Raw genomic sequence first — 397,349 nt, 5'->3', positions numbered from 1 at the left:
CGCCGCAGCTTTGGCGGCAAGCCCGGTGCAGACCGTCCGGCAAGCGGCGGCAAGCCGTGGGAGAAGTCTGATCGTGCTCGCGGTCCGCGCACCGATGGCGAACAATCGGACCGTCCACGCCGCAGCTTTGGTGGCAAGCCGGCAGGCGCGCAGGGCACGCGAGACGGAGGGCGGAAGCCGTTTGGGAAACCCGCTGGAAAGCCCGGTTTCAAGGGCGCGGATCGTGGCGGGTCCGGTTTTTCCTCGGGTAGGCCCGGCGGAAAGCCGGGCGGGCGCCCGGGTGGCAAGCCGTCTGGCCCGAAGCGGTAAATTCGAAAGGCGGCGCCGTGGGGCGCCGCTTTCTTATTTCGTCAGGATCAGCTTGCCCGCACGCGTGATTCGAAGCTGATAGATCTGATCATCAAGAACGATCAGCGCCTGGTTGCCGCCCCGCGTCAGCTGGGTCGCATCGTGCTGTGGAATGCGCGCCAGAACGCTGGTGGCGGCGGACGAGAAATCGGCAGGGCGGGCAGCGGTCATGGTCAGCCTCTTGCGGTATCAGTTGCGATGACTGAAAAGCTGACAAATTTAATCGGAAAAGTCAAAGTAAAAGAGTCGGAAATTAAGTGGGGCGGTCCACGGCATGTGTCCGCCCCGGCCTGTTACGGCGTTATTCCGTATTAATGCAGGTGCTTAGCGTATCAGTCATCTGCTGCAGGACATCGCGATACAGCGTCGGGCCGGGCGACAGCCCAGCTCCCGCGGGATCAAGTTCGTCACCCATGCCGACATCGGACCCCTCGATCACGGTATCGATCAGCTTGGGATCATGACCGTATTCGGGAAAAGCGCAGCTTGCGCCCGATTCCGCGATCTGTGACCGAACCTCTGAAAGACGCGCGGCAGAAGGTGCGGTCGCGTCCCCCAGCGACACAGCGATGGCTGGCCGCAGCCCGAAATGCTCGGTGAAATAGCCATAGGCGTCATGGAAGACGACAAAGCTCTGGTCCTTCAGCGGCGTCAGCTGCTGCGCCATCTTCTGATCCAGCGCAACATATTCATGTGTGGCGGCCTCGGCATTGGCGGCATAGGTTGCGGCGTTATCCGGGTCCAGCTCGGACAGTTCGTCCGCGATCGCCGACAGCCACGGCGCGGCATTCGCCGGGTTTAGCCACGCATGGGGATCTGTGCCGTCGTGGTGATGGTCGTCACCATGTTCATGTGCGTGGTCATGGTCTTCGTGATCGTGATCATGCCCTTCGTGGTCATGTTCCTCATGATCGTGACCTTCGCCATGTTCGTGATGGCCATCCTCGGCATAGCTGCGCAATGTCACGTCATCTGCGTCCAGAAGTTTCAGTTGTGGCGCATTCGTGCCGCTGCTGCCGGCCGCCCGATCCAGCCACGGGGTCAGTTCAGGACCGAACCAGACCAGAAGCCCTGCCGATTGCAGCGCCTGCGCATCGGACGGGCGCATCTGGTAATGGTGAACGCTGGCACCTGAAGGCAGCAGGATATGCGGTTCCCCAAGATCGCCAAGAACCTGCGCAACCAGCGCGCCGGTAATTGCCGTGTCGGTGACGATCCGAGGGGGTGCGGCATAAGCAGGTGCCGCCAGTGCGGCGAGGATTGCAGACGAGAGAAGCAAGCGCATGAGAACCTCGGGGTTTGTTGCGGGGGCAAACATGTCTATGTAATATGGTAACAAGTCAACCGAATTGTTATAAAGTTACATGAATTGACACAAGAACACCCCTCGGATGCCGGCGCGCCCTTTGCGCCCCATGATCACGCATCGTGCCAGTCCCACGCACTGACCGCCGCCGAAACGCGCGTGGCGGCTCAGGGCGCGAGGCTGACCCCGGTCAGGCGTCGAACGCTGGAAATCCTGCTTGAGGCGCATCGCGCCATGGGCGCCTATGAGGTGCTTGATCGGCTTGCGGAAGAAGGCTTCGGGCGACAACCCCCCGTTGCCTATCGCGCGCTGGATTTTCTGGTCGAACATGGACTTGCCCATCGGCTTCAGCGCTTGAATGCCTTTGCCGCATGCCTGCATCCAAGTCAGGATCACGCGCCGGCCTTCCTGATCTGTCGTGTCTGCGAAAAACTTGCCGAACTGCCCGCCGCCCCGGTACGCGATGCGCTGACGGATGTTGCGCGCAACAGCGGCTTCACGGTCGAACGTGCGACGATCGAAGCTGTCGGGCTGTGCCCCGCCTGCGCCGCCGGAGATGCCGCGTGACCGCGCTGATCGAAGCGCGCAACCTGACGATCCATCGTCCCGGCAGTGCCGAAACCGTGCTGCAATCCGTCGATTTCCGAATCGATCCGGGCGAGATCGTGACGGTCGTCGGGCCGAACGGTTCGGGGAAATCTTCGCTTGTACGCGCGCTTCTGGGGCACATGCCCCTTGCCGCCGGACAGGTTTCGCGGCGGCCGGAACTGCGAATCGGGTATGTCCCGCAGCGCGTTCAGCTGGACACTGCGATCCCGATGACCGTCAGGCGATTCCTGTCATTGCCGCGCCGCATCTCTGACCACGAGGCGGCGGCAGTCTTGCAGCGCACCGGCGTGCCGGGCCTGCAGCGGCGGCAGTTGACGCAGCTGTCGGGCGGCCAGTTCCAGCGTGTGCTGCTGGCACGCGCATTGCTTCATGTGCCGGACCTGCTAGTTCTGGACGAACCGACGCAGGGACTTGATCAGCCCGGCATCGTCGCCTTCTACAAGCTGATCGAGGATCTGCGCGGCCAGACAGGCGCGGCGGTGCTGATGGTCAGTCACGATCTTCTTGTGGTGATGGGGGCGTCCGATCGGGTTGTGTGTCTGAACGGACATGTCTGCTGCGAAGGCACGCCCGCGCATGTCAGCGTCGATCCCGCATACCGCGCCCTCTTCGGTGCCGGGGCCGAGGGGACCCTGGCGCTGTATCGTCATCACCACGACCACGACCATGATCACGCAACAGTCCCGGATCAGGGCTGCGATCATGACCACCATCATCACCACGGCTGACGTGGCGGGGCAGGGACAATGCTAGACGACTTCTTCATTCGCGCCCTGCTGGCAGGTCTGGGCCTTGCCGTGGTCACCGGGCCGCTTGGCAGCTTCGTGGTGTGGCGCCGCATGGCCTATTTCGGGGATTCGACGGCACATGCCGCGATTCTGGGCGTGGCGCTGAGCCTGGCATTCGGCATGTCGATCTATGTCGGAACCGTCGCTGTGGCGCTGGCCATGGCGCTGCTGGTCTCGTCGCTGTCTTCGCGCGGCCAGTCGATGGACACGATCCTGGGCGTGCTGGCCCATTCGGCCCTGGCCATCGGTCTTGTCGCGATCAGCTTCGTGCCGTCGGCGCGGGCTGATCTTTCCAGCTATCTGTTCGGTGACATCCTTGCTGTCGGCCGGGGCGATCTGGCCCTGATCTGGACCGGGGGCGCGCTTGTTCTGGGCACACTGATCTGGCGTTGGCAGAGGCTGGTGACATCGACCCTGAACGACGAACTTGCGATGGCCGCCGGAATTGATCCGCGCATCGAAAGGCTGGTGTTGTCGGTCGCGCTGGCCGTCGTTGTGGCGCTGGCGATTCGGGTGGTCGGATCGTTGCTGATCTCGGCTCTGCTGATCGTTCCCGCAGCGGCGGCGCGCGGATTGGCGCCGACACCCGAGCGGATGGCCGCCAGCGCGACGGCAATCGCTGCGGCATCTGTGGCGGGCGGGTTGTGGGCAAGCCTGCGCCTCGACACGCCGGCCGGACCTTCGATCGTTGCTGCGGCGGCGGTTTTCTTTGTCCTGGGGCAGGTTTTTCGTCGCTTTTAGGGCAATTTTGTTACAGCCTTGCTTGGGTAACCAGCAGATCGGAACCCTGCACCGCGCGATGTGTTGGCCAATATGCAACAGTGCACATGGACCCGCGGGGGATTTGATTTAATGCTGCTTTTCAACCGTTCGGGATTGTGTAACTGTCGCATCGATGTTGCCGGAGACGGCAGCTTTCAACGAAACGGAGCATGATCATGACCAAATTCGCTACTTTCGCTGCCGCTCTCGGCCTGACCGCTACTTCCGCCCTGGCCGGTGGCTATGTTGCACCCGTCGTCGACGTTGAGCCCGTCGTCGTCGAAGAAGAGCCCGCAAGCTCGAACGCCGGCCTGGTTGTTCCCGCCCTGCTGCTGCTGGGTGTGATCGCCGCCGTCGCTTCGGACGACGACGACAGCTGATTTCGGAACGGATCGGTTTATCCGGTTCGTTTTGAAGGGGGCTGGCCTTCGGGTCAGCCCCCTTTTCGTTGTTGCGAGCCTGACTCGAGTGCCGATGCGTCCTTGCATCGCGTCGGTATCTCCAGCCGCACACACGAAAAAAACCGGCCCCTAGGGGCCGGTTCGATCAAACGCCGAATTCGCGTCCTGCGTGTCAGGGACGAAGCGTCTGGATGGTCACGTAGCCAAGCGTCGGGCCGATCCATTGCCGGGACACCGCGATCTGGCCGCCTTGTCCCATATAGCTGTTCTGGAAGCTGAGGCCGTGGCCCGTGCAGTCTTCCACCATGACACCGGGATTCGGCCCCGCGCCGACGCTGCAATCGAACTGCAGGGGCCGTTCCAGACCGTCGCCGCTGAAATACCGCATGACGCGCTTACCATTGCCGGATCGACCCGACCGGATCAGCGTTTCGGTCTGCGGTTCGGCCACCGAAAGATCGTGACCCAGACCGCGCGTGCCGATCAGCATGCCGTTGCGCAGGATCAGGGCTTCTTCGGCCGGTGTCATATAGGTGCGCATCGCCCCGTTCTGGCCGGTCATCGCCATGACTTGCGTGCGGCCCAGGGATTCGAAGCCCGCCTGGATCAGCGGCGCGGGATTGACCCGCAGCGCCTCGACGGCGGCCTCGGCAGGGGATTTCGGCGGAGCGGCGGGTGTTTCGTCACCGCGGCTTCCTCGCGATGCGACGACATCGCCGGCGACCGAGGCAAGGGCACCAAGCGGGCCCAGATCGCCTTCGTCGGCAGTACCGTTGCTGCAGGCGCCAAGGGTGGCAAGCGCTGCGACGAGCAGCGCGATCTTGCGTGCAGGTTTCATCGCCAGAACCTCCCCCAGCCTTGATACAGTTTGACCGACTGGCTGTCGCGGACGCGGTCGTAAAGACGGCCATTGACGTTCAACTGCGCGCCACCATCGCGCGACAGGGACCGCAGCGTGGTCTGTACGCGTTCGCGGGAAGGCTGGCCGGTGGCCCAGGCCAGCGGGATCGACAGGCTGATGCCCTTGTCAAAGCTGCCTTCGCCGAATTCCTCATCCGACAGATCGGTCTTGGTGGCATAGGCCCCGATCTGCCAGCCATTCGCGAATTCGCGGGTCAGACTGACGGTCGCGCCCTTGTCGCCGGCAAGATACTTGCCGACATCGACCTGGGCGGTGAAGCCCTGCGCGAACTCGTAATAGGCCGAAACGTGGCCCATCGTGACCTCGTAATCGCGGAAGCTGAACAGCTGATCAAAATCGCGTTTCCGCACGCGGTTGATTTCGGCACCGAATCCGAAGGGCGAGGCAGCGGGCTTCCACAGAACCTCGGCCGACACGCCGCCATAGGCGCGTTCCAGCAGACCGGCGGTAACGCGGGTATAGACGTTTTCGGTGGGCTTCGTGTACCAGGCCAGCGTCAGTTCCGGGATCACCGGATCATGGTTGCCGGTGTACATCCGCGTGTCCGACCGCACCCGTGGCACCCCTTCGGGCGTCGTTTCCAGGCTGGGATCGGCCAGGTATTCTTCGGGGGTATAATATTCGCGGTTCTGTCCCGGGATACCCGGTCCACGCTGGAAGACGTCGCCGAACACCCGCTGGCGCAGCGCGCCGGTCAACTCCAGCCCCGGCGAGATTTCGTAGGTTGCGCGTGCTTCGGCGCCGACTTCGTGGGTCAGCCCGTCCGCAGCGCTGAACACGCCCAGATCCAGATATGGCTTAATGGCCCAACGAAAGCGCGGATAGATGTCCTCGCTGCGCACCAGCCCGACAGGGCGCAATTCCGGATCGCTGATCGTCGAGGCGGCGGCGATCCGTCCGGCCTCGGTATTTTCCAGTCGCTCGACATCGGAACGCGACAGCGTGACCGACGAAGTCGGGATGCCATCGGCGGTCGAGGTGATCACAAACGTTTCGACCGAAGGCGGCAGCGCGCGGGTCATCAGGCGCGCGGTCCGTCCGATCGCCTCGGATTGATTGACATATCGCTGGTTGCGGATGCGGACCTCGGCCCGGCGCGACGACAGGGCCATCGATTCCAGGATCTGACCCTCATCGGCAAGCGCGTCGCCCAGGGCTTTCTGGATGGCGGGCTGGGCGGTCGGATCCTGTGACCAGCTGCCAGACCAGCCTTCGGGATCGGCGGCCGGGGATGGGCGCGGACGCACCGGTGCCGGCGCCTTTTCAAGTCCCGAAGGATAGGGTGCCTCGCGCGGGTTCAGCGCGACCGAGAACTGGGCGCCGAAGGTTTCGCCGCCGATCGTATAGACCCCGACCTCGTAGGCGCGGCCCAGGCGGTAATACGCGGCAAGGTTGATGTTGCTGTCAGGCTCGGTATCGCCCTGCCGATAGGTGCGCCCGTCGCTGTAGCTGGCCAGATAGTTGTCGTTCGAATATTCGGCGACAAGGCTCAGCTTGTCGTTGACCTGCCAGCTGATCGAGCCGAAGGGCTTCGCGCCGCCGGAAAACCAGTCGTCGACATTCGGTTTGCCGCCGGTGTCCTGCGTGTCGATGACGCGGTTCTTGCCGGCCAGTGTCCCCCAGCCAAGACCGGCCGAGGCGCGGATCGTCGGCGTGATGTTCTTGGTCGCGACGATGTACTCGCCCGAATAGACCCCGGTGCCCAGGAAATCGCGCAGACCGACCGCGACGGCCGGACGCCAGCCCTGTTCGTCGACGATCTGGTATTGCAGGTCGAAGGATCGGTCCGAGATATAGTCGTCGTCGCCGTCGGGGATACCCTCGATGCGCGAGTAACGCAGCACGGTGGTCAGGCCGGGCATTGCCTGGAAGGTCACGTTGGCCCGGCGTGCGAAATCGGAATAGGACAGCGTGCCACCCAGCGTGCCGTCGGGCAGGGTCTCGGCGGTGGGGGTGTCGATGCCGCCGGGCATCCCGAAGCTGGACATGTTGCGTGCCAGCATCGGGTCGGCGACCGCGGTCGATGTGGCCGACCCGACGACCAGGGCGGCCGGCAGGGTGGTGGCCAGAAGGCGTCTGATAAGCTGGGATCGGCGCATCATTGGTCCTCGTTCGGCAATTGCCGCGATCATAGCCGCGACGGCGGGACTTTGCAGCCCGCCGTCGCGATTTGGCCATCGGGGTGCGACATCTGCGCCGCAGGCACCGGCGCGATCACTCGTCGCCGGTTTCGGTGGGGCTGTCCTCGGTCGCGCCGGTTCCCGTGTCCGCAGCGTCCTGCGTCACGGTCGGTGGGGTCTGGGGCAGACGCATCGGCAGGTCTGGCACCGGGTTGGCATCCGGTGCCGCATCACTGCTTGTTCCGGTCGCGGGTGTCGCCGGTTCCGGCTGCGCCGACGTGTCATTTGCTGGCGGTGTCACACTGCCGGGCCCATCCGAGGCGGGTTCCGTCGAAGCGGGTTCCGGATCGGTTGGCTGCGAGGTGGCAGGCGCCGGGGTCGCGGGCGTCGAAGCGGCCGGACGTGTCGCCGGGGCCGGTTCGGCGGCGGTCGGTTTCGGTGCTGCGACGCGCTTGGGCTTGGGCTGGGCCGGTGCCGGTGCCTTGACCGCCGCGACGGCGGCGGCCAGTTCGGCCGATGCGGGTGCTGCGCAGCCGCGATTGGTCCGTCCCGAAACCTTCAGTTCCGCCGACATCGGGAATTTCTCGCCCGACATGCTGTCCTGACACTCGCGACCGCGCACCGTCAGCACGAAGGGCCGACCGTTCAGAACGCCGATATATTCGACGCCCTCGGCGAAGTTCAGGCGGCTGACGCGGACTGCGCGACCCTTCTGATTGTCGGGCGTCTTGTAGATCGCGGTGCCGCCCGCCGCATCGACGGCCCAGAAGGGCTCGTTGCCGCGCGCGCTGAACGCCGTGGTGTTGTAGGTCTTCGCTTCGGCCGTCGAGACGGCGCGCGCCCCGGCGCCGGTTTCGATCGGGGCTTCCAGCGGCGAGACGCCGGGTGGGCCCTTGTGGCCTTCGACCTGAGGTTGTTCGTCGGTGCCAAGCCCTGGCAAGCCCGTGCCTTCACAGGCGGCAAGCGACAAGGTCAGCATGGCGATGAGTGCGAGACGCGAGGACATCGGCGGCCTTTTGTATTTGGATCACTGTCGCACAAGCGTTAGCAATCGCGGCCTTCGGGGGCAAGCGTCGCGCAGTCCGGCTGGCGACAGGCCGCCTGATTGCCGATCAACAGTTCGGCACGTTCACGGCCAGACCGCCCAACGATGTTTCCTTGTATTTCTCGGACATGTCCCTGCCGGTCTGGCGCATCGTCTCGATCGCGGCATCCAGCGGCACGAAATGGGTGCCGTCACCACGCAGGGCGAGGCTGGCCGCGCTGACGGCCTTGATCGCGCCAAGTCCGTTTCTTTCGATGCAGGGCACCTGCACCAAGCCCTTCACCGGATCGCAGGTCATTCCCAGGTGATGCTCCAGCGCGATTTCGGCCGCGTTCTCGACCTGTCGGGGCGTCCCGCCCAGCACGGCGGCAAGCCCGGCGGCGGCCATCGCGGATGCGCTGCCCACCTCGGCCTGGCATCCGCATTCGGCCCCCGAGATCGAGGCGTTGTGCTTGATCAGACCGCCGACCGCCGCGGCCGTCAGCAGGAAATCCGGCAGATCGCGTTCGGTCGCGCCCGGTACATGGTCCAGCCAGTACCGGATCACCGCCGGCACGGTGCCCGCCGCGCCGTTGGTGGGCGCGGTCACGACCTGCCCCCCGGCGGCGTTCTCTTCGTTCACGGCCATCGCATAGGTGGACATCCAGTCGTTGATGACGTGGGGCGCGGTCAGGTTCATGCCGCGCTCGGCCATCAGTTTTTCGTGGATGGCACGCGCACGGCGGCGGACATTCAGGCCGCCCGGCAGGGTGCCCGACGCCTCCAGCCCGCGGTCCATGCAGTCGCGCATCACTTGCCAGATTCGCTGCAGGCCGTCTCGGACCTCGGAATCGCTGCGGAAGACCAGCTCGTTCGCGCGTTTCATCTGGGCAATGGATTTGCCCGATTTTTCGGCCATCGCCAGCATCTCTTCGGCGCTGGCGAAGGGATAGGGAACCTTCGGGGTTGCGTCGCTGCGATCCTCGTCGCCCTTGCGCGCCAGTTCATCCTCGGTCAGCACGAAGCCGCCGCCGACAGAATAATAGACCTGATGGAAGATCACGTCGCCCTGTGCGTCCGTCGCCGAAAGCGTCATGCCGTTGGCGTGGCCGGGAAGGGCGTGATCATAGTCAAAGCGCAGATCGGCGTCCGGATCGAAGTGCAGCTGGCCCAGCCCGTCGGGCGTCAGGACGCAGCTTTCGCGGTTTGCGGCAAGCGCGGCCTCGGCCTTATCGGCGTCCATCGTGGCCGGCACGAACCCCGCCAGTCCAAGGATGGTGGCGCGGTCGGTCGCATGCCCCTTGCCGGTAAAGGCAAGGCTGCCATGCAGGCTGGCCTTCAGCCCGTGGGCGCGGAACGGTTGCTGGCGCAGCGCATCCAGAAACCGCGCCCCGGCGACCATCGGCCCCATGGTATGGGACGACGACGGACCGACACCCACCTTGAACAGATCGAAGACCGACAGGAACATGATACACCCTTGCAAGTTTACCGGTATCTAATCAGGTGGCGGCCTTGGACGCCATGACGGATGCGACGCCTGCACGGGATGGTTGCGACATTCGCCACGCCGGGCGCTGCCTGAAAAAATTGCAATATGCCTTATTATTGTGCATCTGCATTGGGGCGGCGCAGGCGAGTTCGCGACGCCGCGGCACGGTCCTTGCGGTGACAGCCCGGCAAGGTGAAGGAACAGGATATGAGATTGCCCGAACCGATCATGATAGGCGACACGAAGCTGGGGCCGCCGGTTTTCCTTGCGCCGATGGCCGGGATCACCGACCTGCCGTTTCGGCGCGCAGTGGCCCGGCACGGCGCCGGTCTGATGGTCAGCGAAATGGTCGCCTCTAGCGAAATGGTGACGCCACGGCCGTCGGGGCGCGCATCGGCGCGTGTTCGGGCACTGACGGAAGGCGGCCTGCCGGTCAGCGTGCAGATCGCTGGCCGAGAAGCCGCAGCGATGGCCGAAACCGCCCGGATTGTCGAGGCGATGGGTGCCTGCATTATCGACATCAACATGGGCTGCCCCGCCAAGAAGGTGACCGGGGGTCTGTCGGGGGCGGCGCTGATGCGGGATCTGGATCACGCGCTGGGGTTGATCGATGCGGTGGTGGCGGCGGTCAGCGTTCCGGTGACGCTGAAGATGCGGTTGGGATGGGACGACACCTGCCTGAATGCCACGGATCTGTCGCGGCGCGCGCGCGATTCCGGGGTCAGGATGCTGACCGTGCATGGACGCACGCGCGCGCAGTTCTACAAGGGGCGGGCCGATTGGGACCGGATCGCGGATGTGGCCAACATACCCGATCGCCCGCCGCTGGTTGCGAATGGTGATGTGGTTGATGCGGCGTCTGCGCGATCGGCCCTGGCACGGTCCGGCGCCGATGCCGTCATGGTCGGGCGCGGGGCACAGGGCGCGCCCTGGCAACTGGCGCGGATCGCGCATGATCTGTGGGGAACGCCGGCGCCGGTCGTCCCGCAGGGCGATGCGTTGGCCGATGCCGTGGAAGAACATTATCAGGACATGCTGGATTTCTATGGACCTGAACTGGGGCTGCGCGTCGCGCGGAAGCATCTTGGCTGGTATGCCGAAGCCAGCGCGGCCCCCTTGCGGGCCGAGATGTTGCGGGCCGACAGCCCCGCGGCGACGGTCGCGTTGATCCGCCGTGCATTTGCGGATGCCAGGGGTATCGCCGCATGACCTGTGCCCGTCCGGCAGATTTTCGCGAGGCTTGCCCTGGGCCGGGTTGGGATTGCCTGCCGCTTCCTGCGCTGGTTCTTGACGACAAGGGGCGGGTGGCGGCGATGAATGACGCCGCGGAGATCTGGCTGAACATCTCGCGCAATTCGACCATCGGCAAAACCCTTGAGGGCGAAGCGATGACCAAGCGGTTGCGCGTCCGTCCCTCGTTGCGTCCGCTGATCGGCCGGGTGACGCGGTCGGACGAGGCGCTGTATCAGGCGGATGTTCTTTTCGAGATCGGCGACCGCGCCGGCGGTCATCAGGCCCGAAGGGCGGCGGTCCATGCGGGACCATCCGGGGGAGGCGGAGGCGCCGTTTCGATCCTGCTGGTGCCGCTTGACGATGCCGGGCTGCAATATCAAAGCCGGGCGGTTCGAACCGCTGCGCGCAGCGCCATCGGCATGGCCGAAATGCTGGCCCACGAGATCAAGAACCCGCTGGCCGGGATTCGCGGCGCCGCCCAGATCATGGGCATGAACGCGTCGGCCGAGGATCGCGAGATGGCCGAGATGATCGTCAGCGAAACCCGGCGCATCGTGACCTTGCTGGAACAGGTCGAACGGTTCGGCGATACATCCTCGCCCAAGCTGTCGCCGGTGAACATCCATGACGTGCTGGAAAAGGTCCGTAGGTCCGCCACGGTCGGCTTCGCGCAGGGAATTTCGATGACTGCGGACTATGATCCCTCGATGCCGCCGGCGCTGGCGGATGCGGATCAGCTGACCCAGGTGTGCCTGAACCTGGTCAAGAACGCCGCCGAGGCGCTGACCGATTCGGCAGATCCGTCGATCCGGCTTCACAGCTACTATGACCACACGTTGCGCCTGCCGCCTGACGAGGATGATCCGACCGGACGCCCGCTGCCGCTGCAGATCGTGATCGAAGACAACGGCCCGGGCCTGCCCGCCGCCATCGCCGACCAGATCTTCGAACCTTTCGTGTCGGGCCGTGAGAATGGCACCGGGCTTGGTCTGGCGCTGGTCAGCAAGATCATCACCGATCACGGCGCCTTGATCCGGGTCGATTCTCGGCCCGGCCGAACCCGATTTCGCATTTCGCTGCCAAAGGCATAAGGATCCTCGCCATGGACGGAACCGTTCTGATCGCCGACGACGACCGCACCATCCGCACGGTCCTGACGCAGGCGCTGACCCGCGCGGGCTGTCGGGTCCATGCAACGGGTAGCCTCGCGCAACTGGCAAAATGGGTCGAGGAAGGGCGCGGTGATCTGGTCATCACCGACGTGATGATGCCTGACGGGAACGGTATCGACCGGATCCCGGCCATTCACGAGGCGCGTCCCGACCTGCCGGTGATCGTGATATCGGCCCAGAACACCATCGTCACCGCGATCCGCGCGACCGAGGCCGATGCCTTCGAATACCTGCCCAAGCCCTTCGATCTGCCGGATCTGATGTCCAAGGCCGGGCAAGCCTTGTCACGACGACCGCGCAGGTCCGACACGTCGCCGGAAATGACCGCCTCGGCGCCGCGCGAAAGCGCCGACCCCGCCATGCCCCTGATCGGTCACGCGCCCGCGATGCAGGCCCTGTTTCGCATGGTCGCGCGGGTCTTGAACGCGGATCTTCCGGTCCTGATCGCAGGCGAGGCGGGCGTCGGAAAGACGATCATCGCCCGATCCTTCCATGATTTGTCAGATCGGCGCGACCGCGGAATCGCGGTGCTGACCTCGGCCGACGTGGGAGAGGGGTCGATCGGTCGCGCGGCGGAAAAGGCCCGCGGCGGAACGATCGTGATCGAGAACCCGGCGGGCTTCGATCAGGCCGCGCAGGCGCGGCTGATCGGTTTGATCGAGGCGCTGGAATCCGGACCCGAACGGGCCGCCGCGCCGCGCATCGTCGCAACAACCGGACCTGATCCACAGGCCGATGTGGCCGCCGGTCGTCTGCGTTCGGATCTGTATTACCGGCTGGCGGGGGTGACCATCACGGTGCCGCCCTTGCGGGCCCGCGTCGATGACATCCTGCCGCTGGCCGATCATCTTCTGGCGCGCGCGGCAGCGCAGGGCCTGCCCGAACGCAGCCTGTCCGATGATGCCGCGGCGATGCTGCGATCGCATGCGTTTCCGGGTAACGTACGAGAGCTTGAAAACATGATGCGACGGCTGGCCCTGACCGCAAGCGGTCCTGCGGTGTCGGCGACCGAGATGTCAGAGGCGCTGAGCCAGCAGACCTCGCCGCGGATGCCCATGATGACGGGTGATTCAGGGCCGGTCGAACAGCCATCTGCGATGTCAGCCGCAACGCCGATGCCTGGTGGCAATTCCAGGTTGTCGGATTCGGTCGAGGCGCATCTGCAGCGATATTTCGACCTGCATGGCGATGCCTTGCCGCCGCCAGGCCTGTATGACCGTATCCTGCGCGAGGTCGAGAGGCCGTTGCTGCAGGTGGCGCTGGATGCGACCGGCGGAAATCAGCTTCGTTGCGCCGATCTGCTGGGAATAAACCGCAATACGCTGCGAAAGAAGCTGACCGAGCTGAATATCGAGGTGACACGGCGCCGCAAACTGATGTAAAACCGCCACAGGTGCAGTCGCCGGGCAACGGTGCTGTAACAGTGAAAGCCGCGACAGACGGCGAGTGGGGGTTATGGCAGAGTCCGGATCAGGGCTGAGCTGGGACAGGCTGGCAAGGATCAAATTGCCGCGCCGATGGCGTGGCATCCTGGCGTGGGGCGCTTTGCTGATCGGAGCGGCATTGGCTGCGGTCACGGTGACCGTGCTTGGGCCGTTCAGCCATGGCGTTGCAAGCCGTGTGCTGCGCCTGATCTTGCTTCTGGACCTTCTGTATCTGATCTGCCTGATCGGGTTGGTGGTCGCGCGGATGGCGCGTCTGATCGCGGCGCGACGTGTCTCGGCAGCAGGATCGCGATTGCATTCAAGGCTGGTCGCCGTGTTCGTCGGCCTTGCCTTGGTGCCGACGGTTCTGGTGGCGCTGTTCGCCGGACTTCTGGTCAATATCGGCCTTGAAGGCTGGTTCTCGGGTCGTGTGCAGCAGGTTGTGACCACATCACAGGCCGCAGCCGAGGCGTATCAGGACGAGCATCGCCAGGATCTGACCGAGGATGCGCGGGCATTGGCCGGGGTGCTGATCCAGGCGGGGCGCGCCAACCCGATGATCGACGATGGCGAAATGCGGCAGTTGCTGGCGCAGGGACAGTCGCTGATCCAGCGCGGCCTGCGCGAAGCCTATATCATCAACGGCTCTGGAGAGATCCGGGCGCGTGGCGAACGCAGCTATCTGTTCTGGTACGAGGCGCCGACCAGCGAACAGCTGGACACGGCACAAGCCGACGGTCTGGCCTTGGTCGAGGACTGGCAGAACAATGAATTCCGCGCGCTGGTCGCGCTGCCGCCACTGGCCGACCGATATTTGTACGTCACCAGAGATGTTGACGGTAACCTTTTGGGATTGCTCGATGATACCCGCGCGACCGTGGGCGATTACAGGCAACTGGAAGAGACGCGCGGACAGGTTCTGTTCGAATTCTCGTTGGTCTATTTGGGCTTCGCATTGCTGTTGGTGGCGGCGGCGGTCTGGCTGGGGCTGTGGTTTGCAAGCCGCCTGTCGCGACCGATCGGGGCGCTGGCCCTGGCCAGCGAACAGGTCGGCCGCGGCGATCTGGATGTGCAGGTGCCCGAACCCGATACCGGCGACGAGATCCAGACGCTTGGCGAAAGCTTCAACCGCATGACCCGCCAACTCAAGGCGCAGCGCGAGGAACTGATCGAAAGCTATCGCGCCAGCGACGAACAGCGCCGACTGTTCGACAACGTGCTGACGTCGGTCACATCTGGCGTGATCGGTCTGGATGCGGCGGGCGAGATCGATTTCGTCAACCGCTCGGCGACCCGTCTGCTGGGGCTGGACCCGCAGCGCGATATCGATGCGCTGTTGTCCGAAGCGGTTCCCGAATTCGCGCCGTTGTTCGGGAAACTGTCTGCCTCGGTCGTCGAGGCGATTCAGGACGAGGTTCGCCTGGCTCGAGAGGGGCGTGTCGAAAGCCTGCTTGTCAGGATGGCCGTGCGGCGCGGCACGGATGGCGGGCTTGAGGGGTATGTGGTGGCGTTCGACGATGTCACCGAACTGGTCAGCGCACAGCGCATGGCCGCGTGGGGCGACGTCGCCCGGCGCGTCGCCCACGAGATCAAGAACCCGCTGACCCCGATCCAGCTTTCGGCGGAACGGCTACGGCGCAAGTTTGGTCCACTGGCCAGCGCGGACGAGAAGGCGTCGCTGGATCAGTATGTCGATGTCATCATCCGTCAGACCGGCGATCTGCGACGAATCGTGGACGAATTCAGCCGGTTCGCGCGGATGCCCGAACCCGACCGGGCGGAAACCGATCTGGCCGCGCTGCTGCGCGAGACGGTATTGCTGCAACAGGATGCTCTTGGTGGCGCGCTGCACACGGAAATTCCCGATCAGCCCGTGGTCGTTGATTGCGACGCCGGCATGTTGCGCCAGGCCTTCACCAATCTTCTGAAGAACGCGGGCGAGGCAATCGAGGAACGTGCCGCCGCCGGCGCGTCCGATGGCTGGGTCCCGCGCATCGATGTGACGATGCAGACCGAACATGACGCCGTGGCCATCCGCATCGTCGATAACGGCCCCGGACTGCCTGCAGATCGTTCGCGGCTGTTCGAACCTTATGTGACACTGAAATCGCAGGGCACCGGCCTTGGCCTGCCGATCGTGAAGAAGATCGTCGAAGAGCATGGCGGCAGCCTTGCCCTGACGGACGCGCCCGGACGGGATGGCGCGATGGCCGAAATACGTCTGCCGCGGGAACGGCATCCCGTGCGCGGGGCGCAACGCAAGCCGAGGCAAGAAAAAGACGAGGCGGGACTGATATGAGTGACATTCTGATCGTCGACGACGAACGGGATATCCGCGAACTGATCGCCGATATTCTGAAGGACGAGGGTTTCGAGACGCGACTGGCCGCGAATTCGGACGAGGCGGTCGACGCGCTGAACAGCGCCGAACCGGCGCTGATGGTGCTGGACATCTGGCTGAAGGACAGCCGGATGGATGGGATCGACATCCTCAAGCAAGTCAAGCGAAACAATCCCGACGTGCCGGTCATCATCATCTCGGGACACGGAAACATCGAGATCGCGGTCGCTGCGATCAAGCAGGGCGCGTACGACTTTATCGAGAAGCCGTTCAATATCGACCAGCTGATGGTCGTGGTGAACCGGGCGATGGAAACCAGCCGCCTGCGTCGCGAGAACAGCACCCTGCGCCGCGGCGGCGAACGCCTGGCCGAGATGCTGGGACAGTCTGCTGCCTTCAAGCGGCTGCGCGACAATCTGGACAAGGTCGCCAAGTCGAACGGACGGGTTATGCTGACCGGCGAACCCGGCGCCGGCAAGGAACTGGCCGCGCGCTATGTCCATGCTCACAGCCCGCGGGCCAACGCTGCCTTTGTCACCGTGCCCTGCGCCAGCATCGAGCCCGAGCGAATGGAAGAGGTGCTGTTCGGCCGCGAGACGCCAGAGCGTGGCATCGAGCCCGGACTGCTGGAACAGGCGCATGGCGGCGTCATCTATTTCGACGAGGTCGGCGACATGCCGCTTGGCACCCAGCCGAAGATCCTTCGCGTCCTGACGGAACAGCAGTTCTCACGGGCGGGCGGTTCGGACAAGGTGCGCGTGGATCTTCGGGTGATTTCTTCGACCAATCGCGACCTGATGGCTGAAATCGCAGCCGGACGCTTTCGGCAGGAACTGTACGACCGGCTGAACGTGGTGCCCGTCGCCGTGCCGTCGCTGGCCGACCGGCGCGACGACATCGCGCTGCTGGCGCGGCATTTCATCGAACATTTCAACAGGATGCAGGGTCTTCCGGCGCGCGACTTGCCCGAGGATACGGTCGCGGCGCTGCAATCGATGCGCTGGCCGGGCAATATCCGGCAGTTGCGCAACGTGATCGAACGCGTGCTGATCCTGGCCGAGGAAAGCGGGCCGATCCAGCCGGCCGAGCTTGAACCGCAGGGTGCAACGCCCGACAACAGCGACGCACTGAGCCTTGGACCCCAGATCACCGCGATGGCGCTACGCGAGGCGCGCGAGATGTTCGAGCGTGAATACCTGCTGGCTCAGATCAATCGCTTCGGCGGCAATATCAGCCGAACCGCCCAGTTCGTCGGAATGGAACGCAGCGCACTGCACCGCAAGCTGAAATCGCTTGGAGTCGTGGGCGGGATGCGCGGCGAAGAGGAACTGATTGCCGGAAAGTGACATGCGGCGACGTCGCGCAGCCATCGGATGCCAACTAGACAACGAAAAGGTGGTCGGCGATGCACTGCCAATCAGCATCGCCGACCACGACCAGGTCAGGGTGACTGGCGACGGCGTTCGGGGGAACAAACTTCATGCTGCAAATGTCACGCCGCGCGAGCAGACGAAACCGCGGGCGGACGGTGCACGCATTCTCCATCTCCGTTCTTGTCATCTGGCCTGGTTGCTGTGACGGCGACTTCCGCATCGCCTGAGCGATACATGGCCAGGGCATTTGCGCAGCCGCGCCGCCGAACGAAGGGGCAGGAAATCAGCATTCCGCAAACCGCCTCACTGATTGCCGCCTTGGTAAGGTTTACCTTACGTTAATTATTAATGCGTCGGCCTCCATGTTGCAAGCATCAGCGTAAGACGTTGCAGTTTCGTGGCGCCTGGGTTGGGCGTCTCGCACTTCAGGAACGGGCGAAGGTGTTGCGCGTTCTGGGCAAGCGTCATAGGCAAAGCACAGGGCGGTGCGCCGCGTCGGGACGAGGACTGGGATGAAGATCATCATCTGCGGAGCAGGGCAGGTCGGCTGGCAGATCGCGCGGCATCTGTCGGGCGAACGCAACGACGTCACCGTGATCGACAACAACAGCGAACTGATCCGACGGGCCACCGACGCGCTGGACGTGCAGGGAGTCACCGGGTTCGCAAGTCATCCCGACATTCTGGATCAGGCGGGCGCGCGCGATGCCGACCTGATCATCGCCGCCACCCATTCGGACGAGGTGAACATGGTCACCTGCCAGGTGGCGCATTCGGTGTTCCAGGTGCCGCGAAAGATCGCCCGGCTGCGCAGCAGTGCCTATCTGGATGCGATCTATTCTGATCTTTACCGCACCGACCACTTGCCCATCGACGTGGTGATCAGCCCCGAGCGCGAGGTCGCCAAGGCCGCGTTGCAGCGCCTGTCCGCGCCCTCGACCTTTGACGTCGAGACGTTTCTTGGCGGCAAGATCCAGCTGCTGGGGATCGTGCTTGAACCGGATTGCCCGGCCCTGAACACCCCGTTGCGGCAGTTGAACGAGATATTTTCAAGCCTGCGCGCTATCGTCGCCGGTGTTCGCCGCGACCGGCGGCTGTTCGCGCCCGAGGCGGGCGACCAGCTGTTCGCGGGCGATCAGGTCTATATCTTCACCCATATCGAGGACGTGAACCGGACGCTGGAAATCTTTGGCAAGCCGCCGCAAAAGCAGGAACGGGTCGTCATCATCGGGGCCGGGAATGTCGGGCTTGCCGTTGCCCGCGCGCTTGAGGCGCGTCCCGACCGGATCCGCGCGAAACTGATCGAACATGGCCGCGCCCGTGCGGAATATGCAGCCGACCGGCTGGAACGAACCATCGTGCTGAACGGGGACGGGCTGTCGGCCGAACTGCTGGAAGAGGCAGCGGTGCCGACGGCCGATGCCGTGCTGGCTGTCACCGATGACGACAAGACCAATATTCTTGCCGCCGTGCGCGCCAAGCAGGCCGGGGCAAGGATGGTCATTTCGTTGATCAACGATCCGACGCTGGTTCCCCTGATGGGGGCGCTGGACATCGACGCCTATATCAACCCCCGTGCCACGACGGTATCGACCATTCTGCGCCATATCCGTCACGGCCGCGTGCGCGACATCTATTCCATCGGCGATGCCGAGGCCGAGGTCATGGAGGCGCAGGTTCTGTCGACATCACCGATGTCGGGACGCGCCATCCGCGACATCGAATTTCCCGAAGGCGTGCTGATCGGTGCGGTGCAGAAGGGCGACCGGATCGTGAAGCCGTCATCGGACACACGTATCGAAGAGGGCGACATCGTTCTGATCTTTGCGCTGACCGCAGACGTGCCGGAGGTCGAGCGCCTTCTGCAGGTCTCGATCGATTTTTTCTGAGCCGGGCCGGTGTCGCCGCTGCTGCGCCAACCGCTGCTGATCCAGCTGACCGTCGTTTCGGCCATGGCGATGCTTGTGCCGGCCGCCTATGCGTCGGTTGTGAACGAGGACGCGATCGCGCGGAATTTCTTCTACTCGGCGCTTCTGGCTTTGATCCTGTCGGGGCTGATCGGGCTTGCGACCATCGCCAATCCGCAGCCCGCGCGCGCCCGCAACACGCTGCTCAGCATGCTGGCGTCGATGGTGGTGCTGCCCCTGATCCTCGCAGTTCCCTTCGCCGAGAGCCTTCCCGACACAGGTTTCTTCAATGCGTGGTGGGAGATGGTGTCGTCGCTGACGACGACTGGCGCGTCGCTGTATTCGGCCGATCTGCTGCCGTTGCCGCTGCATCTGTGGCGGGCGATGGTAGGCTGGATGGGCGGATTCTTCATGCTGGTCGCGGCTGTCGCCGTCCTTGCGCCGTTGCGCGTCGGGGGCTTCGAGATCATGTCCTCGCCCTACGGTCGCAGCGAACATTTTGAAAGCCTGCCGGAATCCGCGGATCCGCGCGATACGCAGTCGCATCTGTCGTCGCCCGAGTTTCGCACCGCTTTGAATGATCCGGCCTATCGCCTGTGGCGCAGCGCGCAGACCGTGCTTCCTGTCTATGGCGGTCTGACCCTGCTGATGTGGCTGCTGCTGCTTTTGTTGGGGGATGGCTCCCTTGTGGCGCTGTGTCGGGCGATGGGCACGTTGGCGACCAGCGGTATCTCGCCCGTCATCGGTCCTGCGGGTGAAAGCTCGGGTATCGCCGGGGAGGTCGTCGTTTTCATCTTCCTGATCCCCGCGCTGTCGCGTCGTTTCTGGCCTGGCGGCAGCGAGTTGCGCGCGACCAGACGGCTGGCGGATGATCCCGAACTGAAAATGGCGGCCGGGCTGGTCGCTTTGGTGACACTGCTCCTGTTTCTGCGGCATTTTCTGGGCGCGATCGACACCGGCAATGCCGCGATTTCCGCGCCGCTGATGCCCGCTGACCTGCGCAACGCGCTTTCCGCCTTCTGGGGCGGGTTATTCAACGCGCTAAGCTATCTGACCACGACGGGCTGGAATTCGGTTGACTGGCAGGGCGCGCGGGCATGGTCGGGGCTGACATCGCCGGGTCTGATCCTTGCCGGGCTGGCCATGATGGGGGGCGGTGTGGCGACGACGGCGGGTGGCGTCAAGTTGCTGCGGGTCTATGCGCTGGCCCGTCATGGCGAGCGCGAGATGGAGCGGATCATCCATCCCAGCTCGGTCGCCGGCGGCGGACGGGTGGCTCGGCGGTTGCGACGCGAGGGCGCCTATCTGGCGTTCATCTTCTTCATGCTGTTCGCCAGTTCCATCGCCGTCACGGTCGCGCTGGTATCCATCCAGCAGATCGAGTTCGAAACCGCGACGATTCTTTCCATCGCTGCGCTGACCAATACCGGCCCGTTGGCCGGCGCGATTCCGTTGACCCCGGCCTTTGACGGATCAGCCGGTATTGCGTCGGCACCTTGGGAAGGCTGGTCGGGTCTGCCGTCCCTGACGAAGATCATTCTGGCCGGCGCGATGGTCGTCGGCCGACTAGAGACGTTGGCGATCCTGGCCCTGTTTTCGCCAGAGTTCTGGCGCCGCTGACCGGTCGGCGTGGCGGACCGCCCGAACCGGATCGTGCAGATTGACTTTTGCTAGTGTTCGCATCGTCTTGCATGACCCCGATGTGTCGCATAGATGTCTGAAAGATCAGGCCGCACAAAAACGGGAATATACAAATGGCTGGTGACAAGCAGAACCTGCAGGACGCGTTCCTGAACCATGTCCGCAAGGCCAAGGTTCCGGTGACGATCTTTCTGATAAATGGCGTCAAGTTGCAGGGTGTCATCACCTGGTTCGACAATTTCTGCGTGCTGTTGCGCCGCGACGGCCAATCGCAGCTGGTCTACAAGCACGCGATCAGCACGATTATGCCCGGCCAGCCCATTTCGCTTTACGAAGGCGAGGACTGATTGGCCGAACCCACCTCGACCGAGGCAAGGCCGACCCGCGCCTATGTGATCCATCCCGATCTTGGGCACGCGCGCACCCAGCGACGCGATCCCGAACACGCGCTTGCCGAAGCCGTGGCGCTGGCCCATGCGCTGCCGGGTATCGAGATCGTGGGCGAAGAAGTCGCAAGGCTGCGCGAACCCAATCCCGGTACTCTGTTCGGCAAGGGCAAGCTTGCCGAAATCAGTGACAGGCTGGCATCGGTCGAGGCCGAACTTGTGCTGGTCGACGGACCCGTGACGCCCGTTCAGCAGCGCAATCTGGAAAAGGACTGGGACGTCAAGCTGCTGGACCGGACCGGATTGATCCTCGAGATCTTCGCCGACCGTGCGCGAACGCGTGAAGGCGTGCTGCAGGTCGAAATGGCGGCGCTGTCCTATCAGCGCACGCGTCTTGTGCGCGCCTGGACCCACCTTGAACGGCAGCGCGGCGGACTGGGGTTTGTCGGCGGTCCGGGCGAGACGCAGATCGAGGCCGACCGCCGCGCGATCGACGAACAAATGACGCGCCTGCGCCGTCAACTGGAGCGCGTAGTCAAGACCCGCACGCTGCATCGCGCCGCGCGGGCCAAGGTGCCCTATCCGATCGTCGCTTTGGTCGGTTATACGAACGCCGGGAAATCGACGCTGTTCAACCGCATGACCGGGGCCGAGGTGATGGCCAAGGACATGCTGTTTGCGACGCTTGATCCGACGATGCGGGCGATTCGTCTGCCGGATGCCGGTGGCGGTGCGTCAGGGCGCAAGATCATCCTGTCCGATACCGTCGGCTTTATCAGCGATCTGCCGCCCGAACTGGTCGCGGCGTTTCGTGCCACGCTGGAAGAGGTTCTGGAAGCCGATCTGATCCTGCATGTGCGCGACATCAGCCACCCAGAGACCGAGGAGCAGGCCGAAGATGTGGCCGAAATTCTGGAAAGCCTTGGGGTTGATGAGGATGTCGAACTGATCGAGGTGTGGAACAAGATCGACGCGCTGTCAGACGACACGCGCGCCGCGCTGCGCCGCACCGATTCGCGGACCGAAGGTGTGCAATCGGTCAGCGCATTGACCGGCGAAGGGCTGGACGATCTGATCGTTGCGATCGACACGCATCTGTCTCGCGCGTTGGACGAGCCGCGCACCGAAGCGACGGTGCGGCTTGCCTTCAGCGACGGTCGCAGGCGCGCATGGCTGCACGAGGCTGGCGTGGTTGAACGCGAAGAAGCCGTCGAGGATGGGCTGGTTCTGCATTTGCGCTGGACCGCGCGCCAGCGGGCCGGCTTCGAGGCGCTGGACAGCCCCGAGGAATAGCTGCCAGTCTGTGACGGGCCGGTTGCGGGTCCTCGCAAAAACGGAAAACCAGGACAGGTGGATGTGCAATGGACTGGAATGCGCGGTTCGAAGGCAAGGCATTTCACTATGGGCGATCCCCGGCCGCGTTCGTCCGTGATCACATGGTCGGATTGGGGCAGGGGGCGTGCGTCCTGACCATCGCCGAGGGCGAGGGTCGCAACGCGGTTTGGCTGGCCCGGCAGGGATATCATGTCACCGCCATCGAGCCGACCGAGTCCGGGCGTGCAAAGGCCCTGGATCTGGCTGCCCGCCACGACGTCAAGCTGGACTGGCGGTCCGAATCGCTGGATGGGTTTGATTGGCCCGACGGCAGCTTCGACGCTGCGCTTGGCTGTTTCTTCCAATTCGCTGCACCGGGCTTCAGGTCCCGGATTCTGGCCGGGTTGGGCAGATCGGTTCGATCCGGCGGACAGGTGTTCCTGCACGGCTTCAGTATTCGGCAGATGGCAAATTCATCGGGCGGGCCGAAGATCGAGGAGCAGCTATGGACAGTTCCCCTGATCCTTGCCGCCTATCCAGGCTGGCAGGTGATCCGCGCGCAGGAGTATGACGCGGTCCTGGACGAAGGGCCGGGACATTCCGGCCCCGCCGCGCTGGTCGATGTGATTGTCAGAAAGCCGGATTAGACCGGCATTTCATGCGCCCATGGCGGGTTTGCACCCGGCCGCGATACGGTGACCGCGGCGGCTTGCGCGCCAAGCGTCAGGGCGGTGCGGATCTGGTCGGCCGTGATGGCGGCCAATCCGGCCTTCGACAACGTGCCCTGACGGCGCAGACTGGCAAGAACCCCGGCATTGAACGTGTCGCCCGCACCGATCGTGTCGGCGACCGTGGTGCGGATCGCCGGCGCGACGACGGTTTCGCCTGCCCAATGTGCGCGCGCACCCGCGGCACCGCCTGTTTGCAGCACCATACTTGGCCCCAGATCCAGAACCTTGCGGGCCGCATCCTCATGGGCAAGATCGGGATACAGCCATTCCAGATCGTCCGCGGACAGTTTGACGATGTCGGTCAGCGGCAAAAGCCGATCCAGCCGGGCCCGAAAACCGTCCGCGTCGGTAATGAAGAACGGCCGGATATTGGGGTCGATCATCACCGGCAGGTTTTCGTGGTGCCGCGCTGCAAGCGCCTCAATCGCGGCGCCGCAAGGGTCGGGAACAAGGCTGATCCCGCCGATGAATAGCGCCTCGATATCGGCGGGCAGCTGGGGCAGGTCTTCGGGCGACAGCATCCGACCGGCCGAACCTTCGTCATAAAACGAATAGCGCGCGTCACCATTGCTGAGTGTGACCACAGCCAAGGTCGTCAACCGGTTGGACCGGGGACACAGCGTCGTATCCACGCCGGCCTCGGTCAGCGGATCCAGCAGCATGTCACCGAACGCGTCACGACTGATGGGCCAAAGATAAGCGGTGGGTTCGCCAAGGCGCCCCAGCGCAACGGTGGTATTATAGACCGCGCCGCCTGCCAGCGGCCGGAAAGTGCCGTTCTCGGGCACCATGTCGATCAGCGATTCGCCCGCGCACAGGATCATCTTTCCCCCTCCGAAGCCCATTAGCTGTGGATCACATAGTCCCCTGACGGCGTGCCGACGTCCAGTGGCAGACCCGACCCAAGCTGGATGTAACCCCCTGCCTCGGCGAGATACAGGAAAACCGCTAGCGCTACCAGCGCCGCGATCATGGCGGCTGCGATTTTCCAGACCGACCATGGCCGTTCACCCTGTACCCGGCCCGATTGTCCGTTGACGAGGAAGCGAAAGCTTTTGCCGTTATAGCGATAGGCGGCGGTCCAGACCGGCAGCAACACATGCTTGAATGTCTCGTCGCCATATTCGGTGCGGATCTGTTCGACGCGCTGTTCGTCGCCGCCGATGTCGCGACGTGCGTCATTCCGGATCACGCCCGCCATTTCCTGCCGCGCCGTCGCATGTCCGTCGCTTAGCGGGATGGTGTATCCCTCGGCCTCGAACCCCGCCAGATAATCGGGGCGATAGGGCCGCAGATGCGACAGATCCCAGGGCGTCAGCCCATCCGTGAAGCGTCTTGGCAGTGACGCCGAGGCAAGGACCAGAACATCGTTGAAATCGCGTGCGACCCTGCCGCTGGCCCGGCGCCACCGAATGCGGCGGACCTGCTGCGCGACGCGCTGACTGCGACCGTTGATCTCGCGCGTGACATAGACGGTTTGATAATAGGCGTCGCCGCGCTGGCCCGAATATTCGGATCGGGTCCGCGCATCGAAGGTCCAGTAGGGTGAATAGATCCCACGCATCTTCCGCCCGCGCCGCGCATAGGAAGTCAGGCCGGATGGCGCAAACCACAGGCTGCCAAGCCAGTCTTCCATGGCGGAACGGGCCTGTTCCTCGGTCAGCAGGAAGGGCAAAACACCCTGCGGCTTGATCTGCCGCGTTATCCCGGTGTCGGTGACCACGGGCGTAGCGCAGAAAGGACAGGCGGTGGCATGGCTGTCGCCCGCGATCTCGATCCGTGCGCCGCAATTCGGACAGGACAGCGTCCGGATATCCTCGGTGATCTCTGATCCGGCATCCAGACGCAGCCCCCTGTCCAGCGGGATCTCGATCAGATCGGGCGACTTGTGTCCGGCATCCCATTGCAGCGCCCGCCCGGTTGACGGATCCCTTAGGATCGCGGCCTCACCGTCGGCCCCGCCCTGCGCCTGCCGGGCCGGGGCGCGTGCGGCCCCGTCGCCAATGCGCTGCTGATGACCGCAGTACTCGCAGACCAGCATCTGCTGGCCCGGTTTGAAACGCAGGCTGGCACCGCAATTCTCGCAAGGATAGCGGTATTCGGTCGGCGGGGTGGGCATTCCGGCGTCAGCCCGGCAGAGGCGGCGGCATCGTGGTGAACAGTTGCGCCAGTTCCGGCACCTCATCCGCCGGCAGCCAGCCATTCTGGCCGGGCGTCCAGACCAATGTCTCGCGCGTGAAGCGGTTTTCCTGGATCAGCCGTCCCAGATGCCCGCGCCCATAGGGTCCTTGCGCCTCGCCTTCCAGTGCGACGTGCCACACGGTCTCGACCTGCTTGCCGGGCAGGGGCGGCGGCGCAACCTGCGCGGTGGATTGCGGCTGCGGCCCCCACGGACCGGGACGCGCCATGCCCATGCCCATCGCGGCGCCCATGGCCGCACCCATGCCTGCGCCCGCGCCGCCGGCATTCTGACTGGCGTTCAGCATCGCCTCGCTGGCAGCATACTGGCCGAAGCGGTCCAGATCGCCGATGATGCCCATTGAGGTGCGCTTGTCCAACATCGCCTCGACCGCTTCGGGCAGGCTGATATTCTCGATATAGAATTCGGGAATGGTCAGGCCGTATGCGGCGATCACCGGTTCGATCGCCTTGGCGACCATCTTGCCCAACTGGTCGGTGTTGGCCGCCATGTCCAGGACAGGAATCCCCGAACCCGCGATCATGCGCGAGAATTCCTGTACGATCACGTTGCGGATCTGGAAGCTGATCTCGTCGCGGGTGAATTCGCCATCGGTGCCGACAATCTCGGACATGAACTTCGCCGGGTCGGTCACGCGCATCGAATATGTGCCGAAGGAACGCAGGCGTACGGGGCCGAATTCCGGATCGCGCGCGATCACGGGATTCTTGGTGCCCCATTTCAGATCGGTGAAGCGCGTCGTGTTGACGTAGTAGATTTCCGACTTGAAAGGGCTGCGAAAGCCGTGGTCCCAGTGCTGCAAACGGGTCAGGATCGGCAGGTTGTTGGTTTCCAGCAGATACAGGCCGGGCCCGAACACGTCGGCCAGTTGGCCCTCATGCACGAAGACCGCTGCCTGACCTTCGCGGACGGTCAGCTTGGCGCCATACTTGATCGCCTTGCCGACGGTCGGAAAGCGATAGACCATCGTGTCGCGACTGTCGTCGGTCCATTCGATGATCTCGATGAATTCGCCACCGAGGATGTCGAAGATACTCATGCGCCGCGCCTTTCCTGCAGATGCCGGTTGGCGGCATTCAGGGGCGCGACGGCCGGTTTGTCAATTGCGCAGGATTACGCGGCCCGGACCAGCAGTGCCAGCCAGCGGTTCAGTGCCGCGAGGCTTTCGGCCTCATCCAGCCATGGCACATGCGCGCGATCGGGCACCTCGGCGAAGATCATGTCCGGTCGAAGGCGCTGCATCCTGTCCGCAACTTCGGCTGACAGAAGGTCCGAGTTCGAGCCGCGGATCAGCGCCACCGGCAACCCGGCAGTCGCCTGCCACAGCGGCCAAAGGTCGGGCTGTTCGCCCTTGAAGGCATCAAGGAACGCGTCGCGCAGGGTCGGGTCGTATCTGATCTTCAAGCCGTCAGATGTTTCGTCATAATGCCTGCGGGCGTCCGACAGCCAGCGGCCCTCGGGGACATTGGCAAAGCCGGGCATAGCCGCCGGCAGCTTGTCGGCAAGTTCCTGATGGGTATGCGCGCGCGGATTTCGGCCGACATAGTCGAAGATCCGGTCCAGCCCCGCCTTTTCGATTTCAGGGCCAACATCGTTCAGGCACAGCCCCAGCAGCCTGTCGTGCGCCGCCGCCGCCAGCAGCAGGCCGATCAGTCCGCCACGCGATGTGCCCAGCACGGCGGCCTTGTCGATGCCCAGATGGTTCAGCAGCGCCAGCGCGTCCTTGCCCTCTTGCGGCACGGTGTAGGTGTTTGCCCCAGTGTAATCTGAACGCCCGCGCCCGCGATAGTCCATCCGGATCAGCCGCACCCCCGGCAGATGGGGCGCGACATAGTCGAAATCCGCCATGTTGCGCGTCAGTCCGGCCAGACACAGCACCGGAAGACCTAGGCCTTCGTCGCTGTATGCCAGCTTCGCGCCGTCTTCGGCGGTAAAAAACTGCGTCATGAAAGTCCTTTCAGGTCGGTCAGGATGCGGTCGGGTTTACAGGGCAGGCGATCGACCGGCAGGCCCGCGCGGTTGACCCAGACGGTTCGGAATCCGAACCGCGCAGCCCCATAGATATCCCATCCGTTCGACGACACGAAGGTGATCGCGCCGGGGTCGCAGGCAAAATGACGTGTCACGATACCGTAGGCAACGGCGGCGGGTTTGAACCGTTCCACCGTTTCGACTGACAGAAGCGCGTCCAGACGGCCGTATAGCCCGGCCGAGTGCACCGCGTCCGACAGCATCTGCGGCGAACCGTTTGAAAAGATCGCGGTGCCCGCGCCCGCGCCGCGCAGGCGGTCCAGAACCTCGGAAACTTCGGGATAGGCTGGCAGGGTGCGATACAGATCGAGAAGCTTGGCCGCCTGAGCGGTGGACGCGCCGTGGCGTTCGGCGGCCCAATCCAGCGCGTCCGAGGTGACCTGCCAGAAATCCACGTGATCGCCGGTGATTGCACGCAGCCACGAATATTCCAGCTGCTTGCGCCGCCAGTCCGCAGACAGCGCCACCCAGATGTCCTTCAGTGCGGGATCGCCTTGCGCCGCCTGTCGTGCAGCGCCGTCCACGTCGAACAGCGTGCCATAGGCGTCGAAGACATGGATCACAGATTGTCCGATTGCGGCATGCCCAGCACGTGATAGCCGCCATCGACGGTGACGATCTCGCCCGTGGTGCACGCGCCCCAATCCGACAGCAGCCAGCAGGCCGTGCCGCCGATCGCCTCCAGCGTGGCATTGGCACGCAGCGGTGCGTTGGCTTCGGTGTGACGGAAGGTCTTACGCGCCCCACCGATCGCGGCACCGGCCAGGGTCTTCATCGGACCGGGGCTGATCGCATTCACCCGAATGCCGTCGGGACCAAGATCGTTGGCCAGATAGCGCACCGAGGATTCCAATGCCGCCTTGGCCACACCCATGACGTTGTAGAATGGCGTGACCCTGTTCGATCCCCCATAGGTCAGCGTGATCAGCGACCCGCCATCCGACATCAGCGGGTGGGCGCGGCGGGCAACCTCGATCAGCGAATAGCACGAAATTTCAAGGCTGTGCTTGAAGTTCGCGCGGCTGGTATTCATGAACCGACCGGTCAGTTCGTTCTTGTTGGAAAATGCGATGGCATGGATCAGGAAATCCAGCTTTCCCCAGCGTTCGTTGATAGCCGCGAACGCCGCGTCCAGAGACGCGTCGTCGGCCACATCCACATCGACCAGAAAATCCGACCCGACCGATGCGGCCAGGGGCTGCACGCGTTTGCCGAAAGCCTCGCCCTGATAGCTGAAGGCAAGTTCCGCACCCTCGGCCGCGACCGCCCGTGCAATGCCCCAAGCGATGGAATGGTCGTTGGCGACCCCCATCACAAGCCCGCGCTTGCCTTTAAGAAGATCGCCCATATTCTGACCTCTGCGTCGTTTCTTGTTTTATTCCAAATATTTAGACATCAGCAGCGTGGCATTGGTACCACCGAAGCCGAAGCTGTTGGACAGGACTGAATCCAGTCCGGCGTCGTCAACCCGGGTTGTGGCAACTTCGCCCGGTTGGATCTCGGGGTCCAGTGTATCGACATTTGCAGATGCTGCAATGAAGTCATTTTGCAACATCAGAAGGGAATAGATCGCCTCGTGCACGCCGGTCGCGCCAAGGCTGTGACCGGTCAAGGACTTGGTAGAGCTGACCGGCGGGGTTGCGCCTTCGCCGAAGATGCGCCTGATCGCACGGATCTCGCCGATATCGCCGACCGGGGTCGAGGTGCCATGTGCATTGATATAGCTGACCTCCCGGCCCTCGGGCAGGGTGTCGATGGCCAGCCTCATCGAACGTTCGCCGCCTTCGCCTGAAGGGGCGACCATGTCATAGCCGTCGCTGGTCGCGCCGTAACCGGTGACCTCGGCATAGATCTTGGCGCCGCGCGCCTTGGCATGTTCCAGTTCCTCCAGCACGACGACGCCACCGCCGCCGGCGATCACGAAACCATCGCGCGTCGCGTCATACGGGCGCGAGGCGGTTTCAGGCGTGTCGTTATATTTCGACGACATCGCGCCCATCGCGTCGAAGAGGCACGACAGGGTCCAGTCCAGTTCCTCGCCGCCACCAGCGAAGACGATGTCCTGCTTGCCCATCTGGATCTGTTCGACGCCATTGCCGATGCAATGCGCGCTGGTCGAACAGGCCGAGGTGATGGAATAGTTCACGCCTTTGATCTTGAACGGCGTGGCCAGGCAGGCCGAGTTCGTGGAGGACATGCAGCGCGTGACCATGAAAGGTCCCATCCGCTTGGGTGCGCCCTTTTCGATGACGATCTGATGCGCTTCGAAGAAATTCGATGTCGACGGCCCGCCGGATCCCATGATCAGCCCGCTGCGCGGGTTCGACACGTCACTCTCCTCAAGCCCGCTATCGGCAATGGCCTGTTGCATGGCGATGAAGTTGTAGGCCGCGCCCGGACCCATGAAGCGCAGGTTACGCTTGTCTATATGGTCTTCCAGCACGATCTGGGGCATGCCGTGGATCTGGCTGCGGAAGCCGTGTTCGGCATATTCGGGTGCAAAGACAATGCCCGAACGGCCGGCGCGCAGGCTTTCGGTCACCTCGGCGGCGTTGTTGCCAATGGGTGATACGATGCCAAGGCCAGTGATGACGACGCGTCGCATTGGGGGCCTCCTCAAGATAAAAAATCAGCTTTCCGACAGCGCGACCTTCATGTCCTTGACCTGATAGATCACTTCGCCATCGGCCTCGACGCGGCCATCGGCCACGCCCATCGTCAGCCGGCGGGTCTGAACCGCCTTGGTAAAATCGACGAAATAACGCAGCATCTTGCGGTCGGGGCGGACCATGCCGGTCAACTTGACCTCGCCCACGCCCAGGGCATATCCGCGCCCCTTCCAGCCGCGCCAGCCCAGATTGAAGCCGGTCAGTTGCCAAAGCCCATCAAGCCCCAGGCAGCCGGGCATGATCGGGTTTCCGGGGAAATGGCAGTCGAAGAACCACAGATCGGGTTTGATGTCGAATTCGGCGACCACATGTCCCTTGCCATGCGGCCCGCCATCGCCCGAGATATCGGTGATCCGGTCCATCATCAGCATCGGCGGTTCAGGCAGTTGTGCGTTGCCTTCGCCAAACAGTTCGCCGCGCGCGCAGGCAAGCAACTCGTCACGGTCAAAGCTTGTTTGGGTCATCGCCATGCAATCCTGCCTTCCATCTGGGCGTGAACTCCGCCCGAGTTAAGATTGACGCATGGTCTATCATTCACGACAAAGCGCGTGCAAGTGCAAGCGGTTCTGGCTGCGGCATCGGCATCAGGGGCGTGATGGCGGGCCTGACCGTCAGAACCATTGGCCCGGTTCCATCAGTCCCAGATCCATCAGTTGTTGGGCATTCCATTCGAATTTGTGCGAATTTCGCCAGGTGAACCCGCTGATCGCGTCGCGTGAATCAGGGTTGCGCAGCAAGGCCTTCGCGACACGGAACGATACGATCGCCGCGGTCAGGTTGTGGTGCCATGGGCAGGCATAGGTGTTGTATTCGTTGTCGTTGAACCTGTGATCGTCGCCGATCTTCAGCCCCTCGCTGGCGCGAAACAGCGAAATACGGTCGATCCTGCGCCGATCCGCGGGCAGATATTCCTCGAATCTCCAACGAAGGCCGCCGTGAAATGCAAGTTGGCGTTCAAGGTGAACGCCATCCGGTCCGGCCACCCCCAGCGCGTAATAGCCGGTCCGGTCGAACATCGCCTGGTCAAGATCCACACCAGACGGGCACTGGCTCAGATCGGGGCCATAGAGGTCAATCACATAGCTCAGCATGGCGCTGCGGCGTTCTTCGGCATGAAAGGACAGCATTTCGCCGACATACCGATGTTCGCTGAACGGAAAGAACAGAAACTCTGCGTTGAAGCAGTAATACAGCCATGTGCCGTCAGGGACCGCCGGGATCAGGGCGTTCACAGCCTCTACATGGGCAGCGGGGCGACGCGTATCCCAGATCAGATTGGTCACGCGGGCGGCCATGTCGTCGGGCAGGGTGATCGGCTCGGGCGACAGCGCAAGCACGTGGCGGAAACCGACCCGCAGATGATGGGCGATGGTTTCGGTGACGGCGGCGTCATCCTCGATCAGGATCATGGCAAGGGGGCCACGCTGGATCTGCCGGGCTCCGCGCTTCAGAAAGTCCAGCAATCCAGTCTCGGCGCTCATGGCATGACGGCCTTTACCTGATCCAGCGCCGCCCGCAGCAGATCGGGGTTGGTTGCCGCGCTTTCCACAAGCCGCATCAGCGTGGCCTTCTGCGTCTGCGAGATCTGCGCGCTTTCGATGATTTCCGTCACGCGGCCCGCGTCGAATCCTTCGGGGGTCAGCAGCGTCTCGATCTCGGCGGCCGTCGCGGCCGCGTCGGCCGCCCTTGCGGTGGCGCTGGCCGCGTCCTCTGCCGCCTCTGCGGCGGTCTCGGTCGCGTCCTGATCCGCGCTTGTGTCCGTCGCCGATGTGGCGGCGGCGTCGGCGGCGCGGTCGGCAGCGGCAATCGCGTCCTCGGCCGCGGCCTCCGCCTCGGTTGCGGCCTCGTTGGCCGGGGCGATGCCGGCTTCCTGCGACGCCTCGACGGCTTCGGCAGCGGCATCTGCGGCGATCGCTGCGGCATCGGCTGCCGCGTCTGCGGCATCCGCCGCTTCGCTGGCTGGAACGGGCTGATCGCCGGGCGTTTCCGCGACCGTTTCGGACACTTCCTCGGCTGTGGCCTCGGTCTGCTTCGCGGTGGTATCGGCGATCTCGGCCGCTTCGCCAGCCTGCGTGTCAGGTGCGTCCAAAGGTGTCTCTTCCGCGGCAAGACTTGAGGGTGCTTTGGGCGCAGCGGTGTTCTGCCACCACCACCAGCCGCCAAGCGCCAGCACGAGAATCACGATCAGTGGCAACAGCTTCTGCATGGGGGTGTCTTCCTTCTTGCGTCCTGCCCGACAGGGCCGATTGGGGTTATCGCACAGGGTCGCAACGCCGAAAAGCCACCAGCGATCCGCAAAACCGCCCGGAATTCCGCCATTAGCGGCCCGGTTGCGTTCAAATCCGGTTGAAAGAGGGCGACGCGCGCCTTATTTTCGGTCCATTCCCGCCATGGCCATAAAAGGAGTAACGCCATAGCTCGTCGCCCGCATAACGCACCGCCCACCCGTGACACCGGACCCCGCGTGAATGAACGCATTCGCGTCGCCGAGATTCGCCTGATCGGCCCTGAAGGAGAGAATGTCGGTGTCGTGCCGCCCTCGGTCGGGCTGGAGATGGCAAGGGACAGCGGACTGGATCTGGTCGAGATTTCGCCCAACGCGACCCCGCCCGTCTGCAAGGTCATGGACCTTGGCAAGTTCAAGTACGAACAGCAGAAGCGAGAGGCCGAGGCGCGCAAGAAGCAGAAGGTCATCGACATCAAGGAGGTCAAGTTCCGTCCGGGAACCGACACCCACGACTATGATGTGAAGATGCGCAACGTGATGAAGTTTCTTGAAGGCGGCGACAAGGTGAAGGTCACCCTGCGCTTCCGCGGTCGCGAGATGGCCCATCAGGATCTGGGTGTCGATCTGCTGAACCGCGTCCGTGACGATGTCGGCGAGGCGGGCAAGGTCGAATCCATGCCAAAGCTGGAAGGCCGCCAGATGGTGATGATGATCGCGCCGCGCTGAACAGTCGCGCTGATCTGACCGACGCCGCAGAAATCGGGCCGCGCAGGCATTGCCGCGCGGCCTTTGTCTTGGATACGAGGGTGAGATGACGCAACCGACGCAGATCAGGATCAAGCGCAGCGAAGGATCCGACCATTCGATCCCTCTTCCGTCATATGCGACGCCAGGCGCGGCCGGGGCGGATCTGCGCGCGAATTTCACCGCCGAGCTGCGTCAGGGCATCGATCTGCAGCCCGGCGCGCGTGCATTGATCCCGACCGGGCTGATCCTAGAGATCCCGGCAGGTTGGGAAGTGCAGGTCCGGCCACGTTCGGGGTTGGCGCTGAAGCACGGAATCGGGCTGGTGAATGCACCTGGTACGATCGACAGCGATTATCGCGGCATGCTGGGGGTGATCCTGATCAATCTCGGGGACCAGACATTTCACGTGGCGCACGGCGACCGGATCGCCCAGATGGTCGCGGCACCCGCGCCACAGGTCACTTTTCTCGAGGTCGGACAGGTCGATGCGACGCCACGTGGCGCCGGTGGCTTCGGCTCGACCGGGGCCGGTTGATGCTGGGTGTGTGGCTGCTGGCCGGTCTGGCGGTGCTGGCGCTTTTCTTGCGTCTTCCGGGGCGGATCGTGCTGGCAATGCTGGGCTGCCTGTGGCTGGGGCTGGTGCTGTTGCTGGCATTGTTGCCCGGCAGCGCTGCGGCGCGGGCGACGGGCGGGACGGCACCACAATGGCTGGTCGCCGGTGCTGTGGTCGCGCTGATCCTGCTGTATCGTGCCGCATTGTCGCGGCTGCGCGCGAAAGCGCCCGAAACGCCGTCCCTGACGAAGCCGGTCGAAGACGGACCGATGTCGGACGAGGAACTGGATCGCTATGCCCGGCATCTGGTCCTGCGCGAGATCGGCGGCGCGGGCCAGATGCGGCTGCGGGACGCGCGCGTGCTGATCGTCGGTGCGGGCGGGCTGGGTGCGCCGGTCTGCCTGTATCTGGCGGCTGCGGGCGTCGGGCGGATCACCCTGGCAGACGACGACACAGTCAGCCTGTCCAACCTGCAACGGCAGGTGATCTTCCGCAGCGATCAGCGCGGTCAGCCAAAGGCGCGCGCCGCTGCACAGGCGATGTCCGCGTTGAACCGGCATGTCTCGGTCTCGCCGCTGCTGCGCCGCGTCACGGCCGAGGATGTGGATCTGGTCAGCCAGCACGATCTGATCATCGACGGCACCGACAGCTTTGCCGCGCGGCAGGCGATCAACCGGGCCTGCGTAGGCGCGGGCGTCCCACTGATCGCCGGCGCGATCGCCCAGTGGGAGGGGCAGGTGACGCTGTATGACCCTGCGCGCGGGGGCCCGTGCCTTGGTTGCCTGTTTCCGGTGGCACCAGCGCCGGGTCTGGCCCCTGCCTGCGCCGAGGCGGGCGTCGTGGGCGCGCTGCCCGGCGTCATCGGCAGCCTGATGGCGCTTGAGGCGATCAAGCATCTGACCGGCGCGGGCGAGGGCCTACGGGGCAGAATGCTGATCTTTGACGGGCTTTACGGCGAAACCCGGATGGTCCGCACCCAGGCTCGCGCCGATTGTGACGTCTGCGGGTCCAAGATTAGCCACTGATCGCGACCGGTCGCCGATGCCCGTTCGTCTTCGTTCATCCTGCCGCAGCAGTCCTTCAGCATGATCAAGACCGCAGCAGATGGTTTCGATCACGCGCAATCCTGATTAGGGTCACTGCAAAGACAGGAGCCACGCCCATGAATTCCGAACTGACCCGTTGGACCGGCCCCGAAGGCCTGCCGCGATTCGACCTGATCGGGGATGCCGATTTCGCGCCCGCCTTTGATCGCGAACTGGCCGCCGCCGAAGCCGCCATGGAGGCGATTGCCGCCAATCCCGAACCTGCCAGCTTTCAGAATACCGTCGCGGCGATGGAGACCGCGGATGAGGGCCTGAACCGGGTCTTGTCGGTGTTCTACACGTTGGCTTCCGTCGATTCGACCGCGGCGCGGCAGGCCCTTCAACGGGATTTCGCGCCACGGCTTGCCGAATATGGCAGCAAGATCAGCATGGATCCAAGGCTGTTCGCCCGGGTCCGTCTTGTCGCGGATCAGGCCGAGGCATTGCCTGCCGAGGATCGGCGCATTGTCGAATTGGCGTTGCGCGATCTGACGCGTGCAGGTGCTGGGCTGAGTGGTGCGGCACGCGACCGGATGGCCGAAATCCGCAGCCGCATGGCGGTCTTGACGACACAGTTCGCGCAGAATGTGCTGGCTGATGAACGCGATTACGTCCTGCCAGTCCCGCAAGACCGACTGGCTGGTCTGCCCGATTGGCTGGTCCGCGCAATGCGCGCCGCCGCGCGCGAGCGCGGTCTTGACGGTCAGGTGGTGACCCTGAATCGGTCGCTGATCGTGCCGTTTCTGGAACATGCAGAGGACCGGGCCTTGCGAGAAGTTGCGTTCCGTGCGTGGACAGCGCGGGGATCGGGTCAGGGGGCGGGCGGCGAGGCAACCAGCAATCTGCCACTGATCGCGGAAATCCTGTCGCTGCGCCACGAGCGGGCGCAGATTCTGGGCTACCCGGATTTCGCGACCTACAAGCTGGAACCGGAAATGGCGGGAACGCCGGCGCGGGTCCGGGATCTGCTGGACCGGGTCTGGAAACCGGCGACGCGACGCGCCGCCGAAGATCAGGCGAAGCTGGTCGCGCTGGCGCGCGAGGATGGTGTCAACGGCCCGTTCGAGGCATGGGACTGGCGTTTCTATTCCCAGCGGTTGCTGCGGCGCGAACATGATGTCGATCCCGACGAGGTAAAGCCCTATCTGACGCTGGATGCGATGCTGGGCGCGGTCTTCGACGTGGCGGGCCGGCTGTTCGGGCTGAAGTTTCATCCGATCGACGCGCCACTGTGGTCCAACGATGTCCGGGCATGGCGTGTCACGCGCGACGGGCGGCTGATGGCGGTGTTCGTGGGCGACTATTTCGCCCGGCCCGGCAAACGGTCCGGCGCGTGGTGTTCGTCGCTGCAATCCCAGCACCGGATCGGCGCGGGGCAGCGGGCGATCGTCGTCAATGTCTGCAACTTCACTCCGCCCGAGGAACCGGGTCGGCCCGCGTTCCTGTCCTGGGACGACGCCCATACGCTGTTCCACGAATTCGGGCATGCCACGCATCACATCCTGTCCGATGTTGCCTGGCCGTCGATTTCCGGCACATCCGTGGCCCAGGATTTCGTCGAACTGCCCAGCCAGCTATACGAACACTGGCTGGAACAGCCTCAGGTGCTGGACGCGCATGCGCGCCACAATGTGACCGGCGCGCCGATCCCGGCAGATCTGCGGGACCGGGTGATCGCGGCGGGCAAGGCCGATGCCGGCTTCTCGACCACGGAGTATCTGGAAAGCGCGCTGGTCGATCTGGCCTTGCATCGTGGCGATCCGCCGGCCGATCCGATGGCCCGCCAGGCCGAGTTCCTGGCGGAACTCGGCGCACCCGATGCAATCCCGATGCGTCACGCCTCGCCGCATTTTGCGCATGTCTTTGCGGGCGACAGCTATGCCAGCGGCTATTACAGCTATCTGTGGTCCGAGGTCATGGACGCGGATGCATTCGCCGCATTCGAGGAGACAGGGGACATCTTTGATGCCGAAACCGCCCGGCGACTGGAGGATACGATCCTGTCGCGCGGCGGTTCGGCCCCGGCAGACCAGCTCTGGATCGCGTTCCGGCAACGCATGCCGGGCATCGACCCGCTGCTGAAGGGGCGGGGGCTGGCCTGATCTGCCCGGCGAACGTGCCGAGGTGGAGTGACCAAAGGAAGGGGGCGTGCCGACATCGCGGTCGGCGTCCTGCCGGACGGGCGTTGGCGCGCCGCGGTCGCGGCGCGCGGCCGCGCGCAGATTGCGGCCTTGGCCGACCCTGTCAGTCGCGGATTTCCTGGGGATCGACACCCCAGATCGCCTGTTTGGGAACCCATCCCCGCTGACCGCCGCCCGAAATGCGGCACCAGCCGGGATTGCATTCGCCCAGTCTGACGATCGCGCCGGTTTCCGCCTTTGCGACGACATCCGCATCAGGATCGGGGCGGTTTCGCAACTGCACCATGTCCTGGGTCACAAGGGCGGTCCGGACCCCCGATAGCAGCGCGTAATGCACCCATCCACCGGCGCCGTCCTTGTCCTCGACCCTGCGCCAGTGGCCGAACTCGGCGACCACCCGCAAAGGCATCCCGGCATGGCGGAAGACCCAATCGATTCGATGGGACAGGCTGGGGCCGCGTCTTGCATTGCCCTCGTTGCCCTTCAGGCTGACATAGCGTGGCAGCGGCAGATTCGTGACCGGGCCTCGCATGCCCGGTTCGGCCTGGCTCTGGACGCGGATCACGCGCGCATTGGCTGACCGGGATCGAAGCTGAAGCTGCGCCTGATACCAGGACGCATCCTGCATCGCGGTGGGTCCATCCTGAGGCGCGGCCACGATCTGGCCTGCAAGGGCGGGTAACGCGACGATGCCTGTCGTTACCACCATCACCACAGCCGCCGCCATTGCCGCAAGGTGCCGTCCACACGCCCGTCTGTTCATCTGTCTTCCGTTCCTGTCGATCGGGATCCCGATCGGCCCCAAAATTTCCGCCCCATCACGGTCGGCGCCACCGCGCTGTGCACCGGCCCGGTGCTCGTTAGCGGCAAGCGTCGCGCTGGGGTCTTGTGCCTGCGTCGCAACGCGGGCAGTTTGCCAAAAGCCGCCCGGCATTGGAAGTGTGCCGCCCACACGACTTCGAGAAAGTGAGGTTCACATGCACAGCCCCCAGCCATTGCGCCAGAAGCTGCGCGTCGCCGTCACCCGTCGCCTGCCCGAAGCGGTCGAGACCCGCATGAAAGAGCTTTTCGACGTGGTGCTGCGCGATGACGACCGAAAGCTGAGCCGCGAGGAGCTGGCCTCGGCGATGCAGAACGCGGACGTAATTGTGCCGACGGTGACCGACCAGATCGATGCCAACCTGCTGGCCCAGGCCGGCGAGCGGTTGAAGCTGATCGCCAATTACGGTGCCGGGGTCGATCACATTGATGTCCAGACGGCACGACAGCGCGGCGTTCTGGTCAGCAACACGCCTGGGGTGGTCACCGAAGACACCGCCGACATGACGCTGGCGCTGATCCTTGCCGTGACCCGCAAGATCCCGGAAGGCCTGGCGGAAATGCAGGCCGGCCGCTGGAAGGGCTGGGCACCTACGGCGCATCTGGGCGGGCGTGTCGGGGGGCGGCGCCTTGGCATCCTGGGCATGGGCCGGATCGGTCAGGCCGTGGCACGTCGCGCGAACGCCTTCGGGATGCAGGTTCACTATCACAACCGCAAACGGTTGCGTGCCGAGATCGAAGAGGAATTGCAGGCGACCTATTGGGAAAGTCTGGACCAGATGCTGGCCCGGATGGATGTGATCAGCGTCAATGCTCCGCACACACCATCGACCTTCCATCTGCTGAATGCGCGGCGGCTGAAACTGCTGAAGCCGTCGGCGGTGATCGTCAACACATCGCGCGGCGAGGTCATCGACGAGAATGCGCTGACACGGATGCTGCGCGCGGGCGAGATCGCGGGCGCCGGTCTGGATGTGTTCGAACATGGCCACGAGATCAATCCGCGACTGCGCGAACTGCCGAACGTCGTGCTGTTGCCCCACATGGGCAGCGCCACCGCCGAGGGACGCGCAGAAATGGGCGAGAAGGTGATCATCAACATCAAGACCTTCGCCGACGGGCATCGCCCGCCCGATCTGGTCGTGCCCAGCATGTTGTGACGCGCGACACGCGCCGGAATGCGGACGCTGCGGCGTCCCGAGTATGGACGGTAACTGATTGAATTGGGGGCGCGCATGGTAATGTCCGCGAGGGCGGCCGTGTCGGGATTGTTCTTTCTCAACGGTTTGATGGTCGGAAGCTGGGCTCCGAAATTGCCTGTACTGATGCAGCGGCTGGATATATCCGAGGCTGTCGCTGGCGGGATCGTGCTGGTTCTGGGGTTGGGTTCGATCACCATCATGCCGGTCTTCGGCGCCCTGACGGCACGCCGTGGATCGGCCCGTGCGGTGCGTCTGGCGGCGCTGCTTGCGGTCCCGACATTGCTGCTGATTTCAGTCTCGCCGAACCTGATCGCCACGATGGCAACGGTCTTCCTGTTCGGTGGGATGATCGGGGCGATGGACGTCGCGATGAATGCCAATGCGGTCGCGGTCGAACGGGGCCGCAGACGGGCGATCATGTCGTCGTGCCACGGATTCTGGAGCCTTGGCGGCGTTGTCGGCGCGGGCTTTGGCGGCATGGCGATCACCCTGCTGGGTGAGGTCTGGCACGCGGTGGCCGTGACCTTGCTGCTGGCTGCCGGGCTTGCCGTCATCCTGCCGCGCGTGCTGCAAGACGCGCCCGTAGCGGGGGGCGCGGCCGCGGCGCCGCTGCGGTTGCCGCGCCAGCCCTTGCCCTATGTGATCGGCTTCATGGCGCTGTGCTGCATGGTGCCGGAAGGTGCGATCCTTGACTGGGCCGCGGTCTATCTGCAGCGCGAGATGGGCGCGTCCCTGTCGCTGGCGGGCTGGGGTTTCGCGGGATGCGCGGCGACGATGGCGGTGATGCGCTTTCTGGGCGATGCGCTGCGTCACCGCCTTGGCGCGGTCAGCATGTTGCGGCTGAGCGCGCTTGTCGCGATCGCCGGAATGGGAATCGCCGGGATGGCGGGCACACCGGCGCTGGCGATCACGGGGTTCGCGCTGGCGGGGATCGGCATCGCCAATCTGGTGCCGATCGCGTTTTCCGCGGCGGGCAACCTGCCGGGTCTGGCCAACGGGATCGGGCTTTCGGTGGTCACGACCATGGGCTATTCCGGTATCTTGCTGGCGCCCGGCACGATCGGCTGGCTGGCCGAACGGATGAGCTTTTCGTCGATCTATCTTGGGCTGGCGGCGTTGCTGATGGTGCCGCTGCTGCTGTCGCCGCTGGCACGGACGGCGGATTTCGCGGCCGCAGAGGAGGACGAACCTGCCGAACGTGCCGCCTGAGCCAGGCCGCGCAACACGGGCGCGCGTTGCATGGGCTGTGCGCGCAACGGATCTTCCGGCGTATCGCCCGACCCCCCAGCAAATGCAGGGATTTTCGCTGCACCAACCGTGCACAGCGCGTGCACCGGGCGTGCACAGCGCGTACACAGCTTGCGCGCGTTGCGCAGGCCCGACGCGGATTCCCGGACGCGTTCGCGGCGCTAGCACCGCAGGCTGACCCCGACAAGCGGGCCAGCCATGGTCATGTCGATCCGGGTGCCGCCCAGACATAGGGGGTGATCTGCCCTTGCCGGTCGCGATCCTGCGCATCCGCCGTCGCGGGCAGGGACAGCAGCGCGGCGGCCGAAAGCGTCAGTGCGGTGTTCCAGGGCATGCCGTAATCCCTCAGATGCTGTCCTTGTGGACGCGACCGTTCTTGACCATCAGCCGCAGGTTGTCGGTATCTTCAAGCCAGTCCAGATCGGCAGAGGGATCGCCGTCGATCACCAGCAGATCCGCAAGGGCGCCGGGTTCGATCACGCCGAGGCGCCCGTCATAGGGCGCGCGCGGTCCCGACAGCGCCAGCAATTGCCCGGCCGCGTCCGTGGGCCGGTGCAGCGCCTGGAGCGGGGACAAAGCGGAAAGGCGAAGCATGGCTGCCGAAGCAGGGTTCTCCGTGCCCGTCAGCGATAGGTCTGATCGGGGCCCGGAAAACTGCGATCGCGGACGGCGCGGGCATAATCGGCGATGGCCTGTTCCGCGCGCGGTCCGAGATCGCCGAATTTCTGCACGAAGCGGGGCACGCGGCCCGACAGGCCCAGCATGTCGTCAAGGACCAGGATCTGGCCGTCGCAGCGTGCCGAAGCGCCGATGCCGATGGTCGGGATCGCTATGGCCTGGGTGATCTGATCGGCCAGCGGTTCCATCACGCCCTCGACCACAAGCGAGAATGCCCCGGCCTGTTCGACCGCCTGCGCATCGGCGACATGGGCGGGCCATGTCGCCTGATCCCGGCCCTGCGTCCGGAATCCGCCCATCGTCAGGGTGGATTGCGGGGTCAGGCCGACATGGCCCATCACCGGGATGCCACGGCTGGTCAGGAACGCGATCGTGTCGGCCATTCTTGCCCCGCCCTCCAGCTTGACCGCGCCGGCGCCGGTTTCCGACATGATCCGGGACGCGTTGCGGAACGCCTGCTGCGGGCTTTCTTCATAGCTGCCGAAGGGCATGTCGATCACCACCATCGCGCGCGCGCTGCCGCGCATCACCGCCTGTCCGTGCAGGATCATCATGTCCAGCGTGACGCCGATGGTGGAGGGAAGGCCGTGGATCACCATGCCAAGGCTGTCGCCGACAAGGATCACCTCGGCATGGGCATCGACCATCGCGGCCATGGGCGCGGTATAGGCGGTCAGCGCGACGATCGGGGTGTCGCCCTTGCGGGCGGCGATTTGCGGAACGGTGATGCGTTTGACCGGGGCCTGAGCAGACATGGGCGATCCTTTACGGGGTGGCGGTGCGTTGATCGATCAGCAGCACCTCGCCGAAGCGGACGGCCAGCAGCATGACCACCGGACGGTCGATGCGGCTGACGCGCGACAGATCGGCGGCGTCGCGCAGATCGACGGATCGGACCTGCGCACGCGGTTCGCTGCGCAGGATGGCGCGGACCGCGCGGCGGATGGCGGCCGGGCTGGCGCCGTGTTCGACCATCTGCTGGCCGCGATCCAGCGCGCGGTTGAGGACGGTCGCGGCGGCGCGATCCTGGGGCGTCAGGCGGCGGTTGCGCGACGACATCGCCAGACCGTCGGGCTCGCGCACGGTGGGCACCGGGATGATCTCGACCGGCATGTCCAGATCGGCGACCATCTGCCGCACGATGGTCAGTTGCTGGTAATCCTTTTCCCCAAAGGTCGATGCGTCGGGACCGATGATGTTGAACAGCTTGGTCACGATCGTCGTCATGCCGCGGAAATGGCCGGGGCGGACGCGACCCATCAGCATCCGCGACAGGCCCGCAACCTCGACCACGGTCTGCGCGCCGGGGCGATAGATATCCTCGACCGAGGGCAGGAACACCGCGTCGCAGCCATGCTGACGCAGCATCGCCAGGTCGGTTTCCTCGTCGCGGGGGTATTTTTCCAGATCGGCCTGCTGGTCGAACTGCGTCGGATTGACGAAGATCGAGGCGACGATGCGACCGCCGCCCCGTGCGTCCAGCCAGTCGCGTGCCTTCGCGACAAGCTGCATATGCCCGTCATGCAGCGCGCCCATGGTGGCGACCAGAACGACCTTCTCGCCAGCCGCGCGCCATCCCGCGACACAGTCCCTGACCGACTGCCTGCTGCGGCAAATCTGCATGATTTCGTCCCCCCGTCGCCCGGTCTTGCCCCCCGACATGCCGGGCAACCTACCGTCCGAAGGCGGATTCGCACAAGTGCTGCGTTGCAGCATGTCGTTTTTGGCCGTCAATGGTCGGGCCGAGGGGACCGGTGTGCCATGGCTCTGGCAGATACGGGACAGGAACAGGCCAGAGGAGTCGCCCGGAAATGAAAACGCATGTGAAGGTTCTTGTCGTCGGGGGCGGCGCGGTCGGGTGCGGCATCGCCTATCATCTGGCGAAGGCCGGGTGGGAGCCGCTGCTGGTCGAGCGGGACGAGCTGACCGCCGGATCGACCTGGCACGCCGCCGGTCTGCTGCCGCTGTTCAACATGGGCTACGCGACCAGCCATATCCACGATTATTCGGTCAAACTGTATGCAGGGCTTGAGGCCGAGACCGGGCTGAATGCCGGTTTCACGCGCTGCGGCAACCTGCGGATGGCGCAGACAGATGCGCGGATGGATGAATACATGCTGTATTCCTCGACCGCCGAGACCATCGGCATCGAGCATCAGTTCCTGACCCCGCAGCAGATCAAGGATCGCTGGCCGCTGGTCAATACCGACGGGCTGAAGGGCGCGCTGTTCCATCCCACCGACGGTTACATCAATCCCGCCGACGTGACCCAGGCGATGGCCAAGGGCGCACGCATGGCCGGCGCCACGATCGAGCGCAAGCTGCAGGTCAACGGCTACGCCTGGACCGGTTCGGAGTGGATCGTCACCTGCGAGAAGATGATCGAGAAGGGCGGCAACCTGGTCCCCTCGGGCGAGACGTTCGAGATCCGGGCCGAACATGTCGTCACCGCCACCGGCAACCATGCGCAGCGCACAGCGCGGCTTCTGGGCATCCGCATTCCGGCGATTCCTGTCGAACACCAGTTCATCGTCACCGAGCCCGACCCCGCGCTGCTGAAATGGCGCGCCGACGGCAACCCGGAACACCCGGTCCTGCGCGACGCCGATGCGAAATGGTATGTCCGCGAGGAACGCGGCGGCTGGATCCTTGGCCCCTACGAGGAAGGCGCACCGGCGCGCTTCCCCTACGAGGTGCCCGACAGCTTCCGGGCCGATCTGTTCCCGCTGGATCTGGAACGGATCGAAGAGGAATACATGTCGATGATCCATCGGCTGCCATCGTCGGAAGAGGTCGGGCTGAAGGATGATTTCAACGGCCCGATCTGCTATACGCCCGACGGCAACCCGCTGGTCGGACCGGCGCCCGGACTGCGCAACATGTGGCTGGCCGAGGGATTCAGCTTCGGCATCACGGCGGCGGGCGGCGTTGGCCATTACCTGACCCAGATGATGACCCAGGGCGAGGCCGAGATCGACATGGCGTCGCTGGACCCGCGCCGCTTCGGGTCGTGGATGACCACCGAATATGCGGTGAAGAAGAACGAGGAAAGCTATTCCCACGTCTTCATCCTGCATCATCCCGACGAGGAACGCGACGCGGCGCGGCCGCTGCGCACCTCGCCGGCCTATGACCGCCAGAAGGCGCGCGGCGCGCAGTTCGGGCAGGTGAACGGATGGGAACGGCCGAACTATTACGGGCCGGTCGATGCCCCCGCCGATTTCGATCACAATGCCCGCAACTTCCGGCGCGGCGGCTGGTGGCAATACGCGAAGGCCGAAGCCGAGGCGGTCCGAGAAGCCGCCGGCCTGATCGACGCCACCGCCTTCGCCAAGCACATGGTCACCGGACCGGGCGCGACGGCGTTCCTGGACTGGCTGACCACGAACAAGCTGCCCAAGGTGGGCCGCATCAACCTGACCTATGCGCTGACCCAGACCGGCACGACCCGCACGGAATACACCATCGTGCGGCTGGACGAGGATCGGTACTACCTTGTCTCGGCGGGTGCGTGGGAAGATTACGACGGCGACAACCTGATGAAGTCGGCCGAGGATTTCATGGCTGCGGGTGGTGCCTTCGTGGCGATCCAGAACGTGACCACGCAATGGGGCGTCTTCGCCATCGCGGGTCCGAAATCGCGTGAGATCCTGTCGAAGCTGATCCGCGATCCGCAGCCCGAGACCGCCCTGTCGAACAAGCGGTTCCCATGGCTGTCGGCCCGCAGGATCGAGCTGGGGATGGTGCCTGTGAACGCGATTCGCGTCGCCTATACGGGTGAACTGGGCTGGGAGCTGCACCACCCGATCGAGATGCAGAACCACCTGTTCGACAACCTGATGCGGGAAGGCGAGCCGCTGGGACTGAAGCTGGTCGGCGCGCGGGCGCAGAACTGGCTGCGGCAGGAAAAATCCTATCGCGCCTTCGGCACCGAACTGGGCCGCGACGCGACCCCGCTGGAGGCCGGGCTGGATCGGTTCGTCGATCTGTCCAAGGACTTCAAGGGCAAGGCGGCAATGCAGGAGGTCGGTATCCGCAGCAAATGCGTAACCCTGCTGATCGACGGGCCTTCGGACGCCGATCCCTGGGGCCGCGAGGCGTTGTTCCTGGATGGTGAGAAGATCGGGCGACTGACCTCGGGCGGCTATTCCGCCGCCTTCGGCAAGCAGATCGGCATGGGCTATGTCCGCCCCGATCTGGCCGAGCCGGGCACCAAGCTGAAGGTGCGGATGTTCCGCGACCTGTATGACGCCGAGGTGACCGAGGACAGCCCTTACGATCCCACCAACGCCAAGATCCGCGTCGACGGCTGACCCTGCGCTCGGGCAACGCGCCCTGTGTTCGATTTGCCCGCCCGCCGAAATCCGGCGGGCGGGCATCTGCATTCGGCGTCAGCGAACCAGGAACACCGAGATCTTCGCGTAGCGTGCCACATGACCGCCATGCGACGCAAAGACATGGTCCATCAATCCGGGAATATGTGTCGCCATCACGATCAGGTCGGTGCCGCTTTCGTCTGCCGCGTGCAGCAGCTGCTGCGACATTTCCGATGTCGGATCGCTGCATATGATGGCCTGACTTTCGACCGCAAGACCACTGCGCGACGCCAGTTCCTTGGCTGCGGCGGACAGTTTCTGGCGAAATTCCTGCGGGTTGTGGGCGATGCTGCTGGGATGGTCGCTTTCGACGCTGACCAGGAGAATGTCGGCGTCATGGCTGCGGGCAAGTTCCATCGCAATTTCGATCGGGCGCGCCATCTTGTCCCAATGTGACAGGTCGACGGGAATCATGATCTTGGAAAACATCGGATCTGCCTTTCGGTTGCCTTCGCACCGGTGGCATCGATCGGGAACAACGTCGCGGTAACCGAATGGCCGACCGGCGCGATGACCTTATCCTGCAGGACGCCCGCAAGGTGGTCAAGCGTTGCCCGGACAGGGGCTTTCCCTGCGAATGCAAAAGGCCGGACCCGAAGGTCCGGCCTTTTTGAATTGGAGCGGGCGATGAGATTCGAACTCACGACCCTAACCTTGGCAAGGTTATGCTCTACCCCTGAGCTACGCCCGCATCCTGTCCGAAGCTGTCTTCGCCTTCGGTGAGCGGTGATTTATGGGACCGCGCCGGGGCGTGCAAGGGGAAATTTCCGGATCGACGCGGTTTTTTTCGCCGCATTGACAGATCATCCGCCCACAGCGCATTTTCGGCCATCAGGACAGGGGTGACCGCGTGAACACAACCGAGCAGCTGCGCGAGTTCGTGCGCCAATCGCTTGAGGACGGTCACGACCGGGCTGCGATCGCCGCTGCGATGGCTGATGCCGGATGGTCCGAGGTCGAGGTTCGGACCGCGCTGGCGGCGTGGGCAAAGCCGCAGGGGATGCCCCCGGTGCCGCTGCCGCAGCACCATGTGTCGGCCCGCGAGGCGGTGTTCCACGCGCTGATGTTCGCGGCGCTTGCAATGGTGACGTGGCATCTGCTGCAGCTGGGATTCGCGGTGATCGATGCGCTGATTCCCGATCTGACCGACCTGTCCGTCGGGCGCGGAACGATGCGCTGGTCGATTGCGGCGCTGTTGGGTTTCCTGCCGTTGTTTCTGTATCTGGACCGCCGCGCGGTCCGCGCGGTGCCGCGCGGCGAGGGGGGGCGCGGGTCTTCGCTGCGGCGGCTGTTCGCCTCGGTCACGCTGCTGATCGCACTGCTGACTCTGATGGGCGATCTGGTCGCTGCGATCTATGCACTGCTGTCCGGCGGGCTGACGCTGCGGTTCATCGCCAAGGCCGTGCTTGTCGCGGTGATCGCGGGGCTGGTGCTAGTCTATTACCGGAGCGATTTGGATGACTGACCGGCGGCAGGGCTGGGCGGTCTGGACGATCACGGCCGTCGCGGTCGCGCTGATCGGCACGGGTCTGGTGTTCAGCGGCGGGCCGATGCAGGGCAGGGCCGAGCGGCGCGATGCGGTGCGAATGCACGACCTGAACGCGGCGCAGACCCAGGCCATCTGCCGGGCGTTCGAGGCGGGCGCGGCGACGGCGGACCTGGCCCCCACCGCCGCCTGTCCTGAAACGCTGCGCCTGACCGATCCCTTTACCGACCGGCCCTATCGCATCGAGATGGTGGATGCCGACAATCTGCGGTTCTGCGCGGTCTTCGAACGTCCCGATCACGCGACCGCCTACCCGAACCTGACGGACGGGGCAGAGCCGGGGGAATCCTGCCTGATCCACCGCCTGCCGCAGGATCTGGATCGCGGCACGCGCGGCTGAAGGTTCAGTCGCGGCCGATACGGCCCAGATGCGTGTCCCGAAAGCCTGCGGCCGTCTTCAGCCCGTATCCCAATGCCCGGTCGATGCCGACATGCGCCATCCAGATGCCGCCCGCCGCGATCAGGTCGGGTGCCCCGATCATCAGACCCAGCAGCGCCAGGATCAGCCCGTTGGCGTAAAGATGCGCGGCGTTATAGACCGCCGCGCCGATCCGGGGGCCGGCCAGATAGCCCAGCATCGAGACGTCGGGCGCCAACAGCGCCAGGGGCCAGACCCACAGCGGCCAGCCGGACTGGGTGAACCCGGCCAGCGCAATGGACGCGGTGAAGATCCCCGCGCCCTCGACCCTCTGCCAGACGACCGGGGTCATTCCGCTGCGCGTATTCGGACGGGTTTCAGCATCTGCGCAAGATAGCGTCCGGTGTGGCTGGCCTCGACCCCGGCCACCTGCTCGGGCGTGCCGGTGGCAACGATCTCGCCACCGCCATCGCCGCCTTCGGGGCCGATGTCGATGATCCAGTCGGCGGTCTTGATGACGTCCAGATTATGTTCGATCACGATGACGGTGTTGCCCTCGTCCACCAGATGATGCAGCACCTCCAGCAGCTTGCGGACATCCTCGAAATGCAGGCCGGTGGTGGGTTCATCGAGGATATACAGCGTCCGGCCGGTGGACCGACGGCTGAGTTCCTTGGACAGCTTCACCCGCTGCGCCTCGCCGCCCGACAGGGTCGTTGCCTGCTGGCCGACCTTGATATAGCCAAGGCCCACCTGCATCAGCGCGTCCATCTTTTCACGGATCGACGGGACGGCGGCAAAGAAGGTCTGCGCATCCTCGACCGTCATATCAAGAACGTCGGCTATGCTTTTGCCCTTGAAGCGGATTTCCAGCGTCTCGCGGTTGTAGCGCTTGCCCTTGCAGGTCTCGCATTCGACATAGACGTCGGGCAGGAAATGCATCTCGATCTTGATGACGCCGTCGCCCTGACACGCCTCACAGCGACCGCCCTTGACGTTGAAGCTGAAGCGGCCGGGCTTGTAGCCGCGCGCCTTCGATTCGGGCAGGTTTGCGAACCAGTCGCGGATCGGGGTGAAGGCGCCGGTATAGGTGGCGGGGTTCGACCGGGGCGTGCGGCCGATGGGGCGCTGGTCGATGTCGATGACCTTGTCCAGATGTTCCAGCCCCTTGATCGTCTCGCAGGGCGCGGGCGTCTGGCGCGCGCCGTTCAGGCGCAGCGAGGCAGTCTTGAACAGAGTCTCGATGGTCAGAGTGGACTTGCCGCCGCCCGAAACCCCGGTGACGCATAGGAATTTCCCCAACGGGAAATCGGCGGTGACGTTCTTCAGGTTGTTGCCGGTCGCCTTGACGACGCTGACCTTCTTGCCATTGCCGTTGCGGCGGTCCGAGGGCACCGCGATTTCCCGCTGGCCCGACAGATACTGGCCGGTCAGGCTGGCCGGGTCGGCGGCGATCTGGTCCGGCGTGCCGTGACTGACCACCGTGCCGCCATGGACACCTGCGCCGGGGCCCATGTCGAAGACATAGTCTGCGTGGCGGATCGCGTCCTCGTCATGTTCCACGACCAGCACCGAATTGCCCTGATCGCGCAGGTTCATCAGCGTTCGCAGCAGCCGGTCATTGTCGCGCTGGTGCAGCCCGATCGACGGTTCGTCCAGCACATATAGCACGCCGGTCAGTCCGCTGCCGATCTGGCTGGCCAGCCTGATCCGCTGACTTTCGCCGCCCGACAGTGTGCCGGCGGCGCGCGACACGGTCAGGTAGTTCAGCCCGACATTGACCAGGAAGCCCAGACGTTCGCGAATTTCCTTGAGGATCGCGGCGGCGATCTCGTTTTTCTGTTTCGACAGATGTGCGGGCGCGTTCTCGACCCAATCCAGCGCATCCTGGATGGAAAGTTCGACGACCTGGCCGATATGGTTGCCCGCGATCTTCACGGCCAGCGCCTCGGGTTTCAGGCGATAGCCGGCGCAGGCGCCGCAGGGGCGGTTGTTCTGATACCGCTCGAATTCCTCGCGCACCCACTGGCTGTCCGATTCGCGCAGCCGGCGTTCCATGTTGGGGATCACGCCCTCGAAGACGCGGCTGATTTCATAGACGCGGCCCGCATCGTCGAAGCGGAACTTGATCTCGTCCTTGCCGGACCCGCGCAGGAACATCTGCTGCACCTTGTCGGGCAGATCCTTCCAGGGCGTCTTCTTTTCGAAACCGTAATGCTTGGCCAGCGCATTGATGGTCTGGGTCAGATAGGCGGATTTGGACTTGGCCCAAGGCAGGATCGCGCCCTTGTCCACCGACAGGCCTGCGTCCGGGACGACCAGGCGTTCGTCGAAGAACAGTTCGACCCCCAGCCCGTCGCAGACCGGGCAGGCCCCGAAGGGGGCGTTGAAGGAAAACAGGCGCGGTTCGATTTCGGGGATGGTGAAACCGCTGACCGGGCAGGCGAAATTTTCGGAAAACGTGATGCGCTCGGGCTGGGCATCGTCGCCGGTCGGCGCCGTTTCCAGCACCGCGATGCCGTCGGCCAGATCCAGTGCGGTGCGCAGACTGTCCGCCAGACGGGTTTCCAGACCCTCGCGCACGACGATCCGGTCCACGACCACGTCGATATTCTGGCGGAACTTCTTGTCCAGCGTCGGCGGTTCGTCCAGGTCGTAAAATTCGCCGTTCACCTTGACGCGCTGGAAGCCCTGCTTCCTGAGTTTAAGAAATTCCTTGCGATATTCGCCCTTTCGGTCGCGCACGATGGGCGCCAGAAGATAGGCGCGGGTGCCGTCTTCCATCGACATGATGCGGTCCACCATGTCCTGAACCTGCTGCGCCTCGATCGGCAGGCCCGTGGCGGGCGAAAAGGGGGTGCCGGCGCGGGCGAACAGCAGCCGCAGATAATCGTAGATTTCCGTGACGGTGCCCACGGTTGAGCGTGGGTTCTTCGAGGTCGTCTTCTGTTCGATGCTGATCGCCGGGGACAGACCGCTGATATGGTCCATGTCCGGCTTGCCCATCATGTCCAGGAACTGCCTTGCATAGGCCGACAGGCTTTCGACATAGCGGCGCTGGCCCTCGGCGTAGATCGTGTCGAAGGCAAGGCTGGATTTTCCGCTGCCCGACAGGCCGGTGATGACGACCAGCTTGTCGCGCGGAATGTCCATGTCCACGCTTTTCAGATTGTGCTCGCGCGCGCCGCGAACCTCGATGAACTTCTGTTCCATGAGCGAGCCTTTGACCGACCAAGCGCATCACATAATCAGACGCGGTGAAAAAGCAACCGATTGCTGTGAACATAAAGTGAACTTCCGGGGCACCGCAACCTTGTTTGTCCCGTCGCGGCGTCGCGGCAGGAGGGATCGCAAGGCTGCGTGTCAGCCTTTTGCCGGACTCGTCTTGCCGGGCATTTGCTGTATCTCTGCGCGCCGAACGCGATGGCTGCGTGCTAGCGCTTGCGCTGCGATGCAGCATGGTTAGGATACCGCAAGCGGAAAAAGGGGGATCAGCATGTTTCAGAAAATCCTTGTGGCGAACCGTGGCGAGATTGCCATTCGGGTCATGCGGGCGGCGAACGAACTGGGCAAACGCACGGTCGCGGTCTTTGCCGAGGAGGACAAGCTGGGCCTGCACCGGTTCAAGGCCGACGAAGCCTACCGGATCGGCGAAGGGCTGGGGCCGGTCGCGGCCTATCTGTCGATCCCCGAGATCATCCGCGTCGCCAAGGAATGCGGCGCCGACGCGATCCATCCGGGTTACGGTCTGCTGTCCGAAAACCCCGATTTCGTCGATGCCTGCACCGAGGCCGGGATCACATTCATCGGCCCCAAGGCGCAAACGATGCGGGCGCTTGGCGACAAGGCCAGCGCGCGGCGCGTGGCCATCAAGGCGGGCGTGCCGGTCATTCCCGCGACCGAAGTCCTGGGCGAGGATTTCGACGCCATCAAGAAGGAAGCGGCCCAGATCGGTTACCCCCTGATGCTGAAGGCCAGCTGGGGCGGCGGCGGTCGCGGCATGCGCCCGATCAACAACGAAGCCGAGCTGGTCGAGAAGGTCCGCGAAGGGCGGCGCGAGGCCGAGGCGGCATTCGGCAATGGCGAGGGCTATCTGGAAAAGATGATCCTGCGCGCGCGCCACGTCGAGGTGCAGTTGCTGGGCGACACGCATGGCGGCCTTTACCACCTTTATGAACGCGATTGCACGGTGCAGCGCCGCAACCAGAAAGTCGTCGAGCGCGCGCCCGCGCCCTATCTGACCGACGAGCAGCGCGAGGAAGTCTGCGCGCTGGCGCTGAAGATCGGCCAGGCGGTCGGCTATGAATGCGCGGGCACGGTCGAATTCCTGATGGATATGGACAGCCAGCAGTTCTACTTCATCGAGGTGAACCCGCGCGTGCAGGTCGAACATACCGTGACCGAGGAAGTCACCGGAATCGACATCGTCCAGGCCCAGATCAAGATCATGGAAGGCGCCACCCTGGCAGACGCGACGGGGGCGGCGTCGCAGGATGACATCACCCTGTCGGGCCATGCGCTGCAATGCCGGGTGACGACCGAGGATCCGCAGAACAACTTCATCCCCGATTACGGCCGCATCACCGCCTACCGGTCCGCGACCGGCATGGGCATCCGTCTGGATGGCGGCACCGCCTATGCGGGCGGCGTCATCACGCGCTATTACGATTCGCTGCTGGTCAAGGTCACGGCATGGGCGCAGACGCCGGATCAGGCGATCAAGCGGATGGACCGGGCGCTGCGCGAGTTTCGCGTGCGCGGGGTCTCGACGAACATCGATTTCGTCATCAACCTGCTGAAGCACCCCACCTTTCTGGATGACACCTACACGACCAAGTTCATCGACACGACCGATGATCTGTTCACCTTCAAGAAGCGCCGCGATCGGGCCACGAAGATCCTGACCTATCTGGCCGATATCAGCGTGAACGGGCATCCCGAAACCGCTGGCCGGGCGCTGCCTCCGGCGCAGGCTCGTCCGCCGCTGCCACCCGTGGCCAGGGCCGAGCCTGCCGCGGGCACCCGCCAGATGCTGGAGGAAAAGGGCGCCCAGGCGGTCGCCGACTGGATGGCCGCGCAAAAGCAGTTGCTGATCACCGACACGACGATGCGCGACGGGCACCAGTCGCTGTTGGCCACGCGGATGCGGTCGATCGACATGATCCGCGTCGCGCCCAGCTATGCCGCCAATCTGCCGCAGCTGTTCAGCGTCGAATGCTGGGGTGGCGCGACGTTCGACGTGGCCTACCGGTTCCTGCAGGAATGCCCCTGGCAGCGGTTGCGCGACATCCGCGCCAAGATGCCGAACCTGATGACGCAGATGCTGCTGCGCGCGTCGAACGGGGTCGGCTACACGAACTATCCCGACAATGTGGTGCAGTTCTTCGTGGGGCAGGCGGCCAGATCCGGCGTTGACGTGTTCCGCGTCTTCGACAGCCTTAACTGGGTCGAGAACATGCGCGTCGCGATGGATGCGGTGATCGAATCCGGCAAGATCTGCGAGGGCACAGTCTGCTATACCGGCAACATGCTGGATCCCGACCGGTCCAAATACGACCTGAAATACTATGTCGGGATGGCGCAGGACCTGAAGGAAGCCGGCGCGCATGTGCTGGGCCTGAAGGACATGGCGGGGCTGCTGAAACCTGCCGCGGCGACAATACTGATCAAGGCGCTGAAGGAAGAGGTCGGCCTGCCGGTTCATTTCCACACCCACGACACCAGCGGCATGGGCGGCGCGACGATCCTTGCCGCGGCTGCGGCGGGCGTTGATGCGGTCGATTGCGCGATGGATGCGCTGTCGGGCAATACCAGCCAGCCGACCATGGGATCGGTCGTCGAGGCGCTTGCCCAGACCGACCGCGACACCGGGTTGGACATCGGGGCGATCCGCGCGATCAGCAATTACTGGGAACGCGTGCGCGAGAACTATGCAGCCTTCGAATCGGGCCTGCAGTCGCCTGCATCCGAAGTCTATCTGCACGAGATGCCGGGCGGGCAGTTCACCAACCTGAAATCGCAGGCGCGGTCGATGGGCCTCGAGGATCGCTGGCACGAGGTGGCGCAGGCCTATGCCGATGTGAACCGGATGTTCGGCGACATCGTCAAGGTCACGCCGTCCTCGAAGGTGGTGGGCGACATGGCGTTGATGATGGTGTCCCAGAACCTGACGCCCGAGGACGTGATGAACCCGGACAAGGACATGTCCTTCCCGGATTCGGTCGTGGACATGATGCACGGCAATCTGGGGCAGCCGCCGGGCGGCTGGCCCGAGGCGATCCAGAAAAAGGTGCTGAAGGGCGAGGCCCCGATCACCGACCGGCCCGGCGCGCATCTGGCGCCGGTCGATATCGAGGAGACCCGTGCCGAACTGCGCAAGCAGCTGGAGGGCAAGGCGGTCGATGATGAGGATCTGAACGGCTATCTGATGTATCCCAAGGTGTTCCTGGATTACATGGGCCGGCACCGGACCTATGGCCCGGTCCGCACCCTGCCGACCCGGAATTTCTTTTACGGGATGGAGCCGGGGCAGGAGATCACCGCCGAGATCGACCCCGGCAAGATTCTGGAAATCCGCCTGCAGGCGATCGGCGAGACCGACGAGAAGGGCGAGGTGAAGGTCTTCTTCGAACTGAACGGCCAGCCGCGTTCGATCCGGGTGCCGAACCGCAAGGTGGCGGGCAGTGCAGCGGCGCGGCCCAAGGCCGATCCGGCGAACGAAAGCCATGTTGGTGCGCCGATGCCGGGCGTCGTGGCCTCGGTCGCGGTCAGCGCGGGGCAGGCGGTCAAGCAGGGCGACATGCTGCTGACCATCGAGGCGATGAAGATGGAAACCGGCATCCACGCCGACCGCGACGGCACCATCAAGGCCCTGCATGTCGCCGCGGGCCAGCAGATCGACGCAAAGGATCTGATGGTCGAGTTCGAATAGAATCGCGCCCTTGTGGGGCTGAACCATCGGCGCATCCCCAGGGCATGTGAATGGACCGCGCATCTGATCTTTTGACAGATGCGCGGTCCTTGTCTGTTCATCGCTGCGCGGCAGTCCGTCCGCTGTCAGGCCAAGCAGTCCCGGTGCGGCGTGAAGGGGCCACCCGATCTTGCGAAAATCAGGCAATCGCGCGCTGCGAAATCGCTTGTGCAACCCGCAAATCCCGGCTTTTCGCGGTCCTGCGTCGGGCCGCCGCCCGTTGACCCCGGTGGCCGTCAGGTCTAAACCGACCCTAGCCAACCCGTCGCGGGGCAGCCACTGATCCCCGCGACCGACAAGGGGATCTTGCCCGTGGAATCTATGCTGCAGGAATATCTGCCCATCCTCGTCTTCGCGGCAATGGCCGGTGCGCTGGCCCTGGTGCTGATGCTGGCCGCCGTGGTCGTCGCGATCCGCAATCCCGATCCTGAAAAGGTCAGCGCCTATGAATGCGGGTTCAACGCATTCGATGACGCCCGGATGAAGTTCGATGTGCGGTTCTACCTTGTGTCCATCCTGTTCATCATCTTCGATCTGGAAGTGGCCTTCCTATTCCCATGGGCGACCAGCTTCGCCTCGTTGTCGGATGCGGCCTTCTGGTCGATGATGGTCTTCCTGGGTGTGCTGACGGTGGGCTTTGCCTATGAATGGAAGAAGGGGGCGCTGGAATGGGCGTGATGACCGGGGCCAATACCGCCGGGGCGGACCGCGAATTCGCGACCAAGTCCCTGAACGCGGAACTGCAGGACAAGGGCTTTCTGCTGACCACGACCGAGGACATCATCAACTGGGCGCGCAACGGATCGCTGCACTGGATGACCTTCGGTCTGGCCTGCTGCGCGGTCGAGATGATGCAGACATCCATGCCGCGCTATGACGTCGAGCGTTTCGGCACCGCGCCGCGCGCCTCTCCGCGCCAGTCGGACCTGATGATCGTGGCGGGCACGCTGACCAACAAGATGGCGCCCGCGCTGCGCAAGGTCTATGACCAGATGCCCGAGCCGCGCTATGTGATCAGCATGGGCAGCTGCGCCAATGGCGGCGGGTATTACCACTACAGCTATTCGGTCGTGCGCGGCTGCGACCGGATCGTTCCGGTCGATATCTATGTGCCGGGCTGCCCCCCCACCGCCGAGGCGTTGCTGTACGGCATCCTGCAACTTCAGCGCCGCATCCGGCGCACCGGCACGCTGGTGAGGTGATCCATGGCCATCTATCCCGATCTCGATGCGCTGGAACAGCTGGCCGAACATGTAAAGATGCGGCGCGCGGACGCGGTGCTGGATGCCAGGGTCGAACTGGACGAACTGACCGTGACCTCGACGGTCAGCGGTCTGCTGGACCTGGTCGAATTCCTGCGCACTGACAGTTCCTGCCGCTTCTCGACGCTGGTCGATATCACCGCCATCGATTATCCGGCGCGGTCGCAGCGCTTCGAGGTGGTCTGGCATTTCCTGTCGATGTATCAGAATCACCGCATCCGCGTGAAGGTCAGCGTCCGCGAGGACGAGATCGTGCCCTCGCTGATCAAGATCCATCCGGCCGCCAACTGGTTCGAGCGCGAGATCTTCGACATGTTCGGGATCCTGTTCTCGGGCCACCCGGACCTGCGCCGCCTGCTGACCGATTACGGGTTCCGCGGCCACCCGCTGCGCAAGGATTTTCCGACCACCGGCTATGTCGAGGTGCGGTATGACGAATCCGAGAAACGCGTGGTGTACGAGCCGGTGAACCTGACCCAGGAATACCGCCAGTTCGATTTCCTCTCGCCATGGGAGGGCGCGAAATACGTGCTGCCGGGCGACGAGAAGCAGGGGGCGAAGTGATGGACGGCGATATCCGCAACAATGTCTATGACGATGGCAGCGCCGATCAGTTGACCGGCGAACAGCGAATCCGCAACTTCAACATCAACTTCGGCCCGCAACACCCCGCAGCGCACGGTGTTTTGCGGATGGTGCTGGAGCTTGACGGCGAGATCGTGGAACGCTGCGATCCGCATATCGGCCTGCTGCATCGCGGCACCGAAAAGCTGATGGAAAGCCGCACCTATCTGCAGAACCTGCCCTATTTCGACCGTCTCGATTATGTGGCGCCGATGAACCAGGAACATGCCTGGTGCCTGGCGATCGAGAAGCTGACGGGCACGCTGGTGCCGCGTCGCGCCAGCCTGATCCGGGTTCTGTATTCGGAAATCGGCCGCATCCTGAACCACCTGCTGAACGTCACCACACAGGCCATGGACGTGGGCGCGCTGACGCCGCCGCTGTGGGGGTTCGAGGAACGCGAAAAGCTGATGGTGTTCTATGAACGTGCCTGCGGGGCGCGACTGCACAGCGCCTATTTCCGGCCCGGCGGCGTGCATCAGGACCTGCCGCCCGAACTGATCGACGATATCGAGGCGTGGTGCGATCCGTTCCTGAAGGTGATGGACGATCTTGACGGCCTGCTGACCGAGAACCGGATCTTCAAGCAGCGCAACGTCGATATCGGCATCGTCAACCAGCAGGATGCGCTGGACTGGGGCTATTCGGGCGTGATGGTGCGCGGGTCGGGCATGGCGTGGGATTTGCGGCGCTCGCAGCCCTATGAATGCTATGACGAATTCGACTTTCAGGTGCCGGTCGGCAAGAACGGCGACTGCTATGATCGCTATCTGTGCCGAATGGAGGAAATGCGGCAGTCGGTGCGCATCATCCGTCAGGCGATCGACAAGCTGCGCGCCCCAGACGGGCAGGGCGACATCCTGTCGCGCGGCAAGGTGACGCCGCCAAAGCGTGCCGAGATGAAGCGCGACATGGAAAGCCTGATCCACCACTTCAAGCTGTACACCGAGGGCTTCCGCGTTCCGGCCGGCGAGGTTTATGCCGCCGTCGAGGCGCCGAAGGGCGAGTTCGGCGTCTATCTGGTCAGCGATGGCAGCAACAAGCCATACCGGGCCAAGCTGCGCGCGCCCGGTTTCCTGCATCTGCAATCCATCGACTGGATGGCCAAGGGTCACATGCTGGCAGATGTTTCCGCAATTATCGGCACGATGGATATCGTGTTCGGAGAGGTTGACCGCTGATGCTGCGCCGTCTTTCCCCCGTCCAGCCGGACAGTTTCGAATTCACCGCCGCGAACCTGGAATGGGCGCGGGCGCAGATGACCAAATACCCGGAAGGCCGCCAGCAATCGGCGATCATTCCGGTGCTGTGGCGGGCGCAGGAACAGGAAGGATGGCTGTCGCGTCCGGCCATCGAATACTGCGCCGAACTGCTGGGTATGCCCTATATCCGGGCGCTTGAAGTCGCCACATTTTACTTCATGTTTCAGCTTCAGCCCGTTGGTTCTGTTGCAAATATCCAGATTTGTGGCACCACCAGCTGCATGATCTGCGGGGCCGAGGATCTGATTGCCGTCTGCAAGCGCAAGATTGCGCCGACCCCGCACACGGTTTCGGCGGACGGCAAGTTCAGCTGGGAAGAGGTTGAATGCCTGGGCGCCTGCGCGAATGCGCCGATGGCCCAGATCGGCAAGGATTACTACGAGGATCTGACGCCCGAGAAACTGGAGGAGCTGATTGACGCGTTTTCGGACGGGCAGGTCCCGGTGCCGGGGTCGCAGACGGGGCGTTTTGCTTCCGAGCCCGCGTCGGGTCTGACCAGCCTGACCGACCGCGACGGCAGCTCTGCCAATGCCAGCGTGACGCTGGCCACCGAACTGGGCGAGACGATCAAGCGGATCGACGGGTCCGAGGTGCCGATCCTGACCAAATGGCTGCGCCGAGAGCGTCCGGCCGCCGCCCCTGATGACCAAAGCGGCGTCGATACCGCGCCCGAGATCGAACCACGCCCGTCCGACAACGAACCCGCCGACAAGACCGGCGTGACCGAACAAGAGGCGCAGGCTGCATCGCCCGCCCGCCCGCGTTCGGATATCGAACCCGAAGGCGTGCGGGCCCAAGAGAAGGATGCCCCCGCCGAGGCCCGCGGGGAAACGGCCTCAACGGGTTCGGCGGAAGAAGCGGGCCGCCGGCCCGAGGGGCTCGATGCCCCGAGGGACGGCACCCCTGATGATCTGAAGCGGATCAAGGGGATCGGGCCGAAGCTGGAAGAAGTGCTGAACGGCATGGGGTTCCACCATTACGATCAGATCGCCGCATGGGGTCCGGCCGAGCTTGCCTGGGTCGACGACAATCTTGAGGGCTTCAAGGGGCGGGCCAGCCGCGACGAATGGGTCGCGCAGGCCAGGACGCTTGCCGATGGCGGCGAGACCGATTTCTCGGCCCGCTCGGATCGGGGTGACGACGACAAGGAGTAATGGACGGAAACGCCCGACCGGGCGCCATACGGGAGATAGCCATCGATGCCGAACGCGACCTGCACCAGAAACTGTTGGATCACCGCCGCCGGGCTGGGCCTGCTGGTCTGGATCTTCACGGCGGGCTTCGGGCCGCTGCGCTGGTTCGAGGGGCTGTTTCTGGGCATCGTCGCCCTTGCCGTCTTCGGGGTTTTCCTTGTCTGGCTGCTGTGCCGCGGCGTTCCCGCCATGGACAGTGCCGATTGGCACCCCGAGACGCACAGCACCACCCCCGAGCAGGATCAGGAACTGCGCCCGCGCGGCGTCGCGTCGCTGGCGACCGAAGGTTTTCTTGGCTCGGCACAGGGCGATCAGGCCCATCCGGTCGCGCCTTCGGGTGATGCGCAGCCATCCTCGGAACCCGGTGAGCGCAATGGCGTCGAACGCAACGATATCTATGGTGCCGCGAGCCCGAAGGTTGCGAGGAATGATGGCGGCGACGAAACACCCGACGACCTGAAGGAGATCAAGGGGGTCGGTCCGAAGCTGGAAGAGACGTTGCACGAACACGGCGTGACCCGTTTCGACCAGATCGCCGCATGGGACGATGGCGACATCGACCATTACGCCGAACTGATCGGTAGGATGGGCGGACGCATTCGCAGCGATGACTGGGTCGGGCAGGCCAGGACGCTTGCCGATGGCGGCGAGACCGAGTTTTCGAAGCGTGTCGAAGAAGGTGGCGTCTATTGATGGCGGAATCGCGGGATCAGGATGCGGGGCAGATGCGGCTGGCGGCCGTGGTCATCGCCGTCGCGATGGTCGCGTGGATCGCGGTGCAGTGGCTTGGCGGCCACTATGGCTGGGCGGCGAAATGGGCCTTCCTGGCCGATCTGGCCGCCATTGGCGCTTTTGTCTGGTCGCTGATCGTGACCTGGCGTATCTGGCGGCGCAGAAACGATGCGTGACGCCCGGATGAAAAGGATCGGAAGTTAGATGCTGAAAGACCAGGATCGCATTTTCACCAACCTCTACGGCATGGGTGATCGCAGCCTGAACGGCGCCAAGTCGCGCGGCCATTGGGACGGCACCGCCGACATCATCGCGCGCGGTCGCGACAAGATCATCGAGCAGGTCAAGGCCTCGGGGCTGCGCGGTCGCGGCGGGGCGGGTTTCCCGACCGGTCTGAAGTGGTCGTTCATGCCCAAGGAATCGGACGGCAGGCCCGCCTATCTGGTCATCAATGCCGACGAATCTGAACCCGCGACCTGCAAGGACCGCGAGATCATGCGCCACGATCCGCATACGCTGATCGAGGGGGCACTGATCGCCAGCTTCGCAATGAACGCCCATGCCTGCTATATCTATATCCGCGGCGAATATATCCGCGAGAAAGAGGCGCTGCAGGCTGCCATCGACGAATGCTATGATGCGGGGCTGCTGGGTGGCAACGCTGCCGGGTCGGGTTGGGATTTCGACCTCTATCTGCATCACGGCGCCGGCGCCTATATCTGCGGCGAGGAAACCGCACTGCTGGAAAGCCTGGAGGGCAAGAAGGGCATGCCCCGCATGAAGCCGCCGTTTCCGGCCGGCGCGGGGCTGTATGGCTGCCCGACGACGGTGAACAACGTCGAATCCATCGCCGTCGTGCCGACCATCCTGCGCCGCGGGGCAGAGTGGTTCGCGGGGTTCGGGCGTCCGAACAACGCGGGCGTCAAGCTGTTCGGCCTGACCGGTCATCTGAACAATCCCTGCGTGGTCGAAGAGGCCATGTCGATCAGCATGAAGGAGCTGATCGAGAAACATGGCGGCGGCGTTCGCGGCGGCTGGAAGAACCTGAAGGCGGTGATCCCGGGCGGTGCGTCCTGTCCTGTCATCACCGCCGAGCAATGCGAAAACGCCATCATGGATTACGACGGCATGCGAGAGCTGAAATCCAGCTTCGGCACCGCCTGCATGATCGTGATGGATCAGCAGACCGACGTCATCAAGGCGGTCTGGCGGCTTGCCAAGTTCTTCAAGCATGAAAGCTGCGGACAGTGCACGCCCTGCCGCGAAGGCACCGGCTGGATGATGCGGGTGATGGAGCGTCTGGTCAGCGGACAGGCCGAGGTCGAGGAAATCGACATGCTGCTGGATGTCACCAAGCAGGTCGAGGGTCATACGATCTGCGCCCTTGGCGACGCGGCCGCATGGCCGATCCAGGGCCTGATCCGCAATTTCCGCGAAGAGATCGAGGATCGCATCAAGGCGAAACGCACCGGGCGCATGGGGGCGATGGCGGCGGAATGATCGAAGGCATGCATCTTGCCCAGTTGAATGTCGGGCGCCTTCTGGCGCCGACCGACGATCCGCGCGTGTCCGAGTTCATGGGCGCGCTGGATCGGGTCAATGGCATGGGCAAGCGGATGCCGGGTTTCGTTTGGATGATGGAAGGGTCCGGCGAGCCGGGGACCGGCAATACCCAGAACAGCATTGGGGACGATCCACAATTCGTGGCCAACCTGACCCTCTGGGAAGATGTCGAAAGCCTGGAACAATTTGTCTGGCAGACCGTCCACCGGCAGTTCTACGAACGCCGTGCCGAGTGGTTCGAACTGATGGGACAGACGCATTTCGTGATGTGGTGGGTGCCTGTTGGCCATCGACCGACACTTGACGAGGCGTTGTCGCGACTGGACCATCTGCGCAGCAATGGCGACAGCGATCATGCGTTCGGCTGGTCCTGGCTGGAACAGGCGCGGCTGTGGCGGACGCGCGGTTGCGACAGGGTGGCGGGTTGATGGCAGAACGTGCGGCATATGTTCACGTCCGGCGCACGGGGTCGTGTGGGGCAGGCCGGTCTTTCGGCTGCTATGGCAGGGGTCATCAAAGAGGAAAGGTGACAGCCATGAGCAAACCGAACCGCAACCGCATGGCGGCCGCGATGGTCGCGACCCTGGCACTGACCGGAACGCAGGCCGTCGCGCTGGAACCGTTGGCGCAGGAAAAATACATCAACGACCGCCTGATCGCGGCGCGCATCGCGGACCGGATCCGGCGCGAATGCCCGTCGATCGATGCGCGCATGATCTATGCTTTCATGCAGGCGCGTGAACTGAAAAAATACGCCCGCGGCAAGGGTTATTCCGAGGCGCAGATCGACGCGTTTCTGGACAGCCGCGCGGACAAGGACCGCATCTACGCCGTGGCCGAGGATTATATGGCCAGGAACGGCGTGACAGCGGGCGACGCGGAAAGTTTTTGCCGCCTCGGGCGGGAAGAAATCGCACGCGGAACGGTCACCGGATCGCTTCTGAGTGCCAAGTAAGGATAGCAATGATGGCCGAATTGCGGACAATCAAGATCGACGGCAATGAGATCGAGGTCGATCCCAATCTGACGCTGATCCAGGCCTGCGAGCAGGCCGGGGTCGAAATTCCGCGTTTCTGTTATCACGAACGGCTGTCGATCGCCGGCAACTGCCGGATGTGCCTGGTCGAGGTGGTGGGCGGCCCGCCCAAGCCAGCCGCCAGTTGCGCGATGCAGGTCAAGGATCTGCGGCCCGGCCCCGAGGGCGCCCCGCCCGAGGTCCGGACCAACAGCCCGATGGTCAAGAAGGCCCGCGAGGGCGTGATGGAATTCCTGCTGATCAACCATCCGCTGGACTGCCCGATCTGCGACCAGGGCGGCGAATGCGACCTGCAGGACCAGGCAATGGCTTACGGCGTCGATTTCAGCCGCTATCGCGAGCCCAAGCGCGCCTCTGAGGAGTTGAACCTCGGCCCGCTGGTGGAAACCCACATGACGCGCTGCATCAGTTGCACCCGCTGTGTGCGGTTCACGACCGAGGTCGCGGGCATCACCCAGATGGGTCAGACCGGCCGTGGCGAGGACAGCGAGATCACCAGCTACCTGAACGAAACGCTGGCCTCGAATCTGCAGGGAAACATCATCGACCTGTGCCCCGTCGGTGCGCTGGTCAGCAAACCCTATTCCTTCACCGCCCGGCCTTGGGAATTGACCAAGACCGAGACCATCGACGTGATGGACGCGCTGTGCAGCACTATCCGCGTGGACACCAAGGGCCGCGAGGTCATGCGCATCCTGCCGCGCAACCATGACGGCGTGAACGAGGAATGGATCAGCGACAAGACCCGGTTTGTCTGGGACGGGCTGCGCCGCCAGCGGCTGGACAAACCCTATATCCGCGAGAACGGAAAGCTGCGCCCGGCAACATGGCCCGAGGCGCTGACCGCCGCGGCCCGCGCCATGCACGGCAAGAAGATCGCAGGGCTGGTCGGTGATCTGGCCCCGGTCGAGGCCGCGTTCAGCCTGAAGAAGCTGATCGAGGGCATGGATGGTCATGTCGAATGCCGCACCGATGGTGCACGCCTGCCGGCGGGCAACCGCAGCGCCTATGTCGGCACGGCGCGGATCGAGGACATCGATACCGCCGCGATGATCCAGCTGATCGGGACTAACCCGCGCGAGGAAGCGCCGGTGCTGAATGCCCGGATCCGCAAGGCCTGGGCGCATGGCGCACAGATCGGGCTGGTCGGCGAGGCGGTCGATCTGACCTATGACTATTCCCATGTCGGCAATGATCGTGCGGCGTTGGAAAGCCTGTCGTCGCGCGAGATCAGCGACGAGACGCGCGAGAAATCCAGCATCGTGATCGTCGGACAGGGCGCCATACGCGAGGCCGACGGCGAGGCGGTCCTGGCCCACGCGATGAAGCTGGCCCAGAATTCCAACTCGAAACTGCTGATCCTGCATTCCGCCGCAAGCCGCGTCGGCGCGATGGATGTGGGCGCGGTGACCGAGGGCGGGCTGCCCGCCGCGATCGACGGCGCCGAAGTGATCTACAATCTTGGCGCGGATGAGGTCGAAATCGCCGACGGCGCCTTCGTCATCTATCAGGGCAGCCACGGCGATCGCGGCGCGCACCGAGCCGACATCATCCTGCCCGCGGCCTGCTATACCGAAGAAAACGGCCTGTTCGTGAACACCGAAGGCCGTCCGCAGCTTGCCATGCGCGCGAATTTCGCGCCCGGCGAGGCCAAGGAAAACTGGGCCATCCTGCGGGCGTTGTCGGCGGAACTGGGTCAGCAGCTGCCCTGGGACAGCCTGGCGCAGCTGCGCCGCGCCCTGATCGAGGCGGTGCCCCATCTGGCCCGGATCGACGTGGTGCCCGAGAACGAATGGCAGGCGCTGCAGATCGCGGATCTGGGCAAGGCCAGCTTTGCCTACCCGGTCAAGGATTTCTACCTGACCAACCCGATCGCGCGCAGTTCGCCCCTGATGGCGGAATTGTCGCGCATGGCAGCGGCGCGCCACGCGCCCGCGATTGCGGCGGAGTAACGGCATGCGGCCGGTCCTTCGCAAATATCTGGTCCTAGCCGGCGCCGCCCTTGCGGTGACCGGGCTGTCGGGATGTTTCAGCGGAACCAAAGATGACGGTCGGCCCAAGCCGAAGCCCGCACAGGTCACGGCCAACCTGTCCACGCCCAATCGCGGCAAGGGCGAAGCGCCGCTGACGCTGGCGCGGATCTCGACCAAGTCGGGCGAGATCCTGATCCTTGAACCCGATGGCAGCGTCACCACGATGGAACTGGACAGTGCCGAAGGCCGCGATGCCTTTGCCGTCACCGAGGCCGACCTTGCGGCGCTGAACGCGAATCTGGATCTTAATCTGGGCGGGCTGGTGGCCAGCAACCTGCCGCGCGAGAAAACCGCGCAGGAAAAGGCCATCGAGGAGTTCGCCAAGCGGACCCAGCCCGCGTTGCCCGAATGGAAGCAGGGCACCGTGATCGCGCCCGAGGATTTCATCGGCACGCGGGTGGTCGCACTTGGCGAAGGCAAGCAGTCTGATCTGGTCGAAGTGACGGCAAATCTGCGCGAAGGGGTGGACGCCGATATTGCCTTTTCGTATGCCACCTGCGCGTTGGCAGGCTGGGCCAGGGCCGAGGGCGCGAATTATGGGCGTCATATCCGGACCTTGCAGCAGACGCGGAACGGCAAGCTGCTGGTCGGAGCCGCCTTCACGATCTCGGACGACAAGCCGCTGGGTCTGCGGGTGATGGAAACGAATGAGACCTTGCGCGAATGCAAGGCACGCGGCATTCCCGCGGCGTAAGCGAAAAGGGGCAGGCGACATGTCTGAATTCTGGGGATCCACACTGGGCATCGCGATCATCCTGCTGGCGCAGGGTCTGGCGCTGATCGCCTTCGTGATGCTGTCGCTGGTCTACATGGTCTATGGCGACCGCAAGATCTGGGCGGCTGTCCAGATGCGCCGTGGCCCGAACGTCGTCGGGCCGTGGGGCCTGCTGCAGACCTTCGCCGACGCGTTGAAATACATCGTCAAGGAGATCGTCGTGCCGGCGGGCGCGGACAAGTTCGTGTTCTTCCTGGCGCCGTTCCTGTCGATGACGCTGGCATTGACCGCGTTCGTGGCGATTCCCTTTGCGCCCGGCTGGGTGATGGCCAACATCAATGTGGGGATCCTGTTCATCTTCGCGGTCTCTTCGCTGGAAGTGTATGGCGTGATCATGGGGGGCTGGGCGTCGAACTCGAAATACCCGTTCCTCGGTTCGCTGCGGTCCGCCGCGCAGATGATTTCCTACGAGGTCAGCCTGGGCCTCATTATCATCGGGGTGATCATCTCGGCCGGGTCGATGAACCTGACCGCCATCGTCGAGGCACAGCGCGGCGCCGGCCTGCTGTCGTGGTTCTGGTTGCCGCATCTGCCGATGGTCGTGCTGTTCTTCGTCAGCTGTCTGGCCGAAACGAACCGTCCCCCCTTCGACCTGCCCGAAGCCGAATCCGAACTGGTCGCGGGCTTCATGGTCGAATATTCCTCGACGCCCTACCTGCTGTTCATGGCGGGCGAATACATCGCCATGTGGCTGATGTGCGCGCTGATCTCGCTGCTGTTCTTCGGCGGCTGGCTGTCGCCCATCCCCGGCATCCCCGACGGGGCGCTGTGGATGTTCCTGAAAATGGTCTTCTGGTTCTTCATGTTCGCCATGGTGAAGGCCATCGTGCCGCGCTATCGCTATGACCAGCTGATGCGCATTGGCTGGAAAGTGTTCTTGCCGCTGTCGCTTGGCTGGGTGGTGATCGTGGCGTTCCTTGCAAAATTCGAAGTCTTCGGGACCTTCTGGGCCCGTTGGGCAGGAGTGTGAGACAATGGCTTTCGACATCGCCCGCGCCACCAAATATTTCCTGATGATGGATTTCATCAAGGGCTTCGGACTGGGCATGAAATACTTCTTCGCGCCCAAGGCGACGCTGAACTATCCCCACGAAAAAGGGCCGTTGTCGCCGCGCTTCCGGGGCGAACATGCGCTGCGCCGCTATCCGAATGGCGAGGAACGCTGCATCGCCTGCAAGCTTTGCGAGGCGATCTGCCCCGCGCAGGCCATCACCATTGATGCCGAACCGCGCGAGGACGGCTCGCGCCGCACGACGCGCTATGACATCGATATGACCAAGTGCATCTATTGCGGCTTCTGTCAGGAAGCCTGCCCGGTCGATGCCATCGTCGAGGGACCGAATTTCGAATTCGCCACCGAAACCCGCGAGGAACTGTTCTACGATAAGCAGAAGCTGCTGGACAACGGCGCCCGCTGGGAATCCGAGATCGCCCGCAACCTTGCAATCGACGCGCCCTACAGATGACCGATACCTTCCAGAAGATGTTCCAGCAGATGCTGCAATCCGGGCAGGAGATGGCGCGTGTCTTCAACCCCGCGCTTGAGCAGGTGGACAGCAAGGCGTTCGAGAAGCTGATCCCGACAATGCCGTCTGACATGCTGGAGATGTGGTTCGGCAAGACCTTCAACCGCGACGGTCTGGACGCACGGACGCGGCTTCTGGTGACCATCGCGGCGATGACCGTGCAGGGCGCCCATGCCGAACCGCAGCTGCGCCTGACCATTCGCCATGCCATCGCGGCCGGCGCGACGCCGCGCGAGATCGCCGAGGTGATTTATCAGATGGGAATGTTCGGCGGCATTCCCGCGATGCAGAAGGCGCTCGAGATCGCTCAGGGCGTCTTCACCGAATCCGAAGGGAACGAAACCGAATGATCACCATTGCATTCTATTTGTTCGCGATTTCTGTCTGCACCGCCGGCTTCATGGTCGTTCTGGCACGCAACCCGGTGCATTCGGTCCTGTGGCTGATCCTGGCCTTCCTGTCGGCGGCCGGCCTTTTCGTGCTGCAGGGGGCTGAATTCGTGGCGATGCTGCTGGTTATCGTCTATGTCGGCGCCGTCGCGGTGTTGTTCCTGTTCGTGGTGATGATGCTGGACGTGGATTTCGCCGAACTGAAGGGCGAATTCGCGCGATACCTGCCGCTTGGCGGTCTGATCGCGCTGGTTCTGCTGGCACAGCTGGCGATCGGGTTCGGCGCCTGGCAAAGCTCGGATCAGGCCGTGGCGTTGCGCGCCGCACCGATCACCGCCGAGGCGATGAACACCAACCTGATCGGCACCGTGCTTTACGACCGCTACATCCTGCCGTTCCAGTTGGCCGGGCTGATCCTGCTGGTCGCGATGATCGGGGCGATCACCCTGACCATGCGGCACCGCAAGAACGTCAAACGTCAGGATGTACTGGCACAGATGTATCGCGATCCTGCCAAGGCGATGGAGTTGCGGGACGTGAAGCCCGGGCAGGGCTTGTGACCACCGGAGGGTGGATCGCGGTGGCTGTCGGGATTGCAACGGCGGTTCTGGTGGCGAACGGATATTTCAACGGGTGAACGACCCGGAGGGACAGATACGATGATCGGATTGACACATTACCTTGTCGTGGGGGCGATATTGTTCGTCGCCGGCGTGTTCGGGATCTTCGTGAACAGAAAGAACGTCATCGTCATCCTGATGTCGATCGAACTGATGCTGCTGGCGGTGAACATCAATTTCGTCGCCTTCTCGGCCCATCTGGGCGATCTGGTGGGGCAGGTGTTCACCATGTTCATCCTGACCGTCGCCGCCGCCGAGGCCGCGATCGGTCTGGCGATCCTGGTGGTGTTCTTCCGTAACCGCGGCACCATCGCGGTCGAAGACGTCAACGTGATGAAGGGGTAAGGGATCATGGCGCAATTCATCCTGTTTGCCCCGCTTCTGGGCGCGATCATCGCCGGTTTCGGATGGCGCATGATCGGCGAGAAGGGCGCGCAGTATCTGACCACGGGCATCCTGTTCGCGGCCTGCTTCTTTTCCTGGATCATCTTCCTGGGTTTCGACGGCGAGACCCGGCACATCCCGGTGATGGACTGGATCGTCTCGGGCGATTTCGCATCCGAATGGGCGATCCGCGTGGACCGGCTGACCGCGATCATGCTGATCGTCGTGACCACCGTCTCGGCGCTGGTTCACCTGTATTCGATGGGCTACATGGCCCATGACGAGAACTTCACCCACGACGAGCATTACAAGGCACGGTTCTTCGCCTACCTGTCATTCTTCACCTTCGCGATGCTGATGCTGGTTACGGCCGACAACCTTCTGCAGATGTTCTTCGGCTGGGAGGGCGTCGGCGTTGCGTCGTATCTGCTGATCGGCTTCTACTACAAGAAACCGTCGGCCGGGGCCGCCGCGATGAAGGCGTTCATCGTCAACCGGGTCGGCGATTTCGGGTTCCTGCTGGGGATCTTCGGTCTGTTCTGGATGACCGGCTCGATCCAGTTCGATGCGATCTTCGGGCAGATCCCCGAACTGGCGCAGACCCAAATGCATTTCCTGTGGCGCGACTGGACCGCGACCGAGGTTCTGGCAGTGCTGCTGTTCATCGGCGCAATGGGCAAATCGGCGCAGCTGTTCCTGCACACCTGGCTTCCCGACGCGATGGAGGGTCCGACGCCGGTTTCGGCGCTGATCCACGCCGCGACCATGGTGACCGCGGGTGTGTTCCTGGTCTGCCGGATGTCGCCGCTGTTCGAATTCGCGCCTGATGCGAAGACCTTCGTGACGGTGATCGGTGCGACGACCGCGTTCTTTGCGGCGACCGTCGGCCTGGTGCAGAACGACATCAAGCGGGTGATCGCCTATTCGACCTGTTCGCAGCTTGGCTACATGTTCGTGGCGGCGGGCGTCGGCGTCTATTCGGTCGCCATGTTCCACCTGCTGACCCATGCCTTCTTCAAGGCAATGCTGTTCCTTGGCGCGGGTTCGGTCATCCACGCGATGCACCATGAACAGGACATGAGGAACTATGGCGGGTTGCGCAAGAAGATCCCGCTGACCTTCTGGGCGATGATGATCGGCACCTTGGCGATCACCGGCGTCGGCATCCCGCTGACCCATATCGGCTTCGCGGGCTTCCTGTCCAAGGATGCGGCCATCGAAAGCGCTTGGGCCGGCAACACCTATGCCTTCTGGATGCTGGTCATCGCCGCGGCCTTCACCAGCTTCTATTCCTGGCGGCTGATGTTCATGACCTTCTTCGGCAAGCCGCGCGGCGATCAGCATACGCACGACCATGCCCATGAAAGCCCGCGCGTCATGACCGTGCCGCTGGGGGTTCTGGCCATTGGTGCGATCTTTGCCGGGATGGTCTGGTACGGTCCGTTCTTCGGCAGCCACGAAAAGGTCGCGCAGTTCTTCCACATGGGCCATGGCGAGGTTCACGCCAGCACCGAGGCGGGGCACGGGGACGAGGCCGAGCCTGAGAACGGCTCCGCCGCCGCAGAGACCGAAGGTTCTGCCGAAGGCGAGGACGGACATGCGGTTGCCGCGGATGTCGCTGCGCCGGTCGGCGGTGCCATCTACATGCATCCCGACAATCATGTCCTGGACGAGGCACACCATTCCCCGGCCTGGGTCAAGGTTTCGCCTTTCATCGCGATGCTGGCGGGGCTGCTGCTTGCCTGGGTCTTTTACATCCGCAGCCCGGATGCGCCGCGCAAGCTGGCCGAACAGCAACCGGTGCTGTATCGCTTCCTGCTTAACAAGTGGTATTTCGACGAGATCTACGACTTCATTTTCGTTCGTCCGACGAGGTGGCTGGGCCGCAAGCTGTGGACGGGCGGCGACGGAGCGATTATCGACGGCGCCATCAACGGGGTCGCCATGGGAATCATCCCGCGGCTGACCCGGTTCGCCGGACGTGTTCAGTCCGGATATCTGTTCCATTATGCCTTCGCGATGGTTCTGGGCATCGTGGGCTTGCTGATCTGGGTGATGATGCGGGGCGCGCACTGACATGACGAACCTTCTTTCGATCATCACCTTTCTGCCGATTGTCGCGGCGGCAATCCTGGCGCTGTTCCTGCGCGGCGACGACGCAGCCTCGCAGAAGAACGCGAAATGGCTGGCGCTGATCGCGACATCCGCGACCTTTCTGATCTCGCTGTTCCTTCTGGCGGGCTTCGACCCCGCCGACACGAGCTTCCAGTTCGTCGAGGATCACCCCTGGATCATGGGCCTGCGCTACAAGATGGGCGTCGATGGCATCTCGATCCTGTTCGTTCTGCTGACCACGTTCCTGATGCCTCTGACGATCCTGTCCACCTGGGACGTCAAGATCCGGGTCAAGGAATACATGATCGCCTTTCTGGTGCTGGAAGGGCTGATGATCGGCGTCTTCACCGCGCTGGACCTGATCCTGTTCTACCTGTTCTTCGAGGCCGGGCTGATCCCGATGTTCCTGATCATCGGGATCTGGGGCGGCAAGAACCGCATCTATGCGGCGTTCAAGTTCTTCCTCTATACCTTCCTCGGTTCGGTCCTGATGCTGGTCGCGATGATCGCCATGGTCCGCACCGCCGGAACCACCGACATCGCGCAGCTGCTGCAGTTCGACTTTCCGTCCGAAACGATGCGGGTGCTTGGCTTGACCGTCGTGGGCGGCATGCAGACGCTGCTGTTCGTCGCATTCTTCGCCAGTTTCGCGGTGAAGATGCCGATGTGGCCGGTCCACACCTGGCTTCCAGACGCGCATGTTCAGGCGCCCACGGCAGGTTCGGTCGTGCTGGCCGCCGTCCTTCTGAAGATGGGCGGCTATGGGTTCCTGCGCTTTTCGCTGCCGATGTTCCCGGTCGCGTCTGATCTGTTGCAGCCGCTGGTCTTCTGGATGTCGGCCATCGCCATCGTCTATACCTCGCTGGTTGCGCTGGCGCAGTCCGACATGAAAAAGCTGATCGCCTATTCGTCGGTCGCCCATATGGGCTATGTGACGATGGGAACCTTTGCCGCCAATCAGCAGGGACTGGACGGCGCGATCTTCCAGATGCTGTCGCACGGCTTCATCTCGGGCGCGCTGTTCCTGTGCGTCGGCGTCATCTATGACCGCATGCACACGCGCGAGATCGACGCCTATGGCGGTCTGGTGAACCGGATGCCGGTCTATGCGCTGGTCTTCATGTTCTTCACGATGGCCAATGTCGGCCTGCCGGGCACCTCTGGCTTCGTCGGCGAATTTCTGACGCTGATGGGCACCTTCAAGGCCAATACATGGGTCGCCTTCGTGGCCGCCTCGGGTGTGATCCTGTCGGCTGCCTATGCGCTGTGGCTGTATCGCCGGGTCACCTTCGGCGCGCTGATCAAGGAAAGCCTGAAGACCATCACCGACATGACCCCGCGCGAACGCTGGATCTTCGCGCCGCTGATCGCGATGACGCTGCTGCTTGGCGTCTATCCGCGACTGGTCACCGACATCACCGGCCCCGCCGTCGAGGCGCTGCTGGTCAGCTATCACGACGCGCTGCCGCACGAGGCGACGGACGGTCTTGCCGTCACCGCCGACGCGACGCAGCCCGAAGCCAGCCATTGAGGAACGCAGAATGACCGCGATCGATTTTTCGACCATTTTGCCCGAGATGCTGCTGGCGATCTACGCCATGGCGGCGCTGCTGGCCGGGGCCTATCTGGGCAAGGACGCCATCGCCCGCCCGATCCTTTGGACGACGGTGGGTGTACTGCTGATCGTGGGGTTGTATGTCGGTTTTGCCGACCGGCCCGACGCAACGGCGTTCTTCGGCATGTTCCATGACGATTCCTTCGCGCGCTTCGCCAAGGTGACGATCCTGATTTCCGCAGCTGCGGTCCTTGCGATGAGCGCCGATTACATGGAGCGGCGTGGCCTTTTGCGGTTCGAATTCCCGATCCTGATCACGCTGGCCGCGGTCGGCATGATGATGATGGTTTCGGCCGGTGACCTTCTGACCCTGTATATGGGTTTGGAGCTGCAGTCGCTGTCGCTCTACGTCGTGGCCGCGATGCGCCGCGAAAGCGCCAAGTCGTCCGAGGCCGGGCTGAAATATTTCGTCCTTGGTGCGCTCAGCTCTGGGATGCTGCTCTATGGTGCGTCGTTGGTTTACGGCTTTGCCGGCACCACCAGCTTCGACGGCATCTTCTCGACCGTGACCGCGGGCCAGATGTCGCTGGGGCTGCTGTTCGGACTGGTGTTCCTGCTGGTCGGGCTTGCCTTCAAGGTGTCGGCGGTGCCGTTCCACATGTGGACACCCGATGTCTATGAAGGGGCGCCGACACCGGTCACGGCGTTCTTCGCCACCGCCCCCAAGGTGGCGGCGATGGCGCTGATCGCCCGCCTGATGTTCGAGGCGTTCGGCAACGTGCCCGGCGACTGGGGTCAGATCATCGCGGCGCTGGCCGTGCTGTCGATGTTTCTGGGGTCGATCGCGGGGATCGGTCAGACCAACATCAAGCGTCTGATGGCCTATTCGTCGATCGCGCATATGGGCTTTGCCCTTGTCGGGCTTGCGGCTGGCACAGCCTATGGCGTGCAGGCGATGCTGATGTACATGGCGATCTATGCGGTGATGAATGTCGGCAGCTTTGCCTTCATCCTGTCGCTGGAGCGCGATGGCCGGCCGGTGACCGACCTGGCCAGCCTGAACCGCTTTGCCTCGGCCGAACCGCTCAAGGCATTCGCCGTCCTGTTCCTGATGTTCAGCCTGGCCGGCGTGCCGCCCTTCCTTGGCTTCTTTGCCAAGTTCGGCGTGCTGTCCGCCGCCGTGCAGGCCGGGATGAGCTGGCTTGCGGTGCTGGGCGTGATCGCCTCGGTCATCGGTGCGTTCTATTATCTGCGCATCGTCTACTACATGTTCTTCGGGGCCGAGAACGAAGGCGTCGAAAGTCGCATGGGGCTGGTCCAGTATCTGGCGCTGGTCGTTCCCGCCGCCATGCTGCTGCTGGGGGCGATCACCATGCTGGGCGTCGATGACGCCGCCGCCACCGCCGCGCAATCGCTGGTCGGACCTGAGGCGACGGCCGCCGAGGCGGGAATGGACGGCGCTGGTCCCGATGTCTCTGGTGAGGCGCCGGCCGAGACCGCCGTTGACTGAACCGCACGTCGCGCCATGGCCGGATGGGGTCGCGCGCCACGTTCTTGATCGTGTCGACAGCACCAATGCCGAGGCGTTCCGTCTGGCACCATCCCTGGCCGGTCCGGCCTGGATCATGGCGCGTCGGCAGGAAGCCGGTCGGGGCCGCCGCGGTCGCGCATGGACCGATCCGCCCGGAAACTTCGCCGCGACGTTCCTGCTGCGCCCCGACGGCGGGCCTGCAGATGCGGCCCGGCTGTCCTTCGTTGCGGCGCTGGCGGTCCATGAGGCGCTGACGGCACTTTGCGGTCCTCAGCTGAACCTGTCGCTGAAATGGCCCAATGACGTGCTTCTGAACGGCGGCAAACTGTCCGGCATCCTGCTGGAAAGCTCTGGTTCGGGGTCGATGCTGACATGGCTGGCAATCGGCATCGGCATCAATCTTGAGACAGCGCCCGACCCCGGATCGGTCGAGCAGGGCGCGCTGCGACCCGTCAGCCTGAAGGGCGAGACGGGACTGTCGGTCACGCCGGACGAGGTTCTGGATGCACTGGCTCCGGCCTTTGAGCACTGGTGGTGGCAAATGCGCACCTATGGCTTCGCGCCGATCCGGACCGCGTGGCTGGCCCGGGCCGCAAGGCTGGGCCAGACGATCATCGCGCGGACCGGCCGGACCGAGATGACCGGACGCTTTGACGGCATCGACGAAACCGGCGCGCTGATCCTGACGACATCACGCGGCAGGCAGGCGATTCCCGCCGCCGAAATTCATTTCAGCGGAGCCTGATTCCATGCTGCTGTGCATCGATACCGGCAACACCAACACCGTGTTCTCGATCTGGGACGGCAGCAAGTTCCTGTCGCATTGGCGCATCTCGACCGATCACCGCAGGACGGCGGACGAATACTATGTCTGGCTGTCCACGCTGATCGCGGTGCGCAAGTTCGAACTTCAGATCGACGGCTGTATCATCAGCGCCACCGCGCCGCGCGTCGTCTTCAACCTGCGGGTGCTTTGCAACCGCTATTTCGACCTGCGTCCGCTGGTGGTGGGCAAGCCTGAATGCCTGATGCCGGTGGCGCCCCGCGTCGATCCGGGCACCAAGGTCGGTCCGGACCGGCTGGCCAACGCGGTCGCCGCCTTTGACCGGCACGGCGGCAATACCGTGGTGGTCGATTTCGGCACTGCGACGAATTTCGACGTGGTAGATGTCGACGGCGCCTATGTCGGCGGCGTTATCGCGCCCGGCGTCAACCTGTCGCTCGAGGCGCTGCACATGGCCGCCGCCGCCCTGCCGCATGTCGATGTCACGATGCCGGAACGGGTCATCGGCACCAATACGGTTGCCTGTATCCAGTCGGGCATCTACTGGGGGTATATCGGCCTGATTGAAGGCATTACACGGCGGATCCGGCAGGAACGCGATCACGGCATCAAGGTGATCGCAACCGGCGGGTTGGCACCACTATTCGATCAAGGGTTTGACCTGTTCGACGCGATAGAAGACGATCTGACAGTTCACGGATTAAGATTGATTCACGATTACAACAAGGAGATGGGCAATGGCTGACCGCCTGATCTATCTGCCGCTTGGCGGCGCGGGCGAAATCGGCATGAACGCCTATGTCTATGGATATGGCGCGCCGGGCAAGGAAAGGCTGATCCTGGTCGATCTGGGGGTGACCTTCGGCGACATGGACAGTGCGCCGGGCATCGACCTGATCATGCCCGACATCACCTGGCTGCAGGAGAACCGCGACCGGCTGGAGGCGATCTTCATCACCCACGGCCACGAGGATCACCTTGGCGCGGTGGGGCATCTGTATTCCAGGCTGGGTGTGCCGGTCTATGCGCGCCAGTTCACCGGCGCACTGTGCCGTCTGAAGCTGGAAGAGCAGGGACATCCCGCCGACGTGGTGCGGATCACCGGGCCGCGCCCCGAAGTGACGCAGCTTGGTCCCTTCAATGTCCAGTTCGTGCCGGTCAGCCACTCGATCCCGGAAAGCGCCGCGCTGATCATCGACACGCCGGCGGGCCGGATCGTGCATACCGGCGATTTCAAGCTGGACGGCACGCCTGTGGTGGGCGACGCCTTCGATCCCATCGTGTGGCACGACATCGCCGCCCAGGGGCGCGGCATCAAGGTGCTGACCTGCGATTCGACCAATGTCTTCTCGACCCATCCCGGCCGGTCCGAGGCGCTGTTGGCCAACCCGATCCTTGAATGGGTGATGGCCCAGAAGAACATGGTGGTCGCCACCACCTTCGCCAGCAACATCGCAAGGCTGAAGACCCTTGCCGACGCGGCCATCGCGTCAGGCCGCAAGGTCTGCCTGTTGGGGCGGGCGATGCGCCGGATGGTGTCGGTCGGGCTGGAAACCGGCATTCTGACGGATTTCCCCGATACGATCGGTCCCGACGAGGCGTCCAACATGCCGCGCGGCAAGGTCATGCTGATTGTCACCGGATCCCAGGGCGAACGCCGCGCGGCCAGCGCGCAGTTGTCGCGGGGACGTTATCTGGGGCTGTCGCTGAAGGAAGGCGACAGTTTCCTGTTCAGCTCGAAGACCATTCCGGGTAACGAACGCAGCGTCGGCCGGATCATGAACGCGCTCAGCGAAATGGGCGTCGACGTCTTCGATGCGGATGACGGTCTGTTCCATGTGTCGGGGCACGCGAACCGCCCGGACATCGAGGCGCTGCACGATCTGCTGAAGCCCGAGATCGTGATCCCGATGCATGGCGAGCATCTGCATCTGCGCGAACACATGATGCTGGCCCGCGACAAGGGTCTGACGTCCGAGATCGTGGTCAACGGCATGATGATGGATTTGACCGGCGACACGCTGAAGGTGGTCGATCAGGTCGAGACGGGCCGGTTGTATCTGGACGGCACCGTGCTGATCGGCGCGATGGATGGTGTCGTGCGTGATCGCATCCGGATGGCGTTGAACGGGCACGCGCTGGTCAGCGTGATCGTTGACGAGGACGATAACGTCCTGCCCGACGCCTGGGTGGAACTGATGGGGCTGCCCGGTCGGACGCGCGGCGGCGACGACCTGGCCCGACATATCGAGGGCGAGTTGGCCGAGTTCCTGGAATCTGCCGATAATCGCACCGTCTCCGACGATCGGAAGATGGAAGAGGCGGTGCGCAAGATCACCCGTCAGGTGGCCATGGAAGAGATCGGCAAGAAGCCCGAGGTGACCGTGATCATCAGCCGGCTGATGGCCGACTGATCCAAGCGGTCGGCGGCGCGCGATCCGCGTGCCGCCGAATGCTGCGGGCCTGCATCCGGCGGACGTGTCCGGGTCGTGGCAAGGCTTGACCGCGTGGCTTGGTTGCGGCAATGCCCGGGCCATGAACGAGACACCGAAATCCGAGTTTGATCCGAATCCGCCGCGCCGCAATTTCTATGGCAGGCGTCACGGCAAGACGCTGCGGCACAGCCAGAAGGGTTATCTGGCCGAGGATCTGGGGGAACTGCGTCCCCGCGGCATCACCGCGCAGGAAAACCCCGAACGCGAGACCATCTATCCGGCAAGGATCTTCGGGGACGACAGGGCCGTCTGGTTGGAAGTGGGCTTTGGCGGCGGCGAACATATGGTCCACATGGCCGCCACCTATCCTGACATCGGCATCATCGGATGCGAGCCGTTCATCAACGGCGTCGCCATGCTTCTGGGCAAGATCCGGGCCGCCGGGGTCCAGAATGTCAGCGTTCATCCCGGCGATGCCCGCGACCTGATGGATGTGCTGCCCGATGCCAGCCTTGACCGAGCCTTCCTGATGTATCCCGACCCGTGGCCAAAGGCGCGGCACCACCGGCGCCGCTTCGTCACGCCCGAACATCTGCTGCCTCTGGCCCGCATCATGCGTCCGGGCGCCGAATTCCGTGTCGCCACCGACATTCCCGACTATGTGCGCCAGACGCTGGAGCAGGTGCCGCTGGCGGGGTTCGATCTGGTTTCCGAAACGCCGCAGCCTTGGGCGGACTGGATCAGCACCCGCTATGAACAAAAGGCCCTGCGCGAAGGGCGCAGCCCGCATTATGTGACCTTTCGCCGGCAGGGTTGACTTGCGCTGCTAATGCTGGTCAGCCGGGCAAGGCAATGGCGCGGCAACAGCGCCGGAGGAAACCACGATGACCGCACCTGACTGGATCGCCGTCGATTGGGGCACCAGCAATCTGCGTCTCTGGGCCATGCAGGGCGCCGGGATCGTCGAACGCCGCGAAGCCGCCAAGGGCATGGGCGTCCTGACCTCAGGCGAATTTGCAGGCGTTCTGGAACAGGCCACGGAAGGCTGGCCAGACAGTCTGCCGGTTGTGGCCTGCGGCATGGTCGGCGCACGGCAAGGTTGGATCGAGGCACCCTATCAATCCGTTCCCGTGGCAGCCGCGCCGCATCTGGTCCAGGTGCCGGGGCGACGGGTCTGGATCGTCTGCGGTGTCAGTCAGAACGATCCGCCTGACGTGATGCGCGGCGAGGAAACCCAGATTGCCGGAATGCTGGCTGCTCGGCCTGACTTTGACGGTGTGGTCTGCCTGCCCGGCACACACACGAAATGGGCGCGTATCTCGGCCGGCGAGATCTGCCATTTCCAAAGCTTCATGACCGGCGAACTGTTCGGGCTGCTGGCCGGTCAGTCGGTGCTGCGTCACAGCCTGGGCGAACCGGGTGACGATGCGGCCTTCGATGCGGGGCTGGCCGAAGCCCTGGCGCAGCCGCACCGGGCCTATGGACGGCTGTTCCAGCTGCGCGCCGCCGGGTTGATCGGCACGCAGGATCCGTCAAGCGCGGCGTCAAGGCTTTCGGGACTGCTGATCGGTTGGGAACTGGCCGGGGCAAAGCCCTATTGGCTGGGCCAGGAGGTTGCATTGCTTGGCGCACCGCGCGTTGCCGCGCTGTATGCCCGTGCACTTGCCGCGCAGGGCGTCGCCACGACGCTTGCCGATACCGAGGCCGCGACGATTGCCGGGTTGTTCCGGGCGCGCCAGCTGATCGGAGACCAAAAATGACACGCAAGCTGATTGCCATTCTTCGCGGCCTGACACCGGCGGACGCCCAGGGCGTCGGGCAGGCACTGGTCGATGCCGGAATCACGATGATCGAGGTGCCCTTGAATTCGCCGCAGCCGCTGGCCAGCATCGCCACGCTGCAGGCGCGCTTCGGCAGGCTTGCGCGGATCGGCGCGGGCACGGTTCTGGATGTCGCGCAGGTGCACGAGGTCGCCGCGACGGGGGCCACTCTGATCGTGTCGCCGAACTGCGATCCTGCGGTGATCCGCGCCAGCAAGACCGCCGGGTTGACCAGCTATCCCGGTGTGATGACGCCGACCGAAGCCTTTGCGGCAGTCGCTGCCGGGGCGGATGCGCTGAAGCTGTTTCCCGGTGAATTGATCGGGCCCGTCGGGCTGCGAGCGATGCGGGCCGTTCTGCCGCCTGACCTGCCGCTTTACGCGGTGGGCGGCGTGACGGCCCAGAACATGGCCGAATGGAGACGCGCGGGTGCAGCCGGGTTCGGAATCGGCTCGGCGCTGTATCGGCCGGGCGACAGCGCTGCGACGGTGGCGGAAAAGGCCCGCCAGATCGTTGCCGCCTGGGAGGCATCGGCCTGAGGGCATATCGTCAGGGCAGGATCGCCAGCCAGACCCAGATGCTGATGACCGAAACGGCGGTGCCGATCAGCACCGTCGAGGCCGCGACGCGGCGCGCAGATCCGTAGATATTGGCGAAAAGATAGGCGTTGATCCCCGGCGGCATTGCCGCAGTGACGACCGCCGAACGCATGCCCGCGACATCCAGCCCCAGAACCGACCCAAGGCCGAACGTGACCAGCGGGTGCAAAAGCAATGCGCAGCCGCAGCACATCGCGATGGTCGCCATGTCGCCTTCGGGGCGATAGCGGTACAGGATGCCGCCAAGTCCGAACAACGCCGCCGGCAGCGCGGCGCGGGCCAGCATGTCAACGGCGGCCCAGAACCCCTCGGGCATGACCAGACCTGCCTGCATCAGAAGGTTCATCGCCAGACCGCACAAAATACCGATCACAAGCGGCGTCCTGATGACGCCCGACAGGGCACGCAGCGCGACACCCCCAACCGACAGGCCGGTGCCGCGCGCGCGGGTGAACTCCATCGCGGTGATGCCGAAAGTGTAAAGCGCGGGCGAATGCAGGGCGATGATCGCCCAGTTGCCGTCCAGGGCCTGCGCGCCGAAGGCACGTTCCGTGATCGGGATGCCCAGAAGCAGGGTGTTGGAGAACAGGCAGACGAACCCGATCGCCACGCAGTCCGGGGCAGGGCGGTTGAATAGGAATCGCGCCCCCGCCCAACCGGCGGCATAGCTGCAGAACGCCCCGGTATAGAAGGCGATCAGCAATGCGGGGCGAAACTCGGTGCCCAGATCCAGCCGCGCCATCGAGGCGAACAGCAGGGCCGGCACGGCGAAGTTCTGGGCAAAGCGCATCAGCCCGTCCACCGCCGATTCCGAGAACAGGCCCCGCCAGCTGACCAGATAGCCGAAGCCGATCACCAGAAAGACCGGCAGGATGGTGGTGAAAAGCGCGCTCACGTCGCGGTCGGGCCGGCCAAGGCCGGCGTGACGTTTCCGACCCTCAGCACCATCATGTCATGGGCGGGGATGATGTGATCGGGCGTCATCGTCATGACCTGATCGTAGTCCATGTCGATATGCATGTTGGTCAGCACGCCACGCGGGGTTCCGGCCCGCGCAAGCCATTCCAGCGCCTGCGCCAAATTTGCGTGGCTGGGATGCGGGCTGTGGCGCAGCGCATCGCACACGAAGATCTCGGCATTCTGGATCAGCGGCCATGCCTCGTCGGGAATCTCCGACACGTCGGGCAGATAGACCAGGCCGCCGATGCGGAACCCCAGCGCGGTGATCTCTCCGTGCTGGACGCGGAACGGCTGGAAGGTGATCGGCCCGCCCGGTCCCTCGATGGTCACCGGACCGTCAATCAGGTTCAGATCAGCGATGGGCGGGTAAAGGCTGCCAGCCGGCGTGTCAAAGATATAGGCAAAACGGTCCCGCAGCGCCTGTGTCGTGGGCGTATCGGCCCAGATCTGCACCTTGCGGCGCGCGTTGTGAACCAGTTGCCGGATATCGTCGATGCCGTGGATGTGGTCCGCGTGCGCGTGGGTGTAGAGAACAGCGTCCAGCGTGGCGATCCGTGCGTCCAGCAGCTGCGGCACCATGTCGGGGCCGGTGTCGATCAGAACCTGGGTCGTGCCCCCCGGTCCCTCGCGTTCGACCAGCAGCGAACAGCGGCGGCGGCGGTTCCGGGGATTACCGGGATCACATGCGCCCCACAGATTGCCAAGCCGGGGCACGCCGCCCGAAGATCCGCAGCCAAGGATCGTGGCCTTGATCACGCCGCGCCTCCGGCCGCCTTCCAGAACAGCCGGTCGAAATTGGCCGAGGTCCGGTGGGCGAACTCGGCGTAGTCAACGCCGAACAGATCGGCGCCCACGGCGGCGGTCCGTGTGACATAGCCAGGTTCGTTGCGCTTGCCCCGATGCGGCGGCGGGGCCAGGTAGGGGCTGTCGGTCTCGACAAGGATCCGGTCCAGCGGCGCTGCGGCGAAGATCGTGCGCAGATCGCCCGACCGCGGAAACGCGGCGATGCCGGACATCGACAGGTAAAAGCCCAGATCCAGCGCAGCGCGGGCAAGTTCCGCCCCGGAGCTGAAGCAATGCATCACGCAATCATAGGCGCCGGCGCGATATTCCTCGGTCAGGATCCTGGCCATATCGGCGTCGGCGTCGCGGGCGTGGATGATCAGCGGCAGGCGGGTCCGCCGGGCGGCCTCGATATGGATGCGAAGGCTTTCCTGCTGCCGTCCCGCGCTTTCGGCGGTATAGTGATAGTCCAGCCCGGTTTCGCCGATGCCCACGAATTTCGGATGCTCGGCCAGCCGGGTCAGATCATCGACGCTGGCCATCGGTTCGTCCGCGACGCTCATCGGATGGGTGCCGGCGGCGTAGAACACGCCGTCATGTGCTTCGGCCAGGGCGCGGACCTGTGGTTCAAGCCGCAGCCTCGTGCAGATCGTGACCATGCGCGTCACGCCTGCCTGGCGCGCGCGGGCGATCAGCGCGTCGTGTTCACCGTCGAAATCGGGGAAGTCCAGATGGCAATGGCTGTCAACAATCGGCGTGGGGGCCGCTTGGGTCATGGGTCAACCTTTGGCTGGCAGGGCGGATTGTGCCGGCGGCAGATGCGCCAGTTCCGTCAGCATATCCATCACCAGCGCGGCAGGGTCAAGGTTGACCGCCCGACCGCTGCGTGCTCGCGCCGACAGACGGGCCTGCGCCCCGGCCCAGTCGCGGGCGGCCTGGTCGTTGGGCGAGATGCGGGCCATCAATGCGCCTTCGTGCCGCGCGGCCTGTGGCAAAGGCGCGCCCATCAGACCGGCCCGTGCGGTCCGCGTCAGGAATCGGTCCAGCAGCGTCACCATCAGGTCGAACGGGTCGCCATCGGCATTGGCGCGCCCGGCGGCGGCATCGGCCAGTCTGGCGGCCGCCAATCGGTCCATGCGCGGCAGGGTGCCGAACAGATCCACGATCTGCTGATACCGCGTCAGCCCGTCCTGTCCCGACAGCCTCAACGCTTCGCCGACCGAGCCGCCGGACAACGCGGCCAGGGCCTCGGCATCTTCAGAGACACCCAGCCCTGACAGCGCCTCGGTCATCTGGTCCGGGGTCAGAGGGTTCAGGCGCAACGTCCTGCAACGCGACCGGATCGTTGGCAGCAGCCTGGCGGGCTGATGTGCGATCATCAGGATCAGCCCGTCTCTGGGCGGTTCTTCAAGCACCTTCAGCAATGCGTTCGCGGCGGCGGTGTTCATCTCGTCGGCGGCATCGACGATCGCGATGCGGCGGCCGCCATCGGTGGCCGACATGTGAAAGAACGACAGCAGTCGCCGGATCTCGTCCACGGTGATCTCGGCGCGCAGGCGACTGGCCTTGTCGTCCCATGGCCGCCGGATCAGTTGCAGAGCCGGTTCGGACAGCGCCGCAAGGCGCCGCGCCGCCGGATCCCCATCGGGGACGGACAGATCGTCGCTGGCCGCTCCCGACAGCAGCCAGCGGGCAATGGCCCAGGCCAGTGTCGCCTTGCCGACGCCGCGCGGACCGGTCAGCAGCCAGGCGTGATGAAAGCGCCCGCTGCGCTCGGCCTCGACGAACTCGGCGATGGCGTGGTCCTGGCCGATGATCCGGCCCGTCATGCGCGGATGCGGCGCCCCCGGCACGCGGTCGGGTTCGGGGATGTCCTCGGGGTCCGTCTTCACAGCGCGGCCCTGACACGGGCGGCGACGTCCTCGACGCTTCCGCTGCCGTCGATCACGCGGACCCGGTCGGGGTATTCTTGCGCCAACGCCCTGAAACCCGCCGCAAGCCGCAGCTGAAAGTCCAGGCCAAAGCTTTCAAACCGATCCTCGTTTCCGCCGCGCGCCTTGCCGCGCGCAAGGGCGATGGCGGGATCCACGTCGATGACGAATGTCCGGTCGGGTTCGACGCCGATCATCAGCGCATGCAGGCGATCGACGATCTGGCGCAGATCGCCGCGGGTCGTGCCCTGGTACACGCGGGTGGAATCCGCGAACCGATCGGTGATGACGGTCTGCCCTGCGTCAAGGGCGGGGCGGATGGTGCGTTCAAGATGATCGCGGCGGGCGGCCGTGAACAGAAGACATTCGGTTTCCACCGACCAGCGTTCGCCGGCCCCTTCGACCAGCAAGCGCCGGATTTCCTCGGCGCCGGGGCTGCCGCCCGGCTCGCGCGTGTGCAAGACCCGACGGCCTTCCGTCCTCAGCGCTTTGGCAAGCCACGCAGACTGCATGGACTTGCCGCAGCCGTCGATCCCTTCGAAGCTGATGAACATCAAAGCCCCGTGGCTTCGAGCGCCTTGTTTCCAAGCCGCATCGCGGCGCCCTTCAGACGGCCTGCGAAACCCGCCTCGGGAATGTCCTGTGCGGCGATAAGCGGGGTGACGGCGTCTTTCGCACCCGGCACGGTGACCACAAGGCGACCCAGCTGGTCGCCCTTGGCGATCGGCGCGGGCAGGGGCGAGTCGTAGACGGCCTCGACCTTGACCTGATCCCTGGCGCCGGCGGGGATCAGCACCCGCGCGCCCTCGGACGTGGTCAGACCGACGCGCGCCTGCGTGCCCAGCCAGACCGGCACCTCGACAACCGTCTCGCCCGCGGGGACAAGCGTTTCCATGGTGAACTGCCGAAACGCCCAGTTCACGATCCGCTCGGCTTCCTCGGCACGTGCGGTTTCGGTGGGCAGGCCGGTGATCACGAAGACGATGCGCCGCCCGTCCTGAACGGCCGATCCGACAAGACCATAACCCGCCTCCTGGGTGTGGCCGGTCTTCAGGCCGTCGGCGCCGATGCCAAGACCCAGCAACGGATTGCGGTTGAAGCGATTGGCGGGCGCGCGGTTGTCATAGGGAAACTCGGTCAGGGCGAAATTCTTGTACAGTTCCGGGAAGTCGCGGACCAGGTGCACGGCAACCAGCCCCAGATCATGCGCCGTCATCCGGTGGCGCGGGTCGGGCCAGCCCGAGGCATTCGCGAAGGTCGAGTTGGTCAGGCCAAGCTCTTTGCCCTTCTCGGTCATCTGGCGGGCAAAGGCGGCCTCGGTTCCCGACAGTCCCTCTGCCACGACCACGCAGGCATCGTTGCCGGACAGCACGATGATGCCCTTGATCAGTTCCTCGACCGTGGGACGATCCTGTTCGTTCAGGAACATGGTCGAACCCTTCATCTGCCGCGCCTTGGTCGAGACGGGCAAGCGCGTGTCCATCTGCACGCGGCCTTCGTGCAGCGCCTCGAACAGCATGTAGGTTGTCATCAGCTTCGACATCGAGGCAGGCGGGATCGACTGATCGGCGTTTTTTTCCATCAGCACGGTGCCGGTCGCCACATCATAGACCCACGCCGTGCCGGCATTGGTGTCGAAGGCGTTCGCGGGTGCGGTCAGACACAGCAGGGCGGCCAGCCTCAGCAGAAATGCGCGCATGGGAGATCCTTTGCCTGTTTGGGCAGGATGGTTACATGATGGTCTTGCGCCCCGCAACGCGCCTGCTTGGGAAGCCATGCGAAAGTGATCGGATTGCGCGATTTGTCGATGCTTGACGCCGGACTGCGCGCGGCCTAGCCATCGGGCTGGGCGTGCGTTCGCGCGCCGTTCCCCGCAGACCGGCAGATCGCAAATGTCCCTGACCTCTGAACGCCCGCTTCTGGGCATCGCGCTGAAATGCAGCAGTGTCGCGGTGTTCACGCTGATGGCGGCGCTGGTCAAGGCCACGTCGCAGGACGGGCTGGGGGTGCCGCCGGGACAGCAGGTATTCTTTCGGTCGTTCTTCGCGATCCCGGTGATTCTGGTCTGGTTGTGGTGGCGCGGAGAGCTTGCGACGGGGCTGACGACATTTCGTCCGATGGGGCATTTCTATCGCGGCATCATAGGCACGGCGGCAATGGGGCTGGGATTCTGGGCGCTCTCGCTGCTGTCGTTTCCCGAAGTCACCGCGATCGGTTATGCCGCGCCCTTGCTAGTGGTGGTCTTCGCGGCGATGTTTCTGGGCGAGGATGTGCGGCTGTTCCGGCTGGGGATGGTCGGACTGGGGCTGATCGGCGTGCTGATCGTCCTGTCGCCACAACTGCGGCTTGAGGCCGGGGCGCAGGATTATCGTCGCCAGCTTGGTGCCGTTGTCGCGCTTGGTGGTGCGACCTGCGCGGCTTTGGCGCAGATTTTCGTGCGCAGGCTGGTTCAGGACGAGCGCACATCGGCAATCGTCTTCTGGTTCTCGGTCACATCCGCAGTGCTCAGCCTTGCGACCATTCCGTTCGGCTGGGTGCTTCCCGATCCGACCACATTCGGCTTGCTGGTGCTGACCGGGCTTCTTGGCGGGCTTGGGCAGATCCTGCTGACATCGTCCTATCGTTTTGCGGACGCTTCGCTGATCGCGCCGTTCGAATATGCCTCGATGATCCTGGCACTGGCGATCGGGTTCTTCGTGTTTCACGAGGTGCCGACACTGACCGTGGTGATCGGCGCCGCCGTCGTGATCCTAGCGGGCATCCTGATCATCTGGCGCGAGCGGCGGCTGGGGCTGGAACGCAACCGGCAGCGCAAGGCGATGACGCCACAGGGGTGAAACCTGCCCGACAGGCGTGGTAGAAACGCGGGCGATGATTGTCGTTCGCGATCAACCCATTCCCAACGGATCCTGCCGCATCTTCGCGCGCTGCGCATCGGCGCGACCGCTGATCAGCGCGATGGCCCCCAGCGCCGCGCAATAGAGCGCGCCGACGCCCAGAACCATCCATCCCGGAAGCGGGCCGATCGACGCGCGTTCCAGAAACTGCCCGACACTTTCCAGCGGCACGGGATGCACCATCAGTTTGCCCAGATAGGCGATTGTCTGAATCAGCAGGATCCAGAAATAGTTTCGCCTGATCCGGCGCCCGACAGCGGTCCAGAAGCTGACATGATAGGTTGGATGGCGGTAATCCTCGGCCAGTCGGTTCTGCCAGCCTTCCTCCAGATGCAGATCGCCCTCGGTCAGCATCGGCGCCAGGAAATGCAGCTCCATCCAGCGGCAACGCGCCCGCCAGACGTTGAAATAGCGATAGCGCCGCGCCTCGAGCATCAGGAAAAAGAAGATCAGGATGCCGACAAGCACCAGTGGCAGGGGCGATGCCTGAGGAGAGGAATATGCGATGGACAGGGCGACCCCCAGCGTGACCACCGACCAGTTCGTGGTGGTGTCGAGGCGGGTGCGCCACAATGTCGAACGATAGATCTCCCCGCGATAAAGGTGCGCGATCACTCCCATTTCGGCCGAATCAAGCCGCGTGCGTGCCGTCGGATCGATGTCCATGTGCCCCTCTCCCTTCGTCTCAGATTGGCAGGGGGGATGAATTTCGGCAAGGGCCGCGCGCGCTTCAGCCGCCGGTGGCCTCGCGCCAGTGGCGGCGGCACAACGAGACATAGACTTCGTTGCCGCCGACCTGGACCTGGGCGCCCTCGGTGATCGGGTGGCCGGATTCGTCGCGGCGAATGACCATGGTAGCCTTTCTGCCGCAATGACAGATCGTGCGAACCTCGCGCAGGTCGTCGGCAAGCGCCAGCAGCGCGGCCGAGCCGGGAAACAGCTCGCCCCGGAAATCGACCCGCAGCCCATAGCACATGACGGGAATGTTCAGGTCGTCGGCGATCCGGGCCAGCTGCCAGACCTGGTCCCTGGACAGGAATTGCGCCTCGTCGATGAAGACGCAGTCGCAACCCGCGCGGTGCTGGCTGACCAGGGCGAACATGTCGCTTTCGGCGCTGAATGTCAGTGCCTCGTCCGCGATGCCGATGCGGCTGGCGATCCTGCCCTGGCCCGCGCGGCTGTCCAGCGCCGCGGTCAGCAGCAGCGTGCCCATGCCGCGTTCGCGATAGTTATAGGACGCTTGAAGAAGCAGGGTGCTTTTGCCTGCATTCATCGTCGAATAGTGGAAATACAGCTTCGCCATGGCGGCAGCAGATAGCCGCGCGCTCCTTCGGCGGCAAGATGCTGCCAGTTCGGTTTGCGGCCGCTGGCCGTTTCTGGCATATTCTTCGGCACGGCGGCGGCGATATTCCCCTTGGCGCGATTCTGCGCCGCCTTTTCCATGACTTCAAAACAGGTTTTTTACGATGCGTGACCCGTTGTTTCGCATGGCCCTGATCCTGGGGCTTCTTGCCGCCGTCGGTCCGTTCGCGGTCGACATGTATTTGCCCGCTTTGCCTCAGGTCGCGCGCGATCTGGATACGACCGAAACTGGCGCCGCGCTGACCCTGACAGCCTACTTCGTGACCTTCGGGATCGCCCAGATGATCTATGGCCCGATGGCCGATGCGGTCGGGCGCAAGCGGCCGCTGGTAATCGGTGTGGTTATCTTTCTGGTGGCGACGATCGCCGCAGCACTGGCGCCGTCGATCGGCTGGCTGATCGCCGCGCGTGCGGTGCAGGGGCTGGGCTCGGCGACGCTGATGGTGGTGCCGCGGGCGGTGATCCGCGATCTGGCGACTGGACCGGCGGCCGCGAAGATGATGGCGGCGATCATGATCGTCATCTCGATTTCACCGATGCTGGCCCCGCTGACCGGATCGCTGGTCATGGCATGGGGCGGCTGGCGCGAGATTTTCGGCGTTCTGGCCGCCGCCGCACTGCTGAGCCTGTGCCTGATCCTGTTCGTCCTGCCGGAAACCCTGCCCACCGAAAACCGTCGCCCGGTCCGTCTTGCGCCGATGCTGTCGGGGGCGAAAAGGCTTCTGGGCGACCGCCGCTTCATGGGTCTGACCATGATCGGCGGCTTTGGCATGGCCAGTTTCTTCGTGTTCCTGTCCACGGCCAGCTTCGTCTATACGCGTCAATACGGGCTAAGCCCGACCGGCTTCTCGATCGCGTTCGCGATCAACGCGATCGGCTTCTTCACCGCCTCGCAGTTCGCAGGGCCGATGGCCGCGCGCTTCGGGATGGAGCGGGTTATCGCCTTGGCGATCACCGGCTTTGCGGCGCTGACCCTGCTGCTGACCGGGTTGGTCTGGTCCGGCGCCGATGCGTTGCCGGTGGTGGTAGCGGGGCTGTTTGTCGCCAACGCCTGTCTGGGACTGGTGATACCGACCGCGATGGTCATGTCGCTGGATCCACATCCCGACATCGCAGGCATGGCGTCATCGCTTGGAGGCACGATCCAGATGCTGACCGGCGGCGCGATGATCGTCGTGACAGGGCCGTTCATGGACAATTCGGCCGCCACCATGGTCCCGGCGATCGCGCTGTGCGCGGGGCTTGCCTGGGTGTCGGCGGCCCTGTCGCTGCCGCGGCTGCGTCTTCGGGCGGCATAAAAAAGGGCCGCAGGATCAATATCCTACGGCCCTTTCCTTTGATAGAATCAGGCCTTGGCCTGACGGCTGCGCGGCTGGCGCGAGGTGCGGCGCGCTGGCCGTTTGTTGCCCCCGCCGTCTATCGGCTTGCCGCGACCGCGCGGTGCACCGCCGCGACCCGCAGGTGCCGTTGCGGCCGGAACTTCGCCGCCGATGACCGTGATCGACGATTTCATCGCCCTCTCGATGGCGCGCAGTTCGCCAAGTTCGGCCGGGGCGCAGAACGCGACCGCGCGTCCATCGCGTCCGGCACGTGCAGTGCGGCCGATACGGTGGACATAGTTTTCCGCGACATTCGGCAGGTCGTAGTTATAGACATGCGCGACCTCGGGAATATCCAGCCCGCGCGCCGCGACATCGGTTGCCACCAGCACCTGCGTGTCGCCCTTGCGGAAGGCCTGCAGCGCCCGTTCGCGCTGACCCTGGCTTTTGTTGCCGTGGATCGCGGCGACCGAAAAGCCCCATTTGTCCAGCAGTTTGGACAGTTTCTCGCAGCCATGCTTGGTGCGGCCGAAGACCATCGACAATTCGCCGGGATGCTTGGCTAGATATTCGGCCAGCAGCGTCGCCTTGTCGCCCTGCGACACGAAATGCACGCCCTGGTCGATCTTGTCGGCGGCCTTGCCCGGCGGGTTGACAGCAACCTTGACCGGATCGGTCAGATAGGTGTCCGACAATTCCGACATCAGCTTCGGCATGGTGGCCGAGAACATCAGCGTCTGACGTTCCTTGGGCAGCATCCGCGCGATCTTGCGCAGCGTGTGGATGAAGCCGATGTCCAGCATCTGGTCGGCCTCGTCCAGCACCAGATAGGTGGTGGCCGACAGGTCGATCGCGCGGCGTTCGATCAGGTCCATCAGTCGGCCCGGCGTCGCGATCAGCACGTCCACGCCGCGCGACATCCGCTCGGTCTGGACGTTGATCGAGGCGCCGCCGACGACGCGGAAGGACCGGATCGGCGTGCCTTCGGCATAGGCGTCGATATTGGTGGCGATCTGGGTCGCCAACTCGCGCGTGGGGGCCAGGATCAGCGCCCGGCATGTCTTCGGGTCGGGCTTCTTGCCGAACTTGATCAGCCGGGTCAGCATCGGCAGGCCGAACGCGGCGGTCTTGCCGGTGCCGGTCTGTGCAAGGCCCAGCACATCGCGTCCGCCGACCACGGCCGGAATCGCCTGATCCTGGATCGGCGTGGGCTTGTTCAGCCCCATCGCGGCGATATTGGCATTGATCCGCGGGTCGATGCCCATGTCGGCGAAGGGGCCGGTGGGAAGCGGGTCGCGGGCGGGGGCGCGGCGCCCCTCGTTCGGGGCGGCGTAGGCATGACCGGGGCGGGATTTGCCGCCACGCGAGGGGCGGCGACGATTATTCTGGTTTTCCATAAAGGACTTTCATCCCCGACACCCCTCGTATCGGGCGCAAGGGCAGGGGCCGCGCATCATCGCGCGGCGATCAGCAGGGGTGCAGGCGAAATACGAGAGTGCCTGCAAGCCTCCCCGCGTGAGTGGGAAACTGGATGATGTGCCGCGGCCCTGGCGATTCCTCGCGGCTGCTCACGCGGCAGCGGGTTGCGACGTGGGACAGATGGAGGTTCGGGCCGGACAAGTCAAGCGCGGTCTGCGCTGTCCAGCCAGATCGTGACCGGGCCGTCGTTCAGAAGCCGCACCTTCATGTCGGCACCGAAGATGCCGGTTTCGACCGGGATGCCCTGGCCACGCAGGCTGATGGTGAAATATTCATACAGCCGCCGCCCGTCCTCGGGCGCGGCGGCGGCGGAAAATCCGGGACGGTTGCCGGTACGCGTATCCGCCGCCAGGGTGAACTGGCTGACCACCAGCGCGCCGCCGCCGATATCCAGGACCGAACGGTTCATCTTTCCCGCCTCGTCCTGAAAGATCCTCAGCTTCGCGATCCGCGCGGCCAGCTTGTCGGCAGTTTCTTCCTGATCGCCCCGCATCGCGCAGACCAGCACCAGAAGCCCCGGTCCCGTCTGACCTACGATCCGCCCCTCGACCTCGACCGAAGCGTCAGTCACACGCTGGATCAGCGCCCTCATGCGCGGCGGTTCCAGACCGAGAACAGCAGCATTCCCGCCACCATCGCGGCGAAGAAGATCAGGAACGGCACGCCGCCGAAGCCAAGCGAGGCCATTGCGGGTCCGGGGCACAGGCCAGAAAGGCCCCAACCAAGGCCGAACAGCGCAGCCCCGGCGATCAGCCGCCCGTCGATCTTCTGCGGTGGGGGCGGCGGCAATTCCGTACCCGTCAGGGCGGTGCGGCGCCGGGCGGCAACACGCCAGGCGACCAGCATCGGCAGGATCGCACCGGTCAGCACGAATCCAAGCGTCGGATCCCAGTTTCCAAACACATCAAGCCAGCCTTGCACCTTTGCCGGGTCGGTCATGCCCGAGATCAGCAGGCCCGTCCCGAACAGCGCGCCCGCAAGCGCCGCGATGACAAGCCGCATCATGCCGTCCATCCCAGCGCCCGCGCGACGATCACGGCAATGCCGCCGGTGAACAGATAGACCAGTGTGGCCACGATGCCCCGGCGCGAAAATCGCGAAATGCCGCAGACGCCATGCCCCGACGTGCACCCGTTCCCAAGCCGCGTCCCGAAGCCAACCAGAAGTCCGGCAAGCACCAGGATGCCGCTGCCAGCGATGGGCGCCGAACGCTCGGCCGCGCCGATCAGCACCAGCAGCGCGGGGGCCACGATCAGCGCGGCGATGAAGACCGCGCGTTCAACCATGTTGCTGCGCCCCGTGCCGTCCACCAGTCCGCCCAGAAGCCCGCTGGCCCCCATGATCCGGCCGTTTCCCAGCAGATACACGGCAGCAGCGCAGCCGATCATCAATCCGCCGATCAGTCCGGCGATCCAGTCAGGGTTCATCGAAGGCTCCATCTGTTCCGGGGAAAGATATATTCCTGAAAGGGAATGCGTCAAGAACGGGTCGACGTTTCACTTCCCCAGAAAGATACCGACGACGACCAGCATCAGGCCGATTGTCGATGCCGCAAGGGCGCCCATGTTGACGGCGATGACGCCGCGCATCTTGATCCTCAGGGCCTGGTCGTCCAGCCCGGCGCGGCGTGCGCGCGCCACCGTCAGGATGCACCAGATCAGTGCCGCAAGCCCGGCCAGGGTCAGCGCCGCACCGGCCCAGATGACGATCTCGAATACATTCATCGCGCGCTCCTGTCTGCTGCGATCCGTGGATCCCGCGCCCGATGGCCTAGCGGCGATTGCGCCCCGGAACAAGAGCGCCTAACAGTCTTGCGCGATGGCCGGACCAACCGAGGCAGGGTCCGGCAAGGACAGGAAGGAAGAAAAGACCGATGCAGGACGATCAAGCCTATGGCGTCGCCGCCGACGAATTGCGCCAGTTCATCGAACAGTTCGAACAGCTGGAAGCCGAAAAGAAGGATATCGCCGAGCGCCAGAAGGAAATCATGGCCGAGGCGAAGGCGCGCGGCTATGACACCAAGGTGATGAAGAAGATTGTGGCCCTGCGCAAGCGCGACCGCGACGACGTGGCCGAGGAAGAGGCCATTCTGGAGATGTACAAGACCGCGCTGGGAATGGGATGATCCGATGCCGCCGGTCCCCGTACCGGCGGCGGGACCGCCGGGGCAGGGGCCTATGGCAGCACGAATTCGACGCCCGGCAAGACTGCGATCTCTGCGACATCGGCATGATAGTCGCGGGTGATCTGGTCCACCAGGTCCTGGGTCCAGCCGGGCAGGTTGATTTCTTCGTCCGCCGCGTCGGGCGGCAACTGGTCCTGCAGGATGGCGGTCTGGATCTCGCGGCGCTGCGCGATCGACAGTTGGTCCCGGCCGCCAAGTTCGGCGTTCAGCCGCGCCATCCCTGCCTCGCCAAGCAGTTCCTGCATGTACAGAAGCGCGCCCGATAGCGGCGCTTCGGGTGGGATGTCGCCGATCAGGCGCACAAGCTCGGGCCAGATCAGCGGCACGTCCTCGTGACACCAGATGACCACCCGTCGTCCCTGCGCGGATCTGACCAGCCGCTGGATCGTGTCGCGCCAGCGCAGGTTGCGCGGGTCGGCACCCTGCATCATGGCCGCGTAACCGCCGTTGTTCAGATGCGTCAGTTTCGACAGCAGAACGGCCGGGTTGCGGATCGCGACAAAGAACTCCGCATGCGCATCCGCGAACAGCCCGGCCAGTGCCGCTGAGCGGGATCCGATCTGCGGATACAGCCCTTCACGCGAAACGGCGCGGGCGGGCGTCCCCAGCAATGTCGGCGATGACATCACGACCCGCTGCGGTGCCTCGGTCTCCAGCATCGCATCCAGCATGATCTGCTGCATCTCGGGCGTGGCCGCAGCGCCGTTCAAGGCCATCATCGCCTCTTCCAGCAGGCCGCGGTGGCGGGCGGGCGACACGATCTCGGTCTCGTTCCGCAGCAGCCAGTCGCGATTGTTCAGCAGCGTCTTCAGCAGCCGGTCTCCGTCCGTGCCGTGCACGCCAAGGTGGAATACCATCTGCATGCGCGCCGTTCCGTCATTCGTCATGTTCTGTCCCGTTGCTGTCGCGCGCGCAGACTAGCCAGCATTCGTGGACAGTCAAACCGCTTTGCAGTATCGCCGAAGTTATGAGCGACCCTGCCCCTGCACCCGAGCGCCCAGACCGGCGACGCAACCACGATCATGCGCTTCGGCCGGGCGGCGGGCGCGGCTGGTCGATCGCCGCCGTCGTGATCGCGGCGCTGGTGCTGATGCCGGTCGCGGCGGTGGCGTGGATGGCGCTGGCCCCGGCCGACAACATCTGGCCGCATCTGCTGGCGACGGTGATGCCGCGCTACATGCTGAACACGGTGATCCTGACGGCGGGAACCGGCGCGCTCGCGGCGGCGATGGGGGCCGGATCGGCATGGCTGGTCGGCATGTATGAATTTCGGGGACGCCGCGCACTGGAATGGCTTTTGCTGCTGCCATTGGCGGTTCCAGCCTATATCGGTGCCTATGCGCTGGCCGATTTCCTGGACTACAGCGGACCGGTGCAGACCGCGCTGCGCGGCTGGTTCGGTTGGACCAGCGCACGCGATTACTGGTTTCCGCATATCCGATCGATCGAGGCGGCGATCCTGGTCCTTGCTGCCGCGCTGTATCCTTATGTCTATCTGCTGACACGGGCCGCGCTGCAGGAACAATCAGGCAGCGCCTACGAGGTCGCACGGGCGCTGGGAACCGGGCCGTGGGGGCTGTTCCGGCGAGTCGGTTTGCCGCTGGCACGCCCTGCCATCGTCGCCGGATCGGCCATCGCAATGATGGAGGCCGTCGCGGATTACGGGGTGGTCAGCTATTTCGGCGTGCAGACCCTGAACACCGGGATCTTCACAACCTGGCTCGAGCGGCGCAATGCGGGCGGTGCGGCCCAGATCGCCTGCGTCATCCTGATCGTTGTCATCGTGCTTGCATTGTGGGAACGGTTCGGGCGCAGAAACGCGCGCTATCATCAAAGCGCCCGCCAGCCCAGGCCGATCATCCGGCAGCGTCTGACGGGCTTCGCCGCAGTCGCCGCGGGGCTGGCCTGCGCATTCCCGTTCGCGCTGGGTTTCGTTCTGCCGGTCGGCGTGATCCTCAGCTATGCGCTGGCCTATCCTCAGGGGTGGGTGACGCCGGGCCTGGGGCTGGCGGCCTGGCACACGATCAGCCTTGGCGGAACGGCGTCGATCCTGACGGTGTTCCTGGCCTTGGTCATGGTTTATGGCGTGAGGTTGTCGGGCCGTGCCTTGCCGCGGCTGCTGCTGCCCGTCACGACGGTGGGATATGCTGCACCTGGCGCCGTGCTGGCGGTCGGCATCCTGATCCCGCTGGCGGCGCTGGATCATCGCGTCGCCGATGGCTGGCTGGCGCTGACCGGAACCGATCCCGGCCTGATCCTGACCGGCAGCGGCACCGCAATCGTCTTTGCCTATCTGGTGCGCTTCTTCGCGATCGCGCAGGGCGCGGTGGACGGTGCCTTTACCCGCGTGCCGCCGTCGCTGCCGATGGCCGCACGGTCGCTGGGGCGCGACAATGCCGCGGTGCTGCGCGACGTGTTCCTGCCGTTGATGAAGGGATCGGTCGGGTCGGCCTTGCTGCTGGTCTTTGTCGATTGCTGCAAGGAACTGCCCGCGACGCTGCTCTTGCGGCCATTCAATTACGAAACCCTGGCAACCCGCGTCCATGAAAAGGCCAGCCTTGAAGATCTTGGCAATGCGGCACCGGCCGGGCTGCTGGTGATGGGGGTCGGAATTCTTGCGGTCGTTCTGCTGGCTCGCGCCAAGCTTGGGTTGCGTAAGCCCGCACGTCGCGGTATCGCAATCGGGCAGGCGGTCTAGCCCTGTCATTGCCGGTTTAGCTCAGCAGGTAGAGCAGCTGATTTGTAATCAGAAGGTCGCGGGTTCGATTCCTGCAACCGGCACCAAATGCCCTTGGTAGAGTTAGGAAAAACGGAAATCCGTTATCCCAGCCCCCCAGCCAGCCCCCCCAAGCATTTAGCGGTGCTTTCGTCGGCTCTGATCACTTGGCTTGGTTGATTCGCAAGACTGACTGACCATGCCGACCCTTCCGCGTGTATTGCAGCTGTGGTCAGGATGGGATTGTGGCTCTCTCGGCGTGGGCGCCGCGGGATCGGATCCTGTCTCGATCGCGGTGCACGGTCTTGCGGAGCCTGAATCATGCCAATCGCCTGAAATCAATGGGTCTGGAGCCTAGCAGGTCAGGCCGGGCATAGCTGCGCTCGACCTTTTTCCCGGCTGTGTGGCCTAAGACAGTCTCTGAAACTTCCCGGCTGCAGGCGTCGGTGTCTTGGTGAGGCATTGGCCCTACGCGTGGGTGCCCGTGCTAGACTAGCGCCTTATTGTTTCGCGCATGCCGACTAGCCAGACCTCTCGCCTCCCGTCCTTTTGGAACCGGTCTCGCGAATGCAGCTAGCGCCAGACCATTCTCATCCTTGAGTTCAGGGAAAATCTGCATGATCTCTTCGACAGCCGCCTCCCCGACGGATTTCTTAGCTTCGGCGCCAAGGTACATGCTTTCCGTTTCCGCTGCGTTCGAAAAAATCACCTGGTGGCTATCCAGCAGCAGGTGGAAGTAGTCGACTTCGCGGATGTCATGAGCCCAATCGATGCCTTCGACAGCAATCAATTGCTTTGCAGCAACAAGTACTTCGTCGGTTGAAAACATGCGACGGGCGATGACCGAGCGCACGAGGACACGGTGCTGCGGGCTCAGCAGAAGATCTTGTGAGGGACTGTTTGCTCCAAGTGCTCCCGCGACGATCCGAATCGGACGCAGATTTGGCTTCCGTGCGAGCGATTGAGGCAGAATTTTGCTGCTTCCGATCCAACGAATTGGCATCAGTCCGTTGTCCTTGGTTTGAACCAAGTCGCCCACCTGAAGACATTCGATAGGACGGGCGCCTTTGTCGGTTTCAATCAGGACGCCCCGAGTGAAGCAGGCAATGCTCTCGAGCTCGTGATAGGTTTGCGCCATGTTATAGCCAGTGAACGCGGGGCCTGATCCTAAGCTATCCGTTCGAACTGCTAGCGTGGCCGATTCAACAGCTTTCGTCGCAAAGTCGGGATCGTTCCCATTCGCCAGCAAGAAGGTATGTCCGTCAGGGGTCTGAACCACCCAGAGTGCTTTTTCAGCTGTCGTGCCGTCATTCCATTCGATGCTGACGTCATACCGCGCCATGAAATCCAGCGGATAACTCTGCTCGCCACCGCCCAAATCAAAACGCAGACCGTCGCCTGAGCTGCCCGCGTTATGATCGGCGTTGGTAACTGTGTCAGCTTCGTCGTTGAAAGACGTGAGAGCGGTTACGTCTTGAAAAAGCGGGCTCGAACTGTCGCCATATGTGCCTGCGATCACCGATGCGTCCCTTGCTCCGGGTGTCTCGGTGCCGGGCGTTCCGGGGTCAATAAGATCCAGCTGTCCGAGATACCATGCGAATGTGTCGACGTCTGCCATTGGTAGCCTACCCCTCTAGACCAGCGTTTTGTTGATGATCTTAACGTATTTCTAAATTTGCATAGACTGTAAAAGACACAACTGGCGGCGCGCAACCCGTTAGTGTGCACACCCGCTGGGTTGTGTGCGCGATTTGCAGTCGAGGATCAGAGCCGATCGAAGCCCAAAAGATTCAATGGCTAGCAGCCATTGCGCCAAGTGCGAATTGAGTGGTTCATTTTGAGGCTTCTCGCCGCACTAATCGCCTCGCAAGTTCACCACGGTCGCAGAGTGCCGACCGGTGACGTGACGAGCCCACGCTTCCATGACTGTGCGCCGGCGCTCGAGTAGGTCCGACCGGGCATAGCTGCGCTCGACCTTGTTCCCGACCGTGTGGCCGAGGACCGTTTCTGAAACCTCCCAGCTGCAGGCGTCGGTGTCCTGGACCCATGTCCTGAAGCTGGTGCGGAAACCATGCGGCCGGCCGGGCTCCTTCATGTGGTCAAGACGGTAGGCGAGGGCGTTGCTGCTGATCGCCTTTCCGCTTGGTGCGAAGATCAGATCTTCGGTAAATGGCTTCAGTCGATCGACAACAGCTTGCGCCTCGGCTGAAAGGGGAACGCGGAAATCTCGGACCGTGCCTTCGGTTCCTTTGATCCTTTCGGCGGGCACCGTCCAGATGCCGTCGCTGATCTCGGAATGCCTCGCGCCGACACATCCGTCGAGGCGCACGAGGGTGAGCAACATGAACCGCAGGCATTCGTCGCTGAATGCGTCTCCGAACCGGGCATAAAACGCGGGCACTTCCTGGCACGGCGTTGCCCTGATCGGCGTCGAGACGTGGTGCGCCTCGCCGAGAATCCGGGTGGCGGCTTCAAGCTCGAAGGGGGCACAGTCGCATCCCATGAACCTGCCTTCGGTGAAAATCTGGCGCATGCGGTTGTAGGCTTTGATGGCGGTCGGATGTTTCTTCCGCCAGATCGGTCGGAGGGCTTCGGCGACAGGCGCGGTCAGGTTCTGTGGAATCATGTGTGAGCCGCGCTTCGGCAGCCCGCTCGGGTAGCGGGTTAAAGGAGCCAGGCAAGACACCTGATACTCTGTCATCACCCTTTTCATGCGAGAACCGCCTGATCTTCGTTGCCTGACGCCGGTCGGCCCACGCTGCCGGGCAGGGGCCGGCGTGAATTCGGGTCAAGAATCAAGAGTTTCACATTGCGTCCCTCGGCATCGCCGGCACCCGTCCCGATCGTGCTTGAGCGTCTGGCGGCTTTGCCATACTCAGGCGGCATGCGTATTCTGTTTCTTGGCGATGTCATGGGGCGGGCCGGCCGCCGAGCGATCAGCGAGGGTCTTGCCGTGCTGCGAAAGCAGCTCAGGGCGGATTTCGTCATCGTGAATGCCGAGAACGCCAGTGGCGGACGCGGCGTGACTGCGGGCCACGCGCAGCTACTTCTTGAAGCCGGGGCGGACTGCCTGACGCTGGGGGATCACGCCTTCGACCAAAAGGACATGCTGACCCATGTCGAGAAGGATCCCCGGATCCTTCGGCCGCTGAACTACGCGAAAGAGGCGCCCGGGCGCGGAGCGGGGGTATTCAGCGACGCGCGGGGGCGCAAGATCCTGGTTGCGCAGGCGTTGGGCCAGGTATTCATGTCGCGACCCTATGACGATCCGTTCTCGGCGCTGGATAGTGTCTTGCGGGCACACCCGCCGGGCGGCATGGTTCAGGCTGCCGTGGTCGATATCCATGCCGAGGCCACAAGCGAGAAGATGGCCATCGGCCATTTCTGCGACGGGCGCGCCAGCCTGGTCGTTGGCACGCATACCCATGTTCCGACAGCGGATGCGCAGGTTCTGCCGCGGGGCACGGGCTATCTGACCGATGCCGGGATGTGCGGCGACTATGACAGCGTCATCGGGATGGAAAAGACAGAACCCATGCGCCGCTTTGTCACCGGCATGGTTCGCGACCGTTTCAGCCCCGCCGAGGGCGAGGCGACGCTGTGCGGCGTGCTGGTCGAGACCGACGACCGGACAGGCTTGTCGCGGCGGATCGAGCCCGTGCGCGTGGGCGGTCGCCTGGCGCCCAGCCATTCGGTGAACCAGCCTGCCGAAGGCTGAGATGAATTGCGTTCTTGCCTGCTTGCAGCGTCCCTTAGAATCGGCGCAAGATGCTTTCGGCGGGTCAGGTTCTGACCGGAAATGCGAGATGTGAATGTTCGGAATTGAACTGACCGGAACCCTTTCTGCGGTCACCACGATCTTCATCATCGCCGGTATGTTGACCCTCTTCATCCGCGAGACCTATCCGCCCGAGGTGACGGCGATCCTTGGTGCGGTGGTGTTGCTTGCGTTCGGCATCCTTGATGTCGAACATGTTGCGGGGGTGCTGTCGAACCCGGCCCCATGGACCATTGCGTTCATGTTCATCATCGTCGGCGGACTGGTGCGGACCGGGGCGCTGGACTGGATCGGGCAGAACGCCGCGCGGCATGCGGGCACCCGGCCGTTGTTGACGCTGGGGCTGGTGTCCTGCGTGGTCTGTACGATGTCGGCCTTCGTCAACAACACTCCGCTGGTCGTGGTGATGATGCCGATCTTCATGCAGCTTGCCAAGGAAATGGGAAGTTCTCCGTCCAAACTGCTGATCCCATTGTCATATCTGTCAATTCTGGGCGGCACGATGACGATGATCGGCACCTCGACGAACCTGCTGGTGGACGGTGTCGCGCGCAGTTCCGGACTGGAGCCGTTCTCGATCTTCGAGATCACGCCGGTTGGCCTGCCCATGGCGATCGTGGGCGTCATCTATCTGCTGATCTTCGCCCCGCGTCTTCTGCCCGAGCGGGATTCGATGTCGCAGCTGATGTCTGGCCGTTCGAAGATGAAGTTCTTCACCGAAGTCGCGATTCCCGAGGATTCGGCGCTGATCGGCAAGGCCCTGGACGAGGTGGACATCTTTACCCGTGACACGGCGCGGGTGATCGACGTGTTGCGCGGTGACGCATCGCTGCGTCGCGATCTTGCGGCCGTGCAGCTGGAACCGGGCGACCGCGTGGTGCTGCGAACCCCCATGTCCGAGGTGCTGGGGCTGCAAAGCCACAAGGACCTGCGGATGGTGGACAAGCTGAGTTCGGTCCAGACCTCGACCGTCGAGGTGCTGATCACACCCGGTTGTCACATGATCGGACGCAGCCTTGGATCGATGCGTCTGCGCCGCCGCTATGGTGTCTATGTGCTGGCGGCGCACCGCAAGAACCAGAATATCGGCCGACAGCTGGACGATCTGGTGGTCAGGGTGGGTGATACGCTGCTGCTTGAAGGCGCGCCGGCCGATATCCAGCGTCTGGCCAGCGACATGGAGATGGTCGAGGTTACCGCGCCGTCCGACCGCGCCTTCAGGCGCAAGCACGCACCGATCGTGGTGGCGACGCTGGCAGGTGTGGTCATCCTGTCTGCCTTCAATGTGGCGCCGATCCTGCTGCTGGCCTTTATCGGCGTGGCCGTGGTGCTGGGCACCCGCTGCATCGACGCGGACGAGGCGCTGGGGTTTGTCGATGGCAGGCTGATGGCGCTGATTTTCGCGATGCTGGCGGTTGGGGCAGGGCTGGAGAATTCGGGCGCAGTGGAACTGGTCGTGACGAGGGTCGCGCCGTGGCTGGCCGAGGTTCCGCATTGGGGTCTGATCCTTGCTGTCTATCTTCTGGCGACGGCCCTGACCGAGACGGTGACGAACAACGCCGTGGCGGTGATCGTGACCCCGGTCGCGATTTCGCTGGCCGGTCAGCTGGGGGTCGATCCGCGCCCGCTGGTGATTGCGGTGATGATGGGGGCGTCCGCCAGTTTCGCAACTCCGATCGGGTATCAGACCAACACGTTGGTCTATGGTCCCGGTGGCTATCGTTTCGCCGATTTCATCAAGGTCGGCTTGCCGCTGAACCTGCTGATGGCGATCACGGCATCCATCGTCATTCCGATCGTCTGGCCACTTTAACGCCTTGATATTCAAGAATTGATGTGTCTGCATTGCTGCCATGCAGCATTGCTGCTTGCGCGTATGCTGCGACTGCACAATATTCAGGGGCAGGGAGGAAACGGCTTTGTACGATACAAGGAGTTTCCAAATGGCCAACACCGCAACCATCGAACGCAGGCCACTTGCCGGAATCGGCGGCGCATTGGCGGCACCCTTCGTCGCGACCGGGCGCTTTCTCGTGCAGCTGGCCGAGTCAGGTCCGCGCATGCGCGCCCTCGAACGTCTGCACCGCACCAGCGATGAGGATCTGAAGGCACACGGGCTGACCCGCGAAGGCGAGATCCGCCGTATTCTGGGGATCAGCGCGGCAATCTGACCGACGGGTTCGCCAAGGACAACGCTTCACCTGACAGCGTCGGCAACAATGCCGGCGCTTTTCAATCAGGGGCGGATCGTCGGTCGCTAGAGAGGCCAGACAATCAGCAGGATCGGGATCGAGACGGCCAGAACGATCACCTCCAGCGGCAGGCCCATCCGCCAGTAATCGCCGAAGCGATAATCCCCGGGTCCAAGGATAAGCGTGTTGTTCTGGTGCCCGATCGGGGTCAGGAACGCGCATGCGGCCGAGACCGCGACCCCCATCAGGAAGGCGTCGGGCTGCACCTCCAGTTGCTGCGCCAAGCGGATGCCGACGGGGGCTGCGATGATTGTCGTGGCGTTGTTGTTCAGCACGTCCGACAGGAACATCGTCGCCATCATCAAAAGCAGCAGCGCGATCCAGGCCGGATAGCCGTCGGTTGCCCGCGCCAGCAGCCCCGCGATCAAGGCCGTGCCGCCTGTTTGGTCCAGCGCCAGGCCCAACGGGATCATCGACCCCAGCAGAACCACCACCGGCCAATCGACATGATCGTAAAGCTCGTTGATCGACAGGACGCCGGTCAGCACATAGGCGATCACGACGCAGCCAAGCGCAATGGGCATGCTGACCCAGCCAAGGCTGGTGGCCAGAACCGCCAGCGCGAACAGCAGGATCGCGCTAAGCATGTGGCCTTCGCGTTGCACCGGCAGGCTGCCACCATCAAGCCGAAGGACGCCGGACGCGCGCAGCACATCCTCGGCCCGGCTTTCGGGGACCAGCAACAGCAACAGGTCGCCAGCTGCGATCTGCTGACGCGACAGCGCGTCGCGCAGCGCCACGCCGCGCCGTCGCATGCCGATCAGCACACTGTCATAGCGATTGACCAGGCCAAATGACTGGGCGTTGCGGCCGATTATCTCTGACCCGACCGGGACCAGGCATTCGATCAGACTTTGGCCTTCGGAATCCTTTCGCGCCCGCGGCTCCAGCCGCCCGTCGGGAAAGGCCAGTTTCTCGGCGGATCGGTATTCGTCCAGCGCGGCAGGGCCGGCGCGCACCAGCAGCACGTCGCCTTGCGCGAGCGTCAGTTCGTCAAGCTGGTCAACAACGGGATGGCCGTGACGCATGATCCCGACCAGTCTCACACCGGCTTTCTGCGCGATGTCGCGAAGATCGGGGATCCGTTGCCCCACGGCATTGCTAGACTCGATCACGACCAGACGCGCAAGATAGCGTCGCGGACGATCACCACCGCCGTCACCTTGGGGGCGACGGACCGGGATCAGCCGCCAGCCTATCAGGGCGATGAACGCGATGCCGGCGGTCGCGACAGCGGCACCGACAGGCAGGAAATCGAACATCCGGTAAGGCTCTCCCAGCACCTGATTGCGATAGCTGGACACGATCAGGTTCGGCGGCGTCCCGATCAGCGTCAGCATCCCGCCAAGGATGGTGGCGAAGGCAAGCGGCATCAGCGTAAGTCCGGCCGCGCGACCGGCCTTGCGTGCCGTCTGCAGATCGACGGGCATCAGCATGGCCAGCGCGGCGATATTGTTCATGAAACCCGAAAGCAGACCGCCGACACTGCCGAACAAAAGGATATGCCCGGTCGTCGAACGCCCGTCCCGCGCCAGCATCCGCGTCAGCCGCGAGACGGCACCGGATCTGGTCAGCCCCGCGGTCGCGATCAGCACCAGCGCGACGATCATGGTGGTCGGGTTGCCGAAGCCTGAAAACGCCTGTTCGGCGGGTACGACGCCGAACAGCACTGCCGCCATCAGGCCCGCGAATGCGACCAGGTCGTGTCGCCAGCGTCCCCAGAACATGATCGCGACCATCAGCGCGAAGATGGAGAAAAGCGTGATCTGAGAGGGTGTCATATGCATCTCTTGCTGATGTGCCGAAGGGCAACGCACGGCTTGCCCCTCGGGTTCGTCTTGCGATGGGGCCGGACACTGGACTAAAAGCGCCCGAATCCGGATTTCACAGTTATCGAGGGATCACGACCATGGCAGGTCATTCCAAATGGGCCAATATCCAGCATCGCAAGGGTCGTCAGGACGCCGCGCGGTCAAAGCTGTTTTCCAAGCTCTCGAAGGAAATCACCGTCGCCGCCAAGATGGGGGACCCCGATCCCGACAAGAATCCGCGTCTGCGTCTGGCGGTCAAAGAGGCCAAGTCGAATTCCGTCCCCAAGGACGTGATCGACCGCGCCATCAAGAAATCGCAGGGCGGTGATGCCGAGAACTATGAAGAGATCCGCTATGAGGGTTACGGCCCGAACGGGATCGCGCTGGTGGTCGAGGCCATGACCGACAACCGCAACCGCACCGCATCCAACGTGCGCAGCTATTTCACCAAGTCGGGCGGCGACCTGGGTCAGACGGGCTCGGTCAGCTTCATGTTCGACCGGGTCGGCGAGATCGTCTATCCCGCCTCGGCAGGCGACGCCGACACGGTGATGCTGGCCGCGATCGAGGCCGGGGCGACGGATGTCGAAAGCGATGAGGATGGTCACTGGATCTATTGCGCCGACACCGACCTGAACGATGTCGCGACCGCGCTGGAGGCCGCGCTTGGCGAATCAGAGACCACGAAGCTGATCTGGAAACCGCAGGCGCCGACGGAAATCTCTGACGTCGAGACGGCTCAGAAGCTGATGAAGCTGATTGACGCGCTGGAGGATGATGACGACGTGCAGAACGTCACCGGCAATTTCGATCTGTCTGAGACGGTGGCAGCACAGCTGTAAGCTGTGTGGTTAATTGCCTGGGGCGATGACCGGGGGCTCTGCCCCCGGCCATCGCGCCGCTTCTGCTTCAGGTCTTTTGCGTCGCTTCGCGCGGCGGGCTATCTGTAGCTGCCGTATGGTCCTGCGCCGGCAACAGGCTGACCCTGGCGGCGCGTCTGATCGCCGTGGTAAGCGGCGACAAGGCATCCGCGGCGATCCGGGCGACCTGCCAGACAAGACCGATGTCCAGCGGAAGATCCGGAGCAAGGTCGACAAGCCGCCCGCTGCCAAGATCGCCAGCGATCATCGCCTCGGGGTTCATCCCCCAACCGATCCCGAGGCGGGTGGCCTCGGCAAAGCCCTGCGACGACGGGATCCGGTGAAATGGCAGGGCAAGCTTGCGGCCAAGCCACGCTGCAACCCAGCGATCCTGCAGGCCGTCCTTTGAATTGAAGCGCAGCGCGGGTGCGCGCGACAGGGTGTCAGCATCGATGCCGCCGCGGAAATGGCGGGCGACGAAATCCGGACTGGCCGTCGCGCGATAGCGCATGCGTCCCAGCGGAAAAATGTCGCAACCGGCCACCGGCGTGGCCGCGGCCGTGATCGCGGCGGCGACGCGACCGCTGCGCAGCCAGTCCTGCGCGTGGTCCTGATCGTCGATGATCAGGTCGATCAGACCGGGCGCGGCGGCCAGCGGCACCATCGCCCAGCTTGCAAGGCTGTCCGCGTTGATGGCGATGTTCAGAACCGGCAATCCGGTGTCGCTGCCCCCCATCAGTGCCGATTCCATCAATCTGACCTGATCCAGATGCGACGCGAGCCGCAATCCCGCAGGCGTTCCGCGCAGCGGTGGTCCGCGATCGATCAGAACCGACCCGCAGCGTTCCTCCAGCAGGCGGATCCGCTGCGAGATCGCCGACGGAGTTACCGACAATGCATGGGCCGCCGCCTCGAAGGAACCGCGCCGCAAGATTTCGGCAAGGGCGTGCAGGGCGCGGTAATCCAGCATTAGCGATACTTCATCCGACTTAGGTCAATTCACTTCAATTAATTCGCAGGCCATGGCATCGGCAAGTCCGGAGGTGCTGATGTCGTCTTATCTTGCGGGTCTCGGGGCAGGTTTGTCACTGATCGTGGCGATCGGATCCCAGAATGCTTTCGTTCTCAGGCAGGGGCTACTTGGCCGCCATGTGCTTGCGGTCTGCCTGTTCTGTGCCGCCTCGGATGCGGCGCTGATCACGCTGGGTGTGACCGGCATGGCCCGGCTGGGGGGCTGGCTTCCCTGGCTAGTGCCTGCGATGCGCTGGGGCGGGGTGGTATTCCTGTTCTGCTACGGGTTGGTGTCGTTCCGTTCGGCGTGGCGCGGCGGCGCGGCGCTGCGGCCGCACGGGCAGGGCGCGGCGCTGTCGCCGACGCTGGCGACCGTCGCGGCGCTGACCTGGCTGAACCCGCATGTCTGGCTGGATACGGTGGTGCTTCTGGGGGCGATATCGGCGCAATGGCCGAATCGGGCGATGTTCGCCACCGGGGCGATCAGCGGATCGTTCCTGTTCTTCTTCGCGCTGGGATATGGTGCGCGGCTTTTGGCGCCGTTCTTCGCCCGGCCACGCGCGTGGCAGGTGCTTGATGTGATGGTCGGTGCGGTGATGTGGGTGATCGCCTGGCGTCTGGCGATGGGGTGACAGACTTGCGGCGGGCCGCGAAATCAGTCATTTGCAGATCATGCAAATCGATCCGGAAACCCGCCGCGATGTGATCGGCATAGGCTGGATGCTGCTGACGGGGCTGTGCTTCGTGGCGGTGAACGGTATCGTTCGTGGCCTTGATGGGGCGCTGCCGGCGCCTCAGGCAGCCTTTATCCGGTTCCTTTTCGGGCTGGCCTTCTTGACCCCAATCCTGCTGCCGGCGCTGCGGCGCGGCTTTTCCGGTCATGTCTGGGTCATGTTCGGGTTGCGCGGCGCGCTGCATGTCATCGCCGTCGTCGCGTGGTTCTATGCGATGTCGCGGATCACCGTGGCCGAGGTGACGGCGATCGGGTTTCTCAATCCGATCATGGTCACGGTGGGTGCGGCGCTGTTCCTGGGGGAAAAGCTGGCGGCGCGGCGCATCGCGGCAGTCTGCGTCGCACTGATCGGCGCGATGATCGTGCTGCGTCCGGGGATCCGGCCTCTGGACCCGGGCCATGTGTCCCAGGTTGCCGCGGCCATCGCTTTCGGTGCGTCCTATCTGGTGGCCAAGCGCCTTTCGGGCCGTGTGCCGGCCGCGGTCGTGGTCGCGATGATGTCGCTGACGGTATCCATCGGCCTGGCGCCTCTGGCATGGGCGGTTTGGGTGCCGCCCAGCCTGTCACAGGTCATCTGGCTGGCGTTTGTGGCCGTTTTTGCGACATTGGGTCACTATGCGATGACCCGCGCCTTTGCCGCCGCGCCCCTGACGGTGACCCAGCCGGTCACCTTCCTTCAGCTGATCTGGGCCAGCCTTCTTGGCGTGTTCGTGTTCCACGAACCGCTGGACATCTGGGTGATCGCGGGGGGCGGCCTGATGATCGGCGCGATCAGCTATATCACCTGGCGCGAGGCGCAGAAGCGCGTCACGACGATCACACCTCCTGTCAGCGCCACCAAGGCGTGACAGGGGGCGGGCTAGCTCATGGCGCGGGCTTCGCTGAAACGCCCACTGTCGCTGCCTAATTGGCTTCGTTGAATACCTGCCGGCGCGCCTCGGTCATCATCTCGGCCATCTTGGCGCGGATCGCGGCGGCGTCCACCTGACCTTCAAGATCGCCGGCAAGCTTGCGGAAGACGTCTTCGTCGCCGGCTTCCTCGAAGTCGGAGGTGACGACGGTCATGGCATAGCTGCGGGCCTCTTCGCCGGATTTGCCCAGTATTTCGGCAGCCCATTCGCCAAGAAGGCGGTTGCGCCGTGCCTCGGCCTTGAAGCGCAGGTCGGCGTCGTGGGCAAACTTGGCCTCGTAGGCGCGTTCGCGATCGTCGAAAAGGGACATGCATGGCCTCCTGTGTCGGTTGCGAATTGATATGCCCACTGAATGGCTTTGCCGCAACCCTGTATTGCCCATTGGTCCGGTTCTGCGCTAAGGCCCATGGCAGTCAGATGCGAAAGGATGGCCCGTCATGGCTCCGCGGCGCAAGAAAGTTTACGAAGGCAAGGCGAAGATCCTTTATGAAGGCACCGAGCCGGGCACGCTGGTGCAGTATTTCAAGGATGATGCCACCGCGTTCAATGCCCAGAAGAGGGCCACGATCGAAGGCAAGGGCGTCCTGAACAACCGCCTGTCCGAGTTTTTCATGAACGGGCTGACGAATATCGGCGTGCCCAACCACTTCATCCGCCGCATCAACATGCGCGAGCAGCTGATCCGTCAGGTCGAGATCATCCCGCTTGAAGTGATCGTGCGCAATTTCGCCGCCGGTTCCTTGTCCAAGCGGCTGGGGATCGAAGAAGGCACGATGCTGCCGCGCCCCATCGTCGAATACAGCTTCAAGAACGACGAGCTGGGCGACCCGATGGTGTCCGAGGAGTACATCGTCGCCTTCGGATGGGCGAGCCAGCAGGATCTGGACGATATGGTGTCGCTTGCGCTGCGCGTGAACGATTTCCTGTCGGGCGTCTTCTACGGTGTCGGCATCAAGCTGATCGACTTCAAGATCGAGATCGGCCGCGTCTGGGACAATGACTTCATGCGCTTGATCGTCGCCGATGAGATCAGCCCCGACAGCTGCCGACTGTGGGATGTCAAGACCGGCCAGAAACTGGACAAGGACGTGTTCCGCCGCGATCTGGGCAACCTGACCGATGCCTATACCGAGGTGGCACGACGTCTGGGCCTGATGCCCGCCAATACCACCAGTCTCAAGCCGACCGCGATCAACTGAAGGAAGCCCCGATGACAGCCCCTCTCAAGGCCCGTGTCACCATCATGCTGAAAGACGGCGTTCTGGACCCGCAGGGCGAGGCGATCCGCCACGCCTTGGGGGGGCTGGGTCATACGGGCGTATCCGGCGTGCGTCAGGGAAAGCTGATCGAGCTGGACCTCGAGGCCACCGACCCCGAGGCTGCACGGGCCGAAGTCGCGCGCATGTGCGAAGGGCTGCTGGCCAACACCGTGATTGAAAAATACTCGATCGAGATCGCCTGACGCAAGGTCAGCGCGGTTCGGCGGTGTGCAAGCTGCGCGGAACCCGTTGCAATCGTCACGCAATTGTCGCCCAATGCACGGATGCAAAGCCAGACGCAAACAGCCACTGACGAAACTGCCCCGGTCATCCAGATCACCGGCCTGCACAAGGCCTATGGCCAGCTAGAGGTTCTGAAGGGCGTGTCCCTGACCGCGCCGCGCGGCAACGTCATCAGCCTGATCGGGTCGTCCGGATCGGGCAAGTCCACCTTGTTACGCTGCTGCAACCTGCTGGAAAACAGCCAGCAGGGCCAGATCCTGTTCGATGGCGAGGCCGTGCGCTGGAAGGGTCAGGGGGCGAACCGGCATCCTGCTGACCGCGCACAGGTGACGCGGTTCCGCACGAACCTGTCGATGGTGTTCCAGCAGTTCAACCTGTGGTCCCACATGACGATCCTGCAAAACGTCATGGAGGCGCCGGTGACCGTGCTGGGCGAGGACCGGGCCGAGGTCGAACAGCGCGCCCGCGCGCTGCTGGCCAAGGTCGGTATCGGTGACAAATGCGAGGCGTGGCCCGCGCAGTTGTCGGGTGGGCAGCAGCAGCGCGCGGCGATCGCGCGCGCCCTGTGCATGCAGCCCCGCGCGCTGCTGTTCGATGAGCCGACCAGCGCCCTGGACCCCGAACTGCAGCAAGAGGTGGTCAAGGTCATCAAGGATCTGGCGGGCGAACACCGGACCATGCTGATCGTCACCCACGACATGCGGCTGGCCGCGGATGTCAGCGATCACGTCGTGTTTCTGCATCAGGGCGTAATCTGCGAGGAAGGTCCGCCAGACACCTTGTTCGGCAATCCCCAAAGCGAGCGGCTGCAACAGTTCCTCAGCGCCACGATGGCTGCCTGAGGATTCCGACATACGATCAAGACAAGCACCCCCAACAAAAAAAGACGACCAACAGGAGCATGAAAGATGAAAAGACTGATCCTTACCGCCGCCGTGCTGGGCCTGACCGCCGGAGCCGGCATTTCCCAGACCGTTCGCCTTGGGACCGAGGGCGCGTATCCTCCCTACAACTTCATCAACGATTCTGGTGAGGTGGACGGGTTCGAACGCGAGCTGGGCGATGAAATCTGTGCGCGCGCCGAACTGGATTGCACCTGGGTCACGAATGATTGGGATTCGATCATCCCGAACCTTGTGTCGGGCAACTACGACACAATCATGGCCGGGATGAGCATCACCCCCGAACGCGAAGAAGTGATCGCGTTCACCCAGAACTATATTCCGCCGGTCCCTTCGGCCTATGTCGGGCTGACGCCCGATGTGGACGTGGAAACTGGCGTCGTTGCGGCACAGACCGGGACGATCCAGGCGGGCCATGTGGCCGAAACCGGCGCGACCTTGCTGGAATACGCCACCCCTGACGAAACGCTGGCTGCGGTCCGCAATGGCGAGGCTGACGCGGTTCTGGCTGACAAGGACTTTCTTGCGCCCTTCGTCAATGAATCGGGCGGTGAACTGGTCTGGGTCGGCGAAGATGTCGTTCTGGGCAACGGGATCGGGGTCGGCCTGCGGCAGTCGGATGCCGAGCTTCGCGACAAGCTTGACGGCGTGATCTCCTCCATGAAGGAAGATGGCAGCCTGAACGACATGATCAAGAAGTGGTTCGGCGAAGACGCGCAGACCTACGAATGACAACCCGGCCGTCGCGCGCAGGTCGTCGCGCGACGGCCAAGGGTAGCCTGTGATGCTGTCGCAATGTTCTGATCCCGCCGCGCTGGAGGGCGTGCCCTGGCTGATGTGCTACCTGACATCGGGCAAGCACATGCTGTTCTACGCAAGTTTCGGCACCGTGCTGCTGCTGCTGGCGATCACGGCCCCCGTGGCGCTGCTGTTCGGCTTCGGCGGGGCGATGGCGTCGCGGTCCCGCATCTTGCCGCTGCGCTGGCTCGGGCGGCTGTACACCTCGATGGTGCGCGGGGTTCCGGACATCATCTTCTTCCTGTTCGTGCCCATCGCGCTGGATCAGGGGCTGGAATGGCTGCGCCACCAGTATCTGTGCGACGGTGATGCACCGGTCAGGCAGGGCAACGATTTCGTGGTCTGTGCCGCCGCCAAGCTGCCCCTGTCGACCAGCCCGCAATGGATCCACGAAGCCTATGGTTTCGCTCTTGCCGTGGTCGCCTTCGCCGTCGTCTTCGGTGCGTTCGCCGCGAATGTGCTGTACGGCGCGATGCAGGCCGTGCCGCGCGCCCAGCTTGAGACAGCAGAAGCCTATGGGATGAACGCGCGTCAGGTGTCTCGTCGGGTGCTGATTCCGCAGATGTGGACCTATGCGATCCCCGGCCTTTCCAATCTCTGGATGATCCTGATCAAGGCGACGCCGCTTCTGTTCCTGCTGGGGGTCGAGGACATCGTCTATTGGGCGCGGGAGCTGGGCGGCGCCAAGACCAGCGCCTTCACCTATCCGCATCCCGACTGGCGGATCTATTATTTTCTTGCGATTCTCGTCTTCTATCTGTTGATGACCTGGATCTCCGAGACGGTCATCGCGCGACTGACGCGGCGTCTTTCCGCGGGCCAAGCCACGATGGGTGGCGAGGCCATGCGCAAGGAGGCCGCATGACCTGCGCCGAGACAATCACCAACTATGCGCTGCGGTCGATCGGGATCGGCGAACGCCTGTTGCCGCGCACGGATTTCGACCTTTGCCAGCAGATCACGCTGATCGGGTCGGGGCTGATCTGGAACCTGTATTTCGCAAGCCTGGCGCTGTTCTTCGGCTTCTTCTTCGCGACCGGGATTGCGATGGCCAAGGCCAGCGGTAACGCTTTTCTGCGAAGGCCGGCCGACGCCTTCATCTTCCTGTTCCGCGGCAGCCCACTGTTCATCCAGTTCTTTCTGGCCTACGAGGCGCTGGTTCTGCTGCCTCGCGCGGGGATCGACGTGTTCGGGATGACCGTCGCGACAAGCTGGCTGACAAAGGCCTGGGCCGGGGCGTTGATCGTTCTGATCCTGAACACGACGGCATATTCCGCCCAGATCTTTCATGGCGCCTTGATGTCCGTGCCCAAGGGCGATCTCGAGGCTGCAGATGCTTATGGGCTGGCAGGCTGGACCAAGTTCCGCCGGGTAGTCTGGCCCACCATGCTGCGGCTTGCCTGGCCGTCCTATACCAACGAGGCGATCTTCCTGTTCCACGCCACGACGCTGGTGTTCTTTTCCGGTTTCCCGGCCTTCCAGCAGCGCGGCGACAGCCTGTATTACGCGACCTACTTTGCCGACAAGACCTTCAACCCGTTCGTGGCCTATCCGATCGTGGCAGGATATTTCGTCTTGTTCACATTGATCCTGATCGGGCTGTTCGGCATGGTGAACCGACGCTTGAACCAGCATCTTCCGGGCGCGGTCAAGCGGTTGAAATATCGCCCGCAACTGGTGAGATAAATGGACTGGCTGAGAGAGCATCCCGACGTCAAGACGATCCGCGTGGCCGCCGCCGACCTGAATGGGGTGGCCCGGGGCAAGCGGATGCCGGCGCGATTTGCGCAGAAGCTGTTCGAAGAGGGCACGAAATTTCCTTTCTCGGTGATGAATCTGGATATCTGGGGCGAAGATATCGAAGACAGCCCGCTGGTCTTCGAATCCGGCGATCCGGACGGCCTGCTGATGCCCACCGATCGCGGCTTCATGCCGATGCCCTGGCTGGAGGCACCGACCGGATTGCTGCCCTTGTGGATGTTCCATCCCGATGGACGCCCCTACGAGGGCGATCCACGCCAGGCTCTGGCCCGTGTCGTGGACCGCTATGACGCGGCCGGTCTGAAGGCCGTGGTCGCCACCGAGCTGGAATTTTTCCTTATCGACGATTCGGGGCGCACCTTGCGCGTTCCGCCCAGCCCACGTTCCGGCAAGCGTCGCACCGGGGGCGAGGTTCTGTCCCTGCGCGCCCTGGATGCGTTCGATCAGTTCTTCTCGACCCTCTATGAGGCGTGCGAAATGATGGACATTCCCGCCGACACCTCGATTTCCGAGGCCGGGCCGGGCCAGTTCGAGATCAACCTGATGCATCAGGCCGATCCGCTGAAGGCCGCCGACGACACCTGGCTGTTCAAGATGCTGGTGAAAGGCGTGGCGCGGTCCTACGGTTTCGCGGCCAGCTTCATGGCCAAGCCCTACGATGCGTGGCCGGGGAACGGGATGCACATGCATTTCTCGGTCCTGACCAAGAACGGCGAGAACATCTTCGACAATGGCGGTGAGGAAGGCACCGAGGCGCTGCGTCACGCCGTCGCCGGATGTCTGCGCGCGATGCCGGGATCGACGCTGCTGTTCGCTCCGCACGAAAATTCCTATGACAGGCTGGTGCCGAACGCCCACGCGCCGACCGGAATCGGGTGGGCCTATGAGAACCGTACCGCAGCGATCCGCATTCCTTCATCCGGTCCCAAGGCGCGGCGCATCGAACATCGGGTGGCTGGCGGAGACGTGAACCCGTACCTGACCGTCGCCGCGATCCTGGGGGCCGCGTTGGACGGGATCGAGGACAGGCTGGAAGCGCCGGCCCCGTTCAAGGGCAACGCCTATGACCAGCAACTGGCGCAGCTGCCCGGCGATTGGGGCGCGGCGATCGAGGCCTTCGACAAATGTCCCGAGATCCGGCGCATCTTTCCTGAACATCTGGTCGAAAACTATCTGATGACCAAACGGCAAGAGCTGCACTACATGGCCGAATTGTCGGATGAAGAAACGGTCGAACTGTATCTGGACACCGTCTAGCGCGGGTTCGGCGGTTTCCTGATCCACTGGCGCGACGACGCGCGCTGGACCCAACTTGTCCATATGATGGCGGGGTCGGCCAAGGATATGTCGCGGGCCGTGACATTGCCGGGCGGGGCGCACACGGCTTGGCTGCGCCCGGCTTCTCACAAGGGGGAAATGGTGGGTGATAACGGATTTGAACCGCTGAGTGTTCATTATAATTCAATGACTTACGAGGTGTTTTGTAACATTGGAGCAAGCCGAAAAATGACCGGGTGACGTTGCGTCAACGTCTGCCCGGCCGGGCAAGTCCAGACATGAAAAAGCCCCTCGGCGCGCTAAACACCGAAGGGCTTCTGTCAGATCGCGCTAGCCAGGATAAGCCAGCCATCCGTGACGGGGTTTTGTGCGATGTGAGAGCGGGGCACTTGCCGTCTGATCCCCAGCGCGTTGGCGGCTGTTGGTCCGCTCGGTGCGCCATCCCGATCTCGGTTAGGCCGCGTCGGCCTCGGGCAATTCATTCGCCTCGCGCCACAGGCCGATAAGATCCTCGAAGTTCTCGCGGACGAGCTTTTCGCGCTCGGCCATAGTCAGGTTCTCATTCGCGGACAGCAGGTCGAAGACTAGTCCCTCGGCGGTCTCGATTAGAATTTTGTCGGCCATGTCGTCTCTCAATTGGCGTTTCGATCACCAGAGATTCGCATGACCGCGAATCAGGCGCAAGCGCAAAAGTTATGCGAATTTCAGAAAGTCAATAGCTAAATGCCTAGCTAGGCATCCAGGCATTTGGAGGGCGCGGGCAAAGAGAAACCCCGGTCAGCGCAGGGCTGCCGGGGGTCTCGGTGCTGGTAATCAGCCAGCGGGGTCTTTCCCATAAACGAACGGATGACCGTAGGTCATGCGAACGTCCGATGGATACTTCATGCCGGATTCGCGCGCAATAGCGGTCTTATGAGAATGAATTCCAAATCGGATTGTCTTTGACCCCAAGTTGCACCTGCGCGTCCTCGACCTTGGGGTGCAGCGACACCACGTCGCCTTTCTTGCTGATCGCACCAGCGGCCCGCAGGCTGTTCACCGCGCGCCCGATCAGGTCGCGGGCACTGTGATCGTCGGGCTGGTCGCTACACCATTCCACCTTTGCGCAGAATGCGCGGACGCCCCGCACCAGATCGGCGTCGGCAATGTTGAATTCGCCATTAGCAATCAGTCGGTCGCAGAGATACTGCCGCGTGGCGGTGCCCATCATCTTTTCCCAACTGGACTTTTGCGCAGCGTGGAAATCTTCATAGGGCGCGATACTGAACGGGTTCCGACCGGACGCCAGATCGTCGCGAATGCCTGCGTTAACCTTGTCCGTGGCGCGCTTTCGCTCGGCCTTCCTCTCGGCTACGGTCAGCGTCCGACCATGAACATACGGGCGAACCTCGCGCCCCTCCTTAGCCTCGATCTCGGCGGCGTATGCCGCTTTCTTCGCGGCCAGGACTTGCTGGTATTCGGGCTGGTAGTTCGGATCGGCGGCGCGCTTGATCCTGTCGGCCTTTCGTTTGGCCTTGCGCTTGGCCTGAACTTTCGGGTCCGCTTCCTTCTGGCGGCTCGCGGTCTTAGCGATCTTCCTCTGGAACTCGGTTAGGCTACTCACCCATTCATGACCCTCGGGCGAATCTTCGTCGCGCGGCTTGGTATTCATGACCGCACCCCAGTAGATGCGCGCAGACATGGGTGTGATGCCGTCAGGAAATTTCCACTTCATCCACGCTGCAATTTCGGCGTCGGTCTGGCCGGAGCGCGGGGTCAGGTCGAAAGGCGGGGTTGCCCCTTGTGTGGGGCTGGCGTTCGTCGTCATGATTTTCCGTTCTCATTATGGGCGGCGCTGATTAGGCGCTTGTCGATGGTGATAGGCTGCCTCACCGACAAGAGCAAGAGAAATTGTTCTGACTTCGTGAGGGCGCCAATGAGCGGCCACTATGGCCTTTCGGATGCGCTGGTAGCCGGAATGTGGCTAGAGGACGTCAGTGGCGCTCTCAGTGGCTCTCAGGGCATACTGTGTCTTCCGGGTGACACTGTTGAGGCGGCACGGCAACGGAATGGCGGCGTCGGGGCTGGATATGGTCGCGGGGGCGCAGGAGCGGGCGCAGCCCGCGACCAGCCGGAGGCGATGCCGATCTATGTAGGCGCATGTGCACCGTGCGGTGCCGTCCGACCGGAGGCAGGTTCATGAACACTTCCCACGGACAGCCGGAGCGGCGCAGCCGCGACGGTTGGCCGGAGGCAGATGAAAGAAAAAGTCAGAACAATTTCTCTGTCTATGTAAGAGTCTTCTTCTATCTTCTTCTACATATACTGAGAAATTGTTCTGACTTTTCCGGCGCGACACCTCGAAAACATGCGTGAAGCAGCCTGATTGAATGCCGTTCCGGTCGGGCGCGCACCATCTAAGTATCTGATAAGGTTAGCAGAGAAATTGTTCTGACTAAAATCAGGCGTGTTTGGGATACCTGCGTTTCGAGCGAGCACAGCCATGGGTAGAATTTCGGCCAGAGAAATTGTTCTGACTTTCCGGCCAGACCGCTACGGCCAAAAAGACACGCTGTTTCTGGTTGATCTGTCCCGGTCTTTCGTGCCCGGCACGGCTCACCCGCCGGGGCTAAAATCTTCCTTGAACACGGCCCGGACCTGCGACGGGTGCCCGTCCGTGACCGACCATTCGGAGCAGGTCCAGCGCCTCGGCTCGGCCTCGCCGTTAAGCTGATAGCTGAACGCCTGATAGCCGCCGCGCGCGGTCAGGAACGTGTCGATGGCCTGCGCCTCGGTCAACGTCAGGTAGGACCATTCAAGGCGAACGATCCTGCGGACGTGGTTCAAGCCGCTAGGACTGGCCTGCGTGTAGCCATCGCCAAAACTGGCCCGGCGCAAGCTGACCTCGGGCGCGATGCCTGTTCCGGCGGATGGACGCATGGGCGGGTTGAAGGTCGGAAGCGGCATCTCTTACCTCTTTTGCAGCATGTTGCCGGTCCGGTGTTGCCGGACCAACTCGTCACGAACCAGCGCCCGCATGCTGCGCTCGGTCTCGGCGCTGATCTGGCGGGCAAGGTCAGCGTTCTGTTCGGGCGTTCCGCCGCCGTTCGTGTTCACCGTGATCTGCGGCGACAGGCTGATGTTCTGGACCGCCGTAGCGGCTCTGTGCGAGTCGCTGACAGCCGTTGCGGCCTTGCTGGTGGCACCGACTAGGCCGCCGCTGCTATAGCCGCGTAGCGCGCTCCTATGCAGCGCCTCAAGATTGTCCGCGCCGACACGCTTCACAACCTCTTGGGGCATGACATACTCGCCCGCATGGACGATCCCGGCAGGCTGGTATTTCGATCCCGGCCCGGTGAAACCGCCGTCGCTGAAACCCACGGCATTGCCAAGCCACGACAGGAACGTCCCGGCGGTGCCACCACCACCGGCCATGCCATTCAACGTGTTGCGCACCAGGTTATCAATGATCGACCGGCCAAGGTCCGCCAGTGCCCGCGACAGGCCGTCGCTGCCCTCGGTCGCGCTCATCAGCACATCGCCAAGGGCACCAGCGCCACGTTCGCCTGCCTCGGCGGCCTCGCGCATCTTTTCGGCTGCATCCTCGGCGGATCGACCGGCCATTGTGTAGGCGTCGGCCAGCCGGTCGATATCCGCCTCTAACCGTGGTGTGATCGTCTTGCCCGCTTTCTGGGCGGCGGTCAGCAGTTCGGCTTTTGCGCGTGCGAAGTCCATCGCGGTAGCAAGGTCGCGCTCGCCGGTCGCCGCCGCGATGATTTGGGCGGTCTCGATCTCCAAAGCCTGCGTCCGTTCGCGGATGCGTTCGACCTCGCGCTGATAATCGTCTGGCCGTGCCGATCGACCGCCGCCGCCACCTCCACCGCCGCGACGGCCAGTCCTGCCGCCGCCAGAACCACCGCCAGAACCTCCTGCCGGGAAATCCGCGATGCTGACCGGATCGGCGGGCCGGGGTGGGGCCTGATAGCCCGTGACGCCGATCCCGGTCTCGGTCATGTCATAGACCGGCGCCCCATCAGGACGCAGCCCGGCGACGTAGCGCGGAAGGCTCGCGGCCTCGGCCCTGACCGCTGCAAGTTCCGCCCGCACCTCGCGCAGCCGGGCGATGGCCTCGGAGTTGTCGAAGCCCAGTTCGGTGTTGTTCTCGATGGCGGCTTGAAGGGTGCCGACTTCCTTTTCCAGACCGGAAATCTTAGCCTCAGCCTCGCGCGCGTCCGGGTTCAACAGCTTGCCGTCCTCGGCGATACCAAGGGCTTCGTTCAGGTTCGCGAAGGTCTCTGCCTCGGCCATCCTGCGCAGCCAGGACGAAACTGCGTCCTCTGCGTCGCCGAAGGCGTCGGCGATGCGCTGCACCTCGGCGACAAGGCCGCTGGCGTCGAAGCTGTCCACCGCGTCGGCGACTTCACCTAGCATTCGGGCGAGGCTGGCCGATGCGCCGGACGCCTGATCAAAATCACCGGCGGCGGTGACAAGGCTGTTGCCGATCCGGGTCATGGCCTGCCCGACCGTGCTTTGTGAATTCGCGGCCTGTTCGCGAAGCTGGGCGCTGCCCGCCTCGAAGGCGCGGAAGAATGCCGTGCTGGAAACCTCGCCGCCGACCACCAGCTTGCGAAGTTCGGCCACGCTGCCGCCCGCCTCTTTCAGCCCCCGCGCCACGGCCTGGGCAATGGTCGGGGTGCCTTCCAGAATGCTGTTGAATTCCTCGGCCCTGACAACGCCGCCCCCAAGGGCTTGCGACAGTTGCAGCAGCGCCCCGCTGGCGGCTGTGGCGTCGGTCCCGGCCACCTTCAACGCGACCGCGATCCCGTCCGTGAACCGGATCAGATCGTCGCCGCTGACGCCCAGTTCGGCCTGGGTCAGCGCCAGCTTGGAATATAGATCGACCAATGAGGTAATGGGGGCCGCGTTGCGCTGCGCCGACTTGAAAAGCTGTTCATAGACGCGGGTCAGTTCCTCGCCTGCCAGCCCGGCGTTGGACAGCGCGTTGCGCATCGCCGTGGCCTCATCGGCCAACCGCGTATAGGCGCCGATCCCGCGCGACAGGGCGCTGCCCGCCAGCAGGCCGCCGCCGACGCGCAGCAGGCCGGGCATGGCACCGAGGGCGCGCTGCATCTTCGCGCCCACGCCGTCATAGGCCGCGCCGATCCGCCGGGCGTTGTCGCGGGCGGTGCGCTCCATTGTGGCAGCAGCTTTGCGCTGGGTCTGGTTCGCCCTGGCAAGCCCGCGTTCCAGCTTCGTGATGCGGGCTTCAACATCGACCACAAGCCCTTGAATTTCAGTCATAATATTCTCAATCGTTACAGGATCACAGGATTAGCAGGCCGCCGACGGACGGGTCGTCATAGCGGGATCGGTTGTCGTGGGCGGCAAGGGCGCGCGACACTGCCATACTGGCCGCGACGGCACCGTCGATATGGCCGCGCTTGGGGTCGGCCTTACTCATCCAGATCATGCCGGTATCGTTGACCTTGGCGGCGACACCAGCGAAGTGATTGCGCAGGACCGGGTTGCCATCGTGGCGGATCAATCGCCCGTTGACCGCGCGGATAAGCTCGCCGTTCGCCGGACCCATCGTGGCCGGACCCTGGCGCATTTCGATCATGGGCACGCCATCGGCCAGCAGTTCGGTTGCCATCCGCCGGAACTGCCACGGGTCATAAGCGGCTTCCTGCACCTGATGGCGGGCGCAGATTTCCCTGATCTGCTCGGCCACCGCCTCTTGCGTGACGACCGGCCCGTCGATCTCGGTCACAAGCCCGCGCTCGATCCATTCGCGATAGGGCAGGTCTTCCAGCCGGGCGCGTTCGTCCAGCCCCTCGGACGGCACGAAAAACCACGGCTTGATTGTGACCTGCCCGTCATCGTGCCGCCACGCCGCGACGATGGCGGCAAGGTCGCCGCTCTGGGCATAGTCGATCCCGAGATAGCAGGGCAGGTCTTCTAGGTCGGCTTCGTCATCCTCGAACACGCGGGTGTCGTAGCTGTCGAAATTGAACAGGGGCGCGGTCGAATTGCCCAACCACTTGCACAGGTGGAATTGCTGAAAATCATACATCGCCGACAGGTCATTCTCGGCCCGCTTGGCGTCGATCCGCAGCTTGCCAATATCCTGAAACCCGAGGGACAGGCCGGGGTTGCAGCGGTTCCATACGGCTTCGTCGGTCCAGTCCTCATCCTCGCCCATCTCGAACAGGATCGGCAGGAAAGACGGGTCCACGATCTCGCCCAACGCGACCTTGCGCGCATAGGCGTAGCGTTCCGCTGCCAACCCCTCGCGGCCCCGGCCTGCCGTGGTGGCTGTGACGGTCAGGCCGCCGGGACGCTTCGCCATGCCGGTTTGCAGCGCCTGCCACAGTTCGCGCCCGTTCGCGCGCCATGCGTGAATCTCATCGACCAGAACGAATGTCGGCGTCGTGCCGTGCTGGGCACGGCCATCGGACGCCACCGCTTTTAGTGTGCTGCCGTCCAGGTGTGACCGGATCATCTTGGCGGAATTGAAGGCGTCATAGACCCGCGTCGCGCGGGTCAGGCTCGGCCCGAGGCGCACAATATCCGCAGCCTCACGAAAGCCGATGCCGGCCTGTTCCCGGTCGGCGGCACCAAAGATGATCTGACCATTCGGGACGCGCTCGGGGCCAAGCAGGTGCAGCAACGCCATTGCCGCTGCCAGCGACGTTTTCCTGTTCCCGCGCCCGATCAGCAGGAACACGTCGCGCACGATCCGGTTGCCGTCCGCATCACGCGGCCCATAGATCGAGCGAATGATCCGCTCTTGCCACGGGTGAAGCTGAAACTTGCGGCCCGGTTCGGTGCTGGCCGGATGGCGCAGGGCGCGCAGGAAACGAACCGCACGATCCCCGTGCCCGAGAGGGTCAGGGATCGGGCTGCCGTCATAAATCCAGTCTGGAAAGGTGCTAGTCATCGGATCGCCAGCGGGTCGTCGTCGTCACTCTCGTCCGCGTCCGTATCCAGCAGCCGTGCCCGGCTGGATGGGTCCAGCCCCAGCGAGGCCGACAGGCGGGCGGCGGTCAGCATGGCGGCATTTTGGGTGCGCAGCCATTTCAGCATGTCCTCGCCTTGCTGCCTGCGCCGGAGCTCTGCCTCCACCACCAGCCCGCGGGCCGTGCAATAAGCCTCCACGAAACCCAGATCGGCCTGACAGATCAGACCGCGCTTGATCAGCATGGGCAACACGCGGTCCCATTCCTTTCTGGCGAAGGGCGTCAGGTGCGCCGGTGCGGGCGGTTTGCGCTTGATGGCGTCAGGGTCGCGGCCCGCTTGAGGCTTCACGCCGCGAAGATGGGTGGCAGACATTATCCGACCGCCTCGGCCCTGATCTCGAGCCCGCGCCTGCGCCCGATCTCGGACAGCCCGACGATGTTCCACGCCTTGCCCGCATAGGTGATCCGGTCGCTGGTCGTGATCGGCTGTGACGGCCAGCGGATCAGGAACGCGACGCGGTTCTTGTCGCCCGCGATCTGGTTCAACACGAATTCGTCGGCGCTTGCCTCTTTGACCTCGGCCCGCGTCATCAGCACCGGCAGCCAGACCGAACGCGACGTGCCGTTGTCCGCGACCGCCAATTGCAGCCGTTCGATCTGGATACGCGATTGCAGCTTACCCGCCCTCATTCGCGCCACCTGATCGTGGCCCGCAACGCGATTGCGCCGTGGCTGGCACCGCCCACGGACGCTGCCTGATCCACCCAGACAAGGCTCGGGCGTTCCCAGCGATCAATCTCGAAGCCCTCGGCCTCGGGCGCGTCCAGCAGGGCAGTGAAAGCGCTGGCCGCGATGTTCTCGCCGGTCTCGCTGCCGTCATTGATCACCCAGACATGCAGCATTGCCTGCACCTCGGCGACGATCTGACCAGCGGCGGCACGGCCCAGGATCTCGGTGCGGGTCGGACTCAAAACGATGGCCGGGAAATCTGTCGGGCGCATGTCACCGGCGCGGATGTTGCGCGGCGCTACCAGCAAGCTGATCACCGGATCGGACAAAAGGCGCTGGCGGACGGCACCCTGTAGGGCGAGGCTCGGGATCATTGGCTGGCCTCGCGGATGGCTTTGCGGATTGCCCGGTTGACCCGGCTTTCAACGCGCCGCTTGTTCAGCCGCCATGCGGGCAGCAGGAACGGCTGCGCCTCGGTGCCGGGGTGCTGGGTGCCTGCAAACTGCCCGCCGTTGACGTGCGGTCGTGTGCCAAGCTCGACCAGGTGGGCGTGACGCACATCTGGGGCGCCAGCCGTGACCGCACCTTGTAGGTCGTGCAGCTTGCGCTGGCCGTCGCTGCCATACGCGGGCGTCGTGCCGCCGGGCGCCGTGGCCTCGATAGACCCGATCAGGTCGCCATCGTCGCGGCTGGCCTCGGCGAGTGTGCGGGCGTCGGCTGCGACCTCATTCACACTCTTGGCGATGGCGGGCTTGATGCGTTCCGCGACCTCTGCCGGGATGGCAGCAAGGCGGCGGGCCAGCGCGTCGCTGGTCTGTTTCGTGATGCTCATGCCGCTGCCTCCGGCGCGTCATCCTCGGCAGGCTCCACGGCCGCGACATAGCCGGTCACGCGGTCCTTCAAGGGACTCAGCAGGTCATGGACGCCAAACGGCAACACATACTGATTACTGAATGTGATGGCCTCGCGGGCCTCATACTGGTGCGCCACCATCAGCAGCGCGGCCTGCACCATCAGCGCGTTGTCCGCGTCGAAGGGCTGGCCGGTATAGGCGGCGATCCACATCGCCGCGACGTTGCCGTAGTGGGTCAGCAACAGGTCGTCGTCGCTGTGGTCGATCACAAGATGCGCCCGGATCAAGGGCAGCGAAAGGGCAGGCATAACAGGTCACTCGCAACAGGGGTAAAACTAACTGTTGCAAAATTACCACACTACAGTGGAGGCCGCTAGGTGAAAAACTTATTTCGGTCCTGTCTTGCGCGCGCCTCACCCCGCCGGTCCTGTGAAATGGCGAAAAGTTGAGCGGCACCGGCCCCATGAATTACCTGCGTGCGTTTCGACTATGCTGTTACTTCAATTCGGAGGTTTCTTTTGACGGGGGGCTTGACGCCAGATTGCCGGTATCTCGATTTAAGTCGAGCAAGTGTTTTTTGATACTTCGTGCTCACTTTAGGTGATGATGCGCAAACAATATAGGAATGTATCTCCACTCCTAGTTCTGCAAGCTTCAATGCCTCAGCAGTCGAAACAATTTGTTCTGCGGCTGTGCAATGATCCGTTCCTTTCATTTCAACTAAAGCGATCTGTTTGGGGCTCTCCAAGTCAAGGATGAAAAGGTAGTCGCATTTCTTCTGTTCTGATCCAATCATGCAGCCATCGACTCTGCAAACCTGAATTTTTTTACTTTCCTTGTTTATAACGCAAAACTTTTTACCATTCTCTTGTCGCTGAACTATAGTATGCGCTTCTACCAAGCAGCACTTATCATCTTTCATCATGTGAAAATATCCATAAGCTCAGTAAACTCCGCTTCAATATTTTCAGAAACTTCATCGATATAATCTGCTGATACTAGGCCAGTTTCTTGATCAACAATACTCACAGTCTCGCCTAGGTTCAGAGAGTATGCATTGACCTTCTCTTGCTCGATGCCGCCACTTTTTCCAGCAAGATTTCTAAGTATGAAATTGTTCAGAGACGTCAGCATATATGGCGAGTGTGTGGTGAACAACATGTCGCATCGTTGCTCCAAAGTCTGGGAAACAATGAAGTCGAGAATGGTGGCCTGTGCGGTGGGGAATAGGTGGGCTTCGGGTTCTTCGATAATAAGTGTCCTATTTGGTTGAGGAAAATACGTTAGGGCAACTAAGAGTGGCAACGCTTCCTGTTGTCCTGAAGACGCCTTGCTTAGCTCAATCCTACCGCGTTCCATTTGTATGAAATCACGGTCATCGACCTTTGAGAATCGTCCTTTTATGATCGTGTCAAAGTATTTTCTAAAGACCTGCTCTCTACTGTCTATTGGTCTATTTCTATCCGCCTCAATCATCATGCGGTATTTCGCCGTCTCATAAAATTCGCCGAACTGCATGATTATCTGATCAATTTTTTCGTCAATCGAAAGAATTGAGAAAATCTCTTCCCTAATTGTCGAGTAAAATGAGCGCGACGCCGGCACAAATAGGGCGTGCTCGTGCCTTAGTTGAAACAATGTATCCGGTTGCTGTCTGCGAAACTCCCGAAGTATTCTGGATGGTGAGTGTATTGCGTTGTCTTCGAAGCTTTTAGAAAACTCCTGGAAAGACTTTTTTGCTGACCTGAACGCTTGTGCGACGCTGTCTGATGTCCTTATTTCAACTGTAGCACTCCCTTTCTTTGAAACAATCTCCAGAGAGTGCGACTCGTTTTCGTATAGTATTTCAAAGTGATCGGACGTCCATGAGTAGGGTGGGAAGATCTTATAAAAGTCTTCCTTCTTCCTTGAGTCGTATGTTTTTTTGTGCTCATTTTTCATTAGGGCGAGTTCGTCGAAATCTGCAAAATATTCATTGCAGAAATAAAACAAACGAGCGACAACACTTTTCCCTGATGCTTGCGGTCCGATCAACACAGTAAGACCGTCAAGTCTTACGTTCGCATGCTCTATGCCCAGAAAGTTCTTTAGTGTGAGATTCTGCATCGCTGACCAATTGCTTGATTGTGCGCGATGACGCTAACCTATTTGAAAGTGTGGCGCCAGCGCCCTCGCGACATAGGCGGCGTGCTGATCGCCTCGGCAAACGTCATCCCCTGCCGGGTGATCCTCGCATAGAGGGTCGTCTTGTTGATGCCTGTGCGATCTGCCCACTGGTCGAGGGTTAGGATCTCGCCGCCACATTCATAGAGCATAGGAGGGGTGCCCGGCTTGCGGTGCTTCTGCCGATCAGCCTGTTGCGGATTGGCGATGTTCGTCACGGCCTGATAGGCCGCCCGTGCTGCCTCGCTTCTTACTGCCCGCGCCTCTGCATCGGTCATTGTGAATGCGGGTTCCGCGCCCCAGCCTTTGCCGATCCGCCGACTTGCCGTGTTGATGGATATGCCCGTGCGTTCGCACCATTCGGTGGCGGTGCGGGTGGTGTCGCCGATGGTGAATTCCCGGTCGCGGAAAGGAACTTTCTTGGGCTTGGCCGGTGCTTTCGTGAAGCTCTGGCGGCTCACGTTGGGCTTGTCGGCCAGTTCTTCCGGGGTCGGGGCCTGGGCGATCTGCTTGCGCATCCGTTCCATGACGGCCTGCATGTCCATGCCAGCCAGCGCGCAGACCTCGGATAGGTCTTTGCTGGGTTTGGTCAGGTAGGCGCGGGCGTGCTTGCATTCGAGAATACGCCTGTCGCGGCTCGTTGCCTGCGCCACGCCGATTAGTGCATCCTCCACCGTGCGCAACAGGACCGATTGCCATAGCGCCCGGCTCATGCCTCGGCCCGTTCCTGCCGTTGCTTCACGCTGTTGTGGCAATGAGCGCAGAGGCTTTGCAGGTTCGACCATGACAGCCGTAGCGCCCTGTTCCCCTTGTGCGGAGTCTTGTGGTCAACCACCTCGGCAGGGACGCCACAGAACGCACAAAAGGGATGATGGCGCAGGAATTCGGCCCGCAGCTTGCGCCATTCGACGCCATAGCCGCGCTGTGATGCGGATGGCCTCTTGCGGTCGTGCTTGGCCTTGCGTGCCCTCTGGCGCCCTATCTGGCAGGCACAGAGGGTGTCAGCCGGGACAATGGCACCGCAGCCGCATAAACGTGGAGGCCGGGCCATCAGATCACCACAACAGGACGATCTGGTGAACGGTCGTGCCGGTGCGCAGGATACGGCGTGGACGGAATGGCAGGATCAGGAATTCGTTCCGGCGATCCGCTGCGGATGGCGCGTGGGCGGTGATGGCCTCGCCGTTCTGTAGGATCAAAGCGACCTCTGCCGGGCGCTGACCGCAGCCCCATGCCCATGGGAATTCGTTCACGAACATGGCCTGTTCACCCTCGGCGTCCTGGGTGATCTCACCCGCCTGATCCACGATCAGGTTGCCAGCGGTATAGGTCGGGCCGGTCAAGCTGGTGGACCAGCGGCCCGGAACAAAGGGCGGAATATAGAAGGCACTCGGGATCACCGGCAGGTCGGCGTCATCGTTCGGTGTGATGACCAGCGCATTGCGGTAGGGCGCGGCCTCGGCGGGGGCGTCGATGCGGCCCCCAAGCGGATCAATCGGCATTAGCTCATGGCTTTCAGCTTGCGCAGGCCGTGGCGGTCAAAGGCCGGGTCGAAGCCCTGTTCCTCGATCTCGCGCAGGCGTTTGGCGTTGTAGGAATTGGAGGCGCTTGCCTCGGGCGTGGCCTCGGTGCTGGACGCGCCGGGTGTCAACTTCACCAGCCGGTCGATATGGGCGGCGAAGGCGCTTTCGATCTCGATAGGTGACGCCGCCCAGGTATCGGCAGACGACCAGCCAAGCCAGCCGGTGCCGTAGCCGTAGAGGGTCTGGAAATACTTGCGCAGGGGCATTTCGCCCCCGCTCATCCCGTCGTTGCTGCCATGGCTAGATGCGTCGTTCGCATCATCGTCGCCAGTTGTGAGGGTGGCAGCCAGAACCGCCAAGCAAGCCGCCTGTGCGTCGGAGAGAAACGACGACAGGGGCTTGCTGGCGATGGCGGCGAGGACGGCTTGGCCGTCCCGCCGATCCGTTGCGGTGGCGAGGATCACCGCGCGGATTGTCGTGAAGGACTGCGACAGCAGCCCCTCATATGCCCCGGCGATCCCGCCGGGCATGTTCTCGATGGCCGTTGCAGCCCGCAAGTCGGCCCTGAGGGTGACGGTTCGTCCGTCATCGTCAAGGTCGATCTCTGGGGCGGGCTGCACCGACATCAGGTTAAGCGACCATTGCCAGCTTGCGGAACGCACCGGCGCGCACGACACCAGCGCCGACACGGCGGCGGGCATGGTAGCGCATCAGGCCGTTGATGCGGACGCTGTAGGGGTCCGCGAACACGTCCAGTGCCAGCCGGTCATAGATGCGGTAGCCGCGTTTGAAGTCACCGAAGATGATCGGTTCCGCGTCCGCTTCAATGTCCGGCATGTCCACGGCCTCGACCACCGGGCGGCCCAGAATGGTCTCGGGCTGGCCTGCCTGATAGCTAGGCTGCCACAGATAGTTGCCGTGGCCGTCTTTCAGCGTGCGGATGGTGGCGAGGGTCTGGCCGTTCATGACCCACGTCCCGGCGTTCCGGTAGGTGGCGGGCAAGGCATACATCAGCGCAATCAGCGCGTCCGGGTCCAGATCGGCGGCATGGCCGTTGCCATGGGCGGCAATATCGGCGTCCTGCATGAAGCCTGAGGGTTCCAGTGCAAGGCTGCCGTTCACGAACGCCAGCGCCTCTTTCTGGCCGAAGTCCTCGGCCAGCGCCAGATTGACCTCGGACAGCACGTTGGCCGAATCCTCGGCCAGTTGCAGCGACAGATCGACATAGGTCGCGATTTCCTTGGTCGCGATCTCTGCCTGATCGAAGGTCGGTTCGCTGGCCGTGCGTGCGCCGGTCTCGCCGACCCAAGCAGCGTTCGTGATGCCGGTGCGGTGGGGCAGGATGATGTTCGCCGTGGTCGTGCTGCGCACATCGGCAATGGCACGGACGGGCGAGAATTCCACCAGGTTGCGGATGAATTCGGCGCTGACCTCTTCGGGGGCCAGAACGTGGTTCGCGGTGTCGCTGGCCGTGGTCAGGGCCTTGGCCTCGGCGCTGCCGGTGCGCAGGTATTCCACGAAGTTCTTGCGCTCGGTCTCGCCCTGCACGATGGCGGGTGCGCCGGGCCGGTTGCTCTTGGCTTCCAGCTTGTCGAGGCGCGACAGAACCGCGTCCAGTTTCTTCTGATCGAAAACCGGCGCATCGTTGGCCGGGGTCTGGGCTTTGGTTTCCGTGGTGGCCGCTTGGGCCTGCTCGTCATGTTCCAAGGTAAACTCCTTACTCGATACGGGAACAGCAGATTTCAGGGTGCGGACAGTCGCGCCCGGATTACATGGCGTCTTGACGACGCTGATTTCGCGAAGCGACAGGGCCGTGATCTGACGACCTTTTGTGTGGCGTTGCGCGGTTTTCGTGATGAAGCCGATGGACAACCCGCCGATCTCGCCGGAGCGGATCAGGTCGGCGACCTCGCGGGCGCGGGGAACGTCATCCAGCAGCAAACGGCCTTTGACGCTCAGACCCTCGGCGGTTTCGGTGATCTCGGACCAAACGCCGATAGTGTGGCCGCTGTCATGTTCCGCCAGCATCGGCAGGGATGCGGGCCGGTCGAAAGCGCCGGGCGTGATGCTATCGCCGACCAGATCGACAGAACCGAACGGCCACGCGAGGCCGGAAATCTCGCCGGTTTCGGCGATCTGTAGGGCGGTCTTGACCTCGATGCGTTCCAGATCGTCAGTCATCTTTCTGCACCTCATCTGTGCCCATCCAGCGGGCCGTGATCACGTCCAGCGCCACCGGCAGCACCTCGGAAATGGGCCGGTTGCGGGCGTAGGTTTCGACCAGTCGGAAAGCCTCTTGCGGATCGGTGCCCGCGCCGATCAGGCCAAGCCGGATAATCTCGGTCAGATCGTTCAGCCGGAAATCCGAACGGGTGAGGCGGGCGAACAGCGTTCCGATCCCGGTGCCGATCTGGCGTTCCAGTTCGGCGATCATCGGATCGGACAGCAGAAACTCGCGCTCCCGATCCCCGAAGAAAGCGCGGTGCGTGATGGTCATTGCTCATTGTCCTGAGGCTTCGCCGGTGCCGTCGCGCCGGTGCTAATATAGGGGTTGTCGAGTTTGTCGCCCTCGGCCATTGGCGGCAGGTTCAGCCCGCCCCGGACCTCGTTCGCGGTCATCGCGCCCATGCTGCGATATTGGCCGTAGGCAGTCGCACGGCTGGCAAAGTCGGTAGTCAGCAGGTCGTCGGTGACGGCCTCGATATAGAACCGGGCGCGATCCTCGGGCGACAGCAGGCAGCGCGCATAGCCGGCCTGCCAGCGTTTCAGCCATGGCCGCAGGGTCATGGTCAGAAACTGCCGACCCATTTCCTCGGTATTGCTCCACGTCCCGCGCGACAATTCGAACAGCATCGTGGGCGGGATGCGGAAAGCGCGGGCGATCTCGCGCACCTGTTCCAGCCGGTTCTCCAGAAACTGCGCGTCGGTATGGGTGCCGCTGACTTGCTGGTAGTCCATGGCCTCGTCCAGAACGGCGGTGCCGCCGGCCTGCTTGCCGCCATGTGACGTGAACCAGCTTGCCGCGATCTTGGCGGCGGCGGCGGCGTCCAGCTTGGCCGGGTGCTTGATGATCCCCGAGGGACGCCCGCCATTGGAATAGAAGCCGGTAAGGTGCTGTTCGGCGGCGATGGCAAGGCCGATGGCCTCTTTCGCGAGGCTGATCGGGCTGACGCCGCCAAAGGCCGGGACATGCAGCATGTCGCTATAGGGCAGGATGGCCTCGCCGCCGCCTTGCAGCCGGACCTTGTAGCGCGGTTCGCCGCCATCCTCGGTGTCGAGGGTCACGGCGGCTGGCGCGATCCGGTGCAGCTCCATCGGCTTGCCTTCGCCATTGCGCACCACCTGGGCGAAGCCGTGGCCGTGCATCAGCGCGTCCAGCGTCAGCGCCTCGCGCAGTTCCTCGGCGCTGGTCCAATCGTTCGCGTCGTCATGGATCAGACCATAGGCCGGATGGTCCTTGGCGGTCTCGCGGCTGGCGCGGTCATAGAGCTTGACCGGCAGCGCCCCGCAGGTCTCGGAAATCAGCCCGACCGCACAGGCGACAGCAGGAACACGCATTGCCGTGCTGGCGCTGACGGTCACGCCGCTGGCGACAGGCTGAATATCGAAAATCCCCAGCAGCCGGTCATCGGGCTGGGCGAGGGATTTCTGTTCGACGGGTTCACCTTGGCCGAACGCTCGGCCAAGGCGTGACAGGATGGACAACGGAAGCACTCGCTACAAACTACGGTATCATATTACCGCAGTTTCTCGCATTGCGCAACCTGAATATGAAGGGCCGGTTAGGTCAGGTCATAGTCGGGCAGGGCGTCGATCACGCGGGCCTTTGCGATCAGGGTAACGTCGCCGTAGCCATCGGATGCGGTGCGCCCCGCATGGCCTTGAGTCGCATCCACGACCCGGATGTCTGCCCCCATGTCGCGCGCTTGAGTCTTGAAGCGATGCCGCCAAGCGTAGTTCGGCAAAACGCTAGGCGGAACTAGACCGGCGTCTTGCAGCCATGTCCCGACGGTGTTTGTCATGCGCACGGCCTTCGCCGAGAACTTTTCGGGATCTGTCCCCGTATGGAACAGCGGGCCGGGCTTCGCGGCTTTGACGAACTCAACAAAGCCTTCCGCGACAATCTGACGATGGACTGGAACGTCGCGATAGTCACCGACCTTTACGCTTCCGGCGTCAGGTGTGATACGGATCACCCACCGTTCACCCTCCTGGCGCACATCCTCTTTTCTTAGCTGGGTGATCTCCGACACGCGGGCACCTGAGAACGCGCAAATGATCGGAACCCATCGCTTTGCGGCAACAGTCTTCGCTGTCTCGCGGATGCGACCGAATTTGTCGGCCTTCGGCTTATATGACCGGGAGACCTTCAAGACCTCTACCGCCTCGGCATCAGTATAGCCCGACTCGCGCGCGCGCTGTTTCTTCGGCTTTGGCTGCTTCACCATAGAAGCCGGGTTTCCCGGTAGGCGATCATTCTCATACGCCCATTTGAACAGAGACCGGACGGCGGATAGATACATATCGCTGACGGTTTTTGCTGACAGGTTCACAAGCAGCAGGTCGCGCCATTCGAGAAGGTCTTTTTTCGTGACGCGGGCAGCGTCGTTGTGCCCGAGGTGCTTCCGCAGGCTCTCCTGAACCGGCTGCATCCTTTTGCCTCCATCACGCATGAACCCCGCCTGAACGCGGGCCTTGATGTAGTCATTCCATAGCTTGGACAGGCTGACCGGATCAGGCGCGGCCTCTGGCGGCTGTGCATTGGCAATCATGGGGTGGGCGGGCTGCCCGGTAAAGTCTCCTTCATCGCGTTCAGCGGCTCTAGTGAGTGCTTCAAGTTCACCGGCCGCAACGGCTCGGGCGATGGTGCGCCATTCGTCGCTGCCCGATTCTGCCGTGTGGTTTCCCACATACCTAAACCGTTCGACCTGATCGCCGACAAGGGCGGCGAGGCGCGCATCGTCCAGCGTTCCTGCAATGGCCGCGCGAAGGTCAGCAACGTGCTGATCGTCAATCACCATGCTCGGCCATCGTGGATCGTTCCGCAGGGTGTCGTCGAAGGCGAGACGCTGCGCGTAGTGCCGGGCCGCGATCTGCTCGGGTGCAAGTGGGTATCGGCCGGGCTGGATCGGTCGAGAACCTGAGGCGGCAAGTTGATGCTCCGCGCGGGCAAGCTGATCTTGCAGGACCGCTACCGCGCCGGGCAAGTTCTTCATTGCGGTGCGACGATCAGGCCCGAGTGGGCTGCGCAGTTCGGTCTTTCCGACGATTCGACGTAGGTCTTTGGGCACAACTAGGCGTGCGAAGAATCGTCCATTCCGATTGAGTAGGTGTCGGGTTGCGCCAGCCATGCCACAGGTCCGTTTTGTAACGAATTTTGTAACATCAGAACGAACCAAGCCTAGGAAAACAAGGCATTTCTAGTGTGTGTTGAGGGGGGAATGGTGGGTGATAACGGATTTGAACCGCTGACATCTTCGATGTGAACGAAGCGCTCTACCGCTGAGCTAATCACCCGGTGGACGGGCTTTTAGCGGCAGCATGACAGCGATGCAAGGGCCAATCCGTTATTTTGCTGTTGCCGGTCCGACGGCGCCGACAGGCGTCGCAATCGCGGATTTGCGTCGCAGGCGCAGGGTGATCACGTCGCCCCCCCGAAGGTCCTTTTCAAGATTGACGCGCGCCCGTCCCAACGGCGGCACCGCAAGGGTATGACCAGCCGAAAGCGCCTCGCCCAACTGTTCCAAGGTTGCTTCGATGATTGGTCTGGCTTCTGATTTCCGGACGCCGGTGGCTGCGACGACTCGGTCAACGAAATCCTTTTTCTGCACCACCATCGCGGGTTGCGGTTCGCTGCGATGATCGCCGGACCGCATCTTGCGGCGATCTTGCTCCGCAGGATTGTCTGCCATGATTTCTCCCCCCAAGGTCTGGTGCTCGAACCCTTCAAAACTGAGGCTCAATTGACGTTACGTCAACATCTAAAGCGGCGCAACCGGATGAAACAAAAGGCCGAACCGGAGGATTTCCGGTTCGGCCCTAAATGTCAGAAGGTCACGTGGTGCGACACTTGGGTCAGTGCGCGACGGTGCTGCCCGTCGCCCCGCCGCCGTCGCGGGCAGCGATCCGGGCGGCTTCGGCGGCCGCCTCTTCGGCCGCCTCATCCCATTCGACAGGTTCCGGCATGCGCACAAGCGCATGTTTCAGAACTTCGCGCACGTTGCCGACCGGAATGATCTTCAAACCCGTCTTCACGTTGTCCGGGATCTCGACAAGATCCTTTTCGTTGTCGGCGGGGATGAGAACCGTCTTGATGCCGCCGCGCAGGGCCGCCAGCAGTTTCTCCTTGAGGCCGCCGATGGCCAGGACATTGCCGCGCAGGGTCACTTCGCCGGTCATGGCGACATCCTTTCGGACCGGGATGCCGGTCATCACCGACACGACGCTGGTCACCATCGCGATACCTGCGGACGGGCCGTCCTTGGGGGTTGCCCCTTCGGGAACGTGCACATGGATGTCGCGCTTGTCGAACTCGGGCGGCTTCACACCGATTTCGGGGGAAACAGACCGCACGAAGCTGGATGCCGCGTCGATCGATTCCTTCATCACGTCGCCCAGCTTGCCGGTCGTCTTCATCCGGCCCTTGCCCGGCAGGCGCAGCGCCTCGATCTGCAACAGGTCGCCCCCGACCGAGGTCCAGGCCAGACCGGTTACGACGCCAACCTGATCATCCTTCTCGGCCAGACCGTAACGGTGCCGGCGAACGCCCAGATATTCCTCGGCCTTCTCTGGTGTCACCTCGACCGACTTGACCTTGCCCTTCAAGATCTCGGTCACGGCCTTCCGGGCCAGCTTGGCGATCTCGCGCTCCAGCGACCGCACGCCCGCCTCGCGGGTGTAGTAGCGGATCACATGGGTCAGCGCGTCGTCGCTGATGCTGAATTCACCCTTCCGCAGGCCGTTGGCCTTGATCTGTTTTTCGACCAGATGCTGCTTTGCGATCTCGCGCTTTTCGTCCTCGGTGTAGCCCGACAGCGGGATGATCTCCATCCGGTCCAGCAGCGGTCCGGGCATGTTGTAGCTGTTTGCCGTGGTCACGAACATCACGTTCGACAGGTCGTATTCCACTTCCAGATAGTGGTCCACGAAAGTCGAGTTCTGTTCGGGGTCCAGTACCTCCAGCATCGCGCTGGCCGGATCGCCGCGAAAGTCCTGACCCATCTTGTCGATCTCATCCAGCAGGATAAGCGGATTGGTGGTCTTGGCCTTCTTCAGCGCCTGGATGATCTTGCCCGGCATCGAGCCGATATAGGTGCGCCGATGTCCGCGGATCTCGGATTCGTCGCGCACGCCGCCCAGGCTGATGCGGATAAATTCCCGACCCGTGGCCTTCGCGACCGAACGCCCCAGCGAGGTCTTGCCCACGCCCGGAGGGCCGACAAGGCACAGGATCGGGCCCTTCAGCTTCTGGCTGCGCGACTGCACGGCCAGGTATTCCACGATGCGTTCCTTGACCTTCTCAAGGCCGTAGTGATCGGCGTCCAGCACCTGTTCAGCGCGGCCCAGATCCTTCTTGGTGCGCGACTTCACGCCCCATGGCAGCGCCAGAAGCCAGTCCAGATAGTTGCGGCTGACCGTCGCCTCGGCCGACATCGGCGACATCGACTTCAGCTTCTTCAACTCGGATTCGGCCTTTTCGCGGGCTTCCTTGCTGAACTTGGTCTGTTCGATCTTTTCTTCCAGTTCGGCGATCTCGTTCTGATCCTCGCCGTCACCCAGTTCCTTCTGAATGGCCTTCATCTGCTCATTCAGATAGTACTCGCGCTGGGTCTTCTCCATCTGCGTCTTGACGCGGGACTTGATCTTCTTCTCGACCTGCAGGACCGACATTTCGCCCTGCATGTGGGAATAGACCTTTTCCAGCCGTTCCGAGATGTCCAGCGTGTCCAGCAGATCCTGTTTGCGGTCCAGATCGATGCCCATGTGGCCCGCGACAAGATCTGCCAGCTTGCCGGGTTCCTTCGCCTCGGACACGGCGCTGACGACTTCCTCGGGGATGTTCTTGCGAACCTTCACATACCGCTCGAATTCCTCGGCGACGGTACGGACAAGGGCGGTCACGGTCGCCTCGTCTCCGGTGGTTTCGGGCAGCGCCACGGCGGCGGCCTCGAAATGTTCGTCGTTGTCCACGAACCCGGTGATCTCGACGCGCTCCTGACCTTCGACCAGGACCTTCACCGTGCCGTCCGGCAGCTTCAGCAGTTGCAGCACATTGGCAAGTACACCGGTGCGATAGATCCCGTCCTCGGTGGGTTCATCCACCGACGCATCCATCTGTGCAGCCAGCAGAATCGGGCTGTCCGATTCCATCACCGTTTCCAGCGCGCGAACCGATTTGTCGCGCCCCACGAACAGCGGCACGATCATGTGCGGAAAGACCACGATGTCGCGCAAAGGCAGCACCGGATAGGTCTGAGAAGCGAATTCGTTCATGCTTTGCATTCCTTTCCTGCCCGAAGCCGTGGCCCCGTCATGGCGACGCACGGCCCCTGCATCGCGTCAATCTAAGGGGCCGTGCGGCGGCATTCAATATGACCCCGAGAATACCATATATTTCGTTGCCGCGCGCCGGAAACACCAATTGCTGCGGCGGGGCGAGGTCGAAGGGCGCGCTACCTGGGGATCACGATCTCGGCACGCAACCCGCCAAGGCGCCCGCCGCGGCCAAGCCGCAACTGGCCTCCATGCGCGCGCGCGACGTCGGCGGCGATGGCAAGGCCCAGGCCCGCACCTTGACCCCTGTTACGGGTTCGTGCCGGGTCCAGGCGTGTGAAGGGTCGCATCGCGGCATCCAGGTTGTCATCGGGAATCCCGGGTCCGTCGTCCTCGACGCCGACGCGCAGGCTGCGCGGCCCAAGCGTGGCGTCCAACTCAGCGCGCGTGCCATAGCGCACCGCATTGCCGATCAGGTTCTCCAGCGCGCGGCGCAGCATGTCCGGCCGGAACGTGGCCTCGCCGGCATCATCGCCCTCAAGCGACAAGACGGATACGTTCTGGCCGGCCCGTTGTGCATCCGAGACGACGCCACGCAGAAAATCCAATGCCGCGACCGTCTCGGGCGGACTGTCCTGCGCCTCGTCGCGGGCATAGTCCAGAAATGCGTCCACCATGCGGTTCATTTCCGCGATATCAGCCTCCATCGCGGATATCTCTTCGGCGTCCGGCGGCATGTCGGACGACATCATCGAAAGTCCCAGCCGCAGGCGGGTCAACGGCGTGCGCAGGTCATGGCTGATGCCCGACATCATCATCTTGCGCTGTTCGTTCTGTCTTTCCAGACGGTTCCGCATGTCCAGAAACGCGGTTCCGGCGCTGCGCACCTCGACCGCACCGCCGGGACGATAGGGCAGGATTCGGCCTTTCCCATATTCCTCGGCTGCATGGGCCAGGCGACGGATCGGGCGCAGCTGGTTCCGCAGAAAGACCGTGGCGATGCCGCTCATCAGCAGCGAGGTGAAGACCATCAGGACCAGCAACTGATGCGGGTTCGAGGCGCTGACACGTTTCCGGTCAAACGCTACCGAATAGGGGCCGAAACGCCCTTCCATCACCACGTCCACCCGCTTGTCGTCGGTCGCCAGATCAATCGACATGATCTGGGGCAGGGTGGCACGCAGTTCCTCGATCACGACACGTCCCGAAAAATCATAGAACAGACGTTTGTCGTTTTGCCCGGGCTGCGCCGGCATCTGCAGCGACAACTCCAACGGGGTCGCGACCGAACGCCCCGCCAGCAGCGCCAGCGCGGCATTGTCGGATTGCGTCATGCGCTGCGCGACGAATCCCAGCTCTCGCGCCATGCTGGATGTCATCTGCCGCGTCACGCCCTCGAAGTGGCGTTGCAGGAACATGATGCTGACCACCAGCGTCACCACGACGACGGGAAGAAACAGGATCAGTGCCGCGCGGCCATACAGCCCGCGTGGCAACAGCCATCTTGGAATTTGCGCTTCGCCGTTATTGGACATGGAAACACCGCCTGACGCGGGCTAGGCTAGCCGCATGAGCCCCCGGACGAAAGAGCCCCGCCGAATTCTGGCCCCCAACCCGTCCGCCCTGACCGGGGCGGGGACCAACAGCTTCCTGATCGGTCGCGACGACGTCGCCGTGATCGATCCCGGCCCCGACGACGACGCCCATCTGGGCGCCATCGTCGCTGCGGCGAAGGAAGGCGGCGGGCGGATCACCCATATCCTGGTGACGCATGCCCATCGTGACCACAGCGCCGGTGCGGCCCGGTTGGCCGCCATGACCGGCGCCCCGGTCATGGCGTTCGGCGATGCGGTGTCCGGTCGCTCGGCCGTGATGGAGCGACTGGCCGCGACCGGGATGGTGGCTGGCGGGGAAGGTCTGGATCTGGGCTTCCGGCCGGACATCCTGCTGCGCGACGAGGAAACGGTCGAAACCGAGGAGTGGCAGATCCGGGCACTGCATCTGCCGGGTCATTGCGGTGGCCATCTGTGCTTTCTGCTAGATGACACACTGTTTTGCGGGGACATCGTCATGGCTTGGTCCAGCACGCTGATATCGCCCCCGGACGGTGATCTGATCGACTATTTCCGGTCGCTTGAACGGATATCGGCGCTTGCCCCGGCGCGGTTGCTGCCGGCGCATGGCGATCCTGTCACCGCGCCGATTGATCGGATCGCGGAACTTGTCGCGCATCGTCAGGCCCGGACCGCGCAGATCCTGGCGGCCCTGCGCGAGAGACCCGGCAACGCCCAGGCATTGGCGCGGCGGATCTATGACGTTTCGCCCGGCCTGCTTCCCGCCGCGACCCGCAATGTCTTGTCCCATCTGCTGGCCCTGACGACACTTGGCGCTGTGAAAACGCATGGGGAAATCGCCGCCGAGACGACTTTCGAAGCATTGTGAAAAAAACGTCGCAAAGCCTCTGGACGCCCCCCGAACGCATTGCTATATCGCCCCCGTGTTCCGGCGTAGCTCAGCGGTAGAGCAGTTGACTGTTAATCAATTGGTCGTAGGTTCGATCCCTACCGCCGGAGCCAAGAAAATCAGTCGCTCAAGATGATTGTGGTGCTGCCTTGGGGGGCGGGCGATTAACGCGTTTAGCGGTAAATCGAACTTCAGGCGTCGTCGAATTCGCCGGGACCGTATGTCATCGCATAGTTGATCGTATCCGCCTTTGCGGCTCTTCGCTTTGGTGGTGACTTGGTCGTTCGTCTGGGTCGGGCCGTTCGTGGATCTCATACGCACGCTCAGAAACTTGGTCAGTGTTCGCCGGCTCGCGACCTGGCCCGTCCGGTCCCACCGGCAGATCGTCTGCCGGGTGGCCGCCCGCCGCAGACCAGTCGCGGAGAAAACATGTTTGTTCCAGCTTTTCCAGCCGATCCCTGCCCAGTGCGCGAAAAGGTGGTTCCCGCGACGATCAGAGGGATTTCCCTGATCCGCCCGAATTCGTTCCTCTGACGCGTGCCATACAGCGAACCGATCAATTTCCATGCGTAGCGTGACACAGGGCAGGCATGATGGCGACCCCGCCAGGACTTGAACCCGGAACCTAGCGCTTAGAAGGCGCTTGCTCTATCCAGTTGAGCTACGGGGCCGGGCCGTGTGCTTCGTCGCGACATTTCCGACCAGCGCCCTGCGCAAAACGGCGATAGCCGGATCGTGATGCGGGGCACCGACTGTCTAGCGATTCCATAATGGCTGCGCAATCTCACATGACGCATGTCTCAGCGACAATATGGCGAATCCCGGTGATCCGGTGCGTTTGCGGACCATCTGTTGCTGCGTCACATGCTCGCAGTCCGGCGCCGGTCAGGAATGCATCTTTCGGGGACCGCTTGCACCCTAGATCGCGATGCGCAACTGTCCTGCCGCGAGGAGAGATGACATGAACCTTCAGTCCCAGAACCCAAGCCCGGCAGCCGTGTCTGACGGGGTCTTCATCGACAACGAATGGCGCGCGTCGGCCAGCGGCGCGACCCTGGATGTTGTCGCCCCCGCGACAGGCGAGGTGTTCACGCGCATCGCGGCCGGAAATGCCGATGATATCGCGGCGGCAGTCGCGGCCGCACGGCGTGCACGCGAAGCCGATTGGGGCCAGATGACCGCGACCCAGCGCGGCCGCATCCTGACGCGCGCCGCGGAGATTGTGAACCGGTGCCACGACCAGCTTGCCGCGCTGGAGGCCCGTGACACCGGCAAGCCGCTGTCCCAGGCACAGGCTGATATCGCGGCGACGGCGCGCTATCTGGAATTCTACGGAGGTGCCGCGGACAAGCTGCATGGCGACACCATTCCGTTTCTGCCGGGGCATTTCGTCACCACCGAATATGTGCCGTTCGGGGTCACCGGGCATATCATCCCTTGGAATTATCCCGCCCAGATGTTCGGCCGCACGATTGCCGCATCGCTGGCGATGGGCAATGCCTGCGTGCTGAAACCGGCCGAGGACGCCTGTCTGACACCGCTGCGGTTATGCGAGATCCTGCGCGAGGCGGGTCTGCCTGCCGGGGCGCTGAATTGCGTGCCGGGTCGGGGCGATCAGGCCGGCGCGGCGCTTGCGGCGCATCCCGGCGTCGATTTTCTCAGCTTCACGGGCAGTCCCGAAATCGGTGCCGCCGTCCAGGTCGCGGCCGCGCAGAACCATGTCGGCTGCACGCTGGAACTGGGCGGGAAATCCCCTCAGATCCTGTTCGAGGACGCCGATCTGGACCGCGCCTTGCCGGTGGTCATGAAGGCGATCACCCAGAATGCCGGGCAGACCTGTTCCGCTGGGGCGCGGCTGCTGGTGCAGGAAAGCCTGCTGGCGACCGTGACACAGCGGCTGCGCGCCGAATTTCCTGGGCTTACCGCGGCAGATCCCGAAAGCGACCGCGATCTTGGCCCGTTGATCAATCCACGGCAGCTGGACCGGGTGCGGCGGTTCTGTGCGCAGGCGGACGCCGATGGCATACCGCTGATCGCCGAGGGCCGCATCGATCCGGGCGTGGCCACGGGCGGCAACTGGATCGCGCCGCGTGCCTATGGTCCCGTGCCGCGCGACCATCCGCTGGCGCGACAAGAGGTGTTCGGCCCGGTGCTGTCGGTCATGAGCTTCGCGGACGAGGCCGACGCCATCGCCTTGGCCAACGACACCGAGTACGGTCTGGTGGCGGGGGTCTGGTCACGCGATGGGTCCCGCGCGATCCGAGTCGCGCGCCAGATCCTGGTCGGGCAGGTCTTCGTCAATGCTTATGGCGCGGGCGGCGGTATCGAGCTGCCCTTCGGCGGCATGAAGAAATCCGGCCATGGTCGCGAAAAGGGCTTCGACGCGCTGTATGAATTCGCGGCGACCCGCACCATGGTGATCCGACACGATTGACGCTTGTCACGCATCTTCTGTTTCCAAGTACCTTGGGTGTCCGGGGGGGCAGTGCCCCCGGCCATCGCCGCTTTTGGCGGCCAACATCCCCAATTGCCGCAGACCGGCACGCTAGCCGGCGATGATCTCGAACGCCTCGACATCCACCATGCCCCGGTCGGTGATCTTCAGTGCCGGGATCACCGGCAGCGCCAGGAATGCAAGCTGCAGGAAAGGCTCTTCCAACTCGACGCCCAGGGTCTTCGCGGCATCGCGCAATTGCGCGAGACTGTCGCGCACCGTCTCGAAGGGCTCAAGGCTCATCAGCCCTGCCACCGGCAGCGCCAGTTCGGCCAGGATCCGGCCGCCGTCGGTGACCACGAAGCCGCCCTCGATCTGGGACAGGCGGTTGGCCGCCAGCGCCATGTCGTCGTAATCTGCACCGACCACGGCGATATTGTGGTGGTCGTGACAGACCGTTCCGGCGATCGCGCCGCGTTTCATGCCAAAGCCGCGAACGAAGCCTGTAGCGATATTGCCGTTCCGCCCATGTCGTTCGATCACCGCGATGCGAAGCAGATCGCGGCCGGGGTCAGGGCGCTTGTCGCCATCCTGTGGCGCGATCTCCTCGTTCAGATGCTGCGTGATGATCTTGCCTTCCGTGATCCCGATGACCGGCGTTCGCGTGGTATTGCCGGTGTAGCGGAAATCGCCGGCCGCCACCCGCGGTGCCTTGACCGAGCCGCGCCCGACCGGAGAAATGGTTTCGCGTCCGGCGAAGGCGGTGTCATCGACCACGCGACCGCCGCACAAAACCAGCGAGGCATTGCAGGCTTCCAGACTGTCCAGCGCCACGATGTCGGCACGCATGCCCGGTGCGATCAGACCGCGATCCTTCAGTCCGAACGCTTCGGCCGCCGACAGCGAGGCCGCCCGATAAACGGCCAGCGGCGGCGTGCCCATCGCGATCAGCGTGCGGATCATGTAGTCCAGATGCCCGTGTTCGCCGATGTCCAACGGGTTCCGGTCATCCGTGCACAGGCACATATAGGGCGCGGTCCGTTCGGTCAGCACCGGCTGCAGTGCCTGCAGGTCCTTGCTGACCGACCCTTCGCGGATCAGGACCCGCATCCCCTTTCGCAGCTTTTCCAGCGCTTCTTCTGCGGTCGTCGCCTCGTGTTCGGTCCGGATGCCCGCAGCGACATAGGCGTTAAGATCGCGTCCGGACAATTGCGGGCAATGCCCGTCGATATGGCCACCGGCGAACAGCCGCAGCTTGGCCATCGCCGCAGGGTCGCGATGGATCACGCCGGGATAGTTCATGAACTCGGCCAGCCCGATTCCCGACGGATGGTTCATCATGGCCTGCAGGTCGTCCGCCTCGATGCGCGCGCCCGAAGTCTCCATTTCGGTCGATGGCACGCAGGATGACAGCTGCACGCGAAGATCCATCAGCAGATGTCGGGACGCGTCCTGAAAATAACGAATGCCGTCCAGACCGATCACATTCGCGATCTCGTGCGGATCGCAGATCGCCGTCGTGATCCCGCGCGGCGTCACGCATCGGTCGAATTCGAACGGGGTGACAAGGCTGCTTTCGACATGCAGATGCGTGTCGATGAAGCCGGGCACAAGCACCTGTCCGGTGACGTCGATCACGCTGTCACCGTCATAATCGCCGATGCCCGCGATCCGGTCGCCGCAGATCGCCACGTCGCCTTCCAGCATCTCGCCGGTGATCAGGTCGAAGACCCGGCCTCCGCGCAGGATCAGGTCGGCGGGTTCGTCGCCGCGTGCTTGCGCGATGCGTGTTTCCAGATCGTCCATCGTGGCCTCCGTCGTCGTGATGGCGACCACAGAACCCGATCGGGGCGGCGGCGTCCAGATGCGCCGCCGCTTGGATCAGTCGCGCAGGCCCGCGCCTTCGATCCTGGTGGCGTCAGTCATCTGCCCGCCCGTGACCAGCACTTCGCGAGGGGTCGGGTGGCTGATGAAGTTCACCGGGCTGGACGTCGGCCCATAGGCGCCGCTGGCATGGATCGCGATCAGGTCGCCTTCCTCGACGCGGGGCAGCACGACATTCGTGCCCAGTTTGTCGATCGAGGTGCAGAGCGGCCCGGAAATGTCGATCTTTTCCTCGCCCTCACCACCGCCGACGCGGTGGATCACATAATTGCGGCGCAGCACCATGCCGAAATGGCCCGAGGCTGCCAGATGGCCGTTCATGCCGCCGTCGCAGATGGCGATCCGCGCGCCGCGCGAATCCTTGGTCGAGGTGACGCGCGTGACGAAATACCCTGCCGGTCCGACCAGGTAGCGTCCCAGTTCCAGAACCAGTTCGGTGTCCGAAAAGCGTGGTTCCGCCTTCAGCGCATCCAGCTCCGGCGCGGCGGCGGCCGCGACTTCATCCAGGTTCAGCGCCTGATCGCCAGGGTGATAGGGGATGCCAAGGCCGGATCCGAATATCAGTCGGTCGGGCCGCAGATCATGCGCGGCGCACAGATCGCGGAAAATACCAATGAAGATGCCCCAATTTTCGACGATGGCTGCTGGTTTCAGGCATTGCGTGCCCGAGTAGATATGCAGTCCCGCGACGCGCAGGTTGGGCAGCGCGATGATCTCGGCCAGTGCCGCCTCGGCCTCCTCGATGTCGATGCCGAAGGGGCTGGGCCGGCCCGCCATCTGGTCACCGAAACCCTTCGGCACGCGGTCGGGCGCGATGCGGATTACGACATCCTGCCGGCGGCCCGCCTCGGCCGCGATGCGGTCGGCCAGACGCGCCTCGCGCAGCGATTCGACAACCAGTTCGCCCAGTCCGGCCTGGATCACCGTTCGCAGTTCGATCTCGCGCTTGGCGGGGCCGGTAAAGCTGGCGCGTTCCGCCTCCCAGCCGGCCGATTGCGCCAGCAGGAATTCCCCGCCCGATGACACGTCGATGAACGGCACGCGACTGCGCAGCCACGACAGCAGCGCCGGGTTCGGGTTGCATTTCATCGCGTAGGACAGCCGGAACCAGCGTCCGAACGCGGATTCCAGCGCGGAGATGCGGTCCTCGACAAGATCCGTCAGATAGACATAGGACGGCGTGCCGAAACGGTCGGCAGCGTCTGTCAGGATGCGGTCGATGTCGGGTTCAGGCCTGGTCACGCGCGTAGTCCACGATCCGTTTGCAGGTATCGAAATTCTCCAGCGTCACGTCGGCGGGCCGCACCTCGATTTCGGCCTTTTCCTCGACGAAGCCGATGATGTTCATCATAGCGACGGAATCGAGCACCCCGGTCGAGAACAGTTCCGTTTCGGCATCGATGTCGTCCTCGACATTCAGCTCATCGCGGATGAAGCGGATCAGGTCTTCGGCGGTCATGCTCATGTGGCGTCCTTCTTGTGGGCCGCTTTCGTCGCGGCAATGATATTGGGGCGGTCCAGCTTGCCGCTGGCGGTTCGCGGCATTGCACCCTGCCATGCGTGAATATGGCGCGGAACCATGTAATGCGCCATGGCCCGGCGGCAGTGCGTCAGCAACGCGGGCGTATCGGCATCGCCGATCAGGCAGGCGGCGACATGCACGACCTGTCCGGCATCATCATCGTCCACACCGAACGCCACGACATCGGTGACGATGCCGGATTGAGACAGGATATCCTCGACCTCGGTCGGCGACAGGCGAAAGCCCTGGGTCTTGATCATGTCGTCCATGCGGCTGACGAACCACAGATCGCCGTCATCGTCCACGCGCACCAGATCGCCTGAACAGACGACCGGCGCGTCGCCCAGGTGATCGCGCAGTTCAGGCAGCACGCGGATCTTTTCGGCGGTCAGTTCCGGGCGTTCCCAATAGCCAAGGCTGACCAGCGGGCCGCCATGGACCAGTTCGCCCTGTTCGCCGGGTCCGGCGATGCCTTCACCGTGCTTGACGACAAAGATCTGCGCATTGGGGATGCCTCGCCCGATCGAGCCCATCTTGGCCGCGAATTTCGCGGGGGGCAGGAAGGTGGACCGGAATGCCTCGGTCAGACCATACATCAGGTAGATGTCTACGCCGGGAAAGACCTGCGGCATCATCTGCAGGATGTTCGGGGGGATCTTGCCGCCGGTATTCGTGACGCGCCGCAGGTCGGGCAAGGCCGTGCCGCTGTCTGCCAGATAACGCACCACCTGATTCCACAAAGGCGGCACACCGGCGATGGTCGTCGCCTGGTGATCGGCCGCCATGCGCACCACCTCGGACGGCATCGAGACGGGCTGGTGGATGACCGTCGCGCCCATCAGGAACGCATCGGTCAGCTGGTTCAGCCCGGCATCGAAGCTGTAGGGCAGGACCGACAGCAACCGGTCGTCCTGCGCCAGTTCCAGATATTCGCTGACCGAGATGGCGCCCATTCGGATGTTGCGATGGCTCAGCATCACGCCCTTGGGTTTGCCGGTCGATCCAGAAGTATAAATGATCGCGGCAAGATCGCCGGCGTCGGGCACATGTTCGATGGCGGCACTGGGCGAGACGGCCTCCCACAGGGTCGCACTGTCGGGCAGGGCGGCCACGCGGCCCTGGACCAGAAGATGCTCCAGCGACAGGGGCAGCGGATCGGAGGCCAGGCCCTTCAGCACATTGGCGCCCAGAATCGCGGCACGCGCCCGGCAGTCATGGGCGACATAGGAAAGCTGCGCAGGCGTCCACTGATGATTGACGTTGACCACGACGGCGCCGATCTTCCACGCGCCGAACATCGCGGTCACCTCGTCGATGCCCTTGCGCAGATGGACGATCACCCGGTCGCCCGGCTGAATGCCCTTGGCCGCCAGCCAGCCCGCGACCAGATCGGCCTCGTCCATCACCTGCGCATAGGTCGCCTGCCGCTTGGCGTCGATCAGCGCCACCTTGTCCGCGTGCTGCGGCAGGTTGTCGGCCAGAAGCCGCCACATCGATGCATCGCCTGTCGCGTTCACGCCCCGCCTTCCTTTTTCTTGGCCGCGAAGATCGGCAGCTTCGGAAAGATGCGGGCGGGCGATCCGATCACGATGCTGTCGTCGGGGACATTGGTGCTGACCGCGGTGTTCGCGCCGATATTCACGCGGTTTCCGATCTTGATGCGTCCCAGAACTGTCGAATTGACGCCGATGAACACATCATCCCCGATCACCGGCGCGCCGCCGCGCATGTTGGTGCCTATGGTGACGTTGTGCATGACACCGAAGCGATCGCCGATGACGACGTCGGGATGGATGGACAGCGAGCCTTCGGCGTGGATGATATGAAATTCGTCACCGATCCTGACGGTGGGGGGAATCCAGACCTTGGTGATGTTCAGGATCAGGATGCACAGCAGACCGTACAGCTTGTTCGCGAACCATCGCCCGACGCGGGTTTCACGCTGCAATGCCCATCGGCCATAGCGATAGATTGCCAGCGACACGAAGGCAGGATCACTGATCCTGCGGCCATGTCTTTCATAATCCTTGCGAATTTCGCCCCACACTGATCGAACACTCCGAACCGAGAAAACAAGTGGAGGGTGAACATCCTCCTGACCGCACTGCCCCCGCGGGCGCCGCAAAAATGAACGGCAAGCCGTGTCATTTCAAGCGCATATTGGATCGATTGCAGCCAAATTGTCCAAAACTACAGGATGAGGTCCAGCGTCCGGCGCAGATCGTCCCATGCGATGTGGAATGAACCCGCGTGTCCGGCGCCCACGATCATCGCGAAACGCTGCTGCCAGCGGTCGCTCAGAAGCTTCATCGCGGTGGTCGCGCGGTCGGCGGGCTGCAGCGTCAGCAACGTGCCGCCCGGCGGCATGACCGCCATGCCGTGATTCAACTGGCTTCCCTCGACCCCGGCGACGATCCGGGTCGCGCCACAGGCGTCCAGCAGTTCGTCCACCGTGTGATCTTCGGGAAACATGATCCGGAAACCGTACTGCGCCTGAAGTTTCTCGGCCAGTTCATCCTCGTTTTCCAGCACCCGCGCATCTCCGCTGCGCCCGCGATACAGGAACACGCCCGGGTTCGGCGCAGGATCGCGCCCGGCCAGCAGCCTGTCGCGCATGTCCTGCGCCCGCGCAAGGCGGCCCGAGTTGTTGTGGTGGTCGTCGAACAGGATCAGTTCGTCGAAGTGAACGTCCTCGACCCGCGCTGGCGACATCGACAGCAATTCCTCGTAGCGTGGAACGTGACCGCCGCGCGGCGATGTCGAGGTGACGGGATCACCGGCGGTCTCGGCCAGCCTGTAGGACAAACAGTCATCCAGCAGCCAGTTGCCGAACCAGCGATTGCCCACCCACGTCTCGTAGATCGCGCCCGAGATGCTGTGGCGCGGCCTGCGATGCGCCAGCGGCGACCGACGGCGCCGGCGCAGATGCAGTTCCGCTTTGCCAGCGTAAAGCACGCCATCCACGAAATCCACGTCGCGCAGACGATAGGCCATCGTCGCGGGGACGTGTTCGCAAGGATCGCCATGCAGCGACATCAGGACGTCGCGCAGCGGGGCGAATTCCGTGCGGGTGATGCGTTCGGCCTGACCCGGCAGGCAGATCGCGGGCGGCACCTCGCGGATCTCGGCAGGGCTGATTTCCCAGCGCTCGATGGCAAGATCGGTCAGGTCGGCTGGACCAAATCCTGCGATCCGGCGCAGCTTGTTGGTCAGCGGGCGCAGGTCCTGAAGATGCATGGGGTGATCGCTCCGTCTGAAGGTTCATGAAGCGCGCCGACATTATAGGCGAAAATCGTCTTCCTGAAAACCCGGCGATCAGCGGCGCGCGGCGGCTGGCGAGGACCTTCAGCGACTTTCGTCGATCATGGAGCGTGCGGCATCGCCTTCAGCAGACGGATCAATTTCGACGCGATGACCTGATGATCGTTCAGCGACGGATGCCAGTGACAGGCGGTCCGTGCCAGTTCGGGAAGAACCAGCAGGTCGGCAGCATCGCCATCGGCGACGAATTCGTCGAGAGCCTGTCTGTGTGCGGCGATCAGATCGTCGCCGTATTCGCCGAATGCCAACAGCACGATGCGCGCCGAGGGTGAATCGGCGCGCCGGTCGCGCATGAATTGCAGCAGCGCGTCGGCAAATCGGTCGCGCTGTTGCTGCAGTTCCCTGCGGCTCTGATCCGGTTCCGGTCGTTCGGCGAAGTCGTTCGATCCCAGCCCGATCACCACGACATCGGCCGCGCGTTCCGGCGCGGATGGTGCGTCGGGCTGCGATGGCAGGGCGCGGTCGTACAACTGCGCCATCGCCGGATCGGAACCGCCGCCCAGATTGCGCACCAGCCCGATCCCCGACGCGGCGATGACGCGATAATCCGCACCCAGCGCCCGTGCCGTCATCGGCCCGTAGGCCTGCGAGGTATCGGTTGCCAGATATTGCTGTTCCGACGTGCAGTCGCGTCCCGGCGCCGTGTTGCCGTAGCCGACGGTGTCGGAATCGCCCACGAACTCGATCAGCGGAATGGCTGCCGGCGGGGGCAGGGCGGTACCTGCAGCGGGCAGGAAGAAGCCCTCGAAGCGGCCGATCTCGGACCGCTCGCTCAGTTTTTCGATGCGGATCTGGTGCGGGCCGTCGGAAAGCCCTTCGATCCGCAGCATTCCGGCACCCGGCCTGGTCAGCACGATCGGGGCGTCGTCCAGCGTGACGCGATACCTGTTGGCGGCATCGTCAAGCGCAACCGCGACGCTGTGGCCCGAAAACCGGGCAGAGGCGTGAAACGCCGGCCACTGGTGTTCATATCCACGCGCCTCGCCGCTGGCGCGGCCGGTGATGCGTGCATCCAGATATGTCATGTCGGGTGTCGGCTGCGCGTCGGGGATGAACTGCGCGGAGATGCCGGCCGGCGCGGCGACCACGGGAACCGGGCCGTCCGCCGGACGCGGCGGTTGCGCGGCCAACAGCCCAAAGGCCAGAAGACCGGCCGAGGCCAGCGCGGGCAGCATCGCCCAGACAGTTTTGACGGACATCCGTCCCCCGCGATTCCAGCCTGATTCGCCGCGATCATATCGCTGGAATGGCGCGGGGCAACGACCATCGCTGTGCCTTGCACAAATCGACAGGTCGTGATTGCTTTCGGCCAAGCAGGAACGCCGAGCCGCAGCAGGATGATGGCCGTTGGCGCGGCGATATCGGCGCAGTGCCGCAGGAGACATCAGATCATGACCGACGCCAGCCGCGACAGCGCACAAGCCTATGCCCCAGATCCCCGCAACGCCGAGGTGCAGGTCTATGTGAACGGCGCCTTCGTGCCGCGCGATCAGGCGGTCGTGTCGATCTTCGATGCGGGCTTCGGCCTGGGCGACGGCGTCTGGGAAGGGCTGCGCCTGGTGCGTGGGCGGATCCTGTCGCTGGAGGCGCATCTGGACCGGTTATACGAGGGCGCGAACGCGATCCGGCTGCAGATCGGCATGGATCGCCAGGCGCTTGCGGGCGAAATCCATCGGACGCTGTCGGTCAATGGGATGCAGGACGGTGCCCATCTGCGGCTGATGGTGACGCGCGGCATCAAGTCCACGATCAATCAGGATCCGCGCTTTGTCCAGGGCGGGCCGACCATCGTCATCCTTGCCGAATACAAGCGTCCCGACCCGGCGCGGAAGGCGCGCGGTCTGCGGCTGATGACATCGGCCATTCGCTGTTCGACCCCTGATGTATTCGATCTGCGGCTGAATTCGCATAGTCGGCTGAACTTCATCCAGGCGCTGAACCAGGCCATCGACATGGGCGCGGACGAGGCGCTGATGCTGGATGATCGTGGCTTCGTGGCAAGCTGCAATTCCACCAATTTCTTCATCGTGCGCGGCGACGATCTGTGGACCTCGGACGGGGGGTGCTGCTTCAACGGGATCACGCGGGCGACCGTCATCCGGCTGTGGCGCGAGGCGGGCGGCACGGTGCGCGAGGGGGATTTCACGCTGGCCCAGACCTATGGCGCGGACGAGGCGTTCGTGACCGGCACGCTGGGCGGCATCACGCCGGTGGCCAGCATCGATGGCAGGCCCCTGCGGGCCGGGCTGCCGGGGCGGGTGACGGGCCGTGTGGATCAGCTTTACACCGCCTATGCCGAAGGCTGATCGGTGTTGCGCAACGCAGCGTGCGTTGCGCGATGACAGCCGGGCGACGGAGATTGCGCTGCGGCCAGCAAATGCTGGGAAATCGGCGGCACAACCCGTACGCCGGGGCGACACAGATCGTGCACAGGCTGTACACAGCTAGCGCGCGCAGCTGTTGCGCGGTGCGGTGTCCGTCTGCACCGATCCGTCTTTACCCAAGCGCGGCCCGGACATAGCATCATGCATGTCCACAAGGTCGGGACGCGAGTCGCGGCCGAGATCCGGGGATCTGCGCCATGCGGCTGCCTCCGATTGCCGTTCTTGTCCTTTCGCTGACGGTCTGCGGATCGTCTGCCTTCGCCGAAGATCCCGGCACCCTGACATGGGCGGCCTGTCCGCCTGCCGAACAGGGGGCCGCCGGCACCGAAGGTCTGGTCTGCACGATGGTCTCTGTGCCGATGGATCATCGCGATCCCGGCGGTCCGGGGTTCGATCTGGCGGTCACCAAGTCCCCGGCGCGCCGCGCGGGCGACCGGATCGGCACGCTGTTCTGGAACCCCGGCGGCCCCAGCGATTCGGGCACCGCCTATCTGCCTGCCGCGATCGGCGGTTTCCCGGACGAGGTGCGCGACCGGTTCGACATCGTCAGCTGGGATCCGCGCGGGATGGGCGGGCGCTCGACACCGGTGGTGCAGTGCTTTGCCAGCGCCGAGGAAGAGGCCGAATTCCTGCAGGGCAACCTGCCCGACGGCTTGCCGCTGACCCCGTCCGAGATGGCGCGAAACCATGCGGGTCGCACCGCCTTCAGCAAGGCATGCGCGGCACGGGCGGGCGATCTGCTGGCCCATGTCTCGACCGCCGACAACGCCCGCGACCTGGACCTGCTGCGGCAGGCTGTGGGCGAGGAAACGATCAGCTATTACGGCACGTCCTATGGAACATTCCTGGGCGCGACCTATCTGAACATGTTTCCGGACCGTGTCAGGGCGGCGGTGCTGGACGGTGCCATCTCGCCCTCGGCCTGGGTGGCGGGGCCCGGTGAGGACAGCGGGCTAAGCACCTTTGTGCGCGTCGGGTCGGATTTTGCCGGGCAGTCCAGCATTGGCGCGTTCATGGATGCGTGCGGTGCGGTGCCCGCCTCGGCCTGTGCCTTCTCGGCGGGATCGCCAGAAGCCACGCGGGCCAAGTGGGATAGGCTGCTGACCCGCGCGGCGGCGGGGTTGTCGCTGGATGGCGACAGGATCGATGACCGCGATCTGATGACCTATCTGGGAAGCTCGATCTACACGGTCGAACCGTTGCCCGGCTTCGGCCGTTTTCCGGGATTCGTGGCCGTCGCGCTGTTTCTGGAACGGCTTTGGCAGGCCGATGCCGCGCCGGACGTGGCGACGGTCGCGCCCGATCCGGACGATGCCGCCAACGCGACACCCGCAGCGGCAGGGGCTGCGGGCGCCACGACCGTGGACCAGACCTATGTGACCAGCGCCGGGCGGCAGCTTTCGGTGATCTGCGGGGAAAGCCCCAACCCGGTGGACGCCGAAGCGATCGCGGCACAGATCAGGGCCAGCTATGCCCGCGCGGGATATTCCGGCTGGCCGCTGGCCGCATCGTGCGAGGGTTGGACCGCGCGCGCCGCCGATCCCTATCCGGGGCCGTGGGACAGGCCGACCGGCGCGCCGGTTCTGGTCATCGGCAACAGCTTCGACCCGGCCACGCCCCTTGCCGGATCGGTGCGCATGGCGCAGGAACTGGCCGATGCGCGGCTGCTGGTGGTGCATGGTTTCGGCCATACCGTGCTGATCAATCCCAGCCGCTGTGCGCAGGATTACATCGCGGCCTATCTGGTCGACCGGGTTCTGCCGCCCACCGGCGCGACCTGCCGACAGGACCGGGCGCCGTTTCCCGGCGGCTAGCAGGGCATTGCATCTTGGCGCGCGCGGCGCGCGGGAGGACCGGAAGCCGTCTAAAATGCGGCGTTGACGCGCGCCCCGGCCTCAGGGTGTCCAGTGAAGGAAATTGGCGATCAGGCGCAGGCCGATGGCCTGCGATTTCTCGGGGTGGAACTGAGTGCCGACGATATTGTCGCGGCCCACGACCGCCGTCACGGCGCCGCCGTAATCGACATGCGCAAGGCGATGCGCGGGGTCGGCCACGCGGAACTGCCAGCCATGGACGAAATAGGCGTGATCGCCGGTCGCGATTCCGTCCAGAACCGGGTGCGGGTGGTCGATCACCAGATCGTTCCAGCCCATATGCGGGACCTTCAATCCGGGTGCGTCGATCTGCACGACCGCGCCGCCGATCCAGTCCAGACCGGCGGTTTCGCGATACTCATGGCCGGTCGTCGCCAGCATCTGCATGCCGACGCAGATGCCAAGGAACGGCACGCCGCGCGTCAGAACCGCCTCGCGCAGGGCCTCGGCCATGCCGTCCACCTCGCCCAGGGCGGTGCGGCAGGCGGGGAAGGCGCCGTCGCCGGGCAACACGATGCGGTCGGCGCGGGCGGCCACGTCGGGGTCCGAGGTCACCACCACGTCGGCGCCCACCTCGCGGCCCATCAGCTGGAACGCCTTTTCCGCCGAATGCAGGTTGCCGCTGTCATAGTCGATCAGCGCAACCTTCATAGCGCGCCCTTGGTCGAGGGCAGGGCGCCCGACATGCGCGGATCGGGCTCGACCGCCTCGCGCAGGGCGCGGGCGACGGCCTTGAAGGCGGCCTCGGCGATATGGTGCGAATTGATCCCGTCCAGACGCGCGACATTCAGGCTGATCCCGCCATGGGTGGACAGCGCCTGGAAGAATTCGCGCACAAGCTGGGTGTCGAAGCTGCCGATCTGCGGGGTCGGGAAGTCGACGTTCCAGACCAGATAGGGCCGTCCCGACAGGTCCAGCGCCGCGCGTACCAGCGAATCGTCCATCGCCAGCAGAAAGCTGCCGTAGCGGCGGATGCCGGTCTTGTCGCCCAGGGCCTGCGTCAGGGCCTGACCGATGGCGATGCCGGTATCCTCGACCGTGTGGTGGTCATCGACATGCAGATCGCCCGTCGCGCGGATGGTCATGTCGATCAGCGAATGCCGGGACAGCTGGTCCAGCATGTGATCGAAGAACCCGACGCCGGTCCGGTTGTCATAGGTTCCGGTGCCGTCGAGGTCGATCGTCACCTCGATCTGCGTCTCGGCGGTGTTGCGGGTGATGGTGGCCTTGCGCATTCGGTATCCTTTCACGACGCGGGCCTTATAGGCCGGGCCGGGCGATCAGCCAAGATGCACCTGACCCTCGGGGTAGCGCACGCGCGGGGTGATCCGCGTGGCCAGGAAGAATCCCAGCGTCAGCGGTCCGACCCGGCCCAGGAACATCACCACCATGATGACGAAGCGCCCGAAATCGGAAAGCTCGGCCGTGTAGCCGCGCGACAGGCCGGTGGTGCCGAAGGCCGAGGCGACCTCGAAGCTGATGTCCAGAAAGTGCCCCTCGTGGCTGGCGATCAGGACGAAGGTCGCCGAGAAGATCAGCACCGAGGCGATGGCGATCAGCGCCATGACCTTCAGAACCTCGTCCAGCCCGATGGATCTTCCGAAGGCCCAGATTTCGGTCCGGCGGCGAAAGAACGCCAGCGTGGCCAGCAGCATCACCACGACGGTCGTCACCTTCAGCCCGCCGCCGGTTGAGGTCGGTCCCGCGCCGATCACCATCAGCGCCATGTAAAGCAGCGAGGTCGAATCGTGCAGTCCGCCGATATCGGTGGTGTTGAACCCCGCCGTGCGGGTGGTCACGCCCTGGAACCAGGCCACCGTCAGCCTTGCGCCGGCGCTGTCGAACTGCGCCAGCGTGCGCGGGTTGTTCCATTCGAGGATCGCCGTCAGCCCGACGCCGATCACGATCAGCGCCGCCGTGCCGACCAGCATCAGCCGGGTGTGCAGCGTCCAGCCGTGCCAGAAGCGCCGGTTGTGGATGTCGGCGACCACGACATAGCCGATGCCGCCAAGAATGAAGAGGGCGGGAATGACGAGGTTCACCACCGGATCGGTGGCATAGCCGGTCAGCCCAGCTGAAAAGGTCGAAAAACCCGCATTGTTGAAGGCCGACACGGAATGGAAGATCGCGTGCCAAAGCCCCGGCCCCAGCCCGGTCGCCGGCATGAAGCTGAGACACAGCAGCATCGCCCCGGCGATCTCGGCCATCAGCACGACGCGGAAGATCGTCCAGACCAGCCGGGTTAGCCGGCTGTAGGATGTCTGGTTCAGATCCTCGCGCAGATAGGTGTGGTGGGTGATGCCCATCTGCAGCCCCAGCGCCGACCAGACAAGGACCGCGAAGGTCATCAGCCCCAACCCGCCAAGCTGGATCAGGGTCGCCAGCACCAGTTGGCCCCAGAAGGTCAGCGCATATTGGGTGTCGATGACCGCAAGACCCGTCACCGTCACCGCCGAGGTCGAGGTGAACAGCGCGTCCGACAGGCTGATCGTCTGCCGCGTCATGAAGGGCAGTTTCAGCGCCAGCCCGCCCAGAATGATCAGCGCCAGATACAGGACCGCCAGCACCGCCGGGGGCGGAGTGCGCCCCAGCCAGCGGCGCAGGGCGACGATCGGCTGCGGACGGCGTCTCACAACTGGTCGCCGAACCGTGTCAGATCGACCCGCTTGCCCAGAAGCAGCAACCGGTCGTTGGTCTGCATCGCCGGATCATTGTCGCGCAGTTCGATATATTCGGTGCCGCGCATCAGTCCCAAGGGCGTGATCCCCGGTCCGGTGTTCAGATCCGACAGTTTCCTGCCCTTCAGCCTTTCGGGGATCAGCAGGTTGACGACCGAGAAGCCGTTGCCCAGGGCGACATAGTCCTGAACCGCCGGGTTGTTCAGCATCTGCGCAGCATGTCGCCCCATTTCCAGACCCGGCAGGATCACCCGGTCCGCGCCGATCTTCGACAGGATGCGGTGATGGGTGCGGCTTTCCGCTTTCGCCCAGATCGTCTCGACCCCGATCAGGCGCATGTTCATCGCGGCGATGACATTGCTTTCCAGGTCGTTGCCGATCGACACCAGTCCCACGTCATAGCGGTCAACGCCCGCCTCGCGCAGCGCGCCCTCGTCCGTGGCATCCAGGATGACGACGTTCGACAGCTGTTCGGCCAGCGCGGCGACGCGCCTGTGATCCTTGTCGATGCCCAGCACCCGGTTGCCGAAGCGCGCAAGTTCGGTCGCCACGACGCTGCCGAACGCGCCAAGTCCGATCACCACGAAGCTGCGGTTCTGTTTGCCCATGACACCCCGGCAAGTTAGCGGTCCAAGAGCCCGCGATACTGCACGGGCCAAAGAAGGCGTCAAGATGACGCAGTCGGCGCGCCGGTATGTCGTTTCCCGTCACGAACCCGTCGCTTGCGTGCGCAAATTTCCGCGCCGGTAGCCATTCTGAGCGAATTGTGAGAGGTATGTGACCGAACCGGCAGCTTCTTGCCGGTGCCCGTGCACGAACGACCCGATCCAATAGGGAAAGAGAAAGGGACGCATGTCAAACCAGAAAACACCAGAGGGCGGTCGCAAAAACCTCAAGGGCCGACCCGGCGACGAACGCCGCGAACAAGAGGCGCTGAAGGGACGATACGAGCCCGAACCCGAACCCGAAGTAGAAGCCATTCCCCAGCCCGAGGGCGTCACCGAAATCATCGAGACCGACTACGAGATCGGCCAGAACAATATCGAGGGCGTGAAGCCGTTCCCATTCGATATCCACAACCCGGTCTTCGCGATTTCGGCCATCTCGGTCGTGCTGTTCACGGTCGTGACGATGCTGTTCCCGACCCAGCTTGAACCGCTGTTCGTGCATATGCGCGATGGTGTGACCGGCAATCTGGACTGGTTCTTCCTGCTTGCAGGCAACGTCTTCGTGCTGCTGTGCCTGTATCTGATCGTCACGCCGCTGGGGTCCGTGCGACTTGGCGGGCCGGATGCGACACCTGATTTCAGCCTGACGGGCTGGTTTGCGATGCTGTTCGCGGCCGGCATGGGAATCGGGCTGATGTTCTATGGCGTCAGCGAACCGATCAGCCATTACCAGACCGCGTTCGGCGGCGTTACGCTGGAAGATGGCGTGCGCACCGACTGGGCGCCGCTGGGCGGTGCCGAGGGCAACGAGTTGGAGGCCCGCCGTCTGGGCATGGCGGCGACGATCTTCCACTGGGGTCTGCACCCCTGGGGCATCTATGCGGTGGTTGCGCTGGCGCTGGCGCTGTTTGCCTATAACAAGGGTCTGCCGCTGACCATGCGCTCGATCTTCTATCCGCTGCTGGGCGAGCGTGTGTGGGGCTGGCCGGGCCATATCATCGACATCCTGTCGGTGTTCGCGACGATCTTCGGTCTGGCCACGTCTTTGGGCTTTGGTGCCGAACAGGCGACCGCCGGTCTGAACTACCTGTTCGGGATCCCGAACTCGAACATGACCAAGGTCATCCTGATTCTGGCAATCAGCGGCGTTGCGACGCTGTCTGTGGTGCTGGGCGTCGAGAAAGGCGTCAAGCGCCTGTCCGAGATCAACATGGTGCTGGCCTTCCTGCTGCTGCTGTTCGTGATCCTGGTGGGTCCGACGGCGGAGATCTTCCGCGGATTCTTCGGCAATCTTGGAACCTACGCCAAGGAATTGCTGCCGCTGTCGAACCCGTTCGGGCGCGATGACGACAACTTCCGCCAGGGCTGGACCGCGTTCTACTGGGCGTGGTGGATCAGCTGGTCACCGTTCGTCGGCATGTTCATCGCCCGCGTCAGCCGCGGCCGCACCGTGCGGCAGTTCCTGATCGCGGTTCTGATCGTGCCGTCGTTGATCTCGGTCCTGTGGATGACCGCGCTGGGGGGCACCGCGATCAGCATGACCATCGGCGGCTTCTCGGGCATCACCGACGCCGCGCTGGAACTGAAGCTGTTCCAGATGCTGGGCCAGCTGCCGCTGACCGCCATCACCAGCTTCATCGGGATCGTCCTGGTGATCGTGTTCTTCGTCACCTCGTCGGATTCCGGCAGCCTGGTGATCGACACGATCGCGGCGGGCGGCAAGGTCAACGCACCGGTTCCCCAGCGCATCTTCTGGTGCAGCTTCGAGGGGCTGGTGGCGATCGCGCTGTTGCTGGGAGGCGGTCTGACCGCGCTGCAGGCGATGGCGGTTTCGACCGGGTTGCCGTTCACCATCGTCCTTCTGGGGGCGTGCTGGGCGATCGTGAAAGGTCTGCAGGGTGAACGGCGAGAACTTGCCTGAAGCCTGACCGGCAGAGATATGAACGGGCGGGGTTTTCCCGCCCGTTCTTGTTTTATGACGCGGGCGGTGTCAAAACCGTGACTGAGCCAACAAAGGACCGACGCGATGAGCGATATTTCCGTCAGCGAACGCCGCCTCAGCGCCGCGCTGGACCGCATCGACCAGTTGCTGGAGGCCGGGACCGGGCATCGCCGGGATGCACAGCCGTCTGCGGACACGCCCGATCGGGCCGCGTTCGAGACCCGGATCGAGGACCTGCAGTCCGAGAATGCGCGTCTGGCGGGCGAATTGGCGGCGCTGCGCGCGGATCGGGGCGGCCCGCTGGAGGCCGCGCTGGCCGAGGCGCGGACCCGGCTGACCGGGGCCAGCGAACAGGCCGCGCGACTTTCAGCCGCGAACGAGGAACTGGCCGAGGCGAATCGTGTCCTGATCGAGGCGGCCTCGTCCGAAAGCGGTTCGGAGGATGCCTCGATCGCCGCGCTGGAGGCCGAGATCGAGGCGCTGCGCGCCGCCCGCGCCGCCGAAATTGCGCAGATGGGCGATATCATGCAGGAACTTGAACGGCTGCTGTCCGAGGACGATCAGCGGCACGCGACCTCGGCTTCGCGCGCCGGGGATGACGCGGTGCTGCCCGAGGTCACCGGCGACAGTGCCGGCGTGCCCGAGGGTGAGACGGCGAAACAGGCCGATGACACGCGGGGCATGTCCGGCGGCGAACATGACGACGCATCCAGAGGTGGGGACAGGTAAATGGCCGAAGTCGATTTCACCATCGGGCACAAGGAATATCGTCTTGGCGCACAGGATGGCGAGGAAAAGCTGCTGAAACGCGCCGCCGCGCTTCTGGACGGCGAGGCGCAGCAGATCCTGGAACAGGCCGGACGGATGCCGGAGCCACGCCTGCTGCTGCTGGCCGGGCTGATGCTGGCGGACCGCTATGCGACCATGGAAGACCGTGCCGAGAAGGCCGAGCGGCATCTGAACCGCCTGCAGTCGAACCCCGCGCGGGTCGAGGTGCCGGTGATTCCCGCCGACCTCAAGGAGGCGATGGCCGAACTTGCCGCGCGGGCCGAGGCACTGGCCGAGCGGCTGGAGGATCAGCAGGCCGACTGATGCCGGGCCATCGTCCGCGAAAGCCGGGACCGCGTTAACCCGGCGTTAACGGTTGACGTGTCATGAACGTCGCATGCGCCATTATCTGTCTGCCCTTGTCCTGCTGATCTCTGCCTGCGCCAGCGGTTCACCCGACATGCTGGGCGCGCGCCGCCACGAACTGCGCCAGGACGGCATCGATTTCGTGATCCTTCAGAAGGACGCCGAGGCTGAGATCATCCGGATGGGTTATCTTGGCCGGGCACAGCGCGCCGCCGTTCCCGTGGCGATGGCGCGCGCGGTGGCCACGGCCACCGGCTGTGCGGTCATTCCGGGCAGCATGACGACGCGCATTCCCGGCGATACCGGCGTCGCGCGGTTCGATCTGGATTGCCGCGCCAGTCGCGGCTAGCCGTCGCCCAGAAATGCGGCCAGCGTGTCGGCCACCGCCTCGGGCGCATCCGCATGCATCCAGTGACCGGCGTTCTTCAGGGTCACCAGCCGCGCCTGCGGGAAATAGCCGCGCATCGCGTCCTCGCCCTGCGCATCGATATAGTCCGAACGTTCCCCGGCCATGAACAGGCACGGCCCGTCGAAGGTGGCGCGCGGCAGGTCATCGGGCCATCCCGTCACCTCGTCCATCGACGCGCGCAGCACCGGCAGGTTCAGCCGCCAGCGCGCCGGCTGCGCCTTCAGGTCAAGCTGTTGCAGCAGAAATGCGCGCAGCCCGTCCGAATCGATCCCCGCCGCAAGCCGGCTGTCTGCATCGCTGCGGCGATCGAGATCGTTCAGATCCATCGCCTGCATCGCGTCGATCAGATCGTTCTGGCTGTGCCCATAGGCCAGCGGCGCGATGTCCATCACCACCAGTTTGCGCAGCAGGTCCGGCTGCGTCAGGGCCAGCGCCATGGCCGCCTTGCCGCCCATCGAATGCCCGACCAGATCGGCGCGACCGCCGAATTCTGCGATCGTTTCGGCCAGATCCCCGGCCATCGCCAGATAGCTGTGATCGGCATCATGCGGGCTGTCGCCGTGATTGCGCAGATCGACGGTGACGACCTGCCGCCCATCGGCCAGCCGGCGTGCGATTGCGCCAAGATTTCGGCCCTGACCGAACAGGCCGTGAACCAGGATGACGGGCAGGCCGGATTGCGGCCCCATGACGGTGCGATTCAGTTTCATGCCGCCGATCCTAGGGCGTCTGGCGCCCGCCCGCCATCCCGTCTATTCTGCGCGCCATGAGCCGCGACGTGCAGAGTTTCGAGGATATCCAGGTGATGGCCGACGAGGTGTCGCGGCTGATGGTCGCGCGTTTCGGCGGTGCCCGTCGCGGAGAGCGCCCGTCCCTGCAGGTGATGCTGCGGCGTCGCGGCGGCGCGTTGCCGGCCAAGCTGCGCAAGCCCGCGCGCAGGCTGGCCGAGGCCGATCGGATCAGTGCCCAGCCCAAGGTCGCCCGCCAGCTTGACCTTGCCGCGCTAGGCCGGGCCCACGCGACGCTGACCGAATATCTGCGCCCGCTTGGCGAATTTAGCCGGTGGCGCGGCAGGGCGATCAGCTTTGCCGCATCGGTGACATTCGGGCTGCTGATCCTGGCCGCCGCGGTCATCTGGATCATGGTCCGGCGCGGCCATCTGTAAGGGCTGGCTTGCACGACACGCAAACCGGCATCCTGCCCGGCGCCCCTTGTCAAGGCAGCGTTCGGGCGCGATGTTGGGGCTAACATCCTAACAGGACCGCGCCATGACCCAATCACGTGATCTTCGTCACGCTATCCTTGCGCTTGCGCTGGGGGCGTTCGCCATCGGCACATCCGAATTCGCGGCAATGGGGCTGCTGCCCTATTTCGCCGCCGATCTTGGCATCACCGAACCGCAGGCAGGTCATGTCATCAGTGCCTATGCGCTGGGGGTTGTGGTGGGCGCGCCCGTGACCTCGATCCTGGGCGCGCGGCTGCCCCGTCGACGTTACCTTGCCGCGCTGATCGCGTTCTATGGCGTGATCAACCTGCTGGCGGCCGCGCTGCCGGGATATGCCACGCTGACCGGGATGCGGTTCCTGGCCGGTCTGCCGCATGGCGGCTTTCTTGGCGTGGCGATGCTGTATGCCGCCGACGCGCTGCCGCGCGAACATCGGGCACGGGGCGCGGCGCAGATCGTGATGGGGCTGACGGTGGCCAATATCGCGGGTGTGCCGCTGGCGGGCGCGCTGGGACAGGGCATCGGCTGGCGCTGGGGATTTGCGCTGCCGGGCGTGCTGGCGCTGGTTTCGGCCTGGCTGATCCTGAAGGTCGCGCCGCGTGTCGGAGGCGACCCCGACGCGCGCCCCTGGGACGAGGTGCAGGCGCTGCGCAACCCCCGCGTTCTGTGGATCCTTGCGGTGGGCGCGATCGGTTTTGGCGGGTTGTTCGCGGTCTATGCCTTCCTGACGGCCGCGATGCTGGCAACGACCAGTGCGCCAGGCTGGGCGATTCCGCTGGCGCTGGCGCTGTTCGGCGTCGGTGGCACGCTGGGAATCTGGGCCGCCGGCCGCCTGACCGAACGTCTGGGCCAGATCCGTGCCGCCTTTCTGCTGCTGGGAACAATGGCCGCCACGCAGGGCTTTGCCGCGCTGGTGGTGGGCGACTGGACGCTGATGGTGCTGTCGTCCTTCCTTTTGGGGGCCGGGTCCGGGCTGGTCATTCCTTTGCAGACCCGGCTGATGGATGTCGCGGGCCGGGCGCAGAACATGGCCGCCGCGATGAACCACGCCGCCTTCAACGCGGCCAACGCGCTGGGGCCGTTCCTGGCGGGTCTGGCGCTGGCCGCCGGTTGGGGATGGGCGGCGCCGGGGCTGGTGGGCATCGTCCTTACTGCGGCGGGTGCGGTGGTTCTGACGCTGGCGGTGTGGCAGGATCGTGCCGCCGCGGCGGCGGCAGGCAGCGCATGATCGCCCGCCGCGAGGCCGAGGCGAACTCGCGCCGCCAGGTGACGAACAGCACCACCGTGACCCCTGCGATCAGCGCCCAGGGCCCCGCCAGCCAGCCAAGCGATCCCATCGCGAAATAGACGCTGCGCAGGCCCGAATTGAAGCTGCGCGCGGCGGTGATGTTCAGGTCGGCGGCCTGCTGCGCGCGCTGCGGCGCGACCGGGTCGTTCGGATCGTTCGGCACCGCCGCCATCATGATCGCGCAATAGCCGAACAAGCGGTGCGACCAGACGAATTTCAGGAAGGCGTTGACCACGAAGAACATCGTGACAAGCAGCTTCGCCTCCCACAGCACGGCGGCGCCGCGCGAGAAGTCGAATTCCTGCGCCAGTCCCTGCAATTGTTCGGCATTGCCGATCAGCGCAAGAATGCCGCCCGTCGCGATCATGCAGGCCGAGGCGAAGAAGGCCGTGCCCTCGCGCAGGCTGGCCAGGATGTTGCTGTCGAAGATGCGCGGATCGCGGGTGATGAACTGCAGCATCCATTCGCGGCGAAACCGCATCATCAGGATCGACACCGACGGCCTGCCTGCGGGCGGATGTTCGGTGACCCAGCCGATGGTGAACCAGCTGACGAACAGCAGCACGAGCGCGGCCAGATCGGCTGTCTGAAACATCGTCGGCAGGCTGAGATCGATCCGCATGACCTAAGTTCTACGCCGCGCCGCGCCGCCTTGAAAGCCCCGGACGCGCGCTCTATCGTCGATCATGGGACACGCGCCCGATCCGGAGGATTTTCGGGAGATCCCGCGTGCCGTTGGCGAAGAATTCGCGGCGGCGGGGTCTGTTGCGCGGCATGACGTCGCGCAGATCCCGCGCGCCAGCCGGACATCGAGGCCAGGGGAGGGGCCACCGCGATGATGCAGATGCCTGAACCCGATGCGTCGGTTCTGTCGCGCCGCGAGGCGATCGTCGCGGCGCTGCGGGATGCCGTGCCCAGCGCGGTGATCGACGACCCCGCCGAGACGCGGGTCTATGAATGCGACGCGCTGTCGGCCTATCGATGCGCGCCGCTGGCGGTCGTGCTGCCGCGCACCACCGACGAAGTGTCGCGGCTGATGTCCCTGTGTCACCAGCATGGCGTGCCGGTGGTGCCGCGCGGCGCCGGAACCAGCCTTGCGGGCGGGTCGATGCCCACGGCGGACGCGGTGGTGATCGGGCTGGCCCGGATGACCGAGGTGCTGGAGATCGCGCCGGGCGATCGGCTGATCCGCGTGCAGGCGGGGCGCACCAACCTGTCGGTCTCGGGCGCAGTGGACGGGCAGGGCTTCTTCTACGCACCCGATCCCTCAAGTCAGCTGGCCTGCGCGATCGGCGGCAATATCGGCATGAATTCTGGCGGCGCGCATTGCCTGAAATACGGGGTCACGACCAACAACCTTCTGGCGGTCACCATGGTGCTGATGGACGGCACGGTGGTCGAACTGGGCGGCCCGATGGGCGAGGCAGGCGGGCTGGACCTTCTGGGCGTGGTTTGCGGGTCCGAGGGTCAGCTTGGCATCGTGACCGAGGCGACGCTGCGGATCCTGCCCAAGCCACCCGGCGCGCGGCCGGTGCTGGTCGCCTTCGACAGCAGCGAAACGGCGGGCGCCTGTGTCGCCGCGATCATCCGCGCCGGTGTGCTGCCGGTGGCCATCGAATTCATGGACCGGCCCTGCATCCGCGCGACCGAAGCCCATGCCCATGCCGGCTATCCCGATTGCGCCGCCCTGCTGATCGTCGAGGTCGAGGGAACCGCGCCCGAGATCGACGAACAGCTGGCCCTGATCCGCGATATCGCGCAGGGCTTCGATCCGGTCGAGTTCCGCGAAAGCCGGTCCGAGGACGAATCCCGCCGCATCTGGCTGGGCCGCAAATCGGCCTTCGGCGCGATGGGCCAACTGGGAGACTATATCTGCCTGGACGGCACGATCCCGGTCTCGGCCCTGCCACGGGTGCTGGCCCGGATCGAGGAGCTGTCCCAGGATTACGGCCTGCCCGTCGCCAATGTGTTCCACGCCGGCGACGGCAACATGCACCCGCTGATCATCCATGACGCGAATACCCCCGGCGACCTGGACCGGGCCGAAGCGCTGGGGGCCGATATCCTGCGCCTTTGCGTCGAGGTGGGCGGGTGCCTGACCGGCGAACACGGCGTGGGCATCGAAAAGCGCGACCTGATGACCGCACAATACACGCCCGCCGATCTTGAGGCGCAGATGCGGGTCAAGGACGTCTTCGATCCCCGCTGGCTTCTGAACGCCGCCAAGGTGTTTCCGCTGGACGCGTCTGCCAGCCGCCGCAACGCGCGACCGAACCGGGGCCGGGATGCGGCCTGACAGCGAAGCGGCGCTGGCCGCCTGCATCCGCGACACGCGAGAGCCGCTGTCGATCACCGGCGGGGCCACGCGGCTTTGTCCGGGCGAGGGGCTTGGGATGCGGCTGGACGTGTCGGGCCTGTCGGGCATCATCCGTTACGAACCAGAGGCGCTGACCCTGGTGGTGCGCGCCGGCACGCCGCTGGAAACCGTGCGGCAGACGCTTGCCGCCGAAGGCCAGATGCTGGGATTCGAGCCCTCGGGATTGCCGGGATCGACGATCGGCGGAGTGATCGCCGCGAACGCATCGGGGCCGCGCCGCGTCCAGGCGGGGGCTGCGCGCGACGCGCTGATCGGGGTTCGCTTCCTCGACGGCAACGGCGATGCGGTCAGCAATGGCGGGCGGGTGATGAAGAACGTCACCGGCTATGATCTGGTCAAGCTGATGGCCGGCAGCCGGGGCCGTCTGGGCGTGCTGACCGAACTCAGCCTGAAGACCGCGCCGGCCCCGCCGCTGCGCCGCACGTTGTGCCTGCCGGGTCTGGATGCCACTGCGGCGATCCCGGCCCTGACCGACGCGCTGTCCGGCCCGTTCGAGGTCAGCGGCGCCGCATGGTTGCCCGGTCGCGGTGCGCTAATCCGGCTTGAGGGGCTGGACGGCTCGGTCGCGATCCGCATCGCGGCCCTGCGGGACCGGCTTGCCGTGCATGGCGATGTCACCGAGACGGGCGATGACGCCTGGCATCTTCTTTGCCCAAATACTGATGAAACCGACGGCGATCTGTGGCGCATCGTCTGCCGACCGTCCGAGGCGCCCGCGATCATCGCCGCGCTTCCCGCGCCGCTGTCGGTGGATTGGGGCGGCGCACTGATCCATGTGCAGCTGGAACGCGACCAGATTCCGCGATTGCCACGCTTTTGGGGTCATGCGCGGCGGATTGGTGGCAGTGCGGCGATGATCCTGCCCGCCCTTGATCCGGTGACGCACCGGCTGCAGACGGGGCTGCGGCAGAAATTCGATCCGCGCGGGATCTTTTCGGGGGGCGACTGATGCAGACCAATTTCACACCCGAACAGCTGAAAGACCCGGCCACCGCCAGATCGAACCAGATCCTGCGAACCTGCGTCCATTGCGGGTTCTGCACCGCGACCTGCCCGACCTATCAGGTTCTGGGCGATGAGCTGGACAGCCCGCGCGGCCGGATCTACCTGATCAAGGACATGCTCGAGGCGGGACGGCCCGCCGACGAAAAGACCGTGAAACATATCGACCGCTGCCTGTCCTGCCTGGCCTGCATGACGACATGCCCGTCGGGTGTTCATTACATGCATCTGGTCGATCACGCGCGCGCGCATATCGAGGCGACCTATCGCCGCCCGTGGCGCGACCGGGCGCTGCGCTGGGTGTTGAAGCAGGTGATTCCGCATCCGGGGCGGTTCCGGCTGGCGCTGGCGGGGGCGAAACTGGCCAGGCCCTTTGCGCGACTGATGCCCGATGCGCGGTTGCGGGCGATGCTGGCAATGGCGCCGAAATCCATTCCCCCGGTCAGCCGCAACGATGACGGCCAGACCTTTCCGGCGATCGGCGAACGCCGCGCGCGGGTCGCGCTGATGATCGGCTGCGCGCAGCGTGCGCTGAACACCGAGATCAACGACGCCACGATCCGCCTGCTGCGCCGCGCGGGTTGCGAAGTCGTGATTCCCGAAAAATTCGGCTGCTGCGGTGCGCTGACCCTGCATATGGGCCAGCAGGACGATGCCAAGACCCGTGCCCGCGACAGCATCGCCCGGCTGTTGGCGGCAGAACGTGACGGCGCGCTGGATGCGATCATCATCAACACCTCGGGCTGTGGCACGACCGTCAAGGATTACGGCCATCTGTTCGAAAACGATGACATCGCGGCCGAGGCCGCGCGGGTGTCGGCGTTGACCCGCGACGTGACCGAGTTCCTTGAGGGGCTGGGCCTGCCCGACCGCGCCCGCACCGAAGGGCAGGGCGCGCGTGTCGCCTATCACTCGGCCTGCTCGCTGCAGCACGGCCAGCAGATCAAGTCCGCGCCAGGGACCTTGTTGACCCGGGCCGGTTTCCGGATCGTGGAGCCTGCGGACCCGCATCTGTGCTGCGGCTCGGCCGGGACATATAACCTGTTGCAGCCGGAACTGTCGTCCGAGCTGAAGCGCCGCAAGGTGGCCACGCTGGAGGCGACCTCGCCGCAGATCATCGCGGCGGGCAATATCGGTTGCATGATGCAGATCGGCGGCGCGACCGATGTGCCGGTGGTCCATACGGTGCAATTGCTGGACTGGGCGACCGGCGGACCGCGGCCCGACGGGCTGGGCGCGATTGCCTGAGATTTGCGCGTCGCGCGGGTCTTGAACCGCGATACGCGCTGCCTACATTTTTCCTGCCGGCGGCCATAAAGGCGTCGGAATGCGCCCGCCCGATGACCGGGGGGCATGACATATGCATCGCTTATGAGAGGATGTGACACATGCGTAACTTTGACCTGACCCCGCTTTATCGTGCCTCGGTCGGCTTTGACCGTCTGGCGGATGTCGTGGACCGCGCCATGGCGGCCGACGTGTCGGTGCCGACCTATCCCCCCTACAATATCGAGAAGACCGGCGAGGATGCCTATCGCATCTCGATCGCGGTGGCCGGATTTGCCGCCGATGATCTGAGCGTCGAGGTGCGCGACGGTGCCGTGATCGTCGCTGCCCGCAAGGCGGACGAAGACGACAGCCGCAGCTATCTGCATCGCGGCATTGCCACCCGCGCCTTCGAACGCAAGTTCACCTTGGCCGATCACGTCCGCGTGGACGGCGCCAGCCATGTCGATGGCATGCTGCATATCGACCTGGTCCGCGAGATCCCCGAGGCGCTTAAACCGCGCCGGATCGAGATCGCCAAGGCCTCGCCCAAGGTGGAAAAGCTGGACGCCTGAGAATTGCGTCCCGCGACGGCCGGGGGGCCAGCCCCCCGGACCCCCCGGGCATATTTCGACAAGGAAGAAAGGGCTGCACCGCGCAGCCCTTTTTCACAGCTTGCGGCGTGCGCGCAGCGCGGCGCTGATCGTGCCGTCGTCGAGATAGTCGAGTTCGCCGCCGATCGGCACGCCCTGGGCCAGGCCGGTGACGGCGACGCCGCTGCCCTCAAGCGCCTCGGCGATGTAATGGGCGGTGGTCTGGCCATCGACGGTGGCGTTCAGGGCCAGGATCACCTCGGTGATGCGTTGATCCCGGATCCGGTCGATCAGCGCGGGGATGCCCAGATCGTCGGGGCCGATTTCGTCCAGTGCCGACAAGGTGCCGCCCAGCACGTGATAGCGGCCGCGAAACGCACGGCCACGTTCCAGCGCCCACAGATCGGCCACGTCCTCGACCACACAGATCTCGCCATTGGCGCGGGCGGGATCGATGCAGATCGCGCATTCGTCGCGGTCGGTGATGTTGCCGCAGATCAGGCATTCGCGGGAACTGGTCGCGACACTGCCCAGAAGCTGGGCAAGCTGTGTCATCTGCCCGCCGCGTTTCCGGATCAGGGCCAGCACGATGCGGCGGGCCGAGCGCGGGCCCAGGCCGGGCAGGCGGGCCATCAGGGCGATCAGGGCCTGAATATCGTCGCTGCCTTCGGCCATGCGTGGCGGTCGTCAGAACGGGAATTTCATGTCGGCGGGCAGGCCCAGATCCTGGGTGATCCGGCCCATTTCCGACTGCATCTTGTCCTGCGCGCGGCGCTGCGCGTCCTTGATCGCGGCAAGGATCAGGTCTTCGACCACCTCTTTTTCCGAGGGCTGGAAGATCGAGGGATCGATGTCCAGCGCGGTCAGTTCGCCCTTGGCGGTGCAGGTCGCCTTGACCAGCCCCGCGCCGGATTCGCCGGTCACGGTCAGTTTTTCCAGATCGGCCTGCATCTGGCCCATCTTGTCCTGCATTTCCTTGGCGGCCTTCATCATCTTGGCCATGTCGCCAAAGCCGCCCAGACCTTTCATCATCGTCTCAATCCTCATCCTCGAACGGATCCCATTCCTCGACTTCGGCAACGGGACCCTGGGTGTCATGGGGGTTCGCGGCACCATCGGCCGCGATGTCTTGCGCAATCTCGGGATCCGGAGCTATCCGGGTCACGCCCTTCAGCCTTGCCTGCGGAAACGTGGCCATCACCTGCTGCACGATGGGCAGGTCCAGAGCGCGCCGATGAGCCTCGGCCAGTTCGGCCTCGCGCCGTTCTGCGACGGTCGGGGCGCCGCCCGAACTGGTGACGCTGACCGCCCAACGCTGGCCCCCGCACCAGCCGCGCAACCGTTCGCCCAGCTTCTGCGCCAGATCGGCCGGGGCGTTGCCGCGCGGTTCGAATTCGATCCGGCCGGGGCTGTAGCGGACCAGCGCCACGTGGTTTTCGACCTGCACCAGCAGCAGCATGTCACCCATCCTGCGGATCAGTTCCAGCACGGATGCGAAATCGGGAAACGCCGCGAAGGCATCGGGCGAGACGGCCAGCGCGGCCGCGCTGCCGTTATGCCGGACGCTGACCGTGGGGGCGCTGCGGGCGGCGCGCGGGGCCGGTTGCTGGTCGTTCGATGCCGCCGGCGTGGCGGCGCGGGTAAAGTCACCTGCGGCCTGCGCCTGCTGGACCTTTCGGATCAGCGCCTCGGGATCGGGCAGGTCGGCCACATGGGTCAGCCGGATGATCGCCATTTCCGCCGCCATCATGGCGTTGGGTGCGGCCGAAACTTCGTCCAGCGCCTTCAGCAGCATCTGCCACAGTCGGGTCAGGACGCGCATCGGCAGGCGGTCGGCCAGATCCTGCCCGCGGGTTCGTTCATCCGGGGAAATCGTAGGGTCTTCAATGGCTTCCGGCGTGATCTTTACTACCGAAACCCAGTGCGTGATCTCGGCCAGGTCGCGCAGCACGGCGACAGGATCGGCGCCGTCGGCATATTGCGATTGCAGTTCGGTCAGCGCCGCCGCCGCATCGCCGCGCAGGATCATCTCGAACAGATCTATGACCCGACCGCGATCCGCAAGGCCCAGCATCGCGCGCACCTGATCGGCGGTGGTCTGTCCCGCGCCATGGCTGATCGCCTGATCCAGAAGGCTGGTGGCATCGCGGGCAGATCCTTCGGCGGCCCGGGTGATCAGCGCCAGCGCATCCTCGGTGATCTGCGCGTTCTCCGAGCCGGCGATCCGGTTCAGAAGTCCGATCATCACCTCGGGCTCGATCCGCCGGAGGTCGAATCGCTGGCAGCGCGACAGGACGGTGACGGGCACCTTGCGGATCTCGGTGGTGGCGAAAATGAACTTCACATGCGGGGGCGGTTCCTCCAGCGTCTTGAGCAGCGCGTTGAACGCGCTGGTCGACAGCATGTGAACCTCGTCGATGATATAGATCTTGTAGCGCGCGGACGCTGCCCGGTAATGCACGCTTTCGATGATTTCACGGATGTCGCCGACGCCCGTGCGCGATGCAGCGTCCATTTCCAGCACGTCGACATGACGGCCCTCGCTGATTGCGACACAATGTTCGCAGGTTCCGCACGGTTCGGTCGTGGGCCCACCCTGTCCATCAGGGCCGATGCAGTTCATGCCCTTGGCGATGATTCGGGCTGTGGTCGTTTTTCCGGTTCCCCGGATCCCGGTCATGATGAAGGCTTGCGCGATCCGGTCGGCGGCGAAGGCGTTCTTCAGGGTGCGCACCATCGCGTCCTGACCGACAAGATCCGCGAAGGTTTCGGGCCGGTATTTACGGGCCAGAACCTGATATGTCTGCTGCTCGTCGCTCATGCGCCACCCGGGTCTTTGCGCGTCACTCTAGCCATGCTTGGCTGGGGCTACAACCGCATCAGGCGGGGCGTGGTCCCGCGCCGGCATGCATTGCGCGAAACTTCTCCCACGCCTCGTTCAGGCGGCGGGTGCGGGCTTCGGCAAGGCGCACGGCCTCGGGCGGCAGCCCTCGTGCGATGGCGCGGTCGGGATGTGCGTCACGGACAAGATTGCGCCAGCGTTTGCGGGCCTCGGGCAAAGGTGTGTCGATCGGGATGCCCAGCACCTCGCAGGGGGGGCAGCCTGCCTTGGGATCGTGGCTGGCGCGGATCGCGGCGATCCTGGCGGGGCTGAGCCCGAAGATGCGGCCGACCTCGTCCAGGAAGGCGATCTCAGACTGGTGCATGTCGCCGTCGGCCACCGCGATGATGCACAGCCCCTCTAGCACATCGGCCAGCACCGGGTCGCCGGCAGGAAACATCGCGGCAATGCGGCGTGCCCATGCGTCGAATCCCGCCACGTCCTGCCGGGCAAGGTCGAAGACGCGGGCCGCGTTTTTTTCCTCGGCGCGCGGGATGATGAAGACGCGGCGGAAGGCCGCGACCTCGGCCCGTGCCACGGTGCCGTCGGCCTTGGCCATCTTGGCCCCAAGCGCGATCACCGCAATGGTGAAGGCGACCGAGCGTTCGGGCGGCGTTGCCGTCCGCTGACGTCCCAGCATCGCGGCCATGCGATCGGCGATGCGCTGCCAGAAGCTGCGGGGCTTCGGCAGGTTCGGGCAGTCGTATTGTCGCGCGCTTGTGTCCATCGGGTCACGATCCTAACCGGCTTCGCGGCAGGACGATAGGGCGAACTGGCGCGTGGCCAACCCGATCATGTTCAGTTGAACAGCAAATACTGTACCTTTTCCCGCATCGCTGGTCTGACCTCATTTCAGGGCGCGTCGTGTTGGCGTCACGTCCCGCAAACCAAACTGGCCCGCAGCGTCTGCTGAAGGCCAGTTCGTCTGCCGGGTTACGGTTCCGCCAGGTCGGCGATGTGCCGTCCTGACGGTCGAATGCCTCTATTCCGCAGTCAGAAGTGGTGGCCTGGACTTGCCGATTCGCAAGGCGTCGGGGCCGGTGATGTCGAAGACCGGTTTGTCGTCCTCGATCTTCACGCGCACCACGCCGCCTTTTGTCAGCCGCCCGAACAACAACTCCTCGGCCAGAGGCTTCTTGATGTTCTCCTGGATCACGCGACCCAGCGGGCGGGCGCCCATCTTGTCGTCATAACCCTTTTCGGCCAGCCAGTCGGCGGCTTCGGGGGTCAGCTCGATATGCACGTTGCGATCCATCAGCTGAGCCTCCAGCTGCAGGACGAACTTTTCGACAACATGAACCACGACATCGCGGGACAATGGCGCGAAGCTGATGACCGCATCCAGCCGGTTGCGGAATTCGGGCGTAAAGGTCCGCTCGATCGCGGCGGTATCCTCGCCTTCGCGGCGCTCGCGGCCAAAGCCGATCGCGGCCTTCGCCTGATCGGCGGCGCCGGCATTCGACGTCATGATCAGGATCACGTTGCGGAAATCCACGGCCCGGCCATTATGGTCGGTCAGCTTGCCGTGGTCCATCACCTGCAAGAGGATGTTGAACACATCCGGATGCGCCTTCTCGATCTCGTCCAGCAACAGGACGCAGTGCGGGTGCTGGTCGACGCCGTCGGTCAGCAGTCCGCCCTGGTCGAACCCGACATAGCCCGGCGGGGCGCCGATCAGCCTGCTGACGGCATGTTTCTCCATGTATTCGGACATGTCGAAGCGTAGCAGTTCCACACCCAGCGTCGAGGCAAGCTGCTTGGCGACCTCGGTCTTGCCGACACCCGTCGGTCCCGCAAAGAGATAGTTCCCGATGGGCTTTTCGGGTTCGCGCAACCCTGCACGCGCCAGCTTGATCGCAGAAGACAGCGCCGCGATCGCCCCGTCCTGGCCAAAGACCACACGCTTCAGGCTGGTTTCCAGATCGCGCAAGACCTCGGCGTCGTCCTTGCTGACATTCTTCGGCGGAATGCGGGCAATCTTGGCGACAACGGCCTCGATCTCCTTGGGGCTGATGGTCTTGCGCCGCTTGCTTTCCGCCACCAGGTGCTGCGCCGCGCCGGCCTCGTCGATCACGTCGATCGCGCTGTCGGGCAGTTTTCGGTCGTTGATATAGCGGTTCGCCAGTTCGACCGCGGACTTGATCGCGTCATTGGTGTAGCGCAGCTCGTGGTGCTTTTCGAAATGCGGCTTAAGCCCCATCAGGATCTTCACCGCGTCCGGCACCGACGGTTCGTTCACGTCGATCTTCTGGAACCGGCGGCTGAGGGCGCGATCCTTCTCGAAATGCTGGCGATATTCCTTGTAGGTGGTCGAACCCATGCAGCGCAGCTTGCCGCCCGCCAATGCTGGTTTCAGCAGGTTGCTGGCATCCATGGCCCCGCCGGAGGTCGCGCCCGCGCCGATCACGGTGTGGATCTCGTCGATGAACAGGATCGCATCGTCGTGGTTTTCCAGCTCTTTCACGACGGCTTTCAGGCGTTCCTCGAAATCGCCGCGATAGCGCGTGCCGGCCAACAGCGCGCCCATGTCGAGTGAATAGATGGTCGCCCCGGACAGGACTTCCGGCGTCTGACCCTCGACGATCTTCTTGGCCAGCCCCTCGGCGATGGCGGTCTTGCCGACACCCGGATCCCCGACCAGCAGCGGGTTGTTCTTCCGCCGCCGGCACAGCACCTGAATGCAGCGTTCGACCTCGTTCTCGCGGCCGATCAGGGGATCGACATCGCCCTTTTTCGACTTGGCGTTCAGATCGACGCAGAATTTCGCAAGCGCGGTTTCATCCTTGGCCTCCTGGGCGGCCTCGGCCTGCTTGGCTTCGGCAGGCTCGTCCGAACCGACCACCTTGCGGCTTTCGCTGAAGGACGGATTCTTGGCCACGCCATGGGCGATGAAATTCACCGCATCATAGCGGGTCATGTCCATCTCCTGCAGGAAGAACGCGGCGTTCGATTCCCGTTCCGCGAAGATCGCGACCAAGACGTTGGCGCCGGTGACCTCTTGCCGGCCCGAACTTTGCACGTGAATTGCCGCGCGTTGGATGACGCGCTGGAATGCCGCGGTCGGCACCGCCTCGGAGCCTTCCACGTCGGTGATCAGGGTGGAAAGGTCATCCTCGATGAAATCGACCAGCAGCTTGCGCAGTTCGTCCAGATCAACATTGCAGGCGCGCATGACCTTGACCGCATCCGGTTCCTCGGTCAGCGCCAGCAACAGATGTTCCAGGGTCGCCAGCTCGTGTCGATGTTCGTTCGCCAGTGCAAGCGCCTGGTGAATGGCCTGTTCCAGAGAGGTCGAGAAACTTGGCACGGTCGTCTCCTGTCAGTCGGCTGGCGGTATGGGCACATCTAGCGGCCCACCTGCCCAGACTGTCACGATACAGTTAAGATTTGGTGGATTGCGCCCGGCATCAAGTGCTTTTTCGCCAAACCGGCACGTTTTTCCCATGATTGAGGCAGATGTGATCGCGCGGAAGGCGGATTTCAAGCGCCGACATGAAAACTCGGAAAAACGCTTGCCGGTTCGCGCGACCATCTCAGAACTCGTCCTTCAGCTTGCGCAGCCGTGCGAACACCTCGGCGTCGGTGGCGCCCTGCATGCCCAGAGGATCGCGCAATTCGTTGACGCGAAGGAAGGGATTGGTGGCGCGTTCCTCGGCCAATGTTGCGGGCGAACAGGGTTGTTGCGACTGGGCGACGGCGTCCAGACGTTCCTGCAGCGCCGTGTTGCCGGCGTCGACGGACAAGGCGAAGGCGCCGTTTGCCGCACAATAATCGTGACCCGAGCAGATCAGCGTCTCGGCGGGCAGGGCGTTCAGGCGTGACAGACTTTCCCACATCATCGCGGCATCGCCCTCGAACAGGCGGCCGCATCCCATCGCCATCAGGCTGTCGGCGGTGAACGCCATGCCGGACTGCGGAAAGTGGAACGCGACATGGCCGATCGTGTGGCCCGAAACATCCAGCACGGTGACGGATTCGCCCAGCACTTCCAGCGGCTCACCCGGCATCGCCGCGATATCCAGGGGTGGCAGGCGGCGCGCGTCGCCGGCATTGCCGATGACGCGAGCGCCGGTTGCCGCGACGATCTCTGCGACGGCGCCGATGTGGTCATCGTGGTGATGGGTCAGCAGGATCGCATCCAGCCCCCAGCCCTGCGCCTCGATCTCGGTCAGGATCGGCATGGCTTCGGGCGCGTCGATCAGAACGGTGCCTGCCGGTCCGTGCAGCAGATAGGCATAGTTGTCGCGCAGGCATCGCAACGTGACCAGTTCCAGCGGCATTGGCAAATCCTTCCCTCTGTGCTGTGGTCAAGGGTGACAAAAGCGCGGCTTGGGTGCAATGCATCACGACATCGAGGAACTTCGGCGGTTCTATTACCAGCGTTCCCTTGGGCGCGTTGTGCAGCGCATTCTGCGCGACCGGCTGACCCGTCGCTGGCCCGCCGAAGGAACGACGGGGATGACCGTTGCGGGCTTCGGTTTCGCGGCGCCGCTGTTGCGTCCGTATCTTGGTCCGGCGCGCCGGGTCACGGCCCTGATGCCCGGTCCGCAGGGCGTGATGGCTTGGCCGGCGGGTCTGCCCAATCACAGCGTCCTGTGCGACGAGACCGCGTGGCCGGTCGAGACAGGCAGCATCGACCGTCTGGTGCTGCTCCACGGGCTTGAGACTAGCGATCATCCGGGCGCGCTGCTGGCCGAGGCATGGCGCGTTCTGGGACCCGGCGGACGGCTGATCGCCATGGCTCCGAACCGGGCGGGATTGTGGGCGGCGTCGGACCGGACCCCGTTCGGGCTGGGGCGCAGCTACACGGCGGGTCAGTTGGAAGCACAGATGCGGAACGCGGGATTCGTGGCGGAATGGCATGGGTCCGCGGTCTATATTCCGCCCTCGGACCGGCGGTTCTGGCTGGGCAGCGCGCAGATGTGGGAACGGACCGGGGCGCGGATCAGCCGGGTGCTGATCGCCGGTGTCGTTCTGATCGAACTCAGCAAGCAGACCCGCGCGCCTGCCGGGCCCGGCGTCAAGGTGCATGTTCCCAGCCCGCTTGATATCCTGGACGGTGTCAGGCTGCCCCGACCCGGACGGGCGCCCAGTGCCCGGAATTTCTGACCGCCTGGTTCGAAACCTGTCCAAATGGTGAGGTGTCAAATAGGCGAAAAATCGCCTATGCTGACCAAGTAGTAAGTTTTTAGGCGGTATGGTGTCATGTGTGCTGTTTGCGTTTCGCCGGCATTGGAAGGCTGGCCGATCTTCATTCTATGTGGTGCGGGTGTGCAGCGTCGCGAGGGTCAGTTGACCGAGACGCTTCGTTCCTGCCGGGTGCCGTTTCAGGTTGTGGAAACGGTGCGCGGCGGTTCTTTGGTCGGATGGAGATCCGGGCTTCACCGGCGCGCCTGGCGCCAGATCCTTGATCAGGATTTGCCGGGTGCCATCATCATCGAGGACGGGGCGCGGCTGAAGCCGGGCTTCGTCGAATTCCTGGCCTCTGGCGGGTATCTGCACGCCGATCTGACGCAGTTCTGCTATGGCCGCGCGCGTGTCTGGCGCTGGGGCGGCGCCGAGGCCGCGCCGGGGGTCAAGCTTCAGCCATTGGCAGCAAGCAGCGGTCTGGCGGCGGGGTATTCACTGTCGCGTCGCGGTGCGGGCTATCTTCTTGAGGCGCCCGTTGCGACCCGCTCGAATTCACCGTCCTCGCAGGCCGACTGGCCCCGCGACGTGGCGCGGCTGGACGCGCTTGTGACGCGGCCGGGGCTGGTCGATCCACCGGACTGGTTGCTCGATTCTGCACCGGCACCCTTGCCGACCCCACAGGACGAACGCGCCGCCTGGCTGGATTTACCGGCAGCGACATTGCCCCAAAGCACGACCGACCGGCTTCGCGATTTCGCGCGCAACAGCTTCAGCCGAGAATTGTCCCACGGGTTCTGAGGTTTCTGCAGGGCTGCATCGTTTGACGGGCCGTCGCCGCATTTGCCGGTGGCGGCCCCGATTTATGCGGGAATGCGACATGCTGCCGCACCCCCTGCGCGGCGCGGACGATCTGCGGACCGGACAAGGCGGATCCGTGCATCCCTGATGCTCTCCTTTCCGTGTGCTTGCCTGTTGCCGCCCGCGAAATCACCTGCTAGAGACGCCGCAGATTTCCGCACGACCCTCCAACAGCCGTGCGACCGCGACCCGCACCCCGCGACAGACCGGACGGACGTCCGGCCCGCCAGCGGGGTTTGCGCAAACCGTAAAGGATGACCGTGGCCAACTCTGTCTCCATGTCCCAGAGCATCGCCGGGCGCTATGCGCAGGCTGTCTTCGACATCGTGAAAGAAGAAGGAGGGCTGGACGATCTGGCCCGCCAGACGCAAGATCTGGGCGCTGCGCTGGCCGAAAGCCGCGAATTGCGCGACATGATCTCGTCACCGATCTACACACGGGACCAGCAGTCCCGTGCCATTTCAGCGCTGGCCGAGAAGATGCAGCTGTCCACGACGCTGTCGAACACGGTCCGGCTGATGGCGCAGAATCGCCGTCTGTTCGTGCTGCCGCAACTGGTCGACAAGCTGCAGGCCCTGATCGCCGAGGCCCGCGGCGAGATTACCGCCGATGTCACCAGCGCGATTGCGCTGTCGGACGAGCAGCAGCAGCGTTTGACCCAAGCGTTGACCGAGAAATCGGGCAAGACGGTCAAACTGAATACCCGTGTCGATGAAGGTCTCATCGGCGGAATGATTGTCAAGCTGGGCTCGCAGATGATCGACTCGTCGGTCCGCTCGAAGCTCGCCTCCCTCCAGAACGTTATGAAAGAGGTCGGATAATGGGAATCCAGGCAGCCGAGATTTCGGCGATCCTCAAGGATCAGATCAAGAATTTCGGTCAGGAGGCCGAGGTGGCCGAGGTTGGCCAGGTGCTGTCCGTCGGTGACGGGATTGCGCGCATCTACGGTCTCGACAAGGTGCAGGCCGGCGAGATGGTGGAATTCCCGGGCGGCGTCCGGGGCATGGTGCTGAACCTTGAAACCGACAACGTCGGCGTCGTGATCTTCGGTGACGACCGTGACATCAAGGAAGGCGATACCGTCAAGCGCACCCGTTCCATCGTGGACGTTCCGGTGGGCAAGGCGCTTCTGGGTCGCGTCGTGGACGGTCTGGGCAACCCGATCGACGGCAAGGGCCCGATCGAGTCGACCGAGCGTCGCGTTGCCGACGTGAAGGCACCGGGCATCATGCCGCGCAAATCGGTTCACGAGCCGATGGCGACCGGGCTGAAGGCCATTGACGCAATGATTCCCGTCGGCCGCGGCCAGCGCGAACTGATCATCGGTGACCGTCAGACCGGCAAGACCGCCATCGCACTGGACACGATCCTGAACCAGCTGAACTACAATGGTCGCGAAGACGACGGCATGAAGACGCTGCACTGCGTCTATGTGGCTGTCGGGCAAAAGCGTTCGACCGTCGCGCAGCTGGTGAAGAAGCTGGAAGAAACCGGCGCCATGGCCTACACGACCGTCGTCGCCGCGACCGCTTCGGACCCCGCGCCGATGCAGTTCCTGGCGCCCTATTCGGCGACCGCCATCGGGGAATATTTCCGCGACAACGGCATGGACGCGCTGATCATCTATGACGACCTTTCCAAGCAGGCCGTGGCCTATCGCCAGATGTCGCTGCTGCTTCGCCGTCCGCCCGGTCGCGAAGCCTATCCGGGCGACGTCTTCTACCTGCACTCGCGCCTGCTGGAGCGTTCGGCAAAGCTGAACGAGGCCAACGGTTCGGGCTCGCTGACCGCGCTGCCGATCATTGAAACTCAGGCGGGCGACGTGTCGGCCTATATCCCGACCAACGTGATCTCGATCACCGACGGCCAGATCTTCCTGGAAACCGACCTGTTCTTCCAGGGTGTCCGTCCCGCCGTGAACACAGGTCTGTCGGTCAGCCGCGTCGGCTCGTCGGCGCAGACCAAGGCGATGAAATCGGTCGCCGGTCCGGTCAAGCTGGAACTGGCGCAGTATCGCGAGATGGCTGCCTTCGCCCAGTTCGGTTCCGATCTGGACGCCGCGACCCAGCGCCTGCTGAACCGCGGTGCGCGCCTGACCGAACTGATGAAGCAGCCGCAGTATTCGCCGCTGACCAACGCCGAAATCGTGATCGTCATCTATGCAGGCACCAAGGGCTATATCGACAACGTGCCGGTGCGCGAGGTCGTGTCCTGGGAACAGGGTCTGCTGCAGTTCCTGCGCAACCAGAAATCGGATCTCTTGGACGACATGACCAAGAACGACCGCAAGGTTGCGGGCGAACTGGAAGAGGCGATCAAGGCTGCGCTGGACGAATACAACAAGACCCGCGCCTGAGGGGGAATAGATGCCCAGTCTCAAGGATCTCAAGAACCGGATCGGAAGCGTCAAGAACACGCGGAAGATCACCAAGGCGATGCAGATGGTCGCCGCCGCGAAACTGCGCCGTGCGCAGGACGCGGCGGAGGCTGCACGTCCCTATGCGGACCGGATGGCCGCCGTGATGGCCGGGCTGACGGCGAATTCTGCGGGGTCTGACACGGCACCGCGGCTGCTGGCCGGAACCGGCTCGGATCAGAAGCATCTTCTGGTGGTGCTGACCTCTGAACGCGGCCTTGCCGGTGGTTTCAACAGCGCGATCGTCAAGCTGGCCCGCCAGCATGCCGAGGATCTGCGTGGTCACGGCAAGGATGTCACCATCCTGACCGTCGGCAAGAAGGGACGCGAACAGCTGAAGCGCGACTATGGCCAGTTGTTCGTGAACCATGTCGATCTGTCCGAGGTGAAGCGCGTAGGCTATGAAAACGCCCGCAGCATCGCCGACGACGTGCTGGACCGTTTCGAAGCCGGCGATTTCGACGTCGCGACGCTGTTCTACAACCGCTTCGAATCCGTCATCAGCCAGGTTCCGACCGCGCGTCAGATCATCCCGGCCGAAGTTCCCGAAGGCGAGGATGCAGCCGCGGCATCGTCCTCGTATGACTACGAACCGGGCGAAGAGGCGATTCTGACCGAATTGCTGCCCCGCTCGGTCGCGACGCAGATCTTCGCGGCGCTTCTGGAAAATGCGGCCTCCGAACAAGGGGCGCGGATGACAGCCATGGACAACGCCACGCGCAACGCCGGCGACATGATCGACAAGCTGACGACCGAGTATAACCGTTCTCGTCAGGCGGCGATCACCAAGGAACTCATCGAAATCATCTCGGGCGCCGAAGCGCTCTGACCGTAACGCAGAGGTAACATCATGGCAGAGGCCACTGGCAAAATTACCCAGGTGATCGGCGCCGTCGTTGACGTGCAGTTCGAAGACCACCTGCCGGCGATTCTGAACGCGCTGGAAACCGAAAACAACGGCAAGAAGCTGGTGCTGGAAGTGGCGCAGCATCTGGGCGAGAACACCGTCCGCACGATCGCCATGGATTCGTCCGAAGGCCTGGTGCGCGGCGAACCCGTACGCGACACCGGCGGCCCGATCACCGTTCCGGTCGGCGACGCGACCCTGGGCCGGATCATCAACGTCGTGGGCGAGCCCGTCGACGAGGGCGCCGAGATCACGTCGTCGGAAAGCCGTTCGATCCATCAGCCCGCCCCCGACTTCGCGGCGCAGGCGACCAGTTCGGAAATCCTGGTCACCGGCATCAAGGTCATCGACCTGCTGGCACCCTATTCCAAAGGCGGCAAGATCGGCCTGTTCGGCGGCGCCGGCGTGGGCAAGACGGTTCTGATCATGGAACTGATCAACAACATCGCCAAGGTGCATTCGGGCTATTCCGTGTTCGCGGGCGTTGGTGAACGCACCCGCGAAGGCAACGACCTGTATCACGAGATGGTGGAATCGGGCGTCATCGTTCCCGACAACCTGTCGGAATCGAAAGTTGCGCTGGTCTATGGCCAGATGAACGAGCCGCCGGGAGCGCGCATGCGCGTCGCGCTGACCGGTCTGACGCTGGCCGAACAGTTCCGCGACGCTTCGGGCACCGACGTTCTGTTCTTCGTGGACAACATCTTCCGCTTTACCCAGGCAGGTTCCGAGGTGTCGGCGCTTCTGGGCCGCATCCCATCCGCCGTGGGCTATCAGCCGACGCTGGCGACCGACATGGGCGCGATGCAGGAACGCATCACCTCGACCAAGAACGGCTCGATCACCTCGATCCAGGCCGTTTACGTTCCGGCCGACGACCTGACCGACCCGGCGCCCGCCACGACCTTCGCCCACCTCGACGCCACGACCGTTCTGTCGCGCGCGATCTCGGAACTGGGCATCTACCCGGCCGTGGACCCGCTTGACTCGAACTCGCGCATCCTGGACCCCGCCGTTGTCGGCGAGGAGCACTATCAGGTTGCCCGCGACGTTCAGGGCATTCTGCAGAAATACAAGTCGCTGCAGGACATCATCGCCATTCTCGGGATGGACGAACTGAGCGAAGAGGACAAGCTGACCGTTGCGCGGGCGCGCAAGATCCAGCGTTTCCTGTCGCAGCCCTTCGACGTCGCCAAGGTGTTCACCGGTTCGGACGGCGTTCAGGTGGCGCTGGAAAAGACCATTGCCTCGTTCAAGGCCGTGGTTGCGGGCGAATACGATCACCTGCCCGAAGCCGCGTTCTACATGGTCGGCGACATCGACGAAGTGAAGGCGAAAGCCGAACGTCTCGCGGCCGAAGCCGCGTAAAGGGGGCAAGATGGCCGATACCATGCAGTTTGACCTCGTGTCGCCGGAACGGAGGCTTGTCTCTGTCCCGGTGCGCGAGGTGCGCCTGCCGGGCACGGATGGCGACCTGACCGCCATGCCCGGCCATGTGCCGACGATCGTCACGCTTCGGCCCGGCATCGTTTCGGTCTTGGCCGAAGGTGGCGCGCAAAGCGATTTCGCCGTCACCGGAGGCTTTGCCGAGATCAATGCAGACTCGGTGAGCCTGCTGGCCGAGCGCGGTCATCCGCGTGAGGACATCACGCAGGAGATCTTCAACGAGATGATGCAGGATGCGCATCGCAAGAAGAAGGCTGCCCAAGACAAGGCCGAGCAGCATTCCGCGGGCGAGGACATCGTGACCGGCGCGGTCAAGCTGCTTGCCGACATGGAGGCCCTGGGAACCCATATCGGTCTGGACCCGAGACAGGCGACGATCCCGGACTGAGTTCGTATCGTTAACCACGGCAGCAAATAGCGGGCCCCGGCAGCGTTGCCGGGGCTTTTCTTTGTTCGCTGGCAAACGGTATTCTTCGATGAACGGGAGGGCTTGATGCAGCGTATCAGTAACGGTGCCGTCGGCGTCGCGCGCGGCGCGGCGATGTTGTTTTCGGCGTTCGAGGATAATGGTCCGATGTGGACACAAGAGGGGCCACGGGTGGAACGGAAACAGGTGCGTTTTTCCGCGCCCTTCCTTGCGCCGCCGGTGGTGCATGTATCGATCTCGATGTGGGATATCGACGGCGCCTCGAACCAGCGTGCCGATATTTCATCCGACAAGGTCTCCGAAGTCGGGTTCGAGATCGTTTTCCGGACATGGGGCGACACGCGAGTCGCGCGTATCCGTGCCGAATGGCTTGCCATAGGTCCCTTGCGCCACGAGGACGATTTCGATCTTTAGGTTTTGCGGCCGCTGTCCGTGGCGTCCTCAGGCGCGGGAAAGGTTTACCCCGATCAGTCCGGCGACCTGGTCGGGATGGGTGATGGGCAGCATATGTCCCGCCTCGGGAACGTTGGCGCGTCCGACATCAGGCAGCCTTGCGGCCAGCGCATCCGCGATGTGATGGATCACGGCGGGCGAGCGTTCACCCGAGATCAGCAGAACCGGCGCCGCGATGGATTCGAGGCCACCGGGACGCAGAATCCGCGCGCGGTCTTCGGTCAGGGTCGGTCCGGTCGCCTGAACCAGATCGATCCGGTCAAGCATCTGTTCCTGAAGCTCGGGCGTCAGATCATCATAGGGCTGCGCACCCCAGGCATCAACAAAGCGACGCGTGGCGTCTGCGCGATGCCCCAGCGCCATCAGTTCCGACATTTCCTGGTCGCGTGCCTGCTGCGCGGCCTCCGGCGCGGCGGCGAAAAGCACCGGTTCGATCAGCGTTAGACTGCGGACCGCGTCGGGCGCGGCCACCGCAAGTCTCAATGCGACGGTTGCGCCGAGGCTGTGGCCGATCAGGTCCAGAGGACGGGTGATGAAGCTGGCGGCGATCCGGGTCACCGCGGTGTGGAAGTCGGGATCATCGGCACCCGGTTGCCACTCGCCGCTGCGGCCATGTCCCGGCATGTCGAACCCTTTCAGGTCGATCTGCCCCCCAAGGCGTTTCGCGATCGGCCCCCAATAGCTTGCGCTGGCCAGCATGCAATGCAGCGCAAGGGCAGGGCGGTCTTCGTCGCCCGGCCAGTGCCGCTTGTAGATGCCGCTCATGCGGATGCCAGATGCCGGTCCAGAAAGTCCAGCCGGTCCTGGCCCCAGAAGCGCTGGCCGGTCTCGCGGACGACATAGAAGGGTGCGCCGAAGGCGCCTGCCTCGACCGCCTGTTCCAGATTTCGGCCATAGGTTTCCGCGCCGATGAACAGCCCCTTGTCGGCCAGCGCGGGATCGAAGCCGTGGGCTGCCAGAATCTCGCGGATCACAGAATCGTCGCTGATGTCGCGGTCCTCGGCCCAGACGGCGCGGGTGAAGCCATGGACCAGCCCGCCCAGATCGCCGCCGCCCGCGTCCTGCGCGGCGATCAGCGCATAGGATGACGGCGCCATGTTCACGGGCCAATGCGCCGGTTTCAGGTTGAAGGGCATATCCAGATGCGCGGCCCAACGCGGCAGTTCCTGCGCGCGATATTCCATCCGGCTGGGATGGCGGTCGGCGGGGCGAATTCCACCAGTCCTGTCGAAAAGCTGCAACAGGTCAAGCGGCTTGTAGGTGATGCTCGCACCATGCCGTTCGGCGATGTCTTCGAGCCGCGTCCCGGCAAGATAGCAATAGGGGCTGATCGTTCCGAGATAATAGTCGATATTGGCCATAAAGAGAGGTCCTTCTAGGTTTGCCCGCAGGCTAGCGCGGTGCTAAGGCGTCTGCAATCTGACGCAACCGCCAAAGGCCCCCGAACCCATGCCCGTCATGACCGAACCCAAGCTGATCGCAGGCAACGCCAACCAGCCGCTTGCCGCCTCTATCGCCCGCAGGATGTCGATGCATCGCGGCATGAATGTCGGTCTTTGCGACGCAAGGGTTGAACGCTTCAACGATCAGGAGATCTTCGTCGAGGTGTTCGAGAATGTCCGCGGCGAGGACATGTATATCATCCAGCCGACCTCGAACCCGGCCAACGACAACCTGATGGAACTGCTGATCATGGTCGATGCGCTGAAACGCTCATCGGCCGCGCGCATCACCGCGGTGATCCCGTATTTCGGATATGCGCGTCAGGATCGCCGCGCGAAGGCGCGCACCCCGATCAGCGCCAAGCTGGTGGCGAATCTACTTACCGAGGCCGGGGTGGATCGGGTCCTGACGATGGATCTGCATGCCGCACAGATCCAGGGCTTTTTCGATATTCCGGTTGATAACCTATATGCGGCACCGGTCTTCGCGCTGGATGTGCAGCATCATTTCCGTGGCCGCATGGACGATCTGATGGTCGTCTCGCCCGATGTCGGGGGCGTGGCGCGGGCGCGCGAACTGGCGGCCCGGATAGGTGCGCCCCTGTCCATCGTCGACAAGCGCCGCGAAAAGGCCGGCGAGATCGCCGAGATGAAGGTGATCGGTGATGTCGCGGGCAAGGCCTGCATCATCGTCGATGACATCTGCGACACCGCTGGAACGCTGGTCAAGGCGGCGCAGGTGCTGACGGATCAGGGCGCGACCGAGGTGCATGCCTATATCACCCACGGCGTGCTGTCCGGTCCGGCGGTCGAACGGATCAGCACATCGGTCATGAAATCACTGGTCATCACCGATTCCATTCAGCCGACCGGGGCGGTGAAGGCCGCGCCGAATATCCGCATCGTGCCGACCGCGCCGATGTTCACGCAGGCGATCCTGAACATCTGGAATGGCACATCGGTGTCCAGCCTGTTCGAGACGGACACCCTGCTGCCGATCTACGAAGGTCTCTATTCGACCTGATACGCGCGCGCCTGTGCGGCGCGCAAAGATCGGTTGGCGCGCCTTACAGCGCGCGCCAGCCGATGTCACGGCGGCAGAAGCCTTCGGGCCAATCGATGGAATCGACCAGCGCGTAGGCCCGGCGATGTGCCTCGGCCAATGACTCTCCGCGGCCGGTGCAGCCAAGGACGCGGCCGCCGCTGGCCGTAACCACCCCGTCACGATCGGCCGTGCCGGCATGAAAGACCATCTCGAAACTGCTTTCACTTATGGTATTCAGGCCATTGATAACAGTGCCTTTCTGGTATGATCCCGGATAGCCTTCAGCTGCCATGACCACGGTCAGCGCGTGATCATCGGCCCAAGTGACAACGGCATCCGAAAGGCGACCTTCGGCGCAGGCCAGAAGCAGGTCCAGCACCTGCGCGCCAAGCCGCATCATCAGCGCCTGACATTCGGGGTCGCCGAAGCGCACGTTGTATTCGACCAGCCGTGCCTGTCCCTCATGGATCATCAGGCCTGCATACAGGACGCCCTGAAAGGGCGTGCCGCGCCGTGCCATCTCGGCCACGGTGGGGCGGATGATCCGGGCCATCACCTGTTCCTGCAACTGCGGTGTAAGGATCGGCGCGGGGCTGTAGGCGCCCATGCCGCCGGTATTCGGGCCCGTGTCGCCCGCACCAACGCGCTTGTGATCCTGCGCGGTGCCCACGGACAGGCAATCACTGCCGTCACACAAGACGAAGAAGCTGGCCTCTTCGCCCGCCATGAATTCCTCGATGACGACCGACATTTCGCCGAATTCGCCGTCGAAGATCGCATCGATGGCGGCGTTGGCCTGCTCGACCGTCTCGGCGACCGTCACGCCCTTCCCGGCCGCCAGCCCGTCGGCCTTCACGACGATCGGCGCGCCCTGTTCGCGGATATGGGCGCGGGCAGACGCGGCATCGCTGAAACGCGCCCATCCTGCGGTCGGTGCGCCGCAGGCATCGCAGATTTCCTTGGTGAAGGTCTTCGATGCCTCCAGCTGTGCGGCCTGCTGTGACGGGCCGAAGACCAGAAAGCCGGCAGCGCGCAATGCGTCCGAGACGCCGGCGGCCAGTGGCGCCTCGGGTCCGATCACGACGAAATCGATCGCATTTTCCTCTGCGAACAGAAGCACTTCGCTACGAGAATTTATGTCAAGACTTGCACAGCGCGCGATCTCGGCGATGCCGGCATTTCCGGGCGCGACGATCAGCCGGTCGCATTTCGGGTTCTGCCGGATCGCCCATGCCAACGCATGTTCGCGACCGCCGCCGCCCAGGATCAGGATGTTCATCTGCCGCCCTTTCGCTTGACTTCCGCGCGTTCTAGTCTGGCCGGCGAAGGGGAACAAGACGCATGGATCTGCTGGAAGACGCGCCGGGCAGCAATGCCCATGAATTCACTGTCTCGGAACTGTCTGGGGCGGTGAAACGCAGCATTGAGGACGGCTTCGGGCGTGTCCGGGTGCGCGGAGAGATCGGGCGCGTGTCGCGGCCCGGCTCGGGGCATCTGTATTTCGATCTCAAGGATGATCGCGCCGTGCTGGCGGCGGTGACTTGGAAAGGTCAGGCGGCGCGTCTGACCCAGCGACCCGAGGAAGGGATGGAGGTCATCGCGACCGGGCGCATGACGACATTTCCCGGCCAGTCCAAGTATCAGCTGATCGTCGACCAGATCGAACCCGCCGGTGTGGGCGCGCTGATGGCCATGCTGGAAAAACGCCGCAAGGCGCTGGCCGCCGAAGGTCTGTTCGACCAGGATCGCAAACGCGTCTTGCCATACCTGCCGAAGGTGATCGGGGTGGTGACCTCGCCATCGGGGGCGGTGATCCGCGACATCCTGCATCGGCTGCGCGACCGGTTTCCGACCCGCGTGCTGATCTGGCCCGTCGCGGTTCAGGGCGAGGCATGCGCGGGCCAAGTTGCGGCGGCGATCCGGGGCTTCAACGACCTGCCGGAATCTGGCCCGCTGCCGCGCCCGGACCTGCTGATCGTGGCGCGTGGCGGCGGTAGCCTAGAGGATCTGTGGGGTTTCAACGAGGAGATCGTCGTTCGCGCCGCCGCCGACAGCCGCATTCCGCTGATCTCGGCGGTCGGTCACGAAACCGACACGACGCTGATCGATTTCGCCTCGGATCGCCGCGCGCCCACGCCCACCGCCGCAGCCGAGATCGCCGTGCCGGTGCGGTCCGATCTGGCCGCACGACTGGTCGAGGCAGGTGCCCGAATGACACGTGCCAGCGCCGCGCGGATCGACCGGCCGCGTCAGCGGATCCGGGATCTGGCCCGCGCGATGGGGCGCCCTACGGCGTTGACCGAGGGCGCACGGCAACGGCTGGACCTGTGGGGCACAAGGTTGGAACCGGCGTTGCGCGGTTTGGTCCGGGCGCGGCGGCAACATCTTCTGTCCCGGCCCATGCCCGCCGCGACGCTGCGCCAGTTCACCGCGGCGCGCCGCCACGACCTGGATCGCGCTGCCATGCGGCTGGACGTGGTGGGCGCGCGCCGACTGGACCGCGGCCGCGATCGGCTTTTGGGGCTGACCGAACGGCTTGAGGCGTCCTTGGCGCGTGCTGCCGGGACCTCGCGCAGGGCGTTGACCCAGCAGACGGAACAGCTGGATCTGATCCTTCGCCGTTTGGACTATGCTGGAACGCGGATGGTTGCCGTCCGCCGCGATGCGTTGCACAGGCTGGATCGGACCCGCCAGACCCTTGGCTATCACGAGACGCTGAAACGCGGCTTTGCCGTCGTTCACGGTGCCGATGGGTTGCTGACCGAGGCCGAGCAGGCGCGGGCCGCCGCCCGCTTCGAGATCGAATTTGCCGATGGCCGTGTCGCGGCGATTCCCGAAACCGCCCCGCCAAAGCCCGCGCGCAAGCGTAAGCCGCCCGAGCAGAAAACGCTGTTCTAGGCGCGCATCAGGCCTGTTTCGGGCGCATGGTCAGCCAGATCAGCGCCGCCCCGGCCAGGACCAGGAAGGGCAGCATCGCCAGGTTGACCGCGCTCCACCCGGCCTGGGCCGAACCGCCAAGGCAATTCATCAGCCCGCCCGACGACAGCGACGCCAGGAACACGCCGCCGAACACGAACAGGTCGTTGACACCCTGCACGCGGCCGCGCTCCTCGGGGCGATGGGCGCGGGTCAGCATGGCCGTTGCGCCGATATAACCGAAATTCCAGCCGATCCCCAGCAGCACCAGCGCCCCGAAGAAATGGCCAAGCTGGACCCCGGACAGTGCCACGGCACCGGCGCAGGCCAGAATGACAAGGCCCAGCCCGACGATCCGTTCGGCCCCGAACCGCGCGATCAGCGCGCCGGTGAAAAAGCTGGGCGCGAACATCGCCAGGACATGCGCGCTGACGATATCGGCGGCATTGTCGGGGGCGAAACCGCAACCGACCACCGCCAGCGGGGTCGAGGTCATCACCAGGTTCATCAGCGCGTAAGACACCATCCCGCAGATCATCGCGACGCCGATCTGGGGCGTGCGCAACAGTTCCAGCATCGGACGCCCCGGCGATTGGCCCGGTTCCGGCGCTGGCGGCTTCGGGATGTCGAGGAACGCGAACAGGAATGGTCCCAGAAGGTTCAGGCCAATGATCGCCAGATAGCTGGCCATGAAGGGAACCGCGGTCAGGTCGTCGGTGGTGCGCACGATCATCGGCCCGATGATCGCAGAGGCAAGTCCGCCCGCCATCACCCACGATATGGCGCGGGGGGCAAAGTCCTGGTCCGCCGTGTCGGTCGCGGCAAAGCGAAAGAACCCCTGCGCGGACATGTAGATTCCGCTTAGTAGTGATCCCAGCAGGAACAGGGCAAAGGAACCGTGCCACAGCCCGGCGGCCGCGATGGCGGCGCCAAGTCCGCTGGCTGTCACGGCCAGCAGAAACCCCGCGCGGCGTCCATGATGCTGCATGAACCGCGCCAGCGGTCGGGCGGCGACCGCCGAACCCAGCACAATCATCGAAATCGGCAGCGTGGCCAGGCACGCGTTCGGTGCCAGGATCTGCCCGGCAAGGCCACCGATGATGAAATTGACGGGCATCTGCGCGCCCAGAATGGCTTGCGCCGCGACCAGAACCGCGACGTTGCGATGTGCCCTGTCCATGATTCTGCGCCCGTTCAGTCCCTGCGCAGCGCCGCCGCGGTGCGGGCCCGGCCTTCGATCGCGGACCAGTTGCCATCGGCCACGTCCTGATCGGTCACGATCCAGCTGCCACCGACGCAGACCACGTTGGGCAGCGAAAGATAGCTGTGGGCATTGTCGGGCGATACACCGCCGGTCGGGCAAAAGCTGATCTTCGGCAGCGGACCTGCAAGGGATTTCAGTGCAGGCGCGCCGCCGACGGCCTCGGCGGGAAAGAATTTCAGCATGTCGAACCCGGCATCTGCCGCCCGCATCACCTCGGACGCGGTGACGGCGCCGGGCAGAAGCGGCAGTTCCAGATCGGCGCAGGCATCGATCAGCCGGTCGGTCAGCCCGGGCGAAACCGCGAACTTGGCGCCAGCGTCCTTGGCGCGCTTGGCGTCGTCGGGGGTCAGCACGGTGCCGGCCCCGACCTGACCACCCTCGACCCCTGCCATCTGGCGGATCGCATCCAGCGCGGCATCGGATCGCAGCGTCACCTCGAGAACCGGCAAGCCGCCCGAGACCAGCGCGCGGGCAAGATCCGCGGCTTTCGTGGCATCCTTGATCACGATGACCGGAATCACCGGGGCCATCTGGCACAAGGCGCGGGATTTCTGCGATTGCTGCTGCGGGGTCATGGCGGTGCCTCTGTCTTGCGTGTCAGCCGCAACCTGACCCCAGTCGACCTTGGATGCAAGAAGATTGCCAGTCTACCGCTGCCCTGAGGCGAAATTATGTTAACGCTATCGGCGTTGCGTCCGCTGGTTTTGTCAGAGCGGCATCTGGCGAAACACGGTCAGGACCGCACCGTAATGCGCGGCCGCCGCGGCAACCACGAAGCCGTGCCAGATCGCGTTCTGAAATCGCAGCCGTTCCCAGACATGAAAGATCACCCCGGCGGAATAGATGACGCCGCCGACAACGATCAGAATCACGGACAGCGGCGGCAGATGCGCCGCGATCGGGCCGATGGCGATCAGCCCGCTCCAGCCCATGAGCAGATACAGAATGACCGCCAGCCGGTCATAGCGGCCGGGCAGGGCGCATTTCAGCGTGACGCCCAGCCCCGCCATGGTCCAGATCGCCACCAGCATCGCAAAGACCACCGGATCGCCGAATCCGGGTTGCAGGAACGGGGTGTAGGTCGCGGCAATCAGGATGAAGATCGCCGAATGATCCAGCCGACGCATGATCCATTTGGCGCGTGAGGGCGGCAGCATGTTATAGATGAATGATACCGCCAGCGCGCCCACCAGCCCCAGCCCATAGACCCAGGCGGCAAGCTGTGCGCCGGTGCTGCCCCATGCGCTGGCCTGAAAGATCAGGACCGCTGTGCCGACCAGCGCCAGCAGGACGCCGATCGCATGAACGATGCCGTCGGCCAGAAGCTCTTGAAAGTCGTAATGCCTGCCGAACTTGAACTGGCTGCTCATATGGGTCTGGGCCTGCAAGGCTGGAACTGTGTCATGAGGTGATGATGAAGGTGAGGTTGCCGGGGTTCAATTGGTTCTTTTGGTCAAGGCGCGTGCGGGCGCGCAAACGCCGCTTATCGCGCGCCCTGCACCAGAATTCGCGGCGTTGCCCCTTGCATTGCGCGGCCGCAGGGTCTATCTGCGCGCTCACTTCACAGGCAGGGGAGGGCTTTGCGGACAGACATCCCGCAAGGTCCACCGGTTGAGGCATATGCCTTCAGAACCCCTGCCAAGGCGCAAACCGGAAAGGACATGGATATGGCGCTTCCCGAATTTTCCCTGCGTCAGCTTTTGGAAGCTGGCGTTCACTATGGTCACCAGACGCAACGCTGGAATCCGCGCATGGCGGAGTTCATCTATGGCGACCGCAACGGCATCCACATCGTCGATCTGACGCAGACCGTCCAGATGCTGGACGCGGCGCTGCAGGTCGTGCGCGACACCGTCGCCAAGGGTGGCCGCGTGCTGTTCGTCGGCACGAAGCGTCAGGCCCAGAAGCCGATCGCGGACGCAGCCGAGCGTTCGGCCCAGTTCTACATGAACCACCGCTGGCTGGGTGGCACGCTGACAAACTGGAAAACCGTGAGCCAGTCGATCAATCGCCTGAAGGCGATCGACGAGACGATGGCCGCCGGTGCCGAAGGCATGACCAAGAAAGAGCGCCTGGGTCTGGAACGCGAGCAGGCCAAGCTGCAGGCCTCGCTGGGTGGTATCCGCGACATGGGTGGCCTGCCGGACCTGCTGTTCGTGATCGACGTGAACAAGGAAGATCTGGCGATCCTGGAAGCCAAGAAACTGGGTATTCCGGTCGTCGCCGTCGTCGACACCAACTGCTCGCCCGATGGCGTTGACTACATCATCCCGGGCAACGATGACGCCGCTCGTGCCATCTCGCTGTATTGCGATCTGGCCAGCCGCGCCGCCCTGGACGGCATGACCGCGCAGATGGGCGCGGCAGGCGTTGATGTCGGTGCTCTGGCGGAGACGACCGAAGAAACGCTGGACGACGGCGAGGCCGAGGCGAAAGCCGACGAACAGGCCACCGCCGACGCCTGATCCGGTTCACGGATCGAATTTTACCGTATGTTTACGGAATTGTCGTCAGGCGGGGATATTCCCCCGCCTGACGTGTCGAACAAAGGAGACGGATCATGGCTATCACCGCCGCGATGGTGAAAGAGCTGCGCGAAAGCACCGGCGCAGGGATGATGGATGCCAAGAAGGCGCTGACCGAAACGGACGGCGACATGCAGGCCGCGCAGGACTGGCTGCGCACCAAGGGTCTGGCGAAAGCCGCCAAGAAATCCGGACGCGTCGCCGCCGAGGGGCTGGTCGCCGTCGCCGTGCGTGATGGCAAGGGTGTCGCGGTCGAAGTGAACTCGGAAACCGACTTCGTTGCCAAGAACGAAGAATTCCAGAACATGGTCCGCAAGATTGCCGGAGCCGCGCTGGACGCCGGTGACGTCGATGCGCTGAAGGCCGCACCGCTCGACGGAAAGACCGTCGCCGATGTCGTGACCGACGCCATCGCGAAGATCGGCGAGAACATGACCCTGCGCCGGATGTCCACGGTCGAGGCTCCGCTGGTGGTGTCCTATGTCCACAACTCCGCTGCGGATGGCATGGGCAAGATCGGCGTGCTGGTTGGCCTGGAAGGCGGGAACGAGGATATCGGTCGCCAGATCGCGATGCATGTCGCCGCGACCGCCCCCGCCTCGCTTGGTCAGGACGACCTCGACCCGGCATTGGTCGAGCGTGAGAAGCAGGTTCTGACCGAACAGGCCCGCGAGTCCGGCAAGCCCGAGGCCGTGATCGAGAAAATGATCGAAGGCCGGATGAAGAAATTCTTCGAAGAGGTCACGCTGACCGGACAGAAATTCGTCATCAATCCCGATATCACCGTCGAGGAGGCCGCGAAGGAAGCCGGCGCCAAGATCGTGGGCTTCGCTCGTGTCGAAGTCGGCGAAGGCATCGAGAAGCGCGAAGAAGATTTCGCGGCAGAGGTCGCCAAGACGCTTGGCGGTTCCTGATCCCGACAAGCTTTCGGGAACATCGTGAAACGAACAGGACGCCGGCCGACAAGGCCGGCGTCTTTTCGTTTCAGGCGACCATGCGTTTAGCTGATGCCGGATCACACCCATCGATGACTCCGCTCCGCCGCGCGGCGCGAAACCTGCGGGGGAGCGGCCGGGACAAGCCCATCGTGCCGATCCGCGCAACAATCGGATCCTGCGGCACCGCGTTTCTGGCGCCCGAAAGCACCATCACTCATGGAACGGCACAGGTTAACGCCTTTCGCGCGGACGAATGAAAGCCGGGAGATCCATAAGTGTGCTGGGGTTTCGGCCTTCCTTATGCGAAAAGCTGTTGCGTCAGATGCGCCGTCAGAATGGCTTGTCCGGTGGTTCTTGCGCCAAGCGCGTCGCGGGCGAGGCGAAGATGCTTCTCGACCGTCGCGGCCGAGATACCCAGGATGATTGCGGTCTCGGCCACGGTCTTGCCGGCAGAGCTCCATTCCAGAACCTGGATCTGACGCTCGGTCAGACGTGGTAAAAAAGTCGGGCGCCGGATCGAAGCCATCCGCATGTGCATCACGCTGCTCAGCACCATGGCTTCGCGTTGATGCCGGGTCCAGACGCGGTCTTCATCGTCGTGACTTGCACCAGCATGCGGGTTCAGCACGACAGCGCCATGGCTGCGCAACACGCAATCCTTCAGGCTGACCAGCCGTGCGGCCAGAAGTCCGTAGTCGCGCGCCAGCGAAACGGACTGGGCGGCGGTGTCTTTGCCTGCCCGGTCTGACCGGCATGCAAGCAATTCGCGGGTCGATATGCTGCCGGTATTTTTCCGCGACCAGCTGGCCCAGGGAGACGGGATGATCAGGTCCCGCCCCGTCAGCGTCTTGACGAAATCCGGCGGCATGGTGCTGAAAATCTCGACCTTTTCCTGAAGCACGGTTGGCGGCACTACCATCATGAAGCGTGCCGCGTAGAAGATGTTCCGGAACCCGAGCCGCGCCATCGCGCGGCGATAGGATGCCTGAATCTCGGCGGTGGTAGTGGCGTTAACGACGGCTTCAAAACTGGATATCGGCATGGAAATGAACGGAAGTTTCTGAAATACCTGCAGATAAAACGGCACTTTGGCTGGTTTTCCAAGGGCAGAATTCCGGGGCGGGCGGTGATGCGACTGGCCCATCTGCGCTGGACCTTTCCCCGCCCGACATGCGATGAGGGTCGCACATCGCATCAGACAGCCCTTGACGACAGACATGCCTTTCATCATCGCCATCGACGGCCCGGCGGCATCGGGCAAGGGCACGATCGCCCGCGCGCTCGCATCGCATTTCGGGTTCCATCATCTGGATACAGGTCTGCTGTATCGCGCGACCGGCGCGAAAGGCGGAGATCCGATCGTCTCGGCACGAGACCTGACGCCCGATGATCTTCAGCGCCCCGATCTGCGCAGCGCGGCGGCCGGTCAGGCGGCCAGCCGGGTCGCGGCGATCCCCGAGGTTCGTGAAGCCCTGCGTGAGTTCCAGCTACGTTTTGCAAGTCAGGAACCCGGCGCGGTCCTGGATGGACGCGACATCGGCACGGTCATCTGCCCCGATGCGCAGGTCAAACTATATGTCATCGCCTCGGACGAGGTGCGCGCCGCCCGCCGCGCCGCCGAACTGGGGTCGGATGTCGCGGACATGCTGAACGAACTGCAGCAACGCGACCGTCGCGACAGCCAACGTGCCGCGGCACCACTGCGTCCGGCGACGGATGCCATCGTCATCGACACCACCGATCTTGCAATCGAACAGGCCATCGCGACGGCGATCGCCGCCGTGCAAAGCGCCCGCGAACTGCGACCTCGCTGACGCCTCGGCGCACGATCCTGTGCAAGCGCCCTTGATCGCGCCGGTGCGGGACGTTACCTTTTGTTCAACTTGTCATCGGAGGGCGTGTGTCATGGCGCCCAAGCGTCCAGCGGGTGCGGACGCGTTCCCGAAACTACCGGTCGAGCCGTCGGACACCCGCCAATCCGAGGAGGGGGCGCTGTATGCTGCCCTCGATCTCGGCACGAATTCTTGCCGGATGCTGATTGCCCGTCCGCGCGGCAATCAGTTTCAGGTCATCGACAGCTTCTCCAAGCCCGTGCAGCTTGGACTGGGGCTGGAGGCTTCGGGGCGACTGTCCCGCAGTTCGATGGCGCGTACCGTTCATGCATTGCAGGTCTGCCGGCGCAAGCTGGAACAGCACCGCGTGCGGAACATGCGCCTGGTGGCGACCGAGGCCTGCCGCCGCGCGCGCAACAGCCGTGATTTCCTGCGCACGATTCGCCGCGAGACCGGCCTGCCGGTCGAGATCATCGATGCCGAGGAGGAAGCGCGGCTTGCCGTGATCTCGTGCGCGCCGCTGGTCAGCCAGATGACCGAGACCCTGATGGTCGTCGATATCGGCGGAGGGTCGACCGAGCTGGTCTGGATCGACCTCGAGGATGTCGCGCCCAAGGAACGGCCGCGCGCGATCATGCGCCTGTCGGACGGGTTCGCCAATCCGCTTCCGGGTGGTGCGCGGGTGGTCGACTGGATCAGTGTTCCCTTGGGGGTCGCCACGCTGCGGGATCAGTTCGCCGATGTCGAGGACGATCAGGGGCGCTTTGCGCTGATGAGTTGGTATTTCGAGGAAATGCTGGCCGATTTCGCACCCTATGCCGACGGTTCGCCCGATGAGGGATTCCAGATCATCGGCACTTCGGGAACCGTCACCACGGTCGCGGCAAGCCATCTGGGGCTGCGGCGCTATGATCGGACCAAGGTGGACGGGCTGGAGATGACCACCGAACAGATCGATCGGGTGATCCATTCCTATCTTGCGCTTGGTCCCGACGGGCGTCGCAGCGATCCCCGGATCGGGCGCGAACGCCATGCCCTGATCATGTCGGGCGCCGCGATCCTGCAGACGCTGATGCGGGTCTGGCCCACCAGTCGCCTCTCGGTCGCTGATCGTGGCCTGCGCGAGGGGTTGCTTTATGCCCAGATGGTGCGCGATGGGGTGCTGACACCCGATGGTGTGAACGGAGTGGCATGAGATGACGAAGAAACCGGCCAGCCGGGCGGGCAAGACCAGTGGACGCGGGCAGCGCGACCTGAAGGTGCGGGTCAAAACCGCCAAGGGGCGCAAGCTGTCCAGCAAGTTGTGGCTGGAACGGCAACTGAACGACCCCTACGTGGCGCGCGCGCGTCGCGAGGGCTATCGCGGCCGTGCGGCGTTCAAGATCCTTGAACTGGACGACAAATACGGCTTTCTGGTCCCCGGTGCGCGTGTCGTCGATCTAGGATGCGCGCCGGGGGGGTGGTGCCAGGTGGCCGTTTCGCGCGTGAACGCACTGGGGGAAAAATCGGGAAAGCCGGTCGGTCGCGTGGTGGGCGTGGATCTGCAAGTCGTCGATCCGATCCCGGGCGCCGAGATTCATCAGCTTGATTTCCTTGACGATGGTGCCGACGACAAGGTCAAGGCATGGCTTGGCGGGCCGGCGGATGTGGTGATGTCGGACATGGCGGCCTCGTCATCGGGGCACAAGGGGACCGACCATCTGCGGATCGTGGCGCTGGTCGAGGCGGCGGCGCAACTGGCCTTCGACGTCCTCGAACCCGGCGGAACCTTTGTCGCCAAGGTGCTGGCCGGTGGGGCCGAGGCCGAGATGCAGGCGATGCTGAAGCGGAATTTCGACAAGGTTGCGAATGTGAAGCCGCCGGCAAGTCGCAGCGATTCATCCGAGAAATTCGTGGTCGCAACCGGGTTTCGCGGACGCGGCCCCGAAACAGGTCAGGATCAGCAGGGCTGAGCGCGGAACATTTCCGGTGTGCGGCCCGTGGCGGCCACGAAGGCGCGGGTGAAGTGGGCGTGGCTGGAATAGCCCAGGTCCGACGCGATGCGCGACGGGCTGCGCTGGCTGTGCCGCAACAGATCGACGGCCCGTTCCAGTCGCAATTCGTGCAGCACCTCGATCGCGCGCCGTCCGCGCGCCGCAAGACATGCGCGATCCAGCGCGGCGACGGTGGTGCCCAACTCGTCCGCAAGATCGGCCAGTGAACCGTTCTGCCCCAGCCGCCTTCCAGCCAGGTCCAGGAAACCGTCCAGCAGCACATGGCCGGTCTGCGACTGCGGATCGCCCGCCTCGACCGGCCGCAGGCGGTCAAGCTGACGCAGGCGCAGTGACAGCAGGTTCAGCAGGCAGCCGGTCGTCGCGCTGTTTGGATCTGCCGATTCTGCAGCCAGATCCGACAGCACGGCAAGGATCTGGGGGCCGTGTTCCCCGACGCTGGCCGTCAGACCGGGATCGGGCAGGCGAGGAATGGCAGCGGCAGCCATCTGCGGCGCGATCAGCGCGACATGCCCTGCGGCATCCGGCATCGGCAGGATCGAGAAGGCGGTGCCAGCGACGATCAGGCGCAATTCGCCCGCCCTCAGATCATGGTGCTGGCGCGGGAAGGACAGTCGAACGCCGCCCGCGGTCACCCAGATCAGCATATGATCAGTGCGGGTCCGAGGTGAGGCGGAACGTCCATTGCCACCCTGAAGCACATCTCGCAACTGAAACAGGCGCAGGCCGGCTGGCTGTGACGTTGCCTGGCGAAGGCGTGCCGGGCTGCGAAACGGCGCGGTGACCTTGGGTTCGGCGCTGCTATCTTGCGCACGATATCCCGCGCCTGACAGCGCGGGACCAGCGGATTGCCGCGCATGCCCCTGCGGAATGGCGGCGCTTGTGACATTCGCGTGTCGCAGCCGGGCATCCTGTGCAGGCGTTGCGCCCGGCAGGGTGACGTGTTGCAACAGGCTGGTTCCGAATGGAAAGCCGTTGCCGCTTTGGCCCTGCTGATACGCCGACATGATCCGTCACCTGCCCGCAGAAGGAATAAGCGAATTATCGCCTATCTCAGTGGGGGACTCAACTGAGATAACGTCCATTTGTGCAGGGCAATCTTAAAATGGCGTTAATCCGGCCCGACCCGCCATGTCTGCCAATCGCGCATCCTGCCACGAAACCAGATGCGTTGCGCCTTTGCATATTGGCGCGTCGCCACGACGCCGCGCTGTGTCGCGGTCGGCAGGTCGGTCTGTCTCTGCAGATAGGCGGCCAGGTCAGGGGCGCCGATGGCGCGGGCCCATTGGCGGGCGGGATCCCATTGCGGCAGCATCGCCCGCACCTCTTGGATAGCGCCGTCCTCAAGCATCTGATGAAACCGGTGCGCGATACGGTCGGCCAGCCAGTCGCGATCAGCCTGGATCAGCAGCCGCTGGCCTTCATCCGGCCCGATCAGCGGTGGCGGCGTGTCGGCCTGCCAGTCGCGCAACCCGCGCCCGGTGGCGCGCAGCACCTCCCACGCGCGCTGGACGCGGGCCGGGTTGCGCGTGTCGATATTGTCGCGGGTGGCTTCGTCCAGTTCGGCAGTCATCCGTGCCAGGCCGTCCGGCTCGGCGATCCTCAGATCGGCCTCGGCCCGGATCTGCGTCGGGGTCGGTGGCACATAGGCCAGTCCCTGGGTCACTGCGGTCAGATAAAGCCCCGTCCCCCCGACGATGATCAGGCGCCGGTCCATCAATTCACGCACCTCGCGCAGCCAGTCGCCGACCGAATAGCTGCGATCCGGTCCGACATGGCCATACAGCGCATGTGGCGCCGCCGCTTCGTCCGCAGCCGAGGGACGGGCGGTCAACACTTGCCAGCAAGACCAGATCTGCAGCGCATCGGCGTTCACGATCAGCCCGCCCTGCGCCTGCGCGACGGCAAGCGCCAGCGCCGATTTGCCGCTGGCGGTCGGGCCTGCGATCAGCAGGTGGCGCGAGGCGTCGATCCGTGTCAGATCGGGGGTATGCATGGGCAGTTCCGGCAGGTTGAATCTGACCGCCTTTTGCGACATTTTGCGCCGCGATGAAAGCTGCGGGCCGCCCGCCCAGGAAAGGACAGGACATGACCGATCAGAAGGGCGTCACGCCCGCGCAGTACAGCCGCGTGATGCTGAAGATCTCGGGCGAGGCGCTGATGGGGGATCAGGGTTACGGCCTGCATCCACCGACCGTCGGTCGGATCGCCAACGAGGTCGAATCGGTCGCCACGATGGGCGTCGAGGTCTGCATGGTGATCGGCGGCGGGAACATCTTCCGTGGTCTGCAAGGCAGCGCCCAGGGGATGGAGCGGACAACCGCCGACTATATGGGTATGCTGGCCACGGTGATGAACGCGCTTGCGATGCAATCCGCGCTGGAGGCCAAGGGCCTGCATTGCCGCGTGATCAGCGCCATCCGCATGGACGAGGTCTGCGAACCCTATATCCGCCGCCGCGCCATTCGCCATCTGGAAAAGAAGCGGATCGTGATCTTCGCGGCCGGCACCGGCAACCCGTATTTCACCACCGACACCGCCGCCACCCTGCGCGCCAACGAGATGAACTGCGAGGCGATCTTCAAGGGCACCAAGGTCGATGGTGTCTATGACAAGGATCCCAAGAAACACGATGATGCCAAGCGCTATGGCAATGTCAGCTATGACGAGGTGCTGCAGAAACATCTTGGGGTGATGGACGCGTCGGCCATCGCACTTGCGCGCGACAACCGCCTGCCGATCATCGTCTTCTCGCTGGATGAGCCGGGCGGCTTCCGCACGATCCTGGAAGGCAACGGCACCTACACCCGCGTTCACGACTGAGGCGGCAGGCACATGAACGGTCTGCGCGAACGCATCGACCGGCTGGTTCACGGCCGTATCATGCAGGGGCTGATCACCGCGGTGATCCTGTTCAACGCGCTCATCCTTGGGCTTGAGACATCGACTTCGGTGATGGCGCGGCTGGGGCCGCTAATCCTGTTTCTGGATGCCCTGTGCCTTGCGGTCTTCGTGATCGAGATCGCGGCCAAGCTTTTCGCACGCGGATGGCGTTTCTTTCGCGACGGCTGGAACATCTTCGACTTCGTGGTGGTCGGGATCGCGCTTGTGCCTGCGGCGCAGGGGCTGTCCGTGCTGCGCGCGCTGCGAATCCTACGGCTGCTGCGAATCGTCTCGGTCACGCCGCGCCTGCGCCGCGTGGTCGAGGGGTTTCTGTCGGCACTGCCGGGCATGGCCAGCGTATTCCTGCTGATGGGCATCATCTTCTACATCGCTGCGGTCATCGCCACCAAGCTGTTCGGGCAGGCATTCCCGCAATGGTTCGGCACGCTGGGGGATTCGGCCTATTCGCTGTTTCAGATCATGACACTGGAAAGCTGGTCCATGGGGATCGTCCGGCCGGTGATGGAGGTCTATCCCAACGCCTGGGCTTTCTTTGTGCCGTTCATCCTGGTGACGACCTTCGCGGTGATGAACCTTGTGGTCGGTCTGATCGTGAATTCGATGCAGGATGCGCATCAGTCCGAGGAAAACGAGATCACCGGCGCCTATCGCGATCAGGTTCTGGCGCGGCTGGAAGCGATCGAACGTCGTCTGTCCGAAAGGGCGGAGGGCCGCTCTGACTGATCCTTGCGGGCTGGCGATGCCGTTCGCTTGCGGCATGAAGATGCTTGTCGCCACGCGGTGTCCGGGCGTTGCGTGCCTTTGCAGACCGGGCACAAGGTGGGCGGCGCAACCTCGCCCATTTTAGGGGCAAAGGCTTTGCCAAGCCTCGCCATTGCGGTTACAAGCGGTGAAAATTCAATTCAGAGGCAGTCCGACATGGCAGAGGACATCGAAATAGACATCGACGATCTTGAGCGCCGCATGAAAGGCGCGATGGAAAGCCTGCGCCACGAATTCGCTTCGCTGCGCACGGGCCGCGCCTCGGCCTCGATGGTCGAGCCGGTTCAGGTCGAAGCCTATGGCCAGATGACCCCGATCAACCAGCTTGGCACCGTCAACGTGCCCGAGCCGCGGATGGTGACCGTCAACATCTGGGACAAGTCGATGGTCGGCAAGGTAGAGAAGGCGATCCGGGAAAGCGGTCTGGGCATCAACCCGCAGACCAATGGCACCATCATCATGCTGCCGATCCCGGAACTGAACGAGGAACGGCGCCGGGAACTGACCAAGGTCGCGGCTCAATATGCCGAAAGCGCGCGGGTCGCGATCCGCAACGTCCGCCGCGACGGCATGGACCAGGTCAAGAAGGGCAAGACCAACGGCATGCCTGAGGATGACCAGAAATTCTGGGAGACCGCCGTTCAGGAACTGACCGACAAGATGATCGGCAATGTCGATGAGGCGCTAGAGGCCAAGCAGGCCGAAATCATGCAGGTCTGAGAGGGATCATGCCCGCCGATACCGCACAGGCCCTGACGACGGGCGGCGCCGATGGTCGGCCGCGCCACGTCGCGATCATCATGGACGGCAATGGCCGGTGGGCGACCGAGCGTGGCTGGCCGCGTCTGGTCGGTCATCGGCGCGGCGCCGAACGCGTCAAGCAGATCGTCCGCGCTTGCCCCGATCTTGGCGTCAACTGGCTGACCGTCTATGCCTTCTCGACCGAGAACTGGAAGCGTTCGACCGAGGAAGTCCTGGGTCTGATGAAGATCTTCCGCCGCTATATCGAACGCGAGGCCGAAGAATTGTCGGCCGAGGGGGTGCGGCTGCGTTTCATCGGCGGACGCCACCGGCTTGATCCCAAGCTGCAGGCGCTGATGGCCGCGATCGAGGCCCGCACGGCGGGCAATACCCGGCTGAACCTGACTGTCGCGATCAATTACGGCGGGCGCGACGAACTGGCGCGTGCCGCCGCGCGGCTGGCGGAAAAGGTCGCCCGTGGCGAGGTCAGCGATCCTGGCGAGCAGGATCTGGAGCGCTGTCTGGATACCGCCGGTCATCCTGACCCCGATCTGGTGATCCGCACATCGGGCGAGACGCGGACATCGAACTTCCTGCCGTGGCAGGCCGCCTATGCGGAATACGAATTCACACCGACGCTGTGGCCGGACTTTACCCCCGATCACATGGCCTCGATTCTTGACCGCTTCGGCCTGCGCGAGCGTCGCTACGGGGGCGTATGAGGGCCAGCCCGCCCATAAGCCCAAGACCGCCCGCACCGTCCGGCAAATGGGCCGATCTGTCGCGTCGGCTTGCATCGACCGCCGTGCTTCTTGGCATCGGCGTACTGCTGGCTTTCGCCTCGGGCGTATGGCTGCGGCTGGGAATGTCGCTGATCGCCGCGATCACGTTCTGGGAACTGGCTGCAATGACCGGCTGGCGGCACCCCGAGATGCACCTGACCCCGTTTGGACGCTGGCGGCCGATTGCTTTGGCGGCTGTGGCGGCGCTGGGTCAGTTCGCGGCCTTGGTCAGTTTTGGCCAATGGGGCTTCCTGTTCCTGCTGCTGCCGATCATGGTCGGCCTGCCCGGCGCCGCGTCGCGGGATCGGGTTTCATATACGGTCTTCGGGCTTGCGATCCAGCTTGCCGTTTTCGGGCTGGTCGGCTTTCGCGAGGAACTTGGGCTGGCCTTCGTGCTGTGGCTGATGGGGATCGTGATCGTCTCGGATACGGCGGGCTATTTCTTTGGCCGAATTCTGGGCGGTCCGAAATTCTGGCCCGCGCTGAGCCCAAAGAAGACCTGGTCGGGCACAGTCGCGGGGTGGGTCGGTGCGGCGATACTGGGCGCGCTTCTGTGGCTGTCCGGGCATGGCGACGCGACCTTGATCTGGGTGTCGCCGCTTGTCTGCCTGGCGGGGCAGTTGGGCGACATTGCCGAAAGCTGGTTGAAGCGTCGGGCCGGGGTCAAGGACAGCTCGAACCTCATCCCCGGTCATGGCGGATTCATGGACCGGTTTGACGCGGTTACGGGCGCCGTGCTGGCAACATTGCTGATCGGCCTGCTGACCAGCCTTCCGGTGGTGAGCTGAGCCATGCGGCGCATATCGATCTTCGGCGCGACCGGCTCGGTCGGCGCGAATGGCGTTGACCTGATCCGCCGTGCGGGCGGGGCCGATGCTTATGATGTCGTCGCGCTGACAGGCGGGCGCAATATTGCCCGGCTGGCGACGATGGCGCGGGAATTGCGGGCGGATATTGCCGTGACCGCACATGACGATCTGCTGGACGATCTGCGCGACGCGCTGTCCGGCAGCGGGGTCGAGGCCGCGTCGGGCGCCGTTGCGCTGCGGGACGCGGCGGCGCGGCCGGCAGACTGGATCCTGTCCGCCATCGTCGGTGCTGCGGGGTTGGTGCCGGGCCTGACAGCGCTGGCGCAAGGCGGCGTCCTGGCCTTGGCGAACAAGGAATCGCTTGTCTGCGCCGGCCCCCTGATCCATGCGGCCGCCGCCAGGGGCGGTGCGACGGTCCTGCCGGTCGATTCCGAGCATTCCGCGATTTTTCAGGCTCTTGGCGGTGATAACCTGGCCAGTGTGCGCGACGTGACGATCACCGCCTCGGGCGGTGCGTTCCGCGACTGGCCGCTGGAACGTCTGGCGGCGGCGACCGTCGCCGAGGCCTCGACCCATCCGAACTGGGCGATGGGGCAGCGGATCACGATCGACAGCGCCTCGATGTTCAACAAGGCGATGGAAGTCATCGAGGCGAAAGAGTTCTTTGGTCTTCGTCCCGACCAGATCAAAGTGCTGGTCCACCCGGAATCGATCATCCATGCGATGGTCGGCCATCTGGATGGCGGCACGATCGCGCATCTTGGCGCACCCGATATGCGCCATGCCATCGGATACGCGCTGAACTGGCCTGACCGCGCCCCGCTGCCGGTCGCGCCACTGGATCTGGCGCGGATCGGCAGCCTGACCTTTCGCGAACCCGATGAAGCGCGCTGGCCCGCCTTGCGACTGGCCCGCGAGGTGATGGCGGCGGGCGGCATGGCCGGTGCCGTCTTCAACGCCGCCAAGGAACAGGCATTGGATGATTTCATCGCAGGCCGCATCCGCTTCACGCAGATGGCCCCGCAGGTCGAAACCACACTGACTCGGCTGTCCGGCCAGCCAGGCTTTGCCAACGAACCCGCCGATCTCGAGACCGTCCTTGCATGGGACGCAGCAGCACGACAGGAGACTGCCGCATGAGCGAACTGATCCCGCAATTCGGCGGTACGCTGTGGACACTGGCCGCATTCGTCGTCGCACTGGCGGTGATCGTGACTGTGCACGAATACGGGCATTACATCGTCGGGCGATGGTCGGGGATCCGGGCCGAGGTCTTCTCGGTCGGGTTCGGCCCGCGTCTGGCCTCGCGACGTGACCGGCGTGGCACGCTGTGGCAGGTCGCGGCGATCCCGTTGGGCGGCTATGTCCGCTTCATGGGTGACGCGAACGCGGCCAGCGCCGGTGTCGGCCGTCCGGTGGACCCGGCCCTGCGGCGCCAGACGCTGACCGGCGCACCGCTATGGGCGCGGTTCGCCACATTGCTGGCCGGTCCGGTCTTCAACTTCGTGCTGTCGATCCTGATCTTTGGTGGCTTTGCGGTTGTGCAGGGCTTGCCCACGCAGGATGTCCGGATCGGGGCGATCGCACCCAGCCCGCCGGGCGTTGTGAACCAGTTGCAGCCCGGCGACAGGATTCTTGCGATCGGCGATCAGCCGGTCGAGACATGGGCCGATATCGGTCAGGCGGCGCAGACCCTGCCGGTTGCGCCACAGCAGGACTGGCGGGTTCTGCGCGACGGGGCCGAGACCACGGTTCAGGGCCCCGACCCGATGCCTGCGCGGATCACCGGCGTTGCGCCGCGCAGCGCTGCGGCCGAGGCCGGGTTGATGGCGGATGACGTGGTCACGGCGATCGACGATCAGCCCGTCACGCGCTTTACCCAGATGCGCGATCATGTCGAGGCCGCGCAGGGTCAGCCGCTGCTGCTGCAGGTCTGGCGGCCGGGGCTGGGTGTGGCAAGCTATACTTTGGTCCCCAAAGAGCAGGATCTGCCGGTCGCCGGCGGCGGTTTCGAGAAACGCTGGCTGATTGGCGTAACGGGCGGCGAAAGCTTCTTCTCGCCGGAAACGCGCCGGGCCGGGCCGATCGAAGCGTTGTGGCTGGGTGTCGGTCAGACCTGGGGCATCATCGTGTCGTCGTTGACGGGCATGTGGGCGATGATCACGGGGCAGATCGGCAGTTGCAACCTGGGCGGCGCGATCAGCATCGCCGAAAGCACCGGGCAGGCGGCCAGCGCGGGCGGCGCAAGCTTCCTGTGGTGGATCGCCGTGTTGTCCGCGGCCATCGGTTTCCTGAACCTATTGCCGATCCCGGTTCTGGATGGCGGGCACCTGATGTTCTATGCGTGGGAGGCGGTGACCGGGCGTCCGCCTTCGGACCGGGCGCTGAACCTGTTGACCGCGATCGGCATGGCCGCCGTGCTGACGCTGATGATTTTCGGACTCACCAACGATCTTTTCTGCCCCTGATGCGCGATGCGCTTTTGACAGGGAAGGACGTTTGAGGCACAAGCTTAACGCAAAAGAAAGCGCCCCAAGGGCGCCGCAGGCTGGAACATGAAGGGGCGGCAATGACACGGAAACTGGGCAAGGGCGCGGTCGCTTTGATGGCGGCGCTGACGATTTCGGTGCCGGCGGGTCTGCTGACGGGGCAACCCGCGGCGGCCTATGTGTTCAACGATGTACGGATCCAGGGGGCGCAGCGGATCGAACCCGCCACGATCCTGTCCTACGCCAATATCGCGCGCGGCCAGAATGTTTCGGCGGGCGAACTGAACGACGCCTTGCAGCGGCTGCAGGGGTCGGGCCTGTTCGAGACGGTCGAAATCACGCCTCAGGGCGGGGTGCTGGTGATCAATGTCACAGAGTACCCGACGATCAACCAGATCAGCTTCGAGGGTAATCGCCGGATCAAGGACGAGGAACTGGCCCAGATCGCGCAAAGCCAGCCGCGCCGGGTCTATCAGCCGAGCCGGGCAATTTCCGACGCACGCAACATCGCCGAGGCCTATGCCACGCAGGGCCGTCTGGCCGCGCGCGTCGATCCCAAGATCATCCGGCGCAGCGACAATCGCGTCGATCTGGTCTTCGAGATCCGCGAAGGCGACGTGACCGAGATCGAGCGCATCAGCTTTACCGGCAACCGCGCGTTTTCCGACCGCCGTCTGCGGCAGGTGCTGGAAACGAAACAGGCGGGTATCCTGCGGACCTTCATCCGGGCCGACACCTTCGCCCCCGAACGGATCCCGCTGGACGAACAGCTGCTGACCGATTTCTATCGTTCCCGCGGCTATGCGGATTTCAGGGTGCAGGCCGTCGCCCCCGAGATCGCGCGCGAACGCGACGCGTTCTATATCACCTTCAATATCCAGGAAGGTCCGCGCTATCGTTTTGGCAGCGTCAACACCGTGTCCGAGATCGCAAGCGTCGATGCCGGGCCGTTTGCGGCGCAGAACCGTGTCGATCGCGGCGATATCTACAATCCGGCTGCAATCGACAACACCATCCGGCGGATGGAGACGGTGGCGATCCAGCAGGGGCTGGACTTTGTCAGCATCGAGCCGCGCGTCACCCGCAACCCGTCGAACCAGACGCTGGACCTGACCTTCGCCCTGACCCGCGGACCGCGGATATTTGTCGAACGCATTGACATCGAGGGCAATACCACCACACTTGACCAGGTGATCCGCCGTCAGTTCAACACGGTCGAGGGCGACCCGTTCAACCCCCGAGAGATCCGCAACGCGGCAGAACGCATCCGCGCGCTGGGATATTTCGCTGATGCCCAGGTCGAAAGCCGTCAGGGCAGCAATCAGGAACAGGTTATCGTCGATGTGAACGTCGAAGAACAGCCGACCGGGTCGCTGTCCTTCGGTGCGTCCTATGGTGTGAATGCCGGTGTCGGTCTGAATGCCTCGCTGAACGAAAGCAACTTCCTTGGGCGCGGGCAGACGCTTGGACTGACCATTTCGACCGCCGACGGTGATCGCGCCGGCGTGGTGAATTTCGTCGAGCCCTACTTCCTGGGCCGCGATCTGAAATTCGGGTTCAGCGCGCGGTACAACGAAACCGAGAACCTGAACTCGGACTATGATACCCGCACGATCAGCATCCGCCCGTCGATCGAGTTTCCGATTTCGGCCAATGGCCGTCTGGAGTTGCGCTACAACATTTCCAAGGACAGGCTGTCGAATGTCGAGGATGACAGCTCGATCATTCTTCAGGACGAGGAAGGCGAACGGACGACCTCGGCCTTGGGGTACAGCTATAACTGGGATACCCGCCTGACGGGGCTGGACCCGCTGACCAGCTACAAGCTGCGCTTTTCGCAAGACTTCGCCGGGCTTGGCGGAGATGTGAAGACCGTAACCACCACCGCGCTTGCCGGTATCGAAAGCAATGCCTGGCGCGAGGAAGTGACGCTGCGGGCCGAGGTCGAGGCCGGGGCGCTGCATGCCTATGGCGACTATTCGACCTGGATCCTCGACCGTTTCCGGGGCGGCAACAGGATACGCGGTTTCGAACCCAACGGCATCGGGCCGCGCGACCTGTCTGCCCCCAACCAGGACGGGCTGGGCGGCAACTATTTCTGGGCCGCTCGCGCCGAGGCGCAGTTCCCGGTCGGTCTGCCCGAGGAATACGGGATCACCGGCGGCCTGTTCGCCGATGTCGGGTCGGTCTGGGGGCTGGACAACACCGTGGGCAGCGACGGCACAGAAGTCGATGACGACATGTATGTGCGTGCGGCAGTCGGCGCGTCGATCTTCTGGACCACACCGATCGGTCCCTTGCGCTTCAATTTTTCCAAAGCGATCCGCAAGGAAGACTATGACGAGGATCAGAACTTCGACCTGACGATCTCGACCCGGTTCTGATGACGGATGCGACGGCCCGCATTGCGTCGCTTGGCCTGCTGCTGTTTCTGGCGGCGGTCTCGGGTGCGTCGGGTCAGCAATCTGACCCGGGCACCGCGGCGCCGGGCCTGACGCAACCGGCATTGCCGGATCGGCCAGACGCGGCGCCTCCGTTTCGTGACGGGACGGCAGGCACCGACGCGATGCCCAATCGGACCATCACCTCGTCCGAGGACACGCCTCGCTATGTGATCGCGCCGGTCCTGACGGTCGATCAGGACAGGTTGTTCACGGATTCCGCCTGGGGGCAGCGCACCCAGACGCAACTGGAAGACGCCGGGCAGCGTATCGCCGAGGAAAACGAGCGTCTTGCAGATCAGCTTGCCGATGAAGAGGCCGACCTGACGCGCCGTCGCGCGACCCTTGACCCGACCGAGTTCCGGCGTCTGGCCGAGGCTTTCGATGCCCGCGCGACACGCGTGCGAAAGGAACGCGCGCAGGCGGTACAGGATCTAAACGCCCGCGCCGAAGCGGACAGGACCGCGTTCTACAGGGCCGCCCTGCCGATCATGGGCGAGATGATGCAACAGCGTGGCGCCGTGGCCGTTCTGGATCGCCGCACAGTCTTCGTCTCGCTGGATTCCATCGACATCACCGGGGATCTGATCGCCCGGCTTGATGAGACGCTTGGCGATGGCGCCGATACGGAAGATGCGCTTGTGGCGCCGTCCGACGACGCCCCGGAGGCGGCGCCCGATACCGACGGCGACGACAACTAGGGCAGGCGCGCCAGCCGCGTGGTCAGCAGATCGAACAGCGCGTCGCGGTTGACATGGCGCAGGAACAGCGCGTTTGCGGGCCTGCCACTGACGCGCCACCAGTCGGCAACCGTCATGCCGGTGGTAAAGCGTCCTTCGGTTTCGATTTCCACGTTGATGTCACGGCCCTCGAAAAGATCGGGCTGCAACAGCCACGCGATCGTGCAGGGATCGTGCAGCGGGGCACCCTGATTTCCGTATTTTTCCTTGTCGAACCGTTCGAAGAAATCGGTCCAGCTGGCGATGGCCGGGCCACAGCCTCCGGGCAGGGCGCGCATGGTCTGGACCCAGTCCCGGCTGGTCAGCGCCTCGTGGGTCGCGTCCAGTGGCAGGACCACCAGTGGCGCCCCCGACGCAAAGACCTCGGCCGCCGCTTCTGGATCGACGTAGATGTTGAATTCGGCGGCTGGGGTGATGTTGCCGACCTCGAAATAGGCGCCGCCCATCAGCACGATCCTGGCGACGCGGCCGATGATGTCGGGCGCGCGGCGAAACGCGGTGGCGATATTCGTCAGCGGCCCGATGGGCACCAGTGTGACGCTGCCGGAGGGCTGTTCGCGCAGCGTGTCGATGATGAAATCGACCGCATGGATCGGCTGCAATGGCACCGATGGCTGTGGCAGTTCGACACCGTCCAGGCCGGTCTTGCCGTGAACATGTTCGGCCGTCACCAGTTTGCGTGCCAAGGGCGCGTCGCAGCCGGCGAAGACCGGAACATCCGTCCGTCCCGCCAGTTCGACGATCTTGCGCGCATTCAGTTCGGTCAGCGACAAGGGCACGTTTCCGGCCACCGCCGTGATCCCCATCACCTCGAATTCGGGACTGGCCAGGGCCAAGAGGATCGCTACGGCGTCGTCCTGTCCGGGATCTGTGTCGATGATGATCTTCTGGGTCACGCTGTTCTCCTGAAATCCGGAGGTCAGTTCTGAAACCTGTCGCGGAAACACGCAACCCAGTAGTTGTGCCCGGTGGCGAAGCCGCTGGCTTGGTGGATTCCCGATCAGGCGCTGACCGAGGCCTCGCGCAGCATGTTGTGGACCATCTCGTCTGCGACGTCGGTGGTGCTGCGGTCCTCGGTGTCGGCACGGTTCAGCATCTCGGCCACACGACCGGCGATTCCGTCCAGACGTGCGCGCCGCCATGCATCGTCCCTGCCGTGGATCTCGCTGGCGACGCTGATGATGCCGCCGGCATTGACCACATAATCGGGCAGATAGGTGATGTTGCGCGCACGCAACCTGTCCGCGATGTTATCGCTGGCCAGCTGGTTGTTGGCCGCCCCGCAGACCAGCCGTGCCGACAGCCTGGCGACGCTGGCGCTGTTCAGGACGCCGCCAAGCGCACAGGGGGCGAAGATGTCGAACTGCTGATCGAAGATCTCGTCGGGCTGGCAGATCCGTGCGTCCAGTTCCCGGCTTGCCGCGTCAAGCGCAGCCTCGTGAATGTCGGTCACGATCAGATCGGCGCCTGCCTCGTGCAGCTTTTCGGCCAAAGACATTCCGACATGCCCAAGCCCCTGAATCAGCACGCGACGGCCGATCAGCACGTCATCGCCAAAGACATGGGCCGCGCCGACACGCAGACAGCGGAACACGCCTTCCGCGGTCCAGGGCGACGGGTCGCCCGACGCGCCGGACAGTCCGACGGCATAGGCCGTGTGTTCGGCCGCGTAGGCCATGTCCTGCGGCGAGATGCCGACATCCTCGGCGGTGTAGTAGCTGCCCTTCAATGTATCGACCGCCTCACCGAAGGCGCGCATCAGCGCAGGTGTCTTGTCCGTCCGGGCGTTGCCGATAATGACCGACTTGCCGCCGCCCAGGCCAAGGCCCGCCATCGCGTTCTTGAAGGTCATGCCGCGGGCAAGGCGGGTGACATCGGCGATCGCCTCGGCGTCCGAGCCGTAATCCCACATTCGACAGCCGCCCGCCGCGGGCCCCAGCACGGTCGAGTGCACGCAGATCAGTGCGTCCAGCCCCGCTGCCGTGTCACGCGCGCGCACTAGGCGTTCGAACCCGTCGGGCGCGTCAAGATCCGTCAGTTCCAGTCCCATCTCGTGCTTCCTCCCTGCAGGACGGTCTGCCCATGTCGCCATGAAGCACGGTCAGAAAGCCGGTCGCCGCAGGGTTTGCAAGCACAGGATCATTTGCGAAATCATCCGGGCCGGCGCGCAATTTGCGAAATCCTCAGGTCCATAGCCGCGCAATTAATCGTCGCGCACAAGACTGGACCTACGCCACATTCCCCCGTTGATTCGATTCGCGGCGCTTGTGCGGCGAAGCATAGGCAATCTTGCCCCGGTGACGCGGCAGGCACGCCGCGATAGGGATGCGTCATTCGTTTTCGAGTGTTTCTCTCTGACGAAAACGGTCCCTGCCTTCTCCCCAGTTCTAAGGGCAGGGACCTATCCTATTTCATCAGTTTCGGCCCGCCGTTCAGGCGGGCTTTTTTCTTGCCTACGACGACTGACGCATAGGCAATGATGCGGATGGCGCCGGGACCGGGCGCGTGGCAAAACCTTGCCCAAGGCAGTGTTCCCGCTGCCGATAATCAGACTTGAACTGACCTCGCAAGGCATTGTCTTGCGAGGTTCTTTTGTCTGTGTTGGGGACTGGCACGCGGCTTGACCCGGGACCCGGATCGGGGTTTACAGATCGCCTGCCGGGGGAAGAAGATGATCCAACAGACAGGTGACATCCGCATCGCGACCGAAAGCCCGCTCGGCACCGATCTGGCGCTGCTGTTTCAGCGACATGTCGAAGCGATGCACGCCGACACGCCGCCGGAATCGATCCACATGATGCCGCGCGAGGCATTGTTGTCGCCTGCGATCGACTTCTTCGTGCTGCGCCGCGCGGGTGGTCCGATCGCCATGGGGGCATTGAAGCGTTTCGGCGACGCGGACGGCGAACTGAAGTCCATGCATGTCCTTGCGGAACATCGCGGCCAAGGTCTGTCGCGGCGCATGCTGGACCATATGATCGAACATGCGCTTGCCGCAGGGCTGCGGCGTCTGTTCCTCGAGACCGGAGCTCAGCCAAGCTTTCGCGCGGCACGCGGGTTGTATGAACGGGCCGGGTTCACCGACTGCCCGCCCTTCGGTTCCTATCGCCCCGATCCGAACAGCATCTTCATGCGACTGGATCTGATCGCGTAACCAAGCGGTGCCTGACCGCCGGGAAATCCCCGGCGGTCAGGCGCTCTGTTCAGGTCATCGCGGCTTTCAGCGCCTCGGCCTTGTCGGTCTTTTCCCAACTGAAGGCGGTTGCGCCAGCCAGCGCATAAGGCTCGCGACCGAAATGGCCATAGCTGGCAGTCGGGCGATAGATCGGGTGCAGCAGGTCCAGATCGCGGATGATCGCAAAGGGGCGCAGGTCGAACACCTCGCGCACCGCCGCGACGATCTTCTCGTGCGGGACGGTTTCGGTCCCGAAGGTGTTGAGGCTGATCGAGGTGGGTTGCGCCTCGCCGATGGCATAGCTGACCTGAATCTCGCACCGGCTTGCCAGACCTGCCGCCACGATGTTCTTGGCGACCCACCGCCCGGCATAGGCGGCCGAGCGATCCACCTTGCTGGGATCCTTGCCCGAAAACGCACCGCCGCCATGACGGGCCATGCCGCCATAGCTGTCCACGATGATCTTGCGCCCGGTCAGACCGCAATCGCCAACCGGCCCGCCGATCACGAACTTGCCGGTCGGATTGATGAAATACTTGGTCTCGGCCGACAGCCATTCGGCAGGCAGGACAGGCTTGATGATTTCCTCGATCACGGCTTCGCGCAGATCGGCCAGCGAAATTTCGGGGTTGTGCTGCGTGGACAGAACCACCGCGTCGATCGCCTCGGGGCGACCATCGGCGCCGTAGCGCAGGGTGACCTGCGACTTGGCGTCGGGACGCAGCCAATCCAGCGTGCCATCACGGCGGACTTTCGATTGCCGTTCCACAAGCCGGTGCGCGTAGGTGATGGGCGCAGGCATCAGCACGTCGGTCTCGTCACTGGCATAGCCGAACATCAGGCCCTGATCGCCCGCGCCCTGTTCCTCCAGGTTCTCGCGGTCGACGCCCTGATTGATCTCTGGCGACTGCTTGCCGATGATGTTGATGACCGAACAGGTCGCGCCGTCGAATCCGACATCGGACGAGGTGTATCCGATGTCGTTGATGACGCCGCGCACGATCGATTCCAGATCAACCCAGGCATTGGTCGAGATCTCGCCCGAGATGATCGCGACACCGGTCTTGACCATGGTTTCGCAGGCAACGCGGGCGCGCGGATCCTCGGCAAGGATCGAATCCAGAATCGCATCGCTGATCTGGTCAGCGATCTTGTCGGGATGGCCCTCGGACACGGATTCCGAGGTGAACAGTGAATATTCGGTCATGGATCAGTACCGGTAATGGTCGGACTTGAAGGGGCCTTCGGGCGTCACGCCGATATAGTCGGCCTGTTCGCGCGACAGTTGTGTCAGCCTGACCCCGATCTTGTCCAGATGCAGGCGAGCGACCTTTTCATCCAGCGCCTTCGGCAGAATATAGACGCCTGGCTGATATTCATCGCCTTTGGTCCACAATTCGATCTGGGCCAGGACCTGATTGGTGAAGCTGGCCGACATCACGAAGGACGGGTGACCCGTCGCATTCCCCAGGTTCAGCAGGCGACCCTGCGACAGCAGGATGATCCGATTGCCCGAGGGCATCTGGATCATGTCCACCTGATCCTTGACGTTGGTCCATTTGTGGTTCTTCAGCGCGGCGACCTGAATTTCATTGTCGAAATGGCCGATATTGCCGACGATCGCCATATCCTTCATGGCGCGCATGTGTTCCAGTCGGATCACGTCCTTGTTGCCGGTGGTGGTGATGAAGATATCTGCGCTGTCTGCCACGTCTTCCAGCGTCACCACCTCGAAGCCGTCCATCGCGGCCTGCAGGGCGCAGATCGGATCGACCTCGGTGACCTTGACGCGGGCACCGGCGCCGCGCAGCGACGCAGCGCTGCCCTTGCCGACGTCGCCATAACCGCAGACAACCGCCACCTTGCCGGCCATCATCACATCGGTGGCGCGGCGGATGCCATCGACCAGCGATTCCTTGCAGCCATACTTGTTGTCGAATTTCGACTTGGTGACGCTGTCGTTCACGTTGATCGCGGGGAAGGGCAGCAGCCCCTTGCGGTGCAGATCATAAAGACGGTGGACGCCGGTGGTGGTTTCCTCGCTGACGCCCTTGATCGCGTCGCGCTGCGCGGTGAACCAGCCGGGGCTTGCGGCAAGCCGCTTGCGGATCTGTGCAAACAGCGCCTCTTCCTCTTCGCTGATGGGGGTCGCGATCAGGTCGGTTTCACCCGCCTCGACCCGCGCACCCAGCAGGATATACAGCGTCGCGTCGCCGCCATCGTCGAGGATCATGTTCGCGTCGCCATCCGCAAACTGGAAGATCTGGTCGGTATAGGACCAGTATTCCTCAAGCGTTTCGCCCTTGATGGCGAAGACGGGCACCCCGCTTGCCGCGATTGCGGCGGCGGCATGATCCTGGGTCGAATAGATATTGCACGATGCCCAACGCACCTCGGCACCCAGCGCGGTCAACGTCTCGATCAGCACGGCGGTCTGCACGGTCATGTGCAGGCTGCCCGCGATACGCGCCCCGGCAAGGGGTTTCGCCGCGCCGTATTCGGCGCGCAACGCCATCAGGCCGGGCATCTCGGTTTCTGCGATGTCCAGTTCCTTGCGTCCATACTGGGCAAGTTCGATGTCTCGGATGATGTAGTCGGTCACGGGATTCCGGCCTTTCGTCGGTCTGCGGTCAGGCCCGGTCATAGCGGAAGGCGCTGCTGACGAAAAGTCGGATCAGGCGGACGGCCGGGGTTCAAGGAACGTTAAGGCTGCGGCAGAACCCCAGATCTGCCGCAGCCCGGAAAGAGGCAATGCGCTGCCCCTTTCCAACCAGATCGGTCTTCACGGTCGCGTGTCGGCCCAGACAAAAGCCGGCAAGCGGCGGCAAATGGCTGGTCTTGTCGCGAACAGATCAGGGCGCCGTGCTGCGGCGCAGAGAGCCGCGGGCGAATCTGCGTACAAAATCCCGCATGGCAAGCTTTGCGGATTCAAGCGGCGGCATGTCCACATACCATTCGCCCATCCGCTGATCGACCACCATCCGGGCCAGACCATAGGCAAAGCTGCGCGACGACAGCACCATCAGCGCAATATTCTCGTCCTGAGGCAGGTTTCCGGCTTCCTGCGCGCGTTCCAGCATCCGCGTCATCAATTCGGAAAGTGAGTTCAGGTAGCGGCGCAGTTGCGGCGTGCCCAGAGTGTCAAGAAGCTGCTGATCAGACATCAGCCGGAAATGGACCGGATAGGTCTGGGCCCATTCCAGATACGCCTCGCCAAGCGCACAAAATTGCGCGACGGCATCGTCAGGATCGACACGAACGACGGCCTTGGTGCAACTGTCCATCAGCCGGACAAGCGCCTGTTCGGCGGCGGCGATCAGCACGGCCTGCGGGTCGGGAAATATCTCGCTGATTTCAGATACCGGCCTGCCCAGCTCGGCTGCGATCTCATCCAGTTGCGGCCGCACCGACTGATATTCCTGCAGCAGGTCCAGCGCCACCGCAATGGATCGACCGTGCAGGCCGCCGGTTTCTGTCGCGGGGCGTCGCCTTACCATCGCCGCAACCGGTTCTGCGATGTGGTGAATGTCGGACTTGGATGGAATGCCCATAGACATGAGATGTCCTTTCCTGCTGGTCCGGGGTGCCACGGCACGGATCTGGCGATTGCCGGACCTGACGTGCGCACCAGCGGTCGGACGAAGTTTGGTTCGGAGAAATGTCTGGCGCCAATACGCTGGAAAAATACCGCCATGTCCGCGACGACATTGGCAAATGTCGTTGCAGGCAAACCGTGGCGGGATCTGCCAGTCTGTCGGGCCATTGCGATGCGTCTCCGACCTCTAAGACGATCAGTCTAGCACAACATTGTGAAGAAGCGAACCAAGACAAATCGTCAGGTTCGCCTCCAGCTCAGCTGAGTTGCATCGAATTGTCTTTGTCTCTCGCAGGCGATTCGGCTTGGCCGATCGTCAGGCTTCTGCGCGCGACTGCCGTTTGCGTTCATGCGGATCCAGATACCGCTTGCGCAGCCGGATGTTCTTCGGCGTGACCTCGACCAACTCATCGTCGTTGATGTAGGCGATCGCCTCTTCCAGCGACAGCCGGACCGGCGGCGTCAGGCGGACGGCCTCGTCCGTGCCCGAGGCGCGGACGTTGGTCAGCTGCTTGCCTTTCAATGGGTTCACTTCCAGGTCGTTGTCGCGGCTGTGTTCACCGATGATCATGCCCTGGTACAGTTCCTCCTGCGCGCCGATGAAGAACTTGCCGCGATCTTCCAGCTTCCACAGCGCATAAGACACCGAAACGCCGTTTTCCATGCTGATCAGCACGCCCTGACGGCGTCCCTGGATCGAGCCCTTGTGCGGGGCCCAGCTGTGGAAGATGCGGTTCAGCACGCCATTGCCGCGCGTGTCGGTCATGAATTCGCCCTGATAGCCGATCAGCCCACGCGAGGGCACGTGGGCCACGATTCGGGTCTTGCCGACACCTGCTGGACGCATTTCGACCAGGTCGCCGCGGCGTTCGCCGGTCAGCTTTTCGATGACGACGCCGGTATATTCGTCATCGACATCGATGATGGCTTCCTCGATCGGCTCCAGCCGGACGCCGTCCTCTTCGCGGAAGATGACGCGCGGGCGGCTGATCGACAGCTCGAACCCTTCGCGGCGCATGTTCTCGATCAGGACACCCATCTGCAGTTCGCCGCGACCCGAAACGACGAAGGCATCGCCACCGGGCGTGTCTTCGACCTTGATCGCGACATTGACCTCGGCTTCCTTCATCAGCCGTTCACGAATGACGCGCGACTGGACCTTTTTGCCTTCCCTGCCGGCAAGGGGGCTGTCGTTGATGCCGAACGTGACGCTGATGGTCGGGGGATCGATGGGCTGCGAGGGCAGGGCGGTTTCCACCTCGGGGGCGCACAGAGTGTCGGCGACGGTGGCCTTGGCCATGCCCGCGATGGTCACGATGTCGCCGGCCTCGGCCAGGTCGATGGGGGTTTGTGTCAGGCCGCGGAAAGCCAGGATCTTGTTGATGCGGAACTGCTCGATTCGCTCGCCGTCGCGCGACAGCGCCTTCAGCGTGTCACCGGCGCGGGCAGTGCCGGCCTCGACGCGGCCGGTCAGCAGGCGGCCCAGGAAGTTGTCGGCGCCAAGCGTGGTCGCCAGCATCTGGAAGGGCTCGTCGGCGCGGCTGATCTGCTTGGGGGGATCGACATGCTTCAGGATCAGGTCGAACAGCGCCGACATGTCCTTGCGCTCGCCGTCCAGGGACTCGTCGGCCCAGCCACCGATGCCCGAGGCATAGACATGCGGAAAATCCAGCTGATCGTCAGTCGCACCAAGATTGGCGAACAGGTCGAAAACGTCGTTCAGCGCGTGGTCTGGTTCGGCGGCGGGCTTGTCCACCTTGTTCAGCACAACGATGGGACGCAGCCCCAGCGCCAGCGCCTTCGAGGTCACGAACTTGGTCTGCGGCATCGGACCTTCGGCGGCATCAACCAGCAGGCAGACGCCATCGACCATCGAAAGAATGCGTTCGACCTCGCCGCCGAAATCGGCGTGGCCGGGCGTGTCGACGATATTGATGCGCGTGCCCTTCCATTCGACCGAGGTCGCCTTGGCAAGAATGGTGATGCCGCGTTCCCGTTCGATGTCGTTGCTGTCCATCGCACGTTCGGCCACGGCCTGGTTTTCGCGGAAGGAACCGGACTGCTTCAGCAGCTGGTCCACAAGCGTCGTCTTGCCGTGGTCGACATGGGCGATGATGGCGATGTTGCGGATATCCATGGAAGCCTTCCGTTCAAGTCGCGGCTGCCCTAGCGAAACGCGGGCCAAAAGGCCAGACGCAATCGCGTAGGTCACTGCGTCATCGCGTGATGCCGGCGCGCGATCCGGGGCTCAGCGTCCGCCGAAAACCGACCAGCCCATATGTTGGGCAAGCTTTTCCGCCGCCAGGGTCGCCATCTTCGAGTTGCCATAGGCATTCAGGCCAGGCGACCAGATCGCGACCGAGGCCCGGCCTGGCGCGATCAGCAGGATGCCCCCGCCAACGCCCGACTTGCCAGGCAGGCCGACGCGGAACGCGAAATCGCCGGAGCCGTCGTAATGGCCGCACAGCATCATCAGCGCGTTCAACCGTCGCGCCTTCGCGGGCGAGATGATTGACGTTGCGCCGGGCAGTCCGGCGATGGCGCGTCCTGCGCGGGCCAGTTGCACACAGGTCATCTCGATGGCGCATTGGTGGATATAGGTCCCAAGCGCCAATTCGGGCGGATTCTTGAGATTGCCGAACGACTTGAGGTAGTTGGCCAAGGCTGCGTTGCGCCATCCGGTTTCCGTCTCGGATCGCGCTACTGTCTTGTCGATATGGATGTCGTCGTCGTCGGCTGCGGCGCGAACGAAGTTCACGATCTCGGACAAGGTTTCCTTGGGGCTGCGCCCGGTCAGAAGCTCGTCGGTGGTGACGATCGCGCCCGCATTGATGAAGGGATTGCGGGGACGGCCCTGTTCACGTTCCAGCAGCAGAATGGAATCGAATCGCGCGCCGGACGATTCTCGTCCGACGCGCGTCCAGATCTGTTCGCCGATGCGTCCCAGAACGCAGGCCAGCGAAAATACCTTTGAAATCGACTGGATCGAGAAGCGCCGTTCCGCGTCGCCCGCGGTGACGATCGTGCCGTCCGCAAGTGCCACGGCGATGCCGAATTGCGCCGGATCGATTCGGGCAAGTTCGGGAATATAGTCCGCGGGCTTGCCCCAATCGCCCTCTGCACGGATCTCGCCATCGAGGCGTGTCAGAAATTCTTCAAGGTCTGTGTTCATCCGCCCGAGCCCGCCACCGTTTCGCGGGCATCTGGCTAGACTGATTTCATCGTCAAGTCACGCGGCAACGCACGGCCGACACAATCGGTCAGCGCAGTCCGAGGAACGAAAGGATGAACAGCACGATGACGATCAGGCCGACGATATAGATTATGGAATTCATGTGGTATTCTCCTTGTTGGTAACATCCGGCCGCAAGGACCAAATCTGCTGACTTCCTAACGATTGGCCCCGCCTTGGGTTCCCGCTGTATGCCAAGGTCGGGGCTTCAATCCCGCGGCAGCCATGCCAGACCGTGTTCGGTATGGCGGGATGGTTCGTATTCCGCGCTGACCCAGCCGCGATAGCCCGACTGGTCCAGCGCCGCGAAGAACGCCGGATAGTCGATCTGTCCATCCTGCGGCTCGTGCCGGCCAGGATAGCCTGCAATCTGCACATGCCGGACATGTGAAGCGACCCGTTGCCAGGTGCCGATCACGTCGCCGGTGATGATGTGCGCATGATAGGCATCGAACTGCAGGCCCAGATTGGCGGCACCGACCTCGGTGATGATCCGGGCGGCCAGGTCAAAATCCGACAGGTAATAGCCGGGCATGTCGGTTCTGTTGATCGGTTCGATTGTCAGGCTGGCATGGGGCGCGCGCTTGGTGGCCCAACGCAGGTTCCCAAGGAATGTCTCATGTGCCTTCTGCCCCTCGGCGACGCCCGCCATGACATGGATGTGCCGCGCCCTGAGAGCCTGGGCAAAGCGCAGCGCCCGGTCGAAATCGTGACGGAACCGGTCCTCGCGTCCGGGTTCGGCGGCAAATCCGCGCGGGCCGCCCGCCCAGTTCGGTGGCGGCGTGTTGATCAGCACGATCTCAAGCCCGGCCGAAATCGCGGCGCGGGACAACTCGCGGGCCGGGATATCATATGGAAACAGAATCTCGACGCCCTGGAACCCGGCATCGGCGGCCGCCGCAAAGCGATCCTGCATCGGCAGTTCCGTGAACAGCATCGTCAGGTTGGCGGCAAAGCGCGGCATCGTGGCTGTCAGACCTCCAGCGGAAAGAACTGGCCTTCGGACCGCACGCCCGCGCGTCCCCCGGCGTCGTCCTCGGCGGCCGCGGCCAGCCGATAGAAAGTCTTGCGGTCGATCAGCGCCTCGAGGCCCGCGCGCACATGCACATAGGGGCGCGGCTCTGCGCTGTCGCCGCGAATGATGATCGGATGTTCCGCGTCGGCCAGAACCTCATCGCCGACATTGGTCGTGAAGGTGATCCGGTCTGGACCGATCTCGGCGTCGACGGCGACAAAGGGCGCGTCCTCGACCTGAATACCCACCTTCTCGACCGGGGTGACAAGGAAATATTTCCCGTCCTCGCGCTTGAGGATGGTCGAGAACAGCCGAACCATTGCCGGCCGTCCGATCGGCGTGCCCTGATAGAACCATGTCCCGTCGGCACGGATCTGCATGTCCAGATCGCCGCAGAAGGGCGGGTTCCACAGATGCACCGGCGGAAGCCCGCCATCCTTCGCAGCCTTGCTGGCGGCTTCGGCGATACCTTCGGCACTCACGCTATTGTCACTGTGATCGGCCATTCGATATGGTCGCTCCGTCCTGACTTCCCTATGCTCGGGTCTAAAGCAGCGGAAGGGCATTGTCATGGCTTCGGATGAAATTCTGGTGCAGCAGGTCGAGGCGCTGGCCGAACGGCTGACCGACGCACGCGTCAGCGTCGAGAGGCGCTTTGTCGGGCAGCATGCGGTCGTCGAACAGGTGCTGGCGTCGATCCTGTCCGGGGGGCACGCATTGCTGGTCGGCCAGCCCGGTCTTGGCAAGACGCTGCTGGTCGATGTGCTGGCCACCGTGATGGGGCTTCACAGCCAGCGCATCCAGTTCACGCCTGACCTGATGCCCGCCGATATCCTTGGCTCGGAGGTGCTGGACGTGATGCCTGACGGCAGTCGCGCCTTTCGCTTCATCGAGGGGCCGGTCTTCACCCAGCTTCTGATGGCGGACGAGATCAACCGCGCCTCGCCCCGAACCCAGTCCGCGCTGCTGCAGGCGATGCAGGAACGCGAGGTCACGGTCAGCGGTCAGCATCGCCCCCTGGGACGCCCGTTCCATGTTCTGGCAACGCAGAACCCGATCGAGCAGGAAGGCACCTATCCGCTGCCCGAAGCGCAGCTGGACCGGTTCCTGCTGCAGATCGACGTGGACTATCCCGACCGGGATACCGAACGCGACATCCTGCTGGCCACGACCGGGATCGAGGAAGGCGCCGCCCACGCGGCCTTCGACCCCGAGGGCCTGATCGCGGCGCAACGCCTGATCCGGCAGATGCCGGTCGGGGATGCGGTGGTTGAATCCATTCTTGATCTGGTGCGCGCCTTCCGGCCCGGCGCCGATGAGGCAGCGTCCTTCGTTGCCGATACGCTGGTCTGGGGGCCGGGCCCGCGCGCGGCGCAGGCGCTGATGCTGGTCACCCGTGCGCGTGCGGTGCTGAACGGCCGCTTTGCGCCGACCCTTGAGGATGTCGAGGCGATGGCCGCGCCGGTGCTGCGGCATCGCATGGCCTTGTCCTTTGCCGCCCGGGCGCGGGGCGAGACGGTCGATGACGTGATCGGCCGGGTCGCGGCCGACCGCTTTGGCAGCCAGCAGGCGGCATGAGGCGATCTTGACGCCCAATCCCGCCGCACTCAGTCCCGCCGAACTTCGCGCCCGCGCGGACGCGGCCAGCGCCCATCTGCCCGGTCTGATCCTGTCGGCCGAACGGCTGGCCGCGATGGTCGCACCCGGCGCGCACGGGCTGCGCCGGGCCGGACCGGGCGAGGATTTCTGGCAATATCGTCCCGCGCATCCAGGCGATACCGCGCGCAGCATTGACTGGCGCCGCTCGGCCCGGTCCGACGCGCAGTACGTGCGCGACCGCGAGGCACAGACCGCGCAATCGATCGGACTGTGGGTCTCGGCCGGGCAGGGCATGGGATATGGCGGCGGCGCGGACAGGCCGACCAAGGGGCACCGGGCGCAGGTGCTGGCGCTGGCGCTGGCGATGGTCTTGCTGCGGGGCGGTGAAAAGGTCGGCTTGCTGGGTCAGCCGGCACGGGCGGGCCGCGTGCAGGCCGATCGCATCGCCGAGGCCTTCGCGATGGCGGCCACGGCGGCCGATGACAGCGATGCGCCCACCCCCGATCTGCTGCGCCCGAACCGGCGGCTGGTGATCCTGTCGGATTTCCTGACCGATCCCGCATGGGTTCAGGCGCTGCTGGCGCGGGCGGGGGCGTTGGGTGTGCGCGGCGTCCTGATGCAGGTGCTGGACCCGGACGAAGAGAATTTTCCCTATTCCGGCGCGGTCGTGTTTCGGTCGCTGTCGGGCCGGGTGCGGCATGACAGCCGCGATGCCGCCGGGCTGCGTCAGGCCTATCTGACGCGGCTTGCCGAACGCCGCGACTGGCTGCGTGCACAGGCCGACGGCGCGGGCTGGCATTTCGGCCATCACAGCACCGATCACGCCCCGGCGGTCGCGCTTGGCTGGCTGTACCGGGTTCTGGGGGGCTGATGCTGGTTCTGGGTCCCCTTGGTTTCGCGGCCCCCTGGGTGCTGACCGCTTTGATCGCCCTGCCGATCCTGTGGCTGATCCTGCGGGCGATGCCGCCGTCGCCGCGTCGTGTGGCGTTTCCCGGGGTCGCCCTGTTGCTGGGTCTGACCGACAAGCGACCCGAGGCGCGGCGCACGCCTTGGTGGTTGCTGCTGCTGCGTCTGTTGGCAATCGCGGCGCTGATCCTGGCCTTCGCGGGGCCGGTCTGGAAGCCGGTCGTGCAGGGGCCGGCCAGCGGCCCGCTGTTGGTCGTCATGGATGCGGGCTGGTCGGCCGCGCCCGACTGGGCCGCCCGTCAGACCCGCGCGGAACGCGCCCTGACCGAGGCTGCGGCGCAGGGTCGTCCAGCCGCGCTGCTGCTGGCCGACGGTCAGGCCGATCCCGGCCCGCTGCGCTTTGCCCCGGCAGATACGCTGCTGGCCGGGCTTCGTGCCGCGCAGCCGGTGTCGTGGCCTACCACGTTGCCCGAAGACCCGCAGGCCGCGCTGGCCGAGATCCCCGAAGGCCGCCTGTCGGCCCTTTGGCTGGCGGACGGGCTGGATCATCCGAACCGCACGGGCTGGCTGTCGGCGTTGTCCGCACGCGGACCGGTCACGGTCGTGCCACCGCAGCGTGCGCTTCGGGTGCTGAGCCTGCATGACGGTGACACGCCGTCATTGACGCTGACGGCGACCGACGATGGGGCGCCGGGCATTCTGGCCATCGGACCCGATCCGCAGGGGATCGAACGCGAACTGGCGCGGCTGGTGCCCGGCGAGGGCGTTTCCGACAGCGGCATCCTGACCCGTCCGGTCGCCATCGACCTGCCGCCCGAACTGCGCAACCGCGTCACCCGCTTCCAGATCGAGGGCGAAACCCATGCGGGCGCGGTCGTGCTGGCCGATGATCGGGTCAAGCGTCGCAAGGTCGGGCTGGTCGGCGACGCCGACCGGCAGGCCGAAGGGCAACAGCTTCTGTCGCAGCTGTATTATCTGCGCCGGGCGCTGGCACCGACGACCGACCTGGTCGAAGGGGGCTTGGGCGATGTCCTGAGCACCGCCCCCGATGTCATCATCGTCGCCGATCAGGTCGAGATGGCCGAGGTCGGCGAGTTGGCCGAATGGGTGAATGAGGGCGGTCTGCTGATCCGCTTCGCGGGGCCGCGCATGGCCGCGTTCGACCGGCTGATCGACGAGCCGCTGCTGCCGGTGATGCTGCGCCAGGGCGGGCGCGACATCGGCGGCGCGCTGAGTTGGGGCGATCCGCGCGGGCTGGCGCCCTTTGCCGGCGATGGCGTCTTCGCGGGGCTGCGCGCGCCCGACGATGTCGCGGTCCGCGCGCAATTGATGGCACAACCCGCGCCCGACCTGACCGACAGGACGATCGCCGCCTTGTCCGACAATACGCCTCTGGTCACGCGCGACCGGCTGGGGCAGGGGCAGGTGGTGCTGTTCCACGTCACCGCCAATGCCGAATGGTCCAGCCTGCCGCTGTCCGGCCTGTTCGTCGAGATGCTGGACAGGCTGATCGCGACGGCGCGCGTCTCGCCCGCCGACGAAGCTGCCGACGACCGCGACCAACCCTTCTGGACGCCTGAAATGGTGCTGGACGGTTTTGGGCGCGCGGCGCCCGCGGAAGGGTTGGCCCCGGTTCCGGCGACCGACCTTGCGCAGGGGCCGGGCGTCGGTCGGCCTGCTGGCATCTATGCCGCCGGCGACCGGCGCGTCGCGTTGAACGCGGCCGGACCGCTTGCCTTGGCCACATGGCCCGGCGCCACCGTGGAAAGCGCGGCGCAGACGGCGGGCCGCGATCTGAAGGGTCTGCTGATCGCCGCCGCCGCGCTGATCCTTGCGCTGGATGCGCTGGGATCGGCGGCCCTGGCGCGGGGCGGGCGCGTCGCCGCGATGTTGCTGGTGGCGACCTTCGGCATGACCGGCACGCGGGCGGATGCCCAGGATCTGAAACCCGAACTGATGCGCGCCGCCGACGAGGTCGCGCTGGCCTATGTCGAGACGGGCGACGACGAGGTGGACCAGACCTCTTACGAGGGGTTGCGCGGCCTGTCCCTGTCGCTGCGCCAGCGCACATCGGTCGAACCCGGCGAACCGGTGGCGATCGATCTGGACCGCGACGAACTGTCTGTGCTGACCTTTCTCTACTGGCCGGTTACTGCCGACCAGTCGCCGCCTTCGCCCCAGGCCTATCTGCGTCTGAACCATTTCCTGCGTTCCGGCGGCATGATCCTGTTCGACACGCGCGACGGCGATGTGGCGGGCGTCGGCGGACCCGACATGTCCGAGGCGCTGCGCAGCCTTGCCGCGCCGCTGGAGATCCCGCCCCTGGCGCCGGTGCCTGAAGATCACGTCCTGACACGCAGCTTCTATCTGCTGGGGGATTTCCCCGGCCGCTGGAAGGGCAACCCTGTCTGGGTCGAGGCCCCGCCCGCCGGTGCCGAGGCCGCCGAGGGTGTGCCGTTCCGGCAGCTGAACGATGGGGTCAGCCCGGTCGTGATCGGCGCGAACAGTTGGGCCGAGGCCTGGGCCGTCGATGACAACGGTTTTCCGACATTTCCGATCGGCCGGGGATGGGAGGGCGAACAGCAGCGCGAGATGGCCTATCGCTTTGGCATCAACCTGATGATGTATGTGCTGACGGGCAACTACAAATCCGATCAGGTCCATGTGCCGGCATTGCTGGATCGCCTGCGCGTGGAAGAGGAGCTTGGCCCATGATCGGCGATGCGACCGCGCTGCGTTTCGATCCGATCCTGCCATGGTGGGTGGTCGCCGTCCTGGCCGGCCTAGCGCTGCTGGTCGCGGGGTTCGCGTTGTGGCGCGGCTTGCGGGGATGGGCGTGGCGCGGGTTGGCGGGGCTGGCCGCGGGGCTGGCGCTGGCCGGACCCGCGCTGGAAATCGGCAGCCGTACGGGCCTGAGCGACATCGTGATCCTTGTGGACGACCGCTCGGCCAGCCAGGATCTGCCGGAACGCGGCGATCAGACGGATGCCGCCATCGACGGGCTGTCCCGCCAAATCGCCGCGCTGCCCGATACGGAATTGCGGCGCGTGACCGTCGGCGACGATCCCGACGGCACGCTGCTGGGGACCGCCATCACCCGCGCCGTCGCGGCGGAACCCGACGCGCGGCTGGCCGGAGTGATCGCTGTCACCGACGGCCAGATCCATGATCCGGCCATTCTGCCCCAGGACATGCCCGCGCCGTTCCATGTCCTGCTGACCGGACGCGAACAGGACTGGGATCGCCGTCTGGTGATCGAGGAAGCCCCGGCCTTCGGTCTGATCGATCAGGAAGTGTCCGTCCGCCTGCGGATCGAGGATCAGGGCGATGTCCCGGCAGGCTTGCAAGGCCGTTCGGCCAATCTTCGCGTCAGCGTCGATGGCGAGGAGGAACTGTCTTTCGCAGTGCCCGTCGGCCAGTCCCTGACCCTGCCGCTGACGCTGACCCATGCCGGGCAGAATGTCGTGCAGATCGGCTTCGAGGCGCCCGACCCGGCGCAAGGCGATGCCGAGTTGACCGACCGCAACAACAGCGCCGCCATCAGCATCAACGGTGTGCGCGACCGGCTGCGCGTGCTGCTGGTGTCCGGAGAACCGCATGCCGGCGAGCGCACTTGGCGCAACCTGCTGAAATCCGATGCGGCGGTCGATCTGATCCACTTCACCATCCTGCGCCCGCCCGACAAGTCCGACGGCGTGCCGGTGAACGAATTGTCGTTGATCGCCTTTCCGACGCGAGAGTTGTTCCTGCAGCGGATCGATGATTTCGATCTGATCATCTTCGACCGTTACCGCGTCCGCGGCATCCTGCCGCCGGATTATTTCCAGAACATCACCCGCTATGTTCGCGACGGCGGCGCGATCCTGGTCGCCGCCGGTCCCGAAATGGCCAGCGTCGAAAGCCTGAACCTGTCGCCGCTGGGTTCGGTCCTGCCGGCGCGTCCCACGGGACGGATCATCGACCAGCCCTTCACGCCAGAGCTGACCGAGGACGGTCGCCGTCATCCCGTCACCGCCGGTCTGCCGGGGGCGCCCGATGGCGATGACGGCAGCGCGAGCGACGGGGGCGATGGGTGGGGACGCTGGCTGCGCATGGCCGAGGTCGAACCTGACCCGCAGGCACAGGTCGCCATGACAGGGGCCGAGGACAAGCCGCTTCTGATCCTCAGGCGCGAGGGCGAAGGGCGCGTGGCGATGCTGACCTCGGATCAGGTCTGGCTGTGGGGCCGGGGCTTCGAGGGCGGCGGGCCGCAACTGGAGATGCTGCGCCGCATCGCGCACTGGTCGATGAAGGAACCCGAGCTTGAGGAAGAGGCCCTGCTGGCCGATGTCTCGGGCGGGATGGATGTCCGCTTTACCCGGCGCACCATGCAGGACAGCGCCGGGCCGCTGACCATCACCCGCCCCGACGGAGAGACCGAGGAACTGCCTCTGACCGAAGCCGGTCCCGGCCGTTTTGTCGCCGATTGGACCGCGCCCCAGCCGGGGCTGTATCACCTGCAGGACGGCGATTTGCGCCGGGTGCTTGCCTTGGGTCCGGCGGCGCCGCGCGAATTCGAACAGACGGTCGCCAGCGCCGATACGCTGTCGCCGCTGGTCCAGAAGACCGATGGCGGCGTGGTTCGTTTGTCCGACGGCGTCCCAGACCTGCGCACCGTCGCGCCTGGCCGCAGCGCGCATGGCCGTGGCGTGGCGCGCGACTGGATCGCGATCACCCCGCGCGAGGCGGCGACGGTCACCGGGCTGCAACGGCGGCCCATCCTGCCGGGCTGGGCCTGGCTGCTGTTGATCGCGGGGCTGATCGTTGCGGGATGGCTGTCCGAGGGGCGCGCGGGGCGCGGCAGCCCGGGCGGCGGCGGCCTGCCGAACGATGCCGCGGGCGCGGGCGGGCGCGGCTGAGAAGCTTGCCAAGCCGTGGCCGCGTTGCTAACCCGACAGAAATCGCCGAAGGATCGCAAATGGCTGACGCACCGCGCACCCCCGCCCCCCATACCGAGGCCGATCTGTCGCTGATCAAGCGGATCATTCCTCATCGCTATCCGTTCCTGTTCATCGACAGGGTCCGCGACATCGTCCCGCATGAAGGCGGCGTCGGCATCAAGAACGTTACCTGCAACGAGCCGCATTTCCAGGGTCATTTCCCGGACGAGCCGGTGATGCCCGGAGTCACCATCATCGAAGCCATGGCGCAGACGTCCGCGGTGGTGGTGGGCATCAGCATGAACATCATCGACCAGCCGCTTGCGACCTATTTCATGGGCATCGACAAGTGCAAGTTCCGCCGCATGGTGGTGCCCGGCGATGTCCTGGAACTGCACTGCAAGGCGCTGCGCGGCGGCGGCAGGATCTGGAAATTCGAGGGGCGTGCGCTGGTTGACGGCCAGCTTTGCGCGTCGGCCGAATTCACCGCGATGATGGCCCTGAAGGCCGATGGCTGATGGCTGAGACCCATATTCATCCGACTGCCGTGATCGAGGACGGGGCGCAACTGGGCGCCGGGGTCCGGATCGGACCGTTCTGCGTGGTCGGCCCGCAGGTGCGGCTGGATGACGGGGTAGAGCTGAAATCGCATGTCGTCGTCACCGGCGACACCTCGATCGGTGGCGAAACGACGATCTTCCCATTTGCCTCGATCGGCGAGGTTCCCCAGGATCTGAAGTTTCGCGGCGAACATGTGCGGCTGCAGATCGGCGCGCGCAACCGGATCCGCGAATACGTCACCATCAATCCTGGCACCGAGGGCGGCGGCGGAGTGACCGTGATCGGCGATGACGGTCTGTTCATGGCGGGCAGCCATGTCGCGCATGACTGCCGGATCGGCAACGGCGTGATCCTGGTCAACAATGCCTCGGTCGCAGGACACTGCCATCTTGAAGATGACGTGATCATCGGCGGGCTCTCGGGTGTTCACCAGTGGGTCCGCATCGGGCGCGGCGCGATGATCGGCGCGGTGACGATGGTGACGGCAGATGTAATCCCTTACGGGCTTGTGCAGGGACCGCGCGGTCATCTGGACGGGCTGAATCTGGTCGGACTGAAACGCAGGGGTGCCAGCCGTGCCGAGATCATTGCGCTGCGCGATCTGCTTGCCGCGCTTGGGCAGGGATCGTTCCGTGACACCGCGCGCGCACGCTCAGGGACCGAGGTGACCGGGATGGAGCGCGATGTGCTGGATTTCATCCTTGGACCCTCGGACAGATCCTTCCTTGCCCCGAGGCCCGCATGAGCCGCGTCGCCGTCATCGCCGGTCAAGGCCGGCTGGCCCCGGCCGTGATCGCGGCGCTGGATGATCCGCTGGTCTATGCGCTGGACGGTTTCGCCCCGGATGTCGCGGCGACACCATTCCGACTGGAACGGCTGGTCCCGTTTCTGGACAGCCTGATCGAGGCCGGTGTCGAACGGGTGGTCTTTGCGGGCGCGATCCGCCGCCCCCGGCTGGACCCCGAGGCATTCGATCCGCGCACCGCGCAGCTTGTCCCGCGCATCCTCGGCGCGATGCAGTCGGGCGATGATGCCGCGCTGCGCGAAGTCCTGAAGGTCTTCGAGGAAAACGACCTGACGATTTGCGGCGTCGACGAGGTGATCCCCGACCTGATCCCATCCGAAGGCGTGCTGGCGGGAACTGTGTCCGATGCCGACCGGCGCGACGCCGACCGCGCCGCCGCGATCCTGACGGGCCTTGGCCCGTTCGATATCGGGCAGGGCGCGGTGGTGGCACAAGGCCTGTGCCTTGCCATCGAGACGCTTCCGGGCACTGCCGCGATGCTGGAATTCGCCGCTGCCCATGCCGGGCTGCGTCCCAATCCGAACGGCGCAAGAGGGGTCTTCTACAAGGCGCCCAAGCCCGAGCAGGATCGCCGGGTCGATCTGCCCACGATCGGGCCGGACACGGTCACCCAGGCGGCCGCGGCCGGCCTTGCGGGCATCGTCTGGCAGGCCGGCGGCGTCATCCTTCTGGATCGCGACGAGGCCCTGCGACGCGCCGATGCGGCCGGGCTGTTTCTTTGGGCACGCGCCTGAGCGGATATCCTTGCAGCGAAGAAAAGCTGGCGTCTTCTTCTTTGCTCAAATACCCAGAACGCAACGCAGCAACCGGAAAGCACGCATGAAGTTCTTCCTGATCGCGGGCGAGGTTTCGGGCGACCAACTGGGCGCGGCCCTGATGGCCGGGCTGAAGATCTTGCTGCCCGAGGCACGGTTCTGTGGCGTCGGCGGACCGTTGATGCAGGCTCAGGGCATGGAAAGCCTGTTCCCGATGGACGAGCTGAGCCTGATGGGGATCTGGGAGGTTCTGCCGAAATACCGGCATCTGAAACGTCGCATCGCCCAGACCGCGCAGGCTGTCACTGACGCGGCGCCGGACGCGCTGATCACCATCGACAGCCCGGATTTCTGTCTGCGGGTGGCCCGCGCCGCGCGCGCAATAAATCCCGATCTTTGCACCATCCACTATGTCGCGCCGTCGGTCTGGGCGTGGCGGCCGGGCCGCGCGCTGAAGATGGCGCAGGTGATCGACCATGTGCTGGCGATCCTGCCGTTCGAGCCACCCTACATGCAGGCAGCGGGAATGAGCTGCGATTTCGTCGGCCACCCGGTCGCCACGGCCGAGATCGGCGGCCCGGATCAAGCGGGGCTTTTCCGCGCCGCGCATGGCATCGCGCCCGATGCACCGGTGGTTCTGTGCCTGCCCGGATCGCGCAATTCCGAGGTCCAGCGGCTGGCCGGGCGGTTCGACGAGGCGCTGATGCGCCTACGCGACCGCGTGCCCGAGATCCGGGTCGTGCTGCCGACCGTGCCGGGCGTCGCCGCGATGGTGCGCGACATGGCCCGCCGCTGGCCGACATCGCCCATCGTGGTCGAAGAACCCGACGAAAAGATCGCGGCCTTCGCGGCGGCCGACCTGGCGCTTGCCGCGTCGGGCACGGTCAGTCTTGAACTGGCGGCGAACCGGATTCCGATGGTGATCGGCTATGACATGGCACCGCTGAGCCGCCTGGTCCTGAAAATGCTGCTGCGAACCGACACGGTCACGCTGGTCAATCTGGTCAGCGACACACGGGCTGTGCCTGAATTCCTGGGCAGCGCCTGCCAGCCCGGCCCGCTTTCGCACGCACTTCAGGATGTGCTGGAGGACATGGCGACGCGCAAGGCGCAGCTGGACGCGATGGATCTGACGATGGACCGCCTTGGCAAGGGAGGTGAGGCGCCGGGTCTGCGCGCGGCGCGCTCGGTCCTGGGGGCGGTTACAGCACCGCGGTCACGATGATCTCGACCTTGTAATCGGGCGTCGCCAGCTTTGCCTCGCCGGTGGCGCGGGCGGGCGCGTGACCCGGCGCGACCCAGGCGTCCCAGACCTTGTTCATCGCTGCGAAATCGGCGGCCATGTCGGCCACCCAGATCTGCGCCGAGACGATCCTGGTCTTGTCGGTCCCGGCTTTCTTCAGCAGCGTGTCGATCTGCGACAGGATCGCGCGGGTCTGGTCCTCGGCCGATTTGCCGGGTTCGCCCACCTGGCCTGCCAGCCAGACCATGCCACCCGCGATAACCGCCTGGCTCATGCGCTGGCCACTTTCGATGCGTTTGATGTCGGTCATGTCGTCATACTCCTTTGAAAAGACGCCAGAAGAAAATCGCAGTCATGCCGAAACCGACCGCTGCGATCAACAATCTCAGGGCAGGTCGCGGGATGCGCCGTGCCACCGGTGCGCCGGCATATCCGCCGATGATCGTGCCCGCCGACATGATGGCCGCGGGGCCCCAGGCGATCTTGCCACCGATCGCGAAGACCACAAATGCAATGACGGACAGCGCAAAGGACAGCCAACTTTTCAGCCCGTTCATCTGATGCAGGTCGGTCATGCCCCACATCGCGAACACCGCCAGCATGACGATCCCCAGCCCGCCGTTGAAATAGCCGCCATAGATCGACATCGGCAGCAGGACGCCCAGCCCGAACGGCGTGACCACCGATCGCCAGCGTGCGGCAATGCGGCGCACGGTATCGGCCCAGTAGAAGACGATCGTGGCCAGCAGCAGCAGGAACGGCACCAGCGCCGAGAATGCCTCATTGGAACTGATCAGCAGCAAGCCGCAGCCAGCGGCGCCCCCGATCATCGTCCACGCCGTCAGCTTCAGCATCGGCGCGCCGGACATCCGGGCGATGTCGCGGCGAAACCCGACCGTCGCCGCCAGATATCCCGGCAATGCCGCGACCGTCGCCGTTGCGTTCGCGGCGACCGGCGGAATTCCGGTGAAGACCAGCGCCGGAAACGTGATGAACGTCCCGCCGCCCGCGACGGCGTTCAGCACGCCCCCTATGATACCGGCCAGAAACAGCAAGGCCAACTCAGCCATCTTGGCCTCTCGGAACAGCGGGGGTCGGATGCCCGTGTCGTATCGTCATTCCGCAACGGGTCTGGAATGGCCCTGGCCGCGATTCGGTGAAGTTCATGTCGATACGGGTCCGCGCCAGAAAGGTCTGTGGCGCTGATCGCCAATTCACGATCATCTAGCGCAATTCGACCGGCGACGTCCAGAACGCGCCGCGCCTGTCTGGTCAACCTTCTGAGGGAAAATGGTGCGGGTGGAGGGACTTGAACCCCCACGCCTTGCGGCGCCAGAACCTAAATCTGGTGCGTCTGCCAATTTCGCCACACCCGCATATGTCGTCAACTGCCTGAAGGCGATTGAACTACGGCGCAATACCAGAACTGAAATCGGCACGCGAGGGGAAAAATTCACAATCAAACGCGCCCAAAAGAGGGATGATCGGACCAGACCGGACATCAATGAGGGCGCAGAAATCAAACAACCGGGCGGCAATACTCGTAAAACGCAACACACGCCGCCCGGTCGTTAGGTGCGTTATGTCTTAGTCCGGCGCGGCTGTCAGCCTGTACATTTAGACAAAGATTCGGCCGCTTCTTGCCGGGCGTCTCACTGAAAGATGGCAACGGTACGATCTCGCTACACCCAGTCGCTTGAAACCGAGCGCATTTCTAAACCTGAAGGCGAAGTGCCCGCGAGCTTGCTTCTGCAGTTTTGGGTGTCGCAACGGCCTCGTCGGCGCGCCACGCTGCAAAATCGGTCACCAGAATTCCCTTCAGCCGCTTGCGGCAAGGATCTGTCCGCGGTCCTTTGCAAATTTCGCACTCAATTACCGCGCGATATCCCGAGATTGATGGGGTGTGGCACGGGGCGCGATCGGGGTTGGCATGGACCTGGTTGCTGAACGATCGCCGCCCGAATTAACGCATTTCGCCGCTGGCAAAGGATGCAGACTTGCACAAACTGCATCCTGCTGGTTAGATTATGTATGCGCAATTGCGCCAAGCTGGTGCACTGCCAAGCAGCAGCATGGGAACCCGGGCGTGCCTACAAGCAGACGACGCCCGGGTTCTGCTCAGCGCATGGGTACCCGCGCAAAAAATGTGAAACGCTTCTGCCGATGGAGGTTCCCCAGGATGTCTCACCGGGCAGGTCGGCTTCTGTCACCTGAACTGGGCGGCATGTGAATTGCGCGGCCCGCTGTCGGCAGGATCGCGATCCGGTGCCAGGGGGTTGCTAAGGCACCAGATCCAGAAACGCGCCCGGTATCCGGTCAGGCAGATCGTCCGCGATCAGGCCGGGCCCGATACCACGCGCCGTTGCACCGTGCAGAAAAGAACCAAGGCTGGCCGCCGTTAGCGGCGTCAGGCCGCGTGCCAGCAGCCCGGCAATGATCCCTGCCAGAACGTCACCTGCCCCCGCTGTTGCAAGCCAGGGAATGTCGAAGGCCGAATGGATGACGGCATGGCCAGTTGCGTTCGGTTTGTCGCGGCGCGGTGGTGCGGCGATCACCGTATCCGGTCCTTTCAGCAGAACGACAGCGCCGCTGCGCCTGGCCGCTTCGCGGGTCGCGTCCAGTTTTGACAAGGCCGGGCCGTGGTCCGGGCGCGCTGCAAGTCGTTCGGCAAGATCCGGGAACAGGCGCGAGAACTCGCCCCCATGGGGCGTCAGCACGCAGCGATCATGCAGCCCGTTCCAACCCATCGCGGCGAGGGCGGTCAGGGCGTCGGCGTCCAGCACGCAGGCCCGGCCCGAATCCAGCAGCGGTGGCAGCAGTTCCCTGGCACGTTCGACGCCGCATCCCGGACCAATGCACAGCGCGCCGATCCGCTGATCCTGCAACAGGTCACTCAGCGCCGTGGCGTCGTCCACGGCGCGCCGCATCAGCGCATCGGGCGGACCGGCATGTTCGATCATCGCTGCACCGGGCGGGCAGATCGTCACCAGACCTGCACCCACCCGCAGAGCCGCCCGAGCCGCCAACCGGGCCGCGCCGCCATGTCCGGGCGGACCTGCAAGGACCATCGCGTGGCCATGGCTGAACTTGTGCCCGCCGCTGCCTTCGCGCTTCTCCAACCACTCGGCCCATATGCCCTGCGCCGCTGCAGGGCGCCGGGCATCCGGAACGCGGAACCTGGGCCAGATCGCCGTCAGATGTGCTGTCCGATGATCCTGTTCTGGCCCGGACGCCCGGACGCGCCAGTCATGCAGGCCGATATCGGCCACGACCAGTTCGCCGCAGCAGGCCGGGCCGCGTTCCAGAAGGTGGCCCGGTTTGGGGCTGTCGAAGGTGATCGTCAGTCTTGCGTGAAGATCGTCTGCGCTTGGCTGCCGCGGCTTGCCAAGGAAAGCGCCGCTGTCCATGCATAGCCCGCTTGGACAGTCCACGGTCACCAGGCGTTGACGGACATGGCCGTCGTCCCCGTCCGATCCGCCCAGGTAGTCCAGAACTTCCGCGATCTCGCCTACGGGCGGCCGGGTCAGCCCGGTGCCGAAGATCGCATCGACATAGATGTCGGCTTCGTTGCGCCGCAGTTCGGCGCGGGTCAGCGGCAGGATCGGACCCGCCTTTTGCCAGCACCGCTTCATCTCCGCCGCATCGGGGCCGGGTTCATTGTCCATCCCCAGCACGCGGACCTGCCAGTCCGTGCGTGCCAGCAGCCGTGCGATCACATAGCCGTCGCCACCGTTGTTGCCCGGTCCGCACAGCACGGTGACGCGTCCGGGTTTGGGCCAGCGCAGCCGAATCTGGCCCGCCACGGCAGCGCCGGCGCGCTGCATCAACTGAACGCCGCTGACCCCACCGCTGGCCATGGCGTCGGATTCGATGGCGCGCATTTGGGCGGTCGTCAGAATTTCCGTGCCGAACAGCATGACAAATGCCTATTAATTGGGCGACAAGCGCAAAATTTGTGCATAACCTTCCGGCAGAACGGCTTGGCTGCACGAACCTCGCCGTGCTTCATTTACCCCGCCCATGAAACCCGCCAATCAGTCTTCAGGCAAGCCGCGAGGAAGGATCAATTGCGATGAAAAAGATCGAGGCGATCATCAAGCCGTTCAAGCTGGACGATGTGAAGGAAGCACTGCAGGAAGTGGGCGTGCAGGGGTTGTCCGTCACCGAGGTCAAGGGTTTCGGTCGTCAGAAGGGACATACAGAACTGTATCGCGGCGCCGAATATGTCGTCGATTTCCTGCCCAAGGTGAAGATCGAGATGGTTCTGCCAGATGATCAGGTCGAGGCGGCCATTGACGCGATCGTGGGCGCCGCCCGAACCGAGAAGATCGGCGACGGCAAGATCTTCGTGTCGCCCGTCGAGCAGTCGATCCGCATTCGCACCGGCGAAACCGGCGACGACGCGCTGTAACGGGCGCTTGCCCGGAAATTACGAACTTCCGCGCCCGGCAGCCATGGCAGCCGGGCAGCATTTACGGAGAAAGGGAAGAGATGGAAATCAAGGACGTCTTGAAGCTGATGCAGGAAGAGGAGGTCGCCTATGTCGATGTCCGCTTCACCGATCCCAAGGGCAAGCTTCAGCATGTGACACTGGACGTGGATCTGGTCGACGAGGACTTCTTCGAGGAAGGGTTCATGTTCGACGGCAGCTCGATCGCGGGCTGGAAGTCGATCGATCAGTCCGACATGAAGCTGATCCCCGACCCGTCGTCGGCCTATATTGATCCGTTCTACGCCGAGAAGACGATCTGCGTGCATTGCAACGTGGTCGAACCTGACACCGGAGAAGCCTATAGCCGCGATCCTCGTGGCACCGCCGTCAAGGCCGAGGCTTATCTGAAATCCTCGGGTGTCGGCGACGCGGCCTATTTCGGTCCCGAAGCCGAGTTCTTCATTTTCGACGACGTGCGCTATTCGGTCACGCCGCAGAAGGTCGCCTTCCAGATCGACGCGGTCGATGCCGCCTGGAACACCGACACCGAATACGAGATGGGCAACCAGGCCCACCGCGCCGGTCACAAGGGCGGGTATTTCCCGGTCAACCCGATCGACGCCGGTCAGGACATCCGTGGCGAAATGCTGTCCACGATGAAGCGGATGGGCATGAAGGTCGACAAGCACCACCACGAGGTTGCCAGCGCGCAGCACGAGCTGGGGCTGATCTTCGGGTCGCTGACCGAACAGGCCGACAACCTGCAGAAATACAAATACGTCATCCACAACGTTGCCGCTGCCTATGGCAAGTCGGTCACGTTCATGCCCAAGCCCATGAAGGGCGACAACGGGTCGGGGATGCACGTCAACATGTCGATCTGGAAGGACGGCAAGCCGCTGTTCGCAGGCGACAAATATGCCGACCTGTCGCAGGAGGCGCTGTACTTCATCGGCGGCATCCTCAAGCATGCCAAGGCGCTGAACGCCCTGACGAACCCCTCGACCAACAGCTACAAGCGGCTGATCCCGGGCTTCGAGGCGCCGGTGCTGCGTGCCTATTCGGCCCGCAACCGGTCGGGCTGCGTCCGCATTCCGTGGACCGAAAGCCCCAAGGCCAAGCGTGTGGAAGCCCGCTTCCCCGATCCCTCGGCGAACCCCTATCTGTGCTTTGCCGCCCTGCTGATGGCCGGCCTTGATGGCATCAAGAACAAGATCGATCCGGGTTCGGCTTCGGACAAGGATCTTTACGATCTGCCGCCCGAGGAACTGGCCGAGATCCCGACCGTCTGCGGCAGCCTGCGCGAAGCGCTGGAAGAGCTGGAAAAGGACATGGACTTCCTGCTGGCCGGTGACGTGTTCACCCGCGACCAGCTGGAAGGATACATGGCTCTGAAATGGGAAGAAGTGTACGCGTACGAACACACCCCCCATCCGGTCGAATACCAGATGTATTACAGCTGCTGATCCTTCTAGGGACAGGATCCACAAAGTGGAAAGGGCGCCGCGAGGCGCCCTTTTCACGTCGATGCGACTGCTGACACGAAAACCTCGCAGCTTATCACGACGCCGCGATTTCTGTAACGAACGCTGTGTCCGATCCGTATCCGCAATCAGGACCGCTTGAAGGTCTGATTATGAAACAAGAGGATACGACCATGATCTCGAAGTTTTCGACACTGACCGCGCTTGCGCTGACGCTGGCCGCCGCCTTGCCCGCCGCCGCCTATGCCCCACAGAACGAGCGTCCCGATACCTATAAATCCGTGATGCATGACAACGAGAAGAAATCCGTGACTGCGGGCACTATCCACACCCGCGCGGAACTTGCGCGGCTGGGACTGAAGGCCGATGACGTGATCTCGATCACCGTCTTCCCCTCCAGCGACCGGATCGACCCGCCGAGCCGTGGTGATCGGTAGGATCCGGCCAATGCATGTTCCCGGAGGCGCGCGCAGCACTGCCTGCGCGCGCCCAATTATCTGAAACCGGGCTGCACTATTCGGCGGCGACAGCGTCGGCCGTCGGATAATCGACATAGCCCTCGGGCCCGCCGGCATAGAAACTCGAAGGGTCCTGCTCGTTCAACGCCAGTCCCTTGCGGAATCTCGAGGGAAGGTCTGGGGTGGCGATGAAATCCTTGCCGAAGCCCGCGGCATCGGCGCGTCCCTGTTCGATCAGCTTCTGGGCGCTGTCGCGGGTCAATCCCTCGTTGGCGATCACCACACCACCGAACGCGGTCTTGATGTCGTCCAGCAGGCTGTCTTCGGCCAGGTGTTCGCGCAGCATCAGAAAGGCCACGCCGCGTTGCTTCATCTGGTCCGCCACGCGGGTGAACAGCATCTTTGGATCGCTGTCGCCCATGTCGTGGCCGTCCATGCGCGGGGCCAAGTGAACGCCGACGCGATCCGCGCCCCAGACGCCGATCACCGCATCCGCGATCTCTTCAAGAAGGCGCGTCCGGTTTTCCAGCGAACCGCCATAGCGGTCGGTGCGCAGATTGGTGCTGTCCTGCAGGAACTGGTCGATAAGATAGCCGTTTGCCGCATGAATCTCGACGCCGTCAAAGCCCGCGCGAAGGGCGTTTTCGGCGCCCTTGCGGAACGCGTCGATCACACCCGGGATCTCGTCGCTGTCCAGCGCGCGGGGGGTGACATATTCCTGCTTGGGGCGCACAAGGCTGACATGGCCTTTCGGCTTGATCGCGCTGGGGGCGACCGGCAGTTCGCCGTTCAGGAACAGGGGCGCCGAGATCCGCCCGACATGCCACAATTGCAGGAAGATCAGACCGCCCCGTTCGTGCACGGCGCTGGTGATCCGTTGCCAGCCTTCGACCTGCGCATTGTTCCAGATCCCCGGCGTATCGGCGTAGCCGACGCCCATCGGCGTGACACTGGTCGCCTCGGTCAGGATAAGCCCGGCCTCGGCGCGTTGGCTGTAATAGGTTTCCATCAACTGGTTCGGGACACGGTCGGCGGTGGCACGACTGCGGGTCAGCGGCGCCATGACGATGCGATTTTTCAGGGTATGCGGTCCCAGCGGAAGCGGGTCGAACAATGAGGGCATGAAGATTCCTTTCGCCTTCGATGCAGTGTGGTGATCGAATTGTAACTTCGTGCGCCGTCTTTCAATGCCGCGCGCCGCAATCCGGCGTTCCGCGCGGCGCAAGCCTGCCCGACACGCGGCTTGACAAGCCCCGCCGCCTCTGTGAGCCTTTGCGGCGTCAGGGGAGTCCCGCCCGAGGGACTGAGAGGCCGATTGGTGGGGCAACCCACGGTGCGGCGACCCTTTGAACCTGACCCAGTTGATACTGGCGTAGGAAGACCGAAGGGCGCAGCGTCGTTCTTTGGGCCGTCGCGGCCTTTTTCGGGTCGCAAGGCCCGCTTTCTGCCTCAATCATCATCCGGGTCTTTTTGAGTCGTGCTTGAGGAGACGCGCATGAAAGACCAAACGACCCCCCGGATCACAACCGGCCCGCTGCCCGCATCCCGCAAGATCTGGCATCAGGGCGACATCCACCCCGGCATTCGCGTGCCGATGCGCGAGATTGCGTTGCACCCCTCGGCGATGGAGCCGCCGTTGACCGTCTATGATCCGTCGGGCGCCTATACGGACCCGGAGGCAACGATCGACATCTCCGCTGGCCTGCCGCGGTTGCGCGAAGGCTGGATCGACGGTCGCGGCGATGTGGAACGCCATGATGGACGTGTGGTCAGGCCCGAGGACAACGGATTTGTCACCGGAGACCGGCTTACACCGGAATTTCCGATCCGGCACAGACCTTTGCGGGCCAAGCCCGGCAACGTCGTCACGCAGATGGCCTATGCCCGCGCAGGCATCATCACGCCGGAAATGGAGTTCGTGGCCATCCGCGAGAATCTTGGTCGCCGTGCCGCGAAGGAAAGACTGGCCCGCGACGGTCAGGACTGGGGCGCGGCGATCCCCGATCACGTCACTGCGGACTTCGTCCGGCAGGAGGTCGCCAGCGGTCGCGCCATCATTCCGGCCAATATCAATCACCCCGAGATCGAGCCGATGGCGATCGGCCGCAACTTTCTGGTCAAGATCAACGCCAATATCGGAAATTCGGCCGTCACATCCTCGATGGAAGAAGAGGTCGAGAAGATGGTCTGGGCGACTCGTTGGGGCGCGGACACCGTGATGGACCTGTCGACCGGGCGCAACATCCACAACATCCGCGAATGGATCATCCGCAACAGCCCGGTGCCGATCGGGACCGTGCCGCTGTATCAGGCGCTGGAAAAGGTGAACGGGGTCGCCGAAGACCTGTCATGGGAGGTCTATCGCGACACGTTGATCGAACAGGCCGAACAGGGCGTCGACTACTTTACCATCCATGCCGGGGTGCGCCTGCCGTTCATCCATCTGACGGCCGAGCGGGTGACCGGGATCGTCAGCCGAGGAGGCTCGATCATGGCAAAATGGTGCCTGCATCATCACCGTGAAAGCTTCCTGTATGAGCATTTCGAGGAGATCTGCGACATCATGGCGGCTTACGATGTCAGCTTCTCACTTGGCGATGGGCTGCGTCCTGGGGCGATCGCAGATGCCAACGACGCGGCGCAGTTCGCCGAGTTGGAGACACTGGGCGAATTGACCCAGATCGCCTGGGAGAAGGGCTGCCAGGTCATGATCGAGGGGCCCGGCCATGTGCCGATGCACAAGATCAAGGAAAACATGGACAAGCAGCTTGCCCATTGCGGCGAGGCGCCGTTCTACACGTTGGGGCCGCTGACGACGGATATCGCGCCGGGTTACGATCATATCACCAGCGCCATCGGCGCGGCGATGATCGGTTGGTTCGGCACGGCGATGCTGTGCTATGTCACGCCAAAGGAACATCTGGGCCTGCCCGACCGCGATGATGTGAAGACCGGCGTCATCACCTACAAGATCGCGGCCCACGCTGCCGATCTGGCCAAGGGGCATCCGGCGGCGCGGCTGCGCGACGACGCCTTGTCGCGGGCGCGGTTCGAGTTCAGGTGGGAAGACCAGTTCAACCTGTCCCTAGATCCCGAGACGGCCCGCGATTTCCACGATCAGACCCTGCCCAAGGACGCTCACAAGGTGGCGCATTTCTGTTCCATGTGCGGGCCGAAATTCTGTTCGATGAAGATCAGCCACGACATCCGCGCGGAATCCCGTGCGCGCGGCATGGAGGAGATGGCGGCCAGGTATCGTGCGGGCGGCGATCTGTACATGCCGGTCGAGGACTGATCCCACCCTCGAGGGCAGGCGCCGCGGGAAACCCGCGCCGCCATTGCGTCCCGCGATGGCCGGGGGAGTTCGCTCCCCCCGGTCCCCCTGCGCCGGGGCCGGACTGCGGGCGCGGGCCGCATCGCATATGGATCGCACCGGCCGCGACCTTCACGAAAATGCGTCGGGATCTGCCATGGACGATATTCCCTGAGGCGCTTTTTCCAGCTATCCCAAGGTCATGGACATCGTTCTTCTGACCACCATCGTTGCCTGTCTGTTCGTGGTAATCGGCATGGCCGAGCCGTTGGCGGCACGGTTGTCGCTGCCCTACAGCGTAATCCTTGCCGTGCTGGGCATGATGATCGGGGCCGGGGCGATCTTCTTTCTGCGCACCGATCTGACCGATGCGCTGAATCCGGTAGCCGAGTCGATTCTTGCCCTGCCGATCCGGTCGAACGTCTTCCTGTATGTCTTCCTGCCGACGCTGATCTTTCAGGCCACGCTGGGGATGAATGTCCGCCGGATGGTCGATGACTGGGTGCCGATCCTGGTTCTGGCGGTGGTGGCCGTTTTCGTCGCGACGCTGACCATCGGCTATGCGCTTTCTTGGGTCAGCGGGCTGCCGCTTGTCGTGTGCCTGCTGATCGGGGCCATCGTATCGACGACCGATCCCTCGGCCGTGGTCGGCATTTTCCGGTCTCTGTCAGCGCCGCGTCGGCTGGCCCGGATCATCGAGGGCGAAAGCCTGCTGAACGACGCCGCGGCGATCGCCCTGTTCGGGCTGTTCATGGGCTTCGTGATGCTGGGCGTGCCCGATCCCAGCTATGGCGAGGCGATCGGGCAGTTCCCATGGCTGCTGGCCGGGGGCGCGTTGGGCGGCTGGCTGACGGCGCGGGCGGCGCTGATGCTGATGCACTGGTTCGCACGATATGAGCTGGCCCAGATCTCGGTCTCGGTCGCGGTGCCGTATCTGGCCTATGTCGGCGCGGAACATGCAATGGGCGCGTCGGGGGTGATCGGGGTGGTCGCGGCGGGGCTGACGCTGAACCTGATCGGCCCGTCGCGCCTGTCGCCGGCCTTCTGGACCAATCTGCGCGAGGTCTGGGATCTGCTGGCCCACTGGGCGGGGGCGCTGATCTTTATTCTTGCGGCATTGCTGATCCCGCGGCTGATGGACGACATGCGGCCCGGCGACTATGCGCTGATCCTGGTGGTGATTCTGGCGGCCATCGTCGCCCGCGCCATCATCCTGTTCGGGCTGATGCCGCTGTTGTCGCTGCTGAAGCTGTCGCCTGTGGTCGAGCGTCCGTATCGCGTCGCCATCCTGTGGGGCGGATTGCGCGGGGCGGTCACGCTGGCGCTGGCGCTGGCGGTGACCGAGAACCTGAACGTGCCGGTCGAGACGAAGCGGCTGGTCGGTATCCTGGCGACCGGATTTACGCTGTTCACGCTGATGGTGCAGGGGACGACGCTGCGCTGGGTGATCGGACGACTTGGATTGGATCGGCTGTCACCGCTGGACGAGGCGCTGTCCAACCAGGTGATCGCCGTGGCGTTGCAGACCGTCCGCGAGGAAGTGGCCAGCACCACCGAAAGCTATGAGCTGACCCGCGAAACCGTAAGGTCCGAGGCCAAGCGGTTCGCCGAACGTCTGGACGGTGCGGTCGAACGCGCCGAGGCCGAAGACAACACGCAGATCCTGGACCGCGACCGGATCACGCTGGGACTGATCGCGCTGGCCGCGCATGAGCGGGAAACCATCCTCGAAAGGTTCCGCGAGCGGGTCATCAGCGCGCGGCTGTCGGAAACCATGCTGACCGACGCCGACCGTCTGATCGAGGCCGCCCGCAGCGGCGGGCGCACCGGATATCAGCGCGCAGCGCGGCGTGGGCTGCGCTATGGCACGCCGTTCCGCGTCGCGTCTTTCCTGCGCAACCGGCTGTGGATCGCGGGCCCGCTGGCACGCCTGACCGCGGATCGGTTCGAGGCGCTGCTTGCGCGGCGGCTGATCCTGCGCGATCTTCACGGATTTCTGGACACGCGCATCCGCCGCATCCACGGACGGCGCGTCGCCGAACTGCTGCACGAATTGCTGACCCGCCGGCAGGAAGCCGTCGAAACCGCGCTTGAGGGCTTGCGTCTTCAATATCCCGGCTATGCCGAGGAACTTGAACGTCGTTTCATCCGCCGGACGGCCCTGCGGCTTGAGGAACGCGAATACAGTGCCATGCGCGAGGACGGGCTGGTTGGGGCAGAACTGCACACCGCGCTGATGGCCGACATCACGCGACGGCGTCAGCAGGCCGAGGGGCGGCCGCATCTGGATCTGGCCCTGCGCAAATACGAACTGGTCCGCCAGTTCCCGCTGTTCGCGGATCTCGAAGAGCCCGAACTGCGCCGCCTGTCACGGGCGCTGCGCACGCGTTATGTCAATGCCGGCAAGGTTATCGCCCGCAAGGATTCCCCTTCGCGCAGCGTGTTCTTTGTGTCGTCCGGCGCGGTCGAGCAGGAAATTGCCGGTCAGACGACGCGGCTGGGACGGGGCGACATGTTCGGGCAGATGGGCGTCCTGATGAACAAGCCGCGTCGTGCCGAGGTGACGGCGATCACGCCCACCAGCCTGCTGGTGCTGGACGAGACCGGCTTTCGCCGGGTGCTGAAACGATCCAGGGCGCTGCGGCGGGCGGTGCGCGACAGCGTGTCGGCCAAGGCCATGCGCGAAGAGGCCGCGCGTTTGCCCGAACTTGCGCTGGACTGACCGCTTGGCGCAGGCCGCGGTGACGGCTAAGACAGCGGTTCCGAAGTGAGAGAGGACAGCATGGACGCCGCCCAACGCATCGCCCGCATCATCGCGACCGAGATCAATGCAAGTGCCGCACAGGTCGTGGCCGCGACGCAGTTGCTGGACGGTGGCGCGACCGTGCCTTTCGTCGCGCGATACCGAAAGGAAGTGACGGGCGGGCTGGACGACACCCAGCTGCGCATGTTGTCCGACAGGCTGTCCTATCTGCGCGAGATGGAGACGCGGCGCGAGTCGATCCTTGGCTCGATTCGCGAGCAGGGCAAGCTGACCGACGATCTGGCCCGTGCCATCGCCGGGGCCGACACCAAGGCCGCGCTGGAAGATATCTATCTGCCCTTCAAGCCCAAGCGCCGAACCAAGGCGATGATCGCGCGCGAGAATGGACTGGAGCCTTTGCTGCGGGCCATTCAGCACGATCGTGCGGCCGATCCCAAGGCACTGGCGTCAAGCTATGTGACCGAGGCCGTTCCCGATCAGAAGGCTGCCCTGGACGGGGCGCGCGACATCCTTGTGGAAGAGCTGTCGGAAAACGCGACGCTGCTGGGTCGGCTGCGCGATTTCATGCGGGCCGAGGCGTTTATTGCGGCCAAGCTGGTCGCCGGCAAGGAAGATACGGGCGCCAAGTTCAGCGATTATTTCGATCACCGCGAGGCGTGGGCCGGCATTCCCGCCCATCGCGCGCTGGCGATCCTGCGCGCGGCCAAGGAAGAGGTGGTGACCATCGACATCTCGCCCGATCCCGAAACCGGGGCCGCGCGGGCCGAGGGGATGGTCGCGCAGGCCATCGGGCCTCTGGGCGATCTTCCCGGCGATCAGTGGCTGCGGCAGGTCGCGGGATGGACATGGCGGGTGCGGCTGTCCAACACCATGTATATCGACTTGCTGACCGAATTGCGCAAACGCGCCCATGACGAGGCGATCCGGGTTTTCGGACGCAATCTCAAGGATCTGCTGCTGGCGGCGCCGGCCGGGGCGAAGGCGACGATCGGTCTGGACCCCGGCATCCGAACCGGCGTCAAGGTTGCTGTCATCGATGCGACCGGCAAGCTGGTCGATACCGCGACGATCTATCCGTTCCAGCCCAGGAACGATCTGCGCGGGGCCGAGGCGACCTTGCTGGCGCTGATCGCAAAACACGATGCGGAACTGATCGCCATCGGAAACGGCACCGCCAGCCGGGAAACCGAACGACTGGTCGGCGACGTGCTGAAGCACCTGCCAAAGGGTGTGAAGACCCCGACCAGGGTGGTCGTCTCGGAAGCGGGGGCGTCAGTCTATTCCGCGTCCGAACAGGCGGCGAAGGAATTTCCCGATCTGGACGTGTCGCTGCGCGGGGCCGTGTCCATCGCCCGCCGGTTGCAGGACCCCTTGGCCGAGTTGGTGAAGGTGCCACCCGAATCCATTGGCGTCGGCCAGTATCAGCATGACGTGGACCAGCGGCAACTGACCAAGGCGCTGGAGGTCGTGGTCGAGGATGCGGTCAACGCGGTCGGCGTCGATCTGAATACCGCCTCGGCGCCGCTTCTGGCGCATGTGGCTGGGCTTGGCCCCTCGCTTGCCAGCGCGATCGTGGCCCATCGCGACGCGCAGGGCGCCTTTGCCTCGCGCGCGGCGCTGAAGAAGGTCAGCGGGCTGGGACCGCGCGCATTCGAACAATGCGCGGGATTTCTGCGGATCCGCGACGGGTCCGAGCCGCTGGACGCATCCTCGGTCCACCCCGAGGCCTACGGCGTCGCGCGCAAGATCGTCGCGGCTTGCGGACGCGATATACGCAGCATCATGGGCGACGGCTCGGCGCTGAAGTCGGTACGGGCCGAACAGTTCGTCGATGAGCATTTTGGCTTGCCGACCGTGCGCGACATCCTGTCCGAACTGGAAAAACCCGGCCGCGATCCGCGCCCCGATTTCGTCACCGCCAGCTTCACCGACGGGGTCGAGGACATCAAGGATCTGAAACCCGGCATGTCGCTGGAAGGGACCGTCACGAATGTCGCGGCATTCGGGGCCTTTGTCGATATCGGCGTGCATCAGGACGGGCTGGTCCATATTAGCCAGCTTGCCGACCGCTTCGTGAAGGACCCCAACGAGGTCGTGAAGGTCGGCGATGTGGTCCGGGTTCGCGTGACCGAAGTCGATATCCCGCGCAAGCGGATCGGGCTGACGATGCGCAAGGATGGCGGTACACAACCGGACCGTTCGCCGCGTGCGGGGACCGCGTCGGGCAGACCGCCTGTCGGTCAGGTGTCGCGTGGCCCGAAGGGCGGCAAGCCCGCGCCGCGTGGAAACGACGGCGGACAGGGCGCGCTTGGCGCGGCCCTGATGGATGCGATGCGCAAACGCTGAGAGGGGTCGGAATGACTGACACAGCCGAAAACATGGACGCTGCGGGACATTGGCTGGACGACCCCGCCCATCGCGGCTTTCTGATCCGCGACGCCCATCGCGCGCTGGATTTCTTTGATGCCAGCCCGCGCGCAGCGGGCGGTTTTCACACGCTGGACTATGCCGGCGCGCCGCTGCAATCGACGGTGCAGGAGCTGCACACGACGACGCGGCTGGTGCATTCCTACGCGCTGGCGCGGTTGGCCGGGCGTCAGGACCGGGCCGGCATCATCGACCGGGGCATGGATTATCTGTGGCGACGGCATCGCGACCCGCGCCACGGCGGCTTCGTCTGGTCGCTTGACGGTGACGCGGTCGCGGACGGAACCAAGCTGGCCTATGGGCATGTCTTCGTTCTTCTGGCGGCGTCCAGCGCGAAACTGGCGGGGCATCCCGATGCCGATCGGCTGCTGGCTGATATCTCCGAAATTTTGGACCGGCATTTCTGGGACGAGACCGCCGGTCTGCTCCGCGACGAATTCACCCGCGACTGGCAGCCCTTTTCGACCTATCGCGGCATGAACGCCAACATGCACGGGGTCGAGGCGCTTCTGGCCGCGCACGAGGCCACGGATCAGGCGGAATACCTGTCCCGCGCCCGGCGCATCCTGGATTTCTTCATTGCTGGTCGGGCTGCGGCGCATGGCTGGCGGATTCCTGAACATTACGACGCGGACTGGCACCCCGACCACGATTACGCCGGAAATCCCATGTTCCGTCCCGCGGGCACCACGCCCGGCCATTCCTTCGAGATGGCGCGGCTGCATCTGCAATGCTGGGACCAGTCTGGCCGGCCGGCGACGGATGCCCCGGCGCAGGCGCGTCTGCTGGTCGCCACGGCGCTGGCGGACGCCTGGGACAGCCGGCGCGGCGGGCTGGCATATACGCTGCGCTTCGATGGATCGGTGGACAATCCTGCGCGATACTGGTGGCCTGTGACCGAGGCCATCGGCGCGCTGGCCGCGCTGATCAAGCTGGACGGGCGCCCCGAGGACGAGGCGTGGTATCGCAGGCTGTGGACATTTGCCGACCGGCACCTGATCGACCATGCGTCGGGCGGCTGGTTCCCGGAAATCGGCCCCGACGACCAACCCGCCATGACGCAGTTTGCGGGCAAGCCCGACATCTATCACGCACTGCAGGCCGATCTGCTGCCGCTGGCATCCGGCCTTTCGCAGGCGGGTCGGGCATTGGCGGGGCAGGCGCCTTTGGGTGCGGCCGTATAGGCAGTCTCAGCAGCCTGCGCGACTGCACGCAATCCCACGTCACGGGTTGTGTCTGCGGCCATCCTCTGCGATCAGGCATGGGTTCCCTTACCCATGGAGGCCAGCGATGCGCATGAGCGTTGATGTCGAACTTGACTACGCGCTGTCCGAAGAGGGGCCGGTGCTGCTGATGCTGGAAGCGGCAGGGGCCGACGGCCAGGATCTGCAGCGCGTCTCCATCGATTTCGGCATGGTTGAACGCATCGCCCGCGTGCCGGGCGAAGAGGGGATCGGCGAACGGATCATCCTGCGCGCCAAGGACCGGGTTCAATGCCGTTACTCTGCCGAAATTCAGGTGACGCGGAGTTGTCCCGATCTGAATGCGCTTGCCGGATGCGAGGTGGACCAGATGCCCGGCGACGCGCTGCGCTATCTGCTGCCGTCGCGCTATTGCCAGGCTGAACGCTTTGCCGCTTTCGCAAGCCGGCGTTTCGGCGATCTGACAGGCGGCCTGAAGGTCGCGGCGATCCGCGACTGGGTCGAGGATCGGCTGGACTATGTCGCGGGCGCCAGCAATGCCGATACCACCGCCGCGGATACGTTCCTGCAACGTCAGGGCGTGTGCCGCGATTACGCGCATCTGATGATCGCGCTGTGCCGGGCCGCGCAAATCCCCGCGCGGATCGCCAGCGCCTATGCGCCGTCTGTTCAGCCCCCCGACTTTCATGCCGTGGTCGAGGTATTCCTGGAAGGGGGCTGGCATCTGGTCGATCCGACCGGGATGGCACGCGCCGACGAGATGGCCCTGATCGCGGTTGGCCGCGATGCGACCGATGTCGCGTTCATGACCACCATGAGCTTTGCGGACATGCGCCGTCAGGTGGTGCGCGTGACGCGCGTGGATCAGGTCTGAAATTGCGTCTTTACAATATCTTACGCTCGGATTGTCGAAATGATCCGCTGCTTGCTTGACCTTGCCCGGTTGCGGGTCAAGACTGCCGCCCGAACAGCATGATGGAGGATAACATGGCCGCAATCGACCGCCGCAACCTGCTGGTTGCATCGGCGCTGGCAGGGGTCGGCGCGCTACTTCCGGCCTTGGCTGTCGCGCAGCAGGCTGAATGGCCCACGCAGCCGGTGCACGTCTATGTCGGTTTTCCCGCAGGATCGTCGCCCGACGTTTTGGCGCGGCTGGTCACCGAGCCGCTGGCCGAAAGGCTGGGCCAGCCGGTGGTGGTCGAGAACAAGCCCGGCGCGGGCGGGGTGATCGGAGTCCAGCAGATGCTTGCGGGCGAACCCGGCTATTCCTTCGGCACGACGATCAACGGGCCGTTGACCACCTCGCCGCGACTGGTGCCCGATATCTCTTACGATGTTCAGAACGACATCGCGCCGGTCGCGCTGATGGCGACGGCGCCGCTGGTTCTGGCGATGGCCGCTGACGCCGGACCCGCCGATCTGGCCGGGTTCATCGAGGCGGCGAAGGCCGATCCGGGCGGCATTGCCTATGGTTCGGTCGGGCAGGGATCGGGCGCGCATCTGACGGCGGAACTGTTCGCGGATGCTGCCGGAATAGAGATGCTGCATATCCCCTTCACCAGCTATGCCGAGGTCACGACCTCGATCATCGGAGGAGAGATCGACGCGGGCTTCATGGCGCCGTCTGCCGCGCTGCCGCAGGTCGAGGCGGACAAGATGAAGATGCTGGGCGTCACATCGCAGCAGCCCTTCGCGCAGGTCCCCGATGTGCCGGTCATCGCGGGTAACGCCGGAATGCCCGAGGATTTCCGGGCAGAGCTGTGGAACGCCTTCATCGCGCCCGCGGGAACCGATCCCGCGATCATCGACCGGCTGAACACCGCCATCAACGAGATCCTGCAAGATCCGGACGTGCAGGAAAAGATGCTGGCGATGGGCTGGAAGGCCGAGGGGGGCGCGCCCGCGGATCTGGCGCAGCGGATCACCGACGATACCCAGGTCTGGGGCGCGGTCATCGACCGGATCGAGGCGGCGCAGTAATCGGCGATGCGGCGCGACTGGCATGACATCTGGGGCGGTGCCGCAATGGCCGCGATCGGTGCGGCGGTCGCGTTCTACGCGATGGGTCAGTATGAATTCGGGACGCTGCGCCGGATGGGACCGGGCTTCTTCCCGACCGTTCTTGGGGCGTTGCTGGCCGGGCTTGGGCTGATGATTGCGCTGCCCGCGTGGCGCCGGTCCGGCGAGGCGCGCCCCTTTGCCGCGCATGAGGCGCTGGCCGTTCTGGCAGCCATCGCCCTGTTCGGTCTGGGCTTGCAGCGTCTCGGGCTGATGCCGACAACCGCCGTCGCCGTTCTGGTCGCCAGCCTGCCGGCACCGCGTCGCGGTTGGCGGTGGCGGGTGATGCTGGCCGTGGCGATCGCCGCGCTGACATGGCTTGTGTTCAAAGAGGGCCTGCAGATGACCATGCCGGTTTGGCCGCGTCTTGGCACATGACGACGCTTGAAGGACTTCTGTACGGGCTGACGGTTGCATTGCAGCCGGACATCCTGATCTATTGCGTGCTTGGCGTCGTGATGGGCACCTTTATCGGCGTGCTGCCGGGGATCGGCGCGATGGCCGCGATTTCGCTGTTGTTGCCGATCACATACTACATCACCCCGGAAGCCGCGCTGATCATGCTGGGCGGGGTCTATTACGGGGCGCAGTATGGCGGGGCCGTCGCCTCGATCCTCTTGCGTCTGCCGGGCACCCCGCAATCGGCGGTCACCTCGCTGGACGGATATCCGATGGCCCGTCAGGGACGCGCGGGCGTCGCGCTGTTCGCGTCGATGGTGGCGTCCTTCTGCGGTTCGATCATCGGGATCGTGGTCCTGGTTCTGCTGGCCGGGTTCCTGTCGCGCGCGGCGACCAGCTTTGGCGCGGCCGATTACGCGGCGATGATGGTGCTGGGGCTTGTCGCGGCTTCGACCATCGGCGCCAAGCGACCATCCAAGGCCTTCGCGATGGTGGTGCTGGGCCTGATCCTTGGCTGCGTTGGAACCGACGTGAACAGCGGTGTCGCGCGCCTGACCTTCGGCCGGACCGAGCTTTTGGATGGCATCAACCTTGTCGCGCTGGCCATGGGCCTGTTCGGCGTGGCCGAGCTCATCGGCAATATCACCAGCGCCGAACGCAAGGGCAGCCCGCCCCATGTCAGCCTGCGCCAGTTGCTGCCGACGCGCGACGATCTGCGGCGGATGCCCGGACCCATCGCCCGCGGCGGTGCGCTTGGCAGTTTCTTCGGTGCGCTGCCCGGCACAGGTTCGACGATCTCGTCATTCCTGTCCTACGCGATGGAGCGACGCATCTCGCGCCGTCCCGAAAGGTTCGGCGAGGGCGCCGTCGAAGGTGTCGCAGGTCCGGAGGCCGCAAATAATTCCGCTGCCATCTCGGCCTTCGTGCCGACGCTGACTCTGGGGATTCCGGGCGATCCGATCATGGCGCTGATGCTGGGCGCGCTGGTGATCCACGGTGTCCAGCCCGGCCCGCTGATGCTGGAGGCGCGGCCCGAGATGTTCTGGGGCCTGGTCGTCAGTTTCGGGATCGGCAACCTGTTGCTGCTGATCCTGAACCTGCCGCTGATCGGCATCTGGGTGTCGATGCTGCGCATTCCCTTTCGCTGGCTGTACCCGGCGATCATCGTGTTCGTCTGCCTTGGCGTCTATTCGGTGCGCGGATCAGGCTTCGACATCGCCGCCGTCGCGGTGATCGGGGCCTTGGGCTATCTGTTGGCGCTGGCGCAGTTCAACCCGGCGCTGCTGCTGCTGGGTTTCGTGCTGGGTCCGCTGATCGAGACCAATCTGCGCCGCGCCATGCTGATCTCTCGTGGCGATCCGGTGGTGTTTCTGGAACGGCCGATCTCGGCGGTGTTCGTGGTCGCGACGCTGGCGCTGATCGGGTCGTCGCTGTGGGGTGCGTGGCGGCGGTTCAGATCAGGACCAGCAGCGTAAGCCCCCCCGCCAGCAGCCATATGGTGCGGCGATAGATCGCCAGAGCCCGGTCGATATCGGCGGCGACGGGATCCGGCGCGCCGCCGTTCAGCCAAGGCTCGTCCGCGATCCGGTCGCCATAGATGCGCGGGCCAGACAGGCGCACGCCCAAGGCACCGGCCATCGCGCCCTCGGGCCAGCCGGCATTCGGCGACCGGTGCGCGCCTGCGTCACGCCGCGCGACCGCCCATGCCGCGCCGCCGCAGCACAGCGCGATCAGCACCGCCGTCAGCCGCGCCGGCAGCCAGTTTGCGACATCGTCCAGCCGCGCGGCAAAGCGGCCGAATTCGGCATGGCGTGGGGTCAGGTGACCGATCATCGAATCCAGCGTGTTGATCGCCTTGTAGGCAGCGATCCCCGGCAGACCCGCGATTGCCGCCCATAACAGTGGTGCCACCACTCCGTCCGAGGCGTTTTCGGCCAGGCTTTCGATGCTGGCGCGGGCCAGCGCGGCCTGATCGGTCTTGCTCACGTCACGACCGACGATCATCGCGGTAGCCTGCCGGGCCGCGGCAAGATCACCCTTCAGCAATGGTCGCGCCACGGCACGGAGATGATCGTGCAGTGACCGCGCGGCGACCAGCGGCCAGGCAAGAATGCCCGGCAGCCACGCCCCCAGCATATCCTGCAGAATGATCGCCGGAAAGGTCGCGGCGGCGATCACCAGCAGGCTTGCAGCCATCCCGCGCCAGAACCGTGCCTTACCGTGGTTCATCCGCTGATCCAGCGCCGCGATCAATCGTCCCAGCCACGTCACGGGATGCCCGATCCGGCGATAGATCCTGTCCGGCCAGCCGATGGCCGCATCCAGCGCCAGCGCGATCAGGGCGACAAGCGGCATCATGGCGCGGTGACGTTAACGAATTCGACCGCCCAGTCGTCGCCGGCGCGGCGCAGCACCGTCAGCGACAACGGTGCTACGGCAAATGACAGCGCCGCCGGTCCGACGACCATCGACAGGGCCGCACGGACCGTGCCCGCGTGCCCGACGATCAGCGTATCGCGGTCGATCCCGCGCAACTCGGTCAGTACCCGCGCGGCCATGTCGTCAAAGCTTTCGCCGCCTTCGGGACGGTGCCGCGCCAGCCGGGCCGGGGGCAGGGGGCCCAGATCGGGCAGATCGCCATAGGCCAGTCCCTCCCATGCGCCGTAGTCCTGTTCCCACAGCGCCTGGCTTGTGGCGTGGGGCGGCATCGACAACGCCTCGGCGGTCTGGAGGCAGCGCCGCGCCGGGCTGCTGAGAACACGCCCGATCTGCCCGATCCGGGCGCGGATCCAGTCGAAGGCAGCCGCGTCGCTGCAATCTGCATCGACATCCGTCCGTCCGGCCAGGCGTCCGCCCGTCAGTGGCGCGGCATGCCGCAGGATCAGCAATCGGGTCATGATACGGCTTTTCCGTGCATCGTTCCGGCCGCGCGACCATGTCGCGCCATGAGGGCGGGGGCAAGCCGTCCCTTGTTGACGCATCCGCCGTTCCGGCGCAGGCTTTGCTTGACGGGCGTGATGCGGATGCCGTAAATAGGCATTAAATGAACGTTCGTTCAATAAACCGGGAGGAGGCTTCTCGATGTTCACGCAGGGTATGGAGTTCGATCTGGGCGAAGACGTGAATGCGCTTCGCGAGATGGTGCATCGGTGGGCGCAAGAGCGGGTCAAGCCGCTGGCGGCCGAGGTGGACCGCCGGAACGAGTTTCCGAACGAATTGTGGACCGAGATGGGCGAACTTGGCCTTCTGGGGATCACCGTGCCCGAAGCCTGGGGCGGCAGTGGCATGGGCTATCTGGCGCATGTCATCGCGACCGAGGAAATCGCGCGGGCCAGCGCCAGCGTCAGCCTGTCCTACGGTGCACATTCCAACCTGTGCGTGAACCAGATCAAGCTGAACGGAACGGATGAGCAGCGGGCGAAGTACCTGCCCGACCTGTGCAGCGGCAGGGCCGTCGGTGCGCTGGCCATGTCCGAGGAAGGGGCAGGCAGCGACGTCGTCGGCATGAAGCTGCGGGCCGACAAGAAGAATGACCGCTATGTGCTGAACGGCAACAAGTACTGGATCACCAACGCCCCCGACGCGCAGACGCTGATCGTCTATGCCAAGACCGACCCGGATGCGGGCAGCAAGGGCATCACCGCCTTCATCGTGGAACGCGGCATGAAGGGTTTTTCGACCAGTCCGCATTTCGACAAGCTGGGGATGCGCGGGTCCAACACGGGCGAGCTGATCTTCGAGGATTGCGAGATCCCGTTCGAGAACGTGTTGGGCGATGAAGGCCGCGGCGTGCGCGTGCTGATGTCGGGGTTGGACTACGAACGTGTCGTCCTGTCCGGGATCGGCACCGGCATCATGGCCGCCTGTCTGGATGAGGTCATGCCCTATATGCGCGACCGCAAGCAGTTCGGACAGCCGATCGGATCGTTCCAGCTGATGCAGGCCAAGATCGCCGATATGTATGTCGCGCTGAACACCTCGCGGGCCTATCTCTATGACGTGGCGCGGGCCTGCGATGCGGGCAAGGTCACGCGGCAGGATGCGGCAGGCGCGGTGCTGTACTGCAGCGAACAGGCGATGGTGCAGTCGCATCAGGCGGTTCAGGCGCTTGGCGGGGCCGGTTTCCTGAACGATAGCGTGGTCAGCCGGTTGTTCCGCGATGCCAAGCTGATGGAGATCGGCGCAGGCACCAGCGAGATCCGCCGCATGCTGATCGGCCGGGAACTGATGAACCTGATCTGAGGCCGGAAGGTCGCGCCGCGGGGCGTGGCCATGGGGGGAAGCGATGAGGATGCCGGACGGTCCCGACTATCAGGCGATGCGCGACGGGTTCCGCTGGAACCTGCCGCCTCGGCTGAACATGGCCGATCAATGCCTGTCGCATCCCGAAGGGCAGGTGGCGCTGATCGAATATGACGGGGCGCCGCGCCCGTTCAGGTTCGGTGAACTGGCCACGATGACCGCGCGCCTCGCCGTCGCGCTGGATGCCGAACGGGGCGAGCGCGTGGCGGTGCTGCGCACCCAATCGGCATGGACCGCGGCCGCGCATCTGGCAATCTGGAAATCGGCGGCGATTTCGGTCCCGCTGTTCAAGCTGTTCGGGCCGGATGCGCTGGAACTGCGGTTGCGCGATGCAGATGTCAGGACGGTCATCGCCGATGCCGAAGGCCGCGACATGCTGCGCGATTTTCCCGATCTGCGGGTAATCGTGCCCGAGGACGGTCTGACCGAGGCCCCGGGTTTCGCGACCCGCGACACCGGCCCCGATGATCCTGCTGTCATCATCTATACGTCTGGCACCACCGGTGCGCCGAAGGGGGCGTTGCATGGACATCGCGTCCTGACCGGCCATCTGCCCGGGGTGGGGATGAGTCATGACCTTCTGGGCCAGCCGGGCGATTGCCTGTGGACCCCGGCGGACTGGGCCTGGATCGGCGGCCTGTTCGATGTGCTGATGCCGGGGCTGGCGCTTGGCGTTCCGGTTGTCGCCGCGCGCATGCCCAAATTCGACGCCGATACGGCGCGCCGCCTGATCGCTGATTGCGGGGTACGAAACGTGTTCTTCCCGCCCACTGCGCTGAAGATGCTGAAGGCGGGCGGGGTGACAATTTCCGGCCTTCGCAGCGTCGCCAGCGGTGGAGAGACCCTTGGCGCCGAAATGCTGGACTGGGGCCGGCATGCATTCGGCCTGACGATCAACGAATTCTACGGCCAGACCGAATGCAACATGGTCGCCAGTTCGGCCGGTTCGCTGTTCCCGCCGCGCCCCGGCGCCATCGGCAAGGCCGTGCCGGGCTTCGACGTTCAGGTTATCGACGCCGACGGGGTGCCCGGCGACGCCGAAGGGGACATCGCGATCCGCAAGGGTGCGGCAAGCATGATGCTGGGATACTGGAACCGCCCCGACGCCACCGCCGAGAAGTTTCGCGGCGACTGGCTGGTGACCGGAGATCGGGGCGTGATCGAGGACGGCTACATTCGTTTCGTCGGACGCGACGACGATGTGATCACCTCATCGGGGTATCGCATCGGCCCGTCGGAGATCGAGGACTGTCTGCTGAAACATCCCGCCGTCGCGCAGGCCGGTGTGATCGGCAAGCCGGATCCGCTGCGCACCGAGATCGTCAAGGCCTATGTTGTCCTGCGCGATGGCTATGCGCCGTCCGAAGATCTTGCCGCCCGCCTGCGGGATCATGCAAAGCGCCTGTCGGCGGCGCATTCCTATCCACGAGAGATCGGCTTTCTGGACAGCCTGCCGCTGACGGTGACGGGCAAGGTGATGCGGCGCGAACTGCGCCGGTTGGCGGAGGATGAGAAATGATGCGGGCTTTTCTGATGGCCGTGATGATGTTGTTGCCGTCCGGTGCAATGGCGCAGGACGACATGATCGACGCATCGGCAGTCGAGGCGTGCTTTGCGCAATCCGACCCGTCCTCTGCCGCCTGCATCGGCGATGCCGCAGACACCTGTCAGACCACGCAGCCCCAAGGCCAGACGACGGTCGGCATCAGCGAATGCGCGATGGCCGAACACGCGGTGTGGGACGATATCCTGAACCGCGAATACGGAAACCTGCGGGACGCATTTTCCGACCGTCCGGCGCTGGCCAAACAGTTGCTGTCCGCGCAGCGTGCCTGGATCTTGTTTCGCGACGCCGATTGCGGTCTGGCCTATGATCGCTACGACGGTGGATCGATGCGCGTCATCGCCGCGGCCTATTGCAAGTTGCAGCATACCGCGCGGCGGGCGCTGGACCTGCGCGACATGCAGGGAGGGTGATGATGCTGGGGCAGCCGAAACCGCCTTGTGTGACACGGCGCACCCCTTGCGGAATGCGCCGTCAACATTCCCCCGAATGCCGTCTTTCGCTAGAATTTCATGACATAGGCCGCCCCGATCACGACCGGGTCGATCCGGACCTGACCGATCCGCGCGCCGTTCAGTTCGACATCGGGGTTAATGTCGATCCAACGCGCGTCCAGTCGCAGGGCCGAACGGTCGGTCAGCCAGTAATCGGCGCCCAGATGCGCGGCAAGGCCCCAGCTGTTCTTGACGCGCAGATCGCTGCCTGCCAGCGGCCCCTTTGCCTCGGCGTCCCAGAAGCCGGTGAAATTGACGCCGACGCCGACGAACGGCTTCAGCTGCGGCGTGGCGTCGAAGTGATACTGCAGCGAGATCACCGGCGGCAGATGCTTGACGGTGCCGATTTCCACGCCGCCCGAGCGGATCGAATGCTTGAAGGGCAGCGCCCCAAGAAGCTCGACCCCCAGATTGTCGCGCAGGAAATATTCGATCGTGACCGTTGGCCGGGTATTGTCGCCGATGCTGGTCGGGACGGTCCCGCCCGCCAGGGTTCCGGTGTCGGATCGCGGATCGACATTGTGGATTCCCAGACCGATCGTCCAGTCGCCGGCCTGTTGCGCGGCAACCGGCGCGGCGGCAGCCAGACAAAGCGCGGCTGCGGCTGCGATGCAAGACATGCTCATCGCTTGGCTCCTTTGATGTTCACGCATGACGCTGTGACCCGCCGGGCCTGCGGGGGACATGATCCAGATCAACCGACCGCCCCTGAAGACCGGGCTGCGACAACCTGCCACGCAGCCGGAATGCGAAAGAGCCGCCAATGAAGCTGACCAGTAATGCCCTGACGAATTCCGACACCTTCCGCGCCAATCGCAAGGCGCATCTGGATCTGCTGCAGATCGCGCAAGAGGCGGCGCTGGCTGCCGCGTCCGGTGGCGGGGCCAAGGCGATGGAACGCCATGTCGGTCGTGGCAAGATGCCGCCGCGCGAACGGGTCGCCAATCTGCTGGACCCCGGCTCGCCGTTTCTGGAAATCGGCGCGACGGCGGCGCATGGCCTCTACGATGATGCGGCGCCCGGCGCAGGCGTGATCGCCGGGGTCGGGCGCGTTCATGGTCAGGATGTGATGGTTGTGGCAAACGATGCCACGGTCAAGGGCGGCACCTATTACCCGATGACCGTCAAGAAGCATCTGCGCGCACAGGAAATCGCCGAACAGTGCAATCTGCCTTGCGTATATCTGGTGGACAGCGGCGGGGCCAACCTGCCCAATCAGGACGAGGTGTTCCCCGACCGCGACCATTTCGGGCGTATCTTCTACAATCAGGCGCAGATGTCGGCAAAGGGCATCCCGCAGATCGCGGTCGTCATGGGATCCTGCACGGCGGGTGGTGCCTATGTGCCCGCGATGTCCGATGTGACGATCATCGTGCGCAATCAGGGCACGATCTTTCTGGCCGGACCGCCGCTGGTCAAGGCCGCCACGGGCGAGGTCGTGACCGCCGAGGATCTGGGCGGCGGCGATGTCCACACACGCCTGTCGGGCGTCGCGGATTACCTGGCCGAGGATGACGCGCATGCGCTGGCCCAGGCGCGCCGCGCCATCGGCAACCTGAACCGCCGCTTGCCCGACAGCGTGGTCTGGCAGTCGCCCGAACTTCCGGCCTATGATCCCGACGAGATACTGGGCGTCGTGCCCGCCGATCTGCGCACACCCTACGATATCCGCGAGGTGATCGCCCGCACCGTGGACGGCAGCCGCTTCGACGAATTCAAGGCGCGTTTCGGCGAGACGCTGGTCACAGGCTTCGCCCATGTCGAGGGCTGCCCGGTCGGAATCGTCGCCAATAACGGCGTTCTGTTCTCTGAAGCGGCCCAGAAAGGCGCCCATTTCATCGAACTGTGCAGCCAGCGCAGCATTCCGCTGGTGTTCCTGCAGAACATCACCGGTTTCATGGTCGGCCGCAAATACGAGAACGAGGGCATCGCGCGCAACGGCGCGAAGATGGTCACGGCGGTCGCCACGACCAGCGTGCCCAAGATCACCATGCTGGTCGGCGGCAGCTTCGGCGCGGGCAATTACGGCATGGCCGGTCGCGCCTATTCGCCGCGGTTCCTGTGGACCTGGCCCAACAGCCGGATCAGCGTGATGGGCGGCGAACAGGCTGCGGGCGTGCTGGCGACGGTCAAGCGCGACGGGATCGAACGCACGGGCGGAAGCTGGTCGGCCGAGGACGAGGCCGAGTTCAAGCGCCCGACGATCGAGATGTTCGACCGCCAGTCGCACCCGCTTTATGCCTCGGCACGGCTGTGGGACGACGGCATCATCGACCCGCGCAAGACCCGCGATGTGCTGGCGCTGTCGTTGCGCGCATCGTTGAACGCGCCCATCGAACCGACGCGCTTCGGCGTGTTCCGGATGTGATGGCCGCCATGTGCCGATCCGGGCCCGACCGTAATATGACGATCCGCATGCGCGACGCGCATCGTGAGGGCGACCGGTTCCGCCGCGTCTGCGCTTGGTCGCAACAAGGCGCTGCCTTGACATCTTCTTTGCACAAATACCCCTCGGCGGTCCGGGGATGTGAAACCCCGACCTTCGTCCTTCCCAGCAGGAGCTGACATGTTCCAGAAGATCCTGATCGCCAATCGCGGCGAAATCGCCTGCCGCGTCATCGACACCTGCCGGCGAATGGGCGTCGCGACGGTCGCCGTATTTTCGGATGCCGACCGCGCCGCACGCCATGTCGCGATGGCCGACGAGGCTGTGCATCTGGGGGGACCTGCGCCCTCGGACAGCTATCTCAGGGGCGACGCGATCATCGAGGCAGCCCGGACAACCGGTGCACAGGCGATCCATCCCGGCTATGGCTTCCTGTCCGAAAATCCCGATTTCGTGCAGGCGGTCGAAGCCGCGGGGCTGGTTTTCATCGGGCCGTCGACGCGAGCGATCCGTGCGATGGGCCTGAAGGACGCCGCCAAGGCATTGATGGAAAAGGCCGGCGTGCCAGTCGTGCCGGGCTATCACGGCGAAAACCAGGATCCCGCGGACCTTGAGGCCGAAGCCGGTCGGATCGGCTATCCCGTGCTGATCAAGGCCGTCGCGGGCGGCGGTGGCAAGGGCATGCGACGGGTCGACGATGCTCGGGATTTTGCCGATGCGCTGGCGTCGGCACAGTCCGAAGCCCGCAACGCCTTTGGCAACCCCTCGGTTCTTATCGAGAAATACATCCTGCAACCCCGCCATATCGAGGTTCAGGTCTTCGGCGACGGACACCGCGCCGTGCATCTGTTCGAACGCGATTGCTCGTTGCAGCGCCGCCACCAGAAGGTCATCGAGGAAGCGCCGGCCCCCGGCATGCCCCCCGAAATCCGCAAGGTCATGGGCGCTGCGGCCGTCCGTGCCGCCGAGGCCATCGGCTACAAGGGGGCGGGCACCATCGAGTTCATCGTCGATGGCAGCGATGGGCTGCGCGAAGACGGTTTCTGGTTCATGGAGATGAACACCCGCCTTCAGGTGGAACATCCTGTGACCGAGGCGATCACCGGCATCGACCTTGTCGAATGGCAGTTGCGCGTCGCCTCGGGCGAGCCGCTGCCTGCCAGGCAGGAGGATCTGCAGATAACCGGCCATGCCTTCGAGGCGCGGCTGTATGCCGAGGACGTGCCTGCCGGGTTCCTGCCCGCGACCGGACGGCTGGCGCATCTGGCGTTTCCCGACTGGGCCCGAATCGAAACCGGGGTCCGTCAGGACGATACGATCAGCCCGTGGTACGATCCGATGATCGCCAAGATCGTGACCCACGGTCCGACCCGCGCCGTGGCACTGCGGGCGTTGGAAACCGCGCTGGTCGATACCGAAGTGGCAGGGGCCGTCACCAATCTGGATTTCCTGATCGCGCTGACCCGGCACGACGGGTTCCGCAACGGCCAGGTGGATACGGGCCTGATCGCACGCGATCTGGATGATCTGATCGCCGCCGCCGAGCCGGACCCCCGGGCGCGGGCGCTGGCGGTGATCGGGCTGGCCGGGCTGGCCGATCCGGCGGTCAAGGGCGGCGCGACGCTGTGGCAGCCGCTGCGCCGCACGATTTCCTGGGATGGCGGTGACGCGCTGATTGAGGTGCTGGGACCGGGGGCGGCGCGTGTGACGCTGGACGGGACGCCGCATGAGGTGCGTTGGCAGGGCGAACGCTGGTGGGTGGACGACACGCTGCGCCGCAACCGCATCGTTCGCCACAGTGCCGGTGTCAGCGTGTTCGGCGGCCGGACGGTAACTCTGGTGCCGCTGGACCCGCTGGCGCGTGATGCCGTCGCGGGCGGCGAGGCGCTGACGCTGTCGCCGATGCCGGGCCTTGTGAAATCGGTCCATGTCGAGGCAGGCCAGCAGGTCAAGGCCGGCGACCGTCTGGCGATGCTGGAGGCGATGAAGATGGAACACAGCCTGACCGCCGCGCGCGACGGCGTTGTGGCCGAAGTGCTGGCGGCGGCAGGCGATCAGGTCGAAGCCGGTGCGCCGCTGATCCGGCTGGAGGAAGAGGAAACGGCATGATCCGGCTGCATCATGTGCCCGGCTCTCGGTCCATGCGGGTGCTTTGGCTGCTGGAAGAGCTTGGTCTGCCCTGCGAATTGCAGGTCTGGTCGCTGACCGATGGCGGACTTCGCAGCCCGGAATTTCAGGCCATGTCGCCGGCGGGCCGGGTTCCCGCGCTGCAGATCGACGGTCGCGCGATTTTCGAATCTGGCGCGATCGTCCAATACCTGACCGAACGCGAAGATCGGCTGGCCCCGGCACCCGGCACGACCGAGCGCGCCGCGTTTCTTGAATGGGTCGGTTTCGCCGAGACTCAGGCGAACATCCTTCAGGCGCTGAACATCCAACATATTTTCCTGCGTCCAGCAGCCGCACGGTCGATCCCGTTGATGAAGCTGGATACCAAAAGGCTGGCGGTGACCGCGCGCGCCCTGGAACGGCATCTGACCGATCAGGACAGGTTGCTGCCGTCCGGATTTTCCGCCGCCGACTGCATGATGGGTTTCAATATCGACGCGGTCTTCCGCTTCCTGCCCGCAACCGAATTTCCTGCGCTGGCCGCCTATCGCGACCACATGACTGCCAGGCCCGCATATCAGCGGGCCAAGGCGCGGGCTGGCGGCGACAGCATTTACGAACGCGACTTTTACGAGGTGCCCGATGTCTGAGACCGTCGAGATCTTCGAGATGGGGCCGCGCGACGGGCTGCAGAACGAAAAGCGGCTGATCCCGGCGTCGGACAAGATCGCGCTGGTTGACCTGCTGTCTCAGGCAGGTTTCCGGCGGATCGAGGTGACCAGCTTCGTGTCGCCCAGATGGGTGCCGCAGATGGCCGACGCGGCGCAGGTGATGGCGGGCATCGCCCGTGTGCCCGGTGTCAGCTATGCCGTGCTGACGCCGAATATGAAGGGATATCAGGGCGCAAAGGCGGCGCGGGCCAGCGAGATCGCGATCTTTGCCAGTGCGTCCGAAGGTTTCAGCAAGGCCAATCTGAACGCGACCATCGCCGAAAGCCTGGAACGGTTTGTTCCCGTCGCGCAGGCCGCACGCGACGATGGGATGCCTGTGCGAGGTTATGTCAGTGTCGTGACCGATTGTCCCTTCGATGGGCCGACCCCGCCCGCGAATGTCGCCCGCGTGGCCGCGGCGCTGCGCGACATGGGATGTTATGAGATCAGCCTTGGCGACACGATCGGGCAGGGACGCCCCGAAACCATCGACGCCATGCTGTCGGCGGTACTGGACGAAATACCCGCGACCCGGCTTGCCGGTCACTATCATGACACCTCAGGGCGTGCGCTGCAGAACATCGACGCCAGCCTGGCGCGCGGCGTGAGGGTCTTCGACGCGGCGGTAGGCGGGCTGGGCGGATGCCCCTATGCCCCCGGTGCGAAAGGCAATGTGGCAACGGAAAAGGTCGCCGGACATCTTGCCGCACGCGGTTTTGCGCACGGGCTGGACATGCAGGTGATCGACAAGGCGGCAGCGATGGCGCGCGCCATGCGGGAGGGTGAAGATGACTGAGACGATACGGATCGAGACCGATGCGAGGGGCGTGGCCACGCTGAGCCTGGCGCGACCCGACAAGCACAACGCCCTGTCGCAGACCATGATGGAAGAACTGACCGAGGCTGCAGGCCGGCTTGGCGCCGACCCGGCGGTGCGGGTCGTGGTTCTGGCGGCCGACGGGGCAAGCTTCTGCGCCGGCGGGGATCTGGGCTGGATGAAGGCTCAGATGGGCGCTGACGCCGAGACCCGTCGGAACGGCGCGCGCTTGCTGGCCGGGATGCTGTCGGCACTGAACACCCTGCCCAAGCCATTGATCGGCCGGGTGCATGGCAATGCCTTCGGCGGCGGCGTTGGGATGATGTCGGTCTGCGACATCGCCATCGCGGCCACCGACGCCAAGTTCGGTCTGACCGAGGTTCGGCTGGGTTTGATCCCGGCGACGATCGGACCCTATGTCGTCGCGCGGATGGGCGAGGACAAGGCCCGGCGGGTCTTCTTTTCCGCCCGAATATTCGGTGCCGACGAGGCGGTGACGCTGAACCTGGCGGCCCGCGCTGTATCGCCGGGCGATCTTGACGCCGCGATCGAGGCTGAGGTCGCGCCGTTCCTGCAAGCCGCACCCGGCGCTGTCGCCGCCGCCAAGGCCCAGTGCCGCGCGCTTGGGCCGCGCATCGACATGGCCGCCATCGAGGACAGTATCGAACGTCTGGTCGCGGTCTGGGAAGGAGACGAGGCGCCCGAGGGGATCGCCGCGTTCTTCGACAAGCGCAAGCCGAACTGGCAAGGCTGAGCGGTCAGGACTTCTTCGCCTCGGACCTGATGTTCAGCCAGTTGCCGCCCAGGATCAGGGCGGCGCCCGCGATCACGGCGATGCCGACGGGTTCTCCATAGAACAGCAGCCCGATCAGCGCAGCCACCGGCAGGCGCAGAAAGTCGAACGGCATCACCACCGTCGCGGGGGCAACCCGAAGCGCGTTGGCGATGCAGAAATGCGCGCACAGCCCGGCGGCGCCGATCAGCGCCACCCAAGGCAGTGCGGCAGCGGACGGAACGGCGATACTGCCGTCGATCCCGGCGCAGACAAAGCCGAAGACGGTCTGCATCACGGTCATCCAGAACAGGATGCACAGGATATGGGTCAGCCCGGTCAGGCGCTTGGTGAAGATATAGGTGGCGGCGAACCCGACCGCCGCCGCCGCTGCCGCGATCAATCCCGGCGTGATCGGCGCGGCGCCGGGCTGTGCAACCAACAGGATGCCCGTAAAGCCAAGGCAGGCCGACAGGATGCGCGCGCGCGTCAGCCTTTCGCCCAGAAACAGGGGCGACAGCAGCAACGCCCAAAGTGGCGAACTGAACTCCAGCGCAAAGACCTGGGCCAGCGGAATCGTCGCGATGGCGAAGAACCACAGGTTCTGCGCGGTGAAATGGGCGATGTTGCGGCCCAGATGCATCATCGGATGGCGCAGCTCGATGACATTCCAGCGGCCACGCAGCGTGATCGCGATCGTCACGATCAACACGCCCACGACCGATCGATAGGCCATGATCTCGAACGTATCCAGTTCCAGCGACACGGCACGCCCCGCGACCGCCATCGAGGTGAACGAGGCGACCGCCCCCAGCATCCAGATCGCCGCAACCAGCGGCTTGCTGTCGGGCCGGGTGATGTCGGGGGCAGAGGTCATGGGCAGGCTCGGAGATCGGATGCGTTCCTGTCGCATCTACAGACTGCACGGATTGCACTCAATGCAGATTTGAGCGGCTGCCGCGTTCACCGGACCGCACCGGGATAGCAGGTCGCTTTTCTGTGCGACCGTTCATTCAGAAGAAAGCCCGCCGCGTTGCTGCGCGGCGGGCCGGAACGATGGGTCTGGTCCGAAAGGGACCGGCGATCACATCCCCGCGTAAAGCGGGAAGCGGGCGCACAGTTCGGCGACTTCGGCGCGGACCTTGTCCTCGACCGCGGAATTGCCGTCCTCGCCATTCCCGGCAAGGCCGTCCACGACCTCGACGATCCAGCGGGCGACCTGACGGAATTCGTCTTCCTTGAAGCCGCGCGTCGTGCCAGCAGGCGCACCAAGGCGGATGCCCGAGGTCACGAAGGGCTTTTCCGGATCGAACGGCACGCCGTTCTTGTTGCAGGTGATATGCGCCCGCCCCAGCGCGGCCTCGGTCGCCTTGCCGGTGACGCCCTTGGGACGCAGGTCGGCCAGGCACAGATGGTTGTCGGTGCCGCCCGACACGATGTCGATGCCGCCCTTCATCAGTTCATCCGCCATGGCCTGCGCATTCTTGACCACCTGTGCGGCATAGTCCTTGAACGACGGCTCCAGCGCCTCGGCGAAGGCGACGGCCTTGGCGGCGATCACATGCATCAAGGGGCCGCCCTGAAGGCCGGGGAACACAGCCGAGTTGATCTTCTTCGCGATGTCGGCGTCGTTCGTCAGGACCATCCCGCCGCGCGGACCGCGCAGCGACTTGTGGGTGGTGGTGGTCACGACATGCGCATGCGGCAGCGGCGAGGGATGCTGACCGCCCGCGACCAGCCCTGCGATATGGGCCATATCGACCATCAGATAGGCGCCGACCTCGTCCGCGATCTTGCGGAACGCGGCCCAGTCCCAGACCCGGCTGTAGGCGGTGCCGCCGGCGACGATCAGCTTTGGCTTGTGCTGGCGCGCGCTTTCGGCGATCGCGTCCATGTCCAGCAACTGGTCCTGCTGACGCACGCCATAGCTGATGACATTGAACCATTTGCCCGACATGTTCACCGGGCTGCCATGGGTCAGGTGGCCACCCGAATTCAGGTCCAGACCCATGAATGTGTCACCCGGCTGCAGCAGCGCCAGGAACACGGCCTGGTTCATCTGGCTGCCGCTGTTGGGCTGGACATTGGCGAACTCGCAGTCGAACAACTGCTTGGCACGCTCGATCGCCAGGTTCTCGACGATATCGACATACTGGCAGCCACCGTAATAGCGCTTGCCCGGATACCCTTCGGCATATTTGTTGGTCAGAACCGAACCCTGCGCTTCCAGCACCGCCCGGCTGACGATGTTTTCGGATGCGATCAGTTCGATCTCGTCGCGTTGCCGGCCCAGCTCTTTCTGGATGGCGTCGGCGATGTCGGGGTCGCGGCTGGCCAGCGTTTCGGTGAAGAATCCGGTCTCGCGGGTGGGAGCGTTCATGTCCTTCGCATCCTCTCAGGCTGTGGTCGGCTGAAACTGCGTTCTCATACCGCAACGCCGGTCTGGCGAAAAGCGGCAAAAAGGCTGATCCCGTGCCGGGTCCCTTGCGTGGGCGGGCTTGTCATCGGCGCGGGGGCGTCCGATGCTGCGCCCGGACAAACGAAGGGGCGCGCGCCGCGATGACGCCAGAAGTGCATTTCACCGCCAGCCATGCCGAACCCGCGCAAGAGGCGCTGACGCGGCTGATCGCGCGCTATGGCGACACTCCGCTGGATCGTGCGCAGATGGTCGTTGCGCTGGGCGGCGACGGCTTCATGCTGCAGACGCTGCACGCGATGCAGGGGCGCGATCTGCCGGTCTATGGCATGAACCGCGGAACCGTCGGCTTCCTGATGAACCGCTATTCGGAAGATGATCTGCCGCGTCGCCTGCTGGCCGCAGAAGAGGCCGTCATCAACCCGCTGCGGATGCATGCGCTATGTGCCGACGGCACCACCCATGACGCGCTGGCCATCAACGAGGTCAGCCTGCTGCGCGAGGGGCCGCAGGCGGCCAAGCTGCGCATTCATGTCGACGGCAAGATGCGGATGGCGGAACTGGTCTGCGACGGCGCGCTGGTGTCCACGCCGGCGGGATCGACGGCCTACAACTATTCCGCACATGGCCCGATCCTGCCGATCGGGTCCGAGGTGCTGGCGCTGACGGCCATCGCGCCGTTCCGTCCGCGCAGATGGCGCGGTGCCCTGCTGCCGAAATCCGCGCATGTCGATATCGAGGTGCTGACGCCCGACCGTCGTCCGGTGATGGCGGACGCGGATTCGCGGTCGGTCCGCCATGTCACGCGGGTCTCGATCCGCAGTGCCGCGGATATCCGGCATCGGCTGTTGTTCGACCGCGGTCACGGGCTGGAGGAACGGCTGCTGCGCGAACAATTCGTCTGACGGCGCCTGACCCCTTGACCGCCCTACCGCCAGGCGTAAATGGCGCTGGTGGGCGAACCGTCCCATGCTTTCCCCGAGTTGTCATGATTCCCATTTCCCTGTCGTCCGGCGATCTGCTTGCCGATCGTCGCGCCGAGTATGCCGAGGCGCTGCTGCCCGGCGATCCCGCCGCCGCCGCCGACCTGTATCTTCAGGCGCTGGACCTTGTGCCCGGATGGGCCGCCGGGTGGTTCCGCCTGGGTGAGATCCGTGCCGATGCCGCGCTGCCTGGTGCCGAAACCGCCTTCGAGGCGGCGATTGCCGCCGATCCCGCCGATCGGCTGGGGGCGGGGTTGCGGCGCGACCTGCTGCGCGACCGGTCGCTGGCGGATGCGATGCCGTCGGCCTTTGTCGAAACACTGTTCGATCAATATGCGCCGGGATTCGATGCCGCATTGCTGGATCGGTTGGACTATCGGGCACCGCACCTGATGGCACAGATGCTGAGTTCGCCCTTCGGGCGCGTTCTCGATCTGGGATGCGGCACGGGCTTGATGGGTGCGGAATTGCGCGCGGGGTCCGAATGGCTGGAGGGCTGGGACATTTCGACGGAAATGCTTCGGGCGGCGCGGCAGAAGGGCATCTATGACCGGCTGGAAAAGCACGACCTGTCCCGGCTGGCGCCGCCGCAGGCGGTCTGGGACGTGATCACGGCCGCCGATGTCTTTGCCTATCTCGGCGCGCTTGAACGGATCGTCGGATGGGTGTCCCAGGCACTGCGCCCGGGTGGACGGTTCGCCTTCACGGTCGAGACGCATACCGGGCCCGAAGCCTACGTCCTGCGCCCGACGCGCCGTTATGCCCACGCACAGGCACATCTTGCCGAGCTGCTGGATCAGGCGGGATTCGAGGTCCGTTTCATGCCGGGCGTGCTGCGGCAGGATGGTGGGGCGCCGATCCACGGGCATGTGGTTCACGCGGTCAAACGGCCTTTGGCCCTGCAAGACCCGCACGGGGCGGGCGGGTCTGCGCAGCATCTGCCAGTCTGAACCCTGCGTTTCAGGCCGCCGGCCGCAGGTATCAGCCGGCGCAGATCTGCTGCAGTGCCAGCCATTGTTCGTCGGTCAGCAGCGGCCGTTCCGGCAACTGGTCACGAAACGCATCGCCCTCGATCAGCGGCAGCACGGATGCACCGGTCGGATCGATACTGTTCGCATAGGGTTCAGCCGGAACACCGGCCGATTCCAGCGCTGCCAGCAGGTCGGGTGTGTCCGGGCGCGGCACAGCACGCGACAACAGCTGTTCACCATAGCCGGTCATCGCGCGCTGCGGCAGATCGCCAAGCGTCATCAGTTGCAACGCGGCGCGCAGGCCCGCATGGTCCAGCGCCTCGTGAGTGATCTCGTCGGGATCGGCGGCAAGGCTTGCCGCGACCAGATGTCCGGCCGCGGCTTCGGGACCGGCGGCGCCGTCCAGAAGGTCGTCGCCCAGCACATAGACATCGCCGGGCAGACGCAGCGCGCCGTTCAGCGGTCCGGGCACCACGCGCAGCAGCGCGTCGTCTTCGACAAGTTGGGGCGCCAGCCAGTCCAGAACCGCCTGGCCCGATTTGCGTGCGCAGACGGCGCCGGTGCTGCGTTCCAGATCGGCCAATGTCGCCAGACCGATCTGTCGTGCCTGCGCGGGCGGGGCGATTCGGGAGGCATGGCCGATGATCGCGCCGGGAAGCCACATCACTGCGGCGCCCAGCATCGTCATCGCGGCGACGATGGTCAGACCGCCGCGCAGCCGACCCGGATGCGCGCGGTGCGACGCGATGGCGCGGTGCACGCGTTCGATCGCCTCGATCATCAGCCGGTCGTCGATTTCGACCGTCTCGCCCTCGCCTTCGGGATCTGGCGAATAGATCGCCGGGATCTGGCCGGGGTTCAGGCGGGCAATGGCGGGCAGCGACCAGTGCGACAACGGTGCATCGGATTTAGGATCGGTCAGGATCAGCGTGGCGTCCCCAACCGACACGACCACCTCGCGCAGCCTGGCACGGGGCGTCTCGCGCCACGAGCCCTGAGCCTCGAGCCGTTGAAATTCGCTCAGCGCGGTCATGTCTATCCGGTCTGCCTGTCGTTCAGGCGACCATAGCGCAGGCGCGCATCAGGTCAATCTGATCGCCGGAAGACCGGTCGCGGTCGCGGGTCGCCGTCACTCGGTCGTTCCGGGCACCCGCATGCCTTTTTCACGGGCCAGGACGCGCATCCGGTCCTGCAACTTCTCGAAGGCGCGCACTTCGATCTGGCGAATCCGCTCGCGGCTGACATCATAGCGGCTGGACAGATCCTCAAGCGTCATCGGATCATCGCGCAGCCGCCGTTCCATCAGGATGTCCTTCTCGCGATCGTTCAGAACGTCCATCGCGGCCATCAGCATCTGGCGCCTGGTGTCCAGTTCCTCGGTTTCGGCATAGCTGTCGGCCTGATTGGCGTCTTCGTCTTCCAGCCAGTCCTGCCATTGTGCGGTCGAATCCCCGTCCGCCGAGCCGACCGTGGCGTTCAACGACGCATCGCCGCCCGACATCCGGCGGTTCATGTCGATGACTTCCTGTTCGGTCACGTTCAGGTCGGTGGCGATCTGGGCGACGTTCTCGGGCCGCAGATCGCCATCCTCCAGCGCACCGATCTTGGACTTGGCCTTGCGCAGATTGAAGAACAGCTTCTTCTGCGCGCTGGTGGTGCCCATCTTCACCAAGGACCACGACCGCAGGATGTATTCCTGGATCGAGGCGCGGATCCACCACATCGCATAGGTCGCCAGACGGAAGCCGCGTTCGGGATCGAAACGCTTGACGGCCTGCATCAGGCCGACATTCGCCTCGCTGATAACCTCGGCCTGGGGAAGACCGTAACCGCGATAACCCATCGCAATCTTGGCAGCCAGCCGCAGATGGCTGGTCACCAGGCGGTGGGCTGCCTCGCTGTCCTCATGGTCGGCCCATGCCTTGGCAAGCATGTATTCTTCTTCCGGTTCCAGCAGGGGGAACTTGCGGATCTCCTGAAGATAGCGGTTAAGACCCTGTTCGGGACTGGGGGCCGGAAGATTTCCATAATTTGCCATGACGCGGGGCCTTGTTCAGTGTGAGGGGAAACGCGCGCAGCGCAGACGGGGTTCCGCCGATGCGGCCTTCGCGGTCGCCCGACAAGTGGGACGGCTTGAACCATATTCTGGCGGGATATCGGGATCAGACAATCTGGGAACGCATCACGATCCTGTCAAGGCATCGCGCCCCCGCAGGCCGTCCAGAAGCGCGGCCATGTCCGCCGGCAGCGCGCTGTCGAAGGTCAGGTCTGCGCCGGTGACAGGGTGGCGAAAACCCAGATGGGCCGCATGCAGCGCCTGGCGTGGAAAGGCTGCGACCTCCGCTGCCGCCGTCCCCAGCGCCCGTGCCGAGGCGCGGCGCGCACCGCCATAGACGGGATCACCGATCAGGCCCAGCCCGGCATGGGCCATGTGAACACGGATCTGGTGGGTCCGTCCCGTTTCCAGCCTGCATTCGACCAGCATCGCGCAAGGCGGATGGCCAAACCGTTCCAGCATGCGCGCACGGGTCACGGCGTGGCGCCCCTTGTCGAAATAGACGGCCTGTTTCTGACGGTCGGTGCCGTGGCGCGCCAGCCGAGAGGTGATCTTCAGCACGCCGCCGTCCTCGAAACTGATACCGGGCGTTCCGCGAAGACGTGCATCCGCACCGTCGATCACGCCATGCGCCAGCGCCAGATAGCGCCGCTGAGCGCTGTGTGCCTCGAACTGGGCGGCCAGACCGTGATGGGCGCGATCGGATTTCGCGGCCACCAGCAACCCCGACGTGTCCTTGTCGATCCGGTGCACGATACCGGGCCGCTTTTCGCCGCCGATCCCCGACAGGCTGTCGCCGCAATGGGCCAGAAGGGCGTTGACCAGCGTGCCCGACGGACTGCCGGGCGCAGGATGAACGACCATGCCCGCCACTTTGTCGATGACGATAAGATCGTCATCCTCGTAGGCGATGTTCAGAGGGATCGGTTCGGGCAGGGTGGCGACGGGCTCGGGGTCTGGCAGGGCGATCCGGTATTCCTGCCCCGGCATGACGCGCGCCTTGCCGTCGCGGGCGATGCCGTCCGGCCCGCTGACCGCGCCATCCGCGATCAGTCGCGACAGGCGCGACCGCGACAGCGCCGCTTCCTCTGGCACCGCCAGCGCAAGCGCCTTATCAAGCCGGTCAGGCGGATCGGCCGGGATGGTGACGACAAGGTTCGACATGGATGATGATGATAACGACTGGAACAAGGCTGCGAAAGCGGTTCCCGAACTGCGCTTCTTGAAGTCGCTGGTCACCGGGCTGGCGCTGGTCATGGGGTTGGGGATGATCGCGCTGGTGGCGCTGCTGTGGTTTCGGTTGCAGGATGCGCCACTGCCCGACCTGCCGCCCGAAATTGCCCTTCCGGATGGCGCGCAGGCCGAGGCGGTCACCTTCGCGCGCAACTATATCGTCGTCGTCACGGGGTCGGGCGACGTGCTGATCTATGATCGCGCCGGCGCGCTGCGCGACCGGATCGTACTGCCGCCGGCAGGGGCCGCGTCGCCCTGAACCGGACGCCGACGATCATTCCTGCCGCTGTGCGGCTTCCAGCGCATCCAGCCGTGCCTTCAGGTCGGCATTCTCGGTCCGGGCCTTGATGGCCATGTCGCGAACCGCTTCGAATTCCTCGCGGGTCACGAAGTCCCGGTCCGCCAGAAAGCGGTCGACCCAGCCCTTCATCGCGGTCTCGGCCTCGGATCTGGCGCCTTGGGCGACACCCATGGCGTTGGTCATCAATTGCGAAATATCGTCGAAAAACTTGTTCTGGGTGGTCATCTTGCGGGCCCTTCATCTGGTTCTTGCCCCTTATATGGGCCGCGACCGGATCGGGTTCAATCATCTGCGTTGTGACATCGGGATACGGGCGCCGACGGCGGTTGCGACTTCCCAGAGATCACGCTAGCGTCAGCGCGGCGTGACGCGGAATTCTGCCGTGTGCCGCCTTGCGCGAACCAGATCCATTTCCACGAAGCGGAACCGACAGCATGAACACGCTGACCCGAACCCTTGTGATTGCCGCATTGCTGTCGGCCCGGATGGCTGGCGGTCCGGCCCAGGCGCAACAGCAGGGGGGCGAGGCGCCGCCGCCCGCGGTGACCGTCGTCACGTTGAAAAGTGCCGATGTGACGCTGACCTCCAGCCTGCCTGGACGTGTCGCAGCCTCGGCCGAGGCAGAACTGCGACCCCAGGTCAGCGGGCTGATCACCGAACGGCTGTTCAACGAAGGCAGTGTCGTGGCCGAGGGGGATCCGCTGTATCGCATTGATCCGCGCAGCTACGAGGCGGGCGTTGCGCAGGCCGACGCGGCGTTGGCGCAGGCACAGGCGCAGGCCGAATCCGCGCGGCGCGAAGCCGACCGTGTGGCGGCGTTGCGCGACCGGCGCGTGGCCAGCGAACAGACCCAAGACAGTGCCATCGCCGCGCGCGATGCGGCCGAAGCGGCGGTGAAGGCAGCCGAGGCACAGCTTCAGTCAGCGCGCATCGATCTGGACCGCACCACGATCACCTCGCCCATCGATGGGGTGATCGGGCTTGCACAGGCCAGCCAGGGTGCCTTGGTGACGGCCAGTCAGGCCGCGCCGCTGGTCGTGATCCGACGCATCGATCCGGTGCATGTCGATGTCACCCAGTCTGCCGCCGATATCGTGCGCTGGCAGCGTCAGGGCGCGGCGGCGGCGCTGCCGGAAGGCACCGACCGCACCGTCACGCTGAGGCTGGCCGATGGATCGACCTACGAACATACCGGCTCTCTGACCGCGGCCGAACCGCATGTCGATGAAACCACCGGAGTCATCACGCTGCGGATGGAAGTGCCAAATCCCGACGGTTTCCTGTTGCCTGGCATGTATGTCCTGGCCGACCTGCCGCAGGCGCAACTGAAGGATGTGGTGCTGGCGCCGCAAGAGGGGGTTACGCGCGATCGTCGCGGCCGCCCGGTGGCGATGGTGGTGAACGATCAGAACGTCGTCGAGGAACGCCTGCTCGACATCGTGCAGGATCGCGGCACCGACTGGGTGGTGCGCGAGGGACTTGCGGCGGGGGACCGGATCGTGGTCGCCGGGCTGCAGAAGATCGGCGCGGGCATGACCGTGACCCCCGAGGAATGGACCGAGACAGAGGCCGACGCAGCCACCGCTGCAGACGGGTCCGCACCGGCAGATGCTGGCGCAGACGCGGGCTCGGCCGAACCCGCGACGCCTGATGGGGATGGCGCGGATCCGGCCGCCGCCGGCGCCGAAGACCCCGCAGGCGGCGGCAACGCCGAAGCCGCCGGCAACTGAGACAACACCGACCGTCGCGACGCAGACCAGCGAAAGATCAGCAGCCATGGCCCGTTTCTTCATCGACCGTCCGGTATTCGCGTGGGTGATCTCGATCATCATCATGGGGATCGGCGTCCTGTCGATCCTGTCGCTGCCGGTGGCCCAGTATCCGCAGATCGCGCCACCCTCGGTGACGGTCCGTGCGAACTATCCCGGCGCCTCGGCCGAGACCGTCGCGAACACGGTCACGCAGGTGATCGAACAGCAGATGACCGGACTGGACGGGTTGCGCTACATATCGTCGTCCTCAAGCTCGGCGGGTTCGTCCAGCACGACCCTGACCTTCGAGACCGGCACCGATGTCGATATCGCGCAGGTTCAGGTGCAGAACAAGCTGTCACAGGCCACGCCGCTGCTGCCCGAGCCGGTGCAGCGTCAGGGCCTGGAGGTCGAGAAATCCGCGGCAGGCTTCCTGATGGTCATCGGCCTGATCGGAGACGAAAATTACGATCAGACCGACCTTTCCGACTATCTGGTCACCAATCTTGTCGATGATCTCAGCCGGATCGAGGGCGTCGGCGGCGTTCAGGTCTTCGGCGCGAAATACGCGATGCGGATCTGGCTGGACCCGTCCAAGCTGGCCGCCTATGAGATCGCGCCGTCTGACGTCGTGCAGGCGGTGTCCGCGCAGAACACGCAGATCTCGGCCGGCTCGTTCGGCGCCCAGCCCGCGCCCGAGGGTCAGCAGCTGAACGCGACCGTGACTGCCCAGTCGCTACTGTCCACGCCCGAGGATTTCCGCCAGATCGTGCTGCGGGCCGAGGAAAACGGCGGGCTGGTCCTGCTGCAGGATGTGGCACGTGTCGAGGTCGGGGCCGAAAGCTATACGACCGAGGCGACCTATAACGGCCGACCATCCTCGGGGATGGCGATCAACCTTGCACCGGGGGCGAACGCGCTGGACACGGCCGACCGCGTCAAGGAACGGATGGCAGAATTCGCCGAATTCTTCCCCGAGGGCGTCGATTACGTCATTCCGTTCGACACCTCGCCGTTTGTCGAGATTTCAATCGAAGAGGTTGTGAAGACACTGGTCGAGGCGGTCATCCTGGTGACCGTCGTGATGTACGTGTTCCTGCAAAGCTGGCGGGCGACGCTGATCCCGACGCTGGCAGTGCCGATCGTCCTGCTCGGGACATTCGGCATCATGGCCGCGTTCGGATTCACGATCAACACGCTGACCATGCTGGCCATGGTGCTGGCCATCGGCCTGCTGGTCGATGACGCGATCGTGGTGGTCGAGAACGTCGAAAGGATCATGGAGGAAGAGGGGCTGTCCCCGCGCGAGGCAACGCGAAAATCCATGGGACAGATCACCGGCGCGCTGATCGGCATCGCGCTGGTCCTGTCGGCGGTCTTCGTGCCGATGGCCTTCTTCGGCGGCTCGACCGGGGTGATCTACCAGCAGTTCGCGATCACCATCGTATCGGCGATGGGCCTTTCGGTCGTGGTCGCGCTGACCCTGACGCCCGCGCTGTGTGCATCACTGCTTAAACCGACACATGCCAAGCGCGGCGGGCTGTTCGGCCTGTTCAACCGCGGATTCGACGGTACGACGCGCGGCTATACCGGTGCAGTTGGCTGGCTGGTGCGGCGACCGCTGCGGATGCTGCTGGTTTATGCCGGTCTGGGCGCCGTAATGGTGATGCTGTTCCTGCGCACGCCCGAAGGTTTCCTGCCTGACGAGGATCAGGGCATCATGTTCGTGCTGGTCAACGCCCCGACAGGTGCCACGACGGAACGCACCGTCGCGGTGCTGGATCAGGTCGAGAACTATTTCCTGACGGAGGAGTCCGAGTCCGTCGAATCGATGTTCGCCGTTGCCGGGTTCAGCTTCGCGGGTCAGGGTCAGAACGTCGGCATCGCCTTCGTAAGGCTGAAGGACTGGAAGGAACGTCCCAGCCCGGCACAATCGGTGCAGGCGGTCGCGGGCAGGGCCTTCGGCGCGCTGAGCCAGATCCGCGACGCCATGGTCTTCCCGATCGTTCCGCCGTCGGTGATCGAACTGGGCAACGTGTCGGGGTTCGATTTCTATCTTCAGGCGCGCGGTGGGCAGTCGCATGAACAACTGCTGGAAGCCCGCAACCAGTTGCTGGGCATGGCCGCGCAAAGCCCGTTGATCGCGCAGGCCCGCCCATCGGGTCTGGAGGACGCGGCGCAGTTCAGGCTGAATGTCGATTGGCGCAAGGCTGGCGCGATGGGCGTGACCGCGACCGACGTCGCGAACCTGCTGCAGGTTGCCTGGACGGGAACCTATGTGAACGATTTCGTCGATCGCGGCCGGATCAAGCGCGTCTATGTTCAGGGCGAGCCTGACTCGCGTGCCGGCCCGTCCGATTTCGAGAAATGGCGGGTGCGCAATGTCTCGGGCGGGTTGGTCCCGTTCTCGAATTTCGCGCAGGGCGAGTGGACCTTCGGGGCGCAGGGGCTGAACCGCTATAACGGGATTCCGTCGATGCAGATTCAGGGCAGCCCGGCGCCGGGCGTCAGTTCGGGCGAGGCGATGGCCGAGATCGAACGACTGGTTGCGCAAATGCCGGGCGGGTTCGACGTCGCGTGGACCGGTCTGTCACTGGAAGAACAGGAATCGGGGGATCAGACGACGTTGCTTTACGCCCTGTCGCTGGCGGCAGTGTTCCTGTGCCTTGCGGCGCTGTACGAAAGCTGGTCGATTCCGCTGGCGGTGATCCTTGTCATGCCGATCGGTATTCTGGGCGCGCTGCTTGGCGCGTTCCTTGGCGGGTTCGACAATGGCGTGTTCTTCCAGGTCGGGCTGCTGACGGTCATCGGTCTGACCGGCAAGAACGCCATCCTGATCGTCGAATTCGCACGCGAGCAATCGGAATCCGGCGTGCCGCTGTATCGCGCGGTGGTCGAGGCCGCGCGTCAGCGTTTCCGCCCGATCATCATGACGTCGATCGCGTTCTCGCTGGGGGTGTTGCCGCTGGTGCTGTCCAGCGGTGCGGGGGCAAACGGTCGCAACGCCATCGGTTCCACCGTGCTGGGCGGAACGCTGGCCGCAACCGCGTTCGGCATCCTGTTCGCGCCGTTGTTCTATGTGCTGATGCGCAGGCTTCTGGGGCGCAAGGACAAGTATGAGGACGAACCGGCACAGCAATCCGCGCCGACCTGACGGAAAGGCCGGAGCCAATGGGCGCCGGCCTTCGATCTACATGATCGTCACGGACAGGGTGTAGCTGGTCGTCGCGCCCGCATCCTCGTCATTGCCCATGTGATAGACGCGGATCGTATAGTCGCCGATATCCGGCAGCGTCACCTCGCCGTAATTGTTGTCGCTGGTCGAGCTGTTGAAGATGGCCACGCCGTCGCTGCCGGGTGGCAGGATGTTGAAATAGACCGTGCCGTTGCCCGTGCTGCTGTCGGCGGTCAGTGCGACGGCCATGCTTTGTCCCTGCCGCGCGCCCACAATGTGGTCATGATAGCCTTGGCCGGTGATCGACCCGGAGGCCGCGCCGTTGTCGTTTCCGGCCGCGAACCGGATTTCCGATCGTTCCTGTGCCATCACGGCAGGTGCGAAGGGCAACGGCGTCACCGCCAGAAATGCCGCGATCGCGAAGGTCTTGGTGATGCTGCTGACAATGCTCGTCTTCATGTTGCAGATTCCCGATATGATCTGGACCCGGGCTTCACCGCGCTACGGCAATCATCTCCGGAAGCGTTGCCCGAAATGAACGTTCCCGTTTATCTCTGCCCGCGCAACTGTCTTCTGGTTGACCTGTACCGCCCGACGCGGCTTGATGCCGGTGCAGGCGCGGAGGATTGCGGTGATCGACAAGCTCGAGATGTTTCTGGCGGTGGCCAAGGAAGGGCATTTCGGCCGAGCCGCGCAGACGCTTGGGGTGACGCAACCGACCCTGTCGGCAGGCATCAAGCAGCTTGAGGAACAGCTTGGCGTACTGCTGATCTTTCGCGGGTCGCGCTTTGGCGGGCTGACACCCGAAGGTCAGGCGGCGCTGATCTGGGCGCGCAAGATCGTCGGCGACACGCGGCAGCTGCGCGAGGAGATGCGCGCGACGCGGCACGGCCTGTCGGGACGTCTGCGCATCGCGGTCATTCCCACCGCGCTGACCTGGGTGGCCAAGATCAGCGCGCGCTTCGGGGCCGCGCACCCCAATGTCGGTTTTACGATCCTGTCGCGGACCTCGTCCGAGATCCTGCAGATGATCGACGATCTCGAGATCGACGCGGGCATATCCTATCTGGACAACGAACCCTTGGGAAAGGTCAGCACCGTTCCGCTTTACGACGAACGCTACATGCTGGTCTGCGAGGCGGGGTCGCCGCTGGCTGCCCGGTCGCGGGTCGCCTGGGCGGATCTGGACGGGGAACGCCTGTGTCTTCTGACTTCGGACATGCAGAACCGGCGGATCATCAACCGCAACCTTGCCGCGGCGGGTGTCACCCCGCAGGCTACGGTCGAGTCCAGTTCCACCGTGGTGCTGGTTTCGCATGTGATGGAGGGCGGCTGGGTCACCGTCCTGCCCGAGGATATCGCGACGTTCCTCAGCATGGGAAAGCCACTGCGCCTGGTGCCGCTGGAACGACCCGAGACCATCCACGCCGTCGGTCTGGTCGCGCCCTGGCGCGAGCCGCATACCCCTGTCCTCGAGGCGCTGCTGGCCGAGGCGCGGCGGATGGTGTATGATAGATGAATTCTATCGACTGACGGAACTGCATTATTGATTTCCGATCATCGACCCTGTTTGCTTGGGGTCCGAATTTGTCGAAAGGCCAGCCATGACGTTTTCATCGCCAGCCCCGACCGACGAGGATATTCGGGCGATCGTCGCGCCGATGACCTCACTGGAAGGGCCGCTTCTGCCAATGCTGCACGCGTTGCAGGATGAGTATGGGGTCATCCCCGACATCGCGGTGCCGGTTCTGGCGGATGTCTTGAACCTCAGCCGCGCCGAGGTGCATGGCGTCATCAGCTTCTATCACGATTTCCGCAAGTCGCCGGCTGGAAAGCATATTCTGAAGATCTGCCGGGCCGAGGCATGTCAGTCGATGGGTGGCGAGGCGTTGGCGGAATCGACGCTTGCCCGGCTGGGAATCGACTGGCACGACACCACCCAGAACGGCGCCGTCACGGTCGAGCCGGTCTATTGTCTGGGCATGTGTGCCTGTGCGCCCGCCGCGATGCTGGATGATCGCGTGATCGCCCGGCTGGACCGGGCGCGGATGGACAAGCTGCTGGACGAGGCCGGGGCATGAAGATCTGGGTTCCCATGGACAGCGCCGCCAAGGCCCTTGGTGCGGACGAAGTCGCCGAGGCCATCACCCGCGAGGCCGCATCACGCGGAATTGACGCGCAGATCATTCGCAACGGCACGCGCGGGATGATCTGGCTGGAGCCGCTGGTCGAGATTGACCGCGGCGACGGACGGCTGGCCTATGGCCCGGTTGGCGTCGATGATGTTCCCGCGCTGCTGGACGGGGCCATGGACAGTCTTGGCCCGGTCGAGAACATCCCGTTCTTTGCCCGTCAGACCAGGCTGACCTTTGCACGCTGCGGCATCATCGATCCGCTGGATCTGGACGATTATCAGGCCCATGGCGGTCTGGCCGGGCTGCGCCGCGCCATCGCCATGACCCGCGAGGATATCGTGCAGCAGGTCACCGACAGCGGTCTGCGCGGTCGCGGTGGCGCAGGCTTTCCGACCGGGATCAAGTGGAAGACGGTGATGCAGGCCGAGGCCGCACAGAAATACATCGTCTGCAACGCCGATGAGGGCGACAGCGGCACATTCGCCGACCGCATGATCATGGAAGGCGATCCCTTTACCCTGATCGAGGGCATGGCGATCGCCGGGATCGGCGTCGGCGCGACGCGCGGCTATGTCTATCTGCGCAGCGAATACCCGGACGCGATCAAGGTGATGAACGCGGCGGTCAGGATCGCGCGGGATCGCGGGATGCTGGGGCAATCGGTCCTTGGCTCGGATCATGAATTCGACATGCAGATCCGCGTCGGGGCAGGCGCTTATGTCTGCGGCGAGGAAACCAGCCTGCTGAACAGCCTGGAAGGCAAGCGCGGCGTCGTGCGCGCCAAGCCACCGCTGCCGGCGCTGGAAGGGTTTCTGGGCAAGCCGACTGTGGTGAACAACGTCATCAGCCTGGCCACCGTGCCGGTCATCTTCGAACGCGGCGCGGAACATTATGCCGGGCTTGGCCATAACAAGTCGCGCGGCACGGCGACCCTGCAGATCGCCGGGAATGTCAGGCATGGCGGGCTGTTCGAGGCGGGCTTCGGCATCACGCTTGGCGAGGTCGTGAACGATATCGCCGGCGGCACCGCCAGCGGCCGGCCCGTCAAGGCGGTGCAGGTCGGCGGTCCGCTTGGCGCCTACATGCCGGTCGAGAAGTTCGACACGAAGATGGGATACGAGGAATTCGACGCCGAAGGCGGGCTGATCGGCCATGCCGGGCTGGTCGTCTTTGACGACAGTGCCGACATGCTGCGGATGGCACGGTTCGCGATGGAATTCTGCGCTGTCGAAAGCTGCGGCAAATGCACGCCCTGCCGGATCGGCGCCGTGCGCGGTGTCGAGACCATCGACCGCATCGCGGCGGGCGATGCTGCCGCCGCCGACCTGCTGACCGATCTGTGCGAGACGATGAAGGATGGATCGCTGTGCGCGCTTGGCGGCTTCACGCCCTATCCGGTCATGTCCGCACTGCGGAACTTTCCAGACGATTTCGCGACCCAGAAGGAGGCCGCAGAATGAAAGACTTCATCATTCCGCAATTTCCGCCCGGTGACGACCGCGACCTGGGGACCCCGGCGCGGTCCGGCGCCCCCGTTTCGCTGCGCGTGGACGGGTTTGATGTGACGGTTCCCGAGGGAACGTCGGTGATGCGCGCGGCCGCACTGGCCGGGATCATGGTCCCCAAGCTGTGCGCCAGCGACAATCTGGAGGCGTTCGGGTCCTGCCGTCTTTGCGTGGTCGAGATCGAGGGGCGGCGCGGCACGCCCGCAAGCTGCACCACCCCGGTCGCCGAGGGCATGATCGTCCATACCCAGTCCAGCAAGGTCAAGCGGATCCGCAGGGGCGTGATGGAGCTGTATATCAGCGATCACCCGCTGGACTGCCTGACCTGCGCGGCCAATGGCGACTGCGAATTGCAGGACGCGGCGGGGCAGGTGGGACTGCGGGATGTGCGCTATACGCCCGGAGACAACCATTTCGACCCGTCGGGCACCGGCGCGCGCAGCCAGTCCGAGGCGCGGCTGCGGATGCCCGTCGATCAGGCCAATCCGCGCTATACGCCCAAGGACGAAAGCAATCCGTATTTCACCTTCGATCCGTCGAAATGCATCGTCTGTTCGCGCTGCGTGCGCGCCTGCGAGGAAGTGCAGGGCACATTCGCGCTGACGATCGAGGGGCGCGGCTTTGACAGCAAGGTCAGCGCCGGCACGCCGCTGGACGATTTCCTCAGCTCGGAATGCGTCAGCTGCGGGGCCTGCGTGCAGGCCTGTCCGACCGCGACCCTGCAGGAAAAATCCGTGATCGAGATGGGCACGCCCGAACGGTCGGTCATCACCACCTGCGCCTATTGCGGCGTCGGCTGTTCCTTCAAGGCGGAACTGAACGGCGATCAACTGGTCCGCATGGTCCCCTACAAGCACGGCAAGGCCAATCGCGGGCACAGCTGCGTCAAGGGCCGTTTCGCCTATGGCTATGCCCAGCACAAGGACCGGATCCTGAAGCCGATGATCCGCGACACGATCGAGGAACCCTGGCGCGAGGTCGAATGGGACGAGGCGCTGGCCTTTGCCGCCGGCCGCATGAAAGGCCTGCAGCAGAAATACGGCCGCCGGTCCACTGGGGTCATCACCTCAAGCCGCTGCACCAACGAGGAAACCTATCTGGTCCAGAAACTGGCCCGGGCGGTGTTCGGCAACAACAACACCGACACCTGCGCGCGGGTCTGCCATTCGCCGACCGGCTACGGGTTGGGCAAGACCTTCGGCACATCGGCCGGAACGCAGGATTTCGACAGTGTCGAGAAATCCGACGTGGTCGTGATTATCGGGGCCAACCCCACCGACGGCCACCCGGTCTTTGCCAGCCGGCTGAAGAAACGCCTGCGTCAGGGCGCCAAACTGATCGTCCTCGATCCGCGCCGCACCGACATCGTGCGCAGCGCCCATGTCGAGGCGGCCTACCACCTGCCGCTGCGTCCGGGCACCAATGTCGCGGTCGTGACTGCGATGGCGCATGTGATCGTGACCGAGGGTCTGGTGAACGAAGCCTTCATCCGCGAACGCTGCGACTGGGACGAATTTCAGTATTATGTCGATTTCGTCAGACAGGACCGCCACAGCCCCGAAAACATGCAGGCTCTGACCGGTGTGCCGGCCGAGGATCTGCGCGGGGCGGCGCGGCTGTATGCGACCGGCGGCAACGGCGCGATCTATTACGGGCTGGGTGTGACCGAACACAGCCAGGGATCGACCACCGTCATGGGCATCGCCAATCTTGCCATGCTGACCGGCAATGTCGGTCGTGAGGGCGTGGGCGTGAACCCGCTGCGGGGCCAGAACAACGTGCAGGGCAGTTGCGACATGGGATCGTTCCCGCACGAACTGCCGGGCTATCGCCACGTGAAACTGCCCGATGTGCGCGAGATCTTCGAAAAGGCCTGGGGCGTGGAGATTGATCCCGAGCCCGGCCTGCGCATTCCCAACATGCTGGATGCCGCCGTCGAGGGGACGTTCAAGGGACTTTACTGCCAGGGCGAGGACATCCTGCAATCCGACCCCGACACCCATCACGTCGCTGCCGGGCTGAAGGCGATGGAATGCGTGATCGTGCACGACCTGTTCCTGAACGAAACCGCGAACTATGCCCATGTCTTCCTGCCGGGCAGCAGTTTCCTGGAAAAGGAGGGCACCTTCACCAATGCCGAACGCCGCATCAACCGCGTTCGCAAGGTCATGGCGCCGCTGAACGGGTATGAGGACTGGGAGGTGACACAGCTTCTGGCCAATGCGATGGGCGCGAACTGGCACTATACCCATGCCAGCCAGATCATGGACGAAATCGCGGCGACAACCCCCAGCTTTGCCAATGTCAGCTTTGATCTTCTGGACGAGAAGGGCAGCGTGCAGTGGCCCTGCAACGAGGATGCGCCCGAAGGCACGCCGACCATGCATGTCGATCATTTCGTGTCGGGCAAAGGCCATTTTATCGTCACCGAATATCTGGCGACCGATGAAAAGTCGGGACCGCGCTTCCCGCTGCTGCTGACCACGGGGAGGATCCTGTCGCATTACAACGTCGGCGCGCAGACCCGCCGCACCGCGAATGTCGTCTGGCATCCCGAGGATGTGCTGGAAATCCACCCGCATGATGCCGAGGTGCGTGGCGTCAACGAAGGCGACTGGGTGCGGCTTGCCTCGCGTTCGGGCGAGACGACGTTGAAGGCGACGTTGACCGACCGGGTCGCGCCGGGCGTGGTCTATACGACCTTCCACCACCCGGCGACGCAGGCCAACGTGGTCACCACCGACTTTTCGGACTGGGCGACGAACTGTCCGGAATACAAGGTGACCGCCGTGCAGGTCAGCCCGTCGAATGGACCGTCAGACTGGCAGGAAAGTTATAACGAGCAGGCCGAAAGGTCGCGGCGCATCCTGCCTGCGGCGGAATAGCATGACAATGCCGGATCCTCTGGCGGCGGCCAAGGCCACCCATGTTCGTCCGGGCAGCACGCAGGCTGTCCGCCGGACCCTGCCCGAGGAAACGCCGGTGGCGATGGTCTATGACGGAACGACGCTGGCGGTGATGATGGCAACGCCCGCCCATATCGACGATTTCGCCGTGGGGTTTTCGCTGACCGAGGGTGTCGTGACGGATCAGGGCCAGATTGCCTCCTGTGACATCGTCAGCCACGATCAGGGCATCGAGGCGCGAATGTGGCTGACCGAGGATCGCGCCGAGGCGCTTTCGGCCCGACGGCGTACGCTGGCAGGGCCGGTCGGGTGCGGGCTGTGCGGCATCGACAGCTTGGCCGAGGCCGCGCGCAGCCTGCCGGATTTGCACGGTCGAGGCCCGGTCCTTGGCGTCGACGAAATTACCGGCGCGACGGAAAGCCTGCGCGACTGGCAGCCGTTGCACGACCAAAGCCACGCGGTCCATGCCGCCGGTTTCCTGCTGCCGGGCCACGGTGTCGTTCTGGCGCGCGAGGATGTCGGCCGTCACAACGCGCTGGACAAGCTGATCGGCGCGATGGCGCGGCAGGGGTTGGATGCGGGACAGGGGGCGTTCGTCCTGACCAGCCGAGTCTCTGTCGAGATGGTGCAGAAATGCGCCATGGCCGGTGGCGCGATCCTGATCGCCGTATCGGCGCCGACCGCCCATGCGCTGCGTCTGGCCCAAGGCGCGGGCATCACCGTTGCCGCCTTCGCGCGCGGCGAGGGTTTCGATCTTTTCTGTCATCCCGAAAGGCTGAAGGCCGAGGTTTCCGATGTCGCCTGAAAAAATGGTCATGATGGCCAACCAGATCGCCAGTTTCTTCGACAGCCAGCCCGGCGACGCGGCCGACAAGGTCGCTGACCACCTGCGCGACTTCTGGGAACCGCGCATGCGGACGCAGTTGCTTCAGTATATCGAGGCGGGCGGCGGCGGTCTGAAACCCTCGGTCGAAGAAGCTGCGCGACGTCTGTGAAACCAGTTGGGCTCGGCGGGTGTTGAGTGGTCGAACCTAACCCCACGGGAACCCCATGCCGGACAGTGATCCAGCGCCGTCGCAAGGCAGACTTTGCGTCATCATGAATCTCGGCTCGGGCCACAGGGACCGGGCACATATCGAAGCTGAAATCGTGGCCAGGCTGAAGCCGCGGTTTGCGGCATTCGAGATCCGAAAGACCGCGCGCGGCGGTGATCTGATCCAGATGGCCCGCAAGGCGGCCGAGGACGGTTTCGACATCGTCGTGGCGGCCGGGGGCGACGGCACCCAGTCGGCCGTTGCCGGGGCGCTTGCCGGGACCGATGTCACGATGGGCGTCTTGCCGGGTGGCACCTTCAATTATTTCGCCCGCGATCTTGGGGTCGGCGAAGAAATTGACGACGCGCTGGACACGATTTTGGACGCCCGGATCGCAACGATAGATGTGGGCCGGGTCGAGAATTTGGTATTTCTGAACAATGTCAGCCTTGGGGCCTATCCTCACATCCTGAAGACCCGCGAGACCATTTACCGCCGCTGGGGCCGATCCCGGATCGCGGCCTACTGGTCGGTGCTGGTGGCGCTGCGCCGGCTGCGTCGGCCGATGAAGCTGACCGCGCGCGTGAACGGCGGATCGCGGCAGTTCACCACCGCGCTGGTGTTCGTGGCGCGCAGCGCCTATCAGCTTGACGCTTTCGGGCTTGAGGGTGCGGAGGCGATCCGCGCGGGCAAGTTCGCGGTGCTGGTGGCGCGGGCCAGGCAGCCTGTGCCGCTGATGCGGTCGGCCTTGCGGCTGGCTTTTGGCATGTCCGCGAAGAACAGCGATTTCGACCTTCTCATCACCGATGAACTGACCATCGAAACACCGAAGCAGCGGCAGCTGATTGCCCATGACGGCGAAAAGACGGTGATGGCGGCGCCGCTGAACCTGAAGGTCTGGCACGATGCGCTGCGGGTCTTGTTGCCTGCGGACGGACGAAACAAGACGAAAGACGGCCGGACGTGACCAGAATCGTCCATCTTTCGGATCTGCATTTCGGCTTTCACCGCGACGAGCTGGTCGCGCCGCTGCTTGACCGCGTCAATCGCGCCGATGCGGGTCTGGTGGTGGTGACCGGCGATCTGACGCATCGCGGGCGGCCCGGCCAGTTCCAGCAGGCGGCCGAATTTCTGGACCGTATCCGACCGCCCGTGCTGGCAGTGCCGGGAAACCACGACGTGCCATTGTACAATATGCCGATCCGCTTCCTGTTGCCGTGGGGCGGATACCGGCAGGCCATCGGCCCCGAACTGGCGCCGGTCGCGGCCACAGGTTCGGCGCGCGTTCTGGGACTGAACAGCGTCGATCAGTTTTCGTGGCAGCGCGGCGTGGTGCGGCCCGACCAGTTGGCGCGCCTGCTTGGCGGACTTGATCCGCTGGCCACGAACATCGTCGCGCTGCACCATCCGCTTCAACAACTGCCCGGCGTGGACAAGCAGCTTGCGCGTCGCGCGCCCGAAACCTTGCAGTGCCTGGAGCAGCGCGGCGTCAGCATCGTTCTCAGCGGTCATCTGCATGTCTGGGCCGCCGCCGCGCTTTTGAACCGGGGTCATCCGCATCTGCTGCAGATCCAGGCCGGCACCTCATTGTGCGCCCGGCTTGGCGATCTGCAGAATGAGTTCGCCGTTCTGGACATCGACGGTGAAAACCTGACCATCGAACGTCACATCGCCCCCATGGACACGCAGGATTTCCGGCCACCGGCGCGATCACGCCTTCGGCTTTGCGCGGATGGGTGGAGGCCCGCCGATCCGGACGACTTGGTGGCATTTTAGCCGTATTGGCATGGTCGGGCACACGGATGGCGGGTAATCTGGGATGGTCGCCGCAACCGAAAGTCGTCCGCAAATGTCCTTTGCAACCCCTGATGAGCTTTACTTCGCGCGTCTGGTGAACCGCACCCGCGCCGATCTTGGCCTTGTCCCGTTGCAGGTCGAACTTTCGCTGAACGGCGCGGCTGACGGTCACAGCCAGTGGATGCTTGCAACCGACAGGTTCGGACATGACGGGCGGGGCGGTTCATCGCCTACCGATCGCATGCGCGATGCGGGTTTCGATCTGTCGGGCGGCTGGATGACCGCCGAGAACGTGGCCTATGTCAGCCTGGACAACCGGGCGGGCCTTGGTGACGAGATCCGGCAACTACATGACATGTTGCTGAACAGCCCCGGTCACTACGCCAATATCGTCAATTCCGACGCGACGATGATCGGGATCGGCCTGCAGGTCGGCACCTTCACCTCGGGCGGGCGAGATTATCGCGTGCTGATGGCGACACAGAATTTCGCGGACACGGGCGGCGAGACACGGTTGCAAAGCGATGGGTTCGACGCTGCCAGCCGCCCCCAGTTCGATGCCGACTGGACAAGTCTTGGTTCATGGCGCGCGAATTTCGACGGGCGCAGTCTGAATGGCGGGGGCGGCGCGGACCGGCTGACGGGAACCGGGGCAAACGACCAGATCAGGGCGGGTGGCGGCCCGGACCGGATTGCGGGCGGTGGCGGTGACGACTGGCTGGTGGGCGGTAATGGCGGCGACCGGGTCGAGGGCGGCTGGGGCAGCGACCGGATCTTCGGGCAGGGCGGGCATGACACGATCTACGGCGGCGGGGGCCATGACAGCATCAGCGGCGAATTCGGCCACGACCGGGTCGATGCGGGGTCCGGCAACGATCTGGTCTCGGGACAGGCGGGCAATGACCGGATCTCGGGCGGGACCGGCCATGACAGCCTCGCCGGCGGGATCGGCAGCGACCGACTGGCCGGCAACGACGGCAACGATTATCTGCTGGGTGGTGCGAATGACGACACGCTGATCGGTGCAAACGGTGCCGACACGCTGGAAGGCGGCAACGGCCGGGACGTGCTGTTGGGCGGTGCGGGCGCGGATCATTTCGTCTTCGCGCGAGGGTTCGGGCGGGACGTGATCCGAGACTATCAGCCGGGCGTGGATCAGGTCTGTTTCGACGATCTGCTGCCAAACGGCGATGTGGCGTCTTTCCTGACGGACCATTCAAACCAGACCGCCGAGGGCGTGCTGCTGGATCTGGGGCAGGGCGACAGCATCCTGTTCGCCGGTCGCGGTTTGGACATCTTCGAGATCGCCGAGGATTTCGTGCAGGTCTGATCCGGCGTCGATGCGCCGCTGACCCGGTTCGATACCTGATGCCGCGGGCGCAGGTTTTTGTTGAACATGGCGTCTGACGCGCTTATATCGCCACGAAGTCAATCGGGCGACATGGTCATAACAGGCCACAGGAACATGGGTCGGGCGCTGCGCCGCGACCCTTTGTCGTTGCCGCGAGGGGCATCATACAGACCGGCGGAGCCAACCGTCAGGCCAGTCAAACAGACGTAAAGGAAACTGGATTTATATGTGCGCTAAAGCGACCATGGAGGAATTCGAGGCCCTCCTGAATGAAAGCCTCGACATCGACACGCCCAACGAGGGCAGCGTCGTCAAGGGCCGCGTCATCGCCATCGAGGCGGGTCAGGCCATCATCGATGTCGGCTACAAGATGGAAGGCCGCGTCGATCTGAAGGAATTCGCGAATCCCGGCGAAGACTCCAAGCTGGCCGTCGGCGACGAGGTCGAGGTTTATCTGGACCGCGTCGAGAATGCCCGTGGCGAAGCATCGATCAGCCGCGAAAAGGCCCGCCGCGAGGAAGCCTGGGATCGTCTTGAAAAAGCATATGCCGATGAAGAGCGCGTCGAAGGCGCCATCTTCGGTCGCGTCAAGGGCGGCTTCACCGTCGATCTGGGCGGTGCCGTGGCCTTCCTGCCCGGTTCGCAGGTCGATGTGCGCCCCGTGCGCGACGCCGGCCCGCTGATGGGTCTGAAGCAGCCGTTCCAGATCCTGAAAATGGATCGTCGCCGTGGCAATATCGTCGTGTCGCGCCGCGCGATTCTGGAAGAGAGCCGCGCCGAACAGCGCGCCGAGGTCATCGCCAACCTGACCGAAGGCCAGACCGTCGATGGTGTCGTCAAGAACATCACCGAATACGGTGCCTTCGTGGATCTGGGCGGTGTTGACGGCCTGCTTCACGTCACCGACATGGCGTGGCGCCGCGTGAACCACCCGTCCGAGATCCTGTCGATCGGCGAGACCGTCAAGGTCCAGGTCATCAAGATCAACAAGGACAGTCACCGCATCAGCCTTGGCATGAAACAGCTGCAGGACGATCCGTGGGATACCGTCACGCAGAAATTCCCGCTTGGCAGCGTCCATAACGGCCGCGTGACCAACATCACCGATTACGGCGCGTTCGTCGAACTGGAAGCCGGTGTCGAGGGTCTGGTCCACGTCTCGGAAATGAGCTGGACCAAGAAGAACGTCCATCCTGGCAAGATCGTGTCGACCTCGCAGGAAGTCGATGTGATGGTTCTGGAAATCGACGAAGCCAAGCGCCGCGTGTCGCTGGGTCTGAAACAGACCATGCGCAACCCGTGGGAGGTCTTTGCCGAAACCCACCCGTCGGGCACCGTCATCGAGGGCGAAGTCAAGAACATCACCGAATTCGGTCTGTTCGTCGGCCTGGAAGGCGATATCGACGGCATGGTTCACCTGTCCGACATTTCGTGGGACACGCGCGGCGAGGATGCGATCCAGGATTTCCGCAAGGGCGACATGGTCAAGGCCGTCGTTCAGGACGTGGATGTCGAGAAAGAGCGTATCTCGCTGTCGATCAAGGCGCTGGAAAACGAGCACATGGCCGAAGCCGTTGACGGCGTGAAGCGTGGCTCGATCGTGACCGTCGAGGTTTCGGCGATCGAGGATGGCGGGATCGAGGTGGAATACAACGGCGTCAAGTCGTTCATCCGTCGTTCGGACCTTGCCCGCGACCGTCAGGATCAGCGCCCCGAGCGTTTCCAGGTCGGTGACAAGGTCGATGCGCGCGTGACCAATATCGACACCAAGACCCGCCGTCTGGGCCTGTCGATCAAGGCGCGCGAGATCGCAGAAGAGAAAGAGGCGATCGACCAGTATGGCAGCTCGGATTCGGGTGCGTCGCTGGGTGATATCCTTGGTGCGGCGCTGAACCGCAACAACTGATCGCGACCCCGTCGCAGCGATTCGGCCCGCCCCCACAGCATCGGGGGCGGGCCTTTTTTCGTGTGAAAGGCGAGGGATGCGCCCTGCAAGTGTCTTGCGCGATCCGCATAAAGCTGGCATCGCTATGAAACTGAAGAATTGTTTGATGCGTTGCTGGTTCAGAGGCCCGCAACCTCAGTCGGGCTCGGGCGTCACGAATCCAATCGCCGTGTCCAGGGGAGGACCAGAATGATCCGTTCCGAACTGATCCAGAAAATCGCCGACGACAATCCGCATCTGTTCCGACGCGACGTCGAACGCATCGTGAACACCGTATTCGACGAGATTATCGATGCGATGGCCCGCGGCAACCGGGTCGAGTTGCGGGGTTTTGGGGCGTTTTCGGTCAAGCGCCGCGATGCCCGCACCGGGCGCAACCCGCGCACCGGCGACGCTGTCGATGTCGAGGAAAAGCACGTTCCCTTCTTCAAGACCGGCAAATTGCTGCGTGATCGGTTGAACGGCGACGCCTGACCGGCGTAGAAGGAAGCAGTCGCCCTAAGGTTTCGGCCGGAGTGGGCCCGCCAGTTCAAGGAATTCCGATGCGCTTCATCCGTCTTCTGTTTCTCGCCCTTCTGGCTGTCGTGCTTGTCGCGGTGGCATTGGCTAATCGCGACATCGTGACGCTTTCTGCCTTTCCGGCCAATTTCGGGCAGTATCTGGGCGGGCGCTGGTCCGTCGACATGCCGCTGTTCATGGTGATCTTCCTGGCCTTTGCGGTCGGCATGCTGGCCGGTCTGGTCTGGGAGTATCTGCGCGAGGCGCATATCCGGCGCCAGGCCCGCCAGCGCAGCGCCGAGATCGCGCGACTCGAATCCGAGGTTGGTCACCTGCGCCGCAATCATGCCGCGCCGCGCGACGAGATCCTGGCGATCGTCGACAGACCCAAATCCGCGCCCGCTGCGCGTCCGGTCGCCTCGGCCGAACCCGCACCCGGCACGACCCTGCCCAGCCCGCGCTGAGGGCGGGGATGGCGCAGGTCAAGATCTGCGGACTTCGCGACCCCGCGCATGTGGCGACGGCGGTGAAGGGCGGTGCGCGCTATATCGGCTTCGTGTTCTTCCCCCGCTCGCCCCGCGCCGTGACGCCCGATACGGCAAGGACACTTGGCGCGGATCTGCCGCCCGGGGTCGCCAGGGTGGGACTGTTCGTGAACCCTGATGACGCGCTCTTGGACACCACGCTGGCTCGTGTGCCGCTGGACCTGATCCAGCTGCACGGACAAGAGACACCCGATCGCGTCGACGCGGTGAAGCGTCTGACCGGCCTGCCGGTGATGAAGGCGGTGGGCGTTTCCGGACCTGACGACCTTCCTGCGCTGACCGAATACGGTCTTGCGGCGGACATGCTGCTGGTCGATGCCAAACCGCCCGCCGATGCGGTGCTGCCGGGGGGCAACGGGCTTTCCTTCGACTGGCGGCTTCTTGTCGGTCGCCGCTGGCTGAGGCCATGGATGCTGGCCGGCGGACTGACCCCCGACAATGTCGCCGAGGCGATCCGGCTGACCGGGGCGCCGGTCGTCGATGTCAGTTCCGGTGTCGAGACGGCGCCCGGCATCAAGGATGACGGGCTGATCCGCGACTTCATCGCCGCCGCATCTGCGCCCCCTTCCGACCAATGACGGCAGAATTGCCTGTTTTCCGGGGCGCGACGCGCGCCGACGTGCCAGCGGTCTGCGACCTGCTGGCGGATGATGTGCTGGGCCGCACCCGCGAAGGTGCGGTGTCCGCGCATTATCTTTCTGCGTTCGATGCCATGCAGGCCGAAGGGCAGAACCATCTGATCGTCGCAGAGGCGCAGGGCCGGATCGTCGCCTGCTACCAGATCACCTTCATCTCGGGATTGTCGCTGTCGGCCGCGCGCCGCGCCCAGATCGAAGGCGTCCGCGTCGCATCGGACCAACGTGGACATGGCCTGGGCGAGGCGCTGATCCGCGACGCCGAAGCCCGCGCCCGCGCGGCGGGTTGCGGCCTGATCCAATTCACCACCAACCGATCGCGGGAAGACGCGCATCGCTTCTATGACCGCATGGGCTTCACCCCAAGCCATATCGGCTATAAGAAACCTCTCTAGGCTTCTTCTTTGCCTGAAATACCCATTCCAACCGCGAAGGCAGACCCATGGCCGATGATCTGGTGAACAGCTTCAAGCATGGCCCCGACGAACAGGGCCGTTTCGGCATCTATGGCGGCCGCTTTGTGAGCGAAACGCTGATGCCGCTGATCCTGGAACTTGAAGCCGAATACGAACGCGCCAAGACCGATGCGGATTTCTGGGCCGAGATGGACGATCTGTGGACCCATTATGTCGGTCGTCCCAGCCCGCTCTATCACGCCGAGCGCCTGTCCGAACGTCTGGGTGGCGCCAGGATCTACATGAAGCGGGACGAGCTGAACCATACCGGCGCCCACAAGATCAACAACGTCTTGGGCCAGATCCTGCTGGCCCGCCGCATGGGCAAGACGCGGATCATCGCGGAAACCGGCGCGGGGCAGCATGGCGTCGCGACGGCCACGGTCTGTGCGCGCTTCGGGCTGAAATGCGTCGTCTATATGGGCGCGCATGACGTTGAACGTCAGGCACCGAACGTGTTCCGCATGCGCCTGCTGGGGGCCGATGTGGTGCCCGTGACCAGCGGTCGCGGTACGCTGAAGGATGCGATGAACGATGCGCTGCGCGACTGGGTCACCAATGTGCGCGACACGTTCTACTGCATCGGCACGGTCGCGGGGCCGCATCCCTATCCGGCGATGGTCCGCGATTTCCAGTCGATCATCGGCAAGGAGGTCAAGGAACAGATCATGCCGCGCGAGGGCCGGCTGCCCGATACGATCGTCGCGGCGATTGGTGGCGGATCGAACGCGATGGGACTGTTCTACCCGTTCCTTGACGACAAGGAGGTGCGCATCATCGGTGTCGAGGCCGGTGGCAAGGGCGTCGATGACCGTATGGAACACTGCGCCAGCCTGTCGGGTGGACGCGCCGGGGTCCTGCACGGCAACCGGACCTATCTGCTGCAGGACAAGGACGGCCAGATCCTGGAAGGGCATTCGATCAGCGCCGGTCTGGACTATCCGGGCATCGGACCCGAGCATGCATGGCTGAAGGATATGGGCCGGGCGGAATATGTCAGCATCACCGATGACGAGGCGCTGAAGGCGTTCCAGCTGTGCTGCGAGACCGAAGGCATCATTCCGGCGCTAGAGCCCAGCCACGCGCTGGCCCATGTGATGAAGATCGCGCCCGACCTGCCTGCCGACCACATCATCGTGATGAATATGTGCGGTCGTGGCGACAAGGATATCTTCACCGTCGCCAAGCATCTGGGCGTCGATATCCAGACCTGAGATGCGCCTCTGGTGGCCTGCGGATCGCGGGCCGCCTTGTTACCCCTGCGGGTCGGCCACCGCGTGGGCGCGCAGCAGTTCAAGCGGCAGGATGTCAAGCGCCGCCGCATGGGTCGCCTCTAGCACGACTTTCGGTGCCGCCAGTTCCTGCGCGGCCTGCATGAAGCGCGCGGCGCACAGGCACCAGCGGTCTCCGGGTTTCAGGCCGGGAAAGCGGAATTCCGGCCGCGGCGTGCTGAGGTCGTTGCCCAGATACGCAGACATCGCCAGAAACTCTGCGGTGACAATGACGCAGACCGTGTGGCTTCCGGCGTCTTCGGGACCGGTATCGCAGCAACCGTTGCGATAGAACCCTGTCACAGGGTCCTTCGAACAGGGTTGCAGCACCCCGCCCATGACGTTCAGCGATGGCTCCATCGGTGCCTCCTCGTGTTGATCACAAGGCTAGCGGTCCGCGCGCCCCTCGCCAAGCCCCTGGGTCGCAATGGGGTTCCAGCGGACCCATCTTCCATGGAAATCGGCGCGGCCCAGATGCCAGCCGCGCGCGTGCCCATCCCAAAGCCGCAGCGTCAAAGCCGCGCCCTCGCCGCCATCGGCCTCCATAGCGAAATGCGCGACGGGCGCGGTGGCATCGGCCGCGGCTGCGGCCGCTTGCAGCGCGGCTTCGCAGGCGACCTGCGTCGATTGCGGGAAATACTGTGCGGCGACCGTATGATAGACCAGCGTCAGCCGTCCCGGCGCGGGGCGGGACAGACGATCCTGCAACCAGCCTGCCGCGTCGCCTGCCGCGACACGCGGAGGGTGGGTGCGCGCAAGCGCCAATGCCGCCCGCAGCCGTGCCAGGCGCACATCCTGATCGGCCCAGCAATAGGCCATCAGCCGCAGCCCGTCGGTGATCGGGTCGATCGGCCGAAGATCGACGCCCTCGGCATCGATCACGGCGACATCGCCGGTTGGCGCGTCGCCGTGCCAGTCAGGGCGCAGGTACACCTCATCGGGGGGATCTTCGTGTCCGGATACGGCGACCGGGTCGCCGTCAGGTAATGCCGGCACCCCTGAGGACAGGTCGGCGGGAACCGGTGACAGATGATAACGCCCGAAATTGAGGTTCAACCCGGCCGAGGCCCCCAATTCCAGCGCCCGGATCGGCAATTTGCAACAGGTGCCCAGAAACCGCGCGGCCGTGATGATCGCTGCCGACCGCGCGACCTCATTCGTCTGTGGTGGGCTGTCCAGCAAATCCAGAACCGTGTCTTCATGCGTCAGCAGCGCGGCAAGAATTGCAGTCTCATCAACGACGCGCGCGCGATATGTCGCGGCCAGCGCCGGGTCTGCACCAGTCAGAACCAGCGCATGCAGCGCACCGCACAGCCGCAGTGGCACCGAATCCGCCCGGCTTGTCGGGTCGCCGGGCCAGCCCAGCACGCGGGCCGCGACCCGGCCGTGATCGGCATCCAGGATCCGTGCCAGCGACGCACACAGCGCGGCGGTGAACGGGGATCCAAGCGCGGCGCAGGATCGCGCCTGATCGCGAAACGCGTCGCGAACCGGCTGATCACTCACTTGAATCGCTCGGTCAGGGCGCGCAGCCGGTCGGCGAAGCTGGCTGGCGGCTCGGCGGCAGGTGCGGCGGCAGGTGCGGCGGCGGGCTTGGGGGGCGGAGCCTTGCGTGGCGCGTCCGGGCCGCTGCCAGTTCTGTCGCCGTTGCCGGCGGCGTCTCCGGTGCCGCTGCGGGGCCGCGCGGTGCGTTGGGCGACCGCGTTCTGAAAGCGGCCGGCATCGCCTGCCGCCAATGCGGCCGCGCCGTCGGAGATACCGCGCAGCAGATTGTCCAGCCAGTCCTGATCGGCCTTGGCAAAATCCGACAGCACATAGCCCGCGACCCGGTCCTTGTGTCCGGGATGCCCGATCCCCAGTCGAACCCGCATGTAATCGGCGCCGAGATGCTGATGGATCGACCGCAGCCCATTATGCCCGGCATGTCCGCCGCCTTGCTTCACGCGGCACTTGCCGGGCATCAGGTCCAGTTCGTCATGCAGAACGATCACGTCGCCGGGCGTCAGCTTCAGATAGCGCATCGCCTCGCCCACAGCTTGTCCGGACAGGTTCATGAACGTCTGCGGCTTCAGCAAGGTGACGCGCGTCTCGCCCAGACGACCCTCGGCGGCAAGCCCCTGGAAGCGGGACTTCCATGGTCCCAGCCCGTGGTCCTCGGCCACGCGATCCAGCGCCATGAAGCCGATATTGTGCCGGTTCGCGGCGTATTTCGCGCCCGGATTGCCCAGGCCCACGATCAGTTTCATGCCCGTCTCCTGCCGTCATGCCAGATATATGGCTTTCGTCGAATTTCGTTCCATCCCTTGCGGCGGACCTTGCCGGTTACTAAGACTCTGTCAACCTTTCGCGGCTAAGAGATGGGATCAAGCCCGGTCGAATCGCGGCACCAAGGGACAACAGGCAAGGACAGAACATGAGCGATCCGGCAGAATTCTACATGAACACCCTCGTGCCCATGGTGGTGGAACAGACCTCGCGGGGCGAGCGTGCCTATGACATCTTCTCGCGACTGCTGAAGGAACGGATCATCTTCGTTTCGGGGCCGGTCCATGACGGCATGTCCACGCTGATCTGTGCTCAGCTTCTTTTCCTCGAGGCGGAAAACCCCTCGAAGGACATCAGCATGTACATCAACAGCCCCGGCGGTGTGGTGACCTCGGGCCTGTCGATCTATGACACGATGCAGTATATCCGTCCGCGCGTCTCGACGCTGGTGGTCGGGCAGGCGGCCTCGATGGGATCGCTGCTGCTGGCCGCGGGGGAACCGGGTCTGCGCCATTCGCTGCCCAACAGCCGTGTCATGGTCCATCAGCCCTCGGGGGGGTATCAGGGCCAAGCGACCGATATTCTGATCCACGCCCGCGAGACCGAGAAGCTGAAGCGCCGCCTGAACGAAATCTATGTGAAACATACCGGCAAATCGCTGGAAGAGGTCGAAGAGGCGTTGGAGCGGGATCGTTTCATGTCGCCCGACGAGGCGAAGGAATGGGGTCTGATCGACGAGGTTCTGGAGCCGCGCGGCAAGGCCGAACCCGAGAAGAAATAGCCTTTATGGGGATTGTGACGCGGCGACGTCACCCCTAACATGGCGCGAATTCACCGTGGCGGTCCTGATGGACGCCCGGAAGATCACCGAAGCGATGCGCGGAAGGGAAACCGGCATCGCCCGCGGGTCGGCAGACCGGCGGCAATCAAGGAAGTGGACGATGGCGAACCAGTCCGGCGGCGACAGCAAGAACACGCTTTACTGCAGTTTCTGCGGCAAGAGCCAGCACGAGGTACGCAAGCTGATTGCGGGCCCGACCGTGTTCATCTGCGATGAATGCGTCGAGCTGTGCATGGACATCATCCGCGAGGAAACCAAGTCCACCGGTCTGAAATCCGGTGAAGGCGTGCCGACACCGCGCGAGATCTGTCAGGTTCTTGACGACTATGTGATCGGGCAGGAACACGCCAAGCGCGTTCTGTCGGTCGCCGTGCATAACCACTACAAGCGTCTGAACCACGCATCGAAGGCCGATATCGAGCTGGCCAAGTCGAACATCCTGCTGATCGGCCCGACCGGCTGCGGCAAGACGCTGCTGGCACAGACCCTGGCGCGCATCCTGGATGTGCCCTTCACGATGGCCGACGCCACGACGCTGACCGAGGCCGGGTATGTCGGCGAGGATGTCGAGAACATCATCCTGAAGCTGTTGCAGGCCAGCGAATACAACGTCGAACGCGCGCAGCGCGGCATCGTGTATATCGACGAGGTCGACAAGATCACCCGCAAGTCCGACAACCCGTCGATCACCCGCGACGTGTCGGGCGAGGGGGTGCAGCAGGCCCTGCTGAAGATCATGGAAGGAACCGTCGCCAGCGTTCCGCCGCAGGGCGGCCGCAAGCACCCGCAGCAGGAATTTCTGCAGGTGGACACGACCAACATCCTGTTCATCTGTGGCGGTGCCTTCGCGGGGCTGGACCGGATCATCTCGCAACGCAACAAGGGCACGGCGATCGGCTTTGGTGCGACCGTCAAGGACAATGACGAACGCGGCGTCGGCGAGGTATTCAAGGAGCTGGAGCCCGAGGATCTGCTGAAATTCGGCCTGATCCCGGAATTCGTGGGCCGTCTGCCGGTGATCGCGACGCTGACCGATCTGGACGAAGAAGCGCTGATCATCATCCTGACCAAGCCGAAGAACGCCCTGGTCAAGCAGTATCAGCGTCTGTTCGATCTGGAAGGCGTGCAGCTGACCTTCACCGACGACGCACTGAACGCGATTGCCAAGCGGGCCATCTCGCGCAAGACCGGTGCGCGCGGTCTGCGCTCGATCATGGAGGACATCCTTCTGGACACGATGTTCGATCTGCCGGGCATGGACAGCGTCGAGGAAGTCGTGGTGAACGAGGATGCTGTCGACAACGCCTCGGTCAAGCCGCTGCTGATTCACGCGGATCAGAAAAAGGAAAGCGCGTCAGCCGGATGACGGACCGGCCGCGCGGCGCATGTGGGCGACGCGCGATGCGTGACCTGAAACGGTTGTCGCATTCCCAAGGATGGTTGGTTTGCGATGCCGCCAAGGCTGGACCTTCCATGGAAGTTGCGCCATATCTCGGGCAGTGCTTGAAGGAAGAGGTTCACAGCCATGTCGTTTCTGCTTCGCGCCCTGACCTGGTGGAACAGCCAGACCATCAACACGCAGGTCTGGACCTGGCGGAACGGCACCAAGGTCGGCGAGGATGATCAGGGCAACATCTTCTACCAGAACAAGGACGGTTCGCGCCGCTGGGTGATCTTCAAGGGCGAATCCGAGGCAAGCCGGGTCAGCCCCGACTGGCACGGCTGGCTTCACCACACCTGGGATGAGCCGCCGACCAGCGCGCCTCTGGCCCGCAAGCCGTGGGAACAGCCGCATGTGCCGAACATGACCGGCACGCCCGCAGCCTATCATCCCGAAGGGTCGCTTTACCGTGCCGATCCGGTTGCGCGCAAAGACTATGATGCGTGGCAACCCGAATAGATGACGACTGCGGCCGAGCATCGCGCCGAACAGCGGGCAGAACTGCTTGCCGGGTTCGCCGTTCTTGTCGTTGCGGCAGGGTTCATCGCCTGGGCGCTTGGCGGCGATCTGTTGCCGGGAAAGGCCGGCTATGATGTGACCGCCTCGTTTCCCGATGTCGATGGCGTCGCGGCCGGAACCGAAGTGCGGCTGGCCGGGGTCAAGATCGGCCGCGTTGCGTCCGTGTCGCTGAATCCGCAGACTTACATGGCCGACGCCACGCTGCGTATCCCTAATGAGATCGTGCTGCCCGCCGACAGCGCCGCGATCATTCAGTCCGACGGGCTGCTTGGCGGTGCCTATATCCAGATCCAGCCGGGCGGCAGTCTGGACAATCTCGCACCCGGTGACGAGATCGAGGATGTGCAGGGGGCGGTCAGCCTGATCCAGTTGATGATGAAGTTCGTCGACAGCCAATCCCAGGACGAAGGGCCCGCGCCGTGATGATCCGGGCGCTGATGATCGCGTTGCTGATCGGGACACCCGCGGGCGCACAGGACGTGGCGCGCGCCGGCGGCGCATTGCTGCGCGTTCTGGACAAGGTTTCTGGCCGGACCGCCGATCTTGAACTGCAGGTCGGCGATGCGGTGCGTCACGGCCGGCTTGAGGTCAGGTTGGGCGAATGCCGCTATCCGGCAGGCGATCCAAGCTCGGACGCCTTTGCGCAGCTGACCATCGCCGACCTGTCCCAGAACGTGACCCTGTTCAGCGGCTGGATGATCGCCAGCTCGCCCGCGTTGTCCGCGCTGGACGATGCGCGCTATGACGTCTGGGTGATTTCCTGCAAAAGCTGACGGTCGCTCTGGATCGCTACGGCATTGAATTCCGCACGCTGTCTCAGCGCCTCTGACAGCCTTCGATGATAGACGGCGCGGGGTATTTCGATCCCGCCCATGCGTGCCAGATGCGGCGTCAGGAACTGGGTGTCGAACAGGCTGAAACCGCAACGCGACAGATGTGATGACATCCACAGCAGAGCCATCTTCGATCCGTTGGTCCGTGCCGAAACCATCGATTCCCCGAAAAACGCGCCGCCCAGTGTGATGCCGAAGATGCCGCCTGCGAATTGATCGTCATGGCGGATTTCAAGTGCATGGGCGTGGCCGCCCCGGTGTATGTCGCGATACAGCCGGACAAGCGGCGCATTGATCCAGGTCACGTCGCGTGCCGCGCAGGCGGCCACGATCGCGTCGAAATCGCCGTCCGGATGCGCGGACCAGCCACCGCGACGCAAGTCGCGTCGCAGCGATCGCGAAGCATGAACGCCGCCCACCGGCAACACGCCCCGCATCGGCGGATCGAACCAGTAGAGACGAGGATCATCCGCGCTTTCGGCCATCGGAAAGACCCCGCGCGCATAGCCCGACAGCAGTTGCGAGGCGGTCAGCATCCGGCCCGCGTCAGCCGAATTGCTTTTCCAGCCAGCGTTCAAGCCAGTGGATCGAATAGGCGCCGGACTGGATGTCGGGTTCCTGCAGCAGGGCGCGGAACAGCGGCATCGTCGTATCGACGCCGTCCACGATCATTTCGCCCAGGGCACGGTCAAGGCGGGCAAGAGCCTCGGTCCGGTCCCGGCCATGAACGATCAGCTTGCCGATCAGGCTGTCGTAATAGGGCGGGATGGAATAGCCCTGATAGAGGGCGGAATCCACGCGAACGCCCAGCCCGCCCGGTGCGTGATACTGCGTGATCTTGCCCGGACAGGGGCTGAAGGCGGGCAGTTTCTCGGCATTGATGCGGACTTCGATCGCGTGCCCGCGGATCGACAGGTTTTCCTGTTCGAACTCCATTTCCTCGCCCGCCGCGACACGGATCTGCTGGCGGACAAGATCGACACCGAAAATCGCCTCGGTGACGGGATGTTCGACCTGCAGGCGGGTGTTCATCTCGATGAAATAGAACTCGCCGTCCTCGAACAGGAATTCGATCGTGCCGGCGCCGGCATAGCCGATCTTGGCGACCGCGTCGGCGCAGACCTTGCCGATCCGGGCGCGTTGTTCGTCGGTGATCGCGGGGCCGGGGGCCTCTTCCAGAACCTTCTGGTGGCGGCGCTGCAGCGAACAGTCCCGTTCGCCCAGATGCACCGCGCGGCCCTTGCCGTCGCCGAACACCTGGATTTCGATATGGCGCGGCCTTTGAAGATATTTCTCGATATAGACATCGGGGTTGCCGAATGCGGCCTTGGCCTCGGCGCGCGCGGTGCGGAACGCGGACTCGAGGCCCTTTTCGTCCTGCGCGACCTTCATGCCACGCCCGCCGCCGCCGGCGGTGGCCTTGATGATCACCGGATAGCCGATCTGCGCCGCGACCGTCTTGGCGGTGTCCATGTCATCAACGCCGCCATCGCTGCCCGGAACGCAGGGCACGCCTAGCGCCTTCATGGTGTCCTTGGCGGTGATCTTGTCGCCCATGATGCGGATATGTTCGGCACGCGGACCGATGAAGGTCAGGTCATGATCCTCGACCATCTGCACAAAGGCGGCGTTCTCGGACAGGAAGCCATAGCCGGGATGGATGGCCTGCGCGCCGGTGATCTCGCAGGCCGAGATGATCGCGGGCATCGAAAGATAGCTGGCCGAAGATGGGGCGGGGCCGATGCACACGGATTCGTCGGCCATGCGCACATGCATCGCGTCAGCGTCTGCCGTGGAATGGACTGCGACCGAGGCGATGCCCATTTCGCGGCAGGCGCGGATCACGCGCAGGGCGATCTCGCCCCGGTTGGCGATCAGGATCTTGTCGAACATCAGGCCCTCACTCGACGACCATCAGGGGGGCACCGAACTCGACCGGGCTGCCGTCATCGACCAGAATCCGCTTGACGGTGCCCGCGCGCGGAGAGGGGATGTGGTTCATAGTCTTCATCGCCTCGACGATCATCAACGTCTCGCCCTCGGCCACGCTCTGACCGATCTGGACAAAGGCTGCCGCGCCGGGTTCGGGCGACAGATAGGCCGTGCCGACCATCGGTGATGTGACCGCGCCGGGCAGGCTGGCCGGATCTTCGCTGCCGCCGGCGGGTGCCGTGTTGGATAAGGCTGTGGAAGCGGGGTGCGGTGCTGCGGCGGGTGCGGGCGCCGCAGCGGGTGCGCTTGCATAGGTGACCTGCTTGCCGTGCTTCGACAGGCTGACGGTCAGCCGGTCGTGTTCGCCGTACTCGCGCTTGACCGAGATCTCGCTCAACTCGCTGGCGTTCAGCAATTCGGCCAGCGACTGGATGAAGGCCACGTCGCCTTCGTGATGCGTGCCGTTGTCGGAATCGTTGCTCATGCCGTCCTCTGCCGTGTTCTGGTGCCGCCATTTGTCGCATTCGCGGCGGTTCGGTCGCTTATAGCCCCGGAAAGTGGTCAAGGGGAAGGGATTCGCGTCAGAGAGGATTCGCCCCGGCTACTTTCTTGCAGCCTTCTCGGCGATCCCCGATACGCCTTCGCGCCGCAGCAGCTCTGCCTCGACATCCGCAAGCGTCAGGTCGCGGGCGGCCAGCATGACCAGCAGGTGATACAGCACGTCGGCGGCTTCCGAGGTCAGGCGCTGACGATCGCCCCTGACGGCTTCGATGATTGCCTCGATCGATTCCTCGCCGAATTTCTCGGCGCATTTTTCGGGGCCGGTTGCCAGCAGCTTCGCGGTCCAGCTGCTGTCCGGATCGGCGGTCCTGCGGGCCGCAATCGTGTCCGAGAGGCGTTGCAGGGCGGTCATGTCAGCCTCATCGGGATGCCGGCGGCGGCCATGTGGGCCTTGGCCTCGGCGATGGTGAAGGTGCCGAAATGGAAGATCGAGGCGGCTAGCACTGCGCTGGCATGGCCTTCGGACACGCCCTCGACTAGGTGATCCAGCGTGCCCACCCCACCCGATGCGATGACTGGCACGTTCACGGCATCCGCGATCGCGCGCGTCAGCGGCAGGTTGAACCCCGCGCGTGTGCCGTCGCGGTCCATGCTGGTCAGCAGGATTTCGCCCGCCCCCTTCGCCGCCACCGTTCGGGCGAATTCGACGGCGTCGATGCCGGTCGGCTTGCGACCGCCATGGGTGAAAATCTCCCACCGGCCGTCGGCGACGGTCTTGGCGTCGATCGCGCAGACGATGCACTGGCTGCCGAAGCGGTCGGCGGCGGCGGCCACGACATCCGGATCGGCGACGGCGGCCGAATTGAAGCTGACCTTGTCGGCGCCTGCCAGCAGCAGGGCGCGGACATCGTGGTGGGTGCGTACGCCGCCGCCGACCGTCAGCGGCACGAAACACTGTTCGGCGGTGCGGGTGACCAGATCGAACATCGTGCCACGGTTTTCATGGGTGGCGTGAATGTCGAGAAAGCAGATCTCGTCCGCGCCGGCGGCGTCATAGGCTCTGGCCGCCTCGACGGGGTCGCCGGCGTCGATCAGATCGACGAAATTCACGCCCTTCACGACGCGGCCGTCCGCCACGTCCAGGCACGGGATGATCCGGGTTTTCAGCATGCGTCTGGTTGCCCTTGCTGCGGTCGCGCCGGTTGTAGTTCGAAAATTCCCCGTCGACCAGAGCCGTGATGAGGCGCCGGGCGGCACAGCGATGCGTGCCGGGCATAGCGACCTTGCACGATCCGGGGCTGGTCCGCCCATCCAGCCCGGCCATATAGGGCACATAAGAGACAGACCAGCCGGGTCTTGATGTAAAGGATGATGAACATGCGCGACGCATCGACGAACGCCACCGCCGCGGGGATCGAATATCTTGCCGACGGTGTGGGGGCATTGACCTCAGCGCCTGCACGCGCGATCCGGGCTGATGCCATCAGCGCAGGCGCGGATGCGCTGGCCAGCGGCCTTGACAGCTTCGCCGCGATAAAGTCCGCTCCCAAGTCCGCGCCGCGTCGGTCGCGCGGGCCGAATGTCCGCGGCTGGCTGAACGCGCCGGTCGGGCTGGGTGTGCCGGGCTAGGCCGATCCGGCGCCGTCGTGTCGCAGCGCGGTCAGCGCCTGCGAAAGATCCAGCGCGCCATCATACAGTGCCCGGCCCGAAATCGCCCCCGCGATGACCCGGGTCCGCGCCAGCGCCCGAAGATCATCCATCGACGACACCCCGCCCGAGGCGATCACCGGAATGCTGACCGCGCGCGCCAGCGCCTCGGTCGCCGGGATGTTCGGCCCCTGCATGGCACCGTCACGGTCGATATCGGTGTAGATGATCGCGGCGACGCCCGCGTCCTCGAACCGGCGGGCCAGATCGGTTGCGGTGATCGTCGTCTCGGTCGCCCATCCACGCGTCGCCACCTTGCCGTTGCGGGCGTCGATCCCGACCGCGATCCGACCGGGAAACGCATCCGCCGCCTCGCGAACCAGATCGGGGTCTTCGACCGCCACGGTGCCCAGAATGACCCGGCGCAGTCCGCGCGACAGCCAGGCCTCGATGGTTGCGATGTCGCGGATCCCGCCGCCAAGCTGCGCGGGGATGTCGATGGCATCCAGAATCGCCTCGACCGCAGAGGCATTGACCGGCTTTCCCTCGAACGCGCCGTTCAGATCAACCAGATGCAGCCATTCCGCGCCTGCATCCTGGAACGCGCGGGCCTGGGCGGCCGGATCGCTGCCGAAGACGGTCGCCGCTTCCATGTCACCGCGAAGCAGGCGCACGCAGTTGCCGTCTTTCAGGTCGATGGCGGGATAGAGGATCATGTTTTTGCTTTCGGTCGTCTGAACGCGCCTTCTTTGGCATGTCCCACAGCCAAGGGGAAGGGCGCGACCTCACGTCAGGCTTGCCGGAACGCGGCGCTGCGGTCAGGATTCGGACGAGGTATCCCGAGGAGGACTGATATGAAGTTGCTTGCCGCCGCCACCGCCTTTCTGCTTGCCGCCACCGCTGCGGGCGCCGACCCTATCGAAGGCGTCTGGCAGACCCAGCCAGATGAGGGGGCGTTCGCCTATGTCACAATCGCGCCCTGCGGATCTGCGTTCTGCGGCACGATCAGCCGGACCTTCAAGGACAAGAGCGAATACAAATCCCCCAACATCGGCCGTCAGATCGTGATCGACATGGCCGCGCAGGGGGGCGGAAACTATGAAGGCAAGGTCTGGCGACCCGCCAACAACAAGGTCTATCAGGGCAAGGCCAGCGTCGCCGGCGACCGGATGAGCCTGTCGGGCTGCGTCGCGGGCGGGCTTCTGTGCAAGAGCCAGAACTGGGTTCGAATCCAGTAGATCGGCCGCCAAAATGCGTCGCGTGTGAAGGGCGCGTGACGGCATGGCTTGAACGTGGATCGGTCCGGGCTAAGCTGGTCTGATCCGCTGTTCCGAGGACACGATGCCGAAAAAGGTCGTTTCGCCCCGCGATGCCGCCGCCCTGATCCATTCGGGCGATACGGTGACGACGTCGGGCTTTGTCGGTGCCGGGGTGCCGGACGGGTTGCTGAAGGCGGTTGCCGATCGATTCGAGGCCACAGGCGAGCCGCGCGATCTGACGCTGATCTTCGCGGCGGGGCAGGGCGACGGCAAGGGGCGCGGGCTGGACCGTCTTTGCGCGCCTGGCCTGGTCGCCCGCGTCATCGGCGGTCACTGGGGGCTGATCCCCGCCCTTGGCGCGCGGGCGGTGAGGGGCGAGATCGCCGGCTGGAACTTTCCGCAAGGCGTCATCAGCCATCTGTATCGCGATATCGCCGCGGGAAAGCCGGGAACGCTGACCCATGTCGGGCTGGAGACGTTCGTGGACCCTCGGCTTGGCGGGGGCAGGATCAGCGACGCCGCGACCGATGAACTGGTCCAGTTGACGACGATCGACGGTACCGAGCGTCTGTTCTATCGCGCGATGCCGATTCACGTCGCGCTGCTGCGCGGCTCGACCGCGGATGAGCGCGGCAATGTCACGATGGAACGCGAGGCGCTGATTCTGGACAATCTGGCGCAGGCGATGGCGGCGCGGAATTCGGGCGGCGTGGTGATCGTTCAGGTTGACCAGATCGTTGCTGGTGGCAGTCTGTGCGCGCGCGATGTCGTCATTCCCGGCGCGCTGGTCGATGCCGTGGTCGTGGCGCCGCCCGAACTGCACCCGCAGACCTATGCCACGCAGTATAACCGTTACTTCACCGGCAGGTTTCGTGCGCCGCAGGACGGGACCACGCCCTTGCCGCTGGACATCCGCAAGGTGATCGCGCGGCGCTGTGCGTTCGAACTGCCCATTGGCGGTGTCGTCAACCTGGGCATCGGCATGCCCGAGGGCGTCGCCTCGATCGCGGCCGAGGAAGGCTTGCTGGACCACGTGACGCTGACCGCCGAACCCGGTGTGATCGGCGGCCAGCCCGCGTCGGGGCTGGACTTCGGCGCGGCGATCAACACCGAGGCGATCATCGCCCAGAACCAGCAATTCGACTTCTATGACGGCGGCGGGCTGGACATGGCCTGCCTGGGCATGGCCGAGGCCGACCGTCACGGCAACGTCAATGTCAGCCGGTTCGGAACGCGGCTGGCCGGGGCTGGCGGCTTCATCAATATCAGCCAGAACGCGCGACGGCTGGTCTTCGCGGGCACCTTTACCGCAGGCGGGCTGGATATCGCGATCGGTGACGGGCGCCTTAAGATCCGAACCGAGGGGCGGGCGCAGAAATTCATCCAGACGGTCCAGCAGATCACCTTTTCGGGCAGCCGGGCGCGCAAGTTGCAACGGCCGGTGATGTTCGTCACTGAACGCTGCGTGTTCGAATTGCATCACGACGGACTTCGCCTGACCGAGATCGCGCCCGGCATCGACCCTGATCGCGATGTGTTGCCGCTGATGGGTTTTGCACCGCTGATGGACCGGCCCGCCCGGATGGACCCGCGCATCTTCCGTGATCAGCCGATGGGGTTGCGCGATCAGATGCTGGATATCCCGCTTGGCCGGCGGGTCCATTTCGACGCCGGCCGGGACATGCTGTTCATCAACCTGTCGCGCATGACGATCAGGGACGCAGACGACGTGGCATCCGTGCGCCGCGCCGTCGAGGCCGAGATCGGCGGGCTGGGCCGCCGCGTCGATGTCGTCGTCAATTATGACCTGACCCGCATCGACGACCGCGTGTCCCATGACTGGTCCGAGATGGTCGGCGATCTGGAAACACGCCTGTATGGCCGGGTGACGCGCTATTCCTCAAGCGCGTTCCTGCGCCGTCGCCTGGGCGAAACGCTGCAGGCGTGCCGCCGCCCGACGATCTATGACAGCGAGGCGGCGGCACGCGCGGCACTGCGCGACAATTAGGCAGGCACCGTTCATGTCACGCGAAAGTGACGCGGCAGGCTTTGGGTGAAGGCTGCTGGCGAAGCTATGCTGTTCTTCATGGGCCAGCGTTTCGCGATGACATTCAGGACCGTTCTTTCCGCCGTCGTCCTGATGGGCCTGGCGCTGGTGGCCGCAGAACCCGCCGACGCGCAGCAGTCGCGCCGGTTCAGCCACTGCATCGCGATCGCCGATGCCGCGCCGGGGATCGAATATCTGCACCGGGCGGCATGGACAGATCCCGCGCCGGAAGGCGCCGTCCGCATCCATTATGTCGGGCATTCGATGTTCCTGATCCGCACCGAGGACGGAGTGTCGATTATCACCGACTATAACGGCAATCCGGGGCCGACCGGGTTCCGCCCGGACGTGGTGACGATGAACCGTGCGCATTCCTCGCACTGGACCGACCGCATCGAGGGAATCCCGCATGTGTTGCGCGGCTGGTCCGAGGACAGCTTCGGCGTTGCCGCCGATCATCACCTGGAACTGGGCGAGGTACTGATCCGCAACGTGACCTCTGATATCCGCAGCTGGGGCACTGTCGAGGAAGACGCGAACTCGATCTTCGTGTTCGAGACCGCAAATCTGTGCATCGCGCATCTGGGCCATCTGCATCAGGAACTCAGCGACGCGCAATATGCGGCGCTGGGGCGGGTCGATGTGCTGATGGTCCCGGTCGATGGCAGTTATACGATGGACTTGAACGCGATGATGCGCGTCGTCTCACGGCTGCGCAGTTCGGTCGTCATCCCGATGCACTGGTTCGGCCCCTCGCGGCTTGAAGCATTTCTGACCGGAATGTCGGATCAGTTCCTGATCCAGCGGGTGGGCGGCAGCGAATTGACGGTGTCGCTGTCCAGCCTGCCCCGACAACCCACGGTGATGGTGCTGGAGCCGCGGTCGCTGTCGCTGTCGGACTGAAGATCGCGCTCACGCGCGACGATCCGTGCCCCCGCCGGGGCTGTCCCGCCGTTCCCCTGCCTCAGACAACGGTTGTCCGGCTGCTGTCAGGCACCCATCGCCGGACAGCATTCCGAGTACTGAGCCTTTTCCATAGGATGGTCCGAATTCTGTCGTTTCCGGTTTGGAAAGCGCGTCAGCCGGTGCGCCATTGCGAAACGCAGGGGATCTTGTCGCGGTCGCAGCGGTCGGCGTATTTGCGCGCGATCTCCTGCACCTCGGCAAGCAGGCCGTCCTGCAGCTTGATGGGGTCAAGCCCCAGCCCTAGGAAGCGGTCGTTGGCGACGTGCAGATCGTTCTCGTCAGCCTCGTTGCGCGGGTTCTTCAGGAACGCGACCTCGACGCCGGTCTGGTCGGCGATCATCTTGGCAAGATCGCGGACCCGGTGTGTCTCGGTCATCTGGTTCAGGATATTCACCCGGTCGCCCCGCGCGGGCGGGTTGGTCAGCGCAAGTTCGATGCAGCGACAGGTGTCCTGGATGTGGATGAAGGCGCGGGTCTGTCCGCCGGTGCCGTGCACGGTCAGCGGATAGCCGATCGCCGCCTGCATCAGGAAACGGTTCAGGACCGTTCCGTAATCGCCGTCATAGTCGAAGCGGTTGATCAGCCGAGGGTCCATCCGGGTTTCCTCGGTCTGCGTGCCCCAGACGATGCCCTGATGAAGGTCGGTGATCCGCACCCCGTCATTCTTGTTGTAATAGAAGAAGAACAGCTGATCCTGGGTCTTGGTCATGTGGTAGATGCTGCCCGGATTGGCGGGATACAGGATCTCTTGCCGATGGGGGCCGTTCTCGGTCTCGACCAGGACATCCAGATAGCCTTCGGGGATCTTCATGCCCGCAGTGCCGTAGCCATAGACGCCCATCGTGCCCAGATGGACCAGGTGAATATCCTGGCCGCTTTCGACGATCGCCGCCAGCACGTCGTTGGTGGCGTTGAGGTTGTTGCTGACGGTATAGCGCTTGTGCCAGCTGGACTTCATCGAATAGGGCGCGGCGCGCTGTTCGGCGAAATGGATCACCGCATCGGGCTGTTCCTCGCGCAGCAGGGTCAGAAGCCGGTGATAGTGTTCACCAACGGTGAAATTCTCGACCCGGATCGCGTGGTTGGTCAGCTCGTTCCACGCGCGCACACGCTCGCCCAGGGGGCGGATCGGGGTCAGGCTGCTGACCTCCAGCTCGACGTCGATCTTGCGCCTTGAAAGATTGTCCACGACGATCACATCGTGGCCTCTGGCGGACAGATGCAGGGCGGTGGGCCAACCGCAGAAACCGTCTCCGCCCAGAACGATGATCTTCATGAGGATGCCTTCGTAGCCTGTCGTTTCGCCCGCTTCTTAGAACGCCCGCGTTTCGGACGCCAGCCGTGCAACATCACTGACACGAAGCTGTCGCAATCCTTGCCGATCAGCCGGCCGCCGCGCGTGCCATGTTCGCCAGATGCACCTCGATCGCATCCTCGATATCGTGGAAATAGCTAAGCTTTCCATTCTCCAGCACTGCGCCCGCATCGCAGGTCTGGCGCAGCATCCGCATCGAATGCGACACGACCAGAGCGCCGGCATTCGCCATGCGTGCGTTGAACAGGCGGTTCGACTTGGCCTTGAACGCCGCGTCCCCGACCGCCGAAACCTCGTCGACCAGATAGGTGTCGAACGGCACCGCCATCGACACGCCGAAGGCCAGCCTTGCGCGCATCCCCGACGAATAGGTCCGGAACGGCAGATAGAAATGATCGCCAAGTTCCGCGAAATCCTCGACGAAGTCGCGCATTTCCTCGGTGTCGACGCCATAGGCGCGGGCGACGAAACGGGTGTTCTGTTCGCCGGTCAACTCGCCATTGAACGACCCCGAGAAGCCGACCGGCCAGCTGATCGTGCCGGTGGACAGGATCCGTCCCGACGTTGGCAGCATCGACCCCGAGATCATCCTCAGCAGCGACGATTTTCCCGCCCCGTTACGACCCAGCAGGGCGACCGAAACGCCGGTGGGAAACGTCGCGGTGATATTGTTGGCCACCGGCTTCCGGCGGCCATTCAGCTTGTAGATCTTGGTCAGGTTTTCAAGATGGATCATCGCCGGTCGCGGAGGCTGTAGAAGATCAGCACGCCGATCACCCAGGTCACCATCAGGAAGCCACCGATGATCAGCATCAGCTTGGCGCGTTCGGGGTATTCAGCCTCTTGTGCGAGGGTCGGCTTGATATAGGCCGCCAGATAGCGCGACTGACGCGCGGCCTCGCCACGCGCCGTGTCATAGGCGGCCAGCGCAGCGGTATAGGTCCGTTCGGCGAATTCGCGATCGACCGACAGGGATTCGTAGCGGCCGACCACTTCGGACAGCACCTCGCCGGTTGCGGTCTCGGACCCGAATTTCTGGCGCTCGGCAAGGATCTGGTCGCGGATCACGTTGATGCGCAGCTGGGTCTGTTCGATGCGCGGGTCGTTTGGCTGGGCATTCGCCTGCAGCATCCCCAGCGAGACAAGCTGTTCGGCAAGCTGTTGTTGCAGCGAGGTGACGACGCCCACCTGACCCTGAACATCGGCGGTCGGATCGACAAGCTGGTGGCGGTTTCGGAACTCGGTTACGGCTTGCCGCGCGTCCTTCAGACGCTCCAGCGATTCAGCCAGTTCGGTGCGCGAATAGCGCAGCGCATCCTCGCGGGCGATGTCGTTCAGCTGGTTGATCAGCAAGGTGCTTTCGTCGAAGATCGCCTGCGCGATGTCCCGGGCGTCTTCGGGCGCGAATGCCTTGACCCGCAGATCGATCATGCCGTCATCGTAGTAGACGCTGACTTTCCGTTCCCATTCGCCAAGCAGTTCTTCCAGCGAGGAATTGCCCGAGAAGGAAAAGATCGGATCGTTCGGCGCCTTGGACCAGATCTCGGCCAGGTCCAGCCGCGCGTTCACCCGTTCGACCAGATCACGGCTTTGGATGAATTTGTACAGGATGTCGGTGTCGCTGCTGGAACTGCTGGTCATGCCGACCAGTGAGGTCAGCCCGCCAAGAAGATCGGACGAGGTCGGGCCGGATTCGCTGCGCACAGAAAAGCCCAGAAACGATGCGTATTGGTCGGCGGCGCGTGTGTACAGATACCAACCGCTGACCGCCACAGGCGCGATCACCATCAGCAGGAAGGTCAGCACGATGCCGATATGGCGACGCGCAAGGTGGGCCTTTCGGGCCGGAGGCCGCACCGGTTCCTCGCGCGCGGCCTTGCGCTTTGGCGGCTTTGACGCCGCAGCCGCCTTCCTCAGCTTGACCGGCGCGCGCGGCACAGCCGTTGCCGTGCTGTCATCAGGCGGAGGCGCCGCGTCCGAACCTCGTATGGCCGCCCGTTTGCCGCCGCGCATCTTGCGGGCCCTTGGATTGGCGGCAGGGGTTTTGCCGGTCGACTCTGACTTTTCCGGTTCGGGGGACTCTTTGCCTAGCGGGGAGACGATATTCTTACGGTCCAGAAAGCCGGGCCGCTGGTCGGCCTGGGGATCGGAGCGGTCCGCGTCGTTTTGGTCTTCGGGCTTGCGAGTAGGCGTCTGGGCGGACATGCGCGGATCTCCCGCCTGTGTGTTGATCTGTCGTGGCGTGTCATACATAAACGCCCGGCACAGTTCCAGCACCGATCCCTGACGGGTTCGTGACGGACAAGGGACCAGAAGCGGGCGCGAATGTCGCAGATATCCTTTCCAACCTCGACGCGGCGCAGGGACGATCGCCCCGACACCCCGCGCCTGCGCGAAATCCACAAGCAGCGCAGCTTTGCCAGTCTGCGTTCCATCGGCGCATTGATCCTGCGCGAGATGTCAACGACCTATGGCCGCTCGGCCGCCGGGTATTTCTGGGCCGTGGCCGAGCCGGTGGGCGGGATTATCCTGTTGACGGCCATCTTCTCGCTTGGCTTCCGGTCGCCCCCGATCGGAACGAACTTCGCGATCTTCTATGCCACCGGTGTTGTTCCGTTCCTGGCCTATAACTCCATCTCGAACAAACTCGCCGCTTCGATCCGTTATTCGAAACAGTTGCTGGCCTATCCGGCGGTGACCTTCGTCGATGCGCTTATCGGGCGGGTCGCCGTCAACGGTGTCACCCAGATCCTGGTGGCCTATCTGGTTTTCACGGGCATCGTGCTGACCCAGGAGACACGCACCGATCCGCAGATCCTGGGCATCGCGCTGAGCTTTGTCATGATGCTGGTCCTGGCGATCGGTGTGGGGACGATGAACTGTTTCCTGTTCACCGCCTTCCCAAGCTGGCAGGTGGTTTGGTCGATTATTTCACGTCCGCTGTTTCTTGCCTCGTGCATCTTCTTCGTGTTCGATGACGTGCCCGAACCTTATCGCAGCTATCTGTGGTTCAACCCGCTGATCCATATCATCGGACAGATGCGAAGGTCCTTCTTTCCATCATATGTCGGCGACTATGTGTCCGCGATCTATGTCTTCGCGGTGGGGTTGGGCCTGTTCGTCGTCGCGCTGGCGCTGCTGCAGCGCTATCACCGTGACCTGTTGAACAGCTGAGGCGCGATCGCCTCAGCCTGCCTCTTGTCCGCCCCGCGGATCAATCAGCCGTGCAAGGACCCCGTCGCGGGTGATCCGTCCGCCGCCTTCGACGGGAAGCGCTGCGGATTGCGCCAGAAGCCCCATCACATCGCGCACGGCCATGTCGCGTGGCACCGGAGCGCCTTCGGCGTCGCCGGGCTCGGCCACGTCTTCGGCGGTCAGCACCCCAAGCGGATTCATGTGGGCGACGAAATCGGCGACATAGTCGTTGACCGGGTTGGCGATGATTTCGCGCGCGGTGCCGATCTGCACGATCCGACCGCCCTCCATCAGCGCGATCCGATTGCCCAGCTTGAACGCCTCGTCCAGATCGTGGCTGACAAAGATGATCGTCCGCTGGGTCTTTTCCTGCAGTTCCAGCAACTCGTCCTGCAGCCGTGCCCGGATCAGCGGGTCCAACGCGCTGAAGGGTTCGTCCATCAGCAGGATCGGCGCCTCGGTCGCGAAGGCGCGGGCAAGCCCGACACGCTGCTGCATCCCCCCTGACAATTCGCCCACCTTCCGTTCGGCCCATTCCGAAAGGCCCACGGTCTCAAGCTGACGATCCACCTTGTCGCGCCGGTCCTTGACCGACATTCCAGCCAGTTCCAGCCCCAGCCCGACATTCTCGCGCACGGTCCGCCAAGGCAGTAGGCCGAACTGCTGGAACACCATCGCGACCTTGCTGAGCCGCAGATCGCGCAGCGCCTTGCGGCCCGCGCCGGTGACAGAGATCATCTTCTGGCCATCCCAGACGCGCACCTCGCCGCGACAGACGTCGTTCAGCGCGTTCACCGCCCGCAGAAGGGTGGACTTGCCCGAACCCGACAATCCCATCAGGACCAGGATCTCGCCCTGCCGGACATTCACGCTGCAATCGTGGACGCCCAGCACCTGGCCGGTTTCCTGCTTGATCGGTCCGCGTTCCAGCCCCTCGTCCATCAGGGGCAGCGCCTTGTCGGGCTCGTCGCCGAAGACGATGCAGACCTTGTCGAATTCCACGGCGTTGGGTGAGGTGTCGCTCATTTCCGGCCCTCCATGCGCAGCATCCTGTCCAGCATGATCGCGACGATGACGATCACGAAGCCCGATTCGAACCCCAGCGAGGTGTTGACGCTGTTCAGCGCGCGCACCACCGGCACGCCCAGACCCGATGCGCCGACCAGCGCGGCGATGACCACCATCGACAGCGACAGCATGATCGTCTGGTTCAGCCCGGCCATGATCTGGGGCAGGGCGCTTGGCAGTTCGACCTTCCACAGGAGCTGGCGATTGGTGGCGCCGAAGGCGCGTGCGGCCTCGACCAGCGAATCCGGGGTCGAGCTGATGCCAAGCTGGGTCAGCCGGATCGGCGCGGGCAGCACGAAGATCACCGTCGCCAGAAGTCCGGGCACCATACCGATGCCGAAGAAGACGATGGCCGGGATCAGATAGACGAAGGTCGGCAGGGTCTGCATCAGGTCCAGCACCGGCCGCATCCACGCGTAAAGCCGTGGCCGATGCGCCGCCGCGATCCCGATGGGAACGCCGATCGCCATGCAAACGATACAGGCGGCCAGTACCAGGGTCAGCGATTGCAAGGTTTCATCCCAGTAGCCCTGGTTGAGAATGAACAGCAAGCCCAGCGCCACCAGCAGACAGGGCCGCCAGTTGCGCTGCAAGGCCCATGTCAGGGCCACCGCGATTGCGATGAACAGGAAGGGGTGGGGAAATTCCAGCCCGGCCAGGATCCGGCCGATCAGCCAGTCCATCGCGGTCGAAATGGCGTTGAAAAGCCACGCGGCATTCGCGTTCAGCCAGTCGAAGATGGCCTTGGCGGTTCTGCCCACCGGGATCTTGTTGTCGGTTACCAGCGAAGTCAGCTGCTCCATGCGCATTCCCTTGTCGCGAAGTCGCGTCCGGTTCCGCTGCGCGGCGGCGCGACGTGGCAGTTGCGGAGAAAATCGCCCCGCCGGTACGGCGGGGCGCGAGGTCAGCCGTTCAGCGCCTCGGACAGAGCGGCCTGCGCGTCGTTGCCGTCGAAGGTCGTCACGCCGTCAAGCCAGCCGGTCGCGGCGTCGGGATTGGCGGCCAGCCATTCTTTCGCGGCGGCCATCGGATCCTGTCCGTCATTCAGGATCTTGCCCATCACCTCGTTTTCCATCGCCAGGGTGAATTCCAGATTCTGCAGGAACTTGCCCACGTTCGGGCATTCCCCGACATAGCCGGCGCGGGTGTTGGTGCGCACTTCGGCGCCGCCCAGATCCGGCCCGAAGATGTCATCGCCGCCGGTCAGATAGGTCATTTCGAACTGGGCGTTCATCGGGTGCGGCTCCCAGCCAAGGAAGACGATCGGGTTGTCAGAATTCGATGCGCGGCTGACCTGGGCCAGCATCCCCTGTTCGCTGGATTCGACGATCTCGAAGGTGCCCAGCCCGAACTTGTCCTCGGCCACCATTTCCAGCAGCAGGCGGTTGCCGTCATTGCCCGGCTCGATACCGTAGATCTGGCCGTCCAGCGCGTCCTTGTGCTCGGCGATCTTGCCGAAATCGTCGATGCCCAGATCGGCACCGGCCTTGTTGGTGGCCAAGGTGTATTTCGCCCCGGTCAGGTTGGTGCGAACCGTATCGACCGTGCCGGCCTCGCTATAGGGGGCGATGTCGGCCTGCATGGTCGGCATCCAGTTGCCAAGGAACACGTCCACATCATCGGTCGAAAGCGCGGTATAGGTGACCGGCACCGACAGGATCTTGGTCTCGGTCTCGTATCCCAGCGCCTGCAGAACGGTCGAGGCCAGCGCTGTGGTGGCCGTGATGTCGGACCAGCCGACATCCGAGAAGGTGACGTCCTGGCATTGCTCGGGTTCGGCGGCCAAGGCAGGGCCGGTCAGCGCGGTGCCCAAGACCAGCGCGGCGGCGATGCGGGGAAAGGTCATGATTGGCTCCCTATTGTTGATTGACCAGTCAATTAAAGATCGGTTACAGTCAAAAAGCAACCGAAAACTCCGACTGCAGGTGCATGATGCCGAAACTTGGGGCCGAGCCTATCCGAAAAGCCGCGCTGATCAACGCGGTCATCCACGAGGTGGGGCAGGCCGGATCGCTGGACGTGACGGTGGCACAGATCGCGCGTCGCGCCGGCATGTCGCCCGCTTTGGCGCATCACTATTTCGGATCCAAGGATCAGATGTTCCTTCAGGCGATGCGCTATATCCTGCGTGTCTATGGCACTTCGGTGCTGACGGCGCTGCAAAGCCGGGGCCGCAACCGGCGGCTCGAGGCGATTGTCGAAGCCAATTTTGCGCCGCAAAACTTTCGCCGTGAAACGATCAGCGCATGGTTGAATTTCTATGTGTTGGCGCTGACCGAACCCGAGGCGGCCCGGCTGCTGCGCGTCTATCATCGGCGCCTCGAATCGAATCTGATCGTGGCGCTGCGTCCGTTGACGGATCACCCCCGGCGCACCGCGCGCACGATTGGGGCGCTGATCGACGGCGTCTATCTGCGCGCCGTGCTGCGGCCCGGACCGACCGACGCCGAAGCGGCCATGAAAACCATGATGGATTATATCGAGGAGGCCCTAGCATGAGCCTGAACGCACAACCTGCCGCCAGCCTGTTCGTCGGCGGCCGCTTCGTCGAGGGTGAGGGGGCGGCGCTGCCGGTTCTGTACCCCTATTCGGGCGAGGAGATCGCGTCGCTGCGCGAGGCCAGCACCGATCAGGTGTCGGCCACCTGCCGGATCGCGGTCGAAGCGCAGCCGGCATGGGCCGCGCTGGCCCCGGTGGAACGCGGTCGCGTCTTGCTGCGCGCCGCTGCCATCATTCGCGAACGCAATGCGGAACTGTCGCGGCTAGAAACGCTGGATACCGGCAAGCCGATTCAGGAAACGCTGGTCGCCGACTGGGAATCGGGGGCGCAGGCGCTGGAATATTTCGGCGGGCTGGCCGCCACGCTGACGGGCCAGATGATCCCGCTGGGGCAGGACTGGGCCTATACACGGCGCGAGCCGCTGGGTGTTTGCGCGGGGATCGGGGCCTGGAACTATCCCAGCCAGATCGCCTGCTGGAAGGCGGCGCCCGCGCTGGTGATGGGCAATGCAATGGTCTTCAAGCCGTCCGAGGAAACCCCGCTTGGCGCGCTGAAGCTGGCCGAGATCCTGCTTGAGGCCGGTTTGCCCGCAGGCGTCTTCAACGTGGTCCAGGGCCGGGGTCAGGTCGGCGCCGCACTGACCACGGATCCCAACATCGCCAAGGTATCGCTGACCGGATCGGTGCCGACCGGCCGCCGTGTCTATGCCGCAGCCGCCGAAGGCATGCGGCATGTCACGATGGAACTGGGCGGCAAGTCGCCGCTGATCGTCTTTGACGACGCCAATCTGGAACATGCGGTCAGCGCGGCGGTTCTGGCGAATTTCTATTCCTCGGGGCAGATATGTTCCAATGGCACCCGTGTGTTCCTGCAGGAAGGTATCCGAGAGCCGTTCCTGGACCGGCTGGCCGAACGGTTGCGGCATGTGAAGATCGGCGACCCTCTGGACCCCGACACCCAGCACGGCCCGATCGTCAGTGCCGCGCAGGCCGGCAAGATCCGCGCGATGATCGCGGACGGTCAGGCGGCGGGGGCGCAGATCCTGTGCGGTGGGCCGGGCGAGGGCGCGTTCATCCCGCCCACCGTCTTCGTTGACGCAACCGACGACATGACCATCACCCGCGACGAAATATTCGGCCCGGTGATGACCACGCTGGCTTTTTATGACGAGGAAGAGGTGGTTCGCCGCGCCAATGCGACCGGCTTCGGTCTTGCAGCGGGTGTCTTCACACAGGATCTGACCCGCGCGCACCGCGTCGCCGCGGGGCTTGAGGCCGGTACCTGCTGGATCAATACCTATAACCTGACGCCGGTCGAGATGCCCTTTGGCGGCGTCAAGATGTCGGGGATCGGGCGCGAGAATTCGGCCGCCGCGATCGAACACTATTCGCAGGTGAAATCTGTCTATGTCGGCATGGGCGGCGTCGAGGCGCCCTACTGAGAAACCACTCAATACCGGAGATTGCGGCATCATGGCCCCATCGGATTACGTTATCGTCGGCGCAGGTTCCGCCGGCTGCGCGCTGGCCTATCGCCTGACCGAGGCGGGAAAGACCGTGACCCTGATCGAGTTTGGCGGCAGCGATATCGGCATCTTCATCCAGATGCCCGGCGCGCTGTCCTATCCGATGAACATGCCGCGCTATGACTGGGGGTTCTCGACCGTGCCGGAAGAACATCTGGGCGGCCGGAAACTGGCGACCCCGCGCGGCAAGGTGCTGGGCGGGTCGTCCTCGATCAACGGCATGGTCTTCGTGCGCGGCAACCGCAAGGACTTCGATTTCTGGGAAGAATCCGGTGCCATCGGCTGGGGCTATGCCGATGTGTTGCCCTATTTCAAGCGAATGGAAAGCTGGCATGGCGGGCGGTCGGCGTGGCGCGGCACCGACGGTCCGCTGCATATCACCCGCGGCAAGCGCAAGAACCCCCTGTTCAACGCTTTCATCGAGGCCGGTCATCAGGCGGGCTGGCCCAGAAACGACGACTATAACGGCCAGCATCAGGAAGGCTTCGGCCCGATGGAGGCGACGATCTGGAAGGGACGGCGCTGGTCTGCCGCCAACGCCTATCTGCGGCCCGCCAAGAAAACCGGCAAGCTGACCGTGATCCGCGCACTGGCCCGCCGCGTCCTGTTTCAGGACAACCGCGCGGTGGGCGTGGAAATCGACCGGAAGGGCCGGATCGAACAGGTCATGGCCGGGGAAGAGGTGATCCTGTCGGCCAGTTCGATCAACACACCGAAACTGCTGATGCTGTCCGGTATCGGCCCCGCCGACCATCTGCGCGAACACGGTATCCAGGTTCGCGCCGACCGTCCGGGCGTCGGCGCGAATCTTCAGGATCACCTGGAAATCTACATGCAGTACAAGTCGCTGAAGCCGGTCAGCCTGTACACCTATTACAATCTGCTGGGAAAAAGTCGGGTCGGTGTCGAGTGGATCCTGCAAAAGACCGGGCTGGGGGCGTCGAACCAGTTCGAAAGCTGCGGCTTCATCAGGTCGGGCGAGAACGTTGATTATCCCGACATCCAGTATCATTTCCTGCCGCTGGCCGTCCGCTATGATGGCAAGGCGGCGGCCAAGGGGCATGGGTTCCAGGCGCATGTGGGGCCGATGCGGTCAAAGTCGCGCGGCACGGTCAGGCTGGACAGCGCAGATCCTGCAGGCGCACCCAGAATTCACTTCAACTATATGTCGCATGCTGATGATTGGAAAGAATTTCGTGCCTGCGTCAGGATGACGCGACAGATCTTCGATCAGCCCGCTTTTGCCGAATATCGCGGCGAGGAAATTCAGCCCGGTGCGACGGTGCAAAGCGATGGCCAGATCGACGCTTTCATCCGCGAACATGCCGAATCCGCCTATCACCCCTGTGGCACCGCTCGTGTCGGTGCCGCAGAGGATGGCATGGCGGTGGTCGATCCGCAGTTGCGGGTGATCGGCGTGCAGGGTCTGCGCGTGGCAGACAGTTCGATCTTTCCGCGCATCACCAACGGCAACCTGAACGGCCCCTCGATCATGACCGGCGAAAAGGCTGCCGATCATATCCTGGGGCGTCAGATGATGCGGGCCGATCCGGACCTGACGGAAACTGCCAGCTAGGCCCGAACCAGGCGGCGGGGTCAGCCTTCGCTGGACCCGCCCGCGTTGCGAATCTGGGAAACGGTCTCGGTCAGCCCCGCGGCGGGCACGCCGCGCAGCAGTTCCGATCCGATGACGAAGGTCGGCGTGCCCTGGATTGCCATGCGCTCGGCCAGTTGATGGTTTTCGCGCAGGACGGCGGTGACCGGCTCGGTGTTCATCGTGTTGACGATCTCGTCGGGATCGACGCCGATATCCTCGGCGACCTTCTTCAGCGCCTCGATCGTGGCTGGGCTGCGCAGTTCGATGAGTGCGTCATGGGCCTTGCGGTAAGCCTCGTCCCCGGCGATCTGCTTGACCGCGACCGCAAAGCGGGACGACGCCTCGCTGTCCTGCCCAAGAATGGGAAATTCCTTCAGGACCAAGCGGATATTTCCATCATCCTCGACGATGTCGTGGACTTCTTGATTGAAGCGTCGGCAGACTCCGCAGCGATAATCGATGAACTCGACGATGGTCAGGTCGCCATCCGGATTACCACCGATCCAGCTGTGCCCATCCTCGAACAGGTCCTGCTGATTGGCAGCGACCAGTTCCTTGTCGTTTTCCGCGGCATCCGCCGCGCGCCTTGTTTCCAACTCGTTGATCGATTCGATCAGCACCTCGGGATTGGCCATCAGATATTCGCGCACCGCGTCCCCGAAGGCAGATTTTTCCTGATCCGACATGGCCGAAATGTCGAAGGCGAAGGTCGGCGTGGCGGTCAGAAGCAGCGCGGCGATCAGGCGTTTCATCAAAATCCTCTTGAACAGATTGCGCGCAGCTTGGCCCGCCGCCGCCCGCTTGGCAAGAAACCCGGCAACACGGCTGCGTGAAAGCCGCAAAAGGCTAGAGTCCGTGCCGCGTGCAGGATAAGACGGGGCAAAACAAGATCGGGGCAAGGGCAATGCGGGAATCCGTTCGCGGGCAGGTCGATCCGTTCATCGTCATGGATGTCATGGATGCGGCGGCGCGCGCCGAGGCCGAGGGGCGTCACATCATCCACATGGAGGTCGGCCAGCCGGGCACGCCCGCACCGCAGGGTGCGCGGGATGCGCTGGCCCGCGCGCTGACGCAGCCCTTGGGTTACACCGTCGCGCTGGGGCTGCCCAGGCTGCGGCAGGGCATCGCGGGGCTTTATCGTCACTGGTACGGGATCGATCTGGACCCTGCGCGGATCGTCGTGACGCCGGGCAGCAGCGGTGCATTTATCCTGGCGTTCTCGGCGCTGTTCGATGCCGGCGACCGCGTCGCGATGGGCTATCCGGGTTATCCCAGCTATCGCCAGATCCTGCGCGCCATGTCGTTGCAGCCGGTCGGCATCCCGACGCGGGCCGAGGATCGATACCAGCCGCGGCCCCGGGATCTGCCCGACGCGCAGGGGCTGATCCTCGCGTCGCCGGGAAATCCCTCGGGGACGCTGCTGCGCAAGCAGGAACTGGCCGCGCTGACGCGGGCGGCCGCGGACAAGGGCATGGCGGTGATCTCGGACGAGATCTATCACGGCCTGTCCTACGGTCAGCACTGCCATACCGCGCTTGAGGTGACGGATGAGGTTTTCGTCATAAACTCTTTCAGCAAATACTTTTCCATGACCGGGTGGCGCGTCGGCTGGATGGTTGTCCCCGAAACGCAGATCCGCACCGTCGAACGGTTGGCGCAGAACATGTTCATCTGCCCGCCCCATGCCAGCCAGGTCGCGGCGTTGGCCGCGCTGGAGTGCATCGACGAGGCCGAGGCCAATCTGTCCGTCTATGCCCGGAACCGCGAACTGATGCTGGAAGGGCTGCCAAAGGCCGGTTTCACCCGGATCGCACCGCCCGAAGGGGCCTTCTACATCTATGCCGATGTCTCTGATCTGACAGACAATTCTTTGGAATTCTGTGAGGAGATCCTTGCAAAGGCTGGCGTCGCGGTCACGCCGGGGCTGGATTTCGACCCTGATCGGGGTGCCCGAACCCTGCGCTTCAGCTATGCCCGCGCGACCGAGGACATCGTCGAGGGGCTGGCGCGCCTGCAGGAGTTCATGTCGCGAAGATGAGGGGGCTGGCGCTGATAATTGCATTGCTGACGCTGATGCTGTCGCCGCCGCCTGCCGTCGCGCAGGAAGCGGCGCGGCTGGTGCCGGGGGCGTCCGCGCTGACATCTTCGGGTGGCGGCTGGTTGCGCGGCCCGCCGGACATGCAGTTGCGCCTGACCCTGACTCGGGCCGTGCCCTATCGGGTCTTTCTGGTCGGCGATCCGATCCGGCTGATCGTCGATCTGAAGGACGTGGATTTCGCGAATGCCAAGGCCCAGGATCTGTTCGGGGCCGATCTGGTGCCGGCGATCCGTTGGGGACATTATCGGCGCGGCTGGTCGCGGATGGTGGTGGAACTGCCCGGCCCCTATCGCGTCGCCAGTGCCGGACTGCGCACCGGCGCCCCCCAGCCCCAGATCACCGTGGCGCTTGAACCGGTCAGCGAGGCCGAATTCGCACCGCGCCCCAGCGCCGCCACCGCGTTGCGGGACCTGCCCGCGCCTGCCGATCTGCCCGAGGCCCCGATCACCGAAGGGCTGGTCGTGGCGCTGGATCCGGGGCATGGCGGTTTCGATCCCGGCGCGCAGGCGGGTGGCGAGACCGAGGCGGATCTGGTGCTGGAATTCGCGCTTGATCTGCGCAAGGCGCTTGAAGCGCGCGGGGTGAACGTCGCGATGACGCGCGAAGATGACAGCTTCGTGGCGCTGGAGGACCGGATGACGCTGGCCCGAGAGGCGGGCGCCCGCCTGTTCCTGTCGCTGCATGCGGACGCGCTTCCAAAGGGGCAGGCGGCGGGTGCGACTGTCTATCTGTGGAATCCGGCCTCGGATAATCGCGCGGCACGGCAGCTTGCGATGCGGCATGGGCGCGACGATCTGCTGGCCGGGGTCGATCTGGCCGGGCAGGACGACGCGTTGGCCGGTGCGCTGATGGATTTCGCCCGTACCGACACGCAGCCGCGATCCGAGAATTTTGCCCGCTGGCTGACTTCGCGCATGGCGCTGATGGGGATCGGCATGCACGGCAGGCCGGTGCAGGGCGCGGCCTTCGCGGTGCTGAAATCGCCCGACATGCCCTCGGCGCTGCTGGAACTGGGGTTTATCTCGGACGATGCGGACCGGGCCAATCTGACCAATCCGCTTTGGCGGGCGCGTATGGTCGAGGTGGTCGCGGATGCGATCACGGGATGGGCGCGCGACGATGCGGCGCGCGCCTCGATGCTGAGGCATTGAAAGACGGGCGCACGGTCGCGTGATCGCCCAGTGTTGTTTTGACCCGTTCATGGCCCAAGGCTATAGACGGGAGAGTTGATCGAAAGGCGTTCTCACGTGCTGCGCGGCATCCTGTCATTCTTTGGTGCGATCTTTTCATGGGTGGTGACCGCCGCCTTCTTTGCTGCGCTGACCGTCGGCGGCATCTTCTGGGTTTATTCGCGCGACCTGCCCAGCCACGAGGCACTGGCGCAATACACGCCAAAGACGATCAGCCGGATCTATTCGGGCGAGGGCCGCCTGATCGACGAGTTCGCCGAGGAACGCCGGCTGTTCGTGCCGATCGAAGAGGTGCCCGATCTGGTCAAGCAGGCCTTCATCAGCGCCGAGGACAAGAATTTCTATATCCATCCCGGCTACGACCTGCGCGGTATCCTGGGCGCAGCCTACGAGGCGGCGGCCTCGGGCGGCAGCACGGTGCGCGGCGCCTCGACCATCACGCAGCAGGTGATGAAGAACTTTCTGCTGTCCTCGGACCGCAGTGTCGAGCGGAAGGTCAAGGAACTGATCCTGGCCTCTCGCCTGGAACGGTCGCTGACCAAGGACCAGATTCTGGAACTTTATCTGAACGAGATTTTCCTCGGTCAGAACAGCTTCGGCGTCGCTGCCGCGGCGCAGACCTATTTCAACAAGTCCCTGGCCGAGCTTGCCCCCCACGAGGCCGCGATGCTGGCCGCCATGCCGCAGGCGCCGGGGCGCTATCACCCGGTGCGGGCCAAGGATCGCGTGACCGAACGGCGCAACTATGTGCTGCGGGAAATGTGGCAGAACGGTTATATCGATCAGGCGACCTACGAATCCGAGGCGAAACTGCCGCTGAAATCGGTTCAGAACGGCGACTACCCGTCGCCGTCCAGCCAGATGCCGCCGCGTGACTATTTCACCGACGAGATCCGCCGCCAGCTGAGCCGAGAGTTCGGCCGCGACGAATTCTTCGGCGGCGGCCTGACGATCCGCGCCACCGTCGAGCCTGACTTGCAGGATGCTGCCGCCAATGCCCTGCGCGAGGCGTTGGAGAACTATGATCGCGGCACCGGTGTCTGGCGCGGAACCGGCGAGACGATCCCGGCCGAAAGCCTGGGCAGCGAGGCAGGCTGGCGTGGCGCATTGTATGAAACCCGCGTGCCGCGAGACATTCCGGGCTGGTATCCGGCGGTCGTGCTTGAGGTCGGCGATCAGGATGCGCGGATCGGCATTGAAGGCATCGAAGAGGACGGCGATGGCCACTGGATCCCGGCCAGCGACGTGCGGTGGGCGCGCAAGCTGGATCGCGAAACCGGTCGGCTGGCCGCGCGGGCGCGGGTCGCGGGCGATCTGGTATCGGTCGGTGATGTCGTACTGGTACGCGCCATGACCAGCGACGCGGATGGCAGTTTTATCCGCTGGACATTGCGGCAGGTTCCGCAGGTTCAGGGCGGTTTCATGGCGATGGACGTCAACACGGGCCGCGTGATGGCGATGCAGGGCGGGTTTTCCTATCAGTCCTCGGTCTTCAACAGGGCCACGCAGGCGCTGCGGCAACCCGGTTCCAGCTTCAAGCCATTTGTCTATGCCGCGGCGCTGGACAACAACTATACCCCCGCGACCATCGTCGTGGACGAACCGATCCGGCTGAATACGCCCTATGGATTGTGGGAACCCAAGAACGCCGGCGGGCGCCACTATGGCCCCACGCCGCTGCGCACCGGGATCGAGCAGTCCCGGAACCTGATGACGATCCGCATCGCGCAGGATATCGGCATGGAGACCGTCGCCCAGTATGCCGAGAAATTCGGCGCCTACGACGCGCTGAAGCCGTTTCTGGCCAACGCGCTGGGGGCGCAGGAGACGACCTTGTTCAAGATGGTCGCCGCTTACGCAATGTTCGCCAATGGTGGCGAGCGGGTCGAACCGACACTGGTCGACCGGGTGCAGGACCGGCGCGGGCGGACCATCTATCGCCACGACAAGCGGGTGTGCGAGACATGCGGCATGCAGGCATTGCCCGCCGGCCAGGGTCCGGTGATCGACAGCAACCGTGAACGCGTCATGGATGCGGTGACCGCCTATCAGCTGACCTCGATGATGGAGGGCGTGGTCAAGCGCGGTTCGGGCAAGGGGGTCAACCTGCCGGTGCCGATCGCAGGCAAGACCGGCACGACGAACGACGCCAAGGATGTCTGGTTCATCGGGTTTTCGTCGAACATCGTGGCCGGATGCTATCTGGGGTATGATCAGCCGCGCACGTTGGGATCGAATGCCTATGGCGGCACGCTGTGCGTGCCTGTCTTCAACGAATTCATGCGCAAGGCCGTGGCGGAATATGGCGGGACCGAATTCAAGGTTCCGCCCGGCGGGCACTGGGTCAAGATCGACCGGATCACTGGTCAGCGGCTTGACGACGACGCGACCGGTGCGAACGTGATCGCCGAATATTTCCGCGACGGCACCGACCCGGACTGGCTGTCGCCCTATGTCGTGTCGGGCTTCGGCGATGCCGAGGTCGTGCTGCCGTGGGAGGCGGGTGCGGCGTCTGGCGCGGCAACGTCGATCACCACATCGACCGGGCAGCGCAAGGTCATTCCGAAGCGGACGGATTTCGGCACGATGTCGTCGGGCGGGCTGTACTGACCGCGACCTGATCCGCGCGATCAGGTCGCTTGCGCGTCTTGCCTGCGGCGAACATGCCCGGGTGCGGGGCATGTCCCTGAGGTGATCGTGCCGGTCAGGGACAGGGCTGGTTGGTCCATGCCTCGGGGTCGGCGGCGCGATAGCACTGCTGGCGCGTGCCATAGCCCTCGGCCACGGCCAGCACCCGGCCCTCGACCTGTGGATCGGGCCGCAGCGTGAACTCGATCACATGCTGCTCCGCCTTCACTGAATCGTCGGGCAGTCCCGACATGGTCAGCACGATGGCGCCGTGCCCGTCGCCGCGATCATAGGCGTTCAGGGTCTCGGCATAATTTCCCTCGACTGGCTCGCTGCTGCCCAGTTGCTGCTGAATTGCGGCTGCGGCCTCGGGCAGCATCTCGGCGCCTGTCAGGTTCAGCGCCGACAGATCGCGCAAGGCATATTGGTCGGGGCCAAGCGCCGGTGCAGTCGGCCAGCCGTTCGCCGCGCCGCTAGCGGGCATCGGCGGCTGATCCATGGACGCGCAGCCTGCCACGACAAAGCAGACTGCCGTAAGGGTCGGGATGGCAAGTTTCATCATCGCCTCCTGTGTCTGGTTGGACATTTCCAGCCTAGCGCGAATCGCATTGCATTGCGCGCCTCACGCGCGAATCCAGCCGGGACATGCCCAAAGTCTCAGTCCCGGTCGTGATGCGCCATCGGCTTCAGGGTCTGCCGGATCACCCACAGGATCACCAGTGCCAGGCCTGTTCCCAGCGTTGCCAGCAATCCGCTGCCGGTGCCGCAAGCCAGTCCGATGGCGCCGCACAGCCACATCGATGCGCCCGTCGTCACCCCGCGCACATTGCCGCCACTGGTGATGATCGAGCCTGCCGCCAGAAACGCCACGCCTGCCGTGACCGCCTCGATCAGGCGCAACGGATCTATGCGCAGCGTGTCTGCACGTTCGGCCGGGAAATGCGTCAACTCCATCGCGACGATCGTGAACATCGCCGCCGCCAGCGTGATCAGCATGTGGGTGCGCAGCCCTGCGGCCCGCGATTTCACCTCGCGTTCCCAGCCGATCAGCGCGCCTAGAAGCAAAGCCAGCCCCAGACGGGCCATTGCGGACAGCATGGTCATGGATTGCAGCGGCGCGAAGATGTCCGAGAAAATGGGTTCTATGCTGGGCATGTGGCGCGACCGGATTCAGGGGGCAGAGAGCCAACGCCGCCGGGCAAGCGCGGGTTTCGCGCCCCTGCAGCATTCGGGCGCGTCGCGGTGGCTGCTGCGATGTCGTGCCGACCTCTCTTGTTCGTACGACCCGTGCAAGTTATCAGTCACCCCTGAATTTCGCGAGGAAAAGACCCATGCGCGCCGAGACGCAGTCCACGATCGAGTCCATCCGCAAGTCGCTGACCCTGCTGGGGCAGCGGATGGATTGGCAGACCGCGCCGCATCGCCTGGAAGAGATGAACGCGATGATCGAGGACGGCGATCTGTGGTCTGACCCCGCGCGGGCGCAGAAGCTGATGCGCGACAGGCAGGCGTTGTCGGATGCCATTGAGACCCATCGCCGGATTCAGGCCGATCTGGACGCCAATGCCGAGATGGTCGAACTGGCCGAAGCCGAAGGCGACGCCGATCTGGTCGCCGAGGCCGAAGCGAACCTGAAATCGCTGGCCGAGATGGCGCGCCAGAAAGAGCTTGAGGCGCTGCTGAACGGCGAGGCGGACGGCAACGATACCTTCCTGGAAATCAACGCCGGGGCCGGCGGCACGGAAAGCTGCGACTGGGCGGCGATGCTGGCGCGCATGTATGTGCGGTGGGCCGAGAAGAAGGGCTATGATGTCGAACTGATCTCGGAATCGGCGGGCGACGAGGCCGGCATCCGCAGTGCCGCCTACAAGATCAGCGGGCATAACGCCTATGGCTGGCTGAAATCGGAAAGCGGCGTGCACCGGCTGGTGCGGATCAGCCCCTATGACAGCGCGGCACGGCGGCACACATCGTTCAGTTCCGTGTGGGTCTATCCGGTCGTGGACGAGAATATCGAGATCACGGTCCCCGACAACGAGATCCGGATCGACACCTATCGGTCCTCGGGCGCGGGCGGTCAGCACGTCAACACCACCGACTCGGCCGTGCGGATCACCCATATTCCGACCGGCATCGTCGTGACCAGTTCGGAAAAGTCGCAGCACCAGAACCGGGCGAACGCGATGGCCGCGCTGAAATCGCGGCTTTACCAGATGGAGCTGGACCGCCGCAACGCCGAGATCAACGCCCAGCACGCCGCCAAGGGCGACGCCGGCTGGGGCAACCAGATCCGGTCCTATGTGCTGCATCCCTATCAGATGGTGAAGGATCTGCGCACCTCCGAGGAAACCAGCGATACGCAAGGGGTGCTGGACGGCGCGCTGGACGCGTTCATGGCCGCCACCCTGGCGCTGGATGTCGCTGGCAAGTCCCGCGCCGAAGCGCAGTCCGACGACTGAGCCGGCAGGAAAGCCTAACCTGAGGTCAGACGGGGTCGCTGCGCCGGTTGCAGGCGACGTCTTCCCCGCGGTGCATATCGGCAAAAGACGGTGTCCGCCTTGCGAAGGGGTGGTTGCGCCCCGAGCGTTGCGCCGGTTTGATGACGCCGGATCAACGGGATGGATTGCGATGCAGAAACGGCGGTTGGGGCAGGGCGGCCCGATGGTGGGGGCGGTTGCGCTGGGGACGATGAATTTCGTCGGGACCTATGGCGAGACCACGCCAGACGATGCGCTGCGCTGCATGGAGGCCTGTCTGGAGATGGGCGTCGATCACCTTGACACCTCGAATGTCTATGGGATGGGGCGGGCCGAGGAATTGTTGTCCCGCTTCCTGAAGATCCGGCGCGATCGCGTGGTCCTTGCCAGCAAATGCGGGATCACCCGCAACCCCGAACATCCGTTCGACAACTCTCCCGATCATATGCGGCAGGCGTTGGAAGGGTCGCTGCGTCGGTTGGGTGTCGAACATATCGATCTGTACTATCTGCACCGGCACGAACCCGGCCGCCCCATCGAAGAGGTGATGCAGACCTTGCTGCGGTTTCGCGACGAGGGAAAAATCGGCGCGATCGGCCTGTCCGAGATCGCGCCCGGCACGCTGGAGCGTGCGCTGTCCGCAGGCCCGGTCGCGGCGGTCCAGTCCGAATATTCACTTTGGACGCGTCAGCCTGAACTGGGCATCCTTCAGGGCTGTGCGCGGGCTGGCGCCGCGCTTGTCGCGTTCTCGCCGGTCGGTCGCGGCGTGTTCGGCGATACGCCCCCGGACCCCAACGCCTTCGGAGATCGCGACCTGCGTCAGGGGATGCCGCGCTTTGCGCCGGAAAACTGGCCGCGCAACCTGGCCCGACTGACGAAGTTTGCCGACTACGCGCGCGATCACGGCCACAGCCCGGCCGCCCTGGCGATCGCCTGGGTCCTGTCGCGTGGCGATCATGTGATCGCGTTGCCCGGATCGCGCAGCATCGCGCATATGCGTCAGAACGCTGACGGGGCCGCGATCAGCCTGACCCACGCGCAGCTGGCCGAGATCGAAACGATCCTGCCGGTGGGCTGGGCCCACGGCGCCCGCTATGGCGAGGCCATGTCGCGGGGACCGCAGACCTATTGCTAGACCTCTGCAACACGTCGCTTGTGCCGGTATGCGGACTTGATAGACTGTCCTCGTGTCAGGGGTCTTGAGCCGGATCAATACAGGGGTTCAGCACGATGCGGAAACGTATTTCATGTGCCGTGTTCCTTTTGGGCCTGGCCGCAGGCCCGGTTCTTGCCGACACCACGGACGCCAGCTGCGAGATCTATCCGGCCGGTTCCGACAAACTGGACCGGATGGTTGATTGCACATTCTCTCAGCGGCAGGGGAATGTCGTCATCCGCCTTGAGGACGGCACGGAATACGATCTTCATCCGGTCGGCGACACGCCGGGAAATTTCCGCGACGGCAACGGCGATGCCGTCTATCGCCAAAGCGGACTGGGAGAGATGGGTCAGATCTTCCGTTTTCCCAAGATCAGCATCTTCGTCTATTGGGAACGGAGGGATCAGGACGCCGGCGATGCGCAGAACGCGACGGCGCCCTTCTCGACCGATGATTATGACGCGACCGCTCTGCTGCGTTGCGGGGAAGGCGTTTCAGACGCGCGCGCCATTTGTCCCGCCGGAGTCGCGCGGATGGAGGTTGGGCAGGCGTCGGTCACGGTCCAGTCGCCGGACGGACAGCAGGTCACGCTGAATTTCATGAAGGACACCGCAACCGGCCGGCCCGATGTGAACGCATCCGGTCACGAGGTCGCGGCGCGGATGGAGGCGGATACCTGGATCGTCGTCGTCGATGGCACTCAGGTCTATGAGGTGCCCGAGATATTCCTGATCGGCGATTGAGGCCGCGGCGATATCAAACTTGACAGACGCGACCCCAAGCGCGCATCACTGATCGCGTTTTTGTGGAGAGTAGCCGTGGTCCGTTCGGGGTATCTGCCGTCGCTTGACGGCTTGCGTGCAGCGTCGATCCTTCTGGTTCTGGTGGGACATGCCGAGATCAGCAGCCGAAGTCCCGGCGGCTTCGGGGTGACGGTCTTCTTCTTTCTTTCGGGATATCTGATCACCACGCTGCTGTTGCGGGAACAGCACCGCTACGGGACCATCTCGATGCGGCAGTTCTATTTGCGCAGGGTTCTGCGCCTGATGCCGCCACTGGTGCTGACGCTGGCCGCAGCGATGCTGCTCTCCGCAGTTGGCTTGGCGCGCGGCCAGTTGGATCTGGGCACGCTGACCAGTCAGTTGCTGTTCTATTTCAATTATTACGCCCAGGTCGCGGCACCGCAGCTTGTCGAGGGGCTGGGTATCCTGTGGTCGCTGTCGGTCGAGGAACATTTCTACCTGATCTGGCCCGCGATCTTTGTCGCGCTGATGCGGAACACGATCCGGATTCGCCATCTGGTCCTGCTGCTGGCGATCATTCTGGCGTGGCGGTGTTATCGGGTGATCGGCTGGGGCGATCCCGAATGGAAGATCTATTTCTCGACCGATACGCGTTTCGACAGCCTGCTTTACGGCTGCATTCTGGCGATCGTCCAGCAGCGCTATCCCGATTTCGACCGCCGGTTTCGGTCCGGTCCGGCGATGTATGCGATTCTGGCGCTGTCGCTGGGGGTGTTGCTGTTCACGCTGGCCTATCGGGACGAGATGTTCCGTTCCACGCTGCGCTACAGCCTGCAGGGCATTGCGCTGATGCCGATTTTCCATTTCGCGGTGAATTGTCCGGATGCGCTCGTGTTCCGGCCGTTGAACTGGGCGATCATACGGCGCATCGGCGTCTGGTCGTACACGATGTACCTGTCGCATTATGTCATCATGTATGCGCTGGCGGCCAATGATGTTGCGGCCTTCGGAAGCCTGTCGATCCTGCTGTGGTCCTTGCTGCTGTCATGCCTGTGGTCGGCGCTGGTCTTCGAACTGGCCGAGAAACCCTTGATGCCCTGGCGGCGACGGCTTTCGGTGCATCCGGGCAGCATGCCGCAAGGCGCGGCGGCGGACTGAACCCCGCTGCCACGTGTGCCGCTTGCAGCAGGCTTGGCCATGCGTAGTATGCCGCAGGTGCGAAATAACCGCGGGGCTTCGAGATGCAGGAAAAATCGATCAACCTGGCCCTGCAGGGCGGCGGCGCGCACGGGGCCTTTGCGTGGGGCGTGCTGGATCGGCTTTTACAGGAAGACTGGCTGACCATCGCGGCGATCAGCGGCACCTCGGCCGGGGCATTGAACGGGGCTGCGGTCAAGGCCGGGCTGTCGCGCCATTCGGGCCCCGAGGGTCGGCGGGCGGCCCGCCGGAACCTTGATTGCCTGTGGAGCGAGGTCGGCCAGCTTTCGGACAACCGGCTGGTGCGCTGGATGCATTCGCTGATGCCGCTGCCGCGCAGCATGCATCGCCTTACAGAGATGTTTTCGCCCGCCGCCTGGCTGGACGGGCTCAGCCGCATCTTCAGCCCTTATGATTACGGACCGTTCTACGTCAATCCGCTGGGACCGGTGCTGCGCGAGCTGCCCTATCCGAATTTTGCCAATGATCGCGGCCCCGAACTGTTCGTGACGGCGACCAATGTCCGCAGCGGTCGGATCAGGGTATTCACTCGCCACGCCGTCACGATCGAGGCGGTTCTGGCATCGGCCTGCCTGCCCACATTGTTCCGCGCGGTCGAAATTCACGACCCCGAGACGGGACAGCTTGAGGCGTTCTGGGATGGCGGCTTCACCGGCAATCCGGCCCTTTTCCCGCTGTATCGCAAGGATCTGCCCCGCGACATCGTGATCGTGAACATCAATCCTCTGATGCGCGACGGCGTGCCGCGGTCGCCGGTCGAGATATCGGACCGTGTCAATGAGGTCAGCTTCAACAGCGCGCTGATGTCTGAACTGCGCGCGATCAATTTCGTCAAGCGGCTGCACGCGGAGGAACGGCTGCATAACCGGGCGATGAAGAACCCGCTGATCCACATGATCCTTGACGATACGTTGATGAATGATCTGAACGCGCGGTCCAAGATGATGCCGGCGCCCGGTCTGCTGGCCCGGATGAAAGAGGCAGGGCAGGCGTCTGCCGACCTGTTCCTGACCGATCACGCCGATGCGCTGAATGCTCAGGATACGGTCGATCTGTCCGAATTGCTACGCGGCTCGGGCATCGTCGGATAGACCAGTCCGGCCGAGATCACCAGCTTGGCTGCGTCCTCGACCGACATGGACAGGATCTTCACCTCTCGCGCCGGGGCGTAGATCAGGAATCCGGATGTGGGATTGGGCGTGGTCGGCACGAAAACGGCCAACATGTCCTCGCCGGTGACACGGGGCAGTTCGCCCTTGGCCGATCCTGCGACAAAACCGATCGCCCATAGCCCCTTGCGCGGATACTCGATCAGGCAGGCGCGGTCGAAGCGCGCCTCGGACTGCGACAGGATCGTTTCGGCGATCTGCTTCAGCGCGCCATAGATGGACCGGATGATCGGCATCCGGTTCACCAGCTGTTCGCCGGTGCGCAGCAGCGACCGGCCGACCCAGCCCTTGGCCATCCAGCCGATCAGCACAGTGAAGAACAGGAAAAACACCACGCCGACGCCGCGCAGATTGATGCCGATATACTGTTCGGGCAGCCAGCGCGCAGGGATCAGCGGCAGCACCCAGCTGTCCATCCAGCCGGTCAGCGTCCAGATCAGCCAGACCGTGATGCCGATCGGCGCCACGACGACCAGCCCGGCCAGAAAATTCGCGCGCAGACGCGCCAGCAGACCGGGTCGGCGCGGCGGCAAGGAAAGAGGGGTGGGGTCGGGCACACGCATGGCGTGATTGGAACAGTCAGTGCCCGTCCGCGGTCAAGCCGGTTTCGTCATCTCGACGGCGATTTCTGCCGCAAGTCGCGCATTGTTCATGACCAGCCCGATATTCGAGGCAAGCGACTTGCCCTCGGTCAGTTCGAACACCCGTTGCAGCAGGAAGGGCGTGACCGATTTCGTGGCAATGCCCTGCGTCTCGGCCTCGTCCAGCGCCTTCAGGATCACGGGCAGGATTTCGCTTTGGGTGATCTCGTGGTTGGGCGGGATCGGGTTGGCGACAAGCTGTCCGCCCGCAAGGCCAAGCCGGGCGCGCATCCGGGCGGCGGTGGCAATCTGGCCTGGGCTGTCCATCCGCAGTGGTGCCGGAATGCCGCTGTTTCGCGACCAGAAGGCCGGCAGTTCGTCCTGCCCATAGGCGATCACGGGCACGCCAAGCGTCTCAAGAACTTCCCATGTCTTGGGCAGGTCAAGGATCGCCTTGGCGCCTGCCGCGACGACCGTGACCGGCGTTTGCGCCAGCTCATGCAGATCGGCCGAGATATCAAAGCTGTGTTCGGCGCCGCGATGAACGCCGCCGATGCCACCGGTCGCGAAGACGCGAATTCCGGCCAGATGCGCACAGATCATCGTGGCGGCGACCGTCGTCGCGCCGGTGCGGCCATTGGCAAGGCAGACGGCCAGATCGGCGCGGCTCAGCTTCATCACTTCGCCCGCTGGGGTCTGAGCCAATTGTTCCAGGCTGTCATCGGTCAGTCCGACATGGATCTGATGCCCCATCACGGCGATGGTCGCGGGGACCGCGCCTGCCGTGCGGATCACCTGTTCGACCTCGCGCGCCATATCCAGATTCTGCGGATAGGGCATGCCGTGGGTAATGATCGTCGATTCCAGCGCCACGACAGGCCGTCCCGCGCCAAGCGCATCGGCGACCTCGGGGGAAAACAGAAGCGGGGCATCATTCATGGAACGTCCTTTCCCGAAACATGCGCGGCCGAGGCTTCGACGGCCTGCCGCAAAGCCGCCTCGCGCGGCTGGTTGGAAAGCCCCGCTGCCAGATGCGCGGCCAGAAAGCAATCGCCCGCGCCGGTCACACGGGCGACGGAAACCGGCGGGGGGGGCAGGGTCAGGGTCGGCCCGTTTGCGATCGCCTCGGCGGCAGGGTGCGGACCGTCGGTGACCAGAACCCGCGCCGCACCGCGGGCGACGACGGCTTCGGCGGCGGTCGCGGCGTCGGGGCAGGCACGTCCGGCAAGGATCTCGGCCTCGAGCCTGTTCAGATAGAAACAGCCGCGCCGTGCGGCGATCAGCGGCTCGAGCCGCTCGGCCTTGCCGGGGCTGGCGGGGACAACGCGCAGATCGGCCAGAGCAAGGCGCGGATCGCGGGCGATGGCCGACAGCAGATCCTCGGTCAGGTTGCCATCCAGCACCACGGCGCCGGTCCAGCCCGCCAGATCGGCCGAGAGCGGCGCAAGGATGGCGTCGCCCGCCTGTTCAAGGCTGTGCGCGTCGGCGATCGCGGCGATCAGGCCCTGGCTGTCTTCGATCCCCATATAGCAATCGGTTGGCAACCCCGTGTCGCGCGAAAGCCAGCCGGTGATGACCCCAAGCCGTTCCGCCTCGGCTACCAGCGCCGCGCCCTCGGGGTCGCGGCCCACCGCCGACAATACGGCCGGTGCCAGGCCCCACCGTAACAGCGCGACCGCGACGTTCAGTGCCACACCACCCGGAATGTGGCGGATCCGTCCCGGCACGTCTGCCCCCGGCGCCATCCGGCGCGGTGCGCGACCGATCACGTCCCACAGCATTGCGCCGATGCACAGGATGTCGGGGCGGCTGGTCATTCCTTGGTCCATTCCTGCATCTCGGTTTCCAGAAATCGTTCGAACGCGTCCAGATCGACGGGGTCGAACTGCCCGAAGCCCTGCATCCAGATCGACGCGGCGCGCATGCCGTCCGGGTCCAGCATGCACCACGTGATCCGGCCACGGCGTTCCTGCCGGATCAGGCCCGCCGCCGCAAGCACGGAGAGGTGCTTGGAAATTGCCGCAAGGCTCATGTCGAAGGGATGGGCCACATCGCTGACCGCCATGTCGTCCTCCAGCAGCATGGACAGCACGCGCCGCCGCGTGGGATCGGCCAGCGCTGCGAAAATCAGGTCCAGCCGGTCGGGCGAAAAGGAGGGCATCGATGATCCTTGCTGTCCCAAGCTGGTCGAAGGTCAACCTGGCGGTTGAATAATGTCGGCGCGCGGCCGGGAATGCAAGCGGTGCGGGCAAAAGCTCTCGTCAGGATTGTGATTTATTTTCAATTCATTATGAGGTTCCTGCACTTGCTTGACTTGGGCCGCGATCCCCCCTAGACACCCGGTCGAGCGATAACGGGGGCGTGAGAGATGGCCGAAGGGCCCCGGCATGGCGGCGACAGGGACGACGATGCGGCCCGTCTGCGCCAGCTGGAGGAACGGCTGTCGCGATTGACCCTTAAGCCAGAGGCGAAGACGCCGATGGCGGGCTATGACAAGGCGCATATCGCCTGGCGCATGGTTCTCGAGATCGTAGCGGGCATCTTGCTGGGCTGCGGTATCGGATACGGCCTGGATCATCTGTTCGGCACGCAGCCGTTCCTGATGATCCTGTTCATTTTTCTCGGCTTCGCGGCCGGCATCAAGACGATGATGCGCACCGCGGCCGAACTGGGTAGCAGCCCCGGCGACGCGCCGGAGACCGACAAGAGGGATTGACCGTGGCGACCGAGATGGAAGAAGCAACCGGCCTGACCTTCCACCCGATGGACCAGTTCATCGTCAAACCGCTGTTCGGCGGTGGCGAGGTGCATTGGTACACGCCGACGAACGTCACGCTGTGGATGGCCGTGGTCGCGCTGGCCATCATCGCGCTGCTGGTCATGGGCACTCGTGGCCGGGCAATCGTGCCGAACCGTGCGCAGTCGGTCGCCGAGCTGTCCTACGGCATGGTCCACAAGATGATCGAGGATATCGCCGGCAAGGACGGGCTGAAATACTTTCCATATATCATGACGCTGTTCATGTTCATCACCGTCTCGAACTTTGCCGGGCTGCTGCCGAAGGCGTTCACGGTGACGTCGCATATCGCGGTGACCGGCGTTCTGGCGCTGGCGGTGTTCGTCAGCGTGACGGCGATCGGCTTCATCAAGAACGGCGCGCATTTCCTTGACCTGTTCTGGGTCCGCTCGGCGCCGCTGGCGATCCGCCCGGTTCTGGCCGTTATCGAGGTGATCTCGTATTTCGTGCGCCCGGTCAGCCATTCCATTCGTCTTGCAGGCAACATGATCGCAGGCCACGCCGTGATCAAAGTCTTCGCAGGCTTTGCCGCGATCGCCGCCGTTGCACCCGTCTCGATCCTGGCTGTCGTCGGCATGTATGCCTTCGAGATCCTCGTGGCCTTCATCCAGGCCTATGTGTTCACCATCCTGACCTGCGTCTACCTGAAGGACGCGCTGCATCCGTCGCACTAGGCGGGCTCCGCATCAGGATCATCTTTACCCGAATTTCAAACTTCCAACCGCAAGGAGTATCATCATGGAAGGCAATATCGGAGAACTGGGCCAGTACATCGGCGTCGGCCTGACCGCCATCGGCATGGGCGGGGCTGCCATCGGTGTGGGCAACGTTGCCGGGAACTTCCTGTCGGGCGCCCTGCGCAATCCGTCGGCCGCCGCCGGTCAGACCGCTACGCTGTTCATCGGCATGGCCTTCGCCGAAGCTCTGGGGATCTTCTCGTTCCTCGTCGCGCTTCTGCTGATGTTCGCGGTCTGATCCCACGCCATCCTTGCGGCGGGGTGAGGTTTTCGGCCTCGCCCCTTCGTGACCTGAGAGGCCAATGGGGTAGGACATGATCAGCCTGTTGCAAGAGGCCGCCCAAAGCGTGGCCGAACATACCGAAGCGGCCGCCGCACACGGCGCGGATCAGGCCGGTCACGCGGCCGAATCCACGGGCCTGCCGCAGCTTGACATCGCCACCTTCCCGAACCAGATCTTCTGGCTCGTCGTCACCTTGCTGGCGTTGTACTGGGTGCTGTCGAACGTGGCATTGCCGCGCATCGCCGCGGTCATTTCCGACCGTCAGGGTGCCATTACCGGCGATCTGATGGCCGCCGAAGAATTCAAGCAGAAGGCCCGCGAGGCGGAAGCCGCCTATGACCAGGCCTTGGCCGATGCCCGCAGCGAGGCGGCCAAGATCGTGGCCGCCAATCGCGCCGAGATCCAGAAGGAACTGGATGCGGCGATTGCCAAGGCGGATGCCGAGATCGCAGCGCGCACCGCTGAATCGGAAAAGCGGATCGCCGAGATCCGCGAGTCGGCCGTGACCGACGCCCGCGAAGTCGCCCGCGAAGTGACGGCAGAGCTGGTCAGCAGCTTTGGCGGAAACGCCGATCAGGCTGCCGTCGATCAGGCTGTGGACAACCGCATCAAGGGGGCCGTGCAATGAAACGACTTTCTGCCATCGCCTTGCTTGCGGCCAGCGCTGGACCTGCCGCTGCAGCCACGGGGCCGTTCTTCTCGCTTGGCAACACCGACTTCATCGTCCTGATCGCGTTCCTGATCTTCGTGGGCGTGGTGATTTACTTCAAGGTTCCCTCGATCGTTGGCGGCATGCTGGACAAGCGCGCCGAGGGAATCCGTGCGGATCTGGACGAGGCGCGTCGCCTGCGCGAAGAGGCGCAGGAGATCTATGCCAGCTACGAGCGCCGTCAGCGCGAGGTGAAGGGTCAGGCACAGGAAATCGTCGCCAACGCCAAGCGCGAGGCCGAGGCGCAGGCCGCCAAGGCCCAGGCGGACCTGAAGACGTCGATCGAGCGTCGTCTGAAGGGTGCCGAGGATCAGATCGCCAGCGCCGAGAACGACGCAGTCCGTGCCGTGCGTGATCGCGCCGTCCGGACCGCCATCGCCGCAGCGTCCGAACTGCTTGCGGCGCAGGTCCAGTCCGGCCAGCGTTCGGCAGGGATCGACGATGCCATCAGCGAAGTGTCTCAGCGCCTGAACTGATGCCCGCTACGGGCGCAGATCGGCTACATCATACAAACCCCCGGTCTTCTGGCCGGGGGTTTTCATTTGGCGAACGCCGATATCCCTTAAAGTGGAACGAAAAGAGGCCGGCGGAAGCCGGCCTCGAACAGTCGTTGCGCGGGTTCGGCGTGCGCCGAGCCGTCAGTTCGTCGGGCGGATCAGGATTTCGACCCGGCGGTTCTGGGCGCGGCCCTGCGCGGTCGCGTTGGACGCCACCGGCTGGCTGGATGCGCGGCCGACCGCGACCACGCGTCCGGGATTGACGCCCGCTGCGGTCAGGATACCCGCGACCGAACCCGCCCGGCGCTGTGACAGATCCTGGTTATAGGCGGCCGAGCCGGTGCTGTCGGTGTGGCCCACGACCTCGATCCGGCTGTTCGGATACTGGTTCAGGTTGCGCGCGACTGCGTAAAGATCGCTTTGCGCCGGGCCTGACACGGCTGCGGAATCGGTGGCGAACAGGATGCCTTCGGGCAGCACGACCTGCAGATACGAGCCGTGGTTCACGACCTGGACGTTCGAGGACACCGACTGCTTCAGCGCGGCGGCCTGACGGTCGAGGATGTTCCCGGCCACGGCCCCGGCGGCGGCGCCCAGGATCGCGCCTCGTGCGGCGTCCCGGCCCTGATTGTTCTTGTCGCTGTCGCGCGTGCCGGCCAGCACCGCGCCGATTGCGGCGCCCGCGAGTGCGCCCTGCTGCGTGCGGGACATGCCCGTTGCGGTGCCGTTCGGGTTCATCGACGGATCGGTGCAGGCACCGAGCGCGATCAGCCCCGACGCGGCAATAATCGTCGTCATGCGGAGGTTCATCTGTATCCCCTTTCCTTGTCATGTGCCGGACGGGATGGCCGCCGGATCTGGCGCGCCCGATTCCGGGCCGGTTCTGGAACGTCTTGCAAGCTGGCGCAGTTCCACAACGAAGGAAAGCACAGATATGAGCGAATGCGCTGACAATGCGTCACAATTCGATCATTGGCGGCTTTCCTCCGGCAATGCCCGGCCTGCTGCATCGCGGCACTTGCAATGCGCGGCATTGATCGTCAGAAGCCTCGTGTCATGGCTAGATCTTCGCGTCTTTCACCTCCGCTGCCCTTTCAGGAACAGGTCGCGATCTTCGCGCGGCTTGAGGAGGCCAATCCGCATCCCGAAACGGAGCTGAACTTCGTTAATCCCTATACGCTGGTCGTGGCGGTGGCGTTGTCCGCGCAGGCGACCGATATCGGGGTGAACAAGGCCACCAAGGGGCTGTTCGCGGTGGCCGACACGCCGCAGAAAATGCTGGATCTGGGGCTTGAGGGCGTGACCGAACATATCCGCACCATCGGGCTTTACCGGCAGAAGGCGAAGAATGTCATCGCGTTGTCGCGGATCCTTGTTCAGGATTACGGCGGCGCGGTGCCCGACAGCCGTGCCGCGCTGATGAGCCTGCCGGGCGTCGGTCGCAAGACCGCCAATGTCGTGCTGAACTGCGCCTTCGGTCAGCCCGCGCAGGCGGTCGACACGCATATCTTCCGGGTCGGCAACCGCACGCGCCTTGCGCCGGGCCGGGACGTGGACGAGGTCGAACGCGCCATCGAGGACAACGTGCCGGCCCGGTTTCAGCAGCATGCCCATCACTGGCTGATCCTGCATGGGCGCTATATCTGTCAGGCGCGGCGCCCGCGCTGTGCCGTCTGCATCATCAACGATCTCTGCCCGTATGAGGAGAAAACCGCATGACCACGCCCTACGTGATCGGAATCGGAAACGCGGTGATGGACGTGATCTCGCCCACGGATGATGCGCGGCTTGAGGCGCTGGGGGTCCAGAAGGGGATCATGCAGCTGATCGAGCGCGAGCGGTCCGAATACCTGATGGCCGCGCAGGCCGACGATCACGGGCCGGGCCGGGCGCAGGCGCGCCTGGTGCCTGGCGGATCGGTTGCCAACACGCTGGCCGGGATCGGTGCACTGGGTCTGAAGACTGCGTTCATCGGCCGCGTGGCCGAGGACGCGCTGGGGCTGTCCTATGCCGAACAGACCGAGGCTGCGGGCACCGTGTTTGTCAATCCGCCGGTCGCGGGCGACCAGCTGCCGACCTCGCGAAGCATCATCTTGGTGACGCCGGATGGCGAGCGGTCGATGAACACCTATCTGGGCATCTCGGCCGAACTTGGGCCCGATGACGTGACCCCGTCGGTCTTTCAGGGGGCAGGGTGGCTGTTCCTGGAAGGATACCTGTTCGACAAGCCCAAGGGGAAAGAGGCGTTCCTGAAGGCGGCGCGCTGCTGTCACGAGGCGGGCGGACAGGCCGGGATCGCCTTGTCGGACCCGTTCTGCGTGGACCGGCACCGCGAGGATTTCCGCAAGCTGGTCGCGGGACCGATGGATTACGTGATCGGCAATATCCACGAATGGTCGTCGCTGTATCAGACCGAGGATCTGGAAACCGCGCTGGCCCAGGCAAGCGCCGATTGCGGCACGGTGATCTGCACCCGGTCAGGCGAGGACGCGATCCTGATCCGCGACGGCGTGCGTGTGTCCGCGCCGGTGCACAGGGTGGTTCCGGTGGATGCCACCGGCGCGGGCGATCAGTTCGCCGCCGGCCTGATCTACGGGCTGGCGCGGGGCGCCCCGCTGGAGGCCGCCGGTCGGATGGGCTGCATCGCCGCCGCCGAGGTGATCGGACATGTCGGCCCGCGCCCCGAACGCGACCTGCGCGCGGATTTTCGCGCTGAAGGGCTGATCTGACGTCGCGCTTTTGCGCTGCGTGCAAAAAACCTGACCAAATGTACAGATGTTTGGTGGCATCATCGCTGGACAAACGATGTGGTGCGGATGATATGCTGCCGCGACAATGTATTGTGAGTGGGCTTTCTGCGCGGCCCAGTTGGATGAGTTTACAGGAGTAAGGCGATGCCGACGACCTTCAATGCGTTTTATCTGGGCAATGGTGGGGCATTCACGATCGATCCCACAGAAGGAAACGCGGTCAGCGAGAACGCGATCGACCTTGTAGGTCTGACAAACGGCACCCCGGCAGATCCGCTGTTCGATCGGATCGTCAGCGTGACGGCGATTGATCAGCGTGGTGTATTGGGTGTGCTGGATACGTCGCGCAGTGCCTTTGGTCCGCAGGATCTTGTGTCCTACACACTGCCAGGGGCGTCATCACCCACCACGGCCGTTTTCGAGGGCCTGGCCAGCTATGATGCGACCGTGACATTTTTCGACGGATCTACCGGGTCGGTGTCGGCGGTCGTCTTTCAGGACGAAGCTGGAAACCTGTTCGTTGCGCCGGAAACGACGGCAAACGCAGACTCGGCCGTCTTCCAAAGTGGACCCATCGTGTCGATGCGGCTGAACGGCTTGATCTCGAACAACAGCAATCTGACCGCCAACCGCAACGCCGCAGATTTCATTACATGCTTTGTTGCCGGAACGATGATCGAGACGCCCGATGGGCCGCGCCCGGTCGAGGATCTGCGGGAAGGCGATGCGGTTGTCACCGTAGATGCAGGCGCGCAGAAGTTGCGCTGGGTCGGATCGCGTGACCTGAATGTCCGTGACACGGACAACCTGAAACCGATCCGGATCCGGACCGGTGCGCTGGGGCAAGGACTGCCGGCTACCGATCTTCTTGTCTCGCCCCAGCACCGGGTGCTGGTGCGGTCGGCGGTGGCGCAGCGGATGTTCGGCACCGACGAGGTTCTGGTCGCAGCCAAGCAATTGACCGCACTGCCGGGCATTGAAGTGGTCGATGACGCCGCGCAAGTCACCTATGTTCATCTGCTGTTCGACGATCACCAGCTGGTGACATCGAACGGTGCGGTGTCCGAATCGCTGTTCACCGGGCCGCAGGCACTGAAGGGTGTGTCCGAGGAGGCGCGCGCCGAAATTCTGGCCCTGTTCCCGGATCTGGCCGAGATCGGCGCGGATATGGAATTGCGGCAGCCTGCGCGTCCCGTGGTCCCCGGGCGGCAGGCGCGGAAACTGGCCGAGCGTCACTTGGCCAATCAGAAACCCGTCGTCGGCTGACGTAGATCTTCCTCATCTGCTGGCAGCGCCCGCCCTTGGCAAGAGGGCGGGCTTCACATTGTCATGCGTTGCGCGGCGTGTTTCGGGCGTGTATCACCGCCCGAAATTGATGAGGCGAGGACATGGATATGCGCAGGGTTGTTGTCACCGGGTTGGGGATGGTCACACCGCTTGCCTCGGGCGTCGACGCCAGTTGGCAGCGCCTGCTGGCCGGAAAATCGGGCGCCGGTCCGATCACCCGGTTCGATCCCAAGGACGTGGTGACGAAATACGCCTGCGAGATCCCGTTCGGCGATGGCAGCGACGGCAGCTTCAACCCTGATGACTGGATGGAGCCGAAGGACCGGCGCAAGGTCGATGATTTCATCCTGTATGGCATGGCCGCCGCCACGCAAGCGGTGAAGGACGCCGGCTGGGAACCCGAGGACGAGGAATCCCGCCTGCGCACCGGCGTCATGATCGGGTCCGGCATCGGCGGTCTTACCTCGATCGCGGAAACGGCTGTTCTGATCAAGGAACGCGGCCCCAAGCGTGTCAGTCCGTTCTTCATTCCAGGCGCGCTGATCAACCTGATCTCGGGTCAGGTCAGCATCCGGTTCGGGTTCAAGGGCCCCAACCATGCAGTCGTGACGGCCTGTTCGACCGGGGCGCACGCGATTGGCGACGCCGCGCGGCTGATCATGCTGGGCGATGCGGATGTCATGGTCGCGGGCGGTGCCGAGGCGCCGATCAGCGAAATCGGAATCGCGGGCTTCAACGCCTGCAAGGCATTGTCGACCAAGCGGGCCGACGATCCCCAGGCCGCCAGCCGCCCGTATGACCAGGATCGGGACGGGTTTGTGATGGGCGAAGGCGCGGGGTGTGTGGTTCTGGAAGAATACGAACACGCCAAGGCGCGCGGCGCGACAATCTATGCCGAGGTGCTGGGATACGGGCTGTCGGGGGACGCCTATCACATCACCGCACCCAGCGAGGATGGCGACGGCGGATTCCGGGCCATGCAGAACGCGCTGCGCAGTGCGAAGATCGGTCCCGAGAAGATCGACTATATCAACGCGCATGGCACCAGCACGATGGCTGACACGATCGAACTGGGCGCCGTTGAACGGCTGATGGGCGAACATGCGGCCAATGCCGTGATGTCGTCCACCAAATCCAGCATCGGGCATCTTCTGGGTGCGGCGGGCGCTGTCGAGGCGATCTTCTGCATCCTCGCAATCCGTGACCAGATCTGTCCGCCGACCATCAATCTGGACAATCCGGCGGTGCAGCCGAAGCTGGATCTGGCCGCGAATGCCGCGGTTCGGCGCAAGGTCGATGTGGTTCTGTCCAACAGTTTCGGATTCGGCGGCACCAATGCCAGTCTGATCCTTGGGAAGGTCGCAGGATGATCTGGCGCAACATCGCCTCGAATTTCCTGACCCTGCTGATCGTTCTGCTGATCGCGGTGGCAGCCGCGGTGGCTTGGGCCAAGCACGAGTTCAGCGGCCCCGGTCCCAGTGAGGTCGCCCAATGCGTCGAGATCGCGCCGGGCGCCAGCCTGAACGCAGTCAGCCAGCAGCTTGCCGCGCAGGGCGCGGTCAGCAGCGCCTATCTGTTTCGCGCGGGCGCCGACTATATGGACAAGTCGCGCGATCTGAAATTCGGCAGCTATCTTGTGCCGCCGCGTGCCAGCATGCAGGACATCGTCGGCGTGGTGACGGCGGGCGGCCCTTCGACCTGCGGGACAGAAGTGATCCTGCGGGTCGGCGTGCGCGAAAACACCGTCCTGTTGCGCGACATGAACCAGCAGACCGGCGCATTCGAGGAAATGGCACGCTATAACCCCGCCAACGAGGAACAGCCCGAAGCGATCACCGTCGCGACGGACAGCCCCGATGCCCGGATGCGGATCACCGTCGCCGAGGGCGTTACCAGCTGGCAGATCGTCGAAGGACTGAAGGCGGCCGGCTTCCTGAGCGGTGAGATCGATGAGGTTCCAGCCGAGGGAAGCCTGGCACCCGACACCTATGAGGTCGAGAAGGGATCGTCGCGAACCGCGCTGCTGGCCGACATGGCGCGCCGTCAAACCGCGATCCTTGCCGCCGAGTGGGAGGCGCGGCCCTTTGGTCTGCCTTATGAAACGCCGGAAGAGGCGTTGATCATGGCCTCGATCGTCGAGAAGGAAACGGGCGTCGCGGCCGAACGTCCGCAGGTCGCCAGCGTGTTCGTCAACCGGCTGGAACAGGGCATGCGGCTGGAAACCGACCCGACCGTGATCTATGGTATCACCAACGGCCAGGGTGTCCTTGATCGGGGTCTGAGGCGGTCGGAACTGAACACGACGACGCCTTACAACACCTATCGCATCGACGGGATGCCGCCGACGCCGATCGCCAATCCCGGACGTGCGGCGATCAACGCGGCGCTGAATCCCGCGCAGACGGATTTCATCTTCTTCGTTGCGGATGGAACGGGCGGACATGCGTTTGCACGCACGCTGGACGAGCATAACCGGAATGTTGCGCGCTGGCGCGAGATCGAGGCGCAGCGAGGAGAGGCCACGGACAGCCCCGTGCAGGGAGGCGGCTGAGCGCCGCTGCATAGGGTTTGACAAAGCCCGCCCCACGCCGCAGGCTGCGTTGTGATGGGGCGGGCTTTTTTCATGGCGTCGGCTGCGCCGGCCCGCACCCTCTGATATAAGGAGGATGCGTGATGAAACTGTCCGACATGTTTTCGACCCTCGCCGAGAACGCCCGAACGTTCGAACAGCGGGCCGCCGAATGGCAGGACGACATGAGCGCTCGTAATGACGAGATGATGGCTGGTGCCCGGAAGTGGCAAGAGACCGCCTTGCAACGGCAGGACGAGTTGAACGCACAGATGCGCGGCTATTTCGAGGAAGCGAACGAGAATGTGCGCACCCAGTGGCAGACCATGCAATCCGCTTGGGAAGAGCAGTTTCAGAAGATGCGTGAAAAGGGCGAGGAGATGCGAGAGCAGGCCCTGAAGAGCGGCCATTTCCCGGATTGGGCCGAGGCCTATGCCGCGCAGATGGTGGCTTTCGCGCAGAAGATGCAGGATGAAGCCAGCACCGCCATCGCGGCAGCGACCGAAGCGCGCGCGAAGGGAAATCCCAAAAAGAAGGGCTGATGTCCGGCTTGGCGATCTCGCGCCCGCCACGTCGGTGTGGCGGGCGTTTTCGTGCGCGATTCTTGCAGAACGGGACTGGTGTTGCGCAGCGTACGCAAAGGATGTTGCGCGAACTAAGTATCTATTATTGTTATGTAAATTTTGACGCGTAGATCGTCCGATGGTTTATAGATTGACTAACCGAACGCCCTAGGGTAGAAATTATACATGCTGGGAGAAATGGGCAAGCGGCCGGGGGGTGACCCCTTGGGCCGCTTTTCCATTTCTTGGCTCGTGCGGACAGGACACGAGGCGGGACAGTTTGCATGAACGATATGGAATGGGGCGGGGTCGGTGATCCCGAAGGGCCGTTTGTGGCCACGTCGCACGTCACCGACAAGCCTGCGGACCAGGTCGGGGAAGCGCGGCGAAGATATGATCCGGAAGAGGCGATCACCGTCGCGGATGGGCTATTCTTCTCTTACGTCAAGGACCTGGAAGCGTATCAGGATGCCCTGGCGGCGGGAAGTTCGGCTTCTGTCGATCCGGCAGAGTTGAAGAAGGCCACGCAGGTGGCGCGGGGTGTCCGCGAAGCCATCCACATGATGATGACGGAAAGGGACAGGGTTGACAAACTTCGCAAGGATATCGCCGGCGGGGTCGGAGGAGGCAGCCTCGATCTTGACGCGGCAAGAGATGAGATCGGGCGCCGCCTGGCTTGCCTCCGCCGCGCCGGAGGAAGTTGACGCGTTTCTGGGTGGCCTGTCCGAGAACGCGCTGATGGCGTTGCCTTGGCTGTTCGAGTTCTGGGCCCTGCCGCACCAGTTGCCGCCGGAAGGCGATTGGAAAAGCTGGGTCATCATGGGCGGGCGTGGTGCGGGCAAGACCCGCGCAGGCTCGGAGTGGGTGCGGCGGATGGTCGAGGGGCCGACCGCCGCCGCACCCGGCAAGTGCCATCGCGTCGCGTTGGTCGGAGAGACCTTCGATCAGGCGCGTGAGGTGATGGTGATGGGCGAGAGCGGCATTCTTGCCTGCTCTCCTCCGGATCGCCGGCCGGTCTGGGAGGCCGGGCGACGCCGGCTGGTCTGGGCCAACGGTGCGACTGCGACGGTCTACTCTGCGCATGAACCCGAAGCGCTGCGCGGGCCGCAATTCGACGCTGCCTGGGTCGATGAGTTGGCCAAGTGGAAGAAGGCGGAGGACAGCTGGGACATGCTTCAGTTCGCGCTGCGGCTGGGGCGGCATCCGCAGCAGGTCGTCACGACGACTCCGCGCAATGTCGGCGTGCTGAAGCGCATACTTGGCAATGCCAGCACCGTGACGACCCACGCGCCGACCGACGCCAACCGGGCCTATCTGGCCGAAAGTTTCCTGGCCGAGGTCGAGGCGCGTTACGGCGGAACGAGACTGGGACGGCAGGAACTGGACGGGGTTCTGCTGGACGATGTGGAAGGCGCGCTGTGGACGACCCAGATGCTGGAGGGCGCGCGGGTGGATCACGCGCCGAAACTGAGCCGCGTTGTGGTCGCGGTCGATCCGGCGGTCACGGCAAGCAAGGCCAGCGACGAATGCGGGATCGTGGTCGCTGGCGTTCTGGCCGATGGCGAGCCGCGCGACTGGCGCGCCTTTGTGCTGGAAGATGCGACGATCAGGGGCGGGCCGACGGACTGGGCGCGTGCGGCGATTGCCGCCATGGACCGGCATGGGGCCGAGAAACTGGTGGCCGAGGTCAATCAGGGCGGTGATCTGGTTGAGAGCGTGATCCGGCAGATCGACCCTCTGGTGCCCTTCAAGGCGCTGCGGGCCGGTCGCGGCAAGGGGCTGCGCGCCGAGCCTGTCGCGGCGTTGTACGAGCAGGGTCGCGTCCGGCATGTGCGGAGCGGCAGTCTTGGGGCGCTGGAGGACCAGATGTGCCAGATGACGGTTCGGGGGTTCGAAGGACGAGGGTCGCCTGATCGGTTGGATGCGATGGTTTGGGCCATCCATGAGCTGATGATCGAACCGGCCGCGGGATGGCGGCGGCCTCAGATGCGGCGCTTGTGACGACGGTGCCGGGGGTTCCACCCCCGGACCCCCAGGAAATTTCAGCAAAGAAGAAGGGGCTGGCCTGCGGGTCGGCCCTTTTTCATGGCCGGGACATGGAGGCGAGCATGGCGTTTCGTTTATTTTCGCGGGAGGAAAAGATCGCTCCCGTGCAGGAGAGGAAGGCCAGCGCGACGGGCCGGGTTGTGGCGTTCGCGACCGGTTCGGGGCGGCCAGTCTGGTCGGCGCGCGACACCGGGTCGCTGACGCGGGGCGGGTTCGTGGGAAATCCCGTGGGTTTTCGCTGCGTCAAGCTGATTGCCGAGGCCGCGGCTGCGGTGCCCCTGGTGTGCCAGGATCGCGAGCGGCGCTATGACACCCATCCGGTCATCGACCTGCTGCGCAGACCCAATCCGGGGCAGGGACGCGCCGAGCTGTTCGAGGCGTTATTCGGGCAGATGCTGCTGTCGGGAAACGGTTATGTCGAGGCGGTCGGACTGTCCGTGGCAGGGCTGCCCGAAGAGTTGCATGTCCTGCGTTCAGACCGGATGAGCATCGTGCCGGGCGAGGATGGCTGGCCGGTCGCCTTCGAGTATGCGGTCGGCGGCCGCAAGCACCGTTTTGACATGACGGGCAGCCCCGATCCGATCTGTCATGTGAAAAGCTTTCATCCGCAGGACGACCATTACGGTCTGTCCCCGATGCAGGCGGCAGCGGTGGCGTTGGACGTCCACAACAGCGCCTCGGCCTGGTCCAAGGCGTTGCTGGACAACGCGGCGCGACCCAGCGGTGCGATCGTCTACAAGGGTGCGGATGGGCAGGGCGTGCTGAGCCCCGAACAGTATGACCGGCTGGTGGGCGAGATCGAGATGAACCACCAGGGCGCGCGGAATGCGGGCAGGCCGATGCTGCTGGAGGGCGGACTGGACTGGAAGCCCATGGGGTTCAGCCCCAGCGACATGGAATTCCATCAGACGAAGATGGCAGCATCGCGCGAGATCGCCTTGGCGTTCGGCGTGCCGCCGATGCTGCTGGGGATCCCCGGCGATGCGACCTATGCCAATTATGCCGAGGCGCACCGGGCCTTCTATCGGTTGACCGTGCTGCCGTTGGCGACGCGGGTGGCTGCCTCGGTCGCCTGGTGGCTGTCCGAGCATCTTGGCACCGAGATCGATCTGCGCCCCGATCCCGACCGGATCCCGGCCTTGTCGGATGAACGCGATCAGCAGTGGAAGCGCATCAGCGAGGCCGGTTTCCTGACCGATGCCGAGAAACGGGCGCTGCTGGGGCTGCCGCCGCTGGCCGATGGGTGAGGCGATGGAGGGATCTCGTTTCGTCAAGGATGCCTTCGGCTGGCACGATCAGCGGTTCGAGGCGCAGGAGCGGATCATGGCGCTGCAGTTCGGCACCGTCGAGAAGCGGCTGGAGCGGATCGAGGCGCTGATCGAAGGGCTGGAGAGGCGATTGTGGATGACCGTCTACGGCGTCGTCGCGGTGATCCTGACACAGGCGGTGCAGGGCATTCTGGAATATGCGCCGAAAGGAGGCTGAGGGAATGGTTCCGGGACTTGAGGTGAAATTCGCGGGCGGGGCACCGATCCTGTCCGAAGGTCATGTGATCGAGGGCTATGCCAGCCTTTTCGGGATGACCGATCAGGGCGGCGATGCGGTGCTGCCGGGCGCCTTCGCGGCCAGTCTGAAGCGACTGACGGGCAAGGGCGACAAGGTCCGGATGCTGTGGCAGCACGATCCGACCCGGCCCATCGGTGTCTGGGACGAGGTTCGCGAGGACGAACGGGGTCTATGGGTCAAGGGGCGATTGCTGCCCGATGTGGCGCAGGCCCGCGAGGCGGCTGCGCTGATCCAGGCGGGCGCGATCGACGGGCTGTCGATCGGCTATCGCACGATCAGGGCCGAACGCGACCAGAAGGGCCGGCGCGCGCTGACCGAAGTTGAATTGTGGGAAGTGTCGCTGGTGACCTTCCCCATGCTTCCCGAGGCCAAGGTCGGTCGCAAGGAGGCGGATGAACTGCGCGAGATCGCCGCGCTGTTCATTGCGGCATCCGAGGTGCTGCGGACCGAGTGAAATAGATGCCGCGCGCAAGCGCGCATCCCATGGGTTCGGACCTTGCCCTGCAAGCTGGTCCGGCAACAGGGGCGGGTGGGCCCCGCACATCGCGATGAGGAGAAGACCATGACCGAGGCAAAGGCCGCGGACGGCGGAGATCCGTCCGCCGATCTGAAAGGGGCCATGATGGGGTTCGTCGGTGAACTCAGGGGTTTCCGGGAAGATATCCAGACAAAACTGCAAGCACAGGAAGAGCGCATGAACATGCTTGATCGCAAGACCGCCATCCGGGGCCGTGCGCCCCTTTCGACCACCGCCGAAACTGAGATCCCACACCAGAAGGCGTTCAATGCCTATCTGCGCAGCGGTGACGATGACGGGCTGCGCGGTCTGGTCATCGAAGAGAAAGGCCTGACGGTCGCCAGCGATGGGGGCTTCCTGGCAGCGCCTCGGGTCGCGGAAGCGGTGCAGAGCGTACTGCGTTCGGGCGCGTCGCTGCGCAAGCTGGCAAATGTCGTGGCCGTGGAATCCTCGGCCTACGAGGTTCTGGTGGACAAGGGCGACATGGGTGCCGGATGGTCCACCGAGGCGGATTCGACAGAAACCGCGACCGGTGGGATCGAGCGTATCTCGATTCCGGTGCATGAACTGTCAGCGATGCCCAAGGCCAGTCAGCGCCTGCTGGATGATGCCGCGTTCGACGTCGAGGCCTGGCTGGCCGAGCGGATCGCCGACAAGTTCGCTCGTTCCGAGGCTGCCGCCTTCGTGATCGGCGACGGCGTCGCCAAGCCGCGCGGCATCCTGTCCTATCCGGTCGCCGCGAACGATGCAGCCGCCGACGGTCAGATCGGAATCGTCACCAGCGGTGCGTTGGGCGACTTCAACCCTGAGGCGCCAGCGGATGCGCTGATCGACCTGATCTATGCTCTGGGTGCAGAGTATCGTTCGAACGCCAGCTTCGTGATGAACTCCAAGACCGCCGCGCGCATCCGCAAGATGAAGGATGCCGATGGCCGCTTCCTATGGACGGATGCGCTGTCGGCGGGCCAGGCGCCGCAGCTGTTGGGATATCCGGTGATGATCAGCGAGGACATGCCCGACATCGAGATGGAATCTCTGTCGATCGCCTTTGGTGACTTCCGCGCGGCCTATACGATCGTCGAACGTCCTGACCTGCGCGTGCTGCGCGACCCGTTCAGCGCCAAGCCGCATGTTCTGTTCTATGCGACCAAGCGCGTCGGAGGGGGCGTCACCGACTTCCGTGCCGTCAAGCTGCTGCAGTTCGCCTGATCCCTTCCGGATCGGGCGAGGGAGGGGGCTGCGCACGGGTCACGGGTCATTCCGGCTTTGCATCTGTCCGCGCGCGCTGATGGCCTGCGCGCGGGCGCGGCCCCTTCCCACATACGAAAACCAGGCGGGGCCGCTGGGGGCCCGCCGACGTAGAACGACCAGGCGGACGGCAGGACGGGAGGTTCGCGACATGATGCTGATTGAGGAAACGGCGCCGGCGGCGGAGGCGCTGCCGGTCGCCGCGCTGCGCGAGCATTTGCGGCTTGGCTCGGGCTTCCAGATCGCCGAAGACAGCGCCGAGACTGCGGCGCTGACGGGGTATCTGCGCGCCGCGATTGCCACCATCGAGGCCCGCACCGGGAAGGTGCTGCTGACCCGGCGCTTTCGGATGCAGCTGGATGACTGGCGTGACCGGCTGGGGCAACCCCTGCCTTTGGCGCCGGTGATCTCGGTTCAGGGGATCTCGATAGAAGACGGTGCGGGCACCGTCACAGAGATGGCTCCGGAAAGTTGGCGTTTGCTGCCCGACAGCCAACGTCCGATGATCTTGCCGACCGGGGTGATCCTGCCGCATGTGCCGCGTCGCGGCAGTGTGACGGCGACGTTCACGGCGGGGTTCGGCGCGGACTGGGCGGCGGTGCCTGCCGATCTGGCCCAGGCGGTGCTGATGCTGGCAGCCAGATACTATGAGGATCGCAGCTTCGAGGGCAGCAAGGGCGCAATGCCGTTTGGGGTCAGCGCGTTGATCGAGCGCTGGCGCCAGGTGCGGACCCTGGCCGGCCGCGGCAGCCGGGAGATGCGCTGATGAGTGTGCCGAGGTTGAACACCCGCCTCGCGTTGGAGGCCCCGGAACGGCAGGCCGACGGCATGGGCGGGCATCGCGTCGTCTGGCAGCGTCTTGGCACGCTGTGGGCCGAGATGAACGCGGGTTCGGGACGGGAAAGGTTCGCCGAGGTCGGCCCCGAAAGCGTCGTCTCGTGGCGGATCACGGTGCGTGGCGCGCCTTCGGGCGACCCACGCAGACCCCTGCCGGGACAGCGCTTGCGATTGCAGGACCGCCTGTTCCGGATCGAGGCGGTGGCTGAGCGTGACGCGGCTGGTCTTTGGCTGACCTGCTTCGCGAAAGAGGAGGAACCCGCATGAGCTATGCGGCCGGGGTGGCGCTGCAGGGCGCGGTCTATCAGCATCTGCGCGCCGACACGGCATTGGCCGCGCTGGTGGGCGATGCGATTTTCGATGCGATGCCGGTCGATGCGCCAAGCGGCGTGTTCGTGTCGCTGGGGCCGGAGGAGACACGGGATGCGGGCGACATGACCGCTTCCGGGTCGCAGCACGATTTCATCGTATCGGTGTTGTCGGGGGCCGATGACAGCGCAGGTTTCGCCGCCGTCAAGACAACGGCGGTGGCTGTCAGCGAGGCGCTGGAAAACGGCGCGATGTCGCTGGAACGCGGGCATCTGGCGGGATTGTGGTTCCTGCGCGCCAAGGCGCGGCGGGTGGAAAACGGGGCTGCGCGGCGGGTCGATCTGACGTTCCGCGCGCGCATTGATCTGGGCTGAGGAGACGGACCCATGGCGGTACAGAACGGACGCGATCTGCTGATCAAGATGGACATGACGGGCGATGGCGCCTTTGAGACGGTGGCCGGGCTGCGCGCAAGCCGCCTGTCCTTCAACGCCGAGACGGTGGACGTCACTTCGCTGGAAAGCGAGGGGGGCTGGCGCGAATTGCTGGGCGGAGCCGGGATGCGCAGCGCTTCGGTCTCGGGATCGGGCGTGTTTCGCGACGCCGATACCGATGCAAGGGCACGGCAGGCATTCTTCGACGGTGAAGTCCCGCTTTTCCAGGTGGTGATCCCGGATTTCGGCACAGTCGAAGGGCCGTTTCAGATCACGGCGCTGGAATATTCGGGAAGCTACAATGGCGAGGCGACCTATGAGCTGACCATGGCTTCGGCCGGGGTGCTTGGCTTTACGGCGCTGTGATGGTGAACCCGTTGCGTGGCGAGGTCGAGGTGGTGCTGGACGGTCAGCCGTATGTCGCCCGGCTGACATTGGGCGCGCTGGCGGAACTTGAACATGATCTGGGCGCCGACAGCCTGCTGGCGGTCGCCGAACGGTTCGAGGCCGGTCGCTTCTCAAGCCGCGACGTGTTGTCGGTGCTGGTGGCCGGGCTACGGGGCGGCGGATGGCAGGGCCGGGCAGCTGACTTGCTGACCACCGAGATCGGCGGCGGACCGGTCGCGGCGGGGCGCGCCGCTGCCGAGCTGCTGGCACGCGCATTTCGGATCGACGCATGACGCGCAGTGACGGGGCGAAGGCCGGGCTGGACTGGTCCGGCCTGATGCAGGCCGGATTGCGGGGGCTGGGTCTGCGACCGGATCAGTTCTGGTCTCTGACACCGGCAGAATTGGCCCTGATGCTGGGCATCGAGGCCGGACCCCCGGCAATGACACGTGATCGGCTGGCCGAATTGGCCGCCCGATATCCGGACAGGCCGATGACCGCGCCATCCGGCAACAAGGACAACTGACAAGCGGGGGCCATCATCATGGCGAACAAGGACGGTTTCGGAACCACGCTGGACCAGGTGGATGAGGGGTTTGGCCAGACCAGCCGGATGGCGGCGGAATTCGAGGCCGAGCTGGCGCGGCTTCGGCAGTCGATGATGTTTACCACGCGCGAGGTTGGCAGCTTGAGCTCGGGCATCGAAACTGGCCTGCGTCGGGCCTTTGATGGATTGATCTTCGATGGGCAAAAGCTCTCGGACGCGCTGAAAGGCATCGGACGGCAGATCGCGGATACCGTTTTTTCGATCGCGATGAAGCCGGTGGAAAGTGCCTTGGCAGGATCCTTGGCGGGGGGCGTGACAGGGATGCTGTCGGGCGCGCTGCCCTTTGCGCAAGGGGGGGCCTTCGTTCAGGGGCGTGTGATGCCATTCGCTAAGGGGGGGGTCGTCGCCGAGCCCACGCATTTTCCGATGCGCGGCGCCACGGGATTGATGGGCGAGGCTGGCCCCGAGGCGATCATGCCCCTGCGGCGTGGCGCGGATGGCCGTCTTGGCGTAGCGGCGGCGGGTGGGGCAGCCAGACCCGTCAATGTCACGGTCAATGTCAGCACGCCTGATGTCGCAGGTTTCCAGCGCAGCCAGTCGCAGATCGCGGCGCAATTGGGCCGCGCGCTGGCGCGCGGTGATCGCAACGCCTGAGTGCGAGGAGGCAGAAATGGCATTTCATGAGGTCAGATTCCCCGCGAACCTGTCGTTCGGATCGATCGGGGGGCCGGAACGGAGAACCGAGATCGTCGCGCTGGCCAGCGGTTTCGAGGAACGCAATACGCCATGGGCACATGCGCGCCGCCGCTTTGACGCCGGAATGGGATTGCGTTCGCTGGACGATCTTGCGGCGCTTGTGGCGTTTTTCGAGGCACGGGCTGGACAGTTGCACGGGTTCCGGTGGAAGGATTGGTCGGACTTCAAGAGCTGCGTTCCGTCGAAGGAACCAGCCTTCGACGATCAGGAGATCGCACGGGGCGACGGCAACACCCTCAGCTTCCAGCTGATCAAGTCCTATGCTTCGGGACCGGCGAAATACCATCGGCCCGTCACAAAGCCGGTGCGAGACACGGTCCGCGCGGGTGTGGGCGGCGTCGAACGGTATCCGGACATTGACTATGATGTCGATTTCGGCACCGGTGTCGTCACGTTTCGCGTGCCCCCCGAACCCGGCGCACGCGTCTCTGCAGGCTATGAATACGACGTTCCCGTCAGGTTCGACACCGATCGGATCGCGGTTTCCGTCGCCTCGTTCCATGCCGGCGAGATCCCGCAGATCCCTGTGGTCGAGGTGCGGATATGACCACAACGACGATTTGTCGGGCCTGGGCCATTCAGAGGCGTGATGGCGTTGTTCTGGGGTTCACCGATCACGATGCACGGATTGAATTCGACGGTATCCTGTTTCGGCCGGATCACGGCATGAGTGCGCGGGCACTGGTGCAGGGGTCAGGCTTGTCGGTGGACAATTCTGAGGCTGCAGGCGCGTTGTCGGATGATGCAATCACCGAACGTGACCTGCTGGCCGGGCTTTGGGACGGCGCGACGCTGCGGATGTGGGAAATCGATTGGAACGACCCTCGTGCACGGACGCTGATCTTTGCCGGATCGTTGGGCGAGGTTTCGCGAGGAAACGGTTCTTTCCGTGCCGAATTGCGGGGGTTGTCCGAACCGCTGAATGCAGCGCAGGGCCGGGTTTACCATCCACGCTGCTCGGCCCGGCTTGGGGATGGGTGCTGCAAGCTTGACCTTGCCGACGACAGATGGCGCGGAACTGTCGCTGTCGAAGGCCTGGAAGAGGGTCGGATCCTGCGCTTTGCGTCGTTCGGAAATTTCATGAGGGGATGGTTCGAACGCGGATCCTTGCTGGTTCTTGACGGTCCCGCGAAGGGTTTGGGCGGGGTCGTCAAGAATGACATTTCGTTGCCGGGCGGTGCGCGAGAGATCGAACTGTGGCAGGCGATGGCGATACTGCCCCGGGTGGGCGACCGTCTTCGACTGACCACAGGTTGCGACAAGCGCGCCGACACATGCCAGAAGAAGTTCGCCAACTTCCTGAACTTCCGCGGCTTTCCACATTTGCCAAGCGAAGACTGGTTGATGGCACCGGGTGCCGAGGGCCGAAATGGGTGATGGCGACAGGGTGGTGGCGATCGCGCGCGGCTGGATCGGAACGCCGTATGTGCATCAGGCCAGCGTGCAGGGTGCGGGTGCAGACTGTCTGGGTCTGATCCGTGGAATATGGCGATCACTCTATGGATGCGAGCCCGAGGCGACGCCCGAATACACACCCGACTGGGGAGAATTCCGCGCGGACGAACCGCTTCTGGCCGGGGCGGCGCGGCATCTAGTGCCCATCGTGCGGACAGATCCTTTCTGTGAAGGGCAGGTCCTGCTGTTCCGAATGCGCCAGGGTGCGGTTGCCAAGCATCTGGGCATCGTCTCGGTGGCGCAGGATCCGGCGCGGTTCCTTGACGCCTATACGCATCACGGCGTGATAGAAAGCCAACTGACCAGTCCCTGGCGGCAACGGATTGCCGCCAGGTTCCGCTTTCCATGATGAACAACTTGAGGAGACCGCAATGGCGACGATCGTGCTGTCGGCAGTGGGTGCATCCATCGGAGGCGGCTTCGGCGGTGCCTTTCTGGGCTTGTCGGGTGCGGTCATCGGACGCGCCATTGGCGCGAGTGTGGGCCGTGCCATTGACCAGCGTCTTCTGGGCGGCGGCTCGAAAGCTGTCGAGACGGGCCGGATCGACCGGCTGAGGTTGCAGACAGCGGGCGAGGGCGCGCCGATCCCGCGTATCTGGGGGCAGATGCGGGTGCCGGGCCATGTTATCTGGTCCTCGCCCCTGGCCGAGATCCGCAGTAGCGAAGGCGGTGGCGGCAAGGGCGCTCCGCAACCCAAGGTGACGCAGATAAGCTATCGGCTGTCGGTGGCGCTGGCGCTTTGCGAAGGGCATATTCTTGGGGTCGGGCGTGTTTGGGCTGATGGCGAGGAGGTCTCGGCTTCTGAATTGAACATGCGGGCCTATCGGGGCACCGAAGCGCAGATGCCCGATCCGGCCATCTCGGCCCATGAGGGCGAAAACGCCCCTGCCTATCGCGGCGTGGCTTATGTGGTCCTTGAGGATCTGAGCCTTGAGCGCTGGGGCAACCGTATGCCGCAGTTGAGCTTCGAAGTGACCTGCCCGGCCCAGGACGGCAGCGGCCTGTGCAGCGAGGTGCGCGCGGTGGCGCTGATTCCGGGAACCGGAGAATATTCGCTGGCGACCACGGCGGTCACTGAAGATCTTGGTCTAGGCGAGACGCGTTCGGTCAATGTCAATACGCCGATGGGCGGGACCGATTTCAGTGCTTCCATGGATGTGATGGGGCGCGAACTTCCGAATGTCGGGTCAGTGTCTCTAGTCGTGTCGTGGTTCGGCGACGATCTTCGCATTGATCGCTGCAGCCTGTGCCCCAAGGTTGAACAGGTCGATGCCGAAGGCAGCGAGATGCCGTGGCGCGCGGGGGGAATCGCGCGCGGTCAAGCGCAAGAGGTGTCGCGGGTCGATGGACGACCGATCTATGGCGGCACGCCGTGCGATAGTTCGGTGATCGAGGCCTTGCGCGCGATCGAGGAAAGCGGACGACGAGCGGTCTTCTATCCTTTCATCCTTATGGAGCAGTTGGCCGGGAACGGTCTTTCCGATCCGTATGGTGGTGCAGAGCAGCCGGTCATGCCATGGCGAGGGCGGATCACGACGCCGTTGGCACCCGGAAGGTCCGGTTCTTCCGATCTCACACAGGCTGCGGTCGATCAGGTCGCGTCATTTTTTGGAGAGGCCGAGGCGGATGATTTTTCCCGTTCCGGTGAAATCATCGCCTATCACGGACCTGACGAATGGTCCTATCGCAGGTTTATCCTGCACTATGCACATCTCTGCGCAGCAGCGGGCGGCATAGACGCGTTCCTGATCGGTTCCGAGATGGTCGGCATGACGCAGATTCGCGGACCGCAAAACAGCTATCCCGCCGTCGCACAACTCAGGCGGCTGGCATCGGATGTGCGCGCGATTCTGGGTCCGGATGTGAAGATCGGATATGCGGCGGACTGGTCCGAATATTTCGGCCATCATCCAGGAAACGGTGAACTGTTCTTCCATCTGGATCCGCTGTGGTCGGATGAGAATATCGACTTCATCGGCATCGACAACTACATGCCGTTGTCGGACTGGCGGGATGGCGAGGATCATCTGGACGCGCATTGGGGTCGCATCGACAACCCCGACTATCTTCAAGCCAATGTCTGCGGTGGCGAGGGGTATGACTGGTACTATGCCAGTGAGGCTGACCGCGATGCCCAGATCCGCACGCCGATCACCGATGGTCAGTATGACGAAGCATGGGTATGGCGCTACAAGGACGTGGCAAGCTGGTGGCAAAACCTGCACTTCGACCGCCCGGAAGGCGTGCGATCGCGCGAGGCGACCGGATGGGTTCCAGGTTCCAAGCCGATATGGTTCACAGAATACGGCTGCGCGGCATTGGACAAGGCCACGAACCAGCCAAACAAGTTTCTGGATGCAATGAGTTCGGAAAGCGTGCTGCCGTATTACTCAACCGGTCAGCGTGACGACGCTATCCAGGCGGCTTATGTTCATGCGGTCGCCGCCTACTGGTCCGTCCCGGGGAACAATCCGGTCAACGACGACGGCGGGGCCATGCTGGATCTTGCACGCGCGCACGTCTGGTGTTGGGATGCGCGTCCATATCCTGCATTTCCGGCACGCGCAGACTTGTGGTCGGACGGCCCTGCCTGGGAACGTGGGCATTGGTTGAACGGCAGGGCCGGGGCCGTCATGCTGAGCGCTGTCGTCGCTGACATCTGCAGGTTCTCAGGGGTTCAATCCTTCGACGTTTCGGGTTTGTCGGGTGTCGTTCGCGGTTTTGCGCTGCAGGGCGGCCAAAGCGGTCGCGCCGCGTTGCAACCCTTGATGCTTGCCCTTGGGTTCGATGCGATCGAGCGTGACGCTGTGTTGCGCTTTATCAAGCGCGACGGGATGGCCAAGGCCGATATCGGGGCCGACCATTTGGCAATTTCTGACGACGTCAGTGGGCTGGAAACGGTACGCGCAGCCGAACCGGAGATTGCCGGACGCCTGCGTTTGATGCATGTCGAGGCTGGTGCCGACTACTCTGTTGCAACGGCAGAGACCAGTCTTCCGGATGCTGACCAAGAGTCCGTGACCGACAGCGAATTTCCGTTGGTGCTGACGCGTGCCGAGGGAAGGGCGATAGCCGAGAGATGGCTGGTCGAAGCGACGGTGTCGCGTGACACAGCGCGTTTCGCGTTGCCACCTTCGCAAGGTCGCCTGGGACCGGGCGACGTCGTTCGGCTGCACTGCGACGGCATCGAGACCAGCCGATGGCGGATCGATCGCGTCGAACGCGCCGGCGCTACTACGGTGGACGCCGTGCGGGTGGATCCCGGTGTCTATCGACCAGCGCTGACCAATGAGGGCGAGCCGTCGATCCGCCGCTATGTTCCGCCGATGCCGGTGATGCCGCTGTTTCTGGACCTGCCGCTGCTGCGCGGCGATGAGGTGCCGCATGCACCCTATCTGGCGGCCACAGCGAAACCGTGGCCGGGCACTGTCGCAGCCTATGTCTCGGCCGAACCCGAAGGGGGGTATAATCTGAACCTTACGTTGAATCGCCGCGCTGTGATCGGACTGACCAAAAATGCGTTGCCATGGGCAAAGCCGGGATTGTTCGACCGAGGAAACGCGCTGCGAATTCAGCTGAAGTCTGACGATTTACGATCAGTCACGCAGCGCGCCCTGCTGGCTGGTGCGAACGTCATGGCGATCGGGGACGGGACGTCAGGCAACTGGGAAATCATTCAGTTCGCAAGCGCCCAACCCCTCGGCAACGGGGTTTGGGAAATCAGCTCGCGGTTGCGTGGGCAGGCGGGCACGGATTCCATGATGCCTGAGGCATGGCCGGCAGGTAGCATGATCGTGTTGCTGGATGGCGCGCCGAAGCAGGTGGTACTGCCACCCAGCGCCCGCGGACAAGAGCGATTCTGGAGAATTGGTCCGGCATCGCGTTCGCCCGACGATTCCAGCTATCGTACGTTGACGACTGAGATCCGCGGCGCCGGGCTGAGACCGTATGCGCCGTGCCATCTTCGATCAGTTGGGCGTCGGGTCAGCTGGATTCGCCGCACCCGTTTCGATGGCGATAGTTGGGATGGACCCGATGTCCCGCTGAATGAAACGCGCGAATCCTATTTGCTGCGCGTGATCCAGTTCGGCGCGACTCTGCATGAGGTGCAACTGGGCGCACCGGAATATGTCATCCCAATCGATATCTGGCAGGCGATCAACGGCGGAGGCGCCTATTTGGTCGAGGTTGCACAGTTGTCAGACCAATACGGGATCGGACCGTTTGTCAGGAGGATATTCAATGCCGACGAATGAAACCCAGCGGCTGGAGATGCCGTTGCTTCAACCTGCACAGGCCCAGAAACATGTCACGGTCAACGAGGCCCTGATGCGGCTTGACGGGCTGGTGAATCTGACTCTGCAAAGCGTCGCAACCGCGATCCCCCCTTCGCAGGTGATCGATGGTCAGTGCTGGGGCGTCCCTGCTAATCCAAGTGGTGCTTGGGCTGGCCAGTCGGGTCGCATCGCGATCGGGTCCAATGGAGGATGGGTGTTCGTTCCGGCCGGTCCTGGCATGCGCGCGTTTATTGTGGATCATGGCATCTGTGCGATCCATGACGGGACACGATGGGTCAATGGAGCTGTGACCTTGGGCCAGTCCGGCGCAGGATTGCTGACCGGCATTGCAGAGGCCAATGTTTCGGTCTCTTCCGGTGCGGTATTCGACACCGGCCTAACGATTCCCGCAGGCGTAATGGTGATTGGTGCAACCGCGCGGGTGACACAGGCCTTGACCGGCAGCTTGTCCAGTTGGCGGCTTGGTAACTTGGGTGCCGATGACCGCTTCGGGCAAGGGCTGGGCAAATCGATGGATTCCTGGGCTCGCGGCTTGCTTGGCTCGCCCATGGCTTACTACGACGATGCGAACCTGCTGATGACCGCAGAGGGCGGTCAGTTTTCCGGCGGACGCATCAAGCTTGCAGTCCACTGGCTGGAATTGCGCCTTCCAGATTGAAGCATGCCGCCCATCCGCGGCTTTTCCCGCCTGACAAACTGCGTTAGGAAAGTATGGGAAAGTCGCGGATGGTTCTGATGAACATGCAAGATAGCAGCAACGCCAACGCACTGAGCCTGGATCGCGATGCGATTTGGGCGCAGATTCGTGATGAGGCGACCGAGGCGGTGCGCGGAGAGCCTTTGCTGGGGTCGCTGATCCATGCTGGGTTGCTGCATCACCACAGCCTAGAGGCCGCGTTGGCCTATCGCTTTTCTCTGAAACTGGCATCTGGAGAGATGAGCGAGCAGATCCTGCGCGAACTTGCTGATCATGCCTACGCGGCTTCGCCCGAATTGGCCGAGGCGGCGCGCGCGGATCTGATGGCTGTTTATGACCGCGACCCCGCGACGCACCGATTGATCCAGCCCATCCTGTTCTTCAAGGGATATCAGGCGCTTCAGGCTTATCGCATGGGGCATTGGCTGTGGCAGCAGGATCGCCGCGACATGGCTTATTTCGTACAGATGCGATGCTCGGAGTGTTTCGGCGTGGATATTCATCCGGCGGCGAAGATTGGCACGGGCGTGATGATCGACCATGCGCATTCCATCGTTATTGGCGAAACAGCTACAGTAGGGAACGACGTGTCGATGCTGCATTCCGTCACCCTTGGCGGAACCGGCAAGGAAGACGGTGACCGGCATCCGAAGATCGGCGATGGCGTGATGATCGGGGCAGGCGCTAAAGTGCTTGGGAACATCCGGATCGGGCACCATTCGCGGATCGCCGCCGGTTCGGTCGTGCTGCACGATGTGCCTTGCTGCAAGACGGTGGCCGGCGTTCCGGCGCGGGTTATTGGAGACGCCGGATGCCCTGAACCCTCGCACAGCATGAATCAGCTGCTGGGTATCGAAGAGTATTTCTAGACCCAGTCGCTGACGCCGCTGCCCGTAACTTCGGCCAGTGTCATGTTCTCCTGCGCAAGCCGGGCGTCCAGTCCTTTGGCGATCTCCGGGACAAGCGAAAAACCCTGATAGATCAGGGCCGAATACAGCTGGATCGCGGTGGCGCCTGCGCGCAGCTTTTCCCATGCCTGATCGATCGAGCCGATCCCACCGACGCCGATCAGAGGGATCTCTCCTTTCGTCTCGCGGTGGAGCTTTGCAATAACATGTGTCGCACGCTGGAACAGGGGGGCGCCTGACAGCCCGCCGGTCTCGGACTTCTGTCCGTTTTGCACGCCGTCACGAGACAATGTCGTGTTCGTCGCAATGATTCCGTCTACCTGCGCCTGACGGGCGACTGCCGCGATATCCGCCAGTGCCTTGTCGTCCAGATCCGGCGCAATCTTGACAAAGACCGGTCGCCGGTTTGGCAGCGCGTCGCGTGCCAAGATCACCCGGTCCAGAAGCGCCGCCAAAGCGTCGGCGCCCTGCAAGTCACGCAGCCTTTCGGTATTTGGTGATGACACATTCACCGTCAGAAAATCCGACGCAGTCCCGGCCACACGAACGACTTCTTCGAAATCGGCGCTGCGGTCGGCGCTGTCCTTGTTCGCGCCGATATTCAGTCCCACGGGAATGATGTGATCGCGTACGCCAAGGCGGGCGGTAATCGCTTCGGCACCGTCGTTGTTGAAGCCGAAGCGGTTGATGATCGCGCGCTCCTGGCGAAGGCGGAACAGTCGTGGCTTCGGATTTCCCGGCTGTGGACGCGGAGTCGCCGCCCCCAACTCAATGAAGCCGAAACCTGCACGCATCAGCGATGACAAGGCCCGCGCGTTCTTGTCATAGCCCGCGGCCAGACCCACGGGGTTGGCAAGATGCAAACCTGCCAGATCAAGTCGCAGCCGGTCGGATGTCACCGGCCCGCCTGGCAATGGGACGAGGCCGGCCGCCAGCGCGCGTATCGACATGTCATGCGCGACTTCGGGATTGACCCGATGCAATGCGGCAAGACCCAGCTTTTCAATCATATTCATGCCAGCGGTCCGGTCTGGTGGCCGTTGCCGGTCAACTGGATCCTGCGCGTCCAGCGGATATCGGCCATCCGCAAAGGGCGATATAGGTGGGGGAACATTGCGCCGCCGCGCGATGGCTCCCATCGAAGCGCGTCTTCCATCGTTTCTGTATCGCAGGCCAACAGCGTCAGGTCTTCTTCGCCCGCAAAGTGCTTTGCAAGTGTGCCCTGCAATTGCAATGCGGTTGAGAGATGCACGAACCCGTCGGCTAGATCGACAGGCGCGCCATCGCTGTGCCCCTTCGCCTGCATCTCGCTCCATTCCTGCGCACGAAAAATCTTGTAGATCAGCATGGCGGCATTTGCCGTGCTGGCGGCATCACGGTCAAGGGCACAATCGATCCAGAACAGAAGGTTTGACCAAGTCAATCGACTAGGCGAAGCTGCCGAGAAGATTGACCGTGCCTGAAAGGATCAGCGGATGCATGTTCGATATTTGATTGCAGCTTCCACCGTGGCGCTGTCAGCCGTGGCTGCTCAGGCCGAGATGACGCTGCACATCCTGCATACCAACGATTTGCACAGCAGGATCGAACCGATCAACAAATACGACAGCACGTGCGACCAGGAGACGCGCGATGCGGGCGAGTGCTTCGGCGGCGTTGCGCGGTTGGCCAGCAAGGTCGCCGAATTACGAGATCAGATAGCGGCGCAGGGCGGCAATGTCATCGTCCTGGACGCGGGCGACCAGTATCAAGGCAGCCTGTTCTATACCACCTACAAGGGCAAGGATGTTGCCGAATTCATGACCGCGATCGGCTATGACGCCATGGCGGTAGGCAATCACGAATTCGATGATGGTCCCGAAGGTCTGGCGGTCCTGTCCGATGGGGTCGCATTTCCTGTAATATCCGGCAATCTGGACTTGTCGCGCTCGAACGTGCTGAAAGGCAAGGTGGATGACATCGTCACGCTGGACATCGGCGGCGAAAAGGTCGGCATCGTGTCCGCACTGGCGACGGATACGGCCGAGACGTCATCGCCCGGTCCCAATGTGATCTTCATGGACGAAATCGACAGTCTTGCTGCCGACGTGCAGACATTGACCGATCAGGGCGTCGACAAGATCATTGCGCTGACGCATGTCGGATATCTGCGCGATCAGCAGATCGCCCGTGAAGTGCCGGGTCTGGATGCGGTGATCGGCGGGCATTCACACACCCTGCTCGGCAGCATGGATTCCGCGGCTGGTCCGTATCCGACTCTTGTCGAAGGTCCGGACGGGACAGAGGTGCCGGTGGCAACTGCCTATGCCTACTCAAAATATCTTGGCCATCTTGTTCTGACCTTCGACGACGACGGCATTCTGACAAAGGCCGAAGGACAGCCGATCCTGCTGGATAATTCGGTTCCCGAGGACAAGGCCATCGCCGCCCGCGTCGCCGAGATGGCCGCGCCAATCGAGGAGTTGCGACAGAAGGTCGTCGCCCGGACCGCGGCGCCGATAGATGGTGGACGCGACAACTGTCGTGCCAGGGAATGCGAGATGGGCAATCTTGTGGCGGATGCGATGCTGGAACGCGTTAAGGATCAGGGCATCGACATCGCGATCGCGAATGGCGGCGGGTTGCGGGCCTCGATCGACGAAGGTCCGGTCACGATGGGCGAAGTCTATACTGTGCTGCCCTTCCAGAATACCTTGGCGACATTCCGGCTTTCGGGGAAGGATGTCCTCGCCGCGCTGGAGAATGGTGCAAGCCAATACGAAGAAGCGGCAGGTCGCTTTGCTCAGGTTGCCGGACTGAAATATACTGTTGATCCTGATGCCGAACCCGGCAGCAGGATCAGCGATGTGATGGTTCGTCGGGATCAGGACTGGGCGCCGCTCGACCCGTCCGCGACATATGGGGTCGTCTCGAACAACTACATGCGCGGCGGTGGAGACGGCTATCAGGTCTTTGCTGCAAACGCATCGGACGCATATGATTTCGGACCGGACCTGGCCGAGGTTCTTGCCGATTATCTGGCGTCTCGGGGGGCGGACTTCGCCCCGGCTCTGGATGGACGCATCACAGTCAAATAGGGCGGTGGTGCCGCGGCGTGATGCGGCGCCATCCAATCTTCATGCAAGTCACTCGATGGTTTCGCGCTGCAAGGCGCGCGCTTGGGCGCGATCAAGCAACTCCAGCGCCTGTTGGGTCGAGGCGCCCGCAGCGCGTGCGTTTTGCCACAATCGGCGACATGATGCCGGTGACCACGGCAGTGCCGCATACGCCAGCCATCGCCGCAGCGGCGCGGGCAGGGCATCGAATGCGGCCATCGGATCACGGGTTCGCCGTCGCAGCCGTTGCGCTGTTCGGCCCAGATTGCCGTTCCGCGCCATGATCAGCATGTCCCGATCGGATCGACCGGATCGACTACCACCAGAAAACGGCATTGACCGTTTTCGGTAGGTGGAGACCGGTGCAGAATTCCCGAGACTTCTTCACCCGGCCAATCACGACCACGGAACATTGCGGGGCAGCCCAGAGGCACCCGATGGGTGGCGGTGACGTCGCCATCGGAACCTGCTGGTCCGAACTCGGTTCCCGCGCCACGCAGCGTGCACAGAAAGCGTGCCCGAACAGCATCCAGATGCCATTTCGGGCAGGGCTGTCCAAAAACGGAATCCAGACGCAGGTCGACCAACACGGCACCGGTCTGGGCTGCCGCAACTTGCACGAGGTCGGAAACCTCGACCACAAATGCATCGCGTTCAGGCGAGGCGGGCGTTCTGGCGGTGAGGCACGCGGCCTTCACGGCAGCGGCGGCATCCTTGGGCCGCAGTCTTTCGCGCAATCGAGGCAGGTGGTCGGTCGGCAATTCCTCCAACCATTTCAGTAATCTGGGTGCGACATCCCGTTGCCAGATCGCCGCGCCTACCCCGGACATGGCGATGGTGCCCAGGACGCGCGGATCAAAGGACTGATTGATCGCGGTGGCGGCGCGTGGGCGGGCTGCGATCCTCATGCCGCCACCTCGTCGGCCCGTCGCCAAGCTGGAAACGGGTCGGGAAGGTCGGTCCAGGCCCGGGGTTCCTCGCCCCACTCTTCGCCCAGAATACAAGCGTCCAGCCTGCACCGTATCGCATCCTCGTCCATGCCGCAGCCGATGAAGACCAGCTCCTGCCGCCGATCCCCCCACGGGTCGGCCCAATGCTGGGCGATATAGGTGCGCGCCTGACCATGATCCGGCCAGCGTTCAGGTGGCACGGATGCCCACCATGTGCCCAGAGGCCGCACCGTCGACTGCGCCCCCGCCAGAGAGAATTCGGCAACCCAGTCCGGGCGTGAGGCAATCCAGAAATGCCCTTTTGCGCGGATCACACCCGGTAGGGGGCTGTTCAGCAATTCATGGACCTTGCGTGGCTCGAACGGCCGTCTTGCCCGATAGACGAACGAGGTGACGCCGTATTCCTCGGTTTCCGGCACATGGTCGCCGAAACCGTAGAGCTCTTTCATCCACATCGGATGCTCATGGGTTCGGTCGAAATCGAACAGACCTGTATTCAGGATGTCGCGCGCGTTGATCCGGGCATGGTCGGTGCGGATAACTTTGGCATCCGCGTTCAGGCTGCGGATGATCGCAAGCGCAGCATCGACACGGTCGGGACCGGCGTCGCTGACCTTGTTCAGCACCACCACATCGGCGAACTCGATCTGCTCTGTCAGCAAGGTGACCAGTGTGCGATCGTCGCCCGGTCCTGCGGTCTCGCCACGATCGTCAAGGAAATCATGGCTTGAATAGTCCTTCAGCAGGCTCAGCGCATCCACGACCGTTACCATCGTATCCAGCCGCGCAACGTCGGACAGGCTGTCGCCGTTCTCGTCACGGAACTCGAAGGTGGTCGCGACCGGTAATGGCTCGGAAATGCCTGATGATTCGATCAGCAGATAGTCGAACCGTCCGGCACAAGCCAGGCGCCGAACCTCGGTCAACAGATCCTCGCGCAGCGTGCAGCAGATGCAGCCATTCGACATTTCGACCAGGGTCTCGTCAGTGCGGGCCATCCCGCCTTCGGCACGCACAAGATCCGCGTCGATATTCACTTCGGACATATCATTCACGATCACCGCGACGCGCAACCCGTCCCGATTATTCAGAATGTTGTTCAGCAGCGTCGTTTTTCCGGCCCCCAAAAAGCCGGACAGGACGGTGACGGGAAGGCGGGTATCTAGGTTCATGAATGGCGTCCCTGCGAGCAATGTCGTTAAGTCGATTAACGTTATAGTATTACATATCAGCTTGCAACACGATGCCGGAGAGACTGGAACGAAGGTCTTGCCATTGACGACCTGCTCGCCTTCGGTCATGCCCCGCCCATGCTGCGTATCGACGATATCTCCTTCGCCATTCAGGGCCGCCCGCTTTTCGAGCATGCCTCGGCCACCATCCCCGAGGGCCACAAGGTTGGCCTTGTCGGCCCGAACGGGGCTGGCAAGACGACATTGTTCCGGATGTTGCGGGGTGAGCTTGCCGTCGATGGCGGCGAGATCACCTTGCCCTCGCGCGCCCGCATCGGCGGGGTGGCACAAGAGGCGCCGGGCACCGCGACGTCGGTTCTTGCCACGGTTCTGGCCGAAGACAAGGAACGCGCAGCCCTGATGGCCGAAAGCGAGACTGCGAAGGATCCGCACCGCATCGCCGAGATCCAGACCCGACTGGCCGATATCGACGCATGGTCGGCCGAGGCGCGCGCGTCCTCGATTCTGGTGGGCCTTGGCTTTTCGCAGGTGGATCAGGCGCGGCCGACCAGCGATTTCTCGGGTGGGTGGCGGATGCGGGTCGCGCTGGCGGGCGTGCTGTTCTCGCAGCCGGATCTGTTGTTGCTGGACGAACCGACCAACTATCTGGACCTTGAAGGGGCGCTGTGGCTGGAAACCTATTTGGCGCGCTATCCGCATACGGTCATCATCATCAGCCATGACCGCGACCTGCTGAATCGCGCCGTGGGCCACATCCTGCATGTCGAGAACCGCAAGCTGACGCTCTATACAGGCGGCTATGACGGCTTTACCCGCATTCGCGCCGAGAAACGTGCATTGCAGGCTGCCGAGGCCAGGAAACAGGCCGACCGGCGGGCGCATCTGCAAAGCTTCGTGGACCGTTTCCGCGCCAAGGCCAGCAAGGCGCGTCAGGCGCAGGCGCGGGTCAAGATGCTGGAGAAGATGCAGCCGATCACCGCGCCCGAAGAGGCAAAGTTTCACCGCTTCAGTTTCCCGCAGCCCGAGGAACTGTCGCCGCCAATCATCGCCATGGAAAACGTCGCGGTGGGATATGGCGATCGCGCGGTCCTCCAGCGGCTGAACCTGCGCATCGATCAGGACGACCGGATCGCGCTGCTGGGTCGGAACGGGCAGGGCAAGTCAACCCTGTCCAAGCTGCTTGCGGAACGGCTTGCTGCGATGGATGGTCGGATCACCCGGTCAAGCAAGCTGCGCGTCGGCTATTTTGCCCAGCATCAGGTCGATGAACTGTCCCTGGACGAAACCCCGATCGAGCATGTCCGCCGCCTGCGCCCGAACGAGGCGCCAGCCCGTCTGCGGGCCCGGCTTGCCGGTTTCGGGTTGATGGAGGCACAGGCCGAAACCAAGGTCGGACAACTGTCCGGTGGGCAGAAGGCGCGGCTGTCACTGCTGATCGCGACCATCGACGCCCCGCATCTGCTGGTGCTGGACGAGCCGACCAACCACCTGGACATCGAAAGCCGCGAGGCGTTGTCCGAGGCCCTGAACGACTATACCGGCGCGGTGGTGCTGGTCAGTCACGATATGCACCTGCTGAGTCTGGTCGCGGACCGGCTGTGGCTGGTCAATGACGCGGCGGTCAGCACATATGACGGTGATCTGGACGACTACCGTCGCTTTCTGCTGAACGGAGACGAGGCCGCGAAACCCAAACCCGCCGAGCCGGTCGCGAAGCCTGCACCCAAACGTCCCGCGCGTGACGAGTTGCTGGCCCTTCGATCCGAGGTGCGCCGGTCCGAAGAACGGGTCGAAAAACTGACCGAGATGCTGGAAAAACTGGACGTGAAACTGGCCGATCCGGCGCTTTACAATGACCCGCACGAGGCGAAAAAATGGTCGAAGAAACGCGCCGAGGCGGTCCAGGCGATGGCACGTGCAGAATCTTTGTGGATGGCGGCGCTTGAAAAGCTGGAAGGCGCCGAGAAGGTCTGATCTGTTGCGCAAATGCGTCGTCGCGATCCACCTTCGGTCACGTTGCCGCGAATGGCTTGTGCCGTCCGGCGATTCGGACCTAGGAAGGTGATATCCCTGAATTCCGACCGGATCTATGCCATGAAATTTCTCGCTGTTGTCGCCCTTGTCGCCGCCGCCGGTTCGGCCTCGGCCCAAGACTTCGGTCTTGCAGGGCGCGATGTGTCAGTCGAGCTTGGTCTGGGTGCGCAGGGTCGCCCGGTCTATCCGGGTTCCGACGATACCGATGCCGCCCCGTGGTTGATCTGGCAGAATTTCCAGATTGGCACTGGCGGTAACCCGCAAGGATTTTCGTTCTCTCCGTCGTTCAGCTCGATCGGCGAACGGGATCCGTCGGACGATGACGCGCTGGCCGGAATGGACCAGATCGACCGGGCCTACGAGCTGGGCGGCAAGGTCAGCTATGGCCAAGGTCCGGTGACGGCCTACGGGACGATCCGTCGTGGATTCGGCGGGCACGAGGGCGTGGTCGGCGAACTTGGCACCACCTACCGCACCGATCTCAGCGACCGTGTCACATTGTGGTCCGGTGTCGAATTCGGCTGGGGAAGCTCGGAATATTCGGAAACGTATTTCGGTGTCACGCCGGCCGAGTCGGTGACCAGCGGATATCCTGAATACGCCCCCGGCGGCGGCTTCAACAGCGCCGCGATCAAGTTCCGCGCGCGCTATGCGCTGAACGACCGGACGGCGATCATGGGTGAGGTTGAATATGGCCGCCTGATCGGTGACGCAGCCGATTCCCCGATCGTGGAAGACAAATACCAGCCTGCGCTGCGTCTGGGCATCGTGCGGAAGTTCTCGTTCGGTTTCTGAGGTCCTGATGGATTGCCGCAGACTTGGCACAGTTCGCGGCATCAGAATATTTTAAGCCTGAAATAATTTCTTGACTCAGGGCCCGCTGTTGGTGCGTTCTAGGTGGAACGGACAGCCATGCCGCGATCAACGCGGCGGATCGCAACAGGAAGGTGCCCATGACCAAGTCCCGGAACATTCTTGCGCTGCTTGCAGCGACCACATGCCTTGCTGGCCCCGCTGCCGCACAGGACGACGACACGCTGAAGATAGGTCTGATCTTCACCCTTTCGGGGCCTGCCGCGGTGCTGGGCGAGATGGGGCGCGACGGTTTCCTGCTGGCTGCGGAACAGATCGGCGAGATCGGCGGCATGAAGACCGAAATCGTCGTGATGGACGATGAGCAGAAGCCCGACATCGCCGCAAACAAGGCGCGCGAGCTGGTCGAGCGCGACCAGGTCGATATCGTCGTAGGTCCGATCTTTTCGAACATCCTTGGTGCGATCGTCAAACCCGTGACCGATTCCGGCACCATCCTGATCAGTCCGAATGCCGGGCCCTCCAATCTGGCCGGTGCGGACTGTTCTCGGCATCTGTTCGTGACCTCGTATCAGAACGACCAGATGCACGAGGTCATGGGCGCTTATGCCCAGAAGCAGGGTTTCGACAATGTCTTCCTGCTGGCCCCGAACTATCAGGCGGGCAAGGACAGTCTGGCGGGATTCCGGCACAGCTATCAGGGCGATGTCGCGGGCGAGATCTTCACCCAGCTTGGCCAGTTGGATTATTCGGCGGAACTGGCGCAGATCGCGGCGATGCAGCCCGACGCCGTGTTCGCCTTCATGCCCGGCGGCATGGGCGTCAACCTGGTCAAGCAGTATCGTCAGGCAGGGCTGGAGACCATCCCGTTCCTGTCGGCTTTCACCGTGGACGAATCGACGCTGCCGGCCCAACAGGACGCCGCGCTGGGGTTCTTTGGCGGGTCGAACTGGGCGCCCGATCTTGATGCCCCGGGCAATGCCGAGTTCGTCGCGGCCTACGAGGAAAAATTCGGAAAGGTGCCCGCCGTCTATGCGATGCAGGCCTATGACGCCGCCTACCTGATCGACGGCGCCCTGCGCGAGGCGGGTGGCACCGCGGATAAGGACGCGCTGATCGCGGCACTGGAATCCGCGCCGTTCAATTCGGTCCGCGGCGACTTCAGCTTCGGCCCAAATCACTATCCGGTTCAGGATTTCTATCTGACCAAGGTCGTTCAACGCGAGGATGGCAAGTTCGCCACCTCGGTCGTCGAGAAGATCTTCGACGATTACGCGGATAATTATGTCGGCGAATGCCAGATGAACTGATCGGGCAGGGGCGCGGCTGACGCGCCCCACGCCGACCGGGGCCTTGTCACATGACCAACCTGTTTCTGCTTCAGCTTCTGAACGGGATGCAGTTCGGCATCCTGTTGTTCCTGATCGCCGCTGGCCTGACACTGGTCTTCGGGATCATGGATTTCGTCAATCTTGCGCATGGCGTGATCTACATGATCGGCGCCTATCTTGCGGTGACCTTCGCACAGATGACTGGCAGCTATGGTCTGGGCCTGCTGCTGACGCTGCCGGCGACGCTGCTGATCGGGCTGTTGCTGGAACTGCTGGTGTTTCGCAAGCTGTATGACCGGCCGCATCTGGATCAGGTTCTGGCCACCTTCGGTCTGGTGATGGTCCTGACCGAGGCGGTCGAGATCATCTGGGGGGCCGCGCCGCTGTCGGTGCGGATGCCGGACCTGCTGTCGGGGTCGGTGCCGCTGGTCGGTCCGATGCGCTATCCGGTGTTTCGCCTTGTCGTGATCGGGGCCGGGCTGGTGACCGCTGCGGGACTGTGGCTGGTCATCACCCGGACACGGATCGGGATGCGGCTGCGCGCCGGGGCCACGAACCGGGCGATGGTCTCGGCGCTGGGGGTCGATATCAGGAAGCTGTTCACGATCATCTTCGCCTTCGGTGCCATGCTGGCAGGGTTCGCCGGCGCAATGGTGGCGCCGATCCTGACGGTCGATCCGGGGATGGGCGAAAGCGTCCTGATCCTGGCTTTCGTGGTCATCGTCATCGGCGGCATCGGGTCGGTCAAGGGGGCGTTTGCGGGTGCCTTGCTGGTCGGGCTGGTCGATACGCTGGGGCGCAGTTTCGGGCCGATCATCCTGCGCGCGGTGATGGAACCTTCGGCGGCCGCTCAGGCGGGAAGGGTGCTGGCGCCGATGCTGGTCTATATCCTGATGGCGGCGATTCTGGCGGCCCGTCCCGCGGGCCTTTTCGGGGCCAGGACATGAGGCTGATCCCTAACCGCGCCTGGGCGGCGACCATCCTGTTCACGGCCTTTGCCGTTCTGCCGTTTCTGGCGGTCGCACTGGATGACAGCTATCTTGTCGTCATTGCAAGCCGCATCCTGTGCTATGCCATCGCTGCGCTGGCGCTGGATCTGATCCTTGGCTATGGCGGCATGGTCAGCTTTGGCCACGCGGCATATCTGGGCATCGGCGCCTATGCGGTCGCCATCCTTTCGCGTGCCGGCATCACTGATCTGGGCCTGCACATGCTGGCCGCCATCGCTGCTGCGGCAGTCTTCGCGCTTGTGACGGGCGCAATCTCTCTGCGCACGCGCGGCATCTATTTCATCATGATCACGCTGGCCTTCGCGCAGATGGCCTATTTCTTCTTCGTGTCGTTGTCGGCCTATGGCGGCGATGACGGGGTCACGCTGAACGCCCGCTCGACCCTGTTCGGCCAAACCATTCTCGAGGACGATACGGCGCTTTACTATACGGTGCTGGTCCTGCTGATCGGGCTTTACCTACTGGCCGTCGCGATCACACGGTCGCGTTTTGGCAGGGTGCTGACCGGCGCCCGCGAGAACCCGGTAAGGATGCAGGCGATCGGGTTTTCTCCGTTCCGCTACCAGCTGACCGCCTTCATCATCTCGGGCTGCATGACCGCCATTGCGGGGGTGATGCTTGCCAACCAGACCAGCTATGTCTCGCCCGCCTTCATGAACTGGCACCGGTCGGGCGAGCTGGTGGTGATGGTGGTCTTCGGCGGGATCGGCAACTTGTTGGGCGCGGTCGCGGGGGCCACCATCGCGCTGCTGCTGGAGGAATGGCTGGCCGTGCTGACGGAACACTGGCCGCTGCTGTTCGGCCTGATTCTGGTGCTGGTCGTCCTGTATTCACGCGACGGTCTGTCGGGTCTGTTCCGGGGGCGTCGATGAGCCTGCTGGAGGTCCGCAACCTGCGCAAATCCTACGGCGCACTGAAGGTCACCGACGATCTGGATTTGTCGGTCGAAGAGGGCGAACTGCACGCCATCATCGGCCCAAACGGAGCGGGCAAATCAACGCTGATCGCACAACTTTCGGGACAATCCGGGTCCGATGGCGGGTCCGTCCGGTTCGACGGAACCGAGATGATGGGACGCGCGATGCATCGCCGGGTTCGTGCCGGCATGTCTCGCAGCTTTCAGATCACGTCGATCCTGCCCGGCTTCACTGCATTGGAAAACGTTGCGTCCGCGGTTCAAGCGCGATCAGGCAGCAGCTTTCGCTTCTTCTCTCCGGTCGCGGAAGAAAGCGCATTGAACGATCAGGCGCTGGCGGCGCTTGACCGCGTGGGCATCGCGGATCGTGCCTTCTTCAACGCCGGAAGCCTGTCGCATGGCGAGAAACGGCAGCTTGAACTGGCGATCGCTCTGGCGACCCGGCCGCGTCTGCTGCTGCTGGACGAACCGCTGGCCGGCACCAGCGGCGCCGAGGCCGATCGCCTGGTCGAAGTCATGCGCGGCCTGAAGGGGGCCGTGACCCTTGTGCTGATCGAACATGACATGGATGCGGTCTTCGCGCTTGCCGATCGGATCAGCGTGCTGGTCTATGGCCGGATCATCGCCACCGGAACCCCGGACCAGATCCGCGACGACCCGCAGGTGCGCGCCGCCTATCTGGGCGAAGAGGAGGGCACCTGATGCTGAAGGTTCAGGGGCTGCAGGCGGCTTACGGGGAAAGTCAGGTGCTGCACGACATCAATCTCGAGGTTGCCGAGGGCGAGGTGGTCACGCTGCTGGGGCGCAATGGCATGGGCAAGACCACCACTATCAGCACGATCTTCGGCCTGCTTCCCGCCAGGCACGGCCGGGTGATCGTCGCGGGCACCGACATGACGAATACCGCGCCGCATCGGATCGCGCGCGCCGGTCTGGGGCTGGTGCCAGAGGGCCGTCAGGTCTTTCCGACGCTGAACGTCCGCGAGAACCTGATCGCGATGGCAAGACCCGGTCAGTGGACGCTGGATCGCGTGCTGGCGCTGTTTCCGCGACTGGGCGAACGGATGTCCAATCGCGGCGATCAGCTGTCAGGGGGCGAACAGCAGATGCTGGCCATCGGACGCGCCCTGATGACCAATCCGCGCCTTGTCGTCCTGGACGAGGCGACCGAGGGGCTTGCCCCGCTGATCCGGGACGAGATCTGGGCCTGCCTGACGCAGTTGAAGGCGGCGGGCGAATCGATCCTGATCGTGGACAAGAACGTGGACGCGCTGACCCGATTTGCCGACCGGCACGTAGTCATCGAGAAAGGTCGCACCGTCTGGTCGGGCGACAACGCCGCCCTGCGCGCGACACCGGAGATCAAGGAACGCTTCCTGCATGTCTGATTGCCTGGTGGCAACGATCACCGGCAAACCCGGCCAATTCGGCATTGCACAGCCGCGCCGGCGCGGATATTGAAGCCTCAGGCACCCGTAGCTCAGCTGGATAGAGCGCTGCCCTCCGAAGGCAGAGGCCAGAGGTTCGAATCCTCTCGGGTGCGCCAAGATCATCGATCTCTGAACCGACACTTGCCTCGGCCTGGCTTTGCCGTGGTGCGGTCCTGAAGGCGCGGCCCGAAGGTTCTTGCAAAGGCCGCCGATTGGATGTCCTGATCGCAAAGCGGCGGCCTGCTTTCGGAACTATCGCGGCTTTGACGGCTTTGGATCGCGCATCAGTTGGGCGCCAGAAAGAACGCGTATGCACGATGCGGACAGATCGCGCGACGGACGCCGAGAGTTGTCAGACGATCGCCGGGTAAAGGTCGTAATCCGCATCGGGCTCAAGCGCGCTTTCAAAAAACACCTTGTTCGCCCTGATCTTGTCGTCGTCCCAGTCCCACCAGCGAATTTCCAGCATCTGTTCAATGACGTGATCGCTGAAACGCTTGCGCAACAGCTTGGCTGGCACACCGCCGACGATCCCGAATGGCGGCACGTCCGACACGACCGTCGCCCCCGCCGCCAGGACCGCGCCATGTCCGATGGTCACTCCGGCCAGAATATTCACCTTGTCGCCGATCCAGACATTATGGCCAATTTCGACGCGCCGCCTCTCGAACGCGAGCGAGAAACCGAAACGCCTGCTGAAAAGAACCTGCTGGTTAGGCATGTCGGTGCGATGATTTCCGGCATGAACTGAGATGAACCGCCCGAGCGCGCAATACTTGCCGATCCGGATGCTGCCACGGGCGTTCAGATAGCCGTTGATCGTCGTGTGTTTTCCACAAAGGACGTTGCCCGCGATCATGCAACTGTCCAGGTCTCCGCGAATCTCGCCCGACTCGATCTGTGCGGCGTCGGTCAGCAGGTGGAATTCCGCGATTTCCTCTTCGGTGAAGATGCTCATGCCGTTCTCTCGATACGATGGCGGGGCGCAGGGGCCGTGGCCCTTGAGTGATGCTGGTCCGCTTGTGCGGGCCTGTCTGCGTGATGACGCGGGAATAGGCAAGCCTTTCAACGCGCGGCGACCGCACGCGATGTGGCTGTGCCGTGCGCCAATCCCTGTTCGGCACAGCGATGCAAACCGGCCGGAACAGCGGATAGGGTCGAAGCGTTGGCAGGTCATCAACTTGATTGCGCTTGGCTTGTGCCGGACAGCAGCGGAGGACCACGCGTCGCCCATGTCGATGATCGCTGGCCCGAAGGCCAGTGCCAACTTGCGTTTTTTCCTGTTCACGATCCGGAGGGTGCATGATTTCGTTCGATCACAAGGCCATCTTCATCCATCTGAAGCGCACCGGCGGAAATTCCATCGAAGCCGCCATGGATGGGCTTGTCCTTCTGGATCAGGAGGGGCGCGAGGCGTCTGAATGGAACAATCGCATCCATCGGGATGCCACAAGGAACAAAGTCGATCGGCGCGGAACCGGCATCCACGATACCGCGCTGGAGGTCCGCAAATGTTACCCGAAGGAATTTGATGAATTCTTCAAGTTCTCGGTCGTTCGCAATCCGTATGCTCAGATCTTTTCGCTGTATCGCCGCATGCGCCACAAGGAGCGGGCGACGCCGGAAAGGTTCGAGAGATACCTGAACACCATCGTTCAGAAAAAGCGATTGGTCCCGAAGCTGGCCCTTTGTGACAGGAAGGGAAGAAATCTGATGGATGATGTCATGCGGTTCGAGGATCTGGAGGGCGAGTTCAGGCGGATCGCTCGGCGGATCGGGCTTGCGGACACAAGCCTGCCGGTCTTCAACCGCTCTCACCTTGGCAAGGTTTCGATGTGGTCAAGAATCTTCGGGCGGAACAAGACGAGCTATCACCATTTCTACACACCTAAGGCGCGAAGATGGGTCGAGGATACCTATGGCGACGACATCGAGCGGTATGGCTATTGCTTCGAGGGTATCACAAAGGAAGCTGCGTTCCCGTCGTGACGCAGCCCCGATCCCTTTGCGTAGCGTCCTTGGCGGCAGCGGAGGTATGTCGCCAGACCGTATCGTGGTGACTTGATATGCGGTCGAACCGGTTTCAGCCCGCCTCGCGCACCCGTTCCTCGACGATCTCGAAAGGAACCGCGGGCTCGTCCTTTCCGGCGCGGATCACCAGCGAGGTCTTGACGCTGGCGACGTTGGGCGCGGCGGTCAGATTGTCGGTCAGGAACCGCTGGAAGGTGGACAGATCGGGCGAGACGCATTTCAGGATGAAGTCGATCTCGCCGTTCAGCATGTGGCATTCGCGGACCAGGGGCCAGCCGCGCACCAGATCCTCGAACGCGGACAGGTCGCGTTCGGACTGGCTGGCCAGGCGCACCATCGCGAAGACCTGCACCTCGAAGCACAGCGCGCGGGCGTCGATATCGGCGTGGTAGCCGCGGATATAGCCCAGTTCCTCCAAGGCACGGACACGGCGCAGGCAGGGCGGCGCCGAGATGCCGACGCGGCGTGCAAGTTCGACATTCGTCATCCGGCCGTCGGCCTGAAGTTCGGCCAGGATCTTGCGGTCGATGTCGTCCAGTTTCGCGCCAGCCATGCTGCTCTTTCTTGGATTGGGTTGCGGCGTTGCCGGAAACTACAATGCGGACCGGATATGCGCAACATTCTTTCCGGTATCGCGATGCGTTGCACAAGCCGCGCCGAGGGATTACCTGATGCACCAAATGGCCGATGGGGTGCAAGATGACTGACCGCACGCATGTGAAACTTCTGATCGTCGGGTCGGGACCGGCGGGCTATACCGCCGCCGTCTATGGCGCGCGCGCGATGCTGGAGCCGATGCTGATCCAGGGGATGCAGCCAGGTGGGCAGTTGACGATCACCACCGAGGTCGAAAACTGGCCCGGCGAGACCGAGATCCAGGGCCCCGATCTGATGGTCAAGATGGAGGCCCACGCCAAGGCGATGGGAACCGAGATCGTCACAGACATCGTGACCCGTCTGGATCTGGGTCAGCGTCCCTTCGTGGCGGAATGCGACAGCGGGCGGCGGATCACGGCCGATGCGGTGATCCTGGCCACCGGCGCGCAGGCGCGCTGGCTTGGCCTGCCAAGCGAAGAGAAGTTCAAGGGGTTCGGGGTCAGTGCCTGCGCGACCTGCGACGGGTTCTTCTATCGCAACCGCGAGGTTCTGGTCATCGGCGGCGGCAATACCGCGGTCGAAGAGGCGCTGTTCCTGACCAAGTTCGCGTCCAAGGTGACGCTGGTGCATCGCCGCGACAGCCTGCGGGCCGAAAAGATCCTGCAGAACCGTCTGTTCCGCAATCCGAAGGTCGAGATCGTCTGGGATCACGAACTGGCCGAGGTGAAAGGTGCCGATGACCCGATGGGCGTGACCGGCGCCGTCCTGAAATCCACCAAGGACGGCACCACGCGCGAGGTTTCTGCCGATGGTGTCTTCGTTGCGATCGGTCACGCGCCGGCCAGCGAACTGGTCAGCGATCAACTGGAACTGCATGACGGCGGCTATGTGAAGGTCGAGGCGGGTTCGACGCGCACCTCGATCCCCGGCGTGTTCGCGGCGGGCGATCTGACCGACCATATCTATCGGCAGGCAGTGACCAGCGCGGGCATGGGCTGCATGGCGGCGCTGGACGCCGAAGCATGGCTGGCCGAGCAGGACGAGGCTGGCGAACCCGATCCGGGCTCTGCCGAATTGCCCGAAGACGCCACCGCCGGATAATCAGGTCGGCCAGTCGCGTGCGGTGTCGGCAAGCTCTGCGCGCAGCCAGTCTCGAAATCGGGCGATGGCGGGTTTCCGCGTGCCCTCTGCGGTGACGAACCAGTAGGCATTGGTTGTGGGTGCGCGGCCGGGCAGGGGCGTGACCAACTGCCCCGAAGACAACGAATCCGAGGCCAGCGTTTCCCACGCCATGAAGACGCCCTGTCCGGTCTTGGCGGCGTCTAGACACAGTCCACCATCGGCATAGACCGGACCGGACGGAACGTCCTTCGACGACAATCCGTGCGGAGCAAGCCAGTCCTGCCAGCCGGCAAGATCGTCGTTTTCGCGGATCACGGGCAAGCGCAGCAGATCCGCGGTTGTCCGGATGTCGTTCGCCAGAGACGGCGCACAGACCGGCATCACGCGCTGATCCAGCAATTTTTCGACCCGCAGTCCCGACCAGGCGCCGCGTCCCACGCGGATGCCGATATCGACTCCGCCCAGCCCCGGTGTGATCATCTGTACGACCGGTTCGATCCGAACGCGGATGGTGGGATGGGCGGCGGAAAAGCGCGGCAGTCGCCAGATCAGCCAACGGCTGGCGAAAAGAGGTGCGACGGAGACGTTCAACAGATCGTCATGGCCCGGATCGGTCAGCGCCACTGCGGCCGAAAGTTGCGCCATGCCGTGCGACAGATGTGCAGCCATCTGACGGCCAAGGTCGTTAGGCGTCAGGCCTGTGCCCATGCGGTCGAAGACGCGGCGGCCCAACTGTGCCTCGGTCCGCGAGATCCGCTGGCTGAGCGCGCCGGGCGTCACGCCCAGTTCCTCGGCGGCGGAAGACAAGCTGCCAAGCCGCGCCACGGCTTCGATGGCGCGCAGGCCGCTCAGGGGGATCCGGTTCAGGGGCTGCATTCAGAAAATCTAAAACGGCTCGCGAATGTTCTCAATCCTGTTTGAGGCGCATGACCCCTATATTTCGATCATGAAACATAATCTACGCCGAATTCTGCGTCGCATCGGCGACGCGATGGCCCCGCTGCCGCCACTCCTTGATCCGCTGGACCACCCCGACCTTGCCAACATGGGGCCACGCGATCTGGACGATCTTCCGCTGCCTCGTCCCGACGGGCGGGCAATTTGGCCTTGTCCTGACCACACGCAAACGGAGGCAGCCGATTTACATCCTTGCCGATGAAAAAAGCTAATCTGTCATGATTAGCGCCGCAATCGAGAGACGTTGACCGGCGTATCGCCGACAGGGCAAACCGATATCCCGGGATTGCCCCCGTCATGAAGATATTGTTCCTGACCTCCTCGCGTCATTCTTGCCGCATTGCTTGGATTAGCCGCTGTGGACGCTGCGCGCCGGTTGAATGTTCGCGATGCCGGGGCTATGGGCGGCACCAAGTCACGACCCGCCGACCGGCCGGACGTGTCCTCATCCTGTCCGTTCAATGTCCGAGCATTCCAAATGACCCATCCCAATCAGGCGCCAATCCCCGAACTCTATGTCTCTGAAGAGGCTGCATCGTCGCTGAAGCACGAAGCGGGCAAGATGCCCAGCTGGGATCTGACGCCGCGCCAGATCTGCGATTTGGAGCTTTTGATGAATGGCGGTTTCAGTCCGCTGAAGGGCTTTCTGACCGAGGCGGATTACGATGGCGTCGTCAACGACATGCGCCTGACCTCGGGTGCGCTTTGGCCGATTCCGGTCAATCTTGATGTCAGCGAGAAATTCGCCGACGGGATCGAGCCCGGCACCGACATCGCGCTGCGTGATCAGGAAGGTGTTATCCTTGCGATCATGTCGGTGACCGACAAATGGGTGCCGAACAAGGCGCATGAAGCCGAGAAGGTGTTCGGCGCCGATGATCTGGCCCATCCGGCCGTGAATTATCTGCACAACAGCGCCGGTCCGGTCTATCTGGGCGGGCCGATCAAGGGCCTTCAGGCCCCGACGCATTACGATTTCCGGGGCCGCCGCAACACGCCCAATGAACTGCGCGCGCAGTTCAAGAAGCTGGGCTGGCGTCGCGTCGTGGTGTTCCAGACCCGCAACCCGCTTCACCGCGCGCATCAGGAACTGACCTTCCGCGCTGCGAAGGAAGCGCAGGCCAACCTGATGATCCATCCGGTCGTCGGCATGACCAAGCCGGGCGATGTCGATCATTTCACCCGCGTGCGCTGCTACGAGGCGGTGCTGGACAAATATCCGTCGGCGACCACCACGCTGTCGCTGCTGAATCTTGCGATGCGTATGGCCGGCCCGCGCGAGGCGGTCTGGCACGGGCTGATCCGCCGCAATCATGGTGCGACGCATTTCATCGTCGGTCGGGATCACGCCGGACCGGGCAAGAACAGCGCGGGCGAGGATTTCTATGGTCCCTATGACGCGCAGGACCTGTTCCGCAAGCATCAGGACGAAATCGGCGTCGAGATGGTCGACTTCAAGCACATGGTCTATGTGCAGGAGCGCGCCCAGTACGAACCGGCAGACGAGATCGAAGAAGGCGTTACCGTCCTGAACATCAGCGGGACCGAACTGCGCCGCCGCTTGCGCGAAGGCCTGGACATTCCCGAATGGTTCAGCTTTCCCGAGGTGGTTCAGCAGCTTCGCCGCACCTCTCCTCCGCGTGCGCAGCAGGGGTTCACGGTGTTCTTCACCGGTCTCAGCGGCAGCGGCAAATCGACCATCGCCAACGCGCTGATGGTCAAGCTGATGGAAATGGGCGGTCGCCCCGTGACGCTGCTGGATGGCGACGTGGTGCGAAAGCACCTGTCCAGCGAGTTGGGCTTTTCCAAGGAACACCGCGACATCAACATCAAGCGTATCGGTTATGTCGCGTCCGAGATCACCAAGAATGGCGGCATCGCGATCTGTGCGCCGATCGCGCCCTACACCGCGACCCGCCGTGCCGTGCGCGAGATGATCGAACAATATGGCGCCTTCGTCGAGGTTCACGTCGCGACCTCGCTTGAGGAATGTGAACGCCGTGACCGCAAGGGCCTGTACAAGCTGGCGCGCGAGGGCAAGATCAAGGAATTCACCGGCATTTCGGACCCGTATGAAGAACCCAGACAGCCGGAACTGCGCGTCGATACGCAGGATATCGAAGTCGACAACTGCGCCCATCAGGTGCTGCTGACGCTGGAAAGCATGGGGCTGATCGGCCTGAACTGAACGATCCCCAGCCATGTGTGACATGCGGCCTCGTTCCCAAGGGACGGGGCCGCGTTCATTCTGACGGAACGCGCTGCAAGGCCGGATCGTTATGAAAAGTATCTTCAAAGGACTCGACCATGTCAGACAGCCACGTCGCCGCGCCGCCAGAGTTCAACCCCTGGCTGGCGACAGTGTTGCTGCTGATGGGAAACTTCATGAACCTGATCGATGTCAGCATCGTCAATGTGGCGCTGCCATCGATCCAGCGTAACCTGGGCGCCTCGGCCAGTCAGATAGAATGGGTGTCCGCAGCTTATGTGCTGGCCTTCGCGGCGGGCTTGCTGCCGTTCGGGCGCTTTGGCGACAAGTTGGGTCGCAAGCGCTTGTTCCTGCTGGGGGTCGCGTTGTTCACCCTGGCATCGGCGCTTTGCGGGCTGGCACAGAACATGACGATGCTAATCGGGTCGCGCGCGATTCAGGGGCTGGGCGGCGCGATGATGGTGCCGCAGGTCATGGCGATCATCCATGTGATGTTTCCCCCCGACCAGAAGGCACGGGCCTTCGCGCTGGCAGGGGTGGTCGTCAGCATGGGCGCGGTGACCGGGCCGCTGCTGGGAGGGGCGCTGATCACCGCCGATATCCATGGGCTGGATTGGCGTCCGATCTTCCTGGTCAATCTTCCGGTCGGAATCTTCGTGATCCTTGCCGGGCTGCGATGGATACCCGCCCTGCAGCGGGATCGGGACATGACAATCGACTGGATCGGCATGGTGGTGTTCGCGCTTGCGATTGTCATGATCGTCCTTCCGGTGATCGAGGGCGCGCTTCTGGGATGGCCCTGGTGGTGCATCGCGCTGCTTCTAGGTGCTGCGCCGATGGGGGCTGTCTTTGTCCTGCGGCAGGCCGCGCTGGCGCGGGGGGGGCGGACGCAGCTTCTGCCCATCGCCCTCATGAGGAATCCGGGCTATCTGTCCGGCGTCCTGATGGTCATGCTGCATTTTTCTGCCATTCCGGGCATGTTCCTGATCCTTGCGATCTATCTGCAGACCGGGTTCGGATTGTCACCGCTGGCTTCGGGGTTGGCCACGGCGCCGTTTCCGCTGGGGGTGATGCTGGGCAGCTACGTTACGGGCCGTTTCGGGGCCAGCCGCTTGCCGCTGCGGATGGGGGCAGGGGCGCTGGTCCTGCTGGTCGGGATGGCGTGGCTGCGCCATGCGGCCGGAAACCCGCCACAGCCGTTCACGCCGCTTGCGATTGCGGCGCCGCTGGCGATTTGCGGAATGGGTATGGGGCTGGCGATTTCGCCGCTGTTTCAGCTGGTGCTTCAGGCCGTGCCCGGCCATGACGCGGGCGCCGGTTCGGGCGCCATGCAGGCATTTCAGCAGGTCGGTGCGGCCGTGGGGATCGCCGTCGTGTCCAGTCTTTTCTTCGTGCAGCTGCATCACGGGGCAGATGCGGACTATCCGCAGGCCATCCACCACGCGCTGGTCTATCAACTGGGGGTATTCATCACGATCCTGCTGGTGCTGTCGCTGCGCAGCTGGCTGATCCGGCCCCGGCCGAAGACCGAGGGGGCGGACGGTCCCCCACCGATGCTCGGGCCGGGGGCGCGCTAGCATGTGGAGATCATCGTTGGAGGTGTGCCAGATCGCGACCGGGCGCTGTCGCGTCGTGCTGCGCAGCCCGCACCTGATCGAGGCACCAAACTGGCATCCCGACGGCTGGTTTCTGGTCAATGGTGACGGGCGGCTGTGGCGCGCGGACATGTCGGGGCTGACGCCGATCGACACCGGCGGATTGACGCGCTGCAACAATGATCACGGCTTCCTGCCAGACGGCCGGATCATCTTTTCCTGTCACGATGCACAGGGCGCGGGCATCCATGTTCTGGACGCGGATGGCGTGAAGCCGGTTCCGGTCGGACGGCCAAGCTGGTGGCACAGCGCGCATGACCGACTGATCGCCTATGCCTGCGCGCGGCAGGATCGCGCGGTCCGCATCGCGACGCTGGACATGGAGGATGGTGCCGAACAGATCCTGACCCCGATGCCCGGCCATCATGACGGGCCCGATTTTTCCGCCTGCGGCAGGTTTCTGTGGTTCAACTCGGACGCCTCGGGACATGCCCAGATCTGGCGTATGACGCTGGACGGTCAGAACGCCGCGCCGGTCTTTCGTGACGACAACGTGAACTGGTTTCCGCATCCGTCGCCCGATGGGCGTCATGTCCTCTATCTTGCCTATCAACCCGGCACGACGGGGCACCCGCGCGACCGCGATGTGTCACTGTGGCTGATGGACACGGATGGCGGCCAGCGACGCAGGGTCCTGGATTTGTTCGGAGGGCAGGGGACGCTGAACGTGCCCTGCTGGTCGCCCGATGGTCGGGCCTTCGCCTTCATGCGCTATGCGCCGCAGGCGGACAGCGCGCGCGCCTGATCCGGCGCGCGCGCTGTGGGTGACGATCAGTGGACGCTGACCGGGACCAGTTCGTTCTGGCGCGCCAGCATGAAGGCCATCGCGCGTTCACGCACCAGCGCAAGGCGTTCGCCGTCTGAATCGTGGACGGCATACATGGTCTCGACGCCGGGCACCTGTTCGCGGACGTCCTCGGGCAGGGTGTGTGTCGCGACCTGACGGACATAGACGGTGTTCTGCGCGTCGCTGTCGCCGAAATCGAATTTGGTATCCATGTTGATCCCCCTTACTTGCGGCTGATCGGAATTGTCTGAACCAGTTGCTGCGGCTTCACTCGCTTCAGATCGACATGCAGCAGGCCATTCTCGATCTGCGCCGAGACGACCTCGACCCCGTCGGCCAGCACGAAACTGCGCTGGAATGCCCGCGCGGCGATGCCGCGATGCAGATAGACCCTGTCCTCGGACGGCTCTGCAAGACGACCGCGGATGACCAGTTGCCGATCCTCGGTGGTGACGGCCAGTTCGTCTTCGCCAAAACCCGCCACGGCCAGCGTGATCCGAAACCCGTCGGGTGCGAGATGTTCGATATTATAGGGCGGATAGCCCTCGGAGCCCTTTGCGGCGCGTTCGGCCAAGCGCTCCAACTGGTCGAAACCCAGAAGATAGGGATGCGACCCCAGTGATATCTTGCTCATCTCATCAGCCCTTTTGCGGTGAAGCGACTGTCTGAAAAGGGCCCCGTTGCGGCGACCCGACATGGTTATAATATGTGAATGCGATCGCCGGGCTGCAAGGGCCGCGACGGCAACCGGCCACGTGTCAGGGGTGGATGCCGCAACGCGACATGGCCGTTCTGATCGCCTTTCCGGATCCAGAAAGGGGAAAATTCGACACCGAATTTCCGGCGCGATTGCGTGCCTGGACCGCATTTCCTGCCAGCAGTGCGTTGATCAGCCCCGATCCCGCCCGTGCCGAAGTGTAATGCACACCGTCGCGCCCGGCGAAGGGCGGGCGGAATTCGCGGCCATCGACTGACAGCACCACGCCCGAGGACGGTCCCGGCAAACCACTGATTGCCAGCAGCGCGGGTTTGCCAGCCTGACAGACATAGCTGAACGTGCTGCGGCCCACGGTCACCGACGCCATCTGGCCGCCGGTCGCCGCCCCGCTGACGGTCCAGGTGGCGCGCGCCTGTGATGGCGCCGAGGGCGTCTGACCGCTGCACGACCGGGCCACGCAGGAATTGTATTGACTGCTACCGGCACCCGGCGAATCCGCAAGGCAACGCCAGATGCATCGCTGCAATTCCTCGCCGTCCATCTGCGCGTGGGCCGGGGTTGCGACGGACAGCCCTGCCAACAACAGCGCGGCCGCAGGCGCGCCGGTCAAGCCGATCAGTTTCATGGCTTTTCTCCGGTTCGGTGATCCGGAAGAAGTGTTGCGCCGACACGGCGAAAGATCAATTTTAATGTATGGGCGGGACAGGTTTGCGAAGTCTTTGTTAACAGGCGTGAAACAAATGGCTATAAGCGGGATGGAAACGCGTCATGCCAGCCGGGCCAGCCAGATGAACATGCACCACGAGATGTCCCACGAGGAAATCGTCCGCGCCAGGCTGATCGCGCTGCGCTGCGAACATCGCGATCTGGACCAGGCCATCGCCGCGCTGGCATCGCAGCAGATGACCTCGTCGCTGACCCTGCAGCGCCTGAAGAAGCAGAAGCTGGTGCTGAAGGATCGGATCGCGCGGCTGGAAGATGAACTGACCCCCGACATCATCGCCTGATTGCGGCCCCGGCGCGCGCGCGGTATTGCGGTGCGCACGAAAACGCTGGACCCAGAACAAGCAAGGGGGCGCCGTATGGACAGACCGGTCGGAATCATCATGGGCAGCCAGTCGGACTGGTCGACCATGCGCGAGGCAGCGGCGATCCTTGACGATCTGGGCATCGACTACGAGGCACGTATCGTCAGCGCCCATCGCACCCCGGATCGGTTGTGGGACTACGGTCGCAGCGCCGTTCAGCGCGGCTTGAAGGTCATCATCGCCGGGGCCGGAGGGGCGGCGCATCTGCCCGGCATGATGGCTTCGAAGACGCGCCTGCCGGTGATCGGCGTGCCTGTCCAGACCCGTGCGCTGTCAGGCGTCGATTCGCTGTATTCCATTGTGCAGATGCCGCGAGGCTTTCCCGTTGCGACGATGGCGATCGGTGCCGCGGGCGCGACCAATGCCGGGCTGATGGCCGCGTCGATCCTGGCGCTTGATGATCCGGCGCTGGCGGCGCGGCTGGATGCGTGGCGGGCGGCCCTGTCGGACAGCATTCCCGAGGAGCCGCAGGATGACTGAAGTCCGCACCATCGGAATTCTGGGCGGCGGCCAGCTGGGACGGATGCTGTCAGTGGCGGCCAGCCGTCTTGGCCTGCGTTGCCATGTCTATGAACCGGGTGCCGCGCCTGCGGGCGATGTCGCGCATCGCCTGACCACCGCCCCCTATGAGGACAGCGCGGCCCTGCGCGCCTTTGCCGAATCGGTCGATGTCATCACCTATGAATTCGAGAACGTGCCGACCTCGGCGCTGGACCTGCTGGAATCGATCTGCCCGATCCGCCCGAACCGTCGCGCGCTGGCAGTGTCGCAGGATCGGTTGACGGAAAAGACCTTTCTGAACGAGATCGGACTTGCCACGGCACCCTTCGTCGATGTGCCGGGCAAGGGGGACCTGGCCGAGGCGGTCGCGCGGATCGGGACACCCTCGATCCTCAAGACCCGGCGCATGGGCTATGACGGCAAGGGCCAGGTGCGGATCACCGATCCGGCGCAGGCGGACTGGACCGGCGCGCCATCGGTGCTGGAAGGGTTCGTCGAATTCTCGGCCGAGATCAGCGTCATCATCGCGCGTGGCGCTGATGGGCAGGTGTCCGCGTTCGATCCGGGGTTGAACGTCCACCAGGGCGGTATCCTGCGCACGACGACCGTACCCTGCGGGTTGCCGGCAAACGTGACGACCGATGCCGTCCTGATCGCGGCCCGCATCGCCAACGCGCTGGACTATGTCGGCGTCATGGGGGTCGAGCTGTTCGTGACGCCTGCCGGGATGATCGTGAACGAGATTGCGCCGCGCGTGCATAACTCGGGTCACTGGACGCAGGCGGGCTGTGCCGTCGATCAGTTCGAACAACATGTCCGCGCGGTCGCAGGCCTGCCCTTGGGTGATGGCAAGCGTTACGCCGATGTGGTGATGGAGAACCTGATCGGCGACGACATCGACCGGGTGCCCGACCTGCTGGCCACCCCGCGCGCGCAGTTGCATCTGTACGGCAAGGGCGATGCGCGGCCGGGCCGCAAGATGGGCCATGTGAACCGGATCGCCGGATGAGGCTGGCGCGACCCCGTCTGGCGGTGCGCGCAGCGGTTCTGCATCGTGACCGGCTGCTGATGGTCAATGCCTATCCGGGACAAGACAGCGATCTGTGGTGCCTGCCCGGCGGAGGGGTCGAGCCGGGTCAGTCGCTGCCAGAAAACCTGATGCGCGAGGTGGCCGAGGAAACCGGCCTGATCGTCAGTGTCGGGGCGCCCTTTCTGATAAACGAATTCCACGATCCCGCCAGCGGCTTTCACCAGGTCGAGATCCAGTTCCGCGCCATGCCAGTGGCAGGCGACGATATTTCATTGGCAGACCCGATGGGTGTGGTGAACCGGTTTCGCTGGGTCACGAGGGCCGAACTTGCATCCCTGCGACACAAGCCCGACAGCCTCGCCGCCGCGCTCTGGGGCGATGCGGCGGCGCATTACGACGCGCTGGAAACCATCGTGCCCTGACCTTGGGGCTGCCCGGAACGTCGCCGGGGGCCGCGACCCCCAAGCTCCGTCATGGCAGATCGAACCTACTCGGCCGCCTCGTTCACAGCCGTCTCGGATCCGGGCTTCATGCGGAATCCGCGCTCCAACTGATCGAAGGGGGCGACCGGATAATCGCCCGAGAAGCAGGCATCGCAATACTGAGGGCATTTGCTGTTGCGGCCGTCAGCCTCGCCGACGGCACGATAAAGACCGTCCAGCGTCACGAAGGCCAGCGAATCGACGCCGATCCATTCCCGCATCTCTTCGGTCGTCATCTGCGCGGCCAGCAGCTTGTCGCGGTCGGGCGTATCCACGCCATAGAAGCAGGGCCATGCGGTCGGCGGGGATGCGATGCGGAAATGCACCTCGGCCGCGCCCGCATCCAGGATCATGTCCTTGATCTTCCGGCTGGTCGTTCCGCGCACCACGCTGTCATCGACAAGAACGACCCGTTTTCCGGCGATCAGCGACCGGTTGACGTTCAGCTTCAGCCTGACGCCCATGTTTCGGATCTGCTCGGTCGGCTCGATGAAGGTCCGGCCCATATACTGGTTGCGGATGATCCCCATGCCGTAGGGAATGCCCGATTCCTGTGCGTAACCGATTGCTGCGGGGGTGCCGCTGTCGGGAACCGGGCAGACCAGATCGGCCTCGATCGGGGCTTCGCGGGCCAGTTCGACACCGATCTGGCGGCGGGTTTCATAGACGGAACGCCCGCCGATGATCGAATCCGGACGCGAGAAATAGACATGTTCGAAGATGCAGAATCGCCCCGTGGACGGGCCGAAGGGGCGCGAGCTTTCGACCTTGCCGCGCGAGATCACGACCATTTCGCCCGGATCGACCTCGCGCACGAAATCGGCGCCGATGATGTCCAGCGCGCAGGTTTCCGAGGCCAGCACGAAACCGTCATCGCCGACCTTGCCCAATACCAGCGGGCGCACGCCCAATGGGTCGCGCACGCCGATCAGCTTGGTGCGGGTCATGGCGATGACGCTGAATGCCCCCTCGACCCGACGCAGCGCGTCCTTCATCCGTTCGGGCAGGTTGCGCTGGATCGACCGCGCCATCAGGTGGATGATGCATTCGCTGTCGCTGCTGGACTGGAAGATCGAGCCCCGCTCGGTCAGTTCGCGGCGCAGGGCGGCGGCATTGGTGATGTTGCCGTTATGGGCGATCGCGCAGCCGCCCATCGAGAACTCGCCGAAGAACGGCTGCACGTCGCGGATCGCGGTGTTGGCCTTGGTTCCGGCGGTTGAATAGCGGACATGTCCGATGGCCAGCGGCCCCGGCAGCGTCGCCATCACGTCGGCCTTGGTGAAGTTGTCGCGCACATAGCCGAAGCGATGGGCGCTGTTGAATCCGTGTTCGGGATCGTGGGTGACGATTCCCCCGGCCTCCTGTCCGCGATGCTGCAACGCGTGCAGGCCAAGGGCGACGAAGCTGGAGGCATCGGCCATGCCGATCGCGCCGAAAATTCCGCATTCTTCATGAAGGCGGTCCGAATCGAACGGATGGGCCAGAAATGGTTGCATCAGGGCATCCTGAATGGCTTTGGGCTGTCGGGCGGTATGTAGGGGCAAGGGAACATAAAGTCACGCCCCCGTGCAAGCACGGGGGCGGTTTTTCGTCATGAAAGCGTCACGGCATGGCAGCCATGCAGCCAGATCCAGGCTTTCAGGATCAATTCTCTGCGGGCGGGGTCGCCTCTGGCGCGACCGTTTCGGTCGCGGTGCAACCGCCGACCATCTGTTCATAACGGCTGACGATCCAGCTTGGCGCATCGTCGGGGATCTGTTCGTCCATCTGGCCGCGCATCCGCTCGAACACCTGTGCCGAGCGCGAATTCTCGACCATGGCGACCTGCTGGCTGGTCATCACGCGGTCATAAACGATGAAGGCGATGGCGACCAAGAGAATGCCCCGCGCCACGCCGAACAGGAATCCCATGCCCTGGTCGATGCCGCCAAGCGCCGAACGCTGCACCACCGATGAGAACAGCGGCGTGATGATCGAAAAGATCACCAGCGCTAGTGCGAAGACCACCGCGAAGCCGGCGATCGTGGCCAGTTCGCAACTGTCGCCCAGAAATCGGTCCAGCACGGGAAGCTGGGCGATCATCGGACGCACCGTGGCGGCGAATAGGAATGCCAGGATGGCTGCGGCGATCCATCCCAGAATGGCCAGCGATTCGCGCACGAAGCCGCGCGACCAGGCCAGAATGGCCGAAAGGATGATGACGCCGGCCACCACCGCGTCAATGATCGTGAAACCGTCCATAAGTCCTGCCCCTGCGCCGGATATCGTTTCGTTTCAGGCGGTTCAGCCGGCGCCGAAGACCTCGCCCACAAATCCTGTCAGGTCGGCGATGCGTCGCATGCCCATCCCGCCCCGATCTGTCGTCACACCCTCGACTTTCTGGCCGTCGGGTAAAATCGCCTGTGAAAAACCAAGTTTCTGCGCTTCTTTCAACCTGTTTTCGGCCTGTGCGACGGGACGTAGAGCGCCCGACAGGCTGATTTCACCGAAAAGCACGGCCTCGGGCGGCAGGGCGCTGTCCTCGCGCGCCGATAGCAGCGCGCCCGCGATCGCCAGATCCGCGGCGGGTTCGTTGACCCTCATGCCGCCGGCGACGTTCAGGAAAACGTCAAGACCGGTGAAGGGGATGCCGCAGCGCGCCTCCAGCACGGCAAGAATGGTGCTGACCCGGCCGCTGTCCAGACCCACGACGGTGCGGCGCGGGCTTGCCAATGTCGAGGGGGCGACCAGCGCCTGAATCTCGGTCAGCACCGGACGCGTGCCTTCGATCCCGGCGAAAACCGCGCTGCCCGGCGAGGGCTGGCCACGTTCCGACAGAAACAGCGCCGAAGGATTGGCGACCTCGGCCAGTCCGGCGCCCGTCATCTCGAACACGCCGATCTCGTCGGCGGGGCCGAATCGGTTCTTGACGCTGCGCAGGATGCGGAACTGGTGGCCACGCTCTCCCTCGAAATACAGAACGGTATCGACCATGTGTTCGACCACGCGCGGACCGGCGATCTGGCCGTCCTTGGTGACGTGGCCGACCAGTAAGATGGCGACGCCGCGCCGTTTTGCGAAAGTCACCAGCTCGTGCGCGGCGGCGCGGACCTGGGCCACGCTGCCCGGTGCGGCCTCGACTGTGTCCGACCACAAGGTCTGCACGGAATCGATGATGGCAAGATCGGGACGTTCGCTGTCCAGCGTGGTCAGGATATTGCGCAGATTGGTTTCAGCCCCCAGTCGCACGGGCGCATCCACCAGCCCCAGACGTTGGGCGCGCATCCGCACTTGTGCGCTGGCCTCTTCGCCGCTGATATAGACGGCGTTCAGACCGATCCGCGCAAACGCCGCCGCACCCTGCAGCAGAAGGGTCGATTTGCCGATGCCGGGGTCGCCGCCGACCAGAACGGCCGATCCGGGCACCAGTCCGCCGCCCAGAACCCGGTCCAGTTCCGCCATCCCCGATTGCCGGCGGGGTGGGGGCGGCTCGTCCGTGGCAAGGCCGGACAACGGCACGCTGCGGCCCTTGGCGGCGCCAAGGCCGCGGCCTGGCCCCTGCGAAAGCGGCGCTTCCTCGACAACGGTATTCCATGCCCCGCAGGCGTCGCAGCGCCCGGCCCATTTCTTGTGGGCGGCGCCGCAGGCGGTGCAGGTGAATGCGGTAACGGATTTTGCCATGCAGATCTTGTGGCATCCGCGCCGACCCGCCGCAACATGCATCTTGGGGCGGCCCGGTCGTGGTCAGCAGGACCAGTCGATGGGCGCATATCCACGTCCGGCCAGCCAGCCATTGATGCGACTGAACGGCCGGCTGCCGAAGAAGCCGCGCCGGGCCGACAGCGGCGATGGGTGGGCTGTCGCAATGACCATATCCTGATCGCGCGGAAGTCCCGCGGCAGCCTTCTGCGCGTGTGCCCCCCACAGCAGAAACGCCAACGGACCGTGGTTCTGGGCCTTCGCAATGGCCTGCCGGGACAGCTTGTCCCAGCCCCATTTCGCGTGTGCCCCGGCATTTCCCGGCTGCACCGTCAATGCGGTATTCAACAGCAATACGCCCTGCGCGGCCCAATGCGAAAGATCGCCCGTTCGGGGTGCCCGGCCCAGATCATCGCGCAGTTCGGTGAAGATATTGCGCAGCGATCGGGGCAGTGGGACCTGTGGCGCGACCGAGAACGCAAGCCCGTTGGCGTGACCCGGCGTGGGGTAAGGATCCTGCCCCAGAATCACGACGCGGACCTGTTCGGGCGGCGTCGCCTGCAATGCGGCAAAGATCCGGTCGGGTCCGGGCAACCATTCGCAATCCTCCAGCCGGTCTCGGATCGCGGGCCAGTTCTGACCAAAGAACGCCAGATCGCCCCAGGCGTGGGGCGGAATCACGGCTCTGGCGGGCCGGTCACGTCGGCCAGGCTGGTCAGCCGGGCCTTGGCGGCACCGCTGTCGATCGATTCCGCCGCCATCACCGCACCCTCGCGCAGGTCGCGGGCGGCGCCCGCCACCAGCAGCGCGGCGGCGGCATTCAGCAGCACCGCGTCGCGATAGGCGCCGGTCTCACCCGCCAGCAGCGCGCGAAACGCGGCGGCGTTCTGCGACGGCTCTCCGCCGATGATCGCCTCGAATGGATGCCGGCTCAGGCCCGCATCCTCGGGCGTCACGGTGAATTCGGTGATCTCGCCGTTCTTCAGCGCCGCGACCGCGGTATCGCCGGCGATGCTGATCTCGTCGGTGCCGTCGCTGCCGTGCACCAGCCATGCCGCGTCGCTGCCCAGATCGCGCAGCACCTCGGCCATCGGGCGGATCCAGTGGGCCGAGAAGGCGCCGGTCAGTTGCCGACGCACGGCGGCGGGGTTGGTCAGCGGCCCAAGCAGGTTGAAGACCGTCCGCGTGCCCAGTTCGGCACGCGGCGGGCCGACATGACGCATCGCAGGGTGATGCATCGGGGCCATCATGAAGCAGATCCCCGCCCGGTCCAGCGCCTTCTGCGCAACGGACGGCCCCCCCATCACATTGATGCCCATCTGGGTCAGCGCGTCCGCGGCCCCGGATTTCGATGACAGGTTGCGATTGCCGTGCTTGGCGACCGGGATGCCTGCCCCCGCCACCACGAAGGCCGTCGCGGTCGAGATGTTCAGCGTGCCCTTGCCGTCGCCGCCGGTGCCGACGATGTCCATGGCATTTGCGGGCGCATGGACGCGGTTCATCCGGGCGCGCATCGCACGAGCGGCTGCCGCGATCTCGTCCACGGTTTCGCCGCGCACGCGCAACGCCATCAGCAGGCCACCGATCTGCGCGGGCGTCGCCGCCCCGTCGAACAGCGCCGAAAAGGCCGATTCTGCCTCGGGGCCGGTCAGCGGACGAACGGCGGCGGTGCCGATCAGCGGGCGGATATCGGTGGTCATGCGGCGGCTTCGTCCTTGCGGCAGCGGGACAGGAAGTTGCGGATCATCTCGTGCCCGTATTCCGAGGCGATCGATTCCGGGTGAAACTGAACGCCCTCGATGGGCAGGTCCGTATGGATCAGACCCATGATCGTGCCGTCATCCGAGGTCGCCGTGACCCGCAGACAATTGGGCAGGGTCTCGGGCTGCACCGTCAGCGAATGATAGCGGGTAGCGTTCAGCGGCGAGGGCAGGTCCGCAAAGACGCCGCTGCCGTCGTGTTCGACCGCATCGACTTTGCCATGCAGGATCCGGTTGGCGCGCACCACCTTGCCGCCGAACGCCTCGCCGATGGCCTGATGGCCAAGGCAGACCCCGAATAGCGGGATCGCCCGGTCGGCCACCGCGCGGATCAGGTCGAGGCAGATTCCCGCCTGCGCCGGATCGCAGGGGCCGGGCGAGATCACGATGCCGTCAGGCCGCAGGGCCAGAGCCTCGTCGACAGTGATCTGGTCGTTGCGGCGCACGGTGACATCGGCCCCGGCCTCGCCCAGATAATGCACGAGATTCCAGGTGAAGCTGTCGTAATTGTCGATCAGAAGGATCATCTTGGGCGCCTTGATCTGCGGTGGCGGCTTGGGGGCGGTTTCCCCCCGGAAAACGGTCCGCTATAGATGGGCCAAAGCGCGTCGGGGGGTCAAGCCCGGCCGGGGAAAGAAGAGGCGCATGGCACGCGGTTTCTGGACAGGTTTGGGGCATGGTGCGGCGCTGAGCGCCGTCGTGCTGGTGTCATTGGCGCTGATCCTGCCGTTGCCCGGCCCGCAGGCCGTGCCGCAGCAGGACGAAGAATCGGCTGCGACGGGGCCGGGTAAAGCGAACCCGGTCGTAACGGACGCCGCGCCCGGACCGGCATCGGACACCACATCTCGGCCGGAGCCGGAGATTTCTGCACCGACAACCGCGGCGTCGGATTCGCCCGCCGCAACGCCTGATGCGGCGCCCGAGACGTCTGCAACAGCCAGCCCGTCCGATGATGATGCGCCACAGGCCGAGGCAGTTGGTCTGCCGGTAGGATCGGAATTCGGCCGGGGCGGAGATGTGGTGCCGCTGCAACCCGCGCCGCTGGCGGCGCCGGCCTCGCGCATGGATCAGGCGGATGCGCCCGCCGTCAGCGCCCCGGCGGCAGAACCGGCACCGGTCGCCATCACGGACAGCGACAGCAGGCCCGAGGCCCCCGAGGGTGCCGCGGGTCGCGCGCAGGCCCAGCCTGCGCCGGGCGATGCAGCGCCCGACGTCGCACAGCCCGGGGCATTGGACATGCCGGTGATGCCGGACGCGCCGCAGATGGCGGGATTTGGCGATCGGGACGAGCGGCCGCAGACCGCCGCGATCCGCGCGGAAGACCCGACCCCGCCCGCCGACCCGGCCAGTGAGCCAGCCGTGAGTGCCGAAGGCCGCGAGCCGTCCCGACCCGAACGCCCCGAGCCTGCGCAGGACGAGACGACCACCGTGCCTGCGATGCCGTCTCCGTCGCTGGACCTGTCCTTGCCGCCGGATCTGTCCGATCTGCGCGCGCTGCAGCGTGACTGACATGGCCGGTATCAACCCCGCCATCGCCGCCAGCTTTGCCCCGCCCGTGATGGAGGCCAGACGCTGGTTGCAGGGGATCGAGTTTCCGCCCGACCGCCCGCTGATCAATGTCAGCCAGGCGGCCCCCGCCGACGCCCCGCCCGAAGGGCTGCGGCGGGCCATCGCAGATGCCGCGATGGATCTGCCGGGCGCACATCTTTACGGGCCGGTGCTGGGGAACCCGGATCTGCGCGCGGCTGTCGCCGATCAGTTCAGCGACGCCTATGGCGGAGCGGTATCGGCCGATCAGGTGGCGATCACCCAAGGCTGCAATCAGGCGTTCTGCGCCGCGATCACCACGCTTGCGGGGGCAGGGGACGAGGTGATCCTGCCGGTTCCGTGGTATTTCAATCACAAGATGTGGCTGGACATGCAGGGGATCACGACGCGTCCGCTGTCCTGCGGTGCGGGCATGCTGCCTGACCCGGACGATGCGGCAGCCATGATCGGCCCGAACACGCGCGCGATCGTGCTGGTCACGCCGAACAACCCGTCGGGGGCAGAATATCCCGCCTCGTTGTTGGCGGCGTTCTTCGATCTGGCGCAGCGCCATGGCATCGCGCTGATCCTGGACGAGACCTATCGCGATTTCGACAGCCGTACCGGCGCGCCGCATGACCTTCTGACACGGCCCGGCTGGGATCAGACCGTGATCCAGCTTTACAGTTTTTCCAAAGCCTACCGGCTGACAGGGCACCGTGTCGGCGCAATGGTCTGCGGCATGGCGCGGATGCGCGAGGCCGAGAAGTTTCTGGACACCGTCGCCATCTCGGCCTCGCAGCTTGGCCAGGTCGGGGCGCTGTGGGGGATGACGTATCTGCGCGACTGGCTGGCCAGTGAACGGGCCGAAACCCTTGCCCGCCGCGACGCCACGATTGCCGCGCTGGCGGGTTTGACAGGCTGGCGGCTGAAAAGCGCGGGCGCCTATTTCGCCTGGGTGGAACATCCCTTCGCCGCATCATCCGCGACCCTGGCCCCGCGTCTGCTGCGCGAGGCGTCGGTGCTGGCGCTGCCCGGCACGATGTTCACGCCAGAGGGCGATCCGGTCGGCGACCGGCATTTCCGGCTGGCCTTCGCCAATGTGGACCGGACAGGTATCGCGCAGCTTGCTGAACGGCTGGCCCTGTTCCGCCCCTGAAGGCTTGTGGCGCGGCGGTCGCCGTCATAAAGACGGCAGGACACGACCCGCAAGGAAGGCCGCGCCATGAAGAACCTGCGCACGCACGGAAAATCGACGATCGTCTGGATCCTGATGGGGCTTCTGATCCTGGGGTTGGGCGGTTTCGGCGTGACCAGCTTTTCCGGAGGCCGCACTGAGATCGGGTCCGTCGGCGAGACCAAGGTCACCGCGGATGAATATGCCCGCAGCCTGCGCAACGAGATCAACGCCTATTCGCAGCAGGCCGGTCAGCCCTTCACCATGGCGCAGGCGCAGGCCATTGGCCTGCCGCAGGCGGTTCAGGCGCAGCTTTTCACCGGGGCCGCGCTAGAGGAACAGGCACGTCGAATCGGCGTGTCGGTCGGCGACGACCGCGTGCGGCAGTCAATTCTGAATGCCGATGCGTTCAAGGGGCCGAACGGGAATTTCGATCGCACCGCCTATGCGCAGGTGCTGCAGCGTCAGGGCATGTCCGAGGCCGAGTTCGAATCCGCCGTGCGCAAGGACGAGGCGCGGCTGTTGCTGCAGCGCGCCGTCGCGGGCGGCGTGGTCGCCCCCGAAGCGATGGTGGACCAGACCGCGAAATGGCTGCTTGAGACGCGCGACCTGTCCTGGTTGGAACTGACCGAGGATGACCTGCAATCGCCCGTCGATGATCCCGACGAGGAGGCTCTGGAATCCTGGCACAAGGCCAATGCCGATCGTTTCACCGCGCCCGAAATGCGCCGGATCAGCTATGTCTGGCTGACGCCCGAAATGCTTAGCGAAGAGGCGGCACTGGACGAACAGGCGCTGCGCGATGCCTACGAGGCCAATATCGATGAATACCGCCAGCCCGAGCGGCGCCTGGTCAGCCGGTTGGTGTTTTCAAGCCGCGACGATGCTGCCGCCGCCAAGGCGGCCATCGACGCGGGCGATTCTCCGTTCGAGGCTTTTGTGCTGGAGCGCGGACTGACGCTGGAGGATGTCGATCTGGGCGAGGTCACCCGCGAGGAACTGGGTGCCGCGGGCGAAGCCGTCTTTGCAACTGATCAGCCCGGCATCGTGGGTCCGGTGGATACAGATCTTGGGCCGGCGCTGTTTGCGATGAACGCGATCCTTGATCCGGTGGATATCAGCTTCGAAGAGGCGCGCGAGGGCTTGCGCGAAGAAGCGGCGCTGGATCGCGCCACCCGGATGATCGACGATCGCAGCGGTGAGTTCGAGGATCTGCTGGCAGGTGGCGCCACGCTGGAGCAGCTGGCCGAGGAAACCCCGATGCAGCTTGGCCAGATCGATTGGACCCAGGGCGAACCCCCGGCGGAACGCAGCATTTCCGGCTATCAGGCATTCCGCGACCGCGCGGCGGCCGTGACCGAGCAGGACTTTCCGGAACTGGTCCGGCTGGACGATGGCGGCGTCTTCGCGCTGCGCCTGGACGAGATCGTGCCGCCCGCGCTGAGGCCCTTCGAGGAGGTCCGTGACGAGGTGGCCGAAGACTGGCGTGCCGCCGAGATACAGCGCCAGCTGCTGGCGCTGGCCGAAGAGCGGAAGGTCGAGGCCAGTTCGACAGCGTCGCCGAACCCGGTCGTGTCGCCCGCGCCCGAAGGCGCCGGGGCGCGTGTTGCAACGCCCGAATCGGCGCCGGATCAACCCGAGGCGGAAGGCCAGCAGACGGCGGGCCTTGCCGCCAAAATGCCGGGCTGGACGTCGGAAACCGACCTGACCCGCGATGGCTGGATCGACGGCGTGCCGTCGGATCTGATCGCCACCGCCTTCGCTATCGACGAACCCGGCGAGATTGAGGTGGTTGATGCGGAAAACCGCGTGTTCCTGGTCTGTCTTGATGCCGTCCACGAAGCGGATCTGGAAACTCAGGATGCAGTACGCGTGCTGGATGCGGTCAGCGCCCGGCTGGAAGGTTCGCTGCAGGCCGATATCTTCGACTACTACGCCCGTGCGGCGCAGCGTCAGGGCGGCTTGCGACTGAACCAGCAGGCGATCAACGCCGTCAACGCGCAGGTTCAGTGATGGAGATGACGCCCGATTTTCCGGCTTTCGAGGCGGGATGGAAGGCGGGTCAGAACCAGTTGGTGACGATCCGGCTGGCGGCCGATCTGGACACGCCTGTCAGCCTGATGCTGAAACTGGCAGAAGCCGCGCCGATGTCCTTCATGCTGGAATCGGTCACCGGCGGCGAGGTGCGCGGACGCTATTCCATCGTGGGTATGAAACCAGACCTGATCTGGGACTGTCGCGACGGTCAGGCACGCATCAACCGCAGTGCCCGTTTTTCGGACGAATTCCAGCCGGATGATCGCCCCGCACTGGACAGTCTGCGCGCGCTGATCGCCGAAAGCCGCATCGAGGCCATGCCAGAGGGCGTGCCGCCGGTCGCGGCCGGGCTTTTCGGTTATCTGGGGTATGACATGATCCGGCTTGTGGAACATCTGCCGGATGTGAATCCCGATCCCCTGGATCTGCCCGACGCGATGCTGATGCGGCCTTCGGTCGTGGCGGTGCTGGATGGCGTGAAGGGCGAGGTGACGTTGTGCGCGCCCGCATGGCACGATGGGGGCGATGCGCGCGCCGCTTATGCCCGCGCGGCGGAACGGGTGATGGATGCGCTGCGGTCTCTGGATCGGCAACCCTCCGAGCCGCGCGCCCTGGGGCACGACGCGCAGATCGGTGAACCGGTCTCGAATTTCGCCAAGCCCGATTATCTTGCCGCCGTCGAGAAGGCCAAGGACTATATCAGGGCGGGCGACATATTTCAGGTCGTGCCGTCGCAGCGCTGGCGGATGGATTTCCCGCTGCCGCCCTTTGCCCTGTATCGCAGCCTTCGCCGCACAAATCCGTCGCCCTTCATGTTCTTCCTGAACATGGGTGGATTCCAGATTGTCGGGGCCAGCCCCGAGATTCTGGTCCGGTTGCGCGACGGCGAAGTGACCATCCGCCCGATCGCCGGCACTCGTCCGCGAGGCGCCGACGAGGCCGACGATCGCGCGCTGGAAGCCGATCTTCTGGGCGATCAGAAGGAATTGGCCGAACATCTGATGCTTCTGGATCTGGGCCGCAACGACGTGGGTCGCGTCGCGCGACCCGGCACCGTGCGCCCGACCGAGCAGTTCACGATCGAGCGCTATAGCCATGTGATGCATATCGTGTCGAACGTGGTGGGCGAACTGCGCGAGGACGAGGACGCCTTGTCAGCCCTGCTGGCGGGACTGCCCGCAGGTACGGTGTCGGGCGCGCCCAAGGTGCGGGCGATGCAGATCATCGACGAGTTGGAGCCCGAAAAACGCGGCGTTTACGCCGGTGCGGTCGGCTATTTTGCCGCGAATGGCGAGATGGACATGTGTATCGCGCTGCGCACCGGTGTCGTGAAGGACCGTGCATTGTATATCCAGGCGGGCGGCGGCGTGGTCTATGACAGCGATCCCGAGGCGGAGTTCCAGGAAACCGTCAACAAAAGCCGCGCCCTTCGCCGCGCGGCCGAGGGTGCGGCACGGTTTGTTCGCGGCAATCAGTGACCGCGTTGGTCTGCAAGCACGTCCTCAAAATTCAATCACGCGCGTGAGCATTAAAAAAGGGCGGCCAGATGGCCGCCCTTTCTGCATGGTGTGACAGGTCCGATCAGTTGCTGGCCGGCTGTTCGGTTTCGCCTTCCATCGGCTCCATGTCCGATTCGGGTTGCTCGCCGTCCATGGTCTCTCCGTCCGCCGGCATCGCGCTGTCTTCGGCAGGGGCCATTCCGTCTGCGGCAGGCGCCATTCCCTCTTCAGCCGGTGCCATGGTACCGTCTGCTGGCGCCATGCTCCCGTCGGCCGGGGCCATCGTGTCATCCGCCGGTGCCATCGCGTCATCGGTCGCCATGCCCGCCTCTTCACCTGCCGGTGCGACACTGGGTGCTTCCTCGCGTTCACGGAAAACATATTCCGGTGCGGCGTCGGCCTCTTCCTGAGTCAGGTCGCTGCTGATCTCCTGCGCGTCGTAGTTGACGGTCAATTGATCCCACGGCAGGGCAATCTGCTTTTCACCGATGCCAAGGAACCCGCCGACGCCAACAACCGCTGCGATCATCTCGCCGTTTTCGCCATCGACAATCAGGTCGTTGATGTCGCCGATCGAGCTTCCGTCCGGAGAGGTGACAGTCGCATCGGTGATCCAGTCAAGGCGCAGCTCGTTCGCGGCCTGCTGCTGTGCGACCTTCCCGCTGGCCGCGACCTCGGCTTCCATCGCAGCCTGATCGGCGGCTTCGGCGTCCGGATCTGCGGCCATGTCGCCTCCAGCAGGATCGGCTGCGGGGTCCGTCGCCATCGGGTCGGTGGCGGCACCATCCATCGGCTGCGTGGTGGCGGCCGGATCTTGCGTGGTCGTGGCGGCGTCGTCCTGAGCGAATGCCGCGCCCATCGACAGCGGCATGACGAAGGCGGTGGTCAGAAGAAGCTTACGCATATTATCCTCCAGTTTGTCATCGCGGACCGCAGGTTGGCCCTGCGATGCGCTTCGAGAGGACAATGAACCGGGGGCGCGGTCGGTTCCTGCGATTGATAAATGCTAGCGGGATTCCGCCACGGGTGGTGCCACACAAGCCATCTTTATCCTGCACAGAACCAGGAATTGTCTAGCTTGATCAGATGGTTCCCTCAGGTGTGAACGTGTCGGCGCCGGCCTGCCGACTTACCGCATCAATCCTCGCCGCGATAGGGTTGGACGTATTGCAGCGCCATGTCCCACGGAAAGAAGATCCAAGTATCCTGACTGACCTCGGTGATCCAGCTTTGCACCATCGGCTTGCCCTTCGGCTTGGCATAGACGGTGGCGAAATGCGCCTTGGGATACATTTCGCGGATCAGTTCCAGCGTACGACCGGAATCGACCAGGTCATCGACGACAAGAATACCCTCGCCATCCTGCATCAGCGTATCGTCCGGGCGCTTCAAGACCTGTAGCGCGCCTTGACCCGCCTCGGACCCGACGCCCTTGTAGGACCGGATCGAGATCGTGTCGATGGTCCGGATATCCAGTTCGCGCGCCACGATCATCGCCGGGACCAGCCCGCCGCGCGTCACCGCGACGACGGCCCGCCAGTCGGTTCCGTCCAGCCGCCACGCCAGCGCGCGGGCATCACGGTGCAGCTGGTCCCAACTGACATGGAACCCCTTTTCATGCGGCAAACGGTCATTCATGGGTTGGACTCCTCAGGTCGTGGCAAGTTTCAGGCCCAACAGGGCCAGCAACCCGCCGAACACGCGATCGATCACGGTCTTCAGGTTCAGATAGGTCGCCCGGCTGCGGCGAAAGGCGAAGATGCGGCCGACGATCATGTTCCAGCCGGCGTCGTTCACGAAGATCATCAGCAGAATCACCGCCAGTGCCCAGATCGGCGCATCGCGGGGCACAAGCGTCAGAAATATCGTTCCGAAGAACACGGCGGGCTTGGGATTCGCCAGCTGCACGGCGATGCCTTGACGGACCAGTGCGGCGCGGCCGCGCACCTGATGCAGGTTCGCGTCGTCCTCGATGCCGTCGGCGGCATGGCGCCAGATCTTGAAGGCCAGCCACAACAGGTAGATCGCGCCGCCGATCTTCAGCGCCACCAACAGCGCCGGGGCGACACGAAACAGCACGGCCAGCCCGAACAGCGCTGTCACCGCCCAGATACAGGCGCCAAGGCCAAGACCGACCGACAGCCACGCGCTGCGCGCGAAGCCGTGACTAAGCGAGGTGCGCGCCGCCATGAGGACCGCAGGCCCCGGAGAAATTGCCGCCGCAAGATGCACCAGATAGACCGCGATCAGCGCCGCCAGCGTCATGTCAGTCCTTGCGCTCCACCGCCGCTGCGATATCGGGCGCATCGACCGCCTTCATGCCCACGACATGATAGCCCGCATCGACGTGATGTGTTTCGCCCGTCACGCCAGCGCCAAGCCGCGACAGAAGATACAGCGCCGAGTTGCCGACATCCTCTTGCGTGACGTTGCGGCGCAGCGGGGCGTTCAGTTCGTTCCACTTCATGATGTAGCGGAAATCGCCGATGCCGCTGGCGGCGAGGGTGCGGATCGGTCCGGCGCTGATCGCATTCACGCGGATACCGTCCTTGCCGAAATCCTCGGCCAGATAGCGCACGCTTGCCTCAAGCGCGGCCTTGGCGACGCCCATCACGTTGTAATGCGGCATCACACGTTCCGCGCCGTAATAGGTCAGCGTCACCATGCTGCCGCCGTCCGGCATCAGCGCTGCCGCCCGCTTGGCGACGGAGGTGAACGAGAAGACCGAGATGTCCATCGTCTTCAGGAAATTGTCGCGCGTGGTCTCGGCATAACGGCCGCGCAGCTGATCCTTGTCCGAAAAGCCGATCGCGTGGACCAGGAAATCAAGCTTGCCCCATTCCTCTTCCAGACGATTGAACAGCAGTTCGATCGAGCTTTCGTCACCGACATCGCAGGGCAGGACCAGCGCCGACCCCAATTGTGCCGCCAAAGGATCGACCCGTTTCTTCAGCGCCTCTCCCTGATACGAAAACGCCAGATCGGCACCTTCGTCCGCCAGTGCCTTGGCAATTCCCCAGGCAATCGACTTGTCATTGGCCAGTCCCATGATGAGACCGCGTTTCCCGGCCATCAGGCCGGTATGCTGCTCGCTTGACATGTGCTGCCCCTCGCGCTTTCAACCCGTCGAGACGTGATTAGGCCAAGTATGCTGCCGCATCAAGCGCAAGGGGATGATGATGAGCGACCGGACAGGTATCTTTGCGGGCGACGACCCGTTTTCCATCGCACGCGCCTGGCTGGCCGAGGCCGAGGCCAGCGAACCAAACGATCCAAATGCCATCGCGCTGGCCACCGTCGATCCCGAAGGGCTGCCGGATGTGCGAATGGTCTTGCTGAAAGAGATCGAGGCCGACGCATTCGTCTTCTACACCAACTATGACAGCGCCAAGGGCCGACAGATCGAGGCCACCGGAAAGGCGGCGTTCGTGATGCACTGGAAGTCGCTGCGCCGGCAGATTCGCGTGCGCGGCACCGTCACGCGCGAGGATGGCCTGCAGGCGGATGAATATTACAACAGCAGATCACTGCAAAGCCGCATCGGTGCCTGGGCGTCGCGGCAGTCACAGCCGCTGGACAGTCGCACGACGCTGATGGCCGCGGCGGCCCGGCAGGGGCTCGTCCACGGAACGAAACCGCCGCGCCCGCCTTTCTGGGGTGGATTCAGGATCACGCCCATCCAGATCGAATTCTGGAGTGACGGAGCGTTCCGCTTGCATGACCGGTTCCGCTGGACAAAAGAGGCGGATCTTTGCTGGAATGTCGAAAGATTGCATCCGTAAGGCTTGACCGAAAAGACACGCGGATCGACACTTTTCAGCAGGGTATGTCGAAGACCTTGATTTCTTGACGTTCTAGGGCGCAGTTTCATGCTTTCAAAGCATTTGAACCGGACCGCCCGAAAGCGTAATGTTGAGGGGCAGGGTAGCGAGTGCGCGATAGTGGTGAGAAAATGACTGATGATGATGGGATGAAGCTTGTCTCGGGGCGGGTCAAATGGTTTGATCCCACCAAGGGCTATGGTTTCATCCTGAATGCGGATGGTGGCCCCGACATTCTTTTGCACGCGAATGTTTTGCGCAATTTCGGCCGCAGTTCGGTTGCCGACCAGTCTCGCGTGACGGCATGGGTTCAGCCCACCACACGGGGGCTGCAGGCCTCCGAGGTTCTTGAGATCGAGCCGCCCGAATCCGACGGTACGCCACCGATCGCCGATCTCGACAGCGAGGTGGTCGAGAATCTGGACGCTTTGCCTTTGCGTCCCGCCCGCGTGAAGTGGTTCGACAAGGGCAAGGGATTCGGTTTCGCGAATATCTTTGGTCATCCCGACGACGTGTTCATTCATATCGAGGTTCTGCGCCATTCAGGTTTCTCGGACCTTGCCATCGGCGAGGCGATCGGCATGCGCGTGGTCGAGGGGCCGCGCGGACTGATGGCCGCCCAAATCACAAGCTGGGATCGTGGTGGAGAGGAAAGTGAGTTGGCCCTTGGCCCTTTAGCCGGACATGAACCGGAGCAGGACCAGGATGACTTTCTGGCTCATGTCGCCGAATAGCGTTTCCGCTGACGGATCGCGAAGGCACAGGTCGGGCGCGGTCGTCCTTGCCTTTGCGATGGTGATTTTGCTGATCGCGGCACCCGGCCTGGCCACGGCGGCGGCCCGCGTGCCCGCAGCCTGCGCCCCGGACAAGGTGATCTTCCAGACGCCCACCGGGCAGAAAAGCATCGCGGTCGAAATCGCGGATGATGTAGATGAGCGCGCGCAGGGTCTGATGTTCCGGCGCAACCTGCCCGAAGGCGAGGGTATGCTGTTTATCTATGACAGCGCGCGCGAGGTGTCGTTCTGGATGCGGAACACGCTGATCCCTCTGGACATGATCTTTCTGGACCGGACGGGGGTGATCCGCCATGTCCACGCCAAGGCGCGTCCGCTGGACGAGACGCCGATCCCTGGCGCGGTGAACGGAGATCCTGATCCACGACGGCTGATGGTGCTTGAGCTCGCCGGAGGCGAAGCGGCGCGCCTTGGGCTGTCGCCGGGGCAGGTGATGGCGCATCCCCGGATCCCGCAGCCAACTGCCGCCTGGCCTTGTCGCTAACCCTCTTTCCACCGCCGCGATCATGGTCTAGAAGCACCGCTGTCGGGGCGTAGCGCAGCCTGGTAGCGCGACGGTTTTGGGTACCGTAGGTCGGAGGTTCGAATCCTCTCGCCCCGACCAGCACTTAGCACCTCTCCAAGGTGGCCGGTTTACAGGCACGTTTACCGTTTTGTTCCCGTTTCGGCCTTTCGAAGATTCTCGCCGAGGCTGTCAGGCAATGCCGATGACAGTGCGACATAGCACTCGGTGACCTCGGTCGCGTGCTTCAGTGACCACCCCATATGTGTCGCGATTTCCTTGAGGTCGGCGCCGGCGTCCAGCAGGCGCGTCGCCGCGGCGGTCACGACATCGCCCACTGCAGGCTGGAACGGCAGATGATGGCCATGGGATTACATGGTGTTGTCCGCGGCAAGAAGGTGATCACGACCAAATCCCGATGCGAGCCAAGCTTGTCCGGATGACAGGGTGAACCGTGGCTTCATCGCCGATATGCCGAACCGGTTCTGTGTCAGCGTTCTCACCTATGTCTCCAACTGGCAGGGCATGGTCTCGTGCGGGGTGATCTGATCCCCGAAAACTGGGTCGTTTTGGGCTGGAGTTATCCGCGACGCTTTCCCGGCTGGGAGAGGAGCGGATTCGCATGAAGGCGAGCAAGTTTCCGGACGCGCAGAAGGCGTTCATCCTGAAGCAAGGCGAGGAAGGCACGCCCGTTGCCGAGATTCACCGTAATATGGGCATCAGCCAGGCGACCAACAATGCGTTCATTGAGGCGTTCAATGGTCGGTTCCGGACGGAATGCCTGACCCAGCACTGGTTCATGAACCTTGCGGATGCGGCCGAAAAGCTGAAGGCTTGGCGGACTTTGACCTGCCGCTCTCGTGTTGTCCGGTTTGAGAGTTATTGCAGGATTGGCCCTTGGTCCATCGGGATGGTGGTCCCGGGCGTCGGTGGCCGATAGCCCAGGGCGCCATGCGGCCGCACAGCTAGTGGCGGCGCCATCGTTCGATCAGGATCCGCGCCTCTCTCGGCGAATGGAAGATTTCGCCGTTGAGCAGTTCGTCCCGAGGCCTGGCGTTGACGCTCTCGACATGGCCGTTTTTCCAGGGGGATCCCGGTTCGATCTACGCGGTCTTGACCCCAACCGCCGCGATCCAGTCGCGCACCTTCTGGGCGATGAACTCCGTGCCGTAGCACGTCGGGAAGTGGCACTGTTTTGAGGTTATGGCCGCGCGCGCAGCCCCCAAATAGCGCAGCGTGTGGCCATAACCGTGTCTCAGGTCTCAACAGTGGTTTTGCACAACCACACCGCCGAGGAGACCGGCTATGACCGCCACCCATTCTATCGCGCCGACCTTGTTGGTCGCCATCGACATTTCCAAGCACCGCCACGAGGTGCTGATCGGGGTACCGGGCAAGAAGCGTCGTCGCCGTATGACGATCATGAACACGTTGGAAGGCTTCCATCGTTTGTCCGCGGCGTTGGTCGGTTACGACATGCCTGTTCGGATTGGGTTCGAGGCGACCGGCAACTATCACCGGCCGCTGGCGCATCATCTCGGACAGGCCGGATTCGAACTGAAGCTCGTTTCCTCCGTCGGTCTCGCTCGGACGCGCGAGGCCTTGCACAACTGTTGGGACAAGAACGACCCGAAAGACGCTCAGGTCATCCTGCACATGCTGGAGATTGGCGCCGTACAGTTCTTCCACGACCCGCTGGTCGTCGGGACCGCCGACATCCAGGAGTTGTCGAAGACGCACGAGATCGTCTCGCGTTCGAAGACCGAGCTCTGGCACCGCATCCTGACGCATTACCTGCCGCTCTACTTCCCCGAAGCCGAGCGGTTTCATCGAAGCTCCCGAACCGATTGGTTTCTGGCATTCCTCGAGAAGTACCCGACACCGGCGATGATCACGGCCATGAGCCAGGACGCTTTCATCGCAGATGCCTGGCAGGTAGTGGGCAAGAGGGTTTCCAAAGAACGCCTGCTTTCAGATATTTACGCGACGGCCGTCGACTCTGTCGGACTGCCGGTGGACCCAGATTCCGACGCGGTTCGCATGTTCCGCCTCGTCCTTGCCGAAGGCAGAAGCCTTGTCCGCCAGCGCAACGAGATCGAGGCCCGGGCGGTCGAGCTGCTCTCCGATCTGCCTGACTATCGGTTGCTGACAACCATCCCCGGCATCGGCCCGATCAATGCCATGACCATCTTGGCGGAGGCTGGCGACCTGCGCCGCTTTCGGCATCACCGGCAGTTCCTGAAGTTCTGCGGCATGGATCTCGCCACCGTGCAGTCCGGCATGTTCCGCGGTCAGAGCCGCATCTCGAAGTACGGCAATGCC

The 397,349-nt window shown here is 64.3% G+C and carries 393 protein-coding genes, 8 tRNA genes, 2 pseudogenes and 1 riboswitch; of the genes and pseudogenes, 235 read left to right on the top strand and 168 right to left on the bottom strand.

The window, feature by feature from the left end:
* Positions 1–342: 342 nt before the first annotated feature.
* Both hemP and MU516_RS07665 read right to left on the bottom strand, forming a co-directional pair.
* Complete coding sequence (hemP, locus tag MU516_RS07670) at positions 343–519, bottom strand: hemin uptake protein HemP (RefSeq protein WP_209055989.1); 177 nt, start codon at positions 517–519, stop codon at positions 343–345.
* 130 nt (positions 520–649) lie between these two features.
* The gene (locus tag MU516_RS07665; protein WP_260276619.1) at positions 650–1,633 is read right to left on the bottom strand and encodes a zinc ABC transporter substrate-binding protein; all 984 of its coding nucleotides are present in this window, start codon (positions 1,631–1,633) and stop codon (positions 650–652) included.
* An 84-nt stretch (positions 1,634–1,717) separates the two neighbouring features.
* Here MU516_RS07665 and MU516_RS07660 point away from each other — a divergent pair, with 84 nt between their 5' ends.
* The 4 genes from MU516_RS07660 (at position 1,718) to MU516_RS07645 (ending at position 4,193) form a co-directional block, all read left to right on the top strand.
* Positions 1,718–2,221: a Fur family transcriptional regulator gene (locus tag MU516_RS07660; RefSeq protein WP_260276618.1), complete on the top strand. Its 504-nt coding sequence runs from the start codon at positions 1,718–1,720 to the stop codon at positions 2,219–2,221.
* Positions 2,218–2,991 (top strand): metal ABC transporter ATP-binding protein, encoded by a 774-nt coding sequence (locus MU516_RS07655; RefSeq protein WP_425606821.1) that lies wholly within the window; start codon positions 2,218–2,220, stop codon positions 2,989–2,991. The genes MU516_RS07660 and MU516_RS07655 overlap by 4 nt, the downstream gene beginning before the upstream one ends.
* Before the next feature lie 18 nt (positions 2,992–3,009).
* The gene (locus tag MU516_RS07650; protein WP_260276617.1) at positions 3,010–3,792 is read left to right on the top strand and encodes a metal ABC transporter permease; all 783 of its coding nucleotides are present in this window, start codon (positions 3,010–3,012) and stop codon (positions 3,790–3,792) included.
* 197 nt (positions 3,793–3,989) lie between these two features.
* A complete protein-coding gene (locus tag MU516_RS07645) occupies positions 3,990–4,193 on the top strand; it encodes a hypothetical protein (RefSeq protein WP_425606820.1) in 204 nt (67 codons plus the stop codon).
* 193 nt (positions 4,194–4,386) lie between these two features.
* Here the strand turns inward: MU516_RS07645 and MU516_RS07640 are convergent, their stop codons facing one another.
* The 4 genes from MU516_RS07640 to MU516_RS07625 form a co-directional block, all read right to left on the bottom strand.
* Positions 4,387–5,052 (bottom strand): YjbF family lipoprotein, encoded by a 666-nt coding sequence (locus tag MU516_RS07640; RefSeq protein WP_260276616.1) that lies wholly within the window; start codon positions 5,050–5,052, stop codon positions 4,387–4,389.
* Positions 5,049–7,235, bottom strand: coding sequence for a YjbH domain-containing protein (locus tag MU516_RS07635; RefSeq protein ID WP_260276615.1), 2,187 nt, complete (start codon positions 7,233–7,235; stop codon positions 5,049–5,051). The genes MU516_RS07640 and MU516_RS07635 overlap by 4 nt, the downstream gene beginning before the upstream one ends.
* Before the next feature lie 115 nt (positions 7,236–7,350).
* A complete protein-coding gene (locus MU516_RS07630) occupies positions 7,351–8,262 on the bottom strand; it encodes a COG3650 family protein (RefSeq protein ID WP_260276614.1) in 912 nt (303 codons plus the stop codon).
* 106 nt (positions 8,263–8,368) lie between these two features.
* Positions 8,369–9,751: an L-serine ammonia-lyase gene (locus MU516_RS07625; RefSeq protein WP_260276613.1), complete on the bottom strand. Its 1,383-nt coding sequence runs from the start codon at positions 9,749–9,751 to the stop codon at positions 8,369–8,371.
* A gap of 228 nt (positions 9,752–9,979) precedes the next feature.
* Here MU516_RS07625 and dusB point away from each other — a divergent pair, with 228 nt between their 5' ends.
* The 10 genes from dusB (at position 9,980) to MU516_RS07575 (ending at position 23,210) form a co-directional block, all read left to right on the top strand.
* A complete protein-coding gene (gene dusB / locus MU516_RS07620; RefSeq protein ID WP_260276612.1) occupies positions 9,980–10,981 on the top strand; it encodes a tRNA dihydrouridine synthase DusB in 1,002 nt (333 codons plus the stop codon).
* Positions 10,978–12,096: a two-component system sensor histidine kinase NtrB gene (locus MU516_RS07615; RefSeq protein WP_260276611.1), complete on the top strand. Its 1,119-nt coding sequence runs from the start codon at positions 10,978–10,980 to the stop codon at positions 12,094–12,096. The genes dusB and MU516_RS07615 overlap by 4 nt, the downstream gene beginning before the upstream one ends.
* Before the next feature lie 11 nt (positions 12,097–12,107).
* A complete protein-coding gene (locus tag MU516_RS07610) occupies positions 12,108–13,559 on the top strand; it encodes a response regulator (protein ID WP_260276610.1) in 1,452 nt (483 codons plus the stop codon).
* 124 nt (positions 13,560–13,683) lie between these two features.
* Positions 13,684–15,900 (top strand): sensor histidine kinase NtrY-like, encoded by a 2,217-nt coding sequence (locus MU516_RS07605; protein ID WP_425606819.1) that lies wholly within the window; start codon positions 13,684–13,686, stop codon positions 15,898–15,900.
* Complete coding sequence (ntrX, locus tag MU516_RS07600) at positions 15,897–17,288, top strand: nitrogen assimilation response regulator NtrX (RefSeq protein WP_260276608.1); 1,392 nt, start codon at positions 15,897–15,899, stop codon at positions 17,286–17,288. Before MU516_RS07605 ends, ntrX begins: the two co-directional genes overlap by 4 nt.
* Before the next feature lie 539 nt (positions 17,289–17,827).
* Entirely contained in the window at positions 17,828–19,204 is a 1,377-nt protein-coding gene (gene trkA / locus MU516_RS07595; RefSeq protein WP_260276607.1) for a Trk system potassium transporter TrkA, read from the top strand.
* Between the two features lie 9 nt (positions 19,205–19,213).
* On the top strand, positions 19,214–20,842 hold the full coding sequence (locus MU516_RS07590) for a potassium transporter TrkG (RefSeq protein ID WP_260276606.1): 1,629 nt from the start codon (positions 19,214–19,216) through the stop codon (positions 20,840–20,842).
* Positions 20,843–20,976: 134 nt separating this feature from the next.
* Entirely contained in the window at positions 20,977–21,210 is a 234-nt protein-coding gene (gene hfq, locus MU516_RS07585) for an RNA chaperone Hfq (protein ID WP_020949330.1), read from the top strand.
* Complete coding sequence (hflX, locus tag MU516_RS07580; protein WP_260276604.1) at positions 21,211–22,542, top strand: GTPase HflX; 1,332 nt, start codon at positions 21,211–21,213, stop codon at positions 22,540–22,542.
* Positions 22,543–22,610: 68 nt separating this feature from the next.
* Positions 22,611–23,210 (top strand): class I SAM-dependent methyltransferase, encoded by a 600-nt coding sequence (locus MU516_RS07575; RefSeq protein ID WP_260276603.1) that lies wholly within the window; start codon positions 22,611–22,613, stop codon positions 23,208–23,210.
* Here the strand turns inward: MU516_RS07575 and MU516_RS07570 are convergent.
* From MU516_RS07570 to MU516_RS07525, 10 genes are all read right to left on the bottom strand, one after another.
* Positions 23,207–24,118, bottom strand: a complete 912-nt coding sequence (locus MU516_RS07570; protein WP_260276602.1) for a carbohydrate kinase family protein — start codon at positions 24,116–24,118, stop codon at positions 23,207–23,209. The genes MU516_RS07575 and MU516_RS07570 overlap by 4 nt on opposite strands.
* A 20-nt stretch (positions 24,119–24,138) precedes the next feature.
* Positions 24,139–25,413, bottom strand: a complete 1,275-nt coding sequence (locus MU516_RS07565; protein WP_260276601.1) for a TFIIB-type zinc ribbon-containing protein — start codon at positions 25,411–25,413, stop codon at positions 24,139–24,141.
* 7 nt (positions 25,414–25,420) lie between these two features.
* Positions 25,421–26,533: an SPFH domain-containing protein gene (locus MU516_RS07560; protein ID WP_260276600.1), complete on the bottom strand. Its 1,113-nt coding sequence runs from the start codon at positions 26,531–26,533 to the stop codon at positions 25,421–25,423.
* A 74-nt stretch (positions 26,534–26,607) separates the two neighbouring features.
* Entirely contained in the window at positions 26,608–27,441 is an 834-nt protein-coding gene (locus MU516_RS07555) for an alpha/beta fold hydrolase (protein WP_260276599.1), read from the bottom strand.
* On the bottom strand, positions 27,438–28,088 hold the full coding sequence (locus tag MU516_RS07550; protein WP_260276598.1) for a haloacid dehalogenase type II: 651 nt from the start codon (positions 28,086–28,088) through the stop codon (positions 27,438–27,440). Before MU516_RS07550 ends, MU516_RS07555 begins: the two co-directional genes overlap by 4 nt.
* A complete protein-coding gene (locus tag MU516_RS07545) occupies positions 28,085–28,873 on the bottom strand; it encodes an enoyl-ACP reductase FabI (protein WP_260276597.1) in 789 nt (262 codons plus the stop codon). The genes MU516_RS07550 and MU516_RS07545 overlap by 4 nt, the downstream gene beginning before the upstream one ends.
* Before the next feature lie 27 nt (positions 28,874–28,900).
* Positions 28,901–30,130 (bottom strand): beta-ketoacyl-ACP synthase I, encoded by a 1,230-nt coding sequence (gene fabB / locus MU516_RS07540; RefSeq protein ID WP_260276596.1) that lies wholly within the window; start codon positions 30,128–30,130, stop codon positions 28,901–28,903.
* Positions 30,131–30,154: 24 nt separating this feature from the next.
* Complete coding sequence (fabA, locus tag MU516_RS07535; RefSeq protein WP_209056015.1) at positions 30,155–30,664, bottom strand: bifunctional 3-hydroxydecanoyl-ACP dehydratase/trans-2-decenoyl-ACP isomerase; 510 nt, start codon at positions 30,662–30,664, stop codon at positions 30,155–30,157.
* A 141-nt stretch (positions 30,665–30,805) separates the two neighbouring features.
* Entirely contained in the window at positions 30,806–31,675 is an 870-nt protein-coding gene (locus MU516_RS07530; RefSeq protein ID WP_260276595.1) for a glycosyltransferase family 2 protein, read from the bottom strand.
* A complete protein-coding gene (locus tag MU516_RS07525) occupies positions 31,672–32,400 on the bottom strand; it encodes a hypothetical protein (protein WP_260276594.1) in 729 nt (242 codons plus the stop codon). The genes MU516_RS07530 and MU516_RS07525 overlap by 4 nt, the downstream gene beginning before the upstream one ends.
* A gap of 258 nt (positions 32,401–32,658) precedes the next feature.
* Here MU516_RS07525 and infC point away from each other — a divergent pair, with 258 nt between their 5' ends.
* From infC to MU516_RS07505, 4 genes are all read left to right on the top strand, one after another.
* Positions 32,659–33,147, top strand: coding sequence for a translation initiation factor IF-3 (gene infC, locus MU516_RS07520; RefSeq protein WP_260276593.1), 489 nt, complete (start codon positions 32,659–32,661; stop codon positions 33,145–33,147).
* A gap of 85 nt (positions 33,148–33,232) precedes the next feature.
* Positions 33,233–33,703 (top strand): dUTP diphosphatase, encoded by a 471-nt coding sequence (dut, locus tag MU516_RS07515; protein WP_260276592.1) that lies wholly within the window; start codon positions 33,233–33,235, stop codon positions 33,701–33,703.
* Positions 33,703–34,746 carry a HesA/MoeB/ThiF family protein gene (locus MU516_RS07510; protein WP_260276591.1) on the top strand — a complete coding sequence of 348 codons (1,044 nt, stop codon included), beginning with the start codon at positions 33,703–33,705 and terminating at the stop codon, positions 34,744–34,746. Before dut ends, MU516_RS07510 begins: the two co-directional genes overlap by 1 nt.
* A 137-nt stretch (positions 34,747–34,883) precedes the next feature.
* Complete coding sequence (locus MU516_RS07505) at positions 34,884–36,908, top strand: M3 family metallopeptidase (protein WP_260276590.1); 2,025 nt, start codon at positions 34,884–34,886, stop codon at positions 36,906–36,908.
* Positions 36,909–37,050: 142 nt separating this feature from the next.
* Here the strand turns inward: MU516_RS07505 and MU516_RS07500 are convergent, their stop codons facing one another.
* A complete protein-coding gene (locus MU516_RS07500; RefSeq protein ID WP_260276589.1) occupies positions 37,051–37,710 on the bottom strand; it encodes an SH3 domain-containing protein in 660 nt (219 codons plus the stop codon).
* A 214-nt stretch (positions 37,711–37,924) separates the two neighbouring features.
* Between MU516_RS07500 and MU516_RS07495 the strand changes: the two genes are divergently transcribed.
* Complete coding sequence (locus MU516_RS07495; protein ID WP_260276588.1) at positions 37,925–38,926, top strand: 2-hydroxyacid dehydrogenase; 1,002 nt, start codon at positions 37,925–37,927, stop codon at positions 38,924–38,926.
* Between the two features lie 75 nt (positions 38,927–39,001).
* Positions 39,002–40,177, top strand: coding sequence for an MFS transporter (locus MU516_RS07490; protein WP_260276587.1), 1,176 nt, complete (start codon positions 39,002–39,004; stop codon positions 40,175–40,177).
* Positions 40,178–40,418: 241 nt separating this feature from the next.
* Here MU516_RS07490 and MU516_RS07485 read toward each other — a convergent pair whose 3' ends face one another.
* From MU516_RS07485 to panC, 4 genes are read right to left on the bottom strand one after another with little or no spacing between them, the layout of a single operon-like run.
* Positions 40,419–40,550, bottom strand: a complete 132-nt coding sequence (locus tag MU516_RS07485) for a hypothetical protein (protein ID WP_260276586.1) — start codon at positions 40,548–40,550, stop codon at positions 40,419–40,421.
* Positions 40,551–40,561: 11 nt separating this feature from the next.
* Positions 40,562–40,810, bottom strand: coding sequence for a Xaa-Pro dipeptidase (locus MU516_RS07480; RefSeq protein WP_260276585.1), 249 nt, complete (start codon positions 40,808–40,810; stop codon positions 40,562–40,564).
* A 29-nt stretch (positions 40,811–40,839) separates the two neighbouring features.
* Positions 40,840–41,682, bottom strand: a complete 843-nt coding sequence (gene panB, locus MU516_RS07475; RefSeq protein ID WP_425606825.1) for a 3-methyl-2-oxobutanoate hydroxymethyltransferase — start codon at positions 41,680–41,682, stop codon at positions 40,840–40,842.
* Positions 41,660–42,517, bottom strand: coding sequence for a pantoate--beta-alanine ligase (gene panC / locus MU516_RS07470; protein ID WP_260276583.1), 858 nt, complete (start codon positions 42,515–42,517; stop codon positions 41,660–41,662). The genes panB and panC overlap by 23 nt, the downstream gene beginning before the upstream one ends.
* A 188-nt stretch (positions 42,518–42,705) precedes the next feature.
* Here panC and MU516_RS07465 point away from each other — a divergent pair, with 188 nt between their 5' ends.
* Entirely contained in the window at positions 42,706–45,207 is a 2,502-nt protein-coding gene (locus MU516_RS07465; RefSeq protein ID WP_260276582.1) for a GcvT family protein, read from the top strand.
* A 78-nt stretch (positions 45,208–45,285) separates the two neighbouring features.
* Here MU516_RS07465 and MU516_RS07460 read toward each other — a convergent pair whose 3' ends face one another.
* On the bottom strand, positions 45,286–45,699 hold the full coding sequence (locus MU516_RS07460) for a universal stress protein (protein WP_260276581.1): 414 nt from the start codon (positions 45,697–45,699) through the stop codon (positions 45,286–45,288).
* A gap of 187 nt (positions 45,700–45,886) precedes the next feature.
* Positions 45,887–45,961 (bottom strand) — tRNA-Gly (locus MU516_RS07455).
* Positions 45,962–46,120: 159 nt separating this feature from the next.
* On the opposite strand from MU516_RS07455, the gene MU516_RS07450 reads away from it, so the two are divergent.
* The gene (locus tag MU516_RS07450; protein WP_260276580.1) at positions 46,121–46,735 is read left to right on the top strand and encodes a DUF5671 domain-containing protein; all 615 of its coding nucleotides are present in this window, start codon (positions 46,121–46,123) and stop codon (positions 46,733–46,735) included.
* On the top strand, positions 46,728–47,156 hold the full coding sequence (locus MU516_RS07445; RefSeq protein ID WP_260276579.1) for a hypothetical protein: 429 nt from the start codon (positions 46,728–46,730) through the stop codon (positions 47,154–47,156). The genes MU516_RS07450 and MU516_RS07445 overlap by 8 nt, the downstream gene beginning before the upstream one ends.
* Before the next feature lie 4 nt (positions 47,157–47,160).
* Here MU516_RS07445 and MU516_RS07440 read toward each other — a convergent pair whose 3' ends face one another.
* Together MU516_RS07440 and uvrA are read right to left on the bottom strand one after the other, a co-directional pair.
* Positions 47,161–47,526, bottom strand: coding sequence for a DUF4260 domain-containing protein (locus MU516_RS07440; RefSeq protein ID WP_260276578.1), 366 nt, complete (start codon positions 47,524–47,526; stop codon positions 47,161–47,163).
* On the bottom strand, positions 47,523–50,387 hold the full coding sequence (gene uvrA / locus MU516_RS07435; protein ID WP_260276577.1) for an excinuclease ABC subunit UvrA: 2,865 nt from the start codon (positions 50,385–50,387) through the stop codon (positions 47,523–47,525). The genes MU516_RS07440 and uvrA overlap by 4 nt, the downstream gene beginning before the upstream one ends.
* Before the next feature lie 283 nt (positions 50,388–50,670).
* On the opposite strand from uvrA, the gene MU516_RS07430 reads away from it, so the two are divergent.
* From MU516_RS07430 to MU516_RS07300, 27 genes are all read left to right on the top strand, one after another.
* Positions 50,671–54,105 (top strand): pyruvate carboxylase, encoded by a 3,435-nt coding sequence (locus MU516_RS07430; RefSeq protein ID WP_425606818.1) that lies wholly within the window; start codon positions 50,671–50,673, stop codon positions 54,103–54,105.
* 351 nt (positions 54,106–54,456) lie between these two features.
* A complete protein-coding gene (locus tag MU516_RS07425) occupies positions 54,457–54,822 on the top strand; it encodes an NADH-quinone oxidoreductase subunit A (protein WP_260276576.1) in 366 nt (121 codons plus the stop codon).
* The gene (locus MU516_RS07420) at positions 54,822–55,346 is read left to right on the top strand and encodes a NuoB/complex I 20 kDa subunit family protein (protein WP_209057466.1); all 525 of its coding nucleotides are present in this window, start codon (positions 54,822–54,824) and stop codon (positions 55,344–55,346) included. Before MU516_RS07425 ends, MU516_RS07420 begins: the two co-directional genes overlap by 1 nt.
* A 3-nt stretch (positions 55,347–55,349) precedes the next feature.
* Positions 55,350–55,970: an NADH-quinone oxidoreductase subunit C gene (locus tag MU516_RS07415; protein ID WP_209057451.1), complete on the top strand. Its 621-nt coding sequence runs from the start codon at positions 55,350–55,352 to the stop codon at positions 55,968–55,970.
* Complete coding sequence (locus MU516_RS07410) at positions 55,970–57,211, top strand: NADH-quinone oxidoreductase subunit D (protein WP_260276575.1); 1,242 nt, start codon at positions 55,970–55,972, stop codon at positions 57,209–57,211. Before MU516_RS07415 ends, MU516_RS07410 begins: the two co-directional genes overlap by 1 nt.
* Complete coding sequence (locus MU516_RS07405) at positions 57,211–58,446, top strand: NADH-quinone oxidoreductase subunit E (protein ID WP_260276574.1); 1,236 nt, start codon at positions 57,211–57,213, stop codon at positions 58,444–58,446. The genes MU516_RS07410 and MU516_RS07405 overlap by 1 nt, the downstream gene beginning before the upstream one ends.
* A gap of 45 nt (positions 58,447–58,491) precedes the next feature.
* The gene (locus tag MU516_RS07400) at positions 58,492–59,178 is read left to right on the top strand and encodes a hypothetical protein (protein WP_260276573.1); all 687 of its coding nucleotides are present in this window, start codon (positions 58,492–58,494) and stop codon (positions 59,176–59,178) included.
* A complete protein-coding gene (locus MU516_RS07395; protein WP_209057443.1) occupies positions 59,178–59,393 on the top strand; it encodes a DUF5337 family protein in 216 nt (71 codons plus the stop codon). The genes MU516_RS07400 and MU516_RS07395 overlap by 1 nt, the downstream gene beginning before the upstream one ends.
* 28 nt (positions 59,394–59,421) lie before the next feature.
* Complete coding sequence (gene nuoF, locus MU516_RS07390; protein WP_260276572.1) at positions 59,422–60,717, top strand: NADH-quinone oxidoreductase subunit NuoF; 1,296 nt, start codon at positions 59,422–59,424, stop codon at positions 60,715–60,717.
* A complete protein-coding gene (locus MU516_RS07385) occupies positions 60,714–61,208 on the top strand; it encodes a DUF3291 domain-containing protein (RefSeq protein ID WP_260276571.1) in 495 nt (164 codons plus the stop codon). Before nuoF ends, MU516_RS07385 begins: the two co-directional genes overlap by 4 nt.
* A 107-nt stretch (positions 61,209–61,315) precedes the next feature.
* Positions 61,316–61,735 (top strand): DUF5333 domain-containing protein, encoded by a 420-nt coding sequence (locus MU516_RS07380; RefSeq protein ID WP_260276570.1) that lies wholly within the window; start codon positions 61,316–61,318, stop codon positions 61,733–61,735.
* Positions 61,736–61,746: 11 nt separating this feature from the next.
* The gene (gene nuoG, locus MU516_RS07375) at positions 61,747–63,768 is read left to right on the top strand and encodes an NADH-quinone oxidoreductase subunit NuoG (protein ID WP_260276569.1); all 2,022 of its coding nucleotides are present in this window, start codon (positions 61,747–61,749) and stop codon (positions 63,766–63,768) included.
* A 4-nt stretch (positions 63,769–63,772) separates the two neighbouring features.
* Positions 63,773–64,543: a hypothetical protein gene (locus MU516_RS07370; protein WP_260276568.1), complete on the top strand. Its 771-nt coding sequence runs from the start codon at positions 63,773–63,775 to the stop codon at positions 64,541–64,543.
* Positions 64,544–64,562: 19 nt separating this feature from the next.
* Positions 64,563–65,594 (top strand): NADH-quinone oxidoreductase subunit NuoH, encoded by a 1,032-nt coding sequence (gene nuoH / locus MU516_RS07365; protein WP_209057433.1) that lies wholly within the window; start codon positions 64,563–64,565, stop codon positions 65,592–65,594.
* A gap of 4 nt (positions 65,595–65,598) precedes the next feature.
* The gene (gene nuoI, locus MU516_RS07360; RefSeq protein WP_209057432.1) at positions 65,599–66,090 is read left to right on the top strand and encodes an NADH-quinone oxidoreductase subunit NuoI; all 492 of its coding nucleotides are present in this window, start codon (positions 65,599–65,601) and stop codon (positions 66,088–66,090) included.
* A complete protein-coding gene (locus MU516_RS07355) occupies positions 66,087–66,500 on the top strand; it encodes a carboxymuconolactone decarboxylase family protein (protein WP_260276567.1) in 414 nt (137 codons plus the stop codon). The genes nuoI and MU516_RS07355 overlap by 4 nt, the downstream gene beginning before the upstream one ends.
* A complete protein-coding gene (locus MU516_RS07350; protein ID WP_260276566.1) occupies positions 66,497–67,099 on the top strand; it encodes an NADH-quinone oxidoreductase subunit J in 603 nt (200 codons plus the stop codon). Before MU516_RS07355 ends, MU516_RS07350 begins: the two co-directional genes overlap by 4 nt.
* 99 nt (positions 67,100–67,198) lie before the next feature.
* Positions 67,199–67,504: an NADH-quinone oxidoreductase subunit NuoK gene (gene nuoK / locus MU516_RS07345; protein ID WP_260276565.1), complete on the top strand. Its 306-nt coding sequence runs from the start codon at positions 67,199–67,201 to the stop codon at positions 67,502–67,504.
* A 6-nt stretch (positions 67,505–67,510) separates the two neighbouring features.
* Positions 67,511–69,619: an NADH-quinone oxidoreductase subunit L gene (nuoL, locus tag MU516_RS07340; RefSeq protein ID WP_260276564.1), complete on the top strand. Its 2,109-nt coding sequence runs from the start codon at positions 67,511–67,513 to the stop codon at positions 69,617–69,619.
* Position 69,620: 1 nt separating this feature from the next.
* Positions 69,621–71,189, top strand: a complete 1,569-nt coding sequence (locus MU516_RS07335; RefSeq protein ID WP_260276563.1) for an NADH-quinone oxidoreductase subunit M — start codon at positions 69,621–69,623, stop codon at positions 71,187–71,189.
* Between the two features lie 10 nt (positions 71,190–71,199).
* On the top strand, positions 71,200–72,723 hold the full coding sequence (gene nuoN, locus MU516_RS07330) for an NADH-quinone oxidoreductase subunit NuoN (protein WP_260276562.1): 1,524 nt from the start codon (positions 71,200–71,202) through the stop codon (positions 72,721–72,723).
* Positions 72,716–73,489: a biotin--[acetyl-CoA-carboxylase] ligase gene (locus tag MU516_RS07325; RefSeq protein ID WP_260276561.1), complete on the top strand. Its 774-nt coding sequence runs from the start codon at positions 72,716–72,718 to the stop codon at positions 73,487–73,489. The genes nuoN and MU516_RS07325 overlap by 8 nt, the downstream gene beginning before the upstream one ends.
* 4 nt (positions 73,490–73,493) lie before the next feature.
* The gene (locus MU516_RS07320) at positions 73,494–74,273 is read left to right on the top strand and encodes a type III pantothenate kinase (protein WP_260276560.1); all 780 of its coding nucleotides are present in this window, start codon (positions 73,494–73,496) and stop codon (positions 74,271–74,273) included.
* On the top strand, positions 74,266–75,942 hold the full coding sequence (locus MU516_RS07315) for a ribonuclease J (protein ID WP_260276559.1): 1,677 nt from the start codon (positions 74,266–74,268) through the stop codon (positions 75,940–75,942). Before MU516_RS07320 ends, MU516_RS07315 begins: the two co-directional genes overlap by 8 nt.
* Before the next feature lie 121 nt (positions 75,943–76,063).
* Positions 76,064–76,780, top strand: a complete 717-nt coding sequence (gene trmB / locus MU516_RS07310) for a tRNA (guanine(46)-N(7))-methyltransferase TrmB (protein WP_260276558.1) — start codon at positions 76,064–76,066, stop codon at positions 76,778–76,780.
* A 67-nt stretch (positions 76,781–76,847) separates the two neighbouring features.
* Complete coding sequence (locus MU516_RS07305; protein ID WP_260276557.1) at positions 76,848–77,723, top strand: 2-dehydro-3-deoxygalactonokinase; 876 nt, start codon at positions 76,848–76,850, stop codon at positions 77,721–77,723.
* Positions 77,720–78,322, top strand: a complete 603-nt coding sequence (locus tag MU516_RS07300; protein WP_260276556.1) for a 2-dehydro-3-deoxy-6-phosphogalactonate aldolase — start codon at positions 77,720–77,722, stop codon at positions 78,320–78,322. The genes MU516_RS07305 and MU516_RS07300 overlap by 4 nt, the downstream gene beginning before the upstream one ends.
* A 10-nt stretch (positions 78,323–78,332) precedes the next feature.
* On the opposite strand, the gene MU516_RS07295 is transcribed toward MU516_RS07300, so the two are convergent.
* Genes MU516_RS07295 through MU516_RS07270 form a run of 6 tightly spaced genes read right to left on the bottom strand, consistent with a single transcriptional unit; the run spans position 78,333 to position 83,755 of the window.
* Positions 78,333–79,277 (bottom strand): AEC family transporter, encoded by a 945-nt coding sequence (locus MU516_RS07295; RefSeq protein WP_260276555.1) that lies wholly within the window; start codon positions 79,275–79,277, stop codon positions 78,333–78,335.
* Positions 79,274–80,098 (bottom strand): MBL fold metallo-hydrolase, encoded by an 825-nt coding sequence (locus MU516_RS07290; RefSeq protein WP_260276554.1) that lies wholly within the window; start codon positions 80,096–80,098, stop codon positions 79,274–79,276. Before MU516_RS07290 ends, MU516_RS07295 begins: the two co-directional genes overlap by 4 nt.
* Positions 80,095–80,901 (bottom strand): TatD family hydrolase, encoded by an 807-nt coding sequence (locus MU516_RS07285; protein ID WP_260276553.1) that lies wholly within the window; start codon positions 80,899–80,901, stop codon positions 80,095–80,097. The genes MU516_RS07290 and MU516_RS07285 overlap by 4 nt, the downstream gene beginning before the upstream one ends.
* 3 nt (positions 80,902–80,904) lie before the next feature.
* A complete protein-coding gene (locus tag MU516_RS07280; protein WP_260276552.1) occupies positions 80,905–82,017 on the bottom strand; it encodes a DNA polymerase III subunit delta' in 1,113 nt (370 codons plus the stop codon).
* On the bottom strand, positions 82,014–82,610 hold the full coding sequence (tmk, locus tag MU516_RS07275) for a dTMP kinase (protein ID WP_260276551.1): 597 nt from the start codon (positions 82,608–82,610) through the stop codon (positions 82,014–82,016). The genes MU516_RS07280 and tmk overlap by 4 nt, the downstream gene beginning before the upstream one ends.
* Complete coding sequence (locus MU516_RS07270) at positions 82,610–83,755, bottom strand: D-alanyl-D-alanine carboxypeptidase family protein (RefSeq protein WP_260276550.1); 1,146 nt, start codon at positions 83,753–83,755, stop codon at positions 82,610–82,612. The genes tmk and MU516_RS07270 overlap by 1 nt, the downstream gene beginning before the upstream one ends.
* 193 nt (positions 83,756–83,948) lie before the next feature.
* Between MU516_RS07270 and MU516_RS07265 the strand changes: the two genes are divergently transcribed.
* Positions 83,949–84,893, top strand: coding sequence for a DMT family transporter (locus MU516_RS07265; protein WP_260276549.1), 945 nt, complete (start codon positions 83,949–83,951; stop codon positions 84,891–84,893).
* Positions 84,894–84,944: 51 nt separating this feature from the next.
* On the opposite strand, the gene MU516_RS07260 is transcribed toward MU516_RS07265, so the two are convergent.
* From MU516_RS07260 to MU516_RS07250, 3 genes are all read right to left on the bottom strand, one after another.
* Positions 84,945–85,619, bottom strand: a complete 675-nt coding sequence (locus tag MU516_RS07260) for a DUF2270 domain-containing protein (RefSeq protein WP_260276548.1) — start codon at positions 85,617–85,619, stop codon at positions 84,945–84,947.
* A 64-nt stretch (positions 85,620–85,683) separates the two neighbouring features.
* Positions 85,684–86,256 (bottom strand): thymidine kinase, encoded by a 573-nt coding sequence (locus MU516_RS07255; protein ID WP_260276547.1) that lies wholly within the window; start codon positions 86,254–86,256, stop codon positions 85,684–85,686.
* Entirely contained in the window at positions 86,223–86,396 is a 174-nt protein-coding gene (locus tag MU516_RS07250) for a hypothetical protein (RefSeq protein ID WP_260276546.1), read from the bottom strand. Before MU516_RS07250 ends, MU516_RS07255 begins: the two co-directional genes overlap by 34 nt.
* 23 nt (positions 86,397–86,419) lie before the next feature.
* On the opposite strand from MU516_RS07250, the gene MU516_RS07245 reads away from it, so the two are divergent.
* Positions 86,420–87,613 (top strand): multidrug effflux MFS transporter, encoded by a 1,194-nt coding sequence (locus MU516_RS07245; RefSeq protein ID WP_260276545.1) that lies wholly within the window; start codon positions 86,420–86,422, stop codon positions 87,611–87,613.
* 47 nt (positions 87,614–87,660) lie between these two features.
* Here the strand turns inward: MU516_RS07245 and MU516_RS07240 are convergent, their stop codons facing one another.
* From MU516_RS07240 to MU516_RS07220, 5 genes are all read right to left on the bottom strand, one after another.
* The gene (locus MU516_RS07240; RefSeq protein ID WP_260276628.1) at positions 87,661–88,899 is read right to left on the bottom strand and encodes a DEAD/DEAH box helicase; all 1,239 of its coding nucleotides are present in this window, start codon (positions 88,897–88,899) and stop codon (positions 87,661–87,663) included.
* Positions 88,900–89,255: 356 nt separating this feature from the next.
* Positions 89,256–89,705: a D-aminoacyl-tRNA deacylase gene (dtd, locus tag MU516_RS07235; protein ID WP_260276544.1), complete on the bottom strand. Its 450-nt coding sequence runs from the start codon at positions 89,703–89,705 to the stop codon at positions 89,256–89,258.
* Positions 89,702–90,118 carry a DUF6691 family protein gene (locus MU516_RS07230; RefSeq protein WP_260276543.1) on the bottom strand — a complete coding sequence of 139 codons (417 nt, stop codon included), beginning with the start codon at positions 90,116–90,118 and terminating at the stop codon, positions 89,702–89,704. The genes dtd and MU516_RS07230 overlap by 4 nt, the downstream gene beginning before the upstream one ends.
* Entirely contained in the window at positions 90,115–90,540 is a 426-nt protein-coding gene (locus MU516_RS07225) for a YeeE/YedE family protein (protein ID WP_260276542.1), read from the bottom strand. The genes MU516_RS07230 and MU516_RS07225 overlap by 4 nt, the downstream gene beginning before the upstream one ends.
* 69 nt (positions 90,541–90,609) lie before the next feature.
* Positions 90,610–90,837, bottom strand: coding sequence for a hypothetical protein (locus MU516_RS07220; protein WP_260276541.1), 228 nt, complete (start codon positions 90,835–90,837; stop codon positions 90,610–90,612).
* Between the two features lie 149 nt (positions 90,838–90,986).
* On the opposite strand from MU516_RS07220, the gene MU516_RS07215 reads away from it, so the two are divergent.
* Complete coding sequence (locus MU516_RS07215; RefSeq protein WP_260276540.1) at positions 90,987–91,238, top strand: DUF2312 domain-containing protein; 252 nt, start codon at positions 90,987–90,989, stop codon at positions 91,236–91,238.
* A gap of 50 nt (positions 91,239–91,288) precedes the next feature.
* Here MU516_RS07215 and MU516_RS07210 read toward each other — a convergent pair whose 3' ends face one another.
* Positions 91,289–92,185, bottom strand: a complete 897-nt coding sequence (locus MU516_RS07210; protein WP_260276539.1) for a hypothetical protein — start codon at positions 92,183–92,185, stop codon at positions 91,289–91,291.
* A gap of 203 nt (positions 92,186–92,388) precedes the next feature.
* Here MU516_RS07210 and MU516_RS07205 point away from each other — a divergent pair, with 203 nt between their 5' ends.
* Together MU516_RS07205 and MU516_RS07200 are read left to right on the top strand one after the other, a co-directional pair.
* Positions 92,389–93,996 carry an ABC transporter permease gene (locus tag MU516_RS07205; protein WP_260276627.1) on the top strand — a complete coding sequence of 536 codons (1,608 nt, stop codon included), beginning with the start codon at positions 92,389–92,391 and terminating at the stop codon, positions 93,994–93,996.
* Positions 93,997–94,006: 10 nt separating this feature from the next.
* Positions 94,007–94,082: transfer RNA gene (locus MU516_RS07200), tRNA-Thr, on the top strand.
* Between the two features lie 419 nt (positions 94,083–94,501).
* Here the strand turns inward: MU516_RS07200 and MU516_RS07195 are convergent.
* On the bottom strand, positions 94,502–95,632 hold the full coding sequence (locus MU516_RS07195) for a Hint domain-containing protein (RefSeq protein WP_260276538.1): 1,131 nt from the start codon (positions 95,630–95,632) through the stop codon (positions 94,502–94,504).
* Positions 95,633–95,869: 237 nt separating this feature from the next.
* Positions 95,870–96,715 carry a tyrosine-type recombinase/integrase gene (locus MU516_RS07190; RefSeq protein ID WP_260276537.1) on the bottom strand — a complete coding sequence of 282 codons (846 nt, stop codon included), beginning with the start codon at positions 96,713–96,715 and terminating at the stop codon, positions 95,870–95,872.
* Positions 96,716–96,898: 183 nt separating this feature from the next.
* Here MU516_RS07190 and MU516_RS07185 point away from each other — a divergent pair, with 183 nt between their 5' ends.
* The 3 genes from MU516_RS07185 to MU516_RS07175 all read left to right on the top strand — a co-directional run bounded on the left by MU516_RS07185 (position 96,899) and on the right by MU516_RS07175 (position 99,963).
* On the top strand, positions 96,899–97,732 hold the full coding sequence (locus MU516_RS07185) for a TIGR00282 family metallophosphoesterase (RefSeq protein ID WP_260276536.1): 834 nt from the start codon (positions 96,899–96,901) through the stop codon (positions 97,730–97,732).
* A 94-nt stretch (positions 97,733–97,826) separates the two neighbouring features.
* On the top strand, positions 97,827–99,605 hold the full coding sequence (locus tag MU516_RS07180; RefSeq protein ID WP_260276535.1) for an SLC13 family permease: 1,779 nt from the start codon (positions 97,827–97,829) through the stop codon (positions 99,603–99,605).
* A gap of 130 nt (positions 99,606–99,735) precedes the next feature.
* Complete coding sequence (locus MU516_RS07175) at positions 99,736–99,963, top strand: hypothetical protein (RefSeq protein WP_260276534.1); 228 nt, start codon at positions 99,736–99,738, stop codon at positions 99,961–99,963.
* An 86-nt stretch (positions 99,964–100,049) separates the two neighbouring features.
* Here MU516_RS07175 and MU516_RS07170 read toward each other — a convergent pair whose 3' ends face one another.
* Positions 100,050–101,825 carry an SLC13 family permease gene (locus MU516_RS07170; RefSeq protein WP_260276533.1) on the bottom strand — a complete coding sequence of 592 codons (1,776 nt, stop codon included), beginning with the start codon at positions 101,823–101,825 and terminating at the stop codon, positions 100,050–100,052.
* 128 nt (positions 101,826–101,953) lie between these two features.
* Here MU516_RS07170 and MU516_RS07165 point away from each other — a divergent pair, with 128 nt between their 5' ends.
* On the top strand, positions 101,954–102,697 hold the full coding sequence (locus MU516_RS07165) for a YebC/PmpR family DNA-binding transcriptional regulator (protein WP_260276532.1): 744 nt from the start codon (positions 101,954–101,956) through the stop codon (positions 102,695–102,697).
* A 67-nt stretch (positions 102,698–102,764) separates the two neighbouring features.
* Here the strand turns inward: MU516_RS07165 and MU516_RS07160 are convergent, their stop codons facing one another.
* On the bottom strand, positions 102,765–103,685 hold the full coding sequence (locus tag MU516_RS07160) for a LysR family transcriptional regulator ArgP (protein WP_260276531.1): 921 nt from the start codon (positions 103,683–103,685) through the stop codon (positions 102,765–102,767).
* Between the two features lie 79 nt (positions 103,686–103,764).
* Here MU516_RS07160 and MU516_RS07155 point away from each other — a divergent pair, with 79 nt between their 5' ends.
* On the top strand, positions 103,765–104,358 hold the full coding sequence (locus MU516_RS07155) for a LysE/ArgO family amino acid transporter (protein ID WP_260276530.1): 594 nt from the start codon (positions 103,765–103,767) through the stop codon (positions 104,356–104,358).
* 40 nt (positions 104,359–104,398) lie between these two features.
* Positions 104,399–105,307 (top strand): DMT family transporter, encoded by a 909-nt coding sequence (locus MU516_RS07150; RefSeq protein ID WP_260276529.1) that lies wholly within the window; start codon positions 104,399–104,401, stop codon positions 105,305–105,307.
* A gap of 55 nt (positions 105,308–105,362) precedes the next feature.
* On the opposite strand, the gene MU516_RS07145 is transcribed toward MU516_RS07150, so the two are convergent.
* Entirely contained in the window at positions 105,363–105,680 is a 318-nt protein-coding gene (locus MU516_RS07145) for a DUF1476 domain-containing protein (protein ID WP_260276528.1), read from the bottom strand.
* A gap of 127 nt (positions 105,681–105,807) precedes the next feature.
* Between MU516_RS07145 and purC the strand changes: the two genes are divergently transcribed.
* The 7 genes from purC (at position 105,808) to MU516_RS07110 (ending at position 111,590) form a co-directional block, all read left to right on the top strand.
* A complete protein-coding gene (purC, locus tag MU516_RS07140; protein ID WP_209059250.1) occupies positions 105,808–106,569 on the top strand; it encodes a phosphoribosylaminoimidazolesuccinocarboxamide synthase in 762 nt (253 codons plus the stop codon).
* Between the two features lie 11 nt (positions 106,570–106,580).
* Complete coding sequence (purS, locus tag MU516_RS07135) at positions 106,581–106,832, top strand: phosphoribosylformylglycinamidine synthase subunit PurS (protein ID WP_209059247.1); 252 nt, start codon at positions 106,581–106,583, stop codon at positions 106,830–106,832.
* Positions 106,833–106,913: 81 nt separating this feature from the next.
* Positions 106,914–107,714, top strand: a complete 801-nt coding sequence (locus tag MU516_RS07130) for an ABC transporter ATP-binding protein (protein WP_260276527.1) — start codon at positions 106,914–106,916, stop codon at positions 107,712–107,714.
* Between the two features lie 66 nt (positions 107,715–107,780).
* Complete coding sequence (locus MU516_RS07125; protein ID WP_260276526.1) at positions 107,781–108,506, top strand: transporter substrate-binding domain-containing protein; 726 nt, start codon at positions 107,781–107,783, stop codon at positions 108,504–108,506.
* Between the two features lie 52 nt (positions 108,507–108,558).
* On the top strand, positions 108,559–109,437 hold the full coding sequence (locus MU516_RS07120) for an ABC transporter permease (RefSeq protein WP_260276525.1): 879 nt from the start codon (positions 108,559–108,561) through the stop codon (positions 109,435–109,437).
* Positions 109,434–110,258: an ABC transporter permease gene (locus tag MU516_RS07115; protein ID WP_260276524.1), complete on the top strand. Its 825-nt coding sequence runs from the start codon at positions 109,434–109,436 to the stop codon at positions 110,256–110,258. The genes MU516_RS07120 and MU516_RS07115 overlap by 4 nt, the downstream gene beginning before the upstream one ends.
* Entirely contained in the window at positions 110,259–111,590 is a 1,332-nt protein-coding gene (locus MU516_RS07110) for a glutamine synthetase family protein (RefSeq protein ID WP_209059236.1), read from the top strand.
* Positions 111,591–112,064: 474 nt separating this feature from the next.
* On the opposite strand, the gene MU516_RS07105 is transcribed toward MU516_RS07110, so the two are convergent.
* The 24 genes from MU516_RS07105 to MU516_RS06990 form a co-directional block, all read right to left on the bottom strand.
* On the bottom strand, positions 112,065–112,235 hold the full coding sequence (locus tag MU516_RS07105; RefSeq protein ID WP_260276523.1) for a hypothetical protein: 171 nt from the start codon (positions 112,233–112,235) through the stop codon (positions 112,065–112,067).
* A 286-nt stretch (positions 112,236–112,521) separates the two neighbouring features.
* On the bottom strand, positions 112,522–113,418 hold the full coding sequence (locus MU516_RS07100) for a hypothetical protein (protein WP_260276522.1): 897 nt from the start codon (positions 113,416–113,418) through the stop codon (positions 112,522–112,524).
* A gap of 788 nt (positions 113,419–114,206) precedes the next feature.
* A complete protein-coding gene (locus MU516_RS07095) occupies positions 114,207–114,557 on the bottom strand; it encodes a phage tail protein (RefSeq protein WP_260276521.1) in 351 nt (116 codons plus the stop codon).
* A 3-nt stretch (positions 114,558–114,560) separates the two neighbouring features.
* Positions 114,561–116,891 carry a tape measure protein gene (locus MU516_RS07090; protein ID WP_260276520.1) on the bottom strand — a complete coding sequence of 777 codons (2,331 nt, stop codon included), beginning with the start codon at positions 116,889–116,891 and terminating at the stop codon, positions 114,561–114,563.
* A 22-nt stretch (positions 116,892–116,913) separates the two neighbouring features.
* Complete coding sequence (locus MU516_RS07085; RefSeq protein WP_260276519.1) at positions 116,914–118,530, bottom strand: terminase large subunit; 1,617 nt, start codon at positions 118,528–118,530, stop codon at positions 116,914–116,916.
* Entirely contained in the window at positions 118,527–118,922 is a 396-nt protein-coding gene (locus MU516_RS07080; RefSeq protein WP_260276518.1) for a P27 family phage terminase small subunit, read from the bottom strand. Before MU516_RS07080 ends, MU516_RS07085 begins: the two co-directional genes overlap by 4 nt.
* Entirely contained in the window at positions 118,922–119,239 is a 318-nt protein-coding gene (locus MU516_RS07075) for a head-tail adaptor protein (protein ID WP_260276517.1), read from the bottom strand. The genes MU516_RS07080 and MU516_RS07075 overlap by 1 nt, the downstream gene beginning before the upstream one ends.
* The gene (gp17, locus tag MU516_RS07070; RefSeq protein WP_260276516.1) at positions 119,236–119,652 is read right to left on the bottom strand and encodes a tail completion protein gp17; all 417 of its coding nucleotides are present in this window, start codon (positions 119,650–119,652) and stop codon (positions 119,236–119,238) included. The genes MU516_RS07075 and gp17 overlap by 4 nt, the downstream gene beginning before the upstream one ends.
* Positions 119,649–120,110, bottom strand: a complete 462-nt coding sequence (locus MU516_RS07065) for an HK97 gp10 family phage protein (RefSeq protein ID WP_260276515.1) — start codon at positions 120,108–120,110, stop codon at positions 119,649–119,651. Before MU516_RS07065 ends, gp17 begins: the two co-directional genes overlap by 4 nt.
* Positions 120,107–120,439 carry a head-tail connector protein gene (locus MU516_RS07060; RefSeq protein ID WP_260276514.1) on the bottom strand — a complete coding sequence of 111 codons (333 nt, stop codon included), beginning with the start codon at positions 120,437–120,439 and terminating at the stop codon, positions 120,107–120,109. Before MU516_RS07060 ends, MU516_RS07065 begins: the two co-directional genes overlap by 4 nt.
* Before the next feature lie 179 nt (positions 120,440–120,618).
* Positions 120,619–121,056 (bottom strand): hypothetical protein, encoded by a 438-nt coding sequence (locus MU516_RS07055; RefSeq protein WP_260276513.1) that lies wholly within the window; start codon positions 121,054–121,056, stop codon positions 120,619–120,621.
* The gene (locus MU516_RS07050; protein WP_260276512.1) at positions 121,053–122,237 is read right to left on the bottom strand and encodes an AAA family ATPase; all 1,185 of its coding nucleotides are present in this window, start codon (positions 122,235–122,237) and stop codon (positions 121,053–121,055) included. Before MU516_RS07050 ends, MU516_RS07055 begins: the two co-directional genes overlap by 4 nt.
* A 38-nt stretch (positions 122,238–122,275) precedes the next feature.
* Entirely contained in the window at positions 122,276–123,007 is a 732-nt protein-coding gene (locus MU516_RS07045) for a hypothetical protein (protein WP_260276511.1), read from the bottom strand.
* Positions 123,004–123,345 carry an HNH endonuclease gene (locus MU516_RS07040; RefSeq protein WP_260276510.1) on the bottom strand — a complete coding sequence of 114 codons (342 nt, stop codon included), beginning with the start codon at positions 123,343–123,345 and terminating at the stop codon, positions 123,004–123,006. The genes MU516_RS07045 and MU516_RS07040 overlap by 4 nt, the downstream gene beginning before the upstream one ends.
* Positions 123,346–123,349: 4 nt before the next feature.
* Positions 123,350–123,796, bottom strand: a complete 447-nt coding sequence (locus MU516_RS07035) for a hypothetical protein (RefSeq protein WP_260276509.1) — start codon at positions 123,794–123,796, stop codon at positions 123,350–123,352.
* Positions 123,796–124,443, bottom strand: a complete 648-nt coding sequence (locus tag MU516_RS07030; protein ID WP_260276508.1) for a hypothetical protein — start codon at positions 124,441–124,443, stop codon at positions 123,796–123,798. Before MU516_RS07030 ends, MU516_RS07035 begins: the two co-directional genes overlap by 1 nt.
* 4 nt (positions 124,444–124,447) lie before the next feature.
* Positions 124,448–125,998 (bottom strand): phage major capsid protein, encoded by a 1,551-nt coding sequence (locus MU516_RS07025; RefSeq protein ID WP_260276507.1) that lies wholly within the window; start codon positions 125,996–125,998, stop codon positions 124,448–124,450.
* Positions 125,991–126,314, bottom strand: coding sequence for a gene transfer agent family protein (locus tag MU516_RS07020; RefSeq protein ID WP_260276506.1), 324 nt, complete (start codon positions 126,312–126,314; stop codon positions 125,991–125,993). Before MU516_RS07020 ends, MU516_RS07025 begins: the two co-directional genes overlap by 8 nt.
* Positions 126,311–127,522 (bottom strand): phage portal protein, encoded by a 1,212-nt coding sequence (locus MU516_RS07015; RefSeq protein WP_260276505.1) that lies wholly within the window; start codon positions 127,520–127,522, stop codon positions 126,311–126,313. The genes MU516_RS07020 and MU516_RS07015 overlap by 4 nt, the downstream gene beginning before the upstream one ends.
* Before the next feature lie 77 nt (positions 127,523–127,599).
* Positions 127,600–129,168 (bottom strand): site-specific integrase, encoded by a 1,569-nt coding sequence (locus MU516_RS07010; protein ID WP_260276504.1) that lies wholly within the window; start codon positions 129,166–129,168, stop codon positions 127,600–127,602.
* 91 nt (positions 129,169–129,259) lie between these two features.
* Positions 129,260–129,334, bottom strand: a tRNA-Val gene (locus tag MU516_RS07005).
* 50 nt (positions 129,335–129,384) lie between these two features.
* Positions 129,385–129,729: an HU family DNA-binding protein gene (locus tag MU516_RS07000; protein ID WP_260276503.1), complete on the bottom strand. Its 345-nt coding sequence runs from the start codon at positions 129,727–129,729 to the stop codon at positions 129,385–129,387.
* A gap of 163 nt (positions 129,730–129,892) precedes the next feature.
* Positions 129,893–132,310, bottom strand: a complete 2,418-nt coding sequence (gene lon / locus MU516_RS06995) for an endopeptidase La (protein ID WP_260276502.1) — start codon at positions 132,308–132,310, stop codon at positions 129,893–129,895.
* A 179-nt stretch (positions 132,311–132,489) separates the two neighbouring features.
* The gene (locus MU516_RS06990) at positions 132,490–133,845 is read right to left on the bottom strand and encodes an ATP-binding protein (RefSeq protein ID WP_260276501.1); all 1,356 of its coding nucleotides are present in this window, start codon (positions 133,843–133,845) and stop codon (positions 132,490–132,492) included.
* A 34-nt stretch (positions 133,846–133,879) separates the two neighbouring features.
* Here MU516_RS06990 and MU516_RS06985 point away from each other — a divergent pair, with 34 nt between their 5' ends.
* Both MU516_RS06985 and MU516_RS06980 read left to right on the top strand, forming a co-directional pair.
* A complete protein-coding gene (locus MU516_RS06985) occupies positions 133,880–134,752 on the top strand; it encodes an MBL fold metallo-hydrolase (RefSeq protein ID WP_260276500.1) in 873 nt (290 codons plus the stop codon).
* Between the two features lie 59 nt (positions 134,753–134,811).
* Positions 134,812–134,886: transfer RNA gene (locus tag MU516_RS06980), tRNA-Asn, on the top strand.
* Between the two features lie 481 nt (positions 134,887–135,367).
* On the opposite strand, the gene MU516_RS06975 is transcribed toward MU516_RS06980, so the two are convergent.
* A tRNA-Arg gene (locus MU516_RS06975) sits at positions 135,368–135,444 on the bottom strand.
* A 290-nt stretch (positions 135,445–135,734) separates the two neighbouring features.
* On the opposite strand from MU516_RS06975, the gene MU516_RS06970 reads away from it, so the two are divergent.
* Positions 135,735–137,207: an aldehyde dehydrogenase family protein gene (locus MU516_RS06970; protein ID WP_260276499.1), complete on the top strand. Its 1,473-nt coding sequence runs from the start codon at positions 135,735–135,737 to the stop codon at positions 137,205–137,207.
* Positions 137,208–137,318: 111 nt separating this feature from the next.
* On the opposite strand, the gene ade is transcribed toward MU516_RS06970, so the two are convergent.
* The 7 genes from ade to MU516_RS06935 all read right to left on the bottom strand — a co-directional run bounded on the left by ade (position 137,319) and on the right by MU516_RS06935 (position 145,133).
* Positions 137,319–139,013 (bottom strand): adenine deaminase, encoded by a 1,695-nt coding sequence (gene ade / locus MU516_RS06965; RefSeq protein WP_260276498.1) that lies wholly within the window; start codon positions 139,011–139,013, stop codon positions 137,319–137,321.
* A 75-nt stretch (positions 139,014–139,088) separates the two neighbouring features.
* Positions 139,089–140,333: a type III PLP-dependent enzyme domain-containing protein gene (locus MU516_RS06960; protein WP_260276497.1), complete on the bottom strand. Its 1,245-nt coding sequence runs from the start codon at positions 140,331–140,333 to the stop codon at positions 139,089–139,091.
* A complete protein-coding gene (locus MU516_RS06955) occupies positions 140,320–140,556 on the bottom strand; it encodes an acyl carrier protein (RefSeq protein WP_260276496.1) in 237 nt (78 codons plus the stop codon). The genes MU516_RS06960 and MU516_RS06955 overlap by 14 nt, the downstream gene beginning before the upstream one ends.
* Complete coding sequence (locus tag MU516_RS06950; RefSeq protein WP_260276495.1) at positions 140,553–142,130, bottom strand: AMP-binding protein; 1,578 nt, start codon at positions 142,128–142,130, stop codon at positions 140,553–140,555. Before MU516_RS06950 ends, MU516_RS06955 begins: the two co-directional genes overlap by 4 nt.
* Positions 142,127–142,660, bottom strand: coding sequence for a serine acetyltransferase (locus tag MU516_RS06945; protein WP_260276494.1), 534 nt, complete (start codon positions 142,658–142,660; stop codon positions 142,127–142,129). The genes MU516_RS06950 and MU516_RS06945 overlap by 4 nt, the downstream gene beginning before the upstream one ends.
* Before the next feature lie 143 nt (positions 142,661–142,803).
* Positions 142,804–143,850: a glycosyltransferase family 61 protein gene (locus MU516_RS06940; protein WP_260276493.1), complete on the bottom strand. Its 1,047-nt coding sequence runs from the start codon at positions 143,848–143,850 to the stop codon at positions 142,804–142,806.
* A 125-nt stretch (positions 143,851–143,975) separates the two neighbouring features.
* Complete coding sequence (locus MU516_RS06935) at positions 143,976–145,133, bottom strand: SGNH/GDSL hydrolase family protein (protein ID WP_260276492.1); 1,158 nt, start codon at positions 145,131–145,133, stop codon at positions 143,976–143,978.
* A gap of 192 nt (positions 145,134–145,325) precedes the next feature.
* On the opposite strand from MU516_RS06935, the gene MU516_RS06930 reads away from it, so the two are divergent.
* Complete coding sequence (locus MU516_RS06930; RefSeq protein ID WP_260276491.1) at positions 145,326–146,240, top strand: aminotransferase class IV; 915 nt, start codon at positions 145,326–145,328, stop codon at positions 146,238–146,240.
* Between the two features lie 275 nt (positions 146,241–146,515).
* Positions 146,516–148,132, top strand: coding sequence for an alpha/beta hydrolase (locus tag MU516_RS06925; protein ID WP_260276490.1), 1,617 nt, complete (start codon positions 146,516–146,518; stop codon positions 148,130–148,132).
* 81 nt (positions 148,133–148,213) lie between these two features.
* Here MU516_RS06925 and hisH read toward each other — a convergent pair whose 3' ends face one another.
* The 4 genes from hisH to MU516_RS06905 are packed head-to-tail and all read right to left on the bottom strand — an operon-like array spanning position 148,214 to position 151,478.
* Positions 148,214–148,843 (bottom strand): imidazole glycerol phosphate synthase subunit HisH, encoded by a 630-nt coding sequence (gene hisH / locus MU516_RS06920; protein WP_260276489.1) that lies wholly within the window; start codon positions 148,841–148,843, stop codon positions 148,214–148,216.
* Positions 148,840–149,427, bottom strand: a complete 588-nt coding sequence (gene hisB / locus MU516_RS06915) for an imidazoleglycerol-phosphate dehydratase HisB (protein ID WP_260276488.1) — start codon at positions 149,425–149,427, stop codon at positions 148,840–148,842. Before hisB ends, hisH begins: the two co-directional genes overlap by 4 nt.
* 45 nt (positions 149,428–149,472) lie before the next feature.
* Positions 149,473–150,825 carry a TrkH family potassium uptake protein gene (locus tag MU516_RS06910; RefSeq protein WP_260276487.1) on the bottom strand — a complete coding sequence of 451 codons (1,353 nt, stop codon included), beginning with the start codon at positions 150,823–150,825 and terminating at the stop codon, positions 149,473–149,475.
* On the bottom strand, positions 150,822–151,478 hold the full coding sequence (locus MU516_RS06905; protein WP_260276486.1) for a potassium channel family protein: 657 nt from the start codon (positions 151,476–151,478) through the stop codon (positions 150,822–150,824). The genes MU516_RS06910 and MU516_RS06905 overlap by 4 nt, the downstream gene beginning before the upstream one ends.
* A gap of 244 nt (positions 151,479–151,722) precedes the next feature.
* Here MU516_RS06905 and MU516_RS06900 point away from each other — a divergent pair, with 244 nt between their 5' ends.
* From MU516_RS06900 to MU516_RS06885, 4 genes are all read left to right on the top strand, one after another.
* Complete coding sequence (locus tag MU516_RS06900; protein WP_260276485.1) at positions 151,723–153,459, top strand: BCCT family transporter; 1,737 nt, start codon at positions 151,723–151,725, stop codon at positions 153,457–153,459.
* Positions 153,460–153,564: 105 nt separating this feature from the next.
* Entirely contained in the window at positions 153,565–154,209 is a 645-nt protein-coding gene (locus MU516_RS06895) for a hypothetical protein (RefSeq protein WP_260276484.1), read from the top strand.
* Positions 154,210–154,572 carry a cell division protein ZapA gene (locus tag MU516_RS06890; protein WP_209058204.1) on the top strand — a complete coding sequence of 121 codons (363 nt, stop codon included), beginning with the start codon at positions 154,210–154,212 and terminating at the stop codon, positions 154,570–154,572.
* Between the two features lie 73 nt (positions 154,573–154,645).
* On the top strand, positions 154,646–154,963 hold the full coding sequence (locus tag MU516_RS06885) for a hypothetical protein (RefSeq protein WP_260276483.1): 318 nt from the start codon (positions 154,646–154,648) through the stop codon (positions 154,961–154,963).
* On the opposite strand, the gene MU516_RS06880 is transcribed toward MU516_RS06885, so the two are convergent.
* Positions 154,960–155,733: an alpha/beta fold hydrolase gene (locus MU516_RS06880; RefSeq protein ID WP_260276482.1), complete on the bottom strand. Its 774-nt coding sequence runs from the start codon at positions 155,731–155,733 to the stop codon at positions 154,960–154,962. The genes MU516_RS06885 and MU516_RS06880 overlap by 4 nt on opposite strands.
* A 56-nt stretch (positions 155,734–155,789) precedes the next feature.
* On the opposite strand from MU516_RS06880, the gene MU516_RS06875 reads away from it, so the two are divergent.
* Together MU516_RS06875 and MU516_RS06870 are read left to right on the top strand one after the other, a co-directional pair.
* The gene (locus MU516_RS06875) at positions 155,790–156,188 is read left to right on the top strand and encodes a hypothetical protein (RefSeq protein ID WP_260276480.1); all 399 of its coding nucleotides are present in this window, start codon (positions 155,790–155,792) and stop codon (positions 156,186–156,188) included.
* Positions 156,189–156,291: 103 nt separating this feature from the next.
* The gene (locus tag MU516_RS06870) at positions 156,292–157,476 is read left to right on the top strand and encodes an MFS transporter (protein ID WP_260276479.1); all 1,185 of its coding nucleotides are present in this window, start codon (positions 156,292–156,294) and stop codon (positions 157,474–157,476) included.
* Here the strand turns inward: MU516_RS06870 and MU516_RS06865 are convergent.
* The gene (locus MU516_RS06865) at positions 157,397–158,158 is read right to left on the bottom strand and encodes a DUF599 domain-containing protein (RefSeq protein WP_260276478.1); all 762 of its coding nucleotides are present in this window, start codon (positions 158,156–158,158) and stop codon (positions 157,397–157,399) included. The two genes, MU516_RS06870 and MU516_RS06865, sit on opposite strands and share 80 nt — an antisense overlap.
* Before the next feature lie 216 nt (positions 158,159–158,374).
* Here MU516_RS06865 and MU516_RS06860 point away from each other — a divergent pair, with 216 nt between their 5' ends.
* The 4 genes from MU516_RS06860 (at position 158,375) to MU516_RS06845 (ending at position 162,756) form a co-directional block, all read left to right on the top strand.
* A complete protein-coding gene (locus tag MU516_RS06860) occupies positions 158,375–159,832 on the top strand; it encodes an FAD-linked oxidase C-terminal domain-containing protein (protein ID WP_260276626.1) in 1,458 nt (485 codons plus the stop codon).
* Entirely contained in the window at positions 159,822–160,862 is a 1,041-nt protein-coding gene (locus MU516_RS06855) for an FAD-binding protein (protein ID WP_260276477.1), read from the top strand. The genes MU516_RS06860 and MU516_RS06855 overlap by 11 nt, the downstream gene beginning before the upstream one ends.
* Positions 160,862–162,163 (top strand): glycolate oxidase subunit GlcF, encoded by a 1,302-nt coding sequence (gene glcF / locus MU516_RS06850; RefSeq protein ID WP_260276476.1) that lies wholly within the window; start codon positions 160,862–160,864, stop codon positions 162,161–162,163. The genes MU516_RS06855 and glcF overlap by 1 nt, the downstream gene beginning before the upstream one ends.
* 140 nt (positions 162,164–162,303) lie before the next feature.
* Entirely contained in the window at positions 162,304–162,756 is a 453-nt protein-coding gene (locus MU516_RS06845; protein ID WP_209058214.1) for an Hsp20 family protein, read from the top strand.
* Between the two features lie 93 nt (positions 162,757–162,849).
* Here the strand turns inward: MU516_RS06845 and recR are convergent, their stop codons facing one another.
* The 6 genes from recR to gloB form a co-directional block, all read right to left on the bottom strand.
* Positions 162,850–163,449: a recombination mediator RecR gene (gene recR / locus MU516_RS06840; RefSeq protein WP_260276475.1), complete on the bottom strand. Its 600-nt coding sequence runs from the start codon at positions 163,447–163,449 to the stop codon at positions 162,850–162,852.
* Between the two features lie 12 nt (positions 163,450–163,461).
* On the bottom strand, positions 163,462–163,806 hold the full coding sequence (locus MU516_RS06835; RefSeq protein ID WP_260276474.1) for a YbaB/EbfC family nucleoid-associated protein: 345 nt from the start codon (positions 163,804–163,806) through the stop codon (positions 163,462–163,464).
* A 4-nt stretch (positions 163,807–163,810) separates the two neighbouring features.
* Positions 163,811–165,595, bottom strand: coding sequence for a DNA polymerase III subunit gamma/tau (locus MU516_RS06830; RefSeq protein ID WP_260276473.1), 1,785 nt, complete (start codon positions 165,593–165,595; stop codon positions 163,811–163,813).
* Positions 165,596–165,653: 58 nt separating this feature from the next.
* On the bottom strand, positions 165,654–166,382 hold the full coding sequence (locus tag MU516_RS06825) for a molecular chaperone DjiA (protein WP_260276472.1): 729 nt from the start codon (positions 166,380–166,382) through the stop codon (positions 165,654–165,656).
* Positions 166,383–166,637: 255 nt separating this feature from the next.
* The gene (gene clpA / locus MU516_RS06820) at positions 166,638–168,962 is read right to left on the bottom strand and encodes an ATP-dependent Clp protease ATP-binding subunit ClpA (RefSeq protein ID WP_260276471.1); all 2,325 of its coding nucleotides are present in this window, start codon (positions 168,960–168,962) and stop codon (positions 166,638–166,640) included.
* A gap of 226 nt (positions 168,963–169,188) precedes the next feature.
* Positions 169,189–169,935, bottom strand: a complete 747-nt coding sequence (gloB, locus tag MU516_RS06815) for a hydroxyacylglutathione hydrolase (protein WP_260276470.1) — start codon at positions 169,933–169,935, stop codon at positions 169,189–169,191.
* 58 nt (positions 169,936–169,993) lie between these two features.
* On the opposite strand from gloB, the gene MU516_RS06810 reads away from it, so the two are divergent.
* From MU516_RS06810 to MU516_RS06775, 9 genes and pseudogenes are all read left to right on the top strand, one after another.
* A complete protein-coding gene (locus tag MU516_RS06810) occupies positions 169,994–170,764 on the top strand; it encodes a class I SAM-dependent methyltransferase (RefSeq protein ID WP_260276469.1) in 771 nt (256 codons plus the stop codon).
* Between the two features lie 73 nt (positions 170,765–170,837).
* Positions 170,838–170,951, top strand: a pseudogene (locus MU516_RS19430) (stage V sporulation protein M); the annotation flags it as partial.
* Complete coding sequence (locus MU516_RS06805; protein WP_260276468.1) at positions 170,948–171,583, top strand: glycosyltransferase family 25 protein; 636 nt, start codon at positions 170,948–170,950, stop codon at positions 171,581–171,583. The pseudogene MU516_RS19430 and the gene MU516_RS06805, both read left to right, overlap by 4 nt.
* A gap of 314 nt (positions 171,584–171,897) precedes the next feature.
* Positions 171,898–172,464, top strand: coding sequence for a F0F1 ATP synthase subunit delta (locus MU516_RS06800; protein ID WP_260276467.1), 567 nt, complete (start codon positions 171,898–171,900; stop codon positions 172,462–172,464).
* Positions 172,464–173,999 (top strand): F0F1 ATP synthase subunit alpha, encoded by a 1,536-nt coding sequence (gene atpA, locus MU516_RS06795; protein WP_260276466.1) that lies wholly within the window; start codon positions 172,464–172,466, stop codon positions 173,997–173,999. Before MU516_RS06800 ends, atpA begins: the two co-directional genes overlap by 1 nt.
* A 10-nt stretch (positions 174,000–174,009) precedes the next feature.
* Positions 174,010–174,888 (top strand): F0F1 ATP synthase subunit gamma, encoded by an 879-nt coding sequence (locus MU516_RS06790; protein ID WP_260276465.1) that lies wholly within the window; start codon positions 174,010–174,012, stop codon positions 174,886–174,888.
* 21 nt (positions 174,889–174,909) lie between these two features.
* Positions 174,910–176,334: a F0F1 ATP synthase subunit beta gene (gene atpD, locus MU516_RS06785; RefSeq protein ID WP_260276464.1), complete on the top strand. Its 1,425-nt coding sequence runs from the start codon at positions 174,910–174,912 to the stop codon at positions 176,332–176,334.
* 10 nt (positions 176,335–176,344) lie between these two features.
* Positions 176,345–176,800 carry a F0F1 ATP synthase subunit epsilon gene (locus tag MU516_RS06780; RefSeq protein ID WP_260276463.1) on the top strand — a complete coding sequence of 152 codons (456 nt, stop codon included), beginning with the start codon at positions 176,345–176,347 and terminating at the stop codon, positions 176,798–176,800.
* A gap of 105 nt (positions 176,801–176,905) precedes the next feature.
* A complete protein-coding gene (locus MU516_RS06775) occupies positions 176,906–177,253 on the top strand; it encodes an H-type lectin domain-containing protein (protein WP_260276462.1) in 348 nt (115 codons plus the stop codon).
* Positions 177,254–177,280: 27 nt separating this feature from the next.
* On the opposite strand, the gene MU516_RS06770 is transcribed toward MU516_RS06775, so the two are convergent.
* Positions 177,281–178,057, bottom strand: coding sequence for an alpha/beta fold hydrolase (locus tag MU516_RS06770; protein WP_260276461.1), 777 nt, complete (start codon positions 178,055–178,057; stop codon positions 177,281–177,283).
* Complete coding sequence (locus MU516_RS06765) at positions 178,054–178,653, bottom strand: 2-hydroxychromene-2-carboxylate isomerase (protein WP_260276460.1); 600 nt, start codon at positions 178,651–178,653, stop codon at positions 178,054–178,056. The genes MU516_RS06770 and MU516_RS06765 overlap by 4 nt, the downstream gene beginning before the upstream one ends.
* A gap of 88 nt (positions 178,654–178,741) precedes the next feature.
* Here MU516_RS06765 and MU516_RS06760 point away from each other — a divergent pair, with 88 nt between their 5' ends.
* Positions 178,742–179,758, top strand: coding sequence for a ribose-phosphate pyrophosphokinase (locus tag MU516_RS06760; protein WP_260276459.1), 1,017 nt, complete (start codon positions 178,742–178,744; stop codon positions 179,756–179,758).
* 43 nt (positions 179,759–179,801) lie between these two features.
* Here the strand turns inward: MU516_RS06760 and purD are convergent, their stop codons facing one another.
* Entirely contained in the window at positions 179,802–181,058 is a 1,257-nt protein-coding gene (gene purD / locus MU516_RS06755) for a phosphoribosylamine--glycine ligase (protein WP_260276458.1), read from the bottom strand.
* Between the two features lie 62 nt (positions 181,059–181,120).
* Here purD and xseA point away from each other — a divergent pair, with 62 nt between their 5' ends.
* Positions 181,121–182,677: an exodeoxyribonuclease VII large subunit gene (xseA, locus tag MU516_RS06750; protein ID WP_260276457.1), complete on the top strand. Its 1,557-nt coding sequence runs from the start codon at positions 181,121–181,123 to the stop codon at positions 182,675–182,677.
* 7 nt (positions 182,678–182,684) lie between these two features.
* Here xseA and MU516_RS06745 read toward each other — a convergent pair whose 3' ends face one another.
* The 3 genes from MU516_RS06745 to trhA all read right to left on the bottom strand — a co-directional run bounded on the left by MU516_RS06745 (position 182,685) and on the right by trhA (position 185,329).
* Positions 182,685–183,875 carry an MFS transporter gene (locus tag MU516_RS06745; RefSeq protein WP_260276456.1) on the bottom strand — a complete coding sequence of 397 codons (1,191 nt, stop codon included), beginning with the start codon at positions 183,873–183,875 and terminating at the stop codon, positions 182,685–182,687.
* A 14-nt stretch (positions 183,876–183,889) separates the two neighbouring features.
* The gene (locus MU516_RS06740) at positions 183,890–184,534 is read right to left on the bottom strand and encodes a bifunctional 4-hydroxy-2-oxoglutarate aldolase/2-dehydro-3-deoxy-phosphogluconate aldolase (RefSeq protein WP_260276455.1); all 645 of its coding nucleotides are present in this window, start codon (positions 184,532–184,534) and stop codon (positions 183,890–183,892) included.
* Between the two features lie 132 nt (positions 184,535–184,666).
* Positions 184,667–185,329 (bottom strand): PAQR family membrane homeostasis protein TrhA, encoded by a 663-nt coding sequence (gene trhA / locus MU516_RS06735; RefSeq protein WP_260276454.1) that lies wholly within the window; start codon positions 185,327–185,329, stop codon positions 184,667–184,669.
* 297 nt (positions 185,330–185,626) lie between these two features.
* On the opposite strand from trhA, the gene rpsB reads away from it, so the two are divergent.
* Entirely contained in the window at positions 185,627–186,424 is a 798-nt protein-coding gene (gene rpsB, locus MU516_RS06730; protein WP_260276453.1) for a 30S ribosomal protein S2, read from the top strand.
* 95 nt (positions 186,425–186,519) lie between these two features.
* Positions 186,520–187,398 carry a translation elongation factor Ts gene (gene tsf, locus MU516_RS06725; protein WP_260276452.1) on the top strand — a complete coding sequence of 293 codons (879 nt, stop codon included), beginning with the start codon at positions 186,520–186,522 and terminating at the stop codon, positions 187,396–187,398.
* Between the two features lie 322 nt (positions 187,399–187,720).
* Here the strand turns inward: tsf and MU516_RS06720 are convergent, their stop codons facing one another.
* Positions 187,721–188,464, bottom strand: coding sequence for a helix-turn-helix transcriptional regulator (locus MU516_RS06720; RefSeq protein ID WP_260276451.1), 744 nt, complete (start codon positions 188,462–188,464; stop codon positions 187,721–187,723).
* Positions 188,465–188,639: 175 nt separating this feature from the next.
* Here MU516_RS06720 and MU516_RS06715 point away from each other — a divergent pair, with 175 nt between their 5' ends.
* From MU516_RS06715 to MU516_RS06705, 3 genes are all read left to right on the top strand, one after another.
* On the top strand, positions 188,640–189,236 hold the full coding sequence (locus MU516_RS06715) for a (d)CMP kinase (RefSeq protein ID WP_260276450.1): 597 nt from the start codon (positions 188,640–188,642) through the stop codon (positions 189,234–189,236).
* 91 nt (positions 189,237–189,327) lie between these two features.
* Positions 189,328–190,449 carry a Ppx/GppA phosphatase family protein gene (locus MU516_RS06710; RefSeq protein WP_260276449.1) on the top strand — a complete coding sequence of 374 codons (1,122 nt, stop codon included), beginning with the start codon at positions 189,328–189,330 and terminating at the stop codon, positions 190,447–190,449.
* 1 nt (position 190,450) lies between these two features.
* Positions 190,451–191,206, top strand: a complete 756-nt coding sequence (locus tag MU516_RS06705) for an RlmE family RNA methyltransferase (protein ID WP_260276448.1) — start codon at positions 190,451–190,453, stop codon at positions 191,204–191,206.
* Here the strand turns inward: MU516_RS06705 and MU516_RS06700 are convergent.
* Positions 191,194–192,252 (bottom strand): helix-turn-helix transcriptional regulator, encoded by a 1,059-nt coding sequence (locus MU516_RS06700; RefSeq protein WP_260276447.1) that lies wholly within the window; start codon positions 192,250–192,252, stop codon positions 191,194–191,196. The genes MU516_RS06705 and MU516_RS06700 overlap by 13 nt on opposite strands.
* Positions 192,253–192,356: 104 nt before the next feature.
* Positions 192,357–193,241 (bottom strand): tRNA (adenosine(37)-N6)-dimethylallyltransferase MiaA, encoded by an 885-nt coding sequence (miaA, locus tag MU516_RS06695; RefSeq protein ID WP_260276446.1) that lies wholly within the window; start codon positions 193,239–193,241, stop codon positions 192,357–192,359.
* Positions 193,242–193,333: 92 nt separating this feature from the next.
* On the opposite strand from miaA, the gene pyrH reads away from it, so the two are divergent.
* From pyrH to MU516_RS06650, 9 genes are all read left to right on the top strand, one after another.
* The gene (gene pyrH, locus MU516_RS06690; protein WP_209058256.1) at positions 193,334–194,068 is read left to right on the top strand and encodes a UMP kinase; all 735 of its coding nucleotides are present in this window, start codon (positions 193,334–193,336) and stop codon (positions 194,066–194,068) included.
* Between the two features lie 12 nt (positions 194,069–194,080).
* A complete protein-coding gene (locus MU516_RS06685; protein WP_425606817.1) occupies positions 194,081–194,872 on the top strand; it encodes an ion transporter in 792 nt (263 codons plus the stop codon).
* A gap of 195 nt (positions 194,873–195,067) precedes the next feature.
* Positions 195,068–195,631, top strand: a complete 564-nt coding sequence (gene frr, locus MU516_RS06680; protein WP_260276445.1) for a ribosome recycling factor — start codon at positions 195,068–195,070, stop codon at positions 195,629–195,631.
* An 8-nt stretch (positions 195,632–195,639) separates the two neighbouring features.
* Positions 195,640–196,374: a polyprenyl diphosphate synthase gene (gene uppS, locus MU516_RS06675; RefSeq protein ID WP_260276444.1), complete on the top strand. Its 735-nt coding sequence runs from the start codon at positions 195,640–195,642 to the stop codon at positions 196,372–196,374.
* Positions 196,371–197,222 (top strand): phosphatidate cytidylyltransferase, encoded by an 852-nt coding sequence (locus tag MU516_RS06670; protein ID WP_260276443.1) that lies wholly within the window; start codon positions 196,371–196,373, stop codon positions 197,220–197,222. Before uppS ends, MU516_RS06670 begins: the two co-directional genes overlap by 4 nt.
* A gap of 3 nt (positions 197,223–197,225) precedes the next feature.
* On the top strand, positions 197,226–198,383 hold the full coding sequence (gene dxr, locus MU516_RS06665) for a 1-deoxy-D-xylulose-5-phosphate reductoisomerase (RefSeq protein ID WP_260276442.1): 1,158 nt from the start codon (positions 197,226–197,228) through the stop codon (positions 198,381–198,383).
* Complete coding sequence (gene rseP, locus MU516_RS06660) at positions 198,380–199,711, top strand: RIP metalloprotease RseP (protein ID WP_260276440.1); 1,332 nt, start codon at positions 198,380–198,382, stop codon at positions 199,709–199,711. Before dxr ends, rseP begins: the two co-directional genes overlap by 4 nt.
* 101 nt (positions 199,712–199,812) lie before the next feature.
* A complete protein-coding gene (gene bamA, locus MU516_RS06655; protein WP_425606816.1) occupies positions 199,813–202,116 on the top strand; it encodes an outer membrane protein assembly factor BamA in 2,304 nt (767 codons plus the stop codon).
* A complete protein-coding gene (locus MU516_RS06650; protein ID WP_260276439.1) occupies positions 202,116–202,874 on the top strand; it encodes an OmpH/Skp family outer membrane protein in 759 nt (252 codons plus the stop codon). The genes bamA and MU516_RS06650 overlap by 1 nt, the downstream gene beginning before the upstream one ends.
* Here MU516_RS06650 and MU516_RS06645 read toward each other — a convergent pair.
* Together MU516_RS06645 and MU516_RS06640 are read right to left on the bottom strand one after the other, a co-directional pair.
* Positions 202,871–203,809, bottom strand: a complete 939-nt coding sequence (locus tag MU516_RS06645) for a nucleoside hydrolase (protein WP_260276438.1) — start codon at positions 203,807–203,809, stop codon at positions 202,871–202,873. The genes MU516_RS06650 and MU516_RS06645 overlap by 4 nt on opposite strands.
* Before the next feature lie 104 nt (positions 203,810–203,913).
* Positions 203,914–204,963, bottom strand: a complete 1,050-nt coding sequence (locus MU516_RS06640) for a Leu/Phe/Val dehydrogenase (protein ID WP_260276437.1) — start codon at positions 204,961–204,963, stop codon at positions 203,914–203,916.
* 621 nt (positions 204,964–205,584) lie between these two features.
* Here MU516_RS06640 and MU516_RS06635 point away from each other — a divergent pair.
* Positions 205,585–206,067, top strand: a complete 483-nt coding sequence (locus MU516_RS06635; protein ID WP_260276436.1) for a GNAT family N-acetyltransferase — start codon at positions 205,585–205,587, stop codon at positions 206,065–206,067.
* 49 nt (positions 206,068–206,116) lie between these two features.
* Here the strand turns inward: MU516_RS06635 and metK are convergent, their stop codons facing one another.
* The 7 genes from metK to MU516_RS06600 form a co-directional block, all read right to left on the bottom strand.
* Positions 206,117–207,295: a methionine adenosyltransferase gene (gene metK / locus MU516_RS06630; protein ID WP_209058276.1), complete on the bottom strand. Its 1,179-nt coding sequence runs from the start codon at positions 207,293–207,295 to the stop codon at positions 206,117–206,119.
* Between the two features lie 3 nt (positions 207,296–207,298).
* Positions 207,299–208,732, bottom strand: a complete 1,434-nt coding sequence (ahcY, locus tag MU516_RS06625; RefSeq protein WP_425606815.1) for an adenosylhomocysteinase — start codon at positions 208,730–208,732, stop codon at positions 207,299–207,301.
* 208 nt (positions 208,733–208,940) lie between these two features.
* Complete coding sequence (locus MU516_RS06620) at positions 208,941–209,645, bottom strand: TetR-like C-terminal domain-containing protein (RefSeq protein WP_260276432.1); 705 nt, start codon at positions 209,643–209,645, stop codon at positions 208,941–208,943.
* 354 nt (positions 209,646–209,999) lie between these two features.
* Complete coding sequence (gene typA / locus MU516_RS06615) at positions 210,000–211,820, bottom strand: translational GTPase TypA (RefSeq protein WP_260276431.1); 1,821 nt, start codon at positions 211,818–211,820, stop codon at positions 210,000–210,002.
* A 111-nt stretch (positions 211,821–211,931) separates the two neighbouring features.
* Positions 211,932–212,855, bottom strand: coding sequence for a glutaminase (locus MU516_RS06610; RefSeq protein WP_260276430.1), 924 nt, complete (start codon positions 212,853–212,855; stop codon positions 211,932–211,934).
* 268 nt (positions 212,856–213,123) lie between these two features.
* Positions 213,124–213,879, bottom strand: coding sequence for a hydroxypyruvate isomerase family protein (locus tag MU516_RS06605; protein WP_260276429.1), 756 nt, complete (start codon positions 213,877–213,879; stop codon positions 213,124–213,126).
* A gap of 8 nt (positions 213,880–213,887) precedes the next feature.
* Entirely contained in the window at positions 213,888–214,436 is a 549-nt protein-coding gene (locus MU516_RS06600) for a DUF1285 domain-containing protein (RefSeq protein WP_260276428.1), read from the bottom strand.
* 64 nt (positions 214,437–214,500) lie between these two features.
* Here MU516_RS06600 and MU516_RS06595 point away from each other — a divergent pair, with 64 nt between their 5' ends.
* The 8 genes from MU516_RS06595 to lpxB all read left to right on the top strand — a co-directional run bounded on the left by MU516_RS06595 (position 214,501) and on the right by lpxB (position 224,700).
* Positions 214,501–215,508 carry an AAA family ATPase gene (locus MU516_RS06595; RefSeq protein WP_260276427.1) on the top strand — a complete coding sequence of 336 codons (1,008 nt, stop codon included), beginning with the start codon at positions 214,501–214,503 and terminating at the stop codon, positions 215,506–215,508.
* Between the two features lie 4 nt (positions 215,509–215,512).
* Complete coding sequence (locus MU516_RS06590; RefSeq protein WP_425606824.1) at positions 215,513–216,400, top strand: DUF58 domain-containing protein; 888 nt, start codon at positions 215,513–215,515, stop codon at positions 216,398–216,400.
* Entirely contained in the window at positions 216,400–219,150 is a 2,751-nt protein-coding gene (locus tag MU516_RS06585) for a DUF4159 domain-containing protein (RefSeq protein WP_260276425.1), read from the top strand. The genes MU516_RS06590 and MU516_RS06585 overlap by 1 nt, the downstream gene beginning before the upstream one ends.
* The gene (locus MU516_RS06580) at positions 219,147–221,333 is read left to right on the top strand and encodes a hypothetical protein (protein ID WP_260276424.1); all 2,187 of its coding nucleotides are present in this window, start codon (positions 219,147–219,149) and stop codon (positions 221,331–221,333) included. The genes MU516_RS06585 and MU516_RS06580 overlap by 4 nt, the downstream gene beginning before the upstream one ends.
* 59 nt (positions 221,334–221,392) lie before the next feature.
* Positions 221,393–221,872, top strand: coding sequence for a 3-hydroxyacyl-ACP dehydratase FabZ (gene fabZ, locus MU516_RS06575; protein WP_260276423.1), 480 nt, complete (start codon positions 221,393–221,395; stop codon positions 221,870–221,872).
* A complete protein-coding gene (gene lpxA / locus MU516_RS06570; protein WP_260276422.1) occupies positions 221,872–222,660 on the top strand; it encodes an acyl-ACP--UDP-N-acetylglucosamine O-acyltransferase in 789 nt (262 codons plus the stop codon). The genes fabZ and lpxA overlap by 1 nt, the downstream gene beginning before the upstream one ends.
* Positions 222,657–223,454, top strand: coding sequence for an LpxI family protein (locus MU516_RS06565; RefSeq protein WP_260276421.1), 798 nt, complete (start codon positions 222,657–222,659; stop codon positions 223,452–223,454). Before lpxA ends, MU516_RS06565 begins: the two co-directional genes overlap by 4 nt.
* Before the next feature lie 85 nt (positions 223,455–223,539).
* Complete coding sequence (gene lpxB / locus MU516_RS06560) at positions 223,540–224,700, top strand: lipid-A-disaccharide synthase (RefSeq protein ID WP_260276420.1); 1,161 nt, start codon at positions 223,540–223,542, stop codon at positions 224,698–224,700.
* Here lpxB and MU516_RS06555 read toward each other — a convergent pair.
* The 4 genes from MU516_RS06555 to MU516_RS06540 all read right to left on the bottom strand — a co-directional run bounded on the left by MU516_RS06555 (position 224,678) and on the right by MU516_RS06540 (position 228,635).
* Complete coding sequence (locus tag MU516_RS06555) at positions 224,678–225,028, bottom strand: RidA family protein (protein WP_260276419.1); 351 nt, start codon at positions 225,026–225,028, stop codon at positions 224,678–224,680. The genes lpxB and MU516_RS06555 overlap by 23 nt on opposite strands.
* 4 nt (positions 225,029–225,032) lie before the next feature.
* Positions 225,033–225,788: a sulfite exporter TauE/SafE family protein gene (locus MU516_RS06550; protein ID WP_260276418.1), complete on the bottom strand. Its 756-nt coding sequence runs from the start codon at positions 225,786–225,788 to the stop codon at positions 225,033–225,035.
* Between the two features lie 221 nt (positions 225,789–226,009).
* Positions 226,010–226,094, bottom strand: a tRNA-Leu gene (locus tag MU516_RS06545).
* Positions 226,095–226,997: 903 nt separating this feature from the next.
* The gene (locus tag MU516_RS06540) at positions 226,998–228,635 is read right to left on the bottom strand and encodes an NAD(P)H-hydrate dehydratase (protein WP_260276417.1); all 1,638 of its coding nucleotides are present in this window, start codon (positions 228,633–228,635) and stop codon (positions 226,998–227,000) included.
* A gap of 155 nt (positions 228,636–228,790) precedes the next feature.
* Here MU516_RS06540 and MU516_RS06535 point away from each other — a divergent pair, with 155 nt between their 5' ends.
* The 3 genes from MU516_RS06535 to MU516_RS06525 all read left to right on the top strand — a co-directional run bounded on the left by MU516_RS06535 (position 228,791) and on the right by MU516_RS06525 (position 231,071).
* Positions 228,791–229,129, top strand: a complete 339-nt coding sequence (locus MU516_RS06535) for a P-II family nitrogen regulator (protein ID WP_209057021.1) — start codon at positions 228,791–228,793, stop codon at positions 229,127–229,129.
* Positions 229,130–229,209: 80 nt separating this feature from the next.
* On the top strand, positions 229,210–230,616 hold the full coding sequence (gene glnA, locus MU516_RS06530) for a type I glutamate--ammonia ligase (protein ID WP_260276416.1): 1,407 nt from the start codon (positions 229,210–229,212) through the stop codon (positions 230,614–230,616).
* Between the two features lie 170 nt (positions 230,617–230,786).
* Positions 230,787–231,071, top strand: a complete 285-nt coding sequence (locus tag MU516_RS06525; RefSeq protein WP_260276415.1) for a hypothetical protein — start codon at positions 230,787–230,789, stop codon at positions 231,069–231,071.
* Between the two features lie 76 nt (positions 231,072–231,147).
* Here MU516_RS06525 and MU516_RS06520 read toward each other — a convergent pair whose 3' ends face one another.
* Positions 231,148–232,215 (bottom strand): alkene reductase, encoded by a 1,068-nt coding sequence (locus MU516_RS06520; protein ID WP_260276414.1) that lies wholly within the window; start codon positions 232,213–232,215, stop codon positions 231,148–231,150.
* A gap of 149 nt (positions 232,216–232,364) precedes the next feature.
* Positions 232,365–232,488: riboswitch (TPP riboswitch) on the top strand.
* Between the two features lie 99 nt (positions 232,489–232,587).
* Here MU516_RS06520 and thiC point away from each other — a divergent pair.
* The 8 genes from thiC to MU516_RS06480 all read left to right on the top strand — a co-directional run bounded on the left by thiC (position 232,588) and on the right by MU516_RS06480 (position 244,730).
* Positions 232,588–234,387, top strand: a complete 1,800-nt coding sequence (gene thiC, locus MU516_RS06515) for a phosphomethylpyrimidine synthase ThiC (protein ID WP_260276413.1) — start codon at positions 232,588–232,590, stop codon at positions 234,385–234,387.
* A gap of 220 nt (positions 234,388–234,607) precedes the next feature.
* A complete protein-coding gene (locus MU516_RS06510; RefSeq protein ID WP_260276412.1) occupies positions 234,608–237,127 on the top strand; it encodes a cation:proton antiporter in 2,520 nt (839 codons plus the stop codon).
* Positions 237,128–237,187: 60 nt separating this feature from the next.
* On the top strand, positions 237,188–239,515 hold the full coding sequence (locus MU516_RS06505; protein WP_260276411.1) for a Tex family protein: 2,328 nt from the start codon (positions 237,188–237,190) through the stop codon (positions 239,513–239,515).
* 11 nt (positions 239,516–239,526) lie between these two features.
* Positions 239,527–240,780, top strand: coding sequence for an AGE family epimerase/isomerase (locus tag MU516_RS06500; protein WP_260276410.1), 1,254 nt, complete (start codon positions 239,527–239,529; stop codon positions 240,778–240,780).
* A 112-nt stretch (positions 240,781–240,892) separates the two neighbouring features.
* The gene (locus tag MU516_RS06495) at positions 240,893–241,672 is read left to right on the top strand and encodes a transglutaminase-like domain-containing protein (RefSeq protein WP_260276409.1); all 780 of its coding nucleotides are present in this window, start codon (positions 240,893–240,895) and stop codon (positions 241,670–241,672) included.
* A 113-nt stretch (positions 241,673–241,785) separates the two neighbouring features.
* Positions 241,786–242,778: a Bug family tripartite tricarboxylate transporter substrate binding protein gene (locus tag MU516_RS06490; RefSeq protein ID WP_260276408.1), complete on the top strand. Its 993-nt coding sequence runs from the start codon at positions 241,786–241,788 to the stop codon at positions 242,776–242,778.
* A 6-nt stretch (positions 242,779–242,784) separates the two neighbouring features.
* Positions 242,785–243,234, top strand: coding sequence for a tripartite tricarboxylate transporter TctB family protein (locus MU516_RS06485; RefSeq protein ID WP_260276407.1), 450 nt, complete (start codon positions 242,785–242,787; stop codon positions 243,232–243,234).
* Positions 243,231–244,730 (top strand): tripartite tricarboxylate transporter permease, encoded by a 1,500-nt coding sequence (locus MU516_RS06480; RefSeq protein WP_260276406.1) that lies wholly within the window; start codon positions 243,231–243,233, stop codon positions 244,728–244,730. Before MU516_RS06485 ends, MU516_RS06480 begins: the two co-directional genes overlap by 4 nt.
* On the opposite strand, the gene cbiB is transcribed toward MU516_RS06480, so the two are convergent.
* Both cbiB and MU516_RS06470 read right to left on the bottom strand, forming a co-directional pair.
* Entirely contained in the window at positions 244,708–245,613 is a 906-nt protein-coding gene (cbiB, locus tag MU516_RS06475; protein ID WP_425606814.1) for an adenosylcobinamide-phosphate synthase CbiB, read from the bottom strand. The two genes, MU516_RS06480 and cbiB, sit on opposite strands and share 23 nt — an antisense overlap.
* Positions 245,610–246,152 carry a histidine phosphatase family protein gene (locus MU516_RS06470; protein WP_260276405.1) on the bottom strand — a complete coding sequence of 181 codons (543 nt, stop codon included), beginning with the start codon at positions 246,150–246,152 and terminating at the stop codon, positions 245,610–245,612. The genes cbiB and MU516_RS06470 overlap by 4 nt, the downstream gene beginning before the upstream one ends.
* Before the next feature lie 184 nt (positions 246,153–246,336).
* On the opposite strand from MU516_RS06470, the gene MU516_RS06465 reads away from it, so the two are divergent.
* From MU516_RS06465 to MU516_RS06455, 3 genes are read left to right on the top strand one after another with little or no spacing between them, the layout of a single operon-like run.
* Positions 246,337–247,497, top strand: a complete 1,161-nt coding sequence (locus MU516_RS06465) for an isovaleryl-CoA dehydrogenase (protein WP_260276404.1) — start codon at positions 246,337–246,339, stop codon at positions 247,495–247,497.
* Between the two features lie 49 nt (positions 247,498–247,546).
* Positions 247,547–249,076, top strand: coding sequence for an AMP-binding protein (locus MU516_RS06460; RefSeq protein WP_425606823.1), 1,530 nt, complete (start codon positions 247,547–247,549; stop codon positions 249,074–249,076).
* Positions 249,076–249,534: a lysozyme inhibitor LprI family protein gene (locus MU516_RS06455; RefSeq protein ID WP_260276402.1), complete on the top strand. Its 459-nt coding sequence runs from the start codon at positions 249,076–249,078 to the stop codon at positions 249,532–249,534. Before MU516_RS06460 ends, MU516_RS06455 begins: the two co-directional genes overlap by 1 nt.
* Positions 249,535–249,623: 89 nt before the next feature.
* On the opposite strand, the gene MU516_RS06450 is transcribed toward MU516_RS06455, so the two are convergent.
* A complete protein-coding gene (locus MU516_RS06450) occupies positions 249,624–250,241 on the bottom strand; it encodes an OmpW/AlkL family protein (RefSeq protein ID WP_260276401.1) in 618 nt (205 codons plus the stop codon).
* Positions 250,242–250,378: 137 nt separating this feature from the next.
* On the opposite strand from MU516_RS06450, the gene MU516_RS06445 reads away from it, so the two are divergent.
* The 5 genes from MU516_RS06445 (at position 250,379) to MU516_RS06425 (ending at position 256,391) form a co-directional block, all read left to right on the top strand.
* The gene (locus tag MU516_RS06445; protein WP_260276400.1) at positions 250,379–251,983 is read left to right on the top strand and encodes a carboxyl transferase domain-containing protein; all 1,605 of its coding nucleotides are present in this window, start codon (positions 250,379–250,381) and stop codon (positions 251,981–251,983) included.
* Positions 251,984–252,181: 198 nt separating this feature from the next.
* Positions 252,182–254,110 (top strand): acetyl-CoA carboxylase biotin carboxylase subunit, encoded by a 1,929-nt coding sequence (locus tag MU516_RS06440; RefSeq protein ID WP_260276399.1) that lies wholly within the window; start codon positions 252,182–252,184, stop codon positions 254,108–254,110.
* Positions 254,107–254,760 (top strand): glutathione S-transferase family protein, encoded by a 654-nt coding sequence (locus MU516_RS06435; protein WP_260276398.1) that lies wholly within the window; start codon positions 254,107–254,109, stop codon positions 254,758–254,760. The genes MU516_RS06440 and MU516_RS06435 overlap by 4 nt, the downstream gene beginning before the upstream one ends.
* Entirely contained in the window at positions 254,753–255,616 is an 864-nt protein-coding gene (locus MU516_RS06430) for a hydroxymethylglutaryl-CoA lyase (RefSeq protein WP_260276397.1), read from the top strand. Before MU516_RS06435 ends, MU516_RS06430 begins: the two co-directional genes overlap by 8 nt.
* The gene (locus tag MU516_RS06425; protein ID WP_260276396.1) at positions 255,609–256,391 is read left to right on the top strand and encodes a crotonase/enoyl-CoA hydratase family protein; all 783 of its coding nucleotides are present in this window, start codon (positions 255,609–255,611) and stop codon (positions 256,389–256,391) included. Before MU516_RS06430 ends, MU516_RS06425 begins: the two co-directional genes overlap by 8 nt.
* 4 nt (positions 256,392–256,395) lie before the next feature.
* Here the strand turns inward: MU516_RS06425 and MU516_RS06420 are convergent, their stop codons facing one another.
* Positions 256,396–257,286, bottom strand: a complete 891-nt coding sequence (locus tag MU516_RS06420; protein WP_260276395.1) for a DMT family transporter — start codon at positions 257,284–257,286, stop codon at positions 256,396–256,398.
* Between the two features lie 207 nt (positions 257,287–257,493).
* A complete protein-coding gene (gene glyA / locus MU516_RS06415) occupies positions 257,494–258,789 on the bottom strand; it encodes a serine hydroxymethyltransferase (protein ID WP_260276394.1) in 1,296 nt (431 codons plus the stop codon).
* Between the two features lie 179 nt (positions 258,790–258,968).
* Between glyA and MU516_RS06410 the strand changes: the two genes are divergently transcribed.
* Positions 258,969–259,730, top strand: coding sequence for an NAD kinase (locus MU516_RS06410; protein ID WP_209056995.1), 762 nt, complete (start codon positions 258,969–258,971; stop codon positions 259,728–259,730).
* Positions 259,731–259,813: 83 nt separating this feature from the next.
* Positions 259,814–260,758 carry a class I SAM-dependent DNA methyltransferase gene (locus MU516_RS06405; protein WP_260276393.1) on the top strand — a complete coding sequence of 315 codons (945 nt, stop codon included), beginning with the start codon at positions 259,814–259,816 and terminating at the stop codon, positions 260,756–260,758.
* 31 nt (positions 260,759–260,789) lie between these two features.
* Here MU516_RS06405 and MU516_RS06400 read toward each other — a convergent pair whose 3' ends face one another.
* From MU516_RS06400 to MU516_RS06390, 3 genes are all read right to left on the bottom strand, one after another.
* Positions 260,790–261,812 (bottom strand): hypothetical protein, encoded by a 1,023-nt coding sequence (locus tag MU516_RS06400; RefSeq protein ID WP_260276392.1) that lies wholly within the window; start codon positions 261,810–261,812, stop codon positions 260,790–260,792.
* Positions 261,813–261,908: 96 nt separating this feature from the next.
* Positions 261,909–262,817 carry an RNA polymerase sigma factor RpoH gene (gene rpoH, locus MU516_RS06395; protein WP_209056992.1) on the bottom strand — a complete coding sequence of 303 codons (909 nt, stop codon included), beginning with the start codon at positions 262,815–262,817 and terminating at the stop codon, positions 261,909–261,911.
* 144 nt (positions 262,818–262,961) lie between these two features.
* Positions 262,962–263,999 (bottom strand): RluA family pseudouridine synthase, encoded by a 1,038-nt coding sequence (locus MU516_RS06390; protein ID WP_260276391.1) that lies wholly within the window; start codon positions 263,997–263,999, stop codon positions 262,962–262,964.
* Here MU516_RS06390 and MU516_RS06385 point away from each other — a divergent pair.
* A complete protein-coding gene (locus MU516_RS06385) occupies positions 263,998–264,327 on the top strand; it encodes a DUF6476 family protein (RefSeq protein ID WP_260276390.1) in 330 nt (109 codons plus the stop codon). The two genes, MU516_RS06390 and MU516_RS06385, sit on opposite strands and share 2 nt — an antisense overlap.
* A gap of 15 nt (positions 264,328–264,342) precedes the next feature.
* Here the strand turns inward: MU516_RS06385 and MU516_RS06380 are convergent, their stop codons facing one another.
* Complete coding sequence (locus MU516_RS06380) at positions 264,343–264,594, bottom strand: accessory factor UbiK family protein (protein ID WP_260276389.1); 252 nt, start codon at positions 264,592–264,594, stop codon at positions 264,343–264,345.
* Positions 264,595–264,803: 209 nt separating this feature from the next.
* Between MU516_RS06380 and MU516_RS06375 the strand changes: the two genes are divergently transcribed.
* Both MU516_RS06375 and MU516_RS06370 read left to right on the top strand, forming a co-directional pair.
* A complete protein-coding gene (locus MU516_RS06375) occupies positions 264,804–266,099 on the top strand; it encodes an efflux RND transporter periplasmic adaptor subunit (RefSeq protein ID WP_260276388.1) in 1,296 nt (431 codons plus the stop codon).
* 46 nt (positions 266,100–266,145) lie between these two features.
* Positions 266,146–269,274, top strand: coding sequence for an efflux RND transporter permease subunit (locus tag MU516_RS06370; RefSeq protein WP_260276387.1), 3,129 nt, complete (start codon positions 266,146–266,148; stop codon positions 269,272–269,274).
* Positions 269,275–269,310: 36 nt separating this feature from the next.
* Here the strand turns inward: MU516_RS06370 and MU516_RS06365 are convergent, their stop codons facing one another.
* Positions 269,311–269,754, bottom strand: a complete 444-nt coding sequence (locus tag MU516_RS06365) for a hypothetical protein (protein WP_260276386.1) — start codon at positions 269,752–269,754, stop codon at positions 269,311–269,313.
* Between the two features lie 172 nt (positions 269,755–269,926).
* On the opposite strand from MU516_RS06365, the gene MU516_RS06360 reads away from it, so the two are divergent.
* The 15 genes from MU516_RS06360 to trpB all read left to right on the top strand — a co-directional run bounded on the left by MU516_RS06360 (position 269,927) and on the right by trpB (position 285,315).
* Positions 269,927–270,814 carry a LysR family transcriptional regulator gene (locus tag MU516_RS06360; RefSeq protein ID WP_260276385.1) on the top strand — a complete coding sequence of 296 codons (888 nt, stop codon included), beginning with the start codon at positions 269,927–269,929 and terminating at the stop codon, positions 270,812–270,814.
* An 85-nt stretch (positions 270,815–270,899) separates the two neighbouring features.
* Positions 270,900–271,376, top strand: a complete 477-nt coding sequence (locus tag MU516_RS06355) for a formate dehydrogenase subunit gamma (RefSeq protein ID WP_260276384.1) — start codon at positions 270,900–270,902, stop codon at positions 271,374–271,376.
* On the top strand, positions 271,373–272,890 hold the full coding sequence (locus MU516_RS06350) for a formate dehydrogenase beta subunit (RefSeq protein WP_260276383.1): 1,518 nt from the start codon (positions 271,373–271,375) through the stop codon (positions 272,888–272,890). The genes MU516_RS06355 and MU516_RS06350 overlap by 4 nt, the downstream gene beginning before the upstream one ends.
* Positions 272,887–275,820 (top strand): formate dehydrogenase subunit alpha, encoded by a 2,934-nt coding sequence (gene fdhF / locus MU516_RS06345; RefSeq protein ID WP_260276382.1) that lies wholly within the window; start codon positions 272,887–272,889, stop codon positions 275,818–275,820. Before MU516_RS06350 ends, fdhF begins: the two co-directional genes overlap by 4 nt.
* A gap of 1 nt (position 275,821) precedes the next feature.
* A complete protein-coding gene (fdhD, locus tag MU516_RS06340; protein ID WP_260276381.1) occupies positions 275,822–276,646 on the top strand; it encodes a formate dehydrogenase accessory sulfurtransferase FdhD in 825 nt (274 codons plus the stop codon).
* The gene (locus tag MU516_RS06335) at positions 276,636–276,836 is read left to right on the top strand and encodes a formate dehydrogenase subunit delta (RefSeq protein WP_260276380.1); all 201 of its coding nucleotides are present in this window, start codon (positions 276,636–276,638) and stop codon (positions 276,834–276,836) included. The genes fdhD and MU516_RS06335 overlap by 11 nt, the downstream gene beginning before the upstream one ends.
* A gap of 55 nt (positions 276,837–276,891) precedes the next feature.
* Complete coding sequence (locus MU516_RS06330; protein ID WP_260276379.1) at positions 276,892–277,842, top strand: diacylglycerol/lipid kinase family protein; 951 nt, start codon at positions 276,892–276,894, stop codon at positions 277,840–277,842.
* Positions 277,839–278,651, top strand: coding sequence for a metallophosphoesterase family protein (locus MU516_RS06325; protein ID WP_260276378.1), 813 nt, complete (start codon positions 277,839–277,841; stop codon positions 278,649–278,651). The genes MU516_RS06330 and MU516_RS06325 overlap by 4 nt, the downstream gene beginning before the upstream one ends.
* A 73-nt stretch (positions 278,652–278,724) precedes the next feature.
* Entirely contained in the window at positions 278,725–280,002 is a 1,278-nt protein-coding gene (locus MU516_RS06320; protein ID WP_260276377.1) for a CAP domain-containing protein, read from the top strand.
* 247 nt (positions 280,003–280,249) lie between these two features.
* Positions 280,250–281,929: a 30S ribosomal protein S1 gene (rpsA, locus tag MU516_RS06315; RefSeq protein ID WP_260276376.1), complete on the top strand. Its 1,680-nt coding sequence runs from the start codon at positions 280,250–280,252 to the stop codon at positions 281,927–281,929.
* A 138-nt stretch (positions 281,930–282,067) separates the two neighbouring features.
* Positions 282,068–282,442 carry an integration host factor subunit beta gene (gene ihfB / locus MU516_RS06310; RefSeq protein ID WP_311319099.1) on the top strand — a complete coding sequence of 125 codons (375 nt, stop codon included), beginning with the start codon at positions 282,068–282,070 and terminating at the stop codon, positions 282,440–282,442.
* Between the two features lie 68 nt (positions 282,443–282,510).
* Positions 282,511–282,930 carry a LapA family protein gene (locus MU516_RS06305; protein ID WP_260276374.1) on the top strand — a complete coding sequence of 140 codons (420 nt, stop codon included), beginning with the start codon at positions 282,511–282,513 and terminating at the stop codon, positions 282,928–282,930.
* An 8-nt stretch (positions 282,931–282,938) separates the two neighbouring features.
* A complete protein-coding gene (locus tag MU516_RS06300; RefSeq protein WP_260276373.1) occupies positions 282,939–283,589 on the top strand; it encodes a phosphoribosylanthranilate isomerase in 651 nt (216 codons plus the stop codon).
* On the top strand, positions 283,586–284,041 hold the full coding sequence (locus MU516_RS06295; RefSeq protein ID WP_425606813.1) for a GNAT family N-acetyltransferase: 456 nt from the start codon (positions 283,586–283,588) through the stop codon (positions 284,039–284,041). The genes MU516_RS06300 and MU516_RS06295 overlap by 4 nt, the downstream gene beginning before the upstream one ends.
* A 47-nt stretch (positions 284,042–284,088) precedes the next feature.
* Positions 284,089–285,315, top strand: coding sequence for a tryptophan synthase subunit beta (trpB, locus tag MU516_RS06290; protein WP_260276371.1), 1,227 nt, complete (start codon positions 284,089–284,091; stop codon positions 285,313–285,315).
* A gap of 39 nt (positions 285,316–285,354) precedes the next feature.
* Here trpB and MU516_RS06285 read toward each other — a convergent pair whose 3' ends face one another.
* Genes MU516_RS06285 through pth form a run of 3 tightly spaced genes read right to left on the bottom strand, consistent with a single transcriptional unit; the run spans position 285,355 to position 287,618 of the window.
* The gene (locus MU516_RS06285) at positions 285,355–285,732 is read right to left on the bottom strand and encodes a DUF2237 family protein (protein ID WP_260276370.1); all 378 of its coding nucleotides are present in this window, start codon (positions 285,730–285,732) and stop codon (positions 285,355–285,357) included.
* A 27-nt stretch (positions 285,733–285,759) separates the two neighbouring features.
* The gene (locus MU516_RS06280) at positions 285,760–286,878 is read right to left on the bottom strand and encodes a DUF2332 domain-containing protein (protein ID WP_260276369.1); all 1,119 of its coding nucleotides are present in this window, start codon (positions 286,876–286,878) and stop codon (positions 285,760–285,762) included.
* On the bottom strand, positions 286,875–287,618 hold the full coding sequence (pth, locus tag MU516_RS06275; RefSeq protein WP_260276368.1) for an aminoacyl-tRNA hydrolase: 744 nt from the start codon (positions 287,616–287,618) through the stop codon (positions 286,875–286,877). The genes MU516_RS06280 and pth overlap by 4 nt, the downstream gene beginning before the upstream one ends.
* A gap of 167 nt (positions 287,619–287,785) precedes the next feature.
* On the opposite strand from pth, the gene MU516_RS06270 reads away from it, so the two are divergent.
* From MU516_RS06270 to MU516_RS06250, 5 genes are all read left to right on the top strand, one after another.
* Complete coding sequence (locus tag MU516_RS06270) at positions 287,786–288,418, top strand: ATP-dependent Clp protease proteolytic subunit (RefSeq protein ID WP_209056962.1); 633 nt, start codon at positions 287,786–287,788, stop codon at positions 288,416–288,418.
* 160 nt (positions 288,419–288,578) lie between these two features.
* Complete coding sequence (clpX, locus tag MU516_RS06265; RefSeq protein ID WP_209056961.1) at positions 288,579–289,844, top strand: ATP-dependent Clp protease ATP-binding subunit ClpX; 1,266 nt, start codon at positions 288,579–288,581, stop codon at positions 289,842–289,844.
* Between the two features lie 159 nt (positions 289,845–290,003).
* Positions 290,004–290,378: an NADH:ubiquinone oxidoreductase subunit NDUFA12 gene (locus MU516_RS06260; protein WP_260276367.1), complete on the top strand. Its 375-nt coding sequence runs from the start codon at positions 290,004–290,006 to the stop codon at positions 290,376–290,378.
* A complete protein-coding gene (gene mlaD, locus MU516_RS06255; RefSeq protein WP_260276366.1) occupies positions 290,379–290,861 on the top strand; it encodes an outer membrane lipid asymmetry maintenance protein MlaD in 483 nt (160 codons plus the stop codon). It abuts the gene before it with no gap.
* The gene (locus tag MU516_RS06250; protein WP_260276365.1) at positions 290,861–291,211 is read left to right on the top strand and encodes a DUF2155 domain-containing protein; all 351 of its coding nucleotides are present in this window, start codon (positions 290,861–290,863) and stop codon (positions 291,209–291,211) included. Before mlaD ends, MU516_RS06250 begins: the two co-directional genes overlap by 1 nt.
* On the opposite strand, the gene aat is transcribed toward MU516_RS06250, so the two are convergent.
* From aat to hisF, 5 genes are all read right to left on the bottom strand, one after another.
* Complete coding sequence (gene aat, locus MU516_RS06245; protein ID WP_260276364.1) at positions 291,178–291,807, bottom strand: leucyl/phenylalanyl-tRNA--protein transferase; 630 nt, start codon at positions 291,805–291,807, stop codon at positions 291,178–291,180. The genes MU516_RS06250 and aat overlap by 34 nt on opposite strands.
* 10 nt (positions 291,808–291,817) lie before the next feature.
* The gene (gene accC / locus MU516_RS06240; protein WP_260276363.1) at positions 291,818–293,164 is read right to left on the bottom strand and encodes an acetyl-CoA carboxylase biotin carboxylase subunit; all 1,347 of its coding nucleotides are present in this window, start codon (positions 293,162–293,164) and stop codon (positions 291,818–291,820) included.
* Between the two features lie 7 nt (positions 293,165–293,171).
* The gene (gene accB / locus MU516_RS06235; RefSeq protein WP_260276362.1) at positions 293,172–293,687 is read right to left on the bottom strand and encodes an acetyl-CoA carboxylase biotin carboxyl carrier protein; all 516 of its coding nucleotides are present in this window, start codon (positions 293,685–293,687) and stop codon (positions 293,172–293,174) included.
* Between the two features lie 117 nt (positions 293,688–293,804).
* Positions 293,805–294,116 (bottom strand): phosphoribosyl-ATP diphosphatase, encoded by a 312-nt coding sequence (locus MU516_RS06230; RefSeq protein ID WP_260276361.1) that lies wholly within the window; start codon positions 294,114–294,116, stop codon positions 293,805–293,807.
* On the bottom strand, positions 294,113–294,874 hold the full coding sequence (gene hisF / locus MU516_RS06225) for an imidazole glycerol phosphate synthase subunit HisF (RefSeq protein WP_260276360.1): 762 nt from the start codon (positions 294,872–294,874) through the stop codon (positions 294,113–294,115). Before hisF ends, MU516_RS06230 begins: the two co-directional genes overlap by 4 nt.
* Before the next feature lie 207 nt (positions 294,875–295,081).
* Here hisF and MU516_RS06220 point away from each other — a divergent pair, with 207 nt between their 5' ends.
* Positions 295,082–295,333: a hypothetical protein gene (locus MU516_RS06220; protein ID WP_260276359.1), complete on the top strand. Its 252-nt coding sequence runs from the start codon at positions 295,082–295,084 to the stop codon at positions 295,331–295,333.
* Here the strand turns inward: MU516_RS06220 and hisA are convergent.
* On the bottom strand, positions 295,330–296,067 hold the full coding sequence (gene hisA / locus MU516_RS06215; RefSeq protein WP_260276358.1) for a 1-(5-phosphoribosyl)-5-[(5-phosphoribosylamino)methylideneamino]imidazole-4-carboxamide isomerase: 738 nt from the start codon (positions 296,065–296,067) through the stop codon (positions 295,330–295,332). The genes MU516_RS06220 and hisA overlap by 4 nt on opposite strands.
* A 138-nt stretch (positions 296,068–296,205) precedes the next feature.
* On the opposite strand from hisA, the gene MU516_RS06210 reads away from it, so the two are divergent.
* From MU516_RS06210 to MU516_RS06200, 3 genes are all read left to right on the top strand, one after another.
* Positions 296,206–296,589, top strand: a complete 384-nt coding sequence (locus MU516_RS06210; RefSeq protein WP_260276357.1) for a DUF2147 domain-containing protein — start codon at positions 296,206–296,208, stop codon at positions 296,587–296,589.
* Between the two features lie 103 nt (positions 296,590–296,692).
* The gene (locus MU516_RS06205; RefSeq protein ID WP_260276356.1) at positions 296,693–298,618 is read left to right on the top strand and encodes an acyl CoA:acetate/3-ketoacid CoA transferase; all 1,926 of its coding nucleotides are present in this window, start codon (positions 296,693–296,695) and stop codon (positions 298,616–298,618) included.
* Positions 298,619–298,750: 132 nt separating this feature from the next.
* Entirely contained in the window at positions 298,751–299,560 is an 810-nt protein-coding gene (locus MU516_RS06200) for an MBL fold metallo-hydrolase (protein WP_425606822.1), read from the top strand.
* Positions 299,561–299,735: 175 nt separating this feature from the next.
* Here the strand turns inward: MU516_RS06200 and MU516_RS06195 are convergent, their stop codons facing one another.
* From MU516_RS06195 to MU516_RS06185, 3 genes are all read right to left on the bottom strand, one after another.
* The gene (locus tag MU516_RS06195) at positions 299,736–300,899 is read right to left on the bottom strand and encodes an NAD-dependent epimerase/dehydratase family protein (RefSeq protein ID WP_260276354.1); all 1,164 of its coding nucleotides are present in this window, start codon (positions 300,897–300,899) and stop codon (positions 299,736–299,738) included.
* Between the two features lie 106 nt (positions 300,900–301,005).
* On the bottom strand, positions 301,006–301,674 hold the full coding sequence (locus MU516_RS06190) for an ABC transporter ATP-binding protein (protein WP_260276353.1): 669 nt from the start codon (positions 301,672–301,674) through the stop codon (positions 301,006–301,008).
* Complete coding sequence (locus MU516_RS06185; protein ID WP_260276352.1) at positions 301,671–302,951, bottom strand: KpsE/RkpR family capsule polysaccharide export protein; 1,281 nt, start codon at positions 302,949–302,951, stop codon at positions 301,671–301,673. The genes MU516_RS06190 and MU516_RS06185 overlap by 4 nt, the downstream gene beginning before the upstream one ends.
* 312 nt (positions 302,952–303,263) lie before the next feature.
* Between MU516_RS06185 and MU516_RS06180 the strand changes: the two genes are divergently transcribed.
* Positions 303,264–304,112 carry an ABC transporter permease gene (locus tag MU516_RS06180; RefSeq protein WP_260276351.1) on the top strand — a complete coding sequence of 283 codons (849 nt, stop codon included), beginning with the start codon at positions 303,264–303,266 and terminating at the stop codon, positions 304,110–304,112.
* A gap of 12 nt (positions 304,113–304,124) precedes the next feature.
* Here the strand turns inward: MU516_RS06180 and choV are convergent, their stop codons facing one another.
* The 3 genes from choV to MU516_RS06165 all read right to left on the bottom strand — a co-directional run bounded on the left by choV (position 304,125) and on the right by MU516_RS06165 (position 307,047).
* A complete protein-coding gene (gene choV / locus MU516_RS06175) occupies positions 304,125–305,159 on the bottom strand; it encodes a choline ABC transporter ATP-binding protein (RefSeq protein ID WP_260276350.1) in 1,035 nt (344 codons plus the stop codon).
* Positions 305,156–306,004 carry a choline ABC transporter permease subunit gene (gene choW, locus MU516_RS06170; protein ID WP_209056934.1) on the bottom strand — a complete coding sequence of 283 codons (849 nt, stop codon included), beginning with the start codon at positions 306,002–306,004 and terminating at the stop codon, positions 305,156–305,158. The genes choV and choW overlap by 4 nt, the downstream gene beginning before the upstream one ends.
* Before the next feature lie 101 nt (positions 306,005–306,105).
* Positions 306,106–307,047, bottom strand: coding sequence for a choline ABC transporter substrate-binding protein (locus MU516_RS06165; protein ID WP_260276349.1), 942 nt, complete (start codon positions 307,045–307,047; stop codon positions 306,106–306,108).
* A gap of 86 nt (positions 307,048–307,133) precedes the next feature.
* On the opposite strand from MU516_RS06165, the gene betI reads away from it, so the two are divergent.
* From betI to betA, 3 genes are read left to right on the top strand one after another with little or no spacing between them, the layout of a single operon-like run.
* Entirely contained in the window at positions 307,134–307,700 is a 567-nt protein-coding gene (gene betI, locus MU516_RS06160; protein ID WP_260276348.1) for a choline-binding transcriptional repressor BetI, read from the top strand.
* A 2-nt stretch (positions 307,701–307,702) separates the two neighbouring features.
* Positions 307,703–309,142, top strand: a complete 1,440-nt coding sequence (gene betB, locus MU516_RS06155; RefSeq protein WP_260276622.1) for a betaine-aldehyde dehydrogenase — start codon at positions 307,703–307,705, stop codon at positions 309,140–309,142.
* A 31-nt stretch (positions 309,143–309,173) separates the two neighbouring features.
* Positions 309,174–310,802 carry a choline dehydrogenase gene (gene betA, locus MU516_RS06150; protein ID WP_260276347.1) on the top strand — a complete coding sequence of 543 codons (1,629 nt, stop codon included), beginning with the start codon at positions 309,174–309,176 and terminating at the stop codon, positions 310,800–310,802.
* Between the two features lie 20 nt (positions 310,803–310,822).
* Here betA and MU516_RS06145 read toward each other — a convergent pair whose 3' ends face one another.
* Positions 310,823–311,575 (bottom strand): DsbA family protein, encoded by a 753-nt coding sequence (locus MU516_RS06145; RefSeq protein ID WP_260276346.1) that lies wholly within the window; start codon positions 311,573–311,575, stop codon positions 310,823–310,825.
* Positions 311,576–311,727: 152 nt separating this feature from the next.
* Between MU516_RS06145 and MU516_RS06140 the strand changes: the two genes are divergently transcribed.
* The 3 genes from MU516_RS06140 to MU516_RS06130 all read left to right on the top strand — a co-directional run bounded on the left by MU516_RS06140 (position 311,728) and on the right by MU516_RS06130 (position 316,721).
* Positions 311,728–312,861, top strand: coding sequence for a pyridoxal phosphate-dependent aminotransferase (locus MU516_RS06140; RefSeq protein ID WP_260276345.1), 1,134 nt, complete (start codon positions 311,728–311,730; stop codon positions 312,859–312,861).
* Positions 312,858–314,072 (top strand): N-acetylmuramoyl-L-alanine amidase, encoded by a 1,215-nt coding sequence (locus tag MU516_RS06135; protein ID WP_260276344.1) that lies wholly within the window; start codon positions 312,858–312,860, stop codon positions 314,070–314,072. Before MU516_RS06140 ends, MU516_RS06135 begins: the two co-directional genes overlap by 4 nt.
* Before the next feature lie 96 nt (positions 314,073–314,168).
* Positions 314,169–316,721 (top strand): penicillin-binding protein 1A, encoded by a 2,553-nt coding sequence (locus MU516_RS06130; protein WP_260276343.1) that lies wholly within the window; start codon positions 314,169–314,171, stop codon positions 316,719–316,721.
* Between the two features lie 94 nt (positions 316,722–316,815).
* On the opposite strand, the gene MU516_RS06125 is transcribed toward MU516_RS06130, so the two are convergent.
* Both MU516_RS06125 and MU516_RS06120 read right to left on the bottom strand, forming a co-directional pair.
* A complete protein-coding gene (locus MU516_RS06125; protein ID WP_260276342.1) occupies positions 316,816–317,298 on the bottom strand; it encodes a hypothetical protein in 483 nt (160 codons plus the stop codon).
* 98 nt (positions 317,299–317,396) lie between these two features.
* Positions 317,397–317,894: an MgtC/SapB family protein gene (locus MU516_RS06120; protein WP_260276341.1), complete on the bottom strand. Its 498-nt coding sequence runs from the start codon at positions 317,892–317,894 to the stop codon at positions 317,397–317,399.
* A gap of 176 nt (positions 317,895–318,070) precedes the next feature.
* Here MU516_RS06120 and prfB point away from each other — a divergent pair, with 176 nt between their 5' ends.
* From prfB to MU516_RS06095, 5 genes are all read left to right on the top strand, one after another.
* Positions 318,071–319,198, top strand: a complete 1,128-nt coding sequence (gene prfB, locus MU516_RS06115; RefSeq protein WP_209056919.1) for a peptide chain release factor 2 — start codon at positions 318,071–318,073, stop codon at positions 319,196–319,198.
* 169 nt (positions 319,199–319,367) lie between these two features.
* A complete protein-coding gene (locus MU516_RS06110) occupies positions 319,368–320,351 on the top strand; it encodes an aldo/keto reductase (RefSeq protein ID WP_260276340.1) in 984 nt (327 codons plus the stop codon).
* 95 nt (positions 320,352–320,446) lie between these two features.
* Complete coding sequence (locus MU516_RS06105; protein WP_260276339.1) at positions 320,447–321,118, top strand: hypothetical protein; 672 nt, start codon at positions 320,447–320,449, stop codon at positions 321,116–321,118.
* A gap of 75 nt (positions 321,119–321,193) precedes the next feature.
* Positions 321,194–322,276: an acyltransferase family protein gene (locus MU516_RS06100; RefSeq protein ID WP_260276338.1), complete on the top strand. Its 1,083-nt coding sequence runs from the start codon at positions 321,194–321,196 to the stop codon at positions 322,274–322,276.
* Between the two features lie 83 nt (positions 322,277–322,359).
* Entirely contained in the window at positions 322,360–323,427 is a 1,068-nt protein-coding gene (locus MU516_RS06095; RefSeq protein WP_260276337.1) for a patatin-like phospholipase family protein, read from the top strand.
* Here MU516_RS06095 and MU516_RS06090 read toward each other — a convergent pair.
* From MU516_RS06090 to MU516_RS06075, 4 genes are read right to left on the bottom strand one after another with little or no spacing between them, the layout of a single operon-like run.
* Positions 323,373–324,068 carry a DUF502 domain-containing protein gene (locus MU516_RS06090; protein WP_260276336.1) on the bottom strand — a complete coding sequence of 232 codons (696 nt, stop codon included), beginning with the start codon at positions 324,066–324,068 and terminating at the stop codon, positions 323,373–323,375. The genes MU516_RS06095 and MU516_RS06090 overlap by 55 nt on opposite strands.
* 33 nt (positions 324,069–324,101) lie before the next feature.
* A complete protein-coding gene (locus MU516_RS06085; RefSeq protein WP_260276335.1) occupies positions 324,102–325,025 on the bottom strand; it encodes a pseudouridine-5'-phosphate glycosidase in 924 nt (307 codons plus the stop codon).
* The gene (locus tag MU516_RS06080) at positions 325,022–325,903 is read right to left on the bottom strand and encodes a PfkB family carbohydrate kinase (RefSeq protein ID WP_260276334.1); all 882 of its coding nucleotides are present in this window, start codon (positions 325,901–325,903) and stop codon (positions 325,022–325,024) included. The genes MU516_RS06085 and MU516_RS06080 overlap by 4 nt, the downstream gene beginning before the upstream one ends.
* The gene (locus MU516_RS06075) at positions 325,900–326,247 is read right to left on the bottom strand and encodes an ArsR/SmtB family transcription factor (protein ID WP_209056909.1); all 348 of its coding nucleotides are present in this window, start codon (positions 326,245–326,247) and stop codon (positions 325,900–325,902) included. Before MU516_RS06075 ends, MU516_RS06080 begins: the two co-directional genes overlap by 4 nt.
* Positions 326,248–326,454: 207 nt before the next feature.
* Between MU516_RS06075 and MU516_RS06070 the strand changes: the two genes are divergently transcribed.
* The 5 genes from MU516_RS06070 (at position 326,455) to MU516_RS06050 (ending at position 329,088) form a co-directional block, all read left to right on the top strand.
* Positions 326,455–326,802 carry an AtpZ/AtpI family protein gene (locus MU516_RS06070; protein ID WP_260276333.1) on the top strand — a complete coding sequence of 116 codons (348 nt, stop codon included), beginning with the start codon at positions 326,455–326,457 and terminating at the stop codon, positions 326,800–326,802.
* Between the two features lie 14 nt (positions 326,803–326,816).
* Positions 326,817–327,557: a F0F1 ATP synthase subunit A gene (locus MU516_RS06065; protein WP_209057047.1), complete on the top strand. Its 741-nt coding sequence runs from the start codon at positions 326,817–326,819 to the stop codon at positions 327,555–327,557.
* Positions 327,558–327,621: 64 nt separating this feature from the next.
* A complete protein-coding gene (locus MU516_RS06060) occupies positions 327,622–327,858 on the top strand; it encodes a F0F1 ATP synthase subunit C (protein WP_089343169.1) in 237 nt (78 codons plus the stop codon).
* 76 nt (positions 327,859–327,934) lie between these two features.
* Positions 327,935–328,531, top strand: coding sequence for a F0F1 ATP synthase subunit B' (locus MU516_RS06055; RefSeq protein ID WP_260276332.1), 597 nt, complete (start codon positions 327,935–327,937; stop codon positions 328,529–328,531).
* Positions 328,528–329,088: a F0F1 ATP synthase subunit B gene (locus MU516_RS06050; RefSeq protein ID WP_260276331.1), complete on the top strand. Its 561-nt coding sequence runs from the start codon at positions 328,528–328,530 to the stop codon at positions 329,086–329,088. The genes MU516_RS06055 and MU516_RS06050 overlap by 4 nt, the downstream gene beginning before the upstream one ends.
* Before the next feature lie 162 nt (positions 329,089–329,250).
* On the opposite strand, the gene MU516_RS06045 is transcribed toward MU516_RS06050, so the two are convergent.
* Complete coding sequence (locus MU516_RS06045) at positions 329,251–329,919, bottom strand: YiaD family glycine zipper/OmpA-like lipoprotein (RefSeq protein ID WP_486651769.1); 669 nt, start codon at positions 329,917–329,919, stop codon at positions 329,251–329,253.
* Positions 329,920–330,165: 246 nt separating this feature from the next.
* On the opposite strand from MU516_RS06045, the gene nth reads away from it, so the two are divergent.
* From nth to cysE, 25 genes are all read left to right on the top strand, one after another.
* On the top strand, positions 330,166–330,828 hold the full coding sequence (nth, locus tag MU516_RS06040; protein ID WP_260276329.1) for an endonuclease III: 663 nt from the start codon (positions 330,166–330,168) through the stop codon (positions 330,826–330,828).
* A complete protein-coding gene (locus MU516_RS06035; RefSeq protein WP_260276328.1) occupies positions 330,825–331,838 on the top strand; it encodes an adenosine kinase in 1,014 nt (337 codons plus the stop codon). The genes nth and MU516_RS06035 overlap by 4 nt, the downstream gene beginning before the upstream one ends.
* 165 nt (positions 331,839–332,003) lie before the next feature.
* Entirely contained in the window at positions 332,004–333,125 is a 1,122-nt protein-coding gene (locus MU516_RS06030) for a Hint domain-containing protein (protein ID WP_260276327.1), read from the top strand.
* A gap of 128 nt (positions 333,126–333,253) precedes the next feature.
* Positions 333,254–334,516 (top strand): beta-ketoacyl-ACP synthase II, encoded by a 1,263-nt coding sequence (fabF, locus tag MU516_RS06025; protein WP_260276326.1) that lies wholly within the window; start codon positions 333,254–333,256, stop codon positions 334,514–334,516.
* A complete protein-coding gene (gene mltG, locus MU516_RS06020) occupies positions 334,513–335,697 on the top strand; it encodes an endolytic transglycosylase MltG (protein WP_260276325.1) in 1,185 nt (394 codons plus the stop codon). Before fabF ends, mltG begins: the two co-directional genes overlap by 4 nt.
* A gap of 122 nt (positions 335,698–335,819) precedes the next feature.
* Entirely contained in the window at positions 335,820–336,257 is a 438-nt protein-coding gene (locus tag MU516_RS06015) for a hypothetical protein (RefSeq protein ID WP_260276324.1), read from the top strand.
* A 305-nt stretch (positions 336,258–336,562) separates the two neighbouring features.
* The gene (locus MU516_RS06010) at positions 336,563–336,982 is read left to right on the top strand and encodes a permease (RefSeq protein ID WP_260276323.1); all 420 of its coding nucleotides are present in this window, start codon (positions 336,563–336,565) and stop codon (positions 336,980–336,982) included.
* Positions 336,933–338,279, top strand: a complete 1,347-nt coding sequence (locus tag MU516_RS06005) for a DNA-packaging protein (protein ID WP_260276322.1) — start codon at positions 336,933–336,935, stop codon at positions 338,277–338,279. The genes MU516_RS06010 and MU516_RS06005 overlap by 50 nt, the downstream gene beginning before the upstream one ends.
* Positions 338,280–338,386: 107 nt before the next feature.
* Positions 338,387–339,571: a phage portal protein gene (locus MU516_RS06000; RefSeq protein ID WP_260276321.1), complete on the top strand. Its 1,185-nt coding sequence runs from the start codon at positions 338,387–338,389 to the stop codon at positions 339,569–339,571.
* A gap of 4 nt (positions 339,572–339,575) precedes the next feature.
* Entirely contained in the window at positions 339,576–339,809 is a 234-nt protein-coding gene (locus MU516_RS05995; RefSeq protein ID WP_209056887.1) for a GTA head formation protein, RCAP_rcc01685 family, read from the top strand.
* 4 nt (positions 339,810–339,813) lie between these two features.
* The gene (locus tag MU516_RS05990) at positions 339,814–340,344 is read left to right on the top strand and encodes an HK97 family phage prohead protease (RefSeq protein WP_260276320.1); all 531 of its coding nucleotides are present in this window, start codon (positions 339,814–339,816) and stop codon (positions 340,342–340,344) included.
* 108 nt (positions 340,345–340,452) lie between these two features.
* Positions 340,453–341,616, top strand: a complete 1,164-nt coding sequence (locus tag MU516_RS05985; RefSeq protein ID WP_260276319.1) for a phage major capsid protein — start codon at positions 340,453–340,455, stop codon at positions 341,614–341,616.
* A gap of 190 nt (positions 341,617–341,806) precedes the next feature.
* Complete coding sequence (locus MU516_RS05980; RefSeq protein WP_260276318.1) at positions 341,807–342,421, top strand: head-tail connector protein; 615 nt, start codon at positions 341,807–341,809, stop codon at positions 342,419–342,421.
* The gene (locus tag MU516_RS05975; RefSeq protein ID WP_260276317.1) at positions 342,421–342,759 is read left to right on the top strand and encodes a head-tail adaptor protein; all 339 of its coding nucleotides are present in this window, start codon (positions 342,421–342,423) and stop codon (positions 342,757–342,759) included. The genes MU516_RS05980 and MU516_RS05975 overlap by 1 nt, the downstream gene beginning before the upstream one ends.
* A complete protein-coding gene (locus MU516_RS05970; RefSeq protein ID WP_260276316.1) occupies positions 342,756–343,175 on the top strand; it encodes a DUF3168 domain-containing protein in 420 nt (139 codons plus the stop codon). Before MU516_RS05975 ends, MU516_RS05970 begins: the two co-directional genes overlap by 4 nt.
* 12 nt (positions 343,176–343,187) lie before the next feature.
* Positions 343,188–343,601: a phage major tail protein, TP901-1 family gene (locus tag MU516_RS05965; RefSeq protein WP_260276315.1), complete on the top strand. Its 414-nt coding sequence runs from the start codon at positions 343,188–343,190 to the stop codon at positions 343,599–343,601.
* Complete coding sequence (locus MU516_RS05960; RefSeq protein ID WP_260276314.1) at positions 343,601–343,915, top strand: gene transfer agent family protein; 315 nt, start codon at positions 343,601–343,603, stop codon at positions 343,913–343,915. The genes MU516_RS05965 and MU516_RS05960 overlap by 1 nt, the downstream gene beginning before the upstream one ends.
* Positions 343,912–344,148, top strand: coding sequence for a rcc01693 family protein (locus MU516_RS05955; protein ID WP_260276313.1), 237 nt, complete (start codon positions 343,912–343,914; stop codon positions 344,146–344,148). The genes MU516_RS05960 and MU516_RS05955 overlap by 4 nt, the downstream gene beginning before the upstream one ends.
* An 18-nt stretch (positions 344,149–344,166) precedes the next feature.
* Positions 344,167–344,823, top strand: a complete 657-nt coding sequence (locus MU516_RS05950; RefSeq protein WP_425606812.1) for a phage tail tape measure protein — start codon at positions 344,167–344,169, stop codon at positions 344,821–344,823.
* A gap of 16 nt (positions 344,824–344,839) precedes the next feature.
* Positions 344,840–345,472: a DUF2460 domain-containing protein gene (locus MU516_RS05945; protein WP_260276312.1), complete on the top strand. Its 633-nt coding sequence runs from the start codon at positions 344,840–344,842 to the stop codon at positions 345,470–345,472.
* Positions 345,469–346,302 carry a DUF2163 domain-containing protein gene (locus tag MU516_RS05940; protein WP_260276311.1) on the top strand — a complete coding sequence of 278 codons (834 nt, stop codon included), beginning with the start codon at positions 345,469–345,471 and terminating at the stop codon, positions 346,300–346,302. The genes MU516_RS05945 and MU516_RS05940 overlap by 4 nt, the downstream gene beginning before the upstream one ends.
* A complete protein-coding gene (locus MU516_RS05935; RefSeq protein WP_260276310.1) occupies positions 346,295–346,729 on the top strand; it encodes a C40 family peptidase in 435 nt (144 codons plus the stop codon). Before MU516_RS05940 ends, MU516_RS05935 begins: the two co-directional genes overlap by 8 nt.
* Positions 346,730–346,751: 22 nt before the next feature.
* Entirely contained in the window at positions 346,752–350,636 is a 3,885-nt protein-coding gene (locus MU516_RS05930) for a baseplate multidomain protein megatron (RefSeq protein ID WP_260276309.1), read from the top strand.
* A complete protein-coding gene (locus MU516_RS05925) occupies positions 350,605–351,336 on the top strand; it encodes a DUF2793 domain-containing protein (protein WP_260276308.1) in 732 nt (243 codons plus the stop codon). Before MU516_RS05930 ends, MU516_RS05925 begins: the two co-directional genes overlap by 32 nt.
* Positions 351,337–351,413: 77 nt before the next feature.
* Positions 351,414–352,244, top strand: a complete 831-nt coding sequence (gene cysE, locus MU516_RS05920) for a serine O-acetyltransferase (protein ID WP_260276307.1) — start codon at positions 351,414–351,416, stop codon at positions 352,242–352,244.
* Here the strand turns inward: cysE and MU516_RS05915 are convergent.
* Positions 352,241–353,299, bottom strand: coding sequence for a quinone-dependent dihydroorotate dehydrogenase (locus MU516_RS05915; protein ID WP_260276306.1), 1,059 nt, complete (start codon positions 353,297–353,299; stop codon positions 352,241–352,243). The two genes, cysE and MU516_RS05915, sit on opposite strands and share 4 nt — an antisense overlap.
* Positions 353,296–353,631 (bottom strand): DUF952 domain-containing protein, encoded by a 336-nt coding sequence (locus tag MU516_RS05910; RefSeq protein ID WP_260276305.1) that lies wholly within the window; start codon positions 353,629–353,631, stop codon positions 353,296–353,298. The genes MU516_RS05915 and MU516_RS05910 overlap by 4 nt, the downstream gene beginning before the upstream one ends.
* Before the next feature lie 127 nt (positions 353,632–353,758).
* Between MU516_RS05910 and MU516_RS05905 the strand changes: the two genes are divergently transcribed.
* Positions 353,759–355,360 (top strand): bifunctional metallophosphatase/5'-nucleotidase, encoded by a 1,602-nt coding sequence (locus MU516_RS05905; protein ID WP_260276304.1) that lies wholly within the window; start codon positions 353,759–353,761, stop codon positions 355,358–355,360.
* Positions 355,361–355,408: 48 nt separating this feature from the next.
* Here MU516_RS05905 and MU516_RS05900 read toward each other — a convergent pair whose 3' ends face one another.
* The 3 genes from MU516_RS05900 to MU516_RS05890 are packed head-to-tail and all read right to left on the bottom strand — an operon-like array spanning position 355,409 to position 357,500.
* Positions 355,409–355,660: a DUF6525 family protein gene (locus MU516_RS05900; RefSeq protein WP_260276620.1), complete on the bottom strand. Its 252-nt coding sequence runs from the start codon at positions 355,658–355,660 to the stop codon at positions 355,409–355,411.
* A gap of 2 nt (positions 355,661–355,662) precedes the next feature.
* Positions 355,663–356,286 (bottom strand): DUF1826 domain-containing protein, encoded by a 624-nt coding sequence (locus MU516_RS05895; RefSeq protein ID WP_260276303.1) that lies wholly within the window; start codon positions 356,284–356,286, stop codon positions 355,663–355,665.
* Complete coding sequence (locus MU516_RS05890; protein ID WP_260276302.1) at positions 356,283–357,500, bottom strand: GTP-binding protein; 1,218 nt, start codon at positions 357,498–357,500, stop codon at positions 356,283–356,285. Before MU516_RS05890 ends, MU516_RS05895 begins: the two co-directional genes overlap by 4 nt.
* A gap of 138 nt (positions 357,501–357,638) precedes the next feature.
* On the opposite strand from MU516_RS05890, the gene MU516_RS05885 reads away from it, so the two are divergent.
* The 8 genes from MU516_RS05885 to MU516_RS05850 all read left to right on the top strand — a co-directional run bounded on the left by MU516_RS05885 (position 357,639) and on the right by MU516_RS05850 (position 365,171).
* A complete protein-coding gene (locus MU516_RS05885) occupies positions 357,639–359,495 on the top strand; it encodes an ABC-F family ATP-binding cassette domain-containing protein (protein WP_260276301.1) in 1,857 nt (618 codons plus the stop codon).
* A gap of 120 nt (positions 359,496–359,615) precedes the next feature.
* Positions 359,616–360,350, top strand: a complete 735-nt coding sequence (locus tag MU516_RS05880) for a MipA/OmpV family protein (RefSeq protein WP_260276300.1) — start codon at positions 359,616–359,618, stop codon at positions 360,348–360,350.
* A 158-nt stretch (positions 360,351–360,508) separates the two neighbouring features.
* Positions 360,509–361,678 (top strand): ABC transporter substrate-binding protein, encoded by a 1,170-nt coding sequence (locus MU516_RS05875; protein WP_260276299.1) that lies wholly within the window; start codon positions 360,509–360,511, stop codon positions 361,676–361,678.
* Between the two features lie 50 nt (positions 361,679–361,728).
* Positions 361,729–362,646 (top strand): branched-chain amino acid ABC transporter permease, encoded by a 918-nt coding sequence (locus tag MU516_RS05870; RefSeq protein WP_260276298.1) that lies wholly within the window; start codon positions 361,729–361,731, stop codon positions 362,644–362,646.
* A complete protein-coding gene (locus tag MU516_RS05865) occupies positions 362,643–363,581 on the top strand; it encodes a branched-chain amino acid ABC transporter permease (RefSeq protein ID WP_260276297.1) in 939 nt (312 codons plus the stop codon). Before MU516_RS05870 ends, MU516_RS05865 begins: the two co-directional genes overlap by 4 nt.
* Positions 363,578–364,327 carry an ABC transporter ATP-binding protein gene (locus MU516_RS05860; protein ID WP_260276296.1) on the top strand — a complete coding sequence of 250 codons (750 nt, stop codon included), beginning with the start codon at positions 363,578–363,580 and terminating at the stop codon, positions 364,325–364,327. Before MU516_RS05865 ends, MU516_RS05860 begins: the two co-directional genes overlap by 4 nt.
* Entirely contained in the window at positions 364,327–365,013 is a 687-nt protein-coding gene (locus MU516_RS05855) for an ABC transporter ATP-binding protein (RefSeq protein ID WP_260276295.1), read from the top strand. The genes MU516_RS05860 and MU516_RS05855 overlap by 1 nt, the downstream gene beginning before the upstream one ends.
* An 81-nt stretch (positions 365,014–365,094) precedes the next feature.
* Positions 365,095–365,171 (top strand) — tRNA-Arg (locus tag MU516_RS05850).
* 236 nt (positions 365,172–365,407) lie between these two features.
* On the opposite strand, the gene MU516_RS05845 is transcribed toward MU516_RS05850, so the two are convergent.
* Complete coding sequence (locus MU516_RS05845; RefSeq protein WP_260276294.1) at positions 365,408–366,013, bottom strand: CatB-related O-acetyltransferase; 606 nt, start codon at positions 366,011–366,013, stop codon at positions 365,408–365,410.
* A 344-nt stretch (positions 366,014–366,357) separates the two neighbouring features.
* Here MU516_RS05845 and MU516_RS05840 point away from each other — a divergent pair, with 344 nt between their 5' ends.
* Positions 366,358–367,044, top strand: a complete 687-nt coding sequence (locus MU516_RS05840) for a sulfotransferase family protein (protein WP_260276293.1) — start codon at positions 366,358–366,360, stop codon at positions 367,042–367,044.
* 94 nt (positions 367,045–367,138) lie between these two features.
* Here the strand turns inward: MU516_RS05840 and MU516_RS05835 are convergent, their stop codons facing one another.
* Positions 367,139–367,639, bottom strand: a complete 501-nt coding sequence (locus MU516_RS05835; protein WP_209056849.1) for an Lrp/AsnC family transcriptional regulator — start codon at positions 367,637–367,639, stop codon at positions 367,139–367,141.
* Between the two features lie 146 nt (positions 367,640–367,785).
* Here MU516_RS05835 and trxB point away from each other — a divergent pair, with 146 nt between their 5' ends.
* On the top strand, positions 367,786–368,784 hold the full coding sequence (gene trxB, locus MU516_RS05830) for a thioredoxin-disulfide reductase (RefSeq protein ID WP_260276292.1): 999 nt from the start codon (positions 367,786–367,788) through the stop codon (positions 368,782–368,784).
* Here trxB and MU516_RS05825 read toward each other — a convergent pair whose 3' ends face one another.
* Positions 368,785–369,681, bottom strand: a complete 897-nt coding sequence (locus MU516_RS05825) for a LysR substrate-binding domain-containing protein (RefSeq protein WP_260276291.1) — start codon at positions 369,679–369,681, stop codon at positions 368,785–368,787.
* 559 nt (positions 369,682–370,240) lie between these two features.
* Between MU516_RS05825 and MU516_RS05820 the strand changes: the two genes are divergently transcribed.
* From MU516_RS05820 to MU516_RS05810, 3 genes are all read left to right on the top strand, one after another.
* Entirely contained in the window at positions 370,241–371,950 is a 1,710-nt protein-coding gene (locus MU516_RS05820; RefSeq protein WP_260276290.1) for a bifunctional sulfate adenylyltransferase/adenylylsulfate kinase, read from the top strand.
* Positions 371,951–372,069: 119 nt separating this feature from the next.
* A complete protein-coding gene (locus MU516_RS05815) occupies positions 372,070–373,548 on the top strand; it encodes an MFS transporter (RefSeq protein ID WP_260276289.1) in 1,479 nt (492 codons plus the stop codon).
* A 1-nt stretch (position 373,549) separates the two neighbouring features.
* Positions 373,550–374,371: a TolB family protein gene (locus MU516_RS05810; protein ID WP_260276288.1), complete on the top strand. Its 822-nt coding sequence runs from the start codon at positions 373,550–373,552 to the stop codon at positions 374,369–374,371.
* Positions 374,372–374,397: 26 nt separating this feature from the next.
* Here MU516_RS05810 and MU516_RS05805 read toward each other — a convergent pair whose 3' ends face one another.
* The 3 genes from MU516_RS05805 to MU516_RS05795 form a co-directional block, all read right to left on the bottom strand.
* Positions 374,398–374,625: a DUF1150 domain-containing protein gene (locus MU516_RS05805; RefSeq protein ID WP_260276287.1), complete on the bottom strand. Its 228-nt coding sequence runs from the start codon at positions 374,623–374,625 to the stop codon at positions 374,398–374,400.
* An 11-nt stretch (positions 374,626–374,636) separates the two neighbouring features.
* Complete coding sequence (locus MU516_RS05800; protein ID WP_260276286.1) at positions 374,637–375,047, bottom strand: Hsp20 family protein; 411 nt, start codon at positions 375,045–375,047, stop codon at positions 374,637–374,639.
* A gap of 124 nt (positions 375,048–375,171) precedes the next feature.
* Positions 375,172–375,756, bottom strand: a complete 585-nt coding sequence (locus tag MU516_RS05795) for a hypothetical protein (RefSeq protein ID WP_260276285.1) — start codon at positions 375,754–375,756, stop codon at positions 375,172–375,174.
* A gap of 163 nt (positions 375,757–375,919) precedes the next feature.
* Here MU516_RS05795 and MU516_RS05790 point away from each other — a divergent pair, with 163 nt between their 5' ends.
* The 4 genes from MU516_RS05790 to MU516_RS05775 all read left to right on the top strand — a co-directional run bounded on the left by MU516_RS05790 (position 375,920) and on the right by MU516_RS05775 (position 378,172).
* Complete coding sequence (locus tag MU516_RS05790) at positions 375,920–376,138, top strand: YdcH family protein (protein WP_209059165.1); 219 nt, start codon at positions 375,920–375,922, stop codon at positions 376,136–376,138.
* Positions 376,139–376,213: 75 nt separating this feature from the next.
* Positions 376,214–376,699, top strand: a complete 486-nt coding sequence (gene purE / locus MU516_RS05785; protein ID WP_260276284.1) for a 5-(carboxyamino)imidazole ribonucleotide mutase — start codon at positions 376,214–376,216, stop codon at positions 376,697–376,699.
* Positions 376,692–377,729, top strand: a complete 1,038-nt coding sequence (locus MU516_RS05780) for a 5-(carboxyamino)imidazole ribonucleotide synthase (protein WP_260276283.1) — start codon at positions 376,692–376,694, stop codon at positions 377,727–377,729. The genes purE and MU516_RS05780 overlap by 8 nt, the downstream gene beginning before the upstream one ends.
* Positions 377,726–378,172: an NUDIX domain-containing protein gene (locus MU516_RS05775; RefSeq protein WP_260276282.1), complete on the top strand. Its 447-nt coding sequence runs from the start codon at positions 377,726–377,728 to the stop codon at positions 378,170–378,172. The genes MU516_RS05780 and MU516_RS05775 overlap by 4 nt, the downstream gene beginning before the upstream one ends.
* A 65-nt stretch (positions 378,173–378,237) precedes the next feature.
* Here the strand turns inward: MU516_RS05775 and purF are convergent, their stop codons facing one another.
* From purF to MU516_RS05745, 6 genes are all read right to left on the bottom strand, one after another.
* Complete coding sequence (purF, locus tag MU516_RS05770) at positions 378,238–379,728, bottom strand: amidophosphoribosyltransferase (RefSeq protein ID WP_260276281.1); 1,491 nt, start codon at positions 379,726–379,728, stop codon at positions 378,238–378,240.
* Between the two features lie 148 nt (positions 379,729–379,876).
* A complete protein-coding gene (locus MU516_RS05765; RefSeq protein ID WP_260276280.1) occupies positions 379,877–380,473 on the bottom strand; it encodes a CvpA family protein in 597 nt (198 codons plus the stop codon).
* A gap of 42 nt (positions 380,474–380,515) precedes the next feature.
* Positions 380,516–381,892: a DNA repair protein RadA gene (gene radA, locus MU516_RS05760; protein WP_260276279.1), complete on the bottom strand. Its 1,377-nt coding sequence runs from the start codon at positions 381,890–381,892 to the stop codon at positions 380,516–380,518.
* A 63-nt stretch (positions 381,893–381,955) separates the two neighbouring features.
* Complete coding sequence (locus tag MU516_RS05755; RefSeq protein ID WP_260276278.1) at positions 381,956–382,591, bottom strand: uracil-DNA glycosylase; 636 nt, start codon at positions 382,589–382,591, stop codon at positions 381,956–381,958.
* Complete coding sequence (trpD, locus tag MU516_RS05750) at positions 382,588–383,610, bottom strand: anthranilate phosphoribosyltransferase (protein WP_260276277.1); 1,023 nt, start codon at positions 383,608–383,610, stop codon at positions 382,588–382,590. Before trpD ends, MU516_RS05755 begins: the two co-directional genes overlap by 4 nt.
* On the bottom strand, positions 383,607–384,197 hold the full coding sequence (locus MU516_RS05745; protein ID WP_260276276.1) for an anthranilate synthase component II: 591 nt from the start codon (positions 384,195–384,197) through the stop codon (positions 383,607–383,609). The genes trpD and MU516_RS05745 overlap by 4 nt, the downstream gene beginning before the upstream one ends.
* Before the next feature lie 118 nt (positions 384,198–384,315).
* Between MU516_RS05745 and MU516_RS05740 the strand changes: the two genes are divergently transcribed.
* The 4 genes from MU516_RS05740 (at position 384,316) to trpE (ending at position 389,889) form a co-directional block, all read left to right on the top strand.
* The gene (locus tag MU516_RS05740; protein WP_260276275.1) at positions 384,316–385,179 is read left to right on the top strand and encodes a hypothetical protein; all 864 of its coding nucleotides are present in this window, start codon (positions 384,316–384,318) and stop codon (positions 385,177–385,179) included.
* Between the two features lies 1 nt (position 385,180).
* Positions 385,181–386,356, top strand: a complete 1,176-nt coding sequence (locus MU516_RS05735) for an aminotransferase (RefSeq protein ID WP_260276274.1) — start codon at positions 385,181–385,183, stop codon at positions 386,354–386,356.
* Positions 386,357–386,422: 66 nt separating this feature from the next.
* Positions 386,423–388,387 (top strand): peptidylprolyl isomerase, encoded by a 1,965-nt coding sequence (locus MU516_RS05730; protein ID WP_260276273.1) that lies wholly within the window; start codon positions 386,423–386,425, stop codon positions 388,385–388,387.
* Positions 388,387–389,889 (top strand): anthranilate synthase component I, encoded by a 1,503-nt coding sequence (gene trpE / locus MU516_RS05725; protein ID WP_260276272.1) that lies wholly within the window; start codon positions 388,387–388,389, stop codon positions 389,887–389,889. The genes MU516_RS05730 and trpE overlap by 1 nt, the downstream gene beginning before the upstream one ends.
* 103 nt (positions 389,890–389,992) lie before the next feature.
* Here the strand turns inward: trpE and MU516_RS05720 are convergent, their stop codons facing one another.
* The 4 genes from MU516_RS05720 to fabI all read right to left on the bottom strand — a co-directional run bounded on the left by MU516_RS05720 (position 389,993) and on the right by fabI (position 393,010).
* Positions 389,993–390,814, bottom strand: coding sequence for a PRC-barrel domain-containing protein (locus tag MU516_RS05720; RefSeq protein ID WP_260276271.1), 822 nt, complete (start codon positions 390,812–390,814; stop codon positions 389,993–389,995).
* A gap of 233 nt (positions 390,815–391,047) precedes the next feature.
* Positions 391,048–391,548, bottom strand: coding sequence for a xanthine phosphoribosyltransferase (gene gpt / locus MU516_RS05715; RefSeq protein WP_209059087.1), 501 nt, complete (start codon positions 391,546–391,548; stop codon positions 391,048–391,050).
* Between the two features lie 12 nt (positions 391,549–391,560).
* On the bottom strand, positions 391,561–392,175 hold the full coding sequence (locus MU516_RS05710) for a LysE family translocator (protein ID WP_209059099.1): 615 nt from the start codon (positions 392,173–392,175) through the stop codon (positions 391,561–391,563).
* A gap of 1 nt (position 392,176) precedes the next feature.
* On the bottom strand, positions 392,177–393,010 hold the full coding sequence (fabI, locus tag MU516_RS05705) for an enoyl-ACP reductase FabI (protein ID WP_260276270.1): 834 nt from the start codon (positions 393,008–393,010) through the stop codon (positions 392,177–392,179).
* A 79-nt stretch (positions 393,011–393,089) separates the two neighbouring features.
* Here fabI and pdxH point away from each other — a divergent pair, with 79 nt between their 5' ends.
* The 4 genes from pdxH to MU516_RS05685 all read left to right on the top strand — a co-directional run bounded on the left by pdxH (position 393,090) and on the right by MU516_RS05685 (position 395,129).
* Positions 393,090–393,692: a pyridoxamine 5'-phosphate oxidase gene (pdxH, locus tag MU516_RS05700; protein ID WP_260276269.1), complete on the top strand. Its 603-nt coding sequence runs from the start codon at positions 393,090–393,092 to the stop codon at positions 393,690–393,692.
* Positions 393,693–393,862: 170 nt separating this feature from the next.
* Positions 393,863–394,465 (top strand): cold-shock protein, encoded by a 603-nt coding sequence (locus tag MU516_RS05695; RefSeq protein ID WP_260276268.1) that lies wholly within the window; start codon positions 393,863–393,865, stop codon positions 394,463–394,465.
* Positions 394,437–395,009 carry a DUF192 domain-containing protein gene (locus MU516_RS05690; RefSeq protein ID WP_260276267.1) on the top strand — a complete coding sequence of 191 codons (573 nt, stop codon included), beginning with the start codon at positions 394,437–394,439 and terminating at the stop codon, positions 395,007–395,009. Before MU516_RS05695 ends, MU516_RS05690 begins: the two co-directional genes overlap by 29 nt.
* A gap of 43 nt (positions 395,010–395,052) precedes the next feature.
* A tRNA-Pro gene (locus tag MU516_RS05685) sits at positions 395,053–395,129 on the top strand.
* 41 nt (positions 395,130–395,170) lie between these two features.
* On the opposite strand, the gene MU516_RS05680 is transcribed toward MU516_RS05685, so the two are convergent.
* Positions 395,171–395,353 (bottom strand): hypothetical protein, encoded by a 183-nt coding sequence (locus MU516_RS05680; RefSeq protein ID WP_260276265.1) that lies wholly within the window; start codon positions 395,351–395,353, stop codon positions 395,171–395,173.
* Between the two features lie 296 nt (positions 395,354–395,649).
* On the opposite strand from MU516_RS05680, the gene MU516_RS19425 reads away from it, so the two are divergent.
* Positions 395,650–395,967, top strand: a complete 318-nt coding sequence (locus MU516_RS19425) for an integrase core domain-containing protein (RefSeq protein WP_425606811.1) — start codon at positions 395,650–395,652, stop codon at positions 395,965–395,967.
* On the opposite strand, the pseudogene MU516_RS05660 reads toward MU516_RS19425, so the two are convergent.
* Positions 395,907–396,196 (bottom strand): annotated as a pseudogene (locus MU516_RS05660) (integrase core domain-containing protein); the annotation flags it as partial. The gene MU516_RS19425 and the pseudogene MU516_RS05660 sit on opposite strands and share 61 nt — an antisense overlap.
* Before the next feature lie 136 nt (positions 396,197–396,332).
* Here MU516_RS05660 and MU516_RS05655 point away from each other — a divergent pair.
* Positions 396,333–397,349: IS110 family RNA-guided transposase (locus MU516_RS05655; protein ID WP_260276264.1), on the top strand; the 1,017-nt coding region annotated here is incomplete at its 3' end.

The organism is Paracoccus maritimus (assembly GCF_025195095.1).
GTDB classification, from domain to species: Bacteria; Pseudomonadota; Alphaproteobacteria; order Rhodobacterales; family Rhodobacteraceae; genus Paracoccus; species Paracoccus maritimus.
This window is presented reverse-complemented; position numbering and strand designations above follow the sequence as displayed.

Bases quoted from the DNA above. Each gene is read 5' to 3' on its own strand.
- MU516_RS06465 (WP_260276404.1), top strand. From the start codon at position 246,337: ATGTTCACGCAGGGTATGGAGTTCGATCTGGGCGAAGACGTGAATGCG.
- thiC (WP_260276413.1), top strand. From the start codon at position 232,588: ATGAAAGACCAAACGACCCCCCGGATCACAACCGGCCCGCTGCCCGCA.
- MU516_RS07565 (WP_260276601.1), bottom strand. From the start codon at position 25,413: ATGCCCACCCCGCCGACCGAATACCGCTATCCTTGCGAGAATTGCGGT.
- nuoK (WP_260276565.1), top strand. From the start codon at position 67,199: ATGATCGGATTGACACATTACCTTGTCGTGGGGGCGATATTGTTCGTC.
- MU516_RS07490 (WP_260276587.1), top strand. From the start codon at position 39,002: ATGGTAATGTCCGCGAGGGCGGCCGTGTCGGGATTGTTCTTTCTCAAC.
- MU516_RS06050 (WP_260276331.1), top strand. From the start codon at position 328,528: ATGAAACGACTTTCTGCCATCGCCTTGCTTGCGGCCAGCGCTGGACCT.
- hemP (WP_209055989.1), bottom strand. From the start codon at position 519: ATGACCGCTGCCCGCCCTGCCGATTTCTCGTCCGCCGCCACCAGCGTT.
- MU516_RS06865 (WP_260276478.1), bottom strand. From the start codon at position 158,158: ATGCGGATCGATCTCAGCCTGCCGACGATGTTTCAGACAGCCGATCTG.
- MU516_RS06525 (WP_260276415.1), top strand. From the start codon at position 230,787: ATGAAACAAGAGGATACGACCATGATCTCGAAGTTTTCGACACTGACC.
- dtd (WP_260276544.1), bottom strand. From the start codon at position 89,705: ATGAGGGCGCTGATCCAGCGTGTGACTGACGCTTCGGTCGAGGTCGAG.
- pyrH (WP_209058256.1), top strand. From the start codon at position 193,334: ATGACCGATCAGAAGGGCGTCACGCCCGCGCAGTACAGCCGCGTGATG.
- MU516_RS06095 (WP_260276337.1), top strand. From the start codon at position 322,360: ATGCAGGAAAAATCGATCAACCTGGCCCTGCAGGGCGGCGGCGCGCAC.
- MU516_RS07265 (WP_260276549.1), top strand. From the start codon at position 83,949: ATGTCCCTGACCTCTGAACGCCCGCTTCTGGGCATCGCGCTGAAATGC.
- MU516_RS05945 (WP_260276312.1), top strand. From the start codon at position 344,840: ATGGCATTTCATGAGGTCAGATTCCCCGCGAACCTGTCGTTCGGATCG.
- MU516_RS06670 (WP_260276443.1), top strand. From the start codon at position 196,371: ATGAGGGCCAGCCCGCCCATAAGCCCAAGACCGCCCGCACCGTCCGGC.
- MU516_RS05915 (WP_260276306.1), bottom strand. From the start codon at position 353,299: ATGAATATGATTGAAAAGCTGGGTCTTGCCGCATTGCATCGGGTCAAT.
- MU516_RS05805 (WP_260276287.1), bottom strand. From the start codon at position 374,625: ATGGATACCAAATTCGATTTCGGCGACAGCGACGCGCAGAACACCGTC.
- MU516_RS05905 (WP_260276304.1), top strand. From the start codon at position 353,759: ATGCATGTTCGATATTTGATTGCAGCTTCCACCGTGGCGCTGTCAGCC.
- MU516_RS06810 (WP_260276469.1), top strand. From the start codon at position 169,994: ATGCATCACGACATCGAGGAACTTCGGCGGTTCTATTACCAGCGTTCC.
- MU516_RS06610 (WP_260276430.1), bottom strand. From the start codon at position 212,855: ATGAACACAGACCTTGAAGAATTTCTGACACGCCTCGATGGCGAGATC.
- MU516_RS06030 (WP_260276327.1), top strand. From the start codon at position 332,004: ATGCCGACGACCTTCAATGCGTTTTATCTGGGCAATGGTGGGGCATTC.
- MU516_RS07020 (WP_260276506.1), bottom strand. From the start codon at position 126,314: ATGACCATCACGCACCGCGCTTTCTTCGGGGATCGGGAGCGCGAGTTT.
- MU516_RS07205 (WP_260276627.1), top strand. From the start codon at position 92,389: ATGCCGGTCGCGGCGGTGGCGTGGATGGCGCTGGCCCCGGCCGACAAC.
- MU516_RS05775 (WP_260276282.1), top strand. From the start codon at position 377,726: ATGAGGCTGGCGCGACCCCGTCTGGCGGTGCGCGCAGCGGTTCTGCAT.
- trmB (WP_260276558.1), top strand. From the start codon at position 76,064: ATGAACGAGACACCGAAATCCGAGTTTGATCCGAATCCGCCGCGCCGC.
- MU516_RS06940 (WP_260276493.1), bottom strand. From the start codon at position 143,850: ATGCATCTTCAGGACCTGCGCCCGCTGACCAACAAGCTGCGCCGGATC.
- fabA (WP_209056015.1), bottom strand. From the start codon at position 30,664: ATGGCGATGACCCAAACAAGCTTTGACCGTGACGAGTTGCTTGCCTGC.
- MU516_RS07260 (WP_260276548.1), bottom strand. From the start codon at position 85,619: ATGGACATCGATCCGACGGCACGCACGCGGCTTGATTCGGCCGAAATG.
- MU516_RS07090 (WP_260276520.1), bottom strand. From the start codon at position 116,891: ATGACTGAAATTCAAGGGCTTGTGGTCGATGTTGAAGCCCGCATCACG.
- MU516_RS06390 (WP_260276391.1), bottom strand. From the start codon at position 263,999: ATGTCGAACCTTGTCGTCACCATCCCGGCCGATCCGCCTGACCGGCTT.
- hisB (WP_260276488.1), bottom strand. From the start codon at position 149,427: ATGCGCAAGGCCACCATCACCCGCAACACCGCCGAGACGCAGATCGAG.
- MU516_RS06250 (WP_260276365.1), top strand. From the start codon at position 290,861: ATGATCCGGGCGCTGATGATCGCGTTGCTGATCGGGACACCCGCGGGC.
- MU516_RS07175 (WP_260276534.1), top strand. From the start codon at position 99,736: ATGGCCAACACCGCAACCATCGAACGCAGGCCACTTGCCGGAATCGGC.
- MU516_RS07000 (WP_260276503.1), bottom strand. From the start codon at position 129,729: ATGGCAGACAATCCTGCGGAGCAAGATCGCCGCAAGATGCGGTCCGGC.
- MU516_RS06295 (WP_425606813.1), top strand. From the start codon at position 283,586: ATGACGGCAGAATTGCCTGTTTTCCGGGGCGCGACGCGCGCCGACGTG.
- MU516_RS06860 (WP_260276626.1), top strand. From the start codon at position 158,375: ATGCAGATGCCTGAACCCGATGCGTCGGTTCTGTCGCGCCGCGAGGCG.
- nuoF (WP_260276572.1), top strand. From the start codon at position 59,422: ATGCTGAAAGACCAGGATCGCATTTTCACCAACCTCTACGGCATGGGT.
- gloB (WP_260276470.1), bottom strand. From the start codon at position 169,935: ATGCCGCTGGAACTGGTCACGTTGCGATGCCTGCGCGACAACTATGCC.
- MU516_RS05780 (WP_260276283.1), top strand. From the start codon at position 376,692: ATGACTGAAGTCCGCACCATCGGAATTCTGGGCGGCGGCCAGCTGGGA.
- MU516_RS07010 (WP_260276504.1), bottom strand. From the start codon at position 129,168: ATGGCTGGCGCAACCCGACACCTACTCAATCGGAATGGACGATTCTTC.
- gpt (WP_209059087.1), bottom strand. From the start codon at position 391,548: ATGAATGACCGTTTGCCGCATGAAAAGGGGTTCCATGTCAGTTGGGAC.
- uvrA (WP_260276577.1), bottom strand. From the start codon at position 50,387: ATGGAACAGAAGTTCATCGAGGTTCGCGGCGCGCGCGAGCACAATCTG.
- MU516_RS06710 (WP_260276449.1), top strand. From the start codon at position 189,328: ATGGCGCCCAAGCGTCCAGCGGGTGCGGACGCGTTCCCGAAACTACCG.
- MU516_RS05745 (WP_260276276.1), bottom strand. From the start codon at position 384,197: ATGATCCTTCTGATCGACAATTACGACAGCTTCACCTGGAATCTCGTG.
- MU516_RS06930 (WP_260276491.1), top strand. From the start codon at position 145,326: ATGACCGACGCCAGCCGCGACAGCGCACAAGCCTATGCCCCAGATCCC.
- MU516_RS05835 (WP_209056849.1), bottom strand. From the start codon at position 367,639: ATGGCTGGCGCGAAACTGGACGACATCGACCGCAAGATCCTGGCCGAA.
- dusB (WP_260276612.1), top strand. From the start codon at position 9,980: ATGAGATTGCCCGAACCGATCATGATAGGCGACACGAAGCTGGGGCCG.
- MU516_RS06760 (WP_260276459.1), top strand. From the start codon at position 178,742: ATGCCCGTCATGACCGAACCCAAGCTGATCGCAGGCAACGCCAACCAG.
- MU516_RS07465 (WP_260276582.1), top strand. From the start codon at position 42,706: ATGAAAACGCATGTGAAGGTTCTTGTCGTCGGGGGCGGCGCGGTCGGG.
- MU516_RS07215 (WP_260276540.1), top strand. From the start codon at position 90,987: ATGCAGGACGATCAAGCCTATGGCGTCGCCGCCGACGAATTGCGCCAG.
- MU516_RS05860 (WP_260276296.1), top strand. From the start codon at position 363,578: ATGAGCCTGCTGGAGGTCCGCAACCTGCGCAAATCCTACGGCGCACTG.
- lpxA (WP_260276422.1), top strand. From the start codon at position 221,872: ATGGCTGAGACCCATATTCATCCGACTGCCGTGATCGAGGACGGGGCG.
- MU516_RS07040 (WP_260276510.1), bottom strand. From the start codon at position 123,345: ATGGCCCGGCCTCCACGTTTATGCGGCTGCGGTGCCATTGTCCCGGCT.
- MU516_RS06990 (WP_260276501.1), bottom strand. From the start codon at position 133,845: ATGTCCAATAACGGCGAAGCGCAAATTCCAAGATGGCTGTTGCCACGC.
- MU516_RS06895 (WP_260276484.1), top strand. From the start codon at position 153,565: ATGAGCGATATTTCCGTCAGCGAACGCCGCCTCAGCGCCGCGCTGGAC.
- MU516_RS06260 (WP_260276367.1), top strand. From the start codon at position 290,004: ATGTCGTTTCTGCTTCGCGCCCTGACCTGGTGGAACAGCCAGACCATC.
- MU516_RS06145 (WP_260276346.1), bottom strand. From the start codon at position 311,575: ATGAAACGCCTGATCGCCGCGCTGCTTCTGACCGCCACGCCGACCTTC.
- MU516_RS07300 (WP_260276556.1), top strand. From the start codon at position 77,720: ATGACACGCAAGCTGATTGCCATTCTTCGCGGCCTGACACCGGCGGAC.
- dxr (WP_260276442.1), top strand. From the start codon at position 197,226: ATGCGGCGCATATCGATCTTCGGCGCGACCGGCTCGGTCGGCGCGAAT.
- MU516_RS06195 (WP_260276354.1), bottom strand. From the start codon at position 300,899: ATGAAGATCATCGTTCTGGGCGGAGACGGTTTCTGCGGTTGGCCCACC.
- MU516_RS07630 (WP_260276614.1), bottom strand. From the start codon at position 8,262: ATGTCCTCGCGTCTCGCACTCATCGCCATGCTGACCTTGTCGCTTGCC.
- MU516_RS06470 (WP_260276405.1), bottom strand. From the start codon at position 246,152: ATGACCCGATTGCTGATCCTGCGGCATGCCGCGCCACTGACGGGCGGA.
- MU516_RS06220 (WP_260276359.1), top strand. From the start codon at position 295,082: ATGCGCGACGCATCGACGAACGCCACCGCCGCGGGGATCGAATATCTT.
- prfB (WP_209056919.1), top strand. From the start codon at position 318,071: ATGCGCGCCGAGACGCAGTCCACGATCGAGTCCATCCGCAAGTCGCTG.
- MU516_RS06580 (WP_260276424.1), top strand. From the start codon at position 219,147: ATGATCGGCGATGCGACCGCGCTGCGTTTCGATCCGATCCTGCCATGG.
- MU516_RS07665 (WP_260276619.1), bottom strand. From the start codon at position 1,633: ATGCGCTTGCTTCTCTCGTCTGCAATCCTCGCCGCACTGGCGGCACCT.
- MU516_RS06535 (WP_209057021.1), top strand. From the start codon at position 228,791: ATGAAAAAGATCGAGGCGATCATCAAGCCGTTCAAGCTGGACGATGTG.
- MU516_RS06600 (WP_260276428.1), bottom strand. From the start codon at position 214,436: ATGGCCGATCACAGTGACAATAGCGTGAGTGCCGAAGGTATCGCCGAA.
- MU516_RS07095 (WP_260276521.1), bottom strand. From the start codon at position 114,557: ATGCCGCTTCCGACCTTCAACCCGCCCATGCGTCCATCCGCCGGAACA.
- MU516_RS05710 (WP_209059099.1), bottom strand. From the start codon at position 392,175: ATGACGCTGGCGGCGCTGATCGCGGTCTATCTGGTGCATCTTGCGGCG.
- MU516_RS07065 (WP_260276515.1), bottom strand. From the start codon at position 120,110: ATGAGCATCACGAAACAGACCAGCGACGCGCTGGCCCGCCGCCTTGCT.
- MU516_RS06120 (WP_260276341.1), bottom strand. From the start codon at position 317,894: ATGCCCAGCATAGAACCCATTTTCTCGGACATCTTCGCGCCGCTGCAA.
- MU516_RS05855 (WP_260276295.1), top strand. From the start codon at position 364,327: ATGCTGAAGGTTCAGGGGCTGCAGGCGGCTTACGGGGAAAGTCAGGTG.
- MU516_RS06970 (WP_260276499.1), top strand. From the start codon at position 135,735: ATGAACCTTCAGTCCCAGAACCCAAGCCCGGCAGCCGTGTCTGACGGG.
- MU516_RS07190 (WP_260276537.1), bottom strand. From the start codon at position 96,715: ATGACAGAGTATCAGGTGTCTTGCCTGGCTCCTTTAACCCGCTACCCG.
- MU516_RS07500 (WP_260276589.1), bottom strand. From the start codon at position 37,710: ATGAACAGACGGGCGTGTGGACGGCACCTTGCGGCAATGGCGGCGGCT.
- MU516_RS06270 (WP_209056962.1), top strand. From the start codon at position 287,786: ATGAGCGATCCGGCAGAATTCTACATGAACACCCTCGTGCCCATGGTG.
- MU516_RS07570 (WP_260276602.1), bottom strand. From the start codon at position 24,118: ATGATCCTGTGCGCGGGCGAATCGCTGATCGACATGGTGCCCGAGAAC.
- accC (WP_260276363.1), bottom strand. From the start codon at position 293,164: ATGTTCGACAAGATCCTGATCGCCAACCGGGGCGAGATCGCCCTGCGC.
- MU516_RS06380 (WP_260276389.1), bottom strand. From the start codon at position 264,594: ATGACCACCCAGAACAAGTTTTTCGACGATATTTCGCAATTGATGACC.
- MU516_RS07610 (WP_260276610.1), top strand. From the start codon at position 12,108: ATGGACGGAACCGTTCTGATCGCCGACGACGACCGCACCATCCGCACG.
- MU516_RS06885 (WP_260276483.1), top strand. From the start codon at position 154,646: ATGCGCCATTATCTGTCTGCCCTTGTCCTGCTGATCTCTGCCTGCGCC.
- fabF (WP_260276326.1), top strand. From the start codon at position 333,254: ATGCGCAGGGTTGTTGTCACCGGGTTGGGGATGGTCACACCGCTTGCC.
- MU516_RS05940 (WP_260276311.1), top strand. From the start codon at position 345,469: ATGACCACAACGACGATTTGTCGGGCCTGGGCCATTCAGAGGCGTGAT.
- MU516_RS05870 (WP_260276298.1), top strand. From the start codon at position 361,729: ATGACCAACCTGTTTCTGCTTCAGCTTCTGAACGGGATGCAGTTCGGC.
- MU516_RS06620 (WP_260276432.1), bottom strand. From the start codon at position 209,645: ATGTCTATGGGCATTCCATCCAAGTCCGACATTCACCACATCGCAGAA.
- MU516_RS06985 (WP_260276500.1), top strand. From the start codon at position 133,880: ATGAGCCCCCGGACGAAAGAGCCCCGCCGAATTCTGGCCCCCAACCCG.
- MU516_RS07625 (WP_260276613.1), bottom strand. From the start codon at position 9,751: ATGTTCCTGTCGGTCTTCGATCTGTTCAAGGTGGGTGTCGGTCCGTCG.
- MU516_RS06540 (WP_260276417.1), bottom strand. From the start codon at position 228,635: ATGCTGTTCGGCACGGAAATTCTGACGACCGCCCAAATGCGCGCCATC.
- MU516_RS06445 (WP_260276400.1), top strand. From the start codon at position 250,379: ATGAAGCTGACCAGTAATGCCCTGACGAATTCCGACACCTTCCGCGCC.
- MU516_RS05765 (WP_260276280.1), bottom strand. From the start codon at position 380,473: ATGGACGGTTTCACGATCATTGACGCGGTGGTGGCCGGCGTCATCATC.
- MU516_RS06650 (WP_260276439.1), top strand. From the start codon at position 202,116: ATGACGGATGCGACGGCCCGCATTGCGTCGCTTGGCCTGCTGCTGTTT.
- nuoL (WP_260276564.1), top strand. From the start codon at position 67,511: ATGGCGCAATTCATCCTGTTTGCCCCGCTTCTGGGCGCGATCATCGCC.
- MU516_RS06685 (WP_425606817.1), top strand. From the start codon at position 194,081: ATGAACGGTCTGCGCGAACGCATCGACCGGCTGGTTCACGGCCGTATC.
- purF (WP_260276281.1), bottom strand. From the start codon at position 379,728: ATGCAACCATTTCTGGCCCATCCGTTCGATTCGGACCGCCTTCATGAA.
- MU516_RS06190 (WP_260276353.1), bottom strand. From the start codon at position 301,674: ATGATCCATCTTGAAAACCTGACCAAGATCTACAAGCTGAATGGCCGC.
- MU516_RS05845 (WP_260276294.1), bottom strand. From the start codon at position 366,013: ATGAGCATCTTCACCGAAGAGGAAATCGCGGAATTCCACCTGCTGACC.
- MU516_RS07560 (WP_260276600.1), bottom strand. From the start codon at position 26,533: ATGAGTATCTTCGACATCCTCGGTGGCGAATTCATCGAGATCATCGAA.
- MU516_RS07640 (WP_260276616.1), bottom strand. From the start codon at position 5,052: ATGAAACCTGCACGCAAGATCGCGCTGCTCGTCGCAGCGCTTGCCACC.
- cysE (WP_260276307.1), top strand. From the start codon at position 351,414: ATGAACATGCAAGATAGCAGCAACGCCAACGCACTGAGCCTGGATCGC.
- MU516_RS07505 (WP_260276590.1), top strand. From the start codon at position 34,884: ATGAATTCCGAACTGACCCGTTGGACCGGCCCCGAAGGCCTGCCGCGA.
- nth (WP_260276329.1), top strand. From the start codon at position 330,166: ATGGCTAGATCTTCGCGTCTTTCACCTCCGCTGCCCTTTCAGGAACAG.
- choV (WP_260276350.1), bottom strand. From the start codon at position 305,159: ATGAGCGACACCTCACCCAACGCCGTGGAATTCGACAAGGTCTGCATC.
- MU516_RS07100 (WP_260276522.1), bottom strand. From the start codon at position 113,418: ATGACGACGAACGCCAGCCCCACACAAGGGGCAACCCCGCCTTTCGAC.
- MU516_RS07105 (WP_260276523.1), bottom strand. From the start codon at position 112,235: ATGGCCGACAAAATTCTAATCGAGACCGCCGAGGGACTAGTCTTCGAC.
- lon (WP_260276502.1), bottom strand. From the start codon at position 132,310: ATGAACGAATTCGCTTCTCAGACCTATCCGGTGCTGCCTTTGCGCGAC.
- betA (WP_260276347.1), top strand. From the start codon at position 309,174: ATGGCCCCATCGGATTACGTTATCGTCGGCGCAGGTTCCGCCGGCTGC.
- MU516_RS07485 (WP_260276586.1), bottom strand. From the start codon at position 40,550: ATGCCCTGGAACACCGCACTGACGCTTTCGGCCGCCGCGCTGCTGTCC.
- MU516_RS06835 (WP_260276474.1), bottom strand. From the start codon at position 163,806: ATGATGAAAGGTCTGGGCGGCTTTGGCGACATGGCCAAGATGATGAAG.
- nuoG (WP_260276569.1), top strand. From the start codon at position 61,747: ATGGCCGAATTGCGGACAATCAAGATCGACGGCAATGAGATCGAGGTC.
- MU516_RS05695 (WP_260276268.1), top strand. From the start codon at position 393,863: ATGACTGATGATGATGGGATGAAGCTTGTCTCGGGGCGGGTCAAATGG.
- MU516_RS07180 (WP_260276535.1), top strand. From the start codon at position 97,827: ATGTTCGGAATTGAACTGACCGGAACCCTTTCTGCGGTCACCACGATC.
- MU516_RS05950 (WP_425606812.1), top strand. From the start codon at position 344,167: ATGGCGAACAAGGACGGTTTCGGAACCACGCTGGACCAGGTGGATGAG.
- MU516_RS06510 (WP_260276412.1), top strand. From the start codon at position 234,608: ATGGACATCGTTCTTCTGACCACCATCGTTGCCTGTCTGTTCGTGGTA.
- MU516_RS07075 (WP_260276517.1), bottom strand. From the start codon at position 119,239: ATGAGGGCGGGTAAGCTGCAATCGCGTATCCAGATCGAACGGCTGCAA.
- MU516_RS06060 (WP_089343169.1), top strand. From the start codon at position 327,622: ATGGAAGGCAATATCGGAGAACTGGGCCAGTACATCGGCGTCGGCCTG.
- MU516_RS06000 (WP_260276321.1), top strand. From the start codon at position 338,387: ATGGCGTTTCGTTTATTTTCGCGGGAGGAAAAGATCGCTCCCGTGCAG.
- MU516_RS06005 (WP_260276322.1), top strand. From the start codon at position 336,933: ATGAGATCGGGCGCCGCCTGGCTTGCCTCCGCCGCGCCGGAGGAAGTT.
- MU516_RS06375 (WP_260276388.1), top strand. From the start codon at position 264,804: ATGAACACGCTGACCCGAACCCTTGTGATTGCCGCATTGCTGTCGGCC.
- MU516_RS06010 (WP_260276323.1), top strand. From the start codon at position 336,563: ATGAACGATATGGAATGGGGCGGGGTCGGTGATCCCGAAGGGCCGTTT.
- MU516_RS06285 (WP_260276370.1), bottom strand. From the start codon at position 285,732: ATGGAGCCATCGCTGAACGTCATGGGCGGGGTGCTGCAACCCTGTTCG.
- trpD (WP_260276277.1), bottom strand. From the start codon at position 383,610: ATGACCACCGATATCCGCCCGCTGATCGGCACCGCCGCCGTTCGTCCG.
- xseA (WP_260276457.1), top strand. From the start codon at position 181,121: ATGGATCTGCTGGAAGACGCGCCGGGCAGCAATGCCCATGAATTCACT.
- MU516_RS06565 (WP_260276421.1), top strand. From the start codon at position 222,657: ATGAGCCGCGTCGCCGTCATCGCCGGTCAAGGCCGGCTGGCCCCGGCC.
- MU516_RS07085 (WP_260276519.1), bottom strand. From the start codon at position 118,530: ATGACTAGCACCTTTCCAGACTGGATTTATGACGGCAGCCCGATCCCT.
- metK (WP_209058276.1), bottom strand. From the start codon at position 207,295: ATGACCGAATATTCACTGTTCACCTCGGAATCCGTGTCCGAGGGCCAT.
- MU516_RS06210 (WP_260276357.1), top strand. From the start codon at position 296,206: ATGAAGTTGCTTGCCGCCGCCACCGCCTTTCTGCTTGCCGCCACCGCT.
- MU516_RS06550 (WP_260276418.1), bottom strand. From the start codon at position 225,788: ATGGCTGAGTTGGCCTTGCTGTTTCTGGCCGGTATCATAGGGGGCGTG.
- hisH (WP_260276489.1), bottom strand. From the start codon at position 148,843: ATGAAGGTTGCGCTGATCGACTATGACAGCGGCAACCTGCATTCGGCG.
- MU516_RS06230 (WP_260276361.1), bottom strand. From the start codon at position 294,116: ATGACCGCCCTGCAACGCCTCTCGGACACGATTGCGGCCCGCAGGACC.
- MU516_RS07320 (WP_260276560.1), top strand. From the start codon at position 73,494: ATGCTGCTGTGCATCGATACCGGCAACACCAACACCGTGTTCTCGATC.
- purE (WP_260276284.1), top strand. From the start codon at position 376,214: ATGGACAGACCGGTCGGAATCATCATGGGCAGCCAGTCGGACTGGTCG.
- MU516_RS06075 (WP_209056909.1), bottom strand. From the start codon at position 326,247: ATGCCCTCCTTTTCGCCCGACCGGCTGGACCTGATTTTCGCAGCGCTG.
- clpX (WP_209056961.1), top strand. From the start codon at position 288,579: ATGGCGAACCAGTCCGGCGGCGACAGCAAGAACACGCTTTACTGCAGT.
- rpsB (WP_260276453.1), top strand. From the start codon at position 185,627: ATGGCGCTTCCCGAATTTTCCCTGCGTCAGCTTTTGGAAGCTGGCGTT.
- MU516_RS06055 (WP_260276332.1), top strand. From the start codon at position 327,935: ATGATCAGCCTGTTGCAAGAGGCCGCCCAAAGCGTGGCCGAACATACC.
- MU516_RS05720 (WP_260276271.1), bottom strand. From the start codon at position 390,814: ATGCGTAAGCTTCTTCTGACCACCGCCTTCGTCATGCCGCTGTCGATG.
- MU516_RS06780 (WP_260276463.1), top strand. From the start codon at position 176,345: ATGGCCGATACCATGCAGTTTGACCTCGTGTCGCCGGAACGGAGGCTT.
- glcF (WP_260276476.1), top strand. From the start codon at position 160,862: ATGCAGACCAATTTCACACCCGAACAGCTGAAAGACCCGGCCACCGCC.
- MU516_RS07410 (WP_260276575.1), top strand. From the start codon at position 55,970: ATGGACGGCGATATCCGCAACAATGTCTATGACGATGGCAGCGCCGAT.
- MU516_RS07055 (WP_260276513.1), bottom strand. From the start codon at position 121,056: ATGATGAAAGATGATAAGTGCTGCTTGGTAGAAGCGCATACTATAGTT.
- nuoI (WP_209057432.1), top strand. From the start codon at position 65,599: ATGGCTTTCGACATCGCCCGCGCCACCAAATATTTCCTGATGATGGAT.
- MU516_RS06110 (WP_260276340.1), top strand. From the start codon at position 319,368: ATGCAGAAACGGCGGTTGGGGCAGGGCGGCCCGATGGTGGGGGCGGTT.
- MU516_RS07530 (WP_260276595.1), bottom strand. From the start codon at position 31,675: ATGAGCGCCGAGACTGGATTGCTGGACTTTCTGAAGCGCGGAGCCCGG.
- fdhF (WP_260276382.1), top strand. From the start codon at position 272,887: ATGAAAGACTTCATCATTCCGCAATTTCCGCCCGGTGACGACCGCGAC.
- MU516_RS07255 (WP_260276547.1), bottom strand. From the start codon at position 86,256: ATGGCGAAGCTGTATTTCCACTATTCGACGATGAATGCAGGCAAAAGC.
- rpsA (WP_260276376.1), top strand. From the start codon at position 280,250: ATGTGCGCTAAAGCGACCATGGAGGAATTCGAGGCCCTCCTGAATGAA.
- MU516_RS06440 (WP_260276399.1), top strand. From the start codon at position 252,182: ATGTTCCAGAAGATCCTGATCGCCAATCGCGGCGAAATCGCCTGCCGC.
- MU516_RS05960 (WP_260276314.1), top strand. From the start codon at position 343,601: ATGGTGAACCCGTTGCGTGGCGAGGTCGAGGTGGTGCTGGACGGTCAG.
- MU516_RS06180 (WP_260276351.1), top strand. From the start codon at position 303,264: ATGTCGCAGATATCCTTTCCAACCTCGACGCGGCGCAGGGACGATCGC.
- MU516_RS06300 (WP_260276373.1), top strand. From the start codon at position 282,939: ATGGCGCAGGTCAAGATCTGCGGACTTCGCGACCCCGCGCATGTGGCG.
- MU516_RS06400 (WP_260276392.1), bottom strand. From the start codon at position 261,812: ATGACCGCGCTGAGCGAATTTCAACGGCTCGAGGCTCAGGGCTCGTGG.
- MU516_RS05880 (WP_260276300.1), top strand. From the start codon at position 359,616: ATGAAATTTCTCGCTGTTGTCGCCCTTGTCGCCGCCGCCGGTTCGGCC.
- MU516_RS05795 (WP_260276285.1), bottom strand. From the start codon at position 375,756: ATGAAACTGATCGGCTTGACCGGCGCGCCTGCGGCCGCGCTGTTGTTG.
- MU516_RS06045 (WP_486651769.1), bottom strand. From the start codon at position 329,919: ATGAACCTCCGCATGACGACGATTATTGCCGCGTCGGGGCTGATCGCG.
- trpE (WP_260276272.1), top strand. From the start codon at position 388,387: ATGGAGATGACGCCCGATTTTCCGGCTTTCGAGGCGGGATGGAAGGCG.
- MU516_RS07395 (WP_209057443.1), top strand. From the start codon at position 59,178: ATGGCGGAATCGCGGGATCAGGATGCGGGGCAGATGCGGCTGGCGGCC.
- choW (WP_209056934.1), bottom strand. From the start codon at position 306,004: ATGGAGCAGCTGACTTCGCTGGTAACCGACAACAAGATCCCGGTGGGC.
- MU516_RS06955 (WP_260276496.1), bottom strand. From the start codon at position 140,556: ATGAGCATGACCGCCGAAGACCTGATCCGCTTCATCCGCGATGAGCTG.
- MU516_RS07130 (WP_260276527.1), top strand. From the start codon at position 106,914: ATGCAAAGCCAGACGCAAACAGCCACTGACGAAACTGCCCCGGTCATC.
- MU516_RS06330 (WP_260276379.1), top strand. From the start codon at position 276,892: ATGCCGGACAGTGATCCAGCGCCGTCGCAAGGCAGACTTTGCGTCATC.
- MU516_RS06370 (WP_260276387.1), top strand. From the start codon at position 266,146: ATGGCCCGTTTCTTCATCGACCGTCCGGTATTCGCGTGGGTGATCTCG.
- MU516_RS07170 (WP_260276533.1), bottom strand. From the start codon at position 101,825: ATGACACCCTCTCAGATCACGCTTTTCTCCATCTTCGCGCTGATGGTC.
- MU516_RS07045 (WP_260276511.1), bottom strand. From the start codon at position 123,007: ATGAGCCGGGCGCTATGGCAATCGGTCCTGTTGCGCACGGTGGAGGAT.
- MU516_RS07525 (WP_260276594.1), bottom strand. From the start codon at position 32,400: ATGCAGAAGCTGTTGCCACTGATCGTGATTCTCGTGCTGGCGCTTGGC.
- glyA (WP_260276394.1), bottom strand. From the start codon at position 258,789: ATGAACGCTCCCACCCGCGAGACCGGATTCTTCACCGAAACGCTGGCC.
- MU516_RS07250 (WP_260276546.1), bottom strand. From the start codon at position 86,396: ATGGAAAAGGCGGCGCAGAATCGCGCCAAGGGGAATATCGCCGCCGCC.
- MU516_RS06065 (WP_209057047.1), top strand. From the start codon at position 326,817: ATGGAAGAAGCAACCGGCCTGACCTTCCACCCGATGGACCAGTTCATC.
- gp17 (WP_260276516.1), bottom strand. From the start codon at position 119,652: ATGATCCCGAGCCTCGCCCTACAGGGTGCCGTCCGCCAGCGCCTTTTG.
- MU516_RS06870 (WP_260276479.1), top strand. From the start codon at position 156,292: ATGACCCAATCACGTGATCTTCGTCACGCTATCCTTGCGCTTGCGCTG.
- MU516_RS05995 (WP_209056887.1), top strand. From the start codon at position 339,576: ATGGAGGGATCTCGTTTCGTCAAGGATGCCTTCGGCTGGCACGATCAG.
- MU516_RS07120 (WP_260276525.1), top strand. From the start codon at position 108,559: ATGCTGTCGCAATGTTCTGATCCCGCCGCGCTGGAGGGCGTGCCCTGG.
- MU516_RS05970 (WP_260276316.1), top strand. From the start codon at position 342,756: ATGAGCTATGCGGCCGGGGTGGCGCTGCAGGGCGCGGTCTATCAGCAT.
- MU516_RS06520 (WP_260276414.1), bottom strand. From the start codon at position 232,215: ATGCCCTCATTGTTCGACCCGCTTCCGCTGGGACCGCATACCCTGAAA.
- MU516_RS05955 (WP_260276313.1), top strand. From the start codon at position 343,912: ATGACGCGCAGTGACGGGGCGAAGGCCGGGCTGGACTGGTCCGGCCTG.
- trhA (WP_260276454.1), bottom strand. From the start codon at position 185,329: ATGAGCAGCCAGTTCAAGTTCGGCAGGCATTACGACTTTCAAGAGCTT.
- MU516_RS07210 (WP_260276539.1), bottom strand. From the start codon at position 92,185: ATGACGAATGACGGAACGGCGCGCATGCAGATGGTATTCCACCTTGGC.
- MU516_RS06855 (WP_260276477.1), top strand. From the start codon at position 159,822: ATGCGGCCTGACAGCGAAGCGGCGCTGGCCGCCTGCATCCGCGACACG.
- MU516_RS05890 (WP_260276302.1), bottom strand. From the start codon at position 357,500: ATGAACCTAGATACCCGCCTTCCCGTCACCGTCCTGTCCGGCTTTTTG.
- betI (WP_260276348.1), top strand. From the start codon at position 307,134: ATGCCGAAACTTGGGGCCGAGCCTATCCGAAAAGCCGCGCTGATCAAC.
- hfq (WP_020949330.1), top strand. From the start codon at position 20,977: ATGGCTGGTGACAAGCAGAACCTGCAGGACGCGTTCCTGAACCATGTC.
- MU516_RS05810 (WP_260276288.1), top strand. From the start codon at position 373,550: ATGTGGAGATCATCGTTGGAGGTGTGCCAGATCGCGACCGGGCGCTGT.
- MU516_RS07270 (WP_260276550.1), bottom strand. From the start codon at position 83,755: ATGCGCGCATTTCTGCTGAGGCTGGCCGCCCTGCTGTGTCTGACCGCA.
- MU516_RS07650 (WP_260276617.1), top strand. From the start codon at position 3,010: ATGCTAGACGACTTCTTCATTCGCGCCCTGCTGGCAGGTCTGGGCCTT.
- fabZ (WP_260276423.1), top strand. From the start codon at position 221,393: ATGGCTGACGCACCGCGCACCCCCGCCCCCCATACCGAGGCCGATCTG.
- frr (WP_260276445.1), top strand. From the start codon at position 195,068: ATGGCAGAGGACATCGAAATAGACATCGACGATCTTGAGCGCCGCATG.
- MU516_RS07415 (WP_209057451.1), top strand. From the start codon at position 55,350: ATGGCCATCTATCCCGATCTCGATGCGCTGGAACAGCTGGCCGAACAT.
- MU516_RS06350 (WP_260276383.1), top strand. From the start codon at position 271,373: ATGAAGATCTGGGTTCCCATGGACAGCGCCGCCAAGGCCCTTGGTGCG.
- MU516_RS06585 (WP_260276425.1), top strand. From the start codon at position 216,400: ATGCTGGTTCTGGGTCCCCTTGGTTTCGCGGCCCCCTGGGTGCTGACC.
- MU516_RS06320 (WP_260276377.1), top strand. From the start codon at position 278,725: ATGTCCTTTGCAACCCCTGATGAGCTTTACTTCGCGCGTCTGGTGAAC.
- bamA (WP_425606816.1), top strand. From the start codon at position 199,813: ATGACACGGAAACTGGGCAAGGGCGCGGTCGCTTTGATGGCGGCGCTG.
- MU516_RS06555 (WP_260276419.1), bottom strand. From the start codon at position 225,028: ATGACCGACATCAAACGCATCGAAAGTGGCCAGCGCATGAGCCAGGCG.
- MU516_RS07240 (WP_260276628.1), bottom strand. From the start codon at position 88,899: ATGGGCATCGACCCGCGGATCAATGCCAATATCGCCGCGATGGGGCTG.
- MU516_RS06165 (WP_260276349.1), bottom strand. From the start codon at position 307,047: ATGACCTTTCCCCGCATCGCCGCCGCGCTGGTCTTGGGCACCGCGCTG.
- MU516_RS06800 (WP_260276467.1), top strand. From the start codon at position 171,898: ATGACCGTGGCCAACTCTGTCTCCATGTCCCAGAGCATCGCCGGGCGC.
- MU516_RS07615 (WP_260276611.1), top strand. From the start codon at position 10,978: ATGACCTGTGCCCGTCCGGCAGATTTTCGCGAGGCTTGCCCTGGGCCG.
- MU516_RS06700 (WP_260276447.1), bottom strand. From the start codon at position 192,252: ATGTCGGCGTATCAGCAGGGCCAAAGCGGCAACGGCTTTCCATTCGGA.
- MU516_RS06745 (WP_260276456.1), bottom strand. From the start codon at position 183,875: ATGGACAGGGCACATCGCAACGTCGCGGTTCTGGTCGCGGCGCAAGCC.
- MU516_RS06420 (WP_260276395.1), bottom strand. From the start codon at position 257,286: ATGACCTCTGCCCCCGACATCACCCGGCCCGACAGCAAGCCGCTGGTT.
- MU516_RS06015 (WP_260276324.1), top strand. From the start codon at position 335,820: ATGAAACTGTCCGACATGTTTTCGACCCTCGCCGAGAACGCCCGAACG.
- MU516_RS07050 (WP_260276512.1), bottom strand. From the start codon at position 122,237: ATGCAGAATCTCACACTAAAGAACTTTCTGGGCATAGAGCATGCGAAC.
- MU516_RS07155 (WP_260276530.1), top strand. From the start codon at position 103,765: ATGTCGTCTTATCTTGCGGGTCTCGGGGCAGGTTTGTCACTGATCGTG.
- MU516_RS05790 (WP_209059165.1), top strand. From the start codon at position 375,920: ATGAACATGCACCACGAGATGTCCCACGAGGAAATCGTCCGCGCCAGG.
- fdhD (WP_260276381.1), top strand. From the start codon at position 275,822: ATGACAATGCCGGATCCTCTGGCGGCGGCCAAGGCCACCCATGTTCGT.
- MU516_RS06720 (WP_260276451.1), bottom strand. From the start codon at position 188,464: ATGCCGATATCCAGTTTTGAAGCCGTCGTTAACGCCACTACCACCGCC.
- hisA (WP_260276358.1), bottom strand. From the start codon at position 296,067: ATGATCCTCTATCCCGCCATCGACCTGAAAGACGGCAACTGCGTGCGC.
- atpA (WP_260276466.1), top strand. From the start codon at position 172,464: ATGGGAATCCAGGCAGCCGAGATTTCGGCGATCCTCAAGGATCAGATC.
- MU516_RS07445 (WP_260276579.1), top strand. From the start codon at position 46,728: ATGACTGACCGGCGGCAGGGCTGGGCGGTCTGGACGATCACGGCCGTC.
- MU516_RS07440 (WP_260276578.1), bottom strand. From the start codon at position 47,526: ATGACCCCGGTCGTCTGGCAGAGGGTCGAGGGCGCGGGGATCTTCACC.
- MU516_RS05980 (WP_260276318.1), top strand. From the start codon at position 341,807: ATGATGCTGATTGAGGAAACGGCGCCGGCGGCGGAGGCGCTGCCGGTC.
- MU516_RS06740 (WP_260276455.1), bottom strand. From the start codon at position 184,534: ATGACCCCGCAGCAGCAATCGCAGAAATCCCGCGCCTTGTGCCAGATG.
- MU516_RS06880 (WP_260276482.1), bottom strand. From the start codon at position 155,733: ATGAAACTGAATCGCACCGTCATGGGGCCGCAATCCGGCCTGCCCGTC.
- MU516_RS06925 (WP_260276490.1), top strand. From the start codon at position 146,516: ATGCGGCTGCCTCCGATTGCCGTTCTTGTCCTTTCGCTGACGGTCTGC.
- MU516_RS07125 (WP_260276526.1), top strand. From the start codon at position 107,781: ATGAAAAGACTGATCCTTACCGCCGCCGTGCTGGGCCTGACCGCCGGA.
- MU516_RS05885 (WP_260276301.1), top strand. From the start codon at position 357,639: ATGCTGCGTATCGACGATATCTCCTTCGCCATTCAGGGCCGCCCGCTT.
- MU516_RS06090 (WP_260276336.1), bottom strand. From the start codon at position 324,068: ATGCGTGTGCCCGACCCCACCCCTCTTTCCTTGCCGCCGCGCCGACCC.
- pdxH (WP_260276269.1), top strand. From the start codon at position 393,090: ATGAGCGACCGGACAGGTATCTTTGCGGGCGACGACCCGTTTTCCATC.
- MU516_RS07245 (WP_260276545.1), top strand. From the start codon at position 86,420: ATGCGTGACCCGTTGTTTCGCATGGCCCTGATCCTGGGGCTTCTTGCC.
- MU516_RS06790 (WP_260276465.1), top strand. From the start codon at position 174,010: ATGCCCAGTCTCAAGGATCTCAAGAACCGGATCGGAAGCGTCAAGAAC.
- MU516_RS06105 (WP_260276339.1), top strand. From the start codon at position 320,447: ATGCGGAAACGTATTTCATGTGCCGTGTTCCTTTTGGGCCTGGCCGCA.
- MU516_RS05735 (WP_260276274.1), top strand. From the start codon at position 385,181: ATGGCCGGTATCAACCCCGCCATCGCCGCCAGCTTTGCCCCGCCCGTG.
- MU516_RS06425 (WP_260276396.1), top strand. From the start codon at position 255,609: ATGACTGAGACGATACGGATCGAGACCGATGCGAGGGGCGTGGCCACG.
- MU516_RS06205 (WP_260276356.1), top strand. From the start codon at position 296,693: ATGCCGAAAAAGGTCGTTTCGCCCCGCGATGCCGCCGCCCTGATCCAT.
- MU516_RS07035 (WP_260276509.1), bottom strand. From the start codon at position 123,796: ATGCCGATTGATCCGCTTGGGGGCCGCATCGACGCCCCCGCCGAGGCC.
- MU516_RS07460 (WP_260276581.1), bottom strand. From the start codon at position 45,699: ATGTTTTCCAAGATCATGATTCCCGTCGACCTGTCACATTGGGACAAG.
- MU516_RS05895 (WP_260276303.1), bottom strand. From the start codon at position 356,286: ATGAGGATCGCAGCCCGCCCACGCGCCGCCACCGCGATCAATCAGTCC.
- MU516_RS07145 (WP_260276528.1), bottom strand. From the start codon at position 105,680: ATGTCCCTTTTCGACGATCGCGAACGCGCCTACGAGGCCAAGTTTGCC.
- MU516_RS05965 (WP_260276315.1), top strand. From the start codon at position 343,188: ATGGCGGTACAGAACGGACGCGATCTGCTGATCAAGATGGACATGACG.
- MU516_RS06900 (WP_260276485.1), top strand. From the start codon at position 151,723: ATGTCAAACCAGAAAACACCAGAGGGCGGTCGCAAAAACCTCAAGGGC.
- MU516_RS06500 (WP_260276410.1), top strand. From the start codon at position 239,527: ATGACTGACACAGCCGAAAACATGGACGCTGCGGGACATTGGCTGGAC.
- MU516_RS07545 (WP_260276597.1), bottom strand. From the start codon at position 28,873: ATGGGCGATCTTCTTAAAGGCAAGCGCGGGCTTGTGATGGGGGTCGCC.
- MU516_RS05840 (WP_260276293.1), top strand. From the start codon at position 366,358: ATGATTTCGTTCGATCACAAGGCCATCTTCATCCATCTGAAGCGCACC.
- MU516_RS06450 (WP_260276401.1), bottom strand. From the start codon at position 250,241: ATGAGCATGTCTTGCATCGCAGCCGCAGCCGCGCTTTGTCTGGCTGCC.
- MU516_RS07350 (WP_260276566.1), top strand. From the start codon at position 66,497: ATGATCACCATTGCATTCTATTTGTTCGCGATTTCTGTCTGCACCGCC.
- MU516_RS06035 (WP_260276328.1), top strand. From the start codon at position 330,825: ATGACCACGCCCTACGTGATCGGAATCGGAAACGCGGTGATGGACGTG.
- MU516_RS06715 (WP_260276450.1), top strand. From the start codon at position 188,640: ATGCCTTTCATCATCGCCATCGACGGCCCGGCGGCATCGGGCAAGGGC.
- typA (WP_260276431.1), bottom strand. From the start codon at position 211,820: ATGGATATCCGCAACATCGCCATCATCGCCCATGTCGACCACGGCAAG.
- uppS (WP_260276444.1), top strand. From the start codon at position 195,640: ATGCCCGCCGATACCGCACAGGCCCTGACGACGGGCGGCGCCGATGGT.
- MU516_RS06505 (WP_260276411.1), top strand. From the start codon at position 237,188: ATGGACGCCGCCCAACGCATCGCCCGCATCATCGCGACCGAGATCAAT.
- purD (WP_260276458.1), bottom strand. From the start codon at position 181,058: ATGAACATCCTGATCCTGGGCGGCGGCGGTCGCGAACATGCGTTGGCA.
- ahcY (WP_425606815.1), bottom strand. From the start codon at position 208,732: ATGACCGGGCCTGACCGCAGACCGACGAAAGGCCGGAATCCCGTGACC.
- MU516_RS07060 (WP_260276514.1), bottom strand. From the start codon at position 120,439: ATGCCTGCCCTTTCGCTGCCCTTGATCCGGGCGCATCTTGTGATCGAC.
- MU516_RS07420 (WP_209057466.1), top strand. From the start codon at position 54,822: ATGACCGGGGCCAATACCGCCGGGGCGGACCGCGAATTCGCGACCAAG.
- miaA (WP_260276446.1), bottom strand. From the start codon at position 193,241: ATGCATACCCCCGATCTGACACGGATCGACGCCTCGCGCCACCTGCTG.
- MU516_RS07405 (WP_260276574.1), top strand. From the start codon at position 57,211: ATGCTGCGCCGTCTTTCCCCCGTCCAGCCGGACAGTTTCGAATTCACC.
- purC (WP_209059250.1), top strand. From the start codon at position 105,808: ATGGCTCCGCGGCGCAAGAAAGTTTACGAAGGCAAGGCGAAGATCCTT.
- MU516_RS06355 (WP_260276384.1), top strand. From the start codon at position 270,900: ATGACGTTTTCATCGCCAGCCCCGACCGACGAGGATATTCGGGCGATC.
- ntrX (WP_260276608.1), top strand. From the start codon at position 15,897: ATGAGTGACATTCTGATCGTCGACGACGAACGGGATATCCGCGAACTG.
- purS (WP_209059247.1), top strand. From the start codon at position 106,581: ATGACAGCCCCTCTCAAGGCCCGTGTCACCATCATGCTGAAAGACGGC.
- accB (WP_260276362.1), bottom strand. From the start codon at position 293,687: ATGAGCAACGATTCCGACAACGGCACGCATCACGAAGGCGACGTGGCC.
- MU516_RS07165 (WP_260276532.1), top strand. From the start codon at position 101,954: ATGGCAGGTCATTCCAAATGGGCCAATATCCAGCATCGCAAGGGTCGT.
- MU516_RS06875 (WP_260276480.1), top strand. From the start codon at position 155,790: ATGAGCCGCGACGTGCAGAGTTTCGAGGATATCCAGGTGATGGCCGAC.
- ade (WP_260276498.1), bottom strand. From the start codon at position 139,013: ATGGACGATCTGGAAACACGCATCGCGCAAGCACGCGGCGACGAACCC.
- MU516_RS06640 (WP_260276437.1), bottom strand. From the start codon at position 204,963: ATGGGACTGGAACTGACGGATCTTGACGCGCCCGACGGGTTCGAACGC.
- trkA (WP_260276607.1), top strand. From the start codon at position 17,828: ATGAAGATCATCATCTGCGGAGCAGGGCAGGTCGGCTGGCAGATCGCG.
- MU516_RS06080 (WP_260276334.1), bottom strand. From the start codon at position 325,903: ATGACCAGCCGCCCCGACATCCTGTGCATCGGCGCAATGCTGTGGGAC.
- MU516_RS06435 (WP_260276398.1), top strand. From the start codon at position 254,107: ATGATCCGGCTGCATCATGTGCCCGGCTCTCGGTCCATGCGGGTGCTT.
- MU516_RS06775 (WP_260276462.1), top strand. From the start codon at position 176,906: ATGCAGCGTATCAGTAACGGTGCCGTCGGCGTCGCGCGCGGCGCGGCG.
- MU516_RS06365 (WP_260276386.1), bottom strand. From the start codon at position 269,754: ATGAAGACGAGCATTGTCAGCAGCATCACCAAGACCTTCGCGATCGCG.
- tmk (WP_260276551.1), bottom strand. From the start codon at position 82,610: ATGTTCATCAGCTTCGAAGGGATCGACGGCTGCGGCAAGTCCATGCAG.
- MU516_RS07430 (WP_425606818.1), top strand. From the start codon at position 50,671: ATGTTTCAGAAAATCCTTGTGGCGAACCGTGGCGAGATTGCCATTCGG.
- hisF (WP_260276360.1), bottom strand. From the start codon at position 294,874: ATGCTGAAAACCCGGATCATCCCGTGCCTGGACGTGGCGGACGGCCGC.
- MU516_RS07160 (WP_260276531.1), bottom strand. From the start codon at position 103,685: ATGCTGGATTACCGCGCCCTGCACGCCCTTGCCGAAATCTTGCGGCGC.
- tsf (WP_260276452.1), top strand. From the start codon at position 186,520: ATGGCTATCACCGCCGCGATGGTGAAAGAGCTGCGCGAAAGCACCGGC.
- MU516_RS06405 (WP_260276393.1), top strand. From the start codon at position 259,814: ATGATTCCCATTTCCCTGTCGTCCGGCGATCTGCTTGCCGATCGTCGC.
- MU516_RS06890 (WP_209058204.1), top strand. From the start codon at position 154,210: ATGGCCGAAGTCGATTTCACCATCGGGCACAAGGAATATCGTCTTGGC.
- MU516_RS07225 (WP_260276542.1), bottom strand. From the start codon at position 90,540: ATGAACCCTGACTGGATCGCCGGACTGATCGGCGGATTGATGATCGGC.
- MU516_RS07305 (WP_260276557.1), top strand. From the start codon at position 76,848: ATGACCGCACCTGACTGGATCGCCGTCGATTGGGGCACCAGCAATCTG.
- MU516_RS06595 (WP_260276427.1), top strand. From the start codon at position 214,501: ATGGCTTCGGATGAAATTCTGGTGCAGCAGGTCGAGGCGCTGGCCGAA.
- MU516_RS05825 (WP_260276291.1), bottom strand. From the start codon at position 369,681: ATGCAGCCCCTGAACCGGATCCCCCTGAGCGGCCTGCGCGCCATCGAA.
- MU516_RS05740 (WP_260276275.1), top strand. From the start codon at position 384,316: ATGGCACGCGGTTTCTGGACAGGTTTGGGGCATGGTGCGGCGCTGAGC.
- MU516_RS07115 (WP_260276524.1), top strand. From the start codon at position 109,434: ATGACCTGCGCCGAGACAATCACCAACTATGCGCTGCGGTCGATCGGG.
- MU516_RS06495 (WP_260276409.1), top strand. From the start codon at position 240,893: ATGAGCGTTGATGTCGAACTTGACTACGCGCTGTCCGAAGAGGGGCCG.
- MU516_RS07185 (WP_260276536.1), top strand. From the start codon at position 96,899: ATGCGTATTCTGTTTCTTGGCGATGTCATGGGGCGGGCCGGCCGCCGA.
- MU516_RS05690 (WP_260276267.1), top strand. From the start codon at position 394,437: ATGACTTTCTGGCTCATGTCGCCGAATAGCGTTTCCGCTGACGGATCG.
- MU516_RS06765 (WP_260276460.1), bottom strand. From the start codon at position 178,653: ATGGCCAATATCGACTATTATCTCGGAACGATCAGCCCCTATTGCTAT.
- trpB (WP_260276371.1), top strand. From the start codon at position 284,089: ATGGCCGATGATCTGGTGAACAGCTTCAAGCATGGCCCCGACGAACAG.
- MU516_RS07315 (WP_260276559.1), top strand. From the start codon at position 74,266: ATGGCTGACCGCCTGATCTATCTGCCGCTTGGCGGCGCGGGCGAAATC.
- glnA (WP_260276416.1), top strand. From the start codon at position 229,210: ATGGAAATCAAGGACGTCTTGAAGCTGATGCAGGAAGAGGAGGTCGCC.
- MU516_RS05815 (WP_260276289.1), top strand. From the start codon at position 372,070: ATGTCAGACAGCCACGTCGCCGCGCCGCCAGAGTTCAACCCCTGGCTG.
- MU516_RS05900 (WP_260276620.1), bottom strand. From the start codon at position 355,660: ATGGCGCGGAACGGCAATCTGGGCCGAACAGCGCAACGGCTGCGACGG.
- MU516_RS05875 (WP_260276299.1), top strand. From the start codon at position 360,509: ATGACCAAGTCCCGGAACATTCTTGCGCTGCTTGCAGCGACCACATGC.
- MU516_RS06135 (WP_260276344.1), top strand. From the start codon at position 312,858: ATGAGGGGGCTGGCGCTGATAATTGCATTGCTGACGCTGATGCTGTCG.
- MU516_RS07220 (WP_260276541.1), bottom strand. From the start codon at position 90,837: ATGAATGTATTCGAGATCGTCATCTGGGCCGGTGCGGCGCTGACCCTG.
- MU516_RS06705 (WP_260276448.1), top strand. From the start codon at position 190,451: ATGACGAAGAAACCGGCCAGCCGGGCGGGCAAGACCAGTGGACGCGGG.
- MU516_RS06085 (WP_260276335.1), bottom strand. From the start codon at position 325,025: ATGAATGATGCCCCGCTTCTGTTTTCCCCCGAGGTCGCCGATGCGCTT.
- MU516_RS07195 (WP_260276538.1), bottom strand. From the start codon at position 95,632: ATGGCAGACGTCGACACATTCGCATGGTATCTCGGACAGCTGGATCTT.
- MU516_RS07370 (WP_260276568.1), top strand. From the start codon at position 63,773: ATGCGGCCGGTCCTTCGCAAATATCTGGTCCTAGCCGGCGCCGCCCTT.
- MU516_RS07385 (WP_260276571.1), top strand. From the start codon at position 60,714: ATGATCGAAGGCATGCATCTTGCCCAGTTGAATGTCGGGCGCCTTCTG.
- MU516_RS06635 (WP_260276436.1), top strand. From the start codon at position 205,585: ATGATCCAACAGACAGGTGACATCCGCATCGCGACCGAAAGCCCGCTC.
- MU516_RS07030 (WP_260276508.1), bottom strand. From the start codon at position 124,443: ATGTCGGTGCAGCCCGCCCCAGAGATCGACCTTGACGATGACGGACGA.
- MU516_RS06385 (WP_260276390.1), top strand. From the start codon at position 263,998: ATGGATGATGATGATAACGACTGGAACAAGGCTGCGAAAGCGGTTCCC.
- MU516_RS07400 (WP_260276573.1), top strand. From the start codon at position 58,492: ATGCCGAACGCGACCTGCACCAGAAACTGTTGGATCACCGCCGCCGGG.
- MU516_RS06125 (WP_260276342.1), bottom strand. From the start codon at position 317,298: ATGAAACTTGCCATCCCGACCCTTACGGCAGTCTGCTTTGTCGTGGCA.
- MU516_RS05930 (WP_260276309.1), top strand. From the start codon at position 346,752: ATGGCGACGATCGTGCTGTCGGCAGTGGGTGCATCCATCGGAGGCGGC.
- MU516_RS06490 (WP_260276408.1), top strand. From the start codon at position 241,786: ATGGCCGCAATCGACCGCCGCAACCTGCTGGTTGCATCGGCGCTGGCA.
- rpoH (WP_209056992.1), bottom strand. From the start codon at position 262,817: ATGGCAAATTATGGAAATCTTCCGGCCCCCAGTCCCGAACAGGGTCTT.
- MU516_RS05820 (WP_260276290.1), top strand. From the start codon at position 370,241: ATGACCCATCCCAATCAGGCGCCAATCCCCGAACTCTATGTCTCTGAA.
- aat (WP_260276364.1), bottom strand. From the start codon at position 291,807: ATGCTGACCGCCTCGCAACTGCTGTCGGGCTATGCGCGCGGGGTCTTT.
- MU516_RS06185 (WP_260276352.1), bottom strand. From the start codon at position 302,951: ATGCGCGGCGGCAAACGGGCGGCCATACGAGGTTCGGACGCGGCGCCT.
- MU516_RS07575 (WP_260276603.1), top strand. From the start codon at position 22,611: ATGGACTGGAATGCGCGGTTCGAAGGCAAGGCATTTCACTATGGGCGA.
- MU516_RS06200 (WP_425606822.1), top strand. From the start codon at position 298,751: ATGGGCCTGGCGCTGGTGGCCGCAGAACCCGCCGACGCGCAGCAGTCG.
- MU516_RS06485 (WP_260276407.1), top strand. From the start codon at position 242,785: ATGCGGCGCGACTGGCATGACATCTGGGGCGGTGCCGCAATGGCCGCG.
- MU516_RS07495 (WP_260276588.1), top strand. From the start codon at position 37,925: ATGCACAGCCCCCAGCCATTGCGCCAGAAGCTGCGCGTCGCCGTCACC.
- MU516_RS05975 (WP_260276317.1), top strand. From the start codon at position 342,421: ATGAGTGTGCCGAGGTTGAACACCCGCCTCGCGTTGGAGGCCCCGGAA.
- MU516_RS07080 (WP_260276518.1), bottom strand. From the start codon at position 118,922: ATGTCTGCCACCCATCTTCGCGGCGTGAAGCCTCAAGCGGGCCGCGAC.
- MU516_RS05865 (WP_260276297.1), top strand. From the start codon at position 362,643: ATGAGGCTGATCCCTAACCGCGCCTGGGCGGCGACCATCCTGTTCACG.
- MU516_RS07635 (WP_260276615.1), bottom strand. From the start codon at position 7,235: ATGCGCCGATCCCAGCTTATCAGACGCCTTCTGGCCACCACCCTGCCG.
- MU516_RS06305 (WP_260276374.1), top strand. From the start codon at position 282,511: ATGCGCTTCATCCGTCTTCTGTTTCTCGCCCTTCTGGCTGTCGTGCTT.
- MU516_RS07025 (WP_260276507.1), bottom strand. From the start codon at position 125,998: ATGACTGACGATCTGGAACGCATCGAGGTCAAGACCGCCCTACAGATC.
- MU516_RS06430 (WP_260276397.1), top strand. From the start codon at position 254,753: ATGTCTGAGACCGTCGAGATCTTCGAGATGGGGCCGCGCGACGGGCTG.
- rseP (WP_260276440.1), top strand. From the start codon at position 198,380: ATGAGCGAACTGATCCCGCAATTCGGCGGTACGCTGTGGACACTGGCC.
- MU516_RS06905 (WP_260276486.1), bottom strand. From the start codon at position 151,478: ATGGGCAAACAGAACCGCAGCTTCGTGGTGATCGGACTTGGCGCGTTC.
- MU516_RS07110 (WP_209059236.1), top strand. From the start codon at position 110,259: ATGGACTGGCTGAGAGAGCATCCCGACGTCAAGACGATCCGCGTGGCC.
- MU516_RS06830 (WP_260276473.1), bottom strand. From the start codon at position 165,595: ATGAGCGACGAGCAGCAGACATATCAGGTTCTGGCCCGTAAATACCGG.
- MU516_RS05800 (WP_260276286.1), bottom strand. From the start codon at position 375,047: ATGAGCAAGATATCACTGGGGTCGCATCCCTATCTTCTGGGTTTCGAC.
- panC (WP_260276583.1), bottom strand. From the start codon at position 42,517: ATGCAGATTTGCCGCAGCAGGCAGTCGGTCAGGGACTGTGTCGCGGGA.
- nuoN (WP_260276562.1), top strand. From the start codon at position 71,200: ATGACCGCGATCGATTTTTCGACCATTTTGCCCGAGATGCTGCTGGCG.
- MU516_RS06770 (WP_260276461.1), bottom strand. From the start codon at position 178,057: ATGAGCGGCATCTACAAGCGGCACTGGCCGGGCGACGAAGACCGCCCT.
- fabI (WP_260276270.1), bottom strand. From the start codon at position 393,010: ATGTCAAGCGAGCAGCATACCGGCCTGATGGCCGGGAAACGCGGTCTC.
- MU516_RS07285 (WP_260276553.1), bottom strand. From the start codon at position 80,901: ATGACCCAAGCGGCCCCCACGCCGATTGTTGACAGCCATTGCCATCTG.
- MU516_RS05935 (WP_260276310.1), top strand. From the start codon at position 346,295: ATGGGTGATGGCGACAGGGTGGTGGCGATCGCGCGCGGCTGGATCGGA.
- MU516_RS06605 (WP_260276429.1), bottom strand. From the start codon at position 213,879: ATGCCGCGCTTTGCCGCCAACCTGACGATGCTGTTCACGGAACTGCCG.
- MU516_RS07555 (WP_260276599.1), bottom strand. From the start codon at position 27,441: ATGACGCAGTTTTTTACCGCCGAAGACGGCGCGAAGCTGGCATACAGC.
- MU516_RS19425 (WP_425606811.1), top strand. From the start codon at position 395,650: ATGAAGGCGAGCAAGTTTCCGGACGCGCAGAAGGCGTTCATCCTGAAG.
- dut (WP_260276592.1), top strand. From the start codon at position 33,233: ATGACGCAACCGACGCAGATCAGGATCAAGCGCAGCGAAGGATCCGAC.
- radA (WP_260276279.1), bottom strand. From the start codon at position 381,892: ATGGCAAAATCCGTTACCGCATTCACCTGCACCGCCTGCGGCGCCGCC.
- MU516_RS07645 (WP_425606820.1), top strand. From the start codon at position 3,990: ATGACCAAATTCGCTACTTTCGCTGCCGCTCTCGGCCTGACCGCTACT.
- MU516_RS06335 (WP_260276380.1), top strand. From the start codon at position 276,636: ATGTCGCCTGAAAAAATGGTCATGATGGCCAACCAGATCGCCAGTTTC.
- MU516_RS07150 (WP_260276529.1), top strand. From the start codon at position 104,399: ATGCAAATCGATCCGGAAACCCGCCGCGATGTGATCGGCATAGGCTGG.
- MU516_RS05910 (WP_260276305.1), bottom strand. From the start codon at position 353,631: ATGCTGATCTACAAGATTTTTCGTGCGCAGGAATGGAGCGAGATGCAG.
- MU516_RS06935 (WP_260276492.1), bottom strand. From the start codon at position 145,133: ATGTCCGTCAAAACTGTCTGGGCGATGCTGCCCGCGCTGGCCTCGGCC.
- MU516_RS07480 (WP_260276585.1), bottom strand. From the start codon at position 40,810: ATGCTTCGCCTTTCCGCTTTGTCCCCGCTCCAGGCGCTGCACCGGCCC.
- atpD (WP_260276464.1), top strand. From the start codon at position 174,910: ATGGCAGAGGCCACTGGCAAAATTACCCAGGTGATCGGCGCCGTCGTT.
- MU516_RS06455 (WP_260276402.1), top strand. From the start codon at position 249,076: ATGCGGGCTTTTCTGATGGCCGTGATGATGTTGTTGCCGTCCGGTGCA.
- MU516_RS07230 (WP_260276543.1), bottom strand. From the start codon at position 90,118: ATGATGCGGCTTGTCATCGCGGCGCTTGCGGGCGCGCTGTTCGGGACG.
- MU516_RS05990 (WP_260276320.1), top strand. From the start codon at position 339,814: ATGGTTCCGGGACTTGAGGTGAAATTCGCGGGCGGGGCACCGATCCTG.
- MU516_RS05730 (WP_260276273.1), top strand. From the start codon at position 386,423: ATGAAGAACCTGCGCACGCACGGAAAATCGACGATCGTCTGGATCCTG.
- MU516_RS05985 (WP_260276319.1), top strand. From the start codon at position 340,453: ATGACCGAGGCAAAGGCCGCGGACGGCGGAGATCCGTCCGCCGATCTG.
- fabB (WP_260276596.1), bottom strand. From the start codon at position 30,130: ATGCGACGCGTCGTCATCACTGGCCTTGGCATCGTATCACCCATTGGC.
- trxB (WP_260276292.1), top strand. From the start codon at position 367,786: ATGACTGACCGCACGCATGTGAAACTTCTGATCGTCGGGTCGGGACCG.
- MU516_RS06480 (WP_260276406.1), top strand. From the start codon at position 243,231: ATGACGACGCTTGAAGGACTTCTGTACGGGCTGACGGTTGCATTGCAG.
- MU516_RS06460 (WP_425606823.1), top strand. From the start codon at position 247,547: ATGCCGGACGGTCCCGACTATCAGGCGATGCGCGACGGGTTCCGCTGG.
- MU516_RS06825 (WP_260276472.1), bottom strand. From the start codon at position 166,382: ATGGACACAAGCGCGCGACAATACGACTGCCCGAACCTGCCGAAGCCC.
- lpxB (WP_260276420.1), top strand. From the start codon at position 223,540: ATGAAGTTCTTCCTGATCGCGGGCGAGGTTTCGGGCGACCAACTGGGC.
- nuoH (WP_209057433.1), top strand. From the start codon at position 64,563: ATGTCTGAATTCTGGGGATCCACACTGGGCATCGCGATCATCCTGCTG.
- mlaD (WP_260276366.1), top strand. From the start codon at position 290,379: ATGACGACTGCGGCCGAGCATCGCGCCGAACAGCGGGCAGAACTGCTT.
- pth (WP_260276368.1), bottom strand. From the start codon at position 287,618: ATGAAACTGATCGTGGGCCTGGGCAATCCGGGCGCGAAATACGCCGCG.
- MU516_RS07355 (WP_260276567.1), top strand. From the start codon at position 66,087: ATGACCGATACCTTCCAGAAGATGTTCCAGCAGATGCTGCAATCCGGG.
- MU516_RS06410 (WP_209056995.1), top strand. From the start codon at position 258,969: ATGACGCCAGAAGTGCATTTCACCGCCAGCCATGCCGAACCCGCGCAA.
- recR (WP_260276475.1), bottom strand. From the start codon at position 163,449: ATGGCCGAAGGCAGCGACGATATTCAGGCCCTGATCGCCCTGATGGCC.
- cbiB (WP_425606814.1), bottom strand. From the start codon at position 245,613: ATGATGCCGCTTGTCGCCCTGATCGCGCTGGCGCTGGATGCGGCCATC.
- MU516_RS07335 (WP_260276563.1), top strand. From the start codon at position 69,621: ATGACGAACCTTCTTTCGATCATCACCTTTCTGCCGATTGTCGCGGCG.
- mltG (WP_260276325.1), top strand. From the start codon at position 334,513: ATGATCTGGCGCAACATCGCCTCGAATTTCCTGACCCTGCTGATCGTT.
- MU516_RS07510 (WP_260276591.1), top strand. From the start codon at position 33,703: ATGCTGGGTGTGTGGCTGCTGGCCGGTCTGGCGGTGCTGGCGCTTTTC.
- MU516_RS07380 (WP_260276570.1), top strand. From the start codon at position 61,316: ATGAGCAAACCGAACCGCAACCGCATGGCGGCCGCGATGGTCGCGACC.
- MU516_RS06845 (WP_209058214.1), top strand. From the start codon at position 162,304: ATGCGTAACTTTGACCTGACCCCGCTTTATCGTGCCTCGGTCGGCTTT.
- MU516_RS06070 (WP_260276333.1), top strand. From the start codon at position 326,455: ATGGCCGAAGGGCCCCGGCATGGCGGCGACAGGGACGACGATGCGGCC.
- MU516_RS06140 (WP_260276345.1), top strand. From the start codon at position 311,728: ATGCGGGAATCCGTTCGCGGGCAGGTCGATCCGTTCATCGTCATGGAT.